Here is a 461,373-nt window from a genome sequence, read left to right on the forward strand (position 1 = left end):
GCCGGCCGTGATGTCGAAGGTCTCCGTGCCGTCCGGCTGGAAGATGCTCGCCGCGACCGTCGTCTGCGGTTTGCCCAGGTCGCTGGGCTGGATGTGCTCGATGTGCGCGGCGACGAACCGTCCGCTGTCGAGCAGGGTGATCGCGTTGACGCCGGTGAAGCCGCCGACGTCCGGCTGGATCTCCCCGCCCAGCGGATTGCCCTCGAAGTCGAAGAACCGCAGGGTGAGCCGGCCACCGCCGATCGACGAGGGATCCGTCGACCATGCCACGACCACGTTGCCGTTGGTGAGGATCGAGGCGGCGGGCTTCTCGTGGAAGCCCTCGGTGGTGCTGACCGTGAACTCCGGCGTCGCCGGGGTGCCGTCCGCGTGGAACCGCCGCGCGCGGATGCGCCGGTCGGGCCGCCGGCTCGCCCAGGTGACCAGCACACCACCGTCGATCATGAACGCCAGACACGGCCTGACCTGCGGATCCGCATCCGCCGTGACGAGCGTCTCCGGGCCGGCCTTGCGTCCCTCGGTGAACCGCTGGAGCTTCACGGAGGGGCTGGGCCCGGGCGGGGTGAAGGGGGTCTCCAGCCAGACGGCGAACTGGCCGCTGACCCCGGCGGACAGCACGGACGGCCACAGCGGCCGCACCGCGGGCCCGTCCGCGGGCTGCGCACTGACCGCGAACTCGTCCCCGAGCTTGTCGCCGTCGTCGCCCAGGAACTGGCCCTTGATGACGAAGTGGCTCTCGTCCGACCACAGCTCCAGGAACTCGGTGCCGAACAGGGCGTCGACGGTGGGCTGGTGCTGGTCGCCCGCCTTGGTGGTGTTCACCAGGAAGTCAGCCATGGCTGCTCTCCGAATCGGGAAGCGAGGGGGTGAGAGAGCACTGCGACCGGCCGAGTCCTTGCGAAAAGCGTGTCACGCCCGTGGGGCGGCTGCATCCGGAGCGGCAGCGGCACCGGCGGCCCTTGCACCGGGGTGCGGGACCCTGCACCGGCCGCCCGGCACGGGCCCGGGCATGCCGCCGCCCCGCCCCCGGGCGCGCGGGGCGGGGCGGCGGGTGTGGCTCGGGGCGCCCCCGGTGCGCGGGGCGGTGGTTCTCGGGGCGCCCCCGGTGCGCGGGGCGGTGGTTCTCGGGGCGCCCCCGGTGCGCGGGGCGGCGGCAGGTGTGGCTCGGGGCGGATCAGCGGGTGTGTTCGGCGAACCTCTTCGCCGTTTCGGCCAGGACCTCCTGGCCGTCCCGTGCCCACAGCACGTCGTTGAACAGCTCCACCTCGATGGCTCCGGTGTATCCGGCCGCCTCCACGTACCCCTGCCACTCCCGCATGTCGATCGACCCGTCGCCGATCTGGCCGCGGCCGGTGAGGACGCCCTCCGGGAGGGGCGTCGTCCAGTCGGCGAGCTGGAAGGTGTGGATGCGGCCGCCCGCACCGGCCCGGGCGATCTGCGCGGGCGCGGTGTCGTCCCACCAGATGTGGTACGTGTCCACGGTGACGCCGACCTGGTCCGCCGGGAAACGCTCGGCGAGGTCCAGGGCCTGGGCCAGGGTCGACACCACACAGCGGTCCGAGGCGTACATCGGGTGCAGCGGCTCGATGGCCAGCCGCACGCCGTGCTCCCGCGCGTAGGGGCCCAGTTCCGCCAGGGCGTCCGCGATGCGCTCACGGGCGCCGCGCAGGTCCTTGGACCCCGCGGGGAGCCCGCCCGAGACCAGGACCAGCGTGTCCGTGCCCAGCGTCGCCGCCTCGTCGATCGCCCGGCGGTTGTCGGCCAGGGCCCCGGCCCGCTCCGACGGGTCGATCGCCGTGAGGAAGCCGCCCCGGCACAGCGTCGTCACCGTCAGCCCCGCGTCCCGGACCAGCTTGGCCGTGGCCTCCAGGCCGTACTCCCGCACCGGCTCGCGCCAGAGCCCCACGTTGCGGATGTCCAGCCGGGCGCAGCCGTCGGCCAGTTCCGGCAACGACAACTGCTTCACCGTCATCTGGTTGATGGAGAAGCGCGCCGGCGACCCGCTCACTGGGTCACCCCGTACACGCTCAGCAGCGTCTTCATCCGTTCCTCCGCGAGCTTCGGGTCGGGGAACAGGCCCAGCCCGTCGGCCAGTTCGTAGGCCCTCGCGAGGTGCGGCAGCGAGCGGGCCGACTGCAGGCCGCCGACCATCGTGAAGTGCGGCTGGAAGTCCGCGAGCCAGGCGAGGAGGACGACCCCCGTCTTGTAGAAGCGCGTCGGAGTCTGGAACAGGTGCCGGGAGAGCCCGACCGTGGGGTCCAGCAGCGCGCGGAAGCCCTGAGTGTCCCCCGTGTCCAGTACCCGGACCGCCTCGGCCGCCAGCGGGCCCAGCGGGTCGAAGATGCCGAGCAGCGCGTGGCTGAAGCCCTGCTCGTCACCCGCGATCAGCTCCGGGTAGTGGAAGTCGTCGCCCGTGTAGCAGCGCACGCCCTTCGGGAGCCGGCGGCGGATGTCGATCTCGCGCCGGGCGTCCAGGAGCGAGACCTTGATGCCGTCGACCTTGTCCGGGTGGGCGGCGATCACCTCCAGGAACGTCTCCGTCGCCGCGTCCAGGGAGGCCGATCCCCAGTAGCCCTCCAGGGCCGGGTCGAACATCGGGCCCAGCCAGTGCAGCACCACCGGCTCGGCGGCCTGGCGCAGCAGGTGGCCGTAGACCTCCAGGTAGTCCTCGGGGCCGGAGGCCGCCGCCGCGAGCGCCCGGGACGCCATCAGGACGGCCTGCGCGCCGGACTCCTCCACGAGGGCCAGCTGCTCCTCGTAGGCCGCGCGGACCTCGGCGAGGGTCGCCGGGCCGGTCAGCTGGTCGGTGCCGACCCCGCAGGCGATCAGACCGCCGACGGCCTTGGCCTCAGCGGCGCTGCGGCGGATCAGCTCGGCCGCCCCCGCCCAGTCCAGGCCCATGCCGCGCTGGGCGGTGTCCATGGCCTCGGCGACGCCCAGCCCGTGCGACCACAGGTGGCGGCGGAAGGCGAGGGTCAGGTCCCAGTCGACGGCGGCGGGCGCGTCGGGGGAGACGTCCGCGAACGGGTCGGCCACGACGTGCGCGGCCGAGAAGACCGTGCGGGAGGTGAAGGACCTCCCGGGGTTCACCGCGAACGGTTCGGTGCGCGGCTCGTACGTCCGCAGGCGGTCCGGTCCGTCGGGCAGTCGGATGGTCACAGCCGGACCTCCGGGACGTCGAGGCGGCGGCCCTCGGCCGAGGACTTCAGGCCCAGCTCGGCCAGCTGCACACCGCGCGCACCGGCCAGCAGGTCCCAGTGGTAGGGGGCGTCGGCGTGGACGTGCTTGAGGAACAGCTCCCACTGGGCCTTGAAGCCGTTGTCGAACTCGCTGTTGTCCGGGACCTCCTGCCACTGGTCGCGGAAGACCTCCGTGGCGGGGATGTCCGGGTTCCAGACCGGCTTGGGGGTGGCGCTGCGGTGCTGGACGCGGCAGTTGCGCAGGCCCGCGACCGCGGAGCCCTCGGTGCCGTCCACCTGGAACTCCACCAGCTCGTCGCGGTTGACGCGCACGGCCCATGAGGAGTTGATCTGGGCGATGGCGCCGCCCTCCAGCTCGAAGATGCCGTAGGCGGCGTCGTCGGCCGTGGCGTCGTAGGGCTTGTCGTTCTCGTCCCAGCGCTGGGGGATGTGCGTGGCGGTGAGCGCCTGGACGGACCTCACCCGGCCGAACAGCTCGTGCAGCACGTACTCCCAGTGCGGGAACATGTCGACGACGATGCCACCGCCGTCCTCGGCGCGGTAGTTCCAGGACGGGCGCTGGGCCGTCTGCCAGTCGCCCTCGAAGACCCAGTAGCCGAACTCGCCGCGCACGGACAGGATCCGGCCGAAGAAGCCGCCGTCGATCAGGCGCTTCAGCTTCAGCAGGCCCGGCAGGAACAGCTTGTCCTGGACGACGCCGTGCTTGATGCCGGCCTCGTCGGCCAGCCGGGCGAGCGCCAGGGCGCCGTCGAGGCCGGTGGCGGTCGGCTTCTCGGTGTAGATGTGCTTGCCGGCCGCGATGGCCTTCCTCAGTGCCTCCTCGCGGGCGGAGGTGACCTGTGCGTCGAAGTAGATGTCGACGGTCTCGTCGGCGAGGACCGCGTCCAGGTCCGTCGAGACGTGCTCCAGCCCGTGCCGCTCGGCCAGTGCCTTCAGCGCGTGCTCGCGGCGGCCGACCAGGATCGGCTCGGGCCACAGCACGGTGCCGTCGCCGAGGTCGAGGCCTCCCTGTTCGCGAAGGGCGAGGATGGAGCGGACCAGGTGCTGGCGGTAGCCCATGCGTCCGGTCACGCCGTTCATGGCGATACGCACCGTCTTGCGTGTCACGTCATTCCCTTCGTACGCGGTCTTCGCGCCGCGTACGCCCCACCTTTCACAGGAGGCCCGGTGAGCGGCGCTTGACTGGTGAGCGTTCAGCAAGCGCTTTCTACATAGGGAGAAGCTAGCCTCTGAACCGCTGTCCGGACAAGACCGTGACCAGGACGAGTTGTTCGAGGGGGCGAACAAGGCGGTGTCGGGGGCTTAAGGTCTGCTCGGAACCATGGCCAGGGGTTCGGTGGGACGGGGGCGGACGACCTGCTGTTCCGTGCGGAACCGCGGCCGGTGGTCCAGGTGTGTACGAGGGCGGAGACGAGATGCGCGACCGGAGGACGACGAGATGACGGTGACCCTGGCGGACGTGGCGGCCCGCGCCCAGGTCTCACCCGCGACGGTGTCGCGCGTGCTGAACGGGAACTACCCCGTGGCCGCGTCCACCCGGGAGCGGGTGCTGAAGGCCGTGGACGAGCTGGACTACGTGCTCAACGGGCCTGCGAGCGCCCTGGCCGCCGCCACCTCCGACCTGGTCGGGATCCTGGTGAACGACATCGCCGACCCGTTCTTCGGGATCATGGCGAGCGCGATCCAGGCGGAGATCGGCGGACCCGGCGGCCGTGCGGGCGGGGAGAGGCTGGCGGTGGTCTGCAACACGGGGGGCTCGCCGGAGCGGGAGCTGACGTACCTCACGCTGCTGCAGCGGCAGCGGGCCGCGGCCGTGGTGCTGACCGGCGGGGCGATCGAGGACGCGGAGCACCAGGCGGCGATGGACGCGAAGGTGCGCAAGCTGACCGAGGCCGGGACCCGGGTCGTGCTGTGCGGACGGCCGCCGGCGCCGGACACCGGGGCGATCGCGCTGACCTTCGACAACCGCGGTGGCGGGCAGGAGCTGACCGAGCACCTCATCGGGCTCGGGCACCGGCGGCTCGGGTACATCGCGGGCCCCGAGGAGCGGACCACGACGCGGCACAGGCTGGAGGGCCACCGGGCCGCGCTGGCCGCGCACGGCATCGAGGAGGACCCGCGGTGGACGGTGCACGGGCGCTATGACCGGCGGTCCGGTTACGAGGCGACGCTGGAGCTGATGCGGCGTGACCCGTCGCTGACGGCGGTCGTCGCGGCCAACGACTCCGTCGCGCTGGGCGCGTGCGCCGCGCTGCGGGACTCGGGCCTGCGGATCCCCGAGGACGTGTCGGTTGCGGGCTTCGACGACCTGCCGTTCAGTATCGACGCGGTGCCCTCGCTGACGACGGTACGGCTGCCGCTGGCGGACGCCGGGGCCCGGGCCGGCCGCATCGCGATGGGCCGCGAGGAGGCGCCGCCCGGGGGGATCGCCTCGGTCCGGGGCGAGTTGATGGTCCGGGGCTCCGCGGGGACGCCGCGCGCTTCTTGAGTCACTGGGCTTGAGGGGGGTCTTCAGACGCCGGACCTGAAGGGGGCTTTGAGACGTCCGGGGCTTGGAGGGGGCTTCGAGACATCGGGTGTGAGGCGCGAGCCCGGCCTGGAGCCGGGGTGCGGACGCGGTGGCTCGCGGGCGCGGGGCCGGGCATGGCACGGGCACACCCGCCCCGGCACCCGGCCCGCCCGCCCTCGGCCGACGCACCCCGTGTGCCGGCTGATGTGCCCCCGCGCCGGCGGCACACCCCCTCGCCGGTCCGAATGCCTCCGCATCGGCTCGGCGCTCCCCGCATCGGCACGGCGCCCTTGCCTCGGCTCGGCGCCCCCTGCCTCGGCTCGGCGTACCCTGCCTCGGCTCGGCGCACCCGTCTGCGTCGGCTCGCACGCCCCGCTTCGACCAGGCGTGCCCTGCGTCGGCTCGCACGCTCCCGCCTCGGCCTGAACACCCTGGCCCGCTCGTCACCCACCGGCGGGGTCGGCTCCGGCCCCGGTGCGGGGGCTAGCGGACGACGTCGAAGACGTTCTTCTGGAGCCCGTTGGCGTAGGCCTCGTGCTCGACGAGCCGCAGCTTCTGGGCGTCCTTGTCCGTCGCGCTGAACAGCCGCTTGCCCGCTCCGAGCAGAAGCGGAAAGACGAGCAGGTGGTAGCGGTCGATCAGCCCGGCGTCCGAGAGGGCCTGGTTGAGGGAGGCGCTGCCGTGGATGATGATCGGGCCGCCCTCGGTCTCCTTCAGGTCGGCGACCTCGTCGAGCGAGCGCAGGATCGTCGTCTCGCCCCAGTTCGACACCAGGTTCTCCTCGGCGAGGGTGGTGGAGACGACGTACTTCGGCATCACCTTGTAGTCGGCGAAGTCCTCCATGTCGGGCCACACCGCACTGAACGCCTCGTAGCTGGTGCGGCCCATCATCATCGCCGTGGCCTCCTTCTGCTCCCGCCCCTTGATCTCGAACGCCTCGGGAAGGAACTCGGTGTGCTTGAAGGTCCAGCCGGAGTTCCGGTATCCGGGCTCGCCGCCCGGGGCCTCCACGACGCCGTCGAGCGAGATGAAAGCGGTGCTGATCAGAGTACGCATGGGAGGTTCCTGTATCTCTCGTCGGGTTCTCGGCTGAATTCGTCGCTGCACGCTTCCACAACCCACGCGGCTGCGACGCACCAACACCCCCTATGACTGCGGAACGCGCGGAAACTCATCGGCCATCGCCGTCCCGTCCGGCGCGTCCCGCGCCTGGCTCCATGATGCCCCGGAGGTCTAAGCTCGACCCAGGACATCTCTGACTGAGTCAAACATCGGTGGTGGGCGCCATGACCGTCCAGGACATCCGCTCCTTCAACCGCTTCTACACCAAAGTCATCGGCGCCCTCGACTACGGCCGCCGGCTCTACGCCCCCTACACCCTCACCGAGTCCCGCGTGCTCTACGAGCTGGCCCACGCGCCCCGCACGGACGCCGCCGACCTGCGGACTCAGCTGCACCTGGACGCCGGGTACCTGACCCGCATCCTGAACAAGTTCGAGGAGGACGGCCTCGTCGAGCGCGGACCGTCCGAGACGGACCCGCGCCGCCGCCGCATCACCCTCACCGCGTCCGGCAGGGAGACCGCCGCACTGCTCGACGAGCGAGCGCGGCAGTCGGTCGGCGCGATGCTGGCCACCGTCCGGGCCGCGGACCGGCCACGGCTGGCGGACGCCCTGCGGACCGTCCGGACGATCCTGGGCGACGGCCGGGCCCCACGCCCCGAGGACGTCGTGCTGCGCGATCCCGCCCCCGGCGACCTCGGCTGGATCGTGCAGCGCAACGCCGCGCTGTACGCGGCCGAGTACGGCTTCGACACCGACTACGAGGCGCTCGTGGCGAGGATCGTCGCCGACTACGGCGAGGACCACGACCCGCGCCGGGAGCGGACCTGGATCGCCGAGCTGGACGGCCGGCCGGTCGGGTGCGTGATGTGCGTACGGGACGACGCGAAGCCCGGCGCCGCCCGGCTGCGGCTCCTGCTCGTCGAACCGGACGCGCGCGGCCTCGGCATCGGCGACCGCCTGGTCGGGGCGCTCGTCGACTTCGCGCGCGAGGCCGGCTACCGCGAGGTCGTCCTGTGGACCAATGACATCCTCGCCGCGGCCCGCCGCATCTACCGGCGCCACGGCTTCGTGCTGGTCGCGGAGAAACCGCACCACTCCTTCGGCCAGGACCTGACCGGCCAGGACTGGCGGCTGGATCTTGACGCAACACAGGAGTGACGGAGGGGAGTCGCAGGCGGGAGTGCCGGGTAGGGTCCGTCCATATGAAGCTGGCGTTCTCCACCCTCGGTGTCCCCGGCCTGCCCCTGCCCGACGTCCTGCGGCTCGCGACCGCCCACGGCTATCACGGCGTGGAGCTGCGCACCCATCCCGAGGAACCGGTCCACACCGGCCTCGGCCCCGCCGAACGGGCGGACGTCGCGGCCGAGTTCAAGGGAGCGGGCGTAGAGCTCCTGGGCTTGGCGGGCTACGCACGGGTCGCCGCGCCGGGCGACGACGAGCCCGTCCTGGCCGAGATCCGTGCCCTCGTCGACCTGGCCCACGACCTGGGAGCCCCGTACGTCCGCGTCTTCCCCGGCGGCGATCTCGACGTCCAGAGCCCCGAGGAGGCCGACGCGACGGCCGCCCGCCGCCTGGGCACGGCCGCCGAACATGCCAATGACCTGGGCGTGCGCATCCTCCTCGAAACCCACGACTCGCACCGCACCGCCGCCGACGCGATGCGCGTCCTCGGCCTCGTCGGGCACCGCCAGGTCGGCGCCCTGTGGGACGTGATGCACACCTGGCTCGGCGGCGAACAGCCCTCCGAGACCTACGCGGCGCTCTCCCCCCACCTGGGCTACGTCCAGGTCAAGGACATCGCCTCGGTCGAGGACACCACGCCCCTGCCGCTCGGCGCGGGCGTGCTGCCCCTGGCCGAGTGCGTCGAGGTCCTCTCCCGCCACGGCTGGGACGGCTGGCTGTGCTGGGAGTACGAGAAGCGCTGGTACGAGGACGCGGCCCCCCTGCCCGACCTGCTGGGCCCGGGCCGTGAGCACCTGAGCAGGTTGCTGAACGAGTCGGCGTGAGATGTCGGCCCCCCGGCGGCCCCGGTCGCCGGGATCCGGCCGGACAGGGGCGAGTCGGCGGCGAGAGTTACCCGCCGCTCGGCCTCACGCTGTCTTCCCAGGCCCTATGTGCCCGTCCTTGACGGCGGCGACGAACGCCGCCCAGTCGCTCCGCGAGAAGACCAGGGCGGGGCCGAGGGCGGTTTTGCTGTCCCGCACCGGGACGTGGGGGTGGCCGGGGGCGACTTCGAGGCACTCGGCTTGACTGCCGCCGCTGTAGCTGGACTTGAACCACCTGGTGTGCTCACTGCTGATCATTAGCGTGATCCTCTGCTGCCGCCCTGACGAGGGCCAGTGACTCCTGCTGCGACAACGCGTCGCTCAGCGCCAGAGCGTAGGCGGTCTGACAGGCACTCACCAGAGCCGGATCGTCCATCAGACGTCCGGTCTCGTACGCGTCGACGTATGCCACCGGAGCGGAATCCTCAAAGCTCATCAGGGTGAGCAGGCTCTCCATGAGCGGATGCGCACCGACGCGGTACGGGAGGACGTGCAGCCGAATCCGTCGCGACCCGGCCAAGTCCGCGATCTTGTGCAGTTGCTCCGCCATGACCTTCGAGCCACCCACAGCGCGTCGCAGCACCGCCTCGTCGAGAAGCGTCCAGATGACCGGAGCCGAAGGTCCGTCAAGGATTTGGGCACGCTCTGTTCGAATGAAAACTTGCCTGTCAAGTTCCTGCTCCGTGGTGGTGGGGCGGTACGCCGCGAACACGGCCCGGGCGTAGTCAGGCGTCTGAAGCAGGCCGGGGACCAAGGCGAGCGCGAATTGCTGGATCAGCGTTGCCTGTCGCTCCAGTTCGGCGGCGGCTGCGAAGCGGGGGTCGTACGTGTTCTCCAGGTCCTCCAGCCATCGCGCGAAGAACCCGTCCGTTCCCAGTGCCCGGTCGATCCGTTGCGCGTCATCCGGCTTGGGGAGACGTCTGCCCGCCTCGAAATGGCTGATCAGCGTGGGCGAGCACACCACCTGGTCGCCCAGCTCCTCCTGGGTGAGGCGGGCGGCGGTCCGCCTCAGCCGCATCTCCTCCCCGTACTTCTGACGCGGCGTTCGAAGCATGCGGCGTTCGTCCATCGGCCAACTCCTCTTCTTGACAAGCCCGATGTCAAGCTCCACCCCCTGGCAGCGTAGCCAGGGCCGGCCCCACGCTGTGAGTGATTCAGCACAGAACGCAGTCACCGCAGGTGAGAAGGCAGGCAGACAGACGTGGTAGATCTCATCGCCCGGCTCCTGGACCCGTTTCTCCGCTCCCTCCTCCCGCCCCGGGGGAGGCGACGGCGATCGGCGGCACCACCCCCGCGCCCGTACGCGTGCCCGGCGCCCTGCTGTCGTCCGGACGAGCGTCCGCTCCGGGGAGAGGACAATCGGCTGGTGCGCCCCTACCTGATGGCGGAGGCAGGCGCATGACCGGCGGGGCGGGCGACAACGCCGTGGCCGGACGGCTGTTGCCGTGGAGCGGCACCGACGGCAGACCGTGCTACCTCGTGGGCGACGGAACCGGCTACGTCTCACGGCTCGCCGACGAGATCGAGGACGTGCAGATCGACATGGCGGACCGGCTGCTCGGGCACGCCGCCGAACTCCTCGAGGAACGCCGGGTGACCGGCGCGGAACTGCGCTACTTGGCCCGGCGGCTCAGTGAGTCCCTGCGGGACGTCGTGAGGATCGCGGAGAGCAGAGGGGCGCGGCTCGTCCGTCCGCCCCGGCCATGACGGGGGCGGGGTCAGCGCTGCTCGGTGCGGCGGGCGTACGCGCGGGCCGCTCGGGCGCGGTCGCCGCAGCGGGTGGAGCACCAGTGGCGGCGGCCGTGGCGGAGCAGGAAGCGATTGCAGGGCGGGGACCCGCAGGCGGTCAGGCGCTCGGCCTCCGGTGAGGTGAGCAGGTCGGCGGCGTCGGCGGCGAGGGTGGCCAGCGCCAGGTCGACGATCGCGGTCGTGGGGTGGGGGGCGGTGCGATAGGGGCCCGTCTTGTCGTCCCACCGCAGCAGCGGGGCCGTCGGGACCCTGGTCATCGCGTCGTTGACCGCCGCCACCGCCGCGGGCAGCGCGGGCACGCCGTCGGTCCGGGCGGCGAACAGCGATCTGATCTGCTCGCGCAGCGACCGCAGTTGGGCCGCGCACATCTCCCGCATGCCGGCGTCGACCGGGGCGAGGCCGCGCAGGGTCAGCCAGTGGTTCGCCTGCGCCGGGGTGCCGATGAGGTCGAGCGTGCGTCCTCCGGGCAGGGCGACGGCGCTGTTGGCGAGGGCCAGGGAGAGGTGCTCCTCCTCGCCCTGGGCGGGCGGCGGGGCGGGCTGTTCGGTCACGGGCTCCTCCATATTTCTCATGTTAAGGCTTGCCTGTATCCGTGAGAAGCGGCTACGTTCTTCTCACGGTTCGATCGCATCTATCCGTGAGGTGATCCATGTCTTCCCTTCCCGTGACGGCCGACTTCCCCGTCCGCGTCGTCGGCGGCCCCACCGCCCACTTCGTTTACGGCGGCCTGCGCTTCCTGACCGACCCGACGTTCGACGGCCCCGGCGACTACGGCCGGCCCGGCCGCCCGCAGCTGACCAAGACCGCGCCGGCCGCCTCCGCCCCCGGTGACCTCGGACCCGTCGACGTGGTCCTGCTCTCCCACGACGAGCACCCCGACAACCTCGACACCGCCGGCCGGGCCCTGCTCGCCGACGTCCCCCTGACCCTGACCACGCCCGGCGGCGGTGAGCGGCTGCGCAAGAGCCTCGGGGAGCGGGTCCGGGGCCTGGCCGACTGGGAGTCCGTCGCCCTGGACCGCCCGGGCGGCGGTACGGTCACGGTGACCGCCGTCCCCGCCGTGCACGGCCCCGGCCCGCGTGAGCAGGTCGAGCCGGTCAGCGGCCAGGTCGTCGGCTTCGTCCTGACCGGCGAGGGCCTGCCCACCGTCTACGTCAGCGGCGACAACGCCTCACTCGATGCCGTCCGCGAGATCGCCGGCCGCTTCGGGCCCGTCGACACCGCCGTGCTCTTCGCCGGTGCCCCCCGCATTCCCGTCCTCTTCGACGCCCGGGTCCTCGTCCTGGACAGCGCGATGGCCGCCGAGGCGGCGCGGATCCTCGGCGCCCGGCGGGTTGTCCCCGTCCACTACGACAGCTGGGCGCACTTCACCGAAGGGGGCGACGAGTTGGCGGCCGCCTTCACCGCCGCCGGGCTCGCCGACCGCCTGGACTGGGGCAAGGGCTCCTGACTCGCCGTCACTTCCGCCAGAACAGGTGGTGCACCACCCCGCTCGGGCTCGGCACCACATCGCAGTGGAAGCGGTCGAACAGTTCCTCGGGGGACTCCCACAGCCGTGAGCCGGACCCGAGCACCACGCCGGGGGACACCGCCACGTGCAGCGTGTCGACCAGGTCGGCGTCCAGGAACTGCCGGACGGTCGTCGCCCCGCCGCCGAGCCGTACGTCCTTGCCCCCGGCCGCCTTGCGCGCCTGGGCGAGGACCTCGGCCGGATCCCCGCCGACGAAGTGGAACGTGGTGTCGGAGAGGGTGAACGAGGGACGCTCGTGGTGGGTCATCACGAACACCGGCGTGTGGAACGGCGGCTCGTCGCCCCACCAGCCCTGCCACTCGTGGTTCTCCCAAGGGCCGCGCTGCGGGCTGAACTTGTTGCGGCCCATGATCTCGGCGCCGATGTTGTGGTGGAAGTCGCGCACCAGGTAGTCGTCGAGGCCGCGGCTCCCGCCCGGGTCGGTGCGGTTGGGCCAGCTCGCCGTGGCACCGGCCCAGGCGAACATCGTGCCGGGATCGGCATGGCCGAACGGTCGTTCCAGGCTCTGGCCCTCACCGGCACCGAAACCGTCACTCGACACGTTGAAGTTCTGTACACGCAGCAGCTGGGACACCGTTCTCCTCCTGAGGTCGACAGGGGGTGGACCGTCCGGGCCGGCGAAACTCATCGCCTCCGGTCCGGCGAAACCGCCGTGGAAACGGAACTCCTTCCTCCACCCTGAACCGCCGGGGAGCCTCCCGCGACATCACGATCCGGTTGCGACGTGCCGCCGGGGGCTTGATCTACCGGCGTGTAATCGATTCCATCCACCCGTCGGTGTAATCGATTCCACGGGCGCTCACCCGGCGCTCCCACGACTGATCCACAAGGAGGTGGAGCGGCGGTGGCCAGCATCAAGGACGTCGCAGCCGAGGCCGGCGTCTCCGTCGCGACGGTCTCGCGCGTCCTGAACGACCACCCGTCGGTCAGCGCCGACGCACGCACCCGCGTGCTGGCCGCCGTCGAGACCCTGGGCTACCGCCCGAACGCCGTCGCCCGCTCCCTGCGCACCGACCAGACCCGCACCCTCGGCCTGGTCATCAGCGACGTACTGAACCCGTACTTCACCGAGCTGGCCCGCTCCGTCGAGGAGGAGGCCCGCGCGCTCGGCTACAGCGTCATCATCGGCAACGCCGACGAGCGGCCCGACCTCCAGGACCACCACGTACGCACCCTCCTGGACCGCCGTATCGACGGCCTGCTCGTGTCACCCACGGACGGCGGCTCGCCGCTGATGCTGGACGCCGCGCGGGCCGGGACGCCCATGGTCTTCGTCGACCGGTGGATCCCGGGCGTGGACGTACCGGTCGTGCGGGCGGAGGGGCGGGCCGCCGTACGGGACCTCGTGGCGCATCTGCACCGGCTCGGGCACCGCCGGCTCGCCATCATCGCGGGCCCGGCGGCCACCACCACCGGCCAGGAACGCGTCGAGGCCTTCCGGGAGGCGCTCGGCGCCCACGGGCTCGAACTGCCCGACGCCTACATCGGGCAGGGCGATTTCCAGGCCGAGAGCGGCCGGTGGGTCACCGAGGGGTTCCTCGACCTGGCCGAGCCGCCCGAGGTCGTCTTCGCCGCCGACAACCTGATGGCGCTCGGCGCCCTGGACGCGGTCCGCGCGCGTGGCCTGCGCGTCCCCGACGACCTCGCGCTGGCCGCGTTCGACGACATCCGGTGGTTCGTGCACACCGATCCGCCGATCACCGCGATCGCCCAGCCCACGGGCGAGCTGGGCCGGGCAGCCGTACGGGCCCTGGTCGACCGCATCGAGGGGCGGCCCGGCGAGTCCGTCACCCTCCCCGCCCGGCTCGTCGTACGCCGCTCGTGCGGCGAGCACCCCACCCCAGTGCAAAGGAGCACGACGTGAGCGACGCGGACGAGTTGCTGCGCATCGAGGGCATACGGAAGACCTTCCCGGGCGTGGTCGCGCTGGACGGCGTCGACTTCGACCTGCGCCGGGGCGAGGTGCACGTGCTGCTCGGGGAGAACGGCGCCGGCAAGAGCACCCTCATCAAGATGCTCTCCGGCGCCTGCACCCCCGACGCCGGGCGGATCCTGGTCGGCGGCGAGGAGACCCGTATCCAGGGTGCGCAGGACTCCGAGCGGCTCGGCATCGCCACGATCTACCAGGAGTTCAACCTGGTACCGGATCTGACGGTCGCCGAGAACATCTTCCTGGGGCGCCAGCCGCGCCGGTTCGGGATGATCGACCGGAAGAGGATGGAGGCCGACGCCGAGGTCCTGCTGAAGCGGGTCGGCGTGGAGGTGTCGCCCCGCGCGCGGGTCCGCGACCTCGGCATCGCGCGCCTTCAGATGGTCGAGATCGCCAAGGCGCTCAGCCTGGACGCCCGCGTGCTGATCATGGACGAGCCGACCGCGGTGCTCACCTCCGAGGAGGTCGACAAGCTCTTCGGCATCGTGCGCACGCTGCGCGAGGACGGCGTCGGGATCGTCTTCATCACCCACCACCTGGAAGAGATCGCCGCCCTCGGTGACCGCGTGACGGTCATCCGGGACGGGAAGAGCGTGGGCCGGGTCCCCGCCTCCACGCCGGAGGACGAGCTCGTACGGCTCATGGTCGGGCGCTCCATCGAGCAGCAGTACCCGCGCGAACGCGCCGACCGCGGCCGCGCGTTGCTCACCGTCGAGGGACTCACCCGGGACGGCGTCTTCCACGACGTCGGCTTCGAGGTGCACGCCGGCGAGGTCGTCGGCATCGCGGGACTGGTCGGAGCCGGGCGCACCGAGGTCGTACGGGCGGTCTTCGGAGCCGACTCCTACGACAAGGGCACCGTGAGGGTCTCGGGCGCCCCGGTCGCCAAGTCCGACGTCAACGCGGCCGTGACCGCGGGCATCGGGCTCATTCCCGAGGACCGCAAGGGCCAGGGCCTGGTGCTGGACGCCTCGGTCGCGGAGAACCTCGGTCTGGTGACCCTGCGGTCGGCCACGCGGGCGGGCCTCGTCGACCTCAAGGGGCAGCGCGAGGCCGCCGAGCGGATCGCGCAGCAGCTCCGCGTGCGGATGGCCGGGCTCGGCCAGCACGTGCGCACGCTCTCCGGCGGCAACCAGCAGAAGGTCGTCATCGGCAAGTGGCTGCTCGCGGACACCAAGGTGCTGATCCTCGACGAGCCGACCCGCGGCATCGACGTCGGCGCCAAGGTCGAGATCTACCAGCTGATCAACGAACTCACCGCCGCCGGCGCGGCCGTTCTGATGATCTCCAGCGACCTCCCCGAGGTGCTCGGCATGAGCGACCGGGTGCTGGTGATGGCCCAGGGCCGGATCGCCGGTGAACTCTCCGCCGACGAGGCGACCCAGGACGCCGTGATGGCCCTCGCCGTCAGCACTCCCACAACCCCGAACACGACCACGACCGGAACGGAGGCCTCCCGTGGCCACTGAGACGCTCAAGAGCACGACGGGCGCGGGTGGCGCCTCCGGGGGCCTGCGCCGCCTCCTGCTCGACAACGGGGCGCTGACCGCGCTCATCGTCCTCGTCATCGCGATGTCGGCGCTGTCCGGCGACTTCCTGACGACGGACAACCTCCTCAACGTCGGTGTGCAGGCGGCCGTGACGGCCATCCTCGCCTTCGGCGTGACGTTCGTGATCGTCTCCGCGGGCATCGACCTGTCGGTCGGCTCGGTCGCCGCGCTGTCCGCCACGGTCCTCGCCTGGAGCGCCACCTCGGCGGGCGTGCCGGTCCTCCTCGCCGTGCTGCTCGCCATAGCCACGGGCATCGTCTGCGGCCTGGTCAACGGCATCCTGATCTCCTACGGCAAACTGCCGCCGTTCATCGCCACCCTGGCGATGCTGTCCGTGGCCCGCGGTCTGTCCCTCGTCATCTCCGAGGGCTCCCCGATCGCCTTCCCCGACGCGGTCTCCCACCTGGGCGACACCCTCGGCGGCTGGCTGCCCGTGCCGGTCCTGGTGATGATCGTGATGGGCCTGATCACGGCCTTCGTGCTCGGCCGGACCTACATCGGCCGCTCCATGTACGCGATCGGCGGCAACGAGGAGGCCGCGCGGCTGTCCGGCCTGCGGGTGAAGCGGCAGAAGCTCGCCATCTACGCCTTCTCCGGCGTCTTCGCCGCCGTCGCCGGTGTCGTGCTCGCCGCCCGGCTCTCCTCCGCGCAGCCTCAGGCCGCCGACGGCTACGAACTGGACGCGATCGCCGCCGTCGTCATCGGCGGCGCCTCCCTCGCGGGCGGCACGGGCAAGGCGTCCGGCACGCTGATCGGCGCGCTGATCCTGGCGGTGCTGCGCAACGGGCTGAACCTGCTGAACGTCTCGGCGTTCTGGCAGCAGGTCGTCATCGGTGTGGTCATCGCGCTGGCGGTGCTGTTCGACACGCTGCGGCGCAAGGCGGGGGCGACCCCGGTGGCGGCCGGTGCCGGCGGCCCCAAGGGGAGGCAGGCGGCGACGTACGGGCTCGCGGCCGTCGTCACCGTCGCGATCGTCGGCGCCACGTCCTTCCTGCACAACGGCTCCTCCTCCTCGGACAAGCCGACGATGGGCCTGTCGCTGTCCACCCTCAACAACCCCTTCTTCGTGCAGATCCGGTCGGGCGCCCAGGCCGAGGCGAAGAGGCTGGGCGTGGACCTGACCGTCACCGATGCCCAGAACGACGCCTCCCAGCAGGCCAACCAGTTGCAGAACTTCACCAGTTCGAACCTGGGCGCGGTCATCGTCAACCCGGTGGACTCGGACGCGGCGAGCAACTCCGTCAAGGCCGCCGACCAGGCCGACATCCCGGTCATCGCCGTCGACCGGACCGTCAACAAGGCGGCGGTCGACACCCTGGTCGCCTCCGACAACGTCGCCGGCGGTGAGCTCGCGGCGAAGTCCATCGCCGACAAGCTGGGCGGCAAGGGCAAGATCGTGATCCTCCAGGGCCAGGCGGGTACGTCAGCGGCCCGGGAGCGCGCGCAGGGCTTCGCGAACGGCCTGAAGGCCTACCCGGGCATCCAGGTCGTCGCCCAGCAGCCGGCCGACTTCGACCGCACCAAGGGCCTCGACGTGATGTCGAACCTGCTCCAGGCCCACCCGGACGTCCAGGGCGTCATCGCCGCCAACGACGAGATGGCCCTCGGTGCGATCAAGGCGCTGGGGTCCAAGGCCGGCAAGTCGGTCTCGGTCGTGGGCTTCGACGGCACGCCTGACGGACTGAAGGCGGTCGAGGGCGGCACGCTGTACGCGTCGGTGGCGCAGCAACCCTCCCAGCTGGGGAAGATCGCCGTGGACAACGCCCTGAAAGCGCTCCGGGGCAAGAAGGTCCAGGAGACGGTGAAGGTGCCGGTGAAGGTGGTCACCAAGGAGAACGTGACCGGCTTCAGCGGCTGACATCGGGGAACGGCGGGCGGCCGCACCGCGTGTGCGGACCGCCCGTCCATGTCACTCACGTGGGGAGACGACTCATGTACGACTACGACCTCCTGGTCGTGGGGTCGGCCAACGCCGACCTGGTGATCTCAGTGCAGCGGCGGCCCGGGGCCGGCGAGACCGTGCTCGGCTCCGACCTGGCCGTCCACCCGGGCGGCAAGGGCGCGAACCAGGCGGTCGCCGCCGCCCGGCTCGGCGCCCGCACGGCACTGCTGGCCCGGGTCGGCGACGACGCGCACGGCCGGCTGCTGCTGGACTCGCAGCGCGCGGCGGGCGTCGACACGGTCGGTGTCCTGGTGGGCGGTGCGCCGACCGGAGTCGCGCTGATCACGGTCGACCCGTCGGGGGACAACAGCATCGTCGTCTCGCCCGGCGCCAACGGCCGCCTCACGCCCGCGGACGTCAGGGCCGCCGGGTGCCTCTTCCAGGGGTCCAAGGTGGTGTCGGCACAACTGGAGATCCCGCTGGAGACGGTGGTGGAGGCCGTACGGAACCTGGCTCCCGAGAGCCGTTTCGTGCTGAACCCCTCGCCGCCCCGCCCCCTTCCGCGAGAGGTGCTGGCGGCGTGCGACCCGCTGATCGTGAACGAGCACGAGGCGAAGGTGATCCTGGGCGACTCCGCTGTCGGGGACAGCCCCGAGGGCTGGGCGCGGATCCTGCTCGCCAAGGGCCCGAGGTCGGTGGTGGTGACGTTGGGCGGCCAGGGCGCGCTGGTGGCGTCGTCGGCGGGTGTCTCCCGTGTGCCCGCGGTGAAGGTGGACGCGGTGGACACGACCGGAGCGGGCGACTCCTTCACCGCCGCGCTGGCCTACCGGCTGGGCGCGGGCGAGTCGTTGGCGGAGGCGGCGGCGTACGCGGCTCGCGTGGGTGCCGCGACCGTCACGAAGGAGGGCGCGCAGGCGTCCTTCCCGACGGCGGCGGAAGTCCCCGCACCGTGAAGAAGACCGGGATACTCAACCGGCACCTCGCCGGTGCGCTGGCCGAACTCGGTCACGGCGACGGGGTGCTGGTGTGCGACGCGGGCATGCCCATCCCCGACGGACCCCGGGTGGTGGATCTGGCGTTCCGGGCCGGGGTGCCGGCGTTCGCCGAGGTGCTGGACGGGCTGCTGGCCGAGCTGGTGGTCGAGGGCGCCACGGCGGCGCGGGAGCTGCGGGAGTCCAACCCGGAGGCGTCGTCGCTGCTGGAGGGGGTGTTCCCCGGGCTGGACCTCGTGTCGCACGAACGGCTCAAGGAGTTGTCGGCGGGGGCCCGGCTGGTGGTCCGCACGGGCGAGGCACGGCCGTACGCGAACGTCCTGCTGCGGTGCGGCGTCTTCTTCTGACAGCTCCGAAGGGCCGCTGAACAGCCCTGAGCGGCCCCGAACGGTTTCGAGGGGGCCCGGTCCGTCGACCGGGCCCCCTCGGCTTTTCCCCTCCCGTCAGAACCCCCGCGATCCCCCCGGATCCCCCTCCAGAAGTCCTGACGCCCAGTACGACCGCCGTGGGGCGGGAAGGGTTGCACGGCGGAGTAAGAAATTCTTGCCAGTCCCTTGGAGAACTCGCCCGCGCCACAGCGGCGTACGCTGAACGCTATGGTGCTTCTTCGTCCCAGAAGCGGGCATATGGGACAGGAATCGTCAGGTGATCCGAGCCTTCCTGTGTTCGTCGACGCCTCGGGTCGGCGTGCGCGGTATCTGCGGCGCATCGGCTACGGGCTGGCCGCCGGTGCTGCCACGTACATGACGGTCCTGGGGCTGAGCCTGATGGGCGCAACGCCCTTTGCGCCGGGAGCCATCCTGCCCGGCGACATCGCGGCGCCCACCGCTCCGGGACTCCGCACCCCCGGCCGGACACCCCCGGCGCCCGGCGAGCCCCCCGCGTCGGGCCTCTCGGAACCCGGCGGCGGCCCGAGCAACCTGCTCGTTCCGCAGTTCAGCGAGCCCGGCCCTCCCGTCGCTTCGCCCCTGGTACCGGGGGACCCACCCGTCGGCCCCTCGGCACCTTCTGACACACCGGAACCGCAAGCACCGACGACTCCACCTGCCCAGCCAGTTCCCGGTGATGCCGCCACTCCTTCCGCCCCCGCGCCGGGCACGGGCACCGCGCCCGCCCTGCCTCCGCCCTCTCCCGCTCCGCCGACCACAGCCCCAACGGCACCCGAGCCCCCGGTGCAGACGCCGCCACCGGCACCGGCACCCGAGCCCACAGGGCCGGCAGCCGGCTCCTCGACGCCGTCCGGTGTCACACCCCCGCCCACCGACCCATCGGTGGCCGAGGCCCCCTGATGCGGCGGCGCCCCGACCGTTCACCCGGCCCCTCACCGAGGTCACCCGGTCCGCGACGGACGCGAGCGCCCTTGTCGTCACGGCATCGGTTCCGCGTGGTCGTTCCCCTCGTCCTGCTGGCCTTCGTCGCCTCCGTCCTCCTGGTCGAGGGGTACACCACGCGCGGTTTCGCCGGGGACCAGGAAGGGCGCGGCGGGCGCCCCACGACCGGCGTCCCCCGCAGGGTCACCGGTGGCGGCCCGGTCGTCAACACCACCGGCGATCACCTGCGGACCTTTCGCACACCGGCCAAGACGATCGTCCTGACCTTCGACGACGGCCCCGACCCCACCTGGACACCCCGCATACGGGCCGTGCTCGACCACTACGGCACGCCCGGCACCTTCTTCGTCACCGGTCAACAGATCGTCAGACACCCGGACGTGCTGCGCGGTGTGATCCGTTCCGGCCACGAAGTCGGTGTGCACACCTTCTCCCACCCGGACCTCACCGCCCAGTCGGCGAGCGCCGTCGACCGTGAGCTGGCGCTGACGCAACTCGCCCTCGCCGGGGCCGCGGGCATCAACACGTCGTTGATGCGGATGCCCTACTCCTCGACGACCTCCGCCCTCGACGCGCCGGCCTGGGCCATGACCCGGCGTCTGGGCGCGAAGGGCTATGTCCTGGCGTTCATCGACCAGGACACCAACGACTGGCGGCGACCGGGCGCCCGGGCGATCGCCGACGCGGCCACGCCCGACGTGCCGGGCAGGGGCGCGGTCGTCCTCCTGCACGACGCGGGGGGAGACAGATCACAGACCGTCGAGGCGCTCAAGACCTTGATTCCCCGGCTGAAGGCCGAGGGTTATCGCTTCACCACCCTCGCCGATCTCGTGGGCACCGACAGTCTCACCAGCCCCGTCGGAACAGGGGAATTGCGGCAGGGCCGCATCTTCGTGGCCGCTGTCACCGTGTCGGGGGCAGCGGTCTCCGCCGTCAGCCTGCTGCTGTTGGTGGTCGGTTCGCTCGTCCTCGCACGGTGTGTGCTCCTGCTGGCCCTGGCCTGCCACCACGCCCGTCGGTACCGGCGCCCGCCCAGCGGCCCGCACCGAGCCGTCACCCGGCCCGTCAGCGTCGTCATACCCGCCTACGACGAGGCGTTGTGCATCCCCAAGACACTCCGGTCGCTCGCGGCGAGCGACCACTGCGTCGAGATCATCGTCGTGGACGACGGTTCCCACGACGGCACCGCCGACCTCGCGCAGTCCCTCGCCCTCGCGAACGTCACCGTCATCCGGCAGTCCAACGGCGGCAAACCCTCCGCCCTCAACACCGGTGTCCTGCGGGCCTCACACGACATCGTCGTCATGCTGGACGCCGACACCGTCTTCGCCCCCTCGACCGTCGGCCGCCTGGTCCAGCCGTTCTCCGACCCCCGTGTCGGCGCCGTCGCGGGCAACGCCAAGGTCGGCAACCACCGGCGTCTGCTCGGCCGGTGGCAGCACATCGAGTACGTCATGGGCTTCAACCTCGACCGCCGTGTGTACGACCTGCTGCGCTGCCTGCCCACCATTCCCGGTGCCGTGGGGGCGTTCCGCGTCGAGGCCCTGCGGGACGCCGGGATGATGAGCGCGGACACCCTCGCCGAGGACACCGACATCACCATGGCCCTGCACCGGGCAGGGTGGGAGATCCGCTACGCCCCGGACGCACTCGCCTGGACCGAGGCACCGGCCTCGCTGCGGCAACTGTGGCGCCAGCGCTACCGATGGAGTTACGGCACGATGCAGGCGGCGTGGAAGCACCGGCACGCGCTTCTCGAGCGAGGCACCGCGGGGCGCTTCGGCCGCCTCGGTCTGCCCTTGCTGGCCGTCTTCCAGATCTTCATTCCGCTGCTCGCCCCGCTGATCGACATACTGGCCCTGTACGGCCTGGTGTTCGGAAACCCGCTCACCACGGTCCTGGCCTGGAGCGGCGTGCTGGCCGTCCAGGCCATGTGTGCCGCGTACGCCTTCCACCTCGACGGCGAGCGGCTCCGGCCCCTTTGGGCGCTCCCTCTCCAACAGGTCGTCTACCGCCAGGTGATGTACCTGGTCCTTGTCCAGGCCTGCCTGACCGCGATCAACGGCTACCGACTGCCCTGGCAACGGCTCAAGCGCAGCGGAGACGTGATGCTGCCGCCCCAGCCCTCCACCCGCCGGACGTGAACGGCGCGGCGAAGTCAACACACGGTGGCCGGGGCGGCTGCCGCGATGCGTGCGACGGACTCCCTGACCGAATCAAGCGCCGCTGCTCGTTCCAGCTCGGTCATACGGGCCGGTCCGTACGTGATGACCGGGTCGAGAACCTCGAAGCCGACGAACTCCAGCATTCCGCGGTGGATGTGGAACAGGAAGTCGTCCATCGGGCCGAAGGCGCCGCCGGGCCGGAACGACTCGTCGGAGCCACCGGTCGTGAACAGCAGCATCGCGCGCTTCCCGGCGAGCGCCGCCTCACCGAAGAGCCCGTGGGCGCCGCCGAAGACCCCGCCCATCACGAAGACCCGGTCCACCCAGCCCTTGAGCACGGCGGGCAGCGAGAACCACCACAGAGGGAACGACAGCACGAGCAGATCGGCGGCGAGCAGCCGGTCGAGATGGTCCCGGACGGCAGCGTCCAGCGTCCCCAGCTCGACCGCGCGCAGCTGCTCGGCCTGCGGCTTGAAGGGGCCGTCCACCGGCCCGAACTCCTCACGGGCGAGGACCGGGGCCCAGCCCTCGGCGTAGAGGTCGAGGACGTCGACCCGGTAGCCGGCCCCGGCAAGGGACTCGGCAGCGGCGGTCATCTGGGCGGAGCTGAACGACAGGGGCTCGGGATGGGCGTGCACGATCAGGGCCGTGGGCACGGCAGCGAAGGTCGACATGAGGAAATCATATCGACGTATCGCGATTCGTCAATGCGTTTGTCCCCTGTCGGCCCTCAGACCGTGGTGCCGATCGCCCGCGCCAAGCGAGTCAGCCGTTCCTCGTCGCGTCGGTAGTGGGTCCACTTGCCGATCCGGGTGGGCCGGACGAGCCCCGCCCGTTCGAGTGTGCTCATGTAGCTGGAGACCGTGGACTGCGCGAGACCCGCCTTCGCCTGGATGTGCGTGACACACACCCCGACCGTCCGCCGGTCCGCGATCGGCTCGTACGCGCCGAAGTGCGCCTCGGGGTCCTTCAGCCACTGCATGATCTGCAGCCGGGCCGGGTTGCCGAGGGCCTTGAACACCTCGATCAGCTCGTCCGGTTCGAGTTCCGCCGTCGCGGCCATGCGCCACCCTCCCTGCCGAGAACCGACACACCACGATATCTCGATGCGGGCAGCGACCTTCGGGTCGGCGCCCTCACCGCCGCAGGCTGTAGCTCACCATCGACGCCCCCACCACCGATCCGAACGCCGGCGGCAGGAACTGCGCGAAGGCCTCCCAGCCCCAGACGATCCCCGCGCATGCCGCCGTGATGTTGATGGCCAGGGACATGATCCACAGGGCGACGCTCTGGGCCTGGGGTGACATCGTTCCTCGTCGTCATTTCGGGGCCGGATGGAAGCGAACGGGCAGGGTGATAATCAACCCGGCCCGGGACCCGGAAGGGGCTGGAATTCCGGTAAGGGTGCCCGCTGGTGCGGGGGAGTTCCGGGTGTCTTCCCGTGCGGCACGGAAGTCCGGGCGCCACGATCACCCGCTCCCCGGACATCGCCGCAGCCGTCACCAGCAGCCTCAACGTGCCGACGGCGCATGGTCCGACGGGAAGCGTGCCCGCGAGGGGCGCGCCCGAGGGCGCTCGGGCCAGGGGGACGCATCGGCATCACGGTCGCTCCGGAATCGAGTCCGCCCCCCGTTTCTCGAACCCCTGAATTCTTCCACGGCAAGGAATCCCAAAAGGGGAGGCCGGGATGCTTGAACCGTAAATCTTCAGGCTCTCTTGTGAATTCGAGGTGAAAGCTGAACCCCCGGTGCGCATCCTGATCGGCCGCCCTCTGCGCGGGTCACCGGCGTTCCGCCCCCGCCGCACTGTCGTACCCGGGCGGTACCGTCGGATCATGACCGATCAGGCGGGGGCCGCCCAGACGGGCGAGCGGCGACTGGCCACGCTGGAAGGCGTACTGGAACGCATCACGTACGCCAACGAGGAGAACGGCTACACGGTCGCCCGGGTCGACACCGGCAGAGGCGCCGGTGACCTGCTCACGGTCGTCGGTGCCCTGCTCGGCGCGCAGGTCGGCGAGTCCCTGCGCATGGAGGGCCGTTGGGGCTCCCACCCGCAGTACGGCAAGCAGTTCCACGTGGAGAACTACACGACCGTCCTGCCGGCCACCGTCCAGGGCATCCGCCGCTACCTCGGATCCGGCCTGGTCAAGGGCATCGGTCCGGTCTTCGCCGACCGCATCACCCAGCACTTCGGCACGGACACCCTCCGGATCATCGAGGAGGAGCCCAAGCGCCTCATCGAGGTGCCCGGGCTCGGCCCCAAGCGGACGAAGAAGATCGCCGACGCCTGGGAGGAGCAGAAGGCCATCAAGGAGGTCATGCTCTTCCTCCAGACCGTCGAGGTGTCCACGTCCATCGCCGTGCGCATCTACAAGAAGTACGGCGACGCCTCCATCTCCGTCGTGAAGAACCAGCCCTACCGCCTCGCCTCCGACGTCTGGGGCATCGGCTTCCTCACCGCCGACAAGATCGCCCGGTCCGTCGGCATCCCGCACGACAGCCCCGAGCGCGTCAAGGCGGGCCTGCAGTACGCCCTGTCCCAGTCCACCGACCAGGGCCACTGCTTCCTCCCGGAGGAGCAGCTGATCAAGGACGCGGTGAAGCTTCTCCAGGTCGACACGGGCCTGGTCATCGAGTGCCTGGCGGAACTGGCCGAACCCCCGCAGGACGGCGAGGACCCCGGCGTCGTACGGGAGAAGGTCCCCGGCCCGGACGGCGGGGAGCCGGTCACCGCGATCTACCTCGTCCCCTTCCACCGCGCCGAACTGTCCCTTTCCGCCCAGCTGCTGCGCCTCCTGCGCACCGAGGAGGACCGCATGCCGGGCTTCGGGACCGTGTCCTGGGACAAGGCGCTGACGTGGCTGAAGGGACGTACGGGCACCGATCTGGCCCCCGAGCAGGAGGCCGCCGTCAAGCTGGCGCTGACCGAGAAGGTCGCCGTCCTCACCGGCGGCCCGGGCTGCGGAAAGTCCTTCACGGTCCGCTCGATCGTGGAGCTGGCCCGCGCCAGGAAGGCCAAGGTCGTGCTCGCCGCCCCGACCGGCCGTGCCGCCAAACGCCTGTCCGAGCTCACCGGCGCCGAGGCCTCCACCGTCCACCGCCTGCTGGAGCTCAGGCCCGGCGGCGACGCGGCCTACGACCGGGACCGCCCGCTGGACGCCGACCTGGTGGTGGTCGACGAGGCGTCCATGCTCGACCTGCTCCTCGCCAACAAGCTGGTGAAGGCCGTCCCGCCGGGGGCGCACCTGCTGTTCGTCGGGGACGTCGACCAGCTGCCCAGCGTCGGCGCGGGCGAGGTGCTGCGGGACCTCCTGGCCGACGGCGGCCCGATCCCGGCGGTCCGGCTCACCCGGGTCTTCCGGCAGGCCCAGCAGTCCGGTGTGGTGACCAACGCGCACCGGATCAACGCCGGCCACCATCCGGTCACGGACGGCATGAAGGACTTCTTCCTCTTCGTCGAGGACGACACCGAGGAGGCCGGCCGGCTCACCGTCGACGTGGCCGCCCGCCGCATTCCGGCCAAGTTCGGGCTGGATGCCCGCCGTGACGTCCAGGTCCTCGCCCCGATGCACCGCGGCCCGGCCGGCGCGGGCACCCTCAACGGCCTGCTCCAGCAGGCCGTCACCCCGGGCCGTCCCGACCTGCCCGAGAAGAGATTCGGCGGACGGGTGTTCCGTGTCGGCGACAAGGTCACCCAGATTCGCAACAATTACGAGAAGGGCAAGAACGGTGTCTTCAACGGCACCGTCGGCGTGGTCACCTCGCTCGACCCGGTCGACCAGCGCCTGACGGTGCTCACCGACGAGGACGAGGAGGTGCCGTACGAGTTCGACGAGCTCGACGAGCTGGCCCACGCCTACGCCGTGACGATCCACCGCTCCCAGGGCAGCGAGTATCCGGCAGTCGTCATCCCGGTCACCACGGGCGCCTGGATGATGCTCCAGCGCAACCTGCTCTACACGGCCGTCACCCGGGCCAAGCAGCTGGTCGTCCTGGTCGGTTCGCGCAAGGCGATCGGCCAGGCGGTGCGCACCGTTTCGGCGGGTCGGCGGTGCACGGCACTCGACTTCCGGCTCGGTTCAGCAAAAAATGATCGATCAAATGAGTCGTGAAGGTCACAAGCCACTTCCAGAAGGGGAGCGCAGGGGGCAGGATGAGCAAGTTGACGGCACTCAGTGCCGTCAATAGGCCCGATGGTCGACCCCGAGTGCACTCTCCTGAGCCAAGTGGGGGATGGTAGAGACAGTCAGGGCAACCTCGAAGATGAGGCACAACGTCGGTGAGGGAAGACGTGAGCGACAACTCTGTAGTACTGCGGTACGGCGACGGCGAGTACACCTACCCGGTGATCGACAGCACCGTCGGTGACAAGGGCTTCGACATCGGTAAGCTCCGCGCCCAGACCGGTCTGGTGACGCTGGACAGCGGGTACGGCAACACCGCCGCGTACAAATCCGGCATCACCTACCTGGACGGTGAGGCGGGCATCCTGCGCTACCGCGGGTACCCGATCGAGCAGCTGGCCGAGCGCTCCACCTTCCTGGAGGTCGCCTACCTGCTGATCAACGGCGAGCTGCCGACCGTCGACGAGCTCTCGGCGTTCAAGAACGAAATCACGCAGCACACCCTGCTGCACGAGGACGTCAAGAACTTCTACAAGGGCTTCCCGCGCGACGCCCACCCGATGGCCATGCTGTCCTCGGTCGTCTCGGCGCTGTCCACGTTCTACCAGGACAGCCACAATCCGTTCGACGAGCGCCAGCGCAACCTCTCGACGATCCGTCTGCTCGCCAAGCTTCCGACGATCGCCGCTTACGCGTACAAGAAGTCGATCGGTCACCCGTTCGTCTACCCGCGCAACGACCTCGGCTACGTCGAGAACTTCCTGCGCATGACCTTCTCGGTCCCGGCGCAGGAGTACGAGCTGGACCCGACCGTGGTCTCCGCGCTCGACAAGCTGCTGATCCTGCACGCGGACCACGAGCAGAACTGTTCGACCTCCACGGTCCGCCTGGTCGGATCCTCGCAGGCGAACATGTTCGCCTCGATCTCCGCCGGCATCAACGCCCTGTGGGGTCCGCTGCACGGCGGCGCCAACCAGTCCGTGCTGGAGATGCTGGAGGGCATCCGCGACTCCGGCGGCGACGTCGACACCTTCATCCGCAAGGTGAAGAACAAGGAGGACGGCGTCCGCCTGATGGGCTTCGGCCACCGGGTCTACAAGAACTTCGACCCGCGCGCCAAGATCATCAAGGCCGCCGCGCACGACGTGCTGTCCGCCCTCGGCAAGTCCGACGAGCTGCTGGACATCGCGCTGAAGCTGGAGGAGCACGCGCTCTCCGACGACTACTTCGTCTCGCGCAGCCTCTACCCGAACGTCGACTTCTACACGGGTCTGATCTACCGGGCCATGGGCTTCCCGACCGAGATGTTCACGGTCCTGTTCGCCCTCGGCCGACTGCCGGGCTGGATCGCCCAGTGGCACGAGATGATCAAGGAGCCGGGCTCCCGCATCGGCCGCCCGCGCCAGATCTACACGGGCGTGGTCGAGCGCGACTTCGTTCCCGTCGAGAAGCGCTGAGCGCTGGGCAACAGCGCGTCGGTCCCCGTATCCGCTTGCCGGGTGCGGGGGCTTTTGCGTGCTGTCGCGTGATCGTTCCCGGGAATTCCTGCGCAATGAAGAAGGCGCCCCGACGTCGGTCCCCCCACGGGCCGACGACCAGGGCGCCTTCCCAGTCCCGGTTCGGATTCCCCCCACGGGATCCGGCCGGGCGTCTGTGAGGACAGCGCCTGAACCGCTGTTGAGCAGAACGAGCAGAACTCGCCGTACTTCTGTGAGGTGCGATCTGCCGGGACAGCGTACGCCCGGGAGGGCCGCTCAAAGCTTCCCGGTGTACGTGCCCCGGCAACGCTCCCCCAAGCTCTCAACTCCGTTCGAGCAGGGAGGTACCCCCAACTGGGGAAGTCCCCCAAGACATCCCCAGATGCCAGGTGGCGCCCCCCAAGACGCTCCCCGACATCGTCAACTTAGACCGTCGAACCTCTCAGATGGTTACGTTCACATCACTGTGATCTGCGTCTCTTGCATATGTCCGTTAGATGCGCAAGAGCCCGGATATCCCGTCCGGGGCTCAAGCGTAAGGATGATGCGCGAGCCTTGTGAAGAGCTTATGTGAGCCCGGCTCGGGACTCCAGAGGGGCTCAAATCGCGTTCCCCATGAACGTAGGGGGAATTCGGGCGACTTCACCGAAATGTCCGCAGTCGCAGACTGTTCGTGACGACGAAGACCGACGAGAAGGCCATCGCGGCCCCGGCGATCATCGGGTTCAGCAGGCCCGCGGCGGCCAGCGGCAGCGCGGCCACGTTGTAGCCGAAGGCCCACACCAGATTGCCCTTGATCGTGGCCAGGGTCCGGCGGGACAGCCGGATCGCATCCGCCGCCACCCGCAGGTCGCCGCGGACCAGGGTCAGATCACCCGCCTCGATCGCCGCGTCCGTGCCGGTGCCCATCGCCAGCCCCAGATCGGCGGCGGCGAGCGCGGCCGCGTCATTGACGCCGTCGCCCACCATGGCGACGACCCGCCCCTCGGCCTGCAGCCGCCGTACCGCGGCGACCTTGTCCTCGGGCAGGACCTCGGCCACCACCTCCTCGATCCCCACGGCGGCCGCCACCGTCTCGGCCACCGTCCGGTTGTCCCCGGTCAGCAGCACCGGAGTGAGCCCCAGCGCGCGCAGCTCCCGCACGGCCTCGGCACTGTTCTCCTTGACCGCGTCCGCCACCGCCAGCACGGCCCGTGCCGTCCCGTCCCAGCCGGCCAGGACGGCCGTGTGCCCGGCCCGCTCGGCCTCGTCCCGCGCGCGGGCCAGCTCGGGCGGCACGTCGTCGAAGAGCCGCCCCACGGCGACCTCACGGCCCTCCACGCGCCCGCGTACGCCCCGCCCGGTGACGTTCTCGAACCCCTCGACGTCCGGCAGCGGACCCGCGCCCTCCTCGGCGCCCCGCGCGATCGCACGGGCGACGGGGTGCTCCGAGGCGTGCTCGACGGCGCCCGCGAGCCGCAGTACCTCCTTCTCGTCGGTGCCCTCGGCGACGTGGACCTCCTGGAGGGTCATCCGGCCGGTGGTGACCGTGCCGGTCTTGTCCAGCACGACGGTGTCGACCCGTCGGGTGGACTCCAGGACCTCCGGGCCCTTGATCAGGATGCCGAGCTGGGCGCCGCGGCCGGTGCCCACCATCAGCGCGGTCGGGGTGGCCAGGCCCAGCGCGCACGGGCAGGCGATGATCAGGACCGCGACGCCCGCCGTGAACGCGGCGACGGCGTCCCCGGTCAGCCCCAGCCAGGCCCCGGTCGTCGCGACGGCGATCAGCAGGACCACCGGCACGAAGATCCCCGCGACCCGGTCGGCGAGCCGCTGCACCTCGGCCTTGCCGTTCTGCGCGTCCTCCACCAGCCGTGCCATCCGCGCGAGCTGCGTGTCGGCGCCGACCCGGGTGGCCTCGACGACCAGCCGGCCGCCCGCGTTGACCGTCGCCCCCGTGACCGGGTCCCCGGCCGTCACGTCCACCGGCACCGACTCGCCGGTCAGCATCGAGGCGTCCACCGCGGAGGTTCCCTCGACGACCGTGCCGTCGGTGGCGATCTTCTCCCCGGGCCGTACGACGAACCGGTCGCCGACGGCCAGCCGCTGCGCCGGGATCCGCACCTCGCGCCCGTCCCGCAGCACGGCGACGTCCTTGGCGCCGAGTTCCATCAGCGCCCTGAGCGCGGCTCCGGCACGGCGCTTGGAACGGGCCTCCAGCCAGCGGCCCAGCAGGATGAACGCGGTGACGCCGGACGCGACCTCCAGGTAGACGGCGGAGGCGCCGTCCCCGCGCGAGACGGTGAACTCGAACGGGTGCCGCATGCCCGGCATGCCCGCGTCGCCCAGGAACAGCGCCCACAGGGACCAGCCGAACGCGGCCAGGGTGCCCAGGGAGACCAGCGTGTCCATGGTGGCGGCGCCGTGCCGGGCGTTCGTCCAGGCGGCCCGGTGGAAGGGGAGTCCGCCCCAGACGACGACCGGTGCTGCGAGGGTGAGCGAGAGCCACTGCCAGTTGTCGAACTGCAGCGCCGGGACCATCGCCAGCAGGATCACGGGCAGGGCGAGGGCGGCGGAGACGGTGAGGCGCCGCCGGAGGGCGGAGAGCTCGGGATCCTCGTCGGCCTCGCCGGTCTCCTCCCGCGCGGGTGCGGGCTCCTCGGCGGTGTACCCGGTCTTCACCACGGTGGCGATCAGGTCGGCGACCTCGGTGCCCTCGGGGTACGCGATCCGTGCCTTCTCCGTCGCGTAGTTCACCGTGGCCGTCACGCCGGCCATGCGGTTGAGCTTCTTCTCGACGCGGGCCGCGCAGGAGGCGCAGGTCATCCCGCCGATGAGCAGCTCGACCTCGGCGAGGGCCGGTTCGCGGTCGGCCGGTGCCGGGACGGTGGTGCTGGTCATGTCCTCACTCCAGTGATGCGCGCGCCCGGGAAGCGCGAAGGGCCGTACGGGCCGGGGCGGCGGCGTACGGCCCGTACACGGGTACGAGTGCCAGGACCGGCGCGTCTCAGACCTCGCCGGTCGCGGAACTCGTGGGGCTCAGGCCCGGCCGGCCAGTTCGAAACCGGCCTCGTCGACGGCGGCGCGCACGGCCTCGTCGTCGACCGGGGCCGCGGAGACGACGGTGACCTCGCCGGACTTGGCGACGGCCGTCACCGAGCTCACGCCCGGGATCCGGGAGATCTCGCCGGACACCGCGCCCTCGCAGTGTCCGCAGCTCATGCCGCTCACCTTGAAGACGGTGGTGACGGGGCCCGTGGTGTCGGTCTGGGCGGTCATGTCGTTACTCCTCGCAGAGGCAGGTGGGGCTGTGGGGTCCGCTGGGGGCCCGCACCGCCCACTGTACCCCTAGGGGGTATCGGCGCACGACGCCCCCGCCAGCGGTCGCAGATACCGCAGGAGGGCGTCCTTCAGCTCCTGCACGTAGGCCTCCCGCTCGGCGCCCTCGTGGGCCAGGATCAGCTCCAGGCCGGCCTTGTAGATGCCGACGCACATCTGGGCGGTGCGGGTGACGGCCGGAGCGGACGCGTCGGGCACGAACGGGACGAGGAGGGCCTCGACCCGGGCGACGAGGGTGGTGTGCAGCGCGTCGTGCTCCTCGGCGATGCGGCCCGGGATGTCGGGGCCGTGCATGAGCGCGAAGAAGGCCGGGTGACGGCCGTTGAACTCGATGAACCGGTCGACGGCTCCGGTGATCACTTCCTCCAGCGGGGTCACCATGGGGTCGATCGGGGTCAGGATCTCGTCGTACGACTGCCGCATCTCGTGCATGAGCCGGCTGCCCAGCTCGATCGCGATCGCTTCCTTGTTCGGGAAGAACTGGTACAGCGTGCCCGGGGAGACGCCTGCCTCGCGGGCGATGGCGTTGGTGCTGGCGGCCGTGTAGCCGGTCGTGGAGAAGACCGCGGCGGCGGCCTCGAGCAGCTGGGTGATGCGGCGCTCGCCGCGGGCCTGGCGGCGGCGCGGGCGGTCCTCGGCCGTCGCCGTCGTCGTCTCGGTACCGGCTTTCTCGGGCTTCTCGGGCACGCGTTATCCCCAGGTCTGATCACGTGATTGACAAACGCGAGCGGTCACTCGCATTCTGGAGCCAGAAATGCGAGCGATCTCTCGTGTTTGCCGGTTCTTGGCAGCTCCATGCTGTCAGGCTGCGCCTGGACACGGGTCTCGGTGAAGGGGACACCGCACGATGACCGAAGTCAACACACGACCGCGCGTCCGGGGCTGGACCCGTTTCGTCACCGCCCGGCCCAGACTGTCGCTGCTGGTGGCGCTGGTGCTCACCGCGCTCGCGGTGCTGGCCGGCAGCGGTGTGGCCGACCGGCTCGGCGCGGGCGGCTGGGAGGATCCGTCCGCCGAGTCCACCCACGCGACCAAGGCCCTGGAGCGCGAGTTCCCCGGCTCCCAGCCCAATCTGCTGCTCCTGCTCGACGCGGGCGACGCCTCGGTCGACGACCCGGCCGTCGCCGCCGAGGCCGAGCGGCTCACCGAGCGCCTGGCAGGCGAGCGGGGTGTCACCGGCATCGGCTCCTACTGGCAGTCCCGTGCCGCGGCCCTGCGCTCGCAGGACGGCCACGAGGCGCTGATCGCCGCGCGCATCACCGGCGACGAGAAGACCGCCGGCGAGACCCTGGAGCGCATCGCGCCCCACTACCGCGGCGCGCACGGCCCGGCCGAGGTCACGGTCGGCGGCCCGGTCGCCGTACGGCACGAGATGCAGACGGTCATCCAGGAGGACCTCACCCGGGCCGAGCTCATCGCCCTGCCGATCACACTCGTCCTGCTGGTGATGGTCTTCGGCAGCGCCGTCGCGGCCCTGCTGCCACTCGGCATCGGCATCGTCGCCATCCTCGGGACCAACGCGATCCTGCGCGCCCTCACCGAACTCACCGACGTGTCCGTGTTCGCGATCAACCTCACCACGGCCCTCGGCCTCGGACTCGCCATCGATTACGCCCTGTTCATCGTCCGCCGCTTCCGCGAGGAACTGTCGACCGGTGCCGAACCCGTGACGGCGATCGGCACCACCCTGCGCACAGCGGGCCGCACCGTGCTGTTCTCCGCCCTCACCGTCGCCGTGTCTCTGGCCGCGATGCTGGTCTTCCCGCAGTACTTCCTGCGCTCCTTCGCCTACGCCGGGATCGCGGTCGTCCTGCTGGCCGCGGCGGCCGCGCTGATCCTGCTCCCGGCCGCGCTGACGCTGCTCGGGCACCGGGTCAACTCCTGGGACCTGCGGCGTGTGTTCCGGCGGCGGGGGCACCGTCCGAAGCCGGACGGGGAGGAGGGCGGTGCCTGGGCGCGTACGGCGACGCTCGTCATGCGCCGCGCCCCCGTCTTCGCGCTGGGCACGACTGCCGTCCTCGTCCTGCTGGGACTGCCCTTCCTGGGCGTGAAGTTCGGCACCGCCGACGACCGTCAGCTGCCCTCGGCGTCCGAGTCCCACGTCGTGCAGCAGCACATCCGGGAGGGCTTCCCAGGAAGCCCCGGCGGCGGCCTCGAAGTGCTGGCCGAGGGCCGTGCGACCGAGGCCCAGTACGGCGCCTACAAGGAACGGATCGCCCGGCTTCCCGATGCGCTGCGGGTGGACGGGCCGCTGGTCAAGGGCGACTCCGCGTACTTCACGGTGCTGCCGAAGGGCGAGGCGGTCGGCGATCCGGCGCAGCGACTCGTCGGTGAACTGCGCGCCGTGGACGCCCCCTTCTCCACCGAGGTGACCGGCACGGCGGCGGTCCTGGTCGACTCCAAGGACGCCATCGGGGAGCGCCTGCCCCTCGCGGCCGTCTTCATCACGATCGTCACCCTGCTCCTGGTCTTCCTCCTCACGGGCAGCGTGCTGATACCGGTCCAGGCGGTCGTGCTGAACGCGCTCAGTCTGACGGCCATGTTCGGCGCGGTCGTCTGGGTCTTCCAGGACGGCCACCTGTCCGGCCTGCTCGGTTTCACCAGCCCCGGCTCCATCGAGACGACCCTGCCGGTCCTGATGTTCTGTGTGGCGTTCGGCCTGTCCATGGACTACGGGGTGTTCCTGCTGTCCCGCATCAAGGAGGAGTACGACCACACGGGCGACCACGAACGGTCCGTGCGGTATGGCCTGCAGCGCACGGGCGGCCTGATCACCGCGGCGGCGGTCATCCTGGCCGTGGTCATGGTCGCCATCGGCACCTCCCGGGTGACCAACACCAAGATGCTCGGGCTGGGCATCGCCCTGGCGGTCCTGATGGACGCGATGATCGTCCGCAGTCTCCTGGTCCCCGCAGTCATGCGCCTCACGGGCCGCGCCACCTGGTGGGCCCCGGGCCCGCTGCGCCGCTTCCACACACGCTTCGGCCTGAGCGAGGCCGATCCGGCACCGGCGGAGGACGGGAAACCGCTGACGTACGGGGAACCACTGACGGACGGGGAACCGGCGACGAGCGAGGAACCGGCGACGAGCGAGGAATCGGCCTCGGATGAGGATCCCTCGAAGGACGAAGGACCGGCGAAGGGCGGGGAACCGGCGCGGGACAAGGTCGCCCCCCGGAGCTGAGGCCCGCTGCCCGGGCCTCGCCGACCACCGCAGCCGTGCCAAGGGGTTAGCGTGCCCCCGAGGCGCGACGGTCCGGGACCGCGCGGGAGCGATCGGTCCCGGGTCCCCGGGTACGAACGGAAGGCGGGCAGGTCATGCGGGCCGTGGTGTTCGAGCGGTACGGGGAGCCGGCCGAAGTGCGGGACGTGGCGGATCCCGAGCCCGCGGAGCACGGAGTCGTCGTGCGGGTGGAGGCCACGGGGCTGTGCCGCAGCGACTGGCACGGCTGGCAGGGCCACGACCCGGACATCACACTGCCCCACGTCCCCGGGCACGAACTCGCCGGGGTCGTCGAGGCGGCGGGCGCCCGGGTGACCCGGTGGCGGCCCGGCGACCGGGTCACCGTGCCGTTCATCTGCGCCTGCGGCACATGCCCGTCCTGCGCGGCGGGAGCCCACCAGGTGTGCGAGCGCCAGACCCAGCCCGGCTTCACCCACTGGGGGTCCTTCGCCCAGTACGTGGCGCTGGACCACGCCGACGTCAACCTCGTGGCACTCCCCGGGGAGCTGTCCTACGCGACGGCGGCCTCGCTCGGCTGCCGGTTCGCCACTGCCTACCGGGCGGTGGTGCACCAGGGCCGGGTCGCGGCGGGGGAGTGGGTGGCGGTCCACGGGTGCGGCGGGGTCGGCCTCTCGGCGGTGATGATCGCGGCGGCGTCGGGCGCGCGGGTCGTGGCCGTCGACGTGTCGGCCGCCGCCCTGGACCTGGCGCGCACGTTCGGGGCGGCGCGGTGCCTGGACGCCATGTCCGTGCCCGACACCGCGGTGGCCGTCCGGGACCTGACGGGCGGCGGTGCCCACCTCTCCCTCGACGCCCTGGGCTCACCCGTCACCTGCGCCGCCTCGGTGAACGGCCTGCGCCGCCGCGGCCGCCACGTCCAGGTCGGCCTGCTGCCCTCGCCGGACGGCACCACACCTGTGCCGATGGCCCGCGCGATCGCCCTCGAGCTCGAACTGCTCGGCAGCCACGGCATGGCCGCGCACAGCTACCCGCCGATGCTGGAGCTGGTCCGCGACGGTGTGCTGCGCCCCGACCTGCTGGTGACGTCGACGATCGCGCTGGACGACGCCCCGGCCGCGCTGGCGGCGATGGGCACGGCACCGGGAGCGGGAGTCACGGTCATCGAGCCGTGGAGCTGACGCACCGGTGGACGGCCGTGCCCCACGCGAGGGCGGGGCACGGGGACGGGGCCGGGCTAGGTGGTCAGTCCGCTCTTCGGCCGCGGTTGCCGGGCCGGGAGGCGACCCAGGCCCGGACCGTGTCGGCGTACCAGTAGGGCTTGCCGCCCTCGACGTGGTCGGGCGGGGGCAGCAGCCCGTGTTTGCGGTAGGACCGCACGGTGTCCGGCTGCACCCGGATGTGCGCTGCGATCTCCTTGTAGGACCAGAGTCTCCGGTCGGTCATGACGTGCACCTCCCCGCGCGCACCACGGCGGCGACCGTGGGCGGCCGTCCGAGGGAGCCGGGCACTGCGCTGGCGATCAACAAGCCTGTGTCCGGTCAACGACGCCCGGCGAGACGGGGCAGGCCCTGTGGGCCGGGTGTGACGGAAGACCCGCGTACACGCGACATGTGTGACAGAAGAGGGGCGTTTGTGACATAGCCGGGGCAAAGATGCCCGCGGGACGGGCGGCGGGGTGCCTTGACGCCGTACACGCCGGTGCCCGGCCGTCCGGAGAGGCGGGCGGGGGCGCGGGGCTGAAGACTACGGAACTGTGAGGGCACCAACGCGGACCCGGGTGCGGCCCTGGATACGGACGCCGGAGAGCGCACAGCGGACGTGACAGACGGACGGCCACAGACGGAAAGCGCTGTCATGATCTGGTCCGAATGTCTGGACAAAACATTGACAGGGCTTCGAGAGGGGGCTAGAAAGCCGGGGAGAGCCGAGCATCGAGGGGACACCGATGACGTACGACCTGATCACCATGGGGCGGATCGGAGTGGACCTGTATCCGCTCCAGACCGGCGTCCCGCTGCCGCAGGTCACGTCCTTCGGCAAGTTCCTCGGCGGCTCCGCGAGCAACGTCGCGGTCGCGGCGGCCCGTCTGGGACGGCGGACGGCCGTGATCACCCGCACCGGCGACGATCCCTTCGGCACCTACCTCCACCAGGCCCTGCGGGACTTCGGCGTGGACGACCGCTGGGTCACCCCGGTGCCCGGCCTGCCCACCCCGGTCACCTTCTGCGAGGTCTTCCCGCCGGACGACTTCCCGCTGTACTTCTACCGCCGGCCCAAGGCCCCCGACCTGGAGATCGACGCCCACGAACTCGACCTCGACGCCCTCCGTGACGCCCGCGTCTTCTGGGTCACGGGCACGGGTCTGAGCGAGGAGCCCAGCCGCACGGCGACCCTCGCGGCCCTCGCCCACCGCGCCAAGGCCGGCACGACCGTCTTCGACCTCGACTGGCGTCCGATGTTCTGGACCGACCCCGACACGGCCCGCCCCTTCTACGCCGAGGCCCTGCGCCACACCACCGTCGCCGTCGGCAACCTCGACGAGGTGGAGGTGGCCACGGGCGTACGCGAACCGCACGCCGCCGCCCGGGCCCTCCTGGACGCCGGCGTCGCACTCGCCGTCGTCAAGCAGGGTCCCAAGGGCGTCCTCGCGGTGAACAGCGCCGGTGAGAGCGCCGAGGTCCCGCCGCTGCCGGTGAACGTCCTCAACGGACTCGGCGCCGGAGACGCCTTCGGCGGCTGTCTCGTCCACGGCCTGCTGGCCGGGTGGGACCTGGAGAAGACCATGCGGCACGCCAACGCCGCCGGCGCCATCGTCGCCTCCCGCCTGGAGTGCTCCTCGGCGATGCCCACCCCGGACGAGATCGAGGCGGCCGTCACCGCGGGGGCCGTCCAGTGAGCGTGAACATCTCCGAACTCGTCCACCTGCGCTGCCACCGCCCGGAGGCGATCGCCGAGGCCGCCGCCCGCCGCACCCGCCGGCCGCTGCTGAACGGCAACGGCCGCCTCATGGTCGTCGCCGCCGACCACCCGGCCCGTGGCGCCCTCGGGGTCGGCAGCCGCAGCATGGCCATGGCCAACCGCGCCGACCTCCTCGAACGCCTCTGCCTGGCCCTGTCCCGCCCGGGCGTCGACGGCGTCCTCGCCACCGCGGACATCCTCGACGACCTGCTCCTGCTCGGCGCGCTGGACGACAAGGTCGTCCTCGGCTCGATGAACCGCGGTGGGCTGCAGGGCGCCAGCTTCGAACTCGACGACCGCTTCACCGGCCACCGCCCCGAGGACATCGAGCGCCTCCGCTTCGACGCCGGCAAACTGCTCCTGCGCATCGACTACGACGACCCGGGCTCCCTCACCACGATGGAGTCCACCGCCCGCGCGATCGACGACATGGCCGCCCGGAGGCTCCCCGTCTTCGTCGAGCCGTTCCTCAGCCGCCGCACCCCCGAGGGCAAGGTCGGCAACGACCTCTCCGCCGAAGCCGTCACCAAGTCGATCGCCATCGCCTCGGGTCTGGGCGGCACCTCCGCCTACACCTGGCTGAAGGTGCCGGTCACCGAGAACCCCGACGACATGGCCGAGGTCATGGCGGCCTCCACCCTGCCCGCCGTGCTGCTCGGCGGGGAGGTCGGGGACGACCAGGACGGGGCGTACGAGAAGTGGCGCGGCGCCCTGCAACTGCCCACCGTGCGCGGGCTGGTGGTCGGCCGTTCGCTGCTGTATCCGGCGGACGGCGATGTGGCCGCCGCCGTGGACACCGCCGTCGGACTGCTGTGAGGGCCGCCGCATGACCACTCACGCCTCCACCACGGCCGACCGCACCGAAGCCCGAGGGTTCCCTCTCCCGGGCGGCGGCGCGGAGGTCCGGCAGATCTCCCTTCCGGGCGGCCCGCAGGTCCCGCAGGCCCTTCCTCCGGGCGGCGCGGAAGTCCGGCCGTTCCCTCTCCCGGGCAGGTCCCGGGCCCAGATCGCCTCCGGCGCGGGACGCCGCTTTGCTTTGGCAGGAGCGAAGTGCGAGCGACAACTCCCCGCCCGCTACGGCCCCGCGCCGGAGGTCTCCCGCACAAGGCGCACCTCGGAGGTGCACCGCACAAGGCGCACGCCGCTCAGCCGTGTGAACGTTCGCGGTGACCGTCGCGTATCCGTGACCACCCAGAGGGAGGGACACCGATGACCTCGACGACGCGACTGACAGTCGCACAGGCGCTCGTGCGCTTCCTTTCGGCCCAGTACACCGAACGCGACGGCGTCCGACAGCGGCTCATCGGCGCCACCTGGGGCATCTTCGGCCACGGCAACGTCGCCGGCATCGGCCAGGCGCTCCTGGAGCACGCCGAGGAGATGCCCTACCACCAGGGCCGCAACGAGCAGGCCATGGTGCACGCGGCGGTCGGCTACGCCCGCCAGTGCGGCCGCCTGTCCACCCACGCGGTGACGACGTCCATCGGCCCGGGCGCGACCAACCTCGTCACCGGGGCGGCCCTCGCCACCGTCAACCACCTCCCGGTGCTGCTCCTGCCCGGCGACGTCTTCGCGACCCGCCCCGCCGACCCGGTCCTCCAGCAGCTCGAAGTGCCGTACGCGGGCGACGTGTCGGTCAACGACTGCCTGCGCCCGGTGTCGAAGTACTTCGACCGGATCACCCGGCCCGAGGCCCTGATCCCCTCGGTGCTGAACGCGATGCGCGTCCTCACCGACCCCGTCGGGACCGGCGCCGTCACCCTCGCCCTGCCCCAGGACGTGCAGGCCGAGGCGTACGACTGGCCCGAGGAGTTCTTCGCCGAGCGCGTCTGGACCGTACGGCGGCCCGGCGCCGACCCGGCCGAACTCGCCGAGGCGGTGCGGACGATCCGGGCGCCCCAGCGGCCCCTGGTCATCGCGGGCGGCGGCGTCCACCACAGCCGCGCCGAGGAGGCCCTCGACGAGTTCGCCCGGGCCACCGGCATCCCGGTCGCCTCCACCCAGGCCGGCAAGGGCTCCCTGCGCCACGACCACCCCCAGGACGTCGGCGGCGTCGGCCACACCGGCACCGCCACCGCGAACGAACTCGCCCGCACCGCCGACCTGGTGATCGGCGTCGGCACCCGCTACACCGACTTCACCACCGCCTCCGGCACGCTGTTCGGCAACCCCGGCGTGCGCTTCCTCAACCTCAACATCGCGCCCTTCGACGGTCACAAGCTGGCCGGTCAGCCGCTGGTCGCGGACGCCCGCAGCGGTCTGCAGGAGCTCACCGACGCCCTCCGGGTGCACGCGCACCGGGTCGCCGGCCCGTACGCCACCGAGTACACCGACGACAAGGAGCGCTGGGAGCAGCGTGTCGACGCCTGCTACGAGGTGGACGAACCCGACACCCGCCCGACCCAGCCCCAGATCCTCGGCGCCCTGGACGAGATCGCCGACCCGTCGGACATCCTGATCAACGCCGCCGGCTCCCTCCCCGGCGACCTGCACAAACTGTGGCGGACCCGGTCGCGCGACCAGTACCACCTGGAGTACGGCTACTCCTGCATGGGCTACGAGATACCGGCCGCCATCGGCGTGAAGATGGCCGCCCCGGACCGGCCCGTATGGGCGCTGGTCGGCGACGGCACGTACCTGATGATGCCCACGGAGCTGGTGACGGCCGTGCAGGAGGGCATCGCGATCAAGGTCCTGATCATCCAGAACCACGGCTACGCCTCGATCGGCGGTCTGTCCGAGTCGGTGGGCGGTGAGCGGTTCGGCACCGCCTACCGCTTCCCGGCCGAGGACGGCTCGTACACCGGGGCGCCGCTGCCCGTCGACCTCGCCGCCAACGCGGCCAGCCTCGGCATGCGCGTCCTGCGCGCGAAGACCGTCCGGGACCTGCGGGAGGCCCTCGCCGAGGCCCGGGCGGCCGACACTCCCACATGTGTCTACGTCGAGACCCAAACGGCAGACACAGTGTCGGGCGCGCCTCCCGCGCAGGCCTGGTGGGATGTACCCGTGGCCGAGACCGCGACACGGCCGTCCGCGGTCAAGGCACGTGAGCTGTACGAACGGCACGTCTCCACCCGACGCCGCCATCTGTGAAGGAGTTCCCGGCCATGACGAAGATCGTCAACCACTGGATCGGCGGCAAGACCGTCGAAGGCGCCTCGGGCACGTACGGGCCGGTGACCAACCCGGCGACCGGCGAGGTGACGACGAAGGTCGCATTCGCCTCGGTCGACGAGGTGGACGCCGCGGTCGCCGCCGCCAAGGAGGCCTACCTGACCTGGGGCCAGTCCTCGCTGGCCCAGCGCACCTCGATCCTGTTCACGTTCCGCGCCCTGCTGGACGCCAACCGGGACGCGATCGCGGAGCTGATCACCGCCGAGCACGGCAAGGTCCACTCCGACGCCCTCGGCGAGGTCGCCCGCGGCCTGGAGATCGTCGACCTGGCCTGCGGCATCAGCGTGCAGCTCAAGGGCGAGCTGTCCACGCAGGTCGCCAGCCGCGTCGACGTGTCCTCCATCCGCCAGCCGCTCGGCGTCGTCGCGGGCATCACGCCGTTCAACTTCCCGGCGATGGTGCCGATGTGGATGTTCCCCATCGCCATCGCGTGCGGCAACACGTTCGTGCTGAAGCCGTCCGAGAAGGACCCGTCGGCGTCCGTCAAGATCGCCGAGCTGCTCGCCGAGGCGGGTCTGCCCGACGGTGTCTTCAACGTCGTCCACGGCGACAAGGTGGCCGTGGACCGCCTCCTGGAGCACCCGGACGTCAAGGCCGTCTCCTTCGTCGGCTCCACCCCGATCGCCCGCTACATCCACACCACCGCCTCCGCCAACGGCAAGCGCGTCCAGGCCCTGGGCGGCGCCAAGAACCACATGCTGGTCCTCCCGGACGCCGACCTCGACGCAGCCGCCGACGCGGCGGTCAGCGCCGCCTACGGCTCCGCGGGCGAGCGGTGCATGGCCATCTCCGCGGTCGTGGCGGTCGGCGCGATCGGCGACGAGCTCGTGGAGAAGATCCGCGAGCGCGCCGAGAAGATCAAGATCGGCCCCGGCGACGACCCGACGTCCGAGATGGGCCCGCTGATCACCAAGGTCCACCGCGACAAGGTCGCCTCCTACGTGGAGGGCGCGGCCGCCGAGGGCTGCGAGGTCGTCCTGGACGGCACCGGCTTCACCGTCGACGGCTTCGAGGACGGCCACTGGATCGGCATCTCGCTGCTCGACAGGGTGCCCACGTCCGCGAAGGCCTACCAGGACGAGATCTTCGGCCCGGTGCTGACCGTGCTGCGCGCCGAGACGTACGAGGAGGCCCTGGACCTCATCAACGCCTCGCCGTTCGGCAACGGCACCGCGATCTTCACCCGGGACGGCGGCGCGGCCCGCCGCTTCCAGCTGGAGGTCGAGGCCGGCATGGTCGGCGTGAACGTCCCGATCCCGGTCCCCGTCGGCTACCACAGCTTCGGCGGCTGGAAGGACTCGCTCTTCGGCGACCACCACATCTACGGCAACGACGGCACGCACTTCTACACCCGCGGCAAGGTCGTCACCACCCGCTGGCCGGACCCGGCCGACGCCCCGGCGGGCGTCGACCTGGGCTTCCCGCGCAACCACTGAACTCCCGTCAAGCAGTCAGGCAGTCAAGCAGTCAGGCGCGAAGGCCACACCGGACCCGGCCCGTACTCACGGACCGCCTTCGACACCTGATCTCTGGAATCGATCAGCTAGGGCACGAGTCTGAGAAGCCTGTTGGGCGAACCGGGCCCGACGTTGTTGAGGACTCCGGGTGTGGCCCCGTTCACCAGGGCGCTGTGCACGGTCGCCGGACCGGCGCTGGGGTGCGAGGTGAGGTAGACGGCCGCGGCTCCCGCGACATGGGGGGTCGCCATGGAGGTGCCGGAGAGCGTGGCCGTCGCCGTGTCGCTGGTGTTCCAGCCGGCTGTGATCAGGGAGCCGGGCGCGAACATGTCGAGCCGGGCACCGTAGTTCGAGAAACTGGCTCTGCTGTCCGTCAAGGTGCTGGCCCCCACCGTGAGGGCAGCACCCACCCGGGCGGGTGAGAAGGAGGTGGCGTCCGTGTTCGAGTTGCCGGCGGCCACCGCGTAGGTCACACCGGAGGCGATGGAGTTCCTCACCGCGGTGTCCAGCGACGTGCTGACGCCTGCGCCCAGCGACATGTTGGCGACGGCGGGCCGGACGCGACGCACCGTGACCCAGTCGACGCCCGCGATGACACCGGAGAGGGTGCCGGCCCCGTTGTTGTCCAGCACGCGCACCGACACGATCTTGGACTGCTTCGCCACGCCGTAGGTCTTGCCGGCGACCGTGGTGGCGACGTGTGTTCCGTGCCCGTTGCCGTCAGAGGCGGTGGTGTCACGGTCGACGAAGTCGTAGCCGTATCTGGCGCGTCCTGCGAACTCGGTGTGAGTGATGCGCACTCCCGTGTCGATCACGTACACGGTCGCGGACTTGCCCGCCGTATCCGGGTAGGAGTACGTCAGGTCACGCGGGAGCCGGGGCTGGTCGATGCGGTCCAGGCCCCACGGGGGGTTGTACTGGGTGGCCTCGAGGTGGACCATCCGGTCCTGCTCGACGAACTCGACGGCCGGGTCCTCCGCCAAACTCCTCGCTCCGGAGGCGCTGATACGGGCCGCGAAGCCGTTGAGTACGGCGTCGTAGGTCCAGTCCACGGTGGCGCCGTACTTGGCTGCCAGATCTTCGCCTTTCGTGGAGTTCGCCCTGAACCCGGCGGACTCTTTCAGTACGACGATGTAGCTGTTCTCGACCGCGTTGGCGGAGCCCTCTTGCAGAATCCTTCCTGCAGAGGGGGTGGCTCCGGCGGGCAGAGCGGTACCGCTCCCGATGGCGGCCGCCGCGGCCACAGCGGAGATCGCTGCGACGATCCGCCGTCGGGCGGTGAAGATTTCGCGCATCCTGAAGGGCCTTCCTGACGTGTTGGGTGACGCTATGTCGAGGATGACCTGGCCGTTGGTCAGTACAATGCGGTATTAGTCCAGTTGATCCCTATTGGCCACTAAGGGCTTACAGATCACCAACAGGTCCTCCTGGCCTTGTCGGTTGCGCACGCGGCATCGGACGCCGACCCGGCCTGACGGGACGTGAGCGTTACGGTCGGCTCTCCGGGGGGCGCAGCGGGCGGAGCGGAGCCCCCACTCCGCCTGACAGCCGCTCAAGAAGGCGGCCCCCTACCACGCCTGCAGTACGCGCACAGAAGCCGTACTCCTTGGGGAGGGGTCGGGGTTCGCTCTCCGGTCGACAACTTGCCGACGGATCGAGCCCTTACCGTTGACGCATGAATCCTCGACTGCCCGGACTGCGGGGACTGTGGTCACGGCGACGGCGACGGTTCATCGCTGCCGCGTCCGCCACCGTCCTGCTCGCCGGTGCGGGTACATGGACGGTGACGTCGGCCGTCGCCTCCGACGACCCGCCCCCGGTGCACCGCGCCGACCGGCTCATGACCGTGGGCGAAGGGGTACGCATCGACACCTCGTACTTCACCGCGGGTTCGGGTGGCCGCCGCCCCGCCGTCCTGCTCGGGCACGGCTTCGGCGGCAGCAAGGACGACGTGCGGCAGCAGGCGGAGGACCTCAGCCGCGACGGGTACGCGGTGATGACCTGGTCGGCGCGCGGCTTCGGACGGTCCACGGGGAAGATCGGGCTGAACGACCCCGAGGGCGAGGTGGCCGACGTCTCGAAGCTCATCGACTGGCTGGCCGAGCAGCCCCAGGTCGAGCTCGACAGGCCCGGCGACCCGCGCGTGGGCATGGCGGGAGCCTCCTACGGCGGCGCCGTCGCGCTGCTGGCGGCGGGCCACGACGACCGGGTGGACGCCATCGCCCCGTCGATCACGTACTGGAACCTCGCGGACGCGCTGTTCCCGAACGGCGTGTTCAAGAAGCTGTGGGCCGGCGTCTTCGTCAACACCGGTGGCGGCTGCCGGAGGCTCGAGCCCGTGCTGTGCCGGATGTACGAACGCGTCGCCGCGTCAGGGAAGCCGGACGCCGAGGCGCGCGAACTGCTGGAGCAACGCTCACCCACCGCCGTCGGTGACCGCATCAAGGTGCCCACCCTCCTCGTGCAGGGCCGGACCGACTCCCTCTTCCCGCTGAACCAGGCCGATGCGGCGGCGAAGACGATCCGCGAGGGCGGTGCCCCCGTCGACGTCGACTGGATCGCCGGCGGTCACGACGGCGGCGACACCGAGACCAGCCGCGTCCGGGCCCGGGTACAGACGTGGTTCGACCGCTACCTCAAGGACGAGAAGGGCGCCGGCACGGGCCCCGCCTTCCGGGTCACGCGCACCGTCGGCACCGGCACCGGCGACGGCAGTCCCAGGCTGACCGGAGTGGCCGAGGACACCTACCCCGGCCTCACGAGCGGCCGGCACTCCGTCACCCTCACCGGGCGCGAGCAGCGCTTCGACAACCCGGCCGGTGCCAGCCCGCCCGGCGTCTCCTCCCTGCCCGGCCTCGGCAGCGCGGGCGGCCTGTCCCAGCTGTCCTCGCTCGGCATCGGGGCGACCCTCGACTTCCCGGGCCAGTTCGCCGCATTCGAGTCGGCACCGTTCCGCAAGAACGCGCAGATCACCGGCTCGCCGACCGTGACGGTGCGCGTGACCTCGACCAGCGACGACGCCGTGCTCTTCGCGAAGCTGTACGACGTCGGCCGCGACGGCACCCGGCCGGTACTGCCCTCGCAACTCGTCACGCCCCTCAGAGTGGAGGGCGCGAAGGCAGGCAAGGACGTGAGCGTCACCCTCCCGGCCGTCGATCACGAGGTGGCCGAAGGTCACCGGCTCCGCCTGGTCCTCGCCTCGACCGACCTCGCCTACGCCTCACCGACGACTCCGGCGACGTACACCGTCTCCCTCAAGAGCGAGCTCGAGGTGCCGATGCCCCTCGGCCGGACCGGCGGTGCGGGCCCGCTGCCCGCCTGGGTGTGGTGGATGCCGCCGGCCGGTGCGGTCGTCGCACTGGCGCTGCTGCTGAGCGGACGGCGCCGCACGGTAGCGCCCGCCCCCGACCCCGCGCTGGCCGAAGTGCCGCTGCAGATCACGGACCTGTCCAAGCGATACGCCGGGTCGACGGACCGTTACGCGGTCAAGGACCTGTCCTTCCGCGTGGAGAAGGGCCAGGTACTGGGTCTCCTCGGCCCCAACGGTGCGGGCAAGACAACGACCCTGCGCATGCTGATGGGCCTCATCAAGCCCGACGGCGGCGAGATCCGCGTCTTCGGCCACGCGATCCGGCCGGGCACCCCCGTGCTGTCGCGGGTCGGCGCCTTCGTCGAGGGCGCGGGCTTCCTGCCGCATCTCTCCGGCCGCGAGAACCTCGAACTGTACTGGTGCGCCACCGGCCGCCCGCCCGAGGACGCGCACCTGGACGGAGCGCTGCAGATCGCGGGCCTCGGCGATGCCCTCGCCCGCCCGGTCCGAACCTACTCCCAGGGGATGCGTCAGCGCCTCGCCATCGCCCAGGCCATGCTGGGCCTGCCGGACCTGCTCATTCTCGACGAGCCCACCAACGGCCTGGACCCCCCTCAGATCCGCGAGATGCGCGAGGTCATGATCCGGTACGCGGCGGCCGGCCGCACGGTCATCGTCTCCAGCCATCTGCTGGCCGAGGTCGAACAGACCTGCACCCACCTGGTGGTGATGGACCACGGGCGGCTCGTCCAGGCGGGCCCGGTGACGGAGATCATCGGCTCGGGGGACACGCTGCTGGTGGGCACGGCCACCCCCCTGGACGTGCCCCTCGTCGAGAAGGTCGGGGCACTGCCGGGCGTCGCCTCGGCCGTGCGCACCGACGAAGGACTCCTCGTCCGCCTCGACGCAGGCGGAACCCCGGCACGCCTGGTCGCCGGGCTGGTACAGCTGCAGGTCGCCGTGGAGTCCGTAGGCCCCCACCGGCGCCTCGAGGACGCCTTCCTCACTCTGATCGGAGCTGAAGCATGAGCAGCGTCGTGGCCGGTCCCCCTCAGGTCGCGTCCGGCTACCGCGCGGGCCGCACGCTGCCCCTGCGGGTGGAGCTGGTCAGGCAGGTGAAGCGACGGCGCACCCTTGTCATGGGGGCGATCATGTTCGCCCTGCCGTTCGTCCTGCTCATCGCCTTCCAGATCGGTGGTGAGCCGGACCAGGACAACGGCCGGGTGAACCTCATGGACTCGGCCACGGCGTCCGGCGCCAACTTCGCCGCCGTGAACCTCTTCGCCTCCGCCGGTTTCCTGCTCGTCGTCCCCGTGGCGCTGTTCTTCGGGGACACGGTCGCAGCGGAGGCGAGCTGGTCCTCCCTGCGCTACCTCCTCGCGGCGCCGGTGCCCCGAGCACGCCTGCTGTGGTCCAAACTCGTCGTCGCACTCGGCCTCAGCCTTGCCGCCCTCGTGCTGTTGCCGGTCGTCGCCCTTGCCGTCGGGACGGCCGCTTACGGCTGGGGCCCGTTGCAGCTCCCCACCGGAGGCTCACTGCCCTCCGGCACCGCCGCGCAGCGCCTGGTGATCGTCGTGGCGTACGTCCTCGTCTCCCAACTCGTCACCGCCGGGCTGGCGTTCTGGCTGTCGACCAGAACCGACGCGCCTCTCGGCGCCGTCGGCGGTGCGGTGTTCCTGACCATCATCGGAAACGTCCTCGACGAGGTGACGGCCCTCGGGGACTGGCGGGACTTCCTGCCCGCGCACTGGCAGTATGCGTGGCTCGACGCGGTCCAGCCTCAGCTCCAGTGGACGGACATGATCCAGGGCACGGCGCTCTCCGTGACATACGCGCTCGTGCTGTTCGCCCTGGCCTTCCGCGGTTTCGCCCGTAAGGACGTGGTGTCCTAGGGGGCCTTTCACCCCTTGGCCAGTGCGGGAGTTCTCAGGCCTCCGTCGAGCGGCTGGTGCCGGCGTGGCCGGTTCCTTCGGCCCTCCACGCGTCATGCGCCGGGGTCTTCGGCAGCTTCAGCTCGCGGAGCGACGACGTCCGGCCCTGGGATCTCGAACGCCCGTCACCCGAGTGGCGGATCTGCGGGGTTCGCGTGTTGCAGAGCTCGTACCGAGCGTGGTCGGATCTTCCCGCCAAAGGCGCTTAAGGAACATTTCGCGCCGAGATCGAGCGGCCGGCCGCCCGTGCGGTCGGCCGAATTGAACACCCTGGAGAACCAATGCCTCCTCGCATGCTCCGTTGTGCGGCCACCGCGCTGCTGGCTTCAGCACCGCTCATCGCTGCCGCGCCCGCGCAGGCCGCTCCTCAGGAGCCCTTTCCCTGCAGCGTCGGCAGCCACGCGGTCACCAACAACCTGACCAAGCAGTTCACGGTCAGCGTGACCTGCGACCAGGCGCGGACCGTCAGTGTCCGCATCACCTCGGGCGACATGGAACTCGCGAAGGTGGAGAAGACCGTCAAGGCGGGCGTCGAGGAAAGCGTCACGGTCACCGCGCCCAGGGCCCCGGTCTGCGCAACGCTGAAGACCGATGGTGAGAGCTTCCAGATCTGCGGCTGACGTAGCTCCTCTCCGGCAGTCCTCTGACGACACCGCTGCCGCCCACTCGGCGATCCCCAAGGCTTGAGTGGGCGACGGCCGTCACCGGCACTCAGGTACAGTCCAGGACCGCCGGCGCCATGCGGCCGATGGCAGGACCGCCGTGAGGTGGTCGATGCGAGCGGGTCCTCCTCGGTGACGGCCCAGGCCGACGCCGACGAGGACCTGAACCGGCCCCCAGGTGCTCCAACACCGCACGGGCTCACCGACGCGTGGCCGGGGCCCGTCGAACGGGCCCCGGCCGACGAGCCGGACGACTGCCCCCTGCGCCGGTCCCGCGGTGGACCGACCACTGAGACCCACCGCGCAGCCGACGGCAACTGCCGCCCCTCGTCTTCGTCCCCACCGCCGGACAGGCCGGTTCGGCCTCACCGCCGGACAGGCCGGCGATGCACCCGCTTCGACTTACGCGATGGCCGTCCGTGTGTACCCCCGGCGCGCCGCGAACGGTCCCGCCCCCCGCCGGACACCGGCTTCGCCGGGGAAGCCGGGCAGCAGGCCACCGGCATTCGACCGCGAGGCCCCCAGGCAGCGCACCACCGTCCAGCGGTGCGTCAACCGCCCGAGCGGCCGTGAGGCAGGGCCGGCCGCCATGAGAGGACCGCGCCCTTCCAGCTGGCCGGTCCCCATGTCTCAGGTGTGGCGAATCCTGTCGTATACAGTCCGGCGGCAACGACCGACCGGGCGGCCCATCCTCGTCCACGCCCAAGTCGGCGTACCCCGCCCCAGTTTCAGCCGCAGGAGCGCCTCACCGGTGACTGCCGGCGCGGCAGCTCCCCACACCCTCCGAGCGTCACCAGCCTTCACCGGCACAAGATCACGTCGAGACGGTCCTCAAGTCCGATGTACGTCAGGCGTATCGGCAGCACTGTCACCGTGGCGCACGACCGGCCGCGCGATCGGTCGAGGGATGAGGGCGTGGTCCAACTCTGTCGGTTAACCGGTGTGTCATTACTCCGAAGGGCTGAGCGACCCGTCGCGACCTGGGAATTCCGCATTCATATGATCTGCCTCAGAGGGCCATGTGGATGAAGTTCCGGGTATACGCGCATTCCAAGTGGAGCGTGCCCCGGAGTTGAGGCAATACTGGTTTCGTCCTTCCAGCCTGGAAGACACAGAACGGAGATATCAATGCGCACGAACGTGAAGCGCGGGGCCGCGTCGGCTCTCGCTGCCGTTGCCCTTCTCGCGGGTTCCGCCTCGGTTGCCAGCGCCAACGACTACGACGACGAGCCGGGCATCGTCATCGTCAACGAGAACGAGAACACCAACTCGAACAGCAACGACAACGACAACACGGCGACGGCCACCGCCTCGATCGAGCTCCTCGACGAGGCCGACGTCGCTCCCGCTCCCGCTGCCGCCCCCGCGGCCGCTCCGGCTGCGGCGCAGAGCGCCTCGGACCCGAGCCTCCTGGGCTTCCTGCTGGCGGTCCTGTAACACTGGGCTGAGCCCAATGCAGTCGGCTGGTGATCGTTCGAGTCCAGTTCAACGGCCATTCGATTCTCTCGGGGATCGTGGCTCGACCTACAGCGTTCCTCTCTGACTGGCGGATGGGGTCACATCCTCATCCGCCGAAGAAGAGGAGCTCCTCTCGAACGGTGGCAAGCTAAGCGAATGCGCGGCCTCGAGCCGCGCATTTCGTTTACCGTCGCCCCCGAGTGGTTCCAGGGTAATTCGATGTGTCCTCAGAGACCGGTCGCCTGTGGCGGTCGGTCCTCTTGGTTTATTCGTGTGATTCGCCGTTGCGGTGCGGCCGTTTCCGTCGGCCGGCCTGAGTGCTCGAGCACCAACAGCAGCTGCAGCACAGGGCCATATGAGTGAAGTTCGGGGCTCAGAGGCCTTTCAAGTTGTGCGGTCTCCGGTGTCGCGGCAATATCGGTTTCGTTCTTCCAACGGGGAAGAAAAAGGAACGGAGACAATAATGCGCATGACCATGAAGCGCGGAGCTGCGTCGACCCTCGCTGCGGTGGCCCTCCTCGCGGGTTCCGCCTCCGCTGCCAGCGCCGCCTGCGACAACGACGACAACGGCTCCGAAGACTCCATTGTCATCGTTAACGAGAACAACAACACGAACACCAACACCAACACCAACACCAACACCGCTACGGCCACGGTCACGGTGGAGCTCGCGGACCTCATCGACGCGGCTGTCTGAACGGCCTGAGTCCACTGGGGCCGGGGGTTGATCGTTCGAATACCGTTCGGCGGTCAGGGGCCTCATCTCGATTCCTCGGGATGGAGCCCGACCTGAAAGCGTCTCTCCCTGACGGGCGGATGAGGTGAGCATCCTCATTGACGGAGGGAGGGGCGCTTTCCGTTCCATTGCGTCAATCACATGAAGTGCCGGAGGCGACCGTCCTTCCCGATGGCCGCCTTTTAAGGCGGCCGGGGAATCCGTGAACCGCGGGCCGGGCGAGCTTCTGTCATCCGATTAACGCACCCTCGCATCATCTTTCAAATAGGGGCCGTACGGACGAAGTTTGAAGACCGTTGGTCCGTAAGAGTGTCACCCGCTTGATGCACCATTCCTGCGGATGCACCATCGGTTCCGCCCTTCAGTTGAAGGGCGTTGTGAATCGCATATTGAGGGCGTGTGAGTGGTATGATCATCTTGCCGCGATGCCCGGATACACGGAAAGCGTCGTTCCGTACCAAATCCGAGGCGAGGGTCTGGCTGGTCAAGCAGTCATTTTTGGAGAAAACCCCTGACCGCATCTACCGGTGCTCGGGCTGTCGGTACTGGCACTTCACCGCATCCCACCACTGGACCAGCCAGAAAATCAGGCGGAGGAGAAACTACGGGAGGAGAGAAGCCTCCCCGGGCCCCCGCCGCAAGAAGAGAGGGAAACGCTGACGAATTCCGTACGCCGTGGCACATAGCTCGGTGATCCGGAACTCGCCCAGCCGCTCCCTAATCGATTTCTCGGTGCACCTGTACCGGATTCCCGCAGCAGCTGCCGGTCCGTCAGTGGTGAAGAGCCGTTGACGCGTCGGCTGAATGGCTGCGGCACGGGCCTACCCTGACGCTTTCCTCCTCTGGGCCAGGGTCGGCTGTTCCCCTTTCCTCTTTCCTGAGCAGGAAGACGACGATGCGAAAGAAACTGAGCAAGGGGCTGGTTGTGGCTGCGGCCGCGACGAGCTTTCTGCCCCTGTACGGCATTCCGGCGTTGGCGGACTCGCATGGCGAGGCCCTCACCCAAGCCTGCGGCAACTCCTCCGGTGAGGCAGCCGTGAATGGCCCCTCCTCCGGGAACGGCTGCACCAGCGGCACCACCACACAGGGGTCGAACGATGCCCCCGACACCGCTCGCATCGACGGCTTGGACGAGCACAAGAGCCGCGCCGACGCGGCGGTCGAGCACGCCCTGGCCACGCTGAAGGACAAGCAGTCGGCCGCCGCATCCGCTGTCGACGACAGCGATGACACGGACGGCAGCAGCCGCGTCGCTGCCGTGAGCGGGGACGAGGACGGCGCTGAGGCCGAAGGTTCTTACGGCAGTGAAGGGTCGGAGGAGCCGGACGGCTCCGCTGCGACGACGTCCGCGCAGTCTCCCAGCACGCTGCCGGCCGAGGTGAAGCCCTCGGCGTCGTCCCAGGACAGCGACTACGGCGACGACGAGCGTGGCGACGACGAGCGTGGCGACGACGAGGGTGACGACGAGAGCGTCGCCGTCGTGAGTGGGGACGAGGACGGCGCTGAGGCCGAGGGTTCTTACGGCAGTGAGGAGCCGGAGGAGCCGGACGGCCCCGGTGCCACGCAGTCTCCTAGCCCGCTGCCGACGCAGGTGAAGCCCTCGGCGTCCGAGGACAGCGGTTACGGGGACGACGACGGCGGTTACGGCGACGAGGAACCGGGCTACGGCCACGAGAAGCCCAGCTACGGCGACGACGGCTATGGCCACGAGAAGCCCGGCTATGGCCACGAGAAGCCCGGCTACGGCCACGAGAAGCCCGGCTACGGCGACGACGGTTACGGCCACGAGAAGCCCGGCTACGGCCACGAGAAGCCCGGCTACGGCGATGACGGTTACGGCCACGAGAAGCCCGGCTACGGTGACGACGGTTACGGCCACGAGAAGCCTGGCTACGGTGACGACGGCTATGGCCACGAGGAGCCCGGCTACGGCGACGACGACGGGTACGGTGACACGCCGTCCACGCCGGAGCCCTCGACTCCCCCGCACACCAAGCCTCCGACGGACCGCCCCTCCCTCCCCGACACCGGAGGTGGGGAGATGATCGCGGCCTCGGGCGCAGCGGCGGTCCTGCTGGCGGGTGGCGTCATCCTCTACCGGCGAGGACGGGCCTTGTCCCGTCGGTAGCGGTTAATCCCTTCCGGGTGCCGGACGCGTGACGTCCGGCACCCGAGCCGGTTCCGGACCCAACGGCCAACCAGGGGCCGACGGTGGCTTTGAGCCGACTCCTGCTGTCCGGCGGCGAGCGCTCACGCCTCGCCCCGGCCGCCGTTGGACCGCCTGGCGCCGAGCGCAGCCGACCGGATGCCGGTCCTCAACTCGCCTGCTGATGGCCGCAACCGTGCCTTTCCCCTGCGTGCTGATGCGGGATGAGGAACGGATATGACGTGCCCTTCATTCGGGTGACCTTCCGCGTGGGGCGGCGCAATCTTCGGCGAGCACGGTTTCCGCTCGCGCGAGGGCTCGTTGTAAGCGGTGTAGCAATTCCCCCTGGTGGTCCGAGTCACCGCAGGCATGCGGACCGCGGGCGCAGGGCTGAGAGGGAACCCCGGGCCGATCACGTCGCGCAGGCGAGTGGCCCGTCGAGCGTGTGTCATGTGGACCGCCCTATTCAGGGCGAGGAAGAGGCAGGCATTGCGAACCGGCAAACCACTTCGGCCACAACCAGCGCGCCCCGAGGCGCCCGCGACGGTCACCCCTGTGGCATCCGGCTCCGCGCACCCTGCGCCGTCGCCCGCCCACGCGGCCAGGACCACGGTGCGACGCCGGGTGCTGTGGGGGCTGTGCGCATCGGCGTTCTCGGTGGCGCTCGCACCGGTACTGGCGGCGTCCGGGACAACCCCGAGCGAGTCGGGAGCGGACGAGAAGGGGCCGGGACCGGCCGGCGGCGAGGAGCGCTTCGACGAGACGTATCGGGGACGCCGCATCGCAGGCGTCAGACATGACGCCGGGCGGCCCGGGGAGGGCGGGCCGAGCGAGTGGCACGTCACCGTGGACGGGCGGCCGTTGCACTTGATGCGCCGGGCCGACGGCAGCTGGATGAGCATGGTCGACCACTATCAGTCGTACGCGACTCCGCTCGCCGCCGCGCGCGCAGCCGTCGACGAACTCGGCCCCGACGCACGGCTGGTCACGATGGGTGAGCGGCACAGTCGCATGGAGGACAGCCATACGGTGAACCGGAACAAGCACGCCGAGGGGGAGCATCGCCGTGGTGTACACGCGTAAGGACGTCAGCACACTCACCCGGTCCGAACGGCGCCGGTTCGTCAACGCGCTGCTGGAGCTCAAACGGCGCGGTGAGTACGACGACTTCGTGCGTACGCACATCGAGTACTTCACCCCCGACGGGGAGGCCGGCCTGCGCGCCGCCCACATGGCGCCATCCTTCCTGCCCTGGCACCGCAAATTCCTGCTGGACCTGGAGAGCGCGCTGCGGCGCGTGGACGATTCGGTGACCCTGCCGTACTGGGACTGGACGCGCGACCGCAAGCGGACGGCCGTACCGTGGACCGACGACCTGCTCGGCGGCACCGGGCGGCGTTCCGACCGGCAGGTGATGTCCGGCCCCTTCGCCCACCGCAACGGCAAGTGGACGATCAAGGTGGGAGTCACGGACACCGAGTTCCTCACGCGTGAGCTGGGCCGTCCCCGGGATCCGATCGCGCTGCCGACGGCCAAGGACCTGGAGGCGGCCCTCAAAGACCCCGTCTACGACACGGCACCGTGGCACTCCGGGTCGGCCAAAGGGTTCCGCAACAAGATCGAAGGGTGGGGGCCCGGGCGGGGCTCCGCTTCGTGGCGCACCCACAACCGGGTCCACCGTTGGGTCGGCGGCCACATGATGGGTGGCGCATCGGTCAACGACCCCGTGTTCTGGATGCATCACGCCTTTGTGGACCTTCTCTGGCTCCGCTGGCAGCGGCGGCACCAAGGCGCCCGCTATCTCCCCGCCAAGCCGCTGGCCCGGGGCGACGCTCAACGCGGCCGAGTCGTCGCGCGGAATCAGAAGATGCCGCCGTGGGACGTCACGCCGGCCCAGATGGAGGACCAGAGCCGGATCTACCGGTACGCGTAGTCCGAACGAGCCGGGTACGGTCGCGGCTGCGTACGCGCGGCACGCGAACGGGCACGGCGAGACCTGTGGGCGCTCACCGCGGTGACTTGCGGTCGCAGCCGCCGCCGACACAGGCGCCATGACCACCGTGCAGGACGGTTCCCGGGCGGCACACACACCTCACTGTGCCAGGAGCCGTATCGGCGAACCGGCCAGAAACGCCTGGATGTTCTCGACCGCCTGGCCGTAGTACGTCGCGTAGTTGGCCCGGGAGACGTAGCCGAGGTGCGGGGTGGCGAGGAGGCGAGGGGCCGTGCGCATCGGGTGATCGGCGGGCAGGGGCTCGATGTCGAAGACGTCGACGCCGACGCCGGCGATCCGGCCCTCGTGCAGAGCGGCGAGGAGGGCCTCCTGATCGATGATGGCCGCGCGTGAGGTGTTGACCAAGTACGCGGCCGGTTTCAGGAGGGCGAGTTCGGCGGGGCCGAGCAGGCCGCGGGTGCGGTCGCTCAGCGCGAGGTGGACCGAGACGAAGTCGCTGCTCGCGAGGAGGTCCTCCTTGGAGGGGGCGAGCTCGACGCCGATCTCGTCGGTGCGCTCGCGGGCGAGGTTCTGACTCCAGGCGCTCACGTGCATGCCGAAGGCGAGCCCGACCTGAGCGACCCGGCTGCCGATCTTCCCCAGGCCGAGCAACCCGAGCCGCCGACCGTACAGATCGGCACCGACGGTGCTCTGCCAGGGGCCACCGGAGCGCAGGGCGCTGCTCTCCTCGACGATGCCCCGGGCGAGGCCGAGCAACAGCGCCCAGGTCAGTTCGACGGGCGGCGTGGAGGAACTGGCCGTGCCGCACACCGTGACGCCGTGCGCCTCGGCGACCGCGTAGTCGATGACGGAGTTCCGCATGCCGGAGGCGACGAGCAGTTTCAGCCGGGGCAGCCGGGCGATCAGCGAGCCGGGGAACGGCACGCGCTCGCGCAGGGTCACCACGATGTCGAAGCCGGCCAGGGCCGCGGCCAGGGCGTCCTCGCCCTCGATGTGCCGGTCGAAGACGACGACCTCCACGTCGTCCGCGACGAGTGTCCAGTCGGCGACTTCGACCGCCACCTTCTGAAAGTCGTCCAGTACAGCGCAGCGCAGCCGCATGGCGTGCCCCTTTCACGGCCTGTGAGTCAGTACCCGGAGCGACAAACGGATCGGTCCGTGATCCGGTTCCAGGGGGCCATGATCGCGCCGGAGGCGGTGGTGCCGGAAGCCTCTCGCTGGGGCAGGTCCGCGCGTCGCGCGGGCATCGTTTGTCCGGTACCGGTCGGGTTCTTCGTGGCCTCGGTCGTGGCGATGGCCGCCGACCGTGACGGGGCAGGGGACCTGGCCGGCCCGCCACCGCTCCCACCCGTCTCGAGGCCCACGGTGCTCCTGACGAACTGTTCCAGCGCATACGCCTGCTGGGCGGATCCGCATCGGCCCGGCTACAGGTACTCAGGTAATCAGGGCAGGGGACCTGTGTTGCTCATGTGACGTATGCGCACGCAACGCCGCTGTACCTACCGAGCAGTCGCATGGGACTGCCCCGCTGCCGTGGAGGCCATGGCAGCCCTGGAAGGGATACAAGAGTGGCACCTCAGGCAGCACGTCACCGGCGTTCGGTAAAGCGCCGCCTCATCGGCGCAGGCGCCGTGGCGACCGTGGTCGGAATCGCGCTCACCGCGACGCTCGTAGTGAACGCCGGCGCCGCGTGGACGTCCGCGTGGAATGTCACCGCGTCCGGCTGGTCCGGCCAGGACGACCCCCAGGTCTCCATCGACCGTTCCGGCGATGCACTGCTCGCCTGGGCAGCCATGGACAATGCGAACAGCTCCTACTTCCGTGTACAGACCCGGGTGAAGTACGCAAACGGCACCCTGGGTGCGACCCGCACCCTGTCCCCGGACGGCCGCGCCATCAGCTGGGTGCGGGCCGACTCCGATGACACCGGCGACTCGTCGGTGGTGTGGCAGCAGGACAGCACCGTCGTCGGCCGCCGGGTCGCGTCCTCCGGCAGCCTCGTCGGCTCGCTGCAGATGCTCTCCACTCCCGGGTCGCCCGCAACCACGCCCTCGGTCGCCGTGACGCCCGGCGGCAGCTCGATGGTGGCGTGGACGGAGATCCGCGACGGCAGCTGGTACGCGGTGGCCCGTCGGCTGAAGCTCGACGGCACGCTTGGCGCGGTGCACACACTCGGCTCGGGCTCGGCGGAGCCGCCGGCCATCGGCGTGGACCGCAATGGTCAGTTCGTCGTCGCCTGGGTACGCGGCTCCGAGGTGGTGGCCAAGCGGATGACCGCGACCTCGATCTCCACGGCGAAGGTACTCACCACGCCGATCGCGGCGTACGGCGGCTTCGGCATGGTTCGGGTCGGCGTGGACCGGGACGGCGACGCGGTGATCAGTTACCACTCCGGCGGCGGCGATCGCTCGCAGGTCTGGGCCTCGCGCTGGAGCCACACCGGCACGCTGTCGAACCCGCTGCGTATCTCGACATCCGCGGAGAACGTGGACTTCCACCACACCCTCGGTACGGACCTGGACGGCGACTCGATGATCGTGTGGGTCCGCAACAACGCCGGCAAGCGCGAGCTGTACGGCCGCAAACTCTCCGCCGGCGGCACCCTCGGCGCCATCACGTCGCTGGGCGCCGGCGACCGCCCCGACCTCGCTCTGGACGACGACGGCGACGGCATGCTGGTGTCGCAGACCACCACGGCCATCTCCACGCCGCCGTACAGCGTCACGAAGGCCACCGCCCGGCTGGTCAGCCGCTCCGGCACCTTCGGCAGCGCGAAGACGCTCACGACGGACGGCCGCGTGCCACAGGTCGCAGCGCGTCCGACGGCCGTGTTCACGACCACCTGGCAGCAAGAGTCGTACCCGTACACGATCAAGGCGATCACTGGTCCCTGATCTGTCTTGGTCAGGCCGGTGGCCGCCTGTGGCAGTGATGTCACCGTGGTTCAAATCCCACCGCCTCCGCTCTGAGAGCAGTGACAACGGCCCCTGACCGGGTTAGTAGGTCGGGGGCCGCTCTCGTGTCTCGCTCTCGTGAGTGGCCGTTGTCCTCCGTGGTTTCCCGCTGGACCGGGCACGCGAAGGGCACGGGCTGCAGTCGATCACCGCTTTGGGAGTGAGGTTGGGCGGTAGGCGGCGTGAGCTGCGGCGACCTGTCTTGGGTGAAGTCCCCGCGCGTGCTCGGTTGTTGCCGCTGACTCACCGTGAGTCGCCCCTGGTTATGGCACGAGAGTGGCACGGGACGCCCTGATCTGGTGCCGCATCAGGCGACGCTCGCCCTGTCGATGGTTACTCTCACGACGTGGCCGATGAGAAGGACAGCGGGAGCGGCTCGATCCGACGCCCCTCGTGGGACCACCCGGTAGTGTCCACCGTCGCGCTGGAACTGGTCGGCCTCGCTGTCTCCGGGTTGATCGCTCTGGGCATCCCGCCCTGACACGCATTCTCCGGCAGCACATCGAGGACGAACAGCTCAAGCCGGGTGACCTGCTGTTCCAAGGCGAGTCGGGCCGCATCCTCGCCGGTTCCGTCGGGCGTGGCGCAGCACGCGTAAGGCCGCACTGCCTCCGCACGTCTTCGAGTCGCCTACCGGACAGCGCGTCCTCGGCAACCGGAACACGCGCCTGACGAAGTGGCTGAACGACGGGATCCCACCCGTCCAGGTAGCCGAGTGGGCCGGAAACAGCGCTGCCATGCTCCTGGCGACCTACGCCCGCTGCGTCGAGGGCCAGCTACCTGACCTGAAGTGGCGGCTCGAAGCTGCCGGAGATCCTCCCGAGCGGCCGTCCGCCGACTGACCTCGCGGCCCGCAGGATGCCGACTGGTATGTGCCCTGACCAGCAAAAAGCCCTCCCAGAAGGGAGGGCGGAGACTTGCGCCCCCGGCAGGACTCGAACCTGCGGCCAAGCGCTTAGAAGATGCGGGCATGTTGTGGTAGGCCAGTCAGATCGTCTCGTGTCTCTATCGTGCCGGGTCGCCGAGTGCTGCTGCCGTCCGTCGTCGTTGCCGTCAGCGTTGCCGTCACTGCCGTCAGATGCGACCTAGTGGGGCCTGCCATACCGGTCTACTGATCACCGGTCGCGCTGACCAGCGGGACTGACGAGGCCCACGACTCTGCCTTGGTCGGATGCCGTGGGCTCCTATCAGCGTGGGGCGACGTCGACTGGCCTCGGACGGCCCGAGAGTGGTCGCTCGGCAGGGGACTCCCACCTATGCAGCCGTAACCTCACCCGAGCCTCCAGCGAGCCCAATACCTTCTGCCTGAAGTCGAGATACGGCAGCAGTCGGCTGATCCGCCGCAGCGTCCGCCCGTCGCTGATAGGCGATCAGGTCGGGAGGCTCTGACCTGGGGATCTTACGGCGATTAGCTGACTTGCTGTCATACATCCCTCACAATGAGGCCATGGACGTCAACAACTTGCGCATCCCGGACCGGTTCGAGCGGCTTCGCGACCTTGGAGACGAGGCGCTGACCTCCATCATCATTCCGGTCGAACCCATGCTCGACGAGATCGACGAGCGCTTCATGGACATGCGCGCCGCCGATCGCGGTTCGCTCATGATCCTGCGAGGGACGTCCGGAGCGGGGAAGTCGACTTTTCTTGACACCGTCGGCTTCTTTCGTCAGCGCATCTCGACTCTTCGCATCGCCCGAGATGCGAATGTGGGCCAAGCTCTCCGTGAAGCCGCAACCTCAGAGAACACTGTGATCGTATTTGAGGGGCGAGAGGCCCTGGGCGACGTCTCTGGATCGGAGATCGAGTCCGCTATGCATGAGATCAATCAATTCGTCAGGTCGGAGGCTGGGAAGCGGTCTCTTGTTGTTTGGCCCACTAACCGGGACGATCTAACGGACATGCTCGTTGGGATCGGCGAGAGCCTCGGGCGGGAAGCGCTTTTCGGCGTCTCAAGTCCTGTCACCTCCTTTCAGGGGCCCCCCAAGACGGAGTACTCGAGGATCGCCCAGCAGACCGTATCTGTCTTGAACGAAGGTGCGTCACTTGACGCACTGGGTATCTCTGCGGATCTGGCCGACGATCTCGCCCAGCAGTCTGACACGATTGGTAACTATCTCGCTCGGATCCGATCGGCCGCAGTTCGTGCTGGAGCCCGTGTGGAGAAGCTCCTCACGAAAGAACGCTACCGCCTGTGGACACTAACCGTCTCCGGCAATGACGTGGAAGGCGACGTTGCGGCCTTGACGAGGGGAGGATTCTCCGCTGCCGACGTCGATCGCCTCTTGAGCTCCACCGGTGCAAACGTCGTCAGCGACCTTAAGAGGCACCCGGAGCAAACGGGTATTTTGGGTACGGTTCTAGATGCCCGCATTGTTAACATGGACATGGTCTGCATGCTTGCCGTGACGAGGACCTATGGTAGTTCTGAGCTGCATAAAGTGATGCAGTCTAAAGATATGATCACGGCAAAGGATGGTAGCGCAGCTAGACGGCTTGTTGAGAGTGATTTGGGTATCTTGTTGCAAGATAAGCCGCTGGGCACTAGGAAGCGCGGACCCAAGCCTGGTTCCAATACCAAGGAAGCGTTCGCAAAGCTCTCTGAAATTTCGAGGACTAATGACGGCCTCTTGAATGATGCTCTAGGGCGCGGTTTGGTTGAAACAGGGCTAATTGATAGCTATGAGACTGAAAGGAACCTGGGGACGGATCTCGTCTTCAATAGCGATATTTATTGCCTCAAAGGCGGGGCGCCTATTCGCCTGGAATTGATGTGGCGCGCCAAGACGGGTCGAGCGGCCATCGCGAATTATGTACTCGGAAAAATCAATAATTACGGAAGGGCGATCGGAGTCATTCAATAGCTGCAGTCGGAATGGCAAGGTCGGTGGAGCGGCTTTGGGCTGGAGCTGCTTTGGGGCGAGTGATCATGGCCCCGTAAGCTTCCGGCGAGTCGGGCAGTCTGTGGACCTGCCCGTTAAAGCACGACGTTGGGGCCATGATCTTAGAGGCTCGCCCCAAAGTGGCTGCCTAAAGCCGTGGAGCCGACCGCCCCAGCCACAGAGGGTGTCTCCCATGCATGCCCGCAGCCGCCGAGCGCGCCGCCGGGCGCGGCCAGCCGGGGCGGAGACAGGAGGCAGGCCGCGCCGTAGAGGCGGCGCGCGCCCGCGCCGTGCGCGGGCCTTGATGAAGTAGGGAAAGTTCTATCCCGCTGGGATGAGTTGCTTGCCGTCGTGGCTTCGAACGTGGGGGCCAGCGCCGTCTAGGGCGTCCAAGAGCCTGATCGCATAGACCTCGGACATGCGCTCACTGACCTCGTCGGGCGTGAGCCAGGAAACGGCTGTCGACTCGCTGGACGTGCGCTCGACGCCACCGGAGGGCTTGCAGCGGAAGACCAGGGCAACCACGCCTCGGGTCGTGTTCTTGTAGACGCCGGTGAGTTCGTCCACCTCGACGTGGATGCCTGTCTCCTCCCAGACTTCGCGGGCTACGCCAGCCTCTGGGGTCTCGTCCAATTCGAGCACACCGCCGGGGAGCTCCCACGTTCCGTTGTCCGCTCGGCGGATCGCCAGGAGGCGTCCATCTTCGCGCACCACCACTCCCGCAACGGATACGGAGTGCAGCGGCGGCGAGGTTGCTTCCTGTGATTGACTCATGTACAGGAGCATAGGAGGCGGGAAAGGACTATGGGAACCGCAGTAGAAGGAGGCAGGTCCGGGCCTCGATACGTGCAGATCGCAGACGAGATCGTGCAGCAGATCCGGGCGGGCGTGCTCAAGCCGGGCGACATGGTGCCGAGTGAGTCGGAACTGGTGGAGCGCTACGGCGTCTCCGGCGGCACGATCCGCAAGGCCATGGTCGAGGTGCGGGCCAGCGGGCTCGTCGAGACCCGGCACGGCAAGGGCTCGATCGTGAAAGACCGGCCGCCGGTACGGCACCGCTCCTCGGACCGCTTCCGGCGCTCGCTCCGCCAGGGCGGCAAGGCCGCGTACCTCGCGGAGTCCGCACAGTCCGGCGCCACCGCCAAGGTGAGCGTCCTCTACATCGGACCCATGGAGGCCCCCGCGGACGCCGCCCAGCGGCTGGGCGTCCCCGCCGGCACTCAAGTGCTCGCCCGCCGACGCCTCTACTTCCGCAACGGCACTCCGGTCGAGACCGCTTCCTCGTACCTCCCGTGGGACGTCGTCAAGGAGATCCCAGAGCTGTTCGCCGAGAACCCGGGCGGTGGCGGCATCTACGCCCGACTCGAGGATCACGGGCACGAGTTCGCCGAGTTCGTCGAGACGCTGCAAGCCCGGCCAGCTTCAAAGGCGGAAGCTTCCGAACTCGCCCTCAGCCCGGGTGCACCCGTAGTTCACCTGATCCGCGAGGCCCGTACCACCGCAGGGCTCGTCGTCGAGGTCTGCGACACCCTCATGGCCGCTGACCAGTTCGTTTTCGAGTACCGGATCCCCGCCGCCGACTGACGCCCGCTCAACTCACCGCAGCCCGTCGCGAGTTCTCTCTCGCGGCGGGTTGACTCATGTATAGGAGTCATGCACTCTTCTCTATGTCACTCATGTACATGAGTGACGAAGTCCAGCATCTGTAGAGGAGTGTTCTGCTGTGCGTCAGATCCCCGTTGAGACCTCCGGCGCGACCGTGATGGTCGCGAAGGCCCCGCAGCCCAAGGTCAAGGATCGCCGTACCGGCGAGATCGCCATCGACGCCGACGGCGTCAAGCTGATGACCGTGGACGTGATGTTCGCGGCCAACGACGAAGTCGAGATTCTGTCCATCACCGTCCCGGAGCCCGGTATCTCCAGCGACCTGGCCATGGGCACCCCGGTCGCCCTCACCGGTCTGATTGCCCGGCCGTGGGAGAACGAGTTCAACGGCCAGAAGCGGCACGGCATCGCGTTCCGCGCGGTCGCGGTCACCTCGCTGGCCGCTACCGGCTCGGCGTCTGAGGCGGCCTGATCATGACCTGGTTCATGGTCGCTGTGGTTGTGGTCGTCGCCGCTGCGGGTCTCCTGCGGTGGCGGCGCCCCGCCTGGTACTGGCTGACCTTCGGGGTCATCGTCGCCACGGCGCGGGTCCTGGTCCGCTACGCCTCGGTCATGGACGCCTGCGGCCTGGCGGTCCCGCCCTCGCGCTGGCGCCTGGCCCTGGCCCGGGTAGCCAACCGGCCCGTTCCTGAGTCCCGGGTACCGCGCATCCTGCGCTTACGACCGACCAGGACCGGCCTGGTCCTGCGGCTCAAGCTCCGCCCCGGTCAGGATGCCTTCGACGTGTCGGCGGCCACGGACCGGCTGCGCCACTCTTTCGGCATGTACGGCGTGACCTCCCGTGAGGTCCGCTCGGGTGTGGTCGAGGTGCGGATGACCGGCTACGACGTGCTCAAGCAGGTCCAGATGCCCGCCAAGACCGACACGCGTCCGATGCGGGTTCCTGTCGCGCTGCGGGAGGACGGCTCGGTGCATTACCGCGACTACCGCGCCGTTCCCCACGGCCTGACCTTGGGGGCTACGGAGTCCGGCAAGTCCGTCTACCAGCGCAACCTGGTCGCCGGGCTGGCCCCGATGGACGTCGCCCTGGTCGGTATCGACTGCAAGCAAGGCGTTGAGCTGTTCCCGCTGGCCCGCCGGTTCTCCGCCTTGGCCGACAACCCCGACACCGCCCTGGAGCTGTTGGAGGCGCTGGTGTCGCACATGGAGGAGGTCTATCAACTGATCCGGGCTGAGCAGCGGATCAGTGTCGCGGTGCCGGATGCGGAGATCGCCGCCGACATCTGGGACCTGCGCGAGGACCTGCGGCCGGTGCCGGTCGTGGTCTTGGTCGATGAGGTTGCCGAACTCGCCCTGTTCGCCAGCAAGGAGGAGGAGAAGCGCCGGGACCGGATCATCACCGCCCTCGTGCGGCTCGCCCAGCTCGGCCGTGCCGCTGGCATCTACCTGGAGATCTGCGGGCAGCGCTTCGGTTCCGAACTCGGCAAGGGCATCACCATGCTTCGCGCCCAGCTCACCGGCCGCACCGCCCACCGCGTCAACGACGAAACGAGCGCGAACATGGCCTTCGGTGACATCTCCCCGGACGCCGTCCTGGCCGCCATCCAGATCCCCGCCGAGACACGCGGCATCGCGATCGCCGGGGACTCCACCGGTGGCTGGCACCGCATCCGCGCCCCGCACACCTCGCTGCGCCAGGCCGTGAACATCTGCAACAAGTACGCCGACCGCACCCCCGACGTGCCCGCCCTGGCGGCCTACCGGCCCGTGTCTGGCTCGCTGCCCTCGGCCCGGGTGCCGCTGTCCAAGACAGCCCCCGCCACCGCCTGACCTTCCCGCCTGCCCGGTTGGCGCGACCGCTTCGCGCCAGGTCCCTACCCCTCCCATGCCTAACGACAGGAAGGAACCGTGATGACTCGCCCCGCTCTCCGCTTCGACGCCGTCATGGTCCAGGCCGTCATCGCCGGGGCGCTGTCCTTCGCCCACCTCCACGACCTGGCCGCCGCTGCCGGACAGGACGGCTGGAAAGCCTGGGCCTACCCGATCAGCGTGGACCTGCTCCTGGTCGCCTCCTGGCGGCGGCTGCGCTCGGACGGCCCGTCCCGGCTGGCCTGGTGCTGGTTCGTCATCGCTTTGGTCGCCTCCCTAGGCGCCAACGTCGCTACCGCCGGACTCCTCGACCTCGACCACGTCCCGGCGTGGCTGCGGATCCTCGTCGCCGCCTGGCCCGCCCTGGCCTTCATGGGCGGCACGCTCCTCGCCCACTCCGCCACAGAGCAGGTGCCGGATCCGCCGGCACCCACGGGCCCGGTCACCGAGCCGGACCCTGAGCCGGTTGCCGAGACCGAACCAGAGCCTGAGCCGATTCCGGCTGTCGACGACACTCCGGCTCTTCCGGCTGCCGCTGCTCCGGCTGTGCCGGTCCCGGCCGCGCTGGTCGACCACGCCCGCAAGGTTGCCGACGACCACCACGCCCGCACCGGTACGCCGATCGACCCAGACACCCTGCGCGCCCGTCTCGGCGTCCCGCCCCAGCTGGCCGACGCCATCGCCGCCCAACTCGCCTGACAACGACGGGAGACACGCCATGACCAGTGACCCGGCCGACCTGACCGCCGCCGACCACCTCGACGCCGCCCGCGAGATGGCCGCCGCAAACCGGCCCCTCCTCGCGCACCTGCTCGCCGAGGAAGCCGCCCGCCGCACCGCCGACCCGGCCATCGCCGCCGGTATCCGCGCCGCATTCCCTGACCCGGCCCTGACCCGAGAGGAGACCGACTGACATGCCCGCTCGTGACCACTTCCACTCCGTGATGCGGATCGGCCCGGTGCAGATCGGCACCCACCGCGACCGCAACGGCCGCACCAAGTACGCCGCCGTGTGCACCTCCGACCGGTGCGGCTGGTCCTCCGACTACGGAAGCCAGTCCGCCGCCCAGCTCGCCGCCCGCACCCACCGCTGCCGCGTCCGCTAGGAGGCCCTCCGCCATGGAAGTACCGCTCTGGCTCGCCCTGCTCGCCGTCGGCTACCTCGGCGTCAAGCTCATCCGCCCGCCCGCCTGGCTCATCGCAGTACTCCTGCTCGGCGGCTTCCTCCTCGCCGACAGCGTTCTCGCCCCCGCCATCGACACCTTCATCAAGTAACCACCCCCGGAAGGGAGTTCACGATGTTCCGTCCAAAGATCCCGACCATGCCCACCCCGACCGGCCATGTCACGCCGCCTGCCGTGGTCGAGCCGACCACCGTTGTTCCGGCCGCTCAGGTCTCGCAGCCCGCCCCGGTGGCCTCGGCCCCCGCGCCCGCACGGCCGACGGTGCAGCTCACCCCTGGAACTGCGCTCGCCTTTGTCGGCGGCGGCACCGCCGTGGTCCTGGTCGTGGGCGCCGTGCTGGTCTCCATGCTCCTGGCGGTCGCCATCACCGGCGTCTCGGTCGCCGTCTGCGCCGTCGTCCTGCGCTCGCTGCTCGCCTCGGAGACGAAGCGGCGCTGACCGGCCCCCGGAGCGGCATCAACCGCCAAGTCTCGTCCGCTCCGGGCGCCGTCCCTGTCCGATCCACTGAACCGGAAGGAACACCCAGCATGACGCACCCCACCGCCACACTGACCCCCCGCATCTGCCCCAATTGCGACGGCTTCGCCACCGCCGCCATCACTACCGGCAGCCGCGACCGGCACGGCCACCTGCCCACGCTCACCGCGAACTGCCCGGCCTGCCAGGGCCAGGGCACCGTTCCCGCCCGCCGCGTCCGGGAGGCTGCGCGTGCCTGACCTGCTCGACCCGACCACCCTCGGCGACCTGCTGAGGGTGGCTTCGGCCTCTGACTACGACCGCTGGCACGAGCAGATCCGCCGCACCGGCGGCTGCGCCGACCCCATCCACCTGACCGGCTGGACCCTCACCAAGGACAAGACCACCGGCGAGACCCTGCACCACTACACCACCGCCAACGAGCCGGGCGGCCGTCTCCGGGTCGCCTGCGGCAACCGCCGCGCCTCCCGCTGCCCCTCCTGCGCCTGGACCTACGCCGGAGACACCTACCACCTCATCCGTGCGGGCCTGGTTGGCGACGACCGCCGCGACATCTCCGCCACCGTCCGCGACCACCCTCGCGTCTTCGCCACCCTCACCGCCCCCTCTTTCGGCCCGGTCCACAACCGGCCCGACCACGGCGTCTGCCGCTGCGGCACCCGCCATCCTGCCGACGACCCCGCCCTCGGTACCGCCCTCGACCCGAGCACCTACGACTACGCGGGCGCTGTGCTGTTCAACAACCACGCCGGGCAGCTCTGGCAGCGCTTCACCACCCGCCTCCGCCGCGAGATAGCCGCCCGCGTCGGCATAGCCCGCCGCGAACTCGCTCACCACGCGCGCGTCTCGTACGGCAAGGTCGCCGAGTTCCAAAAGCGCGGGGCACTGCACTTCCATGCCGTCATCCGCATCGACGGCCCCGACGGGCCAGAGACCACCCCGCCGTCTTGGGCGACGGTCGATCTCCTCGCCGACGCGATCCGTGCGGCTGCCGCGCACTCCTACACCTCGGTCTCCGTCCCGGCCGCCGAGGACCAGCCCGCCCGGACCTTCTGCTGGGGTCGACAGCTCGACGTGAGGCCCGTGAAGGCCTTCGGCGACGGCTCCGACATCACCGAACAGGCCGTCGCCTCCTACGTCGCCAAGTACGCCACCAAGGCCGCCGAGAACACCGGCACCCTCGACCGGCGCATCGGCGAACTCTCCGAACTCGACCGGCACGGCGTCCCGGACCACACCCGCCGCCTCATCGAGGCCTGCAAGCAGCTCGACCCGCTCTACCCCGACCGGCGCCTGTGGGCCTGGGCTCACATGCTCGGCTTCCGCGGCCACTTCTCCTCCAAGTCCCGCCGCTACTCCACCACCCTGGGCGCCCTCCGCCAGGCACGCGCCGACTACCGCGCCGCCCAGGAACACGCCGCCCTCGGCCTGGACGACCGCGAGCCGGACACCGTCCTGGTCCTGGCCGACTGGCAGTACGCCGGACACGGCCACACCCCCGGAGAATCCGCCCTCGCCGCCACCATCGCCCGCGACCTCCAACTCAACCGCGAAACCGCCCGCGAAGCCCTACGCGATCAACTCGCCCTGGAAGGAGCCGCAGCATGACCACCGCCACTCCCGAGCTGCTGACCGTGCCCGAAGTCATGGCGCGGCTCCGGCTCGGCCGTTCCACCGTCTACGACCTGATCCGCTCCCGCCGCCTGGTCTCCATCACGGTCGGCCGTTGCCGCCGCATTCCCGCCGATGCCCTGAGTGACTTCATAACCCGCGAACTCGAGGAGGCTGCCTGATGGCCAAGCGCAATCCCAACGGCGAAGGCACCATCTACCGCCGCAAGGACGGCCGGTACGAGGGAGCGGGCTATGTCCTGATGCCGGACGGCACGTACAAGCGCCGACGGGTCTACGGCCACACCTGGGAGGAGGCTCGGAAGAAGCTCACCGAGCTGCTCTCCAAGAGCGACCAGGGCATTCCTGCGGCCGACACGACCGAGAGTCTCGGTACCTATCTCCCGTACTGGCTTGAGCACGTCGTGAGCCACAAGGTGCGGCCTTCGACGGTCTACAGCTACAGCAAGTGCGTGAACGCGTACATCGTGCCCCGACTTGGAAAGAAGAAGCTCGCCCGGCTCTCAGCCAAAGACGTACGCCTCTTCCTCGACTGGGCTCGTCAGGCCTGCCAGTGCTGCGCTCAGGGACGTGATGCCGCCCGTCCGACCGGTGCCCGTCGCTGCTGTGCTGCCACTCCTAAGCGGTGCTGCGAGCGTCGGCTGTCGCCTCGCATGGTCCAGTACCTGCATGCGGTGCTGCGGAACGCCCTCCAGCACGCGGTCCGTGAGGAGCTGGTGCAGCGCAACGTCGCCAAACTCGTGCAGGTCCAGACTCCTCGGTACCGGGTTGGTCGCGGCCTGTCCGTCGCGGAGGGGAAGAAGCTCCTGGACGACGTGCGTGACGACCGGTTGAGTGCGGCCTACGTGCTCGCGCTGTACCTGGGGCTTCGGCGCGGCGAACTGCTCGGGCTCCACTGGTCGGACGTTGACCTGGATGGGGGATCGCTGGAGATCCGTACGGCCCTGCAGCGAGTCAACGGAGAGCTGACGCTCACCGCGCCCAAGACGCGTCGCTCGGAGCGTCCCGTGCCGCTCCCGGCCGTGTGTGTCGACGCGCTCCGCCGGCACCTTGAGCGCCAGGCGGAAGAGCGTGAAGCCGCGGGGGAGCAGTGGCGGGAAACCGGTCTGGTCTTCACCACCCGGCGGGGGACTCCGATCGAGCCCCGGAACCTGAACCGGCACTTCTACCCGATTCGCGAGCGGCTCGGCCTGGACGTCCGCTTCCATGACCTGCGCCACACCTGTGTGACCCTGCTGCTGGGCCTCGGGATCCCGCCGCACATCGTCCGGGACATCGTCGGGCATAGCGCCCTGGACGTGACGATGAACATCTACGCGCACGCCGAGATGTCGGAGAAGCGGGCCGCTCTGGACAAGCTGGGAGACCTGCTGTCCGACGAGTGACGGGGCCGTTGCCGTCAGCGTTGCCGTCAGAGACACGAAACGCCCTGGAGGGGAGATCCCCTCTGGGGCGTTTTTGCTGGTAGGAGGTGGCGCCCCCGGCAGGACTCGAACCTGCGGCCAAGCGCTTAGAAGGCGCCTGCTCTATCCACTGAGCTACGGGGGCCGGGTGTGGTGGCCTCTGTCGTGGTGCCCTGGTGTGGGCCGATCCGTGACGTTGCCGGGGACAAGGATAGGGCTCCCGCGTCCTTGTCCCTGTTGCTTCGCCTCCGTGGCTCGATGTGGAGGTTCGGTGAAGCGGTCCTGATAATCGCAGGCAGGTACGAATCGTGCATCGCTTTTGGCGTCAGAGGCATCGGGTGTTGTGCACTCGTTATGCCTGGAGTGGACCTGTGTCCCACTCGTCCCTTCCATCCCTTGTGTTCCGTCGGCGCGCAGACATACTCATATGCTTCAGAATTCCCCTAAAATTGGGCATTCTTCACATGTGGTGACCTTGGACGTACGGCCTCAGCTGCTCGACGCACTCTCCGCCCTGCGCGACCGTGTCGCCGCCGCACGCTTCCCGCTGCCCCTGGCGGGGGCCCCACGCGCGCGTGCCAACCGCGACGAACTCCTCGCGCAGCTCGACGACTACTTGGTGCCCCGCTTGCGGGAGCCCGAAGCGCCGCTTCTGGCCGTCGTGGGCGGGTCCACCGGAGCCGGGAAGTCGACGCTCGTGAACTCCCTCGTGGGACGGCGGGTCAGCGAGGCGGGCGTGCTGCGGCCGACGACACGCACCCCCGTGCTGGTCTGCCATCCGGAGGACCACCACTGGTTCAGCGGTATGAGGGTGCTGCCCGATCTCACGCGCGTGTGGGTGCCCCAGCAGGACTCCACCGACGACCTGTTGCTCCCCGGCGAGAACCCCGCTCGCGTGCTGCGCGTCGAGACCGCCGAGACACTGCCGCCCGGCCTCGCCCTGCTCGACGCGCCCGACATCGACTCACTGGTCTCCGACAACCGGGTCCTGGCCGCCGAACTCATCTGCGCCGCCGACATCTGGGTCATGGTCACCACCGCCGCCCGCTATGCCGATGCGGTCCCCTGGCACATGCTGCGCACCGCCAAGGAGTACGACGTCACCCTGGTGACCGTGCTCGACCGCGTGCCCCATCAGGTGGTGCACGAGGTGTCGCGCCAGTACGGTGCCCTGCTCACCAAGGCCGGGCTCGGCGAGGTGCCCCGTTTCACCGTGCCCGAACTGCCCGAGTCCGCCTGGGGTGGCGGGCTTCTGCCGGCCTCCGCCGTCGCCCAGCTGCGCACCTGGCTGATCCATCAGGCCCAGGACCCCGCGGCCCGGCAGCACGTCCTCGCCCGCACGGCCTACGGCGTCCTGGACTCCCTCAAGTCCCGGATGCCCGAACTGGCCGGTGCGGCCGCCGCGCAGTACGCCGCCGCGCTGCGCCTCACCTCCGCCGTCGAAGGGGCGTACGACAGCGAGCAAGCGCGCGTGCGGGGCCGATTGCAGTCCGGGGCGGTCCTCGCCGGGGACGCGCTCAAGCGGTGGCGCGCCTTCCCGCTGGACTGCACCGCCGGTGAACTCCTCGACGCCCTGGTGGAGAGCCTGAGCGCGCTGCTGGTGTGCGCCGTCACGGCAGCCGACGAGCGCGTCGACGACGCCTGGCGGCGCGAACCGGCGTCCGCCGCCCCGGAGCTCGCCGCACGCGACTCCGGGGCGGACAGCGCCGAGCAACGCATCGGCCTGGCCGTACGACGATGGCGGCGGGAGCTGGAGGAGCGCGCCGAGGACGAGGTGCGGGAGCTCGACCGCAACCTCGCGCCCGACCCCGAACTGGTCGCCGCCCTGGTCGCCACCGCCCTGCTGGGCGGCCGCCGGGGCCGGATGGCCGGGGAGGGGCTCGCCGAACGGATCGGCGCCCATGGCGCGCTGCGGCTGCGCGACCGGGCCGGGCGGCTGCTCACCGAACACGTGGACCGCGTCCTGCACGCCGAGCGCGAGCGCCGCCTCGCCCCGCTCGACGCGCTGGCCGTCCAGCCCGAGCCACAGGCCGAACTCATCGCCGCGCTGTCCGTACTGCAGAAGGAGAGGTGACCGGTGTCCGCCGTCACTGATCAGGACCCCACCGAGCACTCCGACCAGCCGGACGACGACGCCCACGAGGCGGGCAGCCCGGCCGGCCGGGGCACGCCGGACGGGGAGCGTGCGAGGCGTACCCACTCCTCGACGGCATGTACCGACCCCGCGACCGCCCATACCGGTTCCGCGGAGGCCTGGGACGACGGGCTCATCGCGCGCCGGGTCAGCGAGACAGCCGAAGGAAGCCGGTTCCCCCTGACGGACAGCCGCTCCGCCGCCCCGTCGACGGTGACCCCCCTGACGTACGAGGGACAGCTGCGCGACCGGCTCGAGGCGCTGCGCGAACTCGTGGGGCTCTCCCGCACCCGGCTCGACAGCCGGACGCTGTCGGAGGCCGGCCGGGTGCTCGACGAGGCGTCCGCGCGGCGCAGGCTCTCCGGGCAGCACACCGTCGTGGCCATCGCGGGCGCCACCGGAAGCGGCAAGTCACAGCTGTTCAACGCGCTGGCCGGAGTGGCCATCTCGGAGACGGGCGTACGCCGTCCCACCACCGCCGCGCCCATCGCGTGCAGTTGGAGCGACGGGGCGGCCGGCCTCATCGAACGGCTGGGCATCCCGCCCCGGCTCCGCCGTCGGCCGCTGCCGACCGGGGACGGCGAGTCGCCGCTGCGCGGACTCGTCCTGATCGACCTGCCCGACCACGACTCCGCCGCCGTGCAGCACCGCCGGCACGTGGACCGCATCCTGGGACTGGTCGACGCGGTCATCTGGGTGGTCGACCCGGAGAAGTACGCCGACGCCGTCCTCCATGAGCGCTATCTGCGGCCGATGGCGGCCCACGCCGAGGTCATGTTCGTCGTACTCAACCAGATCGACCGGCTGCCCGGGGAAGCCGCCGAGCAGGTCCTCGACGATCTGAGGCGGCTCCTGGACGAGGACGGCATCGCCCTCGGGGAGTACGGCGAACCGGGTGCGACCGTGCTCGCGCTGTCCGCGCTCACCGGGGACGGCATGGGCGAACTGCGGGAGGCCCTCGGCCAGTTCGTCTCCGAGCACGGGGCGCCGAACCGTCGTATCTCGGCCGACGTGGACATGGCCGCGGCCCGCCTGTGGCCCGTCTACGCCACCCAGCGGCGGACCGGGCTCAGCGAACAGGCCCGGGAGGAGTTCTCCGACCGGCTCGCGGACGCGGTGGGCGCCACGGCGGCGGGCGAGGCGGCCGAGCGGGCGTGGCTGCGCAACGCCAACCGCGCTTGCGGCACGCCCTGGCTGCGGTTGTGGCGCTGGTACCAGGACCGGGGCGAGCCCACCACGGGCCGGCTCCCCTCACGCTCACAGGCCGACGAGGAGGCCACCGCCCGTCAGCGGGTCGAGCAGGCGGTGCGGACCGTGGCCGACCGGGCGTCGGCCGGGCTGCCCGCACCCTGGGCGCAGGCGGTGCGCGAGGCCGCCGTCCGCGGCTCGCAGGGGCTGCCCGAGGCGCTGGACGAGCTGACCGTGCGTGCGGGCGTGCCGACGGGGAGGCCGCCGCGGCCCGGGTGGTGGCCGTTGGCCGTGCTGGTCCAGGCGTCCATGACGATCGTGCAGTTCCTGGGCGGGCTGTGGCTGCTGGGCCAGATCATCGGGGTCATGGCGCCCAACCTGGGGGTGCCGGTGCTGCTGATGGTGATCGGCATCGTGGGGGGCCCGCTCATCGAGTGGAGCTGCCGGATGGCGGCCCGCGGCCCGGCCCGGCGCTACGGCCTGGAGGCGGAACGCCGATTGCGGGAGGCGGCGTCCGGCTGCGGCAGGGCCCGGGTACTGGACCCGGTGGCGGCGGAGCTGCTGCGCTACCAGGAGGTCCGGGAACAGTACGGGAGGGTGGTGGGAGCGGGGCGTTGAGGTGCCGGTGGGGCAGTGAAGTGCCGGCCGGGGACTTCCACGGTGGTGAAGCGCCCGGTCAAGGGCCTCTATAAGGGCCTCCACAAGGGCCTCTCCGGCGGTGACTTCGGGGAGCTGTGACGGGCCGCAGCCGCCGGCGTTGCCGATGCTCCGCCGCCTCCACCCGCCGTCGCCCCCGACCGGGCACCGGGTCACTCCCAGGGGTGGCGGCGTTGTCCACAGGCCGGGGGCGGTCCACAGCGCTCAGCGGGCCCGGCCCGGCGGCGGCAGTCTGGCAGACGCAGCCGTACGGGACGGGCCCGTACGCGTGTCGGCCCGGTGCGTTGTTCGTGGTCCGGGCGAGGGAGGGTTCGCGATGAACGAGACGATGGTCTGCGCGGTGGGCAGGGTGGCGACGCAGCCGGTGTACCGGGAGATGGCGTCCGGCCCGTCGGCGAGGTTCCGGCTGGCGGTGACCGCGCGCTACTGGGACCGCGAGAAGAACACGTGGACCGACGGGCACACCAACTTCTTCACCGTCTGGGCCAACCGCCAGCTGGCCACGAACACGGCGGCCTCGCTGACGGTCGGTGAGCCCGTGATCGTGCAGGGCAGGCTGAAGGTGCGGACCGACGTGCGCGAGGGGCAGAGCTGGACGTCGGCGGACATCGACGCCGTCGCGATCGGTCACGATCTGGCGTGGGGCACCGCTGCCTTCAGGCGCGCGAGCAAGGCGGAGACGGCTCCGTCGTCGACCCAGCCCGAGCCCCATTGGGAAACCCCTCCCGAGGGTTCTCCGGAACCGGATCAACCCGCGGCGTCGGCACCGGCTCTGACATGACGTCAGCCATCTGCTGACTCTGCCCGAACTGCGGCTTATCGGCGAGTGCGCACCGAACGACCAGGGGTGGATTTGTCGATAAGCCCTGCTCGCAGGGATCTTGGCGATAACGATTCCGAGTCGGATCACTCGTCCGACCATCTGACCGGCGGGTGGCGTCCCCCGCGTCCCTAGGATGCCGGACATGGCTCTCGGGACACTTGTGTCCGGTGAGGCCTCTGATTCTGCAGGTGGGACCGTCCCCCCACGTCAACAGGTCCTGCTCGAAGGGGAATTTGGTGTTTGCTTCGTTCTCTGAGCTGTTCGTACACAGGCGAGGCGCGGCCCGCCTCGCCACCGCGACGGTGGTGTCCGGGCTCGTCGCCGCGAGCGGGCTGGCCGGTGCCGGCCGGGCGGCCGCCGACGAGACGACGCAGAGTCAGGGCGGGGCGGCCGCGACGATAGGCGGCCTCAAGACGTTCGGCGCGGCCGTGATACACGCCGGTAGCGGCGACCAGGAGATCTCGGCCGGCCTGTTCGAGATGTCCGTCGACGGCGGCGGCATGCTGCAGACGTACTGCGTCGATCTCCACAGCCCCACGCAGCGGGACGCCAAGTACCACGAGACGCCCTGGAGCAGCACGTCCCTGGGTGCCAACGAGGACGCCGGCAGGATCCGCTGGATCCTGCAGAACTCCTACCCGCAGGTGAACGACCTCGCGACGCTGGCGCGCAAGGCGGGCGTCCGGGGCCCGCTGACCGAGCAGGACGCGGCGGCCGGTACGCAGGTGGCGATCTGGCGCTACTCGGACGAGGCGGCCGTCGACGCCCTCGACCCGCAGGCCGAGCAGCTGGCGGACTACCTGGAGAAGCACGCCCGCAACCTGCCCGAGCCCCGCGCCTCCCTCACCCTCGAACCTCCCGCGGTCTCCGGCCGGCCGGGGGAGCTGCTCGGGCCGGTGACGGTGCGCACCAACGGAGGCAGCGCGACGGTCACCCCACCCGCGGACGCCGCCACGAGCGGGGTGCGGGTCGTCGACAAGCAGGGCAAGGCCGTCACCTCCACGACCGACGGCGGCCAGGTGTTCTTCGACGTCCCGGAGGACGCGGCGGCGGGCACCGCGGATCTGACCGTGCAGGCCTCGACCACCGTGCCGGTCGGCCGGGCCTTCGCCTCCGAGAGCCGCAGCCAGACGCAGATCCTGGCCGGTTCCAGCGAGTCGACGGTGTCCGCGACGGCCGGGGCGACGTGGGCGAAGCAGGGCCCGGTCCCGGCGGTGTCGGCGGCGAAGAACTGCGCCGAGGGCGGCGTCGACATCATCGCGTCCAACAAGGGCGACGAGCCGTACACCTTCGAACTGGCCGGTCTGCAGCACACCATCGCCGCGGGAGAGTCCCGCACGGTGACGGTCCCGCTCCAGGAGGACCAGTCCTACGACTTCACGATCCACGGCCCCGGCGGTTTCCAGAACCGCTTCACCGGTCTGCTGGACTGCCTGACCCGCGGAAGCGACACCGGCACCACGACCCAGACCCTGAGCGGACCGAGCCCGGCGACGGTGGGCGGCACGGCCACGGACACCAACCTCGCCGAGACGGGCGGCTCGGTCATCACGCCCATGATCGCGGGCGTGGCCATCGGCTTGGTCGTGATCGGCGGGGCGACGCTGATCGTGCTGCGGCGCAAGGAGCACACGGCGGGGGAGTGACCAGGGCGAACGCCGTTCCCTTCCCCCAGGTTCGCTGGTCCGGCCGTGGTGAGGTCAGGCGGCGAGAGGCACCTGCTCTCCCTCTGCCGGGATCTGGTAGTGAGCCCAGATCTGGTTCATCTCGTGCTGGTAGTAGAGCGGGTACAGACCGGCCACGATGAAGAGGATGAGGCCGATCCAGGGGTTGCACTCCTGCTCCATCCCGGCGGACCGCTCCATGCGGGCGATGCGCAGACCGGTGTTGTAGACGGAGACGAAGGGGGGAACGATCAACAGCCAGCCGAGGGTGATGGCCACGACCGCCATGGCCGGGTTGACCTCGATCCGGCCGTCGAAGTCCCGGGCCTCACGGTTGATCTTGTAGTACCAGACCAGGTGGTAGATGCCCAGAGTGATCAGGGGCCAAATCAGCCAGACGAGAAATATGTTGCGGGTTTTTCCAGCGCGACCTGACATGACACACCTCCCATATATCCAGTTCAACACGGTCAGCACTGGGGCGCGCGGGGTGAGATGAAACGCCTGAGGCGCAGGTCAGCGCGTCACGACGCCGTCAATGCGGGCGGCGAGCGCGGAGCAATCACGCGGCAGGGGTGAAGCGCCATCCCGCCGCGGGCAGCCGAGTGATCACCTCCGGGCCCGTCCCTGGGCCGCGCGAGGGTGCCCGAGGCCGGCCGACGGCTACCGGCAGTGACTCTCAGCCGTCCATGACAAAGAACCAGGTCAGGCGCCCCCGGCCAGACGCGTTTCCGCCCAGGGGTGGCGGTACGGCAAGATGGGGTGTATCTGCCCACTGCCAGTTTCAAGCTGCCGGACGGTTTCTCTTGGCTGAGTTCATTTACACCATGCGCAAGGCGCGCAAAGCGCACGGCGACAAGGTGATCCTCGACGACGTGACGACGAGCTTCCTGCCGGGGGCGAAGATCGGCGTCGTCGGCCCGAACGGCGCCGGCAAGTCGACGATCCTGAAGATCATGGCCGGCATCGAGCAGCCGTCCAACGGTGACGCCTTCCTCACGCCCGGTTACACGGTCGGCATCCTGCTCCAGGAGCCCCCGCTGACCGAGGACAAGACCGTCCTGGAGAACGTCCAGGAGGGCGTCGCCGGGATCAAGGGCAAGCTCGACCGGTTCAACGAGATCGCCGAGCAGATGGCGACCGACTACACCGACGCGCTCATGGAGGAGATGGGCAAGCTCCAGGAGGACCTCGACCACGCCAACGCGTGGGACCTGGACGCCCAGCTGGAGCAGGCCATGGACGCCCTGGGCTGCCCCCCCGGCGACTGGCCCGTCACCAACCTCTCCGGTGGTGAGCGCCGCCGCGTCGCGCTGTGCAAGCTGCTGCTGGAGCAGCCCGACCTGCTGCTGCTCGACGAGCCCACCAACCACCTCGACGCCGAGTCGGTGAACTGGCTGGAGCAGCACCTCGCCAAGTACCCGGGCACCGTCGTCGCGGTCACCCACGACCGGTACTTCCTCGACAACGTCGCGCAGTGGATCTGCGAGGTCGACCGCGGTCGCCTCTACCCCTACGAGGGCAACTACTCCAAGTACCTGGAGACCAAGGCCGCCCGCCTCAAGGTCGAGGGCCAGAAGGACGCCAAGCGGCAGAAGCGGCTCAAGGAAGAGCTGGAGTGGGTGCGGTCCAACGCCAAGGGGCGTCAGGCCAAGTCCAAGGCGCGTCTGGCCCGCTACGAGGAGATGGCCGCCGAGGCCGACAAGATGCGGAAGCTGGACTTCGAGGAGATCCAGATCCCGCCGGGCCCGCGCCTGGGCAACGTCGTTGTTGAGGTCAGCAACCTCACCAAGGGCTTCGGCGAGAAGCTGCTCATCGACGACCTCAGCTTCACGCTGCCGCGCAACGGCATCGTGGGCATCATCGGCCCGAACGGCGCCGGCAAGACCACCCTGTTCAAGATGATCCAGGGCATCGAGGAGCCGGACTCCGGCGCCATCAAGGTCGGCGACACCGTCAAGATCTCCTACGTCGACCAGAGCCGCGAGAACATCGACCCCAAGAAGACGCTGTGGGCCGTCGTCTCCGACGAGCTGGACTACATCAACGTCGGCCAGGTCGAGATGCCGTCCCGTGCCTACGTCTCCGCCTTCGGGTTCAAGGGTCCGGACCAGCAGAAGCCGGCCGGCGTGCTCTCCGGCGGTGAGCGCAACCGGCTGAACCTCGCGCTCACCCTCAAGCAGGGCGGCAACCTGCTGCTCCTCGACGAGCCGACCAACGACCTCGACGTCGAGACGCTCTCCAGCCTGGAGAACGCGCTGCTGGAGTTCCCCGGCTGCGCCGTCGTCGTCTCCCACGACCGGTGGTTCCTGGACCGCGTCGCCACGCACATCCTCGCCTACGAGGGCGAGTCCAAGTGGTTCTGGTTCGAGGGCAACTTCGAGTCGTACGAGAAGAACAAGATCGAGCGGCTCGGCCCGGACGCCGCCCGTCCGCACCGCGCCACCTACAAGAAGCTGACCCGGGGCTGATCGATCTTGCGGCACCTCTACCGCTGCCCGCTGCGCTGGGCGGACATGGACGCGTACGGCCACGTCAACAACGTGGTGTTCCTCCGCTACCTGGAGGAGGCCCGTATCGACTTCCTGTTCCGCCCGGAGAAGGACTTCAAGCAGGGGTCCGTGGTGGCGCGCCATGAGATCGACTACAAGCGGCAGCTCGTCCACCGGCACCACCCGGTCGACATCGAGCTGTGGGTCACGGAGATAAGGGCCGCGTCCTTCACCCTCACCTACGAGGTGAAGGACGACGACCAGGTCTACGTGCGGGCCTCGACGGTGATCGTGCCGTTCGACTTCGAGGCCCAGCGCCCGCGCCGGATCACCGCGGAGGAGCGGGAGTTCCTGCGCGCGTACCTGGATGACGCCGAGGAGGAGGCCGTCGCCGCATGACGGTGCTCCACCTCGCCGACGAGGGGGAGGCGGCTGATCTCGCCGCCTTCCTCTCCCGGCTGCTCCACTACGACCGTGGGGCCGCGGTGCGTCTGCAGGCCGCGGGCACCGCACTGGCCGTCTTCGGGCGGCCGCCGTCCTTCGAGGTGCTCGCCGTGCGGGCGGTGCGGCTGGCGAAGCCGTACGAGAAGGGTCTCGAGGTCACGCTGGACGTGACCGTGTCCGCCGGGGAGTTCCTGGAGACGGTGGACGAGAAGGCCTGCACGGCCGTCGTGCCGAGCGCGGTGACCGGGCCGCCGTGGGCGGGTGTGCTGCCGCCCCGCAGCGGCTGGCGGGCCGAGCCGGGGCTGCCGGCGCCGGAGGCGTTGCGCGAGCTGGTGACCGCCGTCGTCGCCGAATTCCGATCGCGTACGCAGGAGTTGCCCCCCGAGGCGCGCACACGGACCGAGCTGGACCGGATCGGGCGGGACGTCTGGTCCCGTACGGTCGGGGACACCCGGCTGCCCGTCCGGGCCGTGCACGCGGCGCATTCCCTCGGTTTCCTGCGGCCCGGGGTGCCGCCGGCCCTGTTCTCGTCGGGCGCGTGGCTGAGGCTGCGCACGCCGTACGGGTCCGTCGCCGTACGCCGCGCCGGGCTCGGGGCTCTGGACGTCAGCGTCCGCTGAGCAGCGCGCCCCGGACACGCGTCACGGGCGTCAGCCGGCCGTGTTGACCATCGATGCCGCCGCGTACGTCAGGTACTTCCACAGCGTGTGCTCGTGCTCCTCGGACAGGCCGAGTTCCTCGACGGCGACCCGCATGTGCTTCAGCCACGCGTCGTGCGCCGCCCGGTCGACCGTGAAGGGCGCGTGCCGCATCCGCAGCCGGGGGTGGCCGCGGTTGTCGCTGTACGTCGTCGGGCCGCCCCAGTACTGGATGAGGAACAGCGCGAGGCGCTCCTCGGCCGGGCCCAGGTCCTCCTCGGGGTACATGGGCCGCAGCAGCGGGTCCTCGGCGACTCCCTCGTAGAAACGGTGGACGAGCCGACGGAAGGTCTCCTCCCCGCCGACCTGCTCGTAGAAGGTCTGCTCCTGAAGCGTGCCGCGCCGAATCTCATTCACGCGATCCATGGTCTCAGACGCTCCGGCATAGGACTCAAGACCTAGGACCCGGCCCCGCCGTCGGGCCGCTGCCGTCGGGACTCGGCCGTCGGGCCCTGCCCCTACTGTGGAGACATGGGCGGGCACGCACCCGGCAGTGAACCCGACGGTCTCGCGGACGCCGCGCGAGCGGCGCTGGTGCGGCGGATCGAGGCGAGCGGCGCCTGGTCCGGCGACCCGGGCTGGCGGGAGGCCTTCGCGGCCGTCCCACGGCATCTGTTCGTGCCGTACTACTACGTCGGTGTCGCTGGCGGCTACGAGCGCCGCTGGGCGGAGAGCACCGACCCCAGGGCGCGGGAGCGGTGGCTGCGCGGCGCCTACGAGGACACCCCGCTGGCCACCCGGCTGCGCGACGGCGAGCTGCTGTCCTCCAGCAGCCAGCCGTCGCTGATGGCGGACATGCTGGCCGCGCTGGAGGTGCGGGACGGTCACACGGTCCTGGAGATCGGCGCCGGCACCGGCTACAACGCGGCGCTCCTGGCCCACCGGCTGGGCGACGACAACGTCACGACCGTCGACCTCGACCCCGAGATCACCGAGTCGGCCCGCCGGCACCTGGCGGCCGCCGGGTACCACCCGGTGGTCGTCACCGGCGACGGCGCCCGGGGCGTGCCGGAGCGTGCGCCGTTCGACCGGATCATCGCCACCTGCGCCCTGGGCGGCGTCCCGCGCGCCTGGGTGGCCCAGAGCCGCCCCGGGGGCCGGATCCTCGTGCCGCTGGCCACCGGGCTGGTCCTGCTGACGGTGAGCGGTACGGGGCACGCCGAGGGACGCTTCCTGCACACGCCCGCCTACTTCGTGCCGCTGCGCGGTGCCGGCCGGCCCGGGGGCGAGCCGATGCAGCTGGGCGGGGTGCCGCACCGGGCCCGGGAGGACGACCTGTTCCGGTTCCTGCTGGCCCTGACCCGGGGCAGCCTGGACCCGCAGGAGGCCCACGCGCTGTGGGAGCAGGAGGGCAGACCGCAGCGCGAGCGTTACGGCATCACGGTCGGCGAGGAGGCGGAATGGGCCTGGCTGGACGACCCGGAGGGGCCGTACGCCTGGCCCCTCCCGTCGTGAACGATCCGGTGAGCGGTCTCAGCCGCGGCGGATCGTGATCGTCGTCCAGGCGCCCACGTGCACCCGGTCGCCGTCCTGGAGCGGTACGGGGACGAAGGGCTGGATCGGTTCGTCCGAGCCGTTGACCGTCGTGCCGTTGGTCGAGTTCTGGTCGACGACCGCCCAGTTGCCGTCCGGCTGCTGCACCAGCACCGCGTGCTGGTGCGAGACGCCCGGGTCCTCCGGCGGCGTCGACAGGTCGATGTCGGGGGTGTCGCCGGTGGAGTGCCGGCGGCGGCCGATCGTGAGCTGGTTGCCGGTGAGCGTGCGCTGCTGCTCGGGCGAGTACGCGGGCAGGTTGAGGCCCGCCGCCTCGGGGCCGGAGCGCTGCATCATCGCCATGAAGTAGTCACGGTCCGGGCCGATGGTCGCGGTCCACGTCGCGGGTCCCTGCGGCGCCTGGGGCTGCTGCGGGAAGCCGCCGGGGCCGGGCGGGGCCTGGGTCCCGCCGGGCTGCGGGTAGCCGTAGCCGCCCTGACCGGGACCACCGGGGCCGCCGGGACCACCCTGGCCGCCCGGGCCGGACGTCGGCGGGGAGATCACCCAGTCGTCGTCACCGCCGCCGAAGGACGGACCGCCCTGCTGCGGGGGCCGCCGGGTCTCCTGGGGGAACCCGGGCGGGGCCGGCGGACCGGACGGGTGGAACGCCTGCGGGGCACCGGGGCCGCCGGGACCGGGCGGGGTCGGCCGCGAGGGGTCGGCACCGAAGCCGCCGGGGCCACCGGGGCCGCCCGGGCCGCCGGGGCCGGGCTGGGTCTGCGCGGCGCCGGGCTGCGGGTAGCCGTAGCCGCCGCCCTGCGGACCGCCGGGGCCGGGGTGGCCGGACGGGGCGCCGCCGAACGGCGGGATCGGCTCGGCCGGGCGGTTCACCTGGGACGGGCGGGAGCCCTGGTACTCGTAGGAGTCACCGCCGCCGTACGACGGACCGGGCGGGCCCTGCCGGCCCGGCGGCGGGAAGTGCGCGCCGGGGCCGGACGGCGGGGCCGCGGGGGTGTACGACGTCGCCGTGTTCGTCAGGAAGTTCCACCGGCACTCCTCGCAGAACGGCGCGCCGCCCTCACGGGGCGTACGGCACTGCGGGCAGAGCTCCGGCTCGGCGTTCGGTACGGCGGACAGGTGCGGCGGGCGTCCACCGGGCTGGCCGCCGGGGCCCTGCGGGCCCCCCTGGCCGGCGGGGGGCGGGAAGCCGTAGCCACCGGGCGGCGGCGGGGGAGGAGGCGGAGGCACGGCACCCGCCATGCGGTGACCGCAGACCTCGCACCAGTCGTCGGAACCCGACTGGTGTCCGTTCGGGCAGGTCGGCATGTCGGCGCGTCCCTCCTTCGATCTCTTCTAGGTCACTTCTTGACGCGAACGGTCTTGGTGGAACGGGTTTCGAGCGTCATCTCGTCAGCCTCCGCGACCTTCGCCTTCAGTCGCACAGTACCTGTCGCGGCGTCGACCACGTCCACCACCTTCGCAAGCAGTTTCGCAGTATCGGCGTTCCCGGAGGCACTCGCGAGCTGAACGGCCCTGCCCAGTTTGGCCGTTGCTCCATCCATATCGCCCGACTTGCGAAGATCCAGACCTTGTTGGATGACTTGCGCCAGTTCGGCCTGCCCGGTGTAGTGGGCGACCTGAGGGTTGATCGACGTCGAGGCGACCATGTCGTCCGTCCACACGGCCCGCACCAGACCCTGCGCGCCGAGGTTGTGGACGCTGCCGTCGGGCTGCGGAACGACCAGTGAGATCCGGGCCGCGAGCATCTCCTGCCCGATGTGCGCGACCGGGACCTGGACGCAGACGTGGTAGTCACGCGACTCGTCTCCCCAGGAACCAAGGGGGTAGTCGCCGGCGCGCGGGCCCGCCTCGGTGCGTCGGCCGGTCAGTTCCTCGACGGTCGGCGCGACCTGTTTGACGAACTTCACGGTCGTGTCGACCGGGGTCCACAGCCGCAGCGAGACGTCCGCGACCTCCTTGCCCATCGCCGTCTCCATCATCCGCGTGAAGTCGGCGGCGAGCGCGGCCGGGTCGGCGACGATGTCGGCGGTGCCGAGCAGGGCGGAGGCGATCCCTGTGACTTCTTTCACTTCCCAGTCGGTGCCCACACCCCGCGCGTCACACGTGAAGCGCCCGGCGCACGCGTCGAGCGCGGCTTTGAGGTCCTCGGGCGACTCGTGCTCGTTGCGGCCGTCGGTGAGCAGGATGCCGTGCCGGATCGCGACGTCCGCGGAGGACAGCAGGCGGTCGGCCAGCTTCAGCCAGGTGCCGATGGCCGTGCCGCCGCCCGCGCTGAGCGAGCGCAGCGCCTGCTTGGCCTGCTCCCGGGTGGTGGCGTCGGCGACCGCGACGCGGCCACCGCCCGGGTAGACCTCCTTCGCCACGTGCGTCCCGCCGATCACCGCGAAGTGCACGCCGTCGCGCAGGGTGTCGATCGCCGCGGCGGTGGCGTCCCGGGCGTTGCGCATCTTGGTCGGCGGGTAGTCCATCGACCCCGAGCAGTCGACCATGATCGCAACGGCCGCCGACGGGCCCTGGCCGGGCGCGTAGAGATGGGGCGCCGTGACCGCGCTGCCGATGGTGCCGCCGCCGGTCGCCGTCACCGTGACGATGGCGTTGACCTCGCCGGCACCTTCCGGCAGGTATTCGTTCTGGTAGACGTCCACCGAGAACTGGGGCGCGTTCGACTTCGAGAAGTTGGCCATGCCTGCTTCGATCCCCCTCCAAAGCCCCCGCCGCGGCGGGGTGATCACGGTAGGCGGACCGGTCCCCTCCGGTCCGCCGAGGCGTCCCCGTACGTGGCCTCAGGCCGATCCTGCCCCCTGGGGCTCGGCCGGGAACGGCACGAGCGCCACTGTTACGTTGTCGTGGCCCCCGCCGTCCAGGGCGTGACCGACGAGGACCCGGGCGCCGTGCAGCGGATGCGCGCTCGCGTCGAGGGGGACGACCCGGGCCATCTCCTCGGCCGCCTCCGCGTAGTTCCACAGGCCGTCCGTGCAGACCACGACCACACCGGGCCGGTCCGGCTTGAACGCGGCGGTGTGCGGCTCCAGTTCGTAGGCGTCGGCGCCGAGCCAGCCGGTGATCGCGTGGGCGCGTTCGTCGGCGTAGGCCTCGGCCTCGTTCATCAGGCCTGCGGCGACCATCTGCGCGGCCCAGGAGTCGTCCTCGGTGAGCCGGGCGGGGGGAGCGCTCCGGTCGACCGGCACCCAGTAGGCGCGGCTGTCGCCGACCCAGCCGACGATCAGCAGGCCCGACGTCACCACCGCGCCGACGATGGTGCACGCCGGGGCGTTCTGGTGCGGGGCCTGCTCGCGGACCGTGGCCGGTTCCGCGGCGAGCGAGTTGACGGCGCGCGAAGCGGCGAGGATCGCGTCGTGCATCGCCTGCTGCGGGTGCGTGCCGCGCGGCAGGGCCGCCAGCAGCGTGTCGCCCGCCGCCCTGGACGCCGCCGCGGAGGCGTCGTCGGGGCGGGTCGCCGAGGAGACGCCGTCGCAGACGATCGCGACGGAGGCGGGTGAGCCGTCGGGCAGCGTGGTGGTGCCGATGGCGAACGCGTCCTCGTTGCGGTGGTGGCGCAGACCGCGGTCGCTGACCGCGGCCAATGGGCCGGACTCCTGCTCCATGTGGTCCCGTTCGCGCGGCTGGGCGTGGCCGCAGTTCTCGCAGTAGCCGTCGTCGTCCACGCGGCCGGCCCGGCAGGCGACGCAGACCTTGCCGCCGGCGCCCGCGGCCTGCGCCGCGGGGTCGGCGGACACCCGTGGGTCCGGTGCCTGGAGGAGGTACTCGTCGGGCTGTGTCTGATAGATCTCCGGCGACGCGGCGTGCTCGTCGGGCCGCGGCGGCCGGTCGAAGCGCACACCCCCGGCCGCGGCCGGCGGGGCGCTCGGCGGCGGAGGTGCCTCCGGCGGCAGGGCGGAGCCGCCCGAGTCGGTACCCGGGAGGTCCGACGGCAGGTGCACCGCCTCGGGGGTTCGCGCGCCGTCCGGCCCGGGAGCGGGCCAGGCCGCGCCGGCGGGGGGCGCCGGCGGGGGCTCGGGATACGCGCCGGCCGGAGCGCCCTGGGCGGGCACCGAGCCGTTCAGGGCGATGGTGGGGTTGTCCTGCGGCCGTTCCGGCACGGCGGACAGGTCGTATCCGCACGCGCCGCAGAAACGGTCACCCGACTCGAGGGGTTCCTCGCAACTCGGGCAGGCGGACAACTGGGGCATCTGCGACATCAACTACACCCACGTCCGGGGGCGGTAACGATTGGCACGTTCCACCAGGTCGATCCTCTCCTCGCCGCCCCCCGCCAGCCGGGCCAGCGTGCGGTACGAGCGTTCCAGACCGAAACGCAGGCCCCGCTCGTCCAGGCCGCTGCCGAGCAGCGTCCGTCCCCCGGCGGCGGGAGGGGCGGAACCCTGGCCCCCGGAGAGTACCCAGTCCAGCGCGCATCCGAGGACTTCGGCCGACAACCGCTCCCGGCGCGCCGGATCCAGACCGTACGCCTCCAGCGCCTCGACCTGCGCGGCGGCGGCCGTCAGATCCCCGAGGAACGCCGCGTCGGCGGCGGTCGGCGTGCGCTGCCGCAGCCGCGCCCGGACGGCCGCGACCCGCGCCGCCGTGTAGTGGATGGACGACTCCGGGACCGACTCCAGCGTCCGTACGGCACCGTGCCGGTCCCCGGTCGCCAACTGGACGCGGGCCAAGCCGAACGCGGCGCTCACATGGCTCGGGTCGGTGGACCACACCAGCCGGTAGTACTCGGCGGCGTTGTCGAGCTGGCCCAGCACCTCCGCGCACAGGCCGAGCGCCAGCTTGGGCGCGATCTCGCCGGGGAAGGCGTCGTAGATCGCGTCGAAGGCGAGCGCGGCGCCCTCGTCGTCGCCCGTCACCAGCGCCGCCACGCCCCGGTACCAGACCACCCGCCAGTCGTCGGGCCGCTCACCCTCCAGCGCGACCAGCTCCCGCAGCGCCGCGGCCGGGTCACCGGTCTCAAGCCACGCCCGGATCTGCCGCAGCCGCGTCTCGATCGACGGGGCCGGGGCGGCCGCCAGGGCGCCGAGCAGCTCGCCCGGCGCCGAGGTCATCAGGCCCGCCAGGAAACCGGCGTTGGGGTCGGACGGATCGACGCGCGGGACGGGCAGGGAGAAGGCGGCGGCCGGGGTGTCGACCGGCCTGACGAGACCGTGCGAACCCTCGGTCCCCTGCGGGGGCGGCAGCACGGCCGCAGCGCCGGTGCCGGCCCGGGCGGGCACCACCCGCGCCCCCAGGCGGGACACCTCGCCGTCCAGCCGCGGGAACAACTCGGTGTCCGTCACACGCAGTTCCGGACCGAACAGCGTGGACAGGGCGGGGCGGGCGCGGCCCGTCTGGAGGGAGACGACCTCCCGCAGGACACCCGTCAGCTGCTCGGTCATCTCCTGCGCGGAGGCGAACCGGCGGGCCGGGTCGGGATCCGTGGCGCGCACCAGGAGCCGGTAGAACGACTCGTACTGCCGGAACACCTCGATGTGGTCCGGGTCGGGCAGCGAGTCGGCGTAGACGTTCGTGTAGCCCTGGAAGTCGAAGGTCATGACCGCGAGGGTCCGGGCGACCGTGTACAGGTCGCTCGCCACCGACGGGCCCGCCTCGGCCACCTCCGGGGCCTGGTAGCCGACCGTGCCGTAGATGGCCGACTCCTCGTCGTCCATCCGGCGCACCGCACCCATGTCGATCAGCTTGAGCTGGTCCTCGGTCTGGATGGCGTTGTCGACCTTGAAGTCGCAGTACAGCAGGTTGCGGCTGTGCAGGTGCCCGAGTGCTTCCAGCGCCTCGATGCCGTACGCGCAGGCCTGCTCCACCGGCAGCGGGTCGCGTCTGCCCTGCGGGGTGCGGCGGGCGTTGGCGATCTCCTTGAGGGACTTGCCGCCGACGTACTCCATGACGATGTAGCCGTCGAGCGAGCCCGTGCGCGGGTCCAGGTGCTCCACGAAGTTGTAGATCCGCACGATGTTGGCGTGCTCGATCTCCGCGAGGAACCGCCGCTCGGAGATCGCCGCCGCCATCGCGTCCTGGTCGCCCGTGTCCAGCAGGCCCTTGAGGACCACCCAGCGGTCCGAGACCGCCCGGTCGACCGCGAGGTAGATCCAGCCCAGCCCGCCGTGCGCCAGGCAGCCGACCACCTCGTACTGGCCGTGCACCACGTCCCCGGACTTCAGCTTCGGCGCGAAGGAGTACGGGTGGCCGCACTTGGTGCAGAAGCCCTCCGTACGGCCGGGCCGGTCGCCGCGCGCCCGGCCCACCGGGGCGCCGCAGTCGGAGCGCGAGCAGAACCGCTTCCGCTCGGGCACCTCCGGGTGGTCCAGGACCATCTCGCGCGGGTCGGGCCGCGGGATCGGCGGCACCTGCACCAGCCCGGCGCCCAGCCTGCCGCGCGATCCGGAACCGGTGGTCGAGCCGGAGCTGCGCACCGACACCGAGCGGCCCGTCGACTTGCCCGACAGGGACCGTGACAGGCGTCCCGACACCGAGCGGCGGGACCTCGACGACTGGGACGACGTGCGCGAACTGCGGCTGCCGGCGCGGGAACCTTCACTGCCGGACCCGCGGGAGCCGCCCCGGCCCCCGGCGGTGACGCCGGTGGGCTGCGAGCCGACCGAACCTCCCCCAAAGGAGGGACCACCAGCCGCGACGACCGGGGCCAGACCGCAGGTGTCGCAGTACAGTTCGCCGCCGCCCACGTCCTCGTACGCGCCCTCGCAGCCGGGGCGCTGGCAGGCGCGTGGCGGCGCGCCGGCGGGCTCCTGCGGTGCCTGGGTCATGGACTCCCTCTCGTCGCTCATGCGCCCGGCTCCCTCCGGTCGTCCTCCGGCACGTCCTGCCCCGGTACTCGCGGGCCGCCGAGCAGTTCCGCGGCCGCGTGCTGGAAGCGCAGCACCGCCTGCTCGGCGGCGCGCAGGTCGCAGGGGGCGCTCCAGAGCATGCGGCGCGCCTTCTCGTACCGCTCCACCAGCAGCGTGTCCTCGGCGAAGCCGTGCCGGGCGACCTTCGCCTTGTACGCGTCGAGACGGCCGCGCAGCTCGGCGCGGACCGCCAGCGGGGCGGTGACCGCCGTCAACGACTCGCGGGCCCGCAGCAGTTCGTCCTCGGCCTTCTGCTCCAGGGACTCCAGCAGCGGTGACAGCCGGTGCCACTGCGCCTGCCTGCGGTACTCGGCCGCGGCCGCCAGCTGCTCTTGCAGCACGGTCGGCGGCCCGCTGACGACCGGCACCTCCGTCGCCGCGATCTTCGCGAGGACCTCGCCGCGCGCCGTGCGCGCCTCGGCGAGCGTGCGGTCCGCGCGGCTGAGGATGTCCCGCAGCCTCACGATCCGCTTCTCGGCGTCCTGGCGGACCGTCAGCACGGCGTCGATCTCGCGGCGGACGTCCTCCAGGGCGCGCGCCTCACGGTCGTACACCGTCGTGTCCGGCCGGCCGCCGCCGGGTGCCGAACTGCCCTCCGCGGCGAGCCAGAACGCCAGCGGGTCCGAGACCACCTGCTCGCGCAGCTTGGTCAGTATCCGCGTGATGCGCTCCAGGTCGTCACCGGCCGGGTGCTCGCCGGGGCGCACGCCGACCGAGTGCGCGAGCCGGCGGGTGCGCTGGAGTTCGGCCGCGAGCAGGTCGATCCGGGCCGGCAGGGCCGACCAGACTGCGTCCGCGGCGACCACCATGTCCAGGCTCGCCGCGTACAGCTCGTTCATCCGGTCGACGAGGGTGCTGAGCGAGTAGCGCTCGCTCAGCTTCGTCGGACTTCCGTTCAGAGTGGGGGCGTTGGCCGTCGCCGTGGCGCTGCCCGCGACCGTGACGGACTCGCCGTTCAGCAGTTCCGTCAGTTCCACGAGGTCCTCGCGGCTGGACCAGCGGCGGCGGGACCGGATGTCGCGGGCGGAGCGCAACGCGTCGGTGTACGCGTCGAAGTACGTCCACAGCAGCGTGATCGACGCCTCCGTGGACGTCCAGCGCTCCCGGGTGACGCCGGTCAGTTCGGCGCCCTCCAGGAGTCTGCGGCCCGCGTGGTCCTGGAGGGCGAGGAGGGAGGTCTCGATCGCCTCGTGTTCCGCGCCGAGCCGCGCCAGCGCACGGTCCACCTCGTCCCGGTCCATCACCGGCCCGGTGGGTCCCGTGACGCCCATCGATCACCTCTCGCTGCGGTCGTGCCCGTCGGGGGCTTGTCGTCGTGGTCCGGTCGTGTGCCGGTCGTCAGCTCGTGCGGAGGTACTGCGGTGCCGGGGGTTCCGACTTCTTCGCATCCTTGCCCAGTGTGGCCGCCAGCCATTGGTCGTACGACGCCTGCCAGCCGTTCGCGCTGTCCTTGCGGTAGTCCACGAGGATCCGGTTGACCCGGCGTACCAGATCGTCCGCGTCCTTCTTCATCGCCACGCCGTAGTACTCGGCAGTGAAGGCGTCACCCTTGAGCTGGACCGTCGGATCCTGTGCCGCCTGGCTCGCGGCGAGCGCGCCGTCGGTGACCACGGCGTCGACCTCGCCGAGCTGGAGCCGTACGAGGCAGTCGAGTTGGTTCGGGACGGTGGTGGATATGTCGGTGCTGGCGGGCAGTTCGCCGGCCTTCTGGTCCGCCTCCAGCGTGGAGTACGCCGTGGAGCCGGCCGCCGTGCAGACCTTGCGGCCCGCGAGCGTGTCGTCGTAGCCCTTGACGGGCGAGGACTTCGGGGCGAGGACCTGCTGGCCCGTCTTGAAGTAGGGCGCGGAGAAGGCTACGTCGGCGATGCGGGCGCAGTTGATCGTCATCGTGCGGACGACCATGTCCACGGTGCCGTCCTGGATCGCCGGGATGCGCTGGTTGGTGGGGATCGCCTTGAACTGGACGGCGTCGGGGTCGCCGAGGATGTCCTCGGCGATGCGGTGGACCAGGTCGATGTCGAAGCCCTCGAGCTCCGCGGTCTTGCCGCTGTTGGGGTTGCGATAGCCCCACCGGTAGCTGTTCTGGTCGACACCGACGACCAGTTTGCGCTTCTCGCCCTCACGGTCCTTGATCGCCCGGATGGTGTCGCCGTCGGCGGACGAGGGGGAGAGCGTCTGCTTCTCGGGGGCCTCGCAGTCCTCCTCCGCCCTGGTCTCGGCGGTACGGGTGGTCGCGGTGGTGTTCTGGGCGGCCCCCGTGCTCGCGGTGAGCGGCAGACACAGGGCCGCCAGCGCCACCAGGGCGCAGACGACTGCCATCGCGGTCACTCCGCCCCAGCCCCTGAGCGTGTCTCGCACGGTCGTTCCTCCCTTCGCCCCCGGCCCGTTCATCGGTACTCCGACAGCCTGCGCCCGATGCCCAGGACCGCGCCCGCGGCGCCCAGCACCGCCAGCACGGCCACACCCGCGGGCATGCCCGTCAGCGCGTCACGGCCGTCGCCCGCCGCGCGCTGGAACTCGGTCTCCTCGTGCGCGAGTGCCCTGCGCAGGTTGTCGTCGACGCTGTCGAAGCACTCGCCGGTCGCGCCCTTGGCGCCGATGACCCTGTTCAGCGCCTGCTGGTAGTTGCCGTTCTCGTCCTGCTCGCGGGCCGCGCCGTGCCGCTTCTTCCACTCCTGCATGTTGCCCATGGCGGCGGTGACGGGGCGTTCGCCCGAGGCGTCGTCGGCGAGCTTCTCGGCTGCCGCCAGGTGGGTGGCGAGGGCCTTGATGTCGGTGCCGAAGTCGTAGTCGTAGGCGTCGTAGGTCTCTTCGCCGACCTTCTTCGTCTCCGCGCCGCGGGCCACCAGGGTCAGGTTCTCGTTGCCCCGGGCCTTGAGGGAGGCGATGCGCGCGTCGTGCAGGACGTTCAGGGAGCGGACGCCGTGGTCGAAGGAGTCGTTCAGGCCCGCGCGGGCGAGGGTGTGTCCCACGACCAGCCAGAGCAGGACGACCGTCGCCGTGGCGGTCGCGGCGACCAGGCCGTGGTTGAGGACCCTGTTCGTCCGCCGGTAGTTGCGGTGCTGGGCCCAGGCGAGGGCGGCCAGGGCGGCGACGCCGAGGGCGATGGCCGCCCAGGGGTAGGGCGTGGCGGCCGCGTAGTCCGCGCCGAGGCGCTGGTTCTCCTTCTTGTAGAGGTCCTCCGCCGCCGGGAGCATCTGCTGCTGCATCTTCTCGTTGGCGTAGCGGAGGTAGGCGCCGCCGACCGGGAAGCCCTGCCGGTTGTACGTGCGGGCGCGCTCCACCAGGCCCTTGTACTCCGGCAGGAGCCTGTTGAGCTTCGCGATCGTCCTGGTGGAGGGGGAGTCCGGGTCGGCGTTCGCGGCGGCGTTGACGAGTTTCTCCGCGGCGGTGTGGATGTCCCGCTCGTAGCGGTCGCGGGTGGCGGCCGACTCCTGGCCGCCGGCGAGGAAGCCGCTGGAGGCGGCGGTGTTGGCGTCCGCGAGGGAGCGGTAGATGTCGGCGGCGTCCGAGCTGAGGGGCTGGCTGCGGGTGAGGACGTCGTCGGCGGCGGCCGCGCGGTCGGTCATCTGCCAGGCGGTGACGGCGCCGAAGGCGAGGACGAGGCAGGCCAGGAGGGCGCCGATGATGCGCAGACGGCCCGGCTCGGTGGTGGCGGCGGAGCGGAGCTGGTCGATGCCCTCGGCGAAGGCGGTGCGGCGGGGGCCCGTCGGGGGAGTGGAGGGCGCGGGGGTGTGTGCGGGGGGCCGGGAGGGGGGTGCTGATGCTGGTGCTGCCTGCGCCGGGACCGCCGGCAGGACGGGCAGGCCCGGGCCCGGTGGTGGCGGGCTGCTCTTCGGCGTGTACGTCACTGTGACCTCCCCCATGGTCATCCGTCGCCGCAAGTATCGCTGCCGGGGCCGACATCCGCACCGGGCTTGCTCCGATCTTGATCGGATCGCAGTGTGCGGCGTGCCGGCCTCGCGGAGCGCGCCCCCTCGCACCACCCCTTGTCCAGGAACACGAGCGGGGGGTTGATTCGGTTCCCGTGCGGCGTGGTGGGGGTGCGGGTGCCTGCGCCTTCCGCCGGGTGTGGGTCGGGGCCGCGTCGGGGGGTGTCCGTCCTCGGAACGGTGCGGTTGACCTTCGTACCGACGGACTGGCGTTGACGCGCCAACCGCTGCGGGCGGACACCCCCGACACGTCCCCTTGCGTCTGACGGCGGCCGCGGGTGCGTCGTGGCTCGCCCCTCGCTGCGCGCAGTCGTGCCGCCGGGTTGCGGGCCCCCCGGCCTCAGCGGCGACAGTAGTTGCGGTTCATACGCCGTAGTGCCTCCGCAACCGTCCCTGTGCTCCCTCGTCCGCGCCCACTCTGTCCAGGCCCAGCAGCGCCGCCCCCAGCACGGGGCTCGCCGTCACCACCTGCGGCATCGCCTTCGGGGCGCGGGCCGTCAGCAAGTGTTCGACGTGGTCGTTCAGTTGGGCGTGCCGGGCCGCCAGGACGCCGCCGCCCAGGAGGACCGGTGTCGGCTCGTCCAGGAGGTCCAGGCGAGTCAGGGCGACCACCGCCATGTCGACCACCTCCTCGGCCTGGCGTTCCACGATCGTGCGGGCGATCGGGTCGCCGTCGGCGGCCGTGGCGAAGAGGACCGGGGTCAGCTCGTGGCGCCGGAGCGCCGGGATGTGCTCCAGGTGCAGTGCCTCGACCAGGGCGTACACGGACGGCAGGCCGAAGTGGGCGGGGAGGGTGTGGGACAGGGCGGTGGGGGCGCCGCGGCCGTCCTCCGCCCGGGAGGCGTGCCACAGGGCCTCCTCGGACAGGCCCCAGCCTCCGCCCCAGTCGCCCGAGACCCTGCCCAGTGCCGGGAAGCGGGCCGTGCGGCCGTCGGGGCGCATGCCCACGCAGTTGATGCCCGCGCCGCAGACGACGGCTACACCCCGGGGTTCGGTCGCACCGGCCCGCAGGATGGCGAAGGTGTCGTTGCGGACCGTCACCGTCGTGCCCCATGCGCGGGCCCGCAGCGTCGCGGCCAGCCGCTCCTCCTCCACGGGGAAGTCGGCGTTCGCCAGGCACGCCGAGACGTGCGTGACCGAGGTGAGCCCCGCGGTGGTGAGGGCCTTGGTGACGGTCCCGGCCAGGTCGTCCATCGCCGCGGCCACTCCCACGGCCGGTGGACGGAAACCGCCCCCGCGTGCCGTGGCCAGGACCTCCCCGTCCGCCGTCACGATCGCGACGTCCGTCTTGCTGTTGCCCGCGTCGATGGCGAGGACTCGTGCGCTCAGGCCCACGCGAGGTGCTCCCGGTTGTGTGCGATCAGCCGGTCGGTGAGCGTCTCGGCGTACGCGTACTGGCCGACGAGGGGATGGGAGAGCAGGGCGCGGAAGACGCGGTCCCTGCCGCCGTGCAGGGCGGCCTGGAGGGCCAGGTCCTCGTAGGCCGTCACGTTCGCCATCAGGCCGGCGAAGAGGGGGTCCACGGGGTGCACGGGCAGCGGGGACGCGCCCTTGGACCCCACTGCCGCCTGCACCTCGATCACCGCGTCGTCGGGCAGGAACGGGAGCGTGCCCCGGTTGTACGTGTTCACCACCTGGTACGGCGAGCCGCCGCCCAGCAGGGCCGCCGCCAGGTCCACCGCGGCCTCCGAGTAGAAGGCGCCGCCCCGCCGGGCGAGCAGCTCCGGCTTCTCGTCCAGGGCCGGGTCCGCGTACATCGCGAGCAGTGTGCTTTCCATCGCCGCCACTTCGGCCGCTCGGGACGGTTTCGTCCGCAGTTCCCGTACGACCTCGTCGTGCGCGTAGTAGTAGCGCAGGTAGTAGGAGGGGACCACGCCCAGGGTGTCGAGCAGGGGGCGGGGCAGGCGGAGGTCGGCGGCGATGGTGTCGCCGTGCTCGCCCAGCAGTTTCGGCAGGACGTCCTCGCCTTCCGGGCCGCCCAGGCGTACGGCCGTCTCCCAGGTGAGGTGGTTGAGGCCCACGTGGTCGAGGTGGACGTCCGGCGGCGTCACGTTCAGCAGGGCGGCGAACGTGCGCTGGAGGCCGATCGCCACGTTGCACAGGCCCACCGCCTTGTGGCCCGCCTGGAGCAGGGCGCGGGTCACGATGCCCACCGGGTTGGTGAAGTCGATGATCCAGGCCCCGGGGTTGGTGCGGCGGACGCGGTCCGCGATGTCCAGGACGACCGGGACCGTGCGCAGGGCCTTCGCCAGGCCGCCGGCGCCGGTGGTCTCCTGGCCCACGCAGCCGCACTCCAGGGGCCAGGTCTCGTCCTGCTCGCGGGCCGCCTGGCCGCCCACGCGCAGTTGCAGCAGGACCGCGTCCGCGCCGTCCACCGCCTCGTCCAGGTCGCTGGTCGTGGTGACGCGGCCCGGGTGGTCCTGGCGGGCGAGGATACGCCGGGCGAGGCCGCCGACGAGGTCGAGGCGGCCTTGGGCCGGGTCCATCAGGACCAGTTCCTCGACGGGCAGGGTGTCCCTCAGGCGGGCGAAGCCGTCCACGAGTTCGGGGGTGTAGGTCGAGCCTCCGCCGACCACGGTGAGTTTCATGGTGTTCAACCCTTTACTCCGGTGAGCGTGACACCCTCGACGAACGCCTTCTGGGCGAAGAAGAACACGAGGATCACGGGGGCCATGACCAGCACGGTGGCGGCCATGGTGAGGTTCCAGTCGGTGTGGTGCGCGCCCTTGAACGACTCCAGGCCGTAGGAGAGCGTCCAGGCGCCCGGGTTCTCCGAGGCGTAGATCTGGGGGCCGAAGTAGTCGTTCCACGCGTAGAAGAACTGGAACAGCGCCACTGCGGCTACGCCCGGTTTCGCCATCGGGAGCACCACCCTCAGCAGGGTGCGCAGATCGCCGCAGCCGTCCACCCTGGCCGCGTCCACGTACTCGTCGGGGATCGTCGTCAGGAACTGGCGCAGCAGGAAGATGGAGAACGCGTCGCCGAACGCCATGGGGATGATCAGCGGCCACAGGGTGCCGGACAGGTCCAGCTGCTTCGCCCAGAACAGGTACATCGGGATGACGATCACCTGCGGCGGCAGCATCATCATCGAGATGACCAGCATCAGTGCGAGATTGCGGCCGCGGAAGCGGAACTTGGCCAGGGCGTAGGCGACGGGGATCGAGGAGACGACCGTGAGGACCGTGCCCAGGCCTGCGTAGACGAGGGTGTTCTTCCACCAGGTGAGGAAGCCGGGGGTGTCGAAGACCTCGGCGTAGTTGCCCCACTCCCAGGTGTGCGGGATCAGGTCGCGGCTCAGCGCCTGGCTGTCGCTCATCAGGGAGGTGAGGAAGACGAAGACGAAGGGCAGCGTGAAGAACAGGGCCGCCGCGACGCCGAATGAGTGGATCGCGATCCATTCCAGCAACGCCCTGCGGTGGGCCGTGCGTTGTGCGGGCGAGGGCGGGGCTTTCAGCTCCAGGGGCTTGTCGAGCAGCTGTGTCATCGTTCACCTGCCTGGATCAGGCCGCCCCGGCGGCGCATCAGGAGTGCCGTGAAGGCCATGGAGAGGGCGAAGAGGACCAGGGCCACCACACAGGCCGAGCCGTAGTCGAAGCGCTGGAACCCCAGGTTGTAGACGAGTTGGGGGAGGGTGAGGGTCGACCTGTCGGGGTAGCCGGGCTCGAACTGGGTGCCCGCCCCCTGGATCACGCCCGAGGCGACCTTCCCGGCGATCAGCGGCTGGGTGTAGTACTGCATGGTCTGGATCACGCCCGTGACGACGGCGAACATGACGATCGGTGAGATGTTCGGGAGCGTGACGTAGCGGAAGCGCTGCCAGGGGCTCGCGCCGTCCAGCTCCGCCGCCTCGTACTGCTCCTTCGGCACGTCGAGCAGGGCCGCCATGAAGATGACCATCAGGTCGCCGATGCCCCACAGCGCCAGCAGGGTCAGGGCCGGCTTCGACCAGGTGGGGTCGTTGAACCAGCCGGGCGTGGGCAGGCCGGCCCTGTCGAGGAGTGAGTCGACCGGGCCCGTGCCGGGGTTGAGGAGGAAGGCGAAGGCCATCGTGGCCGCGACCGGCGGGGCCAGGTAGGGCAGGTAGAAGAGGGTGCGGAAGACACCCGTGGCCGTCTTGATCCTGGTGATCAGCAGGCCCACGCCCAGGCCGAAGGCGACCCGGAGCGTGACCATCACGACGACCAGCCACAGGGTGTTGCGCAGGGCGGGCCAGAAGAGGGGGTAGTGCTCGACGACGTACGCCCAGTTCTTCGTGCCCACCCACGCCGGCGGCTTGAAGCCGTCGTAGCGCATGAAGGAGAAGTAGACGGTGGAGATCAGGGGGTAGGCGAAGAAGACCGAGAAGCCGATCAGCCAGGGGGACAGGAAGGCGAGGGTGCGCAGGGCCGAGCGGCGGTGCTTCGCGCGCAACGTGAGAGTGCTCATGGCCTACTTCGCCTGCGCGATGTCCGTGTCGATCTGACGGGCGGTCTGCTGCAGGCCCTTCTTCAGGTCGGTCGCCTTGCCGCTCTCGTAGTCGTAGCCGAACTGCTGGATCGTCGTCAGGTAGACACCGCCGTTGACGGAGGCGGGGGCCGTGGTGGAGTCCGGGTTCGCGGCGATCTCCAGGAACGTCTTGAAGCGGGGGTCGTACTTCAGCTTCGGGGACTTCAGGGCCGCCAGCGTCGAGGGCACGTTGTGGATGGCGTTGGAGAAGTCCACCACCGCGTCCGTGTCCGTGGTCATGTACTTCACCAGCTCCCAGGCCGCGTTCTGCTTCCGGCTGGTCGCGGCGATGCCGGCGATGGTGCCGGTGATGTATCCCTTGCCGTACTCGTCGGCCCGGTCGTCGGGGACGGGCAGCGGGGCCACGCCGATGTCGAACTTCGGCTTGGTGTCCAGAGCCATGCCCAGGCGCCACTCGCCGTCGAGCTGCATGGCGACCTGGCCGGTGTGGAAGGGGTGCTTGGGGCCCCATTCGTCGCCCAGCTCGGAGCGGTAGGTCTCCAGCCTGCGGTAGCCGCCGAGCGCGTCGACGAGCTTCTTCTGGACCGTGAAGGCCTGGGCGAACGCCGGGTCCTTGCCGACGTTCGACTTGCCGTCCTTGTCGAAGTACGTCGGGGAGAACTGGCCGAGGTAGTGCTCGGTGGTGGTCTCCCAGCCGTGGTAGTTCGGCATGAAGCCGAGCTGCCGGTACGTCTCGCCCTGGCGGATCGTCAGCTTCTTCGCGTCCTTCTCGAACTCCGACCAGGTCTTCGGCGGGGCGGTGATGCCGGCCTTCTCGAACGCCGTCTTGTTGTAGTAGAGGCCGTAGGCGTCCCCGAGGAGGGGGACCGCGCAGCGGTTGCCGTCGAACTGGGTGTACTCGTTCATCGCCTTCGGGAAGGTCTTCCCCGGGTCGACGCCGGACTTCTCGAAGAACGGGTTGAGGTCCACCAGGGCGCCCGACGAGCAGAACTTCCCGACGCTGTTCGTGGTGAAGGACGAGATCACGTCCGGGGCCTTGGCGCCACCGGTGCGCAGGGCCTGGTTCATCTTGTCGTCCGTCATGTTGCCGACGACGTCGACGTGGATGTTGGGGTGCGCCTTCTCGAACCCCGCGACCAGGTCCTGGACGGCCTTCACCTCCGACGGCGCGCTCCAGGCGTGCCAGAAGGTGAGGGTCGTCTCCTTGGACGCGTCGTCGCCGGCACCGGCGCCGGACTGACCGGTGCACGCGGTGGCGAGAAGGGCGAGGGATGCGGAGGCGGCGAGGGCGATGACTGAATTTCTGGACATTCCGGGCATGGCGGAACTCCCTGAGGACGGGGAAGAGGGGGAGACGGGAAATGCGGGAGGGGGGCGGGATCAGCGGGAGGTGTCGAAGACCTCGTCGCGCGTCGTCGCGAGGGCGCTCTCCAGGGCGCCGCGCAGCACGGGGTGTTCACGCACGTCGCCCACGACCAGGCGAGGGCGCGAGGCGGCCAGTTCTTCCAGCTCGGCCTGGACGAGGGCGCGCAGCGGCTCGCCGCCCGAGGTGAGGGAGGCGCCGCTCAGCACGACGAGTTCGGGGTCGAGGACCGAGACCAGCGAGGCCAGGCCGGTGGCCAGCCGGGTCGCGTAGGTCCCGAGCAGGCGCCGGTGGGCGTCGTCGTCCGACCGGGCCGCCCTGGCGAGCAGTTCGGCGGCGGCCTCGGCGTACGGGCCCTGAGGGATGTCCTCGATGCCGAGCTCGGCGGCCAGCCGGGGAACGGCCTGCGAACCGGCGAGTTCCTGGTAGCCGCCGCTGTTGGCCTTGGTGACCTGGCGGACCAGGGGGGTGCCCGGCACCGGCAGGAAGCCGACCTCGCCGGCGCCGCCCGTCCAGCCGCGGTGCAGCCGGCCGCCCAGCACCAGGGCGGCGCCCAGGCCCTCCTCGTTCCACAGCAGCACGAAGTCCGTGTGGCCCCGGGCCGCGCCGAGGCGCTGTTCGGCGAGCGCGACCAGGTTGACGTCGTTCTCGTACTCGAACGGCATCGGCAGTGCGGCGGCGAGCTCGTTCAGCAGGGTGGGGGAGTGCCAGCCCGGGAGGTGGGAGGCGTAGCGCAGCCGGCCGGTGGCGGGGTCGAAGGCGCCGGGGGTGCCGATGACCAGGCGGTGGATGTCGTCCCGGGCGAGGCCTGCCGCCTTCACCGCGCCGTCCAGGGCGTCGGTGACCTGCTGGACGACCGGGGTGCCGGTGCGCCGGCCGGGGGTGGGCAGCTCGTGGCGGCCGACCGTGCGGCCGGTGATGTCGGCGACGGCGGCGAGGATCCGCTGGGGGGTGACGTCGAGCCCGGCGGCGTGACCGGCCGCCGGGTTGACCTCGTAGAGCTGGGCGCTGGGCCCCGGCCGGCCTTCGGTGGTGCCGGTGGCCAGGACGAGGCCCGCCGCCTCCAGGCGGGCCAGCAGCTGGGAGGCGGTCGGCTTGGACAGACCGGTGAGCTTGCCGATCCTGGTGCGGGAGAGCTGTCCGTGCTCCAGCAGCAGGTCGAGGGCGGCGCGGTCGTTCATGGCGCGCAGGACGCGTGGGGTGCCCGGCGTGCCGGCGGTTCCTGCCATGCGTGTCCACACCTGCCCTTCGGCTGCTCAGCTTCTCAGTGATCAGGCGGGGAAGTCCATCGGAGGCCGTTCCCTGGAGATCATTGTTAGGAAAGTTTCCTATCGGTGGGAGGAAGGTAGGCCCGGCGTCGCACGGGCGTCAAGAGGGGCCGGCCTGCCGTGGGCCGGGCATACCTGCCCGACATGCCTGCCGGACATGCCGAGAGGGCGGTGTCCGGCAGAACCGGACACCGCCCTCTTTCGTCGGGGGGCTGCTACTTCGTGGTGCTCGTCGGAGTGGGAGGAGTGAGCGGGGACGCCGCCGCCGACTGCGGGGACGACGAGTTCGCGTACACCGACGGCGCGGCCATCCCCGCCGTCGGGTCGACGGGCTGCTCCTCCACCGAGGCCGTGGCGCCGCCCACGATCCGGATGTTCGCCGCGTCGAAGGCCCGCTTGACGCGCCAGCGCAGCTCGCGCTCCACGGTCAGGGACTTGCCGGGCATCGTCTTGGCCGTGACGCGCACGACCATGGAGTCCAGCAGCACGCTGTCCAGGCCGAGGACCTCGATCGGGCCCCACAGCAGTTCGTTCCAGGGCTCCTCGGCGCTCATCTTCCCGGCGACCTCGTCCAGGGTGGCCTTCACCTTGTCCAGGTCCTCGCCGGCGTGCACGGTGACGTCGACGTTGGCGGTGGCCCAGCCCTGCGAGAGATTGCCGATGCGCTTGACCTCGCCGTTGCGGACGTACCAGATCTCACCGCCGTCGCCGCGCAGCTTGGTCACGCGCAGGCCGACCTCGATCACCTCGCCGGAGGCGACGCCCGCGTCGATCGTGTCGCCGACGCCGTACTGGTCCTCGAGGATCATGAAGACGCCGGACAGGAAGTCCGTGACGAGGTTGCGGGCTCCGAAGCCGATCGCGACACCGGCGACACCGGCCGAGGCCAGCAGCGGGGCGAGATTGATCTGGAAGGTGCCGAGGATCATCAGCGCCGCGGTGCCGATGATCAGGAACGATGCCACCGAGCGGAGCACCGAGCCGATGGCCTGCGAGCGCTGCCGTCGGCGTTCGACGTTGACGAGGAGCCCGCCGAGCGCGCTGCCGTCCACGGACTGGACGGTCCGGTTCATGCGGTCGATCAGCTTGGTGATCGCCCGTCGCACGAAGACCCTCAGCACCGCGGCGATCACCACGATGAGCAGGACCCTCAGGCCGATCGCGAGCCAGGTCGACCAGTTCTGCTCGACCCAGCCCGCGGCGTTCGTCGCGCTCTCCTGGGCGTCCTGGAGTGAAGGCACTCTCGGGGACTGGGTATCCGAGGGGGTCGGCGACGGTGACGGGTCGGCGGCCATCAGGACGGCGTCCGCGAGGGACAGGGACACGGCAGGTACCTCCAGGTGCAGCGGTCCGCCCCGGTGCGGTGGTTCTAGGGGGTCAAGGTCACGGCAGGGTCACCGAAGGGGCAGAACCACCACACTAACGGGGCATTGTGTGTGCTATCGCGGATTGTGTGAAGGAGAGACCGTGCTCACCTGGGCTTGAACAGGCCATGATCCGGGGGATGAATGGGGTGTGGTCGAAAACACTCCCAGCCCGTTACGGGGACATGGTGGCGCTTCCACCAGGCATGAGGGGAGACTGGCTACGAATCGTCCCGGCGCGAGCCACGCGCCGCCGGCGTCCAAGGAGGCATCCGTGCCGCATGTCCTGGTCCTCAACGCGTCGTACGAGCCACTCGGTGTCGTACCGCTCCGCCGCGCGCTCGTCCTCGTCCTCGAGAACAAGGCCGTCTGCCTCGAGGAGTCCGGCGCCTATCTGCACAGCGCGACCGTCACAGTCCCCGCACCCAGCGTGGTCCGGCTCAAGCGATTCGTCCGGGTTCCCTATCGGGGGCCCGTTCCTCTCACCCGCCGGGCGCTGTTCGCCCGCGACGGGGGCCGGTGCATGTACTGCGGTGGCGTCGCAACCAGCGTCGACCACGTCATCCCGCGCAGCCGCGGGGGCAAGCACGTCTGGGACAACGTGGTGGCGTCCTGCCGCCGCTGCAACCACGTGAAGGCCGACCGGCACCTCTTCGAGATCGGCTGGCGGCTGCGCCACAAACCCGCCCCGCCGTCGGGCCTGGCCTGGCGCATCATCGGGACCGGCCATAGGGACCCGCGCTGGCTGCCGTACTTGCAGCCGTACGGCGCGGACGACGCCATGGCCCGGATCGACGGCATTTCCGCCTGACGAGGATCCGGGCCTTCGTATTGCCGCGTGCGGTGAGCCGGCCCCGGGAGTCCCCTGTTCCCCCGGGGCCGGCCGGTCACGGGCCGGCCGCGGTGGCGCTCACGCGTACCGCAGCTCCGCCGGCCGCACCGAGCGGCCCAGCAGGGGCAGCGAGGTCGCCGCGGCGAGCAGACAGGCGGCGTAGACGGCGACGGGCACCAGGGCCGCCGCCCAGGGGAACGGGTGACCGGTGAGCAGCGCGTAACCGGCGGCGACGGCCGTCCCGCCCAGGCCCGCGAGCAGCACCGCCGGTGCCAGCGGCAGCGCGGTCTCCAGCAGCAGGGCCCGGCCGAGCACCGCGCGCGGCACGCCGGCGGCGACCTGCGCGGCAAGACCGCGTCGGCGGGTGGCGAGGGACTCGGCCGTGCCGACGGCGAGGCCCGACAGCGTGATCGCGAGAGCGACCGCGATGGCGACGCCGGTGAGATCGAGGCCGGTGATGTAGTAGTCGGGGCTCTCGGCGAGCTGCTTGCCGGTGCGCACCTCGTCGAGGAGCACCGCACGCACGCCCGTGAAGCCGCCCCCGACGACCGTCACCAGCAGCACCGCCGCGTGGGTACGGGCCGCAGCCCACGGGTCATCGCGCAGCCGCTCCGCCGCGATCAGCGCCGCCGCCGACCGGGCCCGGGCCGCAAGGATCCGTCCGGTCACCCTGGCCGCGGCACCGGAGAGCCACACCGCGCCCGCGCCGACCGCGAGCACCGTGCCCACCATCATCAGTGGCGGCCCGGCGTACGGCCGGTCGGGAGCGGCCGAGGACGTGCTGAGCACGGCGACCAGCGTCACCACCCCGACCAGCACGACCCCCGCCAGGAACAACAGCCCCGGCCCCCGCCCGGTGCGCGGCCCGAGCCGGCGCACCCAGCCCAGGGGCGAGGCGACCACCCGGCGCAGCGCCAGCGCGCCCGCCGCGGCGCCCAGCAGCGGTACGCCGGCCGCGACCAGGGCGATCCCCACCCAGGCCAGGACGGTCGGCCGGTCCCACAGGCGCAGCAGGAGCGGCACCGAGAAGACGGTGGCGACCGCCGAGCCCAGCAGACAGGCCAGGCCGGTCTCCAATGCGGCGATCCGTCGCACCTGCCAGGCCGTCGCCCCGGCCAGCCGCAGCCCGGCCAGCCGCCGGTCGCGGTGCACCGCCCCGATGCGGGCGCACTGGCCGAGGAACCCGAGCACCGGCACGAGCAGGAGCATCAGGCTGACGATCACGCCCGCCCGCGTGCCCGGCTCGTCCAGAAGCCCGGCGGCGACGGGCACGTCGTGACCGCCGCGCAGCGATGCCAGGGCGACGGCGGCCAGTGCGAACCCGGTCGCGAGCGCCGCCCCCGTCGCCGTGAGGGTCACGCGCCACCACTCGCCGCGGTCGGAACCGCGGGTGAGTTCGAAGGCGAGACGCAGATCGGCCTTCAGTGACGTCACGCCTTCACCCCCAGTGCCGCCACGGCCCCGTCCCGCAGCTGGACCTCGCGGTCCGCGTAGGCGGCCACCTGGGCGTCATGCGTGATCAGCAGGACGGCCGTGCCCGCGTCGCGGGCCGTGTGGACGAGGGCCGTCATGAGCTGCTCGCCGGCCAGGGAGTCCAGCGCGCCCGTCGGCTCGTCGGCGAACACCACCCGCGGGCCGGTGACCAGGGCCCGGGCCATTGCCGCCCGCTGTGCCTGGCCGCCGCTCAGCTCGCCGGGCCGCAGGTCCTCCTGGCCCCGCACCCCGAACCGCTCCAGCCACTCGCCGGCCCGGGCCCGGGCCTCGGCGCGGCCGGTGCCCGCCAGCAGCAGCGGCAGGGCGGCGTTGTCCAGGACCGTCAGCTCGGGGATGAGCTGGCCGAACTGGAACACCACGCCGAACTCGGTGCGCCGCAGCTCGCTCAGCCGCTTCTCGGGCAGGTCCTCGAGCCGCCGGCCGTCGTAGGTCACCGAGCCGGCGTCCGGGCGGACGATGCCGGCCAGGCAGTGCAGCAGCGTCGACTTGCCGCTGCCGCTCGGCCCGGTCACGGCGAGGATCTCGCCCGCGTGCAGCTCGACCGAGGCGCCGCGCAGGGCCGGGCTCCGGCCGTGCGCCTTGGTGAGGCCGGTGGCCGAGAGGAGGGGCACGGGTCTGCTCATGCTGCGTCGACCTCCGCGGTCAGGGTGGTGAGCCGGGCCGCCGTGGTGTTCATCCAGCGGAGGTCGGCGTCGAGGTGGTTGAGGGCGTAGTCCGCCGAGAGCACGGTCGTGAGGTCGGCTCCCTTGGCGGCCTTGACCGCCGTGAGTTCCCGCATCCGCTCCATGTGCGCGGCGCGCTGGGCGCTCAGGTACCGGGCCGGGTCGCCGCCCGAGAGGATCGCGACCACGACCTTGGCGAAGATCTCGTTGGCCACGAAGGGCGCGGGCGGTGCGATCTCCCCGGCCCACCGGGTCAGTTCCTCGGTGCCCTCGTCGGTCGTCCGGTACGCGGTGCGCTCCGGACCGCCGTCCGAGCCGGTGCCGTCGACCTCGGCGAGGCCGTCCCGTACGAGGCGCTGCAGGGTCGTGTAGACCTGCCCGTAGGCCAGCGGGCGGGCCTGCGGGAAGCGTTCGTCATGGCGTCGCTTGAGGTCGTAGCCATGGCTCGGACCTGTCGCGAGCAGGCCCAGCAGGATGTGGCGGGTGCTCATGGAGATCATTATGTACTGAGTACATGTACTGAGTGAATAGTGGGCGGCGAGGAACTTCGCGACCCGACCTGCCGAGGTTCACTCGGAGACCGCGTACGCCTCCGCCGACCACAGCGAATAGCCGTACCGCGTCGCCCGCTCATCGCCCTGCACCCGCACGAAGCGCACGTCCCGCTCGTCCATCGGGACGCTCTCCCGGCCGCCCTTGCCGTCCCGCACGGTGGCGGCGGTGCGCCAGCGGCGGCCGTCCGGGGAGACCTGGACGCGGTACGCCGAGGGGTGCGCGTCCTGCCAGTGCAGCGCGACCCGGCCGAGCCGCGCCGGACGGGCCAGTTCGACCTGCCACCAGGCGCCGTCGTCGACCGGGGACGACCAGCGGGTCTCCGGGTCGCCGTCGTTCGCCGCCGACGCGGGGAAGTCGGGCGTCTCGTCGCCCGAGGAACGGGCGGTGCCGCCGCGGGCCAGGTCGGGGCCGCCGGTGGGCGGGACGGCCCGGACGGTGAGCGTGCGGTCCGTACCCGCGAACGCCAGCCGGACCTCGTACGACCGCATCGGGGCGCCGCGTTCCACGGTCACCTCGACGGGGACCTCCACCGTCGTGCCGCGCCGCACGGTCAGCTCGCCCTCCGGCACCCGGACCCGGACGCCGTCGGGCGCCTCGGCGGTCAGCCTGCCGCGCACGTCGGCGGGGCGCAGCGACCCGAGCCGGGCGGTCAGCCGCTCGGTCCGCCCGGTTTCGACGTCCGCCCGGTCGCGGGGCAGGCCCAGGGAGGTGGCGGGGGATCCGGTGAACCAGGGGATGAGGTGGTGGACGCGCGACGGGGCGGGGCCGGTGACCCGCAGGGCGTCGGCCCGTGCCGCGATCCGCACCTCGGTCGCACCGGACGCGTCCAGCCGGCCCGCCTCATGCCAGCCCCGCCCCGGCACGTGCACCTCGACCGCTCCCTCCGTGCCCGGCTCGGTCAGGGCCGTCACGGCGGTCAGCGCCCGCGCCCGCTCCAGGCGCAGGGTGCGGCCGTCACCGGGGTTGCGGGGCGGCTCGTGGTGGATGCCCGACCAGGCCGCGTACGACTTCTGCGCCCGCTGCAGGAACGGGTCCAGCACGCCCGTGCCGACCTCGACCGGCGCCGACCCTAGCCGCGCCCGCAGCGTGCCCAGCCTGCGGTACGCGTTCCAGGCCGCCGCCGCGTCCCCGGCGCGCTGCGCCTCCAGCATGCCGAGCGCGGCCGTGCCCGCCTCGCCGTAGTGGGCGAGCTGCTCGGACCAGGGGGCCACTTCGGCACCGAGGCCGGTCCCCGACAGCCGCCGGGGCAGCTCGCGCAGCACGGTGAAGGCCTCACGCAGCCGCCGCGCGGCGGCGTCGCCGGTGCCCGTGCCGCCCGCCGCGCGGGACTCCCAGTACGCCTCGGTCAGCGGGCGCAGATACGCCGACTCCCCGTCGTCCAGGACCGACGAGGCGTCGTTGCCGGCGAGGGCGGCCAGGGCCTGCTCCCGCCGCGTGTCCCCGCCCGCGAGGTCGGCGATCGCCGCGCGCCAGGACTCCCCGTGGCGGTAGGCGCGCGGGTTCCAGGCGTAGTCGGCGCTGGTGAACAGCGGGATGCGGGAGGCCTCGGGCTGCTGCATCGCGTTGGCGAGCAGGCCGGCCGAGCCGGTCGCGACGGCCGGCTCACGGCCGCGGTACGGGCCGAGGAAGACACGGCCGGGGGCGTAGTCGTTGACCGGGTAGTTGTCCATGGTGACCAGCGGGTGCCCGAACGCCCTGCGCGCCCCGGCCAGTTCGCCGCCCGTGATGGTGCGGGGCACCACCCCGACGCCGGTCCACGCCACCTCGACGCGCGCGGCCAGCTCGCTCGCCAGTGCGCGCCGGTAGTCGGTCGTGCCGTCCTCGTAGTACTCGGTCGGCATCAGGGACAGGCCGGCGGCGCCGGGGTGGCGCTGCGTGAGGTGCCGGGCCACCGCGTTCGCCACCCGGGCCTGCGCCCGAGCCGCCGCCTCGGGGCCGGAGCCGAACCGGTCGGCGTCCGCCCCGCAGTGCCACTCGCTGTAGCTGACGTCCTGGAACTGGAGCTGGAACGCCCGGAAACCCAGCGCCCACATCGCGTCCAGCTTGCGGGTCAGCGCCCGCACGTCGGCGTCCGAGGCGAAGCACATGGCCTGGCCCGGGGCCACCGCCCAGCCGAGCGTGACGTGGTTGCGGCGCGCCCGCTCGGCCAGCTCCCGGAACCGGGCCCGCTGCCCGGCCGGGTAGGGCTCCCGCCAGCGGGCCTGCCGGTAGAGGTCGTCCCCCGGGGCGTACAGGTAGCGGTTCTGCTTGGTGCGCCCCATGAAGTCGAGCTGCGCCAGCCGCTGCCCGTGCGTCCACGCGGTGCCGTAGAAGCCCTCGGTGATGCCGCGCACGGCGCTGCCGGGCCAGTCGCGGACCACGGCCGACGTGATCGTCCCGTCGGGGCGCAGGAGCTGCCGCAGGGTCTGGACGGCATGGAAGAGGCCGTCCTCGCCGGTGCCGGTGAGGAGGACGCCGCCCCGGCCGACGGTCAGCTCGTACCCGCCGGAGGGCAGGGCGTGGCGGTCGCCCGGGCGTACAGGCTCCGTACGCGCGTGCACGGCCAGGGCGCCCGGACCGGCGGTCTCCGGTCCGGCGGTGTCCGTGATCCGGCGGGCCCCGGCCCGCCGCAGCAGCTCGCGCAGGGTTTCCACTGCACGGGGGTCCGCCTGCGCGTCGGTGACGAGGGCGACCTCGTCCGGCACCGCGACCGGGGCGCCGTTCGCGCGCAGCGACTGCGGGCGCGGCCAGACGGAGAGGTCCGCTCCGGTGGTGTCGGGGGCCGGTGTCGCGGCCGGGCCCGGGGGAGAGGGAGCCGCCAGGGCGGCGGGCGGGGCGACGAGGCTCCCGGCGACGACGGCGACCGCGAGGGCCACGGTCCGCTTCCCACGCCGCAGTCCCACAGGCCCCCTCCAGATGCGTTCGACCGGGGGAACGAGCCCACCACTCGTCCGGTGAGGGTGTCAACGAGAGTGGCCTTTGTGACTGAAATGCCGGAATCTTGACTGTGTGGAGGGCAGTGGAATGTGAGCAGAAGCACGATGTGGGATCCAGGGCGTCTGCCTTCGCGTCGACTGGGTAGGGCTGCGATGACCCGTTGAAGTCCCACCCGACAAGGAGGCCCCCGTGGCTGCGATGACTTTCCTTCCGCTCCCGGCCCCGTCCAAACCCGTGGCGGACCCGTCCGCCGACCTCGACGCCCACCACCACGCCGACCCGCGCTACTGCGTCTTCAGCTCCGAGAGCACCCACACCGAACTGCCGCTGACCAGCGAGCCCCCGCTGCCCGACGCCGAGCCCCTCACCAGTGAGCCGCCGCTCGCCGAAGCCGCCCCCCTGACCAGCGAGCCCCCGGCCTTCGTCCCGGACTTCACGAGGATGTAGATGACCGCACCCCGGCCGGCCGACCCGCCCTCCGAGGACCTGTCCCGCCTCGCCGCCCTGCACGGCGTCGCCACCTCCTACAGTCCGTCCCCGGACCGCTCGGTCGCGGCCTCGGCCACCGCGGTCACCCTGACCCTGGCCGCCCTCGGCGTGGACGCGAGCACGCCCGGCGCCGTCCGCGCCGCGCTCGCGTCCCGCGAGAGGGAACTGGGCGAACGGCTGCTGCCGCCGACCGTCGTCGGCTGGGGCGGCGGCCCCCCGGCCGCTCTGACCGCGCTCCCCGCGGGAACCCGGCTGCGGATCGACACCGAGCAGGGCGAGAGCCGCACCGACGCGGACGGCCTGCCGCCCGGCGTGCACCGGCTGACCGCCACCGCCCCCGACGGCCGCACCGCCACCGCCCACCTGATCGCCGCCCCGCCCCGCCTGCCCGCCCCGCCCGGCCGCTCCTACGGACTCCTCGTCCAGCTCTACTCCCTGCTGTCCCGCCGCTCCTGGGGCATGGGCGACCTCGCCGACCTCGCCGAACTGGCCGGCTGGGCCGGACGCTCGCTGGGCGCCGGATTCATCCAGGTCAACCCGCTGCACGCGGCCGTGCCCGGAACCCCCACCGACCCCTCCCCCTACCGCCCCTCCTCGCGCCGCTTCCCCGACCCCGTGCACCTGCGCGTCGAGGACGTCCCCGAGGCCGCCTACGTCGAGGACCCCGGACGCCTGCGCGACCTGCTGGACCGGTCCGCCCGGCTGCGCGAAGCGGTGCTGCGGCAGGGCGCGTTGATCGACCGGGACGCCGTGTGGGAGCTCAAGCGGGAGGCACTGGAGCTGCTCGGCGAGGTCCCCCTCGGTCCCGGCCGGCGCGCCGCCTACTGTGACTTCCTCGCCGGGCAGGGCCAGGCCCTGGAGGACCACGCCACCTGGTGCGCGCTCGCCGAGGTGCACGGCTCGGACTGGCACCGCTGGCCGGCCGGCCTGCGCGACCCGCGGTCCGCCGAGACCGCCCAGGCGCGCAACGGCCTCATGGACCGGGTCGACTTCTGGTCCCGGCTCGCCTGGCTCACCGACACCCAGCTGACGGCCGCGCAGCGCGCTGGGCGTGAGGCCGGGATGCCGGTGGGGATCGTCCACGACCTCGCGGTCGGCGTGCACCCCGGCGGTGCCGACGCCTGGGCGCAGCAGGAGTACTTCGCCGCGGGCATGTCGGTGGGCGCCCCGCCGGACGCCTTCAACGCCCGCGGCCAGGACTGGGGCCTGCCGCCCTGGCGGCCCGACCGCCTGGCCGCGTCCGGCTACGCACCCTTCCGCGAGCTGCTGCGCGCTCTGTTCCGCTACGCCGGAGCCCTGCGCATCGACCACGTCATGGGCCTGTTCCGCCTCTGGTGGGTCCCGCAGGGCCATCCGCCCACCGAGGGCACCTACGTCCGCTACGACGCCGAGGCCATGCTCGCCGTGCTCGTCCTGGAGGCGTCCCGGGCCGGGGCGCTGGTGATCGGGGAGGACCTCGGCACCGTCGAGCCCGGCGTCCGCGAGGCGCTGCGCGAGCGCGGTGTGCTCGGCACGTCCGTGCTGTGGTTCGAGCGCGACTGGGAGGGCGACGGCCGTCCGCTGTCCCCCGAGAGCTGGCGCTCCGACTGTCTGGCCACCGCCACCACCCACGACCTTCCCTCCACGGCGGCCCGCCTGACCGGAGAGCACGTCGAACTCCGCGACAGCCTGGGGCTGCTGACCCGCCCCCTGGCGGAGGAGCGCGCCGAGGCCGCCGCCGACACGGGGGAGTGGCTGTCCCTGCTCTCCCGGCTCGGCCTGCTGCGCGGCACGAGCGGCGGCGGCGACACCTCCTCGGAGGAGGCGGAGATCCAGGCCGTCCACCGCTTCCTGTTGCACACCCCGGCCCGCATGATCGGCGTCTGGCTCCCCGACGGCGTCGGCGACCGCCGCCCGCAGAACCTCCCCGGGACCTGGGACCAGTACCCGAACTGGCGCCTGCCCATCGCGGACGCGCAGGGGCGGCCGGTGACGCTGGAGGACCTGGCGGCCTCGCCGCGTCTGCACGCGCTGATGGAGGTGCTCAGGGAGGGCGGGTCGTGAGCCCGGGGGCTCTTACGGCACCCCGGGCGCGCGGCCCCGGTCGGCGTTGGATATTTTGACACCGTGGACAAGAAGAACGCCCTGCGCGCCGGCGCCCTGGCAGCCGGTACGACGCTGATGATGCTGCTCCTGTCGTCGCCCGCCTCCGCGCTCGCGCGCGACGACGGTGACGACCCCGGCTCGGGCCTGAACGTCATCGAGACGCTGGGCCTCTTCGTCTTTGCCCCGATCGTGCTCTACCTGGTCATCGCCGGACTGGTGATGGTCGGCGACAAGACGCACAAGAAGAAGGACCCGACCAGCTCGAACATCGCCACCAAGGCCGAGGCGAAGAGCGAAGTCAAGGCCTGATCCGCGTTCTCCACGAGGGCGCCGCCGCGAACACCGCGGCGGCGCCCTCGTCGTGTCGGGCCTGCCGCGCCCGGGTGTGTCAGGCCTGATACGCGCCCGCGCCGCGGCGGGGGCCTGTGTCAGGGCCTCTCCGTGCCCTGAAGCAGATCGCGCAGCAGATCGGCGAGCTGCCCGGCCCGCGGCGCGCCCAGGACGGACAGTGCCTCCGTCTGGACCGCCAGCCCCGCCCCGACCGCCTCGTCGACCAGTGCGAGGCCCTCGTCGGTGAGCGTGACCTGCAGCCCGCGCCGGTCGTGCGGGTCGGGGGAGCGGCGCAGCAGCCCGGCCCGTTCCAGCTTGTCCAGCCGCCCCGTCATGCCGCCGGTGGTCAGCATCAACGTCGCGGACAGCTGCCGGGGGGAAAGTGTGTAGGGCTCGCCGGAGCGGCGCAGGGTCGCCAGGACGTCGAACTCCCCGCGGGAGACGCCGAACGCCGCGTACACCCGCCCCACCCGCTCGCCGATCGCGTGGGAGAGCCGGTTGATCCGGCCGAAGACCTCCATGGCGGCGGTGTCCAGGTCGGGCCGGACCGTCGCCCACTGGCCGATGATCGCGTCGACGGGGTCCTTGCGCTGCTCCGGGCGTTCGCTCATGGCACGAGTATCGGCCGCACCTCGGTCACCCGCAAGAAAGTAGCTTGACGGAAAGTTGCTTAGCGGTAAGCTACTTTCTGCTGACCTACTCAGAAGGGTGTCTCCCATGGCCCTCTCCCGCCCGGCCCTCATCACCCTCACCGCCCTCGCGCCCGTCTCCTGGGGCACGACCTACGCGGTCACCACCGAGTTTCTCCCGCCCGACCGCCCCCTGTTCACCGCCCTCGTGCGCGCCCTGCCCGCCGGCCTGCTGCTGCTCGCCGTCGCCCGGGTGCTGCCGCGCGGCGCCTGGTGGGCGAAGGCGGCGCTGCTCGGCGCGCTGAACATCGGTGCCTTCTTCCCGCTGCTGTTCCTCTCCGCCTACCGGCTGCCCGGCGGCCTCGCGGCGGTCGTCGGCTCGGCCGGTCCGCTGTTCGTGGCCGGACTCTCGGCGCTGCTGCTCGGACAGCGGCCGTCGGCGCGGACACTGGCGGCCGGGGCCGTGGCCGCGTTCGGGGTCAGCCTCGTCGTCCTGCGGGCGGCCGGGGCGCTGGACGCGCTCGGCCTGCTGGCGGCCGTCGCCGCCACGGCGTCGATGTCCACCGGCACCGTGCTCACCCAGCGCTGGGGCCGCCCCGAGGGCGTCGGGCCGCTGGCGCTGACCGGCTGGCAGCTGACCGCGGGCGGCCTGCTCATCGCGCCGCTCGCCTTCCTGGTCGAGGGCGCCCCGCCGGCGCTGGACTGCCGGGGGGTCGGCGGCTACCTCTACCTCGCCCTCGCGAACACGGCCCTCGCGTACTGGCTGTGGTTCCGCGGCATCGGCCGGATGACCGCCACCCAGGTCACCTTCCTCGGCCCGCTCTCCCCGCTGACCGCGGCCGTCGTCGGCTGGGCGGCGCTCGGGCAGGCGCTGACGCCGGTGCAACTCCTCGGGATGGGCCTGGCGTTCGGGGCGACGGTGGCGGGGCAGTTCGTCACCAGGCCGCCACGCACCCCGGACCGCGCCGCGAAGGTCCTCGCCGAACCGGTGGGCGTGGGCGTGCGGGACCGCGCCGCGCAGGCTCTCGCCGAACCGGTGGGCGTGCCGGACCGCGCCGCGCAGGGTGGCCGTACCGAACCGGCGCGCGTGCCGGACGGAGGGCTGCGACGGTAGGGGGGAGCTCCGTCCGCCGCGGCCGGAACAGGCGGAAGGGGCGCCCGGTACCCACCGGGCGCCCCTTCCGTAGTACGGGAATCCGCCGGGACTACTCCCCGGCCGCCGCGTCCGCCCGCTGGGCCCGCAGGGCGCGCTCGACGCCCGCGCGGGACTCCGACACCAGGCGGCGCAGGGCCGCGCTCGGCTCGGCGGAGTCCAGCCACGCGTCCGTCTTGTCCAGGGTCTCCTGCGAGACCTGGACCGTCGGGTAGAGGCCGACAACGATCTGCTGGGCCATCTCGTGGGAGCGGGACTGCCAGATGTCCTTCACCACCTCGAAGTACCGGTCCGCGTAGGGGGCGAGCACCTCCCGCTGGTCGGTCTGGACGAAACCGCCGATGACCGCCTCCTGCACGGCGTTCGGCAGCTTGTCGGAGTCGACGACCGACGCCCACGCATCGGCCTTGGCCTCCGGTGTCGGACGGGCCGCCCGGGCCGTGGCGGCGTGCCGCTCACCGGCCGCCGTCCGGTCCCGCTCGTACTCGCCCGCGATCTCCGCCTCGTCGAACCGGCCGACCGCCGCGAGCCGCTGCACGAACGCCCAGCGCAGCTCCGTGTCGACGACCAGACCCTCGATGGTCTGCGAGCCGTCCAGCAGCGCGTCCAGCAGGTCCAGCTGCTCCGGTGTGCGGGCCGTCGCCGCGAACGCGCGCGCCCACGCCAGCTGATGGTCGCTGCCGGGGGCCGCCGCCCGCAGGTGCGCCAGCGTCGCGTCGGTCCAGCGGGCCAGCAGCGCCTCGCGGGCCGCCGGGTCGGCGTACAGGTCGATCGCCAGCTTCACCTGGCGCTGCAGCGACTGCACGACACCGATGTCGGACTCCTTGCCGATGCCGGACAGCACCAGCGACAGGTAGTCGCGGGCCGCGAGCTCGGCGTCCCGCGTCATGTCCCAGGCCGACGCCCAGCACAGGGCGCGCGGCAGCGAGGACTCGAAGTCGCCGAGGTGCTCCGTGACGAAGGCCAGCGACTGCTCGTCCAGGCGGACCTTCGCGTACGACAGGTCGTCGTCGTTGAGCAGGATCACGGCCGGGCGCTGCTGTCCGACCAGCTGCGGTACGGCCGTCAGCTCGCCGTCCACGTCCAGCTCGATCCGCTCCCGGCGCACCAGCTTGCCGCTCGCCTCGTCCAGGTCGTACAGGCCTACCGCGATGCGGTGCGGGCGCAGCGTCGGCTCGCCCTTCGCGCCGGCGGGCAGGGCCGGGGCCTCCTGGCGGATGCCGAACGACGTGACGACACCGTCGGCGGCCGTTTCGAGCTCCGGGCGCAGCACGTTGATGCCGGCCGTCTGGAGCCACTTCTCCGACCAGGTCTTCAGGTCGCGGCCGGAGGTCTCCTCCAGCGCGCCCAGCAGGTCCGACAGGCGCGTGTTGCCGAAGGCGTGCCGCTTGAAGTACGCCTGCACGCCTCGGAAGAACTCGTCCATGCCGACGTAGGCGACGAGCTGCTTCAGGACGCTGGCGCCCTTGGCGTACGTGATGCCGTCGAAGTTGACCAGGACGTCGTCCAGGTCACGGATCTCCGCCATGATCGGATGGGTCGACGGCAGCTGGTCCTGCCGGTACGCCCAGGTCTTCATGGAGTTGGCGAAGGTGGTCCACGCGTGCGGCCACCGGCTCCCCGGCGCGTGCGCCTGGCAGGCGATCGAGGTGTACGTGGCGAACGACTCGTTCAGCCACAGGTCGTTCCACCACTCCATGGTCACGAGGTCGCCGAACCACATGTGGGCCAGCTCGTGCAGGATGGTCTCCGCGCGCATCTCGTACGCCGCGTCCGTCACCTTCGAGCGGAACACGTACTGGTCGCGGATGGTCACCGCGCCCGCGTTCTCCATCGCGCCCGCGTTGAACTCCGGCACGAACAGCTGGTCGTACTTCTCGAACGGGTACGCGTAGTCGAACTTCTCCTGGAACCACTCGAAGCCCTGCCGGGTCACCTCGAAGATGGCGTCCGAGTCGAGGTACTCGGCGAGCGAGGGACGGCAGTAGATGCCGAGCGGGACGGACTGGCCGTCCTTCTCGTACACGCTGTGCACGGAGTGGTACGGGCCGACGATCAGCGCCGTGATGTACGTCGAGATGCGCGGCGTCGGCTCGAAGACCCAGACGTTGTCCTGGGGCTCCGGGGTGGGCGAGTTGGAGATGACCGTCCAGCCCTCGGGCGCCTTCACGGTGAACTGGAAGGTCGCCTTCAGGTCCGGCTGCTCGAAGCTCGCGAACACCCGGCGGGCGTCCGGCACCTCGAACTGGGTGTAGAGGTAGGCCTGGTCGTCGACCGGGTCGACGAACCGGTGCAGGCCCTCGCCGGTGTTGGTGTACGCGCAGTCGGCGACGACCCGGAGGATGTTGCGTCCCTGGAGCAGACCGGGCAGGGCGATCCGGGAGTCCGCGAAGACCTCGGCCGGGTCGAGGGAGTCACCGTTCAGGGTCACCTCGTGCACGGCCGGCGCCACCAGGTCGATGAACGACTCCGCGCCGTTCCCGGCCGTCACGTCGAAGCGCACCGTGGTCACGGACCGGTAGGTGCCGCCCTCCTGCGCGCCGGAGAGATCGAGCTCGATCTCGTACGAGTCAACGGCGAGCAGCTGCGCCCGCTGCTGCGCCTCTTCGCGGGTCAGGTTTGTGCCAGGCACGCGGTCATCTCCTCGTTATGGGTGGGTTGCGTCATCCTTCCACGGAGGCCGGGCGTCAGGCGACGACCTGGGCACCTGCTAGGGATACCCCTCGGGAGGCGAGGGTCCGGGCGAACTCACGCACCCCGGCGGTCGCACCGTCCCGGCGCCGGACCAGGCCGAGCACCGACTCCGGCACGCCTTCCACCGGCATGAACGTCACGTCCTCGCGCCGGCGGTACGCGGCCGCCGGCCGGCACACCAGCGTGCCCGCCCGCCCGGCCGCGATCGTCCGGGGCCGGCCGGGGAACACCGGGCCCGGCACGAGGTCCGGTTCCTCGACGGGCAGCAGGACGACCGTCGGGAGGAGAGCGACGTCGGGAATCCGCCGGTGCCCCGGCCCCGCGCGAGTGAGCCTGAGGGGCATGACGACGACCGCGTACACCGCCCGCCCCATCGCCCCGCCCGCGCTGAAGGAACTCCGCTCGGCGGACGACGCGGGCCGTCCGACGGCCCCGTTCACCGACCGCGAGGGCGGCGCCCCGCTCCGCTGCTGCCTGCGCCACAGCGCACCGGGCGAGCGCATCGCCCTGGTCTCGTACGCACCCCTGCGTCGCTGGGCGGCGCAGACCGGCGCCGCACCCGGGGCGTACGACGAACAGGGCCCCGTCTTCATCCACGCCGAGGACTGCGGGGGGCCGGACACCGACGCCCTGCCCTTCACGCACAGCCACCGCACGGTCCGCCGCTACTCGGCCGACGGGCGCATCCTGGGCGGACGGCTGGTCGAAGGCACCCCCGCCGCCTTCCCGCACGCCCTCACGGAAGCATTCGACGACCCGGCCGTGGCGCTCGTCCACGTCCGGGCCGTCGAGTACGGCTGCTTCCTCTACGAGGTGCGCAGGGGCTCCGAGAAGGGCGGGGACTAGCCCTTCAGCTCGGCCGCCACCAGCTCCGCGATCTGCACCGCGTTCAGGGCCGCGCCCTTGCGGAGGTTGTCGTTGGAGACGAACAGGGCCAGGCCGTTGTCCACCGTCTCGTCGCGGCGGATGCGGCCGACGTAGGACGGGTCCTTGCCGGCGGCCTGGAGGGGGGTCGGGATGTCGGAGAGCTCGACGCCCGGGGCGTCCTTCAGCAGCTCCGCCGCGCGCTCCGGGGAGATCGGGCGGGCGAAGCGGGCGTTGACCTGGAGGGAGTGGCCGGAGAAGACCGGGACGCGCACACAGGTGCCGGAGACCTTCAGCTCGGGGATCTCCAGGATCTTGCGGGACTCGTTGCGGAGCTTCTGCTCCTCATCGGTCTCGTTCAGACCGTCGTCGACGAGGTTGCCCGCGAAGGGCAGCACGTTGAAGGCGATGGGGCGCTTGTAGACGCCCGGCTCCGGGAAGTCGACCGCTTCGCCGTCGTGGGTGAGCTTCTCGGCGTCGGCGACGACCTTCTGCGTCTGGCCGTGCAGCTCGGCGACGCCCGCGAGGCCGGAACCGGAGACCGCCTGGTACGTGGCGACGACCAGGGCCTCCAGGCCCGCCTCGTCGTGCAGCGGACGCAGCACCGGCATCGCGGCCATGGTCGTGCAGTTCGGGTTGGCGATGATGCCCTTGGGGCGGTTCTTGATCGCGTGCGGGTTGACCTCGGAGACGACCAGGGGCACCTCCGGGTGCTTGCGCCACGCGGAGGAGTTGTCGATCACGACCGCGCCCTGCGAGGCGACCTTTTCGGCCAGCGCCTTGGACGTGGCACCGCCCGCGGAGAACAGCACGATGTCCAGGCCGGTGTAGTCGGCGGTGGACGCGTCCTCCACGGTCACGCCGTCCAGCTGCGACCCGGCGGAGCGGGCCGAGGCGAACAGGCGCAGCTCGGTGACCGGGAAGTTCCGCTCCGTGAGGATCCTGCGCATGACCGTGCCCACCTGTCCGGTGGCTCCGACGATTCCGACCCTCACGGTGACTCCCTCTCCTGCGTCTCTTCACGTACTCGTTGCTTGGCCGAGGCTTTTCCATCATGCGGCCGACCACGGCCCGCCTGTCCACTTCTTTCCCCGGTCTGCCCGGAGAGTGGGACGGCCTGTCCCGCTCCATGATTGCGGACCTGCGGTGTCAACCCCGCTGAGCTGGAGGAATTCGTCCGGCAGGGGTCGTGCGCCGCAAGCTCGCCTGCCCATGCCGGTCCCGGCCACACGGAAGTGTGATGTACGCCTCTGCCGCTCGGTGGCCGGATCCGGGCGGCCCGCGACGGAACTCGACCGAAAGAACACCGAACGTTCCGGGCCGTGCCGGCGTCGTAGGAGAAACACGGCTAGGGGGGTGGCTTGTGCTGCTGCGCGGGAGGGCCCGGCGGGCCCGGGAGGCGCATACGGGGTCCGGTGACGTGCCACCGAGAGCGGGCGATCACCGGAGCGAGTCCGATCCGCTGTCCGATCCGCTGGACGCGGCACAGGAGCGCCGGGTGCGGGCGGTGCTCGCACTCGGGGGAGTGCCGCAGGCGGACCTGCCGGACGGGGTGCAGCAGGTCCGCCTGCGGCTGCTGGAGCGGGCCGCGAGCGGCCGGGAGGCGCCGCGGGACGTCTCGGCGTGGGCGGCGGTCGTCGCCTCCAACCTCGCCATGGACTGGCACCGGGCCAAGCGCCGCCAGGAGCGCCTCGGGGAGCGGCTGGCCGCCCTGCGCCAGACGGAACACCCCTCGGGGGAGGACAGCAGCGTGCTGTCCGTCGCCGTCGCCCAGGGCCTGGACGAGCTGCCCGACGCCCAGCGGCAGGTCGTCGTCCTGCGCTTCTACGCCGACCTGCCCGTCCGGTCCATCGCCGAGCAGCTCGGCATCCCGGAGGGCACGGTCAAGAGCCGGCTGCACACGGCGGTACGGGCCCTGCGCGCCCGCCTGCACGAGGACGAGGTGGTGTGACGTGAGCGCCCCGCACGACAAGGCCGGGTACGACGGGCCCGACGCGCTCATGGCGGCCGTCACCGGGGAGGCGCCACCGCGCGAGGCCCGGGCGGACGACGCCTTCATGGCCGAGTACCGGTCGGCGGCCACCGACGTGGCGCTGCTGCGCGAGCAGCTGGGCCTCATCGGGCAGGCACTCGCCGAGCCTCGCGAGGAGCCGGGTACCGAGACCGGCGCCCGGAAGGAGCCCGGCTCCGGGACCGGCGCCCGGAGTGAGCCCGGCTCCGGGACCGGGCACCGGAGTGAGCCCGGCTCCGGGACCGGAGCCCGCAAGGACCCCGGCTCCCGGACCGACGGTGCCGCCTCCGTGACGCCGCTGTCCGCGCGCCGCAAGCGGCCCGAGCCCCTGGCCGTGGCCCTGAAGGGCTTCGTCGCGGCCGTCGGGGCCAGTCTGGTGATCGGCATGGGCTGGCTCGTCGTGCACAGCGGCGACATGGGCGCCGCCGACGACCGGGGCGGGTCGGCCGCCTCCGACAGCTCCGCCGACCGGCCGCACACCGAAGGCGACGCCAAGCTCGGCCACGCCGGGTACCTCGCCTGTGCCCGGCTCGTGGTCGAGGGCACCGTCGCCGAGGTCGAGCCCGTTCCCGGCGCCGGCCAGAACCGGATCACCCTGGACGTGACGCGCTACTACAAGCCCGACAAGGGCCGGGCGCGGATCACCTTCCCCCTGGAGCCCGGCGCCGAGCCCTCGCTGCGGGCCGGTGACCACATGCTCGTCGGGATCTCCGGCGGGCAGGCCCAGCCGGACATGTGGGCGACGGAGGAGAAGGAGATCGCCCGCGACCGGGCGTGGATCACCGAGGCGCTGCCCGCCTCGCGCACCTTTCCGTGCCGGTGAGGAGCAACGAGAAGGGCGGGCGCCCGTAAGGACGCCCGCCCCGCGCTCGCCGTGGTACCGCTACGGCAGGACCTTCTCGATCTTCACGCTGCCCACGCCCGCGGCCGTGCCGCGCGCGTTGACCAGCTGGACCTGGCCGAAGAACTCACGCCCCTCGGGAGCGGCCGCGGCGGCGGTGACGCTGCCCGAGACGGTCGCCGAGTCGCCCGTGCCGAGCTTCACCGGCGCCGATCCGTCGACGGTGACGCTGCCGAGGGAGGGGGAGAAGAACACGTCCCGGTAGTCGTACTCGGTGGTGCCGGCCGGCACGGCGTAGCCGACGACCTGGATCGAGTACGTGCCGGCGGCCGGGGACGGGATGGAGACCGACTCCTCCGAGTCGCCGTCGGCGGAGCTGCCGACCTGCGTGCCGGACGCGTCGTACACGGCGAGGTCCAGGTCGGCGGCGTTGTCCGACACCGAGCCGATGGCGACGTCGAGGGACTTGGCGCCCGCGGGCACCTCCACCTTCGTGGTCTGCGTCTCGCCCTGCTTGATCGAGGGGCGGGCCGCCTTGGCCGAGCCCAGCGGGCCGCCCACCAGCTTGCCGTCGAGCGCGGCGAAGCCGTTAGTCACCTTCCAGGAGGCGGCGGCCGGAGTGCCGACCTTCGCCTCGGGCACGGTCACCGTCTCCGGGTCGAAGGCCGCGCCGAGCACGGCGACGTCCAGCTGGTACGGGTTGTCCAGCAGCGGCGACGTGCGGCGCGACTCGACCTCGATCTCCCAGACGCCCGGCTGCGGGTCGGCGTAGGAACGCACGTCCGGACGGCAGGTGTTGGCCGGGTTGACGTAGTTCGGGTAGCAGTTGACCGTCGACGACGGGTCCGACGGCGTGCCGTACGGGTGGATGGAGATGAACCGGGTCTGGCTCTTGTCCTTCAGCCCGCTCATCGCGACCTCGAGCGTCTTTGCGCCCTCGGGGACGGTGACGAAGTAGTGCCGGGTGCTGTTGCGCTGCACCGAACTCTTCGCCGTGTACGTGTACTTCAGCGGCGCGGCGACCACGACCGTGCTGAGGACCTGCCGGTCGATGCCCTCGGTCCTGGGGTCGTCGACCTCCAGGATGGCGCTCTTGATGCCCGCGGACTTCGGCGCGGCCTGGACCTTGACGGTCACCGGCTGGTTCAGCGGCAGCTTCACCTCGTCGGAGCCGACGACGCGGAACGTGCCGCCCGCGTTGTTCTCGAAGTGCAGCTCGTGGCGGATCGCCTTGTCGGCGCCGGACGTACGGGTCAGGGTGATCTCGTACGTCTTCTTCTGGCCGGCCTTCAGGCCGCCCTCACGGTCGTACAGGCCCGTGCCGAAGCCCGGGGTCTTCAGGAACTGGTCGATCGCGGTGTCGACCGGCGCCTTGACCGTGTAGGAGTGGGAGGTCGCGTCGTCGCGGATCGCGTCCCAGGCGTCGGGGATGTTCATCAGGCCCGCGCCCTCCTCGTACGCCTGCACACCCTTGATGTGGTCGGCGGTCGAGGTGAGGGCCGTGCGCAGGGTCGCCGGCGTGAGGTCGATCTTCTTCTGCTTGGCGGCCGACACCAGCAGCGCCGCGGCGCCCGTGGCCTGCGGGGAGGCCATCGAGGTGCCCTGGAGCATCGAGTAGCCGGCCGGCAGGGAGTAGCCCGCCTCGGCGACCGGGGAGCCCGGCAGCCAGGTCTGCGTGGTGTTGATCGCCGCACCCGGGGCGACCAGGGTCGGCGTGAAGCCGCCGTCCTCACGCGGGCCGCGCGAGGAGAACGGCATCATCGCGTACTTCTTCTCCACGACCGAGCCGTAGTTGGCGGCCCAGGTCTCCTTGGAGACGGACGCGCCGACCGAGATGACCTTGTCGGCCAGGGCCGGGTCGCCGATGGTGTTGGCGCCGGGGCCGGAGTTGCCCGCGGAGATCACCAGCTGGACGCCGTAGGTGTCGATGAGGCGCGTGTACAGCTCGGCGCGCGCGTTGTTGCCGTCGTTCAGCGCGGGCAGGCCGCCGATGGACATGTTGACGATGTCGACGCCGCGCTTGGTGACGAGGTCGATCATGCCCTCGGTGAGCGCCACGTTGGTGCAGCCGCCGGACCAGGTGCAGGCGCGCGAGGAGACCAGCTTGGCGCCGGGGGCGGCGCCGTTCATCCTGCCGCCGAACAGGCCGTTGGCGGCGGTGATGCCGGCGACGTGCGTGCCGTGCTCGGACTCGATGACGCCGATGTTGACGAAGTCGGACTTCTTGCCGACCCAGGAGCCGCCCAGCGGGTCCATCGGGACGTCCTTGCGGATCTCCACGACGAACGGCTGCCGCTCGGCGACGTCGGTCTTCGGGTCGTCGGTGCCGAAGTACCCGACCTGCTGACCGTCCTTGTACGGCTTCATCGGCGCGTCGTCGCCGAAGTCGTTGTTGTTGTTCAGGTCGACCCGGACCGTGCCGGTCGTGGCGTCGTACAGCACGCCCCAGACGTCGGTGGTGTCGCCGTCGCGGTTGGCGTCGCCCTTGGCGTCGCCGCCGGCGGTGTACGACTCCTTGAAGAGGCTGACGGCGTAGGAGCCCGCCGGCGCCTTGTACGACTGGCCCTGGTAGCTGAAGGCCGGGCCGGACACGGCCGTGACCATCGGACGCCAGGTGCTGTCGTTGTCGATGATCGGATCGGTGGCCGTCACCCAGTCGACGATCTTCCGCTCACCGGTCGTCGTCTTCTGCAGCGCCGGGTGGCCGAGGTCCACGCCGGAGTCGAGGATGCCGATGGTGACGCCGCGGCCGTCCGCCTTCGGGTGGTCCTCGACGAAGTCGACCGCGCCCGTCTCGAAGGACGGGTTGTACGGGTTCTCGGCCGGGGTCTTCTTCCCCGGCGCGGGGTACGTCCCCTGCGCGGCCTCGGCGCCCTTGGCGGTGTCCGCGCTCGGCGTCGGGTCGTCCAGCGGGATCTCCTCGCGCAGGTCGATGCCGTGCACGGAGGACAGCTTGGCGGCGGCGGCGATCGCCGCGTCCGCCTTGGCCGTCGGGACGGTGGCGCGGACGTAGCCCAGCTTGTCGTCGGCCCGGCCCACCGAGCCGCCCTTGACCGCGTCCAGCTGCCCGGCGACCTGCTCGGTCTTCCCGGGCGCGGTGGCGATCATCATCGTGACGGTCTTGTCGCCGTCGGCCTTGGCCTCCGAGAGCAGGTCCGCGTCGTCCGAACCGAGCTTGGCGGGTGCGGACTTCACGCCCGGGTCGGCCGGGGCGTCCGCGCCCGGGCCGTCGGCGGAGAAGGCCAGCGGGATCGGCCCGGCCGCGGAGAGCGCGGCGACGAGACCGGCGGCCACGGCGACGCGGACCACGCGTCTCGGGCCCGATATCTGATCGCGCGGAGTGGGAGGGGTCATCGGCATCCCTTGTAGGTAAAGGAACGAGCGGGAAGCGGCCGGGGCCGATCAGCCCTGGTCGCACACGGTCCGAACGGCAGGCCCGGACGATCGCACAGCCTTACGTAAGGGGGACTCCTATGGGGAGAGTTGACCCAAACGAAATGGATGTATGGGGAAAACCCGCGATGCGATTTGTGGACATCAGTCCCGAAGGTGGTGAAGAAATCGGTTAACGTCCCGGAGTGCGACAGAAGTTGAGGGTGGCGGCCTACGCCATATGCGTCCGGGACGGACAGATCCTCCTCGCCCGCTCACCCGCCCAGGACGGCACGCCCGAGTGGGTCGTCCCGGGCGGCGGAACGGAGCACGGCGAGGACCCCTACGACACCGTCCGGCGGGAGGTGGAGGAGGAGACCGGGTACCGCATCGAGGTGACCGGGCTGCTCGGCGTGGACTCCTCGCACCGCGTCTTCCGCAAGGGCTTCGGAGCGCCCGTCGACCACCACGGCGTCCGCCTCGTCTACGAGGGCCGGATCATCGGCGGCGCACTGCGCAACGAGGTGAACGGCTCCACCGACCTCGCCGCCTGGCAGGACCTGGAGGCGGTCCCCGGCCTGGTCCGGGTGTCCCTGGTCGACGTCGCCCTGCGGATGTGGCGCGAACGCCCGCCCACCGGACGGCTGGCCGACACCCCGAACCGGGCGCGGTGACACGGAGCCCGAACCAGGTGCGGTACCCCGCAAGATGAACGCCGCGTGACCGGCTCCGGGCCGTATCCGGAGCGCGCGACGACACACCGGGTGGGCCAAGATCCACGTACGGTGATCGGCGTTGCGCGTTGCCACCTCGTTCACGCGCAGGTCATCCCCGCTGCCAACGATCCAGTACGAGCGGGGTGTTCACGTCAAGAACACCCCGCGACCACTGCCGACGCGTTCGCACTCGGGGAGAGAAGCGCATGTCGCGCATACGCTCAGTCGCCGGCTCCGGCCAGGGCATCCACCGTCGTTCCGTCCTCGCCGCCGGAGGAGCGGTCGCCCTCTCCGCGGGCGTCGGCTACGCCCTGCGGCCCGGCGACAGCCAGGCCGCCACGGGCACCCGGCAGGCCACCCAGGCCGTCGCCGCCTCCTCGCGGCAGGCCCCGGCCGCGCCGCTCGCCCCCTACACCAAGGGCACCACCGTGGCGAACGTCGCCACCCCGCGCGGCGCCTCCGGCTACCGGCGTCTCGGTGACGGCCCCGGCTGGAGCAGAGTCGTCCGCTCCGACCTGGCCGCGCCCAAGTCCGGCCGTGCCGGGCGCCGTACCGCGCTCGCAGCGTTCGTGCAGCTCACCGACCTGCACATCATCGACGCCCAGCACCCGCTGCGCCTGGAGTACCTGCGCGCGGCGGACATCCACGCCTGGCGGCCGCACGAGGCGCTGACCGTGCAGGGCGCGATCGCGCTCGTGGAGCGGATCAACGCGCTGCGCGGCGGACCCGTCACCGGCGCCCCGCTGCACTTCGCCATGACCACCGGCGACAACACCGACAACAACGCCAGGTCCGAGCTGGACTGGTACATGAAGGTCATGAGCGGTGGGCGCATCACACCCAACACCGGGGACCCGCGCCGCTACGAGGGCGTCCAGAACAGCGGCCTCAAGCAGTACTGGCAGCCCGACGCCGCCGTCCGCGACAGCGACAAGCAGGTCGGCTTCCCCCACCTCGACGGCTTCCTGAAGGCCGCCATCCGTGAGGTGCGCAGCCCCGGCCTCAACCTGCCCTGGTACTCGACCGTAGGCAACCACGACTCCCTGCCGATGGGCTGCTACGCGTCGCACGGCGACTCGTACCTCACCGAGCTCGCCGTCGGCGGCAAGAAGCTGATGAACGTGACCGCGGCCGAGGCGCAGCAGCTCCAGGCGCAGATCAAGAAGGCCCGCGACCCCCGGGGCGTCCGCTACCACGACTTCCTGAAGTCCCATGCCCGCTCGATGCGTTCGGTGACCCCCGACGAGCGGCGCGCGCCCTACACGCCGGCCGAGTACCTGAAGGCGCACCTCGACCCGGCCCACCGCGGTGTCGGCCCGGCCGGCCACGGCTACTCCTCGGCCAACGTGGACGCGAACACCCAGTACTACGCCTTCCGCGTCTCCGACGACGTGATCGGCATCAGCCTGGACACCACCGACTCCGGCGGCCATTACGAGGGGTCCATCGGCACGGCCCAGCTGAAGTGGCTCGACAGGACACTGCGGGAGAACAAGGACTCCTACGCGGTGATCTTCAGCCATCACACCAGCAAGACGATGACCAACCTGCGCAGCGACCCGGCGAGGCCCGGCGAGCGCCGCCACGACGGCCAGGAGGTCCTCGCGCTGCTCGGCAACCACCCCCGGGTGCTGGCCTGGGTGAACGGGCACATCCACAAGAACGTCATCACACCGCACGCGATGTCCGGCGGCGGCACCTTCTGGGAGATCTCCACCGCCTCCCACGTCGACTTCCCGCAACTCGCCCGCGTCATCGAGCTGACCGACAACAAGGACGGCACGATCTCCCTGTTCACCACGCTGGTGGAGTCCTCGGCCCCGCACCGCACGGACTTCTCCGACCTCTCCCAGACCGGACTCGCGGCGCTCTACCGCGAGTTGTCCCTCAACGCCCCCGGCGCGAGGAAAACCCTCGGCGGCGACCCGGAGGACCGCAACACCGAGCTGGTGCTGAAGAAGGGCTGAAAACCGCTCAACCGCCCGGCCCCGGTCAACCCCCGGCCGGGCAGCCGGGGTCCCCTCTCCCGATACAACTCGAGAAGAGCGGCGCGATCATCGAGGCGGAGTTCTGCGGCACGTAGCCGCCACAGGCAGGAGGAGGGGCCGCCGGCGTGTTCCGGCGGCCCCTCCTCGCCCCTCCTGGTCCTGCCCCCGTGTCCGTCGCTAACGGGGCAGCACCAGGACGTGCGCGGCCGGTTCGCGGTCGGCGGAGGCCATCAGGGCCGTGCGGAGCACCGTCGCCTGCTGCTCGGGGGCTTCGCGCAGCTTCCTCGGGGTGATGTGGACGACCGTGATGCCCAGCCGCTCCAGGTGCTCGCGCTTGCGCGCGTACTCGGAGCACAGGGCGTCGTCGTCCGGCCGGGGAGCCCGGGTGTCGATCTCCACCGCCACCGCCTGCTCGGGCCAGTACGCGTCCAGGCCGCCGAGGTAGGGGCCGCCCGGCAGGCGCAGATCGACGTTCCAGACCGGGTCGGGCAGGCCGTACTCGGCGATCATCCGGTACAGCCGGTCCTCCGCGCGGGCCCGGCCCTCGGCGAGCAGGGACTCCACCGCGTCCACGACGTGCGGGCGGCCCAGCAGCCGGGCCTGGACCAGTTCGCGGACCACGGCCGCCGGGTCGCAGTGGGCGCCGCGGACCGCCTCCGTGAGCAGCCGGCGGACGGTGCCGGCGTCCGCGAGTCCGGCCACCGCGTCGGCCAGGGCGCGGGCCACCGGTGCCACCGGCACCCCCGTGACCTGCTCGGGTTCGGGCATGACGGGCGTGCGGACGACGCGCGCGCAGCCCGTGGAGCGCAGCCGCCGCATCCGCGGGACCAGGACGTCGATCGCGTCCAGGGACGGCAGCGGGGGACTGGAGGAGAAGCCGCGCAGCGTCAGCGCGGCCAGGCCCGTGATCATCACCTCGGGGTGGGCGGGGGCGTGCGGCCGGCTCGCCCCGGGCTGGGTGGGCACCCCGGTGCCGCGTTCCCGCGCCGCGTACATCAGCACCGCGTGCAGCCGCTCCTCGCTGGTCGGCGGTCCCGGATGGAGCAGGACCACGCCCGGGAGGAACAGCTGCCAGGGGCCGCCCGCACGGCACTGGTCGTTCGTCTCGGCCGTGGACACACCGTGCGAGCGGAGCTGTGCCGTCGTCATCACGCGGGGGCGGCCACCGCCGGACAGCTCGTGCAGCGGGCGGGGGGAGAGCGGGGTGTTGTGGGTCATGCCCCGCAATTTCCCGCGCCCCGGCCCTGCTTGAACCGCTGTTACAGGTCCGTCGACAAAAACGGACAACCCAGCGCTGAAGGACGGATGTTCGGATGCCGAAATCCCCTGGTCCGTTCGGGTGCGGGCCAGGGGTTACGGCTCACGGGGCATGCGTCTCGTAACGAAGACGGAACGCCCCGATCTCAGGCCAAAGCTACTGGTCAGCGGCCTCGTCGCACGCCTGTCCACGCAACGCCCGTGCCAGGTCGTCACGGGACTCCAGCACCAGCCTGCGCAGCGCCGGAGCCGCCTCCTCGTGGGCGTCCAGCCACGCGTCCGCGGCGTCCAGCGTCTCCCGGGACTGCTGCAGCGAGGGGAACAGGCCCTGCACCACGTGCATGCCGATCTGGATCGACCGCTCGGCCCACACCCGCTCGATCGCCGCGAAGTACTTCCCCGCGTACGGCGCGATCAGCTCCCGCTGCGAGCCCTGGGAGAAGCCGGAGATGGTCGCCTCGACCATGGCGTTGGACAGCGCGTCCGACTCCACGACCTGCGCCCACGCCTGCGCCTTGACCGCCTCGGACGGCCGGGCGGCCAGACAGCGCACCTGGTGCCGCTTGCCGGAGGCCGTGTCGTCCCGGGTCAGCTCCTCGGCCAGCGCCTTCTCGTCCACCACGCCGTGCGCGGCCAGCGGCTCCAGGAACACCCAGCGCAGCTCCTGGTCCAGGTCGAGGCCCTCGACCGCCACCGTGCCCGCGAGCAGGTCCCGCAGCAGCGCGAAGTCGGCCTCGGCGGCGGCCGTCCGGGCGAAGAAGCGCGCCCAGGCGAGCTGGTGCTCGCTGCCCGGCCCGGCCGCGTACAGCTCCCGCCGGGCGCCCTCGGCGAGCAGCCGCGCGGCCGTCTCCCGCCGGGCGGGCGCCGTGTAGTGCGTGACCGCCGACTCCGCCCACGCGTGCAGCATCTGCACGACGCCGATCTCGGACTCGCGGCCGCCGAAGCGCAGCACCAGGTCCACGAAGTCCCGGGCCGGGAGCAGCGCGTCACGCGTCATGTTCCACAGCGCCGACCAGCACAGGGCACGCGCCAGCGGGTCGGTGATCGCGCCCAGGTGCTCGCGCAGCGTCGCCAGCGACGTCTCGTCGAAGCGGATCTTGCAGTAGGTCAGGTCGTCGTCGTTGACCAGGACCAGATCGGGCGCCTCGGACCCGGCGAGTTCCGCCACGACCGTCCGGGGGCCGTCGACGTCGGTCTCCACGCGCGCGTAGCGCTCCAGCACCCCGCCGCCCGTCACCCGGTACAGCCCCACCGCCACCCGGTGCGGACGCAGTTCGGGGTGGGACTCGGCGGCCTCCTGGACCACCGCCAGCTCATCGACGCGGCCGTCCGCGTCCAGCAGCACCTGCGGCGTCAGCGCGTTCACCCCGGCCGTCTGCAGCCAGGACCGCGACCAGGCGCTCATGTCCCGGCCGCTGGTCTCCTCCAGCACCGACAGCAGGTCGCCGAGGCGCGTGTTGCCGTACGCGTGCCGCTTGAAGTAGCGCCGGGCGCCCTCCAGGAACGCCTCCTCACCGACGTACGCCACGAGCTGCTTGAGCACCGACGCGCCCTTGGCGTACGTGATGCCGTCGAAGTTGAGCTTGGCGTCCTGGAGGTCGCGGATGTCCGCGGTGATCGGGTGCGTGGAGGGCAGCTGGTCGGCCCGGTAGGCCCAGGCCTTGCGGCGGTTGGCGAAGGTGATCCAGCCGCCCGCGAAGCGGGTCGCGCCCACGAGCGAGAACGCGCCCATGAAGTCCGCGAAGGACTCCTTCAGCCACAGGTCGTCCCACCACTCCATGGTGACCAGGTCGCCGAACCACATGTGCGCCATCTCGTGCAGGATGACGTTGGCCCGGCCCTCGTAGGACGCCTGTGTCACCTTCCCGCGGAAGATGAACTCCTCCCGGAACGTCACCAGGCCCGGGTTCTCCATCGCGCCCAGGTTGTACTCGGGCACGAACGCCTGGTCGTACTTCCCGAACGGGTACGGGAAGTCGAAGTGGTCGTGGAAGAAGTCCAGACCCTGCTTGGTGACCAGGAACACGTCGTCGGCGTCGAAGTGGGGCGCGAGGCCCTTGCGGCACAGGGCGCCGAGCGGGATCTCCAGCGTGGTGCCGTCCGCGAGGGTGCGCGTGTAGGAGTCCGTGACGTAGTGGTACGGGCCGGCCACCACGCACGTGATGTACGTCGAGATCGGCTTGGTCTCGGCGAACCGCCACACCCCGTCGGCCTGCTCACCGGCCCCGTTGCTCCACACCGTCCAGCCCTCGGGCGCCCGCACCTCGAAGCGGTAGGGGGCCTTCAGGTCGGGCTGCTCGAAGTTCGCGAAGACCCGGCGGGAGTCGGCCGGCTCGTACTGCGTGTACAGGTACACCTCACCGTCCTCGGGGTCGACGAAGCGGTGCAGGCCCTCGCCGGTGCGGGAGTAGGCGCACTGGGCGTCCACCACCAGCTCGTTGTCCGCGGCCAGGTCCTCCAGCGTGATCCGGGAGCCGTCGAAGACCTCCCCGGGGTCCAGATCACGGCCGTTGAGTGAGACGGCCGTCACACTCGGCGCGATCAGGTCCGCGAAGGTGCTCGCCCCGGGCTCGGTGCAGCGGAAGCGGACCGTCGTGACGGAGCGGAAGGTGCGGGGCCCGTCCCCCCGGTCCTCACCGACCGCGGAACGCAGGTCGAGGGACACCTCGTACCCGTCGACGCTCAGCAGGGCGGCCCGCTCGCGGGCCTCGTCGCGGGACAGATTCTCACCGGGCACGGGCGGCACTCCTCGGTTGTCGTGGGGTACGGCTGAACAGGACCGATCCTGCCACGCGCACCTGACACGGGGCAGCCGGGAATGAGGCGAGCGCATACCGGCGTTGCCGGAGAAACGGTTGCCTCCCGAGGAGAGACATGTCGGACAAGACCCCCGTCGACTTCTGGTTCGACCCGCTGTGCCCCTGGGCCTGGATGACCTCCCGCTGGGTGCTGGAGGTGGAGAAGGTCAGGGACATCGAGGTCTGCTGGCACCTCATGAGCCTCGCCGTCCTGAACGAGAACAGGCTCGACGAGCTGCCCGAGGAGTACCGCGAGCTGCTGGAGACCAAGGCGTGGGGCCCCGTCCGGGTCGTCATAGCGGCGCAGCAGGAGCACGGCCCCGAGGTGCTCGGCGACCTGTACACCGCGCTCGGCACCCGCATCCACAACCGGGCCGAGGGCCCCGGCAAGGAGACCGTCGCCGCCGCCCTGAAGGACGTCGGCCTGCCCGAGTCCCTCCTGGAGCACTGGGACTCCACCCCGTACGAGGCGGAGCTGCGCGCCTCCCACAAGGAGGGCATCGAGAAGGTCGGGCAGGACGTCGGCACCCCGGTCATCGCCGTGCCCGGAGCCGACGGCGAGCAGATCGCCTTCTTCGGCCCCGTCGTCACCCCGGCCCCGCAGGGCGAGGAAGCCGGCCGCCTCTGGGACGGCACCCTCGCCGTGGCCTCGGTCCCCGGCTTCTACGAGATCAAGCGCACCCGCACCAAGGGCCCGGACTTCTCCAACCTGTAGGGCTCACTCGGCGGGGACGGCCTGGATCTTCAGCTCCTCCGGGAGCAGGCCGTCCTCGCCGCGGTTGAGGTAGCGCTGGTACCACCGGCAGCCGACGGCCGTGCAGCGCCAGTAGTCGTCCACGAAGTGCCCGGCCCCCTTCTCCGCCCGGACCGCCGCCCGCTCGGCGGCGTTGAACATCCGGAACTCCTGCATGCTGCCGCAGGTCCGGCACGCCCGGCTCACCGTCATCAGCCCCTCCTCGCGATCACCGCCAGGTCCGGGAAGTCGGTGACGACCGCATCGACCCCCATGTGGTAGTACAGCGCGTATTCGGCGAACGCGTCCCCGAAATCGTTCGATCCGCTCCCGCGCCGGAACCGCTCCGGCAGGAACTGGTTCTCCGCGCGGAAGGTGTACGGGCCGATCCGCAGCCCCGCCGCGTGCGCGTCCGCGACCAGCGAGGTGCCGACCAGCGACGACTTGTCCGGCCCGATCCAGTCCGCGTACCGCGCGATTCCCCTCAGGCCCTCCGGCGTCATCATGTCCCGGTACGTCGTCGAGGGCAGGTCGTGGGGTCCGCCCGTCGTCCCCAGCGCCTGCCACAGCGGTACCCCCAGGCCCGTCATGCGCTGCAGGCTCGTCGGCTCGAAGGACTGCACCACGCACTCGCGCCGGCCGAGCCGGTTGCGGCGGACCGCCGCGGCCAGCTTCGGCTCCAGCGGCAGGCCGATCGAGCGGAAGTACGTCGGATGCTTGGTCTCCGGGAACACCGCGACCGTCCGGCCGTGCTCCCGCGACAGCCGCCGTGCCAGGTCCACGACCTCCTGGAACGTCATCACCTCCGCGCGCCCGTCGAACACGGTGTTGCGGTTGCGGACCGCGGGCAGCCGCTCCACCGCCCGCAGCGTCTTCAGTTCGGCCAGGGTGAAGTCCTCCGTGAACCAGCCGGTGACCGGCCGCCCGTCGACCGTCTTCGTCGTACGGCGGTCCGCGAACTCCGGGTGCCGGTCCACGTCGGTCGTCCGGGAGATCTCGTTCTCGTGCCGGACCACCAGCACGTGGTCCTTCGTCGGCACCAGATCCGGCTCGATCCAGTCGGCGCCCGTCTGCACCGCGTAGGTGTACGAGGGCGCCGTGTGCTCCGGGCGCCAGCCGGCCGCGCCGCGGTGACCGATGACCACGGGGCCGTCGCTCCTGCCGGGCGCTGCGCCCGCCGTGGTGGCCGTGGCGGTTCCCGCGGCCGCCGCGAGCAGGAGGGATCTCCGTCCGAGCTGCATGCAACTCCCCTTCCCGGAAGGCGGGTTCACTGGCGGGCCCGGTCCCGGGCCTGTGACAGCCGGTCCAGGTGCTCCGCGTACCCCCTCGTGTAGAAGGCGGCCCGCTCCGGGTCCGGCTCGACGACCGCCGTCGGCTTCGTCCAGGCCACCGCGTCCAGCCCGACCCCGTACCGCTCGGCCGCCGCCAGGACCGCCCCCCGAGCGCCCACCTCGCCCTCGACCACCCGCAGCGGCCGGCCCAGCACATCGGCCAGCAGCCGCGTCCAGGCGGAGCTGCGGGTGCCGCCGCCGCACACGGCCAGGCTCCCGGTGAGGCCCGCCGCCTCCAGGCAGTGCCGGGCCGCGTACCCGATGCCCTCACAGGTGGCGCGGACCAGATCGCCCCGGGTCGACTCCACGGAGATGCCCGTGAGTTCGGCCCGCAGCCGAGGCTCGACGAAGGGGGCGCGTTCGCCGGAGGGCGCGAAGTACGGCAGTACCCGGACGCCGTGCGCGCCCGGCGGGGTCCCGGCCAGCAGACCGTCCACCTCCTCGTGCCGCACCCCGGTCGTCGACAGCACCCAGTCCAGCGCCGCCGTGCCGACCATGGCGGGCATGGCGCGCAGCCAGTGCCCGGGCCGGTCGGTGGAGATGTACAGACCCGCCGGCTCACCGCTCAGGTCCAGTTCTGTGGTGGCGACCAGACTGGCCAGACACGTGCCGACGATCAGCAGACCGTCGCCCGGGGACGTCACCCCGGCGCCCAGCGCGCAGGCCGGCAGGTCGTACGGCCCGTTCGCGATCCGGGTCCCGGACGGCAGGCCCTCGCCCCGCGTCTCGGCGGTCGCGACCGGGTCACTGACCGGGGCGAGCAGACCGCGCCGGTGGGTCAGGCCCAGCAGTTCCACGACCCGGTCGTCGTACGTCCGGGTTCGCGGGTCGAGGAACGGCATCGACGCGTCCGACACATCCGTCGTCGCCGCGGCTCCCGTCAGCCGCTGGAACACCATGTCCTTGCAGTACAGGGCGGCCGTCGCGGCGTCCAGCGCCTCCGGTTCACGACCATCCAGCCATGCCAGCAGGGGGCCCGGGCAGCCGGGGAACATCGCGCTGCCCGTGCGCCGGAACACCGTCTCGAACGTGCCGTCCGCCAGCCACCGGTCGACCAGCTCGTGCGCCCGCCCGTCCATCCACGAGGCGGCGGGGCGCACCGGCCGGCCCTCGTCGTCGACCAGCCACACCCCGTCGCCCTGCCCGGTGAGCCCGGCCAGCTCGACGGGCTCGGCCACGGCGGAGGTCAGCGCCCCGAGCACCGCGACGACCTCCCCGTACACCTCCTCCATGTCCTGCTCGACGACACCGTCCCGCAGGGTCAGGCCCACCGGGCGGGACTCCACCGCCAGTTGGCGGCCCGTGGCGTCGAAGGCCGCCGCCTTGACCACGGACGTCCCCACATCGATCCCCACGTACATGCGGCTCTCCTCCCGGTCCTCAGGTCAGACAGTGCGCGAGCGGCTCCCCGCGCACCCAGCGGCCCACCTCTCCGGCGGCGATCCGGGCGGCCTTCTCCGCGACCGCCCGCGACGCCCCGCCCAGGTGAGGGGTGAGGACCACACGGTCGGCGAGTTGCAGCAGCCGGGAATCGGGCGGCAGCGGCTCCCGCTCGTAGGTGTCGAGCGCCGCCGCCGACACCCGGCCGCTCACCAGCGCGTCGCACAGCGCGCCCTCGTCCAGCAGCGGCCCCCGGGCCACGTTCACCACCACCGCGCCGGACGGCAGCAGCGCCAGCTCCCGGGCGCCGATCAGCCCCCGCGTCTCGGGCGTGAGCCGGGCGTGCAGGGTGATCACCTGCGAGCGGCCGAGGAGTTCGTCCAGCGAGGCCATCCGCAGACCGTGGATCTCGCCGTGCACATACGGGTCGTGCACCATCACCCGCGCCCCGAACGCGCACAGCACGCGTGCGACCCGGCTGCCGACCGCCCCGTACCCGACCAGACCGACGGGCAGGTCCTCCAGCTCCAGGCCGCTGTGCTCGTACGTGTAGTACGTCGCCCCCTCCCAACTGCCGCGCCGGGCGAGCGGATCGTGGGCCTGGGGGATGCGGCGCAGGGCGGCCAGCATCATCCCGACGGTGAACTCGGCGGTGGCGGCGGCGTTGCGGCCCGGCGCGAAGCAGACCCGCACGCCACGGTTCTTCGCCGCGTCCAGGTTGACGTTGACCGGCCCTCCCCGGCAGACCACGACCAGCTTCAGCTCCGGGCAGGCGGCGAGGACCTTCTCGGTGACCGGGCCCATCTGCGTGACCAGGACCTCCGCCCCGGCCAGCGCCTCGATCACCGCGTCCTCGGCGTCACTGGCCTCCTGCACCTCGGCGACCGGCCCGAACGGCTCCAGCGGCCAGCCGAGCCTCAGTTCCGTCACGTCGGCGCGCGCCACCTCGTGCCGCACCGCACGCGCGATCAGCGACGGCAGGACGAAGTGGTCACCGGCGGCCACCACCCGCACACTGTTTCCGGCAGTCATCGCAGGGAGTCTCCCGTCTCGGCGTCGAAGACATGGGTGTGCTGTGGATCCGCGGCGACCCGGACCCGTTCGTCGTGGGCGAGTCGTACCTCGGGGTCGGTGAGGACGACCAGCGGCCGTTCGACCCCGTCCAGGGCGAGGGTCGCCAGGCCCGACTCCAGAAGCGGTTCGTGGGCGACGACCCGGGCGGGCAGACCGCCCTCCCCGGTGAGCCGGACGTCCTCGGGGCGGATCCCGACCACCACCTCCCGCCCCCGTTCCACCCGCACGGGCAGCGCGATGCGCACCGCTTCGGAGAGACGTGCGTGGCCGTCGCCGCCGGAGATGCCGGGCAGCAGGGTGATCGCGGGTTCGCCGACGAAGTCCGCGACGAACACGTTGGCCGGGCTGTCGTAGATCTCGTAGGGGGTGCCGAGCTGCTGGATGACGCCGTCCTTCATCACGGCGATCCGGTCGGCGAGGGAGAGGGCCTCCTCCTGATCGTGGGTGACCAGGATCGTGGTGTGGCCCAGGTCCTTCTGGATGCGCTTGAGTTCACGGCGGGTGGTGTCGCGCTGGGCCGCGTCCAGGTGGGAGAGCGGCTCGTCGAGGAGCAGCACGTCCGGTTCCCGGATCAGGGCCCGGGCCAGCGACACCCGCTGCTTCTGGCCGCTGGAGAGACCGGCCGGGCGGGCGTCGAGGAGGCCGGTCAGACCGACCCGCTCGGCGATGTCCTTCACCCTGCGCTCGACGTCCCCCTTGGACCCCCGGGCGGCCCTGCGCCGGGCCTTCAGGCCGAACGCCAGGTTCTCCGCGACGGACAGCGGCGGATAAAGGGCGTAGTTCTCGAAGGCGACCCCGATGTTCCGCTGCCGGGCGGGCCGTTCCACGACCGAGGTCCCGCCGACCAGGATGTCCCCGCCGGTGACGGACTCCAGGCCGGCGATCATCCGTAACGTGGTCGACTTGCCGCAGCCGGAGGGGCCGAGCAGTCCCAGCAGCTCTCCGGAGCGCAGGCTCAGGTCGATGCCGCGGACGGCGTCCACCGCCGGCCGGCCCCGCGCGGTGTAGGTCTTGCGCAGCTCACACAGCTCCAGTCCCGTTCCCGTCATGGCCGTCCCCTTTCATGGCTCGTTCGCCTCCAGGGCGCCTTCAGCCGGTACCGAGGCCGCGAACGTGCTCGTCCCTCCGGGCCTCCGCGTGCTCGCACCCTCGGCACCGGCGCGCCCTACGGCTCACGAGCAGGCGTGCCGCACACCTCGTAACGGACCTTGTGCTCGTCCAGGTCCCGCAGTGCCTCCGGCGACGCCCCGTCGTCGACGAGGACCGTGTCGAAGCGGGACAGCGGGACGACCCGGTGCAGGGCGACCCGGCCGAGCTTGGTGTGGTCGATCAGCAGGACGTTGCGTGCCGCCGCGTCGAGCATCGCCCGCTTCACCGACACGATGTGCTGCTCCTGGTGGTAGGCGTAGCCCCCCTGCACGGCCGACGTCGACGCGAAGCACACGTCCACCCGGAGCTGCTCGACCGCCTCCACGCAGGACACCCCGAGGAACGAGGAGTGCAGCGGGTCGTAGTCGCCGCCGAGCGCCATCAGGTGGATGCCCCGCTGGCCGGACAGGAGGTTGATGGCCTCCAGGAAGTTGGTCACGACCGTCAGCGGAGTGACCTCGGCCGTGCGCAGCCGCCTGGCTATCTCCAGCGTGGACGTGGAGTCGTCCAGCAGGATCGCCATGCCGGGCTCCACCATGCGCAGCGCGTGCCCGGCGACGGCTGCCTTCTCGGCCCGCATGGTCTTCAGCCGGTACTGCACGTTCGACTCGAAGACCCCCGACGGCTGCGCGGTCACTCCGCCGCGGAACTTCCGTACGATGCCCTGCCGTTCGAGCTCGTCGAGGTCCCGGTGGATGGTCATCAGGCTCACCCCGAACCGCTCGGCGAGCTCCGCCGCCGTCGCCGAACCGTCGGCCAGCACCTGCTCGGCCATGGCGGCCTGGCGCGCCGCGGGCCCCTGCTGTCCACCACTGCTGCTGCTCATGACTCTGTCTCTATCCGTCGTCCCGGTCGCTCCGGCCGGTCGGCCTCGAACAGCAGCAGGTTCTCAGGCCGGACCACGAGCCGTACCGGATCGTCCGGACGAAGGCGCGCCGCGTCCGCCCGGGGGGCCACGAGCGACACCCGCTGCTCGCCGGTCCCGAGCCGGACGGTCACCTCGACGGACCGGCCGAGCACCTCGGTGACGTACACGGTTCCCGTCAGTGCGTGGCCCTCGCCGTGCAGGGTGATGTCCCGGGGCCGCAGCCCGACCAGGACATCCGTGCCGGGGGCGGCCCGCGCGCGGACCGGTAGCAGGACACCGCCGTCCGCGGCGACCCCGCTCTCCGTCACCACGCCCGGCAGCAGGTTGATCCGGGGCCGGCCGAAGGCCCGCGCGACCTCCGTGTCGTACGGCTGGTACCAGATCTCCTCCCGCGTGCCCGTCTGCACGATGCGACCCTCCCGGATGACCCCGATCCGGTCGCCGAGAGCCAGCGCCTCGACCGAGTCGTGGGTGACGTACAGGGTGGTGGTGTGCTGCACGGCCCCGATCGCCTTCAGCTCGGCCCGCATCTGCTGGCGCAGCTTGGCGTCGAGGTGGGAGAGGGGCTCGTCGAGCAGGAAGGCCCGGGCCGGGCGGACCAGCACCCGGCCGAGGGCGACCCGCTGCCGCTGGCCGTTGGACAACTGGCCCACGGGCCGGTCCAGCAGCGCGGAGATGCCCAGCAGTTCGGCGATCGCGCCGATCCGCTGCCGGGCCTCGGCGGCGGGCAGCCGGTAGCGGGGCGAGCGCAGCGGCGAGGCCAGGTTGTCGTAGGCGGAGCGGTGCGGGTAGAGGGCGTAGCTCTCGAAGCACATCGCCACCCCCCGGTCGTACGGCTCGACGCCCCGCATGTCCTCGCCGTCGAGCTCGACCGTGCCGGAGTCCGGCTGTTCGAGCCCGGCGACGGTCTTCAGCGTGGTCGTCTTGCCCGCGCCGGAGGGGCCGAGCAGGCAGAAGAACTCGCCGTCCCGGATCTCCAGTTCGAGCCCGTCGAGCGCGACGGTCCTCCCGTACGCCTTCCGGATGCCGCTGAGCCGGATCACGACTTCACCGCCCCGAACGACAGGCCCCGCACCAGATACCGCTGGATCGTCAGCGCCAGCAGCAGCGGCGGTACGACGGACACCAGCGCGGCGGCCGCCGTGAGGTTGTACTTGGGCCGGTCACCGCCGAGGAAGGACAGGGCGCCCACGGTCACCGTCTGGGCCTCGTTGGAGGTGAGGATCAGCGGGAACACGAAGTTGTTCCAGGCGAAGATGAACGCCAGCAGCGACACCGCCGCGATGCCCGGCTTGACCAGCGGCAGGGCCACCTTGAAGAACGCCTGCTTACGGGTGTAGCCGTCCAGGAGGGCCGCCTGCTCCAGCTCCGGGGTGAGGTCGGCGAAGTAGGACCGCATGATCCACACGATCAGCGGCAGCGTGACGAGTTGCAGCACCCACACCATGCCGACGTACGTGTCGAACAGCCCGAGCTTCTGGTAGAGCACGAACAGGGGGATGATCACCGTCAGTTCGGGGGCGAAGCGGAACGACAGCAGTGTGAACATCAGGTTCTCGGAGCCCTTGAACCGCCACCGGGCCGAGGCGTACGCCGCCGGCAGGCCCACCACCAGCGACAGCGCGACCGCCCCCACCGACACCACCAGGCTGTTGACGAAGAACCGCACGAACGGGATGCCCTCGCTCCCGCCGAGGACCGTCCGGTAGCCGTCGAGGGTGGGGGAGAAGGCGAAGTACGTGGAGAAGAGCTGGTCGGCCGGTTTCAGGGACAGGATCACCATCCAGGCGATCGGGAACAGCGCGAACACGAAGTAGAGGATCAGGGCGGCGTCCCCCAGCCACCCCAGGGCACGTTTCCTCATGTGGTGACCTCCGCGGCCTTCCGCTGGATCTTCCCCAGGTGCTTCACCAGCACCATCGCGGCCAGGTACACCACCGCCCACAGCACGATCGTGTAGGAGATCCCGAAGGAGTAGCGCTGGAAGCGGATGGCCTCCAGATACGCCCGGATCTGCAGGACGACCGTCGCGTCACCCGGCCCGCCCTCGGTCAGGGCGTAGATGATGTCGAACACCTTCAGCGAGTCCATGAACCGGAAGATCACCGCGACCAGCACGTACGGCCACAGCATCGGCAGGGTCAGCCGCCGGAAGGTGTACCACCATCCCGCGCCGTCCACGGCCGCCGCCTCGAACGGGGAGGCGGGCAGCGACCGCAGCCCGGCCAGGGCGAGGATCGCCACGAACGGGGTGTAGACCCACACGTCCACCGCGATCGACGACAGCAGCGCGCCCGTCGGGGTGTCGGTCCACTGCACGCCGCCCAGCCCGAAGGGGCGCAGCAGGTGGTTGACCACCCCCACCGAAGGCTGGAGCATCAGCTTCCAGATGATCGCCGCGATCACCGGGGCGATCATCAGCGGCAGGATCAGGATTTTCTCCAGGATCCGGCCGACGATCGTCGACCGGTGCAGCAGCAGGGCGACGGCCACGCCGAGCACGGTCTCGGCGAGGGCCGCCCCGACCGCGTACAGCACGGTCACCCACGCCGAGTTCCAGAACGCCTCCTGTGCGAAGACGGTCGTGTAGTTCTCGAACCGCACCATGTCCGGCTGCGGTTTGCTCGCCGAGAAGTCGAACAGCGTGTAGTACAGGCCGAGTCCGAACGGGTAGAGGATCCCGCAGGTCAGCAGCAGGGCCGGGACGATCAGGAGATACGGCCGCAGCGCGAGCCGCATGGCTAGCCCACCTTGCCGGCGAGGTCATCCGCCAGCCCGTCCAGGACGGACTTCGCTCCCTTGCCCCCGTAGATCTCCTGGAGGGCCGCCGCCCAGCTGGTCGTCGCGTCGAAGAACTGCGCCTGCGGGGTGAACTGGATCTTCGTCTGGTCGACGACCGTCTCGAAGGTCTCCAGGAAGCCCGGCAGGTGCCGCATCTTGTCCTTGTACGCGGCGTCGTCCGCGACCGACTTGCGCACCGGGTCGATGTGGTTGTGGGTGACGGCGCTCTTACGCAGGTGCTCCTTGCCGGTCGCCCACTGCAGGAACAGCCAACTGGCGCTCTTCTTCTTGCTCTTGGCGTTCATGCCGAGCGACCAGATCCACATGTTGGTGGCGAGCGAGCCGTCCCGCCCCTTCGGCCCGGGGTGGAAGGCGATCTTCCCGGAGGCGGGGCTCGCGCCCTTCACCGCCTGGAAGTAGGCGGCCGTGTCGGCGTCGAACAGCATCCCCGCCTTCTTCGCGCCGAGGTCGCTGGAGCACTGGTACCAGGTGTACGACGTCCAGGACGGCGGCCCGCCCCGCTTGACCATGCCGGCCCAGTCCTCGGTGAAGGCGACGGCGTCGGAGCTGTTCATGGCGGGGGTGAGCTTCCCGCCGTCGACCGTGAAGTCCCGCAGCCCGTTGCGGGCGTACATCGTCATGAACCCGGGATGGATGGTGGCCCAGCTGCGGGACCCGCGTACGGCGATGCCGTACATGCCGTCGAAGCCCGCGCCCGGCGCCCGCTGTGTGATGGTCCCGGCGAGTTCGGTCAGCTCGTCGAACGACTCGGCCGGTTTCAGGCCGAGCTTGCGGAACACCTCGGTGTTGTACGCGACGACGTTGGTCTCCCAGCCCCACGGCAGCGCGTACTGCCCGCCCCGGCCGAGCGGCGCGCCCGCCTTCAGGGACCACTGGTCGGCCCGGAGCAGGTTCGGGAAGAAGTCCGCCTGGTCCCATTCGGCGCCCGTCGCCGCGGAGTTGCGCATCCAGGGCCCGAGGTCCTCCAGCCAGCCCGGCGGCCCGTACTGCCACACCATGTACGCGCCGAGCATGAAGACGTCGTAGGAGGCACGCCCGCTGGACAGGTCCACGGTGAGCTTGTCGAAGTAGTTGTCCTCGGGGAAGACGTCGTACTCGACCTCGATGCCGGTCTTCGCGGTGAAGGACTTCAGGTCGGCGATGAGCGCGTTCGTGTACGGGTGCTTGTTGAGCAGGGCCTTGACGGTGGTGCCCTTCTCCCGCTTCCAGTCGAAGGAGCCGGTGACGTCGTCCGCGGCGGACCCGTCGCTCTTGCCGTCGTCCCCGCCGAACCCGGCGCCACAGGCCGTGAGCAGGGGTGCCGCGGCAGCCCCGGCGGCGAGCGCGAGGAACCTCCGGCGGTCGTGCACGTGCGTGTCCATCCGTACCTCCACCTGGAAGCTGGTTAACACGTCGAGTCGACTCGTTAACAGAGGGTGGAACGGCTGAAGTTGGGCGTCAATCCCTCGCGCAGGGGAAAATATCGGGGCACAGTGAGAAGTTCACAGATCCGGCTGCGACGGTGTGGGAGGTTCCGGATGGTGGGCGACGGTGCGGGCGAAGGCGAGGGTGCGGGCTGGCTGGGCGTCGACCTGGGCACGCAGAGCGTCCGCGTGCTGCTGGTCACCGCCGACGGAACCGTCCTCGGCCGCGGCACGGCCCCGCTGACCGGGCGGCGGAACGGAGCGCGGCACGAGCAGGACCCGCTGCGGTGGTGGGCGGCGCTGTGCGAGGCGTCGAGGGCCGCCCTCGGCTCGGCGCCCCCGGGCCTGCCGGTCGGCGGACTCGCGGTGTGCGGCACCTCCGGCACGGTCCTGCTGACCGACGGGTCCGGCCGGCCCGTGAGCCCCGCGCTGATGTACGACGACGCGCGGGCGAAGACCGAGGCCGCACGGGCCCGCCATGCGGGGCTCGCGGTCCAGGACACCTGGGCGCTGCCGAAGGCACTGTGGCTGCTCGGCGAGTACGGCGGCAGCTCGCTGCGCCTGACGCACCAGCCCGACCTGATCGTCTCCCGCCTCACCGGCGAGCCGCCCCCGGCCGACTCCAGCCACGCCCTGAAGACGGGCTACGACGTCGAGGGCGACTGCTGGCCGGCCGCCGCCCTGGCCGAACTGGGCGTGCCCGACGGCCTGTTCCCCGGTGTCGTCCGCCCGGGGACCCGTCTAGGCGAGGTCGTCCCGACCGCCGCCGACGCCACCGGCATCCCCGCCGGCACGCCGGTGCTCGCCGGGATGACCGACGGCTGCGCGGCGCAGATCGCCTCCGGTGCGCTGCGGCCCGGCGCCTGGAACTCCGTGCTCGGCACCACCCTCGTGCTGAAGGGCGCCGCCCGCGACCCCGTCCGCGACCCCACCGGCGTGGTCTACAACCACCGCGCACCGGACGGCACCTGGCTGCCCGGCGGGGCGTCGAGCGTCGGGGCGGGGGCGCTCGCCGCGCACTTCCCGGAGGCCGACCCGGCCGCCATGGACGCGCGGGCCGGGGCGTTCGAGCCGTCGCGCGCGATCGCCTACCCCCTCGTCTCACCGGGGGAGCGGTTCCCGTTCCGGGCGCCGGAGGCGGTCCCGCTCGTTCTGGGCGACCCCACCGGCGACGCCGACCTGTGGGCCGCGCTGCTCCAGGGCGTCGGCTTCGCCGAACGCCTGTGCCTGGACTACCTGCACCACCTCGGCGCACCCCTGGACGGCCCGCTCACCTTCACCGGCGGCGGCGCCCGCAGCCCCTACTGGAACCAGCTGCGTGCCGACATCCTGGGCCGCCCGGCCCGCGTCCCCGAGCAGACCGAACCGGCCCTCGGCATGGCGGCGCTGGCCGCGTACGGGGTGCGGGGCGCCGGCGCGCTCGCGGACGTCACCGCGCGCATGGTCCGCGTCCGCACCGTCGTCGACCCCCGCCCCGGGCGCACGGCGGTCTTCGCCGAGCCGTACGCGCGTCTGGTGGACGCCCTGCAGGACCGCGGCTGGCTGCCCGGCCCGGTCGCCGCGCACGCGCACAGCCGGCTGAACCGGGATACTTCCGCCTCATGAGTACGACCCTCCTGCTGGTCCGCCACGGGCAGACCGTCTGGCACGCCGAGAACCGCTACGCCGGCATCAGCGACATCGGCCTCACCGACACCGGCCGCGCCCAGGCCGACGCCCTCGGCCGGTGGGCGGCCGCCCACCCCGTCGACGCGATCTGGACGTCCCCGCTGTCCCGGGCCGTCGCCACCGCCGAGCCCGCCTGCCGCGCCCTCGGTCTCACCCCGCAGAGCGAACCCCACCTGCGCGAATGCGACTTCGGTGTGCTGGAGGGCCGGACCCTCGCCGAGTTCGAGGCCGAGGACCCCGAGTGGGCCGCGGCCTACCGGGCCGACCCGGTGGAGCACTCCTTCCCCGGCGCCGAGGACCCGAGGGCCGCGGCGGCCCGGGGCGTGCGCGCCCTGCGGGACATCGCCGCCGCCCACCCCGGCGGACGCGTCCTGGTCGTCGCCCACAACACCCTGCTGCGGCTGGTGCTGTGCACCCTGTTGTCGATCCCGGTGCGCGAGTACCGCAGAGTGCTCCCGCGGCTGCGCAACGCGGCGATCAGTGAACTGCGCATGAACCCCGACGGTTCCGCCGCACTCCTCTCACTCAATGTGCCGTGCGAGAGCGATGTGCCGTAGCACGATGGGGCCCAACGCGGCGGCCTGGGCCGCCCGGAGCCCCGCACACGGGAAGACCCCCGCGAGTCACGTCCTCGCGGGGGCCTCCTTCTTTCCGCCTGCCGCCGTGAAGGGTGAGAAGACGATCACGAGGCAGGACGCTTCACGGCCTCAGGGGGCCGGCAGCAGCACGTCCGCGCGGGACGTGGCGGCCTGGTGACGCCGGGCCACGTCCTGCCAGTTGACGACCTGCCACATCGCCTCGATGAAGTCGACCTTCTGATTGCGGTACTGCAGGTAGAAGGCGTGCTCCCAGGCGTCGAAGACGAGGAGCGGGGTGGCGCCCTGTCCGACGTTGCCCTGGTGGTCGTAGACCTGCTCCACGATCAGCCGCCCGCTCAGCGGCTCGTGGGCGAGCACGCCCCAGCCCGAACCCTGTGTGGTGGCCGACGCCTTGGACAACTGCGCCTTGAACCGCGCGAAGGACCCGAAGGACTCGGTGATCGCGTCCGCGAGCTCACCCACCCCGTCCTGCGCGAGCGGCTCCCCGCCACCGTCCTTCGGGCCGGTCATGTTCTGCCAGTAGACGCTGTGCAGGATGTGCCCGGACAGGTGGAAGGCCAGGTTCTTCTCCAGCCCGTTGATCGCCCCCCACGCCTCCTTGTCCCGCGCCTCGGCCAGCTGCTCCAGCGTGTCGTTGGCGCCCTTCACATAGGCGGCGTGGTGCTTGTCGTGATGCAGCTCGATGATCTCGGGGCTGATCACGGGGGCGAGCGCGGAGTAGTCGTAGGGCAGTTCAGGCAACGTGTAGACGGACATGGGCGGGATCCCCTCCGGACCTTATTGCAACTAGCTTGCAGGTACACGCTAACAGCAAGAATGGTGGGGGCGGGGTGGACGCGCGGAACGGCGGTGCGTGAGGGAGAAGCGCGACCTACTATCGGTCCCCGTAGGAAAGGGGGGCGGCCATGGGGCCCGAGATCGCCGAACTCGCCAGAACCGCGGGAACGACGATGGTGACGCTGATGGCCACCCAGGCCTGGGAGTCCACCCGCCAGGGAGTTCTCACCCTCTGGCGGCGCTTTCAGCCGGACCGGGCCGACACCGTGGGCGGTGAACTCGAGGCCACTCGCGAGGACCTGCTGCTCGCCCGCGAGTCGGGAGACACCGACACGGAGGCCGAGCTCACCGCCGAATGGCAGGCGAGGCTGCGCCGCCTCCTGGTGGCCCGGCCCGAGGTGGCCGACGAACTCCGGCGGATCCTGGCCGAGGTGAACCCCGAGCTCCCCCCGGCACACACGACGGTGGAGGTCCGGCTGCGCGCCGAGGCCTCCGGCAGCGGCCGGGTCTACCAGGCCGGCCGCGACCAGCACATCACCGAACGATGAGCGAACTCGGCGCCAGGGCCTCGGGGCAGGGGCGGATCTTCCAGACGTCCGGTGATCAGTACATCGAGGAACATCATCATCATTACGGCGCCGGCGCCGGCGGACCGCTCTTCGGGCGGGGGGCCGTGCCCTCGGCGGGGGCAGGGCAGGCCGCCCCGGACTCGGTGCGGATGCCGCTGGTCGGCCGGGCGCCAGGCATCCTGCGCAACCGGGAAGAACTCCGCGAGAAGCTCGGCGCGGCGGTCGCCGGAGCCGGCGGTGACATCCACGTCGTGTACGGCATGGGTGGCTGCGGCAAGACCGCGCTGGCGTACTGGCTCTTCAACGAGGCGGTGCGCGTTCACGGCCGCGTCGGCTTCTGGGTCAACGCCTCCGAGCTGATGTCGCTGCGCGCCGGGATGCTGGCGGTGGCCGGCGACCGTGGTGCGGAGGCCGGTGAGCTCGCAGCCGCTGCGGCGGGCCGGCGCGCTGCCGCCGACCTCGTCTGGCACTACCTCGACCACTCCGCCGACCCCTGGCTTCTCGTCCTGGACAACGCCGACGATCCGACGGTCCTGGAGAGCGGTGCGTGGCTCCGGCCCAGCGGTCGCGGCACCGTATTGGTCACGACCCGCCACGCCACGTCGCCGCTGTGGCGGGGGCCGGGCGTGCACCGGCATGCCCTGGGCCTCCTGCCGTTGGAAGAGGCGGCCCAGGTCCTGTGCGACCTGGCGCCGGACGCGGGCGACGTGGAGTCGGCACGGAAGGTCGCCGAGCGCCTGGGCCGCCTGCCCCTCGCGCTCACACTCGCCGGGTCCCACCTTGCCCACCAACTTCTGGAGTCGTGGTCCATGGACGAGTACGACCGCAAGCTCGGCGAGGAGTCGACGGTGATGGTCGACAGGGGCGCGGCCGGGCGGGGCGGCAGCCAGTCCCGCCAACTGGTAGGCCGCACCTGGCAGCTGTCGCTGGACGCGCTGGCCGGACAGGGGCTTCCCGAGGCGACGACGCTCCTGCGGCTGCTGTCGTTCCTGGCGGCGGACCCCGTGCCGCTGAGCGTGCTGCTGCCGGTCGCCCGTGGAGAGGTCACCCTCGACGCACTGGAACCCTCTCTCGGAGCAGAGCAGTTGGAACCAGCACTGAAAGGGCTGATCGACCATTCGCTGACCGAACTGGTCAACGTGGACGGGGCGCGCTGCGTACAGGCCCACGGCGTGCTGCTCGACAGCGTCGCCGCGGGAGTGCCGGACGAACGGCGGGCGGCCGTCGCGGAAGCGGCGGCTTCCCTCCTGGAGGCCGCCCTGCCCGAGGAGGGTGCCGACTCTCCTGAGAGTCGCAGCCGGCTCGCGCTGCTGGCCCCGCACGCGACGAGACTGCTCGCGGTGGCCGCGGACGAACGGACCGCGACCCTCGGGGTGCGGGTCCTGCGGCAGGTCTACGACTCGGGGGACTACGCGGCGGCACTGGCGCTCGCGCCCACGGTCGTCGAAGCCGTGCGGGGCGTCCTCGGCACTGAGCACAGGCTGGTTCTGAACGCCCAGCACCTTCAGGGCACGGCACTGTTCCGGATGGGTCGGTTCGCCGAGGCCGAGGCGCTGCATCGCGGGGTGCTGGAACGCCGGGAGACTCTGCTGGGCGCCGAGGACGTGGACACGCTCCACAGCTGTGCCGCGCTCTCCCAGGCGCTCGATCTGCTCGACCGGGACGAGGAGGCCGAAAGCTGGGGCAGGCGGGCGCTGGACGGCTACCGACGGACGCTGGGGGAGGACAGCGCGGAGGCCTTGTTCATCTGGTGCGGGCTGATCGAGATCCTGCCCCAGCTCGGCAAGGAACGGGAGTTCGCGGCGGAGGGCCTCGCGCTGGTCGAGGCCTGCGAGCGGGCCCTGGGGCCGGACCATCCCACGACGGTGCTGGCCCGGCACGACTACGCCGGTGGCCTGTTCGAGTTCGGCCGCCATGAGGAGGCCGAACCCATGGCCCGCCAGGTGCTGGCGGACCGGAACCGGCTCCAGGGCCCGGACCATCCCCTCACTCTGTCGGCCACATCCCTCACCGCACGGATCACCCACGGTCTGGGCAGGATCGACGACGCCGTCCGGATGATGAAGGAGCTGTCCGAACGCCGGGCGCGGGTGCTCGGCCACGAGCACCCGTTCGCCGCGGCCGACCGGGCCTGGGTCGCCACCTGGCAGGCCGAGGCCCGGGGCTGATCAGTCCTCGGTCCGGGCGCGGGCCTTCTGCCACGCGTACCCGACCGCCGCCAGGGCCAGGATCATCCCGCCCGTCGAGTACAGCTGCACCCGTGTGTCCGGCTCCCGGGCCATCAGGACGAAGACCGCGGCCATGCCGGCCAGGGCGACCCAGGTCAGCCAGGGGAACGCCCACATGCGCACGGCCAGCTTCTCGGGTGCCTCGCGCTCCAGGCGGCGGCGCAGGCGCAGCTGCGAGACGGCGATGAAGATCCAGACGACCAGGATCACCGCGCCGATCATGTTCAGCAGCCAGGCGAAGACGTCGTCGGGTCGCCAGTAGCTCAGCAGCACGCACAGGAACCCGAAGACGGAGGACGCCAGCACGGCGGTCCGCGGCACCCCGCCCGAGACCCGGCCGAGCCCCTTCGGGCCCTGCCCGCGCTCCACCAGCGAGTAGGCGATGCGGGAGGCGCCGTAGATGTTGGCGTTCATGGCGGACAGCAGCGCCACCAGGACGACCACGTTCATCAGCTGCCCGGCGCCCGGGATGCCGAGCTCGTCGAGGGCGGCGACGTACGGGCCCTTCTCGACGACCGCCTGGGAGTCCCAGGGGACCAGCGTGACGATGACGGCCATCGAGCCGATGTAGAACAGCGCGATGCGCCACATCGCCGTGCGGACCGCGCTCGCGACGCCCTGGACGGGGTTCTCCGACTCGGCGGCGGCGATGGTGACCGTCTCCAGGCCGCCGTAGGCGAAGACGGAGGCGAGCAGGCCGATGACCAGGCCCTCACCGCCGTTCGGCAGGAAGTCGGTGAGGTGGCTCGCGCCCGGCGAGTCCGTGCCGGGCAGGACGCCGGCGATCGCCAGGACGCCGAGCACCAGGAACAGGGTGATCGCGCCGACCTTCAGCGCCGCGAACCAGAACTCGAACTCGCCGAAGTTCTTCACGGCGGCCAGGTTCGTGCCGCAGAAGACGACCATGAACAGCGCCACCCACGCCCACTCCGGGGTGCCGGGCAGCCAGCCGCTGACGATCTTCGCGGCGCCGATGCCCTCCAGGCCGACGGCCGTGCAGAGCAGCACCCAGAAGGACCAGCCGGCCGTGAAGCCCGCCCAGGGGCCGATCGCCCGCTCGGCGTGCGCCGAGAAGGACCCCGACGACGGATACGCGGCCGACATCTCGCCGAGCATCCTCATCACCAGCATGACGAGGGCGCCGGAGAGGGCGTAGGCGACCACGATCGACGGACCGGCCGCGGCGATACCGGCGCCGGAACCGACGAACAGACCGGCCCCGATCACCCCGCCGAGGGCGATCATCGACAGGTGGCGCTGCTTCAGGCCGTGGGAGAGGGAGACGTCGTCCGCGCTGGGCGGCGTCCCCGTGGTGGTGCTGGGCATGGGCGCGGCTCGTCCTAGGCGTGAGGGGCGTACGAGGGCAAAAACGCCGCCAGTCTCGGATGCCTCCCCGCCGGAGCGGAGAGGCATCCCAGCATGTGGACGGTCACATCGCTCTGCGTGCTCAGGCGGCGACCGGTGTGTAGTGCGAGGCGTCGCCCTCGATGGAGTAGCTCTCCTTGCCCTCGATGCCCACGGGGACGTCCCCGGCGACGGTCACCCGGTGCAGGCGCCGCGGCCGGCCGTCGTAGTTGTCGACGGCGTAGTGCTGGGTGATGCGGTTGTCGAACAGGACGAGCTGGTCCGGCGACCACCGGTGACGCAGGACGTTCTCCGGCCGGGTGACGTACGCCTGGAGCAGATCGAGGATCTTGCGGGACTCGCCGGGGGACAGGCCCACGATCCGCTGGGCGAACCCGCCGATGAACAGCCCGCGCTCACCGGTCAGCGGGTGGACCCGGACCACCGGGTGGACCGTGCGGTACTTGATCGACGTGAACTGGGCGCGCCGGGCGGACTGCTCCTCGTCGACCTCCTCCTCCGGGACGGCGTAGTCGTAGTCGTTGGTGTGCTCGGCCCACAGGCTGTCGGCGAGGCTGCGCAGCGACTCCGGCAGGTTGCGGTAGGCGGCGGCCGAGCTGGCGATCAGCGTCTCGCCGCCGTAGGGCGGGACGGTGATGCTGCGCAGGCTGGTGGCCTGCGGCGGGTTGAGGACGAACGTGACGTCGGTGTGCCAGTGGTTGGCGGCCCGGCCGCCGCCCTCACTGTCGACGGGCAGCACGTTCGGGGCGCCGTCCACCGCCGACACCGTCGGGTGGGCGGTGGTGATGTCGCCGAAGTGGCGGACGAAGGCCTGCTGGCCGGCGTCGTCGAGCCCCCGCGCGTCGAAGACGAGGGCCTTGTGGGCGTTGAGCGCCTCCCTCAGGGCGGTGGAGGTCTCCTGATCGAGCGGCCGGGTGATGTCGACGCCCTCGACGCGGGCGCCGATGTGCGCGGTGACCTTGTGGATCTCGATGGCCATGACGGGTTCCTTTCGGAAGAACCTGAAGAGGGTCAGACGAGGGCGGGGGCGACGACGTGCTGGTTGGCGGGACGCGGGAGGCCGTAGCGCTCGCGCAGGGTGCGGCGGGCGGTGCCGTACTCGGTGCGCAGCAGCCCACGGGCGCGTAGGATCGGGACGACGTGGTCCACGAAGGCCTCCAGGCCGGACGGCAGCACCGCGGGCATGATGTTGAAGCCGTCCGCGGCGCCCGAGGCGAACCACAGCCCGATGGTGTCGGCGACCTGCTCGGGCGTCCCGGCGAAGGTGAGGTGCCCGCGCCCGCCGCCCAGCCGCCCGATCAGCTGCCGCACGGTGAGCCGGTCGCGCCGGGCCAGCTCGACGACGAGCGTGTAGCGGCTCTTGGCGCCCTCGATGGCGCTCTCCGGCGGCAGGTCGGAGGGCAGCGGGCCGTCCAGCTCCAGGGTGCCCGGGTCGAGGTGCAGCAGCCGCTCCAGACGGTCCACGCCGTGCGCGTGCACGATGTGGTCCTCCAGGAGCCGCTCGTTCGCCCGGGCCTCGGCCTCCGTGGAGCCGATCACCGGGACGATGCCCGGCAGCACCTTGATGTGGTCGGCGTCCCGGCCGGCCGCGACCGTCCGGGCCTTGAGGTCGGCGTAGAAGGCCCGCGCGTCCTCGATGGTCTGCTGCGCGGTGAACACCGCCTCCGCGTAGCGGGCCGCGAACCGCTTGCCGTCCTCGGAGGAGCCGGCCTGCACGAGCAGCGGGTAACCCTGGGGCGAGCGGGGCACGTTGAGCGCGCCCTCGACGCTGAAGAACCGGCCCTGGTGCCGGGGCGGGTGGATCTTCGCGTCGTCGCCCCACACGCCCGCCGCCTTGTCGGCGACGATCGCGTCGTCCTCCCAGCTGTCCCACAGCTTCAGCGCCACATCGAGGAACTCCGCGGCCCGCGCGTACCGTTCCGCGTGCGCCGGTTCGGCGTCCAGACCGAAGTTCCGGGCGGCCTCGGCACCGGCGGTCGTGACGATGTTCCAGCCCGCCCGGCCACCGCTGATGTGGTCCAGCGTGGCGAACTTGCGGGCCAGGTTGTACGGCGAGTTGTACGACGTGGACGCCGTGGCGATCAGGCCGATGTGCTCGGTCGCCGTCGCCAGCGCGGTCAGCAGTGTGATCGGCTCCAGCGCCCCGGCGGGCCGCTGTGCGAGGTTGTTCCACAGCTGCGGGCCGTCGGCGAGGAACAGCGAGTCGAAGGTGCCGCGTTCGGCGATCCGGGCGAGCCGCACATAGTGGGCCAGGTCCACGTGCGCGTGCGGGTCGCTCTCCGGCAGCCGCCACGACGCCTCGTGGTGACCGGTGTTCATCAGGAACGCGTTGAGGTGCAGTTGTCTGCGGGTCATCGGTGGTCCTCCGTGACACCGAGCGCGGCCAGCAGCCGCTCCCGGTACTCGCCGAGCAGGGGGTCGCGGTACGACCGCGGGTGCGCACGGTCGATGGTGAGGTCGAGGCCGATCCGGCCCTTCTCCAGGACGAGCACCCGGTCGGCGAGCACGATCGCCTCGTCCACGTCATGGGTGACCAGCAGCACCGACGGCCGGTGGCGCTCCCACAGCTCCCTGAGCAGCCCGTGCATCCGGATCCGGGTGAGCGCGTCCAGCGCCCCGAACGGCTCGTCGGCCAGCAGCAGTTCCGGTTCGCGCACCAGGGACCGGGCCAGGGCGGCGCGCTGGGCCTCGCCGCCGGACAGCTGGCCGGGCCAGGCCCGCTCGCGGCCCTTCAGACCCACCTCCTCCAGGGCTTCCCGGCCCTTGCGGCCGGCGTCCTTGCCCTCCGCGCCGAGCAGCACGTTGTCGAGGACCCGCCGCCAGGGCAGCAGCCGGGAGTCCTGGAAGACCACCGACACCCGTTCGGGCGCCGTGAGCTGCCCGCTGCCGGTGACGCCGTGGTCGAGTCCGGCGATGGCCCGCAGCAGCGTGCTCTTGCCGGAGCCGCTGTGCCCGAGCAGGGCCGTCAGCTGCCCGGCGGGCAGATCGAGGTCGATGCCGTCGAGGACCGTCCGCCCTTCGAAGGACCGGGTCAGGCCCCTCAGTTGGACGGCGGGCCGGGTCAGCTGCTCAGTGTGCGGCGCCATGACAGCACCCTCCGTTCGATGAGACGGACCGCGCTGTCGGAGATGAGGCCGAAGACGCCGTAGACGACCAGGCCGACGAGGATGACGTCCGTCTGGCCGTAGTTCTGCGCCTGGAACATCATGTAACCGAGGCCGCTGGTGGCGTTGATCTGCTCCAGCACCACCAGGCCCAGCCAGGAGCCGGTGACCCCGAGCCGCAGCCCGACGAAGAAGCCGGGCAGGGCGCCGGGGATCACGACCTGCCGGATGAACTGGAGCTTCGACAGGCCCTGCACCTCGGCGAGTTCGACGAAGCGGCTGTCGATGCCGGACAGCGCGGCGTGCGTGTTCAGGTAGATCGGGATGTAGACGACGATCGCGATGATGGCGATCTTGAAGGTCTCGCCGATGCCCAGCCAGAGGATGAACAGCGGGATCAGACCCAGGGTGGGGATGGCCCGGTTCAGGTTGACCGTCCCGTCGATCAGCGCCTCCCCGGTCCTGGTCAGCCCGGACGCCAGCGCGAGCAGGATGCCCACGGCCAGACCGATCGAGAAGCCGGTGGCCGCGCGCTGCAGCGAGGTCAGGATGTCGTCCGGCAGCGTGCCCGCGCCCCACAGGCGGCTGCCGGTCTCCAGCACCGTCCAGGGAGCGGGAATCGCGCCCGGGTCGAGCAGCCCGGCGGCGGAGGCGACGCTCCACAGCGCGAGGACGGCGACGGGCCCGACGAGCCGGGCGGCGGGCAGCCGCCTGCCCGGGGCCAGCCGCCGGCGCCTGCGCACCTGGTGCGTCCCCTCCACCGGGGCGAGCGGTGCGGGCGCCTTCGTGGTCTGGTGGGTCGTCGTGGTCACGGCGGTCACCTCCGGTACGCCGCGGGCACGGCCTTGGCCGCGAGGGACTCGAAGCGGTGGTCGAAGAGCTCGGAGACGTCGAACTTCTTCACGAAGCCGCCCTCCGCGAGCAGATCGGCCGTCTCCTGCTCCCACCGGATGGCCTCGTCCCAGCTGGGCGGGAACAGCGGCTTGTTGGCCAGCGCGGTGATGGCCTTCGCCTGGGGGAGCGTCAGGTTCTGCGTCCCGACGTAGAACTGCTCGTTCCACTCGTCGGGGTGCTCGTACGTCCACACCTGGCCCTTCGCCCAGTACGGCACGTACGCGGCGATCGCGGCGGCCTTCGCCCGGTCGTTCAGCACCGAGACCGGAGCCCACAGCAGGTTCAGCAGGTCCACCACGTCCGTGGTGATCGTGCGCGCGGACTTGTACTGCGCCAGATAGGCGGGCGCCTGGCTGTTGGCGAGCGGCGCGATGTCCACCTGCCCGGACTGCAGGGCGGTGAGGAACTGGTTGCTGGTCAGCGGCACCAGCTCCACGTCGTCGTACTTCAGCCCGGCCTTCTTCAGCGCCCGCAGCAGGACGACACCCTGCGCCTGCCCCTGGGAGAAGGCCAGCCGCTTGCCCCGGAACTCCGAGACCCTGCGGATGTCGCTGCCGGGCTTGGTGGCGAAGACGTAGTTGGGCTTGCGGGTGATGTTGATCGCCACGATCTTCGCGTCGAAGCCCTGATAGTGCGCCTGGATCGGCGGGATCCCCGCGTTGTTCGCGACGTCCAGGGACTTCGCGCGGAAGGCGTTGATGACATCGGGTCCGGCGCCGATGTTCAGCCAGTTGGACACCTTGAACGGCAGATCACGGAACCCGGCCAGCTTGAACTGCAGCTGCTGCGCGCCCTGGAACGACGCGATCTTCAGGCTCGTCCCCGCGGGAACCTTGGAGGCCAGAGGGGCGTCGGACGCCGTCTCGGCCGCGGCGCTGTTGTCCGCGCAGCCGCTCAGGCCGGCTGCCGCGGCCGTCACACCGAGCATCGAGGTCAGGAACAGGCGCCGGTCGACACCGGCAACGGAGGGCGAGGGCATGGGAGTACTCCCTGGGTATGGAAGGCGGCACAGCACGCGGAATTCACGGCGGAAAGAAGCCGGACAAGGAATTCACGCGAATGTCACAAAGGAAGGAGAAGGCGCTCCGCGAACGGGCGCCAGGGCGCGTCAACGGGTCAGCAACAGAGAGTGCGACAGCTCGTGAGCGGGGTCATGAACAGGATGTTCCTGGCCATCGGCCCTACCTGTCAACATTCCGAGTTTCTGAATTAAATAGCCTCAGGTGACGCTGCCAGCGGATCCCGGTAGAGAACGTCGAGCGCCACCGCACCACCGGCCACGGCCAGCACGGAATCCGGGAAAGCGATCGGCGAGACGGTCGCGGCGCGCTCCGCCCCGACCGCTTCCCGCAGCGCGGCCAGACAGTCCTCGCGGTGCATGGCCCCGATCTCCGTCACCACCACCTGCTCGGGGTTGAGCACGTCGAGCAGCAGGCCCACGGCACGCCCCGTCCGCCGCGACCGCTCCCGCAGCAGCTCGGCGGCCACCGGGTCACCGGCCGCGGCCGCGGCGACCACATGCATCGGGTTCGCCGCGTCGCAGACCCCCGCCTCACGAGCCCGCACGCACAGGGTGCGCTCGCTCAACTCGGCCTGCAGGCACCCCGTCCGGCCGCAGCCGCACGGCTCCGTGCCGTCCGGCACCGGCAGGTGGGCGATGGACCCGGCCTGGGAGCGCGGCCCGTGGTGCACCTCGTCATGGGTGGCGAACGCCGCGTCGACCACGTTGCCCGCGAACAGGTGCAGCACACTGCGGCTGCCCCGCGCCTGCCCGAAGAGCCGCTCCGCGTTCACCAACGCCCGCGCGTGCCCGTCCACATGGACCGGCAGCCCGGTGCGCGCCCCGAGCACCTCCCGCACCGGCACCTCGCGCCAGCCCAGCAGCGGATGCTCCACGACGGTGCCCGAGTCCCGGTCCACCCAGCCGCCCGCGGCGAACCCGACCCCGAGCGCCGTGCCGCCCGGAAGACCGGCGAGCAGCGCCGCCAGGGCGTCCGCCGCCCGGCCCAGCACCCGCCCCGGCTCGGTGCCCGAGTGCTTCACCTCGCGCAGGGCCACCACACGGCCGCGCAGATCCAGCAGCGCGACCGTGGTGTACGGCACCGCCACGTGCACACCGCCCACCACGAACCGGGAGTCGTCCAGATCGACCGGCAGATGCGGCCGGCCCACCCCCCTGGAGCGCCGCAGCACGGCCGACTCGCGGATGAGTCCCAACTCGGCGAACCGCGAGCAGTAGTCGGTCACCGACGCCGGCGACAGGCCCGTCAGCCGGGCGATGGTGCTGCGCGCGACCGGCCCGTGCTCCAGCACGGACCGCAGGACGACGCTCGCGCTGGTGCGGCGCCGGTCACTGTCGGCGACACGGGAAATGGGGGACGTCAGAAGGGGAGCCGCGGTACGGGGCATGGGAGTCTTCCTGGAGGCCGGTCCGACACGGTGTCGTCTCGATCGGCGGACCGGATCCCTCCGCCCCGCCTCACAGAGGCCGGCGACAGGTGGCCGTGCCCTGGCGTCGCAGGTCGACGTAGCGACGCGACGAGAAGTACCGGGCCTGGGCAACCATGTCAGCGACGCTAGCAAAACGGCCCCGGGCTGCCCAGACGGCGACCGACGGGCGAGACGGCGTACGCGGTGCCTTTGGGGGAAACCTACAGACACCCTTCGGCCGGGCTCCCGTGGCACGTGCCATCTCACCACCGTGACCGGCATCACCCCGTCCTCGGTGTAACCGGCATCCTTTGTTCGGAAGCGACCAACCGCCGGTCCACGCCTTTGTGGACGGCTGACGGTGATCAGGGCGAGGGCGCTGGGATAGCGTCACCGTGTCCCACCGGCCCTCACCCTCGCGGAGTCCCCATGAGCACCGCTGCCGCCACACCCGCCACCGGACAGGTCCTCGCCGACCTGCTCCCTGCCTCCCGTGTCCGGGACGCGGCCCTCGTGCTCGGCGGCGCCGCGCTCACCGGTCTCGCCGCCCAGCTCTCCGTGCCCGTGCCGGGCTCCCCGGTGCCGGTGACCGGCCAGACCTTCGCCGCGCTGCTCGTCGGCACGTCCCTCGGCGCCGGCCGCGGCTTCCTCGCGCTCGCCCTGTACGCCCTGGCGGGCCTGGCGGGTGTGCCGTGGTTCGCCGGCGCCTCCTCCGGTGCCGCGCCCTCCTTCGGCTACATCCTCGGCATGATCCTCGCCTCCACCGTCGTCGGAGCCCTGGCCCGCCGCGGCGCCGACCGCTCGGTGCTGCGCACGGCCGGCGCGATGCTGATCGGCGAGGCGATCATCTACGCCGTCGGCGTGCCCTACCTGGCCCTCGCCACCGGTATGTCCGCCACCGCCGCGATCGCGGCCGGCCTCACGCCGTTCCTCATCGGCGACGCGGTCAAGGCGGCGCTCGCGATGGGCGTCCTGCCGACGGCATGGAAGTTCGCGAACAAGCGCTGACGCGACGGGCCTTCAAGCGCCGACCGCACCCGCATTCACCACAGGCGTTGCCGAGAGGCCCGCCGGGGGCACGCTGCTCCCGGCGGGCCTCTTCGCGTACCCGAGACGCGGCAGGGGCCGGTTCAGCCCTCCACAGCCCCCGGCCGTCGCCGTTGCGACCACCACATTCCGGCCACGCCCGCCGCGAGCAGCGACGCCCCGGTCGCACCCAGCGGGAGCAGATCACGGGCCGGACCGGTCTTCGGCAGCTCCTTGCCGCCCGGCCCCGCCGGTTCGTTGTCGGTGCCGAGCAGCAGGGGCGTCGCAGGGGCGTCCGGCGACGGGTTGCTCGTGCCGAACGGCACCGGGCCCTGCTGCCAAAAGGTCTTCTTCCCGTCGCCCGTCTGCACGGGCAGACAGATCTTCCCGGTCTTGCCGAGGTCGAACGTCGCGTCGACGGCGTACGACTTCGAGGCACCCGCGGCGAGATGGTCGACCGCGCATGCGAATCCGCTGTTCGAACCCTCGGGAAGTCCCTTCTCGGGTATCGCCGAACACCCCTCGACGTTCTTGACGACAAGCCCGTCGAAACCGACGACCAACAGCCTGATCTTCCCGCTGTCCTTGCTCCCCTCGTTCTTCACCGTGGCGGTAATAGCCGTCTTTTCGGAACCATTGTCGACCGAGATCTTCCCGGGCAGTGTCGTGGTCAGCTTCACCCCTGCCGGGGCGGCGTCGACCACCTTTCCCCCCTTGCTGCTCGCGGGCCCTTCATCCTCCGCGCCGGCCGTTCCGGAAAGGATCAACACCGCCGAGAAAGATGCCATGACCAGCGATCCCGTGACCACCGTCGTACGACGAGAACTCATGTTCGTCCCCCTTGCGTCCCCCTGGGCTGCGCCTGAATTCGCAGCACTGAAAGAGGTACCACAAGATTTCGCCGCACTATCCTGGTACGGCGCGAAGTGTGACCGTTGTGTTTCACTGGAGTCGGTCGCGGGGGCGCGGAGGGGGTGCAGCGGATTGCCGGGAAATGCGAACAGCGGCGGTGTTCCAGGGATATTGGTGACGGGACGCTATCGGTTGGTCGAGAGTATCGGCCAGGGGGGAATGGGGCGGGTGTGGCGAGCCGCCGACGAAATTCTCGACCGGCAGGTCGCCGTCAAGGAAATGCGGATCGACGGACTCGACGCGGAGGACAGCAGGACCCGCCGTGAACGCACCCTGCGCGAGGCCAGGGCGACGGCCCGGATCGACCACCCCAACGTCGTACGGATCTACGACGTGGTCGACGAGGGTGAACGCCTATGGATCGTCATGGAGTTGGTGGCGGGCCGCTCCCTCGAACGGATCCTCGCGGAGGCCGGGCCGCTGAGCCCCGGCGACACGGCCCGCATCGGCCTCGGTCTGGTCGCGGCGCTGCGGCAGGTGCACGAACGAGGCGTCCTGCACCGCGACATCAAGCCCGGGAACGTACTCGTCGAGCACACGGGCGGGGTGGCCGGATCCGGACGCGCCGACGCCAACGGTTCCGGCCCCGCACGGCGCGTCGTCCTCACGGACTTCGGCATCGCGGCGATCCAGGACGCGAAGGCGCTCACCATGGTCGGCATGCTCGTCGGCTCGCCCGACTACATGGCCCCCGAGCGCATCTCCGGCCGCCCCCAAGGGCCGCCGTCCGACATCTGGTCCCTGGGCGCGACCCTCTGCGCGGCCCTGGGCGGCCGCTCCCCGTTCTCCCGCGACACCACGCTGGCGACCCTGCACGCGGTCCTGTACGAGGAGCCCGAACTGCCCGTCGCCTCAGGCCCGTTGCGGACCATCCTGACGTCCCTCCTGGCGAAGGAACCCTCGGCACGTCCGGACCTCGACGCACTGGAGACGGCACTGCGACCGGTGGCGTTCCCGTCCCCGACACCGCGTCCCGAGCGCAAGCCCGTTGTGGAGGAGAAGGCCGCGACGAGTCCGAAGCCGTCGCCCGCGCCCGAGTCGGACACCACCCCAGGCGGACGGCCACCAGCACCACAACCGCGGTCGCGGGCACCTCTCTCCGCAACCTCGTCGCCGCCGGAGCCACCCACCCCCGTCCCTCACCCGGCCCCACAGGACCCCCGCCGACCCGCCCCCGCCCCGGGCCCGCACCACCACCCCACACCCCCGACCCCCACGACCTCGACCACACCCGCGGCAGCCGCCACGAGGCCCCAGCCGACGACAACCCCGGGTGAAGGCCGCACCGCCGGCACCACCCCCCGCCCGGTCCCCGGCCCCGTCTCCCTCGGCCGTGCCCAGGCGGAGACCGAACGCCGTCCGCAGCCCACGCCCCCGCCGATGCCGCCGGGCGAGCTCCCCGGACCGGCCGTGCCGGCCCCACCCCGCACCCGCACCCACCCCCGCACCCGTCGCCGTACGGTGCTCACCGCCGCGGCGGCCGCCATCGCCACGGCCGGTACGGTCGTCGCCATCCTGCTGGCGACGTCGTCGAGCTCACCCGGCGACGGGGACGAAACCCCCCGCGCGGGCTCCTCGGCGTCCGCGCCCCCCACCACCGGGGAACCGACCGACGGCTCCGCGAAGGCCACCACCCCGGCCCCCACCGTCGAGGGCACCGCCAGGCCGCAGTCCCTGCCGCCCGGCACGCACCGGGAGGCCGGTGGGTTCGCCTGGGCGACGCCCGACGGCTGGCGGCGGGACGTGAAGACGGGCGCGGAGGTGCACTACACCTCCCCGGACGGCTCACAGGAACTGGTCGGCAAGTCGTCCCTGGCCCGTGGCGACCTCCTGGAGACCTGGCAGACCTCGGAGCGCAACGCCCACCAGGGCCAGGACTACCGCAAGATCCGACTGGAGGAGACGACGTTCCGCGGCCACCCGGCAGTGGTCTGGGAGTACACGTTCACGCTGAAGGGCGTCCACTGGCACGCCCGCCTGCTCGGCTTCAACGTGACCGGCAAGTCGTACCAGGTCAACACGTGGTACGAGGCAGGGATCGAGGAGCAGGCACTGGCCACCTACGAGAAGGTCAGGGACAGTTTCACGGTGCTGTAGGCGGCAGCCGCAGGGATGCCGGGGCAACACAAACAAGACGGGGGCCTGCGGCACGCGCGACAGCACGCACCACAGGCCCCCGTCCACGAAGAACGGCGAGCGGCTGGAGGATCAGCCGGCCGACACCTCGCTGCGCTCCTCACCCTGGACCTGCTGGGCGTCCGCGGCCGGACGCCCCCCACGGATCCCCTTCTTCAGGAAGGCGATGACGAGCACCACCGCGGCGACGAGCAGCGACAGCAGGATGGTCTGACGCCCGTCGTGCTCGGTGTCGGTGAGCATGTAACCGAGGATGAACACGATCAGCGCGGCAGTCGCCCAGGTCAGGTACGGGTACAGCCACATCTTCACGACGAGCTTCTCGGGCGCCTCAGCCTTGATGATCTTCCGCATGCGCAGCTGGGAGAAGCAGATCACCAGCCACACGAACAGGGCGACCGCGCCACTGGAGTTCACGAGGAAGAGGAAGACGGAGTCCGGGAACTTGTAGTTGAAGAAGACGGCGACGAAGCCGAAGGCGACCGAGGCGAGGATCGCCGTGCGCGGCACGCCGTTGGAGGTCGTGCGGGCGAACGCCTTAGGCGCGTCACCGCGCTGGCCGAGGGAGAAGGCCATGCGGGAGGCCGTGTAGAGGCCGGAGTTCAGGCAGGACAGCACCGAGGTCAGCACGATGAAGTTCATGATCTGACCGGCGTGCGCGATGCCGAGGGAGTCCAGCGCGGCGACGTAGGAGCCGTCCTTGGCGATGGACTTGCTGTCCCACGGCAGCAGGCACACGACGACGGCGATCGAGCCGAGGTAGAAGACGGCGACACGCCAGATGATGCTGTTGGTGGCCTTGGTGACGGCCTGCCGCGGGTTCTCGGACTCGCCGGCGGCCAGGGTGGCGATCTCGCTGCCCATGAAGGAGAAGACGACGAGCAGCACACCGGTGAGGATGGCGCCGGCCCCGTTGGGCAGGAAGCCGCCGTGCGCGGTGAGGTTGCTGATCCCGGCCTGCTCGCTGTCCACGCCCGGGAGCAGGCCGAACACGGCCAGTCCGCCGATGACGATGAACGCGGCGATCGCGACGACCTTGATGCCCGCGAACCAGAACTCGAACTCACCGTAGGAGCCGACGGAGACCAGGTTGGTCGCGGTCAGCACCAGCATCACGATCAGGGCCCAGCCCCACTGCGGCACGGCCGGTATCCAGCCCTCCAGGATCACCGCACCGGCGGTCGCCTCGACCGCCAGTACGACGACCCAGAAGAACCAGTAGAGCCAGCCGATGGAGAACCCGGCCCAGGATCCGAGGGCGCGGTCGGCGTGCGCGGAGAAGGAACCCGAGGTGGGGTTGGCGGCCGACATCTCGCCGAGCATCCGCATCACCAGCACCACGAGCGTGCCGACGAGGGCGTAGGACAGCAGGATGCCCGGACCGGCGGTGGCGATACCGGAGCTGGACCCCACGAAGAGGCCGGCGCCGATGACACCGCCGATGGCGATCATCGAAAGATGCCGGTTCTTGAGTCCGGCCTGCAGCCCGGAGCCCTCGGCTCCGGGTTCTCCGGGTCCTCCGGGGTCGTTTCCGGTCTTGTTCAGAGTCGGCTGCGAGGTCATGGAACGGATTTCCTTTGCGCCGGGGAGCTGTACTTCCGTACGAACCGCCCGAGCCGCACGAACGGGGTGTGTCGGGGCATGACGGTGTACGGGTGGCCCGTACGAGCGGTGTACGAGCCGGTCCAGTGAATCGGAGGCGAACGGATAGGAGAACCTTTGAATCCAGATTGTTACTTGAGGTTTTCCTGAGGTTCCGTAATCGGGCTCACATTCGCCTTAGGTTTCTGTGAGCGCCACCCGGCGCGCCTTCCCCGAAACACCCGTGTCACACTCATCCCATGCGCGTGTACCTCGGCTCGGACCATGCGGGCTACGAACTCAAGAACCACCTCGTCGAGTGGCTGAAGGCGGCGGGTCACGACCCCGTCGACTGCGGCCCGCACCTCTACGACGCCCAGGACGACTACCCGCCGTTCTGCCTCCGTGCGGCGGAGCGCACGGCCGCGGACCCCGACGCCCTCGGCGTCGTCATCGGCGGCTCGGGCAACGGCGAGCAGATCGCCGCGAACAAGGTCAAGGGCGTCCGCGCGGCCCTCGCCTGGAGCGAGGAGACGGCGTCCCTGGGCCGCCAGCACAACAACGCGAACGTCGTCGCGGTGGGCGCGCGCATGCACACGCAGGACGAGGCGACGAAGTTCGTGGAGACCTTCCTCGCCACGCCGTTCTCCGGTGACGAACGTCACATCCGCCGCATCGACATGCTGTCGTCGTACGAAACGACGGGCGACCTCCCCCCGATCCCCCCGCACCACCCCCAGCAGTAACCCACCCCCAAAGCGTCAGGGGGCTCCACCCACGGAGCCCCCAGGGCTGAAGCCGTCGGAACTCCGGGGCGGGAGGGGGAAACCCGTGAGCCTCAACCCGGAGGGGGTGGCCCCCGAGCCCCGGGACCGGAGGGGATGCCCCCCAGGGCCGCAGGGGGTACCCCCAAGCCCCAGGGCCGGCCAGGGCCGGAGGGGGGAGACCCCGAAGCTCCAGGGCCGGAGGGGGGAGACCCCGAAGCTCCAGGGCCGGAGGGGGGAGACCCCGAAGCTTCAGGGCCGGAGTGGGTGACCCCCGAGCCCTCGGGGCCGCAGGGGAACCCCCGCGCCCCAGGGCCAGAGGGGGAGCGGCGTTGCCCACGGCCGGAGGGGCAGACCGCCGAAGCGACAGGGCCGGAGGGGGGAGACCCCCGAAGCCCCAGGGCCGCAGGGGTATTTCCTACGCCCCACTGCCCGGAGGGGATAACCCCCAGGCCCCAGGGTCGGAGGGGAGCCCGGCGAAGCCCGCTGTCGGACGGGGCCGGCGAAGCCGAGGGGGCGCGGGCGCAGCCCGGGAGGGGTGCAGGGGACGCAGTCCCCGCCAGGGTTCGGGGCGGAGCCCCGAGGCTTTTGGACTCGGGCCTCCTCAGTAACCGCGTCGGGCGGGCGGGTGGGCAAAAGACGGGGTCCGGGGCGCAGCCCCGCGGCCTCAGCCAGCAACGCCGGCGAGCAAGAACCCCGACCCCACCGCAGGGCGACATTCACAGGAGACCCCGTGCCGGAAGGCCACACCATCCACCGCCTCGCCCGGGACTACGCCACCGCCTTCCGCGGCACAAAACCCCGCACCACCAGCCCCCAGGGCAAGTTCGCCCCCGCCGCCACCCTCCTCACCGGCACCGAACTCACCCACACCGAAGCCCACGGCAAACACCTCTTCCTCGGCTTCCGCGACACCCACTGGGTCCACATCCACCTCGGTCTCTTCGGCAAGGTCACCTTCGGCCCGGCCCCCGAACCACCCCCCACCGACACCGTCCGCCTCCGCTTGGCGAACGACACCACCTACGTGGACCTCCGCGGCCCCACCACCTGCGCCCTCATCACACCCCCGGAGAAGCAGGCGATACACGACCGCCTCGGCCCCGACCCCCTCCGCGCCGACGCCGACCCGGACGCCGCCTACCGCCGCGTCACCCGCAGCCGTACGACGATCGCCGCCCTCCTCATGGACCAGAAGGTCATCGCCGGCGTCGGAAACGTCTACCGCGCGGAGGTCCTCTTCCGGCACTGCATCGACCCGTACCGCGCCGGCAAGGACATCACCCCCACCGAGTGGCACGCGATATGGAACGACCTCGTCGCCCTCATGCACGAGGGCGTCCGCTACAACCGCATCGACACCGTCCGCCCGGAGCACACCCCGGAGGCGATGGGCCGCCCCCCGCGCGTCGACGACCACGGCGGCGAGGTGTACGTCTACCGCAGGGCGAACCTGCCCTGCCACATCTGCGGCAGCGAGATCCGCACCGCCGATCTCGCCGCCCGCAACCTCTTCTGGTGCCCGACCTGCCAACGCCCTCGATAAAGCCGCGCGCCCCTCAGAACCCGTGCGGCAGCCACGGCGGCACGGCCGACCCGAACCCCAGCGACGCCTCGGCCAACGCCCCCGGCCGGATCTCCCGCACACGCCCCGCCGCCGCCAGCGCGGCCAGCGACACGCCCCCGAGATACGCCGCGCCCAACTCCCGTACCGTCAGGGCGACATCAGCGGCGTCCGCCGTACGCTCACAGGACGCACCCTTCGTGTCCCCGCTCAGCCGCCAACGCCCCGCGTTCCAGGGACAGAACGCGTCCTCCACCTCGAACACCACGTCCACCGGCGCCTGGTACGTCCGCGCCTCCAGCGCGGCCCCGACCTCGACCAGCCGCACGTACAGGGAGTCCCGCAACCGCGGATGGCACCGTCGCTGGTCGGACACCAGGTACAGCCACGCGTCGTCCACCGGACGCCCCCGCACGGTCACCTTCGACGTCAGGTCGATCCCGAACAGGAACCGCCACAGCGCCGCGTCCGCCGCGGGGTCCAGCGCCACCACGTCCTCCACGGCCACCGTGCCGTTGGACCCGGACAGCTCCCACTCCGGCTTGACGCGGAACCGCGCGTACCCGACCGTCTCCCCCTCCCGCTCGGCGAGCACGCACTGCAGGGGCGACGCCCCCGCCCGCTCGCTCTCCGGGTCGAGCACCCCGAGCCGCTCCCAGCCGGGCCGCCGGGCCAGCATCCCGGGCCGCGCCGGAACCAGCCGGGCGTACAGGGCCTCGCACACGTCGAGCACATCGGCCGGTACCGCGTACCGCACCCGTACGTCATCCGTACCGTCCGGCACCGACAGCCCGACCCGGGTCGTGTCGATCTCGGCGGTCAGCGACAGGGTCGCGTTGCCGTATCCGAACCGCCCGTAGATCGCCGGCTCGGACGCGGTGAGCACGGCCAGCGGCTCACCCCACGCGCGCACGTCGTCCAACTGCCGTCGCATCATCGACGTCAGCAGACCGCGCCGGCGATGCGTGGCGGCCACGCTGACCATCGTGACGCCCGCGACCGGCAGCGACGTGCCGCCGGGCACGGTCAGTCGAAAACTGAACGCCCCGGCCGTCCCCACGCACTCGTCCCCGTCCCAGATGCCCAGGGAACGGTCGATTTCGGTCAGTGCGCGCCACAACTCCCGCTCCTCGGCGGCTTCCGGCACCCCGCCGAAGCCCCGGAGCAGGGTGTCGTACCACGTGTCCCAATCGTCCTGTCGAAGGACCCGCAGACCGGGCGAAAGACCGTTCGCGTCAGTTCCCATGAGCCATGCCTACCAGGGCAATGCGGGACGAGCGAGGGAATTTCTCCCGGGCGACGACGGGCGCACGCCGTGCGCCGCACTGTGATGTTCCGCCCTCGGACGGGGGACAAGTAGGACCTCCCGTGCCAAGGGGCCGGTCGGATGGATAGGGTCCCGAACTAATGGCAGCAGGACGAGAGCGGCGCGCGGAAGCCGAGACGTTCACGGCCCGGTTGAAGAAGCAGTGGCACCGGGCCCGTGTCGGCGTGCGCCGGGCCGCCGTGGACTACTTCCGCGGCAACGGCTCCGACTGGATCGCCCTGGCCGGCCTGATCCTGACCGTCCCGCTGATCGCGGCGGCGACGCTGGGGAACTCGGTGTGGTTCTCACCGGCCGCGCTCGTGCTGCCCGTCGTCGTCGGCGGTCTGCTGCTGCGGCCGGCGAGCCTGCTCGGACTGTACGCCGCGGCGGCCACGGCACTGATCGTGGAGTCGGTGCAGCTCGGCCCGTACACGGAGGGCCCGTCGAGAGTCACCCCCGGCGTCGTGCTCGTGGTGGCGGCCTGCGGCTTCTTCGGCCTGCTGCTCGCCCAGTTCCGCAGCCGGGTCGGCGTGCCCTGGCGGCGCGGCGGCACCATGCTGTTCGACCTGCGCGAACGCATCCGGGTGCAGAGCAAGCTGCCCGACCTGCCGGGCGGCTGGCACCGGGAGATGGCGCTGCGCCCGGCGGGCGGCCAGTCCTTCTCGGGCGACTTCGTGGTGGCGGCGCGCACCAACGGTGGCCGGACGCTCGAAGTCGTCCTGACCGACGTCTCCGGCAAGGGCATGGACGCGGGCTCCCGCGCTCTGCTGCTGTCCGGCGCGTTCGGCGGCCTGCTCGGCTCCCTGCCGCCGCACGCCTTCCTCCCGGCCGCGAACGGCTACCTCCTGCGCCAGGACTGGGACGAGGGTTTCGCCACCTCCATCCACCTGGTCCTCGACCTGGACTCCGGCGACTACGAGCTCTACTCCGCGGGCCACCCGCCGGGTCTCCAGCTCAGCGCGGGCACCGGCCGCTGGGAGGAGAAGGCGGCCGAAGGCCCGCTCCTCGGGGTGTACGACGGCGCCCAGTTCGACCCGGTGAAGGGCTCGCTGCGGCCCGGGGACGTCCTGATGCTGTTCACGGACGGCCTGGTGGAGACCGCCGACCGGGACATCGTCGAGGGCATCGACCGCCTCACCGGCGAGGCCGACCGCTATGTGGCCGGCGGTTTCCACGGTGCCGCCTGGCACCTCATCGAGGCCGTGGCCAAGGACGTCAACGACGACCGGGCGCTGCTCCTGATCTGCCGCGAGGGGCCGACGGCCGCCGCGTCCCGCTGAGACACTGGGGCGGTGACCGAGACACCCCGCATGACCCTGGCCCAGGTGGAGGCCACCGCCCGCGCCGCGCACACAGGCCAGACCGACAAGGCGGGCCGGCCCTACGCCGAACACCTGCGGGCCGTGGCGGAGGGCGTACGGGCACGGGGCGGCGACGAGGAGCAGATCGCGGCGGCCTGGCTGCACGACGCCGTCGAGGACGACGCCCTGTCCGCACAGTGGCTGCGCGAGGCCGCGCTGAGCAGCCGTACGAAGGACATCGTCCTCGCGGTCACCAAGCGGGCGGGGGAGCCGCCGGAGGCGTACGCCGCGCGGATCCTCGCCACGCCCGGCGCGCTGTTGGTGAAGGAGTCGGACCTCGCGCACAACGCGGACCCGGCGCGGCTCGCCGTCCTCGACGCGGCGACCCGCACACGACTGACCGAGAAGTACGCGCGGATGCGCGCACTTCTCGGTCTGGTGGGATGAACGCTGTCGCAGGGGTCAGGCGTTGACCTTCTCGCGTTCGCGTGCGCGCCGCTCGGCGCTCTGGCGTTCGCGGGCCTGCTCGGCCGCGTCCGGCTTGAAGGCCCAGTCCATCTTCGGCTCCATCGCGAACCGGAAGACGCGCTGCACCGGCTTGGTGCACAGCACCGTCACGACGGCGGCCGCGAGGACGGTCACGAGGATCTCCCCGGCCGGGTGGTGCATCCAGGACGCCTCGAACCAGCCCCGGAAGTCACCGGCCTTCACCAGGAAGCCGTGCAGCAGGTAGCCGTAGAGCGTGCCGGCGCCGAGGGCGGTGAACCACATGTGGCGGCGCGGCACCCAGGCGAAGAAGCAGGCGGTCAGCACCAGGGAGCAGCCGAACATCGCGAGCACCATGACCGGGCCGGTCCACCACGGGGCGCCCAGTTCCTGGGCGGCGTCCCGGTGGTAGAACCACGCGGTGTTCATGCGCGGCACCGCCCACCAGCTGAAGGCCAGCGCGACGGCGAACACCGGCACCGACGCGATCCGCACCGAACGGCGGCGCACCATGTGGAAGTGCTCGGGCTTCATGATCAGACCCAGCACGAAGAACGGCAGGAACTGCAGGACGCGCTGCAGGTCCAGGTCGTCACCGATCTCCGGCGTGACGGTCGCCAGCATGGCGAGACCCAGCGCGAGCGGCAGCGGCCAGCGCACCAGGTTCCAGATGGGGGTGGTCAGGCGCCAGATGAACAGCGCGACCAGGAACCAGGTCAGGTACCAGGGGTCGAGGATGCTGATCTCCTGGTGCGGGTCGTTGTCGATGACCCTCTTGAAGAGCGGATAGGCCGTCTCGAAGATGATGTACGGCACGGCCACGCCGGTGATCAGGCGCTTGAGGCGGCTGGGCCGCATGTCGAAACTGCGCGAGAAGTAGCCGGAGATGAGGATGAACGCCGGCATGTGGAACGCGTAGACGAGCTGGTACGCGGCCTCGAGTATCCGGCTGTCGCTCTTGAGCGGCTCCCAGGCGTGGCCCATGGCCACCAGGACGATCGCGAGGTACTTCGCGTTGTCGAAGAACGCGTCGCGCTGCTTGCCGTTCTGCTTCTTCTGCGTGCTCTGCGGCGAGCGAGGGCTCGGCACTCCGTCGGCCGGCGACTGTGCCGGGGGAAGTGGCGCCCTGCGGTCGCCGTTCGGTCGCAGCGAGTTCGTCACAGACCCTCCCACCGGGAGCTCGGGGAGACGATCCGGGACCTCGCTGCGTGTGCGGGGGACGAGGCAGCGTGGAACATCTGAGGCACCCTAGCGTTCCCTGCAGCTATTCGTAAAACGCCAGACGTCATTCCTGGCTATTCGCTGCGGGTACCCCGGATTACGGCTGGTTGACGTCACTGTCGGCGTGATGGCCAACACATCGCCCGGGGGCGGATTTTGTGCACCGACTGGGCCCTGCTTGTCCTGACACTTCCGGACTAAGCGGCGCATAAGACCAGCAGGCGACTCCAGTGGAATGTCCGCTTCCGCCCGTCTTCAGTCGCTGCCCATAGGGGTCTTGGTGAGTCTGTGGCAACAATTCGAAATAACTGCGGACGCATTGTGTGGAGACGGAAACGATGCAGCCGAATTCCCTGCGCGGGTGGCTCGTCGAATTGCCGTGCGACCGCTGGGTGTCAGGTACCCGGGAACGGCCGTCACACACCGGCCGCACATGCGGGCGGGCGCGACACGGGTGTGGTCGATGCGTCACCACCCGCATAGCCCGGCCGTGTTGGTGGCACGATGGTTCTGGCGGGGTGCGCGGGGTCGCGTCCCCGGGCCGGGAGAGCGGACCGACCGAGGGTGTGATCAGTTGTGGCCATTTCACTGTCTGTGGTGCTGCTGTTGGCGATCATCCTTGTGGTGTTGCTGAGAGGGGGGTCCATCAAGGCGGGCCCGGCCATCGTGGCGATCCTCTTCGGCTTCTTCCTCGCCTCGACGGGCATGGCCCCGTCCATCAACCGCTTCCTCAACTCGATAGCGGACACCATCAACTCCATCAGCTTCTGACGCCTCCGACAGCACTCCAGCCGGCCCCGGCGCCACGGCCCGGCGCAGGGCGGCAGGTGACGCGGGGAACGCAGGGAAGCACCGCTGCACCCCTGCGCGCCCCGACCAAGGCGGCGACCCCCCGCCCCGACCCCGCTCGGCGTCCGGCGGCACTCCCGCACAACGGCGCGAGCCGACCGGGCCGACACGGCGAAGATCTCCGCCGGCCCCGGTGGCCTCGCCGGCGGCAGCGGTGCAGACCGGGGCCGCCTCGGGGGTGCCGTTCTCGGCCGGCGCTCCGGCGTCCCCGAGACCTCCCTCCGCTCACCGCCCCAGGGGCACGCCATGGGCACGACATCACGTGCCCGCTCCGGGCGGCATCGGGCATCCGAAGACCGGCGATGACGCGGAAGCGTTCCAGCACCACCGGCGTCGCGTCGTCGACGGTGAAGCCGGGGTCCCCCGAGGTCGCACGCATCTCCTCGCTGCGCCGGAACCACTCGTGGCCCTCGCGCCACTCCGCCACGCGGGCGGGTCCTTCCCCCTCGTCCGTCACGTGCGCAAGATCCACCTGCACCGGCGGGGCGACGCGCACGCCGGTCACCTCGATCACCGCCACCGGCGGATCGTCCGAGTCGACGACCACCGAACGGTTCCCGACGTCAGGCAGAGGCTCTCCCTCATGCTCATGCTCATGGCCGACGACGAGCGCGGGCGGACTGAACACAGCTCCCGGAAACACTCAGGGCCAGGTCGAGGAGTGATCCTTTGACCTGGCCCTGAGCCATATGGAGCGGGCGACGGGAATCGAACCCGCGTAGCTAGTTTGGAAGATCGCGTATGCGGATCGGGGCTGAGCTGGCGAGACGCTGACCTGTGCGTTCTCGGGGTGCTCACTGAGGTTCCCCGGGGCTCCCCGTCGGTCGCCGCTCGATCGGGCATGCGAGGGGCACGTGTGGCCTTCTCCCGCGTCAGGGCTCTCCAGCGCCGCCCTGTGCCCAATGCGGCCTGATCGGCGCTCTCGCGCGCATCCTGGGCGGTCGGTGCGTCTCGATCAGTCTAGGGAGCCCCGAAGCGGCCTCGGCTGTCAGGTCGATGTCGTTGCAGCTCGGCCGGTACCGGTCTGAAGGCCCAACGGCGCAACCTGTTCGGTAGCACGGCTCGCATGAGGAAGATCAGGCACCAAGCGAGCCCTATGCCAATAAGAATGGCCATCAACTTCTCAAGCCAGACGACTCCCGCATCCCTCGCGGATACACCGAAAAGGGTGCTGATGAGGGCGAGTGCTCCGAAGCCCAGTGAACGGAGTGCGTACCAGCGACGAGAGCGAAGCATGGTCGAAGCTTCCATGTGGGGCGGGGTCTGGCACAAGGTCGGCGGAGCGGCTTTGGGCTGGAGCTGCTTCGGGGCGAGTGATCATGGCCCCGTAAGCTTCCGGCGAGTCGGGCCGCGATCATCCCGGACATCCGTGATCACCTGGAGCGGTACGCCGAGCACGGCGCCGACGGCCGGGTCTTCCTCGGTGCGAAGGGGGCGACTCCCCGCCGGAACCACTTCAACCGGCTGTGGCAAAAGGCGTGCAGCGATGCCGGGATCAAGGGCCTGCACTTCCATGATCTTCGGCACACGGGAAACACGCTGGCGGCCTCCACGGGCGCGAGCACGCGTGAGCTGATGGCGCGCATGGGCCACAGCACGTCTCGGGCCGCGCTGATCTATCAGCACGCGAGCGCCGCACGTGACCGGCTGATTGCCGACGCCCTGAGCGACCTTGTCGACAAGGGCCGGAAGCCCGAGCGAAAGCAAGATCCAGAGCCGGAGGGGCACGCGGGGGACACGGCGGACTGAACACAGCCCCGGGAAACGATTAGGGCCAGGCGGAGGAATGATCCTCTGACCTGGCCCTGATCTGTATGGAGCGGGCGACGGGAATCGAACCCGCGTAGCTAGTTTGGAAGACTAGGGCTCTACCATTGAGCTACGCCCGCACGCGTGCGCCGCAGGTCGGACGACCGCGGCACTGAAGGCATCGTAGCGGGTCGCCCCCCTTCGTCGCACACCGCATTCCCGCCCCGCCCGACGCGGCACGAACCCGGTGGAAATGCGGCGGCCTCACCGCCTGCGGGCATGTACCCTACGTGTCGCACCGAACGGGGTGTGGCGCAGCTTGGTAGCGCGTCCGCTTTGGGAGCGGAAGGCCGTGGGTTCAAATCCCGCCACCCCGACCAGCCACCCGATCACCTCGTGTGATCGCCCATCCGGCCACTCCCGTGATCGCCTTTTGGGCGGTGTAGTCGCTGCCGTTACTATGCAAGCTGCACGCCCGTGTGTCTCATCGTCTGAAGTCCTCCGGGCGGCGAAATCCGCCGGGCCGCTCTGGCCCCGGCAGAAACCAAGAAGTCAGCCACAAGGAGACCGAACCGTGAAGAGCGCCGTGGAGACCCTGAACCCGACTCGGGTTCGGCTCACTGTCGAGGTGCCCTTCGAGGAGCTCAAGGACAGCCTCGACGCGGCGTACAAGAAGATCAACCAGCAGGTCACGGTGAAGGGCTTCCGCAAGGGCAAGGTCCCGGCCCGGGTCATCGACCAGCGGTTCGGCCGCGGTGCGGTCCTGGAGGAGGCGGTCAACGACGCGCTTCCGAAGTTCTACACCGACGCGGTCAACGAGGCCGAGCTCAGCGTGCTGGGCCAGCCCGAGGTCGACATCACGGAGCTGAAGGACGGCGAGACGCTGAACTTCACCGCCGAGGTCGACATCCGCCCGGCCATCGAGATCCCGGACTTCTCCGGCATCGAGGTCGAGGTCGACGCGGTCGAGGTCACCGACGAGGACGTCGACAAGGCCGTCGAGGAGCTGCGCGAGCGCTTCGCCTCCACCGCCCCGGTCGAGCGTGCCGCCGAGGACGGCGACGTCGTGACGATCGACCTGCAGGCCAAGGTCGACGGCGAGGTCCTCGAGGACGGCGTCGCCGACGGCGTCTCCTACACCATCGGCTCCGGCGAGCTGCTGGACGGCATCGACGACGCCGTGAAGGGCCTGGAGGCCGGTGGCGAGGCCACCTTCACCTCCGAGCTCAAGGGCGGCTCGGCGGCCGGCAAGGAGGCCGAGGTCACCGTCAAGGTCACCCAGGTGGCCAAGCGTGAACTTCCCGAGCTGGACGACGAGTTCGCGCAGCTCGCCTCCGAGTTCGACACCATCGAGGAGCTGCGCGCCGACAGCCGCAAGCGCCTCGAGAACATGAAGCAGTACGACCAGGCCACGCAGGCCCAGGAGCGCGTCCTGGAGAAGCTGCTCGAGCTGGTCGAGGTCCCCGTCCCCGAGAAGCTGCTCGAGGACGAGGTCAACACCCGCAAGCACAACCTCGAGCACCACCAGCTCGGCCAGATGGGCCTCGACCTCGCGAAGTACCTGGAGATCCAGGGCAAGAGCGAGGAGGAGTTCGAGACCGAGACCCGTGAGGCCGCGGTCAAGGGCATCAAGACCCAGTTCGTGCTCGACGAGCTCGTCAAGCAGGAGAAGCTCAACGTCAACCAGGAGGAGCTCACCGAGCACCTCATGCGCCGTGCGGCCTCCTCCGGCATGTCCCCCGACCAGTTCGCCCAGGCGGTCGTCGAGGGCGGCCAGGTTCCGCTCCTGGTCGGCGAGGTCGCCCGCGGCAAGGCCCTGGCCGTCGTGGTCGAGAAGGCCACGGTCAAGGACACCAACGGCGAGATCATCGACCTCGACGACGAAGAGGACGAGACGGAGTCCGCCGAGGCCGCCGCCGAGGAGACCCCGGCCGAGTCCGCCGAGGAGAAGACCGAGGGCTGAGCCCCGGTCGCGGTGAGTTCGTGAGAAGGCCCTGGGGCACGCCCCCAGGGCCTTCTTGTCACCCGGGGGGCAGCGCTCCTCAGGGGCTCGGGGAACTGCACGACAAGCCCCCACCCGCCCGAAGCCCGGCGACAACCGCACCGTCCACGACGAGACCGCACGGCCCCCTGGCGGAGCCTGTCGCGCTACGCCCCCGGCGAACACTCCCATCTCCGGGATTCCCCGAAGGGACCCGCGCGTTAGGGTCCATGAATACCAGGGCAGAGGAGTCCCCGACGGCTCCGAGCCCCGCAGGGAAACGTGAGACGGCCCGGCGCCGTCGTAAGACGAGCAGGTGGATACGTGACGAATCTGATGCCCTCCGCCGCCGGCGAGCCTTCCATCGGTGGTGGCCTCGGTGACCAGGTCTACAACCGGCTGCTCAACGAGCGGATCATCTTCCTCGGCCAGCCGGTCGACGACGACATTGCCAACAAGATCACCGCACAGCTGCTGCTCCTTGCCGCCGACCCGGACAAGGACATCTACCTCTACATCAACAGCCCCGGCGGTTCGATCACGGCCGGTATGGCGATCTACGACACCATGCAGTTCATCAAGAACGACGTGGTGACGATCGCCATGGGTCTCGCGGCTTCCATGGGTCAGTTCCTGCTCAGCGCGGGCACGCCCGGCAAGCGCTTCGCGCTGCCGAACGCCGAGATCCTGATCCACCAGCCCTCCGCCGGCCTGGCCGGTTCGGCCTCGGACATCAAGATCCACGCCGAGCGGCTGCTGCACACCAAGAAGCGCATGGCCGAGCTCACCGCCCAGCACACCGGCCAGACGGTCGAGCAGATCACCCGCGACTCGGACCGCGACCGCTGGTTCGACGCCTTCGAGGCCAAGGAGTACGGCCTCATCGACGACGTGATCCCCACGGCCGCCGGTATGCCGGGCGGCGGCGGCACCGGGGCCTGAGCGGTCCCCACGGGGCCTGTGGCGCCCCGTGAGGCCCACGGAGCCCTCCCGGGCCCCAGTGACCCCAGACAGCCCCAGCCGACCGCCTCAGCCCCTTTCAGGAGACACCGTGAACCAGTTCCCCGGCAGTGGGATCTACGACCGTATGCACGCCGTGCAGGACATGAGCGGCTCGCAGGGCCGCTACACCGGCCCGCAGGCCGAGTCCCGCTACGTCATCCCCCGCTTCGTCGAGCGCACCTCCCAGGGCATTCGCGAGTACGACCCGTACGCGAAGCTCTTCGAGGAGCGCGTGATCTTCCTCGGCGTCCAGATCGACGACGCCTCCGCCAACGACGTCATGGCGCAGCTGCTGTGCCTGGAGTCGATGGACCCCGACCGTGACATCTCGGTCTACATCAACAGCCCCGGCGGCTCCTTCACGGCGCTCACGGCGATCTACGACACGATGCAGTACGTGAAGCCGGACATCCAGACGGTCTGCATGGGGCAGGCCGCCTCCGCCGCCGCCGTCCTGCTGGCCGCCGGTACGCCGGGCAAGCGCATGGCCCTGCCGAACGCGCGCGTGCTGATCCACCAGCCGTACAGCGAGACCGGTCGCGGTCAGGTCTCCGACCTGGAGATCGCCGCCAACGAGATCCTCCGGATGCGCTCGCAGCTGGAGGAGATGCTGGCCAAGCACTCCACCACGCCGGTCGAGAAGATCCGCGAGGACATCGAGCGCGACAAGATCCTCACGGCCGAGGACGCGCTGAGCTACGGCTTGATCGACCAGATCATCACCACCCGGAAGATGGACAACTCGAGCCTGCGTTGACGCGAGAGGCTGTAACGTCTGCCGCCCCTTGGCACGGTTTGGCTCGGTTCACGTCAAAGCGAACCGCGCCAAGGGGGGCCCGAACGGGGGGCCCGGCAAGGTACCGTCGACATAAGGCAGCACCAGGAGTCCGCTGGACGTCGACGTCCAGGAGTCTCCCAGGCGAAGGGGAAGCACACCGTGGCACGCATCGGTGACGGCGGCGATCTGCTCAAGTGCTCGTTCTGCGGCAAGAGCCAGAAGCAGGTCAAGAAGCTCATCGCAGGGCCCGGTGTGTACATCTGCGACGAGTGCATCGACCTCTGCAACGAGATCATCGAGGAAGAGCTGGCCGAGACCAGCGAGGTCCGCTGGGAGGAGCTCCCGAAGCCCCGCGAGATCTACGAGTTCCTCGAGGGCTACGTGGTCGGCCAGGAGGCCGCCAAGAAGGCCCTCTCCGTAGCGGTGTACAACCACTACAAGCGCGTGCAGGCCGGTGAGAACGGCGGGGCGAACGGCCGGGACGACGCCATCGAGTTGGCGAAGTCCAACATCCTGCTCCTCGGCCCCACGGGCTCCGGCAAGACCCTCCTCGCGCAGACCCTCGCGCGCATGCTGAACGTCCCCTTCGCGATCGCCGACGCCACGGCCCTCACGGAGGCCGGGTACGTCGGCGAGGACGTCGAGAACATCCTGCTCAAGCTGATCCAGGCGGCCGACTACGACGTCAAGAAGGCCGAGACCGGGATCATCTACATCGACGAGATCGACAAGGTCGCGAGGAAGAGCGAGAACCCCTCGATCACCCGCGACGTGTCGGGCGAGGGCGTCCAGCAGGCCCTGCTGAAGATCCTGGAGGGCACCACGGCCTCCGTGCCGCCGCAGGGCGGGCGCAAGCACCCCCACCAGGAGTTCATCCAGATCGACACGACGAACGTGCTGTTCATCGTGGGTGGGGCCTTCGCGGGTCTGGAGAAGATCATCGAGGCCCGGGCCGGCGCCAAGGGCATCGGCTTCGGCGCGCAGATCCGTTCCAAGCGCGAGATGGAGTCCAAGGACCAGTTCCAGGAGGTCATGCCGGAGGACCTGGTCAAGTTCGGCATGATCCCCGAGTTCATCGGCCGCCTCCCGGTCATCACCTCGGTCCACAACCTCGACCGCGAGGCCCTGCTCCAGATCCTCGTCGAGCCGCGCAACGCACTGGTGAAGCAGTACCAGCGCCTCTTCGAACTCGACGGCGTGGAGCTGGACTTCGAGCGCGAGGCGCTCGAAGCCATCGCCGACCAGGCCATCCTCCGCCAGACCGGCGCCCGAGGCCTGCGCGCCATCATGGAGGAAGTCCTCCAGGGCGTGATGTACGAGGTCCCGTCCCGCAAGGACGTCGCCCGAGTCGTCATCACGGCGGACGTCGTCCAGTCGAACGTCAACCCGACCCTGATCCCGCGGGACGCGCGGGGGCGGGGGCCGGGCGAGCAGAAGACGGCGTGACACAGACGTGAGGGAAGGGCCCCGGTCGATGACCGGGGCCCTTCCCTTTGTGCTGTCGTCCGTCGTCAGGCCTTGACGCGGATCTCAGGGCGCAGCTTTTTGGTGATGTCGATCGCGACGTCCTTGGAGACGTCTCCGCTCACCTCGCCGGGCGACACCATGGTGACCGTGCTGTGGTCGGCCCACGCGCAGAACCAATCGGTCTTGTCCTTCTTGGTCGACGGGTCCTGCCCCTTGGCCGCCTGGCACTTCATGACCGCGCCGTCGAGATCGGCCTCTTCGGGCTCGCCGATCAGCTCGGTCTTCTTGCCGCTGCTGGAGGAGCCTTCCTCCGACGACTTCTTGAAGTTCGAGAAGAACGTGTCCAGCGCCGCCTCTGGGTCGGAAACCTCGCCGTATACGCCGACGAACGTGACGCCCTTGGCCGTCGCCATCTGGGCAGCCGAGGACGGGTCATTCGGGTCGTACTTGCTGATGTCCACCGTGGAGTAGGAGCCCAGCACGGACTTGCCGTTCTTGACGCCGCTCTTCTCCAACTCCTTGGTGGAGTCGTCACCGACCGTCTGCCCGTCCTTGGTGACACGGTTGTACTCGCCGAGCACCTTCGCCGGGGTCGCCAGCTTGTGCGGTCCGTCGTCCTCCAGGGCGCCCGCGCCGCCACCCCCGCCGAGGACGAAGTACGCGCCCACACCGATCGCCGCCACGACCGCGACCGCGCCGATGATCAGGCCGGTCTTCTTCTTGCCGCCGCCCGGGGCCGGGGGCTGGGGGACGCCGTAGGGGGCCTGGCCGTAGGGCGGCTGCTGGCCGTACGGGGGCTGCTGGCCGTAGGGGGCCTGCTGGGGCGGGACGCCCTGCGGGGGCTGCTGCGGGTAGCCGTAGCCGGGCTGGGGCGGAGGAGCCTGCTGGGGGTAGCCGTAGCCGGGCTGGGGCGCCTGCGGCGGCTGGCCGTACGGGCCCGGCTGGCCGTACGGACCGGGCTGCTGGGGCTGCCCGCCGTACGGGCCCGGCTGGTTGTAACTCATGTTCTGGGTTCCCCTCCAGATGCTTATGTGTTCAGGACATCCTGGCGCAGACCCGCCGTGTGCATGGCATCGGGGGCCCCATCGTTACGAAGCAAACGCGTTTCGGTACGGGCCGGTGACACCTCTAAACTGACCCCCGTGACCGAGAACGCTCAGCAGCAGCCACCAGCGCCCAGCACCGACCTGCCGACCCAGTACGCGCCGGCCGACGTAGAGGGGCCGCTGTACGAGCGCTGGGTAGAGCGGGGTTACTTCGAGGCGGACGCCAAGAGCGATAAGCCGCCGTACACCATCGTCATCCCGCCGCCGAACGTCACGGGCTCGCTCCACCTGGGGCACGCCTTCGAGCACACCCTCATCGACGCCCTGACCCGCCGCAAGCGCATGCAGGGGTACGAGACGCTGTGGCAGCCCGGCATGGACCACGCCGGCATCGCCACGCAGAACGTCGTCGAGCGGGAGCTCGCCAAGGAGGGCAAGTCCCGCCACGACCTGGGCCGTGAGGCCTTCGTCGAGCGGGTCTGGCAGTGGAAGGGCGAGTCCGGCGGCCAGATCAGCGGCCAGATGCGGCGGTTGGGCGACGGCGTCGCCTGGTCGCGCGAGCGCTTCACCATGGACGAGGGCCTCTCCCAGGCCGTCCAGACCATCTTCAAGCGCCTCTACGACGACGAGCTGATCTACCGCGCCGAGCGCATCATCAACTGGTGCCCCCGCTGTCTGACGGCCATCTCGGACATCGAGGTCGAGTACCAGGACGACGACGGCGAGCTCGTCTCCATGAAGTACGGCGACCGGGACGACACCATCGTCGTCGCCACCACCCGCGCCGAGACGATGCTCGGTGACACGGCCGTCGCCGTCCACCCCGAGGACGAGCGCTACAAGCACCTGGTCGGCAAGACGGTCAAGCTGCCTCTGACCGACCGCTCCATCCCGGTCGTCGCGGACGAGCACGTCGACCCGGAGTTCGGAACGGGTGCCGTCAAGGTCACCCCGGCGCACGACCCGAACGACTTCGAGATCGGCCAGCGTCACGGCCTCCCGGCCCTGACGGTCATGGACGAGCACGCCGTGATCACCGCCCACGGCCCCTTCCAGGGCCTGGACCGGCTGGAAGCGCGGTCGGCGATCGTCGCAGCGCTGCGCGCCGAGGGCCGGATCGTCGCCGAGAAGCGGCCGTACGTCCACTCGGTCGGCCACTGTTCGCGCTGCAAGACCACCATCGAGCCGCGGCTGTCCATGCAGTGGTGGGTCAAGGTCGGCCCGCTCGCCAAGGCGGCCGGTGACGCCGTCCGCGACGGCAAGGTCAAGATCCACCCGCAGGAGATGGAGAAGCGCTACTTCGACTGGGTCGACAACCTCCACGACTGGTGCATCTCGCGGCAGTTGTGGTGGGGCCACCGCATCCCGGTCTGGTACGGCCCGAACGGCGAGGTCGTCTGCGTCGGCCCCGACGAGCAGCCGCCCGGCACCGAGGCCGAGGGCTGGCGCCAGGACACCGACGTCCTCGACACCTGGTTCTCCTCCGGCCTGTGGCCGTTCTCCACTCTCGGCTGGCCCGAACAGACCGAGTCGCTCGCGAAGTTCTACCCGAACTCGGTCCTGGTCACCGGCTACGACATCCTCTTCTTCTGGGTCGCCCGGATGATGATGTTCGGCCTGTACGCGATGGACGGCACCCCGCCGTTCCACACCATCGCCCTGCACGGCATGGTCCGCGACCAGTTCGGCAAGAAGATGTCGAAGTCCTTCGGCAACGCGGTCAACCCGCTGGCCTGGATGGACAAGTACGGCAGCGACGCCCTGCGCTTCACCCTCGCCCGCGGCGCCAACCCGGGCGTCGACGTCCCGATCGGCGAGGACTGGGTCCAGGGCTCCCGCAACTTCGCCAACAAGATCTGGAACGCGACGCGCTTCGCGATGATGAACGGCGCGACGATCGAGGGCCCGCTGCCGGACGCGTCGAAACTGTCCTCGACCGACCGCTGGATCCTCTCCCGCCTCAACTCGGTGGTCGCCGAGGTCGACGCGTTCTACGAGGACTACCAGTTCGCGAAGCTCTCCGACGCCCTGTTCCACTTCGCGTGGGACGAGGTCTTCGACTGGTACGTCGAGCTGTCCAAGACGACGTTCCAGGCGGGCGGCGAGGCGGCCGAGGTCTCCCAGCGGGTCCTCGGTGAGGTCCTCGACGTCACGCTGAAGCTGCTGCACCCGGTGGTCCCGTTCGTCACCGAGACCCTGTGGACCACGCTCACCGGTGGCGAGTCGGTCGTCATCGCCGGCTGGCCGAAGGACAGTGGCTTCCGGGACGCCGACGCCGAACGCGAGATCGAGTCCCTCCAGTCGGTCATCACCGAGGTCCGCCGCTTCCGTGCCGACCAGGGCCTCCAGCCCGGCCAGCGGGTCCCGGCCCGGCTGACCCTGGACGGCACGCGGTTCGCGCCGCACGAGGCCGCGATCCGCCAGCTGCTCCGCCTCCAGCCGGAGGGCGAGTCCTTCACGGCGACGGCGACCCTCCCGGTCGCCGGTGCCGAGGTCGCCCTCGACCTCTCCGGCACGATCGACGTCGCAGCGGAGCGCAAGCGCCTCGCGAAGGACCTCGCCGCGGCGGAGAAGGAGAAGTCCCAGGCCAACGGCAAGCTCGGCAACGAGGCGTTCCTGGCCAAGGCCCCCGACCACGTCGTCGAGAAGATCCGCACCCGCCTCGCCAAGGCGGAGGAGGACATCGCCCGCATCCAGGCCCAGCTGGAGCGCCTGCCGCAGGCGTGAGGGTCCGTACGGTATGAGGCCCCCGGAGCCGCCAGGCCCGGGGGCCTCATACATGCCCCAGGGGCACGTTCCTGCTGGTCAGGAGTGCGGGGGTGCATCGATGTGCGGCTCCGCCGCGTGGGCGCGACAAGCCCCACGAACCCGCAGACAAGGCACGACACAGCCACCGCAAACAATGTCAGTCGGTCTCCGTAGACTGGGCCCCGTGAGCGAGCTCCCTCCAGACCACCACGCCGACGACCAGCCCGACCCCCTCGACGGCTTCGACGAGATCATCGCGGAGGAAACCACCCGCGACCCCGACCTCGCCGTCATCGAAGCCGGCAGCCGCACCCTGCGCACCCAGGGCGGTGCGCCCGACGCCGACATCCCCACGCGCCCTGCCGACCCCGAGGTCGACAAGGCCCTGCGCGAGGTCGAGACCGAGCTCGCCACCCGCTGGGGCGAGACCAAGCTGGAGCCCTCCGTCAGCCGTATCGCCGCGCTGATGGACGTCCTGGGGGAGCCGCAGCGGTCGTACCCGTCGATCCACATCACGGGCACGAACGGCAAGACCTCCACGGCCCGCATGATCGAGGCCCTGCTCGGCGCCTTCGAGCTGCGCACCGGCCGCTACACCTCGCCCCACGTGCAGTCGATCACCGAGCGCATCAGCCTCGACGGCGCCCCCATCTCCGCCGAGCGGTTCATCGAGACGTACCAGGACATCAAGCCGTACGTGGAGATGGTCGACGCCGCGCAGGAGTACCGGCTGTCGTTCTTCGAGGTGCTCACCGGCATGGCGTACGCGGCTTTCGCCGACGCCCCGGCCGACGTCGCCGTCGTCGAGGTCGGCATGGGCGGCTCCTGGGACGCCACGAACGTGATCGACGGGGACGTCGCCGTCGTCACGCCCATAGACCTCGACCACACCGACCGGCTCGGCACCACGCACGCCGAGATCGCCACGGAGAAGGCCGGCATCATCAAGCAGGGTGCGACGGTCATCATGGCGCAGCAGCCGGTCGAGGCGGCTCAGGTGCTGCTGAAGAAGGCCGTCGAGGTGGACGCGACCGTGGCCCGGGAGGGCCTGGAGTTCGGCGTCGTCGAGCGGCAGGTCGCCGTCGGCGGGCAGCTGGCGACGCTGCGCGGCCTCGGCGGCGAGTACCCCGAGGTGTATCTGCCGCTGCACGGAGCGCACCAGGCGCACAACGCGGCCGTCGCGCTCGCCGCCGTCGAGGCGTTCTTCGGCGTGGGCGCGCAGCGGCCCGACGCGCTGGACCTGGACACGGTCCGCAAGGCCTTCGCCGCCGTGGCCTCGCCGGGCCGGCTGGAGGTCGTGCGCCGGTCGCCGACGGTCGTGCTGGACGCCGCCCACAACCCGGCCGGTGCCCGGGCGGCGGCCGAGGCGATCGGGGAGGCGTTCCAGTTCAGCCGTCTCGTCGGGGTGGTCGGCGCGAGCGGCGACAAGAACGTGCGGGGGCTGCTGGAGGCCTTCGAGCCGGTGTTCGCCGAGATCGTGGTGACGCAGAACTCCAGCCACCGCGCGATGGACGCCGACGAGCTCGCCGGCATCGCCGTGGAGGTGTTCGGCGAGGACCGCGTCCAGGTCGAGCCGCGGCTTCCGGACGCCCTGGAGGCCGCCATCACGCTGGCCGAGGAGGAGGGCGAGTTCTCCGGCGGCGGTGTGCTCGTCACCGGTTCCGTCATCACCGTCGGCGAGGCCCGACTGCTCCTGGGGAGGGGCTGAGTCCCGTGCGCACGCTCTGTTCTTCGACGCTGATCGGCGAGTTCTTCGTCATCGGGTTCGCCGGTCTGGTCGCCATGAAGGACCCCGACCTGTCCATGGCGACGGTGTGGACGGTCAGCGGCGTCGCGATGTTCCTGTGTCTGGTGCTGTGCGGCCTGGTGACGCGCCCGGGCGGGGTCGCCCTCGGCTGGGCGCTGCAGATCGCGCTCATCGCGTCGGGGTTCATCGTGCCGACCATGTACTTCCTGGGTGCGGTCTTCGCGGCCCTGTGGTGGGCGTCCGTCCACTACGGGCGGAAGATCGACGAGGCGAAGGCGAGATTCGCGGCCCAGGCGAGCTCCTCCACACCTGACGCTGCGTAACAGCCCCCCTGACACGCCGGGTAATCTCGTCCCACCGCAAGACCTTCACCCTAAGGAGCCCGTCGTGAGCCAGCGCACCCTCGTCCTCCTCAAGCCCGACGCCGTTCGTCGTGGCCTGACCGGCGAGATCATCAGCCGCATCGAGCGCAAGGCGGGCTGGACGATCACCGCGCTGGAGCTGCGCACCCTGGACCAGGAGACGCTGGAGCAGCACTACGGCGAGCACAAGGGCAAGCCCTTCTACGAGCCGTTGGTGGACTTCATGGCGTCCGGTCCGGTCGTGGCGCTGATCGTCGAGGGCGAGCGGGTCATCGAGGGCGTGCGCGCGCTCGCCGGCCCGACCGACCCGATCGCCGCGGCGCCCGGTTCCATCCGCGGCGATTACGGCGTGATCGTCCGGGAGAACCTGATCCACGCCTCCGACTCCGAGGAGTCCGCCGAGCGCGAGGTGAAGATTTTCTTCCCCGGCCGGGCGTAGCGTCCGCACCTCACCAGCACATACGGCAGAGTCTGGGGGCGAGTCCCCCGGACTTTGCGGCATATGCGTGGCGATCGAGGGAACGATGGGCCCCGAACGCCCGTCTCCAGAAGCGAATGCGGTCGGCATCTGCTGACAATGGCGGAGACCCTCCCGCAGTGTTCGCGAAGGCGCGTCTACGATGGAAGCCTTCACGTCACAGCACCCACCTTTGCCTACCTGAAAAGCCCTCAAAAGCTCCTGGGAAGGCCAGACGAATCCTGATGGGGAACTCAATGTCGTTCATCGGCCGTGACATGGCTGTCGACCTCGGGACCGCCAACACGCTGGTGTACGTCAGGGGTCGCGGGATCGTACTCAACGAGCCGTCCGTCGTCGCGATCAACACCAACACCGGTGGCATCCTCGCGGTCGGTGCCGAAGCGAAGAAGATGATCGGGCGGACCCCCGGCAACATCGTTGCCGTGCGGCCGCTGAAGGACGGCGTGATCGCCGACTTCGAGATCACCGAGCGGATGCTCCGCTACTTCATCCTGAAGATCCACAAGCGGCGTTATCTGGCTCGTCCGCGGGTCGTCGTCTGTGTGCCGTCGGGCATCACGGGCGTCGAGCGCCGCGCCGTCATCGAGGCGTCGTCCCAGGCCGGCGCCCGTCAGGTGCACATCATCGAGGAGCCCATGGCCGCGGCCATCGGCTCCGGCCTGCCGGTCCACGAGGCCACGGGCAACATGGTGGTCGACATCGGCGGCGGCACCACGGAGGTCGCGGTCATCTCCCTCGGCGGCATCGTCACCGCCCAGTCCATCCGGGTCGCGGGCGACGAACTGGACAACGCGATCATCCAGCACATCAAGAAGGAGTACTCCCTCCTGCTGGGTGAGCGCACGGCCGAGCAGATCAAGATCACGATCGGTTCGGCGTACGACCTCGACACCGACGAGCACACCGAAATCCGCGGCCGGGATCTCGTCTCCGGGCTGCCGAAGACCGTGGTCATCTCCGCAGCCGAAGTCCGCAAGGCGATCGAGGAGCCGGTCAACGCGATCGTCGACGCCGTCAAGACGACCCTCGACAAGTGTCCGCCGGAGCTGTCCGGCGACATCATGGACCGAGGAATCGTTCTGACCGGCGGCGGAGCGCTGCTGCGCGGCCTCGACGAGCGGCTGCGCCGGGAGACCGGTATGCCGATCCACATCGCCGAGGACCCGCTGGACAGCGTGGCGCTCGGATCCGGAAAGTGCGTCGAGGAGTTCGAGGCGCTCCAGCAGGTGCTGGACGCCCAGCCGCGCAGATGACATAACTCTTCGATTCCGCCGTACGGGACGATCTCCTCTCGTACGGCGGATCGTTGATATAGAGGGATAAGCTCCCACAAAGCAGCCCCTCGGGTTTCCCTGGGGCTTCCCGAATTCCTATGAAGAAGGGCACGGCCGCCGCACGTGAGGGACACACGAGAGAGCCGGCTGCTCCTGGTGCTGCTGATCGCCGTCGCGTTCGCGTTGATCACGGTGGACATCCGCGGTGGGGAGGACTCGCCCGTCGACGGTGCCCGGCAGGGTGCGGCGACGGTCTTCGGCCCGATCGAGAGCGGCGTCTCGGCCGCGGTCGACCCGGTCGGCAACGCGGTCTCCGCCATCCGCGATTCCGGTGACCGGCACGACCGGCTCGCCGCGCTGGAAGAGGAGAACGCGGCTCTGAAGGCCCGGCTCGGCAGCGACGATCGCAGCCGCAGCCGGCTCAAGCAGCTCGACAAGATGCTGAAGATCGCGGGCCAGGGCCAGTACGGCATCAAGGGCGCCCAGGTCATCGCCATCGGAGCGGCGCAGGGCTTCTCCTGGACCATCACCGTCGACGTCGGGGCCAACGACGGGATCAAACGCGACATGACCGTCCTGAACGGGGACGGGCTCGTCGGCCGTGTCACCACCGTCGGCCCCGACACCGCCACCGTGCTGCTGGCCAGCGACCCCGACTTCACGGTCGGCACCCGCATGGAGTCCGGCGACGAGCTCGGCTTCGCCTCCGGCCAGGGCGACCGCCCGTTGCGCGTGGAACTCCTCAACGGCAAGGCGGAGGTGAAGAAGGGCGACCGCCTGGTCACCTTCGGCTCGCAGGCCGACCGGCCGTTCGTGCCCGGCGTGCCCGTCGGCGTGGTGTCCCGCGTGGACCCCTCCGGCGGCGGCCTGACCCGCACGCTGTACGTCACGCCGTACGCCGCCTTCACCAAGCTCGACATCGTCGGTGTCGTCGTGGAGGCCCCGAAGAAGAACCCGCGTGACACGGTGCTCCCGCCCAAGCCCAAGCCGACCCCCAGGCCGACGGTGACCGTGACCGTGACGCCGTCCGCCGAGGCACCCGTGGACGGCCAGAACCAGCAAGAGCAGTAGGAGCTGTCACCCCATGCGCGTCAACCGGATCCTGCTCTCCTCCGCCCTGGTCGTCGTCGCCCTGGTGATCCAGGTGAGCGTCCTCGCCCGCCTGCACCTGCCGGGCGCCGTACCCGACCTGCTGCTGCTCACCGTCCTCGGCCTCGCGCTGGTGTACGGGCACGTGGGCGGCGCCCTCGTCGGATTCGGCGCGGGTCTGCTCGCCGACCTGGCCCCGCCCGCCGACCACGCCGCCGGGCGCTACGCCCTGGTGCTGTGCGTCGTCGGCTACCTCGCGGGCCTGGTGAAGCCCGAGACGGGCCGGCTGAAGTCCGCGACCGGCCCCATGGTCGTGGTGGTCGCCGCCGCGGTCGCCTCCACCCTGCTGTACGCCGGGGTCGGCGCCCTCGTCGGCGACACCGCCGCCCGCCACGTCGGCCTCGGCAGCCTGCTGTTCACGGCCGCCCTGTACGACCTCCTGCTCGCCCCGTTCGTCGTGCCGGGGGTCATGGCGCTGGCCCGGCGCGCCGACAACGACCCGCTCGCCGAGTCCACCTCGGCCGCCGCCAAGGCCACGGACATCTCCTCCGGCTGGCTCTCCGGCGGCACCGGCCTGAAGATCGGCAGCCAGCGCAACGGACTGCGCGTGAAGGCCGCCCGGGCACGGGTGGCGCGCGCCGGGCGCATCAAGGGGGTCAAGCGGCTGTGAACGCCCGGAAGTTCACCCGAACGGGTCGGTCCGGGAGGAACGCCGGCGCGTGGGCCCGTCGTTCCTCACTCGTATCCGCACATCCGTGCCCGGAGACACCGTCGCACCCGCACATCCGTACGCGCACCGAGAGGGGGAGGCAGCCGCAGTGACCAACATTCCCGAGACCGGCAGGAACTCGCGGGTCCAGATCCGGCTCGTCGTCATCCAGGTCCTCGTCCTCTCCCTCCTGCTCACCCTCGGCGGGCGGCTCTGGTACCTCCAGATCCGTGAGGGCGCCGCCTACGCCAAGGAGGCGTCGGGCAACCACGTCCAGCAGGTCGTCCAGCCGGCCGTCCGCGGCTCGATCCTGGACGCCCGCGGCGTGGCCCTCGCGGACAACGAGACCCGGCTGGTCGTCTCCGCGTCCCGCACGGACCTGCTGAAGATGAAGGACGACGGCAAGGAAGTCCTGACCAAGCTCGCCGGAGTCCTGGGCATGACGCCCAAGGAGGTCCAGGAGAAGGTCCGGCTGTGCGACGCCAAGACCCCCCAGCCCTGCTGGAACGGCTCGCCCTACCAGCCCATCCCGATCACCGACGAGGCCACCGCCAAGCAGGCCCTGCAGATCCGCGAGCGCGCCGAGGACTTCCCCGGCATCACCGCCGAGCCGGAGGCCGTGCGCCGCTACCCGAGCCCCGGCAAGGCCAACTCCGCCCAGGTCCTCGGCTACCTCTCGCCGGTCACCGACGAGGAGATCAAGAAGGCGCAGAACACCAACTCGCCGTATCTGCGCTCCGACCAGGTCGGCCGCTCCGGCCTGGAGCGCCAGTACGACAAGGCGCTGCGCGGCAAGGCCGGCGTCACCCGCTACGAGGTCGACAACCTCGGCCGGGTCATCGGCCAGGCCGAAGCCGACCCGGCCCACCCCGGCGACAACCTCGTCACCAGCATCGACTCCCGGGTCCAGCGGATCGCCGAGTACCAGCTGAACGAGGCCATGAAGGAAGCCCGCAAGCAGCACGACCGCAACACGGGCACCAACTACAAGGCCGACTCCGGCGCCGTGGTCGTCATGGAGGCCAAGACCGGCCGCGTCATCGCCATGGCCTCGAACCCCACCTACGACCCGAACGCCTGGGTGGGCGGCATCTCCGCCAAGGACTACGCGCGGCTCACCGGCAAGAGCTCCAACTACCCGCTGCTCAACCGCGCCATCCAGGGCCAGTCGGCGCCCGGCTCGATCTTCAAGGTCGTCCCGACGGCCGCCGCGGTCAACGCGGGCTACTCCTTCAACGGCCCCTACGAGTGCTCCAGCTCGTACTCGATCGGCGGCCAGGTCTTCAAGAACTTCGAGTCCAAGGGACACGGCCCGATCAGCCTCGGCCGCGCCCTGGAGGTCTCCTGCGACACGGTCTTCTACCGCCTCTCCCACGAGGAGTGGAAGCGCGACGGCGGCACCAAGCCGAAGAAGAACGCCAACGACTGGTTCTACAAGACGGCCCACCAGTTCGGCCTCGGCAAGGAAACCGGCATCGACCTGCCCAACGAGGTCACCGGCCGCGTCCCCGACCGCCAGTGGAAGCTCAACTACTGGAAGGCCAACAAGGACGCCTGGTGCCGCACCGGCAAGCGCAACGGCAGCTACGCCGAGAAGATCGCGTACGAGAACTGCCTCGAAGGCAACCGCATGCGCGCCGGTGACTCCGTCAACTACTCCATCGGCCAGGGCGACACCCTCGTCACGCCCATCCAGATGGCCACCATCTACGCGGCCATCTCCAACGGCGGCACCCTCTACGACCCCTCCGTCGGCAAGGCCGTCATCAGCGCCGACGGCAAGACCGTCACGCCGATCAAGCCCGAGGCGCACGGCAAGCTGCCGATGACGCAGAAGACGCGCGACGAGATAGACGAAGCCCTCGCGGGAGTCGCCACCCGCGGTACGGCCGCCTGGAGGTTCGGCGGCTGGCCGCAGGACAAGATCCCGATGCACGCCAAGACGGGTACGGCGGAGGTCTACGGCAAGCAGACGACCTCCTGGTTCGCCACGTACACCAAGGACTACTCGATCGTCATGACGATCTCCCAGGGTGGTACGGGCTCCGGCGCCTCCGGCCCCGCCGTCCGCAACATCTACAACGCGCTGTACGGCGTCTCCGAGGACGGCGACATCGACACCAAGAAGGCACTGCTGCCCACGCCGCAGAAGACCCTGCCGAAGATCAAGACGGACGGCACCATCGCCTCCCCGAAGGTCCCCAAGGATCCGGCCAAGGACCGCCAGGCGGACAAGAAGGACCCGAACGCCCCGGCGGACCCGCTCCAGCCGGTCACCTCGGCCCCGCCGTCCCCCGAGAACCGCAACACCCGAAGGCGTCGGCGTCGCCGGGGAAGCCGGAGGTTGCCCGCATGACCGGAGTGAACAGCTTCCAGGTCTCCGGCTACGGACCCGAGCGCTCCGGCTGGACACGGCTGCTGGCCCGCGACTCGGTGGCCCGGCGGCTCGACTGGCCGATCCTGCTGTCGGCGCTGGCCCTGTCGCTGCTCGGCACGCTCCTCGTCTACTCGGCGACCCGCAACCGCACCGAGCTCAACCAGGGCGACCCGTACTACTTCCTCATCCGGCACCTGCTGAACACCGGCATCGGCCTGGCCCTGATGGCCGGCACGATCTGGCTCGGCCACCGCACCCTGCGCACGGCCGTGCCGGTCCTGTACGGCTTCTCGTTGCTGCTGATCCTGCTGGTGCTGACCCCCCTCGGTTCCACGATCAACGGCGCCCACTCCTGGATCAAGCTGCCCGGCGGCTTCTCGCTCCAGCCGTCGGAGTTCGTCAAGGTGACGATCATCCTCGGCATGGCGATGCTGCTGGCGGCCCGGGTCGACGCGGGCGACAAGCAGTACCCCGACCACCGCACGGTCGTGCAGGCCCTCGGCCTGGCCGCCGTGCCGATGCTGATCGTCATGCTGATGCCCGACCTCGGGTCGGTCATGGTGATGGTCATCATCGTGCTCGGGGTGCTGCTGGCCTCCGGCGCGTCCAACCGCTGGGTGTTCGGCCTGCTGGGCGCGGGCACCCTCGGCGCTGTCGCCGTCTGGCAGCTCGGTGTGCTCGACGACTACCAGATCGCCCGCTTCGCCGCCTTCGCCAACCCCGCACTCGACCCGGCCGGCGTCGGCTACAACACCAACCAGGCCCGCATCGCCATCGGTTCCGGCGGGCTGACCGGCTCCGGCCTCTTCCACGGCTCACAGACCACCGGCCAGTTCGTGCCCGAACAGCAGACGGACTTCGTCTTCACCGTGGCAGGTGAGGAGCTGGGCTTTCTCGGCGGCGGCCTGATCATCGTGCTCCTCGGCATCGTCCTGTGGCGGGCCTGCCGCATCGCCCGGGAGACCACGGACCTGTACGGCACGGTCGTGGCCGCGGGCATCGTCGCCTGGTTCGCCTTCCAGACGTTCGAGAACGTCGGCATGACGCTCGGCATCATGCCGGTCACCGGCCTGCCGCTGCCGTTCGTGTCGTACGGCGGATCGTCGATGTTCGCCGTGTGGATAGCGGTGGGGCTGCTGCAGTCGATCAGGATGCAGCGGCCGATGTCGGCCTAGCGCCCTGGAAGGGGGAGCCGACATGTCCGGGGAGTACGTGGCCCGGTGCCCGGTGACCGAGGAACTGGTGAGCCAGCTCCTCGTCCTGGCGGAGCTGGACCTGACCGACGCCGACGCCATCGAGGCGCGGATGCGGGAGGCCGGCTGGCCCGACTGGTCGCAGGCGGTGAGCGGGCCGGCGTACGAGGACACCCCCGACGTCCCGGACGCCACCCACGTCAGCCCCCAGGGGCACTTCGTCACCTGCGACGGCGACGGTTCGCTCAACCTTCCCTTCGCCTACCTCTACTCGGTCGACGGCGGCCTCCTCGACGAGGACTGCTGGGGCCCTGTGCCCGGCTGGACCAGCGAGGAGGGCGCGTGGCGGCCGGAGTTCGACGCGCACTTCGCCGCCGTCGTGCAGCGCTTCACCGAGCGGCTGGGGCTGCCGGACCACGACATCCGGCAGCCCCGGTACGACACCCGGTACGTCAGCTGGCGCCTGGAGCTCAACGTGCTGATCGTCGGACAGGGCCCGGAGCCGCTGTCGTACCACCAGTTCGAGGACGCCCACGTCCACCTCGTCTCCCGCACCGTCAAGGACGCGCCGTTCCCGGACGGCGAGGAGATGCGTGCCCTGCTGACGACCTGAGCGTGGGCGTCCTCCCGGAGGGCGCCCACCACTGCTGTCCTGGCCCGTGGACCACTAGATTTGATCCATGGCGGAGACGAAACGCGAGATCGAGCGCAAGTACGAATCCGACGAGAGCGGGCTTCCCGACCTCACCGGCGTCGCCGGGGTGGCGTCCGTGGTCGACAAGGGCATCGCCCACCTCGACGCCACCTACCACGACACCGCGGACGAACGCCTCGCCGCGTCGTCCGTCACCCTGCGCCGCCGCACCGGCGGTTCCGACGCGGGCTGGCACCTCAAGTTCCCCATCGCCCCGGGCGTCCGCGACGAGATCCGCGCCCCGCTCACCGACACCCTCCCCGAGGAGCTCGCCGCGCTGGTCCGCTCCCGCGTCCGCGACAGCGAGCTGCTCCCGGTCGTCCGGCTGCGCTCCGACCGCGACGTACGCCACCTGCTCGACGCCGACGGCCGGCTGCTCGCCGAGGTGAGCGTGGACACCGTCCACGCCGAGCGGCTCACCGGGCGCGGCGGCGAAGCACACTGGACCGAGATCGAGGTGGAACTCGCCGACGGGGGAGACCCGGCCCTGCTCGACAAGGTCGACAAGCGGCTGCGCAAGGCGGGCGTCAAACCGTCGACGTCGTCGTCGAAGCTCGCCCGCGCCCTGGAGGAGACCGCCCCGGGGAAGCGGCGCAGGTCCACCCGCGAACGCGAACCGGTGACCGCCGGAGACCACGTGCTCGCCTACGCGCGCACCCAGCGGGACGCGATCGTCGCGCTCGACCCCGCCGTCCGCCGCGACACCGAGGACTCCGTGCACAGCATGCGGGTGGCCACCCGCCGGCTGCGCAGCACCTTCAAGTCGTTCGGCACGGTCCTCGACCGGGCCGTCACCGAACCCATCGCCGGCGAGCTGAAGTGGCTCGCCGGTGAGCTGGGGCGGGACCGGGACCGTGAGGTGCTGGCCGAGCGGCTGACGTCGGCCGCCGACGAGGTGCCCCCGGACCTGATGCGCGGCCCGGTCGTGGAGCGCCTGCACTCCTGGTCGAGCGCCGAGCACGGCGGGGCCCGCGGCAGCCTCCTCGGTGTCCTGGACTCCCGCCGCTACCTGACCCTGCTCGACACCCTCGACGCGCTGATCGCCGACCCGCCCCTGCTGAAGGCCGCCGGCAAGGCACCCCGCAAGCCGGTCGCCAAGGCCGTGCGGAAGGACTTCCGCAAGGTGTCGAAGCTGGTCGAACGGGCGGCGCAGCTGGAACCCGGCACCGACCGGGACCTCGCGTTGCACGACGCCCGCAAGAAGGCCAAGCGCACCCGCTACGCGGCGGAGGCGGCCGAACCGGTCCTCGGCAAGCCGGCCAAGACCATGGTCAAGTCCATGAAGGCCCTGCAGAACCTGCTCGGCGAGCACCAGGACAGCGTGATGGCCCGGCACACCCTGCGCGAGCTGTCGGCGGTCGCCCACGCGGCGGGGGAGAGCGCCTTCACCTACGGCCTCATGCACCAGCGGGAGGAGCAGCGGGCGGCACGCGTGGAGGCCGAACTGCCCGGCTTCTGGGACGGGATCAAGGACGGTGCGGCGGGCCTGTGATCTTCCGGCGTACGGAGGCACCCCGCGGTCGCGTTAGTCTGGATGGTCACCCCTGTCAGTTCAGTCCAGCTCACGAAGGTGCGCGACATGCCTGCCGAAGTCGCTGCGTCGGTCTTCCCGCAGCTCGAAGCTCTGCTCCCGCATGTGCAGAAGCCGATCCAGTACGTCGGCGGAGAGCTCAACTCCACGGTCAAGGACTGGGACTCCTGCGACGTCCGCTGGGCGCTCATGTACCCGGACGCCTACGAGGTCGGTCTGCCCAACCAGGGCGTCATGATCCTCTACGAGGTGCTCAACGAGCAGCAGGGCGTCCTCGCCGAGCGCACCTACAGCGTGTGGCCGGACCTGGAGGAGCTCATGCGGGAGCACCACGTCCCGCAGTTCACGGTCGACAGCCACCGGCCCGTGAAGGCCTTCGACGTGTTCGGCCTGTCCTTCTCCACGGAGCTGGGCTACACGAACATGCTGGCTGCCCTCGACCTGGCCGGCATCCCGCTGGAGGCCAAGGACCGCGGCCTGGACGACCCGATCGTCCTGGCCGGCGGTCACGCGGCGTTCAACCCCGAGCCGATCGCCGACTTCATCGACTGCGCGGTGATCGGCGACGGCGAGCAGGCGGTCCTGGAGATCACCGCGATCGTCCGCGCCTGGAAGGCGGAGGGCCGCCCCGGCGGCCGCGAGGAGCTCCTCTTCCGCCTGGCGAAGACGGGCGGCGTGTACGTGCCCGGCTTCTACGACGTCGAGTACCTGCCGGACGGCCGGATCGCCCGTGTCGTGCCCAAGCGCAGCGGGGTCCCGTGGCGGGTCTCCAAGCACACCGTCATGGACCTCGACGAGTGGCCCTACCCCAAGCAGCCGCTCGTCCCGCTGGCCGAGACGGTCCATGAGCGCATGTCGGTGGAGATCTTCCGCGGCTGCACCCGCGGCTGCCGCTTCTGCCAGGCCGGCATGATCACGCGCCCGGTGCGCGAGCGTTCCATCACGGGCATCGGCGACATGGTCGAGCAGGGTCTGAAGGCGACGGGCTTCGAGGAGGTCGGCCTGCTGTCGCTGTCGTCCGCCGACCACACGGAGATCGGTGACATCGCCAAGGGCCTCGCCGACCGCTACGAGGACGACAAGATCGGCCTGTCGCTGCCCTCCACCCGGGTCGACGCCTTCAACATCGACCTGGCGAACGAGCTGACCAGGAACGGCCGCCGCTCGGGCCTCACCTTCGCCCCCGAGGGCGGCTCGGAGCGCATCCGCAAGGTCATCAACAAGATGGTCTCGGAAGAGGACCTGATCCGCACGGTCGCGACGGCGTACGGCAACGGCTGGCGCCAGGTGAAGCTGTACTTCATGTGCGGCCTGCCGACGGAGACCGACGACGACGTCCTGCAGATCGCCGACATGGCGACGAAGGTCATCGCCAAGGGCCGCGAGGTCTCCCGCTCCAACGACATCCGCTGCACGGTCTCGATCGGCGGCTTCGTGCCCAAGCCGCACACGCCGTTCCAGTGGGCGCCGCAGCTCTCCGCGGAGGAGACGGACGAGCGGCTGCAGAAGCTGCGGGACAAGATCCGCGGTGACAAGAAGTACGGCCGCTCGATCGGCTTCCGCTACCACGACGGCAAGCCCGGCATCGTCGAGGGCCTCCTCTCCCGCGGCGACCGCCGCATCGGCGCGGTCATCCGCGCGGTCTACGACGACGGCGGCCGTTTCGACGGCTGGCGCGAGCACTTCTCGTACGACCGCTGGATGCGGTGCGCCGACAAGGCCCTGGCCCCCTTCGGCGTCGACGTCGACTGGTACACCACCCGCGAGCGCACCTACGAGGAGGTCCTCCCCTGGGACCACCTCGACTCCGGCCTGGACAAGGACTGGCTCTGGGAGGACTGGCAGGACGCCCTCGACGAGACCGAGGTCGACGACTGCCGCTGGACACCGTGCTTCGACTGCGGCGTGTGCCCGCAGATGGACACCAGCATCCAGATCGGCCCGACGGGCAAGAAGCTGCTGCCTCTGACGGTGAAGAACGCCGCACCCGCTCCGGGCGGGCACGCGCACTGAGGTGAGTGACGCACTTGCTCGGGTGATGGATGCCCTGGTGGGGGCGAGTGAGGACGAGGTGGCCGCTGCGCTGGCTGCTGTCGGGGCTTCGAGCCGTCGGCGGCAGGAGCAGCAGAGTTGACCTTGTACGCCTCTGCCGGGCGCGGGAGGGGCCTCGGCCATCCACTCAGAGGTGGAGTGGGTCTGAGGCTTTCGGAGCCTCGCTGAAGCGTACTGGCGCCTTCTGAGCCCCCTTCGACGCGGAGGGGGCTCAGTGGTGTCGGCGCTCGCTGACGTCCTTGCACGGTGAGGTTGCGCCGTGAAGAGCGGGTGCGCGGTGACCTGCCCGAACGATCCGTTCTGATCGCTTTGGCAACTTGATATTCACGACGGCGATTGCTGGATACAGTCGTTTTGTCACTACTGGTTGCGGGGGCAACTAGAGCTTGGTCGGCTGTGCCGACGTCCTGGGGAGGGCCTGTAGCGCATGAGTCGTCGCTCTGCTGGTTTTGTCGGTGCGTGGGCTGAGATTCAGCGGCAGCAACAACGTCAGGTGGAAGCCGAGGCGAGGCAGCGTCGGGAGGAGGCGCGGCAGGCCAGGGCGTACCAGCGGCTTGCCACGCAAGGCCACCGTGAGTACCGCCAGGCGGAGGCCAGGCGACGCACAGAGGAACTGGAAGCTCAGGTTGCGGCCCTGCAAGGTCTGCTGACCACGGGCTGCCAGGCGCCGGCTTTCAGGGCATCGTCTCTCATGCGTGCGGAAGACATCCCACCGTTCGATCCTGGGCCGCTTGCCTGGCCGGTGCGGATGCCCGACCCGAACCAGTACCAGGCTCAGGGCGGCTGGACCGCCAGCCAGCGAGCTCGGGCACAAGCCGAAGCGCGGGCTCGGTTCGAGCAGGACTGGCATGCCGCCCAGGTGGCCGAGGCGCAGCGGCAGCAACAGTTAGCCGCGTTGCAGCGGGACTACGAGCAGAGGACGGAGTCACAGCGGGCCGAGGTGCGTCGGCACAATGCCGGGGTCGTGCAAGTGACCGAAGGGGTCAGGCGAGGCGACCCGGACTCGGTGGTCGAGTACTTCTCCGCTGCGCTCTACGCGTCGACGGCTTGGCCGGAGGGCTTTCCTCGGCAGGTGGCTGCGGCCTACGACGTAGCGGGACGGCAGTTGGTGCTGGACTGGGAACTGCCCACGTACGACGTGGTTCCCGAAGCGAAGTCGGTCAGGTATCTGTCCCGTGAAGACCAGTACAAGGAAGCGGCACGTCCGGTGAGTCAGCGTCGGGCGCTGTACAGCGAGGTGCTGGGGCAAAGCATGCTGCTGGTGCTGCATCAGCTGTTCACGGCGGACGAGTACGGCATCCTCGACTCGATAGCCCTGAACGGTTTCGTGGACGCCCCGGACCCGGCGACAGGACGACGGACGCAGATCTTCCTGACGACCGTCATGGCTTCTCGGGGGGCTTTCACGGACCTGCATCTGGGGCAGGTGGACCCGGTCAGCTGTCTGACCGACGCGCTGCGGGGACAGATCTCAACCCGGCCCGACCAGCTCACCTCCGTGCGGCCGAGCCGGCAGCCCCAGGACGTCGGAAGCCCTGTGGCCGCCCACGGTGGCGATCATGAGCCGAACCTGTACGACATGGATCCGATCGCCTTCGAGTCCCTCGTCGCCGATCTGTTCCGCGCCATGGGTATGCAGGCCGTGACGACTCAGCGCTCGAACGATGGTGGCGTGGACGTCGATGCGATGGACCCGACTCCGATCCGCGGCGGCAAGATCGTCGTACAGGTGAAGCGCTACCGCAACACGGTGCCGCCCACAGCCGTGCGCGACCTCTACGGCACTGTTCAGGACGTCGGCGCCAACAAGGGTGTTTTGGTGACGACGTCCGGGTTCGGTCCCGGCTCTCACACCTTCGCTCGGGGCAAGCCTTTGGAGCTGATCTCGGGCGGCGAACTCGTCGACCTGCTGCACAGGCACGGGTTGCGTGGACGCTTGGGAGAGAGAGGAGCGGCGGCCCCAGGACAGCCGACACGCTCCAGCCCTGCGGCTCCGCCTGACGACTACAACGTGCTGGGCATGACGTGGTCCGGCAACGTCGCACTCGACGTGTGCGCACTGGTCTGCCGTGGCAGCAGAGTCCTCAGTGAAGACCACTTCGTGTTCTTCAACAACCCGGTGACACCGGACGGTTCTGTACGCGCGGTGCCGGCTGCCGGGCCGGACAGGGCAGCCATTCGTGTCACCTTTGATGCGTTGCCAGAGGCGGCTGATCGGTTGGTGCTGGTGGCTGCTGTGGATCCGGAAGTGAATCCGGCGGCCGATCTTTCCGGTTTCACCGATGCCCACATCCGGCTGCTGGACCCGACGATGACGGAACTCGAGCTGCTGGAGGTTTCCGACGGTCGGGCTCGAGAGACCGCATTGGTGCTCGGTTCCTTCAGGCGCAGATCCAGTGGCGACTGGGATTTCGTGCTGGGCGGCAAGGGCTACGCGGGCGGCCTGGAGCAGCTCGTTCGGGACTACGGCATCGATGTGGAGTAAGGCTCCGAGGTCGATATTCAGTACCCGACATGCCCGCAGATGGACACCAGCATCCAGATCGGCCCGACGGGCAAGAAGCTGCTGCCTCTGACGGTCAAGAATGCTGCGCCGGCGCCGAGCGGACACTCGCACTGAGGTGAGTGACGCACCCGTTCGGGTGGTGGATGCCCTGGCGGGGGCGAGCGAGGAGGATGCCCCTGCCAGGCCCGGGAGGGGCATCGGGCATCCGGCCGACGTGGAAGTGGGTCCGAGGCTCTCGGAGCCTCGCTGAAGCGTTTCTGGTGACTACTGAGCCCCCAGGGATCCTTGACATGCCGCAGACGGCGGCGAAGTGTGGGTAGATAGCCGCCCATCGGGGTCATCGCTCATGTTCGATCAGATGTGGTCCGGGCCCCGGCGCGGTCCGCCGTTCTGGCCACCGTCCGGCCCACCGCAACAGACGCCGCCCTCGAAAGAGGGGGAATCTGCGCGTCGGTGTAAGGCGATCGTGATCATGGTTCCGGGTGGCGTCGTCTCGTTGATGCGTCGTCGATTTCGCCATCCAGAGCCCGAGCAGGGGCAGAGCCCGGGCGGGGGGCCTCGGCGTCAGCTCGGCGGATATACCTCGAAACGTCGCGACACCCACCCCCGTGTCACCGACCTCGGACGCCCGGATCGCCGACCTCGGTTTTCGCGACGCTCACGCGGTGCCGTTTCAGGCGCCCCCGCCGACTGGCACCGCGGCCCTGGTGAACCGGTACGGGGCGGAGCGCGTGCGCTCTGCCTGCGGCAATCCGCTGCTGCCGCCGCCCGCGGTCAGGTCCCGGCAGTGGCTCGTCCGGCAGTGCGTCGCCGGCGGGCGGTTCGCCGTGATCATGATCCTACAAGCCCCCCGGGTTACTGCAGCCGTCCGAGGAGGCGTGATGTACAGCGTTGAAGACCTGATGAGCATGACGGCGCAGCAACTGCGCGACGCCCGGTTGACGCTCCAGGACCTGCAACAGCTGAACCCGGAGCAGCTGCGACTACTGGCCCCCAAGTTCGACGAGATGACGCGCATCAGGGAGTGGCTGCCCGGCTGGCAGGACGAAGCATCCCGCAGGTTGCAGGAGTATGAGCGAGTCCGGGAACAGTTGTGGCGCCTGCATCGGCTGCCCGCCGATGACCCGGCGAAGTCATTGATACCCGAGCTCCGGAGACAGATCGAGCCACTCAAGGACGCTTGGCGCGAAGCGGATCGCTCCTATCAAGGTCTGAGAGAAGCTTGGGGCAGGGCGCTGGAGAGCCGGGAGAAGTTCCGGCTGGCGTCCGGCTACGCGGGCCAAGCCGCTCCGACCGTGAGCGAGGGCGTGGCCGCCGCCGAGGCCTCAGCGAGCCAGGCGAGCCAGGCCGGGCCGCGGGACCGGTTGATGTCGCTCCTGCAACGCGTACGGCAATACGGAGGCGCCGGCATCGACTGGCTCAAGGGATGGATGAACAAGGGCGCGGACAAGGGGCGCCAAGTGCTGTCGAAGGTCGCCGATGTGGGGCGGTCCGCATGGGATCTGCTCAGGAACCCGGGCCAGTGGTGGCCCGCGCTCAGAAACACGGCGCAGAGCCTGTGGAACTCGGGCAAGCACCTTCTGGGTCAGATGGCCTCCGCCGTCATGGCCGCCCTCACGCTCGGTCGCGCGCTCCTCGGCGGCCTCGTCCGCGCCCTCGCCGGATTCCTGAGCGGTCTGAGCTGGCCCGCCATCCTCGCAGGTCTGGGAGTGGCCGCGCTGTTGACCGCCGGCGGCTTGGCGCTGAGCAACGCTGGTGGGACGCCCGACACGGCGGGGAATGGGCGGCCACCTGCGAACCAGGAACCGCAGGGTGGGGCGGATGCAACGCGGGAGGGGGTCGCGCCCCCGCCCGGACCAGGAGAGCCGGGCCAGCCGCAGCCCGGCGAGCCCGGCCAGGAGCCGGGTGTACCTCCGCCGGGCACTTCCGAGCCCGAGCCTCCGAAGCCCGGTACCGCACTGCGCATCAAGGTGATCACCACGGAGGCCTGCCCCGGCGATGAAACCGCCGACACCAAGCCGGACTCCTTCGTCCGGGTCGGCGAACACGTCATCGACACCGGCAGCGACGGGACCGGCCGAGGAGTGGTACCCCCCGGCACGTACACCGTGTCCGCGACACCACCGGTTCTCAAGATCAATATCCATCCCACCGGAGAGCCCAGCAGGGGGGTTTCCGGCACGAACGGCATGACGTTCACCGCCCAGAACTCCAATCCGCGCAGCCAGAGCGACTACGAGATCGCGGTGCAGAGGGAGGCCCCCGACTGCTCGGAGCCGGGGGAAGAGGAGTCGCCCAGGCCGGAGGTGCCCGCACCCCCACCCTCGCCCGAGTCCGAGGTGCCTGCGCCCCCGTCCACGCCTTCGCCCGACTCTGAGGTGCCTGCGCCGTCGTCCACGCCTGAGCCGGAGGTAACCGCGCCCCCGCCCCCGCCGGAGGTAACCCCGCCACACACGTGACAACAGCCACGTCGGCGCGTGAGATCTGGCCCCGGCTCATGTGGCGCCCATGACGGTCCGTTTCACCAGGGCACTTCCGGAGGTGAGAGCCCCGCCCTGAGGGGGACCCGCAGAGGAGGTCGAGTCGGTGACGCTCCCCCGGGGGATCGACCCGACTAGGTTCCCCCAGTTCAGAATGTGTGCTGGGGGAGCCGTCAGGTCAGGCGGCCCTCGTGGCAGACCCGCCGGGCGACCTCGCGGAGCTTGATGTTCTTCTCCTGGGAGTAGCGGCGCAGCACGTCGAAGGCCTGGTCCTCCGTGAGGCGGTGGCTGCCCATGAGGATGCCCATGGCTTCCCCGATGGTGTGCCGGGTGGCCATGGCCTGCTCCATCTGGGCATGGCTGCGGGCGCTGGAGAAGGCGACCGCGGCGTGCGAGGCCAGCAGCCAGCCGGCCGTCTCGCTGTCGTCGGTGAAGGACCCCGGCCGGTGCGCGTAGAGATTGAGCGCGCCCAGATCCTCGTCGTCGGTGTACAGCAGGAAGCCCATCATGCTGCCCACGCCCAGATCGCGGGCGCGCGCGGCGTAGGCGGGCCAGCGTTCCTGTGCGGCGGTGAAGTCGGAGATGCGGAACACGCGCTCCCCGACGCTGGTCCGTGCCGCGTCGAAGCAGGGACCCTCCGCGAGGTGCTCCTGCAGCCGGTCGCTCTCGATCACCATGTCGTCGGTGGGTGCCAGCGTCTCCGCGCGCTTGCCGCGCAGGAGGAGGATGCCGGCCGCGTCGCATCCGGCCACGCATTCCGTGGCCGCCCTGGTGATGTGCCGCAGGGTGGCGCCGACCGTCTCCTGGGCGAGCAGGTCACGCGCCATGGACGCCATCTGCTGTGCGAACGCGCGCCAGTCCACCGTCGTCCTCCTCGGCCGGGTGCTCCGGACTTTCCAGGTGCTCCGAGTGCCGGGCATTCCTTTCTTCTGCCACGGTGTCACGGGTCGCACACACCGGCACGGCGCACGCCGTGGTTCTCGCTCGGGCCGCCACCCTTGCGTCATCTATCGAATGTCGATAGATTTCCATCGCGGTTCGATCGAGGGAGTGGCGATGGGGAAGCTGGCCGTGGCGGCGTTGCGTGGGGTGCTCGTGGTGCTGCTCGCCGGATCGTTGTTCGTCCAGGCGGTGATGGTGCCGCTGCTGGCCGTCGACATGAACGGGCTCAGGCCCGAGTACGCGTATCTGCGCACCCCGGTCCTCGTGATCATCGTCCTGGGTATCGTGACGGCTCAGGTCGTCGTGGTCTGCGTGTGGCGGCTGGTGACGATGGTGCGTCGCGGCACGGTGTTCTCCACGGCTGCCTTCCGCTACGTGCACCTCGTGATCGGCGCGTTCGTGGCGGCCGCCCTGCTGGTCTTCGCGCTCGCCGTCGTGCTCGCGCCGGGCGAGGCCGTCGCACCCGGGGTGGTCCTCCTGTTGTGCGGGGTGGTGGTGGCCGTGCTGGGCGTAGCCCTGGTCGTGCTCGTGCTGCGGATGCTGCTCGCGCAGGCCGTCGCACGTGACATCGAGGCGGCCCGCATGCAGGCAGAGCTGGAAGAGGTCATCTGATGCCGATCGTCGTCGACATCGACGTGATGCTGGCCAAACGCAAGATGTCCGTGGGCGAGTTGGCGGAACGCGTGGGCATCACCCCCGCCAATCTCGCCGTCCTCAAGAACGGCCGCGCCAAGGCGGTCCGCTTCTCCACCCTGGCCGCGCTGTGCGAGGTGCTGGAGTGCCAGCCGGGGGATCTGCTGCGCTGGGAGACGGAGAGCGCGACGGAGCCGACAATGCGCTGATGGAGAACATCAGCATCCGCCCGGCCCGGCCCGACGAACTCGCGGCCGTGGCCGCCCTCCGGTGGGAGTGGCTCGTCGAGAACGGCTCACAGGACCTCGGCGAACCCGGGGCCTTCGTACGGCACTTCGTCGCCTGGGCACGGGAGAACGCCGGAACACACCGCTGCATCGTGCTCGTCCGGGACGACCGGGTCATCGGAATGGCCTGGCTCGCCGTAGTGCAGCGGGTACCCACGCCCCGGGCCCCGCGACGGGCCTCCGGTGATCTGCAGTGCGTCTACGTCGTACCCGAGGCACGCGACGGCGGACTGGGCGGGCGGCTCATCCGGGCCGTCCTGGACGGAGCCCGTGAGCTGGGGCTGGAGCGCGTGACCGTGCACTCCAGCCCGCGGGCCGTCCCCGCGTACGCGCGCAGCGGTTTCCAGGAGTCGCCCCGGCTGCTGCAGGCGCAGCTCGCCCGCGGGTGAGCCGTATGATCTTGCGGCCGAGTGGAGGAATCGCGGGAGAACGGGGCGGGGCTGTGCGGTGCTGGATCCGGACGGGGCACTGAGGGCGTCTACGACGGTATGGATCTGGAGAAGCGCCCCAGCGAGGGTTCCGAGCCGCCGGCCGACCTGCCCCAGGGGCCGGGCGACCCGTCCCGGCGGTCGGCCGAGGTGCCGCAACAGGCAGCCGAACTGCCCCAACAGGCAGCCGAACTGCCCCAACAGGCAGCTGAGCTGCCCCCTCAGTCGGCCCGTGTGCCCCAGGGGCCGGACGGGACGCCGCCCGTGCCGCGCGAGCCGCCGGGGCCCGAGGGCTGTCTCACCGTCGCCATCCGCATCCCCGTGCGGATCATCGCGCTCGTCCTGGTCGTCCCCCTGCGGATGCTGTGGGACGCGCTCGTCGTGGCCGGGCGGTTCCTGAACGACACGCTGCTCCGGCCGCTCGGCCGGGCGCTGCTGTGGCTCGCGCGGGCCGTGTTCGTCTGGCCGTTCGTGGGGCTGTGGCGCTACGTCGTCGTGCCGGTGGGCAAGGCACTCGGCTGGCTCGCGCAGACACTCGTCGTGGTCCCCCTGGTCTGGCTCTACCGCTCGGTCCTCACCCCGCTGGGGCATGCGATCGCATGGGCCGCCCGGGGCATCGGGGCCGCGGCCGGCTGGATCGCCAGGGGCGTGGGTGCCGGGCTCGGCTGGGTGTACGCGCAGCTGCTCACGCCCGTCGGGCACGCGGTGCTGTGGGTCCTGAAGGGACTCGGCGCCGGGCTCGCCGCACTCGGCATCGGCGTCTGGACCGTCGTGGCCCTGCTCGCGAAGCACCTCGTCGTCGTACCGGCCGTCTGGCTGTACACCTGGGTGCTCGCGCCCGTCGGCCGCGCGATCGCCTGGTGCGCCAAGGGGCTCGTGTGGCTGGTGCGCACGATCCTCACCGGCATCGGGACGGCCCTGTACTGGATCGCCCGGATCCTGTTCGTCCTGCCCGCGCTCGCCCTCTGGCGCTGGATCCTCACGCCGGCCGGACGCGTCCTCGCCGTCATCGGCCGGGAGGTGTGGGATGCCCTCGGGCACGCCTGGCGCGTCGCCGGACACATCTCGCTCGCCGTCGGACGGTTCCTCGGCACCCTCTTCCGGTGGCTCCTCGTCGAGCCGGTGCGGTGGGTGTACCGCACGGTGCTGACGCCCGTCGGGCACGCCGTGCGGGACGCCGTCCTGCGGCCCGCTGCCGAGGCCGCCCGCAGCGTGGGGCGGGCCACCCGGCAGGCACTGGCCGCCGCCCGGGAGTCCGTACGACAGGCCCGCGCCGACGTCCGCCGGATGCTCTTCGGCGAACCGCGCCGACCGCGGCCCGTCGACCGCCGGGAACCATCAGGGCGCGGGGCACGTACTCTTGGAAGCAGTACGACCGCTCTCACGAAGGACTGAACGACACTGGGCAAGCGACAGCCCGAAGGCCCGCCGCCCGCACCCGCGGTGCAGCGCATCCGACTGCGTTACACCAAGCGCGGCCGCCTCCGGTTCACCAGCCACCGTGACTTCCAGCGCGCCTTCGAGCGTGCGTTGCGCCGTGCCGAGGTGCCGATGGCCTACTCGGCGGGCTTCACACCGCACCCGAAGGTGTCGTACGCCAATGCCGCACCCACCGGCACGGGCAGTGAGGCGGAATACCTGGAGATCGCGCTCACCGCGCCCCGCGACCCGGAGCAGCTCAGGGCCCTTCTCGACGAGTCGCTGCCCACCGGCCTCGACATCACCGACGCGGTCGAGGCCCGTACCTCCGGGCTCGCCGACCGGCTGACGGCTTCCGTGTGGGAGCTCCGGCTGGACGGAGTGCCGGTGGAGGAGGCCCGCCGAGCGGCGGACGCCTTCAACGCGGCCGAGACGGTCGAGGTCCAGCGCCTCGCCAAGAACGGCGTCCGTACGTTCGACGCCCGCGCCGCCGTGGCGAGCCTGGAGGTCCGCGACCTCACGGAAACGCACAGTTCGCAGGCTGATAGGCCGACCGACCAGCCCTGTGCGATACTGCGGCTGGTTGTTCGGCACGTGACGCCTGCCGTACGACCCGACGACGTCCTGTCCGGTCTCCGCGCCGTGGCCGACCTGGCGCCGCCGGTCCCCGCAGCGGTGACCAGGCTGGCGCAGGGGCTGTTCGATGAAGAGACCGGCACGGTGACCGACCCGCTCGCGCCCGACCGCGAGGCAGCCGAGGCCCACCCAACGGCCGAACCGACTGCCACCGCGACGGCGCCGGCATAAGGAAGGTCCCGCGTAGGGACGGACGTCGTAGCGCCGCCCTCGGACTCGGGAGCCACCTGGGTCGGGCAGCGCACCGACCAGAAGACTTTCGCCAGGCCGTACGCATTGGGCGTACGGAACCGGCGAGACAGGACACAGAGAGCTCCCGTGCGGCGCCCGCGCCCCGGACGGCGGCGAACGCGCACAGCGCGCGCCGCGGACGTCACCGGCATACGCCGGACCAGGCGCGGCGCCCGGGAGCCTGACGGGAGACAAGCCCGCATGCTCGAGCCGACCGAACCCACAGAGGGTTCCGAACAGAACACCCCCAGCGACACCCTGCCGCCCCGCCGGCGGCGCCGTGCCGCGTCCCGCCCGGCGGGCCCGCCCACCGGTGCCTCCTCCGACACGCCGGTGGAGACCGTCGCGCCGGCCATACCGGCCGCCGACGCCGAGGAACTCGCAGCGGACGTCGAGTCCGGCGAGGCCGAGGAAGCAGCCGCCGAGGTCGCCGAGGCCCCCGCAGCGACCGCTGCCGCCGCGACGCCCGCAGCCGGTGAGAGCGACGAGGACGCCGCGCCCGCCGGGCGCAAGCGCCGTCGCGCCGTGCGCCGCGCCTCCGCCCCTGCCGGCGCTCCCGTCGCCGCGGAGGCCGCCGAGACCGTGGTCCCGGTGACCGCCACCACCCCGGCGGACACCGAGGCGACCGAGCCTGCCGAGGCCGCCGCGTCCTCCGCGGCGACCGAGGAGGCCGCCCCTAAGCGCGCCCGCCGCCGCGCCACCCGCACCGTGACCTCACCCGCCGCCGCTCCGGCCGAGGCGGCCGAGACGGTCGCGGCACCGGCCGTGGCCGACACCGCCGAGCCGTCGGCTGCGGCCGACCGCGCCGAGGCCGCCGAAGAGGCCGCTGAACAGACCGCTGAAAAGGCCGTTGAAGAGGCTGCTCCGCGCCGGACCCGCCGGCGTGCCTCGCGGCGGGCGTCCGCGCCTGCCGGGGCGCCCTCCGCCACGGAGACCGCGGAAACCGCGGAGGTGACCGCCGAGGAGGCGAAGGCACCCGTGACCGAGACTCCCGCCGCCGAGCCCGAGCGCGCGTCCGAGGCCGTTGCCTCCGAGACTCCCGCCGCCGAGGCCGCTGCCACCGAGCCCGCCCGTGCGTCCGAGGCCGTCGCCTCCGAGGCACCCGCCGGTGAGGCCGCCGAGCCGGCCGAAGAGGCCGGTCCGCGTCGCCGTCGCCGGGTCGTGCGCCGGGCCGCCGGCGGCTTCGCCGAGCCCGCCCAGCCGACCCGGGGCGGGAGGGCCTCGAAGGCCGCCGCCCGGGTGCCCGCGGACGCGGCCGACAGCGAGAGCGAGGCGCCCTCGCGTCCGCGGCGGCCCGCCGTCGCGCTGTTCCAGGCGCCCGTCTTCACCGAGCCCCAGTTCCAGACGCCGGAGCGGGCCGCTGCCGCTGCCGCCGCCGAGGCGGCCGGGGCGACGGAGCCCGAGGAGGACCAGGAGTCCGCGCCGGCCGAGGTCCAGCGCGAGGAGCAGAGCGGCGGCTCGCGTCGCCGTCGCCGGCGCCGGGGCGCCGGGGACGAGCCCGAGGCGCAGGCCCCCGAGGCCGCCGTCGCCGACACCGCCGCCGAGGAGGCGGAGGAGGCCGACGAGTCCGCCGAGGACCAGGCCGACGACGACGAGCAGGACGAGTCCGAGGGCACCGGCTCGCGCCGCCGCCGTCGCCGCGGCGGTCGCCGCCGCCGGCGTGGCGAGTCCGCCGACGGCGAGGGCGGCGAGGCGTCCGCCGCCGAGTCCGACGCTGCCGCCGCGCAGGACGGCGAGGACGGCGCCGAGGAGGACGACGAGGACTCCGAGGAGACCACCGACCGCGACGAGTCCGGCGGGAGCGGCTCCAGCAGCAGCCGCCGTCGCCGTCGGCGCCGCCGCCGTGCCGGGGACTCCGGCACCGACTCCGAGCCCTCCGACGACGACCCCGAGCGCACGGTCGTCAAGGTCCGCGAGCCCCGCCCCAAGACGGAACCGTCCGACGAGGTGCAGTCCATCAAGGGCTCGACCCGTCTGGAGGCCAAGAAGCAGCGCCGACGCGAAGGCCGCGAGCAGGGCCGCCGCCGCGTGCCGATCATCACCGAGGCCGAGTTCCTGGCCCGCCGCGAGGCCGTCGAGCGCGTGATGGTCGTCCGCCAGCACGGCGACCGCACGCAGATCGGCGTCCTCGAGGACGACGTGCTCGTCGAGCACTACGTCAACAAGGAGCAGGCGACCTCGTACGTCGGCAACGTCTACCTCGGCAAGGTGCAGAACGTGCTGCCGTCGATGGAGGCCGCCTTCATCGACATCGGCAAGGGCCGCAACGCCGTCCTGTACGCCGGTGAGGTCAACTTCGAGGCGCTAGGCATGGCCCACGGGCCGCGCCGCATCGAGTCCGCCCTGAAGTCCGGCCAGTCGGTGCTGGTCCAGGTGACGAAGGACCCGATCGGCCACAAGGGCGCGCGTCTGACCAGCCAGGTCTCCCTCCCGGGCCGTTACCTCGTGTACGTGCCCGAGGGCTCCATGACCGGCATCAGCCGCAAGCTGCCCGACACCGAGCGGGCCCGGCTGAAGACCATCCTCAAGAAGATCGTCCCCGAGGACGCGGGCGTCATCGTGCGCACCGCCGCCGAGGGCGCGAGCGAGGACGAGCTGCGCCGGGACGTCGAGCGGTTGCAGCAGCAGTGGGAGGACATCCAGAAGAAGGCCAAGAGCGGCAACGCCCCGACGCTGCTCTACGGCGAGCCGGACATGACCGTCCGGGTCGTGCGCGACATCTTCAACGAGGACTTCTCCAAGGTCGTCGTCAGCGGTGACGAGGCCTGGTCGACCATCCACGGCTATGTCTCGCACGTCGCGCCGGACCTCGCCGAGCGGCTGTCGAAGTGGACCTCCGAGGTCGACGTCTTCGCCACGTACCGGATCGACGAGCAGCTCGCCAAGGCCCTGGACCGCAAGGTCTGGCTGCCCAGCGGCGGTTCGCTGGTGATCGACCGGACCGAGGCGATGGTCGTCGTCGACGTCAACACCGGCAAGTTCACCGGCCAGGGCGGCAACCTCGAGGAGACCGTCACCAGGAACAACCTGGAGGCGGCCGAGGAGATCGTGCGTCAGCTGCGGCTGCGCGACCTCGGCGGCATCATCGTCATCGACTTCATCGACATGGTGCTGGAGTCCAACCGGGACCTGGTGCTGCGGCGCCTGCTGGAGTGCCTGGGCCGGGACCGTACGAAGCACCAGGTCGCCGAGGTGACCTCGCTGGGCCTCGTGCAGATGACCCGCAAGCGGGTCGGACAGGGGCTGCTGGAGTCCTTCTCCGAGACCTGCGTCCACTGCAACGGCCGCGGTGTCATCGTCCACATGGAGCAGCCGACGGCTCCCGGAGGCGGCGGCAAGCGCAAGAAGCGCGCCCGTGCCGGCGCCGCCGAGCAGCCGCACGTGCACGAGGCCGCCGTCGAGACCGCCGAGACCGCCGAGCAGGAGGCGGAGAGCGAGGCGGAGGTCGTCGCCGAGGTCGCCGAGCCGGTCGCGCTGCCCGCGCCGGCCTTCGAGCCCGACGAGGAGCTGTACAGCAGCGCCGCCGAGGCGGAGGCCGCGGCCGGCCGTGGGCGCTCGCGTCGCCGGGCGAGCCGGCGGGCGTCGGCCCCGGCGGGTTCCCCGCGCGGGGAGGCGGCCGAGCCGAAGGCCGAGGAGAGCAGGGAGACGACCCGGCGGGGCAGGGGCAGGGCCGCGCAGGCCGTGGCCGAGGCGCCGACGGCTCAGGACGTGACCGCCGAGCAGGAGGCCGCCCGTCCCGTGCAGCCGGAGCCGGCCGCCGAGGCACAGGCCGAGCCGGCGGCCGTGGAGGACCCGGTGGTCGAGGCCGCACAGGCCGCGCCCACCGCTTCCGCCGCGCCCGCCGCTCCGGCGGAGGAGGCCGCGCCCAAGGGCCGGACCCGGCGCCGGGCCACCCGCAAGGTGTCCGCTCCGGCCGGTTCCCCGGCGGGCGCCGAGGCGGCCGTGTTGACGGTCGCCGAGACCGCGCCCGCTGAGCTCGCGGCCGAGGCCACCGAGGCACCGGCCGAGCCGGTGGCCGAGCCCGTCGCCGAGGCGCCCGCCGAGAGCGCCGCCCCGGCCCGTCCGCGGCGCCGTGCCGTGCGCAAGCCGACGGCGTCCACGGCGTCCGAGGAGACGGCCGTCGTGGTCGTCCCGTCGGCCGCGTCCGAGGAGGGCGTCTCCGAGGCCGCTGCCGAGCCGGCCGCCGGGGCGTCCGCCGCCGACGGCGCCGTCCCGGAGGAGGCCGCCGACGAGTCGGCCCCCGCGAAGAAGACGGCCCGCAAGACGGCCAAGAAGGCCACGGCGAAGAAGGCCGCCACCACCAAGAAGACGGCTGTGAAGAAGACCGCGGCCAAGAAGACGACGGCCAAGAAGGCGGCGAAGACCACCAAGACCGCCGCCAAGAAGACCGCGTCCAAGAAGACCGTGGCGGCGGAGCAGTCGGCGTCGTCCGCGTCCTCCGTCTCGGCCTCCACCGACGAGGGCTGAGATCCCCCGCCCGTGCGACCGGCGTGACCGGTCGCACGGGCGGCGGGTCCGACTCGGTTTGACCCTTTCGGCCGCGGCCCCGTAACCTTGACCTTCGGCGTGTCGACTGACGCGTCACATCCCCGTAAACCTCATCCTCCGGGCGCCGGGCGCCCAGGAGAGGCCGCTCGCTGAGTCGGGCGGCTGGCCTGCGGGGGTGCCGTTTCCCGAGCGAGAGAGTGAGTTCCGCGTGTACGCCATCGTGCGCAGCGGTGGTCGCCAGCACAAGGTTGCTGTCGGCGACATCGTTGAGGTTGACAAGATTTCCACTGCCAAGGTTGGCGACACGGTCGAGCTCTCGACCCTGCTCGTTGTCGACGGCGACGCCGTGACCAGCGACCCGTGGGTGCTGGCCGGCATCAAGGTCCAGGCCGAGGTCGTGGACCACCACAAGGGCCAGAAGATCGACATTCTGCGCTACAAGAACAAGACGGGTTACCGCCGTCGCCAGGGCCACCGCCAGCAGTACACGGCGATCAAGGTCACTGAGATCCCCGCGGCTGCGAAGTAAGGGACTGAGGAGAAATGGCACACAAGAAGGGCGCATCGTCCACCCGGAACGGTCGCGACTCCAACGCCCAGCGGCTCGGCGTGAAGCGCTTCGGCGGTCAGGTCGTCAACGCGGGTGAGATCCTGGTTCGTCAGCGTGGCACCCACTTCCACCCGGGCTCCGGTGTCGGCCGTGGCGGCGACGACACGCTGTTCGCCCTCGAGGCCGGTTCGGTGCAGTTCGGCACCCACCGTGGCCGCAAGGTCGTGAACATCGTTCCGGTCGCCTGATCGGACACTTTCGCGAGGCGGACCTCACTTCCCTCCCGGGAAGCGGGTCCGCCTTTCGCGTGTTACGCAGAGAACAACCCCGTAGAACCCCGTACACATACGTACGCACCTGGAGGCACACACCATGACCACCTTCGTGGACCGCGTCGAGCTGCACGTCGCCGCGGGTAGCGGAGGCCACGGCTGTGCCTCCGTCCACCGTGAGAAGTTCAAGCCGCTGGGCGGACCGGACGGCGGCAACGGCGGGCGCGGCGGGGACGTGATCCTCACCGTCGACCAGTCGGTCACCACGCTGCTCGACTACCACCACTCCCCGCACCGCAAGGCCACCAACGGCAAGCCCGGCGAGGGCGGCAACCGCTTCGGCAAGGACGGCCAGGACCTGATCCTGCCGGTGCCGGACGGCACGGTGGTGCTGGACAAGGCGGGCAACGTCCTCGCCGACCTGGTCGGGCACGGCACGTCGTACGTCGCCGCGCAGGGCGGCCGGGGCGGGCTCGGCAACGCGGCGCTGGCCTCCGCGCGGCGCAAGGCGCCCGGGTTCGCGCTGCTCGGCGAGCCGGGAGACCTCCAGGACATCGTCCTGGAGCTGAAGACGGTCGCCGACGTGGCCCTCGTCGGGTACCCGAGTGCCGGCAAGTCGTCGCTGATCTCGGTGCTGAGCGCCGCCAAGCCGAAGATCGCCGACTACCCCTTCACCACCCTCGTGCCCAACCTCGGTGTCGTCACGGCCGGTTCGACGGTCTACACGATCGCCGACGTGCCCGGGCTGATCCCCGGTGCCAGCCAGGGCAAGGGGCTGGGCCTGGAGTTCCTGCGGCACGTGGAGCGGTGCAGTGTGCTCGTGCACGTCCTGGACACCGCGACGCTGGAGTCGGACCGCGACCCGGCCTCCGACCTCGACATCATCGAGGAGGAGCTGCGGCAGTACGGCGGGCTGGACAACCGGCCGCGGATCGTCGTCCTGAACAAGATCGACGTGCCGGACGGCAAGGACCTCGCCGAGATGGTGCGGCCCGACCTGGAGGCGCGCGGCTACCGCGTGTTCGAGGTGTCGGCCGTGGCGCACACGGGCCTGAAGGAGCTGTCGTACGCGCTCGCGGAGCTCGTGGCGACGTCCCGGGCGGCGAAGCCGAAGGAAGAGGCCACCCGGATCGTGATCCGGCCCAAGGCCGTGGACGACACCGGCTTCACCGTGACGCGCGAGGCCGACGGCCTGTTCCGGGTGCGCGGCGAGAAGCCCGAACGCTGGGTGCGCCAGACCGACTTCAACAACGACGAGGCAGTCGGCTACCTCGCGGACCGGCTCAACCGGCTCGGTGTCGAGGAGCAGTTGATGAAGGCGGGTGCCCGGGGCGGCGACGGCGTCGCCATCGGCCCCGAGGAGAACGCGGTCGTCTTCGACTGGGAGCCGTCCGTGACGGCCGGGGCCGAGATGCTCGGCCGGCGCGGTGAGGACCACCGGTTCGAGGGAGCGCGGCCGGCCGCGCAGCGCCGCAGGGACCGGCAGGCCGAGCGGGACGAGGCGGAGCAGGAGTACGACGACTTCGAGCCGTTCTAGGATCCCGAGCGCGGGAAGGCCCGGGCCGGGTACGTGGCCGTCGTGTACGGCTCGGCCAAGGGCCTCGACCTGAAGCACAAGCAGATCGTCGGCCAGAACACCCCGGGCGTACCCGGCGTCTCGGAGACCGGCGAGGACTACGGCAGCGGTCTCGCCGTCGGCGACCTCGACGGCGACGGCGCGGCCGACCTGGTCGTGGGCGCCCCGGGCGAGGACGTCGGAGAGGTCCAGTCGGCCGGCACGTTCGCCGTGCTGTGGGGCGGGAAGCGGGGCCTGTCCGGCGGTACGGCCGTGGCCACCGGTACCGAGGAGGACCGGGTCGACGCGGAAACCCCGGCGCTCGGCGACTTCAACGGCGACGGTCATCTCGATCTGGCCACCGGAAAACCGTCTGCTGTACGGGCCGTTCGACCGCACCACGGGCGCTGCGAAGAGCCGGACCCTGGCTCTTGAGGCCGAGTACTTCACGGACGACGTGGCCGCCGGGGACGTCGACCACGACGGCATCACGGACCTGGTCGCGCTCATCCACGACCGCAGCGACGACGACATGCACGACCCCGATTACCAGCACCGCCGCGCGGTCTTCCTGCGGGGCACGCGCGACGGCCTGAGCGCCCCCGCCCCGGTGAACAACCCGGACGGCACGCGCATGCGCGGCGGCGAGAGCCTCGGCGTCGTTGACGTGGACAAGGACGGCTACGCCGACCTCGTCATCGGCGCCCGAACGACGGCTTCGGCGAGGTCGATCTCGAGGACCCGCTGCTGAAGGGCGGCCGGATCGGCCTGGTGCACGGCTCGGCCGACGGCCCCGACACCTCCCGTACGACGATCATCACGCAGGACAGCCCGGGGGTGCCCGGTGCTTCGGAGTGGGCGGACACGTTCGGCGGGGCCATCTCCGTCGGCGACGTCGACGCCGACGGCTACACGGACGTCTCCACCGGCAGCACGAGCGAGGGAATCGGCGAGGTGTACGCGGCCGACCAGGTCACCGTCCTGCGCGGCGGCCGGTCCGGGCTCACCGGGAAGGGCGCCTCCAGCTTGAACCAGAACACCGGGAACGTCCCGGGGACGGCGGAGCAGATTCGGCGCCGACACCAAGCCGCTCGACGTCAACGGCGACGGCAGGAGCGAGCTGTTCGCCGGCGCCGTCGGCGAGAACCGGGACGGCGGATTCTGGGCGTTGCCCAACCCCGTTGACACGCCACCGCGACCGGCTCGGTCAGCTTCGGCGCGGGCACCCTCGGCACCGTGAAGAACGGTTCCTCCCTCGGCGCGGGATTCACCCGCTGACCGCGGGACCCGCGCCCGCCCCAGGTGCCCGGCCCGGCTCCCGGACCGCCCGCTGAACATCTGTCAGACTCGCCCCGGCAACGGCTTGTTCCGATGCTGGCGGCGAGTCTCTCTTTGTCTGCTTAGTTGTCATGTACGTGAACCCCGGTGTTCAGCGGGCCGACCGCCCGCGGACGTGAAGCTTCCCAGAGTCCAAGTGGCCCGCGAGGTAAGGGAGTCAGCCGATGACCGGAGCAGCAACCCCCGACCGACGCCGCTTTCTGACCGCCGGTGCCGCGGTGCTCGGCGCCGCGGCCTCCGCCCAGCTGTGGCTCCCGGCCGTGGCCCGCGCGGCCGAGACGCCGCTGCCCGACGGTGTGTTCAGTCTCGGAGTCTCCTCGGGCGACCCACTCCCGGACGGCATCGTGCTGTGGACCAGGCTCGCCCCGGACCCGCTGAACGGCGGCGGCATGCCCGACCGGGTGGTGCCCGTGGAGTGGCAGCTCGCGGAGGATCCGCGCTTCAGAAAGCCGGTCCGGCAGGACACCGCCCAGGCCCGGCCCGAGTACGGGCACAGCGTTCACGTGGACGTACGCGGCCTGCGCGCGGACCGTACGTACTGGTACCGCTTCCGCACCAGCGGGCAGCTCTCACCCGTCGGCCGCACCCGTACCGCGCCCCACCCCCACAGCTCCGGTGGCTCCCTGCGCCTGGCCCTCGCCTCCTGTCAGAACTGGCAGCACGGCTATTTCACGCCATACGCAGACATGCTGGAGCAGGACCCGGACGTCGTGGTGTTCGTCGGCGACTACATCTACGAGTCCACGCCCTCGGCGACGGCCGTACGACGGCACGAGGGCACCGGAGAGCCCTACAGCCTCGTCCAGTACCGCAACCGGTACGCCCAGTACCGCACCGACCCGGATCTCGCCGCGATGCACGCCAACGCGCCCTTCGTGGTGACCTTCGACGACCACGAGGTGGACAACGACTTCGCGGGCGAGATCCCGCAGGACCCGGACAAGCAGCCGCACGACGCGTTCGTGGCCCGGCTGACCGCGGCCTACCAGGCGTTCTACGAGCACATGCCGGTCCGTGCCACCGCCGCCCCGGACGGTCCGCACATCCGGATGCACCGCCGTCTGGAGTTCGGCCGACTGGCCCGCCTCAACGTCCTGGACACCCGTCAGTACCGCAGCGACCAGGCCACCAGCCAGGAGGGCGCCCAGGACCCCTCCCTGACCATGCTGGGCGCCCGGCAGAAGCGCTGGCTGCTCAACGGGCTGCAGGACTCGCCCGCCCGCTGGAACCTCATCGCCTCCCAGATCATGATGGCCGAGACGGACCTCAAGGTCGGCGAGGGCAAGCTCTGGTTCTACGACGCCTGGGACGGCTACCAGGCCGAACGAAATCAGTTCCTCGAGGAGTTCCAGCAGGTCCGCAACCCGGTGGTGCTCTCCGGGGACCGGCACCTGACGATGATCAGCGACCTCAAGGAGGACTACGCCGACCCGGACTCGGACGTCGTCGGCGCCGAGTTCGTCGGCACCTCCATCTCCAGCAACGGTGACCAGGACCAGGACGCCTTCCGCAGGGAGTGGGACCCGCGGCGCCCGGACAACCCGCACTGGAAGCTGCTCGACGCCCACCGCGGCTACCACCTCTTCGACGTCCGCCGCGACGGCATCGACGCCCAGGTCAGGGTGGTCGACACGGTGCGCCGGCCGACGGCGGCCCCGAGCACGCTGGCCCGGCTGAGGGTCGAGGCGGGCCGTCCGGGCGTCGAGGTCGTCTGACCGGGCCACCGCGTAGGGAGAAGGGCCCGGGACTCCCGCAGTCCCGGGCCCTTCTCCCTACGCGGCGGCCCGGTCGTGTGAGAAGTCCGACGCGGGTTTGCGGCGCATCGCTCTCGCCGAGACCGAAATGCTGCGGAATCCTGACCGGGAATTCCGCGGCAATGAGCGGCCGGGAGAGCCGTATTCGCGGCCGGACGTCAATGAAGAACGCGTGCCGCCGTGGGCTGCGGGAAGTGGGGATCCACGCACCACGACCCCGTACGCGGCCCCCGCGGGCGGCGGGCGCGGTACGTGGAGCACCGCCAAAGCGCGTACCGTGCACAGGACATGTCCGAGGAACCCGTGCAGGTCCCCGGTCACCGCAGTCCCGGGCGGCTCCGCAGTCGCCGAGCTTCTGTGCAGTTACTCACAGCGCTTTTTACCGGGGCTTGAGCAACCATCCGCAATCACCAGCGTCGGCAGGTGAATGAGAGGTTGCGCGCACATATGCGGTGGAGGGCGCTCACCTTGCATTGCGGTAACCACAAGTGGGACCATTTCCGAGTTCCCTGTCGCCCCAAGGTAGGTCACCTGTGTCCCAGCACATAGCCAAGCCCCGTACCACCGCAGTGATCCTGGCCGGTGGCACCGGCCAGCGCGTGGGTCTGTCGATCCCCAAGCAGTTGCTGAAGATCGCCGGCAAGGCAGTCATCGAGCACACGCTGACCACCTTCGAGAATGCCGACTCGATCGACGACATCATCGTGCTGATGGCGCCGGGTTACGTGCCCGACATCGAGAAGATCGTCGCGAAGGCCGGATTCAAGAAGGTCTCGAAGGTCATCGAGGGCGGCTCCACGCGGAACGAGACCACCGAGCGCGCCATCGCCGCGCTGGGCGAGGGCCTGGCCGAGGGCGAGGACGCCAACGTCCTCTTCCACGACGCCGTGCGCCCCCTGCTCTCGCAGCGCGTCATCGACGACTGCGTCGTCGCGCTGGAGCGCTACCAGGCCGTCGACGTGGCCATCCCGTCCGCGGACACCATCATCGTCACGCGCACGCACGGCGAGGACGGCGAGTTCATCACCGAGATCCCGGACCGTTCCCGGCTGCGCCGCGGCCAGACGCCGCAGGCCTTCAAGCTGTCCACCATCAAGCGGGCCTACGAGGTCGCCGCCGGCGATCCCAACTTCCAGGCCACCGACGACTGCTCCGTCGTGCTCAAGTACCTGCCGGACGTGCCGATCCACGTCGTCGCGGGTGACGAGTACAACATGAAGGTCACCCAGCCCGTCGACGTCTTCATCGCCGACAAGCTCTTCCAGCTGGCCTCCACGGCCGCGCCCGAGCAGGTCTCCGAGGAGGCCTACCGTGAGCTGCTGACCGGCAAGACCATGGTCGTCTTCGGCGGCAGCTACGGCATCGGCAAGGACATCGCCGAACTCGCCGAGTCCTACGGCGCCAAGGTCTACGCCCTCGGCCGCTCCACCACCGGCACCCACGTGGAGAACCCGGAAGAGGTCGACGACGCCCTGTCCAAGGCGTACGCCGAGACCGGCCGCATCGACTACGTGGTCAACACCGCCGGCGTGCTGCGCATAGGGAAGCTCGCCGAGACCGACAACGCCACCATCGAGGAGGCGCTGAAGGTCAACTACCTGGCCCCGGTGCAGATCGCCCGGTCGTCGTACAAGTACCTGTCCGAGACCAAGGGCCAGTTGCTGCTGTACACCTCCAGCAGCTACACCCGCGGCCGCGCCGAGTACAGCCTGTACTCCTCCACCAAGGCCGCCATGGTGAACCTCACCCAGGCCCTGTCCGACGAGTGGGCCGGCGAGGGCGTCCGCGTCAACTGCATCAACCCCGAGCGCACCGCCACCCCCATGCGCACCAAGGCTTTCGGCCAGGAGCCCGCGGGTTCCCTGCTGTCCTCCGAGGCCGTGGCCCGCACCTCCCTCGACGTGCTGCTCTCCGAGCTCACCGGCCATGTCATCGACGTCCGCCAGCAGGACCCGACGGCCGGTGCGGCCCGCGCCTCCGGCTTCGAGCAGGCACTGGCCACGGTGCTGGACCGGCAGGACGGCGTGTAATAATTGGCGCCAAATAGACTTCGGTAATTCAGGCCTCTGCGCTCTCCTGTTCACGGTATTCGCCGTCGACCGGAGTGTTCGCAGGGGCCTGAATCCATACCGTCCCGCGAATATTCACAGACCAGCCGCATTCTCGAACCAAGACCGGCACACCCCTCCCAAGAGCAGGTTTCTCCGTGATATCCACCGCTATTCGCGTCGCCCGGGTGGGCAGCGCGGCCGAGCTGGCCGCGGCGATCCTCATGGTGGCGGGCTTCCCCGCCCTCATGCTGGCCGCGCTCGTCCCGAGCGTTCCCGCCTTCGCGGCAGCGGCCGCCGTGACGTACCTGGCGGACCACTATCTGCACCGCAAGGGCAGCTACCTGATCAACCGCCTCGGCAAGGTGCGGGCCGGCCTGTCGATCCGCTTCCTGATACGGCAGCTGCTGCTCGTGCTGCTGCTGGCCCGGCTGTCCCTCGCGGACAATCTGATCTACTACGGGGCGATCGCCTGCTTCATCGCCTTCTACGGTCTGCAGGCCCCGCACGGCGCGCTGGTCCAGCTGATCCGCAACCGCCGCCGCATGCCGGTCGCCACCCGCAACGTCGACCTGGCCTCGCGCATCCGCATCCCGGACGCCCCGCCGCGCAAGCTGCTGCACCGCTCCGCCGAGAAGATGCTGCACCTCGACCTCGCGGCGGTCGTCGGCATCCTGGTCGCCGCCCAGGTGAAGTCGGCCCTTGTCGGCTTCATCGGCATCGGCATCACGGTGGCCGTGGCCACCCTCTACGTCCTGGCGCTGGTGCCGTACGTGCGCGACCGGAGGATCCCGCCGAAGGCGGAGACGGTCCTGGCGGCCGTCGACGACTGGCTGGGCGAGTACAAGCCGGAGACGGTGCTGTACTTCTCCGGTTCCAAGGACTCCGCGTACCAGGTCAACATGTGGCTGGACACCATGGAGAAGCTGGACTCCAAGCCGCTGATCATCCTGCGTGAGCGGGCCATCCTGAACAACCTGGCGCCCACCACGGTCCCCGTCATCTGCGTGCCCGGAGGGGTGCACCTGATGAACATGGACCTGTCCACGGTGCGCGTCGCGCTCTACGCGGCCAACGTCGGCAAGAACATCCACATGCTGCGCGTGCCCACCATCAAGCACGTCTTCATCGGCCACGGCGACAGCGACAAGCTCGCCAGCGTCAACCCGTACAGCAAGGTCTACGACGAGGTGTGGACGGCCGGCCGCGCGGGCCGCGACCGCTACGCCATCGCCGACGTCGGCGTCCGCGACGACGACATCGTCGAGGTCGGCCGCCCGCAGCTCGCCCCGATCCAGACCTGGCAGGGCGTGCCCGAGGGCCGCATCCCCACGGTGCTGTACGCCCCCACCTGGGAGGGCTGGGACGGCAACCCGGGCAACACCTCGGTGGTGCTGGCCGGCGAGAACATCGTGCAGCAGCTCGTGACGGCCGATCCGCCGGTCCGCGTCCTGTACAAGCCGCACCCCTTCACCGGCAACGTCAGCAAGGAGGCCGGCGCCGCGCATCAGCGGATCACCGCCCTGGTGCAGAAGGCCGCCGCGGAGCGCGCCATCGACCCGCGGTTCATCGCCGACACCGCCGCCCAGGCCGAGGCCAAGGCCGAACTGAGCCGCATCGAGGCCCGTCTCGCGCAGCTGTCCGGCTCCGGCGGCGACCGCGGCGACGAGGCCGTGGCCACCCGTGACGGGCTGGTCGACGTCGCCCGGCACGAGGAGGTCGCCCGGCTGCGCGCCGAGTGGAACGACGCCTACTGGCGTTCCTTCCCGTCCTGGGAGCACCGCGTCATCACCGGTGCCGAGCCGCGGCTGTACGACTGCTTCAACGTCTCCGACGCGATGGTCTCCGACATCTCCAGCGTGGTCTCCGACTTCATCGCGAGCGGCAAGCCGTACGCGGTCACGGATTCCGCCGGGGTGGGCGTCGAGGAGTTCAAGCGGAACAACACGGCGGTGCGTGCCGCGGTGATCCTGTCCAACAGCGCCGGCGAGCTGGGTGAGCTGCTCGGCGCGGTCCGCGCCCCGGAGGCCGACCCGCTGGCCGAGGACCGCAAGGAGCTCAAGCAGTACCTGCTGGGCCCGGACGAGCCGACCTCGCTGGAGCAGTTCAACACCGCCGTTGCGAACCTCGCGCTCAAGGCCGAGACGCGCAACGTCGGCCAGCAGTCGCGGGACGCGGCCGCCCTCGCGGAGAGCGAGGCCGAGCTGGCGAACGCCGTGCCCGGGCAGCGGGTGCCCTCCGCCGGTGACACGGACGAGGTCGGCACGGGCTGAACCGCCGCCGCTGACTGAAGAGTTCGGCCCCGAGGATTTCTCCTCGGGGCCGAACTCTTTTCCCTTCCCGCACCCTGTCCGATCACTGTGTGACGTGTCCCACTAAGACCCGTGTGCGAGGCAACCGCTTGCCCGGATCACCCGTCTTTCAAGTAGCGAATGAGGCGATACGGGGGGAATATCCCATTGACTAGGGGGAAACGTGACCGTGACGCAGCCTGATGTGAGTGTGATCATCGGTGCGTACGAAGCGATGCCGTATCTGATCGAGTGCCTCTCGTCCGTCGAGGCACAGACCATCGATCCGACGCGCGTCGAGGTCATCGCGGTGGACGACGGTTCGACGGACGGGACGGGGGAGTACCTGGAGGAGTTCGCCGAGCGGGCTCCCATGCAGGTGCTGGTGATCCGGCAGGAGAACTCCGGCGGCCCCAGCGGCCCGCGCAACGTGGGCCTGGGGAAGGCCACCGGGCGCTACGTGTTCTTCCTCGACGCCGACGACCGGCTGGGCCCCGAGGCCCTGGAGCGGATGGTCGCCATGGCCGACCGCGCCGGCACGGACGTCGTGCTGGGCAAGGTCGAGGGTGTCAACCGCTCGGCGCCGAAGTCCATGTGGGGCAGGACGGTGGAGCGGACGGACGTCTTCTCCTCCAACATCAAGTTCACCCTCAGCGCGCAGAAGCTGTTCCGCCGCGCGCTCCTCGACCGGCACGGCATGCGCTTCGACGAGTCGCTGTTCACCGGTGAGGACGCGCTGTTCACCATGGAGGCGTACCTGCGGGCGGACGGCGTCTCCGTGGTCGCCGACCACACCTGCTACTACCTTGTCGGCCGTGAAGACGGCAAGCACGTGACGAAGAGCGGCAGCTACACGCTGCGCTTCGACTCCGCGCGGGCCCTGATGGAGCTCATCGCCGAACTCGTCCCCGCGGGCGCCCGGCGCGACCAGCTGATGGTCCGGCCCTTCCTCGTCACGCTGCTGCCGCAGTTCGGGCCCAAGTACCTGACGGACAGCGAGGAGATCCGCCGGAACAAGTTCGAGCTCGCCAAGCCGCTGATGGACACCTACTGGACCGAGGGCGTCGCCCAGCGCCTCAAGGTCCACGAGCGGCTGCGCCTGCACCTGGTCGCCGAGCAGCGTCCCGAACTGCTCCCGGACGTCGTGCAGTTCGTCAAGAGCAAGAAGCAGGCGGCGGCCCTCCTGGAGAGGAAGGGCCGCCGTGTGTACCTGGCCTACCCGCATTTCCGGGACCGCGCCGCCGGCATCCCGGACTCGGTCTATCTGGCCGAGCCCCGGGAGGCCCGTGCCTTCCCGGGGTACCGCGAGGGCGGTGCCGACACGTTCATGCGGCGCGCCGTGCGCAAGGCCCGACGCGTGCTGACGTCCCGGGAGATACGCCACGCGGCGTGACCGACGCGGGGTGCCCGGTGCCGCTCAGCGCTGTGCGGTAGGGACCTCGGCCCCGGTGCGCTGACCGGGCACCGCGGCCAGCCGCTCCGCCACCCGTGCCCGGTGGTCCCGGGCCTCCCCGCACAGCGCCCGGACGGCCTCGTTGAACCGCTCCTGCGACGACGGCTCGGCCGGACCCAGCAGGCGCAGCTTCAACTCGGCACGCGCCTCGACCAGTTCGTCACGCTCCGGGTGCCGGACGGTCTCCAGCAGCTCCGGCACCCCGGCGGCATCCGGCGTCAGCACCGTCGCCGCCACCACCGTCGGGAACGCCGCACGGAAGGCGTCCTCGGGCAGCCCGCTCGTGTTGGCCACCGCGTACGGCTTCTCACTCGCCAGGAAGTCGCTGATCACGCTCGACACGTCGCTGATCAGCAGGTCGGCCACGTTGAAGCAGGAGTACAGGGTGGGCCGGGCGGCCGTGATGATCTGGTGTTCACCCGCCGGCAGCGAGGCCCAGTACGCCTCGTCCCACGCGGCCGCCGCCCGCGCCACCGCCTCCGCGCGGCCCGGCTCCGGCGCCGTCTGCACCAGCATCCGCTCCACGATGTCGGCCCCTGACCGGAAGACCGAGGTGGTGAGCCGGTCCAGTTCGGCGGTGCGGCGGGCGAGTTCCGTACCGTCCGAGGGGCGCGCTCCCGCCCGGTCCCGGTTGGCGGCCCGGATCAGCTCCCGGATCCGCAGGTCGGCCGCGCCCGCGCGCGGATCCACCGACCCCGTCAGCGGATGCGGCTTGTACAGCAGCCGCACGCCCGGGTCCGCGAGCAGCGCCCGCACCAGGTTCTCCCCGGCCGCGATCACCGACGTGTTGCCGGGGTTGCCGTCCCAGCCCTCCCAGGTCGGCGCGTACAGCACGGTCGTCCAGGGCCCGGCCGGCGGGCCCGCGTAGGGCAGCACACCGTCCAGCTGCGGGCGGCCGGTCTCCACCACGTCCTTGTCCTCGACCCCGACCTCGGCCAGCGCGTACCGCTCGCGCGCGGCGGGCCCGGCCACCCACACCTCGTCGTACGCCTTCGCGTACGGGTTGCACGAGGACAGCTTGTCGCTCTCGCCGTGGTTGACGAAGGTGTGCTTGATCGTGGGGATGCGCAGCACCTGGGAGGTCTTGCCGGAGTTCGACGGGTGGATGAGGACCTGGAGCGTGGAGTGCTCCAGGCGCATCAGCGTCGACACCTTCGGCAGGCACACGATCGGGATGTCCGTCGCCGCGATCTTCTGCACCATGAACCGCTCGCGCAGGATGATGACGGGCCTGCCCTCGAGACCGGCCAGCGGCTCCAGCCACATGTTCGCCTGGTAGGCCGAGGAGGCACCGCCGGAGAAGTACAGGCCGGCGGTCGGCCGGTACTCGGCCAGCCACGCGTCGAACCACTCGAGGACCTCCTGCTCGTCCGCCGGGCGACGGCCGGGCAGCAGCCGGAGCAGCAGGACACCGAGGCCGGTCAGCCCGAGGGCGAGGGTGAGCGCGATGCCCGCCGCCGCGAACACCGGCCGGTCGCCGGCCGCGCTGGCGAGCAGTCCGGCCGTCGCCGGCAGGCCGAACACCAGCAGCCGGTGGCCGGGGCGGCGCAGCAGCGCCCAGGGGGCCGGGGACAGCCGCAGCGCGGAGGCGTCGATGTTCCGGGTGACCACGGGCAGGGTGCGGGTGCGGCGCACCAGCACGGAGACCGCCTGGATCGCGCTGTGCAGCACGTAGCAGAGGAGCAGCCCGGCTACCAGCGGCGCGTACACCGTCTCCCGGTCCTGCTCGCCCAGCCGCAGCAGGGCCACGACCAGCAGCAGATCCCGTACGACGTGCCGCACGGTGATGTCCGCGTGTGACTTGGCGAACAGCGACAGCACCCCGCGCTGCCACTTGTACAGGACGCCTTCGGTGGCCAGCGAGACGGTCGTCGCCGCGATCAGCAGCGGGACGTCGGGCAGCAGCGCCGCGACCGCCTGCGCGGCGAACGCGGCGGCCAGGACGATGGTGACCAGCCCCTTGAGGAGGGCCTGCGGGCGGGGGAGAGGTACGGGCACTGCGGTCACTCCAGGAGCGTCGGGTCGGCGCAGGTCGGCCGTCCGGGTTAACGCGGGGCGGCCTCCCGACGACACGCGCGTGTCGCCGGGGTGTGGGGGCGGGGGCCGTAAGGCGTGTCGTCGGACGGTAGCGGATGATCCCGTTCCTGTCGTGGGCTGGGCCCGGAAGGGGCAGAAGGTCGGTTTCCGACCGTGGAAAAGGCCGAGCCGAGAGGGTCGGTGACCGGCTCCCCGCCGAGGCGGGTAGGGGGCGTGTCCGGGGCGGCTTCCGGCCGTGGGCGGGGCCGGGCTGACGGACGGGGGCGACGGCCGCGCTCCCGTGACGCGGACGGCACCGTCCGTAGCGTGGACCGGCGCCGCGCCCCGTCCGGGCGTCCCGTAGATTTCCTGGTGAGCGACCGAATCGACGCGAGGGGACGGACGGCGACGTGGCAGGGGCAAGGCAGGCCGTGGGCGAGGCCCGCAGGATCGTCGTCAAAGTCGGGTCCTCCTCGCTGACCACCGCCTCGGGCGGCCTGGACGCGGACCGCGTGGACGCGCTGGTCGACGTCCTCGCCAAGGTCCGCAGCGGCGGAGAGCGTGAGATCGTGCTGGTCTCCTCGGGCGCCATCGCCGCCGGCCTCGCCCCGCTGGGCCTGCGCCGCCGTCCGAAGGACCTCGCCCGGCAGCAGGCGGCCGCCAGCGTCGGCCAGGGCCTGCTGGTCGCCCGCTACACCGCCTCCTTCGCCCGCTACGGCGTCCGCGTCGGGCAGGTCCTGCTGACCTCCGACGACATGAGCCGCCGCTCGCACCACCGCAACGCCTCGCGCACCCTCGACAAGCTGCTCGCGATGGGCGCCTTCCCGATCGTCAACGAGAACGACACCGTCGCCACGGACGAGATCCGCTTCGGCGACAACGACCGCCTCGCCGCCCTGGTCGCGCACCTCGTCCGCGCCGACCTGCTGGTCCTGCTGTCCGACGTGGACGGCGTCTACGACGGGGACCCCGCCAAGCCGGGCACCTCCCGCATCGGCGAGGTGCGCGACCCCTCCGACCTCGCCCACGTCGAGATCGGCAGCGCGGGCAAGGCCGGCGTCGGCACCGGCGGCATGGTCACCAAGGTCGAGGCCGCCCGGATCGCGGCCGCCGCCGGCGTCCCCGTCGTCCTCACCAGCGCCGTCCATGCCGCCGACGCCCTGACCGGCCAGGACACCGGCACCTTCTTCCACCCCACCGGCAAGCGCTCCGCCGACCGGCTGCTGTGGCTCCAGCACGCCTCCGCCCCGCAGGGTGCGCTGACCCTGGACGACGGTGCCGTGCGGGCCGTCGTGGACCGCCGCAAGTCCCTGCTGCCGGCCGGGATCGCCGCGGTCGAGGGCGAGTTCAGCGCCGGCGACCCGGTCGAGCTGCGGGACGGCGCGGGCCACGCGGTGGCGCGCGGGCTCGTCAACTTCGACGCCAAGGAGATCCCCCGGCTCATCGGCCGCTCCACCAGGGAGCTGGCCCGCGAACTCGGGCCGGCGTACGAACGCGAGGTCGTACACAGGGACGACCTGGTGGTCCTGCACCCGTAATGGGTCGAAACGTCCGCCCCCGGTGGTGGACGTTCCGCAAAACCGCCACGCGATCCCGTGCGGCCTGCTCAACTTTGTCTCGGGGAACTGTTCCGCAGCGCCACTGTGCAAAGGAGGCCGTCGTGAGACGAGTGCGCCCTGGGGCCCAGGCGTCCCGCGGTGGTGCCGGCTCCCGCGCGGCCGGTGAGGAGCGCGCCCTGACCAGCGTGGCGGCCGGGGACCGGTTCGAGGGCGAGGAGCCCGTGGACACCCCGCGCCTGTGGCACGTCACCCTCAGCGTCTCCGGCAAGGAGGCCCCGCTCCCCGAGGTCCGGCGCGCCCTGGAACAGCTCGCCCACGACCATCCCTTCTTCCTGACCAGCCGCTACGCCGTCGATCACGCAGAGATCCGCTACTGGGAGGAGGCCCGCGACCTGCACGACGCGGCCGCCGTCGCCCTGCGTCTGTGGGGCGAGCACCGGCAGACCGCCGGGCTGCCGCCCTGGGAGATCGTCGGCCTGGAGGTCATCGACCGCGCGACCTACCACCAGCGCATCGCCGAGGGGTACGGTCCGCCACCGGCGTCCCCGGTCGGCGTTCATCCGTTTTGACCCGTTCCACGACGTGTCTCGCGCTGTGGAACGAACGATGAACCCAGCCGCCCGGCGCACTACCCTTCCCTCATGACCACGCTCTCTCCGTACGACTCCATGTCCCCGGTCACCGAGGCCGCCTACCGCGCCAAGGCCGCCGCCGCGGTCCTCGCGCCGCTGCCCCGGGCCGAGAAGGACGACGCGCTGCTCGCCATCGCGGACGCCCTGGAGGTCCGTGCGAGCGAGATCGTCGAGGCCAACGCCAAGGACGTCGCCAAGGCCCGCGAGGCCGGCACCAGTGAGGGCATGATCGACCGGCTCACGCTCACCCCCGAGCGGATCCGCGCCATCGCCTCCGACGTGCGTGACGTGGCCGCGCTGCCCGACCCGGTCGGGGAGGTCGTCCGCGGCAACACGCTGCCCAACGGCATCGACCTGCGCCAGGTCCGCGTGCCGCTCGGCGTCGTCGGGATCATCTACGAGGGCCGGCCGAACGTCACCGTCGACGCCGCCGCCCTCTGCCTGAAGTCCGGCAACGCCGTCCTGCTGCGCGGCTCCTCCTCGGCGTACCAGTCGAACACCGCCCTCGTGCGCGTTCTGCGCGACGCCGTCGGCGGGGCCGGGCTGCCCGCCGACGCCGTCCAGCTCGTCCCCGGGGAGAGCCGGGACAGCGTGCGCGAGCTGATGCGCGCCCGCGGCCTGGTCGACGTGCTCATCCCGCGCGGCGGCGCCTCCCTGATCAACGCGGTCGTCCAGGAGTCCGTCGTCCCGGTCATCGAGACCGGCACCGGCAACTGCCACGTCTACGTCGACGCCCAGGCCGACCTCGACATGGCCGTCGAGATCCTGATCAACTCCAAGGCCCAGCGGGTCGGCGTCTGCAACGCCGCCGAGACCCTCCTGGTCCACCAGGACATCGCCGCGGAGTTCCTGCCGCGCGCCCTGGACGCCCTCGCGGAGGCCGGGGTCACCGTGCACGCCGACGAGCGCGTGCAGGCCTACGCCAAGGACTCCAAGGCCACCGTCGTCGAGGCGACGGCCGAGGACTGGGAGACCGAGTACCTGTCGTACGACATCGCGGCCGCGGTCGTGGACTCGCTGGACAAGGCCGTCGAGCACATCCGGCTGTGGACCTCCGGCCACACCGAGGCCATCGTGACGACCTCCCAGCAGGCCGCCCGCCGCTTCACCCAACTGGTCGACTCCACCACCGTCGCCGTGAACGCCTCCACCCGCTTCACCGACGGCGGCCAGTTCGGCTTCGGCGCCGAGATCGGCATCTCCACGCAGAAGCTGCACTCCCGTGGCCCCATGGGGCTGCCGGAGCTGACCAGCACGAAGTACATCGTCACCGGCGACGGGCACGTACGGCGCTGAGCCGCGCACACGCCGGACGGAGTATGCGCGGGGGCGCATGCCCGTACACGGTCACCCGAATGGCGCAGACGCGCACGAGAGGAGTGACCGGCGGTGCGTGCGCCGTCCGGCGCCCCGTGGAAGCCGTCTCGGCCAGTGGATGAATTTCCCTACCGTCTGCCCAAATTGACCCCCCAGGTCTACTCTGGATCCGTGCCGGAGGACGTGGGGGGCACGCCGTTTCCGGACGGCCGGGAGCCCGACGACGACCACGACCGCGGGGTGTCGGACGAAGAGTTCGCCTCCGTGGTCTTCGACGAGGCCTTCGTACGCGCGGCCGTGGTGCACGAGCCGACCGCCGTGGAGCGCCTCCTGGCCGCGGCACAGGCGAGAGCCGAGGCCTCCGAGGCCGAGGCGCGCCGCGCCCGCACCAGGGGCGAGCGCTACGACGACGGGTACGGCCCGGACCGGCGGGGCGTCTACGGCCCTGATCCCGGCCTCGACGAGCTCGACGACCCCGACGTCCTCGAGGACCATTACGACGGCACCGGGCCCTACTCCAAACAGGTCCGCTGGCACCGCCCCGTCGCCTGGCTGCTCGCCCTCGTGATGGGCGTCGGCATGGTCGCCCTGGCCTTCGCGGCGGTCTACCGGGGCGCCTCCGACAACCGCGAGGAGCCCGCGCCGCCGCCCGCCTCGACGGAGCTGGACCAAGGCAGTGGAGCCGCCCCCTCGGCTTCCGCCGAATACTCCCCGCCGGCCGTCTCGGTGATCCCCCACGGCCCCTGACCGGAACCCGCCCATCTTGGTGAGAACCTGTCAGAACTTGTGGAGCAGCCCGGCGTTTACCCGAGCTTCCGGAGACCTACCCTGAAGATATGGGCGGGCCTGGAAACCCACCTGAGGGGACTCCAGAGGGCGCCCCCGGAGGTGGAGAGGACGAGTACCGATCCGTCGTCTTCGACGAGTCGTTCATCCGTGCTGCCCGCCTCCAGGAGTTCTCCGCGCAGGAGCGCATCGCGGACCACGCCCCCGCCGTGCGACGCCGGCCCCCGCTGCGCCGCGGCCTGTCCCGGCAGGCCCTGGTCCTCGTCCTGCTGATCGCCATCGCCTTCGGCACCGCGATCTACATGGGCGTACGGCACCCCTACCAGACCCCCGCCGCCCGAGAACCCGTCGAGCCGCTGCGGATGACCGTCATCCCCCTCGCCCCCGAGGGCAAGGTGCCCGGCACGGCCGACCCGGCGTACCTGTACGAGCACAGCCCCGCCGCGCAGTTCCGCACCGGCGCGGAAGGAGTGCCGCTGCCGGCCTCGCGACGCACCGCGCACTTCTCGGACAGCCAGGTCGTGACCGCCCTGACCACCGCCAAGGACTACATCGTCCGCTCGGCCCTGGACCCCGAGGTCCTCACCGGCGGTGAGGTCCGCGCCGTGCGGGTGCTGCTCGACCCCGACCAACTGGACCAGTTCGACCAGAGCTTCGCCCGCCCCACCGCCGACGGACGTCACGCGCCGACCGGCTGGCTGGTGCGCTTCGACCCCTCCCGCGCCCAGCTCGCCGACCGGAAGGTCCGGGTCCAGGGCACGCTGCAGGCCGCCGAGACCGACGCGTCGACGCTGGAGGTCACCGCCGATCACACGTTCGTCTACGCGCTGCGGGCGGCCGGTGCCGAGGCCGAGGGCGAGGTGTCCCTCTTCACCCTCCGGCGTGAGCTGCACTTCCGGTTCGACCGCGACGACCTGCGGCTGCACCAGGCCCAGCTCGTGGTCTCCTACGTCCAGGCCGGCCCGCTGTCCTGCGCCGAGGACTCCACGAACCACCTGCGGCCCCTCCTGGCCGGCCAGACGGCCAAGGAGGGCGGCCCCGCCGGCACCGACCCCTACGCCACGGGCGGCGCGACGGCCCTCTGCGGCTCCCTGGCGACGAGCGCACAGCCGAAGGTCTGAGAGGGCCCGACCCGGGCCGGGAAGGCTCCAGACGGGCGGGAGACGGCTCTGGTCGGGCCCTCGCCGGGCCGGCCGCACACGGGAAGGCACGAGCCGGGGCGCGAGGGCCCCGAACCTTGCCGCGTCGGCCGGGGCCCCTGGCCGGGTCGGGCAGCCCGGGGCGGAGTGCGGCGCCTAGCGCTCGTCCCTCGGCGGCTGGTCGCCCCCCGAGGAGTCCGACGGGTCCGGCGCGTCCGTCCCGGGCCCCTGCGGCGGCTTCGGGGGTGTGGTCGTGAAGCCGCCGAAGCCGCGGCGGACCCGGTCGCCCAGGTCGCCGGCGCCGCCCGCGAGGTCCGTGACCAGCTTCATCAGCGGGTCCTTGGAGTTCTTCACATGGGACGTGTAGTGATTCGCCGAGTCCCGCCAGGAGTCCCGGACCGAGGTGTCCTTGTCCTCGTCACGCCGCGCGTAGTGACCGTCCATGATCCGCTGGTAGTCCCGCGACTCGGCCCACTTCTTCAGCTCGGCCGCCCGCACGGTCGTGAAGGGGTGGGTGCGGGGCAGCACGTTCAGGATCTTCAGCACGGAGTCGCGCAGGTCGCCACCGGCCTCGTACTCCTCGGCCTGGGCCAGGAAGGCGTCCACGTTCATCTCGTGCAGGTGGTTGCCGCCGGCGATCTTCATCAGACCCCGCATCGAGGCCCGCAGGTCCTGCCCGACCAGCAGCCCCGCGCGGTCCGCCGACAGCTCCGACTTGCGGAACCACTCCCGCAGCCCGGTCACGATCGCCATGATCGCGAGATTGCCCAGCGGGATCCAGGCCACCCGGACGGCGAGACTCGTCAGGAACAGCAGGATCGTCCGGTAGACGGAGTGCCCGGACAGCGCGTGCCCCACCTCGTGCCCGACGACCGCGCGCATCTCCTCCTCGTCGAGCAGTTCCACGAGACCGGTCGTGACGACGATGATCGGCTCGTCCAGGCCGATGCACATCGCGTTCGGCTGCGGGTCCTGGGTCACGTACATCGGCGGGACCTTCTCCAGGTCCAGGATGTAGCAGGCGTCCCGCAGCATCACGTTCAGATGGGCGAACTGCTGGTCCGAGACGCGCACCGAGTCGGACAGGAACAGCAACCGCAGACTGCGCTCGGGCAGCAGACCGCTGAGCGCCTTGAACACCGTGTCGAACCCGCTCAGCTTGCGCAGCGCCACCAGGGCGGAACGGTCGGCCGGGTGCTCGTACGTCCGCGAGGAGATCCCGGGGAAGCGCCTGCGCTGCCTGCTCGGCACGCGCTCGTGCCCCTGCTGCTCGTCGCCGTCGGACATGTCTTCCCCCATGCGTCTGGTATGACCTTTGCGGCCCTTTGTGCGGCCCTTTGCTTCCCCGAGGCGGAGCCCAGCCTAGGCGGAGTTACGGTGGTCGGGCAGTACAGCGAAGGAGACCACCGTCATGGAGCACCACCCCGTATCCGCCTGGCTCGCCGAAGCCGCGAACGCCGCCGGAGGGCAGGGGCCCGGGATGCTGCGGATCGTGCTGATCGTGATGATCCTGGGCTGTGCGCTGACCGCGTGGTTCCTGCTGCGTGGCTACAGACGGAAGGACGACTGAGCCCGCACGAAGGTTCCCCGCCGGGCCCCGGGGCCGGGCCCGGCGCGGCACGTGGGAGCGCCCGCGGCACGAACAGGCGGAGTCGGGGTGATCGCGCGAGGGGCGCCCGCTTACGATGAGCCGACGTCTTTCACCCGCCCACACGCGATAGGTCCTGCCGAAGATGAGCTTCCACAGCACCGCTGCCCAGTTGGTCACCCTCGCCGCCGAGGGCGAGGAGCACGGCGGAAACCACGAGAGCCTCAGCCCCTACCTCACCGGCGGCGGCGCGCTCTTCATCCTGCTGCTCCTGCTGTGGATCACCACCCGCTTCAACCGCGACCGCTGACCCGCGGGGCGTCCCGCCGAGGACGCCCGGGGGACCACGGGGGCGGCCGGAGCCCTCAGGCAGGGCCGGTAGGGTCTGCACGCATGGGAGAGCAGGACATGCCTACCGGTCCGGCGGACGAGACGCCGCACGACCCGGCACAGCGGACGGCGAGCGGCACCGGGCGACACTCGGAGCCCCGCCGTGCCTCCGCGGTGGCCCGCCGGGCCGACGGCCCCGGAAAGGGTCCCGCGCGTCCGGGCAAGCGCCGACTGGGCGTCATGGGCGGCACCTTCGACCCGATCCACCACGGTCACCTGGTGGCGGCCAGCGAGGTCGCCGCGGCGTTCCACCTCGACGAGGTGGTCTTCGTGCCGACCGGCCAGCCCTGGCAGAAGAGCCACCGCAGCGTCTCCCCGGCCGAGGACCGCTACCTGATGACGGTCATCGCGACCGCCGAGAACCCGCAGTTCTCCGTGAGCCGCATCGACATCGACCGCGGCGGCCCCACCTACACCGTGGACACCCTGCGGGACCTGCGTGCGCTGAACCCCGACACGGACCTGTTCTTCATCACCGGCGCCGACGCGCTCGCCCAGATCCTCACCTGGCGGGACAGCGAGGAACTGTTCTCCCTGGCACACTTCATCGGGGCCACCCGCCCGGGTCACCACCTGGACGACTCCGGTCTCCCGGAGGGCGGTGTCTCGCTGGTGGAGGTCCCCGCCCTGGCCATCTCCTCCACCGACTGCCGCGCGAGAGTCGCCAAGGGCGATCCCATCTGGTACCTGGTGCCGGACGGCGTCGTGCGCTATATCGACAAGCGCGAGCTGTACCGCGGCGAGTGAGCCGAGAGGGGCACCGGTGAACGACCGATACGACGCGGGGTCCGCGGGATACGGCGCCGACCAGTACGAGCTCGTCGGCTACGACGAGTACGGCCGGCCTGTCTACCGGCAGGTCCAGGCGCAGCAGACCCGGCAGCAGACCTACGACCCGTACGCCCAGCAGCATCAGCAGGGCTACGGCTACGACCCGTACGCCCAGCAGCAGGGGCAGCAGTCCGCGCCCGGGTACGACTACGGCACGGACGGCCGGCAGCCCGCCTCCGGCTACGGCTCCTACGACCCGTACGGCACCGTCCCGCAGCAGGGCGGCCCCGCGCAGGGCACCCCGCACGACCCCTACGGTCAGACCGCCGCCGGTACCACCGGCCGACAGCCCCGGGTCGCCGAACAGACCGCCCACATCCCGCAGCAGGCCGGCCCCGACCACGACCGGGAAGCCGCCGCCGAGCCGCAACGCGATTACCACACCGAGCAGTTCGCCTTCGTCGAGGAACCGGACGCCCACTCCGAGGACGTCATCGACTGGCTGAAGTTCACCGAGAACCGCACCGAGCGCCGCGAGGAGGCCCGGCGCCGGGCCCGCGGCCGGATCGTCGCCCTGACGGTCGTCCTCGCGCTCGTCGCGGTCGGCGGCGTCGGCTGGCTCTGGTACGCCGGCAAGCTGCCCGGCCTGTCCTCCGAGGACTCCAAGACGGGCTCGGCGACGGCCGCGGGCGCCCAGAAGCGCGACGTGATCGTCGTCCACCTGCACGACACCAAGGGCGGCGGCACCTCCACGGCCCTGCTCGTCGACAACACCACCACCCAGCGCGGCACCACCGTCCTGCTGCCCAACTCCCTCGCCCTGACCAGCGACGACGGCACCACGACGACGCTCGCCAAGTCGGTCGAGGACGACGGCTCCGACGGCACCCGCGACGCGCTCGACACGGTCCTGGGCACCGACATCCAGGGCACGTGGCGCCTGGACACGCCCTACCTGCAGAACCTCGTCGACCTCGTCGGCAACATCGACGTCGACACCGACGCCGACGTCCCCGACCCGGCCGCCAAGAAGAAGGGCGAGGCTCCTCTGATCAACAAGGGCCAGGACCAGACCCTCAGCGGCAAGATGGCCGTCGCCTACGCCACCTACCGCGCCCCCGGCGAGGCACAGAACGCCCAGCTGGAGCGCTTCGGGCAGGTCATGCAGGGCGTCCTGCGCAAGATGTCCTCCGACCCGCAGGCCGCGACCACCACCATCCAGACCCTCGCCCAGATCCTCGACCCGTCCCTCACCGACAAGGACCTCGGCACCTTCCTCGCCGGGCTCTCCGACCTCGCCAAGGGCGGCGACGTCAAGACCGACCTGCTGCCCGTCCAGAACGACGGCACGCTCAGCACCCAGGCGAGCGCGGCGATCGTCAAGAACGTCCTCGGCGGCACCGCCAAGAGCCCCGACAAGGACGCCGCCGTCAGCGTCGCCGTACAGAACGCCACCGGTGTCCAGGACAACACCGAGAAGGCCCGCGTCGTGCTCCTCAACGGCGGCTTCACCTTCCGGGAGAGCGGCACCGGCACCGTCCGGGCCACCTCCCGGGTCGTGTACGCCGACGCCGCCGACAAGGCGAACGCCGCCGAGGTCGCCAAGACCCTGGGCCTGCCGGCGGGCTCCGTCACCAAGGGCGAGACCTCCGGCAGTGCCGACGTCTCCGTGGTCCTCGGCCAGGACTACAAGCCGTCCGCCGGCTAGAGGGCACAAGCGCGCTCCCCACGTGATCCGCGCAATCGCGTGGGGGGCCCGGGGCGGTCCGTGAGACCCTTGGTGTCAAGTGACCGCCGACCGAAAGCCATGCAGTGACCGTGACCGACCGCTCTCACGAGCTGATCAACACCGCCGCCCAGGCGGCCGCAGACAAGCTGGCCCACGACATCGTCGCCTACGACGTCAGTGACGTGCTGTCCATCACGGACGCCTTCCTGCTGGCCTCCGCACCCAACGACCGCCAGGTCAAGGCGATCGTCGACGCGATCGAGGAGAGCCTCTCGAAGGAACTCGGCGCGAAGCCGGTGCGCCGCGAGGGCGACCGCGAGGCCCGCTGGGTGCTCCTCGACTACGTCGACATCGTCGTCCACGTCCAGCACAGCGAGGAGCGCGTCTTCTACGCCCTGGAGCGGCTGTGGAAGGACTGCCCCGAGCTCGACCTGCCCGAGGAGGCCAAGGCCACCCGCGGCAAGGCCGAGGAGCACGCCAAGCTGCGGGCCGCCGAGGAGGAGGCGGAACTGGACGGTGACTGGCGGTGACCTCCTCCCGTGAGGCGACCGCCGGGAAGGGCCGCGGCCGCCGGATCATCCTCTGGCGGCATGGTCAGACCTCGTGGAACGTGGAGCGCCGCTTCCAGGGCAGCACGGACGTCGAGCTGACCGAGACCGGCGTCGCCCAGGCCCGCCGCGCCGCCCGGCTGCTCGCTTCCCTGAAGCCGAACGCCATGGTCGCCTCCGACCTGCGGCGTGCCGCGGCCACGGCCGCCGAGCTCGCCACGCTCACCGGCCTCGACGTCTCCCACGACGAGGGGCTGCGGGAGACCTACGCGGGCGTCTGGCAGGGCCTGACGCACGAGGAGATCATCGCCCGGTACGGCGACGAGTACGCCGCGTGGAAGCGCGGCGAGCCGGTGCGCCGCGGTGGCGGCGAGCTGGAGACCGAGGTCGCCGACCGCGCGGCCCCCGTGGTGCTGCGGCACGCCGAGAAGCTCCCCGAGGACGGCACGCTCGTCGTGGTCAGCCACGGCGGCACGATCCGCACCACCATCGGCCGCCTGCTGGGTCTCGACCCCCGCAACTGGGAGAGCCTCGGCGGACTCTCCAACTGCTGCTGGTCCGTGCTGGGCGAGGGCGCCCGCGGCTGGCGTCTGCTGGAGCACAACGCCGGCACCCTGCCGGAACCGGTGCTCGGCGACGACGACTGACCCCGGATTTCACTTTCCGGCAGGTCGCAGGCTACAGTTCTTCTTGTTCGCCCCGCCAGCGGGGCAGGACAGAGGGGCTATAGCTCAGTTGGTAGAGCGCCTGCATGGCATGCAGGAGGTCAGGAGTTCAATTCTCCTTAGCTCCACGTCAAGATCCCGTTCCCGGTGTGGGGGCGGGATTTTTCGTGCTCCGGCTTGAGTCACTGGGCACGCTGAGGCGTATACCTCTACGGCCCCGCCGGGTGGCGTGTCCGGACTGGTAGTGAGGCGTCGCTGACCGTATTGGTCCGGCCGTGGCAGAATCAAACGGCCGGAAGGGGGCGCGGCCCGACGGGAGGAGTAGTGATGCCTGCGAGCATCCTCGAGGAGGTCGACCACCTCCTCGAAGCAGCGTTCACACGGGACATGTCCACCCGACTCAGCTGCCCTTCCTGCGGTTCCGCGCACGTGGCCCAGATGCTCGGCGACAACGGCGGGATCTCCTACGTGTGCACGGCCTGCGGCCACAGCTGGAGCTGATCGATGGGTGCACACAGGCGGAAGTGCGACTGGTGCGGCAGCGGGACTCCGATCGTCCGCGACATGGAACCGATCAATCCCGACTACCAGTACTGGTGCGAGGAATGCGCGCGGGCGCTGATCATAAAAGGCGACCCGATCGAGACGTACCGCGAGTTGGAGGGCGAGCCGATCTACGGCCGGCTCCTGGAGGAGCACTGCACCCTCAAGCGGTTCTATTCGTTCGTGACGGCGTGACGCCCGAAGCCCCGGTGCGGCATAACGGTCATATCGGGCACGGGGAAACCGATTTGGTGTTGGGCCGCCAGGACCAGTAATGTTGGCGTCGCCGCCGGGGAAACCGGGCGGAACACAGCAAGGGGCTATAGCTCAGTTGGTAGAGCGCCTGCATGGCATGCAGGAGGTCAGGAGTTCAATTCTCCTTAGCTCCACAGTAGATGAGAAGGCGGGCCATCCGATCGGATGGCCCGCCTTCTTGTCGTGCCCGGCGCATGCGAACGGCGGGCTCCCCCGGAGGGAAGCCCGCCGTGCGGGTGCTCAGCGGCCGAGAGCGCGGCGGCCGCGGCCCTGGGAGAGGACCGGGAGGTTGCGGGACGGCGCGCCCTGCGGGCCCGTCTCCTCGATGCGCAGCGCCAGTGCCGGGCAGCGGCGCACCGCGCGTAGAGCCTTCGCCTCGGCGTACCGCGGCACCTGAGCCTGCGCCACCGTCGGGAAGCCGTCGGCGCCCAGCTGGAACACCTCGGGGAGGATGTCCGCGCACAGTCCGTGGCCCCGGCACAGGGTCCAGTCGACGTAGATCTTCTGGCGGCTCGGGCCGTTCTCCTCGGACTCGGAGCCGCCCGGGATGCCCGTGGGGGCCCTGCCCCCCTCGAAGAGCGGCAGAACGCCCTCCACGGGCCGTCCGCAGCCGTTGCCGAGGACATGGGCGGCCAGGTCGTCCGTGAACGCCTTGATGGTCGACTCCAGGAACATCGCCGAGCCGTCCGGGTGCGAGCACGCGCCGCGCCGCTTCACGTTCTTGGCGACCTGCTTGAGCGCCTCCAGGGCGGCCGGCCCGCCGCCGTTGAGGATGTCCTCCATGCCACGCGCGGCGGCCGGCAGGCCGAGGTAGCAGGGGCCGCACTGGCCCGCGCTCTCCTCGGCCAGCCACTGCGCCACCCGCAGCGACTCGCCCAGGGGGCAGGTGTCCTGAGTGATCGGCAGGATCGCGCCGGCGCCGAGCGCGCCGCCCACCGCGTCCAGGGAGTTGCGGGAGACGATCGCCTCGTTGACCGTCGCCGCGTCGATCCACTTGCCGTGGTAGCCGCCGGTGAGCACGCCCTGCGGCACCGGCGGGGCGCCGGCCAGCTGCAGGACGTAGCGCAGCGGCACGCCCGTCGGGACCTCGATCACCATGGGGCGTGCGACCGCGCCGGAGACCGTGAGCATCACGGTGCCCGGCTCGTCGTACAGGCCGGTGTTGCCGTAGCGCTCCGGGCCGATGCGGGCGGCGATCGCCAGTTGGGCGAAGGTCTCGGCGTTGGACAGCAGGGTGGGTGCGCCGCCGACGCCGTTCTGTGAGGCGCTGACCTTGCGGCCCGGCGGGATGGCCGGGCCGCCGTCGATCGAGCGGATCAGCGATGCGGCGGCGCCGGTGACCATGCGGACCGGATTGCGCTGGACGCGAGCGCGCAGCGCCGAACGGCGGCCGTTGCTCAGGCCGCGTTCGGACAGCGCCGCCTCCATGGAGCGCTGTGTCGACTCACGGGTGACCCCCACCACGAGCGTGCGGGCACCCAGGGCCTCGGCGCACAGCAGTGCGCCGTCCAGGATGAGATGCGGGGCACGGTTGATCAGCACCGTGTCCTTGCGGCAGGCCGGCTCGTCCTCGCTTCCGTTCACGACGACGACCGGCCGGACGCCGCGCTTGATCGCCGCTTCGGCGACCGAGCGCAGCTTCTTGTGGAAGGGGAAGCCCGCGCCGCCGCGGCCCTTCAGGTTGATGCGTTCGGCGAGTTGAGCGAGCTGCTCGCCGCCCATCGGCTCGAGCGGCCCGTGCACCTTGAGGTGCATGGGCAGATCGAGCCGATCGACAAGGTCGAAGCCCGACGTGAGCTGCGGAAGGCCGACCACGCGGACTTCGGGTACGTCGGGCAGGGCCTCGTTCACTTAAAGCCTCCGGAAGGCGTGTTCCAAGGTTCGCCCGATCCCGGAGCGCCGAAGTCGTAGGACGCACCGGGATTTGTTTCATTGGCGGGACCGCTGTTGTACGTGTCGTTCGGGTAGTACGGGTCGAAGGCGGCGTTCGTCTCACCCGTGTCGTACACGTCACTCGATCCGTAACCGGCGGCGCCTGGATTGCCATAGGCCGGGATACTTTGTCCGGTGTCCTGCAGGGGGTCGTAGGGCGGGATGTTGAAGCCCGTGTCCTGGAGCGGGTCGTAGGCGGACGGCGGGGCCTCGCCGACCGGCGGCGGGGACGGGATCGGCCAGTTGCCCGAGGTGCTGGAGGGGCCGTCCACGGTCGGGATGGTCTCGGTGGGCTGCATGTCCAGCGGGAGCTGCATGCTGGTGGTCGGCCCCGGCGCGAAGGCCTGCCGGCCCTGGGGTGGGCCCGAGACGGCCCGGTAGGCGGCGGCGAAGCCGTTCGCGGGCTCCTTGGCCGCGGGACGCTCGGCCTTCTCGTACAGCGGCCCCGACGGGGACGCCGCGGGCCGCGCGGGAGCCTCCCGGCCCTCGTAGCCGGGCAGCCCGGAGCCGCCGGCGACCCGGGCGCGGCTCTCCTCCAGGTCCCTGCGGGCCTGGCTCTCGCCGGCCCCGATCATCGAGGCGATCTTGTCGGCGACCTTGCGCTTGACCTGGCGCGGAGCCGCGCGCAGGGCGAGTGCTCCGGCCACACCGGCCAGGGAGAGGCAGTACAGGATGACGAAGATCGGCTTGGCGGAGCGACCCGCGTAGAGTCCGTGGACCAGCGCGGCGCACCAGGCCGGGTAGGCCAGCATGTGCATGGCCCGCCAGCGCGCCGCGACGGGCGCGGGGGACGCGAAACGGTTGCGCAGCACGCCGGTGATGCCCACGAAGATCATGAGCATGCCCGCCAGGGTGCCCAGGCCGATCAGGAACGACCTGCCCCCGACCAGTTCCTCGTCGGTGAACACCAGCCCGAAGGGGATCACCGCGGCGATCCACGAGGTGTGGGCCAGTGCCAGCTTCACCCCGATGTGCACCAGCAGGAAGACGATCGAGGCGACGGCCGTGGTCCGGTGCACGGCCTGCGCCAGGATGCGGCGGCGCGTGTCGAGCAGGACCCGGTCCTGGGCGACCAGGCCCCAGATCACCGAGCACGTCAGACACACGAGGGACAGCACGCCCGCACCGAAGTTGAGGAACTCGGCGAACGAGTCGTCTGCCGTGGAGTCGTAGGGGTTCACGACAGACCCCCCCACGTCCCGGCGAACGGGTGTAGGGAGGTGATACTGCGATGAGGGTTCATGGGGGCAACTCCGAGCGGTTCGGGAAAGCAGCGGTCCCGCTGCCGAACTCTAAGCGGAGTCATACCGATCAGTACGAGGTTTGAGTTATTGCGTTGTTATCAAAGGACAATATGGCCGTTGTGATGCCCCTTAGCGGCTGTTACGCGAAGTAACCATTGACCTTGGTTCAGTTTTTCGGGTGCCGTGACGGCCCCGGAAGTGCGTCGCGGCGCGCTGAGGGCCTGCGGTACCCTAGCGCCATGCGTGCCGTACGCCTTCTGCTTAGCGGGCCGCGCTGATCAGTACCGGCCACCGGGGAAACCGAGTGGCCGGCATCGGCGCGGCGTCCCCTCCTGTGTGAGGGGATTTTTCGTTTCTCGAACCAGACACCCGCGGCAGAGACGATCGATGGAGCTTTGAGGATCATGAGCGAGACGAACCCCGCCGCCACCTCCGAGGTGGCGGCGCCGCACCGCTACACGGCCGCCATGGCTGCCGAGATCGAGGCACGCTGGCAGGACTTCTGGGACGCCGACGGCACCTACGCCGCGCCCAACCCCAAGGGCGACCTGGCGGGTGACCCGGAGATCGTCGACCGCCCCAAGAAGTTCATCATGGACATGTTCCCGTACCCCTCCGGTGCGGGCCTGCACGTCGGCCACCCCCTGGGCTACATCGCCACGGACGTCTTCGCGCGCTTCCAGCGGATGACCGGCCACAACGTCCTGCACACCCTGGGCTTCGACGCCTTCGGCCTGCCCGCCGAGCAGTACGCGGTGCAGACCGGCACGCACCCGCGCGTGTCCACCGAGGCCAACATGGAGAACATGAAGGCCCAGCTGCGCCGGCTGGGCCTGGGCCACGACAAGCGCCGGTCGTTCGCCACGATCGACCCGGACTACTACAAGTGGACCCAGTGGATCTTCCTGCAGATCTTCAACTCCTGGTACGACCACGACGCCCGCCGGGCCCGCCCGATCGCCGAGCTGGTCGCCGAGTTCGAGTCCGGTGAGCGGCCCGTACCCGGGCACACGCGCGCCTGGAGCGAGCTGAGCGCCGCAGAGAAGGCCGACGTCCTGGGCGAGTTCCGGCTGGCCTACGCCTCCGACGCGCCGGTCAACTGGTGCCCCGGACTGGGCACCGTGCTGGCCAACGAGGAGGTCACCGCCGAGGGCCGCTCCGAGCGCGGCAACTTCCCGGTCTTCAAGGCCAAGCTGCGCCAGTGGAACATGCGCATCACCGCCTACGCCGACCGGCTGCTGGAGGACCTGGACGCGCTGGACTGGCCGGAGGCCATCAAGCTGCAGCAGCGCAACTGGATCGGCCGCTCCGAGGGCGCCCGCGTCGACTTCCCCATCGACGGCGAGCGCATCACGGTCTTCACCACGCGTCCGGACACCCTGTTCGGCGCCACCTACATGGTCCTGGCGCCCGAGCACCCGCTGGTCGAGAAGTTCACCCCGGCCGCCTGGCCGGAGGGCACCCACGAGGTGTGGACCGGCGGTCACGCGACCCCGGCCGAGGCCGTCGCCGCCTACCGCGCCCAGGCCGCGTCCAAGTCCGACGTGGAGCGCCAGGCCGAGGCCAAGGACAAGACCGGCGTCTTCATCGGCGCCTACGCGACCAACCCGGTCAACGGCGAGCAGGTCCCGGTCTTCATCGCCGACTACGTGCTGATGGGCTACGGTACCGGCGCGATCATGGCCGTCCCGGCCGGTGACCAGCGCGACTTCGAGTTCGCGCGCGCCTTCGAGCTGCCGATCCACTGCATCGTCGAGCCGACCGACGGCCGCGGTACGGACACCTCGACCTGGGAGAACGCCTTCTCGTCGTACGACGCGAAGATCATCAACTCGTCGAACGACCAGGTCAGCCTGGACGGCCTGGGCGTCGCCGAGGCCAAGGCGCGCATCACGGAGTGGCTGGAGCGGGCCGGCGTCGGCGAGGGAACCGTGAACTTCCGGCTGCGCGACTGGCTGTTCAGCCGCCAGCGCTACTGGGGCGAGCCCTTCCCGATCGTCTACGACGAGGACGGCATCGCCCACCCGCTGCCCGAGTCGATGCTGCCGCTGGAGCTGCCCGAGGTCGAGGACTACAGCCCCCGCACCTTCGATCCGGACGACGCCGACACCCAGCCCGAGACGCCGCTGTCGCGCAACGAGGACTGGGTGAACGTCACGCTGGACCTGGGTGACGGCCGTGGCCCGCGCCCGTACCGGCGCGAGACCAACACCATGCCCAACTGGGCCGGTTCCTGCTGGTACGAACTGCGCTACCTGGACCCGCACAACTCCGAGAAGCTGGTCGACCCGGAGATCGAGCGGTACTGGATGGGCCCGCGCGAGGGCATGCCGCACGGCGGTGTCGACCTGTACGTCGGCGGCGCCGAGCACGCCGTGCTGCACCTGCTGTACGCGCGCTTCTGGTCCAAGGTCCTGTTCGACCTGGGGCACGTCTCCTCCGCCGAGCCGTTCCACAAGCTGTTCAACCAGGGCATGATCCAGGCCTACGTCTACCGCGACAGCCGGGGCATCGCCGTGCCGGCCGCCGAGGTGGAGGAGCGCGACGGCGCCTACTGGTACCAGGGCGAGAAGGTCTCCCGGCTGCTGGGCAAGATGGGCAAGTCCCTGAAGAACGCGGTCACTCCGGACGAGATCTGCGCCGAGTACGGAGCCGACACGCTGCGCCTGTACGAGATGGCCATGGGTCCGCTGGACGTCTCCCGGCCGTGGGACACGCGCGCGGTGGTCGGCCAGTTCCGTCTGCTCCAGCGGCTGTGGCGCAACATCGTCGACGAGGCCACCGGCGAGGTGACCGTGGTCGACGCCGAACCGGACGAGGAGACGCTGCGTGCCCTGCACAAGGCGATCGACGGGGTCCGCGGCGACCTGGAGGGCATGCGGTTCAACACCGCCATCGCCAAGGTCACCGAGCTGAACAACCACCTGACCAAGGCGGGCGGCGCGGTGCCGCGCTCGGTGGCCGAGCCGCTGGTGCTGATGGTCGCGCCGCTGGCCCCGCACATCGCCGAGGAGCTGTGGCGCAAGCTGGGGCACACGGGCTCGGTGGTGCACCGGGACTTCCCGGTGGCCGACCCGGCGTACGTGGTCGACGAGACCGTGACCTGTGTCGTGCAGATCAAGGGCAAGGTCAAGGCGCGGCTGGAGGTCGCGCCGTCGATCTCCGACGACGAGCTGGAGAAGGTCGCGCTGGCGGACGAGAAGGTCGTCGCCGCGCTGGGCGGCGCCGGGATCCGCAAGGTGATCGTGCGCGCGCCGAAGCTGGTGAACATCGTCCCGGCGTAGCGAGCAGGGCGTGCGGGCCGCTCTCGGGGTGGTCCCCTACGGGCAGGTTCGGGGTTTTTCTGGAACTCCGGACCTGCCCGTTGCGTTTACCGTGGAAGAGCGACGCGAGGCGCCGTGACGTCCTGAGGAGGAGCCCCTTGTGGAAGCAGTGATCGCAGTCTTCGCCCTGCTCTTCGTGCTCATTCTCGGGCTCGGGGCGTACGCCACCGTGAAGGCGGTCGGCGCTGCCAAGCGTGGCGTTGACCGTGGCGTCACCCAGGTGCGCCGCACGGTCGAGGACCACACACTGCGCGCCAAGTCCTTCGCCCAGCCCGGCGCCGCGGGTGAACTCGCCCAGCTCAGGCTGAAGCTGCGCACCTCGATGCGCGCCACCCAGGAGGCCCTGCACGCGACCGTCGCCGAGGACGCGTCCCTGAAGGAGTCCCTCGGCCTCTTCGAGCGGCTCAGCGTGCACGGGCGGGAGCTGGACGACGAGCTCAAGCGGCTGGAGTCCGAGCCGGACCGCGCCGCGCTCACCGAGCGGCTGCCCGGGCTGCGTGAGCGCACCGAACGCATCACGCACTCCGCGGACGCGCTGCGCTGGGCCGCCCGCGACCGGGCCCGTCGCTTCGCCGACGACGACCTGGACACCCTCAGCGCCCAGATCGACGTGGAGTCGGGCGCGCTGCGGCACTGGACGGCACCGGAGCCGCAGGCCGCGCAGTCCGCGTCCGCGCAGCAGGCGGCTCCCTCCGGGCAGCCCGGTTCGCCACCGCCCGCGGCCTCGCCGTGGCCCGAGGCGCCCGCCGCCGACGCCGGCGCGGCCGGGCAGACCTGGCCGGACGGCGCGCAGCCGGGCCCGGCACAGGAACCGGCACGGCCCGCCATCACACCGCCGGGGCCCCGGCTGACCCACCCCTGGCAGAAGAAGCCCCGCCCCGAGAGCACCACTTGATCCGGCCACTCGCACCGCAGGCCGCGGGGGCCGGGCTGCCACATGAGCGCTACGGCAGGTAACCTCCAGCTCATGTCCCGCCATGTCGCGATCGTCACCGATTCAACGGCCTACCTGCCGGCCCGGACGATGGAGCGTCACGGCATCACGGCGGTCCCCCTGACCGTGGTCCTCGGCAACCGGGCGCTGGAGGAGGGCACCGAGATCTCGACCCGCGCCCTCGCCCAGGCTTTGCAGAAGCGGCGCTCCGTGACCACCTCGCGGCCGGCTCCCGCGGTCTTCGAGGAGACATACCGCAAGGTCGCCGAGTCCGGCGCCACCGGCATCGTCTCCCTCCACCTCTCCGCCGAACTCTCCGGCACCTACGACGCGGCCGTCGTGGCCGCGCGGCAGGCCCCGGTGCCGGTGCGGGTGGTCGACACGGGCATGATCGCGATGGCGCTCGGCTTCTGCGCGCTCACCGCGGCGCAGGTCGCGGAGTCGGGCGGGACGGTCGACGAGGCCGTCACCGCCGCGGAGAAGCGGGCCGCGGGCACCTCCGCCTACTTCTACGTCGACACCCTGGACTACCTGCGGCGCGGCGGCCGTATCGGCGCCGCGCAGGCGCTGCTGGGCTCGGCCCTCGCGGTGAAGCCACTGCTGCAGCTGGCCGACGGCCGTATCGAACCGCTGGAGAAGGTGCGGACCGCGTCCAAGGCGATCGCCCGCCTCGAGGAGATCGCGGCCGACCGCGCGGGCAGCGCCCAGGTCGATGTCGCCGTCCACCATCTCGCCGCCCCGGACCGTGCGTCGGCCCTCGCCGACCGACTGCGGACCCGGGTGCCGGGGCTCGCCGATCTGCATGTCAGTGAGGTCGGCGCGGTGATCGGGGCGCATACGGGGCCCGGGCTGCTGGGAGTTGTCGTTTCGCCCCGGTGAACGTTGCTGCGAGGCCGCGTCCACCCGTGTGAGTGGCGGGGTTTTCCACAACGGGCGTGGTGTCCCCGGGAATCGACCAAGATCATCGCGAGTGGGGCGAGGTGGCCGATCCTCGTCGCATGGCAATTCGATCACGTTCACGCACAGCGACCGCGACCAGTGGGCCGGGCCGAGGGCCGGCGTCCGACGGGCGCGTCCGTCATCGCCGACGTCGGCCGGCCGCGCACGGGCGGGCCCGGCAGCGTCAGGACTCCGCGGAGGAACTGCGGCGGCGGGCGGGGGTGTTGTTCGACGGGCACAGCGGGCCGACGGGGTTCCCGGGACGGGCCGAGCCGGTCGAACGGCCCCCGGGGCACCGGGAGTCGGGGCAGGGGCCGCCGGGCTCTTCCGGGGATGAGGAGAGCCGGTGGTGGGGTGGTGCTCAGGAGACCGCGGCCCAGCCGGTGGGCGTCCTCGCCGAGTCGGCTGTCGTGCGGCCTGGGGGAGTCTGCCCCGAGCCGAGCGTCGTGCAGCCTGTGGGCGACCTCCCTGGGCCGACTGTCGTTCAGCCTGTGGGCGTCCTCTCCGAGTCGGTGGGCGGGGGTGGCCGCGGCGGGGAGGGAGTGTGGCGGGAGCGGGCCGGTCTGGCGTTGCGGGAGCGGATGCCGCTGTGGTTGCAGACCAGGTGCGGTCTGGAGCGACGGAGCGTGCTGGCCCTGACGGTGGTGCTCGTCGTCGCGGCGGCCTTCGCCGTGCAGCACTTCTGGACGGGGCGGACGCAGTCCGTGAAGCCGCCGGAGGTGGTGCGGGCCGCCGTGCCGTACGGGGAGCGGCAGGAGAGCGGTCCGGCCGGTGAGCAGCGGAATCCGGGCGCCGCCGGCACGTCCGCCGGGGCCTCGTCCGGGCCGGTGAAGACCGGGGCGGGCGCGGGCGAGATCGTCGTGGACGTCGGGGGCAAGGTCCGGGACCCGGGCATCCACCGGCTGCCGCCCGGCTCACGGGTGGCGGACGCGCTGCACGCGGCGGGCGGGGTGAAGCCGGGCACGAACACCGACGGGCTGAACCGTGCGCGGTTCCTGGTCGACGGCGAGCAGGTCATCGTCGGGGCACCGGGTCCCGTCGGTGGGCCGGGGACGGGCGGCACGGCTCCCGGGGGCCCGGCCGGTGCCGCCGGGAGCGCCCCCGGTGCGGCGGCGGGCGGGGCGGCCGCACCGGCGGCTCCGGTCTCCCTCAACACGGCCACCGCCGACCAGCTCGACACCCTGCCCGGCGTCGGTCCGGTGCTGGCGCAGCACATCATCGACTACCGGACCCAGCACGGCGGTTTCCGTTCCGTGGACGAGCTGCGCGAGGTGAACGGCATCGGCGACCGCCGTTTCGCCGACCTGCGCGCCCTCGTACGGCCATGAGGAGCCTCCCCGGCCCGTCCCCACGACCGGACGAGGCCGCTGCCGGTCTCCGCCCAGTCAGGTCGTCCGTGCACGCCTCCTCCGGCACGCGTCTCGGCACGGCCCGGCCACGCCAGGAAGGCCCGACGGACCTGCGGCTCGTGCCGCCCGCCCTCGCGGCCTGGGGCACGTCGGCGCTGGTCCTGGGCGCATCGCCCAAGTGGGCGGTGGGCCTGGTGATCGGCTGTCTGGCGGCCGTCGGACTGCTGCCTCTTGCGGGGTGGCACCGGGCCGCTCGCCACCGGGTCGAGGGACACCGGGTCGCGCAGCGCCGGGCCGCCGGGCGCCGGGTCGCGGGGCACCAGGCCCGGGGGCACCGGGTCGCCCGGTACCGGGTCGCGTCGTGGCCGCGTGCGACGGTCGCCGCCGTGCTGCTGTGCGTCGCTGCGGCGGCTGCTTCGGCCGGGCTGCACGGTGCGGATCTGCGCCGCGGGCCCGTGCCCGGCCTCGCGCGGGCGTACGCGACGGTGACCGCCGAGGTCGAGGTGACGTCCGACCCGCGGCTCACCCGGCCCAGGGTCAGGGGCGATCACGTGGCTCCGACGGCCGTGCTGATCGACGCCGCCGTGCGGCGCGTCCACGAGGCGGGCGGCACGGCGGTGATCACACGGGCACCGGTGCTGATGATCGTCGACGTGGACCCGGCCCCACCCGGCCGGGCGGCCACAGGGCGGGGCCGGTCGCCGTGGCTCGGTCTGCTGCCGTCGACGCGGCTGCGGGTCGCGGGGCGGCTGGCGCCCGCCATGACCGGCGGCGACCGGGTGGCGGCGGTCCTGCGGGTGCGGGACGCGGACGAACCGCACGTGGTGGGGGAGCCCTCGGGCCCGCAGCGGTTCGCCGGACGGTTGCGTGCCGGGCTGCGCGAGGCGACCGACGGGCTGCCGGCGGACGCCCGGGCGCTGCTGCCGGGTCTGGTGGTCGGGGACACCTCGCGGGTCACACCGGAGCTGGAGGAGGCCTTCAAGGAGACCGACCTCACGCACACCCTGGCCGTGTCCGGGGCAAACTTCACGATTCTGCTCGCGCTGCTCCTGGGGCCGCCGGGTCTTGCGCAGCACGCCGAGCGGCGGGGGCTCGCGCCGCGGCTCGGTATCTCCCTGCGCGGGACGGCGGTGCTCGGGGGCGTGCTCTCGCTCGGGTTCGTCGTCGTGTGCAGACCGGACCCGAGCGTGGTGCGGGCCGCGGCCTGCGGAGCGGTGGCACTGCTCGCCCTGGCGACCGGCCGCCGGAGGTCGATGATCCCGGCGCTGGCCACGGCGGTTCTGCTGCTGGTGCTGTACGACCCGTGGCTGGCGCGCAGTTACGGCTTCCTGCTGTCGGTCGTGGCGACCGGTGCGTTGCTCACGCTCGCGCCGCGCTGGAGTGCCGGGCTGCGGCGGCGCGGGGTGCCGCCGAGGTGGGCCGAGGCGCTGGGTGCGGCCGCGGCAGCGCAGGCGCTGTGCGCGCCCGTCGTGGCCGTGCTGTCGGCGCGGGTGAGCGTGGTGGCGGTGCCGTGCAATCTGCTCGCGGAGTTCGCGGTCGCGCCGGCGACCGTGCTGGGGTTCGCGGCACTGGCGACGGCGCCGGTGGCGATGCCCGTGGCCAAGGCGCTGGCGTGGTGCGCGCACTGGCCGGCCTCGTGGATCGCGCGGATCGCCCGGGCCGGGGCGTCGCTGCCGGGCGGCGGAGTGGACTGGCCGGGCAGTTGGACGGGGGCGGCGCTGCTCCTCGCTGTGATCCTGGCCCTGGTGCTCGTGGGGCGGCGGCTGCTCGGGCATCCATGGTGGTGCGGGCTGTGCGCAGTGGTGCTGGCTCTGGTGGTGGTGCAGCCGCCTCCGCTGACCCGGGTGGTCACGGGCTGGCCGCCGCCGGGCTGGCGGCTGGTGATGTGCCGGCGATTCCCTATTGGATGAGCGTGTTGATGACACCCAACTGACAGGTGGAGCACGTGCGATGGCAGGTGTATTGGGTACCCGAGCGGCGATCGATACCAGCGGATCGGATACCCGTACTTGCGGGGATGGAGGACCTGTCCGACCGTGAGGACCGGCTCGGGATCCATCCGGGAGACCCGATCATGTTGTCGCCGGACTACCGGATCGACGAACTGCTGAGCCTGTACCTGTGCCGGTCGGGGTTCGCAAAGCTGGCACCGGAGACCAAGCGCAACTACACGGACGACTACTGCCTGTTCTTCGACTTCCTCTGGGGCCGGGGCAAGGTCTGGAACCAGGCCACCGACGACGACCTCGCGGACTTCGAGTACTGGCGGACCCGGGCCAGCGCGAACCCGGGAAAGGTCGGCGGGTCCCGCTGGAACCGGGGACTAGCCGCGCTAACCCGCCTCTACGAGTGGGCCGAGCGGCGCGAGTACGTCATACGGAATCCGGTGCTGATACGCGACGTCATCGCCCGCACCGGCGAGGTGATCAGGGTTCCGCAGGCACGGGCGAAGGACGCCAAAACCAGCGATGTCCACTGGCTGACGCCGCGGACGTTCCGCCTGTGGGTGAACATTGGTCTGCGCGGCTACACAGCCCAGGGGGTGCCGGCGGCGGACTGGGTGGGGCGGCTGGAGGACCGCAACGCGGCCTTCGCGGACCTGCTGCTGTCGTCGGGAATGCGGCTGACCGAGGCGGCATCGCTGCTGACCATCGAGATGCCGCGCACGCGGCTGGGCGGTGCCCGCTACTACTCGGGGCGCCTGGCGCCGGCGGTGACGAAGTCGAAGCGGGCCCGCACCTTCTACGCCGCGGCGCCGGTGGTCGGCGGCGTCGAGGGCTACATGGAGTCGTCGCGGGCGGACGCGATCTGCCGGGCCCAGGCCAAGGGCCGCTACGAGAGTCTGCCGCAGATGCGGCTGGTCACGAAGGTCGCGGGTCTGCGAAAGAAGGTGCTGCACTGGCGGGACCAGGACGGAGTCGAGGGGCGGACGCCGCTGTCCGATGCAGACGTGGCCGAGCGGATGACAATGTTCATCGAAGGCCCGGCGGGGCCGGAACCGCTGTGGTTGTGGTTGAACGAGTCCGGTCTGCCGTTCCGCCCGGCGTCGTGGGAGAACGTCTTTCGCACTGCCTCACTGAGATGCGCCGAGGTGCTGGACGGCGTCGTCGCCGAACCTCCGTATTGCACCCCGCACATGGCCAGGCACTCCTTCGCCCTGTTCATGCTGGTGGTCCTCCACCACGTCGTTGACCTGCGGATGGGGCTGACACCGGAGGAGAGACGGGACTTCCGGCTTCTCTATGGAGACCCGTGGAGGATGGTCCAGGACTTGCTGGGACATGCCCAGTTGGAGACGACGCGGGAGATCTACCTCGCGCCCGTCTCGGACCTGCAGCTGCGGTCGCTGATGGCCGAGCCCGAGCCGGTGGAGGGTGGCGGCGGGGGGTGGTCCCAGGACCGGGTCACCTCGCTGCTGGCGCGGATCGCCGAGGAGAGCGAGGGCATCCAGGACATCGACGCCAAGCTCATCCCGGCGGTGTCGGCATGAGCCGCCGCGGCCGCAAGGCTGCACTGCCCACGACGCCCTTTCGCCGTCCCCCTGTTCTCGGCGAGGACCCGGGCGACGTGGTGGTACGCCACACCACCAAGCAGGGCACCACACGTGCCTACGACTTCGGGCTGCTGCCGATGGCTGCGGCGATGCAGCGCTCGCTGGCGGTGCTCTTCGCAGAGAAGTGCACCAACGGCGCCTGGACGTCACTGAGGACGAGCGAGGGCACGTGGCGGCACCTGAGTGCCCTGGGCGAGTTCTTGTCCAGCCAGGAGAAGCCGCCGACGGACGTCCCGGATCTGACGGCCGCGATGTGGTCGGCCTGGCGGCTGAGCCGCAAGACCAAGGCACAGACCGGCTACGACCAGATCATGGTCACGCAGCAGCTGCTACGGGCCGACAGCCGCCTGCCGCAGGAGGTCAGGGCGGTAATGGCCCGACGCCTGCCGGAACCGAAGGTGCAGGAGAGAGCCTTCGAGCCGCACGAGTTCCGCAGGATCAAGACCGAGGCCCGTCGGACCTTCAGGTCCGCGCTGCTGCGGATCCGCGAGAACACCGAGTACCTGAACGCCTGGCGCAACGGCGAGTTCGTCCGAGGCAGCAAGGAGTGGGAGGTCGGCGAGGCACTGAACCTGCTGGCACGGACCGGGGACCTGCCCCGCCGGACCAGCTCGAACGGCAGGACACGGGGAATCGTTCCCCACTACGCGAGAGTGCTGGGCGGCGGGAGGCCAGAGCACACCTGGCAACGGCTGTTCCTGACGCGGCTGGAGGCGGCCGCGCTCGGAGTTCTGCTGGTCACGGAGTTCGGCTTCAACGGCACCACCATGTCCGAGATGCGAGTCCCGCGGGCCGTCCCCGACTCCGGAGAGAAGAGCGGAGCGAAGGTCTACCGGCTGGAGCTGGAGAAGCGCCGCCGTCACGCCGGGCACCACTTCGAGTCGCGCAACATCACCGACCACGGCGTCGACTCGCCCGGGCGACTGATCTCGGACGCCCTGGAGGCCACGGCCCACGCCCGCGCATACGTCGCGGACCGGGCCCCCGAGATCGACCGCCTGCTGGTCTGGAGGAGCAAGGGCAACAAGAGCGAGGCGGCGACCAACTCGGTCGGCGAACTGATCCGGTTGGGCCCGTTCGGGCTCGGCGCCGACACAGCCGCGGCCGCCCTCTGGGCACAAGGCCAGGGACTGCCGAGCAAGGTGTTGCGGCGGGGCCGCAAGACCGTGAACGTGGTGCACCGCCGCGAGCCCGGCCAGAACACCCAGGACACCCACGACCGTGTCTATGTGCTGCCTGAGCCCCAGGTCCAGGAGGCCGCGGCCGACGTCATCGCGGACGGCGTGAGTGACGCCGTCGAGGCGGCCCGCCGGACCGTGCTGCAGGCCCAGCTCGCCGATGCTCCGCAGGCCGGCGAGCAGGAGACGGCAACGGTGTCGTGCTCGGACTTCGAGCACAGTCCGTTCACGCCGCCCGGCGCGGGCTGCGGGGCATCGTTCCTGCTCTGCACCGCCTGCCCGAACGCCCGGGTCACACCGAGCAACCACCCCCGGCTCGCCCATCTGCACGCCGCCCTGGCAAACCTCCGCAGTGTCCTGGACCCGGCCACCTGGATGGCGGACTGGTACGACGCCCATGCCCGGCTGGAAGACCTGCGGCAACGGCTCGGCACCGAGGTCTGGAAGCAGGCACAGCAGCGGGTCAGCGACTGGGACCGGCAGATCATCGACGACCTTCTGAACGGACACTTCGACTCGTGAGCACGCTGACCGCCGAGATTCCCCTGACCATCCCGGCCTCCGACACCCCCGTCATCCCCGAAGACCTGTTCGTCGACGGCTACACCGGGCCGGTCTCCCGCTACGGTGACGACGCCTGGTCGACGGACCCGATCAACGCCAACCCGAGCACGGAACGGGTCCGAGTCCTCTGGAAACCCTTCCCGGCATCGATGCGCGAGGAGTGCCGCTACCTGGCCTGGCTGATGATCAACATCGCGCTGCCTGACATCTTCCTGGAGGGGCGTCCTCCCTCGATGCGGACGAGACAGTCGGCGGCCACGATCTATCGCACGGTCTTGCAGTGGAGGCGGTTCGCGATCTGGCTGAACAAGCAGGGCGTCACGAGCTTGGTGGCCTGCACCGACGAACACTTCCGCGGCTATGCGCTGTCGCTGAACCGCAAGAAGAAGGCAAACCGCAACACCGTCAGCGCCGACCTGATCGGTCTCACACGGCTGTGGATGTTCGACCGGACCAGCCCGTTCCCGCTGAACATCCCCGAACCGCCCTGGGAACGCGAGGGGATCGACGACTTCCTCCCCGCCGCGTCGGCCGGCGGTGAGAACCTCACCGAAGCAATCAGCCCGGAGACGATGGGCCCGCTGCTGATCTGGGCCCTGCGGGTGGTTGACGACTTCGCCGAGGACATCCTGGCCGCCTGGGCCGAGAACCGGCGGCTGACCACGGCCGCGAAGACGGCCCCGCGGAGCAAGGAGGGCCTGGCCCGCCTGAACGCCTACCTCGCCGAGCTGGCCGAGCACCGTCGGCCGATGCCCACGATCAACGTCAACGGGCGGCGGCTGGCCGCGTCCCTCTACATCGCCGGCCTCACGGACTCGGCCCTGGCCCAGATCAACATCGCAACCAGCAAGCGGAAGCGGTGGAAGGAGTATCTGGCCGCCCATCCGGGCGCATGCCCGCTGCCCTCGCCCATCAACGGCACGGTCGGCGAAGCGAGATGGACCGAGGACATCGACTTCGACGAGGCACCGTTGCTCATGCGCCACCTGGGCACGGCCTGCTTCATCGTCCTGACCTACCTGACCGGGATGCGGCCCGGCGAAGTACTCGGCCTGCGGTCGGGATGCTGCCCCGACCCCGACGAGCCCGGCCAGCGGCACGTGATCCACGGACACGTCTACAAGACGGCCGTCGACGAGGACGGCAACCACCTCTCCACCGGTGAACTGCGGGACGTCCCCTGGGTCGCCATCGCCCCGGTCGTCTCCGCCATACGCGTGCTGGAGCGGGTCGTCCCCGCCGGGGAACTCCTCTTCGGCAGCCAATTCCACCAGTTCGGCGGCTTCGGCCAGCGGACCAAGGTCGCGCTCCGCGCCGAGACCCTGCGAGAGAGAGTGGAGCACTTCGTGACCTGGGCCTCGCAGCTGGCCCACCGCCTGGACCGTCCGCACGAGGCCATTCCACCGGACCCGCACGGCGCGATCGGCACGGGCCGCTTCCGCCGCACCCTGGCCTGGCACATCGCCCGCCGCCCGGGAGGGCTGATCGCCCTGGCGATTCAGTACGGCCACATGCGCACCGCCGTCAGCGCTGGCTATGCCTCCCGCAGCCGCGACGGCATCCACGACCTGCTCGACATCGAGACCGCCAGAGCAACCGCCGACACCCTCGCGACCCTCGCCGCAGACCGGGCCGCCGGAAGTGGGATCTCCGGACCGGCCGCACGGCGGGCCATCCTCGCCGCCGGTCAGGCCCCCGCCTTCGAAGGCGTCATCTTCACCACCCGACAGGCCCGCAAGCTCCTGACGAACCCCACCCTGGCCGTTCACGACAACCCGAATGCCTTCCTGACCTGCGTCTATAACCCCGACAAGGCGCTCTGTCGGCTCCGGGGGAGCCAGGAAACCCCCAGGCTTGAGCGTTGCGTGTCGACCTGCGCGAACATCGCCCGCACCGACCAGCACGCGGCCCAGCTCGTCCTCAAGGCCGACGAGCTCGACAAGCAGGCCACCGGCGAACTCGTCCCCGGCCCCCTAGCCGAACGGCTCCGGGACCATGCCGCCGGCCTGCGCGACCTCGCGGACAAGCACTACCGCGAACGGATCACCCTCTCGGAGGCACCCGCATGAGCCCCGCAGCCGACGAACGCGAACGCATCCGCGCGGCCATGGACCGCATCCTCAGCGGAACCCCGCAGCGGTCCAACGGAGCACTGACCATCGTCGCCCTCGCGACGGAGGCCGACGTCCCCCGCAATGCCCTCACCCAACGGCACCTGGACCTCAAGAACGAGTTCTACGAGAAGGTCCGCGCCCGCGGCGAGATGCCCGACAGCGAGAAGCGACTCCGACGGCAGCTGGTCAAGGCCAAGGAGCTCCGGGCGGAGGCGCTGAAGGAGATCGACCGCCTCAAGACCGACAACGAGGCACTGGTCGGCGCCCTGCACCAGGTCGTGATGGAGAACCGTCAGCTCCGGCTCCAGCTGACCGAACCGCCGAGCAACCTGCGCGTCCTTCCGACGCAGCCGCGGCCGCCGACGCAGTGATCACGCTCGAAGACAATTCGTACGGCACTGTCAGTGCCGGGGGTTACCCTCAGATCTAGCTCAAAAGAGGACCCCGGCGGCGTCGAGGTCGACGGGCACCGGGGTCTCTCCTGATTGGCATCTGGAACATACCTCGAACACAACGCCGAAGGCACTTGGCGTCATGTCGTTGTGATCATCGCCTCTCGATCCGGCACGCCGGGCCACCTCGCTGGAAACGAGGAAGGACCCACAGCACAGTGCAACTGATCAAGGCCCGTATCACCGACTACCGCTCCATCGAGGACTCCTCCATATTCGACGTCGAGAACGACGTCACCTGCTTCGTCGGGAAGAACGAGTCGGGCAAGACGACGCTCCTCCAGGCGCTCTTCCGGCTCAACCCCGTGGAGCCCGCCTCCTTCGACGAAGTAGTCGACTTCCCCGCCCGAAAGACCCGCGACCGCAAGAAGCTCCCGGCCGACCAGAAGATCCCCGTGGTCCAGGCGACGTTCCGCTTCGACGACACCGAGATCAAGACCATCGAGGAGGACCTCGGCCCGAAGGCCCTGAGGAACCCCGAATTCGAGGTGGTCATCGGCTACCGGGACGACGAGGAGACCTTCGAGCTCCACTACAACGAGGCTGCGGTCGTCGACCACCTGCGTTCCGCCCTGGACCTGCCGGCCGCGGCCGCCCAGGCCATCGGCGGCGCGAACACGATCGAGGACCTTCTCGACGCCCTCGACGCACTGGACGAGCTCCCGTCCGAGGCATCCGCGCTGGCCGACCGCATCCGGGGCTGGCGCGACTGCGATCTCGGCTCGTACTTGATCGACAAGTATGCTGCCCCGCTCATGCCGAAGTTCGTCTACTTCGCGGACTACGACACGATGCCCGGCAAGGTCTCGCTGCCCGAGCTGATCCGGCGACGGGACTCGGGAGACCTCAAGCGCGGCGAGCGCGCTCTGCTGAGCCTGCTGGACATGGCGGGAGTCTCACCAGAGGACTTCCAGGACTCCGGTCAGCACGAACGGCTCATCCGTGAGCTGGAGAACGCGGGCAACGTCATCTCGGAAGAGGTCTTCGACTACTGGTCGCAGAACAAGGAGCTGGAAGTCCAGCTGAAGGTCCTGACCCCCGAAACCGGGGCCCAGCCGCCCTTCAACGAGGGGCCGATCCTCCAGGTCCGCGTCTTCAACACCCGCCACAAGGCATCGGTCCCCTTCGACGACCGTTCCCGCGGCTTCGTCTGGTTCTTCAGCTTCCTCGCCTACTTCAACGAGCTGGAGGACGCACGCACCACGGACCTGATCCTGCTGCTGGACGAGCCGGGCCTGTCCCTGCACGGCCGAGCACAGGCGGACCTGCTCCGTCTGATCGACGAGCGGCTGGCCCCCAAGCATCAGGTCCTCTACACCACGCACTCCCCGTTCATGGTCGATCCCGACCACATCCAGAGGGTCCGGACGGTCATCGACCTGGAACGCGGCGGCGCGAAGGTCTCCTCGGAAATCTTCAAGGCCGACGAGGACACCGTATTCCCGCTGCTGACCGCGATGGGGATCGAGATGACCCAGACGCTGTTCGTGGGCGAGCACGTCTTGCTCCTCGAAGGCCCGAGTGACCTGATCTACCTGGACGTCCTCACGGAGATCGCCGAGGCGAACGGCTCCACCGGGCTTGACCCCCGCTGGGTGAAGACCCCCATCGGCGGATCGGGGAAGCTGTCCACCTTCGTGACCCTCCTGGGTGCGAACAAACTGAACGTCGCGGTCCTCGTCGACTCCAGCACCAAGGACGTCGGCGCCATCCAGCGCCTCCGGGACAACGGCCAGCTCGCCAAGAACGGCCTCGTCGAGATCAGCGAGTTCACCAGCGCGGCTGACGCCGACGTCGAGGACCTCTTCGACCGTGACTTCTACCTGGAACTGGTCAACCGCGCCTACACGGCCGAGCTCACCACCCCGATCACGGCAGCGGACCTCAACGCCAAGGACCCCCGCGTTGTCCGCCAGATCGAGGCCGAGTTCAAGAAGCGGAACATCACGGCGCGGTTCAACCACTACAAGCCGGCGGCCGTTCTCCTCCGCGAGCAGGCCACCCTGACGCCGCTGATCAATCCGGCCACGATCGCACGAGCCGATCAGCTCTTCACCCGACTCAACTCCCTGATCCCTAAGCGCTGAGCTGAGAGGTTGATCGAATACCACAGATGTAGGGCGGTGCAGGCTAGCTGCACCGCCCTACTGGCGAGCGCTAGGCTCGCCTTAGACCACCTCCTAGGATTGCTCTTACCGGTGGTCGGCTTGGCGCGCCTGGGTCATGTGTCTCCGCCGGGCAAGCAGATGGTCACATGGGTCAGGCCGCCAACGCCGGGACGAGATTCGCGAAGATCAACCAGAAGATCAGGTGTCCGATCACAGCACCCAATACGGCGATACCGAGTTCTCCCCAGCGCATATTGATCACCTCACTCTCGACCGCCTCAGCGGCGCGCTGTTTGTTTGAGGACGATGGGACTTCCGAATAAGGTTCATTGCCTCATAGGCATCACTCCTTGTTGTCGAGGTGCTCGGCTCTGTCACTGGTCGACACGACCGCGCACGCCAAGAGCGCTGGTCCGCCGAGGGGCCTCGGGCTTAGAATCGTGAGCAGCGGAACTTTCTTGACGTCCCGCAGAGTTCTTCTTGGACAAGACACCTCCACGCGAGGGTCGGGGGGCCTCCGTTTCTGGGTGCAAAAGCGGCGTCAATGACTCCAACACTTGAGAAAGTTCGAAGTGTTCCCGCTGCAATTAGTTGCATGAGGGATAGGTTCGGAACACCTCTGCGAATTCGATCTTGTTCGCCCTTGAACACCGGTCAGTCGCATGGGAATTGGTAAGCAATGGAGCCTCTACCTTGACGGAGCAGGGGCTCCTAATCCTTTACCTTCTTTACCTGTGCAGCTGCCCCACGGGCCGCACGCCGCCTCGGCCCGCTTCCGGCGCCGTGCCGCCGCGTCGAGGGCGTGCTGCAGCCGGGCGAGCTGCTCTGGCGTCGTCCATGCTCGCCGGCCGCCGTCGAGTCTGATCGGTGCATCGCCAGCCCCTGAGCTGCACAGAGGTCCGTCGCACCTAGATAACGTCGCCTGCGATCTTCCGGTTGGTTTCAACAAGCAGAACTTGACAGAGAAGACGTGGGGCAGGGCGACGCCCTGGTGCTCGCGGCGGGCGAGGGAGCCGGCGTCGTGGTGGACGCGGGACCCGACCCCCAGCTCGTCGACCACTGCCTGCGCTCACTGGGCATCAGCAGGATCCCGCTGGTCGTGCTCACCCACTTCCACGCCGATCACGTCGCGGGGCTGGCCGGGGTGCTGCGTGGACGGGCGGTGGGCGCGATCGAGACGACGGGCTTCGAGGAACCGGCCGACCAGGCCGCGTTCGTACGCAGGCTGGCGACGGCGCGGCGGATTCCCGTGACCACGGCAGCGGTCGGGGAGCAGCGGCGGGCCGGGGAGTTGTCGTGGCAGGTGGTCTGGCCGCCCCCGAGCCCACCCCCGGACCCGTCGCCCGGCTCGCCGCCTCAAGGGCTTCCCGGGATGCCTCCGGGGGTGCTTCCGGCCCACCCGGTGCCGGAGGGGCCGAACGACGCCAGCGTCGCCCTGCTGGTCCGTACGGCGGGACTGCGCCTGCTCCTCCTCGGGGATCTGGAGCCCCCGGCGCAGCGGGCACTGGCCCGCTCACCGGCGGCCGAGGCGCTGGAGGGCGTGGACGTGCTGAAGGTCGCCCACCACGGCTCGGCCTACCAGGACCCGGGTCTCATACGCCGGGTGGCTCCGCGGCTGGCACTCATCTCCTGCGGCGCGGACAACCCAAAGGGTCGTGACTTCCAGTTCTAACACGTCTGCCCTGGTCAGCGCCATACATCTGCTGCAAGACCAGGGCAACAGGGGTTAGGCGCAGCCGTTTTCAGGGCGCCTCAGGGGACACGGATTTCCGTACGCTGATCAGGTCGAAACGAAAGTGCCCCAGCAGGAAGGGTCAGAGCTTCCTACCGGGGCCTACCGACTGGTTGGAGTCGGCATGACTGAGCCTAGCGGCGCTGAGCAACTGCGCGACCGCACCGAAGATCACACCATCAGTACGGCCCGCAACGATGCCGTTTACGCGCTGGCCATGTCTCAGCGTCCGGAAGCCTCGCGCGATGAACTCTGCTCGCTGATTGCACAGTTGGCGGTGCGCGTGAGGGAGGTTGCCCATGTCGCAGAGCTTCGAGGGGAACGGCTGAACTCCCCAGCGGCACGGGCACTGGAAGAGGCCTTGCGCGCGGCTCTAGGTCAGCGCTGAGCAACGGAAAGCCCCGTAGCGACTCTCAGGAACTTCCCAGGGCGCTACGGGGCAGTCTCACCAGCGGACAGGCTCAGCGCTTCCGCCAACGCACACAGGGCAGGGAAGCCTCTCAGTCCACCCGCAGAGCCGACAGCCACCGAATCCGCAGCAGCCTTCACACCAGATTTCACGGTGGCCAGCGCAGCACCCGCACAGGTCACCGTGCTTCCACAGGGTCCAGGGTGCTTCGCCTGGTGTTCGTCCGGCGCGTGGCTTCGGGTGATACGGCTCAGCAGTCGTCGCCACGGCCCAGTGACTCGCGGATCGTCACCTGAGCAGCCACCTGCTTATGCAGCTCGGTCCACGTGGGGGCATCAACCATCTGAGTCAGGTACTGCGCCTCAGGCCCGTATTCCTCCTTGAGGGCGAACACGTCCCATGGCGCTGTTGCGTACCAGTGCGACCGGTGACGGCTGTCGGGTGTCGAGCAGAACGACCCCCACCCCTTCGGCAGGGGCGTAGCCGCTGTGACCTTTTCGCTTCTCAGCGCCATTCCGCTGTCAACATTGCGCGCCGTAGTCTCTGTCATGGCTGCCTGCTCTCATCAGGTGGTCCATGCCCCCGGGTCACGCCGCCGTGTGGCTCGGGGGTCCTTCGTTGTGTCTGTCGACTCAACCGATTCAGCGCATCAGTAGGGCAGTTGACCAGCGTTGACTAGGCTGGGAGTCAACAGTCAACGGCCAACGGGCGGACGATGATGGACTTCGGGACCGAGGTACGCAGCGCACTCAAAGCGCAGGGGAAGAGCCTCAGGGGCGCAGCCAAGGAACTCCATTACGACGTTGCCTACCTGAGCCGCGTACTCAGCGGTAAACAGGCGCCATCCGCTGAGCTGATCCAGGCGGTTAATGAGTATCTCGGTCTGTCGTTCAGCGCTGAGGACAGCAAGCAGCACGATGACGAATTGGACGCTTGGGAGCTTGCCCGGCGAGTGCAGGCCAGCGACGTAGGAAATGCCACGCTGGAACGGCTTGAGCACGCGTTCGATCACTTGGCCATGTCCTACCCCAAGGCTGACCCCGCTGACTTGCTGCGGCAGGTGCGCAAACACTCGGCGTACGTCGTGAAACTGCTGGACGGGAAAAAGACGCTATCCGAGCACCGGCGCTTGTTGGTTGTCGGCGGATGGCTGTCGCTGCTGGGCGCCACGGTTCATATCGACCTTATGCAGGACGACGCTGCTACGGCCCGGCTGGAAACTGCTGCCACGCTCGCCAGGGAAGCAGGACAGCGCGAGATTGAAGCATGGTGCTACGAAACAGAAGCGTGGCGCGTACTCACCGATGGCGACTACGTGCAGGCTGTTGAGCTGTCTCGTACAGCGCAGGACATTGCGCCGGCCGGTACTTCCGCGCTGATTCAGGCGACAGCGCAAGAGGGCAGGGCGCACGCAAGGCTGGGCGAGGGGAAAGAGACCTACTCAGCGATCAAGCGCGTACAGGACATGTCGGCTGCGCTGGGCACGCCGGATACGCCAGAGCACCATTACCGGTATGACCCCGCCAAATCGCTTTCCTACACAGCGACAACCCTTGCATGGCTCGGCGATGCAGCAGCGGAACCCTACGCGCGGGAAGTGATTGCCAGGCTCAGCCCCAGCGACGATGTGACTAGGTGGCCTAGGCGCGTAGCTTCGGCGAATATTGATCTGGCTTTAGTCCTGCTCGAACAGAGCCGACTTGACGAAGCCTGCGACGCAGCCCAGAAAGCCATCCTGTCCGGCAAGGTGGTGCCTAGTAATCACTGGCGTGCGCTGGAAGTTGTCAAGGCTGTTGAGGCTAAGCAACTGCCAGAGAGCGCAGACCTGCGAGAGGCGTACCAGGGGCTAAAGGCTATCGAGCGGTAGCAGTAACGCCGCATACGCCGAAGAGCCCCGACCCCGGGCCAGTGCGGCTCAGGATCAGGGCTCTGTCTATGTGGCAGCGAGTGCGGCTCGGATGCGCTGTGCTCGCGCCTGACCAACACGCAGTTCGCTTTGGAGTGCGCGCAGGGTTGGCAGCTTCCCCGCATCCCGCTGCATTCGCTGCGCAGTTGGCAGCAATGGGTCAGCAGGCTCAGGCGGCGAGGGCTCTGTATGCCGTTCTGCCGACTCAGTAGGCGCAGGGGCAGTCTCGGGTGCTGACTCAGGCTGCGGGACGCTCACAGGGGCGCTCAGGGCCTTCACGCGCCAGAGAACCAGCGGGGCTATCGCGCTGACAGCGACGACCAGGGGCACACCGACCGGCAGCAGGCCTGAACTCGCCAAGTGCGCCAGTGCATTCGTCACGATCAGCGCAGCGACGACAGCGGATACATCCCGCCGGACGCTGAATGCACGCAGCGCGTACACATCTAGGGCCGCAGGCACGCATCCCGCTGTGAACTCCCCGAATCCGGCTGCGCGGGCTAGTTGGTACTCAGCGGATGCAGTGGCGACGAGCGCAGCGACTAGGGCGAGTGCGCCGAGTAGGTCTCTTGGCTTGGTCATCTGACGCCCTTTCAGGTATGGGCCTCGATCGGCCGGCTGAGGCCCGACCAGGGAGCCCTTGACCGGCCTGCGCCTGCTGCGAAAGATGGCGCCATGGATGCGGGATTGGCAGCAGTGCTAGGGGCGTTGGCGGGGTCGGTGGCGACGATTGGCGCGGCCCTGGCGACAGGTTGGGCTCAGCGGGAAGGGGCGCGTATCGCTGCCCGCTCAGAACATCGTCGAGAGCGCAGAGAGCCTCGCCATTCCCTGTACAGGGAGCTACTAGGCGCGGCCACAGCCTTCGAAAAGATGGTTGGACACTATGAGTTTTTCGACATCGAAGTGCCCGAGGACTTGCTACTTCGCGATGAAGACATACCTGATTTTCTCCAAAAGCAAGTGGCTGTGGAGAAGCTGGCCGTTGAAGTGGCGCTCGCTGGTCCAAAGAATGTCGGCGAAGTCGCTTTGAGCCTTGCTAAATTGAGCGACGAGCTGTTCAAGTATGCGGTCGCGCTATCGGCGGTCCTGGCTGAACGCCAGGAGACAGAGCAGCGCACCTGGCAGTTCACCACCCAGAAAGTCACCAGCGCGAGCAAGCGGTACAGTCGTACCTTGAGTCAGTTTGTATCCCTTGCGCAGGCCGCTTTGGACGACGATGGCAGCTTGAGCTAGCGCGGGGCAGTTCTAACCGTTCTTCATCCGACAGAGCAGACAGGAAGTGCCAGGCTGAACGCCGAAGTTGTGGCGCTCACACACGGGCCAAGCCGAGCTATCACGCTCGCCCCAGGGGCCAAATGGTCTGCGCTGGTCTGCCTGTTCTTCCTTGGCGGCGCGAGCGGCTGCCATGGCTTGCTGTCGGGGTGTCAGGGTCATTCGCCGGCCTCGCGAATTCGGATGTTCAGGCGGATGCGGGAGGCAGGCGTAAGTGCAAGCTGTTCGGCAATCTGCCGGAATTCGCCGAGGACGCCCGCGCTGATGCGTCCATTTAGGAACTGAGATTCCAGGACGACGTAGACAGCGACGATGCCAACGACGTCTTCAGCCCACAAATTTGCAGCGGATGACGTCCAAAGTTCCTGCCAGCGCTGGCATTCGCGGTCAGTCCAAGTGCGCCCAGCAGGCAGAGGCGGAACCGGAAGAGTGCACACAGCGTCTATGAGGATTGGTTGGATCTTGTCTTGGCGGGGTGCGTAATTGCCCCGGCGAGTCGTGCTGATCACGTGGATTCCTTACTGAGAGTGATTATGTATCACGCTTTGTATCGCGCGATTGAGCCTTTGAAATAGGGCGCGCACCTCAGAGCCCTCCCCCGCGTTCAACCTCCCCTAGGGGGTAAGGGGTCCATCCCCACCCCTACCGGGCAACTCGGACATCAGGGACGTTCACTCAGCGTGAGTGACAGCGCGTGAGCCTGTGTCGTGCCCAGCCCATCCACCAGCGGAGCCCTGTACGCACAGAGGTGGGGGGCCAGGTACGCGCTCAGCGCACCCGGCCCCCCTGCAATCGGTGTCAGCCTTCCTGGGGAGACTTTGCCTGGGCTCGCGCAAGTTGCGCCTTTAGGGCCCGTATTTCGGCAGCCATCTCGGGCGCCTCACTGCCCCAGGACATGGCTCGCTGAGCAAAAGCAGACCGGTTCACAGCCAGGCACTCGGACGCAATCTTGTCCACTGCAATGCGCACCTTGGTATACGCGGTGGGGGCATCCAGCATCTTGCGCGCCGTGTCATCCCCCTTCGCCGCAGCCTGCTGAAGGAAGTCCTCTTCAGCGACAGCGCGCAGCGCCTTAGCGTCAGCGCCACGACCCGTAGCCACAAGCTCAAGCCACGGAGAGATGGCAAGCTGCGCCACAGGGCCACCCGCGCTGACCAGCGTGCGGAATACGTCGTGCAGCGACATGTCACGGCGCCGAAGAACCTGCTCGGCATCCTGACGCGCGATCAGGGCGTCAGTGCCGGTCGGAGCCTTGAACAGCGAGACTCGGAGTTCTGCGAGATAGACAGCTTCGACCAGTTCGAAAGTCTGCCGCCACTCGCTGTACTCGCCCTCAGCCTTGACCAGGATTTCATCGGCCTCAGCGCGACGACCAGCAGGGTACTTCCGCGTGTCAGCAAGGGTGCGCTGTGCACTGCGGGCGGCGTCAATCAGCGTGGTTGCCATGCGCGATGCCTGATCGGCGTCAATACCCTTGCTGTTCTCAACTACAGCGCGCTGAGCGGCGGTGACCACCGGGCTCAGGTCGTTCGCCTGAACCATAAGGTCAGCGGGGCTGATAGGGGTGGACATGATGTTCTCCATTTCTGCGGGGTTAGGCTCCCCGCTTGAGGCCTAGGGGTTTGTCCCTAGGGGAGTCCGGCACTGTTGGCCGGCTGAGGGCTGCGACCTACGAAAGTCGTACCTGCCAAGTGCGAGCGTCAGCGCTGTCTATAGGCCCGATCGCGTCCGGGGCGCAGGTAGCCGATTCGTAGCAGGCAGCCGATCGAACTGAGGATGCCCTTCCGGCTTGCATCGCGCTGTTCGTCTGAGGCCGAATCCCAAAGCCGTTCCAGCAGTTGAAGGAGTCCGGTCGTTCCGTGCTGGGCAACGTGCTTGTCATACGCGCCGTGGCAGCGACGGCAGAGACTCACGTAGTGGTCCGGGTCCAGGCTGTAAGCACGGCCCTTTTCGTCGCGCTGGAGATCAGGCGAGTCATGGTCAATGGCCCAGTGGTCAGCGCTCAGTCCGCAGAACGCACAGAACCAGTTCTTTGCCGGTCCGTAGCGACTCCTTACGCGGGTGTGCGCAAGCTTGTAGTCAGGCGTAGCCACAGCGGGATGCCTCCTAGACGCAGAAAAGCCCCTGCAACTGCGGAGCCGAACCCCTGCCGCCAGGAAGGGTGAACGAACTCGACGCAGCCGCAGGGGCTTGGTCTCTGGGTGGGCGCGTGATCAATGCTGGCGGCATCTGCATCCCTGTACTGGAGAGATAGCGAGTCGGTTACCTGTCGCTGCCTCTACTAGGTAGGTAGCGAGTGGATTGCCTGGGGGCGTTGATTCGAGTGAGGGTTACCTAAGTGACGTAGTGACGATCTGCACCCCACTTCGGCTTTTGCATAGAGATCCCTATAGAGATGTGGAGTGCGTGTCATTTCGTCACTTCATCACTATGTGCAGGTCAGAGGGTTGCTAGTCTTGTTCGTTAGGCTTCTATTCGTCACTTCGCTGTCCCGCTGTCGGCTAGGTCGACCTCAAAAAGAGCGCTATTCGCCCGCGTGCCGTACGCGCCTGCCTGAGGGCATGAAAGAGCCCCGCCCGAGCAATCCCGCATGGGACGCCCGAACGGGGCTGAGAGGGGCGCTGAGGGGCCTAGCCAGCAAGCATCTGCGGCTGCCCCATCAAGCACTGCTGAACGCGTTCCAATCGGTCAACGCGCTGCGCCACGTATGTGCTTACGTCTCCAGCCGCCTGCCGCTCATACAGTTTGTCGAGTTGACTCGATATCGCTCTAAATTCGAACTCGCGTTCCCATGCTGCTCTTTCTTCCTCCGCCTGAGCCAGGAACTCTGCGCGTGTCATACTGCTGTCTCCTCTGTTGAGGACGCAGGCCCGGTCTATCCGCCAAGATCTGTCCGGGCCTGCGCCATTTTCACTGCCGTGTCACTTTGCTGATGCCGTGCGGCGCGCCTCCCATTCCCATGCAGCCTCTTCCGCTTCGGCGTCTGCTGCTGTGTACGCTGCACTAGCGAAGAACGGGTCTCGTACGCTGAATTCCACGCGTCGCTCGTCCAACTTGGTCTGTCGCCCCCTGGTGCCACGCTTGACGCTCAGATGCGCGCCAGCTTCTTGCAAAAGCTGTCGCTTTCCGGCTGTGTCAGCTTTCGCCCAGATATCCGCGTAACTCTTGCCCGTCCGGGTTTCCTCGATGCGGGGCTCAACTTTTTCGCGGGTCTCAAGTTCAGCGAGTCGCGCGTCAAGAGCGTCTGCGTGTCGCTGCCAGGCTGCCTTTGCTGCACTGCTGCGCTGTCGCCCTTGCTGTTCCTGGTGTGCTTCGAATTCAGCGAGAGTGGCGTCAATCTCTGGCTGAGGGTCATACCCGGGAATGGTGCGAGTCTGCGTGACTTCCAGCGCGCCCAGCATTCGCAGGAATTCACCCTTTGCGTACTCCTCAGCCCACTCGCGTTTGATGATGGACGGGGCCGCGCATTTGTGTCCCCTGATGGTCGCACCGCACTTGTAGGTTTCCGTTTTGCTGGTGCTCTTGCTGTTGGCAGACGGACGGTTCAAGTACATGCGTTCACCGCAGCCGGCGCAGTGAATGACTCGGAGCAATAGCGCCACGGTGTCCACCCGATCCGCAGACTTGTTGTCGACGGAACGCCCAGCGAGCACCGCGCCGATTGCGTCGAATTCCTCACGGGTCAGGATCGGTTCGGCGGTAGCCATGACAGGCGCACCCTCGCTGTCACGTACCGGTTTGTTGTCAGTGAGCTTCCAGCCCAACAGCCGCTCGCTGGTCAGCAGTTCCTTGATGGCGTTGTGTCGCCAGGCAAAGCGACCGCGAATGACAGTCTCGCCAGCCTTGCCACCGGTTTTACCGCCAGTCTTCCGACCCTGTTTGAGACTCCAGTGGTCACGGGATGACGGAATGCCATCCGCGTTCAACCCGCGCGCGATTGCTGCGAGGCTCTTTCCTGATACGCCGTTGCTCGGGTCTCCCATGAGTTCTTTGACGATGCGCTCAAGGACTGCCACGGCATCCGGGTCCTGAACCAGCGTCCAGCCACCGCCTTCCAGCGGTGCGGGCATGTAGCCGTATGGGGGACGTGAGCCGCGCCAGCGAAGGGGCATGGTCCGCATTGCTGCCTGCGCGCTGGTCACCCGCTCGCGAATTGCCTGCGCTTCCATCTGCGCGGCGAACGCGAAAAGGGTGACCATAAGCTGAGCCATGGGGTCCAGCGGGTTGCGGAAGTCCAGAACCAGCCGCCCACCAGGGCCCTCAGCGAACACGATCATTTTCCGCTGTTCACGTGCCCAAAGCGACAGTGCATGCATGTCGTCCATGGATCGAACGGCGCGATCAAATCGCCAGAAAACCAAGGCGTCGAAGTCATCCGGGCGACGAAGCCAGGCACCCAATTCAGGGCGCTCGAACGGCGTGGTTTTGCTGGCGGATACGCCAAGATCAACGGCTTCACGGTCGGCCAGATCGATGCTCAGCGATGCGGCTGCGCCCCTGTTGGCTTCCCGCTGGCGCTCGGGGGAGGTCGTCTCGTCAGTCAGGACGCTGAGGCGGAGCGCAGACACGCCCCTGAGTTGAGTGTTCACGGGGGTCGGGTAGCGGGTCGGTCTCCCGGTAGACGGATGCGAGGCGCTGACCTGCGATGATGCCGCCATGACGAGTGTCTCCTAGAACTGCTAGTCGGAGACCCCTTGGAAACTCGTACGGGCATCCCGCGCCCGGCACGGTGGCGGCACTGCGTGCCGGGGGCGCGGCGGTGCTGCGGACGGACCGGGACGGCGCGCTCGCGGTCACCGGTGGGGGCGGTGAGCTGAAGGTGGCGCGAGACTGAGGGCATGAACTCAGCACAGGTTGATGCCTATCTGCGCCGACTGGGAGTCGAGCACCCGGCGTGGCCCACCGTCGACGCGCTGCGCGAACTGCACCTGCGGCATCTGCGGACCGTGCCGTTCGAGAACCTCTCGATCCATCTGGGCGAGGAGATCGTGCTGGAGGAGAAGCGGCTGCTGGACAAGGTGGTGGGCGCGCGGCGGGGCGGGTTCTGCTACGAACTCAACGGCTCCTTCGGGGCGTTGCTCGCGGCACTGGGGTACGACGTGGCGCTGCTGGCGGCGCGGGTGTACGGGGAGGAGGGACGGCTCGGGATCCCCTACGACCATCTCGCGCTGCGGGTGCGGACGGTGGACGGGGGCGACTGGCTGGCCGATGTCGGGTTCGGGGCGCACAGCCACCTTCCGCTGGCGTTCGGGGAGCGGGGGGAGCAGGAGGATCCGGGAGGCACGTTCCGGATCGTCGAGGCGGGTCCGGATTCGGCCGGGGTGCGCGGCGGGCACGGCACGGTGGAGGCGGCGGATCTGGACGTGTTCCGGGACGGCCGGGCGCAGTACCGCCTGGAGATGCGGCCGCGGGTGCTCGGTGACTTCGTGGCGGGCGCGTGGTGGCACAGCACGTCGTCGGTGTCGCACTTCACGCGGTCGCTGGTGTGTTCGCGGGTGACGGAGGAAGGGGGACGGATCACGCTCAGCGGGCGGCGGTTCACGGCGACCGCGGCCGACGGGACGCGCGAGGAGAAGGAGCTGGAGGCGGACGAGGAGGTGCTCGCGGTGTACCGGGAGCGGTTCGGGATCGAACTCGACACGGTGCCGGTGTCACGGAATCCCGCGTAGAGGTCAGTTCGGGCCACACGGGACAACTCGTGCGTAGTACCTGCACCGGGACGACTTCACGGTGAGCGGCAGACCGTGCTCGCGCGGGGCGTCGCGGTGGTCGGGCCGGGCATCGGGGTCGACCTCGATGTGCGGGTCGTCCGCAAGGGCTGAGGGGCCGGCCCGCGACGCGGTGTCGGACAATATCCGGCGTGAGTGATGTACGACATGTGCTGGTGCTGCCCGACCGTGACTCCGCGGAAGAGGTCGTGGAGGCGCTGCGGGAGCGGTTCGAGGTCGTCGAGGAGCCACGGCTGGTGCGGGACGCCCTGGCCGGGGAGGACGACGCCGAGGACGCGCAGTGGCTGGTCGTCCTGCGTGACGAGGACGAGCGGCTGGACCCCGGGGAGATGGACCGGCTGGCCGGCGAGTGGGAGGGCTGGCGGGAGGAACCGTAGGCACCCCGCCGGCCGTGGCACGCACGACCTTGCGGCATGCCCGCCCGCCTGGAACCTCCGCCCGGATGTCTGCCGTGTGCGTACACCCCGGTCCGTCGGGGCCCGCTGTCAGTGGTGCGTGGGATGCTTGGGGCGATGGCCAGGAAGACTGCGAATGACGACCCTCTCGCCCCCGTGACGCTCGCCGTGGGCCAGGAGGAACTGCTCCTCGACCGTGCCGTGCAGGAGGTGGTGGCCGCGGCGAAGGCCTCCGACGCCGACACGGACGTACGGGACCTGACCCCGGACCAGTTGCAGCCGGGCACGCTCGCCGAGCTGACGAGCCCCTCGCTCTTCGCCGAGCGCAAGGTCGTGGTCGTCCGCAGCGCGCAGGACCTGTCCGCCGACACCATCAAGGACGTGAAGGCGTACCTCGGGGCTCCGGCCGAGGAGATCACCCTCGTGCTGCTGCACGCCGGCGGGGCGAAGGGCAAGGGACTGCTCGACGCGGCGCGCAAGGCGGGGGCGCGCGAGGTGGCCTGCCCGAAGATGACGAAGCCGGCGGACCGGCTGGCGTTCGTGCGGGGTGAGTTCAGGACGGCGGGGAGGTCCGCCGCGCCGGAGGCGTGCCAGGCGCTGGTCGACGCGATCGGCAGCGATCTGCGGGAGCTGGCCTCGGCGGTGTCGCAGCTGGTCGCGGACGTCGAGGGGACGATCGACGAGGCCGTCGTCGGGCGGTACTACACGGGGCGGGCCGAGGCGTCGAGCTTCACGGTCGCCGACCGGGCGGTCGAGGGGCGGGCCGCGGAGGCCCTGGAGGCGCTGCGCTGGTCGCTGGCGACCGGGGTCGCGCCGGTACTGATCACGAGCGCGCTCGCGCAGGGCGTCCGGGCGATCGGCAAGCTGTCGTCCGCGCGCGGGGGGCGATCGGCGGATCTGGCGCGGGAGCTGGGCATGCCGCCGTGGAAGATCGACCGGGTGCGGCAGCAGATGCGGGGCTGGACTCCGGACGGGGTGTCGGTCGCGCTGCGGGCCGTGGCCGAGGCGGACGCGGGGGTGAAGGGCGGCGGGGACGACCCCGAGTACGCCCTGGAGAAGGCCGTGGTCACCATCGCCCGGGCGGCCCGTTCCCGTGGGCGGGCCTAGCCCCGGCAGGGCTCCACGCGGTGGGTCGGGTCCGGCTCCAGGGCTCTCGCGCCGCGGACTCCGGCGCTCCCGGGCCTCCGCCTGAGCGCGCGGCCCCGGTTCGGCGGCCCGGCCCCTGATGCCCCCCTCGCCCGAGAGCATCGAGTCGTTTCAGAAGACCGGCTCCCCCATCCCCAGCAGGTTCCCCTCGCTGTCGTGGAACCATGCGCCGCGTTCACCCCGCGCGCCCTTGCTCGGGTAGTTGCCCTCGACCTCGGCGATCCCGTCCCGCGTGCGGAAGCCGGGGGCGTCGACCTCCTCGAACACCACCCCGCGCCGCTTCAGCTCGGCTACGGCCGCCTCGATGTCCTCGACCTCCAAGGCCATCTGCGTGAAGGTGCCGGGCGAGGCTCCCGTCGACCGGAACAGGACGAACTCCGCGCCGCCACACCGGTAGAGCAGCCCGCCGGGGCGTTCGTCGACGGGGTCGAGGCCCAGTTTCTCCGAGTAGAAGCGCCGCGCCCGCTCCAGGTCCTGGGCGGGGAGCCTGGTAGCCGCGCGGACCAGGACCGGCGCGCCGGTGTCGTGTGCGTCCATGTCTCCACTGTGCCGTGATCGAGTCGCCCTCCTCCTGCCGAAGAGGAGAATCGGGTGTATCAGCCGTACGTCGCCGAGCGACGGAGAGGTGGCGAGGGTCATGGCTGAACACCCGCACGCAGCGCTGGTCCGCAAGGGATTCGAGGCCTTCTTCCGCGGTGACATGGACACCCTGCGCGGATTGATCGCGGCGGACGCAACCCACCACGTGCCCGGCGACCACCCGTTGTCGGGCGACTTCAAAGGGCTGGACTCGATCATCGAGATGTACGAACGGCTCGGTGCGGAGACGAACGGGACGATGCGCGGCGAACTGATCGGCATCGCTGTCGACGGCCGCGGTCACGCGGTGGGCATGGCCCGCTTCACGGCCGAGCGCAACGGCAAGAGCCTCGACGACACCGGCTGCATCGTCTTCCGCATCGTCGGCGACAAGGTCACCGACCTCGACGAATGCGTCGAGGACATCGAGAAGAACAACGCGTTCTGGTCCTGAACAGGCCGAAGGCCCCGCCGACCGCCCTGGGGAAGGGCGGAAAGCGGGGCCTTCGGTTCAAGCTGCGGGATCCGCGCCCGCGTGGCGAACGCAGGCCGCGCGCGGATCCGAGGGTGCCGGACGGGAGCGGATGAGAGAGGGCCCGCTCGATTCCCTCCGGCGTCACATCAGATGTCAGCCCTTGAGCGCGTCGACCTTCGAAGCAAGCGCCGACTTCTTGTTGGCGGCCTGGTTCTTGTGGATGACGCCCTTGGAGACGGCCTTGTCGAGCTGACGCGCGGCGACGCGCTGGTACTCGGTGGCCTTCTCGACGTCACCCGCGGCAGCAGCCTCACGGGCCTTGCGGATCGCGGTCTTGAGGGAGGACTTGACGGCCTTGTTGCGCAGCCGCGCCTTCTCGTTGGTCTTGATCCGCTTGATCTGGGACTTGATGTTCGCCACGAATGAGCCTTCTCAGGTTCTGGCACGAGGCCGCACGGAGACCGCACGATTCCCGCACCGGGTGATTTCTTGAGGTCGCGCCTCCTGCGAGAGGGCATGAGGCACAGCCACCCAGGCTACCAGCGGCCCCTCGCGCGGCCCAAACCCGTCCGTGGTCCCCACCCGTGGGACCATGGAGGCTACGTATCGATCCGACCCGAGACCGCAGACACTGCGGACGCCTCAAGAATCAGGACCCTGCGTGCCCGCGATCCCCAGCCACGTGCCCGAGCCGAGCCGTACCGACCCGGCTCTGATCCGCAACTTCTGCATCATCGCGCACATCGACCACGGCAAGTCCACGCTCGCCGACCGGATGCTCCAGCTGACCGGAGTGGTCGAGCAGCGGCAGATGCGCGCCCAGTACCTCGACCGCATGGACATCGAGCGCGAGCGTGGCATCACGATCAAGTCACAGGCGGTGCGTCTGCCGTGGGCCCCGACCCACGACAAGAACGACACGCACATCCTCAACATGATCGACACCCCGGGGCACGTCGACTTCACCTACGAGGTCTCCCGGTCGCTCGCAGCGTGCGAGGGGACCATCCTCCTGGTCGACGCCGCCCAGGGCATCGAGGCGCAGACCCTCGCCAACCTCTACCTGGCGATGGAGAACGACCTCACGATCATCCCCGTGCTGAACAAGATCGATCTGCCGGCCGCGCAGCCCGAGAAGTTCTCCGAGGAGCTCGCCAACCTGGTCGGGTGCGACCCGGAGGACGTCCTCAAGGTGTCCGCCAAGACGGGCCTGGGCGTCGAGGCGCTGCTCGACAAGGTCGTCGCGGAGATCCCCCCGCCGGTCGGTGTCGCGGACGCCCCCGCCCGCGCGATGATCTTCGACTCGGTCTACGACTCCTACCGCGGTGTCGTGACGTACGTCCGTGTCATCGACGGCCAGCTCAACAAGCGCGAGCGGATCCGGATGATGTCCACCGGCGCCACGCACGAGCTGCTGGAGATCGGCACCAACTCGCCCGAGATGCTCCCGGCCGACGGTCTCGGCGTCGGTGAGGTGGGCTATCTGATCACCGGTGTGAAGGACGTCCGCCAGTCCAAGGTCGGTGACACCGTCACCAGCCAGCAGAAGGGGGCCACGGAGGCGCTCGGGGGCTACAAGGACCCCAAGCCCATGGTCTTCTCGGGTCTGTATCCGCTGGACGGCTCGGACTACCCGGAGCTGCGCGAGGCCCTGGACAAGCTCCAGCTCAACGACGCCGCGCTGGTCTACGAGCCGGAGACCTCCGCCGCTCTCGGCTTCGGCTTCCGCGTCGGCTTCCTCGGCCTGCTGCACCTGGACGTGATCCGCGAGCGGCTGGAGCGCGAGTTCGGCCTCGACCTCATCGCCACGGCGCCGAACGTGGTCTACCGCGTCCTCATGGAGGACGGCACCGAGCACACCGTCACCAACCCCAGCGAGTTCCCCGAGGGCAAGATCTCGGAGGTCTACGAGCCGGTCGTGCGGGCCACCATCCTGGCGCCCAGCGAGTTCATCGGCTCGATCATGGAGCTGTGCCAGACCCGGCGCGGTGTCCTGCTCGGCATGGACTACCTCTCCGAGGACCGGGTCGAGATCCGCTACACCCTGCCGCTCGCCGAGATCGTCTTCGACTTCTTCGACCAGCTGAAGTCCAAGACCCGCGGCTACGCCTCGCTGGACTACGAGCCCACCGGCGAGCAGACCTCCAGCCTGGTCAAGGTCGACATCCTGCTGCACGGCGACAAGGTGGACGCCTTCTCGGCGATCACCCACAAGGACCAGGCGTACGCGTACGGCGTGCGGCTCGTCGCCAAGCTCAAGGAGCTCATCCCGCGGCAGGCCTTCGAGGTGCCGGTCCAGGCCGCCATCGGCTCCCGGGTCATCGCCCGCGAGACCATCCGTGCCATCCGCAAGGACGTCCTCGCCAAGTGCTACGGCGGTGACATCTCCCGTAAGCGGAAGCTGCTGGAGAAGCAGAAGGAGGGCAAGAAGCGGATGAAGATGGTGGGTTCCGTAGAGGTTCCGCAGGAGGCCTTCATCGCCGTCCTGTCGAGCGATGACAGCGCGGGGTCGGGCAAGGGCAAGAAGTAATCACGGATTACCGTGGGTTACACCCCAAATCGGGTAGAACAGGGGCCCGCCGTACGAAAGTGCGGCGGGTCCTGCGCGTCCACGGGGTAGCTCTCTGTGCGAAGTGACAGGCCGCGGCCCCTTACGCGGCGGCCGGTCGGCCTTTACTCTGATCCCTGCTCGATAGTTACTCGCGAGTTAAACAACGGGGTGTGTGCTGCGCCTCGTGACGCCTCGTGAGTGCCCACCAGCCGCACCTGAGCCAGCCGCACCGTCGCGGGCCCCGGAGGATGTCGTGAGCGACACACAGACCTTGATCGAGAACCGTCCGCCGTCCGTGGCGGGCCTCTTCCTGGAGCGCGTGGCGGCCACGCCGGACGCCGAGGCCTATCGGTACCCGGTCACGTCAGCGGGCCAGGGGCCGGACGAGTGGAAGTCGCTGACCTGGGCGCAGGCCGCCGAGCGGGTCTACGCCATCGCGGCGGGCCTCATCGAGCTCGGCGTGCAGCCCGAGCAGCGCGTCGCCCTCGCCGCCGGAACCCGGCTGGAGTGGATCCTCGCCGACCTCGGCATCATGTGCGCCGGCGCGGCCACCACCACCGTGTACCCGCAGACCAACGCCGACGAGTCCGCGTACATCCTGTCGGACTCCGAGAGCCGGGTGCTGATCGCGGAGAACGCCGAGCAGCTGGCCAAGGCCGTGGAGAAGCGCGGCGAGCTGCCCGAGCTGACGCACGTCGTGGTGATCGACGCGACCGGCGTCGAGACCGCCGACTGGATCCTCACGCTGGACGAGCTGGAGAAGCGCGGCGCGGCCCGGCTGGAGAAGGACCCCGAGCTGATCAAGGAGCGGGTCGGCGCGATCACCAAGGACCAGCTGGCCACCCTCATCTACACCTCCGGCACCACCGGCCGGCCCAAGGGCGTGCGCCTGCCGCACGACAACTGGTCGTACATGGCGAAGGCGATCGCCGCGACCGGCCTGGTCAGCGGCGAGGACGTGCAGTACCTGTGGCTGCCCCTCGCCCACGTCTTCGGCAAGGTGCTGACCTCCGGGCAGATCGAGGTCGGGCACGTCACCGCCGTGGACGGCCGGGTCGACAAGATCATCGAGAATCTGCCGGTGGTCCAGCCGACGTACATGGCGGCCGTGCCGCGCATCTTCGAGAAGGTCTACAACGGCGTGGCCGCCAAGGCCCGGGCCGGTGGTGGTGCCAAGTACAAGATCTTCCAGTGGGCCGCCGAGGTCGCCCGCGAGTACGCCAAGGTCGCGCAGGACAACTTCCGCCGGACCGGCACCGCGTCGGTGCCCTTCGGTCTGGGCATGAAGCACAAGGCCGCCGACGCGCTGGTGTTCGCCAAGATCCGCGAGGCCTTCGGCGGGAACCTGCGGGCCTGCGTCTCCGGCTCCGCCGCCCTCTCGCCGGAGATCGGGTACTTCTTCTCGGGCGCCGGCATCCACATCCTGGAGGGCTACGGCCTGACGGAGTCCTCGGCGGCGTCCTTCGTGAACCCGGGCGAGGCCTACCGCACCGGCACGGTCGGCAAGCCTTTGCCCGGCACGGAGGTGCGGATCGCCGACGACGGGGAGATCCTGCTGCGCGGCCCGGGCATCATGGAGGGCTACCACAAGCTGCCCGAGAAGACCGCCGAGGTGCTGGAGCCGGACGGTTGGTTCCACACCGGTGACATCGGCGAGCTGTCGCCCGACGGCTACCTGCGGATCACCGACCGCAAGAAGGACCTCATCAAGACCTCCGGCGGCAAGTACATCGCCCCCGCGGAGGTCGAGGGACAGTTCAAGGCGGTGTGCCCGTACGTCTCCAACATCCTGGTGCACGGGGCCGACCGGAACTTCTGCACGGCGCTGATCGCGCTCGACGAGGCCGCCATCACCGACTGGGCCAAGGACAACGGACTGGAGGGGAAGCCGTACGCGGAGATCGTCGCCTCGCCGGTCACGGTGGAGATGGTCGACGGGTACGTGAAGCAGCTCAACGAGGGGCTGCAGCGGTGGCAGACCATCAAGAAGTTCCGGCTGCTGCCGCGGGACCTCGATGTCGAGCACGGTGAGATCACGCCGAGTCTGAAGCTGAAGCGGCCCGTGGTGGAGCGGGAGTACAAGCATCTGATCGACGAGATGTACGAGGGCTCTCGCGAGGCGTAGGGGGTGGCGGGGGCTGTGTCGCAATCTCGGGTTCGTGGGGGTTGTTCGCGCAGTTCCTCGCGCCCCTAGGGTGCATCACCCACCCGGCGTTTCAAGTCCTGGATCTCCGTCCTGAGGCGTTCCACCTCTCTGCCTTTTCGGTAGAGGTCCAGGAAGACGCTGACCTTCGCCCGGAGGACCCAGGGGTCGAAGGGCTTGGTCACGTAGTCGGCGGCGCCGGTCGCATAGCCGCGGAAGGCGTAGCCGGAGTCGTCGTCCGCGCCGGTGAGGAAGATGATCGGGACGTCCCGGGTCTGGTCGAGGCGTTTGATGTGGGCGGCCGTCTCGAAGCCGTCCATGCCGGGCATGCGGATGTCGAGCAGGACCAGGGCGATGGGCTGCCGCAGCAGGGCCTTCAGCGCCTCCTCGCCCGAACGCGCGCGCACCAGGGGCTCGTTCAGGGATGCCAGGACGGCCTCCAGGGCGGTCAGGTTGTCCTCCATGTCGTCGACGAGGAGGATTCCGGCGCGTTCGGGGTGGGTGGCGGTGCCGCTCATGCTTCTTCTTCCGTGCCCTCGGGTTCCAGTAGTGCGCACACGACCGTCAGCAGGCCGTCGATGTCCACCGGCTTGGGTACGTAGTCGTTGGCGCCGCGGGCGATGGACTTCTCCCGGTCGCCGGGCATCGCCTTGGCGGTCAGGGCCACGATCGGCAGGCCCGCCCAGCGGGGTGTGCGGCGGATCGCGGAAATGGTCTCGTAGCCGTCCATCTCCGGCATCATGATGTCCATCAGGACCAGTTCGACGTCCCCGCTGCGCTCCAGCGTCTCGATGCCCTCGCGGCCGTTCTCCGCGTAGAGCACCGTCATGCCGACCCGGCCCAGGACATGGGTGAGGGCGAAGACGTTGCGGATGTCGTCGTCGACGATCAGCACCCGCCGCCCGGCGAGGATCCGGCCCGGCCGGCCGGACGTCCAGGCCTCCAGCTTGGTCGGCGACGGCCAGGTGTCGTCCGCGTCGTGCGCGACCGGGAAGGGCCCGGAGGCGGACTGGAGCGGCAGGGGCAGGTCGGCGCGGTCCTCGGGCACGGGTGCGGGCGCGGTGTGGCCGGGGCTGACGACCGGCACGTACAGCGTGAACGTGGAGCCCTTCCCCGGTTCGCTCTCGGCGACGATCCGCCCGCCGAGCAGGCCCGCGATCTCCCGGCTGATGGACAGGCCGAGCCCGGTGCCGCCGTACTTGCGGTTGGTGGTGCCGTCGGCCTGCGCGAACGCCTCGAAGATCACCGGGAGTTTCTCCGGCGCGATCCCGATGCCGGTGTCGGACACGGCGAACGCGATGACGTCGTCGGTGTCCCGGACGACCCCGCCGTCGGCCTCTCCCGACCGGGCGGGCCCCCGCCGGGGCTCGGCGTCCTGCACCCGGTCCACCCGCAGCTCGACCTTGCCGGACGCGGTGAACTTGATCGCGTTGGACAGCAGGTTGCGCAGGATCTGCTGGAGCCGCTGCTCGTCCGAGAACATCTCGCGCGGTACGTCCTCGCCGACCGCCACATCGAAGGCGAGCCCCCGGTCGAGGGTGAGGGGGCGGAAGGTGGCGTGGACGTAGTCGAGCAGCTTGATCAGCGGCAGCCGCTTGGGGCGTACGTCCATCCGGCCGGCCTCGATCTTCGACAGGTCCAGGATGTCGTTGATGAGCTGGAGGAGGTCGGAGCCCGAGCGGTGGATGGTCGTCGCGAACTGCACCTCCTGGTCGGAGAGATGGCCGTCCGGGTTGTCGGAGAGCAGCCGGGCCAGGATCAGCAGCGAGTTCAGCGGGGTGCGCAGTTCGTGCGACATGTTCGCCAGGAACTCGGACTTGTACTGCGAGGACGTGGCCAGCAGGGCGGCCTTCTCCTCCAGTTCGGCGTTGGACCGCTGCAACTCGCCCTGCTGTTTCTGGAGTTCGTCCGAGCGCTCCTGGAGCTGCATGGCCAGGCGCTGGGACTGGCCGAGCAGGGACTCCGTGCGGGAGTTGGCGATGATCGTGTTGATGGCGACGCCGATGGTGTTGACGAACTGGTCGAAGAACGCCAGGTGCACGTCGGAGAAGCGGGAGAACGAGGCGAGTTCGATGACGCCGAGGAGCTTGTCCTCGAAGAGGATCGGGATGATGACGATCGTGGTCGGGGCCGCCTCGCCCAGACCGCTGTTGATCTTGATGTAGTCGGGTGGGGCTCCCTCCACCAGGATCCGCTTCTTCTCCCGGGCCGCCTGCGCGACCAGGCCGTGCACCGGCAGCCCGCCGGTCTCCACGGTCGCGTCCTGGGCGGCGCCGTACCCCGCGATGAAGGCCAGGCCCTTGGAGGGGGCCGTCGCTCCGGCCTCCTCCGGGTCGGCCAGGTAGAACGCGCCGTACTGGGCGTTCACCAGCGGGGTCAGCTCGCGGAGTATCAGGTCGGCGACCTCCATCAGGTCCCGGTGGCCCTGCATCAGGGCGGCCAGCCGGGCCAGGTTGGACTCCAGCCAGTCCTTGGCGCGGGTCGTCTCGCGCAGATTGGCCACCATCAGGTTGATGTTGTCCTTCAGCTCGGCGACCTCGCCCTGCGTCTCCACGGTGATCGAGCGGGACATGTCGCCCTGGGCCACCGCCGAGGCGACCTCGGCGATCGCGCGGACCTGCGTGGTGAGGTTGGACGCGAGTTCGTTGACGTTGGTCGTCAGGCGCTTCCACGTGCCGTAGACGCCCTCGACCCGGGCCTGACCGCCGAGCCGGCCCTCGCTGCCGACCTCGCGGGCCACGCGCGTGACCTCCGAGGAGAAGGAGGAGAGCGTGTCGACCATGGTGTTGATGGTGGTCTTCAGCTCCAGGATCTCGCCGCGCGCGTCCACGTCGATCTTCCGGGACAGATCGCCCTGCGCCACGGCCGTCGCGACCTGGGCGATGTTGCGCACCTGCGAGGTGAGGTTGTCCGCCATGTAGTTGACGTTGTCCGTCAGGTCCCGCCAGACGCCCGAGACGCCCAGCACCTGGGCCCGGCCGCCGAGCCGGCCGTCGGTGCCGACCTCGCGGGCCACCCGCGTCACCTCGTCGGCGAAGGCGCGCAGCTGCTCCACCATCGTGTTGACGGTGTCCTTCAGTTCGAGGATCTCGCCGCGCGCGTCGACGGTGATCTTCTTCGACAGGTCGCCGTTGGCGACGGCCGTGGTCACCTGGGCGATGTTGCGGACCTGTGAGGTCAGGTTCAGCGCCATGAAGTTGACGTTGTCGGTGAGGTCCTTCCAGACGCCGGACACGCCCCGCACCTGCGCCTGGCCGCCGAGGTTGCCCTCGGTGCCGACCTCGCGGGCGACCCGGGTCACTTCGTCGGCGAAGGCGGACAGCTGGTCGACCATCGTGTTGATCGTGGACTTCAGCTCCAGGATCTCGCCCTTGGCCTCCACCGTGATCTTCTTGCCGAGGTCGCCCTGCGCGACGGCCGTGGAGACGAGGGCGATGTTACGCACCTGGGAGGTGAGGTTGTCGGCCATGAAGTTGACGTTGTCGGTGAGGTCCTTCCAGACGCCGGACACGCCCCGCACCTGGGCCCGGCCGCCGAGGTTGCCCTCGGTGCCGACCTCGCGGGCGACCCGGGTCACTTCGTCGGCGAAGGCCGAGAGCTGGTCGACCATCGTGTTGATCGTGGACTTCAGCTCCAGGATCTCGCCCTGCGCGTCGACCGTGATCTTCTGGGACAGGTCGCCGTTGGCGACGGCCGTGGTCACCTGGGCGATGTTGCGGACCTGCGAAGTGAGGTTCGAAGCCATGAAGTTGACGTTGTCGGTGAGGTCCTTCCACACCCCCGACACGCCCCGCACCTGGGCCCGGCCGCCCAACTGGCCCTCCGTGCCGACCTCGCGGGCCACCCGGGTCACTTCGTCGGCGAAGGCCGACAGCTGGTCGACCATCGTGTTGACGGTCAGCTTCAGCTCCAGCAGCTCGCCGGTCGCCTCCACGGTGACCGTGCGGGTCAGGTCGCCGCGTGCCACCGCGGTCGTCACCGCCGCGATGTCCCGCACCTGGGCCGTCAGCCGGGACGCCATCGTGTTGACGGCCTCCGTCACGTCCCGCCAACTGCCCGACTGGCCCTGCACCTTGGCGCGGCCACCGAGCCGGCCCTCGGTGCCGACCTCGCGGGCCACCCGGGTCACCTCGCCGGTGAAGAGGGACAGCTGGTCCACCATCTTGTTCACGGCCCGGCCCAGGAGGCGCAGATCGCCGCGCAACTGCCGTGTCCCGTCGTGCAGATCGACGCGTTGGGTCAGATCGCCGCCGGCCACCGCGTCCAGCACGCGCGTGGCGTTCGCCGCCGGGGCGACCAGGGCGTCGAGCAGCTGGTTCACATCGTCGATCCGGGACGTCCACAGACCCTGGCCCGGGCTGGCCGAGAGGCGCTCGTCCAGCCGGCCGTACCGCACCAGCTCCCGTCTGACGCGCTGCACCTCGGAGGTGAAGTGGACGCTGCGGTCCATGATCTGGTTGTAGACAGCGGTGAGTTCGGCCACCATGCCGTGGCCGGATTCGGGCACCTTGGTGAAGTCGCCGTCCCGGGCCGCCGTCATCGCGGCGAGCAGTGGACGCAGATCGGATGCACGAATCTGACCGTCTTCGTGTCGGTCTTCGACCACAGGAGTAGCACTGTTCTCACTCATGGCGGCCCACTTCGGTAACTCGGCGCTTATGGGCGTGGTCAGTCTGTCACTCTGTCGGCATCGACTGTGGCGTATTCGTACGAACTGCCCGGGGAGCTGTCCATGGGGGCCATTCCGACGCAACGGGAGACCGCCTCCCGTGCCTCAGAAGCGCCTGCACCCGCTTGGGAGACGCCCGTGCCCGTCCAGGAGGGGCCCGCTTCCGAGGAGCCCGCACCGTCCGGGCCGGCCGCCGAGGCGCCCGAGCCGGAGCGCGCGCGGGCGCACGCGACACTGCCCGGCAGCTCCCTCGCCCCGGGCGTCGCCCGCGCCCTGGTGCGCGCCGCCTTCGCCGAGTGGACCGGGCTCGGCCTGCCGGGCGCCGAGTTCCTCACCGACCGCCTGGCCGACGACGCCACGCTCGTCGTCAGCGAACTCGTCACCAACGCCGTCGTGCACGCCGGCACCGACGTCGAGATGGAATGCCGCCTGGAGGGCGACGCCCCCGACACGGCAGCGGTCGTCGTCGAGGTCTCCGACCACCACCCCTCCCGCGCCCCGCGCGGCAGCGAGCCGGAGACACCGCACGACACCCCCGAGTACGGCCGCGGGCTCCGGCTCGTCGGCGCGCTCTCCGAGGCGTGGGGCATCACGTACCGCACGGGCCGCAAGACCGTGTGGGCCCGGCTGCCCGCCGGTGAGAGCGCGGCGGGCGACCAGATCGAGGCGTACGCCGGGGAGCACGCGCTGGCGCGCGGCCTGCGGGTGGCGGAGATCCTGGCACCCGCAGCGCACCCGGACGAGGAGGCGGGGGAGGCGGTACGGGGCTGGCGCGGCGGAGGAGGTCTCCGGGGTGCGCGTGGGCAGGGAGGGTCCCGGGGCTCGCTCGACCGTCGGCGTGACGGTGAGCCGTGGGACCCACGGGACGATGGAGAACCGTGGGGCTCACGGCACCGGAGAGAGCGGTCGGCCTCGCGGGAGGTCGGGGAGAAGCGGGCCGGGGGCGGCCCACGGGAGACCCCTGCCTCGGAGGAGGCCTCCGACCCGCGGGGGAAGCCCGACCCGCGGGAGAGCCCTGACCTGCGCGAAATCTCCGAAATGCGGGAGGTTTCCGAGGTGCGGGAGGTCTCCGAAATGCGGGAGGTTTCCGAGGTGCGGGAGGTCTCCGAAATGCGGGAGGTCTCCGAGGTGCGGGAGGTCTGCGAGACGCGGGAGGTCTCCGAGGTGCGGGAGGTCTGCGAGACGCGGGAGGTCTCCGACCTGCGCGACTGGAACGACTTACGGGACTGGCGGGCCCGGCACGAGAAGCGCGACGGGCGGAACGGACCCGACGGCGCCTGGCTCGGCCGCGGTGCCCTGTCGTTCCTCGCCGAGGCCTCCGACCTGCTCGCCGGACAGCTCGACGAGGACCTCGTCGCGGCCCTCGCCGGACAGTTGATCGTGCCCCGGCTGGCCGACTGGTGCGGGGTGTGGCTGGAGGACGAGGCCACCGCCGGAGGCTGGAGCGGCGTGGGCGGAGCGCGCCTCGCCCGGGTCTGGCACGGCAGCGAGAACCGGATCGAGGAACTGCGCCGCGCCCTCGAGAAGGACCCGCCGCAGCCGTTCGACCCGCTGGGGGCGTCCCCGTTCGAGCGCGGCCGGGACCAGGGCGGGTCCGGGCCCGTCGGCTGTCCCTGGCCCGGTGAGGCGCTCGGGGACGCCGAACCCGGTTCGGCCCTCGCCTACCGCCTGGTCGCCGGGGGCCGGCCGCTCGGCACCCTGGTCATCGGGCGGTCCGGGCCGGCCGGTTTCCCCGACGAGATCACCGGCCTCGTCGAGGACCTCAGCCGCCGGGTGGCCCTCGCCATCGGCGCCGCCCGCCAGTACGCCCGGCAGGCCACCATCAGCGCCGTGCTCCAGCGCGGACTGCTGCCCGGCGCCGTCGCGGAGATCCCCGGGGTGCGCAGCGCGCTCGTCTACGAGCCCTACGACAAGGGCGGTCCCAGCGGCGACTTCTACGACGTGTTCCCGGCCGGCGACGGCCGCTGGTGCTTCGCCGTCGGCGACGTACAGGGCAAGGGCCCCGAGGCGGCCGTCGTGATCGGCCTGGCCCGGCCCTGGCTGCGGCTGCTGGCCCGCGAGGGCTACCGGGTCGCCGACGTCCTCGACCGCCTCAACCAGCTCCTGCTCGACGACGCCACAGAGGCCGCCGACGCCGCGGCCCGGGCGCTGGTCGCCGCGGGCGCACGACCGACCCCGCCGGGCGACGGCCCCCAGACCCGCTTCCTGTCCCTGCTCTACGGCGAGCTCGTCCCCTTCGAAGGCGGCGTCCGCTGCACGGTCGCCTCCGCAGGGCACCCGTTGCCCCTGCTGCTCGGGGCGGGCGGCGGGGTCCACACGGTCGCGCAGCCCCAGACCCTCCTCGGCGTCGTCGAGGACGCCACGTACACCAGCGACACCTTCGAGCTGCGGTCCGGCGACACCCTGCTGTGCGTCACCGACGGAGTGACCGAGCGCCGCTCGGGATCCCGCCAGTTCGACGACGGGGACGGACTGGCCACGGCGCTGGCCGGGTGCGCCGGCCTGGACGCGGAGCTGATAGCCGAGCGGATCAAGCGGCTCGTGCACGAGTTCGGGGCCCGGCCCCCGGCGGACGATCTGGCGCTGCTGGTGCTCCAGGCGGACTGACCGCCCGGGTGCTGGACAATGGAGGGCATGCCTTCCGCACTCCCCGACGGCGAGCCCGTCCCCGACGACGGGGCGCTGCCCGCGTCCGCCCTCGCCGGGGCCGCCGACCGTCCGCTCGGGTTCTACCTGCACGTCCCGTACTGCGCGACCCGCTGCGGCTACTGCGACTTCAACACGTACACCGCGACGGAGCTGCGCTCCAGCGGGGGCGTGCTGGCCTCCCGCGACAACTACGCCGAGACGCTCGTCGACGAGATCCGGCTGGCGCGCAAGGTGCTGGGGGACGACCCGCGGCCGGTGCGGACCGTGTTCGTGGGCGGCGGCACGCCCACCCTGCTGGACGCCGGTGACCTGGTACGGATGCTCCGGGCCGTGCGGGACGAGTTCGGGCTGGCGGAGGACGCCGAGGTCACGACGGAGGCGAACCCGGAGTCGGTGGACCCGGCGTATCTGGCGACCCTGCGCGAGGGCGGGTTCAACCGGATCTCCTTCGGGATGCAGAGCGCGCGGCAGCACGTGCTGAGGATCCTGGACCGGACGCACACGCCCGGCCGCCCAGAGGCCTGCGTGGCGGAGGCCCGGGAGGCGGGCTTCGAGCATGTGAACCTCGACCTGATCTACGGCACGCCGGGGGAGTCCGACGACGACTGGCGGGCCTCGCTGGACGCGGTGCTGGGCGCCGGGCCGGACCACGTCAGCGCGTACGCCCTGATCGTCGAGGAAGGGACGCAGCTGGCCCGTCGGATCCGCCGGGGCGAGGTGCCGATGACCGACGACGACGTCCACGCCGACCGGTACCTGATCGCGGACGAGGTTCTCTCCGGCGCGGGCTTCGAGTGGTACGAGGTGTCGAACTGGGCGACCTCGGCGGCCGGGCGGTGTCTGCACAACGAGCTGTACTGGCGGGGGGCCGACTGGTGGGGGGCCGGGCCCGGGGCGCACAGTCACGTGGGCGGGGTGCGGTGGTGGAACGTGAAGCATCCGGGGGCGTACGCGGCTGCGCTGGCTGCCGGGAGGTCGCCGGGGGCCGGGCGTGAGGTGCTGAGCGAAGAAGATCGGAGGGTGGAGCGGATTCTGCTGGAGTTGCGGCTTCGGGAGGGGGTGCCGTTGTCCCTGCTGAGGTCGCAGGGGCTGGCTGCCTCGCACAAGGCCTTGTCGGAGGGGTTGCTTCAGGAGGAGCCCTACGAGGAGGGGCGGGCGGTGCTGACCTTGCGGGGGCGGTTGCTGGCGGACGGGGTTGTCCGGGACCTCGTGGACTGAGGTGCTGGGCGTTGGTGCAGGGGGCGGGGGGTTGCGCAGCCCGGCGTAGCGGGGTGCCGCTGCGCCCACCCTCCCCCAAGCCGGCTTCGCTCCAGCAAGGGGTACCCCATCGCCCCCGAGCGGCGCGCATGCCCGCAGCTGGGGTGGCGCGCAGGCCCGCAGCCGGGTGCGGCTACGGCGCTGTCACGAAGTCGATCAGCTCCTCGACCCTGCCCAGGAGTTCCGGCTCCAGGTCCTTGTACGACTGGACCCCCGACAGGATCCGCTGCCAGGCGGCGCCGGTGTTCTCCGGCCAGCCGAGAGCCCTGCACACGCCCGTCTTCCAGTCCTGGCCGCGCGGCACCCGGGGCCAGGCCTCGATGCCGAGGGACGACGGTTTCACGGCCTCCCAGATGTCGATGTAGGGGTGGCCGACGACCAGCGCGTGTGCGCTCTCCACCGACTGGGCGATGTGCCACTCCTTGCTGCCCGGGACCAGGTGGTCGACCAGGACGCCGAGGCGGGCGTCGGGGCCGGGGGCGAAGGAGTCGACGATCGACGGGAGGTCGTCGACGCCCTCCAGGTACTCCACGACCACGCCCTCGATGCGCAGGTCGTCGCCCCACACCTTCTCGACCAGCTCGGCGTCGTGGCGGCCCTCGACGTAGATGCGGCCGGCGCGGGCCACCCGGGCACGTGCGCCGGGAACGGCGACCGATCCCGAGGCCGTGCGGGTGGGACGCGCGGGGCCGCCCGACGACGGCCGCACCAGGGTCACCACCCTGCCCTCCAGCAGGAAACCGCGCGGCTCCATCGGGAACACCCGGTGCTTGCCGAAGCGGTCCTCCAGCGTCACCGTGCCCGCCTCGCAGCGGATCACCGCACCGCAGAAGCCGGTCCCCGGCTCCTCCACGACCAGGCCCGGCTCCGCCGCGACCTCGGGCACCGGCTTCGGCTTCTTCCACGGCGGGGTCAGATCGGCGGAGTACTGGCGCATTCGCATGACGATAGGAGAAGGCGGACGGCGATCACTGCGACACGCCGAAACGCACCGCCAGGGCGTCCCGTTGTGCCCGCACGAACGCCGCGTCCACCAGCGCTCCGTGACCGGGCACGTACACCGCGTCCTCACCGCCCAGGCCGAGCAGCCGGTCCAGGGCGGCCGGCCACTGCGAGGGCACCGCGTCCCGGCCCGCCTGCGGCTCCCCGGACTCCTCGACCAGGTCGCCGCAGAACACCACCTCCGGGTCCCCGGGCACCAGCACCGCCAGGTCGTGCGCGGTGTGACCCGGGCCGACGTTCGCCAGCAGCACCTGCCGGCCGCCGCCCAGGTCGAGCGTCCACTCGCCGGAGACCAGGTGGCCGGGCGCGGCCAGCCGCTGCGCCGCCTCCTCGGCCGTCTCGGCCGCCAGGCCGTTGCGCACCGCGTCCGCCCGCATCTCCTCGCGGTCCCGCACCCGGGTCAGCACCGCGTCCACGCCCACCGCGCCGAACACCTCCACGTCCGTGAGCGCCGCGGCACCGAAGACGTGGTCGAAGTGCGGATGGGTCAGCGCGAGATGTGTCACACGGTGACCCGCGAGTGCCCGCGCCTGCTCGCGCACCTTCGCGCCCTCGGCGAGGCTCGACCCCGGGTCGATCACGAGGGCCGCGTCCTCGCCGACGACCAGCCCCGCGGTGCAGTCCCACACCGGCAGCCGGCACCGCCCCACCCCCGCGGCCACGCGCTCCCACCCCAGGTCTTCCCAAGTCACCGTCATACGGCGACGCTAGCGGTGGGCCCCGCTCGGGGCACGGCGCCGCACGACCAGCCTTGCCGGGGGTGTACCCCACCGCCGTACACTGGGCCGGGGAATGCTGGCACTCGCACGCGCAGAGTGCCAGGCCGGACCGGCAGGGCAAGCAGGCGGAGACATCTGGAGGTGTGCGCGATGCTCAGTGAACGCAGGCTTCAGGTGCTGCGCGCCATCGTCCAGGACTACGTCGGCACCGAGGAGCCGGTGGGCTCCAAGGCCCTCACCGAGCGGCACAACCTCGGCGTCTCCCCGGCCACCGTCCGCAACGACATGGCGGCCCTCGAGGACGAGGGGTACATCGCCCAGCCGCACACCAGTGCCGGGCGCATCCCCACGGACAAGGGCTACCGGCTGTTCGTCGACAAGCTCGCCGGTGTCAAGCCGATGACCGCGCCCGAGCGGCGCGCGATCCAGAACTTCCTCGAGGGTGCCGTCGACCTCGACGACGTCGTGGCGCGTACGGTACGGCTGCTCGCGCAGCTCACGCGTCAGGTCGCCGTCGTGCAGTACCCGTCGCTGACCCGCTCGACCGTGCGGCACGTGGAGTTGCTCTCCCTCGCGCCCGCGCGCGTGATGCTCGTGCTGATCACGGACACCGGGCGGGTCGAGCAGCGGGTGGTCGACTGCCCGGCGCCCTTCGGCGAGGCCTCGCTGGCGGATCTGCGCGCGCGGCTCAACAGCCGTGTGGCGAACCGCCGTTTCGCGGATGTGCCGGGTCTGGTGGAGGATCTCCCGGAGGCGTTCGAGCACGAGGACCGGGGTACCGTCTCTACGGTGCTCTCCACGCTTCTGGAGACGCTCGTCGAGCAGAACGAGGAGCGGCTGATGATCGGCGGCACCGCCAATCTGACCCGCTTCGGTCATGACTTTCCCCTCACGATCCGGCCGGTGCTGGAGGCGCTCGAGGAGCAGGTCGTGCTCCTCAAGCTGCTCGGCGAGGCGAAGGATCCGGGCGTGACCGTACGGATCGGTCACGAGAACGCCCACGAAGGACTCAACTCCACGTCCGTCGTGTCGGTCGGCTACGGTTCGGGCGGCGAGGCAGTCGCCAAGCTCGGCGTGGTCGGACCGACCCGCATGGACTACCCGGGAACGATGGGAGCGGTACGCGCAGTGGCACGGTACGTCGGACAGATCCTGGCGGAGTCGTAGTGGCCACGGACTACTACGCCGTACTCGGCGTGCGCCGCGACGCGTCGCAGGAAGAGATCAAGAAGGCCTTCCGGCGGCTCGCGCGCGAGCTGCACCCGGACGTCAACCCCGATCCGAAGACCCAGGAGCGGTTCAAGGAGATCAACGCCGCTTACGAGGTGCTGTCGGATCCGCAGAAGAAGCAGGTCTACGACCTCGGCGGCGACCCGCTCTCGCAGGCCGGCGGCGGTGGCGCGGGCGGCTTCGGAGCCGGTGGTTTCGGGAACTTCTCGGACATCATGGACGCGTTCTTCGGCACGGCGTCGCAGCGCGGACCGCGCTCGCGCACCCGCCGCGGCCAGGACGCCATGATCCGTATCGAGGTCGAGCTCGACGAGGCGGCCTTCGGTACGACCAAGGACATCCAGGTCGACACGGCCGTCGTCTGCAACACCTGCAACGGTGAGGGCGCGGCGCCGGGCACCTCCGCCCAGACGTGCGACATGTGCCGCGGCCGCGGTGAGGTCTCGCAGGTGACCCGGTCCTTCCTGGGCCAGGTCATGACGTCCCGCCCCTGCCCGCAGTGCCAGGGCTTCGGCACGGTCGTCCCGACCCCGTGCCCGGAGTGCGCGGGCGACGGCCGGGTCCGCTCCCGCCGCACGCTCACGGTCAAGATCCCGGCCGGTGTCGACAACGGCACGCGCATCCAGCTCGCCGGCGAGGGCGAGGTCGGCCCCGGCGGTGGTCCGGCCGGTGACCTCTACGTCGAGATCCACGAGCTGCCGCACAGTACGTTCCAGCGGCGCGGCGACGACCTGCACTGCACGGTGACGATCCCCATGACGGCGGCGGCCCTCGGCACGAAGGTGCCGCTGGAGACGCTCGACGGCATGGAGGAGGTCGACATCCGCCCGGGCACCCAGTCCGGCCAGTCGATCCCGCTGCACGGCCGGGGCGTCACGCACCTGCGCGGCGGCGGACGCGGCGACCTCATCGTCCACGTCGAGGTCCAGACCCCGACCAAGCTCGACCCCGAGCAGGAGCGCCTGCTGCGCGAACTCTCCAAACTCCGCGGCGAGGAACGCCCCACCGGGCAGTTCCAGCCGGGGCAGCAGGGGCTGTTCTCGCGGCTGAAGGATGCGTTCAACGGTCGCTGACGCGAGTGGTCGGGCCGCTGCCGGGGTCCGGGGGTCGTCCCCCGGGCAGGCACGGTCAGCCGGGGCAGCAGGGGTTGTTCTCGCGGTTGAAGGATGCGTTCAACGGTCGCTGACGCGAGTGGTCGGGCCGCTGCTGGGGGTCCGGGGGTCGTCCCCCGGGCAGGCACGGTCAGCCGGGGCAGCAGGGGCTGTTCTCGCGGTTGAAGGATGCGTTCAACGGTCGCTGACGCGAGTGGTCGGGCCGCTGCCTGGGGTCCGGGGGTCGTCCCCCGGGCAGGCACGGTCAGCCGGGGCAGCAGGGGTTGTTCTCGCGGCTGAAGGATGCGTTCAACGGGCGTTGAGCCGGCGCCTGTGACGGGTGATGCGGGGTGCCTCCCGGGTGACGGGAGGTGCCTGTTCCTCTGGTCTATGCCAGTCGGCAGGCCGGTTTAGGGGTTGTCCGGAGGACGTGACAACATGCCGTCATGTCCTCCGCACTGACCGATCTCTTCCCCCACCCGATCGTGCAGGCCCCCATGGCGGGCGGCGTCTCCGTACCGAAGCTGGCCGCCGCCGTGTGCGAAGCGGGCGGGCTGGGATTCCTCGCCGCCGGCTACAAGACCGCCGACGGGATGTACCAGGAGATCAAGCAGCTCCGGAGCCTCACCGGCAGGCCCTTCGGCGTCAACGTCTTCATGCCGCAGCCGGAGTACGCCGACCCCGCCGCCGTCGACGTCTACGCCCATCAGCTGGCCGGCGAGGCCACCTGGTACGAGGCCGAGCTCGGCGACGCGGACAGCGGACGGGACGACGGCTTCGAGGCCAAGCTCGTGGTGCTGCGCGACAACCCCGTACCGGTCGTGTCGTTCCACTTCGGCGTCCCGAGCCGGGAGGTCGTCGACGCCCTGCACCGCGTCGGCACCTTCGTCCTGGCCGCCGCGACCACCCCCGACGAGGCCCGGGCCGTGGAGCGGGCGGGCGCGGACGCGGTCATCGCCCAGGGCGTCGAGGCCGGCGGCCACCAGGGCACCCACCGCGACATCCCCGAGACGGACGGCTCCGGCCTCGGACTGCTGTCGCTGATCGCGCAGGTCCGCGAGGCCGTGAGTATCCCGATCATCGCCGCCGGCGGCATCATGCGCGGCAGCCAGATCGCCGGTGTCCTCGCCGCGGGCGCGAGCGCGGCCCAGCTGGGCACCGCCTTCCTCGCCACCACCGAGTCGGGGGCGCACGCCCTGCACAAGCAGGCACTGACCAACCCCCTGTTCGTGCGCACGGAGTTGACCCGGGCGTTCTCCGGGCGGCCCGCGCGCGGCCTCGTCAACCGGTTCCTGCGCGAGCACGGCCCGTACGCGCCCGCCGCCTACCCCGAGATCCACCACCTCACCGCGCCGCTGCGCAAGGCCGCCGCCAAGGCCGGTGACGCGCAGGGCATGGCGCTGTGGGCGGGACAGGGGCACCGGATGGCGCGGGACCTGCCCGCCGGGCAGCTGGTGGAGGTGCTGGCCGGGGAACTGGCCGCCGCCCGGGCGTCGTTGACGAGTGGGGGTGTGCTGTGACCGCGCCGGTGTTCGTGGCCGAGGACTTCGCCGCGGGCGGTGACGGCCGGTACGTCCTCGACGGGCCGGAGGGGCGGCACGCCGTCTCCGTGAAGCGGCTGCGCGCCGGTGAGGACGTCGTCCTCACGGACGGGGCCGGCCGCTGGGCGGACTGCGTCGTGCTCGACACGGAGGGCAAGGACCGGCTGATCCTCCGGCTGGAGTCGGTGCACGAGGAGCCCGCGGAGCAGCCCCGGGTCACCGTCGTCCAGGCCCTGCCCAAGGGCGACCGGGGAGAGCTCGCCGTGGAGACGATGACCGAGGTCGGCGTCGACGCGATCGTGCCGTGGTCGGCGGCGCGCTGCATCACGCAGTGGAAGGGCGAGCGCGGGGCGAAGGCGCTGGGCAAGTGGCGGGCGACGGCCCGGGAGGCCGGCAAGCAGTCCCGCCGGGTGCGCTTCCCCGAGGTCGCCGAGGCGGCCACGACCAGGCAGGTCGCCACCCTGCTGGCGGGAGCGGAGTTCGCCGCCGTGCTGCACGAGAGCGGGGACACACCCCTGGCCACCGCCGACCTGCCGGCCACCGGCGAGATCGTGCTGGTGGTGGGACCCGAGGGGGGCGTGGCGCCGGAGGAACTGGCGCTGTTCGAGGAGGCGGGGGCGAAGGCCTACCGCCTCGGGCGCAGTGTGCTGCGCACATCGACCGCCGGGACGGCCGCCGCGGCCGTACTCCTGGCACGCACCGGACGCTGGTCCTGACCCCCTCGGAGGCACCGTGGAACTCGCACAGGTACGTCTGCTCGTGACCGACTTCGCCGCCTGTTACCGCTTCTACGGCGAGGTCCTCGGCCTCAAACCGCAGTCGGGCGCGGCGGACGGGCCGTACGAGAAGTTCAGCCCCGCGGTCGGCTCCGCGGGGATCGCGCTGCAGGACCGGTCGATGATGGCCGAAGTGCTCGACGAACTGGGCGACACGGCCGAGGGCCACCGCTCTCTTGTCGTGCTGCGGGTGGACGGTCTGGACGCGTACTGCGAGGAGATCACGATGCGCGGCGCGACCGTCCTGCACGGCCCGGCGCCCATGACGGACCGTATGCGGGTGGCCCATCTCAAGGACCCCGAGGGCAACTTGGTGGAGCTTCAGGAGTGGCTGCTGCTGCGCGGCTGACGCCTTTGCGCCCTACCGCGCGGCCCCCGACAGTGGCAGGCTCCCCTCCATGGGGGCTTCGAAAAGTCATCGGCCGGTGCCGCGCGGGCGGCGCGTCGCGATCGCGGCGGCGTTCGCCGTGGTGGCGGTGGGCGGCGCCGTCGCCTGCGAACCGGGCAGCGTCAGCGCCGCGTCCGTCGCCTACACCACCGACGAGACCGTGACCAAGGAACTCAACCGGCAGAAGGCGGGCGTGCGGTGGCTCACCTGCACCGCCTCCTACGGGGAGAACGGCGGGAAGTCGTCACCCTCGGCGCGTGAGCGGACCGTCGCCACCGTCGACTGCGAGGGCGAGACCGACGACGGCAAGGACATCACCGTCGACGGCAAGGTCACCCACGCGGTGGACGGCGCCTGCGTGCGCGGGAACATCACCGCCAAGGTGGACGGCAAGGTGTGGTTCCAGGTCGACGGCCTCGGCGACTGCAACTCCAGCACCCCGCCCCCCGTCGGCGGGCCGGCGAACGGGCAGCCCGGACCGACCGTCACGGTGACCGTCACCCAGACCATCTGGTGCGAGCGGTACCCGGACTGCCGCCCTGTCGAGGGCAAGTGATCCGAACCCTGTCCGTGCGGCGTCGTCCCTGCATAGGGTGATCAGGTGACATCGCCTGCTTACCTCCGGTTCCCCCATGTGCACGGCGACCTGGTCGCCTTCACCGCCGAGGACGACGTGTGGCTCGCTCCACTCGACGGCGGCCGGGCCTGGCGGGTCAGCGCCGACAACATGCCGGTGACCCAGCCCCGCATCTCGCCCGACGGCACCACCGTCGCCTGGACCTCCGGCCGGGACGGCGCCCCCGAGGTGTTCATCGCCCCGGTCGACGGCGGCCCCGCCAAGCGGCTGACGTACTGGGGGAGCCCCAAGACACAGGTGCGCGGCTGGACCCCCGACGGCGAGGTGCTGGCGATCAGCGCCCATGGGGAGGCCAGCCTGCGCCGCACCTGGGCGCGTGCCGTCCCGCTGGACGGCGGACCGGCCACCACACTGCCGTACGGGCCCGTCGGCGACGTCGCCCACGGCCCGCACACGGTCCTGCTGTCCGCACCCATGGGACGCGAGGCTGCCTGGTGGAAGCGGTACCGCGGCGGTACGGCGGGCAAGCTGTGGATCGACCCCGAGAACAACGGCGAATTCGTGCGGCTCCACGAGGACATCGACGGCAACCTCGAATACCCGCTGTGGGTGGGGGACCGGATCGGTTTCCTCTCCGACCACGAGGGCACCGGAGCGCTCTACTCCTCCCTCGCCGACGGGTCCGACCTGCGCCGCCACACCCCTCTCGGCGGTTTCTACGCCCGGCACGCCGCGACCGACGGCACCCGTGTCGTCTACTCCAGCGCCGGTGAGCTGTGGATCCTGGACGACCTGGACGGGGCCGAGCCGCGGCGGCTGGACGTGCGGCTGGGCGGACAGCGCGTCGATCTCCAGCCGTTCCCGGTGAACGCCTCCCGCTGGTTCGGCTCGGCCTCCCCGGACCACACCGCACGCGGCAGCGCGGTCGCCGTACGCGGCGCCGTGCACTGGGTCACCCACCGCTCCGGCCCGGCCCGCGCACTGGCCTCGACCCCGGGCGTACGCGCCCGGCTGCCGCGGACGTTCCGCGCGGACGGCGAGCAGTGGGTGGTGTGGGTGACGGACGCCGAGGGCGACGACGCCCTGGAGTTCGCGCCCGCCACCGGACTCGCCCCGGGGGCGACACCCCGCCGCATCGCCGCCGGACAGCTCGGCCGGGTACTGGACCTCGCCATGGCGCCCGACGGCAGCCGTGCCGCCGTGTCCTGCCACGACGGGCGCCTGCTGCTGGTGGAGCGGGAGACGGGGGAGGTGCGCGAGGTCGACCGCAGCGAGGACGGCGACGTGTCGGGCCTCGTCTTCTCACCCGACTCGTCCTGGCTGGCCTGGTCCCACCCCGGCCCCCGGCCGCTGTGCCAGCTGAAACTCGCCAACACCACCGACCTGTCGGTCACCGAGGCCACCCCGCTGCGCTTCCAGGACTACGCGCCCGCCTTCACGATGGACGGCAAGCACCTCGTGTTCCTGTCGACCCGCTCCTTCGACCCGGTCTACGACGAGCACGTCTTCGACCTGGCCTTCGTGGTGGGCGCCCGGCCGCACCTGATCACCCTCGCCGCCACCACGCCCTCCCCGTTCGGGCCGCAGCGGCACGGCCGCTCCTTCGAGACGCCCGACCGGGAGGAGACCCCCGACAGCGAGGGCACCCCCACCACCCGCATCGACCTCGAAGGCCTCGCCGACCGCATCGTGCCCTTCCCGGTCGAGGCCGCCCGCTACACCAACCTGCGGGCCGCCAAGGACGGTGTCCTGTGGTTGCGCCACCCGGTCGCCGGTGTGCTCGGCGCGTCCCGGGCGACCCCGGACGACCCCGACCCGAAGTCCGAGCTGGAGCGCTACGACCTCGCCCAGCAGCGCCTGGAACACCTCGCCGTGGACGCCGACCACTTCGCGGTCAGCGGCGACGGCAAGCGGGTGCTGCTGTGGACGGACGGGCGGCTGAAGGTCGTCCCCAGCGACCGGCGCGCCTCCGGCGACGACGACAGCGACTCCAACATCACCGTCGACCTGGGCCGCGTGCGGCAGTTCGTCGACCCGGCGGCCGAGTGGCGCCAGATGTTCGACGAGAACGGCCGCATCATGCGCGACCACTTCTGGCGGCCCGACATGAGCGGCGTCGACTGGGACGGCGTCCTCGACCGCTACCGCCCGGTCGTGGAGCGGCTCGCCACCCACGACGACCTGGTCGACCTGCTGTGGGAGGTCCAGGGCGAACTGGGCACCTCGCACGCCTACGTCATCCCGCGCGGGGGACACGGCGGCGGCCCCCGCCAGGGCCTGCTCGGCGCCGACATCTCCCGCCACGAGGACGGCAGTTGGCGCGTCGACCGCATCCTGCCCTCCGAGACCTCCGACCCGGACGCCCGCAGCCCGCTGGCCGCGCCGGGCGTCGCGGTGCGCCCCGGGGACGCCATCGTGGCGGTCGCCGGACAGCCGGTCGACCCGGTTCTCGGCCCCGGCCCGCTGCTGGTCGGCACCGCGAACAAGCCGGTGGAGCTGACCGTCTCCCCGTCGGGCGGCGGCGACCCCCGGCACGCCGTCGTCGTCCCGGTCGCCGACGAGGAACCCCTGCGCTACCACGCCTGGGTCGCCGACCGCCGCGCCTATGTCCACGAGAAGTCCGGCGGGCGCCTCGGCTACCTCCACGTCCCGGACATGCAGGCTCCCGGCTGGGCCCAGATCCACCGCGACCTGCGTGTCGAGGTCGCCCGCGAGGGCCTGGTCGTCGACGTCCGTGAGAACCGCGGCGGCCACACCTCCCAGCTGGTCGTCGAGAAGCTGGCCCGCCGTATCGTCGGCTGGGCCGTCCCGCGCGGCATGCGCCCCTACAGCTACCCGGAGGACGCCCCGCGCGGTCCTGTCGTGGCCGTCGCCAACGAGTTCTCCGGCTCCGACGGCGACATCGTCAACGCGGCGATCAAGGCCCTGGGCCTCGGCCCGGTCGTCGGCACCCGCACCTGGGGCGGCGTCATCGGCATCGACAGCCGGTACCGCCTGGTCGACGGCACCCTGGTCACTCAGCCCAAGTACGCCTTCTGGCTGGAGGGCTACGAGTGGGGAGTGGAGAACCACGGCGTGGACCCGGACGTGGAGGTCCTGCAACGCCCGCAGGACCACGCGGCGGGGAGGGACACCCAACTGGACGAGGCAATCAGGCTGGCGTTGGAGGCACTGGAGTCCAGTCCGGCGAAAACGCCCCCGGCTGTGCCAACCCTTTAGGGGCGCGGGGCTGCATCGAATTTGCGGCTCCGCCGCGTGGGCGCGACCAGCCCAAACGCACTCGCACCCGACGACGATACGATGCCGTCGGCACCACAACGCCCGAACTTCGGAGGTAACCGCATGGCCGGGGAACCCCAGGACGACTGCCTGTTCTGCAAGATCGTCGCAGGCACCATCCCGGCGACCATCGTCCGCCAGACGGAGACGACCGTCGCGTTCCGCGACATCAACCCCCAGGCCCCCACCCACGTCCTGATCATCCCCAAGGCGCACTACGAGAACGCCGCCGCCCTCGCCGCCGCCGACCCGGCCCTCACCGCCGACGTGGTCCGCGAGGCCCAGGCCGTAGCGGACGAGGAGAAGCTCGACAGCTACCGCCTCGTCTTCAACACCGGCAGCGGCGCCGGCCAGACGGTCTGGCACGTGCACGGCCACGTGCTCGGCGGCCGCGGCCTCGAATGGCCCCCCGGGTAGTCCGCCTTGTCCGTACGTGAACTCGTGGTGCTCGGCACCGCCAGCCAGGTGCCGACCCGGCACCGCAACCACAACGGCTACCTGCTGCGGTGGGACGGCGAGGGCATCCTGTTCGACCCCGGCGAGGGCACGCAGCGCCAGATGCTGCGCGCCGGGGTCGCCGCCCACGACCTGAATCGGATCTGCGTCACGCACTTCCACGGCGACCACTCCCTCGGCCTCGCCGGGGTGATCCAGCGCATCAACCTCGACAAGGTCCCGCACGAGATCACCGCCCACTACCCCCGCTCCGGGCAGCGCTTCTTCGACCGGCTCCGGTACGCCACCGCCTACCGCGAGACCGTTGGCATCACCGAGGCCCCGGTCGCCTCGGACGGGCCGCTCGCCCGCACGGACGGGTACACGATCGAGGCCCGGAAGCTGTCGCACCCGGTGGAGTCGTACGGCTACCGGATCGTCGAGCCCGACGGCCGCCGCATGCTGCCGGAGCGGCTCGCCGCGCACGGCATCAAGGGCCCGGACGTGGGCCGGATCCAGCGCGAGGGCGCGCTCGGCGGGGTGTCGCTGGAGGACGTCAGCGAGGTGCGGCGCGGACAGCGGTTCGCGTTCGTCATGGACACCCGCCTCTGCGACGGCGTGTACGCGCTCGCCGAGGGCTGCGACATGCTCGTCATCGAGTCGACCTTCCTCGACGAGGACGAGAAACTCGCCGTCGAGCACGGCCATCTGACGGCAGGTCAGGCGGCCCGCGTGGCCCGGGACACCGGCGTGCGGCACCTCGTGCTGACCCACTTCAGCCAGCGCTACACAGGGCGTGGGGGCACCTCCCGCTCGAGCGAAGCCGAGAGCGGGGGAGAGTTCGAGCGCCAGGCCCGGGCCGCCGGGTACGAGGGTGAGCTGACCGTGGCGCACGATCTACTGAGGGTGCCGGTCCCGAAGCGTCGGTGAAACGGCCGTACGATGAATTGATGTCCCTCCCCAAAGCCGAACTGCACCTTCACATCGAAGGCACCCTGGAACCGGAGCTCGCCTTCGAGCTCGCCGCGCGCAACGGCGTCACGCTGCCCTACGCCGACACCGACGAGCTGCGTGAGGCCTACCGGTTCGAGGACCTGCAGTCCTTCCTGAACCTGTACTACGAGCTCATGGCCGTCCTGCGCACCGAGCGGGACTTCGAGGACCTGGCGAACGCCTATCTCGCCCGGGCCGCGGCGCAGGGCGTGCGGCATGCGGAGATCTTCTTCGACCCGCAGGCCCACACCAGCCGTGGTCTCGGTATCGGCACCGTCGTCGAGGGGCTGTGGCGGGCGCTCGGGAACAGCGAGGCCGACCACGGCGTCTCGACCCGGCTGATCCTGTGCTTCCTGCGCGACGAGTCCGCGGAGTCGGCTCTGGCCACGCTGGACGCCGCCAAGCCGTACCTGGACCGGATCACCGGCGTGGGTCTCGACTCCGCCGAGGTCGGGCACCCGCCGGTGAAGTTCCGCGAGGTCTACGAGGCCGCCGCCGCACTCGGTCTGCGGAGGGTCGCGCACGCCGGTGAGGAGGGCCCGCCGGAGTACATCACCGAGGCGCTGGACGTCCTCGGCGTGGAGCGGGTCGACCACGGACTGCGCTGCGTGGAGGACCCGGCGCTGGTGGAGCGGCTGGTGCGCGACCGGGTGCCGCTGACGCTGTGCCCGCTGTCCAACGTCCGGCTGCGCACGGTCGACACCCTCGCCGACCACCCCCTGCCGGCCATGCTGGACGCCGGCCTGATGTGCACGGTCAACTCCGACGACCCGGCCTACTTCGGCGGTTACGCCGGCGACAACTTCGACGCGGTGCGCGCCACCCTCGGTCTCACCGAGGAGCGGCTGCGCGAGCTGGCCCGCAACTCCTTCCTTGCCTCCTTCCTGGAGGACGACGAGGAGCTGCGGGCGCGGTACCTGGCCGAGGTGGAGGCCTACACCTTCGGTTAGGGCCTGTCGTTTGGATCATGGCGCAGGGCATCGGCAGCACCGGTGAACGCCGGTGAGCGGGGCCTGGTGCGTGCAGCTGCAAGGCGGAGGAGGGAGTCGATGCGGAGCATCGGCGAGTGACGACAACGCGGCAGATGCGCGTGCCAGGCCCCGCGTCTGCGTCATGATCCAAACGACAGGCCCTAGCTCCGGGCGGGTCTCAGAAGACCTCCGACCCCGCCTTGCCGTAGGCACGCTGGGCGGGGACGGCCGGGGTGTCGACCGGGATCTCCACCACCGGCTGCTCCGGGGCGCCGATCTCGGGGATCGCGCCGGTGGGCGTCCCCGTGGCGGCGGCGACCAGGGCGGCCGGGTGACCGCCGCGGCGGCGGATCGCGCCGGGCAGCAGCGGACGTCCGCCGGTGTGCAGGGCGACGGCGGTCATCGGCAGGGCGATCACGAGCAGACCCGTGCCGAGGATCGCGCCCATGGCTGGGAAGCCGGCCTGCGCCGACAGCACGCTGCCGGTCAGCGGCCCGGCCGCGGTGCCCAGGGAGGACGCCGAGCCGACCAGCACGGCCCAGCGGCCGCGCGGGTCGAGCGAGGCGGCGAGCCCGATGAGGTACGACAGCACCACCGGGTAGAGCGTGTTCCAGGCGATCTCGCCTGCGGCGAAGCTCCCCAGGTCGGTCGCGGACGCGCTGAGCGCGATGCAGACGGCGATGAGGACGGTGCCGCCGCCGATGGGTATCGCGCGTCCGAGCCGGGCTCCGAGGGCACGCGCCGCGAGGACTCCGGTCAGGCCGGCGCCGAGAGCGACGGCGAAGACGACGCCGACGGTGGCCTCGCCGAGGTGCGCCTGCTCCAGGCCGATGCGTCCGCTCACGCCCCACAGGGAGTTCTGGGCGAGTGACCAGCACACCATGGCGGCGGCCAGCAGCAGCCCCGAACGGGCGTGCGGCAGCCGGGCCTTGTCGTGCCGGGCGATGGGCGTGGCGGGCACACCGGCGGGCAGGCGGCCGGTCAGCGGCCAGACCGCCAGGGCCGTGAGAGCGATCGCGGCCAGCGGCAGACCGTGCCCCGGGCCGAGGTGCGGCACCGTCAGATACACGGCGCCCGCGAGGGCGGAGACGGAGAGCAGCCCGGCCGTGGAGGCCCGGTGCGGATCCCTCTGACCGGCGATGAGGGTGGCGGCGACGGTCGTGGCCGTGCCGGAGCCGAACCCGCCGACGACCGCGCCGGCGACGACAGCGGGGACGGCGGTGCTCAGGGCGGCACCGCCGTAGCCGAGCAGGGCCAGGGCGAGGCCGAGCCGGGCGAGGGTGCGGGCTCCGATCCGCTCGACCCGGGAGGCCAGGGCGAACCCGGCGGCGGCCGAACTCAGCAGCAGGGCACTGCCGACGGCGCCGGCCTGGGTGGCGGAGAGCGGAAGGTCCGAATCGAGCCTGCCGACGGTGGTGGGCAGCAGATACGGAGCGAGGTACCCGGCCGTGAAAAGGGCGACGAGGGGCCAGGGAGTGGTGCGGGGGGCGAACACGGGCGTTCCCAGGGCATGCGAAAGGAGCGGGAGAAAAGGGGGATTGGGCGACGACCGTCGACGGACAGGAACGCGCGAGCAATTTGTATCAAGCACGTAGTCGCCCACGGGAGCCCGGGGCATGTGATCTGGAGCACGTTGCGTTTGGGGTGGTGAAGCCCGGGTAAACGGGGGCTTTCGCCAGGCGGCGAGCGGGCTTTCGCCGTCGTCGGCGGGGGCCTTCGTTCACGCCAGTGCTCCGATCCGGTCCCCGTCGGAACGGTCGCCTCGGCCTTCGCCCGGACCTCTCACATCCCGGCGACGATCAGCCCCTCGTGCCGCGGGCCGACTTGATGGCGTCCCGGTGAGTAGGGCGTACATCGAGCTGCGCGGCACGGCGGTTGACGTTCCCTTACATGACCCGCATTCTCATATATGGATGCCTCTGTATGAGGAGACGGACTTCGTGAACCTCGCCATCACCGACGTACGCCTGACGCCGATCCTGGTCGCCGACCCGCCGCTGCTGAACACGCAGGGCTTGCACCAGCCGTACACGCCCCGGCTGATCGTCGAGGTCGTCACCGCCGACGGTGTCACCGGCGTGGGGGAGACCTACGGCGACGCCACGTACCTGGAACTGGCCGCGCCCTTCGCCGAGCGGCTGAAGGGATGCCGGGTCAGTGATCTGAACGGACTGTTCACGGTCGCGGACCAGGTCGCGGTGGACGCCTCCCGCGTCGAGAACGCCGTCGACGTCGGCGGGCTGCGCGGCGTCCAGACCGCCGACAAGCTGCGGCTGTCCGTCGTCTCCGGCTTCGAGGTCGCCTGCCTGGACGCCCTCGGCAAGGCGCTCGGGCTGCCCGTGCACGCGCTGCTCGGCGGCAAGGTGCGCGACTCCGTCGCATACAGCGCCTACCTGTTCTACAAGTGGGCCGCCCACCCCGACGGTGTGCCGGCCGGGAAGGACGACTGGGGCGCCGCCCTCGACCCGGCCGGGGTGGTGGAGCAGGCCCGGCGCTTCACCGAGCGCTACGGCTTCACTTCCTTCAAGCTCAAGGGCGGTGTCTTCCCGCCCGACGAGGAGATCGCGGCGATCAAGGCCCTCGCCGAGGCCTTTCCCGGGCATCCGCTGCGGCTCGACCCGAACGGCGCCTGGTCCGTCGAGACGTCCGTGAAGGTCGCCCGGGAGCTGGGAGACGTCCTGGAATACCTGGAGGACCCGGCGCTCGGCACACCCGCCATGGCCGAGGTCGCCGAGCGCACCGGGGTGCCGCTCGCCACCAACGTGTGCGTGACGACGTTCGCCGAGATCCCGGAGGCCTTCACCAAGGGCGCCGTCCAGGTGGTCCTCTCCGACCACCACTACTGGGGCGGTCTGCGCAACACCCAGCAGCTCGCCGCGGTCTGCCGCAGCTTCGGGGTCGGCGTGTCGATGCACTCCAACACCCACCTCGGCATCTCGCTCGCCGCGATGACCCACGTCGCGGCCACCGTGCCGAACCTCCACCACGCCTGCGACTCCCACTACCCCTGGCAGTCCGAGGACGTCCTCACCGAACGGCTCGCCTTCGACGGCGGCCGGGTCGCCGTCTCCGACGCGCCCGGCCTCGGCGTGGAGCTCGACCGCGAGCGGCTGGCCGCACTGCACCGGCGGTGGCTGGACGACGACGGTGCCCTGCGCGACCGCGACGACGCGGCGGCGATGCGGGTCGCCGATCCGCAGTGGGTGACACCCGCGCTGCCCCGCTGGTAGGCCCGACGAAGCCGGGAAGGGGAGCGTGCCAGGGGCCCGCGCGAGCTGACGGGACGGACGGGTACGGCGTGATCGGCGTCACGTCGCCGGTGATGTGGTGCAAACTGGCCTGATCCGTACCACGTCAGGGAGCGCATCGTGACCGCGTCCACCGCCCCGGCCGGAAAGGGATCGCACCGCCAGAACCAGGTCGATCCCCTCGCCCCGCTGCGCACACCGGACGACCCGCCCTGGGACGTCTACCTCACGGGCACCGTGTTCCTGGACATCATCTTCACCGGCCTCGACTCCGCCCCGGTGCGCGGGACGGAGTCGTGGGCGCGCGGCATGGGGTCGAGCCCCGGCGGCGTCGCCAACATGGCGACGGCCCTGGCCCGCCTCGGGCTGCGCACGTCCCTTGCTGCGGCCTTCGGCGACGACCACTACGGCGACTACTGCTGGGACGCCCTGGAGCACGGCGAGGGCATCGACCTCTCCTCGTCGCGCACGGTGCCCGGCTGGCACTCCCCGGTGACCGTCTCCATGGCCTACGAGGGCGAGCGCACGATGGTCTCGCACGGCCACGAGCCGCCCCCCGAGGAGCCGGCCCCGGAGTGCCCGCCCCGTGCGCGTGCCGCCGTCGCCTCCCTCGCACCCGGCGTGAGTGCCCCCTGGATCGCCGAGGCCGCGAGCAACGGCACCCGGGTCTTCGGGGACGTGGGCTGGGACGACACCGGCGCGTGGGACCTGGCCGGTCTGCCCGACCTGCGGCACTGCGAGGCGTTCCTGCCCAACGCCGAGGAGGCCATGCGGTACACGGGCGCGGACTGCCCCCGGGCGGCGGCGCACGCCCTCACCGAGTACGTGCCGCTCGCGGTGGTCACCCTCGGGGCCGACGGGGCCTACGCGGTGGACCGGCGGACGGGGGAGACGGCGGAGGTGCCGGCCATCGCCGTCGAGGCGCTCGACCCGACCGGGGCCGGTGACGTGTTCGTGGCCGGGTTCGTCGCCGGGACCCTGGCGGACTGGCCGCTCGCGGACCGGCTGGCCTTCGCCGGGCTGACGGCGGCGCTGTCGGTGCAGGAGTTCGGGGGGTCGCTGTCGGCGCCGGGGTGGTCGGAGATCGCGGCGTGGTGGCGGAAGGTGCAGTCGGTGGAGGGGCAGTCGCCTGCGGCGCTGGAGCGGTACGGGTTCCTGGCCGGGTTGGTGTCGGAGGAGTGGGTGCGGCCCTGGCCGTTGCGGCGTGCCGTCCCCACGATCGGTTTCCGGCGCTCGGCCTGACCTCCCGGCCCACCAGGGGGCTTCGCCCCTGGCCCCCCGGCCTGCGCACACCCACCGCCCCGTAGCCGTCGGCCGGGAAGTGCCCCCGCCTCCGAAGCACTCGGCCGAGAAGTCCCGTCGCCTCCCGTTTCCCGCCCCACCGCCAAAACCTCTACGGCGTTGTCACTCCCCCGTCGTACCCTGGGAATCGCGAGGCCGCCCTCAGCTGTGCGGCCGTGACGAGGAGGAACCGCAGGCCTTAAGCGCCGGCCCATGACTCAATCATCGACAGCTCACACCCCCGCGCAGGAGCAGGCGAGAGCACAGCTCACCGTCCCCGCCCAGCACCCCATGGTGACCGTTCTGGGGTCCGGCGACTCCCTCCTGCGCGTGATCGAGAAGGCCTTCCCGGCGGCCGACATCCACGTCCGGGGCAACGAGATCAGCGCGGTCGGCGACCCGAAGGACGTCGCCCTCATTTCGCGCGTGTTCGACGAGATGATGCTGGTGCTCCGCACCGGGCAGCCGATGACGGAGGACGCAGTGGAACGCTCGATCGCCATGCTCAAGGCGAGCGACAACGGCGAGAGCGACGGCCAGGAGACCCCGGCCCAGGTGCTCACGCAGAACATCCTGTCCTCGCGTGGCCGCACCATCCGCCCCAAGACCCTCAACCAGAAGCGCTACGTCGACGCCATCGACAAGCACACGATCGTCTTCGGCATCGGCCCCGCGGGCACCGGAAAGACGTACCTGGCGATGGCCAAGGCGGTGCAGGCCCTGCAGTCCAAGCAGGTCAACCGCATCATCCTGACCCGCCCGGCGGTCGAGGCCGGCGAGCGGCTCGGATTCCTCCCGGGCACGCTCTACGAGAAGATCGACCCGTACCTGCGCCCGCTCTACGACGCGCTGCACGACATGCTCGACCCGGACTCGATCCCGCGCCTGATGGCGGCGGGCACCATCGAGGTCGCTCCGCTGGCCTACATGCGCGGCCGTACCCTCAACGACGCCTTCATCATCCTGGACGAGGCCCAGAACACCAGCCCCGAGCAGATGAAGATGTTCCTCACCCGCCTCGGCTTCGACTCGAAGATCGTGATCACGGGTGACGTGACGCAGGTCGACCTCCCGGACGGCACGAAGAGCGGTCTGCGGCAGGTGCAGGACATCCTGGACGGCGTCGAGGACGTGCACTTCTCCCGGCTGTCGTCGCAGGACGTGGTCCGGCACAAGCTGGTGGGCCGTATCGTCGACGCGTACGAGAAGTACGACACCACGCACGGCACCCGGAACGGCACGCACAAGGGCGGCGGCAAGTCCGGGCACAAGGGGAAGTAGACAAGCACAACACCATGTCGATCGACGTCAACAACGAGTCCGGTACCGAGGTCGACGAGCAGGCGATCCTCGACATCGCCCGCTACGCGCTCGCCAGGATGCGCATCCACCCGCTCTCCGAGCTCTCGGTGATCGTCGTGGACGCCGACGCCATGGAGCAGCTCCACATCCAGTGGATGGACCTCCCCGGCCCGACGGATGTCATGTCCTTCCCCATGGACGAGCTGCGTCCGCCGTCCAAGGACGACGACGAGCCGCCGCAGGGCCTGCTGGGCGACATCGTGCTGTGCCCCGAGGTCGCCGAGAAGCAGGGCAAGGACGCGGAGACGCAGCACACCATGGACGAGGAGCTCCAGTTGCTCACCGTCCACGGCGTGCTGCACCTGCTGGGCTACGACCACGAGGAACCGGACGAGAAGGCCGAGATGTTCGGCCTCCAGGCGGCCATCGTGGACGGCTGGCGCGCGGAGCGGGGCCTGACCGGCCCGTCCCCGGCGCCGACGGTCTCGTAACGCCCGCCGATGAGTCCGCAACTCGCCCTGGGCGCCATCGCCCTGGTCGTCGTGGCCTGGCTCGCCGCCTGCGCGGAGGCGGGCCTCGCGCGCGTCTCCAGCTTCCGCGCCGAGGAGGCCGTGCGCTCCGGCCGCCGCGGCAGCGCCAAGCTCTCCCAGGTCGCCGCCGACCCGACCCGCTATCTGAACGTGGCGCTGCTGGTCCGCGTCGCCAGCGAGATGGCCGCCGCCGCGCTGATCACCTACGGCTGCCTGAAGGAGTTCGACGGCACCACCGAGGCCCTCCTGGTCGCCATCGCGGTCATGGTCCTCGTGTCGTACGTCGCCGTCGGTGTCTCCCCGCGCACCATCGGCCGCCAGCACCCGCTGAACACCGCGACGGTCTCCGCGTACGTCCTGGTGCCCCTGGCCCGGATCATGGGCCCGATCCCATCCCTGCTCATCCTCATCGGCAACGCGCTCACCCCCGGCAAGGGCTTCCGGCGCGGCCCCTTCGCCTCCGAGGCGGAGCTGCGCGCCCTCGTCGACCTCGCCGAGAAGGAGTCCCTCATCGAGGACGAGGAGCGCCGCATGGTGCACTCCGTGTTCGAGCTGGGCGACACCCTGGTCCGCGAGGTCATGGTCCCGCGCACGGACCTGGTGGTGATCGAGCGCTTCAAGTCCATCCGCCAGGCCCTCACCCTCGCTCTGCGCTCCGGCTTCTCGCGCATTCCTGTCACCGGCGAGAGCGAGGACGACATCGTCGGCATCGTGTATCTGAAGGACCTGGTCCGCAAGACGCACATCAGCCGCGACGCCGAGGCCGAGCAGGTGTCCACGGCGATGCGCCCGGCGTTCTTCGTGCCCGACACCAAGAACGCGGGCGACCTGCTGCGCGAGATGCAGAAGGAACGCAACCACGTCGCCGTCGTCATCGACGAGTACGGCGGCACGGCCGGCATCGTCACCATCGAGGACATCCTCGAGGAGATCGTCGGCGAGATCACCGACGAGTACGACCGTGAACTGCCGCCCATCGAGGAGCTCGGCGAGGACCGCTTCCGGGTCACGGCCCGCCTCGACATCAGCGACCTGGGCGAGCTGTACGGCCTGGAGGAGTTCGACGACGAGGACGTCGAGACGGTCGGCGGGCTGCTGGCCAAGGCCCTGGGGCGCGTCCCGATCGCGGGCGCCTCGTCGGTCGTGGACCTGCCCGACGGCCGGGAGCTGCGCCTGACCGCGGAGGCCGCGGCCGGCCGCCGGAACAAGATCGTGACGGTGCTGGCGGAGCCGGTGGCCCCGGCGGACCCGGACGAGGAGGAGAAGCCGGAGTGACCCCGCAGGAGCTGCGCGCGTTCTGCCTGTCCTTCAACGCGGCGGTGGAGGACTTCCCGTTCAGCCCGGAGATCTCGGTCTTCAAGGTGATGGGGAAGCTCTTCGCCCTCTCGTTCCTCGACGCGCGCCCTCTGACGGTCAACCTCAAGTGCGACCCCGACGAGGCCGTCCGCCTCCGCGGCGAGCACGAGGGCCTCATCGTCCCCGGCTGGCACATGAACAAGCGCCACTGGAACACGGTGACGGTGGACGGCGGGCTCCCCGACCGGCTGGTCCGGGAGCTCATCGAGGACTCGTACGACCTGGTCGTCGCGGGCCTGCCCCGGGCGGACCGCCTGCGCCTCGACCGCCCCTGACGCTTCCGTATGCTCGGATCATGACCGACAGCAGCGCGCTCGACCCCGAGGACCGCAAGATCGTCACCCTGGCCCGTTCCGCACGGGCCCGCAACGGCGTGCCCGAGGGCGCGGCCGTACGCGACGAGACCGGACGCACCTATGTCGCGGCCACCGTGGCCCTCGACTCCCTGAAGCTCACCGCCCTGCAGACGGCGGTGGCGATGGCGGTGGCCTCGGGCGCGACGTCCCTGGAGGCCGCGGCGGTCGTCACGGAGGCGGAGACCGCGTCCGACGCGGACCGGGCGGCCGTACGCGACCTCGGCGGCGCCCAGACACCAGTGCTCGTGGCGGGGCCCGACGGAACGGTCCGTACCACCATCGCCGCCGGCTGAACTGCGCTGCGACCGCCGGTCATCAGGCCAGTCATCAGGCCAGTTTTCAACCTTGCCGCCGTCTGCCCCACGCGCATCAATGGAACCGCAAGTTCCGACGGACCGTCAGGTTCGGCTCTCGGCAGTGTGCCCGCACGCACGCACCTGCCGAGCGGTCCCCCCACATGGAAAGGGAGCCGGAATCCCATGAGATGCAAGCGAATCGGAGCAGGTGCGGCACTGGCGGCCGGGGCCCTCGCGGTCACCGGGCTCGCCTTCGCCCCGGCGGCTCTCGCCGTCACCCCCCAGACGGCGACGATCACCGCGGACTGCGGCGGCTTCGGCAGCGGCGAGGCCACGCTCACCGCCACGCAGGAGGGCACCGCCGCCGCCCTCACCCTCAAGTCCGCGATCACGGCGCCCATCGCGCTGGGAGAGGACTCGATCGCGTCCACCCTCACCCTGGTGAAGAGCGGCGGCGGCACCGTCGCCTTCACCGGCACGAAGAACCCGGCGATGGCCGCCGGTGCCCCCGTCGAGGTCGGCCCCCTCGGCGGCACCGTGTCCTCCGGCGACAGCCTGGAGGCCTTCGGCGGCTCGCTGAGGATGACCGTCTTCGGCATCACCATCACCTGCACGGCGACCGGGCCGCAGTCACCAGGCCCGTTCGTGTTCGACTGAGAACGACCGCGAGCGCGGCCCCGGGGTCAGAGCGCGTCGGGGCCGCGCTCACCCGTCCGCACCCGCACGACCGTCTCGACGGGCAGCGCCCACACCTTGCCGTCGCCGATCTTGCCGGTGTGCGCGGCCTTCACGATCGCGTCGATGACGTCCTCGGCCACCGCGTCCTCGACGACGACCTCGATACGGACCTTCGGCACCAGGTCGACCCGGTACTCGGCGCCGCGGTACACCTCGGTGTGGCCGCGCTGGCGGCCGTAGCCGCTGGCCTCGCTCACGGTCAGACCGTGCACGCCGAGTTCCTGAAGGGCGTTCTTGACCTCGTCGAGGCGGTACGGCTTGACGATCGCGGTGATGAGCTTCATGCCTGGGGGGTGACCTTCTGGGCGTGGGAGAGGACGGAGGAGGAGACCGGGGCGCCGTGGCCCAGGACCCCGTGATCGTAGGCCGTCTCGGCGTGCACCGTAAGGTCCAGGCCGGTCTGCTCCTGCTCCTCGCTCGCACGAAAGCCCATCGTGGCGTCGATCAGCCGGCCGATCCCGTACGTCACGCCGAACGCGTACACCGCCACCACGACCACGGCCACGAGCTGCCTGCCGAGCTGACCGAGCCCGCCGCCGTAGAGGAGGCCCTCGGCGCCGCCGGTCATCGACTCCACGGCGAAGACGCCGATGAGGAGCGTGCCGATGACACCGCCGACCAGGTGGACGCCGACGACGTCCAGGGAGTCGTCGTAGTTCAGCTTGAACTTCCAGCTCACGGCGTACGAGCAGACGACACCGGCGGCGAGGCCCACCACCAGCGCGCCGAGCAGGGAGACGGACCCGCAGGACGGGGTGACGGCGACCAGGCCCGCGACCGCGCCGGACGCGGCGCCCAGGGTCGTGGGGTGGCCGTCGCGCTTCTGCTCCACGAAGAGCCAGCCGAGCAGGCCCGTGCAGCCCGCGGCGAGGGTGTTGAGGAACGCGGCGGCAGCGAGGCCGTTGGCGCCGAGCGCGGAGCCGGCGTTGAAGCCGAACCAGCCGAACCACAGCAGACCGGCACCCAGCATCACCATGGGCAGGTTGTGCGGGCGCATGGCGTCCTTCTTGAAGCCCATGCGCGGGCCCAGGACCAGGCACAGCGCCAGCCCCGAGGCACCGGAGACGATCTCCACGGGCAGCCCGCCGGCGAAGTCAAGGGCGCCCAGCTTCTCCAGGATCCAGCCGCCCGGGCCCCACACCCAGTGGGCGACCGGAACGTATACGAGCAGCGCCCACACCGGCACGAAGACCAGCCAGGCGCCGAACTTCGCCCGGTCCGCGACGGCACCGCTGACCAGCGCGGCCGTGATGATCGCGAAGGTGAGCTGGAAGGTGGCGAAGAGGACGGTGGGGACGGTGCCCTGGACGCTGTCCGGGCCGAGGCCGCTCATCCCGGCGTGCTCCAGTCCGCCGATGAGACCGCCGGCGGCGTCCTCGCCGAAGGTGAGCGAGTAGCCGGCCGCCAGCCACACGACCGTCACCAGGGCGATCGAGACGAAGCTCATCATCAGCATGTTGAGGACGCTCTTCGTGCGGACCATGCCGCCGTAGAAGAGGGCCAGACCCGGGGTCATCAGCAGGACGAGGGCGGTGGCGGCGAGCAGCCAGGCGGTGTCGCCGGTGTCGGCGCTTGCGGCGGCCAGAGGCACGGTGTCTCCAACAGGTGGGGGCTCCGGGGGCTTGTCAGAGATTCACCGGCCTGCGTTTCCGGTTGCGTACGGGTGTGTTTCCGTGACGTTTCGTTGCGTGAGGGTTTCGGGAAGCTCACCACGCCCGGCCGGTGCGGGGCGGCTCCGGGGATCAGGGACAATGGGCGCCATGAGCGTTCGTACCCAGTCATCCGAAGAGCCGGCCGGAGCTGTCCACAGGGCTGGCTTCGCCTGCTTCGTGGGCCGCCCCAACGCGGGCAAGTCCACCCTCACGAACGCTCTGGTCGGCCAGAAGGTGGCGATCACGGCGAACCAGCCGCAGACCACGCGGCACACCGTGCGGGGCATCGTGCACCGCCCGGACGCCCAGCTGATCCTGGTCGACACCCCCGGGCTGCACAAACCGCGCACACTGCTGGGCGAGCGGCTCAACGACGTGGTGCGCACGACCTGGGCCGAGGTCGACGTGATCGGCTTCTGTCTGCCGGCGAACGAGAAGCTGGGCCCCGGTGACCGTTTCATCGCGAAGGAACTGGCGTCGATCAAGAAGACGCCCAAGATCGCGATCGTCACGAAGACCGACCTGGTGGACGGCAAGACGCTCGCCGAGCAGCTCATCGCGATCGACCAGCTCGGCAAGGAGCTCGGCTTCGAGTGGGCGGAGATCGTCCCGGTGTCGGCGGTCGGCGACCAGCAGGTGGGCCTGCTGGCCGACCTGATCGTCCCGCTCCTGCCGGAAGGGCCGGCGCTCTACCCGGACGGGGAGCTCACCGACGAGCCCGAGCAGGTCATGATCGCGGAGCTGATCCGCGAGGCCGCGCTGGAGGGCGTGCGCGACGAACTGCCGCACTCCATCGCCGTCGTCGTCGAGGAGATGCTCCCGCGCGAGGACCGCCCCGCCGACAAGCCCCTCCTCGACATCCACGCCTTCGTCTACATCGAGCGCCCCAGCCAGAAGGGCATCATCATCGGCCCCAAGGGCAAGCGCCTGAAGGAGGTCGGCATCAAGTCCCGCAAGCAGATCGAGGCCCTGCTCGGCACTCCCGTCTTCCTCGACCTGCATGTGAAGGTGGCGAAGGACTGGCAGCGGGATCCGCGACAGCTGCGGAAGCTGGGGTTCTGAGAAGGGCCCTCGCTAGAGGGCCGCGGGGAGGCTTGCCCAGACCGCGTTGCCGCCGGTGAGGGTCGAGCGGGTGATCCCCCAGGCGTCGGCGATCTCCCGCACGAGCAGCAGGCCGCGGCCGCCCTCGTCGTCGGGGCCGGGGCAGCGGTCGGGGATGCCGCGGCCCGTGAGGTCGCCGTCGTGCACCTCCAGCCGGAAGCGCGCGTCCGTCATCAGCTGGACACCGCACAGGATCCGTTCGCTCAGCGTGTGCAGCACGGCGTTGGTCACCAGCTCGGACACGAGCAGCACCGCGCTCGCGCACACTTCGTCGGGCACGTGCCACGCGTCCAGCCGTGCGCGCATGGCGTGGCGGGCGACTCTGACGCTGGTCCGCTGCGGTGGCAGCTCCAGCCAGTCGGTGCGGTCCGGGCGTACCGCGTCCAGGAACCGGGGAGTGGGTGTCGTGTGGGGGGACACGGCGATCGCCTTCCGTGGGGGGTGGGCGCAATCATGGAAGGGATGAGCGGACAACGGACCGGCCGGGTGGGGGAGTTGCCGATTCCGGAAGCCTGGTCACACAAGTAATCATGCGCGCAGAGCAGTTCACGCTGCAACCATCTGCCCGATGCGACCTGACGGGCACTCTCCCCCCGGGGACCCGCCCGCGCCCGGCGGCACCGTGGGCGTCACGCCGTGCGGTGCTGCGCCTCCAGCAGTTTCCGGTACCAGTGGTAGGACGCCTTCGGGGTCCGCTCCAGGGTGTCGAAGTCGACGTGGACCAGGCCGAAGCGGCGTGCGTAGCCCTCCGCCCACTCGAAGTTGTCGAGCAGGGACCACACGAAGTAGCCGCGGACGTCGACGCCCGCCTCCACCGCCCGGTGCAGGGCCCGGACGTGGCCGTCGAGGTAGGCGATGCGGTCCTGGTCGTCGACGTCCGGGTACGAGCAGCCGTTCTCGGTGATGACCACGGGTGGGAGCCGGTCCCCGTAGCGGTCGCGGAAGGCGGTGAGGAGTTCGGTGAGGCCCTCGGGGACGACCGGCCAGCCGAAGTCCGTGACCGGGCGCCCCTCGATCTCCCGCACGGAGAAGGGCAGTTCGGCGGGCATGGTGATGCCGCCGAACTCGATTTCCGCCCCCTGCGGAGCGCCCACCCTGGCCGGCGCGTAGTAGTTGATCCCGTACCAGTCGAGCGGCTCGGCGATCACCTTCAGGTCCGCCTCCACATCCCCCGGCATCAGCTCGCCGATGCCGTCCGGGTAGCGGCCCAGCAGCAGCGGGTCGGCGAACAGGCGGTTCAGCAGCAGGTCGTAGAAGTCCGCGGCCTCCACGTCCGCCGTCTCGGCCGACGCCGGCCAGGTCGGGCCGTGCGAGTTGGCGACGCCGATGTCCGTGGCGCCCGAGGCGCGCAGGGCCCGGGCGGCCAGGCCGTGGGCGAGCAGCTGGTGGTGGGCGGCTGGCAGCGCGTCGAACAGCAGCTGCTTCCCCGGTGCGTGCACGCCCAGGGCGTGGCCCAGCAGGGTGTGCTCGGCGGGTTCGTTCAGGGTGATCCACTTCCTCACCCGGTCGCCGAGGCGGCCCGCGACCGTCGACACGTACGCGGCGAAGCGCTCGGCGGTGTCGCGCTCCAGCCAGTCCAGGTCGGTCGGCAGGTCCCAGTGGAACAGAGTCGGCACCGGGCGGATGCCCGCCGCGCACAGGTCGTCGACCAGCCGGTCGTAGAAGTCCAGGCCCTTCTCGGAGCGCACCCGCGGCCACGAGATCGAAAAGCGGTAGGCGTTCACGCCGAGGCCGGACAGCAGGGCCACGTCCTCGCGGTGTCGGTGGACGTGGTCGCAGGCGACCGCGGCCGTCGAGCCGTCCTTCACCCGTCCCGGTGTGGCCGTGAAGGCGTCCCAGACGGACGGCTCGCGCTCGTCCGCGCCGCCCTCGATCTGGTGCGCGGAGGTGGACACGCCCCAGAGGAAGCCGGCCGGGAAGCGGGGGATCGGGTTGCCTGCGTCAGTCGCCATGCGCTGGATCATCCGTACCGCCGGTAACGGAAGTCAACGCCCGGGCGGGAAGGAGTGGTTGCACCCCTGCTGTCACCTGCCCGCCGCCACCCGCGGTGTGCGTGCGCCCGACGCCACACCTCTTGGACGCACGCCCCCGCCGGCACGCCCCGGTCGGCGACTACGCCCCTTCCTTCAGTACCCGGGAGATCAGTTTGCGCTGCTCGTCCGTCAGCCGGGGGTCCGCGCAGTACACGGTCTTCCCGTCCACCGTGAGCTGGTAGGCGAACCCGTCCGGGACCCCGAGCGGAGGCGTGCTCCGCCCGGCGGCCAGGGCCTGATCGGCCAGGGCGTGCCATTCCGCGGCATCGGGCCGGTCCGCGGTGTCCACCTCGGCGTACCGCTCGATGCCCGCGAACCCGCCCGTGCGCCTCACCTGAATTCGCATGGCACCTGTCTAGTACGGAACTACAGGGTCCGCACCCCGACCTGCTCCCAGGCCTTGGAGACGGCGTCCAGCTCCTCCCCGTCGCCGAAGCGCTCCCGGGCGGCCTTCACGGTGAGCGTGGCGAAGTCGGCGAACAACGCGTCCTGCTGCAGTTCGCCGCCGGTCAGCACGTCGTACCAGACCTGCCCGGCCCGCTCCCAGGCGTGGCCACCGAGGGCCGTGGCGGCCAGGTAGAAGGCGTGGTTCGGGATGCCGGAGTTGATGTGGACACCGCCGTTGTCCCGGCCGGTGCGCACGAAGTCGTCCATGGTCGCCGGCTGCGGGTCCTTGCCGAGGACGTCGTCGTCATAAGCCGTGCCCGGCTCCTTCATGGAGCGCAGCGCCGTGCCCGTCACCCGCGGGGCGAGCAGGCCCGCGCCGATCAGCCAGTCGGCCTCGGCGGCGGTCTGGCCGAGGGTGTACTGCTTGATCAGCGCGCCGAAGACGTCCGACAGGGACTCGTTGAGCGCGCCGGGCTGGCCGAAGTAGGTGAGGTTGGCCGTGTACTGCGTGACGCCGTGCGCGAGTTCGTGGCCGATGACGTCGATCGGGATGGTGAAGTCGAGGAAGATCTCGCCGTCCCCGTCACCGAACACCATCTGTTCGCCGTTCCAGAAGGCGTTGTTGTAGTCGCGGTCGTAGTGCACCGTCGCGTTCAGCGGGAGGCCGTTGCCGTCGATCGAGTCGCGCCCGAAGGCCTGGAGGAACAGCTCGAAGGTGGCGCCGAGGCCCGCGTAGGCGCGGTTGACGGTGGCGTCCTTGCCGGGCTTGTCACCCTCGCCGCGGACCTTGTGGCCGGGCAGGTCGGTGCCGTGCCGGGCGTCGTGGACGGTGCGCTGTGGCTTGCCGTCGGCGACCGCGGCGACGGCGGCGGCGCCGATGACCGTGGTGAGGCGGCGCTGGGTGCGCTCGAAGGCGTCGCGCTGCAGGGTGCGGCGGGCGGGTCCGGCGAGTGCGGGGTCCTCGGCCTGGGCGAGCTTGTCGAGGACGTGGGGCGGAACGATGGTGCAGAAGACGGGCTCGAAGCCCCCGTGAGTCGTCATGCCCGGCACCCTTGCACTGCGTGACGAAACTGTCACTAGTCGCCACCATGATTGGTGAAATACCGGGACAACGACCCTCACGCTCCGTGCTGGATGCTATGGGGAAGTGGGATAGCGCACTTTTTATCCCATATGGGCGTACGGTCCCGCATACTGATACGACCCCACGCGCCGGGAGTGGCTCGGCTAGCATGCTGCGCATCATGCGTTTCGGGCTGCTTCTCCTTAGCTGCCGCGGCGAGGGCCTGTAGTCGAGGCCGACTCCCTCCCCGCGGAGCTTGGTGCTGCGTCGTCGGCCGTCCTTCCGGACACCCCTGAGGAGCCCCCGCATCATGGCGAACCGCCAGCAGCCCAGTTCCATGCCGATCCACAAGTACGGCCGCTACGAGCAGGTCGACATCCCGGACCGCACCTGGCCGGAGCAGCGCATCACCACCGCCCCCCGCTGGCTCTCCACCGACCTGCGCGACGGCAACCAGGCCCTGATCGACCCCATGTCGCCCGCCCGCAAGCGCGCCATGTTCGACCTGCTGGTCAAGATGGGCTACAAGGAGATCGAGGTCGGCTTCCCGGCCTCCGGCCAGACCGACTTCGACTTCGTGCGCTCCATCATCGAGGAGCCCGGGGCCATCCCCGACGACGTCACCATCTCCGTACTGACCCAGGCCCGCGAGGACCTGATCGAGCGGACCGTGGAGTCCCTGAAGGGCGCCAAGCGCGCGACCGTCCACCTGTACAACGCCACGGCCCCCGTCTTCCGCCGGGTCGTCTTCCGCGGCTCCAAGGACGACATCAAGCAGATCGCCGTCGACGGCACGCGCCTGGTCATGGAGTACGCGGAGAAGCTGCTGGGCCCGGAGACCGAGTTCGGCTACCAGTACAGCCCCGAGATCTTTACCGACACCGAGCTGGACTTCGCGCTGGAGGTCTGCGAGGCAGTCATGGACGTCTGGCAGCCCGGCCCGGGCCGCGAGATCATCCTGAACCTGCCCGCCACCGTGGAGCGTTCGACGCCGTCCACGCACGCCGACCGCTTCGAGTGGATGGGCCGCAACCTCTCCCGCCGCGAGCACGTCTGCCTGTCCATCCACCCGCACAACGACCGCGGCACCGCCGTCGCCGCCGCCGAGCTGGCCCTGATGGCCGGCGCCGACCGCGTCGAGGGATGCCTGTTCGGGCAGGGCGAGCGCACCGGCAACGTCGACCTGGTCACCCTGGGCATGAACCTGTTCTCGCAGGGCGTCGACCCGCAGATCGACTTCTCCGACATCGACGAGATCCGCCGTACGTGGGAGTACTGCAACCAGATGGAGGTCCACCCGCGCCACCCGTACGTGGGCGACCTGGTCTACACGTCCTTCTCCGGCTCCCACCAGGACGCCATCAAGAAGGGCTTCGACGCCATGGAGGCCGACGCCGCCGCCAAGGGCGTCACCGTCGACGACATCGAGTGGGCCGTCCCCTACCTGCCGATCGACCCCAAGGACGTCGGCCGCTCCTACGAGGCGGTCATCCGGGTCAACTCGCAGTCCGGCAAGGGCGGTATCGCCTACGTCCTGAAGAACGACCACAAGCTGGAACTGCCGCGCCGGATGCAGATCGAGTTCTCCAAGCTCATCCAGGCGAAGACGGACGCCGAGGGCGGCGAGGTCACGCCGAAGGACATCTGGGCGGTCTTCCAGGACGAGTACCTGCCGAACCCCGAGAACCCCTGGGGCCGGATCCAGGTGCGCAACGGCCAGTCGACGACCGACACCGACGGCGTGGACACGCTGAAGGTGGAGGCCACGGTCGACGGCCAGGACACCGTCCTGACCGGTACGGGCAACGGTCCGATCTCGGCCTTCTTCGACGCCCTGCAGTCCGTCGGCATCGACGTACGCCTGCTGGACTACCAGGAGCACACGATGAGCGAGGGCGCCTCCGCGCAGGCCGCCTCCTACATCGAGTGCGCGATCGACGACAAGGTCCTGTGGGGCATCGGAATCGACGCCAACACCACCCGGGCCTCGCTGAAGGCCGTCGTCTCGGCCGTCAACCGCGCGGCTCGCTGACCAGCCGTACGGGTTCACGGCCACCGGCCGCCCACGGGTGCCGCAGGGGCTCCGTCCGCCGTTGTCCGGCGGGCGGGGCCCCGTCGCATACCGGCCATTTGCTGTGGAGGTCACGGAAAGGTCTCCTCCGGGGTGCTGACTCCTCGTCTCGGATGTGGCTAACATCACGCAAGCGCGGCGACGTTGCCGTGCGGCGTGACGGAGGTGCGACGTGCTGCCAGGACGGGGACGAAACGGCCATGCCGCCAGGCTTTCTCGCATCCTGGGCACCCGGACCGCGTGGACGACCGCCGGTGACGGAGAGTTCTTCTGCCCCGGCTGCGGTGGCGACCGCAACTACCAGCGGCTGACCGGACAACGCCGCTTCACCCTGCTCGGCCTGCCCGTGCTGCCGCGCGGCGAGACCGGGCCGGTCGTCGAGTGCGCCGCCTGCCGCCGCCACTTCGGCACCGACGTCCTCGACCATCCGACCACCATCCGCTTCTCCGCGATGCTCCGCGACGCCGTGCACACCGTCGCCCTCGCGGTGCTGGCGGCGGGCGGCGCCGGATCCCGTTCGGCACTGGAGGCCGCCGTCCTGGCCGTGCGCGCCGCCGGGTTCGACGACTGCACGGAGGAGCAGCTGGCCGCCCTCGTCGAGGCGCTGGAGGCCGACACCGGCCGGATCGCCGGCGAACCCTGCGGCGCCGGGCTGGCCATAGAGCTCCACGAGGCGCTGGACCCGCTCGCTCCGCACCTCGCCGCAATCGGCCGCGAATCGATCCTGCTGCAGGGCGCCCGCATCGCCCTGGCGGACGGCCCGTACACCCCGGCCGAGCGGGACGCGCTGGCGACGGTGGGGGCGGCGCTCACGATCTGCTCCGACGACGTCACCCGGCTGCTGGCCGCGGCGGCGCGCACACCCTCGTAGAGCCCGCACCTTCGCGAGGACCCGCCCCCCTGTTACTCCCCGGGGAGTAACACGCGGCCGGGGCCGCCCCCGGCAGTACTCCCCGGTTCGGCCTCACGTCCGACGAACCGGCCCCCGTCCCGCGGGAGTCTGGAGACCGATCCAGACACCCGACCGGAGGGGAGCCGGACACATGGGGGCCGTAAGGACGCGCACCGGGCGCAGGCGGGCCGTGCCCTGGGTGGTGGTCGGGCTGTGGCTGGCCGCGCTCGTGCTGGTCGGACCGCTCGCCGGCAGGTTCGCCGACATCCAGCAGAACCGCGCGGTCGACTACCTGCCCGACAGCGCCGACTCCACCCAGGTGGCGCGGATCCAGGACGAATTGCCCGGCGGCGAGGCGACCGACCTGGTGCTCGTCTACCACCGCGGCGGCGGACTGACCGACGCCGACCGGCGCGCCGCCGCCAAGCAGATCACCGAGGTGAGCGGCGCGTACGACCTGACGCGGGAACCGAAGGGCATTCCGTCGAAGGACGGCTCCACCCTGATGTACCCGGTCTCCACCACCCAGCCCGGCCAGGACGACGAGGCCCGCGACGCCTTCGTCGACGGAGTGCGGGACATCGCCGAGGGCGGTGGCGGACTGAGCGCCGAGGTCGGCGGGCCCGGCGCGCTGAACACCGACATGAACAAGGTGTTCGGGACCCTCGACGCCACGCTGCTGTTCGCCACGCTCGGCGTCGTCACCGTGCTGCTCGTCCTCATCTACCGCAGCCCCTTCCTCTGGCTGGTGCCGCTCGCCGTGGCGGGCGTGGCCGCCGCCGTCGCGATGGCCGCCGGGTACGGACTGCACGAACTGTTCGACGTCACCGTCACCGGCCAGAGCGGCGGCGTGATGACCGTGCTCGTCCTCGGCGCGGGCACCGACTACGCGCTGCTGATCGTCTCCCGCTACCGCGAGGAACTACGGCGCCATGAGCGGCCGTACGACGCCATGCGTGCCGCGCTGCGCGGCTGCGGACCGGCCGTCCTGGCCTCCTCGGGGACCGTCGCGGCCGGGCTGCTGTGCCTGCTCGCCGCGGACCTCAACAGCAGCCGCGGCATGGGACCCGTCGGCATGGTCGGGGTGCTCGCCGCGCTGGTCGCCATGACGACCCTGCTGCCGGCGGTCCTGGTGCTGCTGGGGCGGCGCGTCTTCTGGCCGCTGATCCCCGCGTTCGGCAGCGAGCCCAAGGCCCGGCGGTCGCTGTTCGCCGCGATGGGCTCCTCGGCGACCCGGCGCCCCGTCACCGTGCTCGTCGGCGGTGCGGCGCTGCTCGGTGCCCTCGCGCTCGGCACGCTCAACCTGTCCGGCAGCCTGAAGCAGGAGGACTCCTTCACCGAGCGGCCCGAGTCCATCACCGCGATGCGGACCCTGGCGCGGGAGTATCCCGAGCGCAGCAGCCGGCCCGTGACGGTCATCGCGCCCGAGCGGCGGGCCCGGGCGGCCGCCGACCGGGCCCGTACGGCCCAGGGCGTCGCCGAAGTGGCTCCCGGCCGCAGCGGCTCGGGCTGGACCGAGATCGCCGTCTTCACCACCGCCGCACCCGAGACCCCGGCCGAGACCCGGACCATCGAGGCACTGCGGACCTCGCTCGACCCCATGGGTGCGTACGTCGGCGGGCCCAGCGCCCAGCAGATCGACCTGGCCGACAGCGAGTCACGGGACCGGAAGGTGATCGTGCCGCTGGTGCTGGCCGCCGTGTTCGTCATCCTGGTCGGCCTGTTGCGCAGTCTCGTCGCGCCGCTGCTGTTGCTGGCCGCGGTGGTGGCGGTCTGGGGCGCCGCGCTCGGCATCGGGGGGCTGGTGTTCGAGCCGGTATTCGGGTTCGCCGGGACCGATCCGGGGCTCGGGCTGCTGTCCTTCGTGTTCCTGGTAGCCCTCGGTGTCGACTACGGCATCTTCCTGATGCACCGCATGCGGGAGGAGTCCGTACGGGGGGCGGAGCCGGAGGCGGCGGCGCTCACCGCGCTGCGGACGACCGGTGGGGTGATCGCCTCGGCGGGGGTGGTGCTGGCGGCGACGTTCGCGGTGCTGACCACACTGCCGATGGTGGGGCTGGTGGAACTCGGGTTCGTCATCGCGGTCGGGGTGCTGCTCGACACCTTCCTCGTGCGGACCTACCTGGTGACGACGGCGAGTGTGCTGCTGAAGCGGCGGATGTGGTGGCCGGGAAGCCTCTCGCGTGCACCGCAACTGCCTGGCGCCGCTGAGGGCGGGGCGTTGCGCAACCCGGCGGAGGGGGGTGCCGCTCTCGGTGGGACGGGTGCCGCCCCCCGCGGCACGCATGCCCGCAGCTAGACGGAACAGTGCGGCGTCCCTCCCTCCCGGAGGGGCGCCTTCCTGGTCGAGGATGATGCCCGTGCAGGTACCCACCACCCCGCAGAAGACCTGGTCGCGGTCTGCTGAGCGGATCATCGGTGTGATCAATCGCGACCCCATGACCGCCCCGCACGCCGCCCGCAACGACGGGGTGCTCGCCGTCGTCTCCGCGGGACTGGCCGTCGCCCTGGCCCTGCTCGTCGACGACGGGCGCAGGCCCGACGCGGTGGGCTGGGTACTGCTGCTCGCCTGCAACGTGCCGATCGCGTGGCGGCGCCGGCAACCGCTGCTCGTGCTGCTCGCGGTCGTGGCCTGCGTCGCCCCGTACCACGCCCTCGACAACACCCATTCCGCGCCGACCCCGGCGACGTACATCGCTCTGTACACCGTTGCCGTGACCGGCCGTCCCCTGCGCACCGTCCTGGTGGGCGCCGGTGTCATCGGCCTCTCGGTCAGCGTGATGCTCACCGTCAGCATGCACGAGGCGCTGGAGGTGCTCCGCATATCGGGCTGGGTCGTGGCCGTGCTCTTCTGCGGTGTCGACGTGCGTGTCTACCGCCAGTACGTCGCCTCGATCGTGGAGCGGGCCGAACGGGCCGAACGCACCCGGGAGGAGGAGGCCCGGCGGCGGGTCGCCGAGGAGCGGCTGCGGATCGCCCGGGACCTGCACGACCTGCTCGCCCACAGCATCACCCTCATCGGCGTGCAGACCTCCGTCGCCGCCCACGTCCTGTCCGCCGACCCCGAGCGGCTCGACCGGGCGACGGTGGCCAAGGCCCTCGACGACATCGCGGAGACGTGCCGCAGCGCCCGCGGCGAACTCCGTACGACCCTGGAGGTGCTGCGCGAGCACGGACCCCCGGACGCCCGCGGCCCGCTGCCCGGCCTCGACGGGCTGTCCGACCTGGCGGAGGCGGCGCGGCTGGCCGGTGCCCGGGTCGAGCAGACCGTACGGGTGGGGCAGGCACCGCCCGCCGTCGGCGCCGCCGCCTACCGCATCGTGCAGGAGGCCCTGACGAACGCCGTGCGGCACGCGGGGCCCGAACCGGCCGTCCATGTCGCCCTGGACGAACGGCAGGGCGCCCTGCACCTGTCGGTCCGTGACGACGGCACCGGCCCGGCCCCGGGCGGCACCCCGGGCTTCGGGCTCGTCGGGATGCGGGAGCGGGCCCGCAGCGTCGGTGGCACACTCGACGCCGGACCGCGTGCCGGGGGCGGGTTCGAGGTGACGGCGGTCCTGCCGCTGACCATGACGGGGGAGAGAGCCGGATGACCGTACGGGTGCTGCTCGCGGACGACCAGACGCTGGTGCGGGAGGCGTTCGCGATGCTGGTGGAGTCGGCCCGGGACATGGAGGTCGTCGGCCAGGCCGCCACCGGCCGGCAGGCCGTCGAACTGGCCCGCGGCGCACGCCCCGACCTGGTGGTGATGGACATCCGCATGCCCGACCTGGACGGCATCGAGGCGACCCGGCTCATCGCGGCCGACGAGGACCTCGCGGGCGTGAAGGTCCTTGTCCTCACCACGTACGACACCGACGAGAACATCGTCGAGGCGCTGCGGGCCGGTGCCTCCGGGTTCCTGGTGAAGGACACCCGTCCCGCCGAACTCCTCGACGCCGTCCGCACGGTCGCCGCCGGCGAGGCCCTGCTCTCGCCCGGCCCCACCGCACGGCTGATCGAGCGGTTCCTGCGCAGCCCGAGCACACCGGAGACGGGCGGGCCCGAATGCCTGTCCGGGCGGGAACGGGAGGTGCTCGCGCTCGTCGCGCGCGGACTCACCAACACGGAGATCGGCGACGCGCTGGGCCTGAGCCCGCTCACCGCGAAGACCCACGTCAGCCGCATCATGGGCAAACTCGCGGCACGGGACCGCGCCCAGCTCGTCATCGTCGCCTACGAGTCGGGGATGGTGACGCCGGGCAACGTCTGACGGACGGACAAGAGCCCTAGGGACCTGTCGTTTGGATCATGACGCAGACGCGGGGCCTGGCACGCGCATCTGCCGCGTTGTCGTCACTCGCCGATGCTCCGCATCGACTCCCTCCTCCGCCTTGCAGCCGCATGCACCAGGCCCCGCTCACCGGCGTTCACAGGTGCTACCGATGCCCTGCGCCATGATCCAAACGACAGGCCCTAGAGCAGACCGGCCGCCGCGAGGTACTTCCCGACCTGCTCCACCTCGTCCGGCGCCAGCGGGGTCTGCGGCTGTGCCGTCGCCGGGCAGTCGATGATGCCGCGCAGGTGCAGCGCGGCCTTGAACGCCCCGATCGCCGAGGAGTTCGGGCCCATACGGGCCGGATCGCCGACCGACACCATGCCGAACAGGGCGCACAGCCGCTCCTGTTCGGCACGGGCCCCGTCCCAGTCCCCGGCGCGGCACAGCCGGTCCAGGCGCACATAGCCGTGCGGGTCGACGTTGCCCAGGCCCGGCACCGTGCCGTCCGCGCCGATCGCCAGGGCCGCGTCGACGATCAGCTCGGACCCGGTCAGCACGCTGAAGCCGGTGATGCCCCGGCGTTCGCGGACGCCGGTGACGACCTGGCGGAAGGCGGCCAGGTCGCCACTGGAGTCCTTCAGGCCGGCCACGACCCCGTCCGCGGCGAGTTCCAGCACCACGTCCGCCGGCAGCTTCGTGTGGACGGCGACGGGCAGGTCGTAGGCGATCACCGGGACCGGGCTCGCGGCGGCGACCGCGCGGTAGTGGCGTGCGATCTCCGCGGGGTGGGTGCGGGCGTAGAACGGGGCGGTGACGACGACCGCGTCCGCGCCCGCCGCCGTCACCGACGCGACATGGTCCAGGACCCGGGGCGTCGTCATGTCGATCGCCCCGGCGAGCACCGGGAGCCGCCCGCCCACATGGCCCGCGACCGACTCGACGACCAGCCTGCGCTGCCGGTCCGGCAGGAACGCCGCCTCCGAGGTCGAGCCGAGGACGAACAGCCCGTGCACCCCGCCGGCCACCAGATGGTCGACCAGCCGGAGCAGCGAGGGGACGTCCACCTCGCCGTCCGGTGTCAGGGGCGTGCAGACGGGCGGGATGACACCGGTCAGCGGGGTGAACGTCATGGGGCCTCCATCGGGTCGCGCCGGCGGACGAGGTCGCGGGTTGACTCGTCCTCCCCGACAGGATGGTGGCAGCGGTAGCGGTGTGCGGGCGCCGACGCGGCGGAGAAGCCCGGCATCTCCTGCGCGCACACCCGGTCCGCCTTCCAGCAGCGCGTGCGGAACGGGCAGCCGCTCGGCGGGCGGGTCGCCGACGGCACCGGACCGACCAGCGGGATGGGCTCGACTGGGTCGAGCAGACCGGGCGTGGCGGAGAACAGGGCGCGGGTGTACGGATGCCGGGCCCGGCCGGTGACCAGGGCGGCCGGGGAGTCCTCCACGATCCGGCCCAGGTACATGGTGATCACCCGGTCGCTCATCCGCCGTACCGTGCGGATGTCGTGGGAGACGAACACCAGGGCCAGGCCCAGGCGTTCCTTCAGGTCGAGCAGGAGGTTGAGGATCTGCGCGCGGACCGACACGTCCAGGGCGCTGGTCGGCTCGTCGGCCACGATCAGGTCCGGGGCCGGCGCGAGCGCCCGGGCGATCGCGACACGCTGGCGCTGCCCGCCCGACAGCTGGGCCGGCAGCGCGGCGGCGAGTCCCCGCGGGAGACCCACGAGGGACATCAACTCGCGCACCCTCTCCTCACGTTCGCCTCTCGTGCCGCGGTCGTGCACGTCGAGCGGGTCCCGCAGGATCTGCCGGACGGTCAGACGGCGGTTCAGGGCCGTCGACGGGTCCTGGAAGACCATGCCGATGCCGGCGCCGACGGCCCGGCGGCGCTCGGCGGCCGGCATCGTCCACAGGTCACGGCCCCGGAACGACACCGTCCCCCGGGTCGGCCGCTGCACCCCGACCAGCACCTTCGCCAGCGTCGACTTGCCGCAGCCGGACTCGCCGACCACACCCACGGTCTCGCCGGGCGCGACGGCCAGATCGACGCCGGTCAGCGCGTACACCCGGTCCCGGGCGAACAGGCCGCCGCTGCGGGCCTTGTGGACGACGTGCGTGTCCGCCAACTCCACCAGCGCGTTCATGACACCGCCTCGGTCTCCGTGGCCGCCGGCCGCACGGCCGGGTGATGACAGGCCGCCGTGTGTCCGGGAGGGCCCGCCAGGACCGGAGCCGTCGTACGGCACACCTCGGCCACGCGCGGGCACCGGCCGGCGAAGCGGCACCCCGGGGGGAAGTCCGCCGGGGACGGCACGACGCCCCTGATCTGCGTCATCCGCTCCTGTGCCGACTCCAGCGACAGCACACTGCCGAGCAGACCGCGCGTGTAGTGGTGCGCCGGTGCCTCCACGAGGTCGGCGGTCACGCCCGTCTCCACGATCTGCCCGCCGTACATCACCACCACCCGGTCGGTGACGTCCGCGACCAGCGCCAGGTCGTGCGAGACCAGGATCAGAGCGAAACCGAGCTCCTCGCGCAGCCGCAGCAGCAGCTCCACGACCTGAGCCTGCACGGTCACGTCCAGGGCGGTCGTCGGCTCGTCGGCGACGATCAGCCGCGGGTCGCGGGACAGGGCCATGGCGATCAGGACGCGCTGGCGCTGGCCGCCGGACAGCTCGTGCGGGTAGCTGCGCAGGGTGCGCTCGGGGTCGAGGCCGACCATCGTCAGCAGCTCCGCCGGACTCCGCCGCCCGCCGCGCCGCACGACCTGCTTCAGCTGTGCGCGGATCGTCATCGCCGGGTTCAGCGACGACAGCGCGTCCTGGTAGATCATCGCCATGTCGTGGCCGAGCAGCCTGCGCCGGACGCGCATCGGCTCGGCGAGCAGATCCCGCTGGAGGAAACGGACCTGGCCGCCGACCCGCGCTCCCTTCGGCTCCAGGCCCATGATCGCCAGCGCGGTGAGGGACTTGCCGCAGCCCGACTCGCCGACCAGCCCGAGCACCTCCCCGGGGTGCACCTCGAAGCTGATGCCGTCCACGACGTCGACGCCGCCGTGCCGGCGGTCGAAGCCGATGACGAGGTTCTCCACGGCGAGCAACGGCTGCCCGTCCCGGGGGACGTGCCGGGCCCGGGCCCGCAGCCTGCGGGCCGCCTCCGCCAGACCGGGCAGCGGCACCACCTCCCCGCCGCCGGGCTCCGCGGCCTCCAGCCGGTCGTCCTCCGGTGCGTCCACCTCCCGCGCCGAGGGCGCCGCCCAGGCGTCCGATACCCCCTCTGACAGGATGTTCAGCGACAGCACCGTCACCAGCATCAGCAGCCCGGGGAACACCGTCGCCCACCAGCCGCCGGTCAGCACCATGTTCTTGCCGTCCGCGATGACACTGCCCCAGGACGGGTCCGGTGGCCGCACACCCGCCCCGATGAACGACAGCGACGCCTCGAAGACGATCGCCTCGGCGACCTGGACCGTGCAGAACACCAGCACCGGCGCGGCACAGTTGACCGCCACGTGCCGCAGCACGATGTAGGGCGTCCGCGCGCCGATCACCCGTTCCGCCGTCACGTAGTCCTCGCCGTACTGGTCGAGGACGTTCGCCCGGACCACCCGTGCCACCGGCGGTGTGAACAGGAACGCGATCGCGCAGATCAGCACCGTGATGCCACCGCCGAAGACCGCCACCAGCACCGCGGCCAGCGCGATGCCCGGGAACGCCATCACCACGTCCAGGCAGCGCATCAGCGTCTCGTCGACCGCCTTGCGCGAGGTCGCCGCGACCGCCCCGAGGAGCGCGCCGGCCACCAGGGCGATCCCCGTCGCGCCGAGCCCGATCGCGAGCGACCAGCGCGCCCCGTACATCAGCCGGCTGAGGATGTCCCGGCCGAGGCTGTCCTGGCCCATCCAGTGCTCGGCGGACGGGTGGCCGGTGCCGTCGACCGGCGGCCGCTGGTCGAGCGGGTCGTGGGGGGCGAGGAGCGGGGCCAGCAGCGCCACCAGGGCGACGACGGTCAGGAAGCAGGCGGCGATCTTCGACAGCGGCGGCAGCCGGCGCAGGCCGCGCAGCCGCACCCCGGGCCGGGACAGCGCCGCGGTGAGACTCCTCCGGGTCATCATGGCGTCGCATCCCTCAGTCGCGGGTTGACCAGCAGGTACAGCACGTCGATGACGAGGTTCACCACGACGAACCCGGCCGCCGTGGTCAGTACGACGCCCTGGACCACGGCCGGGTCGCCGTTCTTCACGGCGTCGATCATCAGCTTGCCCATGCCGGGCAGCGAGAAGATCGTCTCGATGACGACCGCGCCGCCGAGGAGGTAGCCGACCCGCAGGCCGAGCACGGTGAGGGGATTGATCAGGGCGTTCCTGAGGACGTTGCGCCCCACCACCACCCGGGGCGGCAGCCCGCTCCCGATCGCCGTCCGGACGTAGTCCTTGTCGAGCTCCTCCACGACGGCCGTGCGCACGATGCGGGTCAGCTGCGCCGCCACCGGCAGGGACAGGGCGAGCGCCGGGAGGATCATCGTCTTCAGCCAGCCGGTGAGGGAGTCGGCCGGGTTGATGTAGCCGCCGGTCGGGAACCAGCCCAGGTCGACCGCCAGGTACTGGATCATCAGCAGCGCCAGCCAGAAGCCGGGCGCGGCGACACCGGTCAGCGACACCACCCGGATGATCTGGTCGGGCAGCCGGTCCCGGTGGATCGCCGCGGTCACCCCGCCCACGAGGGACAGCACGACCGCGATGCCCAGACCGAGGAACGTCAGCTGCAGGGTGAGCGGCAGCGCGGTGGTGACCTGGTCGATCACCGGCGCCCGGGTCAGCGCGCTGGTGCCCAGGTCGCCGTGGAGCAGGTCGGCGACGAAGTCGGCGTAGCGCACCGGCAGGGGGTCCAGCAGCCCGTGTTCCTCGCGGAAGTCGTGCAACTGCTGCGGCGTCGGGTTGGCGCCCTGGAAGAACGCGGACGCCGGGTCGACGTCGGAGAAGCGCATCACCAGGAACACGAACAGCACGATGCCGAGCGTGAGGGGCACGAGCAGGGCGAGACGGCGGAGCAGGATGCGCGCGACGGCCGTCATCCGCTAGGCCCACCTGGCCTGGAGGAGGTTGATGCCCGGGTACGGCTGGGCCCTTATCCCGCTGAGCCGCGCCGGGTCCCAGGCCGTCATCAGCTCGTTGTGGACGACCGGGTAGAGCACGGCCTGTTCGGCGACGACGTCGATGTAGTCCTGGACGATCGCCTTCTTCCGCGCCGGGTCGGGCTCCCGGGTGGCCCGGTCCATGTCCTTGAAGAGCTGCCGGGCGACGGGGTCGGCGGCCCAGCGGGTGTACTGCATCCAGAGGTTCCCGGGGCCGTAGTTGTAGTGCATGATCAGGTCGGCGTCGAGGCCGAACTGGTTGGGGTTCGAGGCGGCCACGACCACCTGGTAGTCCTGCTTCTGGTCCAGCTTCGTGAACACGGCGGTGGTCTCCTGCGGCGACAGGTTCGTCTTCACCCCGATCGCGTCCCAGGACGCCTTGATGGTGGGCAGGCAGTCCACGATCCAGCTGACGTTGACGGCCAGGATGCCGATGCTCAGCCCCTTGACGCCGGCCTCCTTCAGCAGCGCCTTCGCCTTGTCCGGGTCGTGGTCGTAGACCGTCTTCGCCCGGCGATAGGACGGGTTGGCCTCATCGAGGAAGGAACTGGACGGCCTGCCGTGGCCCTTGAGCGCGACCTCCACCATCTTCTCGGTGTCGATGGCGTAGTGCAGCGCCTGGCGCACCCGCACGTCGTCGAACGGCTTGTGCCGGGTGTTGAACATCAGGAACAGGTTGTTCATCCCGGCCCCGCCGGCGACCGTCATGCCCCCGCTCTCCAACTGCCCGATGTTGGCGTACGGGATGTTGTCGGCGATCTGCGCGCCCGCGCTCGACCCCGAGATCTTCGCGACGCGGGGGGCGGCGTCCACGATCGTCAGCCAGTTCATCTTCCGGAAGGCGGGCTTGCGGGGGCCGTTGTAGCCGTCGAACGCCTCGAAGGTCGTGTTGGACTTCGGGTGGTGCGCGGTCTGCCGGTACGGCCCCGAGCCGATCGCCTTGCCCTTGATCGCGTCGTCCCAGGCGCCCGGCCGGGAGAACACGTGCTTGGGCATGATCTTGGCGAGCGTCAGCCGCGACAGCCCGTCCGGGAACGGGAACTTCAGCACCAGCTCCACGTTCCGCGCGTCGATCTTCCTGACCTCCTTCAGCCAGCTTGCGAAGAAGCCCTTGGCGAGGGTCTGGGTGTCCGGGTCGAGGATCCGCTCGAAGACGAAGACGACGTCGTCGGCGGTGACGGGCTTGCCGTCGTGGAACGTCGCACCCGCCCGCAGCGTGAACCTCCACGTGGTGCTGCCCGGGTCCTTCGGCACCTCGGTCGCCAGCGCGGCGTACGGCTTGCGCGAGATCGGGTCCGTGTCCAGCAGCCCCTCGTAGATGTGGTGGTTGGCGGCCATGCAGAACGCCGACGCCGTCTGCGTGGGGTCCCAGCTGCCGTCGTTGCCGTAACCGATCACCGCGGTGAGGGTCCGGTCCCGGCCGCCGCCGCTGCCGGTGTCGTTGGTGGACTCCGGCCCCGACGAACAGGCCGACAGCGACGCGGAGACGGCGGCGGCCGCGCCCAGCGCGCCCGTGTACTTAAGGAACGCCCGGCGGTGCGGCGCCGGCACGTCGGGGGTCACGTCGCGCACGGGTCCTCCAGCGAGGGTCTGGGGGGGGGGGAGGGGACTGGCAGCGGAGATACGACGTCCTACGTCCGGTGGTCAGCGTGACCATAGGAGGGGCCGTGGGGGTGGTCAAGGGCTCGCACACGAATGGCGTAGCCGCCAGAGGCCGGACCAATGGCGCCAAATACCGCAGGTAGTTGACGACGCATCAGCCCTGGTGCGGCACCGGGTGCGCGGCCCGGACGCGCCGTCGGACCTGCGGGTCCCGGGCCGAAACCGCCACCGGGCGGACGGGGGCGGACCAGGATGAGGGGCGTGAGCGAGCTGTGGAACGAACGTGACGCCGGCGTCCTGAGACTGCCGTCCGGCCGGCTGGTACGGGGCCGGGGCCTGCGCCACCCCCTGGACCCCGGGGCGCCCCTGCCGTCCTACGGTGTCTACCTGCTGGGCCGGCAGCCGTCCGAGGTCCCCTGGGAATCCGCGTGGATCCGGTGGCCCGACTTCCGCCTCCCGGCGGACCGGGCGGCGGCCCGAGCGGTGCTGGCCGAGGCGTGGGAACGCAGCGCCGGGGAGCGGGTGGAGCTCGCCTGCGGAGGTGGCCGGGGCCGCACGGGCACGGCACTGGCCTGCCTGGCGGTGCTGGACGGGATACCGGGGGAGGAAGCGGTGGCGTACGTCCGCCGGCACTACGACCGGCGTGCGGTGGAGACGCCGTGGCAGCGGAGCTACGTGCGCTGTTTCGGCGAGGGGTGAGACCGGCCTCGGCGTACGTGCGCGGCCACGGCAAGGGCGAGCCCCTCCTTCGGCACGGCACCTCATACCTTGGTCGCGGCGCCGTAGACCGACGGCCGACGGCGGACCCGGTGTCGCGCTCGGCACAGTGGGCGGCATGGCAGAGACCAAGGGGACCAGGCAGGCGAAGGGAATCAGCCGGGCGCAGTTCCTGGCAGGGGCCGCGGCGGTGGGGATCGCCGGGGTGGCGGGGCGGGCCCGGGCCGCGGACGCCTCGCACGGCCGCGGGCTGCGGCGGCGGGGCGTCGTCTACACGGTCGGAGCGGGGGAGACGCCGGGCACCGCGTGGAGTGCCCGGCGGATGCGCCACGACATCCGGGCCATCAGGGAGGAGCTGCGCGCCGACACCGTCGACGTCACGGGCGACGGCGTCGAACGCCTCACGACGACCGCCGCGGAGGCCGCCGCGCGCGGGCTGCACGTCTGGCTGCAGCCGACCCTCGGGGACGCCCCGCAGCGCGACATCCTGGACCACATGGCCGAAACCGGCCGGTTCGCGGAGCGGCTGCGGCGGCAGGGCGCGAGCGTCGACTTCAGCGTCGGCTGCGAGTTCTGGCTGTTCGTCCCCGGCATCCTGCCGGGCGCGACGGCGCTGGAGCGCATCGAGCACCTGCAGAGCGGCACCGTCGACTGGCCGCGGACGCTGCGCCGCCTCGCCGAGTTCACGGCGAAGGCCGCCAGGACAGGCCGCTCCGTCTTCAAGGGCAACCTGAGCTACGCCGCGGCCCAGAGCATCGACGACCCGGACTGGAACCTCTTCGACATCGTCGGCATCGACTACTACGCGCACTTCGCCAAGCGCTCCGACCACGTCCGGGAGCTGAAGCGGTACCTGAAGTGGGGCAAGCCGCTGGCCATCACGGAGTTCGGCACCTGCGCGTACGTCGGTGCGCCCGAGACCGGCGGCATGGGCTGGGACGTCGTCGACCACGACAAGGACCCGGCGGAGATCAAGGGCGACCTGATCCGCCGCGAACGCGTCCAGGCCGACTACGTGGGCGGGCTGCTGGACGTCTTCGCGTCGATGAGCCTGTACGGGGCGATGGCCTTCGAGTTCATCAGCGCCGACGCCCCGCACCGCCCGGACGCGCCCCGCCACGACCTCGACATGGCGTCCTACGCCCTCACCAAAGTCATCAAGGACCGCCCGGACGACCCCGCCTCCGGCTGGCACTGGGAGCCGAAGGAGGCGTTTCACGCGGTGGCCCGCCGATACGGGGCGGCGGGCCAGCGCACCGCTCAGTCGCAGTAGAGGTCGGCGGCGGGCCGTGTGCCCGTGGCGAGGAACCGGGAGACGGTCCGGTCGCCGCAGGCGTTGCCGTTGTCCAGATAGGCGTCGTGGCCGGTGGAGTTCACGGTGACCATGACGGCCCGCTCGCCGAGGGCCCGGCGCAGCTTGCGGGCCCCGGCGAGCGGGGTGGCGACGTCCCGTTCGTTCTGCACGAGCAGGATGTTGGAGGGCCCCTGGCCGGTGATCCGCACGGCCGGCTCCCTCGGAGCGAACGGCCAGGCGGCGCACACCATCGGCCCGCGCGGCATGCCCGCGGTCAGCGGGTACACGGCCCGGCTCTCGTGGACGTCCTTCTGGTAGGCGTCGGCCGAGTCGGGCCAGTCGACGTCGTTGCAGACGGTGCCGACGCCGACGGCGGCGATGTTCTGGAGGACCGGCTCGGGCGGGGCCTCGGGCACGGGCGGCACGTCCCCTTCGCGGGCGGCCCGGATGGCCTTGGCCAGTGCCGGGTAGTCGTCGGGGTCGTAGAGGCTGGACAGCATGATCTGGCGGAGCGCGTTGCCGTCCAGCCGGGGCGGGTTGGCGCCGGGCCAGGGGAGCGGTTCGCGGTCCAGCCGGGCGGCGAGCCGCAGGAAGCCGGACCGCACCTCGGCGGGCGTACGGGCGACCCGGTACGGATTGCCGGGCCGGGCGGCCCACTTGGCGAACTCGGGGAAGGTGTCCTCGACGCCGACCTCGAAGGCGGCGAGCCAGTTGCGGGTCACGCGGGTGTGGTCGGGGTCGTCGTTGCTGTCCAGCACGATGCGGTCGGTGCGGTGCGGGAACAACTGGCTGTAGACGGCGCCGACATAGGTGCCGTACGAGACACCCCACGCGGAGATCCTCTCCTCGCCCAGGGCGGCCCGGAGGCGGTCCAGGTCACGGGCCTCGTTGGCGGTGCTGATGTGCCGGATCAGTTCGCCGCCGTCACGCACACAGGCCTCGGCCGTACGCCGGGCGGTGGCCATGTTCTCGTCGAGGGAACCGTCCGGGGCGGGCCAGGGCAGACGCTTCGTCATGCTGAGGTCGGCGGGGTCGAGTGCGCAGTCGACGGCGGTGGAGGGCGCCATGCCGCGCGGCGCGAACCCGACGAGGTCGTACATCTCCCGCACCTTCCGCGGCAGCTTCTGCCCCTTCCCGGAGGGGTCGCCGAGACTGTCTCCGCCGGGACCGCCCGGGATGAGCAACAGAGCGCCCCGCCGCGCGGACGGCTTCTCGCTGGGAATCCGCGAGACGGCGATCCGGATCTTCGGGCTGCCCGGGTCGGAGTGGTCCATGGGCACGTCGAGGGTGGCGCACTGCTGTCTCGGGTCGAGGCCGGGGCCGGTGCACTCACCCCAGTCGAGGGAGTCGGGTGCGGCGGCGGACGCCCCGCCGGGTCCGGAGAACCCCAACACCGCACAGGCGGCGGCGACGAGCGCCGCGTACTTCGTGATCCTCTTCATACCCGGCAGCCTGACCGACCCGCCCGAACATCCCCATCCGGGCAACTGCCTTGTCTTTCAGGGGGTTTGCCCCAGGGCTGCCCCTCGGGGTCCGCACCGGACGCCCCGGGCGGAATCTTGAGAGCCGTATCGGGCCGGCGCAGCAGGAAGACGCGGTCGCGCGGGCGCAGAGTCCCTGCGCGTTCCGCGTGCCATTCCGTTGCTCTCACGGCTGGATTGTTTCGGAATGAGCCCCGTTATGCAGTGCCCCGTGCCGAACCCCTGCGCGTTGCAGCGCAGTTGTCGGTCATACATCCCTCCGGAGTTTAGTCGCCGAGAGTCACCACCGGGACGCGAAGAGTAAAAACGCGCAGGAAGGGGGAGCACGGTGGAGGCACGGAACTCGGCGCTCTGCGTCGAAGAAACGGAGGACGCGGTGAAAGAATTGCGGGCAGAACTCGCCAGGGCCGGAAGTACCCTGCTCACACTGGAACCCGACCCGGTGAGTCTCGCGCGAAAAGCGCCCTGCCCGCTCGTCGTACCGGGCCGGTCCGCCGTACCGCGCACCGGTCGTGGCGCCCCCCACGCCACCTGCCGGCTCACGGAGGTGGCGCGATGAAGCCTCCGGTCGGCGCGTACGTCGTGGACACCCGCAGTGGTCGCATCGGCATCGTCATGGGGCATGAGGGGCCCTATGTGCAGCTGCGGCCGTACGGGGGCGGCCGGGAATGGGACGCCGACCCCGGAGCCGTCCGGCACGCCACCCCCTCCGAGTGGCTGAGCGCGGCGACCGCGTACGCCAACGCCCGCAGCAGGGGCGAGGTCCCTTGACGGGACGGCCCTGCCAGAATGGCTCCATGAGTCTGTTCCGCGACGACGGCATCGTGCTGCGCACCCAGAAGCTGGGTGAGGCGGACCGGATCATCACCCTGCTCACGCGCGGTCACGGACGGGTACGCGCGGTGGCCCGGGGCGTGCGCCGGACGAAGTCGAAGTTCGGTGCGCGTCTCGAACCGTTCTCCCACGTCGACGTGCAGTTCTTCGCGAAGGGGAGCGAGCTGGTCGGGCGCGGCCTTCCGCTGTGCACCCAGAGCGAGACCATCGCGCCCTACGGCGGCGGCATCGTCACCGACTACGCCCGGTACACGGCCGGCACCGTCATGCTGGAGACCGCCGAGCGCTTCACCGACCACGAGGGGGAGCCGGCCGTGCAGCAGTACCTGCTGCTGGTCGGCGGCCTGCGGACCCTCGCCCGGGGGGAGCACGCACCCCACCTCGTGCTCGACGCGTTCCTGCTCCGCTCCCTCGCCGTCAACGGCTACGCCCCGAGCTTCACCGACTGCGCGAAGTGCGGGATGCCCGGACCGAACCGGTTCTTCTCGGTCGCCTCGGGCGGATCCGTCTGCGGGGACTGCCGCGTCCCCGGCAGCGTCGTACCCTCGCCCCAGGCCCTGGAACTCCTCGCCGCCCTGCTTACGGGAGACTGGGACACCGCCGACGCGTGCGAGGCGCGCTACGTCCGGGAGGGCAGCGGGCTGGTGTCCGCGTATCTGCACTGGCACATGGAGCGCGGGCTGCGCTCCCTGCGCTACGTCGAGAAGTAGCGCGAGCCGCGCACCACACGGCAGCGCACAACCGAGCAGCACAGAAGCAAGCGAGCACGAGGAGACGAGAAACACATGGCCGTACGCGGGATCCTGGGGCGCCAGCGCCGGGAGTACAGGACGCCGGAGCCGCACCCGTCCGGCGCGCGGCCCCCGAAGATCCCCGGGGAGTTCGTACCGCAGCATGTGGCGATCGTCATGGACGGCAACGGCCGCTGGGCCAAGGACCGGGGCCTGCCGCGCACCGAGGGGCACAAGGTCGGCGCCGAGCGCGTGCTGGACGTGCTCCAGGGGGCCATCGAGATGGGCGTGGGCGCCATCTCCCTGTACGCCTTCTCCACCGAGAACTGGAAGCGCTCGCCCGACGAGGTGCGCTTCCTGATGAACTTCAACCGGGACTTCATCCGCAAGACCCGGGACCAGCTCGACGAGCTGGGCATCCGGGTGCGCTGGGTCGGGCGGATGCCGAAGCTGTGGCGGTCCGTGGCCAAGGAGCTCCAGGTCGCCCAGGAGCAGACCAAGGACAACGACAAGCTCACGCTCTACTTCTGCATGAACTACGGCGGGCGGGCCGAGATCGCCGACGCGGCCCAGGCGCTGGCGGAGGACGTGAAGAGCGGCAGGCTCGACCCGTCCAAGGTCAACGAGAAGACCTTCGCGAAGTACCTGTACTACCCGGACATGCCGGACGTGGACCTGTTCCTGCGGCCCAGCGGCGAGCAGCGCACCTCCAACTACCTGATCTGGCAGAGCGCCTACGCCGAGATGGTCTTCCAGGACGTGCTGTGGCCGGACTTCGACCGGCGCGACCTGTGGCGGGCCTGCCTGGAGTTCGCCTCACGGGACCGCCGCTTCGGCGGGGCGATCCCGAACGAGGAGCTGCTGGCCATGGAGGGCAAGCAGGCGTAGGCCCCAAGGCGCCCCGACAGCCTCTCCGGTGGCCCGGTGGCCCGGTGGCCCGGTGGCCCGGTGGCCCGGTGGCCCGGTGGCCCGGTGGCCCGCCGGCCCGGCAGCCCCCACCGGCCCAGGAGCCCCCAGAGCCCCGGCAGCCCCTCCGGTGGCAGTCGGGGCGCCGCGGCGGTGTCCTGGTCGCATGGGTTCCACCGCCGTCAGCGCGCCGGGCCGGACCGCACACCGGGCCGGGGTCTTCACCGCGTCCTCGCTGGCCCTGTTCTGCATCCAGCTGGACTTCTTCGCGCTCAACCTGGCCATCCCCGGGATCTCCGCCGAACTGGACACGACCGTTTCCGCGGCGCAGTGGACGCTGTCCGCGTACATGCTCGCCGTCGGCTGTCTGTTCATCGTCGGGGGACGGCTGGGCGACCTCCTCGGCCGGCGTCCGGTCCTGCTGGCCGGGACCGGGCTGTTCGCCACCGCCTCCGTCGGCTGCGCCCTCGCCCCGAGCCTCGACGTGCTCGTCGTGGCCCGGATCGTGCAGGGCGCGGGCGCGGCGCTGATCTTCCCCGCGTCGGTCTCCGTCGTCACCAACGCCTTTCCGGAGGAGACCCGGGCCCGGGCGCTCGGCGCGATGTTCGGCATCGCCAACGTCGGCACCGCCCTCGGACCGTTCGTCGGCGGCGGCTTCACCGACGGGCCGGGCTGGCGGTGGATCTTCTGGCTGCTGGCCCCGCTCAGCGCCCTCTCCCTGCTGATCGCCCTGCGCTACGTCCCCGACTCGCGGGACGAGAGCGCCCCGCGCCAGGTCGACCTGCCGGGCTGCCTGGCCGTCGTGACGAGCCTGGCCGCCCTGACCCTGGCCGTGGAGCGGGGGAGCGCCTGGGGCTGGGACCACGCCCGCACGCTCGCCCTGTTCGGGCTCGCCGTGGTGGCCGGCGGCCTCTTCGTGCTGCGGGAGCGGACCTGCCGGCATCCGCTGGTCGACTTCCGGCTCTTTCGCAACATCCGCTTCGACCTCGTCACCGTGATGGGGTCGGTCGCCAACATGGGCTACGCCGTCACCGTGTTCCTCGCCACCCTGCAGTTGCAGCAGGTGCGGGGCCTGTCGGCGATCCTGTCCGGCACGGTGTTCCTCGCCCCGGCCGTCATGGTCGCCTGCTCGGGTCCGATCGGCGCCTGGCTGTCCGGCCGGATGCGCGCCACCAGCGTCATGGCCCTGGCCGGGGCCGTCGCCGGCACCGGCATGATCGGGCTCAGCTGGGCGTGGTCCTGGTGGGTCTACCTGCCCGTGTTCACGTGGTGCGCGCTCGGGCTGGGCCTGGGCTGGACCTTCGCCAGCGTGGCCACTCAGCAGGTCGTCTCACCCGCCCGCGCCGGAGAGGCCTCGGGCGTCGTCCTCACGGCTCTCGTCACACTCGGCGCGATCGGCCTCGCGGCGGTGGCGGCGGCCATCACCTCGCTCACCCCCGAGACCGGCCCGGAGGATGCCTACGACCTCGTCCTGCGGGTCGGCGGCGCCATGATCCTGGCCGCCTCGGCCCTGTCGCTCCTGGTGCGCCGCCGGCTCAGCGCCCGGGGCGCGTGACAGGCCAGGAGTCTTCCGCCCTCAGGGGCGCGGGGAACTGCGCGACAAGCCACAACGCACCCGCAGCCGGCGCCCGGACGCAACCCCCACGGCGATCGCCCGCTCAACCGCCGGAGGTCTTCGCGCAGTCCGCGCAGGTCCCGAAAATCTCCACCGTATGAGCCACGTTCACATACCCGTGCTCCGCCGCGATGGACTCGGCCCACTTCTCCACCGCCGGCCCCTCCACCTCGACGGCCTTGCCGCAGCCACGGCACACGAGGTGGTGGTGATGGTCGTCGGTGGAGCAACGCCGGTACACCGACTCGCCGTCGGCCGTGCGCAGGACGTCGACCTCACCGGCGTCGGCGAGGGACTGCAGCGTGCGGTAGACCGTGGTGAGCCCGACCGAGTCGCCCTTGTGCTTGAGCATGTCGTGCAGTTCCTGCGCACTGCGGAACTCGTCGACCTCCTGCAGGGCCGCCGCAACAGCGGCCCGCTGCTTGGTGGCGCGGCCCTTCACGGACGGTCCAGCGGTTGTCACCGTTGCCTCCTCACGTCTGCCTTGCCCGGGCCATTGTGCCAGCCCCGGGTGGGAGCGGTCAGACGCCGACTCCGTCGGCTGCCTGCCGGCTGCCGGGGATCGCGCACTCGGCGGGATCGGCCGTACCGTCCGCGGCCGCCCGGGCCCGGGCGCGGCGGCGGGCCAGCGGGGCCGCGAGCGCCGTCAGGGCGATGAACGCGCCGATGGTCAGCAGCACGATGGTCGCCCCGGGCGGCACGTCCTGGTAGTACGAGGTGACGGTGCCGCCGATCGTCACGCTCACGCCGATGGCCACGGCGATCACGAAGGTCGCGGCGAAGCTGCGGGCGATCTGCTGGGCGGCCGCCACGGGCACCACCATCAGCGCACTGACCAGCAGCAGCCCGACCACGCGCATCGCCACCGTCACCGTGACGGCCGCGGTGACCGCCGTCAGCAGGTTCAGCACGCGCACCGGCAGGCCCGTCACCCGGGCGAACTCCTCGTCCTGGCTGACCGCGAACAGCTGCCGCCGCAGGCCGAGGGTGACCAGCACGACGAAAGCGGCCAGGACGCAGATCGCCGTGACGTCCGACTGGGACACCGTCGACAGGGAGCCGAACAGGTACGAGGTCAGGTTGGCGTTGGAGCCCGTCGGCGCGAGGTTGATGAACATCACACCGCCGGCCATGCCGCCGTAGAACAGCATCGCGAGGGCGATGTCGCCGCGGGTCTTGCCGTACCAGCGGATCAGCTCCATGAGGACCGCGCCGAGGACGGAGACCAGGGTCGCCATCCACACCGGGGACCAGCTGAGCAGGAAGCCGAGGCCGACGCCGGTCATCGCGACATGGCCGATGCCGTCGCCCATCAGGGCCTGGCGGCGCTGGACCAGGTAGATGCCGACCGCGGGGGCGGTGATGCCGACCAGGACGGCGGCGAGCAGGGCCCGCTGCATGAAGGCGTAGTCGAGGAAGTCCATCAGCTCAGCAGTCCCGTGCGGATCGGTTCGGCGCCCGCGGGTGCGTGCGGGTGTACGTGGTCGTGGCCGGGCAGGGCGTGCTGTCCGACGGCCTTCGGGGGCGGGCCGTCGTGGACGACGCAGCCGTCGCGCAGCACGACCGCCCGGTCGATCAGGGGCTCCAGCGGGCCCAGTTCGTGCAGGACGAGCAGGACGGTGGTGCCCCGGGAGACCTGCTCGGTGAGGGTGTGCGCCAGGACCTCCTGGCTGGCCAGGTCGACGCCGGCCATCGGCTCGTCCATGATCAGCAGCTCGGGTTCGGAGGCGAGCGCGCGGGCGATCAGGACGCGCTGGTGCTGGCCGCCGGAGAGGGCGTCGACGGGGTCCTTGGCCCGGTCGGCCATGCCGACGAGGTCCAGGGCGCGTCGTACGGCCGCGCGGTCGGCCTTGCGCAGCACGCCGAAGCGGGCCCGGGACAGACGGCCGGAGGAGACCACCTCGGTCACCGTGGCGGGCACCCCGCCGGCGGCCGTGGTGCGCTGCGGGACGTAGCCCACGCGGTGCCAGTCGCGGAACCGCCTGCGCTCCGTGCCGAACAGCTCGATGGCGCCGGCGCCGGTCTGCACCTGGCCGATGATGCTGCGCACGGCCGTGGACTTGCCCGAGCCGTTCGCGCCGAGCAGCGCGACGACCTCGCCGTGGTGCACGGTGAGGTCGATGCCGCGCAGCACGGGGCGCGAGCCCAGGTCCGCGCGGACGCCGCGCAGGGATACGACGGGCTCGGTCATGCCGTCCTCCGATGGGTCGATCACTTGGCTCCCAGGGCCGTCTGCAGGGCCTTGAGGTTGGCTTCCATGACCTGGAAGTAGTCGTCGCCGCGGGACGTGTCGGTGATGCCCTCGATCGGGTCGAGGACGTCCGTCTTCAGATTCGCGTCCCGGGCCAGGGTCTTCGCGGTCTTGTCGGAGACCAGTGTCTCGTAGAAGACGGTGGTGACACCGTCGGCCTTCGCCTCCTGCTGGAGCTCGCGGACGCGGGCGCCGCTGGGCTCGCTGTCGGGGTCGACGCCGGAGATGGCCTCCTGGGTGAGGCCGTAGCGCTCGGCGAGGTAGCCGAAGGCGGCGTGGTTGGTGAAGAACACCTTCGTCTTCGTGTTCCTCAGGCCGTTCTCGAAGTCGCTGTCGAGGCCCTTCAGCTTGGTGACCAGGGCCTCGGTGTTCTTCTTGTAGTCGGCCGCGTGGTCCGGGTCGGCCTTCTCGAAGGCCTTGCCGACGCCCTGGGCGATCTCGGCGTACTTCACGGGGGAGAGCCAGACGTGCGGGTCGCGGCCGTTCTCCTCCTCGTCGGAGTGCTCCTCGGCGTGGGCTTCCTCACCCTCGTGGCTGTGGCCGCCGGTGCCGTGGTCCTCGAGGTGGGTCAGCGTGGCCGCGTCGATCTTGGTCTTGATGCCGGTCTGGCCGACGGCCTCGTCGACGGCGGGCTGGAGGCCCTTGAGGTAGAGCGCCGCGTCGGCCTCCTCCAGCTGCGCGCGCTGCTTGGTGCTGATCTCCAGGTCGTGCGGCTCCTGGCCCGGCTCGGTCAGGCTGGTGACGTTCGCATGGCCGCCGCCGATCTGCTGGGCGAGGAACGCCATGGGGTAGAACGACGCGACGACGTCGAACTTGTCCGTGTTGCCCGTCGCCGCGCTGTCGCTGGAGCAGGCGGTCAGGGCGCCGAGGCCGAGAGCGGAGGCCACGGCGGCGGGTATGAGGCGTCGTCGTACGTTCATGACACTCATTTTCAACAAATATGGAAACCGTTGTCAACAAACGGTCCGGGCAGGGCCTTGATGGCCGGTAAGGGGGAGCGATTTGATTGAGGGGGCGCCCCCGCCGGTAACCTGAATCATTCGCTGGAAGCAACCTGCTCCGTCGCCCGTCGTCGTAATGAAGAGAGCACCGTGGCCGCCGACAAGATCGACACCATCGTCAGCCTGAGCAAGCGCCGTGGCTTCGTATTCCCCTGTAGTGAGATCTACGGCGGTCAGCGCGCCGCTTGGGACTACGGCCCCCTGGGTGTCGAGCTCAAGGAGAACCTCAAGCGCCAGTGGTGGCGCTACATGGTGACGTCGCGCGAGGACGTCGTGGGCATCGACTCGTCCGTGATCCTGGCCCCCGAGGTCTGGGTCGCCTCCGGTCACGTCGCCACCTTCACGGACCCGCTGACCGAGTGCACCTCCTGCCACAAGCGGTTCCGTGCGGACCACCTGGAGGAGGCCTACGAGGAGAAGAAGGGCCGCGCCCCGGAGAACGGCCTCCTCGACGTCAACTGCCCCAACTGCGGCAACAAGGGCCAGTTCACCGAGCCCAAGCAGTTCTCGGGCCTGCTGTCCACCCACCTCGGCCCGACGCAGGACTCCGGCTCCGTCGCCTACCTGCGTCCCGAGACCGCGCAGGGCATCTTCACCAACTTCTCGCAGGTGCAGACCACCTCGCGCCGCAAGCCGCCGTTCGGCATCGCCCAGATGGGCAAGTCCTTCCGCAACGAGATCACGCCCGGCAACTTCATCTTCCGCACCCGCGAGTTCGAGCAGATGGAGATGGAGTTCTTCGTCAAGCCGGGCGAGGACGAGAAGTGGCAGGAGTACTGGATGGAGCAGCGCTGGAACTGGTACACCGGCCTGGGCCTCCGCGAGGAGAACATGCGGTGGTACGAGCACCCGCAGGAGAAGCTCTCCCACTACTCCAAGCGCACCGCCGACATCGAGTACCGCTTCCAGTTCGGCGGCAGTGAGTGGGGCGAGCTCGAGGGCGTCGCCAACCGCACCGACTACGACCTCGGTGCCCACTCCAAGGCCTCCGGCCAGGACCTCACGTACTTCGACCAGGAGGCCGGCGAGCGCTGGACCCCCTACGTCATCGAGCCCGCGGCCGGTGTCGGCCGCGCGATGCTGGCGTTCCTCCTGGACGCCTACATCGAGGACGAGGCGCCCAACGCCAAGGGCAAGATGGAGAAGCGCACCGTGCTGCGCCTCGACCACCGCCTCGCCCCGGTGAAGGTCGCGGTGCTGCCGCTGTCCCGCAACCCGGAGCTGTCCCCGAAGGCCAAGGGCCTGGCCCAGGCGCTCCGGCAGAACTGGAACATCGAGTTCGACGACGCCGGCGCCATCGGCCGCCGCTACCGCCGCCAGGACGAGATCGGTACGCCGTTCTGTGTGACCGTCGACTTCGACACCCTCGAGGACAACGCGGTGACCGTCCGCGAGCGCGACTCGATGAAGCAGGAGCGCGTCTCCCTCGACCAGATCGAGGGCTACCTGGCGGCCCGCCTGGTCGGCTGCTGATCGCCTCTCACTGCGGCGCGGTGCCGGGTTCCTCCACGGAGGGGCCCGGCACCGCCGCGTCTGCCGGGTGCAGCCGACCCGGTTCAGCCGGGTGCAGGCCGGCCCGGACGTTCAGAGGTCCAGGTCGACGTAGACGGATGCGTGGTCCGAGGCGCGGTTCCACTTCGAGGTGACGGTGTCGAAGGACTTGAAGGTGGACGGTGCCCAGACGCCGCGCCGTTCCACCTCCACGTGCTGCACCTGCTCCCACAGCGGCGGCGGCAGCAGCACGTAGTCGAGCTTCTGGCTCTCGGAGGCGCCGGTGCCGTGGGTGCCCGGGGCGCCCCGGTAGGACGGGTGGCTCATCACGTCCCGCAGGCCCGTCCCGAGCAGGGCCCGGATCGCCTCGCTGGACGGCTCGTCGTTGAGGTCGCCGGCGACCACGACGTAGGGGGAGCGCTCCAGAGCGGCCTGGTAGATCGACGCCACCCGCTTGGCCTGGGCGATGCGCAGCTCCGGGTCGTCGCCGCTCTGGCTCTTGAGGTGGTTGCCCAGCAGCCACAGCGGAGTGCCGCCGATCTGGATCTCGTACTCGGGGCAGTCCCGGCTGAACAGACAGCTGCCCGGGCGGTCCGGGTCCGTGTCGAACACGTGCGACCGCAGGGACGTGATCGGGTGGCGGCTGAGGATCCCCACGTCGATGCCGCGCGGGTCGTTGCCGTCGATCACCATGTCGTACGGGTAGGGCGTCTTGTTCAGGTCGGCGCCCAGCACCTGCTCGTTGAAGCGGCGCAGGGTCGTGCGGTCCTCCACTTCCACCGTGAGCAGGATGTCCGCGTCGACCTCGGCGACCACGCGGCCCGTGTTGTGCACGACCTCCCAGTCGAGGTCGTCACGGACCAGCTCCACCCAGCCCGTCCACCCCGGGCGGCCCTTGGCCACGATCTCGAAGGTGACGTGCTCGCCCCCGCCTTTCGTCTTGAACAGCGTGCCCTGGCCGCGCGTCTCGTTGACGAAGAACGGCCTGTCCCCGCGTGAGTCGTGCACCCGGTGCTTCTTGAGGAGTTCGGCGGCACGGGCCTTGGTGGCGTCGTCGTAGGTCTCCTTCTCCAGGAGGGAGACCAGCTCGGCGTAGTCGTCGAGGATCTCGCGGCGCTGCTTGTCGCCCGGCAGGCGGAAGACCTTGGGGCGGCGGAAGAGGTTCTCCGTGTTGAAGGTGGCGATACGGATCGTCATGGCGCGCTCCCTCGGGCGGCGCAGGAGTGCCGCGCGACCGATGGGCGGGCGCCGCCGGGGAGACCGCTCACCGGCACTTTCCATTGTCCGGGCGGGTGTGAAGCGTGTCGAACGGAGGGGCGGTTGAGGCCTGTGGGACGGCCGTGTCGGGACAGCGGTGAGGCCACGAGGTCCCTGGGGTGCGGCGGATTGGTCCTGGAGGGCCGGGGGTGAGTGGTCCTGTTCCGCCGGGCGGGGCGGCGCCAGGGTGGCGGCATGAGCATCGCGTTCCTGCTGACCACCCTTGTCGTCGTCGTCACGCCGGGCACCGGCGTCGTCTACACCCTCGCCGCCGCGCTCTCCCGGGGGAGCCGCGCCGGTGTCGTCGCGGCCGTCGGCTGCACGCTCGGGATCGTCCCGCACCTGCTGGCCACGGTCACCGGCGCCGCCGCGCTGCTGCACGCGAGCGCGACCGCGTTCCAGGTGCTGAAGTACGCGGGTGTCGCCTACCTGCTGTACATGGCGTGGGCGACGGCCCGGGACAAGAAGGCGCTCATGGTGGAGGAGGGCGGGGCGGCCCCTGAGGAGTCGGCGCGACGGGTGATCGTGCGGGGGGTGCTGGTCAACATCCTCAACCCGAAGCTGACGATCTTCTTCTTCGCGTTCCTGCCGCAGTTCGTGAACCCCGGGGAGCCGCACGCGGTGCTGCGGATGGCGGCGCTCGGCGGGGTCTTCATGCTGGCGACCTTCGTCGTGTTCGCCGCGTACGGGGTGCTGGCCGCGTCCGTGCGCCGGCATGTCGTGGGCCGGCCGCGGGTGACCGACTGGCTGCGGCGGGGCTTCGCGGGGTCGTTCGTGGCGCTGGGGGCGAAGCTGGCGTTCACGGCGCGGTAGCCGCGGGCGGAGGGGGCGGCCGACGTCGCCGGGGCCGGACGGGCCTGCGGGGCGTAAGGTCCCGCAGGGTGCTGACAAGTATCGACTGACAGATATTGAAATCTGTCAGCTGTCATGGCATCGTGGAGGGCATGACGATGCTTACCCGCCCCCTCGGAAACACCGGCCCCCAGGTGTCCGCCCTCGGCCTCGGCTGCATGGGCATGTCCGCCCTGTACGGCGAGGCGGACCGGACCGAGTCCATCGCTACGATCCACGCGGCGCTCGAAGCGGGAGTCACCCTGCTCGACACCGGCGACTTCTACGCCATGGGTCACAACGAGATGCTGATCGGCGAGGCCCTGCGCACCGCCCCCGCGGCCCGGCGCGAACAGGCGCTGGTCAGCGTGAAGTTCGGCGCCCTGCGCGGCCCGGACGGCAGCTGGCTCGGCTACGACGGCCGCCCCGCCGCCGTGAAGAGCTTCGCCGCCTACTCCCTCCAGCGGCTCGGCGTCGACCACATCGACGTCTACCGCATCGCCCGCCTCGACCCGGACGTCCCCATCGAGGAGACGGTCGGCGCGATAGCGGAACTCGTCGAGCAGGGCTACGTCCGCCACATCGGCCTCAGCGAGGTCGGCGCCGGGACGATCCGGCGGGCCGCGGCCACCGCACCCGTGTCCGACCTCCAGATCGAGTACTCCCTCATATCCCGCGGCATCGAGGACGAGATCCTGCCCACCACCCGCGAGCTGGGCATCGGCATCACGGCGTACGGTGTGCTCTCCCGGGGCCTCATCTCCGGTCACTTCACCGCGGACCGGCAGCTCGGCGCGGGCGACTTCCGGGCGATGTCGCCGCGCTTCCAGGGCGACAACCTCCGGCACAACCTGAACCTCGTGGAGGCCCTGCGGAAGATAGCCGAGCAGAAGGGCGTCAGCGTCGCGCAGATCGCGATCGCCTGGGTGCTCTCCCGGGGTGAGGACATCGTGCCCCTGGTCGGAGCCCGCCGCCGCGACCGGCTCACGGAGGCGCTGGGCGCGCTGGACGTCACGCTGGAGCCGGCCGACCTGGCCGCGGTCGAAGAGGCGATACCGGCCGGTGCCGCCGCGGGCGAGCGCTACCCGGCAGCCCAGATGGCGCACCTCGAGAGCTGAACCGGGCGTTGGGTACCGTCAGGGCATGGCACCGACCAGCGAGACCCTGACCGCCGAGCGCATCCTCGAAGCGACCGAGGAGGTGCTGCGGCGCCACGGCCCGGCCAAGGCGACCGTGGTGGACGTGGCGCGTGCGCTCGGCGTAAGCCACGGCAGTGTGTACCGCCACTTCCGGACGAAGGCGGCGCTGCGCGAGGCGGTCACCAAGCGCTGGCTGGACCGCACGTCCGGGCAGCTGTCCGGGATCGTCGCCGCGGACCGCGTCCCGGAGGACCGGCTGCGGGAATGGCTTGCCGCGCTCTTCGCCGCCAAGCGTCGCAAGGCGGGGGAGGACCCGGAGCTGTTCGCCACGTACACGGTCCTCACCGACGAGAACGGCACGGCGGTGAGCGAGCACATCACCGACCTGGAGACGCAGCTGACCCGCATCATCCAGGCCGGCGTCGAGACCGGCGACTTCGCCGCCACCGACCCGGAGGCCTCCGCCCGAGCGGTCTTCCAGGCCACCGGCCGCTTCCACGACCCCTGTTACGCGAGAGAGTGGGAGGAGCCGGGCACCGAGGCCGACTTCGCAGCGGTGGTCGACCTCCTGGTGCAGGGGCTGCGGCGGACGCCCTAGGTGTGCTGACCGGACAGGTTGGTGACGCGGCCGGCCGGGGTGAGCGGGTGGGCCGGAGTGCATGGGTCGTGGCGAGCGCTTGGGCCGGGGCACGTGGGTTGGGGCGAGCGCCCCGAGCCGGCGTGCTCCTCACCCCGCCTCAGCGACGCCGGTCCACGCCGCCGTAGCGCCGCCGCGTCACGCCGCCGTCGGATCCACCGTGGCCTGGTGGGCCTCCAGCAGGTGCTCCTCCGCCTTCAGCCAGGGCAGGAACTGGGCACCCTTGCGCCAGCCGCAGGTGTCGCATCTGATCGTGCGCTGCACGCCCGTCCGGTGCACCCGCACCACATGCTCCCGGCCGTGCTGGTCCCACCGGCTGACCTTGCTCGTGTCGATCCGTGCCATGACGCCTCCCGCGTCGAGAAATCCGCCGTCCCGGTCTGCTCGCAGCAAGGAGTGTGCAGCACGACCGACATCAACAGGGCTTCCCCGGAAGCGCGTTATCAGGCTGTGAGAGATCTCAGGCAATGGCGCGGGGCAGCCGCAGGCTCAGCAGGCCGGTCAGCACGACACCGCCGAGCTGCACCAGCAGCGTTGTGACCAGGGCGTCCCGCATGCCCATCCCCGGGAGCAGGGACAGGAACAGCGTGCCCAGGGTCGCCACACCGAGGGCCAGCGCCGACTGCTGGGTGGTGATCATCACGCCGCTGCCGACCCCGGCCCGGGCGGGCGGCACCTCGGAAAGGATCACCCGGTAGATGACGGGGAGTTGCAGCGCCTGGCCCGCACCGGCGACCGCCGCGCCCGGGAGCAGTTCGACGAAGCCCAGGTGCGGCCAGAACCACCACGCGGCCAGCGCCATCAGGGCCAGACCCACACCCTGAAGGGCGGCACCGGCCGTCACCACGCGGGTTCCGTACCGGGCGACCAGGCGCGGGCCCAGCAGCGAGAACACGAAGAACACCACCGCCAGCGGCGCGAGCGCCAGGCCTGAGGCCACCGGACTCAGCCCGGCACCCTGCTGCAGCGCCACCGCGATCACGAACATGAACCCGCTGAAGCCGATCGAGAAGGGCAGCACCAGCAGAAGCCCGCGGCGCAGCGAGGTCAGTGCGAACAGGCTCGGCGGCACCAGCGGCGTACGGCCGGCGCGGTCGGCCCGCCGCTCCACCGTGTAGAACGCGGCCGTCACGAGGGGGAACGCCGCCAGGGACAGCCAGGTCCACAGCGGCCAGCCCGCCGCCCGTCCCTCGGTGAGCGGCACGAGCAGGGTGAGGAGGGAGGCCGCGAAGAGGAACGTACCCGGGACGTCGACGGGTTCCGGGCGCGTCGAGCGGGTCTCGGGGACGGCCCGGACGGCCGCCACCAGGCCCACGAGCACGACCGGCACATTGACGAGGAACACCGAACGCCAGCCGGTCCCGGCGATGTCCGCGGCCGCCAGGACCCCGCCGAGGATCTGTCCGGCGACCATCGCCAGCCCCGCGGTCGCACCGTACAGGCCCATGGCCCGGGCCCGCCGGGGACCGGTGGTGGTCGCCTGGATGGTGGCGAGCACCTGCGGCAGCATCGCGGCCGCCGACGCGCCCTGCGCGACCCGGGCCGCCACCAGCGACCAGGCGCCGGGCGCCAGTCCGCAGGCCAGCGAGGTCAGGCCGAAGGCCGCCATCCCGGCGAGGAACAGCCGCCGCCGGCCGAACAGATCGCCGAGCCGGCCCCCGAGGACCAGCAGGACGGCGTACGACAGGCCGTACCCGGCGACGACGAGTTCGAGCACGGACTCGCTCGCGGCGAGGTCGGTGCCGATGGTGGGCAGGGCGACGTTGACGATGAAGAAGTCGATCAGGGGAAGGGCCGCGGCGAGCAGCACCGCGAACAGCCCGAGGCCGCCGAGCACGGGAGTGGCGGCGGTGGGATTACGGACGGGAGTCGTGGCAAGGGATTCGGTGGTCACGGTCACGAGCCTGCGGCGACGCCCAGGCTGGTACCAGAGTGTCCTTGTCCTGGTAGTGGCACCACCTGGAAACAGGGTCCGGGCAGGGGCATGCTGGACGGCATGACGACCACGGCGCACGAGACGACGCCCCGCGGATCCGAGGCGCGGCCCGCGCCCCGCGACACCGACGTGCGCCGGCACGAACTGGCGGCCTTCCTGCGCAGCCGCCGGGAGCGGATCGCCCCCGAGCAGGTGGGGCTGCCCCGGGGACGTCGGCGCCGCACCCCCGGACTGCGCCGGGAGGAGGTCGCGCAGCTCTCCGCGGTGGGCGTCACCTGGTACACGTGGCTGGAGCAGGCCCGGGACATCCAGGTCTCCGTGCAGGTCCTCGACGCGCTGGCCCGGGCGCTGCTGCTCGACCCGAGCGAACGCGCGCACCTCTTCCAGCTCGCCGGGGCCGCCGATCCGGCCCCGGCGACCACCTGCCCGTCGGTCACACCGGCGATGCGGGCCCTGCTGGAGCAGGTCGAGCCGTTCCCGGCGTGTCTGCAGAACAGCCGGTACGACATCCTCGCCTTCAACCGCACCTACGGGCTGCTGCTGTGCGACCTGGACACGGTGCCGCCGGAGGACCGCAACTGCATCGTCCTCTCCTACACCCACCCCGAGTGGCAGTCCTCGATCGTGCACCTGGAGGAGACCCAGCGCCTGATGGCGGCCCGCTTCCGCGCGACGATGGCAGGCCATCTAGCCGAGCCGGCCTGGAAGATGCTCCTCGACCGGCTGCACAGCGAGTCCCCCGCGTTCCGCAAGGCCTGGGACCGCCACGAGGTGGTCGCCCACCGCTCCAAGCGCAAGGAGTTCCGCAACCGCCACGTCGGCCGCATCACCGTCGACCACACGGACCTGTGGCTGACACCGGGCGCGGGACCGCGGATCGTCACATACGTCCCGGCGGACGAGGAGTCCCGGGAACGGCTGGACATGCTCCAGGCGATGGCGCTCGGCAGGGAGACGAACCCTCAGCCTCTCTCCCGGTAGTTCATGAACCAGTGGGTGTCGAAATAGCGGGCCATCGTGAACCGGTGGTGCGGCTCGGTGAGGATGCGGCAGACGAACTCCGCGGTCCGGTAGGCGAAGGGGACGTCCTCACCGTCGAAGGACCGCACCACGACGGGCCATCGGTCGGGGTCGTCGCCGTCGGTCCGCCAGCAGTACAGGTCCTCGTGCTCCGTCCCCGCCCAGATGAGCAGGCCCTCGTCCCGGTAATGCGTCCACGGCTCCTGGTTCAGGTCCAGGTAGCCGTCGAAGGAGCCCTCGCCGAACGTCTCCACCATGCGCTTGTAGTCGCCGGGCAGGGGGGTGCCCAGGCGTGACTCCGTCTCCGTCCAGTCCACGTCGGGCCGCCGAGCCGGGCCAGCAGCTCGTTGACGGCCGCTTGCGTGAGTTCCATGGCGGACAGTGAAGCGCACGGCACCGACCCTCAACGGTCCGCGGTCACCACGACGTCCCGTACCTGAGCCGACTCCAGGCGGTGCGCGGCCCGCTCGGCGGTCTTCCGGGCCCAGCGCCCGTTCGTCACCGCCCCCAGCGCCAGCACCGCGAACCCGCACACGGCGAGGATCCACCACCCGGGCCGGGCCGCGGACACGAACACCTCGCGGTACGAGGACGCGCCGACGCCCGAGGCGAGGACCGCGCCCACCACGGCCACGCCCAGCGTCTGGCCGAGCTGCCGGCTCGTGGAGGCGACCGCCGCGGCCACGCCCGCCTGGGCGCGCGGCATGCCGGACACCGCCGTGTCGGTGATGGGCGCGTTGACGAAACCGAAGCCGATGCCGAACAGCACGTACCCGGCGAAGAGCGTGACGTTGGAGGTCTCGGCCTCGAACGCGGCGAACAGCACACCGCTCGTCGTCATCGCCGTGCCCGCGATCAGCAGGGGCAGGCGAGGGCCGCGGGAGCCCACGAGGCGGCCCGACAGCGGCGCGCAGAGGAACGTCGGCACGGCCATCGGCAGCATCCACAGGCCGGCCTCCAGGGCCGTCAGGCCCCGCACGTTCTGCAGATACAGCGTCGACAGGAACAGGAAGCCGCCGAGCGCCGCGAACGCGCTGATCGCGATGACCGTCGCCCCGCTGAACGGCGCCGAGCGGAAGAAGCGCAGGTCGATCAGCGGTTCCTTGCGGCGCGGCTCGTAGGCGAGCAGGCCCAGCAGCGCGCCCAGGGCCACGGCCGCCGGCGGGGCGATCGAGGCGAACGGCGTGCTCGGTGCCTCGATGATCGCGTACGTCAGTGAGCCGAACAGCGCGATCACCAGGATCTGCCCGACGGGGTCGGGGCGGCGCGCCCGGGGCGCGCGGGACTCGGGGACGAAGCGGAGGGTGAGCAGCAGGGCCGCCAGGCCCACCGGCAGATTGACCCAGAAGATCGAGCGCCAGCCGACGGAGTCCACCAGCAGGCCCCCGACCAGTGGACCGGCGGCCATCGATATTCCGACCACCGCGCCCCAGACACCGATGGCCCGGGCGCGCTCACGCGGCTCCGTGAAGGTGTTGGTGATGATCGACATGGCGACCGGGTTCAGCATCGAGCCGCCCACCGCCTGCACCATCCGGAAGGCGACCAGCGCCTCCAGGTTCGGCGCGAGGGAGCACAGCACCGAGCCGACGGTGAACACGACCAGGCCCGCCATGAAGACCCGCTTGCGGCCGATCCGGTCGGCCGTGGAGCCCGCGAGCATCAGCAGCGAGGCCAGGACCAGGGTGTAGGCGTCGATCGTCCACTGCAGGCCCGAGGTGCTCGCGTGCAGGTCCTGCTGCATGGAGGGCAGGGCCACGTTGAGGACCGTGTTGTCGAGGCTCACGATCAGCAGGCTCATGCAGCAGATCGCGAGCACCGGCATGCGGCGGCGGGGACTGAGCTCGGGCATGCGGTCCATCGTACGCCGATTTCGATAGTGTGGCTAACTAATGAATTGTGCCGTCTCATGGCACGGCACAATGGAGGAATGTCCACGCCCCTCCAGATCGGTCCGCACACCGTCCAGCCGCCCGTCGTCCTGGCCCCCATGGCCGGGATCACCAACGCGCCCTTCCGCACCCTGTGCAGGGAGTTCAGCGGCGGCAAGGGCCTGTTCGTCAGCGAGATGATCACCACCAGGGCCCTGGTCGAGCGCAACGAGAAGACCATGCAGCTCATTCACTTCGACGCGAGTGAGCGCCCCCGCTCCATCCAGCTGTACGGCGTGGACCCCGCGACCGTCGGCAAGGCCGTCCGCATGATCGCGGAGGAGGACCTCGCCGACCACATCGACCTCAACTTCGGCTGTCCCGTGCCGAAGGTCACCCGCAAGGGCGGCGGCTCGGCGCTGCCGTACAAGCGGAACCTGCTGCGGGCCATCCTGCGCGAGGCCGTCAGCGGGGCCGGCGATCTGCCGGTGACGATGAAGATGCGCAAGGGCATCGACGACGACCACATCACCTTCCTCGACGCCGGCCGGATCGCCGTCGAGGAGGGCGTCACCGCCATCGCCCTGCACGGCCGCACCGCCGCCCAGCACTACGGCGGCACCGCCGACTGGGACGCCATCGCCCGGCTGAAGGAACACGTACCGGAGATCCCGGTGCTCGGCAACGGCGACATCTGGTCGGCCGAGGACGCCCTGCGGATGGTGCGCGAGACCGGGTGCGACGGCGTGGTCGTGGGCCGCGGCTGCCTCGGACGGCCCTGGCTCTTCTCCGACCTGGTCGCCGCCTTCGAGGGCCGCACCGAGGACATCGCCCGCCCCGCCCTGCGCGAGGTCGCCGACGTCATGGTCCGGCACGCCACGCTGCTCGGCGAGTGGATCGGCGACGAGTCCAAGGGCGTGGTCGACTTCCGCAAGCACGTCGCCTGGTACCTCAAGGGCTTCGCGGTCGGCTCCGAGATGCGCAAGCGTCTCGCGATCACCTCGTCCCTGGAGGAGCTGCGCTCCGGCCTGGACGAGCTGGACCTGGACCAGCCCTGGCCCGCCGGCGCCGACGGGCCCCGCGGCCGTACGTCCGGCAACAACCGTGTGGTGCTGCCGGACGGCTGGCTGAAGGACCCCTACGACTGCGCGGGGGTCGGCGAGGACGCCGAGCTCGACACCTCCGGCGGCTGATCAGCCCTTCGAGGGGTGCGGTGTGGAGCCGAACGCCTTCAGGAAGCGGTCGCGGAATGAGTTCATCCTCCACACGGGCGCGTCGCGTTCGGGCCTGAGGCCCTCCGTCCAGTGCCAGTCGGCGACCTTGTCCAGGACCTTCGGATCCTTCGCGACGATCGACACCGGGACGTCCCGGGAGGCGTGGTTCCCGCTGACCCGGGCGATGGGCTGGTGGTCGCCGAGGAACACCAGGACGGTGTCGTCGGTGCCGTAGCGCTCCAGCCACTGGGTAAGGCTGGTGACCGAGTACTGGATGGACTTGCCGTACTCCTCGCGGGACTTGGTGGTGTCGGTGATGACGTCCGAGGCCTTGTTGCCGCCCTTCTGGATCGCGTCGAAGACCGAGCCGTCGCCGAGTTCGTCCCAGCCGACCGTCTTCGGGATGGGCGCCCAGGGCTGGTGGCTGGAGGTCAGGATGACGAACGACATCAGCGGCTTGTCCCGCTGCTTGCCGTGCACCCGCCGCTGGAACGCCTCCAGCGCGTACTGGTCGGGCATGGTCGACCAGCTGAACTTCGGCCCCTTGTAGCCCAGGTCGAAGGCGTCGTAGAGCTGGTCCAGGCCGTACCACTTCTGTTCCGGCCAGCCCTTCTGCACGCCCGGCATCACGCCGACCGTGTCCCAGGCGCCGGTCTTCTGGAAGGCCTTGGTGAGGGTGAGGTGGTCGCCGGCGCTGACCGTGCGGTAGCGCCGCTGGTTGTCGATCCACAGGCCGGACATGGTCGTGGAGTGCCCGAGCCAGCTGCTGCCGCCGTAGGTCGCCGACGTCAGCCAGCCGCTGCGGGCGGCGAAACCGGCCTTCTTCAGGGCGGCGGTGCTGGTGTCCAGGGTGCGGTCGACGCCGGGGGCCATGACCGGGTCCTCGATGGCGCTGCGGCCGTAGCTCTCGATGAACGTGAAGATGACGTCCTTGCCACGCAGGTCCGGCAGCAGCTCACCGGGCGGGGTGTCGCCGAAGGTGTCCGCCTTCGACTGCTCGGCGAACGCGGCCTCGTCCCGCAGCGACTCCACCGTCCGCTGCGCGTGCACCCGCAGGGCCCCCGCCCCGCGCTCGGAGGCGATCGGCCCACCGAACAAGGTCAGGCCCAGCGCGGAGCAGGTGACCCAGACGACCCCGGCGGCCAGGGCGCCCTGCGACGCCCGCACCCGGTGGCGGGCCAGCACACCGGCGAGCCGGACCGACGCCGCGACCATGACGGCCGCGACGAGCAGCACGAGCACGACCGCGCCGACGGCGGCGGCGGTCGCGACGCCCCCGCCGAACGTGTCCTCGACATACGCCTGCGCGTCGGGGAGCAGGTCCCAGTCCAGCGCGGCGTTGAAACCCCGGCCCAGGTACTCGTTGAACCCCATGTCGAGCAGGTTCACCGTGGTCAGCACGGTGAGGCCGAGTCCGTACAGCACCGCCGCCGCGAGCCGGGGCCGACGGGGCAGCGCCAGGACGACGACGGCACCGAGAACCGCCTCCACCGGGATCCGCACGAAGCTGACCGCCTTCAGGGCGGGGAGCGTGTTTGGGAGGAGCAGGGCCCCCAGGACCAGGGCGGCGGCGAGGGCGCTGGCGGCCAGGCGGAGGGCGCGTGCGGTCCGCGGGTAACGGGTGCGCCAGGCACGGAGGCGGGTGAGACGGTGCCCGAGCAGCGTCCGTGAGGGGGCGGAGTCCGGACCGGACGCTGCCGTTGCCTCTCTCCCGCCTTCCCTCTGCTCGCCCGCCTGCTCCTCCTCGGCCTCGGATAGGCCGTCGCCCGGTTGCGACGACTCGCTGAAGCGTGTGAAGACAGGCACCCGGAGGTCCTTCCCGTGCGGAACAGGTGAGGTGGCGGACCCGGGTGGGGGTGCGGGTCCGCCACCGTTCCGTACGGTGCGTCCACCAGGTGTGTTCACTCCGCCGGGCCAGCGCTCGGCAAACACCCGGCAAACGGCGGGCCAACCGGTCTCAGACCACGCCGACCGCCGTGAGCAGCGCCAACGGGGCCGACGCCGACCGGGATTCCCGCACGCACGCGTGCGGGTACGGCACCGGCTCCGGGTGCGTGTCCCGGCCGTAGCCCGCGAGCACCTCCGGGAGCCGGTGGCCCGTCGCGGCCGCCGCGTCGACCAGGCCGTGGGCGATCGCGCGGGCCTCGTCGTGCAGCCCGTAGCGGGCCAGGCCCAGGGCGATCAGCGCGTTGTCGTGCGGCCAGACCGAGCCGCGGTGGTAGGAGAGCGGGTGGTACGCCGGCTGCCCGGCGGCCAGGGTGCGCACGCCCCAGCCGGAGAAGAAGTCCGGTTCGAGGAGCCGCCGTCCGACGAGTTCGCCGTACTCCTTGTCCAGCAGCCCCGACCACAGCAGATGCCCGGCGTCGGAGGCGAGCGCGTCCACCTGCTTGCCCCGGCCGTCGAGCGCGAGGGCCGGGAAGGAGCGCTCCGGCATCCAGAAGTCCCGCTGGAAACGGTCGCGCAGATCGCCTGCCGCCTGCTCCAGCAGGTGCGCGTACGTGGTGTCCTGCCACACCGTGCGGGCGAGTCCCGCCGTGCGGCGCAGGGCGTCGTAGGCGTAGCCCTGGGCGCCCGCCGCGGTCACCGGCCCGTGCGGGCGGGTGCCGTCGGCGGAGCAGATGGCGCCGGGGGAGTCCTTCCAGTTCTGGTTGGCGAGGCCGCCCTGGTCGGCGCGGTAGACCAGATAGCCCCGCGAGGTCAGGCCGCCGTGGTCGAGCATCCAGGTGATCGCGGCCCGGGCGTGGGGTTCGAGGCGGCGGGCCGGGCCCGTGTCGCCGGTGTGCTCGGTGTACGCGCCGAGCAGGACCAGGAACAGCGGGGTGGCGTCGACCGAGCCGTAGTAGCGGCCGTAGGGGACCTGGCCGAAGTGGGCCAGTTCGCCGTGCCGCACCTCGTGCACGATCTTGCCGGGCTGGGCGATCCCGTCGGGCTCGATCCTGGTGGCCTGGGTCGCGGCGAGCGCGGGCAGGGTGGCGGCGGCCAGGCCCGGCCGGTAGGGCAGGGCGAACAGCGAGGTCAGCAGCGCGTCCCGGCCCAGCAGGGTCAGGAACCAGGGGGCGCCGGCCGCCGGGACGCGCAGTTCCTCGCCGTCGGGCCCGGTGGCCGGGACCTGGAGGGCGGCGAGGTCGGCGAGACCCCGGGTGCAGGCGGCGGCCAGCTCGGGCAGACCGGCCGGGAGGTCCACACCCCGGGTGAACTCGCTCTCCCGGGAGCGGAGTTGTTCCCGGACGGCGGCGGGGGAGCGGGGCACGCGCAGGGCGCGCCGGTCGCCGTGCGGGCGCGCCATGACCCGCAGGGTCAGCTCGGCCGTGCCGTGCGGTTCGAGGTCCAGGGTCCACACCAGGCGGCGGGCACCGGTGCCGGTCTCCTCCACGGCGTCCGGCTGCGGATCGGCCGTCACGGTCGTGACGGACTGCCACTCGCCGCGCCGGTAGGTGAACTCCACGCCGTACTCGAGGATCCGGCGGGAGCGGACGGCGCCCGCCTTGCTGTAGGTGCGGTGGTCGGAGCGCAGCTCGAACTGGTCGGTGAAGTCGGCGTCGGCGGTGACCGCGAGGCGGACCGTCGTCGGCGTGGGACGGTTGCTGGTGACCCGCAGTGACTCGACGAACGAGGCGTCCGCCACGGCCTGTTCGCGGAAGAGCGTGTACGCGGGCGGCTCGTCGCGGCCGCCGCGCGGGACGAGCACACAGGTCGCCGTGTCCCCGTCGGCCACCGGGGTGAGCGTGTCGGGCACGGCCCCGTCGACCGTGAGCTGCCAGCGGCTCAGATGCCGCGCGTCCCTTACGAACATGCCGTCCGGGGCGCTGCCGCCCCGGTAGCCGCTGATGTCGCCGCGGTCGCCGACGGCGGCGAACGTCCGGCCGTGAACGAGCAGATGGTGCCGGTCCGTCATGCTCGGTCCCCTTCCTTGAGCGCCGTGAGGCCGTTCCTGCCCCGTGCGGGCCGGTCGTGCAACAGGTCGAGCGTGAGCGCGGCGGTCCAGCCGAAACCGGTGACGCCGCAGGCCTGCGCCGTGTACGGGTCGACGTACTCCGCGAAGCCGGAGGCGCCGGCGGTGTGCAGCATGCCCTTGCGCAGGGCGTCGGCCCGGCCCCGCTCGCCGTGCAGCCGCAGGCCCTGCTCCAGCAGCCAGTTGGTGTTGAACCAGGCCGGGCCGCGCCAGTAGCGGTGCGGGTCGAAGGCCTCGCCGAGCAGGTCGTAGCTCGGGACCAGGCGGGTCGTGCCGCCGAGGCCGAAGTGCGGGCCGCAGACCGTGCGGACCAGGGTGGCCACGAGGTCACGCGGCAGGGCGGGCAGCAGCAGCGGGACGAGCCCGGAGACGCCCCGCTCGGGAATCGGCTCACCGGTGCGCACGTCCCGGCACAGGAACATCCCGGCCGCCGGCTCCCACAGCCGCTCCACGAGCGTGGAGGTCAGGCGCTCGGCGCGGTCCGGCCGGGCCGGGTCGGCCGCGCCCAGCTCCCGTGCGATCCGGTCCAGGGCGTACTCGGAGGCGATGAGCAGGGCGTTGAACGCCGGGTCCTCGACCACGAAGTCACCCGCCCCGTCGGCGTATCCGCCGTCCCGGTAGTCGGCCGCCAGTCGCACGTACCGCCCGTAGTCCAGATCCGTCGGCCGGTCCTCGGGGAGGCCGTGGTCGAGGTCGGCGCGCCGGAAGGAGCGGGCCGGGGCGGGCGTGACACGGGACAACGGGCGGTCCCAGCAGGGGCTGTTGTCCATACCCTGTTCCCAGGGGTGCACGACGGACACGAGGCCGCCCCCGCCGAGGTCGCGCCGGTGCAGGAGATAGTCGTGCCAGGCGGCCAGTCGGGGGTACGCCCGGGTGAGGAAGCCGCGCGCCCTGGACAGGCCCGGGTCGGCGAGGTGCACCAGCCACGCGGCCAGGGCGTGGACCGGTGGCTGCACGATCCCGGAGGTCTCCACACCGCGCGGGGCACCGGCGGCGCGCCCGGCGGCCGAGGAGCGCCAGAAGTCGGGGCTCGGGAAGTACGCGTCGAGCGGGACGGAGGGGTTGAAGACGATGTGGGGGATCCGCCCGTCCGCCCACTGGGCCGCCAGCAGCGTCTCCAGCTCCGTCTGCGCCCGTAACGGGGACAGGTGCCGGAGGCCGATCGCGATGAACGCCGAGTCCCACGACCACTGGTGCGGATACAGGCTGTGCGAGGGCACCGTCGACGCCCCCGTCCAGCCGGCCTCCAGCACGGCGGCGGCCCTGGTGTGCAGGGGCGGCGCGGTGCCGGGCGGTTCGTATGCAACGGTGCGTCCTGGGGGACGTGAGGCGCGTTGGGCGGTGCGGTCCACTCGGGGCTCTCCGAAAAGACGTTCGGCCGACCGGTTCGGCTGCGGCTACCGTGGGGTTACGTCTATTTAACACGCAAAACCCACTATGTAAGGCAAGGTTGGGAAACACAAGGGGGTGTGCATGACCGGACAGGCCGGAAGAACCGGACGAGGTGCGGGACAGGCGAGTGCCGGCGATCTGCTCGAACTGGTGCGCAGTCGCCGCGCCGTGACCCGCGGTGCGCTGCAACAGGCCACCGGACTGTCCCGGGCGACCGTCGGGCAGCGGCTGGACCGGCTCTTCCGCGCGGGCTGGCTGCGCGAGGGGGCCGGGGGGCCGGTGGACTCGCCGCTGGGCGGGCGGCCCTCCATCACGCTGGAGTTCGACGACGAGCACGCGGTGGTCCTCGCCGGCGACCTCGACACCCGGCACGCCAGGGCGGCCGTGCTGTCGCTGAGCGGCGAGATCCTCGCCGAGCACTCGGGCACCCTCGTCATCGAGGACGGGCCGGACGCCGTCCTCGGCGAACTCGGCCGCTGGTTCGCCGAGTTGCTGGAGAAGACCGGGCGTGGGGCCGCGGCGGTCTGCGGGGTCGGGCTCGCGGTGCCCGGCCCGGTCGACACCGACACCGGCCGCGTCGTCCAGCCGCCGATCATGCCGGGCTGGGACGGCTACGACATAACGGGCCGGCTGGCCCGGGCGCTCGCCGAGCACGCGGGGGCCGCCGGGGTGCCGGTGCTGGTGGACAACGACGCCAACCTCATGGCGTACGGCGAACAGCGCGCCGGCTACCCCGACTGCTCCGCCTTCGTGCTGGTGAAGGTCTCCACCGGCATCGGCGCCGGGGTCGTGGTGGACGGCGCGCTGTTCCGGGGCGTCGACGGCGGCGCCGGCGACATCGGGCACATCCGGGTGCCGGAGGGCGCCGAGACGCTGTGCCGCTGTGGCGCGTACGGCTGCCTGGCCGCCGTCGCGAGCGGTGGCGCGGTGGCGCGGCGGCTGGCGGAGTCCGGGGTGCCGGCGGCCTCCGGCTCGGACGTGCGTGACCTGCTGGCGGCCGGGCACCCGGAGGCGGTCGGACTCGCCCGTCAGGCGGGGCGCCGGGTCGGGGACGTTCTCGCGACCGTCGTGACCCTGCTCAACCCCGGCGTGCTGATGATCGCCGGGGATCTGGCCGGAACTCCCTTCCTGACAGGTGTGCGCGAGCTGCTGTACCAGCGGGCGCTACCCCGCTCCACAGCGCACCTGGACGTGGTGACCGCACGGCTGGGCGAGCGGGCCGCGCTGGTCGGAGCCGGTGCGATGGTCGTGGAGCACCTCTACGCGCCCGAGCGGGTCGAGGAGCGGCTGCGCGCGCTGGGGGTGTGACGGCGGCGTTTCGGTCCCGAGTCACGTCCGCATGGTGAAATCCGTGCGGCTGTGGCAGCGTGATTCTCGCCACCCCTGATAAGGGTTGCGCTCAGATGAGCGGATCTTGAGCGGCTGCACTTCTCCAAAGGGTGGCACTGAGTGCCACCCTTTGATCGTTCATCGAGCGAAATCAAGTGTGCGGAAACTCCGCTCATATGAGCACTCGGAGAGCTTCAGAGAGGTTCTTGCGTTCAAGAAGTGAAAACATGCGGCTGCGATCACTTGCTCAGCCTTGACTTTCGATCCGCTGGCGGACGAGTGGTTACAGGCGCATGACGCACGAGTGGACGTACCCAGACGCCTTTGATCTGGGTATGTTCCTGGCCGTCAGGGCAGCCACCGCGTCCTCGAGGAGTCGAGACCCGTGTCGGAAAACAAAGATCTCCCGGTAGCCGAGCAGGCCGCGAGCGTTGAGGGCGTGAAGTTCGTCTATGACTTCACCGAGGGCAACAAGGACCTCAAGGACCTCCTCGGTGGCAAGGGCGCGAACCTCGCCGAGATGACGAACCTCGGTCTGCCGGTCCCGCCCGGCTTCACGATCACCACCGAGGCCTGCAAGACCTACCTCGACAGCGGCGAGGAACCGGCGGCACTGCGTGACGAGGTGAGCGCACACCTCGACGCGCTCGAGGCCCGCATGGGCAAGAAGCTCGGCCAGGCCGACGACCCGCTGCTGGTCTCGGTGCGCTCGGGCGCCAAGTTCTCCATGCCCGGCATGATGGACACCGTCCTCAACATCGGCCTCTCCGACAAGTCGGTCCAGGGCCTGGCCAAGCAGGCCGGCGACGACCGGTTCGCGTGGGACTCCTACCGCCGCCTCATCCAGATGTTCGGCAAGACCGTCCTGGGCGTGGACGGCGAGCTCTTCGAGGACGCGCTGGACGCGGCCAAGGCGGCCAAGAAGGTCACCGTCGACACCGAGCTGGAGGCGGCCGACCTCAAGAAGCTCGTCACCAAGTTCAAGAAGATCGTCAAGACCGAGGCCGGCCGGGACTTCCCGCAGGACCCGCGCGAGCAGATGGACCTCGCCATCAAGGCCGTCTTCGACTCCTGGAACGGCGACCGGGCCAAGCTCTACCGCCGTCAGGAGCGCATCCCGCACGACCTGGGCACGGCCGTCAACGTCTGTTCCATGGTCTTCGGCAACCTCGGCCCCGACTCCGGCACCGGCGTCGCCTTCACCCGCGACCCCGCCTCCGGCCACCAGGGCGTCTACGGCGACTACCTGCAGAACGCGCAGGGCGAGGACGTCGTCGCGGGCATCCGCAACACCGTGCCACTCGCCGAGCTGGAGCGGATCGACAAGAAGTCGTACGACCAGCTGATGCAGATCATGGAGACGCTGGAGAACCACTACAAGGACCTCTGCGACATCGAGTTCACCATCGAGCGCGGTGTGCTGTGGATGCTCCAGACCCGCGTCGGCAAGCGCACCGCGGGCGCGGCCTTCCGCATCGCGACCCAGCTGGTGGACCAGGGTCTGATCGACGAGGCCGAGGCGCTCACCCGCGTCAACGGCGCCCAGCTCGCCCAGCTGATGTTCCCGCGCTTCGACGAGAGCGCGAAGGTCGAGCAGGTCGGACGCGGCATCGCCGCCTCCCCGGGCGCGGCCGTCGGCAAGGCCGTCTTCGACTCCTACACGGCCGTCAAGTGGTCCCGCTCCGGCGAGAAGGTCATCCTGATCCGCCGCGAGACCAACCCCGACGACCTGGACGGCATGATCGCCGCCGAGGGCATCCTGACCTCCCGCGGCGGCAAGACCTCCCACGCGGCCGTCGTCGCCCGCGGCATGGGCAAGACCTGTGTCTGCGGCGCCGAGGAGCTGGAGGTGGACACCAAGCGCCGCCGGATGACGGTCCCGGGCGGACACATCGTCGAAGAGGGCGACGTCGTCTCCATCGACGGCTCCTCCGGCAAGGTCTACCTCGGTGAGGTACCGGTCGTGCCGTCGCCGGTCGTGGAGTACTTCGAGGGCCGGATGCACCCGGGCGCCGACGACGCCGACGAGCTCGTCGAGGCCGTCCACCGCATGATGGCCTTCGCCGACCGCAAGCGCCGCCTGCGGGTGCGCGCCAACGCCGACAACGCCGAGGACGCGCTGCGCGCCCGCCGCTTCGGCGCCCAGGGCATCGGCCTGTGCCGCACCGAGCACATGTTCCTCGGCGACCGGCGCGAGCTGGTGGAGCGGTTGATCCTGGCCGACACGGACGCCGAGCGCGAGGAGTCCCTCAAGCAGCTGCTGCCGCTGCAGAAGCAGGACTTCGTGCAGCTCTTCGAGTCGATGGACGGCCTGCCGGTCACCATCCGCCTCCTCGACCCGCCGCTGCACGAGTTCCTCCCGGACATCACCGAGCTGTCCGTTCGCGTGGCGCTCGCCGAGTCCCGCCAGGAGCCGCACGAGAACGAACTGCGCCTGCTCCAGGCCGTGCACCGGCTGCACGAGCAGAACCCGATGCTGGGTCTGCGCGGTGTGCGTCTCGGCCTGGTCATCCCCGGCCTGTTCACCATGCAGGTCCGGGCGATCGCCGAGGCCGCGGCCGAGCGCAAGGCCGCCAAGGGCGACCCGCGCGCCGAGATCATGATCCCGCTCGTGGGCACCGTCCAGGAACTGGAGATCGTGCGCGAGGAGGCCGACAAGGTCATCGCCGAGGTCGAGGCGGCCTCCGGTGCGCAGCTGAAGCTGTCCATCGGCACGATGATCGAGCTGCCGCGCGCCGCCCTCACCGCCGGCCAGATCGCCGAGGCCGCGCAGTTCTTCTCCTTCGGCACGAACGACCTCACCCAGACGGTGTGGGGCTTCAGCCGGGACGACGTGGAGGCCTCGTTCTTCACCGCGTACCTGGAGAAGGGCATCTTCGGCGTCTCCCCGTTCGAGACGATCGACAAGGACGGCGTCGGCTCGCTGGTGAAGCTGGCCGCCAAGGCCGGCCGTGAGACCCGGCCCGACCTCAAGCTCGGCGTCTGCGGCGAGCACGGCGGCGACCCGGAGTCGGTCCACTTCTTCCACGAGGTCGGACTCGACTACGTCTCCTGCTCCCCGTTCCGCATCCCGGTGGCCCGCCTGGAGGCGGGCCGGGCGGCGGTCCAGTCCCAGGGCAGCGACCACCGCTAGACCCGTGGCCCGTGCGGGCCGCGCAAGGACCCGGAGCCGTCGGCGGTCCCCGACCCTCACCGATCGCGGCGGCTCCGGAGCACGAGACGAAGGGGCGGCACCTGTGCGGAGGTGCCGCCCCTTCGGCGTCCCCGGCTGCCCGGGAGGCCCTGCTCCTGTCGCGGAGGCTCCCCGGCCCGGGGGAGGCCCTTCGCCTGTCGCGGAAGCTCCCCGGCCCGGGGGAAGCCCTGCGCCTGTCGCGGAAGCCCGCCCTTCCCCTGTCCGGGGAGCCCCTCGCCTAGCCGGGGAGTCCTTCCCGCAGGCACACGACGGTGCCGGTCCGGGCCGCGGTCAGCAGGGCGGTGAGCGTGGGCAGCCCGGTCGCCAGCGGGGTGGATTCCAGGTCGGCGAGGGCGAAGAAGTCGTGGTGGTCGTGCTCCGAGCTGCGCCGGACCGGCTGCCCGGCCGGGAGCCGGCCGCCGTGGAAGTAGAAGTCGATCACCGGCCCCGTCTCCAGCACATCGGCCCGGTGGTCGTACCCGAGGAACCGCAGGTCCTGCTCCAGGGCGATCCCGGTCTCCTCGTGCAGCTCCCGGCGCGCCGCCCCGACGGGGTCCTCACCCTGGTCCAGCATGCCGCCCGGCAGCCCCCAGAGCCCCGCGGCGGGCAGGCCCCGGGCGTAGCGCAACAGCAGGATCCGGTCCTCGTCGTCGAGCAGCAGGACGCAGGACGCGACGATGGTCTGCGGCAGTGTCTTGACCCACTCGGCACGGGGCAGCACACCCGGCGCGTTCGGGACGGGCACGGTCGTGTCCACGGTGATGTTCCTTCCGTCGGCTGGACAGCCCGCTGCGAACTGCCCAACCGGTGGAACGGCCGTGCCCGCCGATGGTCACCGGCGGGCACGGCTCAGGTGTCGCAGGCGACCCCGTCGCCGTCCCGGTCCAGGTGGGAGGCATACCCGGGCTCACCCCGGTGGATGGGGGCGGCGCCGGCGGCACGGACCTCGCTGCAGTTGCCGTAGGACACGTCCGCGCCGCCCCCTGAGCCACCGTCGCCGGATCCGTCGGCTACGAGCGGAACGGGCCCGTCACCTCGTAGGTGATGCCGCCCGAGGAACTGCCGGTGGTGCCGCGCTGGCTGGAGAAGTACAGGCGGGTGCCGTCCGGGGAGAAGGCCGGGCCGGTGATCTCCGAGGCGGACTGGCCGTCGATGCGCAGGAACGAGGCGACGACGTCGTCCGGGGTGATCACGCAGATCTCCATGTTGCCGCCGTCCTCGGCGACGAACAGGTCGCCGGAGGAGGTGCCGGTGATGTTGTCGACGCCGGTGAGTGGGGCCGAGCCGTTGACGAGGGAATCGTCGTAGGCGAGTTCGTAGGTGTTGTTCTGGAGGTTGAGCTGCCAGACGCGGTTGTCGCCCTTGGTGGTGAACCAGACGGTGTCGTTCGCGTAGTGGCAGCCCTCGCCGCCGTTGAATGACTTGGAACCGGAGACCTGGGAGCGGGTGGCCGTGGGGGAGCCGTCCGGGTCGGGGATGTCGGTCCAGGTGAAGGAGCCGCTGGTGGCGCTGCCCGCGACCATCACCTGCAGGGTGCCGGAGGACAGGTTGCCCCACGTCGTAGGGATGAAGCGGTAGAAGCGGCCGTTGGTCTCGTCCTCGGTCAGGTAGATCACCTTGCGCACCGGGTCGGCGGCCGCCGCCTCGTGTTTGAAACGGCCCATCGCCGCGCGCTGCACCGCCGCGTTGACGCCCCACGGGTCCGTCTCGTAGACGTAGCCCCGGTCCACCTCCTCGCAGGACAGCCAGGTGTTCCACGGCGTCCTGCCGCCGGCGCAGTTCTGCCGGGTGTTGGACAGGATGCGGTACGCGCCGGTGATCGCGCCCGTCGAGGAGAACTTCACCGCGCTCGCGCCGCCCGAGGGGTTGATCTCGGAGTTGGAGACGTAGATCCAGCCCGAGCCGTCGGCGTAACAGGCGCCGCCGTCCGGCGCGTTGTGCCAGGTGTACGTAGTGGTCCCGACCCGCTGGCCCGACCGGGCGACGACCGGCTCGTGAAGCCGCCGGGGAGTCTGATGCCGTTGGCGTCCGGGGAGCCCAGCGCCCCGTAGGGGCCGGCGCCGGGTTGGGCCGGGGCCGCGTACGCGGCACCGCGCCACAGGGTTCCGCCCAGAGCGGCCGTTGTGCCGCCGAGGACGGCCGCACGCAGAAGGCTACGACGTTCCACTCTCACTCCAGAGGTGGCGTACCGCCCCGCCGCCGGTCGACGGCAGGGTCGTGCGTGGGGGGAGGCGCACAGGACGCTAGGGGTGCCGGGTGGACGGAGCGTGGCCAACTCGTGGCCGCGGGGCGGCATGCCGGGTGCCGCCGCCTGTCCGCCCGCGCCACGGCGGTCCGACCGGGCCTAGTGCCGCGGCAGGCAACGTTCGCCCCGTCGCGACGCCCGGCACGCCCTCTCGCAGCACCGGCCGAAAGCCCAAGTACGTCCAGTACGGGGGCTTCCGGCCGGCACTCCCCCAAGCTCTTCGAGCAGGGGGCACCCCCAGAGCACGCACCGGACGCCGCTCCTTCACGGGCAAACGTTGCCTGCCGCGGCACTAGTCGTCGGGGGCGCCCTGGCGTGGTGGGGAGCGCGCACTGCCGGCGGTCACGCCGGCAGCGCCGGTGCCTCCCGTCTCGGCCTCCTCGGGCGGTCGCCGCCCGGGCCGGGCCCGGGCTCGCCCGGTGGTCGCGCGGACGGCAGCCGGATCACCACGTCCAGGCCGCCGGTCGCGGCCTCGCGCAGGGCCGCCTCGCCGCCGCTGGCGTGGGCCAGGCGCTGCACCAGGGCGAGACCGAGACCCGTACCGCCCTTGGGGGCGCCCGGGGCGCGCCAGAAACGGTCGAAGGCGCGCATCCGCTGCTCCTCCGTCATGCCCGGGCCCTCATCGGTGACGTGCAGGTCGACCCAGCCCGGACGGCCGTCGCGCAACGCCCGCCGGGGCGGGGCCTGGAGCCGCGGCTCGATCGTGACGGTGCTGCCCGCCGGGGACGCCCGCAGGGCGTTGGACAGCAGGTTGTCCAGGATCTGCTCGACGGCCCCCGGCACCGCCAGCACCGGGACCGCGCTCCCCGCGAAGAGCACGAGGGAGACACCTTCTCGTGCGAACAGGGGCTGCCACGTCCGGTGCCGCTCCGCGCAGACCGCCCCCAGGTCGACACCGGCGGGGATCGCCGCGTGTTCCTCCAGCCGGGCCATGGCCAGCAGGTGCTCGACCATCCGGGCCAGCCGGTCCGTCTCCGTGACGGCGGCCGTGAGGCTGCCGCGGGCCCGGGCGGCGATTTCCGGCTCCAGGTTCTCCAGACGCAGCCGCAACGCCGCCAGGGGCGTCTTCAGCTGGTGCGAGGCCTCGCCCGCGAACGCCCGCTGGGACGCCAGCAGATGGGCGAGCCGGGCGGCGGTGTGGTTGAACGCGGCGGCCAGGCTGCGTACCTCCGGCGGGCCCTTCGTGATCGTCACCGGGGTGAACCGGCCGCCGCCCTCGGCCAACTCGTGTGTCGCGTCCTCCAGTTCCCGGATGGGGCGGCCGGCCCAGCGGGCGAAGGCGAAGCCGACCACGGCCACCGCCGTCAGCACGGCCAGTCCGCCCAGGGCGAGCAGCAGCCACACGTGGTGGACGCGCTCGTGCACCGTCCGGGTCGGCACCGTCAGCCACACGGCACCCACCGGCCGTGCCTCCTGCCCGACCGGCGCGGCCACTGACAGGTACTCCACACCGCCGATCCTCGACGTGCGTACGTCCACGGTCGAGGCGCCCCGCAGCGCCGCCGCGATGCCCGGCCGGGCGGCCAGCGAGCCGGACATCTCGGGGTCCAGCGGGTGCGAGGTGGCGAGCGGCGTGCCCGAGGCGTCGACGATCACCACCTTCCCGCCGATGCGCTCCGCACAGTGCGCCACCCGTGCGGGCAGGTCCTGCGCGGCCCGCCCCGCCGCGAGGGACAGCGCGGCGTACGCTGAGACCGACTCGGCCTCGTCCTTCGCCGCGTTGACGACCCGCTCCCGCTCACCGCGCGAGTAGACGAAACCCAGCGGGATCTCCAGGCAGAGCAGCACCAGTGCCGCGAGGCTGAGGTAGCTGAGCAGCAGCCGGCGGGTCACGGAGAGGCCACCTGCGCGGCGGGCTCCGTGTGCACCGACAGCCGGAAGCCGACGCCCCGCAGCGTCCTGATCCACGCCGGGTGCCCCAACTTGCGGCGGAGCGCGGCCACATGGACGTCCAGGGTCTTGGTCGGGCCGTCGTAGTGCGGGTCCCAGACGCGGTCGAGGATCTGCTGCCGCGAGTAGACCGCGCCGGGATCCTCACTGAGCAGCGCCAGCAGGTCGAACTCCTTGGGCGTGAGCGGGACGGGGGCGTCGCCGACCCAGACCTGACGGGTGCGGCGGTCCACGACGAGCGGGCCCGGGTCGTGCGGCGGGTCGGGGGCGGGGTCGTACGAGGTGGTCGCCGGGGGTTCGTAGGACAGCGTCGGGGCCGGTTCACGGACGGGGGCGGGAGCCGGTTCGTACGGCGGTGGCTCGGGAACGGCCCGAGCGCCCGGCGTCTCCGGGAAGCTGTGCCGGGCCCGGGGAGTACTGCGGTGCGTGCGGCGGGTCACCGCGCGCACCCGGGCGACCAGTTCCCGCACGCTGAATGGTTTCGCCAGGTAGTCGTCGGCGCCCAGCTCCAGCCCCAGCACACGGTCGGCCTCCTCGCCGCGCGCGCTGAGGATGACGATGGGTACGTCCGAGACCTGCCGGATGCCGCGGCAGACGTCGATGCCGTCCATGTCCGGCAACCCGAGGTCGAGCAGGACGACGTCGTTGTACGGGCCTCTCAGGCCGTCCGTCCCGGTGGCGACGTGGTCGACCGTCAGCCCGAAGTGACCGAGTCCTTCGGTGAGCGGCTCGGCGATCGTCTCGTCGTCTTCGATGAGCAGCACTCGTAGGCCCATGGGTCCTGTCTCTCCGTGAAACCGGCATGAAATCCGGGCAGCGTCAATTCGCATTCTGCCGCGGAGTCCACACGCTACAAGAAGACGCCGGATCTGGGAACGAGGGCAAAGAATGTTCAATTGCTGGCCGGGCTCTGGACTTTACTTAACCTTCCTCTGTAGGTCGGCGGTCTACGGTGGGGTGCATCGGATGAGCATCGGATGAAACCCCAGCTCAGGAGAGTACTTTGAAGGCTTTACTGGAGCGTGCCCGCGCGTTCAGGACGCGCGTCGATTTCGACAGCGGCGAATTTCGGAAACTGGCTGAAGGGCAATATCCGGAGGCGTTGTTCATTACCTGCTCGGACTCGCGTGTCATACCCGCGATGATCACGGCCGCGCGCCCCGGGGAGATATTCGAGCTCCGGAACGCGGGCAATATCGTGCCGCCTTACGGGCGGCCCGGGGCCAGTGGGGAGGCGGCCACCATCGAGTACGCACTGGAGGTGCTCGGGGTTCAGGACATCGTGGTGTGCGGTCACTCACACTGCGGTGCGATGGGTGCGCTGAAGTCCGGCGACGACCTGTCGGTACTGCCCGGCGTGGACGCCTGGCTCCGCATCGCCCGCCCCGAACTGACCTCGGTCCTGCGGACCGCGCCGGACGACCCGTCGCTGCCGGAGGTCTCCCAGGGCAACGTCGTCAACCAGCTCGCGGCCCTGCGGAGTTACCCCGTGGTGCGGCAACGCCTCGACTCGGGCCGACTCCGGCTGCACGGCTGGTACTACGAGGTCGACACCGGGTTCGTCTACGAACTCGGAGACGACGGCGACTTCCGGGTGCACGCCGCGTGAGCGGGGCACACGCCCGGGGGAGGACACGGCCGGGCCCGGGGGGCGGGCGAGCCGGGGGACTGTCGGGCGGCGAGGGCGGCTGGCGGATGGGTGGCCCGCCGACGGGGGGTACCGAGTGGGGGGCCGGTGCTTCGGGGGACACATGGGGCTGGCCGGCGGACGGTGGTTCGAGCGGTGGGGCGCCGGGGGATGCGCTGGGCGAGGCCTGGGCGGCAAGCGGGGGAGGCGGGGCCCGCGGTTCCGAGGGCTGGGGGACCGGCCGGCCCGCGGACGGCGATCGTGCGCGCACAGCGGGCGGTTCGGGCAGCTTCGAGGGGCCGGGTGTCGCGGATGGTCCGGGCGCTCCAGGCGCTCCGGGCGCTCCAGGCGGTCCGGGCGTCGAGGGCGGTGGTGTGGTCGGTGGGGTGATGCGCGCCGTGATGAGTGGCGTGAAGAGCCGTGGCGGCGGGGGTGCCGGGCGAGCCAAGGGGGACCTCGTCACCGAGATCACCGCCTCGCTCGTCGTCTTCCTCGTCGCCCTGCCCCTGTGCATCGGCGTCGCCGTCGCCTCCGGCGTCCCCGCCGAGCTCGGGATCATCTCCGGGGTGATCGGCGGCCTGGTCGTCGGCGCGGTCCGCGGCAGCACGCTCCAGGTCAGCGGCCCCGCCGCGGGTCTCGCCGCGCTGGTCGCGGAGACCGTCGCCGAGGTCGGCGTGGCGATGCTCGGCGTGATCGTGCTGTTCGCCGGCCTCCTCCAGATCGTCCTGGGCCTGGTACGCCTCGGCCGGATGTTCCAGGCCATCTCCGTGGCCGTCGTCCAGGGCATGCTCGCCGGCATCGGCGTACCGCTGATGTTCAGCCAGGCCTACCCGATGGCCGACGCCAAGGCCCCCGGCACCTCCATCGAGAACATGGCCGGGATCCCCGGCCTGCTGGCCGACGTCCTGACGAACCCGCAGGCGGTGATCGCCACGCTGCTCGGCGTCGCCACGATCGTGCTCAGCTTCGTCTGGAAGAAGGTGCCCGGGCCGGCCGGGAAGATCCCCGCCGCCCTGGTCGCCGTCGGCATCGGCGTGGTCGTCGCCGCGCTGCCCGGCGTCGACGTGAAGACGCTCCAGGTGGGCAACCTGCTCGACTCGGTGCAGGTGCCCGGCGCGGAGCAGTTCGCGGGACTCGTCGACGGGACGATCATCACCGCCATCCTCACCTTCACGGTCATCGCGTCCGCGGAGAGCCTCTTCACGGCCGCGGCCGTGGACCGCATGCACAGCGGTCCCCGCACCCGCTACAACACCGAGCTGATCGCCCAGGGCGCCGGCAACACCGTCGCGGGCATCCTCGGCGCGCTCCCCGTCACCGCGGTGGTGGCGCGCAGTTCGGCCAATGTCCAGGCCGGGGCCAAGACCCGGCTCTCCCGGACCCTGCACGGCCTGTGGCTGCTCGCGTTCGCGCTGCTGCTGCCGCAGGTGCTCGCGCTGATCCCGATCTCGGTGCTGGCCGGTGTCCTCGTGCACAGTGGCTGGAAACTGTTCGGGCCCGCCGAGTTCCCGAAGATGTGGCGGCAGGACAAGGGCGAGTTCGCGGTGATGACGCTGACCATGCTGGTCATCGTGGCGACCGCGCTGCTGGAGGGCGTGCTGTTCGGTCTCGCCGCGGGGATCGTGCTGGCCGCGCTGCGCATGTCGCAGACGGTGGTCCGCCAGCACGTCGAGCAGGACACGGCGAAGGTCGTCATGGCGGGCAACGCCACGTTCCTGCGGCTGCCGAAGGTGATCGACGCCCTGGAGGCGGCCGCGGCGTCCGGGAAACCCCGGATCCGCCTCGACCTGACCGGTGTGACCCATCTGGACCACGCCTGCCGCAACCAGGTCGAGGAGTTCACCGCGCAGCAGCGGGGACTGGGGCTGCGGGTGGAGCTGCTGATGCCGGGGGAGGCGTCGCAGGCCGGTTCCGAGAGGCCCGCGTTCGAGGCTCCGGCGGCGGCGCCGCTGCCGAGGCGTCCGGTCTCTGCGCCGGCGGGGGCGGCGGCCGAACCGCCGCCCTGGTCCACGGCCGACGCGGAGTGGTTCTACCTCGACACGCGTCCCCTGCCGGACGAACAGGCGCAGGCGCGTTCGCCCCTCGTGGGCTGACCCCGCGCGCAGCCGAACCCGCCGCGCAGCCGGACACGCCGTGCTCGCGGACATGCCACGGTGGCGTGCACACCCGACCGGGCGTGCGCGCCACCGCCTCGGTGCCGGGGGCCGGTTCAGCCGCAGCTGCCCGAGATCCACCTGTGGGAACGGACCTTGTAGGTACCGGCCAGGTTGCCGCCGTGCTGCTGCCGGGTGCAGCCGACACGGTCGGAGTAGTCGGCGCCCCGGTAGTACGCGACACCGCTGGAGCTGCTGGTGCCGGCGTTCCACACGGACTTCACGTTGGTCGTGGCGGCCCAGGAACACCGGACGGCACCGCTCTGCCAGTCGGGGTCGGCGACGTCCCACGAACACTTGCTGCCGGTGAAGTTGGCGCCGGTCCAGAAGCAGACGTGGCCGGACGCACAGTCCACCGCGGTGGGCGCGGCCGGGGCCGCCGACGCGGAGTTCGGCACGGCCAGGGCCGTGACGGCCGCGGCGCTGACGGCGAGCACCGCGAGCAGCGGGTTCCTACGGGTGTGCCGGAGTGCGGAAAGGCGCATGGGCCTGGTCTCCTCGGAGGTCGGGGCCGGTGGTGCGGACGGCCCGACGCTGGCAAGGCGGGACCCGGTGGGGCAAGGACGGCGGGGCCGGCTGGGATGCCGGGACGTCGTCCCACCGCCTGCCTGGCGCGTTCCACGACCGTTGGGACGGCCATGGGACGCCTTTGGTGGCACAGTGTCGGCACGAGACGCCCGACCAGCGTCCGTTGGGGAATCCGAGGGGGAGAGGCGTTGTCCGCATGCCCTGAGACGGAGCGGTTCGCAGCGCTGCTGCGTGCACTCAAGAGCCGGTCCGGACTGAGTTACGAGGCCCTCGCCAGGAAGTCCGGCCTGTCCGGTTCGACGTTGCACCGGTATTGCCGGGGCACGTCGGTGTCGCAGGACTACGGCAGCGTCCACCGACTGGCCACGGTGTGCGGTGCCACTCCGGACGAACTGCGCACCCTGCACCGGCTGTGGGCACTGGCGGACGCGGCGCGGGCCGCCGCTACCGGGCAACAGCCCGGCGCTCCGGCCTCCGCCGGCCCCTCCCACACCTCGGGCTCGGTCCCCGGGATCGCCGTGGCCCCGGACGCGCCCATTGACTCGTCCGGCGAACCGACCCCGACCCCGGACCGATCCGGCGAACCGGCCCCGGTCCCCGACCCGTCCGGTGAACCGACTCCGATCCCGGCCCGATCCGGCGAACCGGCCCCGGCCCCCGACCCGTCCGGCGAACCGGCCCCGGTTTCCGGCCGGAGCCACGAACCGCCCCCGTCGCACGACCCCGGCGACGCCTCCACCCCGGCCCCCCGCCGCAACGACCCGCCGGACCCCGAGGCGGGTCCGCGGCCCGCCGCACTCTCACGCCGGCGCCGGCTGCGTACCTCCGTCGTCGCCGCCGTGATCGTCGCCGCCGTCAGTGTCTCCGCCTGGGCCCTGACGAACGGCCGGTCGTCCTCGGGCGGCGGGCGCGACACCGGTGATGACCGGCCGTTGTTCTCGGCCGGCTGTCCGCCGGTGATCGCGATGGGCGAGCACGACGAGTGCGTGCGGGAGGTGCAGCGGCTGCTGCACGCCAAGGGCGCGGACATCGGTGTGGACGGGGACTTCGGGCCGCAGACGCTGCGCCGGGTCACGGCGTTCCAGGTGCTGGCCGGAGGACTGCAACCCACGGCGTGGTGGCGGAGCCGACCAAGAAGGCGCTGTACACCTCGCGGGTCCGGATGGACGTGTGGCCGCCGCAGAAGGTGCGGCAACGCGTGCGGGAGGTGTTCTGGGAGGTGCCCGACAAGGCGGTGGCCATCGCCGACTGCCAGTCCTTCCTCGACCCGCTGCACATCCTCCCCAACACCAACGGCACCCGGAACTGGGGGCTGTTCCAGATCTCCGACGCCCGGCTGAGCGAGCTGGGCGGCACGCCGCGCGATGCCCTGGACCCGGAGTGGAACATCCAGGCGGCCCGCACCCTGTGGAGCCGGGACCGCGACTTCGGCGACTGGCCCCACTGCGAACGCGCCGCCGAGGCACCCCGCTCCCCGGCACCCCGGCGCTCGCCCACAGCGGCACGGCCGGCACGCTGAACGTCGCCCGGGCGGGCACACGCGGAGACACCCCTCCAGGGAGGGGTGTCTCCGTACGCCGGTGTTCCTACGCCGCCCGCACCTTGTACGCCGTCACCCGGACCGACTCGTCGTCCAGGCACTGTCCGGACGTCAGGTCGAAGCGCTGCTTCAGGAGGGGCGAGGCGACGAAGGGGCGGCCCTGGTGGGTGCCGGTGAGGCCCCGGGAGAGGACGGCCGCGCCGGTGAAGGGGTCGCGATTGTCGATGGCGAACAGGTCGCCGGAGCGGTCGCGGAAGACCGCGGCCTGCCGGCCGTCCGGCAGCAGTGCGGCCACCCCGCGCCCCGGGAGCAGCGTGCTCAGGTCGCAGACCGTGAACCAGTCGTCGTCGAGGGCGAGTTCGATCTTGAGGTCGGTGGTCTCGGGTGCCAGGGTCATCGCTGGGCGCTTCCTTCCAGTACGTCAGCGGCGGGTCGCATGCCGATGGACAGCAGCGGCAGGTCGGGCTTCATCTGGTCACGCTCGGGCACGAAGGCGACGACCGGGTCCGGGGTGTCCGGGGCGTTCACGAAGGACACGAACCGGGCGAGCTTCTCGGGGTCGTTGATGGTCTCGGCCCACTCGTCGCGGTAGTGCGCGACATGCGCCCGCATCAGCTGCTCCAGCTCGTCGCAGATGCCGAGCGAGTCGTGGACGACGACGTCCCGCACGTGGTCGAGGCCGCCGGGGATCCGCTCCAGCCACGTCGAGGTGCGCTCCAGGCGGTCGGCGGTGCGGATGTAGAACATCAGGAACCGGTCGATCAGGCGGATCAGTTCGGCGTCCGACAGGTCCTGTGCGAGCAGGTCCGCGTGGCGCGGCGTCGCGCCGCCGTTGCCGCCGACGTAGAGGTTCCAGCCGTTCGCCGTGGCGATCACGCCGAAGTCCTTCGACTGGGCCTCCGCGCACTCGCGCTGGCAGCCGGAGACGGCCGACTTGAGCTTGTGGGGCGACCTGAGCCCCCGGTAGCGCAGCTCCAGGTCGATCGCCATCCGGACGGAGTCCTGGACGCCGTAGCGGCACCAGGTCTGGCCGACGCAGGACTTCACCGTGCGCAGCGACTTTCCGTAGGCGTGGCCGGACTCGAAGCCCGCGTCGACCAGCCGGGCCCAGATCAGCGGCAGTTGCTCGACGCGGGCGCCGAACATGTCGATCCGCTGACCGCCGGTGATCTTCGTGTAGAGGCCGAAGTCCCGGGCGATCTCGCCGATCACGATCAGCTTCTCCGGGGCGATCTCGCCGCCGGGGATGCGCGGCACGACCGAGTACGAGCCGTTCTTCTGCAGGTTGGCCAGGAAGTGGTCGTTGGTGTCCTGGAGGGCCGCCTGCTCGCCGTCCAGGACGTAGCCGCTCGCGCCGATCGTCGGGGCGAGCGAGGCGATGATCGAGCCGACGGCCGGCTTGCAGACCTCGCAGCCGTCACCGCCCCGGGCCTCCTCGCGGCCGTGCCGGTCCAGCAGGTCCTGGTACGTGGTGATGCGCAGGGCGTGGACGATCTCATAGAGCTCCTCGCGGGTCTGCCCGAAGCAGCCGCACAGGCCCTTGTCGACCTCGACGCCGCTCGCCTCCAGCTCGGCGTTGACGAGCTGGCCGAGGACCTTGACGCAGGAGCCGCAGCCGGTGCCGGCCTTGGTGCACTTCTTCACCTCGGGCACGGTCGTGCACTGGTGGTCGGTGACCGCGCCGCGGATCGTGCCCTTGGAGACGTTGTGGCAGGAGCAGACGATCGCGTCGTCCGGCAGGGCGGACGGGCCGAGCTGCACGGACTCCCCGGCCCCGGCCGGCAGCACCAGCGACTCGGGCGAGACCGGTGGGACGGAGCCGGTGAACGCCTTCAGCGTGCCGTACGCCTCCGCGTCGCCGACCAGGATGCCGCCGAGCAGCGTGCCGTCGCGGCCGATGACCAGCTTCTTGTACAGGCCCGCGCGGGAGTCGGAGTAGACGACGTCCAGGCAGTCCTCGGCGGTGCCGTGCGCGTCGCCGAAGGACGCCACGTCCACGCCGAGCAGCTTCAGCTTGGTGGACAGGTCGGCGCCGGTGAAGGACGCCTCGTCCGAGGCGATCGTCGCCGCCGCCGTCTCGGCCTGCTCGTACCCCGGGGCCACCAGGCCGTAGACCCGGCCGTCGGAGGCCAGAGCGCACTCGCCGATCGCGAAGACGTGCGGGTCGGCGACCGTACGGCACTGCTCGTCCACCGTGATGCCGCCGCGCTCGCCGACCGTCAGTCCGCAGTCGCGGGCCAGCTGGTCGCGGGGGCGCACACCGGCGGAGAACACCACCATGTCGGTGGCGAGTTCGGAGCCGTCGGAGAGCTTCATGCCGGTGACGGCGCCCTCGGAGTCGACCAGGATCTCCTGCGTGCCCACGCCCGTGTGGACGGTCAGGCCCATCTGCTCGATGGTGCGCAGCAGCGCGGCACCGCCGCCGTCGTCCACCTGGACGGGCATCAGCCGCGGCGCGAACTCCACGATGTGGGAGGTGAGTCCGAGGCCCTTCAGCGCCCCCGCGGCCTCCAGGCCGAGCAGTCCGCCACCGACCACGGCGCCCACCGTGGCCTTCGACTTGGCGTACTCTTCGATCGCGAGCAGGTCCTCGATCGTGCGGTAGACGAAACAGCCCTCGGCGTCCTTGTTCGGGACCGGCGGCACGAACGGGTACGAGCCGGTGGCGAGGACGAGCGTGTCGTAGTCGAAGACCTCGCCCGAGCGGGCGGTGACCTTCTTCGCGTCACGGTCGACGGAGACCGCCGGGTCGCCCACGTACAGCTCGATGCCGTGGCTTTCGATGAACTCCATGTCCGTCATGGACAGGTCGTCCGGTGTCTTGCCCGAGAAGTACGAGGTGAGGGCGACACGGTCGTAGGCCGGACGCGGCTCCTCGCAGAGGACGACCACGCGGTGCGTGGCGGTCAGGCCGCGCTCGGCGAGCGCTTCGAGGAAGCGCTGGCCGACCATGCCGTGGCCGACGAGCACGATCGTGGGGGTCGCCCCCGGGGTGGCCGTCATCAGGAGCCTCCATCGTTGGTGAGCAGGTGGAGCAGGGGGCCGCCGTCGGAGGGGAGCGGCTCTGCTCCCTCCCAGGCGCGGGCGAGCGCGCCGACGGTGCCGAGTTCGCCGACGAGGACCCCGCCGACGAGGCGGTCGTCGCGGACGACGACCTTGCGGTAGGTGCCGCGGGTGGCGTCGGCGAGCTGGACGACGTCGTCGCCCGGGAGCACCTCGGTCTCGCCGAACGCGGCGAGGTCGAACGGGCTGTCGTGCCCCGTGAGGGTGAGCCGGGTCAGCGAGCGTGTGCCGGTGTACCGGGCGCTCGCGTCCCCGGCCAGCAACTCGGCCAGCACGTCGGCCTGTTCGAGCGCGGGAGTGGCGAGTCCGTAGAGCACGCCGGCGTGCTGGGCGCAGTCGCCGACGGCGTGGATGTACGGGTCGGAGGTGCGCAGCTCGTCGTCGACGACGACGCCCTTGCGGACGTCGAGCCCGGCGGCCTGCGCGAGACCGACCCGGGGGTGGACCCCACAGGCGACGACGACCAGGTCGGCGTCGAGCGCGTACCCGTCGGCCATCTCCACCGAGCGGACCGCGCCCGCGACGCAGCGCACGTCCCGCACCCGGCACTCGGTGTGCACCTCGACGCCCAGGTCGATCAGATGCCGCTCGACGAGCTTCGAGGCGGCCGGGTCGAGCTGGCGTTCCATCAGCCGCTCGGACTGCTGGGCGAGCACGACCTGGGCGCCGCGCAGGGCGAGCGCCCGGGCCGCCGACACCCCGAGGAGACCGCCGCCGACGACGACGGCCCGCACGCCCGGCCGGACCGCCTTCGACAGCCCCAGGCAGTCGTCCATGGTCCGGAAGGCGTGGACACCTTCGGGCAGTTCGTGGTTCTCGGTGAACAGCCCCCGCAGCGGCGGCAGGACGGGGTTGGAGCCGGTCGCGAGGACGAGCCGGTCGTATGCGATCACCGTCCCGTCCGCGCAGGCGACGGTCCGCCGCTCGCGGTCGACACCGACGACCCGGCCGCGCAGGAGCCGCGCCGGCGTCGGCAGGGCGATCACCTCGGGGCTGTACCGTCCGGCCAGCACGTCGGCGAGCAGGACCCGGTTGTAGGGCCGGTGTTCCTCTTCGCCGATGAGCAGCGCGGGCGTGCCGAGCTCACCGAGCCGCCGGGCGAGCCGTACGCCCGCGAGGCCGGTGCCGATCACCACCACACGCTCATTCGAGGTCATGCACTCGAGCGTGCGGTGCGGGTGTTACCCGGCAGCATCACGTCTGTTTCCCGCGGGGAACGCTGCCCTCAGCGGGGGAGGAGGCCGTATGTGAGGGTTCCTGAGCTGGGGCGACAGCGGGCTGTGAGGGTTCCCCGGGTGCGGTGACAGCGGGCTGTGAGGGTTCCCGCGGTGCGGTGACTGCCGGTTGTCAGAGAGGCGGCGCAGGCCTCGCCTAGGGCCTCGATCATGCCCTGATATCACTGACCATGATCGCCCTGCTCTGGCTCGCGGCCCTCGCCGCCGGGTGGATCGACGCCGTGGTCGGTGGCGGCGGGCTGCTCCTGCTGCCGGTGCTGCATCTGGGAGTGCCGTCCGGCACGCCCGCCGCGCACGCCCTCGGCACGAACAAGGCGGTCGCCATCGTCGGCACCACGGGCGCGGCGGTGACGTACGCCCGCAAGGCCCCGGTGGACGTGCGGACAGCCGTCCGCATCGGGCTGGCCGCCCTCGCCGGGTCCTCCGCCGGGGCCTTCTTCGCGGCCGGGATGAGCACCGGCGTCCTCAAGCCGGTGATCATGGTGGTGCTGCTCGGGGTCGCCGCCTTCGTGATCCTGCGGCCCGCCTTCGGCACGGCACCGGCGACCGGCCCGGCAGGCCCCCGCCGCATCCTGGCCGCGATCGGCCTCGCGGGCCTCGGTATCGGCTTCTACGACGGCCTGATCGGGCCGGGCACCGGCACGTTCCTGGTCCTCGCGCTCACCGCGATCCTCCACCTCGACCTCGTCACGGCCTCCGCCACCGCGAAGATCGTCAACTGCTGTTCCCCCAAGCTCTCGGCTTCGCTCGAGCAGGGGGGACCCCCATCGCGGGCGCCCTCGCGACCTTCGCCCGGCAGGGTGCGGTCCTGTGGCAACTGGCCGCACTCATGGCCCTTTTCAACCTGGCGGGCGGCGCCCTGGGCGCCCACACCGCCCTGAAGCAGGGCAGCGGTTTCGTCCGCATCATGCTGCTGACCGTCGTCTTCGCCCTGGTGGGGAACCTGGCGTACGAGCAGTGGATCGCCTAGCGCCCTCGCAGGGCCAGCAGGTCGACCACGCCCGTCCCGTCCTCGTCCCCGTGCCCCTGCGCGAGCCTGCGTTCCATGAGCCGCATGTACGGCGTCAGCAGCTCCGGACTGACCCGCTGTTCCTCGGCCGTGCGCAGCAGCGTGGCGTTGCCCGCGACCTGCATCGCGAGGTTGGAGACGACACCGCGGGTGTAGTCGCCGCTCTGGAGCCCCTCGGCGCTCTGGTGCGCGGCCGGGGCCATCGCGGTGAGCCAGTCCACGAGCAGCGGTGCGAAGTCCTTCGGCGCGATGCCCTCCGGGCGGATCAGCGCGAAGGCGTGGGCGATGCCCGCGAACATGCCGCTCATCGCGCTCAGCAGAGCCACGTCGTGCAGCGCGGCGAAGCCCGGGTCGGCCCCGACGTAACGGGTGCCGGCCGGGACGGCGAGCGTCTCGCGGTGCTCCTCGAACAGCCCGGCGGAGCCGCTGTAGAACACGTAGCCGCCGGAGCCCGGGGCGCCGATCATCGGGGGGACGGCCATGATCCCGGCGCCCAGGAAGCGGGCGCCGCGTTCCTCGGCCCAGGCGGCACGTGCCCGGTCCTGGGCCGGGGTGCCGGTGGTGAGGTTCACCAGGTCCCGCCCGGCGAGTGCGGCCCCGTCGAGGGCCTCGCCCACGGAGGCGTCGTCCAGCAGGCAGGCGATCACGAGCCGGTTCGCGGCCACGGCCTCGGCGGCGCGCGCGGCGACGGTGGCGCCCTCGGCGGCGAGCGGCTCGGCACGGGCGGCGGTGCGGTTCCAGACGGTCACCTCGTGCCCGGCGGCCAGCCAGACACGGGCGAGGGCGGTGCCCATGGCACCGGTGCCGAGAAGAGTCAGAGGAGTACGGGGGGCAACTGCGGTGTCGGTCATGGCGTTTAGGCTCGTCGCAGGGGGAGCGCCCGCTCAAGTACGCACTTCGAAGTGGGTGGTTACTCCGGGGGAAGGGTGCAGGCAGCGCAAGGGGAGGGGCGGGCATGGGGACGACCGGGCGGCGGCCGGGGGCGTACGTGTGCGGGATCGACGCGGCGATGGACGTGATCGGCGGCAAGTGGAAGGTGCTGATCCTCTGGGCGCTGAACGAGCGGCCGTGCCGCTTCGGGGAGCTCCGCCGAGAACTGCCGGGCGTCACCGAGAAGGTGCTCGCCTCGCACCTGCGGGAGATGGAGTCCGACGGGCTGGTCCACCGCGAGGCGTACGACGAGGTGCCGCCGCGGGTGGAGTACTCCCTGACGGCCCGGGGCGCTTCGCTGAACCGGGCGCTGGAACCGCTGGGCGCCTGGGGGCGGACCCATGTCGTCGGTGTGTCACCGGCTGCCGGTCAGGTGGGCGAAGACGACGACGTTCCCCTGGTACCCGGTGCCGCGTGACCAGCCGCCGCCGCAGGTGATGACCCGCAGTTCGGGGCGGTGGGCGGCGCCGTAGACCTTCTCGTCGGGGAAGTTCGTCGCGGCGTACACCTCGACGGCGTCCACGGTGAACACCGCGACGCCGCCGTCCCGCCGGTCCACCTCGATCGTGCTGCCCCTGGCCAGGGCGCCGAGGCCGTAGAAGACGGCGGGGCCGTCGGCGTTGTCGACGTGCCCGGCGACGATCGCGGTGCCCCGTTCACCGGGGGTGGTGCCGGCCTCGTACCAGCCGGCGAGGTTCTCGTCCGCGGCGGGCGGCACGTCGAGGCTGCCGGTCCTCGTCAGGCCGAGTCCGGTCAGGGGCGCGTCGACCCGGATCGACGGGATGCGGATCCGGTCGGGCGGCGAAGGCGGCAGCGCGGGCACGCCGGGGCGCTCACCGGCCCGTCCGTCCGGTCCGGCGCCGCCGTCCAGCCCGGCCCGGGCCTGCGCGGCGGACGGCTGTGGCGGGGCGTGCGTCCCGGCGGCGTCGCGCAGCAGCCACACCCCCGAGCACAGGGCGAACACCGTGACGGCCGCCATGGCCGCGTTGGCGGGGCTGCGGACGCCGATGCCGAACCCGGGGACCCTGCGCATACCCACCCCTTTCTGAGCTCCGGCCCCGTACCCCCCTCCGGGCCGCGAGGGGCGTCGGACCCGGAGGGGGAGGGGACATGCGGTACCGGCGACGGACAGCGGAGGGTGCCCGTCAGATCCCGTCGCCTCTCGCCCGGCGATGCAGGAGCCAGGTACCGCCCGCGGCGGCGACGGCGAGGGCCGCCACACCGGCCGCGGTCTGCACGGGATCGGGGCCCAGGGCGCCGCCGACCCCCGTCTTCACACTTCCTCGGGGATGCACCTGCCCGCGCACCGGCGTCAGCGTGACCACCAGGTCCCCGGTGATCCGCCGGCCGCTGCCACCGCAGGTCGCGGTGATCTCGTACGTCCCCGGCTGCGCACTCGGCGGCACCCTGAACCGCCCGGTCGCGTCCTGCCCGTGTGCGTCCGGGACCAGGCTGAGGGAGCCCGCCCCGACCGCGCTGGCGTCACCCGTCACCGAGCCGCCGCCACAGGCCGCCGTGCGCACCGTGACCCCGCCCCCGGGCACGACCGACGCCGGGGACACCTCCAGACCGCCGCCGGACGTGCCGTGGGCGGGAGCGGCGGCGAGGGCCGCGGCGGCGACGGTGAGCGCGGTGGCGGTCAGCTGCCGGGCGGTACGTCGCATCGGTGCTCCTTCGAGCGGGTCGGTCGTGCGCCTGCCCTTCCGAGGTAACGGGCCGCGGGTCGACCGCGCGCCCTGAGGGAGCGTCAGAATTGGGGTGAACGGGTGTCAGGGGAAGGTGAACCGGGCTGCTCCTCACGGTCGTTTCGCCAGGTCACGGACCTCTCTTGGGGCGAGTCGGGGAAATGCGCGGCGTGCGCGTGTGAACGGGTGACCCCGGCGTACGCGTCGCCGCTTGACCTCAACAATGGTTGAGGTACGAGGCTGTGCGGCATGAACTCCACCACCACCGCATCAGCAGCCGCCGCGACCGACCCGCTCCGCCTGACCCTCGTCGTGGGCAGCAACCGGCACGGCCGCTTCGGCCCCGTCGTCGCCGACTGGCTCCTCACCTGCATCGGGGACCGGGACGACCTGGTCGCCGAGGTCGTCGACGTCGCCGAGGCCGCGCTGCCCATGTCCCTCGAACCCACCCCGGAGGCGACCGCCGCACTGTCCGGCATCACCCCGAAGCTGTCCGGCGCGGACGCCTTCGTGGTCCTCACGCCCGAGTACAACCACTCCTTCCCGGCGGGCCTGAAGAACCTCGTCGACTGGCACTTCACCGAATGGCAGGCCAAGCCCGTCGGCCTCGTCTCCTACGGCGGCCTCTCCGGCGGTCTGCGTGCCGTGGAGCACCTGCGTCAGGTCTTCGCGGAGCTGCACGCCGTGACGGTTCGCGACACCGTCTCCTTCCACAACGCCGGCGCCGCCTTCGACGACCGGGGCGCCCTGCGCGACCCGTCCGGCCCGGACGCGGCGGCGAAGACCATGTTCGACCAACTGGTCTGGTGGGGCAGGGCGTTGCGGGAGGCCCGGGAGCGGCGGCCGTACGGCGGCTGAGCCCGCGGAGCCCGCCGTGGACGCACACGCCCCGCGCGCCCGCGGCCCGTCACACCCGCGCCCGCCAGTCCCCGCCCGCGATGGCCCGCCCCCGGGCCCGCAGCCGTGCGGCGACGGCGGGCGCGGCCACGTACACCCACGCCCGCACGGTCTCCCCGTCCGCCGGCCGGACGACCTTCCGCTCGACGCGCACGTACAGACTGCGCGGATGCCCCGGTACGTACTCCTCCAGCCGGTCCAGCTCCGCGAGCAGCCCCGGGTACGTCTCGGGCAGCGCGGTCACCAGCTCCCCGCTCACCGTGCCGCCGCCCGGCTCCTCGACCGCGTAGGGGTAGCCCGGCCCCTCGTACAGCACCGCGTCCGTGAGGCTGCCCGGCTCCTCGGAGCGGGTGCGGCCGCGCAGGAAGAGGTCGTGGTTGACCTCCCCCGGACGGAGGGTGCCGTAGACGAAGAAAGGGAGGGTCACAGGAACGATTCTCCACCCTCACACACCTCCACAGCGGGGCTATGGACATGCCAGGTCCGTGCCGAATTTACTCGCGGTCAACATCAACGCCGCCCCCGGTCGACCCCACACGACCGGGTGCGCCCGTATGAGGAGACCGATGAGTCGGATACGTCATGTCCGCGGTTCCCGTCTCGCCCTCGCCGGTGTGGCCGTCACCGGCACCACCGCCCTGCTGGCCGCCGTTCTCTCCCCGTCCGCCGGAGCGGCCGACCTGCCGACCAGGTCGGACGCGATCGAGGACGCGGAGGCGGTGCTCGCCGACCGGGCCGGAGCCCTGGGCCTCACCCCGGCCCAGCGGACGAAGGTCCGGGACGTCGTCGTCGACGAGGACGGCACCCGGCACGTGCGCTACGACCGCACCTACCACCGGCTCCCGGTCCTCGGGGGCGACTTCGTGCTCCACCTGAACCCGGACGGCACCTACCGCGGGACGAGCCGGGCGACGAAGTCCCCTCTCTCACTGGCCGGCGTCACCCCGAAGGTGACCGCCCCCAAGGCCGCCGACCTCGCCGCGAACCTGCTGCGTGCGGCCCACCTCGGCGAGACCCTGGAGAAGCTCACCGCCAAGCCCCGGCTGGTCGTCGACGCCCTGCACGGCGCCCCGAAGCTGGCCTGGCAGACCGACGCGGTCGCGCACGACGAACGCGGCAACCCCGTCGCGCGCACCCTGCTGACCGACGCGACGACCGGTGCCCGCATCGACGCCTGGGACTCCCTGGAGTCGGCGTCGGGCGAGGGCAAGTCCCTCTACGGCGGCACGGTCCCGCTGGAGACGACCGCGTCCGGCTCGTCGTACCAGCTGAAGGACGCGACACGCGGCGGCACCTACACCGGCGACGCCGAGAACAAGACGGACAAGTGCCTGCTGACCATCTGCCTGACCCGCGCCCCCGCGACGCTCTTCACGGACGCCGACAACCAGTGGGGCACGGGCACGGTCGCCGACCGGACCACGGTCGCGGTGGACGCCCAGTACGGCACGGACGTCACCTGGGACTACTACAAGAAGGTCCACGGCCGCGACGGCATCGCGGGCGACGGCAAGGGCTCCTTCAACCGCGTCCACTACGGCAAGGACTACAACAACGCCTTCTGGGACGACAACTGCTTCTGCATGACCTACGGAGACGGCGACGGCAAGCTCATGGGCCCGCTGGTCTCGCTGGACGTCGCCGGGCACGAGATGTCCCACGGAGTGACGTCGAAGACGGCGGCGCTGACCTACTCCGGCGAGTCCGGCGGTCTGAACGAGGCCACCTCGGACATCTTCGGCACGCTGGTGGAGTTCCACGCGCAGAACGCCGAGGACCGGGGCGACTGGCTCATCGGCGAGAAGATCGTGCGCTCCGGCCTCGGTCGCGAGGCCCTGCGCTTCATGGACAAGCCGTCGAAGGACGGCAAGTCGGCCGACTGCTGGAACGCGAAGCTCGGCGACCTCGACGTGCACTACTCCTCGGGCGTCGGCAACCACTTCGCGTACCTGCTCGCGGAGGGCAGCGGCGCCAAGACCCTCAACGGTGTCGCCTACAACTCCCCGACCTGCGATGGCTCCACGGTGACCGGCATCGGCCGGGCCGCCCTGGGCAAGATCTGGTACCGCGCGCTGACGGTCTACATGACGTCCTCGACGGACTACGCGGCCGCACGCACGGCCACCTTGAACGCGGCGAAGGACCTCTACGGCGCCGACAGCACCGAGCAGAAGGCGGTGGCGGCGGCCTGGAAGGCCGTGGCCGTGAGCTGACCGCTACCGCTCGACGGCCTCCAGCCGCACCGCGCACGTCTTGAACTCCGGCATCCGGGAGGTCGGGTCGAGCGCGGGGTTGGTGAGGGTGTTGGCGCGGCCCTCGCCCGGCCAGTGGAAGGGCATGAAGACGGTGTCGGGCCGGATGGCGTGCGTGATCCTCGCGGGCGCCACGGCCCGGCCCCGCCGGGACACGACGGCCACCGGATCGCCCTCGGCCGCTCCGAGCCGGGCCGCCAGCCTCGGGTGCAGTTCCACGAACGGTCCGGGCGCGGCGGCGTTCAGCTCCGCCACGCGGCGGGTCTGCGCCCCGGACTGGTACTGCGCCACGACCCGGCCGGTGGTCAGCAGCACCGGGTATTCGTCGTCGGGTTCCTCGGCGGTCGCCCGGTGCGAGACGGGGACGAAGCGGGCCCGGCCGTCGGGGGTCGCGAAGCGGTCGAGGAAGAGACGGGGCGTGCCGGGGTGCACGGCCGGTGCGTCATCGCGGGGCGTGCCCGTGTTCGCGGGTGTTGCGTCATCGCGGGGCGTGCTCGGACGCGCGGGTGTTGCGTCGCTGCCCGGCGTGCTCGGGTGGGCGGGTGCTGCGTCGCCGTGGGGCACGCCCGGGTGTCCAGCCGCTGCCTCCCCGAGGGGCGGGGTGCCTTCGCCCTCGCCCGCCGGTTCCACCGGCGCGGGGCACGGCCAGAACACCCCGTTCTCCTCCGCCAGCCTCCGGTACGTGATCCCCGAGTAGTCCGCCGCCCCGCCCGCCGACGCCCGGCGCAGTTCCTCGAAGACCTCCTCCGGGTCGGTCGGGAAGCCCTTCTCCACGCCCAGGCGGGCGGCGAGCTCGTGCAGTACCTCCAGGTCGCTGCGCACGCCGTCGGGCGGGGTGACCGCCCGGCGCCGCAGCAGCACCCTGCCCTCCAGGTTCGTCGTCGTACCCGTCTCCTCGGCCCACTGGGTGACCGGCAGGACCACGTCCGCCAGTTCCGCCGTCTCCGACAGCACCACGTCGCAGACCGCCAGGAAGTCCAGCGACCGGATGCGCTCCTCGATGTGCGCGGCACGCGGCGCGGACACCACCGGGTTGGACGCCATCAGCAGCAGCGACCTGATGTCGGTGCCCAGCGCGTCCAGCAGCTCGTACGCACTGCGCCCCGGGCCCGGCAGACTGTCCGGGTCGACGCCCCACACCTCGGCGACGTGCGCCCGGGCGGCCGGGTCGTCGAGCTTGCGGTAGCCCGGCAACTGATCGGCCTTCTGCCCGTGTTCGCGCCCGCCCTGCCCGTTGCCCTGGCCGGTCAGGCAGCCGTACCCGGAGTGCGGACGGCCCGCCCGGCCGGTCGCCAGGCACAGGTTGATCCACGCGCCCACCGTGTCCGTGCCCTTGGACTGCTGCTCGGGCCCCCGGGCGGTGAGCACCATCGCCGACTCCGGCTCGCAGAACAGCCGCACGGTCTCCCGCAGTTGTGGAACGGACACCCCCGTGATCCGCTCCACGTACTCCGGCCAGTGGGCCATCGCGGCGGCCCGGGCGTCCTCCCAGCCCACGGTCCGCTCCTGGACGTACTCCTCGTCCACCCGCCCCTCGGCGATCACCAGGTGCAGCAGGCCCAGGGCGAGGGCCAGGTCCGTGCCCGGCCGGGGCGCCAGGTGCAGGTCCGCCTGCTCGGCGGTCTTCGTGCGGCGCGGGTCGACGACGATCAGCGTGCCGCCGTTCTCCTTCAGCTCGGTGAAGAACCGCAGCGACGGCGGCATGGTCTCCGCGAGGTTCGACCCGACGAGGATCACGCAGCCGGACTTCGGGATGTCCTCCAGCGGGAACGGCAGCCCGCGGTCGAGCCCGAACGCCTTGATGCCGGCGGCCGCAGCCGACGACATGCAGAAACGCCCGTTGTAGTCGATCTGGGAGGTGCCGAGCACGACCCGCGCGAACTTGCCGAGCGTGTACGCCTTCTCGTTCGTCAGCCCGCCCCCGCCGAACACCCCGACCGCGTCCGGGCCGTGCTGCGCGCGGGTGCGGCCCAGCCCCGCGGTGATCCTGCCCAGCGCCTCGTCCCAGGAGGCGGGCACCAGCGTGCCGCCCTCGTCGCGCACCAACGGGGAGGTCAGCCGCACGCCGGGCGCGAGCACGGCCGCGGCCGTCCGCCCCTTGCCGCACAGGGCACCCCGGTTCACCGGGAAGTCCGCGCGCTCGCTCACCGCGACGGTCCCGTCCGGGGCGGGCGTCAGGTTCATCCCGCACTGCAGGGCGCAGTACGGGCAGTGCGTGGGCGTCGCGGTGTTCTGCATGCCGTCCAGCGTGCGTCGGCCGTGTTACGCCGGGGACGGCTCCCTGTTACGCGGCCGGGACGGCAACCTCCCCGCCGCCGCCCCGCCCGCGTGAGGCCGGAGCCCCCGGCCTGGTCGGGCACACGCCTGCCCACCTTCACGTCGCCGCCGACCGCCACGGACGTCGCCCGTGGGACGAGAAACGCCACTCGGCGTGATCCCCGGCATCGGCCGCACGCACCCCGCGGCTGACCCGGCTCGTCGGCCGGGCCAAGGCCATGGACCTGGTCCTCACCGGCCGCACCGGGGACGTACAGGAGCGGGCGCTGAGCCCGGCCCGGTCAACGGAGAGGGTCCCGGCCCGTCGCCAAGGCCCTCTCCACCCCCGGCTCCCGCGGCCCGAGGAACCGCGGGTCCGGCCGGAAGGCCGCGTCCAGCGCGGCCTTCCCGGCGGCGAGGATCTCCCGGGCGCCGCCGTAGTACCAGGTCGCGTCGTGCACGGCGTCCACCCCGACCCCGTACGACGCGACCCCCGCCGCCTCGCACAGCGCCACCGCCCGCCGGATGTGGAAGCCCTGGCTGATCAGCACGGCCTCGTCCACTCCGAAGATCTTCTTCGCGCGCACGCACGAGTCCCAGGTGTCGAACCCCGCGTAGTCGCTGACGATCCGCCTGTCGGGCACCCCGTGCCGCGTCAGATACCCGCGCATCGCGTCCGGCTCGTCGTAGTCCTCACGGCTGTTGTCCCCGGTGACGAGCACCACCTCGACCCGCCCCTCCCGGTACAGCCGCGCAGCGGCGTCGAGCCGGTGCGCGAGATACGGCGAGGGCTCGCCGTCCCACAGCCCCGCGCCGAACACCACGGCCACCTCGGTACGCGGCACATCCGCCGCCGTCCGCAGCCGGTCGCCCGCCACGGCGTACATCCACGTCGCCGGGAGCAACGCGAGCACGCACCCGGCCATCACGGCCTGCACCAGCCGCCGCTGCCCCCGCCGGGTACGCGGCAGCCACGGTCCGCGCAACGTCACACGACGCATCGGACGGTCCCTCCCCAGGTCGGCCCCTCGACAGTCAGGGACGTCCTCCCGGGCCGCCCGGTTCATCCGGCCCCACGTGACCAGCTTCACTCGGTTCCGGGAAACCGCAGCTCACACCACCTCACACACCGCCCGCTCCCCATCGTGAACCGCCGGAAAACACCCGTGACGCCCGTGCAACGGGAAGGCAACGTGCCGCCGCGACCATCGGTGCATGCCCAGTCAGCTCAGCCTCGTCCCGCCGCCCGCCCCGCGCCGCCCGGCCCCGCCCGCCCTCGTGGTCGTGGCCCACGGCAGCCGCGACCCCCGCGCGCTGAGCACCGTGAGCGCACTCCTCGACCGGGTCCGGGCCCTGCGCCCCGACGTGCCCGTGCACCTGGGTCACATCGAGCTCAACGCCCCGCTGCTCCCCGACACGCTCGCCGCCCTCGGGGACTCGCAGGCGGTCCTCGTCCCCCTCCTCCTCAGCCGGGGATACCACGTCAAGCACGACATCCCCGAGATGGCGGCGGCCTCCCGGGCCCGCACCCGCCTCGCCGCCCCCCTCGGTCCGCACCCGCTCCTGGTCGACGCCCTCCAGGCCCGCCTCACGGAAGCCGGCTGGGGCGGGACGCCCCGCCGCACCAGCGCGGTCGTCCTCGCCGCGGCGGGCTCCCGCGACCCGGACGCGAAAACGGACACGGCCCGCACGGCCCACCTCCTGGCGGCCCGCCTCGGCGTCCCGGTCGTTCCGGCCTACGCCTCCGCCGCGACCCCGACGGTCGAGACGGCCGTCCGCACGCTCCTGGCAAGGGGCCGCCGCCACATAGCCCTGGCGGCCTACTTCACGGCCCCCGGCCGCTTCGCCACGGAGTGCACCCAGAAGGCCCCCTGGATAGCAGCGGCCCCCCTGGGCACCCACCCGTCGATGGCCGACCTCGTCCTCCACCGCTACGAGGAGGCGCTGGCGAAGGCGGCCTTCCGGGAACTGGCCTCAGCCTGACACCGGGCAGCGGGAACACGCCCCGAAAGGGGCGCGGGGAACTGCGTGACAAGCCACAACGGGCCCGCACACGCCACACCACCGAACCCGGCACACGCAAAGGCGTACAGCACACCGGTGCCCGTACTGTCGACCCATGGACGGCACCGCACAGAACCCCCCGGCCTACGACCCGACGTCAGTCGACCGCTGGGCCCCGGAACCCGACAAACGCCCCGGCCGCACCGCCTTCCAACGCGACCGCGCCCGGGTCCTCCACTCCGCCGCCCTGCGACGCCTCGCCGGCAAGACCCAAGTGGTGACGCCCGGCACCCTGGGCCCCGCCTGGGACGCCAGCCCCCGCACCCGCCTCACCCACTCCCTCGAATGCGCCCAGGTCGGCCGCGAACTGGGCGCGGCCCTCGGCTGCGATCCCGACCTCGTCGAAGCCGCCTGCCTCTCCCACGACCTCGGCCACCCGCCCTTCGGCCACAACGGCGAACAGGCCCTCAACGAATTCGCGGCGGACTGCGGCGGCTTCGAGGGCAACGCCCAGTCCCTGCGGCTCCTCACCCGCATCGAGCCCAAACGGTTCACCCCCGAGGGCTCCGTCGGCCTCAACCTCACCCGCGCCGCCCTCGACGCCGCCACCAAGTACCCCTGGCCCCGCGGCGCCCACCCCACCGACCCGGCCTCGCACAAGTTCGGCGTCTACGAGGACGACCGCCCCGTCTTCGACTGGCTCCGCAAGGACGCCCCCGGCACCCGCACCTGCTTCGAGGCGCAGGTCATGGACTGGTCCGACGACGTGGCCTACTCGGTGCACGACGTGGAGGACGGCCTGCACGCCGCCCACATCGACCCGAACTGCCTGCACGCCGACCCCGAACGCCGTGACGTCTTCGAGGTCGCCCGCGGCCGGTACGTCCCCGCCGACACCGACCCCGCCGAACTCGCCGAGGCCCTGGACCGGCTCCTCGCCCAGGAGTGGTGGCCGCACGGCTACGACGGCACGGCCGTCGCCCAGGCCCGCCTGAAGGACGCCACCAGCCAGCTCATCGGCCGCTTCTGCCTGGCCGCCGAGACCGCGACCCGCACCGCGTACGGGGCCGGGCGGCTCACCCGGTACGCCGCCGAGCTGGTCGTCCCGCGCGAGACGCGGATGGAGTGCGCCGTCCTCAAGGCCGTCGCCGACCTCTACGTCATGCAGCGCGCCGAGCAGGAGCGGCTGCGCGCCGACCAGCGGATCGTCGTCGCCGAACTGGCCGAGGCACTCACCGCCCGCGCCCCGGACGGCCTGGACCCGCAGTTCCGCGCCCTGTTCGACCGGGCGGCGGACGACCGCGCGCGCAAGCGGGTGATCGTCGACCAGATCGCCTCCCTCACCGACACCTCCGCCCGTTCGCTTCACGCCCGCCTGACGGGGCAGGGATGAGACAGACGCGACGGGCGGGGCGGCAGCACCCCCGAATGTGACCCTCCGTGGCCTGATCGGGTCACTCCCTCTTCCCGCATCACGCTCCGTGCGGGACGCTCGCAAGTGGCGACACCCTGACGAGGAGGCAACAAGTGGTCGACGCGGATCAGACATTCGTCATCGTCGGAGGCGGACTGGCCGGCGCGAAGGCGGCCGAGACGCTCCGGGCGGAGGGCTTCACCGGCCGCGTGATACTGATCTGCGACGAACGCGACCACCCCTACGAGCGCCCGCCCCTGTCCAAGGGCTACCTCCTCGGCAAGGAGGAACGCGACAGCGTCTTCGTCCACGAGCCCGCCTGGTACGCGGCCAACGACATCGAGCTCCACCTGGGCCAGACCGTCGACGCCATCGACCGCACGGCCAGGACGGTCCGCTTCGGCGAGGACGGCACCGTCGTCCGCTACGACAAGCTGCTCCTGGCCACCGGCGCCGAGCCCCGCCGTCTCGACATCCCGGGCACGGACCTGGCCGGCGTGCACCACCTGCGTCGGCTGGCCCACGCCGAGCGCCTCAAGCACGTCCTGACCAACCTCGGCCGGGACAACGGCCACCTCGTCATCGCCGGGGCCGGCTGGATCGGCCTGGAGGTCGCGGCGGCGGCCCGCGCGTACGGCGCGGAGGTCACGGTCGTCGAGCACGGCCCGACCCCGCTGCACGGCGTGCTGGGCCCGGAGCTCGGCGGCCTCTTCGCCGAGCTGCACCGCGAGCACGGGGTGCGGTTCCACTTCGGCAGGCGGCTGACGGAGATCGTCGGCCAGGACGGCATGGTCCTCGCGGCCCGCACCGACGACGGCGAGGAGCACCCGGCGCACGACGTACTGGCGGCGATCGGCGCGGCCCCGCGCACCCACCTCGCGGAGACGGCCGGCCTGGAGATCGCCGACCGGGCCCACGGCGGGGGCATCGTCGTCGACGAGCGGCTGCGCACCTCCGACCCGTCCGTCTACGCGGCCGGTGACGTCGTCTCCTTCCCGCACACCCTGTTCGGCACGCGGGTGCGCGTGGAGCACTGGGCCAACGCCCTGAACGGCGGCCCGGCGGCCGCGCGCTCCATGCTGGGCCACGACGTGACGTACGACCGGGTGCCCTACTTCTTCTCCGACCAGTACGACCTGGGCATGGAGTACTCGGGCTGGGCACCCGCGGGCTCCTACGACCAGGTGGTGGTCCGCGGGGACGCCGGGAAACGCGAGTTCATCGCGTTCTGGGTGAAGGACGGCCGGGTGCTGGCCGGGATGAACGTGAACGTATGGGATGTAACGGACAAGATCCAGCGCCTGATCCGCTCCAAAGCGAGGGTCAACACGGAGTCCCTGGCGGACCCGCACGTCCCGCTGGACGACCTCGTCTCGTAGCCGCCGGGGCTGTCAGGAGTGTCGGTCCGCCACCGTGCTGCAATTCCCGGGGGCAACCCCCGGGCTCCCGGCCGGAAAGCCGTCTCGCCTCAGGAGTGTCAGTTCGGCCCCGTAGACTCACCACGTGGCAGGACGGATCAACGACGAGGACGTGAAGGCGGTACGGGACGCGGTCCCGATCGACGCCGTGGTGTCCGAGTACCTCCAGCTGCGCAACGCGGGCGGCGGCAACCTCAAGGGTCTCTGCCCCTTCCACGACGAGAAGTCACCGTCCTTCCAGGTCAGCCCGAGCAAGGGGTTCTTCCACTGCTTCGGCTGCCAGGAGGGCGGGGACACCATCACGTTCGTGATGAAGATCGACCACCTCTCCTTCTCGGAGGCGGTCGAGCGCCTGGCCGCCCAGGCGGGCATCACCCTGCGCTACGAGGAGGGCGGCTACAACCCCTCCCACCAGCGCGGCGAGCGGATCCGCCTGGTCGAGGCCCACAAGATCGCCGCCGACTGGTACATGGAGCAGCTCGCGACCAGCCCGGAGGCCGACACCGGCCGCCAGTTCCTCGCCGAGCGCGGCTTCGACCAGGCCGCCGCCCAGCACTTCTCCGTCGGCTACAGCCCCCAGGGCTGGGACCACCTCACGCGCTACCTGCGCGGCAAGGGCTTCACCGACAAGGAGCTGATCCTCTCCGGCCTCTCCCAGGAGGGCCGCCGCGGCCCCATCGACCGCTTCCGCGGCCGACTGATGTGGCCCATCCGCGACATCGGCGGCGACGTCGTCGGCTTCGGCGCCCGCAAGCTCTACGAGGCCGACAACGGACCGAAGTACCTCAACACACCCGAGACGGCGATCTACAAGAAGTCCCAGGTCCTCTACGGCATCGACCTCGCCAAGAAGGAGATCGCCAAGGCGTCCCGCGCGGTCGTCGTCGAGGGCTACACGGACGTCATGGCCTGCCACCTCGCCGGTGTGACGACCGCCATCGCCACCTGCGGCACCGCCTTCGGCGGCGACCACATCAAGATCCTCCGCCGGCTGCTCATGGACAACGGCTCGGCCCGCGTCATCTTCACCTTCGACGGCGACGCCGCCGGCCAGAAGGCCGCCCTGCGTGCCTTCGAGGACGACCAGAAGTTCGCCGCCGAGACGTACATCGCCATCGCCCCCGACGGCATGGACCCCTGCGACCTGCGGCTCGCCAAGGGCGACGAGGCCGTCGCCGACCTGGTCGAACCCCGCACCCCGCTCTTCGAGTTCGCCCTGCGCCAGATCGTGAGCCGCTACGACCTCGACACCCCGGCCGGCCGCGCCGCCGCCCTGGACGAGGCCGCGCCGATCGTCGCCCGCATCAAGAACAGCGGTGCCCAGCACGAGGTCGCCGTGGAGCTCGCCGGCATGCTCGGCATCCTCGACACCCAGTTCGTGGTCAAGCGCGTCGCCCAGCTCGCCCGCTGGGCCCGCGACCGCGGCGGCAAGGGCCCGGCCCCCGAGCGGCACCAGCAGGCACGGCAGTACGCCGGCCCGCCCGGCCCCGCCGCCTCCCGCGGCCCGGCCCTGAACCTTCGCAACCCGGTCTTCGCCACCGAACGCGAGCTGCTCAAACTGGCTCTGCAACGGCCCGAGTTGGTGTCCCCGGCCTTCGACGCCTACGGGGTAGACGAGTTCACCGCGCCGCCCTACGCCGCCGTCCGCCAGGCCATCCAGGACGCCGGCGGCGCCGCACTGGGTGTCGCCGACCCCCAGGACTACCTGGTCAAGGTCCGCGAAGCCGCCCCGGACGACGCGGTCCGCGCGACGGTGACCGAGCTCGCCGTCGAGGCGATCATGCTGCACAAGGGCGTGAAGGGCGCCGACGAGGTGTACGCGGGCGCCCAGCTCGTGACGGTCCGCCGCCGCGCCGTGGAGCGCCGCATCCGCGACATCACCAGCCAGCTCACCCGCCTGGGCACCCACGGCGACCCGGCCCAGCTCGCCGCCGTCCAGAACGAGCTGTGGGTCCTCCAGCAGTACGACCAAAGCCTGAGGGAACACGGCGCCGCCGCGCTCTGACCCGGGTCAGCCCCCGGCCTCCTCGAAGGCCGGCGCCACTGCGCGCACCAGCCGCTCGGCGAACTCCCGCTCGTCGTTCCGGAACCGCGGATACTCCGTGACGAAGTGGTCCCACTCCACGTACCCGACCGCCTCCACCACGTGCTCCAGCAGGATCTTCTCCTTGTAGGGGTAAGGCCACTCGCCCGTCAGCCGGAACACCTCGTGCAGCAGCTCGTAGCGCAGCGGGTACCGCTCGGCCAGCAGGACGGCGTCGTACAGGTCCTTCCCCTGGGCGTGCACGTCGGTGATCAGCCACATCAGCTTCCACGCCAGCGACAGCTCCGGCGTCGCGGCCTGGACGAGCGCGCCGCCGGGCAGTTCGACCGGCTCGGGCTGCTCGGGCAGGCGCTCGTTGAAGACAAAGTCCAGCTGGACGTGGCCACCGGGCAGGCCGGGTGCGCCCCAGGGGAGCACCATGCGCCGGCCGGGCACACGGTCGTAGGTCCAGATGTCCTCGACCACCGCGCCCCTCGCCGAGACCCCGACGCCCGGCCCCCGTGCCCCGGCCAGCTCCTGCGCTGCCGCCGCGATCCCGGCCAGCATGCGGTCCGTCCGGCCGTCCTCCATCCGCCAGGTGTGCGGAACGACGACGAAGTCCAGGTCACCGGGCTCGCGCGCGGCCTCCGCGAACCACGCCGACATCAGCACGCTGCCCCGCAGCACCAGCGAGTCCACCCAGGGCGAGCCGCTGATCGCGGCCAGCACAAGATGCAGCGCCTGCCGGCGGGCCGCCCGCCACGCCTCGTCCCGCGTCGGGTCGGTGAAGCACGGGTCGGTGGCCCGATAGGCGTTCTGGAGGTGCTTCAGGGCCGGGTCGAAGACCGGGCGCTGCACCACATCGTCCCCCGGCACCGGTCGCAGCGTCTTCGGCAGGTGCTCCGCCCTTCGGGTGGCGTCGTCCAGCGGCTCCCGGGGGATCTCGGAGCTCCGCCAGCCGAACCTCTCCCACGCCGTCCCGGTCATGTCCGTACCCCCACCGGCTCCTCCAGCCATCCCTCGTCCACCGACACATCACTGTCGTACAGCACGAACTCCCGTTCCACTCCGAGCACTTCGCAGTCGCGCAGCTCGGTCAGCAGCCGCTCCAGTGCCCGGCCCGCTCCCTGCGCGTCCACCGCGTGGCAGCGCTGGGTCACGAACCGCTCGTGATGCTCGCCCCGCACCCGCCGGGCGTTCCACGACAGATGGGCGCCGTGCGGCACGACGCGCGCCGCGAGAGCCGCCAGGTCCGTGTCCGCGGTGAGCCCCAGCTTCACGTGGTGCTCGAAGTACCGCCCGTCGTCGCAGGGCCGGCGCGGCACCTCCGGAGACCAGGGCGACGACTCGATCTTCACGCGCACCGGAACGAAACCGTCCGCCCGCAACCGCGCGGCCACTTCCCGTACGCGCGCCCCTTCACGGGCGTAGGACGACGAACCGGACAGGGTGAGCATGGGCTGGTCGCGCATCCGGCCCCTGGCCAGCACGATGTGCGTGAGCTTGAACCCGGCCGCCGCCGCCCAGCGGCGCAGCCGGGCGTGCTCGTCGGGGCCGGCGCAGCGGACCGTCACATGCGACTCGTACAGGGAAGCGGACATCGGACGATCGTCGCAGACCAGAGGTGCATGAGGCATCCGGGTTTCCCACGAGGGGCGACCACGCGGTCACGGACCGGAAGCAAAAAGTCATCGCACGCCCCTCGTGGCGACGATGTGTCTTACCCCACACTGGGTTCCGGTGCCTGAGTCCTCGGAGCGCGGCCGATCCGTCACCGACGGGTCCCAGACCCCCGCGGTTCCGCTCATCGCGTACGGGACGGAAAGCGGCGAGGCCGCCGACTCCGCCCCCGAAGTACCGCTGTCGCCCCCCCTGGCAGCGATCATCCTGGAGGTCGCCCCCGTGCAGACCCAGACCCTCACCCAGACCGACGCCGGTGCCGACGCCGACGGTGCCGCGCCGGACGCGGAGGCCGACGCCCTGTCAGGCGTCCCGGCGCAGAGCCGCGCCGCGCACCACCCCGAGTCGGGGCCGGAGCCGGAGGAGCCGCCCGCCGAGACCATCGAGGCGGCGGAACCCGTCGAAGCAGTCGAACCCCCGCCGGTCCGCACCGAGTCCGGCAGCCCCTCCTCGGACCTGTTCCGCCAGTACCTGCGGGAGATCGGCCGCATCCCCCTGCTCACCGCCGCCGAGGAGGTCGAACTCGCCCGCCGCGTCGAGGCCGGCCTGTTCGCGGAGGAGAAGCTGCGGCTCACCCCCGACCTGGACAGCCAGCTCGCCCTCGACCTGGACCGGCTCGTCGTCATGGGCCGCATGGCCAAGCGCCGCCTGATCGAGGCCAACCTGCGCCTGGTCGTCTCGGTCGCCAAGCGCTACGTCGGCCGCGGCCTGACCATGCTCGACCTCGTCCAGGAGGGCAACCTCGGCCTGATCAGGGCCGTCGAGAAGTTCGACTACGCCCGCGGCTACAAGTTCTCCACGTACGCCACCTGGTGGATCCGCCAGGCCATGTCCCGCGCCCTGGCCGACCAGGCGCGCACGATAAGGGTCCCCGTCCACGTCGTGGAGCTCATCAACCGGGTCGTCCGCGTCCAGCGCCGCATGCTCCAGGAGCGGGGCTACGAGCCGACGCCCGAGGAGGTCGCGGCCCACCTGGACCTGCAGCCGGAGCGGGTCAGCGAGGTCCTGCGCCTCGCCCAGGAACCGGTGTCGCTGCACGCGCCCGTCGGCGAGGAGGACGACGTCGCCCTCGGCGACCTCATCGAGGACGGCGACGCGGCCTCCCCGGTGGAGTCGGCGGCGTTCCTGCTGCTCAGGGAGCACCTGGAGGCGGTCCTGTCGACCCTGGGGGAGCGGGAGCGGAAGGTCGTCCAGCTGCGGTACGGCCTGGCCGACGGCCGCCCCCGCACGCTGGAGGAGATCGGCCGTATCTTCGGTGTGACGCGGGAACGGATACGGCAGATCGAGTCGAAGACCCTCAACAAACTGAGGGACCACGCCTTTGCGGACCAGCTGAGGGGCTATCTGGACTGACGCCGGCCGCGGGTTCCCCGCGCCCCTAAGGGGCGCGGGGAACTGCGCGATCAGCCACGACGGACCCGCAGCCCCCCGCGACGCAACTCGGCACCACGGACCCGCGACTCAGTCCACCTCCGCCACCGCCTGCGCGAACTGCGCCTTGTACAGCCGTGCGTAGGCCCCGTCCGCCGCCAGCAGCTCCTCGTGCGCGCCCTGCTCGACGATCGACCCGTTCTCCATCACCAGGATCGTGTCCGCGTCCCGGATCGTCGACAGCCGGTGGGCGATGACGAACGACGTACGCCCGTGCGCCAGTTTGGCCATCGCCTTCTGGATCAGCACCTCCGTCCGCGTGTCCACCGAACTCGTCGCCTCGTCCAGCACCAGGATCACCGGGTCGGACAGGAACGCCCGGGCGATGGTGATGAGCTGCTTCTCACCCGCGCTCACCCCGGTTCCCTCGTCGTCGATCACCGTGTCGTACCCGTCCGGCAGCGTCCGGACGAACCGGTCCGCGTGCGCCGCCCGGGCCGCCTCCTCGATCTCCCCGCGGGTGACCTCCCGGGACGCGCCGTACGCGATGTTCTCCGCGATCGTGCCGCCGAACAGCCAGGTGTCCTGCAGCACCATGCCGATCCCGGCCCGCAGTTCGTCCCGGGACATCCGCGCGATGTCGACCCCGTCGAGGGTGATGCGCCCGCCGGTGACGTCGTAGAACCGCATCAGCAGATTCACCAGTGTCGTCTTGCCGGCACCCGTCGGGCCGACGATGGCGACCGTGTGCCCGGGCTCGACCTTCAGCGACAGGTCCTCGATCAACGGCTTGTCGGGGTCGTAGCGGAACGACACGTGCTCCAGCGCCACCTGACCGCGCAGCTCCTCGGGGCGCACGCCCGGCACCGGGTCCGCCTCCTGCTCCTCCGCATCGAGCAGTTCGAAGACCCGCTCCGCCGAGGCGACACCCGACTGCACCAGGTTCGCCATCGAGGCGACCTGCGTCAGCGGCATGGAGAACTGCCGCGAATACTGGATGAACGCCTGCACATCACCGATGGACAGCGAACCCGAGGCGACCCGCAGTCCGCCCACGACCGCCACCAGCACATAGTTCAGGTTCGACACGAACATCATCAGCGGCTGCATGACCCCGCTGTTGAACTGCGCCTTGAATCCCGCCTCGTAGAGCGCGTCGTTCTGCTCGGCGAACTGCCGCGCCGACTCCTCCTGCCGCCCGAACACCTTCACCAGGGCGTGCCCGGTGTACATCTCCTCGATGTGCGCGTTCAGCTTGCCCGTCGAGCGCCACTGCTGCACGAAGTGCGGCTGCGACCGCTTGCCCACGCGCGTGGCCACGACGAACGACAGCGGCACGGTCACCAGCGCGACCAGCGCCAGGATCCAGGAGACGTAGAACATCATCGCGAGCACGCCGATGATGGTCAGCACCGAGTTGATGAGCTGCCCCATCGACTGCTGGAGGGTCTGCCCGATGTTGTCGATGTCGTTCGTCGCCCGGGACAGCACCTCACCGCGCTGCCGCCGGTCGAAGTACGACAGCGGCAGCCGCGACAGCTTCGTCTGCACGTCCTCCCGCATCCGGAACATGGTCCGGTTCACGGCCCGGTTCACCAGCCGCGTCGCCACCGCCATCAGCAGCCCGGCCACCGTGAACACGCCCAGCGCGAGCAGCAGGACGTGCCCGACGGCCGTGAAGTCGATGCCCTCGCCCGGGGTGAAGTCGGTGCTGCGCAGCATGTCGGCGACGTCACCGTCCCCGCGCTGCCGCATCTGCTCCAGGACCTGCTCCTTGGACGCCCCCTCCGGCATGCCCCGGCCGACGATGCCCGCGAAGACCAGGTCGGTCGCCTTGCCGAGGATCTTCGGCCCGACGACGTTGAGGCCGACGCTGAGCACCACGCACAGCAGCAGCACGTAGATGGTGACCCGCTCCGGCCGGAACCGCGCGACGAGCCGCTTGCCCGACCCCTTGAAGTCGAGCGAGCGCTGGTCGGGGCCGCCCCCGGCCATCATCCGCCCCATGGGCCCCGCCATCAGGCAGCCTCCGCTTCCGTCAGCTGGGAGAGCACGATCTCCCGGTAGGTCTCGTTGTCCGCCATCAGCTCGTGGTGCCGGCCGGTGCCGACGACGCGGCCCTCGTCGAGGACCACGATCCGGTCGGCGTCCCGGATGGTTGCCACCCGCTGCGCGACGATCACCACGGTCGCCTCGGCGGTCTCCTCGGTGAGCGCGGCCCGCAGGGCGGCGTCCGTGGCGTAGTCGAGTGCGGAGAAGGAGTCGTCGAAGAGGTAGATCTCGGGCCGCTGCACCAGCGTCCGGGCGATCGCGAGCCGCTGGCGCTGACCACCGGAGACGTTCGTCCCGCCCTGCGAGACCGGCGAGTCGAGGCCGCCCTCCAGCCGCTCCACGAAGTCCTTTGCCTGTGCCACCTCCAGCGCGTGCCACAGCTCCTCGTCCGTGGCGTCCGGATTGCCGTAGCGCAGGTTCGTCGCCACCGTCCCCGCGAACAGGTACGGCTTCTGCGGCACCATCCCGACGGTCCTCGCGAGCAGCTTCGGGTCGATCTCCGTCACCTCGACACCGTCGACGAGCACCTGCCCCTCGGTCGCGTCGAACAGCCGCGGCACCAGCCCGAGGAGGGTGGACTTGCCGCTGCCGGTCGAGCCGATGACGGCGGTCGTCTCACCCGGCCGGGCCACCAGGTCGACGGCCCGCAGCACCGGCTCCTCGGCACCCGGATAGCGGAAGCCCGCCCCGCGGATCTCCAGATGCCCGTGCCGGCGCAGCTCCCGCACCGGCGCCGACGGCGGCACGACGCTGGAGGAGGTGTCCAGCACCTCGCTGATGCGCTCGGCGCACACCTCCGCACGCGGCACCATCATGAACATGAAGGTGGCCATCATCACGGACATGACGATCTGCATCAGATAGGCCAGGAACGCCGTCAGATCGCCGATCTGCATGCCCCCGCTGTCGATCCGGTGCGCGCCGAACCACACCACGGCGATCGACGACAGGTTCACCACCGTCATGACGATCGGGAACATCAGCGCGAGCAGGTTACCGGTGCCCAGCGCGAAGTCGGTGAGATCGGTGTTGGCCTTCCGGAAGCGCTGCTGCTCGTACTCGTCCCGGACGAAGGCGCGGATCACGCGGTTGCCGGTGATCTGCTCGCGCAGCACCTGGTTCACCGAGTCCAGCCGCTCCTGCATCGCCCGGAACAGCGGCCGCAGCCGCCGCACGATCAGTGTCACGCAGATGCCCAGCACCGGCACGACCGCCACCAGCACCGCGGACAGCGGCACGTCCAGCCCGAGCGCCAGCACGATGCCGCCCACGCACATGATCGGCGCCGACACCAGCAGCGTGAACGTCATCAGTGCCAGCATCTGCACCTGCTGGACGTCGTTCGTGGTCCGCGTGATCAGCGACGGCGCCCCGAAGTGACCGACCTCACGCGCGGAGAACGACTGCACCCGGTCGAACACGGACGCCCGCAGGTCCCGTCCGAGCGCCGAGGCCGTGCGGGCGCCGTAGTACACGGCACCGATGTTGCACCCGACCTGGACCAGCGAGATGCCGATCATCAGGCCGCCGTAGCCCAGGATGTAGCCGGTGTCGCCGTTCACGACACCCTGGTCGATGATGTCCGCGTTCAGCGTGGGCAGGTAGAGCGTGGCGCAGGTCTGCAGGAACTGCAGCAGCACCAGCAGGGCGATGGGTCTCTTGTAGGGCCTGAGATAGGTCCGCAGAAGTCGTATGAGCACGCTGCTTCTCTCGGAGTGGATGACGGGGCCGAGTGGTTGCCCCTGGCCCCTATCGTCGAACACTCCACCGGCGTTACCTCAACCGAATTAACCCAACAGGCGGTCGAACCCTTCAGAGGGCCCCCGGGTGCGTCTGCTCCCGTACCGCCACGAACTGCTGCCGCACCGCCTGCCCCACGGCCAGCTCCTCCCCGGGCTCCAGCACCTGCGCCACCGCGCCCTGCCAGGCCGGCGGGTTCCGCACGTCGAGCGTGCCCTGCGAGGCCCCCAGTGCCCAGGCCGCCTGGCGGGCGGCGCCGATCGCCGCGTAGTCCGCGGGCTGCGGCACCACGACCTGCGTCCCGAACAGCATGGGCGCCGCGGCCTGTACGGCGGGCAGTTCGGCGGCCGGCCCGAGCAGGAACACCCGCCGCACCTCCACGCCCCGGCCGCGCAGCACGTCGAGCGCGTCCGCGAGTCCGCACAGCATCCCCTCGAACGCGGCCCGCGCCAGGTGCTCCGCCTTCATCGACTCGCGCCGCAGCCCGGCCAGGGTCCCGGCGGTGTGCGGCAGGTTCGGTGTCCGCTCGCCCTCCAGATAGGGCAGCAGCACCAGCCCGTGGGACCCCGGCGTCGACTTCATCGCGAGATCGGACAGGCTCTCCAGATCGGGCAGCCCCAGCAGCTCGGCCGCCCCGCGCAGCGTCCGTACGGCGTTCAGCGTGGTGACGACGGGCAGGTGCATGCCGGTCGCGTCCGCGAGCGCGGTGATCATCCCGGACCCGTCGACCAGGGCCTCGGGGTGCACGGCCATCACGGACCCGGACGCGCCCAGCGACACCACCGCGTCACCGAGGCCGATGCCGAGCCCGAACGCCGCCGCCATGGTCTCGCCGGTCCCCACGGAGATCAGCAGCCCCTCCGGCGTCCTGCCGGCCGCGTCCGCCGGGCCGATCACCTCCGGCAGCATCACCTGGTGGCCGAGCGCCAGCTCCACGAGGTCGGTCCGGTAGCCGCCGGTCGCCGCCGACCAGTAGCCGGTGCCCGACGCCCCGCCCCGGTCGGTGGTTCTCCTGACCGGCCGGCCCAGCAACTGCCACACCAGCCAGTCGTGCGCCTGCAGCAGGATCGCCGTGCGCCGCGCGTTCTCCGGTTCGGTCCGGGCCAGCCAGCGCAGCTTCGTCACCGGCTGCGCCGCCTGCGGCACGCAGCCCACCGCCTGCGCCCACGCCTCGCGGCCCCCGAGCGCGTCGATCAGATCGGCCGCGGCGACCTGCGTCCGCTTGTCGCCGCCGACCATCGCAGGCCGCACGGTGTTGCCCTGCGCGTCCAGCGGCACGACGGCGTTCTGCTGCGCCGAGACGCCGATCGCCTGCACGCCCTCCAGCAGCCCGCCACCCGCGGCCTCGCCCAGGGAGAGCAGCCAGGCCTGCGGATCGACGTCGGACGGCCGGCCGCCACCGTCGGGGCTCTCCACCGGATGCGGTGCATATCCCTGCCTGAGCACGGCTCCGGAGTCCGTGTCACAGACGACGATACGAGTGAAATCGGGTGAACTGTCCAACCCGGCGACTATCCCCATGGCCAAAATTCTGCCGCACGCGCCGCTGGGGTTGGGCCGTGGGCGCCGTGAGGGTGTCGCCGGGGTTTGGGATGCGGGCCTCGTCGTGGCTGGTAGCGCCCACGCGGCGGAGCCGCACATCGATACAGCCCCGCGCCCCTTTTCGGGGCACGGGGCTGCTCGGCGATGGAAAGGATCACGTGTTGCTCGTGCCCCAGTCGTCCTCGCCGCCGTTGTGGGTGGCGCGGTCGCGGAGGTGGCGGACGCGGTCGGCCACCGAGTCGGGGACACGCTCACCGACCTTGTCGCTCACCACGTGGTACGCCTTGCCCGCGAACTCGCGGCCCTGGTGGGCCGCCGTCTCCGCGGTGTTGCGCACGGCGGGGTTCTGCGCGAACTGCCGGGCTGACTTCTTCAACTGCTCGTAGCGCTCTCGTCCGGCCCTCGTGCCCAGCACGTAACCCAGGACGACTCCGGCAACGAACGTGAGCCGGTAACGCATGGCGGCCACCCTTCCCTTGCGTAGGTCTCCGGTGCGGCGTCGGTGCCGGGGAGTACCGATTGGCGAAGCACCCCCCTGCTTGCGCTAATGTATGTGTCGCAGCGAACGCGCGCCCCCTGGCGGATACCCAGGTAGGTACGTTCGATGCAAACGAGACCTTCCTCGGTAGCTCAATTGGCAGAGCAGCCGGCTGTTAACCGGCAGGTTACTGGTTCGAGTCCAGTCCGGGGAGCTCGGTCCTCCGTAGCTCAATTGGCAGAGCAGCCGGCTGTTAACCGGCAGGTTACTGGTTCGAGTCCAGTCGGGGGAGCAGGTGGGAACGGACCCCTCTCAGGGGTCCTTTTTCATGCCCGATCCGCTGGTCCGGGAACCGCGCGGCGCCCGGCGCAGTCCTCATGGTCACGTAGGCCGTGCGGAGCCGCCCAGCCGAAGCAGGAGATCGTATGAGCGGCTATGCTGCGGCAGACGGCGCGCACACATGTACGCGACACGCCGCTATGGGGCGGTAGCTCAGCCGGTTAGAGCAGCGGACTCATAATCCGTCGGCCGTGGGTTCGAGTCCCACCCGCCCCACTGCGCGCGCCTTTGACCTGCGGAAACGTCTCGCCAGGGGTGCGGGCATCGCGCGTAGGCCGCAGACGGTGAAGATCCGCCGCGCTCCAGCGGCACGGTCAGGTCGGTGGTCCAGGTCACCTGGTGATCCGGTCTTGAGTTCACGTCTCGCCACGTCAGCCGTGGTTCGTTTCGGATGGACGAGCGGCTGGTGTCGCAGGGTGGGCCGAACGGCGGACAACCACGCCGGGTCTGGATGTGCTGCGGACCTGGCGGGCCGGCGGGCTGCAGCCCTGGCACACGGAGACCTTCACGATCTCTCCGGACCGCTGCTGCGTACCAAGACCGGCACAGGCCCGAGCCACCGCTCGCCGGCGCACCAGAGGACGACGCAGTGGCGCACATCGGCCACCCGCGCCAGAGGACCTGGGCGGCGGCGCGGTCGCCGACAGCCGTGCTTGTGACCATCCAGCAGCACGCCCGGGGCCTCGCCCACGACCTACCGCTTGCGCCCGTTGGCCGGCTTGCCACCGTCGAACCCACGGCTGTCGCCCGCCGACGACACCAGCCGGTGCCCCAGGCGGCGCCGCCACGGCGAGACCACGAGTCGCTCAACCGGCCATCGGTCAGCCCGGCTTGCGCGGCGCTGCCGTGATCACCCGAAGACGGGGGTGAAGGCAACGTTCAGGCCGGTGAGCCCGCGGAAGTTGAGGCTGCGCTGCCACTGAGGCGCGATGCCGTCGAGCCTCAGGCCGGGAAGCCGGGTGAGGAGTGCTTCCAGGACGACAGCGCCCTCCAGCCGGGCCAGCGCCGCGCCGAGGCAAAAGTGCGGCCCGTATCCGAAGGCGACGTGCCGCCCGCCAGGCCGTTGGAAGTCCAGCACGTCCGGATCGGGGAAAGCGGCCGGATCCCGGTTGGCGGCACCGCACACCAGGAGCACCACCTGCCCGGCGGCGATGGAGCGACCCGCCAGGTCCAGGTCGTGCCGCGCCCGGCGCAGCATCAGCTGCACCGGGCTGTCGTAGCGCAGGAGTTCCTCGACCGCAGCGGGGATCAGGTCGGTCCGCCGGCGCAGTTGGTCGGCTGCCTGGGGGTGGCGCAGCAGGGCGAGAGCGGCGTTGCCGATGAAGTGGGTGGTGGTCTCATGGCCGGCGATCAGAAGCAGGGCGCAGTTGGCGAGGAGTTCGTCAACGTCCTGGTCGGCACCCTCGGCCCGCGTGGTCAACAGTGCGCGCAGGGTGTGGGGTGCGGGCGGGGAGTCCTGGCAGGTGAGGAGTTCCCGGAGGTAGGCGAGCATGCGTGCCATGCTCTGCGAGGCGGCACGGCTGTCGTCGGCGTCGAGCCTGGAACTGCCGATGGCCGCGGCGATCGGGTCGGACCAGGAAGACAAGGCGGGTCGGTCCTGTTCCGGCACATCGAGGAGGTCGCAGATGATGGTCAGGGGCAGGGGGCGGGCGAGGTCCGCGACGATGTCCAGCCGCCCGGTCGGCGCCGCACGGGTGATGATCTGCTCGACAGCTCCGGAGATCCGGTCGCGGAGCGTCGCTACCGCCCGGGGGGTGAAGGCTCTGCTGAGCAGGGCACGCAGCCGGGAGTGGTCGGGGGCGTCGCTGTAGAGCATCTGCCGGCTCAGGACCCGGGCCAGCGGCCGTAGTTCCTCGGAGACGGCCTCGATGTCGGGGTAGCGCACCGAGGAGAACCGCGGGCCGCCGGCGGCGCTGCTGACCACTGCATGGCTGGTCGCGATCCATGCATCCAGGCGGGGGTCCCAGACGAGGTCGTCTGCGCTCCGTAGCTCCTTGTAGAAGTCGTAGAGGCGCTCTTGGGTCCGGGGCCTCAGGGCGGACAGCAGGGACGCGGGCGAAGCGTGGGTGGGCATCGGCCCAGGCTAGCGACGCAGCGGAAGGTATCTGTCGGATGGTGACTTTCGGTCCATACCTCGTGCCACGGTGATATGGGACATCGCTGACCGGCTGTCATCGACCGGACCCGCGCGTTCCCGTGCGACGGCCCTCTTGCTTGCCGGCGGCGTCCTGCTCGGCCGCCACGCGTCGTCCCGAGCCGTTCGACGATCCGCCGGGCCTCGACGGCCTGTGGAGACATCTCACCGCAGCAGGAGCTGGGCGATCGCGATGACGCCGACGGTGACGATGACCGCGCGCAGTGCCGTGGGCGGGAGGCGTCTGCCGACCTTGGCGCCGATCTGACCGCCGAGGGCGGAGCCCACGGCGATCAGCAGGACGGCCGTCCAGTCGAACTCGGCGACGAAGAGGAAGAAGCAGGCGGCGACGCCGTTGACGACGGCGCCGAGGATGTTCTTGACGGCGTTGACGCGTTGCAGGTCCTCATCGAGGAACAGGCCCATCAGGGAGAGGTACAGCACTCCCTGGGCGGCGCCGAAGTAGCCGCCGTACACACTCGCCAGGAGCAGTCCCACCAGGAGCACGGGTCCGCCGTGCGGTCGGCCGGTGGTGCCGTTGTCCTCGCGGCGACGCCGTACGACCTCGGCGAGGCGGGGCTGGAGCAGGACGAGGACCAGCGCGAGGGCGATCAGCACCGGCACGAACGTGTCGAACGCCTCGGAGGGCAGCGCGAGCAGCAGGACGGCGCCGCCGAGCCCGCCGACGAGAGCGATCAGACCGAGGACGAGCGCGCGGCGGCCCTGTCCGCGCAGTTCGGCCCGGTAGCCGATGGCCCCGCTGATGGAGCCGGGGACGAGGCCGAGGGCGTTGGAGACGTTGGCGGTGACCGGCGGCAGCCCGATGGCGAGCAGCACCGGGAAGGTGATCAGGGTGCCGGAGCCCACGATGGTGTTGATCGTGCCCGCTGCCGTGCCGGCTGCGAAGACCGCCAGTGCTTCCCAGATGGACAACGCCATCTCCTCACAAGGCTCGGTGTGTCGCCTCCCCGCCGAGTCGCACGCGGTCGAGGGGCTCGTACCGATCATGCACGAGCGGGCCGGCCGCCCGGCCCGCGCGCCCAGTATGTGGGCGCCGTCGGGCAGAGGCGCGGTGTCCCGCTGCGGCGGGACACCCGGTTCAGTCGCCCGAGCCCGCGGCAGGGGCCGTCACACAGTGGGCCGCTGACGGCCCGTCGGCCCCGGCGGGCTCGCCCGACCGTGCCGGAGCGGCGCCGTGGTGGCGCTGGCGCCGGGTGTAGGCGGTGACCGCCTGCCAGAGGTCCCGGCGGTCGGCGTCCGGCCACAGACCGGGGGTGAAGTGCAGTTCGGCGTAGGCCGCGTGCCAGGGCAGGAAGTTGGAGGTCCGCTGTTCGCCGCCGGTGCGCCACAGCAGGTCCACGTCGGGCATGTCCGGGCGCGGCAGGTGCCGGGCGAAGTCGTCCTCGTCGATCAGGCCGGGCTCCAGCCGGCCGGCCCGGGCCCGGGCCGCCAGGGCGGCGGCGGTGCGGGTGAGCTCGTCCCGGCCGCCGTAGTCGATGCACATCGTCAGCGTCAGGCCGGTGCGGGCGCGGGTGGTGCGCTCCCGCAGGTGGAGCAGGTCCACGAGGTCGGGGGGCAGACGGCCGGCCCGGCCGTGCCAGCGCAGCCGGACGTCGAGGTCACGGAAGGGGTTCTCGGCCAGTTCGCCGCGCAGCAGGTCGAGGATCGCGTCGACCTCCTCCGCGTCACGCTGCCAGTTCTCGGTGGAGAAGGTGTACAGCGTCAGATGGCGCAGGCCGATGTCCAGGGCGCCGTGGACCACCTCGCGCACGGCCGTGGCACCGGCTCGGTGGCCCGCGTGCCGGGGCAGGCCGCGCTGCTGGGCCCAACGGCCGTTGCCGTCCATGATCACGGCGACGTGGGCGGGCAGCAGACCGGGCGGGATCTCCGGGGGCCGCTCGCCGCTCGGGTGGGGCGGGGGCCGACGGAAGGTGCCGGTGGATGCCGGTCCGGCGGGTCCGGGCGGCCGGTGGGCGGCCGGGCGTTGCCGCGGCGGCACCGTCAGCGGGGTCAGGCTCCAGGCCAGGGCCGCGCGGGCCCGGGCGGGGGCGAGGATGCGGGCCCGGGTGTGCAGCGCGGGCCGGGGAGGGGAACGCAGCACGTCCGGGCCGGCCGCGTCGACGGCGTCGAGCTGGGCGTGCAGCAGGGCGGCCATCGTCTGCAGGACGGTGGCGGGGCCGGGATGCATGCCGCGGGTGAGGCCGTCCTGGGCCACCCACTGGCGGGCCAGGCCGGTCAGGTGCGTGAGGAGCCCGGCGACGGCGGGGCTCCAGCGGCGCCGCGGGAGGTCGGCGGCCGACCCGGGGTGCAGGTCGAGGGCCTCGGCGGGCAGGAGGAGGTCGCCCTGGGCGAGGTCCGCGGACAGGTCGGTGAGGATGTCGGTGAGCCGGACGCCGTCGAGGAACTCCTCGTAGGCCTCCCGGGTGTCCAGGCGCAGTGCCACGGGGACGCCGGCCCGGTCGAAGACCGTGCGGACCAGGCCGAACCAGGGCAGCAGGTTGTCCCGGCCCCAGGTGCGCCACTGCGCCCAGTCGGCGAAGTCCCTGCCCCGGGTGTCGTCCTGGACCTGCGCCATGGCGTCCCGCAGCTCGGACAGGTCCAGGCGCCAGCGGATCGCGGTGTCCACCAGGGCGTGCCGGACGGGGTCCGGGCTTGCTCCCGTGGGCAGTTCGCGGTGCAGGGCGGTGATCCAGGCCTCGACCCGGGCGGCGCGCTCTGCGGCGGGCGCGGTGCGGTCGTCGCCGAGGTCGTCGAGGGCGTTGGCGGCCGCCCACAGCGCGTGCAGGGCCGGCCGCAGGGCCGCGGGCACCAGCTGGATCAGCGCGTACTCCGCCGGGTCCTGCTCCTTGGTCCGGCGCCGGCACAGTCGGTGGGCCGCCCGCAGGGCCGGGTCGTCGTCGCCGGTCACCGGTGGTTCGGCCGGCTCCGTGGACTCGGCTCGTTCCGGGGCTCCGGCTCGCTCCGGGGACGCGGAGGCCGCCTCTCGGTCCGCCGGTGCTGGGGTCGCGGGGGGCACATCGCTCACACCTAGGACGATACGTCCTGGTTCCGTGCGGTGATCACAGGGGCGGGGTGCGCGTCAGCGGCATACCCTCACGGGCCCGGTCCGGGGTCCGGCCGGACGGCCTCGGTGATGCCGGCCCGGGCCGCCTCCAGCTGGGCGGCGAAGGCGATGCCGAGGAACAGGGCCACACCCGTCAGGTTGGCCCACAGCAGCAGGGCGACGAACGCCGTCAGCGGCCCGTAGACGGCGCCGAACGAGCCGCTCTCGGCGACGTAGAGGGAGAGCAGCCAGGTGGCCGTGATCCACAGCACCAGGTGGACGGCGGAGCCGAACGCGAGCCAGGTGTAGCCCGGTTGGTCCCGGCGGGGCGCCCAGCGGAAGATCACCGCGGAGGCGATCCACGCGAGCAGCACACCCAGCGGCACGTCCAGGGCGTCCCACACGTCGAGCCAGGTGCGGGACCAGCCGAGGGTCTGCACCACCGCGTGGCCGACGGCGTCGCCGGCCACGAGCACGAGGAACCCCAGGACCATCGGCATGCCCGCCGCGAGGGCGAGGACCAGGGACCGGCCGTACTTGGCGACGAACGGCCGGTCGCGCTCGATGCCGTAGATGCGGTTGGCGCCGCGCTCGACCTGGGCCATCGCCGAGGCCAGGTTGAGCACGGCGAACGCCAGGCCCAGCCACATGGCGACCGCGCCCCACACTCCCGAACCGGCGCTGCGCTCGGTGCCGTGCAGGGCGTCCTGGACCAGGCGCGTGCTGGCGCCGGGCACGATGCGGCCGAGGGTGAGTTCGATGATCCGCCCCACGCTCTCCGTGTGCACGGTGGTGGCCACGCCGACCAGGGCGATGGTGAACGGGACCATGCCCAGGACCACCTGGAAGGCGAGGGAGCGGGAGTTGCTGAAGCCGTCGGCGTAGCGGAAACGGGTGAACGCGTCGACGAGCAGCCGGCGGCCTCCGTAGCGCCGCAGCGCGGTGAACGCCTCGTCCCCGGAGAGTTCCTCCCCGATCATGTCCCGCGTCTGCGGGACGTGCACTGCGGTGCCCATCGAGAAAGGTCTCCTTCTGCCTGCCCTGCGTACCGGACCAGCATGCCCGGTGGCCGGCCGCGCGGGGGGTCAGAAGGGCATGCGGCCGCGGGTACGGCGGCCGGCCGAGCCGCTGCGGCTCACCGCGCGGGAGCTCGAGTGGAAGGGCTTGGCGAAGAGCCTGCCCAGCACACCGGGTGCCTTGCTGCCGGCCCGGGCGCCCGCGCCGAGCGAACGCTGGGTGCCGCGTTCGGGGTGGCGCGAGAGACGGGGGACGAGGAAGGCGAGCACGGCCAACAGCACACACCCGGCGATGACGACGGCGACGATCACGAGCAACTCCCTTGACTGGTCGGGGAGATACGGGTGCCCCGCCGAGCCGCCTCCATGTGACCTCGGTGTACGTCCGCTCCCGTGCGCGCCTCGCTCCGCCACATGCCCGCTCCGTCGTGCGGGCTGCTTCGTTACGTGTCCTGCTCCGTGCCGGAGTCCTCCGGGGGGTCGCTCTCGTCCGGCGTGTCGTCGTCGCGGCCGCCCTCGGCCTGGGACGGGGTGGGACGCGGGGCCGTGTCCTGCTCGTCGTCGCGGTCGCCCTCGGCCTGGGACGGGGTGTGGTCGCTCATGGTGCACCTCCTGTGGCAGCCGTCGGCTCCCGGGTACCCCGGCGGGGCGCGGCGCACCGGGGTACCCCGGCGGGGCGGCACTGCACCGGCCCCGCACGCACGACTCAGCCCCGGCGGCGCCTCGCCACGGCCCGGTGCAGTGCCGTGCGCAGCTCGGCCGGCGGCGGTGGGCCGTCCGCCTCCGCGCTCGCCGTCACCGCCGCCGCGACGTCCCGCAGCTTGGTGTTCGACAGCTGGGACGTCTCCCGCAGGATGTGCCAGGCGTCGTCGGACGTGCAGCCGTGGGTGGCCATGAGGATGCCCCGTGCCTGGTCGATGACGGGCCGGGAGGCGATGGCCTGGCGCAGTTGCTCGACCTCCTCCTGGAGGACGTGCAGGCGTTCCGCGCGTTCCAGGGAGACCGCCGAGACGGTGGGGGCGGCCGGTGGCGCGGCGGGGACCGGGCCGGTGGCGTCCAGGCCGCTCAACGGGTCGGTCGTGTCCAGGCCCGCAAGCTCCAGGATCCGGCGCGGCTGGCCGTTCCAGTTCGTCGCCGTCACCGTCAGTGCCCGCTGCCGGCCGTGATCGGCCAGCACGTCCAGGAACTGCAGACCCGCCGTGTCCATGAAGTGCACGCCCGCCATGTCCAGGTCGACCCGGGTGACGGTGGCCGGCAGGCCGGCCAGGGCTCTCGCCAGGATTTCCGCGCAACCGTGGACGAGCTCACCCCGTGGGGTGAGCTCGGCGCGGTCCGCGTCCACGCGGCCGGGGATGACCAGGGTGTCCAGCCCTCCTGTGAGATGTGGTGATGCCGCTGAGGTCATGTCACCGCCTTGTCTGTCCTCATCGGTCGTGTGCGTCTCGCCGGACTGCACGACGTCTCTCGCCCCCGTGGACGTCGGTGTGACGGTGCGCCTGCCCGCCGTACCGCTTACTACACCCGCTTCGGGGGAATGAGCTTTTGCCATACGGGTACGAGCGCTGTGGTCCGTAAACGTGGGGAGAGGGCCTTGATGACTCGGCAGCAGCTCTCGGCGACCGGCCCCGTGCCGGGCCTGGCGGTGTTTCCGCTGGCCGGGCAGCAGGGCGTCCGGGCGGCCGGGGAGGTCGGCCTGACGACGCGTGCGATCTGGGAAGGTGTGCTGGAAGAGGCTGTCCGTGAAGGTGAGGACGTGTACTACTTGGAGCTGTCCGACGTGACGTTCGTGGACGTCGCGGGTGCTGGTGCCCTCGCGGCCGCCGCCGGGCAGCTCCGGGACGGCCGGCGGTTCGTGGTGCGCCGGCCGCCGCCCGCCCTGCGGCGCACGCTGGACCTGCTGTGGCCCGGCCAGAGCGGAATCGAGGTGTCGACGTCATGACTGCTGCCGTGACCGAGGCCTTCGGCCCTCTGGACGCTTTCGCCCACCCCGCCCTCTTCTACCGGGACGAGCAGGAGTACCTCGACGGCACCCTGCCCTTCGTGCGCGACGGCCTGGAGGCCGGCGAACCGGTCGCCGTCGCGGTGCCCGGCAAGAACCTCGACCTGATCAGGGACGCGCTGGGGGACGCGGCCGGGTCGGTGCGCCTGCTGGACATGCGCGAGGCCGGACGCAACCCGGGGCGGATCATCCCCGGTGTGCTGCTGGCCTTCGCCGACGCCCAGCCCGCCGGGCGCCGGGTGCGGATCATCGGCGAACCGGTCTGGGCCGGCCGCTCCGCCACCGAGTACCCGGCCTGCGCCCAGCACGAGGCGCTCATCAACGCCGCCTTCCGGGGGCGCCCCGCGACGATCATGTGCCCGTACGACGTCGCGCGGCTGCCCGAGCACATGGTCGCCGACGCCTATGCCACCCACCCCGCCGTCATCCATCCCGGTACCCGGGCGGAGGAGGCCAGTGCGGCGTACGCCCCCGAGGACGTGGTCCTCCGCTACAACGAGGCGCTGCCGCCGGTTCCGGAGGCGCTGACGTTCGCCTTCGAGTCCGACTCCCTCTCGCACGCCCGGCACGTGGCCGTCGGGGAGGGCGCCCGGCTGGGCCTGGTCGGTGTGAAGCTCGACGACCTGGCCCTCGCCACGGCCGAGCTCACCACCAACAGCGTGGTGCACGGCGGCGGTTCGGGCGTGCTGCGGGTGTGGTCCGAGGACGGGTACGTGGTGTGCGAGGTCCGCGACGACGGGCGCCTCGGGGACGCCCTGGCCGGGCGCCGGCCGGTGCCCCGCGACCAGCGCGGCGGGCGCGGGATCCTGCTGGTCAACCTGATCGCGGACCTGGTGCGGGTGCACCGGGGCGACGACGGGACGACGGTGCGCTGCTGGTTCGCCCGCTGACCCGGAGGGGCGCTCGCACCCGGCCCCGTGGCCGGAGTTCGGGCGCCCGGGGGTCATGGCCGGAGTTGGGGCGCCCGGGGCATGGCCGGCGATCCGGCTCCCGGCGTCGCGGCCGACGCTCAGGTGCCCAGCGGGTCCAGTGCCAGCGGCGCGATCCTGCCCTCCAGCATCGCGCCCAGCCCCTGCACCGCGCACACGTCCGGACGCTCGGCGATGTGCACCGGCATGCCCGTGGCCTGCCGCAGCATCTGGTCCAGACCCGGCAGCAGCGCACTGCCGCCGACCATCATGATCCCCCGGTCGGCGAGGTCGGCGACCAGGTCGGGCGGGCAGTCCCGCAGCACCTTGCCGATGCCGTCGAGGATCGCGGTGAGCGGCGTCTGGATGGCGTCCCGCACGGCCGCGGTGTCGACCTGCACGGAGCGGGCCAGGCCCGTGGCGACGTCCCTGCCGTGGATCTCCGTGGTGGCCGGTCCCTGCGCGGTGAGGCCGTTGCCGGCCAGGGCCAGCTGCAACGGCCGTACCGACTGACTCGGCAGAATCAGCTCGTGCTCGTGGCGCAGGTGCTGCACGATCGCGTGGTCGACCACCTCGCCGCCCACCGGAACCCGGTCGGCGGTCACGATCGAGCCGAGGGACAGCACCGCCACCTGCGTGGCCGCCGCCCCGCACACCATGATCATCGTGGCTTCGGGCTGCTCGACGGGCAGCCCGCAGCCGACGGCCGCGGCGATGAGCGTGTCGACCAGTTCCACCCGGCGCGCCCCCAGCCCCACGAGCGTCTCGATCGCGGCGCGCTGGGCCAGCGGGTCGGCGTCGTGCGGTGTGCAGGCCGCGGCCCGCAGGATCGGCTTGCGGCGCAGCGCGCGGCGCATCTTGTCACCGAGCAGGTGCCGCAGCATGCGCTGCGCCATCTCGATGTCGACGACGGTGCCGCCGGAGACCGGCCGGACCACCCGGATGTAGTGCGGGGTGCGGCCCTTCATCTTCTCCGCGAGCTCGCCGACGGCGATCAGCGCGCCGTTGCGGGTGTTCACGGCGGCGGCGGACGGCTGGTCGACGACGAGCCCGGCGCCCTTGACGTAGACGCGTGTGCGGGCCGCTCCCAGGTCGACGGCGAAGTGGCAGCGGCACAACTGCTCCAGACTGGCGGTCATGGCAGGTCCTCCCGAGAGCACAGACCGTGGGGGGCCGCCAGGTGGCGGGCCTCGCAGACGTGGGTCCGCCGGGTGGCGGGCCTCCTTCGCATGGTGCGCGGGAGGGGGCCGGGCCGCCTTTCCTGGGGGGCCGGGCGGGGCGCCGCCGAACGGGGGGTTCGGGCCGTGCTACAGGGAGCGGGCGGCCTCCAGGACCGGAGCCAGGGAGGCGACGGTCGTCTCGCAGCCCGCCTCTTGGAGCAGTCGGCCGGCGGTGGTGTTCCGGGCGAGGCCGACGAAGCGCAGGCCCGCCTGCTGCGCAGCGGTCAGTTCGGCCACCGTGGAGCCGATCAGGACGCCCGTCGCGGCGCCGCCGGCGAAGGAGTGCACGGCGCGCAGCAGGCAGTCGGGGTGGGGGGTGAGCAGGGAGAGGTCGGTTCCGCGGGCGTGGATGCCGGCCAGGGGCAGGCCGTAGGGGGCGAGATAGCGGTGGACGGCCGGGGCGCTGACGTCCGAGACGACACTGACGCGGCGGCCGGAGTCGTGCAGGGCACGCACCAGCGGCACGGAGTTGTGCGTGGTGGGCGCGTCCGGGACCGCGTGCAGTTCGAGTGCGTCGAGGCGGTCGCGCAGGAGCGGGCCCAGCGGGTCACGGGCGAAGGCCCGCAGCACGTCCAGCGGATGGATGAACGTCTCCCTTACCGCGGCGGGCGGGACGTCCCGGGGGCCGCGGTGCTCGGCGACCAGGGCGAGCAGGTCGAGCGCCGCCTCGCCCGCCGCCTGCGCCGAGAACAGCCGGGCCAGGGGGCCGTCGAAGCCGAGCAGCACGGTGTCGGCCTCGGCGAGGAGGTCCGCCAGCGGGCGTCGCGCCGGGACCGTGCCCCGCGGCCCGGGCAGGGCCGCGCCCTCCGGGGCCAGCTGCACCGACACCGACACCGACAGCCCCGGCACCGGCCAGTGGCGCAGGCCCTCGTTGACCGCCCGCTGGGCCGCGCCGGCCCGGCGCAGCGGATGCCGGCGGGTGATCCGGGCCGCCTCCTCCAGCAGATGGCCGAGCAGCTGCTCACCGACCCCGGTGGCCTCGGCGCGGACGAAGGCGACCGGGTCGTCCACGTGCCAGGACAGTTCGACCGCGGCCGCGAAGGCGCCCTTGCCGGAGCTCGGCAGGGAGACCCGCTGGTGGGACTGGTGGGTGGTGAGGTCGACCTTGTAGTACGTCACGGACCGCGACGGCCGGTCGCCGTGCGGCCGGGCCGGGTCGAAGAGGGTGAGCGGGCCGTCCGGCCGGGTGTGGACGACGGCCGTGCGGCCGGGTGCCGGTATCCCCAGCCGGCGCAGGTCGTGCGTGATGAAGGGGCCCTCCACCAGTTCGCGGGTCCCGGGCTCGGGCGCCACGGCCGGGGTGAGCGGGCAGTACCAGGCGACGGGCGGGGTGTCGGTGGCGCCGTCCCGGTAGAGGGGCTGGAGACGCCGCGGGCCCTGGGCGGCGGAGCTGGCGGCGAACTGCTCGTACACGGCCGGGGAGACGATCACCTGGATGCCGGCCGGTACGGGAGGCGCGGCCGGTGGCGGGGTGGGCCGGTCCCAGAAGGTGACGGTCAGCGGCGGCGGGTCCACGAGCCCGGTGAGGACCTCGGGCAGGCCACGCAGGACGGCGACCAGGACGGGCAGGACGAAGGTGCCGGGCTCGGTGTGGACGACGTAGCCGTCGGGCCGGACCCGTACGTCGAACCGGTGGGGTGCCAGAGCGCCGCGGGAGAGCATCTCGTGGACCGCGTACTCGAGGGTGATGCGGGCCTCGGGGCGACCGGCGAGGTCGTCGGCCCGGAACGTGATGGTGGGGGCGGCCTCCCGGGCCTCGTCCAGGTCGGCGTGCAGGGCCCGGAGCCTCGACTTCAGGATCCGCAGACGGTCCCGGGCCGCGGCCGCCGCCGGGCCGGGAACGCCGTCCAGGGCCGGGCCGTACCAGAGGTCGAGCGCCCGTCCGACGTCGGCGGGGCCGCACGCCGGGTCGTCGAGGAGTTCCTCGCAGTGGAACGCGTCGACGCGCACCTCCGGCACATGCAGGGCGTAGGCGTTCGGGAGGCCGACCAGGGCGCCGGGGGGCAGGACCCGGCGCAGCTCGGGGACGAGCTCCTCGATGCGGGCCGCGGCCCGGCGCTCGTCCGGCGGCTCCTCCCACAGGCCCCGGGCCAGCTCGGCGTGCGTCAGACGACGTCCGTGGGAGAAGAGCAGCATGCACAGCAGCGCCTGGACCTCGGGGGCGGGAGGCTCCACGGGCCGGGTGCCGTGGCTGATGCGCACAGGGCCGAGCAGGGTGACGTCGAGCGGAGGCGGCCAGGGGGCCGTCGCGGCCGGGCCGGCGGCGTACCGGGCGGCCGCGGGCAGTCTGCGCCCGTCGATCAGGTCGAGCAGTTCGCGGTGCTCGGCGGGCACCGGCACACTCGTCGCCACCTGCTTGAGCAGCCACCGGAACTCGCCCAGGTCCCACTCGGGGTCCTTGTCCCGGGACTCCTCGCCGAGTGCCACCCGGCTCAGCAGCACACTCCCGTCGGGACGCAGCAGCAGGCCGGTGGGCCCGCGCTCCCCGCGCACCAGGCCGCGGTCGTGCAGCGCTTCGAGGCCGGCCAGCCCCTCGGCCACCAGGCGGGCGAACGTCCGGAAGGAGAGCCCGGAGAGCACCTCGGCGAGGGTCAGCCCGTCCACGAACTCGGTGACCAGGTACGGGCTGCCGTCCGTCACACCGAAGTCCAGGACCCGTACGACGTGCGGGTCCTCCAGACCGGCCAGGGCGCGGGCCTCGCGCAGGAACCGCTCCTGCGGCGCGGGCTGGTCGCGGTACGGGCGCACGACCACCCGCCGGCCGGTGTGGACGTCCACCGCCTCCCACACGGTCGGGTGCGTCGCGCGCTTGTCGGTCAGCCGGTACCTGCCGGCGAACAACGGCTCCGGAGGCTCCTGCCCGCCCAGCCGCCGCACGGTCTCCTCGCTGACCGTGGCGAACGCCGGACCCGAGCCGTCCTCGCCGCCGTCGGCCCGTGCCCGGAACTCCCCGGCCGTCAGCCCCGCCCGCTCGTCGATCAGGCCGCCGATCTCCGCGAGGAACTCCCGGGTCCGGCCGCGGGCCGTGCGGGGCAGGGAGCGCAGCAGCAACTCCCGTACGCCGGGCCGGAACGCGTAGGAGCCGGGCGGGCCGGGGACGGCGGTGAGCATGCCGCTGAGGATCACCTCGGCGAGGTGCTGGGGGCGCGGGTCGCGGTCCACGGCGCGCTGCACGAGGCGCATCACGGGGACCGAGGGGACCGCGAGGGCGAGGTGCCCGGCCAGCCGGAAGGCCTCCGGGGACGCGGTCGCACGGAAGCGCAGCACCAGGTCCTCGGGGGAGGAGCCGGCGATGTCCGGGGCGGGTTCCACGGGTGGCGCGGGAGCGGGCGGCAGCCAGGCCGCCGCGCCCGGGGTACGGGAGCCGCCCGGGTCGGCGACCAGGGCCGCCCAGTGGGCGAGCCAGGCAGCGCCCGGCTCCAGCACCGGCAGGGGCAGGGCGTGCTCCGGGGCGGGGGCGGCGGGGTCGTACGGGGTGAAGGACAGGGCCGCCGACGGTGCCGCCGTGGCCGGGGACGTCAGCAGGCCCGGCTCGGCGGGCAGCGCGGTCGTGCCCCACAGGCGCTCGGGCAGGGGTTGCACGAGGGCCAGCGGCATCCGGTGTGCCCAGTGGCGCAGGGTGCGGTACCAGCGGTCGCCGGCCTCGCCCGGGCGCCACTGCGGGCCCATGCAGTCGCTGACGACGAGAGTCACGGTCCGCCCGTCGTCCGGGTCGGGCACCCGGCGGGCCCGGCCGTCCGGCGTGGCCGGGTGCAGGGTGACCGTGCGGAAGATGCCCGACTGCGCGAGGGCCGTGTGCAGTTCGTTCACAAGGGGGCGCCAGACCGGCATGGTCGGGCCCGTGTCGTGCACGAGGTTCAGGCGCAGCCAGCGGTCGGGGGCCGGGCGCAGTACCGGGAACCACACGTCGGGGTGGGCGCCGAGCCGCGCGATCCGGTCGGCCGTCGCCCGCTCGTCCAGCACCCGCGCGTGCGGGGAGGGCACCTTGCGCTTCAGCCGACGCAGGGCGCGTTGCAGCGCGAGGGGGTGGGGAAGCATCGGGGGCGCGGGGGCGAGCACGGGGGTTCCGCCGCCGCCCCGGGGCCGGTCCGGGGACCGCGGGGCGGGCAGGGTCAGCGGCACGCGCTCGGCCTGCTCCTGTCTCGGGGGGAGGGGTGGGTCCTCGGGGGGTGCGGGCGGGGCAGGTGCGGTCCCCGGGCCGGTCGCAGACACCGGTGCCCCGGCCGGAGCCTTCCGTCCGGACGCCGCGTCCTGCCGCAGCCCGGTGTCCAACTGGTGTGCCAGCCATACCAGTTCCGCGATCTCCCGCGGCGTCGGCTCGGCCCCCGCCGCGGCCAGGACGGCGTGGAGCCGGGCGAGGGGGGAGGGGCTGGTTCCGGTGTGGTGCCGCGGGTTCCGGGTGTCGGCCGGCGCCGGTGGGGCCGAGAGCGGCGCCGGCCCGGCGTTGTGCCGTGGCCGCGGGGACGGTGGGGCGGGGTCAGAAGCCATCGCCGTCCGCCGTCGCGCTGAGGTAGGGCATCAGCTGTTCGGCCAGGTCGTCGCGGGAGTCGGCGTCCAGGCCGGCCACGCCGGTGAGGTACAGGGCGTTCAGCAGCTGGTCGGTGGCCAGCTCGCCGCCGGAGGCCCGTTCCAGGAAGCGGGTGATCAGCCGGTCCGCGTCGCCGTCGGGGGTGTCGAGGTGGGCGCGGACGATGTCGGTCAGCTGGTCGCGGTCGGGGCGGCGCAGCTTCAGCCGGACGCAGCGCCGCAGGAAGGCCGGCGGGAACTCTCGTTCGCCGTTGCTGGTCAGGACGACGAACGGGAACGCCCGGCAGCGGACCCGGCCACGCCGGACGGTGACGGGCGAGTCCGTGCCGTCGGCGAGGACCTCGGCCGCCCCGCCGCCGAAGTGGCGTGCGGCGCGGACCAGTTCGGGGATCTCGTACTGGCCCTCCTCCAGGACGTTCAGCAGGTCGTTGGGCAGGTCCAGGTCGCTCTTGTCGATCTCGTCGACGAGCAGGGCGCGCGGCCGGTCGTAGGGGAGCAGGGCCGTGCCGAGCGGCCCCAGACGCAGATGGTCCTCGACACCGCCGGACCGGTCGAGCCCCTCCCGGGCCGCGTACAGACGGGACAGCGGGTCGTACTGGTACAGGCCGTCGGCGAGGGCGCTGCGGCTGGTGATGTTCCAGCGCAGCACCGGGCCGAGCCGCAGCTCGCGGGCGACCGCGTAGGCCAGCGAGGACTTGCCGGTGCCGGGCGGGCCGGTGACCAGCAGCGGCCGGCGCAGCACGAGCGCGGCGTTGACGAGCCGGACGGTCTCCGGGGTGGCGACGTACGACTTCGCCCGGTGCACCCGGTCCGGCGAGACGGCCGAGGTGTCGTCGCGGTCGTGCGGCGGCGGCAGCGTGGGCCCGCCGTCGAAGGCCCGCCAGGGCGGCGGGGCCGGAAGGTCGTCGATGCCGTCGTGCGGCTCGTGGTCGCCGGTGTAGACGGACCAGTGCGGCATGGGGGTTGCTCTCCGCTCTCCGTTTCGTGCAGCTGTTCCTCGGACGCGTCGGGCCGCTGTCCGGCGGCCCCGGGCGGGTCAGGCCACCGGCGACCCCGCGTGCGCGGCGGCGACGGCGTGCGGGTCGGTGAAGATCCGCGGGTCGTCCCACAGCAGCTGGATGCCGCGTGCCCAGTGGTCCTCCTCCGCGTGCGCCTCCTCGCGCAAGGCCAGAATGTGACGCGGGAGTTCGGCCGGCGGTACGGCCGCCACGCACGCGTCGAGCGCGTCCAGGAAGGCCTTGCCCGTGCAGCCGTCCGTCCCGGCGCACTCCTCCTGCCCGGAACCGCAGCCTCCGCGCGACCAGACGATCACCGGGGCCGGCGCGGTGAGCGAGACGTCGAAGTGCGGCCGGGTGCGGGAGGCGGCCGGGGCGGTGCCGAACCCGGCGAGGCAGGCGTCGGGCCGCCGCATCCGCAGCCGCAGCCGCCCGGGCTCCTCCGGGCCGCCGCACTCCACGCGGTGCAGCCGTGCGCCCGGGAAGGCGTCGAGCCGCTTCCAGGTCCGGGTCAGCACATGCCGGGTGCTGGCCTTGCGCCGGACGTGGTCGGTGACGACCAGCGGATAGAGGCAGCCGAGCGGGGTGGCGTCGTCCGGGGCGCTCTCCCAGCGGTCGACGGGCCAGTCCAGCCAGTCCCGGGGCAGCGCGAACGCCACCAGCTCGTCGGCGCCGGGCGTCAGATACCGGAACGCCGTCTCGATGCGGTCCCGCACGTACGCGGACAACGCAGGCTGCTCGACCGTGCCGGAGTCGACCGGGTGCCGCCGTCCCTCGCTGTACGCGGACACCTCGACACGGACCAGGCCGTCGCCCGCCCCGCTGTGGCCGAGTTCGACGAGGATCGGCGACCAGTCGGGCGCCGTGGGCGTCACGGCCGGGGTGTGCAGCAGCGCTTCGAGACGGTCGGTGAACCGGGCGACGGTCCGTGCGGCGCCCGGGCCGTCGAGCTCGCACAGCACGAACAGGGCCGCCGACCACAGGGATGCGAAGCCCTCCTCGGGCGCCGGCGGATCGAACGGGTCGGCCGCCGCGCGGTACAGCCGCACCGGATCGCAGTCGACGCCCGTGCGGGCCGCCTTCTCCACCAGAGCGCGCAGCCGGGCCCGGTCGGCGGTGGTGTGGTCGGAGGTGGGGACCAGACCCCGCAGGGCGGGCCAGTAGCGGGCCATGACCTCGATGGGCATCATCCGGCCGGTGCGCACGTCCCGGGCGCCGGCCGCCGACGTGACCATGCCGATGACCTCACCGGTGTCGGCCAGCCTGACCGCGGCTCCGCTGAAGCCGGGGGCCAGCGGCTGCCCGCCGGTGTGCCAGGCCTCCAGCTGGAGCCACTCCCGTCGGATCAACTGCGGGGCGGTGACGCGGTATTCGGCGAGCGTGCCCTCGTCGAAGCCGGCCGGGTAGCCGTGGACGACGAGTTTGCGCGGGGGCGTGCCGTGGGCGGCGTCGACCGGGGCGAGGGCGGCCGGGGCGATCGGCATCTCCCGGTCCAGTTCCAGCACGGCGAGGTCGCCGGGGTCGGCGGCGCCGCCGCTCCAGCCGCCGTGGGCGACGACCCGGGCGGGCACGGGCGGCGTGCCCGGCAGCTCGGTGAAGCTCACCACCGGCTCCTCGCCGTCGCCCACCACATGGGCGCACGTCAGCACCGTACGGGGCGCGACGAGGAAGCCCGCTCCGGCCACCCGGCCCCGTAACTCGATCCGCGCGTGCCACTCGGCGCTGTTCATGGGGCCGGGCTTGCCTCCGGGCCGGCCGGGGACCAGGTCAGTCTGACCACCAGGTGGCCCTCGGCGGTGCCCTTGGCGATGAACGCGCCGGTCTCGGCTGCCAGTTTGACCCCGAACTCGATCTCCACGCCGTCCGGTTTCAGGGACCCGTCGCGGAACACCCGCAGCGCGGACTCCGCGGCCGCCCGTACCCCGTCCAGGGCTCCCTCGAACGTGCGGGTCGCCAGGACCGTGCCGTCGCCCCGGGAGACCAGGCGGGAGCCTGAGCGCTCCTCGGCCGCCTCGACCGTGACCACCGCACCGTCACCGGTTCTGAACTCGACCAACCCGTCCACGGCACCCCCGTCGTCCTTGCGCCCGGCATTCCCATTGTGACGGACGGTACTTGATGCCGCGGGAGGCATCCACCGGTACCTCAGGGTCCCACGGTCCCCCGGATCACCCCCAGCTCCACCAGGTCCTGCGGCCGGATGCGGAGCTGGTCCGCCGTCGTCTCCACTTCGCGTGGGGGGCGTTTGAGGATGGCCGCCGCGAGTTCCGGCGCGATCACGGAGAAGTAGCTGTCGGGCGTGGCCCACGTGTTGCCGGGGGCGGCCAGGGCCAGGGCGCCGCCGGAGCCGCCCTCGCCGATCACCAGCGTGGTCACCGGGGTGCGGGCGCCCGCGACCGCGGCGAACAGGTCGGCGATCGCCGGGCCCGCGCCCTGCCGTTCCGCCTCCGCGTCGTTGGCCGCGCCCGGGGTGTCCACGAGGGTCAGCACCGGGATGCCGAGCCGGTCCGCGAGGCGGATCAGCCGGGCGGCGGTGCGGTAGCCGGCGGGGCGGGTGGCGGTCCCGGTCTGCGCGGCGTACGCGACCGTGCGGCCCTCGTGCGTGCCGAAGCCGCACAGCATGCCGTCCGGGTCCGTGCCGCCGCAGCGGTCGCCGTTGATCACGGCCCGGTCGGTGAAGTAGGCGTCCAGGTAGGCGGCGGCGCGCGGCCGTCGCGGGGACCGGGCGCGGCGGACGGCGTCCCAGCCCGTGGCGGGCAGGACCGCGGACCCGCCGAGCGGCTCGGGCGGCGGGACGGGCGTGGTGGACGGGCACGTCAGCAGCCGCAGCCAGCGCCCCAGCGTCTCGCGCAGCTCCTCGGGCCGTACGACCGCGTCCGCCGACCCCGCCGCGACCTGGGCCTCCGCCGTGTACGCCGCCGGGTCGGCGTCGGCCGGCCGTACCCGGGAACCGGCGAAGCCCACCTGGGCGCCGGGCAGTGCGAGCGTCACGTCGGCGCCCGCGCCCAGGGTGGCCCAGCCGCCCCCGGTCGTCGGATCGCGCAGGACCGCCACCTGCGCCAGACCGGCCTCCCGGGTGAGCGCCGACTGCCGTGCCACCCGCTGGAGTTGGGACAGCGCGAGCATGCCCTCCTGCATACGGCTGCCGCCTGTGGCCACCAACGGCACCACCGGGAAGCGGCGTTCGCGGGCGTAGGTGTACGCCGCCTCCAGCCGGTCGCCGGTGCGCTCACCCAGGGAGCCGCCGAGGAAGCCGAACTCGAACGCGATCAGCACGGCCCGGGTGCCGCCGATCCGGGCGGTGCCGCACACCACGGACTCATGCTCGCCGGTGCGTTCGACGGCACGGGCGCGGGAGGCGTCATAGCCGGGCCAGGCGAGCGGGCCGTCGGGCCTGGAGTTCCGTGTCGGGGCGGGGAGTTCGGCGAAGGTGGCGTCGTCGGCGAGGGCGGTGACGACGGCGCGGGCGGACCGGGGCTCAGTCATGGGTCAGCGCCCGCTTCATGATCTTCCCCATGTCGTTGCGGGGCAGGGCGTCGAGGTGGTGGACGACCCGGGGCCGCTTGTGCGGGGCGAGTCGCTCGGCCACGTGGTCGGCCAACTCGTCGAGCGTGGGCGGCGCCTGCGGATCGTCGGGCACGATCCACGCCACGATCCGCTCGCCCAGGTCGGCGTCCGGCTCCCCGGTGACGGCCGCCTCCCGCACGCCGGGGTGTTCCAGGAGCGCGTTCTCGATCTCACCGGCCCCGATCTTGTAACCGCCGCTCTTGATCAGGTCGGTGGCCTTGCGGCCGACGATCCGGACGTAGCCGTCGGGGTCGCGCACCGCCATGTCGCCGGTGCGGAAGAAGCCGTCGGCGGTGAAGGCGGCCGCGGTGGCGTCGGGGCGGTTGAGGTACTCGGTGAACACATTCGGCCCGCGCACCTGGATCTCGCCCACCGTCTCCCCGTCGTAGGCGGTGATCTGCGTGCCGTCGTCCTCGACCAGCCGCAGCTCCACCCCCGGCAGGGGCACGCCGACCGTGCCCGGGCGGGCCTCGCCGTCGGCGCGGACGGCGGTGTTCATCAGCGTCTCCGTCATGCCGTACCGCTCGATCACGCGCCGTCCGGTCGAGGTCGCGATCCGGCCGTGGTCGTGCACCGGCAGCGCGGCGGAGCCGGAGACCAGCAGCCGCGCCCCGGTCAGCGCCGTCACCAGGTCCGGGTCGCTCGTCACGGCCTCCGCGATGCGGTGGTACATCGTCGGCACGCCGAACAGCATGGTCGCCCCGGTGTTCAGCTCGCGGGCGACGCCCTGGGTGGTGAAGCGGCCCAGGTGCCGCACCGAGCCACCGCGCCGCAGCGGGCCGAGGACGCCCAGGACCAGGCCGTGCACGTGGAACAGCGGAAGCCCGTGGACGAGGACGTCGTCGCCCGTCCACTGCCAGGCGTCGGCCAGCGCGTCCAGGGTGCTCGCGACGGCCCGGCGCGGGAGGACGGCGCCTTTGGGCGGGCCGGTGGTGCCGGACGTGTAGACGATCAGGGCCGGATCCTCGTCCGCGGCGCGGTCCTCGGGGGCCGGGCCGGTGGCGTGCACGTCGACGTCCACCCGGGCGAGGTCGCGCAGGGGCGCGGGCAGCTGGTCGTCGGGAGCGGTGAGCACGAGCCCGGGGGCGCTGTCGGACAGGATGTGCCCGAGTTCCCTCTCGCCGGACCTGGGGTTGACCGGCACGGCCGGGACTCCGGCCAGGAGCGCGGCGACCACGGCCACGGCCGTCTCCAGCGTGGGTGTCGCCCAGACGGCGACCCGTGTGGCTCCGCCGATGCGGCCCGTGAGTGCTCCGGCCGCGGCGGCGAGCTGCGCGTAGGTGAGGGAGCGCTCGCCGAACCGGAGGGCAGGACGGTCGGCCGGGCCGCCGGCCGTGCTGCCGGCCGGGCTGTCGGTCAGGGCCGGGAAGAGAGGGGGCACGCGTCACATCTCCTTGACTGTTGCCTGCTGTTGTCGTGGACGGCGGGCCGGGCCTGGTCGTCACCACCCGGGCCGCCGGTACGACCGCCACCACAATCCCTCCGTACACCATCGGCCGCCGGAAGAAACGCTCGCGGTCGATGTCCTGGGGCGGCGCCGAGGACGAGCAGGCCGTTCGTGGGCCGCAAGCCGCAGGAGCTCTGGACGACGCCGCCGATCGCGGACTCCACCACGTCCGCGACCACACAGCTGACGTGGTCCGGGCCCCGCCGTGTTCGCCCCTGCGACGAGCGCCCGCACCGCCTCCTCGGGTGAGGCCGGTGCGGCGAGGAGTTCCCGGACGTGGGGTTCGGCGACGACGCCGGACAGGCCGATGCTCAGGCTTCACCGAAGGTGAAGGTCAAACCGGGTGTCGCGGTTCCCGGCCGGGTTGTTAGCCTGCGACGACGTCCAGCCGATCGTCCGTACGCAGAGGGAGTGGCCGTGGCCGGCACCCCGCGCATCGCCGTCGTCACCTACGACCCCCGCGGCGAGGAGCACCAGGACCGCGATCTGCCGGTGCTGGTGGACGCGCTGCGGGAGGCCGGGGCCGATGCCCTCGCCGTCGCCTGGGACGACCCGGGCGTGGACTGGGCCGGGTTCGATCTCGCTCTCCTGCGCTCCACCTGGGACTACAGCTGGCGCGCCGCGGAGTTCACGGCGTGGGCCGAGCGGTGCGCGCGGGCGACGCGGCTCGCCAATCCGCTCCCGGTCGTGCGGTGGAACGCCGACAAGCGCTACCTCGGGCAGCTCGCCGAGGCCGGGGTGCCCACCGTGCCCACCCGGTACTTCGCGCCAGGCGACCCCGTCGAGCTGCCCGCCGACGGCGAGTACGTGGTGAAGCCCGCCTCCGGGGCCGGGGCCCGGTACGCCGCCCGCTACCCGGCCGGGGAGCGGGACGCCGCCCTGCGGCAGGCCGAGCGCATGCACGCCGAGGGGTTCACCGTCATGGTGCAGCCCTACCTGAGCAGCATCGACACGCACGGCGAGCGGGCCGTGCAGTTCTTCGGCGGGCGCCTGCTGCACGCCGGCGTCAAGGGCGCCGTCCTCGCGCCGGGCACGCCGTACGACGCCGACAAGGTCGCCCACCCCGGCATCCGCCCGTGGGAGCCGACCGCCGCCGAACGGGATGTCGCCGAGCGGGCGCTGGCCGCCGTGCCCGGGGACGCGGAGCTGCTGTACGCGCGCGTGGACCTGGTCACCGGGCCGGACGGTGAGCCGTGCGTGATGGAGCTGGAGCTGATCGAGCCGAATCTGTTCCTCGAGCTGCACCCGGGCTCGGTGCCGCGGGTGGTGGAGGCGGTGCTGGCCGCCGTCGGCTGAGCCCGGCACGCGGGGCATACGTCCACTGATGCGGCTTTTGGTGTACTGCTAGGGCCATGTCCTCCGAGCGACGGTCCTGGGCACCGCTGCTGGCGGTGTGCGCCGGGTACTTCATGGTGATCCTGGACGTGACGGTCATCAACGTCGCCGTCCCGGTGGTGGGGCGGGAGCTGTCGGCCTCGCTCACCGGCATCCAGTGGATCACCGACGGGTACACGCTCGTCTTCGCCGGGTTCCTGCTGACGGGCGGGGCGCTGGGGGACCGGCTGGGCAACCGGCGGGTCTTCTGCTGGGGCGTGGCGGTGTTCACCGCGTCCTCCGCGGCCTGCGCGCTGGCACCCGACGCCCTCTTCCTGGTGGTGGCCCGCCTGGTGGAGGGGCTCGGCGCGGCGCTGATCGTGCCCGGGTCGCTGGCCCTGCTCCAGCAGGCCTACCCGGAGCCGGACACACGCTCGCGGGCCTTCGGGCTGTGGGGATCGATGGCGGGCATCGCGGCCTCCGCCGGGCCGCTGCTGGGCGGGCTGCTCGTCTCCACCGTGGGCTGGCGCTGGGTGTTCCTCATCAACCTGCCCGTCGGCGCGGTCTGCCTGGCGCTCACCCTGCGGCACGTCGCCCGCTCGCCGCGGCGCGCCGACCGGGCACTGGACCTGCCCGCGCAGGTCGCGGTCGTCGCCGCGGTGGCCCTGCTGACCGCGGCGCTCAACGAGGCCGGGCGGCGCGGCTGGTCCGACCCGGCCGTGCTGGCCGGGCTCGGCCTGGCCGCCCTGGCCGCCCTGGCCTTCGCCCTGCGCGAGCGGCTGGCCCGGTCCCCGGCCCTCCCGCTGGGCCTGCTGCGCTCACGCGCCCTGGGCGGCGGCGCCGCCATCGGCCTGCTGTTCAACTGCGGCTTCTACGGCATGGTGTTCACCGCCAGCCTGGAGTTCCAGCACCAGCGCGGCTACAGCGCCCTCGGCACCGGTCTCGCGCTGTTCCCCGCGGTGGCCATGACCATGTTCGCCTCGGTCCTGTCCGGCCGGCTGTCCCGCCGTACCGGCCACCGTCCCCTGGTCGTCTCGGGCATGCTCCTGGCCGCGCTGGGCCTGGCCGGCTGGGCCGCGGCGGGCCCCGACCCCGCCTACGGTCTCCTGGTGCTCCCGATGATGGCCGCCGGCTTCGGCACGTCCTTCGCCCTCACCGGCTCGACCGCCACCGTGATGGGCGCCGCGCCCCCGTCCTACTCGGGCGCAGCCTCCGCCCTGTTCAACACCACCCGCCAGGTCGGCAGCGCCACCGGTGTCGCGCTCGGCGGCAGCCTCCTCGCCTCGGCCGCGACCTACGGCACCGGAATCCGGACCAGCATGGGCATCGGGGCCGCCGCGTATCTGACGGCGGCGTTCCTCGCGTGGAGGTGCGTACCGGGAAAGACCCGGCACGCGGCCCCTGTCTAGGACTCACGTATCCGGGCGAACTACTGGCGTATATCCCCCACTTGGCCCAAAGTCGCGAGGTACGGTCATCGCCGACGTCGTCGAGCCGCACGGGGGAGTGGGCATGGGGAGCACCTTTCGCTACTGGGCCGAGCGCATCGTGCTGGGGCTCACCGCCGCGGTCGGCATCGTCGTCACCCTCGCCGACCAACTGGACCTGCTCGACGGTCTGGCGAGCGGCACCGTCCCGAAGCTCACGCTGCTGACCCTCAGTACCGTCACGCTGTTCCTGCTGTTCGAGATCGACCGGCTGAAGGAGCTCGACAACATCAGCACCCAGTTGTCGAAGCTGGACATCGACGCCCTGGCACGCGACCGCAAACGCGAGCACTACGGCGGTGTGGTGCGGGTGCACCGGCGCTTCCCCGAGGAGGCCTTCGAAGGCTTCCTGAACAGCGCCGAGCGCGAGGTCACCATCCTGCAGACCTGGATCCCGAACGTGCACCGCTTCGAGTCGGCGCTGAAACAGGCCATCGCCGACCGCCGGGTCAGGGTGCGGGTCCTGCTGCTGCACCCGTCCTCGCCGGTCGCGGACCTGCGCAACGAGGCGCTGCGCGGCCTGCGCGACCCGGCCCTGGAGGAGGACGTCCAGGCCGGTGTCGCCCGCTGCCTGTCGACCCTCGCCTCCCTCTTCCACAGCGTGCGCGACGGCGACCGGGCGCGGCTCCAGGTGCGCGTCTACCAGGCGCTGCCGTCGATCGCCGTGTACAAGGCCGACGAGCACTATCTGGTCAGCTCCTTCCTGCACGGCCAACTCGCCATCGACTCGACCCAGTTGGAGATCGAGGGCAGTAACACCGTGATGGGCGGGGAGATCCAGGAGGAACTGGACACCCTGTGGCGCATCGGCCGCGACGTGGATCTGGACGACTGGCGCCGGTCCGTCGACACCGGCCGATGAGCCACCGGCACCACCCGTGACCCTCGGAAAGGGATACGCACATGAGAGACCTGGACGTCTTCGAGGACGGGCTGATCGAGCGGTTCCGGCAGCATCCCGTGCTGGCCGGCACCGGACGGCTGGCGCAGGACGACTTCGCCGCGCTGCTGCTCCAGCGGCGCTTCGTCTCCCTGGCCTTCACACCCTCCTACGACCTGGCGATCGACCTGCTGACCGACGAGGCCGGCCTGCGGATCGCCCGGGCCATCCTGCGTGAGGAGTATCCGGACGGCCGCGGCCACACCCGCTCGCACCGCGAGGACATGAAGGAGGACCTGCTCCAGCTGGGCATCACCCGCGAGGAGCTGGTCGCGTCCCGGCCGACCGAGGCCACCCGGCGGGCCGTCGAGGACGCCTTCGCGCTGATCGCCGACGCGGGGAGCCACGCCGACGCCGACCTGCGGCTGCTCACGTTCCTGCGGTTCTGGGGCGAGGTCCTGGTGTCCGTGGAGTACGAGCACCTGTGGCGGCGCATGGAACCGGTGCTGGCGGGCGAGGACGGCCGCAACCGCTCCCGCTTCTACTACCCGCACTACGTCCACGACGCCAAGGCCCACCCCCTCACCACCGTCTCCCTGCTGTCGGCCACCCACTCCGACCGCCTGGCCACCCGCATCAGCGACCTCCTGGCCCGGCAGGGCGGAGCCGAGGCCTTCCGCGAGACCGAGGAGCGGGCCCTGCACCTCAAAACCGCCTTCTACGATCAGTTCATCCCGGCCCTGGACCGGGTCGGGACCCCTCAGCCCTGAGTGCCGGTGACGGCCACGCGCTGCACCAGCCCCCAGGTGAACTCGGCGACGGCCTCCCGCCGGACGCCCTCGGCGTCGGGCGCGGTGAACGCCAGTCCCCAGCGGGTCGGTGCCGTGCCCTCCAGGGGGCGGGCCGGGGCGAAGGCGCGGGCCGCCTCGTCGACCGTGCAGGACCAGGGGGTGAGGTCGTCCAGGGTGCGCAGCTCGGGGCCCTTCGCGCCCGGCGCGCGGACCAGCCACTCGTTCCACACCGCGCGGTTCGGGGCGGTCAGCACCTCGAAGCGCAGGGTGGGCCACAGGGGCACGGGCCACAGCCAGGCCTCGCAGTCGAGGTCGCCGATCCGGCGCGGCGTCCGGGACTCGGGTTCGCCCAGCACCGAGCGGTAGCGAGACAGGGATGTGCGGGAGCGCGGGGAGCGGACCATCGCCTGCCAGCGCTTGTTCGCCTCGCGCATGTCGGCGATCGACGCCCCCAGCTCATGGCGGGCGTCCTCCACCAGGCCGGGGTTGTGGTCGGCCATGCGGCGCAGCAGCACCAGCTGGAAGTCGAGCGGGGTGAAGGGGCTAGCGGGGGGCTTTCCGGAGGGCATGGGACCCATCGTCGCCCACGGGTGCCCTGCCGGGGCGGCGGCCGTCGGGCAGGAACAGCACGGAGTTGACGTAGCGCGGGCCGCGCAGGAGCGGGGAGGGCAGGACGCGGCGGAGCAGGCCGTGGGAGACGACGTAGGAGGCGCGGGCCTGGTGGTCCTCCAGCGGGAACTTCGCCAGCGGCACCCAGGTGTCGCCGGGCAGCACCCAGCCGTCGTAGCCCAGCAGCGACAGGTAGGTCACCACCGGCGCGATCGGCTGGATGCGGGACTCCAGTTCCACGAACAGGGCCGGCCGGTCACGGGCCAGCAGTCCCGTCGCCCCGCGCAGCACCGCGGGCTCGTTGCCGTCCACGTCGATCTTGATGAATCCGACGTCGCGCAGCCCCAGCTCGTCCAGCGTGACGCAGGGGACGTCCAGGGCGCGGCCGTGGATGTCGCGCCGGACCAGCGAGGACACGCCCCGGTCGCCCGAGTCGTCCGGCGGCAGCCACAGGCGTGCGATGCCCGGTCGGTCCGATGCCGCCGCCCGGACCACCCGGACGTTCGGCGGGGCGGCGGCGCTCAGCAGCCGTGCCAGATGGGGCACCGGCTCCACCGTCACGACCTGCTCGGCGAGGCCGGACAGGCGGTGCGTCCAAGGCCCGTACCAGCCGCCGACGTCCACCGCCGTCCCGCAGTCCGGCGGGCACAGCTCGGTGAGCCGGGCCAGCTCCGGCTCGAACCGGGGGTACAGCGCCCGGGCCGTCGCGGCCACCAGCCGGGTGGGCAGGAGGGGGGCGACCCGGGCCGCCAGGCTGGTCACGGCGCCATCCTCTTCAGGAGTTCCTCGTGCTCGTCGTCCGGCACCTGCTCGCCCGAGGACGGCAGCAGCTGCGGAATGCCGTCGGCGATCGGGTAACGGCGTTGCAGGCGCGGGTTGTACAGCGCCTCCTCCTGCCCGGCCTCCTCGGCCAGCAGGTGCAGCGGGCCCTTGTCGATCGGGCAGGCGAGGATCTTCAGCAGCGGGTCGTCGGGCTTCACGGTGAGGTCAGCTCCTTGGCGGGTGGGGAGGGTTGGGGAGAAGCGTCGTGCTTCGGCATGGTCAGCAGCACGGCCACCGCCAGGGCCGTGCCCGCCACCCGCAGCGCGAGCCGCAGCGGCTCGTCCGGCAGGGCCTCGCCGAACGACAGGGTGCCGAGCACCGCCGTGAACAGGCTCGTCACGGTCGTGCACACCGGCACGATCAGCGAGGCCCGGCAGCGCTGCAGCGCCGCCTGCGACATCACCAGGCCGAACGCGCCGGTGAACAGCAGGAGATACGGATAGGGGGAGGCCAGCAGGCCCAGCACCGCGCCGCCGATCCCGTCGGTCGTCAGCCGGCTGGAGACGCCCTTGATGGCCAGCGAGCTGACCCCGTACAGCAGACCCACGGCCACGCCGTACTCGACGCCCGTCGTCGGGCGCCGGTGCCGGTTGCGGGCCCGCCGCTCGGCGGAGCCGTACAGCCACACCCCGGTGGCCAGCGACGGCACGCACACCAGCAGGATCAGCTGGTAGGGCGCGTCCTGGCTGACGGTGTCCGTGCCCTCGCGCAGCGACAGCACCACCATCAGCAGAGCCAGCAGGATCGCGCCCAGCGCGTACCGCTCCCGGCCGGACGTCTCCTCCCCGAGCAGCCGCGCCGACAGCAGCACCAGCAGCACCAGGCCGGAGACGAAGATGCCCTGCGCGGCGGCGATCGGCAGGGTGCGGTAGACGACGAGCTGCGCGGCGAAACCGGCCGCGAGGGCGAGGGACCCGCCGATCCACAGGGGGCTGCCGAGGACGAGGCGCAGCAGCCGGGCCGGCCGGCGGATCGTCACCTCGGGCAGGGCGGTGAGGGCACGTTTCTCCAGCACGAAGCCCAGGCTGTAGAGGGTGTTCGCCAGCAGGGCCGCGGCCACTCCCCACCACATGGGTTACGTCCTCCGGGCGTGCAGCAGCAGGATCGACGCGAGCTGCGGCCGGGCGCAGGCCAGCCGGTCCAGCGGCCGCAGCGGGCGCGGGACGCCGTGGAAGGGGGCCCCTTCGAGCCGTACGACGGTGAACCCGGACGCGGCGACGAACTCCGTCAGCGCGCGGGCGGTGTACAGCCGCAGATGCCCCACGACCTCCTTGCCCGGGCGGCCGTGGATGCCGCGCAGACTGACCTCCGAGAACACCGGCTGCACCCCGGCCAGCAGCAGGCCGCGGTTGTACCAGGCGGCCAGGTTCGGTGTGGACAGCATCAGATGCCCGCCGGGGCGCAGGACCCGCCGGATCTCGTCGAGGGCCGCGTCCGGGTCGACGAGGTGCTCGACGACCTCGCTGAACAGCACCGCGTCGGCCGACCCGGATGCGAACGGCAGCCCGCCGCCGGTGAGCTCGCCGCGGACCGCGTACGGGATGCGGGTGCGGGCGCGGCGCAGGGCGTCCTGGGACCAGTCGACGCCGATGACGCGGTGGCCGGGCAGCAGCGGGGCGGCGGTGGCGGCGGCGGTGCCGTCCCCGCAGCCGATGTCGAGGATCGTCCGCGGGCTCTTGGTCGCCGGGGCGCCCAGGGCGCGGGCCAGCATGCGCGCCTGGCGGAGGCTGCGCGGGGTGCCGGAGGCGACCGGCACGGAGGGGTTCTCGTAGAAATCGCGCAGGTCGCGCGGTGGGGGGCCGGTCGTGGTCGGTGTCGTCACCCGGTCACCTCCGTGGTGTGCAGGTAGTGCTCGAAGAGGTCGCGGAGGTGGGCGCCGTCGCCGTTGCTGAGCAGGGCCTTCGACCAGCGCAGGGCCAGGTGGAGGCGGCCGGCCGTGGAGGCGGTGGTCACGGTCAGGCCGCGCGGCATCCGGGCCGGGGCGGAGAACCAGACCGCGTGCGCGCGGCCCGCTTCCTCGCCGAAGTCCAGGGGGTAGGGGATGCGGCCGATGTTGCTGAGCAGGGTCGTCGACGTCCAGGGCGCGGCGGCTCTGCGCAGGGTGCGGGTGAGGGCGGCGCGGGCGGTGACGGGCGCCCAGGGCGCGGTCAGGAGAGCGGCCCCGTGGCCGAGCTGGGGGCGGGGCAGGGACTTGAGGGCCCGGGTCCGCTCCGCGGTGCGGCGCAGCAGGGCCGGCATGTCGGTGACGTCGAGTTCCCCCGGCGCGTACGGCACCTCGACCAGGCGGGTGCCGTTGCCGATGGGCATCGTGGTGTCACGGGGCCGGTCGTCCACGGGCATCGTGATGCGCAGGGGGCGGGGGCGGGCGCCGTGCTCCCTGTTCCAGTGGGCGATGGTCAGGGCCGTGGCCGCCATGAGCTGGTCGTTGACGGTGTACGGGGAGCCCTTGGGGCGGTGCGGGAGGGACAGTTCGGTCACGAGCAGGCCGTTGCCGGGCGAGGGTTCGGGCGTGCCGTGCGCCACCCGTGCGGGGGGCGACCAGCCGGCCGGGGTGTCCGGGGCCTCCCGGCGGGGTTCGGCGGGGCGGGTCGGGGGTGCGGCCGGGGCGTTGTCCCGGCCCCCGTACAGCTCGGCGGCCGTGGCCAGGACGCGCAGGCACGCCGGGCCGTCCAGGGCGGTGTGGTTGATGGTGAGCAGCAGGACCGAGTCGACCACCTCGAGCCGGATCGGCGGGGACGTCGACAGCGGCGGGGCGTGGGTGAGGGCCCGGACCCTGGCGTCCCGCAGGGCGCGCGGGCCGGGCGGCGCGAAGGACACCACCTCCACGTCGGGCTCCGGTGTCAGCTCCCACTCGTACCGCCTCCGGTACCAGGGCCCCCGCGCCTCCCGCATCAGGATCCGCGGATGCCGGTGCAGGGCCTCCAGGAACGCCTTGCGCAGCCGCGCGTGGTCGATGGGGCCCGGGAGGTGGACCTCGATGTGGACCGTCTCCGGTTCCGCCTCCTGGAGGCAGTGCCGGGACACCTCGTCCACGACCGGGAACGGGATGCGTACCGGTGCCGTCATACGGTCTTGCCCTCCCCGGGGTCCGTCCTCGGCAGCTGTCGCGTCGGCGCCTGTGACGGCGGCGGCTCCTCCTCGCGCAGGCTCACCAGTCCCGCGAACAGGCCGATCAACGCGAGCAGTTGGGCCAGGTGCCCGAACGCGCCCTCGCCCGCGCCCACCGGCTTCCCGGCGCCGAACGCCGCGACGATCCCGGCACCGGCCAGGGCGGCGAAGGCGATCGGCACCAGCAGGGCGTGCCGGCGCGCGGCGAGCAGCGCCAGCGCCGGGACCAGCAGCGCGAACCAGCCCGCGATCGCCACCCCGACCAGTGTCAGCGCCACCGTGCCCAGCCACAGCCCGGGCAGCGGCGGCACCGGCTGGGGCGCGTCGGGGTGGGGAGCGCGGCGGCGCCACAGCGCCAGGCCCAGCAGGACCGCGATGCCGGCACCGCTGCCGATCAGGGCGGCGTCGTAGGCCGTGGCCGGCTCGTACGACAGCGTCACGTCGCCGCCCGCCCCGGCCGGGACCCGCCAGCCCTGTTGCCAGCCGTCCAGGCGCACCGGCGTCAGCTCCTTGCCGTTCAGCGTGGCTTTCCAGCCGTCGTTGAAGTTCTCGTACGTCGTGAGGTACGAGGCCGCGCCCGAGCCGACCGTCACCTTGCGCCGGTCGCCCAGCCAGTCCCGGATCCGCAGGTCACGTCCTGCTGCCGCGGCCTCGGGGACCGTGCCGCGGGTGAGGGTCACGTCGGTGAGCGCGAGCGGGCCCGCGTCGCCGCCCTCCAGGCGGTGCTCGCCGGCGTCCAGCCGCACCTCGGTGTCGTCGCGGCCCTCCTGGCAGAGCGTCACCTCCACGCCCCGCCGCTCCACCAGGTCCCGCACGGTCCCCTTCGCGCCCGTCCGGTACAGCTCGCCGTCCAGCGCCACCACCGGGCCCTTGCCGCAGGGCAGGGAGAACTTCCGGGTGCCGTCCGGCTGCGGGGTGCGGTACTGGTCGAGGGACGGGACGTATGCCTCCGTGAGACCCACCGGGAGGCGCAAGTCCTCGTCGGCGACCGGGTTGTGCAAGGTCAGCGGGTCCGTCTCGGTGATCGTGATGTCGAGCCGGTCGGTGGTGATCGGCGGGAAGCGGACCCAGCCGTTCTTGTCGGCGCCGGCGACGGCCGCGCCGTCCGGGGAGCTGATGTGCACCTCGGACGCGCGGGCCGACAGGCCGCCCGCGGGGGCCAGGACCAGTTCGCCGACCGGCTGCTTGCCCTCCCAGCGCAGGTGGATCGTCGGCCGGTCGCCCGCGACCCACGCCGTCGTCAGGTCGCCGTCGGTGAGGTTGCGGGCCGTGAGGCCCGCGCCGAGGCGCGCGGTGGAGTCGGCGGTGGCGACGATCCGGGACCGCTGCTCGGGCGCGACCGCGTAGAGCAGCTCGTCGAGTTCCGTGCCCGGCACGGGCACCGCGCTCGCCTTGACCTGATACGTCCCGGCGGCCGGGGTCGTGAAGCGGCGGTGCAGGCCCGCCTCGGTGCCGGTCGCGGCCAGGCCCGTGGGGTCGGAGGCCCGGTGCAGGGAGACGACGGTCGCCGCCGACGTGGCGTCCTCCGCGTCCGCCGGGAGCCGCAGCAGCCGGGTCACCTGCACGTCCGGCAATCCGATCTCGGAGAAGCCCGCGCCGGCCAGCCCGGCCCTGCGCTCCACGGAGTCCACGATGGTCAGCTTCATCCACCGCGTCGCGCCCGCGGGCGCCTTGATCCGCTGGGTCCTGCCGTCGGGCTGGAGGAAGCTCGTCCGCTCGCCCTTCTCGGTCTCCACCCGCACCTTCGTCGCCGCCGCCCGCACGCTCTCCTGCGGCAGCGGCGTGACCTTGAAGGAGGACGGCATGTCGTAGCGGCCGGTGAAGCCGATGCGCAGCCACTGCCCGTCCGGGGTGTCCGGCGCGCCCTCCGCCCACGCGGTGTCCGGGTTGCCGTCGAAGGCGTTCACCGGGTCGTACTGCGGCAGATGGAACAGCCAGTTGCCGTACGAGGACGCCGACACCGAGCGGGCGCCGCGCAGTTCGGCCACCGTCTGATGGTCGGCGCCCTCGGCGGGCAGGATCTGCCGCGGCTTCTCACCCGCGTCCTGGAGGGCGTCCGGCGCGTTGCGCTCGTCATGCGTGTACGTGTACGACGTACCGGCATTGACCAGGCCGAACCGGGTGTCCGCCCGCCGCAGCCCGTCGCCCAGCACCTGCACGGCCGGGGTGCCGAGCCCCGGGTGGTTGTCGCCGGTCAGGACGGTCGCGCGCCCGCGCAGCCGCTCCGCCAGCGGCAGCAGCGCCTCCGGCCCGCCGGACACCACGGCCGTGTCGGCGACCGGGGCGAGCCCCGCCTGCCCCGGCCGGACCACCTCCGCACCCGTGGGCCGGTAGATCTCCACGGCCCGCTGCCGCGGGTACAGCCCCTCGACCTGGAGCGGCGCGTCCTGCGCGATCCGGCCGCCGGTCATCACCGGCCCGAGGCCCGTCACCCGCTCGTACCCCGACTGTTCGAGGGTGCGCTTGACGGTCGTGGTGGGCACATAGCCGATCTGGTCGGGGTCGAGGTCGTTGCGGACGACGACGTAGTACAGCCCGGCCCGGCTCAAGTAGTCGGCCAGAGCGGGGACTTCGGCTCCGGACATCAGCGCCTGCTCGACGGCGTCCATCGCGCGCCGGTTGCCGGGGGTGCCGAACGGCACGTAGTCGCGCTGCGCCCACCGCGACTCGGCGAGCACGTCGAGCGGCTGGTCGACGGGGGAGCCCCAGGTGTACAGGCCGTGCGCGGTCGCCGGGACGACCAGGGCCCGCGAGTCGGGCGAGTACTTCTCCAGCCAGTCGGCCGTTGCCTGCCAGTAGGTGGGGAGCTTCCGGAACGAACCCGGGTTGAGGATCGAGCCGTTGAGGTACGGCCACAGCAGCCCGGGCAGGATCAGCACGGCAGCGACCAGCGGGGCGAAGCGCCTCCCGCGCACCGGCCGGGCCCCGCGCGGCTCGGCGGCCACCCCCACCAGATGCGCCAGACCGAGCACGAGCGCCAGCGCCACACCGGTCTGGAACTTGTAGATGTTCCGGAACGGCGACAGCCACCCGTCCAGCCAGCCCTGCACCACCCCGTGGAACGGCGCCCCGAACACCCCGCCGTACCCGGCCAGCAGCACCAGCACCGCCACGAGCACCGTCAGCACCAGCCACCGCCGCTCCGGCATGTCCCGCCGGGCCAGTCCGGCCAGGCCCAGTCCGGCCGCGAGCGCCGAGCACACGATCACGACGACCGAGGACGCCACGGCCCAGCCGGCCGGCAGCCACGCGTCCCCGAGATGCAGATAGGCGACCCAGTTCCCGGCGCCGCGCAGCGCCTCGGTCGCCGACATGGTGTCCGTCGTCGTCCGCGCGGTCTCTATGTAGGGGAGGAAGTTCTCGCCGTAGACCCCGAGCAGCAGCAGCGGCACCCACCACCAGGCGGTCACCACGAGCACGGCCGGAGCCCACCAGGCGATCAGCTTGCGCTGCCGCGGGCCGGGCGGCCGGGACAGCAGATACAGCCCGACCGGCAGCAAGGACGCCAGGGTCGCCGACGCGTTCACCCCGCCCATGAACGGCACGAGCAGCGCCGACCGCAGGGCCGCGACCCGGGCCGTGTACCGCTCGTCCGTCAGCGGCAGCAGCACCCACGGCAGGAACGCCCCGGGCAGCGCGGCGGCCGACGTCGACCCGATGACCGTGGTGAACACCGGCCACAGCGCATAGGCCACGGCCGCCAGGAGCCGGGACGCCCCGCTGCCCACCCGCAGCCGCTCCGCCAGCCGCAACGCCCCCCAGAAGGCGACGGACACGATCAGCGACAGCCACAGCCGCTCCGCCAGCCATACCGGCAGCCGCACGAGGTCGCACAGCCAGTAGAACGGCAGCATCGGCCACAGATAACCGACGTACTGGTCCTGGATCCCGCCGAACCCGGCCCGGTCGTGCCACAACTGGCCGAGGTCCGCCAGGAACTGCCCCGGATCGACCGTGACCCCGAGCTTCGTGTCGAAGGTCTGCCGCCCCGGCCGCACCGCCAGGAACAGCACGAACACCACGGCCCAGAAACCCAGCAGCCAGCGCCGCGACCGCGGCCCGTCGGGCGGGCCCGCGGCGGTCGCGGTGGTGGGGACGGCTGCCGGAGGAGGAGCCTGGACCGTCGTTGTCATGTAGGACACCGCCGCAGAATGAGGAGGAGGTTCCAGGTGGCGAACTCACGGATGCCGGGCGCCTTGACGACGGTCTCCGCGAGGAACGGCCAGTAGCGGGAACGCGCCGAGACGAGAGTGACGTCGTCCCGGGCGCGCACCTGCCGCAGGGTGGAGCCGATGTGCACCGCGAACAGGTTCTCGCCGAGGGTGTGCTTGGCCGGCCGGCCCGTCCGCCGCAGATAGCGGGCCCGGGCCCACTCGGCGCCGAACCAGTGCCACGGGGCCCACTCGTGCCCGCCCCACGGTGACAGCCAGTTGGTGAACGACACGTAGATCAGCCCGCCCGGCCGCGTCACCCGGGCCAGCTCGCTGAGGAACGTCTCCGGATCGGCCACGTGCTCCAGCACGTTGGAGGAGAAGGTGACGTCCGCGACGCCGTCCCGCAGCGGCAGCAGGTACCCGTCGGCGACGACCGCCGCGGCGGGGGGTTTCCCGCCGAGCTCGGCCGGGTCGGGCTCGAAGAGGAACGCGTGCGCCCCGCGCCGCCGGAACTCCTCGGTGAAGTACCCGCTGCCGCCACCGACGTCGAGCACGGTACGCCCGGCCATGGGCCCGTCGTAGGCCTCGACCTGATCGGCGGCGTCGCGTGCGAGCAGCGAGTAGCAGGCCTCGGGGTCGTCCTGCTCGTGCCGGAAGGCACGGAACAAGGCGAGGGACCGTCGCAACGAGGGGTCTCTCACCGCAGTCGAGGGGCGCGGGGCGGCCTGTGCGGCTCCGCCGCCTGGGCGCGACCAGCCACGACGGACCGTAGGCCGCCTCACGGAGCCCAGCCCCTCACCGCCTCGGCGGCCACCGCCCGGAACTGCCGCACCGTCCGGTCCCACCGGAACTGCGCCGCCCGCTCCCGCGCCGCCTTGCCCATCAGCTCCCGCTGCCGCCCGGACAGGGTCAGCGCACACCACGCCGCCGCGAACGACGACTCACCGCGCGCGAGGATCCCGGTCTCACCGTCCACCACGGAGTCCTTGAGCCCCGGCACGTCGAACGCCACACTCGGCGTCTCCCGGGCCGCGGCCTCCGTCACGACGAGACCCCATCCCTCCACCGCGGACGGATGCAACAACAGCCAGGCCGCGCACAGCAGTCGGTGCTTCTCGGCTTCCGTCACGTACCCGGTGAACTCCACACCCGGGCCGGCGAGCCGCTCCAGTCGCTCCCGCTCCGGCCCGTCACCGACGATCACCAGCCGGCCGCCGGTCACCGGCCGCACCCGCTCCCAGAGCCGCAGCAGCAGATCGACCCGCTTGTACTCGACCAGCCGCCCGACGGCGACGAACAGCGGCTCGGCCGAGCGGTCGGCCCTCGGGCCCGGCTCCTCGACCCCGTTGTGCACGACCCTGATCCGGTCCCGCTCGACCCCGATCGCCCGCAGCGCGTGGGCGGTCGAGGAGGACACGGCGACGAGCAGGTTCCGCTGCTGCGCCCCGGTCAGGGCCCAGTGTTCGAGTCTTCGGCCGATCCGTGCCGCCGGCGCCAGCGGGCCGCCGAAGCGCATCGTCCACAGATCCGTGTGGACGTGGTTGACCAGGCACAGGGTGGGCCCCCGGTGCCACAACGGCGCCAGGTACGGCATGCCGTTGCACACCTCGACCAGCAGATCGCAGTCGCCGACCCGGCGCGCGAAGGTCGACCTGGCGCGCAGGTAGTGGCCGTAGGGGCCGCCCGCCGACACGACGCGGTAGTCGCGCAGGGCGGCGGGCCCCCCGCACAGCAGGGTCACCTGGTGACCCAGGCGGGTCAGGCCGTCGGCGAGTCGGTCGACCAGCAGCTCGGAGCCGCCGGCGGAGGCGTTGTCCAGGTCGCGGTGGGCGAGGAAGACGATCCGGCGCGGATGTGGGGGGAGCGCCGGGGGGTGCTGCGCACCGGGGGACGCGGCGCGCAGCGCGGACGGTACGTGCTGGGGCATGGGTGCTCCAACTCGTCTCGGGGTGCGGAACTCAGCGTGGGGAAAACGTGGGGGTGCGATCGTCACGGAAGGGTCGGCCCGTGGGGAGCCTGAGCTCTTCCTGGGAGGGGAGTGTGGACGGGATGTGCTCGGGTGGGGTTGGACAGTTTTCGCCCGGACGTTCGCCACGGCTACTCACCGGCATGACAATTTCGGGCTTTGTTGAAGCTGACGGAACATCACTTCGTGAGGGTGGGCTGGGGCGTATCGGGCCTTTCGGCCGGAACGGGGTTCTCCGGCTCCTTCCGCCCACGCGCCACGAGAACGCCCCCCACCACCGCGAGCACGAAGCCGGCCGCCGCGGCCCCGATCGGCAGTGTCGTGCCCACCAGGCGCAGCTGCCCGCTGCCCCGCTTCGCCTGCCGCACCGCTTCCTTCTGCGTCCCGGTCGTGAACGCCACCTTCCGGCTGTCCAGCAGGACCACCGCGTCCTTCGTCCCGCCCGGCGCCCGCAGGGTCCGCCGCGGGCCGGTCCGCGCGTAGAGCACACGGCCCGTCGCCTGGTCCACGACCAGCTCGAAGCCGTGGTTGGAGTACCACTCCTCAGCCAGCACCTGCGGCCGGTTCGGCTGGTCGACGAGGCTGCCGGGCACCATGCGCGTGCCGGTCCGCCTCGGCGGCACCGCGCCGCTGAACCGGTAGCCGGTGTAACCCTGGATCTTCGCGGTGCCCCGGTAGCGCAGCACGACCGTGTCGCCGAGGCTGTTGTCCCACCACTGGTAGGAGCGTTTCTGCACGTCGAAGGGGAACTTCAGATACGCCTCGCCCTCGATGTACGGCTTCTCCCCGCAGCAGTGCACCGGCCGGGTGGTCCTGCGGTCCATCACCCAGCGGTGCGGCACGAAGTCCAGCGCGTCGTGCGGATCGGCGGCCGGCAGCGACTTGTCGGTGTCGACCGTGGTCGTCACGTCCCAGACGGTGGTGCCGCTGCGTTCGCTGTCCTCGACATTGCCCCGCACCCGCTGGGTCACGGTGATCCTCCGGTCGGGCACCGTCTCGACCCGGTCGGTGTCGAAGACGCTGCCCCGGCCGGTGTAGACGGCGGTCGTGTCGATGTCGATCGGGTTGACCGCGGCACGCGGCTCCACGTACCAGGCGAGCAGGGGTGCCAGCACCAGCAGGAACGTGCCGAGACCCAGCAGGACCAGGGAAAAGGGGGAGGTTGTACGGCGCATCCGGGCACTCCAGTGGCTTGGGGCGGCTCGACGTACGAGAGGGCCGGCACGGTGGCGAGGTGCGCGCGTGCGGCTGGGCCGGGAACCGTAGGCCGCTCTTGACGGGGTGTCAATGCTTGTCGAGACTGGGCGCGACAGGCAGGGACGGGGTGCCGGGGTGGGGCAACCTCCGGACGACCTCCGGACGAATCCGGACAGAGAGGCTGACCCTGCGATGTCCAGACTGCTCGCCGCCGCGCTGACCGTCGCGCTCGCCGCCGCCCTCGCCGTGGGCGCCGCGCTGGGCGTGGTCGCGCTGCTCGAAGCCACACCCGACCAGCCGAACACCCCTCTGATCACGTACGAACAAGACGGTCAGGGGAGTTGACGGTGACGGCCGCCCGCACCGCAGCCGTCACGACGCGCTCGGCCTGGCACGACGTACCGCGTTTTCAGGTGCGCCGGTTCGCCGCGATCGCCATGGCCGAGGCGCCCGGGCTCGCCGAGGAGATCCTCCGCGAGATCCAACGGGAGTACCCGCACCTGCCCGTCGTCCTCGACGACTCCGGCGAGCCGATGGCCCTGGTCGGCATCCGGCGCGCCATCGAGGTGTTCGTGCAGCACCTGGAGCACTCGGAGGGGCGCCCGACCGTCCCGCCCGGCGTCTTCCAGGACTTCGGCCGCGGCGAGGGCCTGAACGGCCGCTCCCTCGACTCCCTCCAGGCCGTCTACCGCATGGGCGTACGCCTGGCCTGGCGCCGCTTCGCCGACATCGGCCAGCGGGTGGAGATCCCGCCCCCGGCCATGTACGAACTCGTCGACGCGGGCTACGAGTACCTGGACGGGCTGGTCGACCAGTCCGTACGCGGCTACGCCGAGGCCGCCGCCCGCCAGGCCGGTGAACGCCTGCGCCTGCAACGCCGCCTGATGGAGCTGCTCCTCGCCGAGCACCACCGCGGCGACCCCGCCGAGGCCCTGACCGAACGCGCCGCCCGCATCGGCTGGCCCTTACCGGAGAAGGTCGCGGTCGGCGTGCTGCTCCGACCCGCCCGGGAGGCGATGGCCCCCGCGGTCGGCCAGGGCGTGCTGCTCGACATGGAGTACGAGCAGCCGCGCATGGTCGTGCCCGAGCCGGACGCCGCGGGCCGCCCCGAGCTCCTGCACCGGGCCCTGGCCGGCTGGTCCGGCGCGATCGGCCCGCCGGTCCCGCTCACCGACGCGGCGAAGTCGCTGCGCTGGGCGGAGGCGGCGGTCCGTCTGATGGAACGCGACCTCCTCCCCTCCGGTGAGGTCCTCCACTGCACCGAACACACCGAGGCCCTGGTCCTCCTCCAGCCCGAGGAACTCATCGACGACCTGGCCCTCAGGTGCCTGGCCCCCCTGACCCACTGCGGCCCCACGCACGGCCGCCGCCTCGCCGAGACCCTCCTGGCCTGGCTGGAGACCCGCGGCGGCGCCCCGGAGGTCGCCGCCCGCCTCGGCGTCCACCCCCAGACGGTCCGCTACCGCCTGCGCCAGATCCGCGAACTGTGGGGCGACGAGATCGACGACCCCGACCGCCGCTTCGAACTGGAACTGGTGCTGCGGGCACAGCGGTTGAGGGGAGAGCTGGGGGTGACGGCGGAGCGACGGAGACGAACGTGAGCACACACGCCTCGACACAGGACCGGGGCCCGGGACCCTGGGTGGGCCTGAGAGGCCGAAGGGGCAGGTGCATGCGCCTTGACGGGCGGGACGGGGGCGGCTGGGTCCGCGAGAGGCCCGCTCGACGGGGCAGATGCCTGTGCCTTGACGGGCGGGACGGGGGCGGCAGGGGCCGCGAGGAGTCCGCACCGACAGGGCCGGCTCGTGCACGTCTCAGTGGGGCGGTTCCGTCGCGAACGTGCCCGGCGGAGGCTGCTTCTCGGCCATCGCGCGGCCGCCCGCGAGTTTCGCCCTGAGCCGGATGACGGTCCCCGGGGGCAGACCCTCCACCAGCGCGCCGGGCACCCCGAGTTCCAGGCGCTCGCCCACGTACCGGGACAGCAGGTCGGCGTAGCCGGGGACCGGCCGGGCGTCGAGCACGTCGACGAGCAACTGGTCCCAGCCGTCCAGCCGTGGGTGCGGCCCGGAGGCGACCAGCCGGGTGACCAGCGCGGTGAGATTCTCGATCGCCTGCACCATCCCGGTCACCTCCGTGCGTCCGCTGCCGGCGGGGCCGTGTCCGCCGGGTCCGCCCCGCGACGCCCGGCACGTGCGCTCGCCGCACCGGACACCGCGGGCGCCCGCCCTCCGGGACGGACGACGGGTCTCGACGGAGACGACTTACGGCCGACGGTACGAGTGCCCCACGCCGCCACCGGCCGAATGCGCCGCGCGCCGCGCGCCGTTGAGTTCTGGCTGCGAAGCCGCCTCGGCGAACGGTTCGGGCCCGCGCGCGGATCCGCTCAACCTCTGCTCCAGCGCGTCGAGCCGGGCCTGGAGGGCCTGGACCGTCTCGGCCAGCCCGGTCTCACCGGCCGGTGCCGCGCGCCCCGCGCCGGAGTGGACCGGCATGTGGACGGGACCCGGCACGGTGACCCCGACGGTGGCCGTCATGGTCGGGCCCGAGGCGGAGATGCCGCTGACGGACACGCCGGTCGCGGCGCCCGCGTAGGAGTGCGAACTCGGGGCGGTGGACGGGCCGAACGCGGTGTTGCCGGAACTGCCGGGAAAGGAGTCCCCGGCGTCACCGCGGTTGGCCCCGAGCTCCAGTTCCCGCTCGTCGTCCGCCTGCACCAGACCCACCATGTAGTGGGTCTCGTCGGAGTTGTCCGGCTGGTGCTCGTCGATGTGCCAGATCAGCAGCCCGTCGCCGGGCAGCGACACGTCGTACCCGGTGCGCTGGCGGTTCTCGAGCAGGAAGTACTCGCTGCCCGGCAGCCCCCCGGTCCACAGCCGGTGCACCTGGTGGCTGTTCTTCACGTCGGGCAGGGACAGCGTCGTCGGACCGGTGACGTTGGACACCGTCGCCCAGCCCTGGTCGATCTTGCACCAGGCCGACGGATGCGTCGGGATGTCACCGCCGCCGCCCCAGGAACCGCCGCCCATCAGACACCAGTCGCCGACGCCCTCGGACGAGCCGTCGATGTCGTACAGGTCCGGGAAACCGAAGACCAGGTGCCCCAGCTCATGCGCGCAGACACCGATCTTGGCGTCCTCGGGGATGGTGAGGTAGGCGAAGATCCGTGCGCCGTCGGCGTTGTAGGCGTCCGGCAGCACCCACTTGTGCGACCAGATGTCCCCGGGGTCACCGGTGACCTCGCCGCCCCGGCCCGCGTGCACGACGATGAACGCGTCGACGAACCCGTTGCCGTCGTTGTCGTACGGGGCGTAGTTGATCCGCGGGTCGGCGGTGATCGCGGTGTCCCGGGCCATCAGCTGCGCCCGGGCCTCCCCGGCGGGCCGGCCGATGCCGAAGTTGCCGTTGGCGTAGTAGGAGAGCTTCTTCGGCAGCCGCACCGGGCCGACGACCTCGCCGACGATGTCGACCAGACCGTGCGTGGCCTCCCGGAAGTACTCGCGGACACTGCCGTGGGGCATCGAGCCGAGGGAGAAGAACAGCTCCTCGAAGTGCTCCTGAGCGGCCGTCATCTCCTTGTCGGCGAAGTCGGCGAGGATGACGACCACACGGACCGCGCCCGTGAGCGGTGCGCGTTCGGCCGCCGCGGCGGCGATGGACTCCCGGGGCGTGCCCACGGGGAACTCGTCGGGTGGCTTGATCGTGCCGTCGTCGAAGCCGGGGTGGCGTGGCTGGCCGCCCACGACGAACTGGCCGCCCAGCGGTGACGCGGACTCGATGCGCAACCTCTCCTCCTGGAGCCGCTCGCGCAGTTCGGGACTCGGGGAGACGGCGCAGAAGTCGGACCGGACGGCGACCGCGCCCATACGGCGGGGGAGGTGGTCGGACATGGTGGTGCCCCTCGGAATGAGAAGGTCGGGTTTCGGCCAGTGACGCACGCGGCCCGAGCCGTCGCAACCGCAGTGGCCGGCCACCCTCGCGCACGGTCCATCTCCCCGTCGCAGGGCCCCTGGTGCGCATATGCGCGCCGGGCCGATCCGAGGTTTGATGGAAGGGAGCGCCGGGCCGCTGCGCCCGCGCGAAGTCCTCAACAGGACGGCACAACATTCAACTTCATCGGGTCGTCCCCGATCCCCGGCGCGGGCCCTCGCACTCACCACCCCCCAGCGCCGCTCCCCTCGCACTCCCTTGTGTGGAGCACCCCCATGCCTGGCACCCCGGACTCGAACCGCCCTCCGCTCTCCGCCGCGGAGATCCGCACCGCCCCCCTCCAGGTCCCGCAGCACGACGCTCCGGACCCCAACGGCTTCAAGCCGGTCGAACCGCCCAAGTCGACGGTGGTCCCGGTGAAGGCTCCGCCGGCCGGGGAGGTGGCGGCGCCCGACCTCGCGCCGTCGATGCCGACCGGACAGGACGGCGTCCGGCTCGAACCGAACCGCTTCCCGGTCGGCGAGCCCCCGCAGCTGGTCTTCGCCGGACAGGAACTGGAACCGCTCCTGGTGTTCAACCCCGACGGCCGGCGCGTCTACGACGACCGGACCTTCCCCTGGGTGCTGGCCTGCCGGGTGTTCTCCGGCTCGGGGAACGGCTCCGGCGCGCTGATCGGGCCGCGGCACGTGCTGACCGCGAGCCACGTCATCGACTGGCAGGCGCTCACCGTCTCCGTCAGCCTGGTCCAGGGCTCCACCCCGCTCGCGAGCGCGGGCGCGACCCACATCATGGCCTACGAGCACATCGTGGACGTGACGTACAGCAACGCCGACGACGACTACGCGGTCGTGATGCTGGACCGCAGGCTGGGTGACGGCTTCGGATTCCTCGGCTGCCGGACCTACGACTCCGACTGGGACAACGAGACCGCGAACTGGTTCAACATCGCCTACGAGCCGCTTCTGCACGCCACGGCGGCGAACTTCCAGACCGGCTTCTTCCTCGACGAGGACGACTTCGACCTCGGCGGCGGCCGCATGCTGATCACCAAGACCGGCGACTTCCTCAAGGGCATGTCGGGCAGCCCGGTCTTCGGCTTCTGGCCCGAGGGCCCCTTCGTGGTCGGAGTGGCCAGCGCCGGTGCCAACGGCGGCGTCTTCGGCAACTACAACGCCATCGCCGGGGGCAACAACCTGACCCGGCTCGTCAACAAGGCCAGGGCCGACTTCCCCTGATCCACGGCCCGCCTGTGCACCGGCAGGAGCCGCCGCAGGAACGCGGCCCCTGCCGGTGCGCGTCTGTCCCGGGCGCGCCTTCGCTCCCTGCGTGGCTCGGTCCCGGTCCCGGTCCCGTCCCTTCCGTGCCTGTGCCCATTGCCCGGGCATACCTCTATGGCTAGCCTGTGTTCGTCATGCCGATCGCCTGTTGATATCTCGAACACAGGCGCCTGAGACGTACAAGGGAGGGGGCCGGTCGTGGGACGCCTCGTACCAGCCGTGACCCGGGCTCTCGACATTCTCGAGCTCTTTCTCGACGGGGACGGGACACTCTCCGCCCCCGACATCGTGCGCCGGCTCCAGCTGCCGCGCACCACCGTGCACGAGCTGGTGACCACGCTCGCCGCCCGGAAGTACATCGTCCCGGTGCCCGGCCAGCCGGGACGCTACCGGCTCGGCGTACGCCCGTACCAGCTCGGAGCCCGCTACGCCGAGCAGCTCGACCTCGCCGCCGAGGGCCAGCAGGTCGCCCGGTCCGTCGCCGAGACCTGCGACGAGACCGTGCACGTGGCGATCCTGGAGGACACGGACGTCATCTACATCGCCAAGGTCGACTCCACGCACGCCGTGCGGATGGTCTCGGCGGCCGGGCGCAGGCTGCCCGCCCACTGCACCTCCGTCGGCAAGATGCTGCTGGCCTCCCTCCCCGAGCCGGAGCTCACCGCGCGCATCCCGGACGGTGCCGAGCTGGTCGCGATGACCCCCAACAGCATCACCGACCCGGCCGCCCTGCGCGAGGCCCTGGCCGAGATCCGCGAGCGCGGCCTCGCCGTGGAGAACCGCGAGTCCAACCCGGACGTGTCCTGCGTGGCCGCGCCGGTCCGCGACCGCACCGGGCAGGTCGTCGCCGCCCTGTCGATCTCCGTGCCCATGATCCGCTGGAGCGAGGAGCGCCGGGCCGAGCTGGAGCAGCTCGCGGCCAAGGGCGCCGCCGAGCTGTCCGAGCACCTCGGTCACCGGGGCATCGCATGACGGTGCCCTACGAGGTCGCCGTGCGGGCCGAGGCCGAGCTCGGCGAGGGACCGACCTGGGACGCGGCGGCCGGCCGGCTGCTGTGGATCGACATCCTCGGCTCCCGCCTGCACACCTACGACCCGGCCACCGGGTGCCGCACGCTGCGCCGCACGGAACAGCACATCGGCGCCGTCAAGCCGCGTACCGGCGGCGGACTGGTGCTGAACCTGCGCGACGGGGTCGGCCTCCTCGACCCCGACGGCACCTTCCGCTGGCTCCACCACGAGCCGGTCCCCGGCCGCCGCGCCAACGACGCCGCCGTCGCGCCCGACGGCTCGCTGTGGGCGGGAACGATGCGCTACGACGAGGCACCGGGAGGAGGCACCCTGTCCCGCCTCACCGGCGACGGCACGGCCGAGGTCGTGCTCGACGACGTCGCCGTCAGCAACGGCACCGGGTGGAGCCCCGACGGGCGCCTCATGTACTACATCGACACCCCGACCCGCCGGGTCGACGTCTTCGACCACGCGGACGGACGGCTCTCCGGGCGGCGGACCCTCGCCGTGATCGAGGAGAGTGCCGGCTTCCCGGACGGGCTCACCGTGGACGCCGAGGGGTGCGTGTGGGTCGCCCTGTGGCAGGGGTCGGCGGTGCGGCGCTACACGCCCGACGGTGAGCTGGACCGGGTGATCGAGCTGCCGGTGGCGCTGGTGACGGCGTGTGCGTTCGGCGGGGACGGGCTGACCGACCTGTACGTGACGACGGCCCGGGTGGGACTGGCCGAGCCGCCCGCACTCGCCGGGTCCCTGTTCGTGGTGCCCGGGGCGGGCAAGGGACTGGCACAGCCCGCGTTCGCCGGCTGACCGCAAGCGGGGTAGGACGGCCGGGGCCCCGGGGGGCCCGCACGCGTGGACGCGGACGGAGAGCGGCCCACGGCCGGACCGCCCCTGTCTCAGCGGCCCGTCCGGTCCAGCCGCCGCAGGACCGCCCGCTCCTCGTCCGTCAGCGGCGCCCCCACCGCCGCCGGCAACGGCGGGCCGCTCAGCGTCGCCAGGACCGTCGACGGCCGGAGCAGCCGTGTCGGCCCGGTCGTCATGCTCATCACGTCCCAGAGCGCCGACGCCGCGGTGTACGAGCCGGTCGCCGTGCGGATCATGCGGCGCGTGTACGCGGTGACCAGACGGTCGGCGATACCGGGCGAACCGCCACGCGTCCCCGGGTACCAGACGTCCTGGCTCACCGCCATCGTCCACGCCGACTCCACCGGCCTGGCGGCCCGCCGCTGTACCCGCCGGGCCAGCCCGGGCTCGCCGAGGCCGGACCGCCGCAGCTCCCGGCCCAGCTCCCGGGCGCCCAGCGCGGCCACCGACATGCCCTGTCCGTAGGCGGGGTTGAACGTGGCCAGCGCGTCACCGAGGACGACGAGGCGCTCGGGCCAGGAGCGGACCTTCTCCAGGTACCGGCGGTGGTTGCTGGTGCTGCGGCTGACGTGGACGTCGGTGAGCGGTTCCGCACCGGAGATCAGCCGGCCCACGATGGGGTCGGGCAGGTCCAGGGTGTACCGGTGGAACGCGTCCGGGTCGGACGGCGGTTCGCCGCCGCCCCGCGTGCCGGCGAGGCTGACCATCCAGCGGTCGCCCTCGATCGGCAGCACCATGCCGCTGCGGCCGGGCCGCCCCCGGTACGGATCGGCCTGCACCATGGTCAGGGGGAAGCGCCCGGCTCCCTCGGGGGTCCGGTAGAGACGGGTGGCGTTGACCAGGCCGGCGTCCACCGTCTTCTCGCGCACGTCGTGGACGCCCAGCGCCGCCAGCCAGGTCACGATCCGCGAGCCGCGTCCGCTCGCGTCCACCACGAAGTCGGCGGCGAGTTCCTCCTCCCCGGCGGCGGTCGACAGGCGTACCCCGGTCACCCGCTGCGGCGACCCGGTCAGCTCCAGCACCCGCGCCTTGCGGATCACCGCCCCGGTGCCGTCCAGCACGGCGCCCCGCACGGCCCAGTCGAGCAGGGCCCGGGTGCAGGTCAGCATGCTGGGGCCGGGGTGCCGCCAGCGCCGGAACCAGCCCTCGGGCGTGAGGGCGACCATGCCCGAGCCGAGCGGAATCTCGTGCGCCCCGGCGGCGAGCAGGTGTTTGCGCATGCTCACGCCCGGCACCAGGTCCTCCATGGGGGCCAGGCCACCGGCCATGAGGAGATGCGCGTGACGTCCCTGCGGCAGGCCCTTGCGGTGCTCCGGCCCTTCGGGAAGATCGTCCCGGTCGAGAACGACCACCTCGTCCGCGACGGCGGACAGGGCCGCCGCGGCCAGCATGCCGGCCAGACCCGCACCGATGACGACAGCTCTACGCGACATGCGACTCCTCGCACTCAGCCATGAAGGCTCCTTCGCCCCTGAGGGCACTCCCCGACGTCCGGCCACCGCGGTGCGGCGCACAACACCCGTACGCCGACACCGGTTTCGAGCCATACGGGCCTCGTTCCGGACAGCTCTCACCGTACCTTCACGTTCCGTGCGTGCGGCCTTCCGTGCGGGCCTCGTCCGGGAATGCGACCGGGCCGGGGGCGCGGTCAGCCGGTGAGCGACTTGCCGTCCTTGTGGTCACGGGCCAGGGCGCGGACCGCCCGCAGGTCCTCTGTGCGGCGCAGGGCCCGGGACACGGCGCCGATCTCGCGCAGCAGTTCCGTGGTGTCGCGGGCACCGGTGCCCTCGTCGTCCCGCGTCAGGTGCCTGGCGTCGGCCGCGTCCAGGATCGCCGCGGTGGCGGCGAGTGTCTTCGCCGCGTCGGGCGGGTGGCCGAGCGCCAGGGCGGCGTCGTGGAACCGTTCGCGCCGGCCCTCGTCGATGTGCCGGGCGAGCGGCAGCAGCACGTCCCGGATGAACGTCTCCCGGCGGACCAGCCGCAACTCCGGTGTCGCACGCAGCAGGAACGGGACCCCGGAGCCGTTGACCGTCCTCATCAGCAGGTACAGCGGCCGCAGTTCGTGCAGGGCCAGCCGGACGTGCCAGCGGCCGTGCAGGTACTGCCCGGCGTGCGGCAGGATGAAGCCGACCGCGATGAGCACGGCGGACAGGCAGGCGAGCGGCGGGGCGACGGCCGTGCTCAGCCAGTCCAGGTCCCGCCCGGACCAACGGGCCACCACGGCACTGATCTTGGCGGCGTCGAAGAGCAACTGCGCCGCGTAGCCCACGCCGAGGAACTTCAGCCCCCAGCGCAGCAGCGAGTCGAGCCCGTCCGTGCGGACCCAGTTCCAGATCAGCCCGTTGGTGACCAGCGCGGCCACGGTGTGCGCGAGCAGGTACAGCACGATCACCTCGCGCATGTACGGGGTGTTCGCGTAGTACGTGTCGAGATCCCGCAGCCGCTCCACCGGCACGTCCGCGAGGGCGAACAGCACCCACATCGCGACGATCACACCCGAATAGACCGCCACCACGCCGCGCATCGCCCGCCGGGTGCGGTCCGAGCGGTCGGACAGGCCGTTGCGCCAGGAGATGATCAGCAGCAGACAGAAGGCGCAGAACGCGGTGAGCAGCGAGTAGACCCAGGGGCCGGAGAAGTTCGCCACCCCGGTGAGCCGGTTGACCCGGGCGATCGTCGACGGCGCCACGAAGACGAACACCGCGCAGGCGAGCAGCAGCAGCCCGCCGACCGCACGCAGCATCGGGTCCTTCCACAGCCGGATGATGCTCGGCAGCTTGATGGCCAGGGCGGCGGCCAGGACCCCCGCGGGGATCCACCAGAAGTTCGGATAGAACTGGTTGACGAACTCGGCCGGGGTCAGCGCCACCGTCGTCACGGTGCCGCACCTCCTCGGGGCCCCCGGTAGTACAGGGACCGCTGCACGGGTTCGAGGGGCACGTCGGGTTCGCGCCCGCCCGGCAGCAGCGCCCGGAACCCCGCCGCCAGCCGGTGTCCGAACGCGTCGGCCTCCGCCTCGTCGCGTTCCCGGGAGCCGTGACGCGCGGCCACCGCCAGCGCGACGTCCTCCCAGCCCGGCCGGTCGGCGAACGCGTGGGCCGCCGCCGCGCCCACCCCGTGGTGATGCCCGTGCCCCGCGTGCAGATGCCACAGCTCGTGTCCGAGGATGACCAACTGCTGCACCGCCTCGGCCCGTTCCTCGACGATGACGAGGTCGAAGTCCTGGAACTCGACCCACAGGCCGGTCACTTCTATCTCGTCGGGGAAACGCTCGAACCGCAGTTCCACGGGCCGTCCGCCGCGCCGCGCGCTCATCTCCTCGCACAGCGCCCGGCACAGCGACCGTACGTCGGTGGGCCGCTCAGGTCTCTTCCGGACCGCGGAGGCGAGCTCGGCGGCCAGGCCGCGCATGGCCGGGCCACTGCGTGAGCGCCTGAGCGCGGCGGCGACTCGGGCGGCCCTGATCCGCGCGCCCGCGATGTCCATCGCTCCCCCTTCTCGGCCACCGGCCGACGGCTTTGGCGGCGCGTCCGAGACTACGCGCCCGAAAGTGCGCGCGTCATGCGATCCGATGTCCGTAGTTCAACCGGGAACGACCGTTCCTGCCCGGAAAGTCCGCGCGGCAGCCGAGCCGGGCCATTGACGTGCCGACGCTACGAACTTACGGTCCCGTTCGAGGCAACGAGCATGATCCGGTATATCGAACGCACCGCCCACCCCGAAAGGCGACCATGCACAAGGCCCGCTTCACCCTCGACCCCGCCTTCACCGTCGGCGAAGTGAACCCCCGCCTCTTCGGCAGCTTCGTGGAACACCTCGGCCGCTGTGTCTACACCGGCGTCTTCGAACCGGACCACCCCACCGCCGACGACAAGGGCCTGCGCCGCGACGTCCTGGACCTCGTCCGCGAACTCGGCGTCACCACCATCCGCTACCCCGGCGGCAACTTCGTCTCCGGCTACAAGTGGGAGGACTCCGTCGGCCCCGCCGAGGACCGCCCCCGCCGCCTCGACCTCGCCTGGCACTCGACGGAGTCCAACCGCTTCGGCCTCTCCGAGTACATCGACTTCCTGCGCAAGATCGGCCCCGGGGCCGAACCGATGATGGCCGTCAACCTCGGCACCCGCGGCGTCGCCGAGGCCCTCGAACTCCAGGAGTACGCCAACCACACCGCGGGCACCGCCCTGTCCGACCTGCGCGTCTCCCATGGCGACAAGGACCCCTTCGGCATCCGGCTGTGGTGCCTCGGCAACGAGATGGACGGCCCCTGGCAGACCGGCCACAAGACCGCCGAGGAGTACGGCCGCCTCGCCGCCGAGACGGCCCGGGCCATGCGCCAGATGGACCCCGGCGTCGAACTCGTCGCCTGCGGCTCCTCCAGCCAGTCCATGCCGACCTTCGCCGAGTGGGAGGCGACGGTCCTGCAGGAGACGTACGACCTCGTCGACCACATCTCCCTGCACGCCTACTACTGGCCCGAGAACGGCGACGTCGACTCCTTCCTCGCCTCCGCCGTCGACATGGAGTCCTTCATCGACAACGTCGTCGCGACCGCCGACCACGTGGGCGCCCGGCTGAAGTCGAAGAAGAAGATCAACCTCTCCTTCGACGAGTGGAACGTCTGGTACCTGCCCGAGTGGGAGGCCCGGGCCAAGACCTTCGAGCAGGACGACTGGCCCGAAGCACCGCGCCTGCTGGAGGACAACTACAGCGTCACGGACGCCGTCGTCTTCGGCTCGCTCCTCATCGCCCTGCTCCGCCACGCCGACCGGGTCACGGTCGCCTGCCTCGCCCAGCTCGTCAACGTCATCGCACCGATCATGACCGAGCCCGGCGGCCCGGCCTGGCGGCAGACCACGTTCTTCCCGTTCGCGCAGGCGGCGCGCTACGGCCGCGGCCGGGTCCTGGACGTCCGCGTGGACTCCCCGACGTACGCGACGAAGAAGTACGGCGAGACCGACCTGCTGCACGCCACCGCCGTGCGCGCCGACGACGGCACCGTCACCGTCTTCGCCGTCAACCGCAGCCGCACCGACGCCCTGCCGCTCGACGTCGCCCTCAACGGCCTCGACCTGACGCGGGTCGTCGAGCACAGCGCCCTCGCGGACACCGACCCCGACGCCCGCAACACCCTCGACGACCCCGAGCGGGTCACCCCCCACCCCGTCGACGGCACGGCCCTGCGGGACGGCACGCTGAGCACCGTCCTGGAGCCGCTGTCCTGGAACGTGATCCGGCTGGGGTGAGGAGCCGGGGACCCGGTCAGCGCTCGATGCGCGGCAGGGCGGTCGAGGACGCCGAGGTCGAGGCCGGCCCGACCGCCCAGTACCGTCCGGACCCGGCACCTTCGCCAGGGCGTTTCATGACGACGGGGGTCGCGGCCACCGGCCGCCGCTCGCTCACCCGGGCCGCGCCGTCCCAGCGCAGGTAGTGGGCCCGGGTGGTGAACCAGCGGGCCGGAGAAGGCAATGCGCGAGGACGGCTCGATCCGGTCACACCGGATCGACGGGCACCCCTCCGGCCGCCGCGCCCAGCAGCGTCAGCCGTACCTCACCGGGCCCGGCCGGTGTGGTCCCGTCGGACAGCACCGCCAACGCCAGTGTGTTGGCGCCACGTGTGCGCAGGACCCCGTTCGGCAAGACGAAGGTGTGCTGCGGACCTACATCGTTGATGTACTGGCCCATGTTCCAGCCGTTGAGGAAGATCTGGACGCGGTAGGCCCGCTCCGGGTCGTCGTCGAGGACGAGCCCGATCGAGGCGTCCACACCCGGGTCGACGTCCAGCCGGAAGTCCGTCCGGTACCAGGTGACGCCCTGCCGCCGGTCGGCCCGGGGCAGCTCGGTGTCCTTCCAGTCGCCGTCGTCGTACTCGGGCAGGTGCCAGCCCTCGCGCTCCCCGTGCAGGCCGCCGTTGTTCATCGGCCCGCGCACGGGATCGGGCATGGAAGCACCCTGGATACGCCACGTCACCTCGGGGGAGCCGCCCTCGAAGGTCACGGCGGTCAGTCCGCGCGCGGCCTTGTGGGTGTCTAGCGCCTCGCCGTCCATGTCGTGCTGCATCGGCCGCACGAGCACGCAGAGCACGTGCCGCTCACGCTGCCCGTCCCGTGCCTCACGGAACTTCTCCCGCAGCTTCTCCCGCAGCTTCTCCGGCAGGTCGAAGCCGGCCTTCGCGGTCCACGTCCCCTGCCGTGCCCGGCCCTTGTCCGGCACCGGCATCCGGTGCGTGCCCAGCGGCTCGCCGTCCAGCCAGGCCATCAGCAGGCCCTGCGTACCCGTGCTGTAGGCGAGGGAGACGGACTCGACGGCGCCGTCGCCGATCCACTCGCCGCGGTACCAGACGTCGCCGTAGTGGAAGCCGTAGTCGTCGGCGAACAGGACGGGCTGCCCGTCGGGCACGGGCGTGGTGCTGAAGGTCGTCTCCTTGTCGGCCGTCGTCCACTGCGAGTCGTCGAAGTCCGGCTCGGCCTCGGGGTTCCCGGCCCGCCGCCGCCAGCCGTCGAGGGCGGGCAGGGCCGGCCGGGCCACGCCGGGCAGCGGCCGCAGCGCCAGCAGACTGCCGGAGGCGCTGATCCGGGTGGCGACCGGGCGTCCGTTCCAGGTGACGTGGGTGATGCCGCGCGGCCCCCACACCTCGAGGCCGGTCTGCCCGATGGTGTCGCCGCGCAGATGGACCGTCGAGCCGCGCAGCTCGGCCGACCGCAGCAGGGCGGGGCCGTAGACGAGGAGCGGGCCGGACGGGGTCTCGTAGGGCCACAGCCGCAGCGACGTGGCGTCGTCGGCGAACAGCACCAGCATCGGCGTGTCCACGCCGTCGCCCTCGACCCGCACCCGGCTCAGCCCGCCCGCGCCGAGCGGGGCCGTGATGTTCAGCTTGCCCAGGTTGTAGGCCCAGGCGGGCTCCGCGTCCAGCCGCATGGGCGTCGGCTCGTCCGCGCACTCCAGGACGACCTGCGCCATCTCGCCCCGGCGGCCCGCGAACACGGCGATGTCCTGACGCCCGGCGGTCAGGCTCATCATGGGCTGCACGGTGGAGTGCACCAGCGTCCGCTTGCCCAGCTTCAGATGGGCGGCGAGCAGCTTGGCGTCGCGGGCCGGGACCGTGACCGGCACGTCGATCCCGGCGTCCGGCAGCGTCGCGGAGACCGCCTCGTCGGTGTCGTTGCGCAGGACGTAGACGTGGGCGCCGGTGTCGGGGTTGGTCAGGTGGTAGACCTTCATCCGCTCGTCGGTCGCCCGCACCGCCTTCGCCCGGTGCAGCCTTGCGAGGTCGGGCACGGACCGCAGCAACTGCCCGATCTGGTGCATCGGGGCCAGCTTCGGGGTGGCGTTGCGCGCCTCGTCGAACGCGGCGCCGTAGTCGTACGAGGTGTACACCGCCGGCGCGGGCAGCCAGCCCCAGGAGGTGCCGCCGTACGTCATGTAGACGTTGTGCAGGGTGATGCCGTTCGCGAGATTGGTGAGGTAGAAGCGCCGCTCGTACGCCGCGTCCCGGGTCCGGCGCGCCTGTGCGTACCCCTTGCCGTCGAACCAGGACCCGCCCCACGGGTCGAACCAGCCGCCGCCGAACTCGGGCACGAACCCGGGGGTGCGCGGACTGGCCGTCGCCCCGCCCTCCCTGCCGCCGGACCCGAACGACCCCCAGTCCGGCGGCACCCGGTCCGGCTCCGGGTAGCCGTCGAACCCGTACAGCCACCGCCCCTTCTCCCCGCCGGTGCCGAACGACCCGGGTGTCCAGGCGCCTGCGCGCCCCTTGTCGTTGTGGAACAGCGGCACGTCGATGCCGTCGGCGCGGACCTTTTCGTACAGGTACGACATGTAGGCGCGCCCGGACGGCTCGTCGACGGCTGCGTCGTACTCGTTCTCGATCTGGTAGAGCAGGACCGTGCCCGTGCCACGGGTGAACAGGCGCCCCGCGACGACGGCGTTGACCGCGGTCAGCCACTCGTCGACATAGCGCAGATACGTCGGGTCGGAGGTCCGGGCCCGCCCCTCGGTGGCGGTCAGCCAGCCGGGGAAACCGCCGGCGTCGACCTCCGCGTTGATGTACGGCCCGGGCCGCACGATCACGTACATCCCCGTCTCGGCGGCCGTCCGCAGGAACAGGTCCAGGTCGCGCACACCGGTGAAGTCGTAGCGGCCGGGCGCGGGGGAGTGGTGGTTCCAGGCGACGTACACGCTGACGGCGTTGTAGCCGTGCGCACGCATCTTCTCCAGGACGTCCCGCCACAGCGACGGGCTCGGCAGCCGGAAGGGGTGCATCTCGCCCGACCACAGCATCAGACGGCGGCCGTCGACGATCAGCGAGGAGTGGTCGAAGCCGATCTCGTGCGGTCTGCCGTCCGCGCTCGGCACCGGGGGCGGCGGGCCGGTGGGCGCGGTGCGTGCCGGGTCGGCGGAGGTCGGCGACCCGCTGCCGGTCAGCGCGAAGCCGAGCGCCGCCGTGCCGGCCAGAGCGTGGAAGGTGCGCCTGCTGAGCTCCAAGGGAGCGCCTCCTGTTGTGCCTTGCGATACGTGCGCGGTGCGTGTGCTTGTCGTACGGGGTGGGTGTGCTCGCTGTGGTGCGCGGTGCGTGTGCTCAATGTCTACAGGGTGACGGCGACAATGGTCCTATGAGGATCTCGGCACGTGCGGACTACGCGGTACGAGCGGTCGTGGAGCTGGCCGTCCGGCAGGGGGAGGGGTCGGTCAAGGCGGAGGCCGTCGCGACCGCGCAGGACATCCCCCACAAGTTCCTGGAGGGCATCCTCGGCGATCTGCGCCGGGGCGGTGTCGTCGACAGCCGGCGCGGTGGGGGCGGCGGCTACCGGCTGGCCCGGGAGGCCTCGCAGATCACCGTCGCGGACGTGATCCGCGCCGTGGACGGGCCGATCGTCTCGGTGCGTGGCGAGCGGCCGACCGGCCTCGCCTACTCCGGCACCGCCGAGCCGCTGCTGCCGCTGTGGATCGCCCTGCGGGCCAACGTGCGCCGGATCCTGGAGGGCGTGACGGTCGCCGACCTCGCGGCCGGGGCGCTGCCCGAGCCGGTGGAACGGCTGGCGGCGGAACCGGCGGCCTGGGAGAACCCCTGAGGGGCGGCGGCCGTGCGCGGCGCGGTGCGTGATCCTCATTCCGTCCTCGGGATGTCCTCGGGATGTCCCCGGTCTGACGCCTTGGTGCAACGCACCCTATGCGCCCACCGGAGCCCGGGTGAATTCCCGCCAGTGTGAATGGCCGGAGAGCTACCTGGTCCGCTCCTGCCGCCCTGCGTACGATGCGACCGCTCCCGGCCTTCACAGCTCCTTCATGGAACGGTCACAGACCGGGGGCGCATGCGCTGTCGATTTGACATGCCCATGTCTATCACCTGTTCCACCCCCCACGTACGGATGGGAGAACCATGGCCGGTGGCCTGCTCCTGAGCGGCGCGATCGCCGCGCTGCTCACCAGCGCACTTCCCGCGCAATCCGCGTCCTCCGGGTTCGACGACCCGCCCCCGGACAAGATCGTCATCAAGGTCGCCACGGTGAACGGCTCCGGCTGCCCGCAGGGCACGGCCGCGGTCGCCGTCTCCGAGGACAACACGGCGTTCACGGTGACCTACAGCGACTACCTCGCCCAGGCCGGCGGCGGCTCCGACCCGACCGCGTTCCGGAGGAACTGCCAGCTCAGCCTGATCGTCCACGTCCCCGGCGGATTCACCTACGCCATCGCGAGCGCCGACTACCGGGGCTTCGCCTCCCTCCAGCCCGGTGCGAGCGGCTCCCAGCGGGCCTCGTACTACTTCCAGGGCTCGCCCAGCACGGTGTACAGGAACCATCCCTTCAGCGGCCCCTACAACGACAACTGGCAGGCGACCGACGAGACGGACTGGGCCCAACTGGTCTACGCGCCCTGCGGAGTCCAGCGGAACTTCAACATCAACACCGAACTCCGGGTCAACGCCGGCACCCAGTCGGCCAACAAGGTCAGCTTCATGACGATGGACTCGACGGATGGGGACATCAGCACGGTGTACCACCTGGCGTGGAAGCAGTGCCCCCCGAAGAAGTCGTGATGGTGTGAACGGGGGGCGGCCTTCCAGCCCGGCGGGCCGCCCCCGGCAGCCTCAGTCGCGGCGGGCCGGGCCCGCCCCTGCCGGTGCCGTGCCGAGCAGCACGAAGGCGACGAGGGCCAGCACCGGTACGTGCCCGCCCTCGCGGTCGATGTCGTTCGTGAAGTACCCCGAGACTCCCACCCGGACGAGCCCGCCGACGAGGACGCGTCAGTCCTGCGGCGCCAGTGCCGCGGCCGTGGCCTGCACGAAGGCCTCCGGGTTGTCCAGCATGACGTTGTGGCCGCAGTCGGGGATCGCGACGACGGACACTCCGGCCTCGGTGAGGGCGTCGGCGCCCGGGAGCGGGCCGTCGGACTCCGGGAGCAGGAACGTGCGGGGAATCGTCAGCTCGAGCAGGAGTTCGCGCATCACCGGGACCGTGCCGCGGGTGAGGTGGAACGCGCTGCGGTGCAGGGCCTCGCGGCCGGCCAGGCGCATCGTGGACCACCAGTGGGCCCCCACCCGGTCGCGGACCTCAGCCCAGCCGCCGCCCGCCACGAACTCCTCCTCGGAGTAGGCGGCGATGCCACTGCTGCCCTGGGATCCGGGCGTGCGCGGGATCGGATCGAGGTTGGCGTCGATCAGCACCAGGCGGGAGACCAGGTGCGGGTGGCGGGCCGCCAGGACGATGGCCACCGAGCCGCCCATGCTGTGGGCGATCAGCTCGGCCGCCGAGACACCCGCCGCCGTCAGGGCGCCGGCGAGCGCGTCGGCGTGGGACTCCAGCGTGTAGTCGAAACGCGCGGGGCGGTCGCTGATGCCGTGGCCCAGCAGGTCGACCAGCAGCGAGCGGCGGCCGGACAGCCTCGGGTCGACCGCGACCTCCGTGAAGTAGGCCGGTGACGTGGCACCCAGCCCGTGCACGTACACGCGCGACGGCTCCTGCCCCGGCAGTTCGACCCAGCGTATTCGGTCGCCCTCGGGCGTTACGGCGGCGCTGCGCACGGTCGGCATCTCCTGCGGGCGTGACATCGGTGGAGGGGGACCGTCAACAGTAGCCTCCCGGCATGGAGTTCTTCTGCTATCACCGGGACCGGCCCGGGTCCCTCCCGTTGCGCGAGGAACTGGGGGAAGCCCACTGGGCCTACATGGACCGCTACGAGGCCGAGCTGATAGCCCGCGGCCCGACCTTCGCCGCGGACGGGGAGACCCCCACCGGCAGCGTGCACATCGTCGACCTGCCGGATCCCGCAGCCGCCCGCGCGTTCGCCTTCGACGAGCCCAACCACCAGGCCGGGGTGTACCGGGACGTCCTGCTGCGCCGGTGGCGCAACCTCCTGGACCGCACCATGTGGGACTTCCCCGGCGGCCGTACGGGAGGGCACCGCTTCCTCGTACTCGGCCTCGGCGACGGTCCAGCCGCCGACCTCGACGTACCGCCCTGCCGTGACGAACTGATCGCGTACGGACCGCTGTGGTCCGACGACGGCGCGGTGTGGCTGGGTACGGCGGCGCTGCTGAGGGCACCGGACGCGGAGGCGGCGCGGGCCGTGCTGACCCGCGAGCGGTACGCCGACATCGAGGTGCACGACTGGGAGTTCGGCGGGCGACGGTGAGGGAAGGGGGCCGCCCGGTGGCCGAGCGGCCCCCGCGGTACGCGCCGGGTGCGCCCGGCGTCAGCCCTGTTCCACGCCCAGGGTCAGCGTGCCCGCGTAGCCGGCGGACGTCGTGCTGCCGAGCGGGGTGAGGGTGAGGAGGCCCGAGGCCGCGCCCCCGTCGTCGTAGATCGAGTCCTGGGCCAGGGTGGTGCGCGGGACGGTGTTGACCTTGTACGTCGAGAGTGCAGCGACCCGGGTCGTCATCGTCTCGGCGAAGAAGAGCTGGCCGGTGTGCAGTTCCCGGCCGCCGGTGAAGGAGCCGTCGGGGGTCAGGGTCACGTCCGTGTGGACCTTGATGTGGATGTGCACGCAGCGCCCCCGGTACCAGCCGGGGTAGACCGTCGTGATCGCCGCGACGCCCCGCGCGTCGGTGAGGACGCCGCCGCGCAGGAACGTGCCGTTGTCCGGTTCGTTGTGGCCGTTGCTGCCCACGAAGCCGGAGTACTCGCCGAGCGCGTCGGCGTGCCAGACCTCCACCAGGGCGTTCTTCAGCGGGGCGCACGTGTCGTCGTCGACGACCGTCAGCGTCAGCTTCAGGGGGATGCCCGTCTTGTCCTCGCGGATGTCGGAGCGGACGTACTGCCCGTCGAGGTAGTAGGGGCCCTCGGTCAGCTCCTTGGTGAGGGTGCAGACGGCTGCGGCGGCGACCGGGCCGGTGGCACCGGCCTCCCGGGAGCCCTGGTCGGCGGAGGGGACGGCGGCTCCGACGGCCAGTGTGGCGGCGGTGGCGCCGGTGGCGAGGAGGACGGTACGTCGGCCGATGGGGATGTCGGGGCGTTTCTTCGAGGTGTCTGTCATGGACACGGCAGAGTAGGGATGCATTCTGTCCGTGAGCTGTGAGTTCGGCAAAGTGGAACGGCGTCAAGTATCTGATGAGACAGGTACTTCAGAGGCCCCGACAGTTACTGCCGGCGTGCGTGAGGAAGGCGGACCAGGCGGTGGGGGAGAGGCGGAGCTGGGGGCCCTGCTTGTTCTTTGAGTCCCGGATGTGGACGGCATCGGGGCATATGGCTACGGCCACCTCGACGCAATCGCCGTCGCCACTGCTGCTGTAGCTGGACTTGAACCAGGCCAGTTCGACGGTGGTCATAGGTTTCCTCGCATCCGCTGCAACAGGCTCTGGAACGGCTGCGACAGGACAGGACGAGGACGGCTCCAAGGCGCTCTGTGACTCGGGCAGGAGCGGAGCGTCATGCCGCAGCACCGCAGCGGCTGCCAGCGGTCTGAAAGCGGAGGGGCAGAGGCGAGAGAGCGAGGCCGTTGGGTAAATCGCCTGCACGGATCGCTATTTGAATGTTGACCGAAGCTGAGTGAACCTCAGATCTTCTTCAGCTTGGCCTTTCTGGCTTTGGCCTGACATTACCGTCATGATTAAGTGATCTTCGTCCGGGCCGCGCGGGGGAACACCGGCACGAACGACCAACGTGCGCGCGGTCCCGGTGAATTGATGGGGCAGTAACCCCTGTCTTTCTTCTCTGACCAAGGAGTTAGTTGTGAGGACCTTCCGCCGCCGTGCGGCGCTGGTGTCTCTTGTGTGCGCGGCTGCCGTCACCTTCAGCGGTGTCAGCTCGGCACACGCCGCCCCTGAGGCGCCGGCCGCCACCTCGGTGTCCGCTGAGGAGCTCTCCCAGCAGCAGATCGACGAGCTGGCGCGATACCTGGAGGCCATCTACGGTGGCGAACTGAGCGCAGCCGACGGCACGTTCGACCGTGCTGCCGCCGAGGCCAAGTTCGGCAAGGAATTCGCCGACGCGGTGGAAGCCCAGATCGCGGAGCAGCGTGCGGGTGCGGCCAAGTCCAAGGCGTCGTCCGGACCGCGGGCGGCCGCGGCGAGCAAGGACAGCTACGGCAAGTGCCTGCTGAAGGCTGTGGGCCTGGGTGGTCTCGGCGGTGCGACGTCCGCCATCATGAACAAGCTGTCGGAGAAGAAGTGGTCCGACGCTGCCCGGCTGATCACCAAGGAAGCAGCCAAGCGGGGGCTCAAGATCGCCGTCAAGGGCGGGGTCGTGGGGCTCGCTGCCACCCTCGCTGCCAGTGGCATCTGGTGTGCCACCCCTTGGGCGTGACGACCGCGCAGGTCCACAAACTCTGAGGGAGTTGTGCGACTGGACGGGAGCAACGGGGCGGGCTGTTCTGGCCCGCCCCGTCTCCGCGCCGGCATTCGCGCGTCCCGCTACTCGAGGTCCGCCTGGACGACCTTGCGCAGTTCGTCCAGGTACTCCTCGAATTGTTTGCGGCCTGCGGGCGAGAGGCGGACCCGGGTCACCGCATGCCGCCGCTCGCGGAACTTGGCGATCTCGACGAGGTTCTCTTTCTCCAAGATGCCCAATTGCCGGGAGAGTTCAGGAGTGGAGAGTTCCAGGGAATTCTGCAGATCGGCGAAATTGATCTGCTGGACATGTCTCAGGACCCCCAGAATGGCGAGACGTGTGGGGGAGTGCATCACCGTCGTCAGACGCGTCCGCGGCTGAGGGGTCATGTCAGCGCCTCCACCGCAGTGCGAGATAACCGGTGAACACGGCGGTCGGTACGGCCGCGGCCACCAGGGCCCCCGCAAGTTCCACGGGGTTGTTCCACAGCAGCCCCAGTGCGGGAATCGCCAGGGAAACCGGGACGAGGAAGGAGGTCCATTCCTCCACCTTGGAGTGCGGCCTCCGGCTGGGTGCCCGCAGGTGGAACCAGCGCCAGCGCATCACGAGAACCAGGGCGAGCAGCAGAACGACGCAGCCCACGCCTACGGGGATCTCGATGGCGGCTGCTGCGGCAAGCACGGCGAAGAGCATCAGGGCCGACAGGGCACCCAGGGCACGCTCGCCGGTGGTGGCGGCCTGTGTGAGGTTCGGGGCGTCCTCTACGGCACGCAGTTGCTCTGCGGAGTTCACGTTGTCCCCCATGTTCGGCCTTTCGCGGTGGTCAGTCGCTGTGCCTTCAGCTTACGCATGTGGTTTCCAAAACTGCAACTAGGATCCGTCTTCAAAGATCATCCGGGTGGTGGATCATGGTGTTGTGGTACGTCGTCATGAACTCACTGACCGGAATTGGGAGTTACTCGCTCCGCTGATACCCCGGACCGCGACAGGGCGGCCTCGCGTGGAGGACCGGCAGGTCATCAACGGGATGGTCTACAAGATCCGGACCGGGATCTCCTGGCGTGACCTGCCGGAACGTTACGGGCCGTGGATGACGGTCTACACCCGCTTCCGCCGCTACGCCCTGGACGGCGTGTTCACCCGGGCCCTGCGGCAGATCCAGGCCCGGGCGGACGCGGCCGGCGACATCGACTGGCTGGTCCAGATCGATTCCACCATCGTCCGCGTTCACCAGCACCGGCTGGGGCACCGTCGCCAAGCACCCGCGCACGGCCTCGGTCTGGAGCGACGACGATCCGGTCTGGCGGGTCGACGCGGGTGGCCCCGGTGAACCCGAGGGCCGCGCCCTCGCCGAGATGCTCGTGGCGACGGCCAGGGCGGCGGGGGTGAGCGAACCGACCGATCTGATCCTCGGCGGCGAGGCCGAGTACGTGGACGGCTATCACGTGACGTACTACGGGCTGGGGCTCCCCACCGGCTGATTCCCGCACGACGGCGACAGCCCCCGGGGCGGGGCCCCCGCCCCGGGGTGCGCACGCACGTGCGGATCACCGACAACCGTCAGCCGTGGGAGCCGGCACCGGCCTGATGCCGCGCATCGTGCACGTCGATCCGCCGCGCGGGTTCGCTGCTCGGGGGTGCCGGGAACGGCGCGACCGGCCACCCCCTGCCCGCACCCGCCGTACTACCCGGCCTGGCCCATCCCCGCCGCGTTCGGCCAGCTCTGCGCCGCAGGCCACCCCGTGGCCGGCGCCGGAGTCAGCCCGTTCGTACCCCGTACCTGCGCCGCCGTCAGGCCGCCGCGGGCCGGGACACCGGGCGGCGTGGGCCCGGTGAACGGGGCCGCCATGGGCGACGGCGCGGGAGCCGGCGCCGGAGCAGGGACCGGCGCCGGGGCTTGGGCCGCGGGAGCCAGGGGCGGGGCGGGGGCTTGGGCCGCGGGAGCCAGGGGCGGGGCGGGGGCCTGGGCCGCGGGGGCCAGGGGCGGTGCCGGGGCGGGCATCGGCTGGGGCGCGGGCTGCGGCACCTGCTGGGGGATCTGCGGCTGCGGCATCTGTGCCGCGGCCGGCATCGGCATCCCGCCGCCCGCACCCGCCGGTACGGCGGACGCGGCGGCGGGGAGCGGCATGCCGATGCCGGTGGCCGGAGCGGGGGTCGGGGCGGGGGCCGGTCCCGGTCCGCCGACGGCGCCGGCACTCGCGGCGGCGGGCGCGGGCGCCGGCGCGGCGGTGAACCCCTGGCCCCCCGTCCCGGTGCTCGCGGCAGCCGCCGGGACCGACCCCATGGCCTGCGCCGCGAGCCCCCGTACGCCCGACCCGTTCGTCTCGCTCACCAGCCGGTCCACGGCCGCCGTACCCGAGCTGTAGCTGGTCCCATTGCTCAGCTCGGGTACGGCGGCTCCCCTCCTGGACGTCCCGTAGAGCACCTGTTCCAGGCCGGACACCAGGCGACGCACGTCCACCTGGGGGCGCACCACGAGACGCAGGAAGCGGCTGGACGAACCGATCTTGTTGCCGCATTCGCGGACCAGGATCCGGTGCTCGGTGAGCATGCGGTCCCGGACCACGGTGCCTTCGGCGCCCACGGGAAGGCGCACGAAGAGGAAGTTGCCCTGCGACGGGTAGACCGTCAGCCCGGGCAGGGAGGACAGCTGGCCGGCCATGTCGAGCCGGTCGCGGCGCACCTGCTGGAGGCTCTGCGCGTACTCGGCGCCGTGTTCCTTCAGCATGAAGACGACGTGCTCGGCGAAGGAGTTGAGGTTCCACTTCGGCAGCATCGAGCGGATGCGGCCCGCGAGCGCCGGGTTGGCGACGAGGTAGCCGAAGCGGATGCCGTGCAGGCCGAAGTTCTTGCCGAGGCTGCGCAGCACGACCACGTTGGGCCGCAGCATCGCCTCCTGGACGACGGACGGCTCGGCCTCGGCGTCCGCGAACTCCAGGAACGACTCGTCGATGACGACCAGGTCGAGATCGGCCATGGCGTCCATGAACTGCACGATGGCGTGCTTGTGCAGGAAGCCGCCGTCGGGGTTGTTGGGGTTGCAGATCACGGCGACGCGGGTGCCGCGGGCCCGGATGAACTCGGCGTACTGGGCGAGGTCGAGGGCGAAGCCGCTGGACTCCTGGAGCGGGAACATGTCGACCCGCTTGCCGGTCTCCATGGGCTGGTCGGTCCAGCGGCCGAAGGTGGGGACGGGCACGGCGAGGGACTCGCGGACCAGCAGGTGGTCGATCCAGGTGATGAGCTCGGTCGAGCCGTTGCCCATGGCCACGCACTGCGGCGGGAGCTGGAGCAGGCTGCACAGCTCGGCCGTGATGGTGTCGGCGCTGCTCGGGTAGTACGTGATGATGTCGCGCAGCCGGCCCGCCATGTCCTCGAACATGGCCGGGGTCGGGAAGTACGGGTTGCAGGGGATACAGAAGTCCACGGGGCCGGCTCCCTCGCCGCCCTCACGTGTCAGAGCCGCCATCGACGGGCTGTGTGCCGCGGTACTGCGGAACAGCGACGTGACGTTGTCGGCCATGGAACCTCCGTATGGGGCGGACCCGTTGGGGACGGACGGGCCCGACGTTTAAGGGCGGCCCGCGCGGGGGAGCGCGGGCCGCCCCTTCATACGGAGACCACGGTCACACTGTTCAACCGTCGGGAGAACGGTCGGAACATGTGCCCGAACCGTGAAGGTCTGTCGGCGGTCTCAGCAGCCGAACGTGTGGATCGTCGTCGTCCGGTACGTCTGCCCAGGTCGCAGCACCGTCGAGGGGAACTTCGGCTTGTTCGGCGAGTCCGGGAAGTGCTGCGTCTCCAGGCACAGCGCGTCGCCCTGCCGGTAGGTGCGGCCGGACGGGCCGGTCAGGGTGCCGTCGAGGAAGTTGCCGGAGTAGAACTGCAGGCCCGGCTCGTTCGTGGCGATCTTCAGGCTGCGGCCGGAGGCCGGGTCGCGCAGGGTGGCGACGTGCTCGGGCCGGGCGGTGATGCCCTTGTCGAGGACCCAGTTGTGGTCGAAGCCCTTGGCGGTCACCAGCTGCGGGTGCGAGGTGCGGATGTCCCGGCCGATCGGCTTGGCCCGGCCGAAGTCGAAGGGCGTGCCCGCGACCTTGGCCAGCTCGCCGGTGGGGATCAGGCCCGCGTCGGTGGGTGTGTAGCGGGAGGCGGCGATCTGAAGCTCGTGGTCCTCGATGGTGCCGCTGCCCTCACCGGCCAGGTTCCAGTACACGTGGCTGGTCAGGTTGACGACGGTGGCCTTGTCGGTGGTGGCCTCGTAGTCGATGCGCCAGTCGCCGTGCCGGGTGAGCGTGTACGTCACCTTGGTCTTGAGCGTGCCCGGGTAGCCCATCTCGCCGTCGACGGACGTGTAGTACAGGTGCAGGCCGACGTCGGCGCCCTTGGTGAACGGCTCGACGTCCCACACGCGCTTGTCGAAGCCCTTGGCGCCGCCGTGCAGGCTCTGCTCACCGTCGTTGACGGACAGCTGGTGGTCCTTGCCGTCCAGGGTGAACTTTCCCTTGCCGATGCGGTTGCCGTAGCGGCCGATCAGGGCGCCGAAGTACGGGCTCTTGGCGACGTAGTCCTCGAGGTTGTCGAAGCCCGCGGAGACGTTGGCGTAGCGGCCGCGGCGGTCGGGTATCTCCAGGGACTGGACGATGCCGCCGTAGGAGAGGACCTTCAGGCGGGTGCCGCCGTTCTCCAGTGACCAGCTGTAGACCTTCGTGCCGTCGGCGAGTTTGCCGAAGAGCGTCTTCACCGGCTTCCTGCCTCCTGTGGCGTGCGCCGTGCCGCCGAGCGTGGTGGCGGCCATGCCCGCTGCCGCCGCTCCCGCGATGACCGTGCGTCTGTTCAGTTCCATGTGTGCGGCTCCCGTATAAGGAGAGGGCCCCGCCTTCCGGCGGGGCCCCGATCTGACTTACGAACCGACCTTGCGCTTGTTCCACACGTCGAACCCGACCGCCGCCAGCAGCACCAGGCCCTTGATGACCTGCTGCCAGTCGGTGCCGATGCCGACGAGGTTCATACCGTTGTTCAGCACGCCCAGGACCAGGCCACCGATGATCGCGCCGAGCACGGTGCCGACACCGCCGCTCATCGACGCGCCGCCGATGAACGAGGCCGCGATCGCCTCCAGCTCGAAGTTGAGGCCGGCCTTGGGAGAGGCCGCGTTGAAGCGGGCGGCGAAGACCAGACCCGCCAGGGCCGCGAGCATGCCCATGTTCAGGAAGACCAGGAAGGTGACCTTCTTGTCCTTCACACCCGACAGCTTGGCCGCCGGGAGGTTGCCGCCGATGGCGTAGATGTGGCGGCCGATGATGGCGTTGCGCATGACGTAGCCGAAGCCGACGAGCAGCACGCCGAGGATGAGCAGCACGATCGGGGCGCCCTTGTAGCTGGCGAGCAGCAGCGTGAGCGTCAGCACCGCGGCGCCGATGGCTACCAGCTTCAGCAGGAACAGCTTGGTGGGCGGGACGTCCAGGTCGAACTCCTGCTGCCGCTTGCGGTCACGGACCTCCTGGAAGATCACGAAGGCGATCATCGCGAAGCCCAGCAGCAGGGTGAGGTTGTGGTAGTTCGTGTTCGGTCCGACCTCGGGCAGGAACCCGTTGGCGACCTTTTGCAGCCCGTCCGGGAACGGGCCGAGGGTCTGGCCCTCCAGGAAGATCTCCGTCAGTCCGCGGAAGATCAGCATGCCCGCCAGGGTCACGATGAACGACGGTATGCCGCCGTACGCGATGAAGAACCCCTGTACGGCACCGGCGACCGCGCCCACGGCCAGGCACAGCACCACGGCGAGGGGCCAGGGCAGATCCTGTTTGACCATGAACACCGCGGCCATCGACCCGACGAACGCGGTCAGGGAGCCGACCGAGAGGTCGATGTGGCCGGCGATGATGACCAGCATCATGCCGATGGCCAGGATCAGGATGTAGCTGTTCTGCAGCACCAGGTTGGAGACGTTGCGCGGGAGCAGCAGGTCGCCGTCGGTCCAGACGGCGAACAGGACCACGATCAGGCCCAGCGCGATCAGCATGCCGTACTGCCGCATGTTGCGGCGCATGCCGTCCAGCACCAGCTGCAACAGGCCGTCGCCCGCGGCCCCTCCGCTCTTGCCCGGCGGCGCGGGGGCCGGGCTCTTGGCGGTCACGTCCGTGCTCATCGGGTTACCTCTTTGTCCTTCGTCATCTGACGCATCAGCGATTCCTGGGAGGCCTCGGCCCGCGAGAACTCACCCGTCAGCCGCCCCGCGGCCATCGTGTAGATGCGGTCGCACATGCCGAGCAGCTCGGGCAGCTCGGAGGAGATGAAGACGACCGCCTTGCCCTGGGCGGCCAGCTGGTCGATGACCGTGTAGATCTCGTACTTGGCGCCGACGTCGATACCGCGCGTCGGCTCGTCCAGGATCAGCACGTCCGGACCCGAGAAGATCCACTTGCTGAGGACGACCTTCTGCTGGTTTCCGCCGGAGAGCTTGCCCACCGGTTCGAACACCGTCGGCGCCTTGATGTTCATGGACTTGCGGAAGCCCTCGGCGACCTGCCGCTCCTCGTGCTCGTCAACCACACCGCGCCTCGCGACCTTGCCCAGGGCGCTCAGCGAGATGTTCCGGTTGATGGTGTCGATGAGGTTGAGGCCGAAGTGCTTGCGGTCCTCGGTGACGTACGCGATGCCGTGCTTGACCGCTTCGGGGACGGTCTTGGTGCGGATCTCCGTGCCGTCCTTGAGGACCGTGCCGGCCGCGTACCGGCCGTAGGTCCGCCCGAAGACGCTCATCGCGAGTTCGGTGCGGCCGGCGCCCATCAGACCGGCGATTCCGACGATCTCCCCGCGCTGCACGTGCAGCGACACGTCGTCGCACACCTTGCGCTGCTGGTCGATCGGGTGGTGCACGGTCCAGCCGCGGATCTCCAGGGCCGGAGCCGCGCCCTCCTCGGGCTCGTGCGGCGACCGCTCCGGGAAGCGGTTCTCCAGGTCCCGGCCGACCATGCCGCTGATGATCCGGTCCTCGGTGGTCTCCGCGGCCTTCACGTCGAGGGTCTCGATGGTCCGGCCGTCGCGCAGGATCGTCACCGAGTCGGCGACCTTGCGGATCTCGTTGAGCTTGTGGGAGATGATGATCGAGGTGATGCCCTGCTTCTTCAACTCCAGGATCAGGTCGAGGAGTTTGCCGCTGTCCTCGTCGTTCAGGGCGGCGGTCGGCTCATCCAGGATGAGCAGCTTCACCCTCTTCGACAGGGCCTTCGCGATCTCCACGAGCTGCTGCTTGCCCACGCCGATGTCGGCGACGCGGGTGTCGGGGTGGTCGCCGAGCCCCACCCGGCGCAGTAGTTCGGTGGCGTGCCGCAGGGTCTCGGTCCAGCTGATGATCCCCCGGGTGGCGTGCTCGTTGCCGAGGAAGATGTTCTCGGCGAGGGAGAGGTAGGGCACCAGGGCCAGTTCCTGGTGGATGATCACGATGCCGCGCTCTTCGCTGGCCCGGATGTCCTTGAACTGGCAGACCTCTCCCTCGAAGAGGATGTCGCCCTCGTACGTGCCGTGCGGGTGGACGCCGGAGAGGACCTTCATCAGGGTCGACTTGCCGGCGCCGTTCTCCCCGCAGATGGCGTGGACCTCGCCCTGGCGGACGGTCAGTGTGACGTTCGACAGCGCCTTGACGCCGGGAAAGGTCTTGACGATCGAGCGCATTTCCAGGACGGGTCCCGCCATGGTCGTGCCTTCCAATCAGTGGTGAATCGTCGGTCGGTGGCGGGGACTACTTGAGGTCGCTCTCCTTGATGTAGCCGGAGTCGACGACCTCCTCCTGGTAGTTCGACTTGTCGACCGCGACCGGCTCCAGCAGGTAGGCCGGGACGACCTTCGCGCCGTTGTCGTAGGTCTTGGTGTCGTTGACCTCGGGCTTCTTCTTGTTGAGCAGCGCGTCGACCATGTTCGAGGACACCTTGGCGAGCTGGCGGGTGTCCTTGTAGACGGTCATCGACTGCTGGCCGGCGATGATCGACTTCACCGAGGCGACCTCGGCGTCCTGGCCCGTGACGACCGGCAGCGGCTTGCTCTTGGAGCCGTAGTCGTCGGACTTCAGGGCCGACAGGATGCCGATGGAGATGCCGTCGTAGGGGGAGAGGACGGCGTCGACCCGCTGGCTCTTGTAGGCGGAGGTCAGGATGTCGTCCATGCGCTTCTGCGCGGTGCCGCCGTCCCAGCGCAGGGTGGTGACCTGGTTGAGCTTGGTCTGGCCGGAGCGGACGACGAGCTGCTTCTTGTCGATGTAGGGCTGCAGGACGTTCATGGCGCCCTGGAAGAAGTAGCGGGTGTTGTTGTCGTCGTTGGAGCCGGCGAACAGCTCGATGTTGAACGGGCCCTTCTTGGAGCCGTCCTTCAGGCCGAGCTTCTCGACGATGTAGGTGCCCTGGAGCTCGCCGACCTTCTCGTTGTCGAAGGAGGCGTAGTAGTCGACGTTCTGCGTGCCGAGGATCAGGCGGTCGTAGGAGATGACCGGGATGTTCGCGTCCTTGGCCTGCTGGAGCACGTTGTTCATCGACTTGTTGTCGATCGCGGCGATGATCAGTGCCTTGACGCCCTGCGTGATCAGGTTCTCGACCTGCGAGACCTGCTGGTCCGGGTCGTCCTCGCCGTAGACCAGCTTGGTCTTGTAGCCCTTGGACCGGAGGTCCTTGACGACGTTGTTGCCGTCGGCGATCCAGCGCTCGGAGGACTTGGTCGGCATCGCGATGCCGATGGTGGCGCCCTTCGTGTCGCCTCCGCTCTCCTTGCTGCCGCCCTCACCGCTCTGGCCGCAGGCGGACAGGGTCAGGGCGAGGGAGGCGGCTCCGGCTATGGCGGTGACTGCGGCTCTGCGGATACGCATGATCATCATCCTTGATCTGTGGCAGGGCTCGGTCTGAGGCGCGAAGTCGCTCCTTGGTGGTCGTGCCGGAAAGACCGAGAAGAGTTGTGGTGGATTGTGGTCGACTGTGTCTTCTTTTGTGAAGTCGAGTAGCCGGAACGTTATGACGAGATTTCGAACCGTTGCAGATCGCCCGGCAGCCGGGACCCGAGCGGCGCCATGTCGCCGTCCGCTCCGTGGCGCGCCAGGAGGTCCAGGGCGAGCCGGCCGCGGCGCACCCGCTCCCTGGCGGTGGCCAGGGTCAACTCCCGCATGTGGTGCCCGTACGGATAGATGCCGGGGGCCTTGGACAAGCCGAACTTCAGGTACAACGGGGCGCCGCGTCTGATGAGCTCGGCCACCTCGTACATGCGGACGTAGCCGCCGAGGTCGTCCGGTGCCTCGATGTACATGTCCATCGGGGCGCCCGACACCCGGCGGATCTCGGTGAGGTGATCGAGCGTCAGGTCGCTGGGCACGTTGACGGAGTCGGCGCCCAGGCGCTCGTAGACCGCGTACGCGGCCGGGTTGACCGGCCCGATGAGCGCGGAGACCTTGAGCGTCGTGTCGGCCGGGATGATGCCGGCCGCCCGTGCCCGGTGCAGCGTCCACAGCACGCCTTCGTCGGCGACGAGCAGGCACCTGACGCCCAGCTCGGTTGCCCGGACGGCGTCTTCGACACAACCGGCGACGGCGTCGTGGCCGCGGGCGCGCAGTCCGGCCCCCCGCGAGTCGGTGCGCGTGGACCCGCCGATGTCCCAGGTGCCGCGCGGGCCGGTGAACAGGCAGAGCTCGATGTCGCGTTCACCGGTCGACTCGACCATCTCGGTGATCTCGGCGTCGGACAGCATCCACACGCCGCTGCCCTGGCTGATCCGGTGGATGGGCACGTCCAGCCGCGAGGCCTCCTTCAGCGCCACCGCGAGTGCCTCGGGGCCCTCGCAGGAGGGGATCTCGGTGCGCCAGCGGCCGCCGCCGGGGAAGGAGTGCGCGGACGTGTCGGCGGGATCGGGGTCGGGTGCGCTCAGGCCCAGCGCGGCGAGGGCCGGCTCACCGGGCCTGCGGGCTGCCGTGGCGGAAGCGTCGGTCACAGGAATGTCCTTCAGTTCGATATTTCGGACGAGGTTCGCGGCTCTGGGCAGGGCAAGGCTGGGTGTACGCCGGTACGGGGGCCGTCAGGTTGCTCCCGTACCGGCGTACGACTAGGGGCGGAGCAGGACCTTGCCCACCGTGGGGTCGCCGGCCCCGACCAGTGCGATGGCCTGCGAGAACTCGGTGAGGGGCAGCTCGTGCGTCACCAGCGGCAGCGGGTCGAGCAGACCGGCGGCGAACACCCGCACCGTGTGCGCCCAGGCGTCCGGCGGCGCACCGAAGACGGTGTGCACCTCCAGCTGCCGTACGACGAGGTCGGTCGGGTCGAGACCGTCGGCGTCCGGCGCCGGGATGCCGGTCAGGACCAGCCGCCCGCCGCGCCGGAGCAGACCGGCCGAGATCCGGGCGGCGTCCGCGGACCCGGCCGTCTCGATCACCACGTCGAAGTCGTCCGGGAGCTGCTGGTCCTTCGTCCGGAAGTCCGTCGCGCCATAACTCCGCGACAGCGCCTCGCGGTCCCGGCGGGTGCCGACGACCAGCAGCTCGGCCGGCGAGTTGGCCTTGAGGAACTGCACGGCGAACATGCCGAGCGTGCCGGTGCCGACCACGGCGACGCGCTCACCGGGCCGCGCGTTGCCCTTCAGGGCGGCTGCCGCGATGCACGCGGCCGGCTCCAGGAGGGCCGCGGCCGTCAGGTCGCAGTCGTCCGGGAGGGCGTGCAGGAGACGGGCCGGCAGGGTCAGCGTGGCGGCCATCGCGCCCGGCTGGGTGAACCCGGTCTCCTCGTAGCCGGCCGTGCACAGGGTCGTGTCGCCCGCGTGGCAGCGGTCGCAGACCTGACAGTTTCGAAAGCCCTCACCGACGACCTTGCGGCCCACGAGGGACTCCGGGACGCCGGTGCCCACGGCCTCCACCGTCCCGGACCACTCGTGGCCCGGGGTCAGCGGGTAACGCACATAGCCCTCGGGCCGGTTGCCCTGGTAGACCTCGCGGTCGCTGCCGCAGATCCCGGCGGCGTGCACCCGCACCAGGGCCTCGCCGGCACCGGGCCGCCGCGGCTCGTGCGGGACGAGACGGTGTTCGCCCGGGGCGTCGACGACGACCGCGGTGCTCACTGCGAGCCCTTCGGCTTGCGCTGTTCCCAGCCCTCCGCCCAGAGGTCGAACCGGGCCTGCTGCTGGGGGAATTCGGCGGCGGCGTCGACGTCCAGCTCCACACCGAGGCCGGGGGTGTCGGAGAGGTGGAAGCAGCCGTCCTCCGGGTTCACCTGCGGGGCGCCCTTGACCACCTTCTTGATCTCCGCGTCCGCGAAGTCGTTGAAGTGCTCCAGGATCTTGAAGTTCGGGGAGGTGAAACCGACCTGGAGCGACGCGGCGGTCAGCACCGAACCGCCCACGTTGTGCGGAGCCACCAGCATGTAGTGCGTCTCGGCGGTCGCCGCGAGCTTCCTGGTCTCCCAGATGCCGCCGATGTGGCCGACGTCCGGCTGGATGATGTCGACGGCCTGGCTCTCGAACAGCTCCCGGAACTCGATCCGGTCGTGGATGCGCTCCCCGGTCGCGACCGGCATGTCGACCTTGGCCGCGACCTTCTCCAGCGCCTTCAGGTTCTCCGGCGGGACCGGCTCCTCCAGCCACGCCGGCTTGAAGGGCGCGAGCTCCTTGGCGAGGCGGACCGCGGTCGACGGCGAGAACCGGCCGTGCATCTCCAGCATCAGCTCGGCCTCGGGGCCGATGGCGTCCCGGACGGCCTCGATCAGGGAGACCGCGTACAGGGTCTGCTCGTGGTCCAGCTCGTAGTGACCGGTGCCGAAGGGGTCGATCTTCAGCGCCCGGTAGCCGCGCTCCATCACGCCCTGGGCGGCCTTGTGGTAGGCCTCCGGGGTCCGCTCGGTGGTGTACCAGCCGTTGGCGTACGCCTTGACCTTGTCGGTGACCTTGCCGCCCAGCAGCTGCCAGACGGGGACCCCCAGCGCCTTGCCCTTGATGTCCCAGCAGGCCATCTCGATCACCGCGATACCGGACATGACGATCTCGCCCGCACGGCCGTAGTCGCCGTACTTCATGCGCTTGACGAGGTCCTCGACGGCGAAGGGGTCGGAGCCGAGAACGTGGTTGGCCTCGGCCTCCCTCAGGTAGCCGAGAAGGGCGTCGGTGTGTCCCAGCATCCGGGTCTCGCCGACTCCGGTGATCCCCTCGTCGGTGTGCACCTGGACGTACGTCAGGTTGCGCCACGGCGTCCCGACCACGTGTGTGCTGATTCCGGTGATGCGCACGGCGGTTGTCCCTCGCAGCTTCGTCGGCTCGGTTCTTCTCAGTCTGTTCCGTCAGCGTCCCGCACGCGTCCCGGCGCCTCGGCTTGTTCGAGATTTCGGCACACGTTCGAAATGCTGGCGTGACAGTAAGGATCGGGCGTGGGGGGTGTCAATGGGTCGCGCGCATAACGGTTTCGACAGTTTCGAAACCACTCGGGCGCCGGGTCCCTACAGAACCTTCACAGCGGGATCTAGGAACGTGACCGGCGCGGAACTTAATCTTCCGGCGTCATGGACTACTGCGACCCGTGCCGACGGCACCTCAACGGCGCCCTCGCCTGCCCGGGGTGCGGCGCCTCCGTCCAAACGCTGCGCCGACGCGATGCGGTGCACGCCGGGCACGGCGGCGACCCGTACGGCGAGGACCGCGGGTTGCGCGGCGACGGAGAGGGCCGCGACGCGTACGGAGAGGACCGTGACGCGTACGGAGAGGGTCGCGACGCGTTCGGAGAGGGTCGCGACGCGTTCGGAGAGGGTCGCGACGCGTTCGGAGAGGGCCGCGACGCGTACGGCCACGCCGTTGACGGTGACGCGTACGGCCACGGCGATGACGATGAGGCGTACAGCCACGGCGATGACGATGAGGCGTACAGCCACGGCGATGGCGATGACGCCTACAGCCACGGCGACGATGACGAGGGTGACGGCGACGGTGAGCCCGTGGGGCGTGCGGCCCGGCGGCGTGGGCGTGGGCGTGGCTCGGCCGCCGACGGTCCGGGCGGGTCGAGCCGGCGTGACCGCAAGGCCGCGGCCCACCGCCGGCGCCGGCGCCGGACCCTGTTCGTGGCCGCCGGATTCGTGCTGGCGGCCGGGGGCCTGAGCCTCGCGGAACTCGGCATGGACGCCCCCAGTTCGACACCCAGGCCGGCCGCCGCCGGGGGCGAGTCGGCCGACGGGGACGCCGCACCGGAGGCCGGAGAGCCGGGCCGCGACGCGGACCGCAAGGGTGCGGACGCCGAGGGCCCGTCAGGCTCCGCTTCACCGACGGCGTCTGACTCGCCGTCCTCTTCCCCATCCCCGAAGGGCGAGACGTCGGAGTCCCCGGACGGCGACGAACCGTCGAAAGGCCCCGAGTCGGCGGCGGGGGATGCCCCCACCGGCCCGGCACCGTCTCCCACGGCCGCCCCGCCGACCTCCGGCCCGGGCCCCGAACCGACCTCGGAACCGACCACCCGCGCCCCGGAACCGGAACCCTCCGCTTCCGAGCCGTGCACGCGCTTCCTCTGGTGGTGCGCCTAACACCGGCGGACCGCTGCCGCTCTTCCCGCCCGGGGTCCCGGGACCGTCAGGTGCCCCGCCCCGCGACGGCACCGTTCGCGTTCCGCGACGCCCGGGGCGGTCCGCGGCGCCCCGTTCGCGAACCGCAGCAGTACGGCCGCCTCTGCCCGCAGCCGAGCGGCACGGTCGGCGTGGGCGGGGGGCGGTCAACCGCGCTGCCGCCTGGTCCGCTGAGCCCCCTCAAGGTCCCTGCGCCGGCCCGTCTCAGCCCAGCATGCGCCGCAGTGTGTCCCGCAAGGCCACCCGCTCCTCCTCGGAGAGCCCGGCCAGGGGCTCGCGGGCGAACCGCAGCGTCTCCCGCAGGCTCCGGGCGACCTTGCGCCCCTCCGCCGTCGCCGCCGCCACCTTCACCCGGCGGTCGGCGGGAGCCGGCTGCCGCTCGACCAGGCCCCGGGCCTCCAGCCGGTCCACGATCCCCGTGACGTTGGACGGCTCGCACTTCAGCTGCTGGGCCAGCCTCCGCATCGGCAGCGGTTCGAGGCACAGCAGGCTGAGCAGCCGTGCCTGCGCGCCGGTGAGCGAGTGCTCCGCCGCCGCCGACTCGTAGTCCTCGTGGAACCGCGCCACGACCTCCCCGATCAGCTCGACGACCTCGAGGGTCAGCGGATCCGGGTGTCTGCTCATGTCCTGGGGTGTCGATGGGGTGGAGGCCATGGCTTCGAGGGTACCCGGTTATTTGACAACCTGAAATTTTCAGGAGCATGGTTGTTTCAGGTACTGAAACATCGAGTCAGTGAGGTAAGGCGCACCATGACCGACACCCCCGCCCTCCCCGCCGTCAGCCGCGAGTGGCACCTGGCGAGCCGTCCCGTCGGCTGGCCCAAGCCCGAGGACTTCGCCTTCGTCGAGGTGGACGTACCGCAGCCGGGCGAGGGCCAGGTCCTCGTCCGGAACAAGTACCTCTCCGTGGACCCGTACATGCGAGGCCGCATGAGCGACGCGAAGTCCTATGTCGCCCCCTTCGAGATCGGCAAGGTCATGCAGGGCGGCGCCGTCGGCGAGGTCGTGGCCTCGAATGCCGAGGGGCTGTCCGTCGGGGACCACGTGCTGCACTTCTTCGGGTGGCGTGAGTACGCCGTCGTCGACGCCAAGAACGCCGTGAAGGTGGACCCGGACGCCGCGCCGCTGTCGACGTACCTCGGTGTGCTTGGCATGACCGGCCTCACCGCCTACGCGGGCCTGCTGCGGACCGCCGCCTTCAAGGAGGGCGACGCCGTCTTCGTGTCCGGTGCCGCCGGTGCCGTGGGCGGCCAGGTCGGCCAGATCGCCAAGGTGAAGGGCGCCTCGCGGGTCATCGGCTCCGCCGGCTCGGACGAGAAGGTGAAGCTCCTCAAGGAGGAGTACGGCTTCGACGCCGCCTTCAACTACAAGGACGGGCCCGTCGCCGAGCAGCTGCGCGCAGCCGCCCCCGACGGCATCGACGTCTACTTCGACAATGTCGGCGGTGACCACCTGGAGGCGGCCATCGGCTCGCTCAACCAGGGCGGCCGGATCGCCGTCTGCGGCATGATCTCCGTCTACAACAACACCGAGCCCGCCCCGGGCCCGAGGAACCTCGCCCGCCTGATCGCGACCCGCGGCCGCATCGAGGGCTTCCTGGTCGGGGACCACTACGACCTTCAGCCGCAGTTCGTGCAGGAGGTCGCCCCCTGGGTCGCCTCCGGCGAGCTGAAGTACCGCGAGACCGTCGTCGAGGGCATCGAGAACAACGTGGAGGCGTTCCTGGGTGTTCTGCGCGGCGACAACACCGGGAAGATGATCGTCAAGCTCTGACGCCTTCCGGCATGCGGTAACTTGTTTCCGAATCCGTCCCGGCCCGGGCGCGAGCCGCGGCGGACGACCTAAGGAACACCACCGCATGCCGATCCAGCAGTCCGACGTCCTGTACACCGCCGTCGCCACCGCCGAGAACGGGCGCGACGGCCGGGTCGCCACCGACGACGGCAGGCTCGACGTCGTCGTCAACCCGCCGAAGGAGATGGGCGGGAGCGGCGCCGGCACCAACCCGGAGCAGCTGTTCGCCGCCGGGTACAGCGCCTGCTTCCAGGGGGCTCT

At 71.3% G+C, this 461,373-nt stretch carries 385 protein-coding genes, 8 tRNA genes and 6 pseudogenes (2 of these 399 cut by a window edge); 218 read left to right on the forward strand and 181 right to left on the reverse strand.

Annotated features, from left to right (window positions below; all coding sequences use genetic code 11):
• From ACFZDI_RS17640 to ACFZDI_RS17655, 4 genes are all read right to left on the reverse strand, one after another.
• Window positions 1-837, reverse strand: the 5' portion of a protein-coding gene (locus ACFZDI_RS17640; protein ID WP_391251493.1) for a hypothetical protein. 348 nt of this gene lie to the left of the window's left edge; 837 of the gene's 1,185 nt are visible here — the first part of the coding sequence; the start codon lies at window positions 835-837; its stop codon lies beyond the left edge, outside the window.
• Window positions 838-1,174: 337 nt separating this feature from the next.
• A complete protein-coding gene (locus ACFZDI_RS17645; protein ID WP_391252261.1) occupies window positions 1,175-1,972 on the reverse strand; it encodes a TIM barrel protein in 798 nt (265 codons plus the stop codon).
• A 32-nt stretch (window positions 1,973-2,004) separates the two neighbouring features.
• On the reverse strand, window positions 2,005-3,159 hold the full coding sequence (locus ACFZDI_RS17650; protein ID WP_391251495.1) for a DUF993 family protein: 1,155 nt from the start codon (window positions 3,157-3,159) through the stop codon (window positions 2,005-2,007).
• The gene (locus ACFZDI_RS17655; protein ID WP_234849190.1) at window positions 3,156-4,307 is read right to left on the reverse strand and encodes a Gfo/Idh/MocA family protein; all 1,152 of its coding nucleotides are present in this window, start codon (window positions 4,305-4,307) and stop codon (window positions 3,156-3,158) included. The genes ACFZDI_RS17650 and ACFZDI_RS17655 overlap by 4 nt, the downstream gene beginning before the upstream one ends.
• Window positions 4,308-4,638: 331 nt before the next feature.
• Between ACFZDI_RS17655 and ACFZDI_RS17660 the strand changes: the two genes are divergently transcribed.
• Window positions 4,639-5,688 (forward strand): LacI family DNA-binding transcriptional regulator, encoded by a 1,050-nt coding sequence (locus tag ACFZDI_RS17660; protein WP_234849192.1) that lies wholly within the window; start codon window positions 4,639-4,641, stop codon window positions 5,686-5,688.
• A gap of 504 nt (window positions 5,689-6,192) precedes the next feature.
• Here the strand turns inward: ACFZDI_RS17660 and ACFZDI_RS17665 are convergent.
• A complete protein-coding gene (locus tag ACFZDI_RS17665) occupies window positions 6,193-6,765 on the reverse strand; it encodes a dihydrofolate reductase family protein (protein WP_234850463.1) in 573 nt (190 codons plus the stop codon).
• 230 nt (window positions 6,766-6,995) lie between these two features.
• On the opposite strand from ACFZDI_RS17665, the gene ACFZDI_RS17670 reads away from it, so the two are divergent.
• Together ACFZDI_RS17670 and ACFZDI_RS17675 are read left to right on the forward strand one after the other, a co-directional pair.
• Entirely contained in the window at window positions 6,996-7,931 is a 936-nt protein-coding gene (locus tag ACFZDI_RS17670; protein ID WP_391251498.1) for a GNAT family N-acetyltransferase, read from the forward strand.
• Window positions 7,932-7,975: 44 nt separating this feature from the next.
• Window positions 7,976-8,779, forward strand: a complete 804-nt coding sequence (locus tag ACFZDI_RS17675) for a sugar phosphate isomerase/epimerase (protein WP_234850461.1) — start codon at window positions 7,976-7,978, stop codon at window positions 8,777-8,779.
• An 84-nt stretch (window positions 8,780-8,863) separates the two neighbouring features.
• Here the strand turns inward: ACFZDI_RS17675 and ACFZDI_RS17680 are convergent, their stop codons facing one another.
• Both ACFZDI_RS17680 and ACFZDI_RS17685 read right to left on the reverse strand, forming a co-directional pair.
• A complete protein-coding gene (locus ACFZDI_RS17680) occupies window positions 8,864-9,076 on the reverse strand; it encodes a DUF397 domain-containing protein (RefSeq protein WP_391251500.1) in 213 nt (70 codons plus the stop codon).
• Entirely contained in the window at window positions 9,063-9,887 is an 825-nt protein-coding gene (locus ACFZDI_RS17685; RefSeq protein WP_391251502.1) for a Scr1 family TA system antitoxin-like transcriptional regulator, read from the reverse strand. The genes ACFZDI_RS17680 and ACFZDI_RS17685 overlap by 14 nt, the downstream gene beginning before the upstream one ends.
• Window positions 9,888-10,216: 329 nt before the next feature.
• Between ACFZDI_RS17685 and ACFZDI_RS17690 the strand changes: the two genes are divergently transcribed.
• The gene (locus ACFZDI_RS17690) at window positions 10,217-10,525 is read left to right on the forward strand and encodes a hypothetical protein (RefSeq protein ID WP_234850458.1); all 309 of its coding nucleotides are present in this window, start codon (window positions 10,217-10,219) and stop codon (window positions 10,523-10,525) included.
• An 11-nt stretch (window positions 10,526-10,536) separates the two neighbouring features.
• On the opposite strand, the gene ACFZDI_RS17695 is transcribed toward ACFZDI_RS17690, so the two are convergent.
• A complete protein-coding gene (locus ACFZDI_RS17695) occupies window positions 10,537-11,130 on the reverse strand; it encodes an ABATE domain-containing protein (protein ID WP_234850457.1) in 594 nt (197 codons plus the stop codon).
• Between the two features lie 86 nt (window positions 11,131-11,216).
• Between ACFZDI_RS17695 and ACFZDI_RS17700 the strand changes: the two genes are divergently transcribed.
• The gene (locus ACFZDI_RS17700; protein WP_391251505.1) at window positions 11,217-12,017 is read left to right on the forward strand and encodes an MBL fold metallo-hydrolase; all 801 of its coding nucleotides are present in this window, start codon (window positions 11,217-11,219) and stop codon (window positions 12,015-12,017) included.
• Window positions 12,018-12,024: 7 nt separating this feature from the next.
• Here ACFZDI_RS17700 and ACFZDI_RS17705 read toward each other — a convergent pair whose 3' ends face one another.
• Window positions 12,025-12,672, reverse strand: coding sequence for a dihydrofolate reductase family protein (locus tag ACFZDI_RS17705; RefSeq protein WP_234850455.1), 648 nt, complete (start codon window positions 12,670-12,672; stop codon window positions 12,025-12,027).
• A gap of 270 nt (window positions 12,673-12,942) precedes the next feature.
• On the opposite strand from ACFZDI_RS17705, the gene ACFZDI_RS17710 reads away from it, so the two are divergent.
• From ACFZDI_RS17710 to ACFZDI_RS17735, 6 genes are all read left to right on the forward strand, one after another.
• On the forward strand, window positions 12,943-13,962 hold the full coding sequence (locus ACFZDI_RS17710) for a substrate-binding domain-containing protein (RefSeq protein ID WP_391251507.1): 1,020 nt from the start codon (window positions 12,943-12,945) through the stop codon (window positions 13,960-13,962).
• Window positions 13,959-15,497: an ATP-binding cassette domain-containing protein gene (locus ACFZDI_RS17715; RefSeq protein ID WP_391251509.1), complete on the forward strand. Its 1,539-nt coding sequence runs from the start codon at window positions 13,959-13,961 to the stop codon at window positions 15,495-15,497. Before ACFZDI_RS17710 ends, ACFZDI_RS17715 begins: the two co-directional genes overlap by 4 nt.
• A complete protein-coding gene (locus tag ACFZDI_RS17720) occupies window positions 15,487-17,436 on the forward strand; it encodes a substrate-binding domain-containing protein (RefSeq protein WP_391251511.1) in 1,950 nt (649 codons plus the stop codon). The genes ACFZDI_RS17715 and ACFZDI_RS17720 overlap by 11 nt, the downstream gene beginning before the upstream one ends.
• 74 nt (window positions 17,437-17,510) lie before the next feature.
• A complete protein-coding gene (locus tag ACFZDI_RS17725; protein ID WP_391251513.1) occupies window positions 17,511-18,413 on the forward strand; it encodes a PfkB family carbohydrate kinase in 903 nt (300 codons plus the stop codon).
• A complete protein-coding gene (gene rbsD / locus ACFZDI_RS17730; protein ID WP_391251515.1) occupies window positions 18,410-18,799 on the forward strand; it encodes a D-ribose pyranase in 390 nt (129 codons plus the stop codon). Before ACFZDI_RS17725 ends, rbsD begins: the two co-directional genes overlap by 4 nt.
• Window positions 18,800-19,740: 941 nt before the next feature.
• A complete protein-coding gene (locus ACFZDI_RS17735) occupies window positions 19,741-21,927 on the forward strand; it encodes a glycosyltransferase (RefSeq protein WP_391251517.1) in 2,187 nt (728 codons plus the stop codon).
• 14 nt (window positions 21,928-21,941) lie between these two features.
• On the opposite strand, the gene ACFZDI_RS17740 is transcribed toward ACFZDI_RS17735, so the two are convergent.
• The 3 genes from ACFZDI_RS17740 to ACFZDI_RS17750 form a co-directional block, all read right to left on the reverse strand.
• Complete coding sequence (locus ACFZDI_RS17740) at window positions 21,942-22,622, reverse strand: NAD(P)H-dependent oxidoreductase (RefSeq protein ID WP_234847416.1); 681 nt, start codon at window positions 22,620-22,622, stop codon at window positions 21,942-21,944.
• 56 nt (window positions 22,623-22,678) lie between these two features.
• Window positions 22,679-23,011 carry a helix-turn-helix transcriptional regulator gene (locus ACFZDI_RS17745; protein WP_234847417.1) on the reverse strand — a complete coding sequence of 111 codons (333 nt, stop codon included), beginning with the start codon at window positions 23,009-23,011 and terminating at the stop codon, window positions 22,679-22,681.
• 73 nt (window positions 23,012-23,084) lie between these two features.
• A complete protein-coding gene (locus ACFZDI_RS17750) occupies window positions 23,085-23,255 on the reverse strand; it encodes a hypothetical protein (protein ID WP_234847418.1) in 171 nt (56 codons plus the stop codon).
• Between the two features lie 527 nt (window positions 23,256-23,782).
• Between ACFZDI_RS17750 and ACFZDI_RS17755 the strand changes: the two genes are divergently transcribed.
• The gene (locus tag ACFZDI_RS17755) at window positions 23,783-26,062 is read left to right on the forward strand and encodes an ATP-dependent RecD-like DNA helicase (RefSeq protein ID WP_391251520.1); all 2,280 of its coding nucleotides are present in this window, start codon (window positions 23,783-23,785) and stop codon (window positions 26,060-26,062) included.
• A gap of 179 nt (window positions 26,063-26,241) precedes the next feature.
• The gene (locus tag ACFZDI_RS17760; protein WP_234847420.1) at window positions 26,242-27,531 is read left to right on the forward strand and encodes a citrate synthase; all 1,290 of its coding nucleotides are present in this window, start codon (window positions 26,242-26,244) and stop codon (window positions 27,529-27,531) included.
• 663 nt (window positions 27,532-28,194) lie between these two features.
• Here the strand turns inward: ACFZDI_RS17760 and ACFZDI_RS17765 are convergent.
• The 3 genes from ACFZDI_RS17765 to ACFZDI_RS17775 all read right to left on the reverse strand — a co-directional run bounded on the left by ACFZDI_RS17765 (window position 28,195) and on the right by ACFZDI_RS17775 (window position 31,557).
• On the reverse strand, window positions 28,195-30,432 hold the full coding sequence (locus ACFZDI_RS17765; RefSeq protein ID WP_391251522.1) for a heavy metal translocating P-type ATPase: 2,238 nt from the start codon (window positions 30,430-30,432) through the stop codon (window positions 28,195-28,197).
• 138 nt (window positions 30,433-30,570) lie between these two features.
• A complete protein-coding gene (locus ACFZDI_RS17770; protein WP_234847422.1) occupies window positions 30,571-30,810 on the reverse strand; it encodes a heavy-metal-associated domain-containing protein in 240 nt (79 codons plus the stop codon).
• Window positions 30,811-30,879: 69 nt separating this feature from the next.
• Window positions 30,880-31,557: a TetR/AcrR family transcriptional regulator gene (locus ACFZDI_RS17775; RefSeq protein ID WP_234847423.1), complete on the reverse strand. Its 678-nt coding sequence runs from the start codon at window positions 31,555-31,557 to the stop codon at window positions 30,880-30,882.
• Window positions 31,558-31,717: 160 nt separating this feature from the next.
• On the opposite strand from ACFZDI_RS17775, the gene ACFZDI_RS17780 reads away from it, so the two are divergent.
• Both ACFZDI_RS17780 and ACFZDI_RS17785 read left to right on the forward strand, forming a co-directional pair.
• Window positions 31,718-34,054, forward strand: a complete 2,337-nt coding sequence (locus tag ACFZDI_RS17780) for an MMPL family transporter (RefSeq protein WP_391251525.1) — start codon at window positions 31,718-31,720, stop codon at window positions 34,052-34,054.
• 134 nt (window positions 34,055-34,188) lie between these two features.
• Entirely contained in the window at window positions 34,189-35,232 is a 1,044-nt protein-coding gene (locus ACFZDI_RS17785) for an alcohol dehydrogenase catalytic domain-containing protein (protein ID WP_391251527.1), read from the forward strand.
• 64 nt (window positions 35,233-35,296) lie between these two features.
• On the opposite strand, the gene ACFZDI_RS17790 is transcribed toward ACFZDI_RS17785, so the two are convergent.
• The gene (locus ACFZDI_RS17790; protein ID WP_234847426.1) at window positions 35,297-35,497 is read right to left on the reverse strand and encodes an AlpA family transcriptional regulator; all 201 of its coding nucleotides are present in this window, start codon (window positions 35,495-35,497) and stop codon (window positions 35,297-35,299) included.
• Window positions 35,498-35,999: 502 nt separating this feature from the next.
• Between ACFZDI_RS17790 and iolC the strand changes: the two genes are divergently transcribed.
• The 5 genes and pseudogenes from iolC to mmsA (ACFZDI_RS17815) all read left to right on the forward strand — a co-directional run bounded on the left by iolC (window position 36,000) and on the right by mmsA (ACFZDI_RS17815) (window position 41,622).
• Window positions 36,000-36,950, forward strand: a complete 951-nt coding sequence (gene iolC / locus ACFZDI_RS17795; protein WP_391251530.1) for a 5-dehydro-2-deoxygluconokinase — start codon at window positions 36,000-36,002, stop codon at window positions 36,948-36,950.
• Window positions 36,947-37,828 carry a deoxyribose-phosphate aldolase gene (locus tag ACFZDI_RS17800; RefSeq protein WP_391251532.1) on the forward strand — a complete coding sequence of 294 codons (882 nt, stop codon included), beginning with the start codon at window positions 36,947-36,949 and terminating at the stop codon, window positions 37,826-37,828. The genes iolC and ACFZDI_RS17800 overlap by 4 nt, the downstream gene beginning before the upstream one ends.
• 166 nt (window positions 37,829-37,994) lie before the next feature.
• Window positions 37,995-38,108, forward strand: a pseudogene (locus tag ACFZDI_RS17805) (5-deoxy-glucuronate isomerase); the annotation flags it as partial.
• 113 nt (window positions 38,109-38,221) lie between these two features.
• Window positions 38,222-40,105 (forward strand): 3D-(3,5/4)-trihydroxycyclohexane-1,2-dione acylhydrolase (decyclizing), encoded by a 1,884-nt coding sequence (iolD, locus tag ACFZDI_RS17810; RefSeq protein ID WP_391251535.1) that lies wholly within the window; start codon window positions 38,222-38,224, stop codon window positions 40,103-40,105.
• A 14-nt stretch (window positions 40,106-40,119) separates the two neighbouring features.
• The gene (gene mmsA, locus ACFZDI_RS17815; protein WP_391251536.1) at window positions 40,120-41,622 is read left to right on the forward strand and encodes a CoA-acylating methylmalonate-semialdehyde dehydrogenase; all 1,503 of its coding nucleotides are present in this window, start codon (window positions 40,120-40,122) and stop codon (window positions 41,620-41,622) included.
• 107 nt (window positions 41,623-41,729) lie between these two features.
• On the opposite strand, the gene ACFZDI_RS17820 is transcribed toward mmsA (ACFZDI_RS17815), so the two are convergent.
• Window positions 41,730-42,938 (reverse strand): S8 family peptidase, encoded by a 1,209-nt coding sequence (locus tag ACFZDI_RS17820; protein ID WP_234847431.1) that lies wholly within the window; start codon window positions 42,936-42,938, stop codon window positions 41,730-41,732.
• 380 nt (window positions 42,939-43,318) lie between these two features.
• Here ACFZDI_RS17820 and ACFZDI_RS17825 point away from each other — a divergent pair, with 380 nt between their 5' ends.
• The 8 genes from ACFZDI_RS17825 to ACFZDI_RS17860 all read left to right on the forward strand — a co-directional run bounded on the left by ACFZDI_RS17825 (window position 43,319) and on the right by ACFZDI_RS17860 (window position 53,819).
• The gene (locus ACFZDI_RS17825) at window positions 43,319-45,982 is read left to right on the forward strand and encodes a CocE/NonD family hydrolase (RefSeq protein ID WP_391251539.1); all 2,664 of its coding nucleotides are present in this window, start codon (window positions 43,319-43,321) and stop codon (window positions 45,980-45,982) included.
• On the forward strand, window positions 45,979-46,845 hold the full coding sequence (locus tag ACFZDI_RS17830) for an ABC transporter permease subunit (protein WP_391251541.1): 867 nt from the start codon (window positions 45,979-45,981) through the stop codon (window positions 46,843-46,845). The genes ACFZDI_RS17825 and ACFZDI_RS17830 overlap by 4 nt, the downstream gene beginning before the upstream one ends.
• A 320-nt stretch (window positions 46,846-47,165) precedes the next feature.
• Window positions 47,166-47,504, forward strand: a complete 339-nt coding sequence (locus tag ACFZDI_RS17835) for a hypothetical protein (RefSeq protein ID WP_391251543.1) — start codon at window positions 47,166-47,168, stop codon at window positions 47,502-47,504.
• Window positions 47,505-48,674: 1,170 nt separating this feature from the next.
• A complete protein-coding gene (locus ACFZDI_RS17840) occupies window positions 48,675-48,983 on the forward strand; it encodes a hypothetical protein (RefSeq protein ID WP_391251545.1) in 309 nt (102 codons plus the stop codon).
• Window positions 48,984-49,473: 490 nt separating this feature from the next.
• A complete protein-coding gene (locus ACFZDI_RS17845) occupies window positions 49,474-49,701 on the forward strand; it encodes a hypothetical protein (protein ID WP_391251547.1) in 228 nt (75 codons plus the stop codon).
• Between the two features lie 934 nt (window positions 49,702-50,635).
• Window positions 50,636-51,868 (forward strand): LPXTG cell wall anchor domain-containing protein, encoded by a 1,233-nt coding sequence (locus ACFZDI_RS17850; RefSeq protein WP_391251549.1) that lies wholly within the window; start codon window positions 50,636-50,638, stop codon window positions 51,866-51,868.
• 573 nt (window positions 51,869-52,441) lie between these two features.
• A complete protein-coding gene (locus ACFZDI_RS17855; protein WP_391251551.1) occupies window positions 52,442-52,969 on the forward strand; it encodes a tyrosinase family oxidase copper chaperone in 528 nt (175 codons plus the stop codon).
• Window positions 52,953-53,819 carry a tyrosinase family protein gene (locus ACFZDI_RS17860; protein WP_234847439.1) on the forward strand — a complete coding sequence of 289 codons (867 nt, stop codon included), beginning with the start codon at window positions 52,953-52,955 and terminating at the stop codon, window positions 53,817-53,819. The genes ACFZDI_RS17855 and ACFZDI_RS17860 overlap by 17 nt, the downstream gene beginning before the upstream one ends.
• A 159-nt stretch (window positions 53,820-53,978) precedes the next feature.
• Here ACFZDI_RS17860 and ACFZDI_RS17865 read toward each other — a convergent pair whose 3' ends face one another.
• Window positions 53,979-54,941 carry an NAD(P)-dependent oxidoreductase gene (locus tag ACFZDI_RS17865; RefSeq protein WP_391251553.1) on the reverse strand — a complete coding sequence of 321 codons (963 nt, stop codon included), beginning with the start codon at window positions 54,939-54,941 and terminating at the stop codon, window positions 53,979-53,981.
• A 530-nt stretch (window positions 54,942-55,471) separates the two neighbouring features.
• On the opposite strand from ACFZDI_RS17865, the gene ACFZDI_RS17870 reads away from it, so the two are divergent.
• The 3 genes from ACFZDI_RS17870 (at window position 55,472) to ACFZDI_RS17880 (ending at window position 59,657) form a co-directional block, all read left to right on the forward strand.
• Window positions 55,472-56,734: a hypothetical protein gene (locus ACFZDI_RS17870; protein WP_391251555.1), complete on the forward strand. Its 1,263-nt coding sequence runs from the start codon at window positions 55,472-55,474 to the stop codon at window positions 56,732-56,734.
• Between the two features lie 406 nt (window positions 56,735-57,140).
• A complete protein-coding gene (locus tag ACFZDI_RS17875; protein ID WP_391251557.1) occupies window positions 57,141-57,275 on the forward strand; it encodes a hypothetical protein in 135 nt (44 codons plus the stop codon).
• Window positions 57,276-58,241: 966 nt separating this feature from the next.
• Window positions 58,242-59,657, forward strand: a complete 1,416-nt coding sequence (locus ACFZDI_RS17880; RefSeq protein ID WP_391251559.1) for a hypothetical protein — start codon at window positions 58,242-58,244, stop codon at window positions 59,655-59,657.
• Between the two features lie 339 nt (window positions 59,658-59,996).
• Here the strand turns inward: ACFZDI_RS17880 and ACFZDI_RS17885 are convergent, their stop codons facing one another.
• Entirely contained in the window at window positions 59,997-60,461 is a 465-nt protein-coding gene (locus ACFZDI_RS17885) for an NUDIX domain-containing protein (protein WP_391251561.1), read from the reverse strand.
• A gap of 18 nt (window positions 60,462-60,479) precedes the next feature.
• On the opposite strand from ACFZDI_RS17885, the gene ACFZDI_RS17890 reads away from it, so the two are divergent.
• From ACFZDI_RS17890 to ACFZDI_RS17945, 12 genes are all read left to right on the forward strand, one after another.
• Window positions 60,480-61,259 carry a GntR family transcriptional regulator gene (locus tag ACFZDI_RS17890; protein WP_306928107.1) on the forward strand — a complete coding sequence of 260 codons (780 nt, stop codon included), beginning with the start codon at window positions 60,480-60,482 and terminating at the stop codon, window positions 61,257-61,259.
• 139 nt (window positions 61,260-61,398) lie between these two features.
• Window positions 61,399-61,752: a hypothetical protein gene (locus ACFZDI_RS17895; RefSeq protein WP_391251563.1), complete on the forward strand. Its 354-nt coding sequence runs from the start codon at window positions 61,399-61,401 to the stop codon at window positions 61,750-61,752.
• A 2-nt stretch (window positions 61,753-61,754) separates the two neighbouring features.
• Window positions 61,755-63,110: an FtsK/SpoIIIE domain-containing protein gene (locus ACFZDI_RS17900; RefSeq protein ID WP_391251565.1), complete on the forward strand. Its 1,356-nt coding sequence runs from the start codon at window positions 61,755-61,757 to the stop codon at window positions 63,108-63,110.
• An 81-nt stretch (window positions 63,111-63,191) separates the two neighbouring features.
• On the forward strand, window positions 63,192-63,848 hold the full coding sequence (locus ACFZDI_RS17905) for a DUF2637 domain-containing protein (protein ID WP_391251567.1): 657 nt from the start codon (window positions 63,192-63,194) through the stop codon (window positions 63,846-63,848).
• A gap of 19 nt (window positions 63,849-63,867) precedes the next feature.
• Window positions 63,868-64,062, forward strand: coding sequence for a hypothetical protein (locus ACFZDI_RS17910; protein ID WP_102913612.1), 195 nt, complete (start codon window positions 63,868-63,870; stop codon window positions 64,060-64,062).
• Between the two features lies 1 nt (window position 64,063).
• A complete protein-coding gene (locus ACFZDI_RS17915) occupies window positions 64,064-64,255 on the forward strand; it encodes a mobile element transfer protein (protein WP_391251569.1) in 192 nt (63 codons plus the stop codon).
• 13 nt (window positions 64,256-64,268) lie between these two features.
• Window positions 64,269-64,424, forward strand: a complete 156-nt coding sequence (locus ACFZDI_RS17920) for a hypothetical protein (RefSeq protein WP_365253092.1) — start codon at window positions 64,269-64,271, stop codon at window positions 64,422-64,424.
• A gap of 23 nt (window positions 64,425-64,447) precedes the next feature.
• Window positions 64,448-64,771, forward strand: coding sequence for a SpdD-like protein (locus tag ACFZDI_RS17925; RefSeq protein ID WP_391251571.1), 324 nt, complete (start codon window positions 64,448-64,450; stop codon window positions 64,769-64,771).
• Between the two features lie 89 nt (window positions 64,772-64,860).
• Window positions 64,861-65,049, forward strand: a complete 189-nt coding sequence (locus ACFZDI_RS17930) for a hypothetical protein (RefSeq protein WP_391251573.1) — start codon at window positions 64,861-64,863, stop codon at window positions 65,047-65,049.
• Window positions 65,042-66,418, forward strand: coding sequence for a replication initiator protein RepSA (gene repSA, locus ACFZDI_RS17935; protein ID WP_391251575.1), 1,377 nt, complete (start codon window positions 65,042-65,044; stop codon window positions 66,416-66,418). The genes ACFZDI_RS17930 and repSA overlap by 8 nt, the downstream gene beginning before the upstream one ends.
• Window positions 66,415-66,603, forward strand: a complete 189-nt coding sequence (locus ACFZDI_RS17940; protein ID WP_391198037.1) for a helix-turn-helix domain-containing protein — start codon at window positions 66,415-66,417, stop codon at window positions 66,601-66,603. The genes repSA and ACFZDI_RS17940 overlap by 4 nt, the downstream gene beginning before the upstream one ends.
• On the forward strand, window positions 66,603-67,826 hold the full coding sequence (locus ACFZDI_RS17945) for a tyrosine-type recombinase/integrase (protein ID WP_391251577.1): 1,224 nt from the start codon (window positions 66,603-66,605) through the stop codon (window positions 67,824-67,826). Before ACFZDI_RS17940 ends, ACFZDI_RS17945 begins: the two co-directional genes overlap by 1 nt.
• An 87-nt stretch (window positions 67,827-67,913) precedes the next feature.
• Here the strand turns inward: ACFZDI_RS17945 and ACFZDI_RS17950 are convergent.
• Window positions 67,914-67,989 (reverse strand) — tRNA-Arg (locus ACFZDI_RS17950).
• A 321-nt stretch (window positions 67,990-68,310) separates the two neighbouring features.
• On the opposite strand from ACFZDI_RS17950, the gene ACFZDI_RS17955 reads away from it, so the two are divergent.
• The 4 genes from ACFZDI_RS17955 (at window position 68,311) to ACFZDI_RS17970 (ending at window position 74,292) form a co-directional block, all read left to right on the forward strand.
• Entirely contained in the window at window positions 68,311-69,918 is a 1,608-nt protein-coding gene (locus tag ACFZDI_RS17955) for a dynamin family protein (RefSeq protein WP_234847443.1), read from the forward strand.
• Window positions 69,919-70,113: 195 nt separating this feature from the next.
• Window positions 70,114-71,784 carry a GTPase gene (locus ACFZDI_RS17960; protein WP_391252262.1) on the forward strand — a complete coding sequence of 557 codons (1,671 nt, stop codon included), beginning with the start codon at window positions 70,114-70,116 and terminating at the stop codon, window positions 71,782-71,784.
• Between the two features lie 355 nt (window positions 71,785-72,139).
• Window positions 72,140-72,604: a single-stranded DNA-binding protein gene (locus tag ACFZDI_RS17965; protein WP_391251579.1), complete on the forward strand. Its 465-nt coding sequence runs from the start codon at window positions 72,140-72,142 to the stop codon at window positions 72,602-72,604.
• A gap of 278 nt (window positions 72,605-72,882) precedes the next feature.
• Window positions 72,883-74,292, forward strand: coding sequence for a Cys-Gln thioester bond-forming surface protein (locus ACFZDI_RS17970; protein WP_391251582.1), 1,410 nt, complete (start codon window positions 72,883-72,885; stop codon window positions 74,290-74,292).
• Window positions 74,293-74,346: 54 nt separating this feature from the next.
• Here ACFZDI_RS17970 and ACFZDI_RS17975 read toward each other — a convergent pair whose 3' ends face one another.
• Window positions 74,347-74,748 carry a DUF4234 domain-containing protein gene (locus ACFZDI_RS17975; protein WP_234847447.1) on the reverse strand — a complete coding sequence of 134 codons (402 nt, stop codon included), beginning with the start codon at window positions 74,746-74,748 and terminating at the stop codon, window positions 74,347-74,349.
• A gap of 368 nt (window positions 74,749-75,116) precedes the next feature.
• Here ACFZDI_RS17975 and ettA point away from each other — a divergent pair, with 368 nt between their 5' ends.
• Genes ettA through ACFZDI_RS17990 form a run of 3 tightly spaced genes read left to right on the forward strand, consistent with a single transcriptional unit; the run spans window position 75,117 to window position 77,866 of the window.
• Window positions 75,117-76,781 (forward strand): energy-dependent translational throttle protein EttA, encoded by a 1,665-nt coding sequence (gene ettA / locus ACFZDI_RS17980; protein ID WP_234847448.1) that lies wholly within the window; start codon window positions 75,117-75,119, stop codon window positions 76,779-76,781.
• A gap of 6 nt (window positions 76,782-76,787) precedes the next feature.
• Complete coding sequence (locus ACFZDI_RS17985; protein ID WP_234847449.1) at window positions 76,788-77,201, forward strand: thioesterase family protein; 414 nt, start codon at window positions 76,788-76,790, stop codon at window positions 77,199-77,201.
• On the forward strand, window positions 77,198-77,866 hold the full coding sequence (locus tag ACFZDI_RS17990) for a hypothetical protein (RefSeq protein WP_391251585.1): 669 nt from the start codon (window positions 77,198-77,200) through the stop codon (window positions 77,864-77,866). The genes ACFZDI_RS17985 and ACFZDI_RS17990 overlap by 4 nt, the downstream gene beginning before the upstream one ends.
• 30 nt (window positions 77,867-77,896) lie before the next feature.
• Here the strand turns inward: ACFZDI_RS17990 and ACFZDI_RS17995 are convergent, their stop codons facing one another.
• Window positions 77,897-78,310 (reverse strand): globin, encoded by a 414-nt coding sequence (locus tag ACFZDI_RS17995; protein ID WP_234847451.1) that lies wholly within the window; start codon window positions 78,308-78,310, stop codon window positions 77,897-77,899.
• A 105-nt stretch (window positions 78,311-78,415) separates the two neighbouring features.
• Here ACFZDI_RS17995 and ACFZDI_RS18000 point away from each other — a divergent pair, with 105 nt between their 5' ends.
• Complete coding sequence (locus tag ACFZDI_RS18000; protein ID WP_391251588.1) at window positions 78,416-79,399, forward strand: methyltransferase domain-containing protein; 984 nt, start codon at window positions 78,416-78,418, stop codon at window positions 79,397-79,399.
• An 18-nt stretch (window positions 79,400-79,417) separates the two neighbouring features.
• On the opposite strand, the gene ACFZDI_RS18005 is transcribed toward ACFZDI_RS18000, so the two are convergent.
• The 14 genes from ACFZDI_RS18005 to ACFZDI_RS18070 form a co-directional block, all read right to left on the reverse strand.
• Window positions 79,418-80,743: an FHA domain-containing protein gene (locus tag ACFZDI_RS18005; RefSeq protein ID WP_391251590.1), complete on the reverse strand. Its 1,326-nt coding sequence runs from the start codon at window positions 80,741-80,743 to the stop codon at window positions 79,418-79,420.
• 32 nt (window positions 80,744-80,775) lie between these two features.
• A complete protein-coding gene (locus tag ACFZDI_RS18010; RefSeq protein WP_361110587.1) occupies window positions 80,776-82,122 on the reverse strand; it encodes a VWA domain-containing protein in 1,347 nt (448 codons plus the stop codon).
• 99 nt (window positions 82,123-82,221) lie between these two features.
• Window positions 82,222-83,637 (reverse strand): protein phosphatase 2C domain-containing protein, encoded by a 1,416-nt coding sequence (locus tag ACFZDI_RS18015; RefSeq protein WP_391251592.1) that lies wholly within the window; start codon window positions 83,635-83,637, stop codon window positions 82,222-82,224.
• 3 nt (window positions 83,638-83,640) lie between these two features.
• On the reverse strand, window positions 83,641-86,202 hold the full coding sequence (locus ACFZDI_RS18020; RefSeq protein ID WP_391252264.1) for a tetratricopeptide repeat protein: 2,562 nt from the start codon (window positions 86,200-86,202) through the stop codon (window positions 83,641-83,643).
• 17 nt (window positions 86,203-86,219) lie between these two features.
• A complete protein-coding gene (locus ACFZDI_RS18025; protein WP_391251594.1) occupies window positions 86,220-87,554 on the reverse strand; it encodes a hypothetical protein in 1,335 nt (444 codons plus the stop codon).
• A gap of 67 nt (window positions 87,555-87,621) precedes the next feature.
• Window positions 87,622-88,674 (reverse strand): glutamate ABC transporter substrate-binding protein, encoded by a 1,053-nt coding sequence (locus ACFZDI_RS18030; protein ID WP_234850684.1) that lies wholly within the window; start codon window positions 88,672-88,674, stop codon window positions 87,622-87,624.
• Window positions 88,671-90,134 (reverse strand): hypothetical protein, encoded by a 1,464-nt coding sequence (locus tag ACFZDI_RS18035; protein WP_391251597.1) that lies wholly within the window; start codon window positions 90,132-90,134, stop codon window positions 88,671-88,673. The genes ACFZDI_RS18030 and ACFZDI_RS18035 overlap by 4 nt, the downstream gene beginning before the upstream one ends.
• Before the next feature lie 444 nt (window positions 90,135-90,578).
• Window positions 90,579-91,550 carry a BadF/BadG/BcrA/BcrD ATPase family protein gene (locus ACFZDI_RS18040; RefSeq protein WP_391251599.1) on the reverse strand — a complete coding sequence of 324 codons (972 nt, stop codon included), beginning with the start codon at window positions 91,548-91,550 and terminating at the stop codon, window positions 90,579-90,581.
• Window positions 91,541-92,803, reverse strand: coding sequence for a 6-phospho-beta-glucosidase (locus ACFZDI_RS18045; protein ID WP_391251601.1), 1,263 nt, complete (start codon window positions 92,801-92,803; stop codon window positions 91,541-91,543). The genes ACFZDI_RS18040 and ACFZDI_RS18045 overlap by 10 nt, the downstream gene beginning before the upstream one ends.
• Before the next feature lie 5 nt (window positions 92,804-92,808).
• Entirely contained in the window at window positions 92,809-93,702 is an 894-nt protein-coding gene (locus tag ACFZDI_RS18050) for a carbohydrate ABC transporter permease (RefSeq protein WP_234850280.1), read from the reverse strand.
• On the reverse strand, window positions 93,699-94,643 hold the full coding sequence (locus tag ACFZDI_RS18055) for a carbohydrate ABC transporter permease (RefSeq protein WP_234850279.1): 945 nt from the start codon (window positions 94,641-94,643) through the stop codon (window positions 93,699-93,701). Before ACFZDI_RS18055 ends, ACFZDI_RS18050 begins: the two co-directional genes overlap by 4 nt.
• Before the next feature lie 3 nt (window positions 94,644-94,646).
• Window positions 94,647-95,984 (reverse strand): extracellular solute-binding protein, encoded by a 1,338-nt coding sequence (locus tag ACFZDI_RS18060; RefSeq protein WP_391251603.1) that lies wholly within the window; start codon window positions 95,982-95,984, stop codon window positions 94,647-94,649.
• 60 nt (window positions 95,985-96,044) lie between these two features.
• Window positions 96,045-97,256 carry an ROK family protein gene (locus ACFZDI_RS18065; protein ID WP_391251605.1) on the reverse strand — a complete coding sequence of 404 codons (1,212 nt, stop codon included), beginning with the start codon at window positions 97,254-97,256 and terminating at the stop codon, window positions 96,045-96,047.
• 254 nt (window positions 97,257-97,510) lie between these two features.
• Window positions 97,511-98,590 (reverse strand): mechanosensitive ion channel family protein, encoded by a 1,080-nt coding sequence (locus ACFZDI_RS18070; protein ID WP_234850283.1) that lies wholly within the window; start codon window positions 98,588-98,590, stop codon window positions 97,511-97,513.
• Window positions 98,591-98,933: 343 nt separating this feature from the next.
• On the opposite strand from ACFZDI_RS18070, the gene ACFZDI_RS18075 reads away from it, so the two are divergent.
• The gene (locus ACFZDI_RS18075) at window positions 98,934-99,470 is read left to right on the forward strand and encodes an HNH endonuclease (protein ID WP_086560153.1); all 537 of its coding nucleotides are present in this window, start codon (window positions 98,934-98,936) and stop codon (window positions 99,468-99,470) included.
• Between the two features lie 99 nt (window positions 99,471-99,569).
• Here ACFZDI_RS18075 and ACFZDI_RS18080 read toward each other — a convergent pair whose 3' ends face one another.
• From ACFZDI_RS18080 to ACFZDI_RS18095, 4 genes are all read right to left on the reverse strand, one after another.
• Window positions 99,570-100,925, reverse strand: coding sequence for an FtsX-like permease family protein (locus ACFZDI_RS18080; RefSeq protein ID WP_391251607.1), 1,356 nt, complete (start codon window positions 100,923-100,925; stop codon window positions 99,570-99,572).
• Window positions 100,922-101,608: an ATP-binding cassette domain-containing protein gene (locus tag ACFZDI_RS18085; RefSeq protein WP_391251610.1), complete on the reverse strand. Its 687-nt coding sequence runs from the start codon at window positions 101,606-101,608 to the stop codon at window positions 100,922-100,924. Before ACFZDI_RS18085 ends, ACFZDI_RS18080 begins: the two co-directional genes overlap by 4 nt.
• The gene (locus tag ACFZDI_RS18090) at window positions 101,605-102,138 is read right to left on the reverse strand and encodes a helix-turn-helix transcriptional regulator (RefSeq protein WP_391251612.1); all 534 of its coding nucleotides are present in this window, start codon (window positions 102,136-102,138) and stop codon (window positions 101,605-101,607) included. The genes ACFZDI_RS18085 and ACFZDI_RS18090 overlap by 4 nt, the downstream gene beginning before the upstream one ends.
• A gap of 78 nt (window positions 102,139-102,216) precedes the next feature.
• Window positions 102,217-105,084: a beta-N-acetylglucosaminidase domain-containing protein gene (locus ACFZDI_RS18095; RefSeq protein ID WP_391251614.1), complete on the reverse strand. Its 2,868-nt coding sequence runs from the start codon at window positions 105,082-105,084 to the stop codon at window positions 102,217-102,219.
• Window positions 105,085-105,307: 223 nt separating this feature from the next.
• Here ACFZDI_RS18095 and ACFZDI_RS18100 point away from each other — a divergent pair, with 223 nt between their 5' ends.
• The 3 genes from ACFZDI_RS18100 (at window position 105,308) to ACFZDI_RS18110 (ending at window position 108,001) form a co-directional block, all read left to right on the forward strand.
• Entirely contained in the window at window positions 105,308-105,565 is a 258-nt protein-coding gene (locus tag ACFZDI_RS18100; RefSeq protein ID WP_391251616.1) for a hypothetical protein, read from the forward strand.
• Entirely contained in the window at window positions 105,566-107,650 is a 2,085-nt protein-coding gene (gene malQ, locus ACFZDI_RS18105; protein WP_391251618.1) for a 4-alpha-glucanotransferase, read from the forward strand.
• Between the two features lie 63 nt (window positions 107,651-107,713).
• On the forward strand, window positions 107,714-108,001 hold the full coding sequence (locus ACFZDI_RS18110) for a hypothetical protein (protein ID WP_234847979.1): 288 nt from the start codon (window positions 107,714-107,716) through the stop codon (window positions 107,999-108,001).
• A 119-nt stretch (window positions 108,002-108,120) separates the two neighbouring features.
• Here the strand turns inward: ACFZDI_RS18110 and ACFZDI_RS18115 are convergent, their stop codons facing one another.
• Window positions 108,121-108,633, reverse strand: coding sequence for a MarR family winged helix-turn-helix transcriptional regulator (locus ACFZDI_RS18115; protein ID WP_234847978.1), 513 nt, complete (start codon window positions 108,631-108,633; stop codon window positions 108,121-108,123).
• Window positions 108,634-108,739: 106 nt separating this feature from the next.
• Here ACFZDI_RS18115 and ACFZDI_RS18120 point away from each other — a divergent pair, with 106 nt between their 5' ends.
• The gene (locus ACFZDI_RS18120; RefSeq protein WP_391251621.1) at window positions 108,740-109,765 is read left to right on the forward strand and encodes an EamA family transporter; all 1,026 of its coding nucleotides are present in this window, start codon (window positions 108,740-108,742) and stop codon (window positions 109,763-109,765) included.
• A 91-nt stretch (window positions 109,766-109,856) separates the two neighbouring features.
• On the opposite strand, the gene pepN (ACFZDI_RS18125) is transcribed toward ACFZDI_RS18120, so the two are convergent.
• Together pepN (ACFZDI_RS18125) and ACFZDI_RS18130 are read right to left on the reverse strand one after the other, a co-directional pair.
• On the reverse strand, window positions 109,857-112,436 hold the full coding sequence (gene pepN / locus ACFZDI_RS18125) for an aminopeptidase N (RefSeq protein WP_391251623.1): 2,580 nt from the start codon (window positions 112,434-112,436) through the stop codon (window positions 109,857-109,859).
• 55 nt (window positions 112,437-112,491) lie between these two features.
• Window positions 112,492-112,842, reverse strand: a complete 351-nt coding sequence (locus ACFZDI_RS18130; RefSeq protein ID WP_391251625.1) for a hypothetical protein — start codon at window positions 112,840-112,842, stop codon at window positions 112,492-112,494.
• Between ACFZDI_RS18130 and ACFZDI_RS18135 the strand changes: the two genes are divergently transcribed.
• On the forward strand, window positions 112,841-113,344 hold the full coding sequence (locus ACFZDI_RS18135; protein WP_391251627.1) for a DUF1203 domain-containing protein: 504 nt from the start codon (window positions 112,841-112,843) through the stop codon (window positions 113,342-113,344). The two genes, ACFZDI_RS18130 and ACFZDI_RS18135, sit on opposite strands and share 2 nt — an antisense overlap.
• Here ACFZDI_RS18135 and ACFZDI_RS18140 read toward each other — a convergent pair.
• Window positions 113,341-114,357 (reverse strand): aspartate-semialdehyde dehydrogenase, encoded by a 1,017-nt coding sequence (locus tag ACFZDI_RS18140; RefSeq protein ID WP_234847973.1) that lies wholly within the window; start codon window positions 114,355-114,357, stop codon window positions 113,341-113,343. The two genes, ACFZDI_RS18135 and ACFZDI_RS18140, sit on opposite strands and share 4 nt — an antisense overlap.
• Window positions 114,358-114,782: 425 nt before the next feature.
• On the opposite strand from ACFZDI_RS18140, the gene ACFZDI_RS18145 reads away from it, so the two are divergent.
• Window positions 114,783-115,313, forward strand: coding sequence for a sigma-70 family RNA polymerase sigma factor (locus tag ACFZDI_RS18145; RefSeq protein ID WP_391251630.1), 531 nt, complete (start codon window positions 114,783-114,785; stop codon window positions 115,311-115,313).
• Window position 115,314: 1 nt separating this feature from the next.
• Window positions 115,315-116,196 (forward strand): hypothetical protein, encoded by an 882-nt coding sequence (locus tag ACFZDI_RS18150; protein WP_391251632.1) that lies wholly within the window; start codon window positions 115,315-115,317, stop codon window positions 116,194-116,196.
• Between the two features lie 60 nt (window positions 116,197-116,256).
• Here the strand turns inward: ACFZDI_RS18150 and ACFZDI_RS18155 are convergent, their stop codons facing one another.
• Window positions 116,257-119,568 (reverse strand): S8 family serine peptidase, encoded by a 3,312-nt coding sequence (locus tag ACFZDI_RS18155; RefSeq protein ID WP_391251634.1) that lies wholly within the window; start codon window positions 119,566-119,568, stop codon window positions 116,257-116,259.
• A 242-nt stretch (window positions 119,569-119,810) separates the two neighbouring features.
• Here ACFZDI_RS18155 and ACFZDI_RS18160 point away from each other — a divergent pair, with 242 nt between their 5' ends.
• Complete coding sequence (locus ACFZDI_RS18160; RefSeq protein ID WP_234847982.1) at window positions 119,811-120,260, forward strand: NUDIX hydrolase; 450 nt, start codon at window positions 119,811-119,813, stop codon at window positions 120,258-120,260.
• 248 nt (window positions 120,261-120,508) lie between these two features.
• Complete coding sequence (locus tag ACFZDI_RS18165; RefSeq protein WP_391251636.1) at window positions 120,509-122,269, forward strand: TIGR03767 family metallophosphoesterase; 1,761 nt, start codon at window positions 120,509-120,511, stop codon at window positions 122,267-122,269.
• Window positions 122,270-122,467: 198 nt separating this feature from the next.
• On the opposite strand, the gene ACFZDI_RS18170 is transcribed toward ACFZDI_RS18165, so the two are convergent.
• Both ACFZDI_RS18170 and pepN (ACFZDI_RS18175) read right to left on the reverse strand, forming a co-directional pair.
• Entirely contained in the window at window positions 122,468-123,508 is a 1,041-nt protein-coding gene (locus tag ACFZDI_RS18170; RefSeq protein WP_391251638.1) for a hypothetical protein, read from the reverse strand.
• A 196-nt stretch (window positions 123,509-123,704) separates the two neighbouring features.
• Window positions 123,705-126,284, reverse strand: a complete 2,580-nt coding sequence (gene pepN / locus ACFZDI_RS18175; protein WP_391251640.1) for an aminopeptidase N — start codon at window positions 126,282-126,284, stop codon at window positions 123,705-123,707.
• Between the two features lie 137 nt (window positions 126,285-126,421).
• On the opposite strand from pepN (ACFZDI_RS18175), the gene ACFZDI_RS18180 reads away from it, so the two are divergent.
• Window positions 126,422-127,060: a DsbA family protein gene (locus ACFZDI_RS18180; protein ID WP_234847966.1), complete on the forward strand. Its 639-nt coding sequence runs from the start codon at window positions 126,422-126,424 to the stop codon at window positions 127,058-127,060.
• A gap of 3 nt (window positions 127,061-127,063) precedes the next feature.
• Here ACFZDI_RS18180 and ACFZDI_RS18185 read toward each other — a convergent pair whose 3' ends face one another.
• The 10 genes from ACFZDI_RS18185 to ACFZDI_RS18230 form a co-directional block, all read right to left on the reverse strand.
• On the reverse strand, window positions 127,064-127,291 hold the full coding sequence (locus ACFZDI_RS18185) for a hypothetical protein (protein ID WP_234847965.1): 228 nt from the start codon (window positions 127,289-127,291) through the stop codon (window positions 127,064-127,066).
• Window positions 127,291-128,319, reverse strand: coding sequence for a glycerophosphodiester phosphodiesterase family protein (locus ACFZDI_RS18190; RefSeq protein ID WP_391251642.1), 1,029 nt, complete (start codon window positions 128,317-128,319; stop codon window positions 127,291-127,293). Before ACFZDI_RS18190 ends, ACFZDI_RS18185 begins: the two co-directional genes overlap by 1 nt.
• A gap of 26 nt (window positions 128,320-128,345) precedes the next feature.
• Window positions 128,346-129,770 carry an FGGY family carbohydrate kinase gene (locus tag ACFZDI_RS18195; RefSeq protein WP_391251645.1) on the reverse strand — a complete coding sequence of 475 codons (1,425 nt, stop codon included), beginning with the start codon at window positions 129,768-129,770 and terminating at the stop codon, window positions 128,346-128,348.
• Window positions 129,771-129,789: 19 nt separating this feature from the next.
• Window positions 129,790-130,821 (reverse strand): 2-hydroxyacid dehydrogenase, encoded by a 1,032-nt coding sequence (locus tag ACFZDI_RS18200; protein WP_234847962.1) that lies wholly within the window; start codon window positions 130,819-130,821, stop codon window positions 129,790-129,792.
• Complete coding sequence (locus ACFZDI_RS18205) at window positions 130,818-131,912, reverse strand: ATP-binding cassette domain-containing protein (protein ID WP_391251647.1); 1,095 nt, start codon at window positions 131,910-131,912, stop codon at window positions 130,818-130,820. Before ACFZDI_RS18205 ends, ACFZDI_RS18200 begins: the two co-directional genes overlap by 4 nt.
• A 116-nt stretch (window positions 131,913-132,028) precedes the next feature.
• Window positions 132,029-132,838, reverse strand: a complete 810-nt coding sequence (locus ACFZDI_RS18210) for a DeoR family transcriptional regulator (RefSeq protein WP_391251649.1) — start codon at window positions 132,836-132,838, stop codon at window positions 132,029-132,031.
• Entirely contained in the window at window positions 132,835-133,923 is a 1,089-nt protein-coding gene (locus ACFZDI_RS18215; RefSeq protein WP_391251651.1) for an ATP-binding cassette domain-containing protein, read from the reverse strand. The genes ACFZDI_RS18210 and ACFZDI_RS18215 overlap by 4 nt, the downstream gene beginning before the upstream one ends.
• Window positions 133,920-134,744, reverse strand: coding sequence for an ABC transporter permease subunit (locus ACFZDI_RS18220; RefSeq protein WP_391251653.1), 825 nt, complete (start codon window positions 134,742-134,744; stop codon window positions 133,920-133,922). The genes ACFZDI_RS18215 and ACFZDI_RS18220 overlap by 4 nt, the downstream gene beginning before the upstream one ends.
• A complete protein-coding gene (locus tag ACFZDI_RS18225) occupies window positions 134,741-135,619 on the reverse strand; it encodes an ABC transporter permease subunit (protein ID WP_391251656.1) in 879 nt (292 codons plus the stop codon). The genes ACFZDI_RS18220 and ACFZDI_RS18225 overlap by 4 nt, the downstream gene beginning before the upstream one ends.
• Before the next feature lie 2 nt (window positions 135,620-135,621).
• Window positions 135,622-137,043, reverse strand: a complete 1,422-nt coding sequence (locus tag ACFZDI_RS18230; RefSeq protein ID WP_391251657.1) for an extracellular solute-binding protein — start codon at window positions 137,041-137,043, stop codon at window positions 135,622-135,624.
• Between the two features lie 156 nt (window positions 137,044-137,199).
• On the opposite strand from ACFZDI_RS18230, the gene ACFZDI_RS18235 reads away from it, so the two are divergent.
• Window positions 137,200-138,690: an FGGY-family carbohydrate kinase gene (locus ACFZDI_RS18235; protein WP_391251659.1), complete on the forward strand. Its 1,491-nt coding sequence runs from the start codon at window positions 137,200-137,202 to the stop codon at window positions 138,688-138,690.
• Entirely contained in the window at window positions 138,687-139,310 is a 624-nt protein-coding gene (locus ACFZDI_RS18240; protein WP_391251661.1) for a histidine phosphatase family protein, read from the forward strand. Before ACFZDI_RS18235 ends, ACFZDI_RS18240 begins: the two co-directional genes overlap by 4 nt.
• A 150-nt stretch (window positions 139,311-139,460) precedes the next feature.
• Here the strand turns inward: ACFZDI_RS18240 and ACFZDI_RS18245 are convergent, their stop codons facing one another.
• Window positions 139,461-140,108, reverse strand: a complete 648-nt coding sequence (locus ACFZDI_RS18245) for a superoxide dismutase (protein WP_234847954.1) — start codon at window positions 140,106-140,108, stop codon at window positions 139,461-139,463.
• Between the two features lie 149 nt (window positions 140,109-140,257).
• On the opposite strand from ACFZDI_RS18245, the gene ACFZDI_RS18250 reads away from it, so the two are divergent.
• Both ACFZDI_RS18250 and ACFZDI_RS18255 read left to right on the forward strand, forming a co-directional pair.
• Entirely contained in the window at window positions 140,258-140,677 is a 420-nt protein-coding gene (locus tag ACFZDI_RS18250) for a hypothetical protein (RefSeq protein ID WP_391251663.1), read from the forward strand.
• The gene (locus tag ACFZDI_RS18255; RefSeq protein WP_391251666.1) at window positions 140,674-142,866 is read left to right on the forward strand and encodes a tetratricopeptide repeat protein; all 2,193 of its coding nucleotides are present in this window, start codon (window positions 140,674-140,676) and stop codon (window positions 142,864-142,866) included. Before ACFZDI_RS18250 ends, ACFZDI_RS18255 begins: the two co-directional genes overlap by 4 nt.
• Here ACFZDI_RS18255 and ACFZDI_RS18260 read toward each other — a convergent pair whose 3' ends face one another.
• From ACFZDI_RS18260 to ACFZDI_RS18290, 7 genes are all read right to left on the reverse strand, one after another.
• On the reverse strand, window positions 142,867-144,252 hold the full coding sequence (locus tag ACFZDI_RS18260; RefSeq protein WP_391251667.1) for an amino acid permease: 1,386 nt from the start codon (window positions 144,250-144,252) through the stop codon (window positions 142,867-142,869).
• Window positions 144,253-144,373: 121 nt separating this feature from the next.
• On the reverse strand, window positions 144,374-145,270 hold the full coding sequence (locus ACFZDI_RS18265) for a TauD/TfdA family dioxygenase (protein WP_361122422.1): 897 nt from the start codon (window positions 145,268-145,270) through the stop codon (window positions 144,374-144,376).
• 32 nt (window positions 145,271-145,302) lie between these two features.
• Window positions 145,303-146,646 carry an NtaA/DmoA family FMN-dependent monooxygenase gene (locus tag ACFZDI_RS18270; protein ID WP_391251669.1) on the reverse strand — a complete coding sequence of 448 codons (1,344 nt, stop codon included), beginning with the start codon at window positions 146,644-146,646 and terminating at the stop codon, window positions 145,303-145,305.
• Complete coding sequence (locus ACFZDI_RS18275; protein WP_234847950.1) at window positions 146,643-147,377, reverse strand: ABC transporter ATP-binding protein; 735 nt, start codon at window positions 147,375-147,377, stop codon at window positions 146,643-146,645. The genes ACFZDI_RS18270 and ACFZDI_RS18275 overlap by 4 nt, the downstream gene beginning before the upstream one ends.
• Window positions 147,353-148,216: an ABC transporter permease gene (locus ACFZDI_RS18280; RefSeq protein WP_234847949.1), complete on the reverse strand. Its 864-nt coding sequence runs from the start codon at window positions 148,214-148,216 to the stop codon at window positions 147,353-147,355. The genes ACFZDI_RS18275 and ACFZDI_RS18280 overlap by 25 nt, the downstream gene beginning before the upstream one ends.
• Entirely contained in the window at window positions 148,213-149,268 is a 1,056-nt protein-coding gene (locus tag ACFZDI_RS18285; protein WP_391251672.1) for an ABC transporter substrate-binding protein, read from the reverse strand. Before ACFZDI_RS18285 ends, ACFZDI_RS18280 begins: the two co-directional genes overlap by 4 nt.
• Window positions 149,269-149,498: 230 nt before the next feature.
• A complete protein-coding gene (locus tag ACFZDI_RS18290) occupies window positions 149,499-150,698 on the reverse strand; it encodes an ROK family protein (protein WP_391251674.1) in 1,200 nt (399 codons plus the stop codon).
• Window positions 150,699-151,148: 450 nt separating this feature from the next.
• On the opposite strand from ACFZDI_RS18290, the gene ACFZDI_RS18295 reads away from it, so the two are divergent.
• Window positions 151,149-151,727 carry a biotin transporter BioY gene (locus tag ACFZDI_RS18295; RefSeq protein ID WP_234847946.1) on the forward strand — a complete coding sequence of 193 codons (579 nt, stop codon included), beginning with the start codon at window positions 151,149-151,151 and terminating at the stop codon, window positions 151,725-151,727.
• A gap of 122 nt (window positions 151,728-151,849) precedes the next feature.
• Here the strand turns inward: ACFZDI_RS18295 and ACFZDI_RS18300 are convergent, their stop codons facing one another.
• Entirely contained in the window at window positions 151,850-152,575 is a 726-nt protein-coding gene (locus ACFZDI_RS18300; RefSeq protein WP_391251676.1) for a hypothetical protein, read from the reverse strand.
• Window positions 152,576-152,771: 196 nt separating this feature from the next.
• Here ACFZDI_RS18300 and ACFZDI_RS18305 point away from each other — a divergent pair, with 196 nt between their 5' ends.
• On the forward strand, window positions 152,772-154,754 hold the full coding sequence (locus ACFZDI_RS18305) for a protein kinase (RefSeq protein ID WP_391251679.1): 1,983 nt from the start codon (window positions 152,772-152,774) through the stop codon (window positions 154,752-154,754).
• 111 nt (window positions 154,755-154,865) lie between these two features.
• Here ACFZDI_RS18305 and ACFZDI_RS18310 read toward each other — a convergent pair whose 3' ends face one another.
• Entirely contained in the window at window positions 154,866-156,356 is a 1,491-nt protein-coding gene (locus ACFZDI_RS18310) for an amino acid permease (RefSeq protein ID WP_234850959.1), read from the reverse strand.
• A 278-nt stretch (window positions 156,357-156,634) separates the two neighbouring features.
• On the opposite strand from ACFZDI_RS18310, the gene ACFZDI_RS18315 reads away from it, so the two are divergent.
• The gene (locus ACFZDI_RS18315) at window positions 156,635-157,120 is read left to right on the forward strand and encodes a ribose-5-phosphate isomerase (protein WP_344367656.1); all 486 of its coding nucleotides are present in this window, start codon (window positions 156,635-156,637) and stop codon (window positions 157,118-157,120) included.
• A gap of 751 nt (window positions 157,121-157,871) precedes the next feature.
• Window positions 157,872-158,684 carry a DNA-formamidopyrimidine glycosylase family protein gene (locus ACFZDI_RS18320; RefSeq protein WP_391251682.1) on the forward strand — a complete coding sequence of 271 codons (813 nt, stop codon included), beginning with the start codon at window positions 157,872-157,874 and terminating at the stop codon, window positions 158,682-158,684.
• Window positions 158,685-158,697: 13 nt separating this feature from the next.
• Here ACFZDI_RS18320 and ACFZDI_RS18325 read toward each other — a convergent pair whose 3' ends face one another.
• Window positions 158,698-159,948, reverse strand: a complete 1,251-nt coding sequence (locus tag ACFZDI_RS18325; protein WP_391251684.1) for a GNAT family N-acetyltransferase — start codon at window positions 159,946-159,948, stop codon at window positions 158,698-158,700.
• Between the two features lie 161 nt (window positions 159,949-160,109).
• On the opposite strand from ACFZDI_RS18325, the gene ACFZDI_RS18330 reads away from it, so the two are divergent.
• Together ACFZDI_RS18330 and ACFZDI_RS18335 are read left to right on the forward strand one after the other, a co-directional pair.
• Window positions 160,110-161,288 carry a SpoIIE family protein phosphatase gene (locus ACFZDI_RS18330; protein WP_391251686.1) on the forward strand — a complete coding sequence of 393 codons (1,179 nt, stop codon included), beginning with the start codon at window positions 160,110-160,112 and terminating at the stop codon, window positions 161,286-161,288.
• A gap of 30 nt (window positions 161,289-161,318) precedes the next feature.
• Window positions 161,319-161,756 (forward strand): HD domain-containing protein, encoded by a 438-nt coding sequence (locus ACFZDI_RS18335; RefSeq protein ID WP_234850469.1) that lies wholly within the window; start codon window positions 161,319-161,321, stop codon window positions 161,754-161,756.
• Between the two features lie 15 nt (window positions 161,757-161,771).
• Here ACFZDI_RS18335 and ACFZDI_RS18340 read toward each other — a convergent pair whose 3' ends face one another.
• Window positions 161,772-162,884 carry an acyltransferase family protein gene (locus ACFZDI_RS18340; RefSeq protein ID WP_391251688.1) on the reverse strand — a complete coding sequence of 371 codons (1,113 nt, stop codon included), beginning with the start codon at window positions 162,882-162,884 and terminating at the stop codon, window positions 161,772-161,774.
• 708 nt (window positions 162,885-163,592) lie between these two features.
• Here ACFZDI_RS18340 and ACFZDI_RS18345 point away from each other — a divergent pair.
• Complete coding sequence (locus ACFZDI_RS18345; protein WP_031107160.1) at window positions 163,593-163,787, forward strand: hypothetical protein; 195 nt, start codon at window positions 163,593-163,595, stop codon at window positions 163,785-163,787.
• Window positions 163,788-164,148: 361 nt separating this feature from the next.
• Here the strand turns inward: ACFZDI_RS18345 and ACFZDI_RS18350 are convergent.
• Window positions 164,149-164,481: pseudogene (locus ACFZDI_RS18350) on the reverse strand (ASCH domain-containing protein); the annotation flags it as partial.
• A gap of 761 nt (window positions 164,482-165,242) precedes the next feature.
• Between ACFZDI_RS18350 and ACFZDI_RS18355 the strand changes: the two are divergent.
• Window positions 165,243-165,614, forward strand: coding sequence for a tyrosine-type recombinase/integrase (locus ACFZDI_RS18355; RefSeq protein ID WP_391252267.1), 372 nt, complete (start codon window positions 165,243-165,245; stop codon window positions 165,612-165,614).
• Between the two features lie 66 nt (window positions 165,615-165,680).
• On the opposite strand, the gene ACFZDI_RS18360 is transcribed toward ACFZDI_RS18355, so the two are convergent.
• Window positions 165,681-165,754: transfer RNA gene (locus ACFZDI_RS18360), tRNA-Gly, on the reverse strand.
• A 163-nt stretch (window positions 165,755-165,917) separates the two neighbouring features.
• On the opposite strand from ACFZDI_RS18360, the gene ACFZDI_RS18365 reads away from it, so the two are divergent.
• The 5 genes from ACFZDI_RS18365 to clpX all read left to right on the forward strand — a co-directional run bounded on the left by ACFZDI_RS18365 (window position 165,918) and on the right by clpX (window position 170,821).
• Window positions 165,918-165,994, forward strand: a tRNA-Pro gene (locus ACFZDI_RS18365).
• Between the two features lie 194 nt (window positions 165,995-166,188).
• Window positions 166,189-167,577: a trigger factor gene (gene tig / locus ACFZDI_RS18370; RefSeq protein WP_234850464.1), complete on the forward strand. Its 1,389-nt coding sequence runs from the start codon at window positions 166,189-166,191 to the stop codon at window positions 167,575-167,577.
• Window positions 167,578-167,931: 354 nt separating this feature from the next.
• On the forward strand, window positions 167,932-168,537 hold the full coding sequence (locus tag ACFZDI_RS18375) for an ATP-dependent Clp protease proteolytic subunit (protein WP_030240055.1): 606 nt from the start codon (window positions 167,932-167,934) through the stop codon (window positions 168,535-168,537).
• 109 nt (window positions 168,538-168,646) lie between these two features.
• Window positions 168,647-169,354, forward strand: a complete 708-nt coding sequence (locus ACFZDI_RS18380; RefSeq protein ID WP_308122550.1) for an ATP-dependent Clp protease proteolytic subunit — start codon at window positions 168,647-168,649, stop codon at window positions 169,352-169,354.
• Window positions 169,355-169,534: 180 nt separating this feature from the next.
• A complete protein-coding gene (clpX, locus tag ACFZDI_RS18385) occupies window positions 169,535-170,821 on the forward strand; it encodes an ATP-dependent Clp protease ATP-binding subunit ClpX (RefSeq protein ID WP_031114127.1) in 1,287 nt (428 codons plus the stop codon).
• Window positions 170,822-170,886: 65 nt separating this feature from the next.
• Here clpX and ACFZDI_RS18390 read toward each other — a convergent pair whose 3' ends face one another.
• Window positions 170,887-171,846 carry a hypothetical protein gene (locus ACFZDI_RS18390; protein ID WP_391251691.1) on the reverse strand — a complete coding sequence of 320 codons (960 nt, stop codon included), beginning with the start codon at window positions 171,844-171,846 and terminating at the stop codon, window positions 170,887-170,889.
• 138 nt (window positions 171,847-171,984) lie between these two features.
• Here ACFZDI_RS18390 and ACFZDI_RS18395 point away from each other — a divergent pair, with 138 nt between their 5' ends.
• The 14 genes from ACFZDI_RS18395 to ACFZDI_RS18460 all read left to right on the forward strand — a co-directional run bounded on the left by ACFZDI_RS18395 (window position 171,985) and on the right by ACFZDI_RS18460 (window position 193,110).
• The gene (locus ACFZDI_RS18395) at window positions 171,985-174,615 is read left to right on the forward strand and encodes a valine--tRNA ligase (RefSeq protein WP_391251693.1); all 2,631 of its coding nucleotides are present in this window, start codon (window positions 171,985-171,987) and stop codon (window positions 174,613-174,615) included.
• 205 nt (window positions 174,616-174,820) lie between these two features.
• Window positions 174,821-176,344 carry a folylpolyglutamate synthase/dihydrofolate synthase family protein gene (locus ACFZDI_RS18400; RefSeq protein WP_234845834.1) on the forward strand — a complete coding sequence of 508 codons (1,524 nt, stop codon included), beginning with the start codon at window positions 174,821-174,823 and terminating at the stop codon, window positions 176,342-176,344.
• A gap of 5 nt (window positions 176,345-176,349) precedes the next feature.
• Window positions 176,350-176,706 (forward strand): DUF4233 domain-containing protein, encoded by a 357-nt coding sequence (locus ACFZDI_RS18405; protein ID WP_234845835.1) that lies wholly within the window; start codon window positions 176,350-176,352, stop codon window positions 176,704-176,706.
• Between the two features lie 64 nt (window positions 176,707-176,770).
• The gene (gene ndk, locus ACFZDI_RS18410; protein ID WP_234845836.1) at window positions 176,771-177,184 is read left to right on the forward strand and encodes a nucleoside-diphosphate kinase; all 414 of its coding nucleotides are present in this window, start codon (window positions 176,771-176,773) and stop codon (window positions 177,182-177,184) included.
• 275 nt (window positions 177,185-177,459) lie between these two features.
• Window positions 177,460-178,479 (forward strand): rod shape-determining protein, encoded by a 1,020-nt coding sequence (locus tag ACFZDI_RS18415; protein ID WP_006133575.1) that lies wholly within the window; start codon window positions 177,460-177,462, stop codon window positions 178,477-178,479.
• Window positions 178,480-178,623: 144 nt separating this feature from the next.
• Window positions 178,624-179,571 carry a rod shape-determining protein MreC gene (mreC, locus tag ACFZDI_RS18420; RefSeq protein WP_234845837.1) on the forward strand — a complete coding sequence of 316 codons (948 nt, stop codon included), beginning with the start codon at window positions 178,624-178,626 and terminating at the stop codon, window positions 179,569-179,571.
• 13 nt (window positions 179,572-179,584) lie between these two features.
• The gene (gene mreD, locus ACFZDI_RS18425) at window positions 179,585-180,259 is read left to right on the forward strand and encodes a rod shape-determining protein MreD (protein WP_234845838.1); all 675 of its coding nucleotides are present in this window, start codon (window positions 179,585-179,587) and stop codon (window positions 180,257-180,259) included.
• Between the two features lie 148 nt (window positions 180,260-180,407).
• Window positions 180,408-182,654, forward strand: a complete 2,247-nt coding sequence (gene mrdA, locus ACFZDI_RS18430) for a penicillin-binding protein 2 (protein WP_391251697.1) — start codon at window positions 180,408-180,410, stop codon at window positions 182,652-182,654.
• A complete protein-coding gene (rodA, locus tag ACFZDI_RS18435) occupies window positions 182,651-183,850 on the forward strand; it encodes a rod shape-determining protein RodA (protein ID WP_391251699.1) in 1,200 nt (399 codons plus the stop codon). Before mrdA ends, rodA begins: the two co-directional genes overlap by 4 nt.
• A gap of 22 nt (window positions 183,851-183,872) precedes the next feature.
• Window positions 183,873-184,481, forward strand: coding sequence for a hypothetical protein (locus ACFZDI_RS18440; protein ID WP_391251701.1), 609 nt, complete (start codon window positions 183,873-183,875; stop codon window positions 184,479-184,481).
• A 67-nt stretch (window positions 184,482-184,548) separates the two neighbouring features.
• Window positions 184,549-186,054: a CHAD domain-containing protein gene (locus ACFZDI_RS18445; protein ID WP_391251703.1), complete on the forward strand. Its 1,506-nt coding sequence runs from the start codon at window positions 184,549-184,551 to the stop codon at window positions 186,052-186,054.
• An 87-nt stretch (window positions 186,055-186,141) separates the two neighbouring features.
• A complete protein-coding gene (locus ACFZDI_RS18450; RefSeq protein WP_234845843.1) occupies window positions 186,142-188,106 on the forward strand; it encodes a TIGR03960 family B12-binding radical SAM protein in 1,965 nt (654 codons plus the stop codon).
• Window positions 188,107-188,572: 466 nt separating this feature from the next.
• A complete protein-coding gene (locus tag ACFZDI_RS18455) occupies window positions 188,573-190,630 on the forward strand; it encodes a restriction endonuclease (RefSeq protein ID WP_391251706.1) in 2,058 nt (685 codons plus the stop codon).
• A gap of 539 nt (window positions 190,631-191,169) precedes the next feature.
• Window positions 191,170-193,110 (forward strand): DUF6777 domain-containing protein, encoded by a 1,941-nt coding sequence (locus ACFZDI_RS18460; protein WP_391252269.1) that lies wholly within the window; start codon window positions 191,170-191,172, stop codon window positions 193,108-193,110.
• A gap of 194 nt (window positions 193,111-193,304) precedes the next feature.
• On the opposite strand, the gene ACFZDI_RS18465 is transcribed toward ACFZDI_RS18460, so the two are convergent.
• Window positions 193,305-193,994, reverse strand: coding sequence for an ANTAR domain-containing protein (locus ACFZDI_RS18465; protein ID WP_391251708.1), 690 nt, complete (start codon window positions 193,992-193,994; stop codon window positions 193,305-193,307).
• A 193-nt stretch (window positions 193,995-194,187) separates the two neighbouring features.
• Between ACFZDI_RS18465 and ACFZDI_RS18470 the strand changes: the two genes are divergently transcribed.
• From ACFZDI_RS18470 to ACFZDI_RS18545, 16 genes are all read left to right on the forward strand, one after another.
• Window positions 194,188-194,685 (forward strand): DUF2975 domain-containing protein, encoded by a 498-nt coding sequence (locus ACFZDI_RS18470; RefSeq protein ID WP_391251710.1) that lies wholly within the window; start codon window positions 194,188-194,190, stop codon window positions 194,683-194,685.
• Window positions 194,685-194,915, forward strand: a complete 231-nt coding sequence (locus ACFZDI_RS18475) for a helix-turn-helix transcriptional regulator (RefSeq protein WP_234845847.1) — start codon at window positions 194,685-194,687, stop codon at window positions 194,913-194,915. Before ACFZDI_RS18470 ends, ACFZDI_RS18475 begins: the two co-directional genes overlap by 1 nt.
• On the forward strand, window positions 194,915-195,382 hold the full coding sequence (locus tag ACFZDI_RS18480) for a GNAT family N-acetyltransferase (RefSeq protein ID WP_391251712.1): 468 nt from the start codon (window positions 194,915-194,917) through the stop codon (window positions 195,380-195,382). The genes ACFZDI_RS18475 and ACFZDI_RS18480 overlap by 1 nt, the downstream gene beginning before the upstream one ends.
• A gap of 99 nt (window positions 195,383-195,481) precedes the next feature.
• Window positions 195,482-196,816 (forward strand): hypothetical protein, encoded by a 1,335-nt coding sequence (locus ACFZDI_RS18485; protein ID WP_391251714.1) that lies wholly within the window; start codon window positions 195,482-195,484, stop codon window positions 196,814-196,816.
• Between the two features lie 48 nt (window positions 196,817-196,864).
• Window positions 196,865-197,647, forward strand: a complete 783-nt coding sequence (locus tag ACFZDI_RS18490; RefSeq protein ID WP_234845850.1) for a TIGR03936 family radical SAM-associated protein — start codon at window positions 196,865-196,867, stop codon at window positions 197,645-197,647.
• A 261-nt stretch (window positions 197,648-197,908) separates the two neighbouring features.
• Window positions 197,909-202,174: an Rne/Rng family ribonuclease gene (locus tag ACFZDI_RS18495; protein ID WP_391251717.1), complete on the forward strand. Its 4,266-nt coding sequence runs from the start codon at window positions 197,909-197,911 to the stop codon at window positions 202,172-202,174.
• Window positions 202,175-202,403: 229 nt separating this feature from the next.
• A complete protein-coding gene (rplU, locus tag ACFZDI_RS18500; protein WP_004931419.1) occupies window positions 202,404-202,724 on the forward strand; it encodes a 50S ribosomal protein L21 in 321 nt (106 codons plus the stop codon).
• Window positions 202,725-202,738: 14 nt separating this feature from the next.
• Window positions 202,739-202,993: a 50S ribosomal protein L27 gene (gene rpmA / locus ACFZDI_RS18505; RefSeq protein WP_031107501.1), complete on the forward strand. Its 255-nt coding sequence runs from the start codon at window positions 202,739-202,741 to the stop codon at window positions 202,991-202,993.
• Window positions 202,994-203,117: 124 nt separating this feature from the next.
• On the forward strand, window positions 203,118-204,554 hold the full coding sequence (obgE, locus tag ACFZDI_RS18510) for a GTPase ObgE (RefSeq protein WP_234845852.1): 1,437 nt from the start codon (window positions 203,118-203,120) through the stop codon (window positions 204,552-204,554).
• Between the two features lie 33 nt (window positions 204,555-204,587).
• Complete coding sequence (locus tag ACFZDI_RS18515; RefSeq protein WP_391251720.1) at window positions 204,588-205,007, forward strand: FG-GAP repeat protein; 420 nt, start codon at window positions 204,588-204,590, stop codon at window positions 205,005-205,007.
• Window positions 205,008-205,029: 22 nt separating this feature from the next.
• Complete coding sequence (locus ACFZDI_RS18520) at window positions 205,030-205,323, forward strand: FG-GAP repeat protein (protein ID WP_391251721.1); 294 nt, start codon at window positions 205,030-205,032, stop codon at window positions 205,321-205,323.
• Between the two features lie 86 nt (window positions 205,324-205,409).
• Window positions 205,410-205,757: a hypothetical protein gene (locus ACFZDI_RS18525; RefSeq protein WP_391252271.1), complete on the forward strand. Its 348-nt coding sequence runs from the start codon at window positions 205,410-205,412 to the stop codon at window positions 205,755-205,757.
• Window positions 205,758-206,074: 317 nt separating this feature from the next.
• A complete protein-coding gene (locus tag ACFZDI_RS18530; RefSeq protein WP_391251723.1) occupies window positions 206,075-207,625 on the forward strand; it encodes an alkaline phosphatase D family protein in 1,551 nt (516 codons plus the stop codon).
• Window positions 207,626-208,197: 572 nt separating this feature from the next.
• The gene (locus ACFZDI_RS18535) at window positions 208,198-209,694 is read left to right on the forward strand and encodes a bifunctional cytidylyltransferase/SDR family oxidoreductase (RefSeq protein WP_361122299.1); all 1,497 of its coding nucleotides are present in this window, start codon (window positions 208,198-208,200) and stop codon (window positions 209,692-209,694) included.
• A gap of 176 nt (window positions 209,695-209,870) precedes the next feature.
• A complete protein-coding gene (locus ACFZDI_RS18540; protein ID WP_391251725.1) occupies window positions 209,871-211,985 on the forward strand; it encodes a hypothetical protein in 2,115 nt (704 codons plus the stop codon).
• Window positions 211,986-212,187: 202 nt separating this feature from the next.
• Window positions 212,188-213,396 carry a glycosyltransferase family 2 protein gene (locus tag ACFZDI_RS18545; protein ID WP_234845859.1) on the forward strand — a complete coding sequence of 403 codons (1,209 nt, stop codon included), beginning with the start codon at window positions 212,188-212,190 and terminating at the stop codon, window positions 213,394-213,396.
• Window positions 213,397-213,420: 24 nt separating this feature from the next.
• On the opposite strand, the gene ACFZDI_RS18550 is transcribed toward ACFZDI_RS18545, so the two are convergent.
• Window positions 213,421-215,454, reverse strand: a complete 2,034-nt coding sequence (locus tag ACFZDI_RS18550) for a hypothetical protein (RefSeq protein ID WP_234845860.1) — start codon at window positions 215,452-215,454, stop codon at window positions 213,421-213,423.
• Window positions 215,455-215,903: 449 nt separating this feature from the next.
• Between ACFZDI_RS18550 and proB the strand changes: the two genes are divergently transcribed.
• The 5 genes from proB (at window position 215,904) to ACFZDI_RS18575 (ending at window position 220,887) form a co-directional block, all read left to right on the forward strand.
• Window positions 215,904-217,010 (forward strand): glutamate 5-kinase, encoded by a 1,107-nt coding sequence (gene proB / locus ACFZDI_RS18555; protein WP_234845874.1) that lies wholly within the window; start codon window positions 215,904-215,906, stop codon window positions 217,008-217,010.
• Window positions 217,011-217,141: 131 nt separating this feature from the next.
• On the forward strand, window positions 217,142-217,600 hold the full coding sequence (locus ACFZDI_RS18560) for a hypothetical protein (protein ID WP_234845875.1): 459 nt from the start codon (window positions 217,142-217,144) through the stop codon (window positions 217,598-217,600).
• A gap of 72 nt (window positions 217,601-217,672) precedes the next feature.
• Entirely contained in the window at window positions 217,673-218,959 is a 1,287-nt protein-coding gene (locus ACFZDI_RS18565) for a glutamate-5-semialdehyde dehydrogenase (RefSeq protein WP_234845861.1), read from the forward strand.
• A gap of 165 nt (window positions 218,960-219,124) precedes the next feature.
• A complete protein-coding gene (locus ACFZDI_RS18570; protein ID WP_391251729.1) occupies window positions 219,125-219,727 on the forward strand; it encodes a hypothetical protein in 603 nt (200 codons plus the stop codon).
• Window positions 219,728-219,816: 89 nt separating this feature from the next.
• Window positions 219,817-220,887 carry a hypothetical protein gene (locus ACFZDI_RS18575; protein WP_391251731.1) on the forward strand — a complete coding sequence of 357 codons (1,071 nt, stop codon included), beginning with the start codon at window positions 219,817-219,819 and terminating at the stop codon, window positions 220,885-220,887.
• Between the two features lie 174 nt (window positions 220,888-221,061).
• On the opposite strand, the gene ACFZDI_RS18580 is transcribed toward ACFZDI_RS18575, so the two are convergent.
• On the reverse strand, window positions 221,062-222,192 hold the full coding sequence (locus ACFZDI_RS18580; protein ID WP_234845876.1) for a M48 family metallopeptidase: 1,131 nt from the start codon (window positions 222,190-222,192) through the stop codon (window positions 221,062-221,064).
• A 124-nt stretch (window positions 222,193-222,316) separates the two neighbouring features.
• On the opposite strand from ACFZDI_RS18580, the gene ACFZDI_RS18585 reads away from it, so the two are divergent.
• From ACFZDI_RS18585 to ACFZDI_RS18630, 10 genes are all read left to right on the forward strand, one after another.
• The gene (locus ACFZDI_RS18585; RefSeq protein WP_234845864.1) at window positions 222,317-222,475 is read left to right on the forward strand and encodes a hypothetical protein; all 159 of its coding nucleotides are present in this window, start codon (window positions 222,317-222,319) and stop codon (window positions 222,473-222,475) included.
• Between the two features lie 163 nt (window positions 222,476-222,638).
• Window positions 222,639-222,803 carry a hypothetical protein gene (locus ACFZDI_RS18590; protein ID WP_003990192.1) on the forward strand — a complete coding sequence of 55 codons (165 nt, stop codon included), beginning with the start codon at window positions 222,639-222,641 and terminating at the stop codon, window positions 222,801-222,803.
• An 83-nt stretch (window positions 222,804-222,886) separates the two neighbouring features.
• Window positions 222,887-223,630, forward strand: a complete 744-nt coding sequence (nadD, locus tag ACFZDI_RS18595; RefSeq protein WP_391251733.1) for a nicotinate-nucleotide adenylyltransferase — start codon at window positions 222,887-222,889, stop codon at window positions 223,628-223,630.
• Window positions 223,631-223,646: 16 nt separating this feature from the next.
• Entirely contained in the window at window positions 223,647-225,362 is a 1,716-nt protein-coding gene (locus tag ACFZDI_RS18600; RefSeq protein ID WP_391251735.1) for a LytR C-terminal domain-containing protein, read from the forward strand.
• Between the two features lie 104 nt (window positions 225,363-225,466).
• A complete protein-coding gene (rsfS, locus tag ACFZDI_RS18605; protein ID WP_234845867.1) occupies window positions 225,467-225,913 on the forward strand; it encodes a ribosome silencing factor in 447 nt (148 codons plus the stop codon).
• On the forward strand, window positions 225,910-226,578 hold the full coding sequence (locus tag ACFZDI_RS18610) for a histidine phosphatase family protein (RefSeq protein ID WP_372486569.1): 669 nt from the start codon (window positions 225,910-225,912) through the stop codon (window positions 226,576-226,578). Before rsfS ends, ACFZDI_RS18610 begins: the two co-directional genes overlap by 4 nt.
• Window positions 226,579-226,651: 73 nt before the next feature.
• Window positions 226,652-226,724: transfer RNA gene (locus ACFZDI_RS18615), tRNA-Ala, on the forward strand.
• A gap of 199 nt (window positions 226,725-226,923) precedes the next feature.
• Window positions 226,924-227,097, forward strand: a complete 174-nt coding sequence (locus tag ACFZDI_RS18620; protein ID WP_104780615.1) for a hypothetical protein — start codon at window positions 226,924-226,926, stop codon at window positions 227,095-227,097.
• Window positions 227,098-227,100: 3 nt separating this feature from the next.
• Window positions 227,101-227,334 (forward strand): hypothetical protein, encoded by a 234-nt coding sequence (locus tag ACFZDI_RS18625; RefSeq protein ID WP_006136074.1) that lies wholly within the window; start codon window positions 227,101-227,103, stop codon window positions 227,332-227,334.
• Between the two features lie 121 nt (window positions 227,335-227,455).
• Window positions 227,456-227,528 (forward strand) — tRNA-Ala (locus ACFZDI_RS18630).
• A gap of 106 nt (window positions 227,529-227,634) precedes the next feature.
• Here the strand turns inward: ACFZDI_RS18630 and ACFZDI_RS18635 are convergent.
• Both ACFZDI_RS18635 and ACFZDI_RS18640 read right to left on the reverse strand, forming a co-directional pair.
• The gene (locus tag ACFZDI_RS18635; protein WP_234845868.1) at window positions 227,635-229,245 is read right to left on the reverse strand and encodes an NADH-quinone oxidoreductase subunit NuoF family protein; all 1,611 of its coding nucleotides are present in this window, start codon (window positions 229,243-229,245) and stop codon (window positions 227,635-227,637) included.
• Complete coding sequence (locus ACFZDI_RS18640) at window positions 229,242-230,507, reverse strand: cytochrome b/b6 domain-containing protein (protein ID WP_234845869.1); 1,266 nt, start codon at window positions 230,505-230,507, stop codon at window positions 229,242-229,244. The genes ACFZDI_RS18635 and ACFZDI_RS18640 overlap by 4 nt, the downstream gene beginning before the upstream one ends.
• 467 nt (window positions 230,508-230,974) lie before the next feature.
• On the opposite strand from ACFZDI_RS18640, the gene leuS reads away from it, so the two are divergent.
• The 12 genes and pseudogenes from leuS to ACFZDI_RS18700 all read left to right on the forward strand — a co-directional run bounded on the left by leuS (window position 230,975) and on the right by ACFZDI_RS18700 (window position 249,204).
• The gene (gene leuS / locus ACFZDI_RS18645) at window positions 230,975-233,854 is read left to right on the forward strand and encodes a leucine--tRNA ligase (RefSeq protein ID WP_391251739.1); all 2,880 of its coding nucleotides are present in this window, start codon (window positions 230,975-230,977) and stop codon (window positions 233,852-233,854) included.
• Window positions 233,855-233,993: 139 nt separating this feature from the next.
• Window positions 233,994-234,788, forward strand: a complete 795-nt coding sequence (locus tag ACFZDI_RS18650) for a hypothetical protein (RefSeq protein ID WP_391251741.1) — start codon at window positions 233,994-233,996, stop codon at window positions 234,786-234,788.
• A gap of 72 nt (window positions 234,789-234,860) precedes the next feature.
• The gene (locus tag ACFZDI_RS18655) at window positions 234,861-235,706 is read left to right on the forward strand and encodes a DegV family protein (protein ID WP_391251743.1); all 846 of its coding nucleotides are present in this window, start codon (window positions 234,861-234,863) and stop codon (window positions 235,704-235,706) included.
• A gap of 119 nt (window positions 235,707-235,825) precedes the next feature.
• Complete coding sequence (locus tag ACFZDI_RS18660; RefSeq protein WP_391251745.1) at window positions 235,826-237,094, forward strand: helix-hairpin-helix domain-containing protein; 1,269 nt, start codon at window positions 235,826-235,828, stop codon at window positions 237,092-237,094.
• Window positions 237,091-239,004 (forward strand): annotated as a pseudogene (locus ACFZDI_RS18665) (ComEC/Rec2 family competence protein); the annotation flags it as partial. The gene ACFZDI_RS18660 and the pseudogene ACFZDI_RS18665, both read left to right, overlap by 4 nt.
• Window positions 239,005-239,132: 128 nt before the next feature.
• Window positions 239,133-240,605, forward strand: a complete 1,473-nt coding sequence (locus ACFZDI_RS18670) for a site-specific integrase (RefSeq protein ID WP_391251747.1) — start codon at window positions 239,133-239,135, stop codon at window positions 240,603-240,605.
• A complete protein-coding gene (locus ACFZDI_RS18675; RefSeq protein ID WP_391251749.1) occupies window positions 240,602-242,368 on the forward strand; it encodes a hypothetical protein in 1,767 nt (588 codons plus the stop codon). Before ACFZDI_RS18670 ends, ACFZDI_RS18675 begins: the two co-directional genes overlap by 4 nt.
• Window positions 242,365-244,479: an integrase gene (locus tag ACFZDI_RS18680; protein ID WP_391251751.1), complete on the forward strand. Its 2,115-nt coding sequence runs from the start codon at window positions 242,365-242,367 to the stop codon at window positions 244,477-244,479. The genes ACFZDI_RS18675 and ACFZDI_RS18680 overlap by 4 nt, the downstream gene beginning before the upstream one ends.
• Window positions 244,476-244,895: a hypothetical protein gene (locus tag ACFZDI_RS18685; RefSeq protein ID WP_391251753.1), complete on the forward strand. Its 420-nt coding sequence runs from the start codon at window positions 244,476-244,478 to the stop codon at window positions 244,893-244,895. The genes ACFZDI_RS18680 and ACFZDI_RS18685 overlap by 4 nt, the downstream gene beginning before the upstream one ends.
• Before the next feature lie 239 nt (window positions 244,896-245,134).
• Window positions 245,135-247,063, forward strand: a complete 1,929-nt coding sequence (locus ACFZDI_RS18690) for an AAA family ATPase (RefSeq protein WP_391251755.1) — start codon at window positions 245,135-245,137, stop codon at window positions 247,061-247,063.
• Window positions 247,064-248,051: 988 nt separating this feature from the next.
• Window positions 248,052-248,756, forward strand: a pseudogene (locus tag ACFZDI_RS18695) (ComEC/Rec2 family competence protein); the annotation flags it as partial.
• Between the two features lie 184 nt (window positions 248,757-248,940).
• On the forward strand, window positions 248,941-249,204 hold the full coding sequence (locus tag ACFZDI_RS18700; protein WP_391251757.1) for a hypothetical protein: 264 nt from the start codon (window positions 248,941-248,943) through the stop codon (window positions 249,202-249,204).
• Window positions 249,205-249,475: 271 nt separating this feature from the next.
• Here ACFZDI_RS18700 and ACFZDI_RS18705 read toward each other — a convergent pair whose 3' ends face one another.
• Window positions 249,476-249,775, reverse strand: a complete 300-nt coding sequence (locus tag ACFZDI_RS18705) for a hypothetical protein (protein ID WP_391251759.1) — start codon at window positions 249,773-249,775, stop codon at window positions 249,476-249,478.
• Between the two features lie 165 nt (window positions 249,776-249,940).
• On the opposite strand from ACFZDI_RS18705, the gene ACFZDI_RS18710 reads away from it, so the two are divergent.
• Together ACFZDI_RS18710 and ACFZDI_RS18715 are read left to right on the forward strand one after the other, a co-directional pair.
• Complete coding sequence (locus ACFZDI_RS18710; protein ID WP_391251760.1) at window positions 249,941-251,092, forward strand: helix-turn-helix domain-containing protein; 1,152 nt, start codon at window positions 249,941-249,943, stop codon at window positions 251,090-251,092.
• A 714-nt stretch (window positions 251,093-251,806) separates the two neighbouring features.
• Window positions 251,807-252,364 carry a hypothetical protein gene (locus ACFZDI_RS18715; RefSeq protein WP_391251763.1) on the forward strand — a complete coding sequence of 186 codons (558 nt, stop codon included), beginning with the start codon at window positions 251,807-251,809 and terminating at the stop codon, window positions 252,362-252,364.
• A 197-nt stretch (window positions 252,365-252,561) separates the two neighbouring features.
• Here ACFZDI_RS18715 and ACFZDI_RS18720 read toward each other — a convergent pair whose 3' ends face one another.
• The 4 genes from ACFZDI_RS18720 to ACFZDI_RS18735 form a co-directional block, all read right to left on the reverse strand.
• Window positions 252,562-252,912 (reverse strand): hypothetical protein, encoded by a 351-nt coding sequence (locus tag ACFZDI_RS18720; RefSeq protein WP_391251765.1) that lies wholly within the window; start codon window positions 252,910-252,912, stop codon window positions 252,562-252,564.
• Window positions 252,913-253,201: 289 nt separating this feature from the next.
• On the reverse strand, window positions 253,202-253,987 hold the full coding sequence (locus ACFZDI_RS18725) for a hypothetical protein (protein ID WP_391251767.1): 786 nt from the start codon (window positions 253,985-253,987) through the stop codon (window positions 253,202-253,204).
• 116 nt (window positions 253,988-254,103) lie between these two features.
• Window positions 254,104-254,496 (reverse strand): hypothetical protein, encoded by a 393-nt coding sequence (locus ACFZDI_RS18730; RefSeq protein WP_391251769.1) that lies wholly within the window; start codon window positions 254,494-254,496, stop codon window positions 254,104-254,106.
• A gap of 828 nt (window positions 254,497-255,324) precedes the next feature.
• Complete coding sequence (locus ACFZDI_RS18735) at window positions 255,325-256,992, reverse strand: recombinase family protein (protein WP_391251771.1); 1,668 nt, start codon at window positions 256,990-256,992, stop codon at window positions 255,325-255,327.
• Between the two features lie 249 nt (window positions 256,993-257,241).
• Here ACFZDI_RS18735 and ACFZDI_RS18740 point away from each other — a divergent pair, with 249 nt between their 5' ends.
• The 3 genes from ACFZDI_RS18740 to holA all read left to right on the forward strand — a co-directional run bounded on the left by ACFZDI_RS18740 (window position 257,242) and on the right by holA (window position 259,634).
• A complete protein-coding gene (locus tag ACFZDI_RS18740; protein WP_391251773.1) occupies window positions 257,242-258,072 on the forward strand; it encodes an arylamine N-acetyltransferase in 831 nt (276 codons plus the stop codon).
• 191 nt (window positions 258,073-258,263) lie between these two features.
• Window positions 258,264-258,509, forward strand: a complete 246-nt coding sequence (locus ACFZDI_RS18745; protein ID WP_391251775.1) for a hypothetical protein — start codon at window positions 258,264-258,266, stop codon at window positions 258,507-258,509.
• Between the two features lie 135 nt (window positions 258,510-258,644).
• Window positions 258,645-259,634 (forward strand): DNA polymerase III subunit delta, encoded by a 990-nt coding sequence (gene holA, locus ACFZDI_RS18750; protein WP_391251777.1) that lies wholly within the window; start codon window positions 258,645-258,647, stop codon window positions 259,632-259,634.
• Between the two features lie 150 nt (window positions 259,635-259,784).
• Here holA and ACFZDI_RS18755 read toward each other — a convergent pair whose 3' ends face one another.
• The gene (locus ACFZDI_RS18755; protein WP_234846733.1) at window positions 259,785-260,210 is read right to left on the reverse strand and encodes a VOC family protein; all 426 of its coding nucleotides are present in this window, start codon (window positions 260,208-260,210) and stop codon (window positions 259,785-259,787) included.
• Between the two features lie 100 nt (window positions 260,211-260,310).
• On the opposite strand from ACFZDI_RS18755, the gene ACFZDI_RS18760 reads away from it, so the two are divergent.
• Window positions 260,311-260,706, forward strand: a complete 396-nt coding sequence (locus tag ACFZDI_RS18760) for a nuclear transport factor 2 family protein (protein ID WP_391251779.1) — start codon at window positions 260,311-260,313, stop codon at window positions 260,704-260,706.
• 174 nt (window positions 260,707-260,880) lie between these two features.
• On the opposite strand, the gene rpsT is transcribed toward ACFZDI_RS18760, so the two are convergent.
• Window positions 260,881-261,147, reverse strand: a complete 267-nt coding sequence (gene rpsT / locus ACFZDI_RS18765) for a 30S ribosomal protein S20 (protein ID WP_053669127.1) — start codon at window positions 261,145-261,147, stop codon at window positions 260,881-260,883.
• 241 nt (window positions 261,148-261,388) lie between these two features.
• On the opposite strand from rpsT, the gene lepA reads away from it, so the two are divergent.
• Window positions 261,389-263,257 carry a translation elongation factor 4 gene (gene lepA, locus ACFZDI_RS18770; RefSeq protein ID WP_234846735.1) on the forward strand — a complete coding sequence of 623 codons (1,869 nt, stop codon included), beginning with the start codon at window positions 261,389-261,391 and terminating at the stop codon, window positions 263,255-263,257.
• A 274-nt stretch (window positions 263,258-263,531) separates the two neighbouring features.
• Window positions 263,532-265,403: an AMP-binding protein gene (locus tag ACFZDI_RS18775; protein ID WP_391251781.1), complete on the forward strand. Its 1,872-nt coding sequence runs from the start codon at window positions 263,532-263,534 to the stop codon at window positions 265,401-265,403.
• Between the two features lie 65 nt (window positions 265,404-265,468).
• Here the strand turns inward: ACFZDI_RS18775 and ACFZDI_RS18780 are convergent, their stop codons facing one another.
• Window positions 265,469-265,939, reverse strand: coding sequence for a two-component system response regulator (locus ACFZDI_RS18780; RefSeq protein WP_234846737.1), 471 nt, complete (start codon window positions 265,937-265,939; stop codon window positions 265,469-265,471).
• Complete coding sequence (locus ACFZDI_RS18785; RefSeq protein ID WP_391251784.1) at window positions 265,936-269,961, reverse strand: HAMP domain-containing protein; 4,026 nt, start codon at window positions 269,959-269,961, stop codon at window positions 265,936-265,938. The genes ACFZDI_RS18780 and ACFZDI_RS18785 overlap by 4 nt, the downstream gene beginning before the upstream one ends.
• Before the next feature lie 267 nt (window positions 269,962-270,228).
• Between ACFZDI_RS18785 and ACFZDI_RS18790 the strand changes: the two genes are divergently transcribed.
• On the forward strand, window positions 270,229-272,697 hold the full coding sequence (locus ACFZDI_RS18790) for a SpoIIE family protein phosphatase (protein WP_391251786.1): 2,469 nt from the start codon (window positions 270,229-270,231) through the stop codon (window positions 272,695-272,697).
• A 27-nt stretch (window positions 272,698-272,724) separates the two neighbouring features.
• Window positions 272,725-273,957, forward strand: a complete 1,233-nt coding sequence (hemW, locus tag ACFZDI_RS18795) for a radical SAM family heme chaperone HemW (RefSeq protein ID WP_391251788.1) — start codon at window positions 272,725-272,727, stop codon at window positions 273,955-273,957.
• Window positions 273,958-274,129: 172 nt separating this feature from the next.
• Here hemW and ACFZDI_RS18800 read toward each other — a convergent pair whose 3' ends face one another.
• Window positions 274,130-274,933 carry a DUF3097 domain-containing protein gene (locus ACFZDI_RS18800; RefSeq protein ID WP_234846741.1) on the reverse strand — a complete coding sequence of 268 codons (804 nt, stop codon included), beginning with the start codon at window positions 274,931-274,933 and terminating at the stop codon, window positions 274,130-274,132.
• A gap of 31 nt (window positions 274,934-274,964) precedes the next feature.
• Window positions 274,965-275,696: an MBL fold metallo-hydrolase gene (locus ACFZDI_RS18805; RefSeq protein WP_391251791.1), complete on the reverse strand. Its 732-nt coding sequence runs from the start codon at window positions 275,694-275,696 to the stop codon at window positions 274,965-274,967.
• A 171-nt stretch (window positions 275,697-275,867) separates the two neighbouring features.
• Here ACFZDI_RS18805 and hrcA point away from each other — a divergent pair, with 171 nt between their 5' ends.
• The 10 genes from hrcA to ACFZDI_RS18855 all read left to right on the forward strand — a co-directional run bounded on the left by hrcA (window position 275,868) and on the right by ACFZDI_RS18855 (window position 286,977).
• Window positions 275,868-276,884, forward strand: a complete 1,017-nt coding sequence (gene hrcA / locus ACFZDI_RS18810) for a heat-inducible transcriptional repressor HrcA (protein WP_234846743.1) — start codon at window positions 275,868-275,870, stop codon at window positions 276,882-276,884.
• Window positions 276,884-278,020, forward strand: a complete 1,137-nt coding sequence (dnaJ, locus tag ACFZDI_RS18815) for a molecular chaperone DnaJ (protein ID WP_185013342.1) — start codon at window positions 276,884-276,886, stop codon at window positions 278,018-278,020. The genes hrcA and dnaJ overlap by 1 nt, the downstream gene beginning before the upstream one ends.
• Window positions 278,021-278,484: 464 nt before the next feature.
• On the forward strand, window positions 278,485-279,558 hold the full coding sequence (locus tag ACFZDI_RS18820; RefSeq protein WP_391251794.1) for a nitronate monooxygenase: 1,074 nt from the start codon (window positions 278,485-278,487) through the stop codon (window positions 279,556-279,558).
• A complete protein-coding gene (locus tag ACFZDI_RS18825; RefSeq protein ID WP_391251796.1) occupies window positions 279,555-280,295 on the forward strand; it encodes a 16S rRNA (uracil(1498)-N(3))-methyltransferase in 741 nt (246 codons plus the stop codon). The genes ACFZDI_RS18820 and ACFZDI_RS18825 overlap by 4 nt, the downstream gene beginning before the upstream one ends.
• Before the next feature lie 16 nt (window positions 280,296-280,311).
• Entirely contained in the window at window positions 280,312-280,704 is a 393-nt protein-coding gene (locus tag ACFZDI_RS18830) for a VOC family protein (RefSeq protein WP_107454896.1), read from the forward strand.
• Between the two features lie 49 nt (window positions 280,705-280,753).
• The gene (locus tag ACFZDI_RS18835) at window positions 280,754-281,299 is read left to right on the forward strand and encodes a hypothetical protein (protein WP_234846747.1); all 546 of its coding nucleotides are present in this window, start codon (window positions 280,754-280,756) and stop codon (window positions 281,297-281,299) included.
• Window positions 281,300-281,344: 45 nt separating this feature from the next.
• A complete protein-coding gene (locus tag ACFZDI_RS18840) occupies window positions 281,345-284,539 on the forward strand; it encodes a S41 family peptidase (RefSeq protein WP_391251799.1) in 3,195 nt (1,064 codons plus the stop codon).
• A gap of 123 nt (window positions 284,540-284,662) precedes the next feature.
• Entirely contained in the window at window positions 284,663-285,016 is a 354-nt protein-coding gene (locus ACFZDI_RS18845; RefSeq protein WP_234846749.1) for a histidine triad nucleotide-binding protein, read from the forward strand.
• 6 nt (window positions 285,017-285,022) lie between these two features.
• Complete coding sequence (locus ACFZDI_RS18850; protein WP_391251802.1) at window positions 285,023-285,964, forward strand: ribonuclease Z; 942 nt, start codon at window positions 285,023-285,025, stop codon at window positions 285,962-285,964.
• Window positions 285,965-285,984: 20 nt separating this feature from the next.
• Complete coding sequence (locus tag ACFZDI_RS18855) at window positions 285,985-286,977, forward strand: adenosine deaminase (protein ID WP_391251804.1); 993 nt, start codon at window positions 285,985-285,987, stop codon at window positions 286,975-286,977.
• Window positions 286,978-287,176: 199 nt separating this feature from the next.
• Here the strand turns inward: ACFZDI_RS18855 and ACFZDI_RS18860 are convergent, their stop codons facing one another.
• The gene (locus ACFZDI_RS18860; protein WP_391251806.1) at window positions 287,177-288,493 is read right to left on the reverse strand and encodes an MFS transporter; all 1,317 of its coding nucleotides are present in this window, start codon (window positions 288,491-288,493) and stop codon (window positions 287,177-287,179) included.
• 418 nt (window positions 288,494-288,911) lie between these two features.
• Between ACFZDI_RS18860 and ACFZDI_RS18865 the strand changes: the two genes are divergently transcribed.
• From ACFZDI_RS18865 to ACFZDI_RS18900, 8 genes are all read left to right on the forward strand, one after another.
• On the forward strand, window positions 288,912-290,228 hold the full coding sequence (locus tag ACFZDI_RS18865; RefSeq protein WP_391251808.1) for an enolase C-terminal domain-like protein: 1,317 nt from the start codon (window positions 288,912-288,914) through the stop codon (window positions 290,226-290,228).
• A 138-nt stretch (window positions 290,229-290,366) separates the two neighbouring features.
• Entirely contained in the window at window positions 290,367-291,488 is a 1,122-nt protein-coding gene (locus ACFZDI_RS18870) for a PfkB family carbohydrate kinase (RefSeq protein WP_234846754.1), read from the forward strand.
• Between the two features lie 252 nt (window positions 291,489-291,740).
• Window positions 291,741-292,808: a PhoH family protein gene (locus ACFZDI_RS18875; protein ID WP_234846755.1), complete on the forward strand. Its 1,068-nt coding sequence runs from the start codon at window positions 291,741-291,743 to the stop codon at window positions 292,806-292,808.
• Window positions 292,809-292,822: 14 nt separating this feature from the next.
• Window positions 292,823-293,320, forward strand: a complete 498-nt coding sequence (ybeY, locus tag ACFZDI_RS18880) for an rRNA maturation RNase YbeY (protein ID WP_234846756.1) — start codon at window positions 292,823-292,825, stop codon at window positions 293,318-293,320.
• Between the two features lie 9 nt (window positions 293,321-293,329).
• Window positions 293,330-294,634 carry a CNNM domain-containing protein gene (locus ACFZDI_RS18885; RefSeq protein WP_391251812.1) on the forward strand — a complete coding sequence of 435 codons (1,305 nt, stop codon included), beginning with the start codon at window positions 293,330-293,332 and terminating at the stop codon, window positions 294,632-294,634.
• The gene (locus ACFZDI_RS18890) at window positions 294,631-294,990 is read left to right on the forward strand and encodes an MmcQ/YjbR family DNA-binding protein (protein WP_234846758.1); all 360 of its coding nucleotides are present in this window, start codon (window positions 294,631-294,633) and stop codon (window positions 294,988-294,990) included. The genes ACFZDI_RS18885 and ACFZDI_RS18890 overlap by 4 nt, the downstream gene beginning before the upstream one ends.
• A gap of 20 nt (window positions 294,991-295,010) precedes the next feature.
• Window positions 295,011-295,364 (forward strand): cytidine deaminase, encoded by a 354-nt coding sequence (locus ACFZDI_RS18895; protein ID WP_391251814.1) that lies wholly within the window; start codon window positions 295,011-295,013, stop codon window positions 295,362-295,364.
• A gap of 186 nt (window positions 295,365-295,550) precedes the next feature.
• A complete protein-coding gene (locus ACFZDI_RS18900; protein WP_391251816.1) occupies window positions 295,551-296,024 on the forward strand; it encodes a hypothetical protein in 474 nt (157 codons plus the stop codon).
• 26 nt (window positions 296,025-296,050) lie between these two features.
• On the opposite strand, the gene ACFZDI_RS18905 is transcribed toward ACFZDI_RS18900, so the two are convergent.
• Both ACFZDI_RS18905 and ACFZDI_RS18910 read right to left on the reverse strand, forming a co-directional pair.
• Window positions 296,051-296,389, reverse strand: coding sequence for a P-II family nitrogen regulator (locus ACFZDI_RS18905; RefSeq protein ID WP_234846761.1), 339 nt, complete (start codon window positions 296,387-296,389; stop codon window positions 296,051-296,053).
• Window positions 296,386-297,696, reverse strand: coding sequence for an ammonium transporter (locus tag ACFZDI_RS18910; protein WP_391251818.1), 1,311 nt, complete (start codon window positions 297,694-297,696; stop codon window positions 296,386-296,388). Before ACFZDI_RS18910 ends, ACFZDI_RS18905 begins: the two co-directional genes overlap by 4 nt.
• Window positions 297,697-297,856: 160 nt before the next feature.
• On the opposite strand from ACFZDI_RS18910, the gene era reads away from it, so the two are divergent.
• Entirely contained in the window at window positions 297,857-298,819 is a 963-nt protein-coding gene (era, locus tag ACFZDI_RS18915) for a GTPase Era (protein WP_391251820.1), read from the forward strand.
• A gap of 12 nt (window positions 298,820-298,831) precedes the next feature.
• On the opposite strand, the gene ACFZDI_RS18920 is transcribed toward era, so the two are convergent.
• The 4 genes from ACFZDI_RS18920 to ACFZDI_RS18935 form a co-directional block, all read right to left on the reverse strand.
• Window positions 298,832-299,278 (reverse strand): ATP-binding protein, encoded by a 447-nt coding sequence (locus tag ACFZDI_RS18920; RefSeq protein ID WP_391251822.1) that lies wholly within the window; start codon window positions 299,276-299,278, stop codon window positions 298,832-298,834.
• Between the two features lie 209 nt (window positions 299,279-299,487).
• The gene (locus tag ACFZDI_RS18925; protein WP_391251824.1) at window positions 299,488-300,810 is read right to left on the reverse strand and encodes a GH1 family beta-glucosidase; all 1,323 of its coding nucleotides are present in this window, start codon (window positions 300,808-300,810) and stop codon (window positions 299,488-299,490) included.
• Between the two features lie 160 nt (window positions 300,811-300,970).
• Window positions 300,971-301,237, reverse strand: coding sequence for a protealysin inhibitor emfourin (locus ACFZDI_RS18930; RefSeq protein WP_234846766.1), 267 nt, complete (start codon window positions 301,235-301,237; stop codon window positions 300,971-300,973).
• A 20-nt stretch (window positions 301,238-301,257) separates the two neighbouring features.
• Entirely contained in the window at window positions 301,258-302,319 is a 1,062-nt protein-coding gene (locus tag ACFZDI_RS18935; protein WP_234846767.1) for a M4 family metallopeptidase, read from the reverse strand.
• A 332-nt stretch (window positions 302,320-302,651) separates the two neighbouring features.
• Between ACFZDI_RS18935 and leuA the strand changes: the two genes are divergently transcribed.
• From leuA to ACFZDI_RS18960, 5 genes are all read left to right on the forward strand, one after another.
• Window positions 302,652-304,373: a 2-isopropylmalate synthase gene (leuA, locus tag ACFZDI_RS18940; protein ID WP_234846768.1), complete on the forward strand. Its 1,722-nt coding sequence runs from the start codon at window positions 302,652-302,654 to the stop codon at window positions 304,371-304,373.
• A 211-nt stretch (window positions 304,374-304,584) separates the two neighbouring features.
• Complete coding sequence (locus ACFZDI_RS18945) at window positions 304,585-305,283, forward strand: TerB family tellurite resistance protein (protein ID WP_391251826.1); 699 nt, start codon at window positions 304,585-304,587, stop codon at window positions 305,281-305,283.
• A 172-nt stretch (window positions 305,284-305,455) separates the two neighbouring features.
• On the forward strand, window positions 305,456-307,603 hold the full coding sequence (locus ACFZDI_RS18950; RefSeq protein WP_391251828.1) for an MMPL family transporter: 2,148 nt from the start codon (window positions 305,456-305,458) through the stop codon (window positions 307,601-307,603).
• 52 nt (window positions 307,604-307,655) lie between these two features.
• Window positions 307,656-308,897 (forward strand): histidine kinase, encoded by a 1,242-nt coding sequence (locus ACFZDI_RS18955; RefSeq protein ID WP_391251830.1) that lies wholly within the window; start codon window positions 307,656-307,658, stop codon window positions 308,895-308,897.
• The gene (locus ACFZDI_RS18960) at window positions 308,894-309,556 is read left to right on the forward strand and encodes a response regulator (protein WP_391251832.1); all 663 of its coding nucleotides are present in this window, start codon (window positions 308,894-308,896) and stop codon (window positions 309,554-309,556) included. Before ACFZDI_RS18955 ends, ACFZDI_RS18960 begins: the two co-directional genes overlap by 4 nt.
• A gap of 203 nt (window positions 309,557-309,759) precedes the next feature.
• Here the strand turns inward: ACFZDI_RS18960 and ACFZDI_RS18965 are convergent, their stop codons facing one another.
• The 5 genes from ACFZDI_RS18965 to ACFZDI_RS18985 are packed head-to-tail and all read right to left on the reverse strand — an operon-like array spanning window position 309,760 to window position 316,269.
• Entirely contained in the window at window positions 309,760-310,692 is a 933-nt protein-coding gene (locus ACFZDI_RS18965; RefSeq protein ID WP_391251834.1) for a dihydrodipicolinate synthase family protein, read from the reverse strand.
• Complete coding sequence (locus ACFZDI_RS18970; protein ID WP_391251836.1) at window positions 310,689-311,708, reverse strand: oligopeptide/dipeptide ABC transporter ATP-binding protein; 1,020 nt, start codon at window positions 311,706-311,708, stop codon at window positions 310,689-310,691. The genes ACFZDI_RS18965 and ACFZDI_RS18970 overlap by 4 nt, the downstream gene beginning before the upstream one ends.
• Window positions 311,705-313,678 carry an oligopeptide/dipeptide ABC transporter ATP-binding protein gene (locus ACFZDI_RS18975; protein ID WP_391251838.1) on the reverse strand — a complete coding sequence of 658 codons (1,974 nt, stop codon included), beginning with the start codon at window positions 313,676-313,678 and terminating at the stop codon, window positions 311,705-311,707. Before ACFZDI_RS18975 ends, ACFZDI_RS18970 begins: the two co-directional genes overlap by 4 nt.
• Window positions 313,675-314,637 (reverse strand): ABC transporter permease subunit, encoded by a 963-nt coding sequence (locus tag ACFZDI_RS18980; protein WP_391251840.1) that lies wholly within the window; start codon window positions 314,635-314,637, stop codon window positions 313,675-313,677. The genes ACFZDI_RS18975 and ACFZDI_RS18980 overlap by 4 nt, the downstream gene beginning before the upstream one ends.
• Window positions 314,638-314,640: 3 nt before the next feature.
• Window positions 314,641-316,269 carry an ABC transporter substrate-binding protein gene (locus ACFZDI_RS18985; protein WP_391251842.1) on the reverse strand — a complete coding sequence of 543 codons (1,629 nt, stop codon included), beginning with the start codon at window positions 316,267-316,269 and terminating at the stop codon, window positions 314,641-314,643.
• 282 nt (window positions 316,270-316,551) lie between these two features.
• Between ACFZDI_RS18985 and ACFZDI_RS18990 the strand changes: the two genes are divergently transcribed.
• Window positions 316,552-316,998, forward strand: a complete 447-nt coding sequence (locus tag ACFZDI_RS18990) for a protein phosphatase (RefSeq protein WP_391251844.1) — start codon at window positions 316,552-316,554, stop codon at window positions 316,996-316,998.
• A gap of 136 nt (window positions 316,999-317,134) precedes the next feature.
• A complete protein-coding gene (locus ACFZDI_RS18995) occupies window positions 317,135-318,289 on the forward strand; it encodes an abortive phage infection protein (protein ID WP_391251846.1) in 1,155 nt (384 codons plus the stop codon).
• On the opposite strand, the gene ACFZDI_RS19000 is transcribed toward ACFZDI_RS18995, so the two are convergent.
• The gene (locus ACFZDI_RS19000) at window positions 318,277-319,752 is read right to left on the reverse strand and encodes an alpha/beta fold hydrolase (RefSeq protein ID WP_391251849.1); all 1,476 of its coding nucleotides are present in this window, start codon (window positions 319,750-319,752) and stop codon (window positions 318,277-318,279) included. The genes ACFZDI_RS18995 and ACFZDI_RS19000 overlap by 13 nt on opposite strands.
• 594 nt (window positions 319,753-320,346) lie before the next feature.
• Between ACFZDI_RS19000 and ACFZDI_RS19005 the strand changes: the two genes are divergently transcribed.
• From ACFZDI_RS19005 to ACFZDI_RS19020, 4 genes are all read left to right on the forward strand, one after another.
• Entirely contained in the window at window positions 320,347-320,562 is a 216-nt protein-coding gene (locus ACFZDI_RS19005; RefSeq protein ID WP_234848354.1) for a hypothetical protein, read from the forward strand.
• Window positions 320,563-320,588: 26 nt separating this feature from the next.
• Window positions 320,589-321,335, forward strand: a complete 747-nt coding sequence (recO, locus tag ACFZDI_RS19010) for a DNA repair protein RecO (protein ID WP_234848355.1) — start codon at window positions 320,589-320,591, stop codon at window positions 321,333-321,335.
• A 75-nt stretch (window positions 321,336-321,410) separates the two neighbouring features.
• Window positions 321,411-322,244 carry an isoprenyl transferase gene (locus tag ACFZDI_RS19015; RefSeq protein ID WP_234848356.1) on the forward strand — a complete coding sequence of 278 codons (834 nt, stop codon included), beginning with the start codon at window positions 321,411-321,413 and terminating at the stop codon, window positions 322,242-322,244.
• Window positions 322,245-322,428: 184 nt separating this feature from the next.
• A complete protein-coding gene (locus tag ACFZDI_RS19020; protein WP_391251852.1) occupies window positions 322,429-323,817 on the forward strand; it encodes an MFS transporter in 1,389 nt (462 codons plus the stop codon).
• A gap of 103 nt (window positions 323,818-323,920) precedes the next feature.
• Here ACFZDI_RS19020 and ACFZDI_RS19025 read toward each other — a convergent pair whose 3' ends face one another.
• From ACFZDI_RS19025 to ACFZDI_RS19040, 4 genes are read right to left on the reverse strand one after another with little or no spacing between them, the layout of a single operon-like run.
• Window positions 323,921-324,340, reverse strand: coding sequence for a Fur family transcriptional regulator (locus tag ACFZDI_RS19025; RefSeq protein WP_234848358.1), 420 nt, complete (start codon window positions 324,338-324,340; stop codon window positions 323,921-323,923).
• A gap of 58 nt (window positions 324,341-324,398) precedes the next feature.
• Window positions 324,399-325,301 (reverse strand): iron chelate uptake ABC transporter family permease subunit, encoded by a 903-nt coding sequence (locus tag ACFZDI_RS19030; RefSeq protein WP_391251855.1) that lies wholly within the window; start codon window positions 325,299-325,301, stop codon window positions 324,399-324,401.
• Window positions 325,301-326,068, reverse strand: a complete 768-nt coding sequence (locus ACFZDI_RS19035; protein WP_361122687.1) for a metal ABC transporter ATP-binding protein — start codon at window positions 326,066-326,068, stop codon at window positions 325,301-325,303. The genes ACFZDI_RS19030 and ACFZDI_RS19035 overlap by 1 nt, the downstream gene beginning before the upstream one ends.
• Before the next feature lie 20 nt (window positions 326,069-326,088).
• Window positions 326,089-327,048 carry a metal ABC transporter solute-binding protein, Zn/Mn family gene (locus ACFZDI_RS19040; protein ID WP_391251857.1) on the reverse strand — a complete coding sequence of 320 codons (960 nt, stop codon included), beginning with the start codon at window positions 327,046-327,048 and terminating at the stop codon, window positions 326,089-326,091.
• A 171-nt stretch (window positions 327,049-327,219) separates the two neighbouring features.
• Here ACFZDI_RS19040 and ACFZDI_RS19045 point away from each other — a divergent pair, with 171 nt between their 5' ends.
• On the forward strand, window positions 327,220-328,602 hold the full coding sequence (locus ACFZDI_RS19045) for a glycine--tRNA ligase (RefSeq protein ID WP_234848362.1): 1,383 nt from the start codon (window positions 327,220-327,222) through the stop codon (window positions 328,600-328,602).
• 111 nt (window positions 328,603-328,713) lie between these two features.
• Here ACFZDI_RS19045 and ACFZDI_RS19050 read toward each other — a convergent pair whose 3' ends face one another.
• Window positions 328,714-329,817: an endonuclease/exonuclease/phosphatase family protein gene (locus ACFZDI_RS19050; RefSeq protein ID WP_391251860.1), complete on the reverse strand. Its 1,104-nt coding sequence runs from the start codon at window positions 329,815-329,817 to the stop codon at window positions 328,714-328,716.
• 255 nt (window positions 329,818-330,072) lie between these two features.
• Here ACFZDI_RS19050 and ACFZDI_RS19055 point away from each other — a divergent pair, with 255 nt between their 5' ends.
• The 3 genes from ACFZDI_RS19055 (at window position 330,073) to ACFZDI_RS19065 (ending at window position 332,445) form a co-directional block, all read left to right on the forward strand.
• Window positions 330,073-330,690, forward strand: coding sequence for a LysE family translocator (locus ACFZDI_RS19055; protein WP_234848364.1), 618 nt, complete (start codon window positions 330,073-330,075; stop codon window positions 330,688-330,690).
• Between the two features lie 131 nt (window positions 330,691-330,821).
• Window positions 330,822-331,826 (forward strand): aldo/keto reductase, encoded by a 1,005-nt coding sequence (locus tag ACFZDI_RS19060; RefSeq protein ID WP_234848365.1) that lies wholly within the window; start codon window positions 330,822-330,824, stop codon window positions 331,824-331,826.
• A 25-nt stretch (window positions 331,827-331,851) separates the two neighbouring features.
• Window positions 331,852-332,445 (forward strand): TetR family transcriptional regulator, encoded by a 594-nt coding sequence (locus ACFZDI_RS19065; RefSeq protein ID WP_234848366.1) that lies wholly within the window; start codon window positions 331,852-331,854, stop codon window positions 332,443-332,445.
• A gap of 177 nt (window positions 332,446-332,622) precedes the next feature.
• On the opposite strand, the gene ACFZDI_RS19070 is transcribed toward ACFZDI_RS19065, so the two are convergent.
• Together ACFZDI_RS19070 and ACFZDI_RS19075 are read right to left on the reverse strand one after the other, a co-directional pair.
• Complete coding sequence (locus ACFZDI_RS19070; protein ID WP_234848367.1) at window positions 332,623-332,829, reverse strand: hypothetical protein; 207 nt, start codon at window positions 332,827-332,829, stop codon at window positions 332,623-332,625.
• A gap of 115 nt (window positions 332,830-332,944) precedes the next feature.
• Window positions 332,945-334,378, reverse strand: a complete 1,434-nt coding sequence (locus ACFZDI_RS19075; protein WP_391251863.1) for an MFS transporter — start codon at window positions 334,376-334,378, stop codon at window positions 332,945-332,947.
• 102 nt (window positions 334,379-334,480) lie between these two features.
• Between ACFZDI_RS19075 and ACFZDI_RS19080 the strand changes: the two genes are divergently transcribed.
• Window positions 334,481-335,401 (forward strand): helix-turn-helix domain-containing protein, encoded by a 921-nt coding sequence (locus ACFZDI_RS19080; RefSeq protein ID WP_391251865.1) that lies wholly within the window; start codon window positions 334,481-334,483, stop codon window positions 335,399-335,401.
• Here the strand turns inward: ACFZDI_RS19080 and ACFZDI_RS19085 are convergent.
• Together ACFZDI_RS19085 and ACFZDI_RS19090 are read right to left on the reverse strand one after the other, a co-directional pair.
• The gene (locus ACFZDI_RS19085) at window positions 335,383-335,757 is read right to left on the reverse strand and encodes a hypothetical protein (RefSeq protein WP_391251866.1); all 375 of its coding nucleotides are present in this window, start codon (window positions 335,755-335,757) and stop codon (window positions 335,383-335,385) included. The two genes, ACFZDI_RS19080 and ACFZDI_RS19085, sit on opposite strands and share 19 nt — an antisense overlap.
• A gap of 86 nt (window positions 335,758-335,843) precedes the next feature.
• Window positions 335,844-337,292: a DHA2 family efflux MFS transporter permease subunit gene (locus ACFZDI_RS19090; RefSeq protein ID WP_391251868.1), complete on the reverse strand. Its 1,449-nt coding sequence runs from the start codon at window positions 337,290-337,292 to the stop codon at window positions 335,844-335,846.
• Between the two features lie 78 nt (window positions 337,293-337,370).
• On the opposite strand from ACFZDI_RS19090, the gene dusB reads away from it, so the two are divergent.
• Entirely contained in the window at window positions 337,371-338,504 is a 1,134-nt protein-coding gene (dusB, locus tag ACFZDI_RS19095) for a tRNA dihydrouridine synthase DusB (protein ID WP_391251870.1), read from the forward strand.
• Here the strand turns inward: dusB and ACFZDI_RS19100 are convergent, their stop codons facing one another.
• The 3 genes from ACFZDI_RS19100 to ACFZDI_RS19110 all read right to left on the reverse strand — a co-directional run bounded on the left by ACFZDI_RS19100 (window position 338,505) and on the right by ACFZDI_RS19110 (window position 343,829).
• Window positions 338,505-340,331 carry a sulfatase-like hydrolase/transferase gene (locus ACFZDI_RS19100; RefSeq protein WP_391251872.1) on the reverse strand — a complete coding sequence of 609 codons (1,827 nt, stop codon included), beginning with the start codon at window positions 340,329-340,331 and terminating at the stop codon, window positions 338,505-338,507.
• Between the two features lie 151 nt (window positions 340,332-340,482).
• Complete coding sequence (locus tag ACFZDI_RS19105; RefSeq protein ID WP_234848373.1) at window positions 340,483-342,420, reverse strand: glycogen debranching N-terminal domain-containing protein; 1,938 nt, start codon at window positions 342,418-342,420, stop codon at window positions 340,483-340,485.
• Complete coding sequence (locus ACFZDI_RS19110; RefSeq protein ID WP_391251874.1) at window positions 342,417-343,829, reverse strand: hypothetical protein; 1,413 nt, start codon at window positions 343,827-343,829, stop codon at window positions 342,417-342,419. Before ACFZDI_RS19110 ends, ACFZDI_RS19105 begins: the two co-directional genes overlap by 4 nt.
• Before the next feature lie 121 nt (window positions 343,830-343,950).
• Here ACFZDI_RS19110 and ACFZDI_RS19115 point away from each other — a divergent pair, with 121 nt between their 5' ends.
• Together ACFZDI_RS19115 and ppdK are read left to right on the forward strand one after the other, a co-directional pair.
• Window positions 343,951-345,177 carry an ROK family protein gene (locus tag ACFZDI_RS19115; RefSeq protein ID WP_361122650.1) on the forward strand — a complete coding sequence of 409 codons (1,227 nt, stop codon included), beginning with the start codon at window positions 343,951-343,953 and terminating at the stop codon, window positions 345,175-345,177.
• Between the two features lie 406 nt (window positions 345,178-345,583).
• Window positions 345,584-348,331: a pyruvate, phosphate dikinase gene (gene ppdK, locus ACFZDI_RS19120; RefSeq protein WP_372486651.1), complete on the forward strand. Its 2,748-nt coding sequence runs from the start codon at window positions 345,584-345,586 to the stop codon at window positions 348,329-348,331.
• A gap of 277 nt (window positions 348,332-348,608) precedes the next feature.
• Here ppdK and ACFZDI_RS19125 read toward each other — a convergent pair whose 3' ends face one another.
• The 5 genes and pseudogenes from ACFZDI_RS19125 to ACFZDI_RS19145 all read right to left on the reverse strand — a co-directional run bounded on the left by ACFZDI_RS19125 (window position 348,609) and on the right by ACFZDI_RS19145 (window position 353,281).
• Window positions 348,609-349,127: an NUDIX domain-containing protein gene (locus ACFZDI_RS19125; protein ID WP_391251877.1), complete on the reverse strand. Its 519-nt coding sequence runs from the start codon at window positions 349,125-349,127 to the stop codon at window positions 348,609-348,611.
• Window positions 349,128-349,219: 92 nt separating this feature from the next.
• The gene (locus ACFZDI_RS19130; RefSeq protein ID WP_391251878.1) at window positions 349,220-349,339 is read right to left on the reverse strand and encodes an excalibur calcium-binding domain-containing protein; all 120 of its coding nucleotides are present in this window, start codon (window positions 349,337-349,339) and stop codon (window positions 349,220-349,222) included.
• Window positions 349,340-349,380: 41 nt separating this feature from the next.
• Window positions 349,381-350,537, reverse strand: a pseudogene (locus ACFZDI_RS19135) (alkaline phosphatase PhoX).
• Between the two features lie 420 nt (window positions 350,538-350,957).
• Window positions 350,958-352,448 carry an ATP-binding protein gene (locus ACFZDI_RS19140; RefSeq protein ID WP_391251880.1) on the reverse strand — a complete coding sequence of 497 codons (1,491 nt, stop codon included), beginning with the start codon at window positions 352,446-352,448 and terminating at the stop codon, window positions 350,958-350,960.
• Window positions 352,445-353,281: a winged helix-turn-helix domain-containing protein gene (locus ACFZDI_RS19145; RefSeq protein WP_391251882.1), complete on the reverse strand. Its 837-nt coding sequence runs from the start codon at window positions 353,279-353,281 to the stop codon at window positions 352,445-352,447. Before ACFZDI_RS19145 ends, ACFZDI_RS19140 begins: the two co-directional genes overlap by 4 nt.
• A 227-nt stretch (window positions 353,282-353,508) precedes the next feature.
• Here ACFZDI_RS19145 and ACFZDI_RS19150 point away from each other — a divergent pair, with 227 nt between their 5' ends.
• Window positions 353,509-354,114 (forward strand): carbonic anhydrase, encoded by a 606-nt coding sequence (locus ACFZDI_RS19150; RefSeq protein ID WP_234848383.1) that lies wholly within the window; start codon window positions 353,509-353,511, stop codon window positions 354,112-354,114.
• Window positions 354,115-354,533: 419 nt separating this feature from the next.
• Window positions 354,534-356,225: a SulP family inorganic anion transporter gene (locus ACFZDI_RS19155; protein ID WP_391251885.1), complete on the forward strand. Its 1,692-nt coding sequence runs from the start codon at window positions 354,534-354,536 to the stop codon at window positions 356,223-356,225.
• A 116-nt stretch (window positions 356,226-356,341) separates the two neighbouring features.
• On the opposite strand, the gene ACFZDI_RS19160 is transcribed toward ACFZDI_RS19155, so the two are convergent.
• Window positions 356,342-356,770 (reverse strand): peptidase inhibitor family I36 protein, encoded by a 429-nt coding sequence (locus tag ACFZDI_RS19160; protein WP_234850956.1) that lies wholly within the window; start codon window positions 356,768-356,770, stop codon window positions 356,342-356,344.
• 1,160 nt (window positions 356,771-357,930) lie between these two features.
• Between ACFZDI_RS19160 and ACFZDI_RS19165 the strand changes: the two genes are divergently transcribed.
• Window positions 357,931-358,332, forward strand: a complete 402-nt coding sequence (locus ACFZDI_RS19165; RefSeq protein WP_391251887.1) for a hypothetical protein — start codon at window positions 357,931-357,933, stop codon at window positions 358,330-358,332.
• A 67-nt stretch (window positions 358,333-358,399) separates the two neighbouring features.
• Here the strand turns inward: ACFZDI_RS19165 and nirD are convergent, their stop codons facing one another.
• Genes nirD through ACFZDI_RS19180 form a run of 3 tightly spaced genes read right to left on the reverse strand, consistent with a single transcriptional unit; the run spans window position 358,400 to window position 362,573 of the window.
• Window positions 358,400-358,750 (reverse strand): nitrite reductase small subunit NirD, encoded by a 351-nt coding sequence (nirD, locus tag ACFZDI_RS19170; RefSeq protein ID WP_234850819.1) that lies wholly within the window; start codon window positions 358,748-358,750, stop codon window positions 358,400-358,402.
• Window positions 358,747-361,356, reverse strand: coding sequence for a nitrite reductase large subunit NirB (gene nirB, locus ACFZDI_RS19175; RefSeq protein WP_391251890.1), 2,610 nt, complete (start codon window positions 361,354-361,356; stop codon window positions 358,747-358,749). Before nirB ends, nirD begins: the two co-directional genes overlap by 4 nt.
• Entirely contained in the window at window positions 361,356-362,573 is a 1,218-nt protein-coding gene (locus ACFZDI_RS19180; RefSeq protein ID WP_234850821.1) for an NAD(P)/FAD-dependent oxidoreductase, read from the reverse strand. The genes nirB and ACFZDI_RS19180 overlap by 1 nt, the downstream gene beginning before the upstream one ends.
• A gap of 248 nt (window positions 362,574-362,821) precedes the next feature.
• Here ACFZDI_RS19180 and ACFZDI_RS19185 point away from each other — a divergent pair.
• A pseudogene (locus ACFZDI_RS19185) lies at window positions 362,822-363,621 on the forward strand (sulfite exporter TauE/SafE family protein).
• Here ACFZDI_RS19185 and ACFZDI_RS19190 read toward each other — a convergent pair.
• Window positions 363,618-364,511 (reverse strand): NAD(P)-binding domain-containing protein, encoded by an 894-nt coding sequence (locus ACFZDI_RS19190; protein WP_391251893.1) that lies wholly within the window; start codon window positions 364,509-364,511, stop codon window positions 363,618-363,620. The pseudogene ACFZDI_RS19185 and the gene ACFZDI_RS19190 overlap by 4 nt on opposite strands.
• A 104-nt stretch (window positions 364,512-364,615) precedes the next feature.
• On the opposite strand from ACFZDI_RS19190, the gene ACFZDI_RS19195 reads away from it, so the two are divergent.
• A complete protein-coding gene (locus ACFZDI_RS19195; RefSeq protein WP_344368337.1) occupies window positions 364,616-365,008 on the forward strand; it encodes a helix-turn-helix domain-containing protein in 393 nt (130 codons plus the stop codon).
• Here the strand turns inward: ACFZDI_RS19195 and ACFZDI_RS19200 are convergent.
• Window positions 364,946-365,623 (reverse strand): class F sortase, encoded by a 678-nt coding sequence (locus tag ACFZDI_RS19200; protein ID WP_391251895.1) that lies wholly within the window; start codon window positions 365,621-365,623, stop codon window positions 364,946-364,948. The genes ACFZDI_RS19195 and ACFZDI_RS19200 overlap by 63 nt on opposite strands.
• Window positions 365,624-365,735: 112 nt before the next feature.
• Complete coding sequence (locus ACFZDI_RS19205) at window positions 365,736-366,254, reverse strand: hypothetical protein (RefSeq protein ID WP_234850716.1); 519 nt, start codon at window positions 366,252-366,254, stop codon at window positions 365,736-365,738.
• A gap of 270 nt (window positions 366,255-366,524) precedes the next feature.
• Here ACFZDI_RS19205 and ACFZDI_RS19210 point away from each other — a divergent pair, with 270 nt between their 5' ends.
• Window positions 366,525-367,133, forward strand: coding sequence for an NAD(P)H-dependent oxidoreductase (locus ACFZDI_RS19210; RefSeq protein ID WP_391251898.1), 609 nt, complete (start codon window positions 366,525-366,527; stop codon window positions 367,131-367,133).
• Between the two features lie 49 nt (window positions 367,134-367,182).
• Here ACFZDI_RS19210 and ACFZDI_RS19215 read toward each other — a convergent pair whose 3' ends face one another.
• On the reverse strand, window positions 367,183-367,599 hold the full coding sequence (locus ACFZDI_RS19215) for a gamma-glutamylcyclotransferase (RefSeq protein WP_391251900.1): 417 nt from the start codon (window positions 367,597-367,599) through the stop codon (window positions 367,183-367,185).
• Window positions 367,600-367,738: 139 nt separating this feature from the next.
• Between ACFZDI_RS19215 and ACFZDI_RS19220 the strand changes: the two genes are divergently transcribed.
• Complete coding sequence (locus tag ACFZDI_RS19220) at window positions 367,739-369,385, forward strand: M4 family metallopeptidase (protein WP_391251901.1); 1,647 nt, start codon at window positions 367,739-367,741, stop codon at window positions 369,383-369,385.
• A gap of 3 nt (window positions 369,386-369,388) precedes the next feature.
• Here ACFZDI_RS19220 and ACFZDI_RS19225 read toward each other — a convergent pair whose 3' ends face one another.
• The gene (locus ACFZDI_RS19225) at window positions 369,389-371,662 is read right to left on the reverse strand and encodes a molybdopterin-dependent oxidoreductase (RefSeq protein WP_391251903.1); all 2,274 of its coding nucleotides are present in this window, start codon (window positions 371,660-371,662) and stop codon (window positions 369,389-369,391) included.
• Between the two features lie 320 nt (window positions 371,663-371,982).
• Window positions 371,983-372,681, reverse strand: a complete 699-nt coding sequence (locus tag ACFZDI_RS19230) for a vancomycin high temperature exclusion protein (protein WP_234850721.1) — start codon at window positions 372,679-372,681, stop codon at window positions 371,983-371,985.
• Between the two features lie 214 nt (window positions 372,682-372,895).
• Between ACFZDI_RS19230 and ACFZDI_RS19235 the strand changes: the two genes are divergently transcribed.
• The 4 genes from ACFZDI_RS19235 to dnaG all read left to right on the forward strand — a co-directional run bounded on the left by ACFZDI_RS19235 (window position 372,896) and on the right by dnaG (window position 378,521).
• Window positions 372,896-373,663, forward strand: coding sequence for a CbiX/SirB N-terminal domain-containing protein (locus ACFZDI_RS19235; protein WP_391251905.1), 768 nt, complete (start codon window positions 372,896-372,898; stop codon window positions 373,661-373,663).
• Between the two features lie 136 nt (window positions 373,664-373,799).
• Window positions 373,800-375,077, forward strand: a complete 1,278-nt coding sequence (locus tag ACFZDI_RS19240) for a deoxyguanosinetriphosphate triphosphohydrolase (protein WP_391251907.1) — start codon at window positions 373,800-373,802, stop codon at window positions 375,075-375,077.
• A 134-nt stretch (window positions 375,078-375,211) separates the two neighbouring features.
• Window positions 375,212-376,477 carry an FAD-dependent oxidoreductase gene (locus tag ACFZDI_RS19245; protein ID WP_391251909.1) on the forward strand — a complete coding sequence of 422 codons (1,266 nt, stop codon included), beginning with the start codon at window positions 375,212-375,214 and terminating at the stop codon, window positions 376,475-376,477.
• 124 nt (window positions 376,478-376,601) lie between these two features.
• On the forward strand, window positions 376,602-378,521 hold the full coding sequence (gene dnaG / locus ACFZDI_RS19250) for a DNA primase (protein WP_391251911.1): 1,920 nt from the start codon (window positions 376,602-376,604) through the stop codon (window positions 378,519-378,521).
• Between the two features lie 6 nt (window positions 378,522-378,527).
• On the opposite strand, the gene ACFZDI_RS19255 is transcribed toward dnaG, so the two are convergent.
• Both ACFZDI_RS19255 and ACFZDI_RS19260 read right to left on the reverse strand, forming a co-directional pair.
• Complete coding sequence (locus ACFZDI_RS19255) at window positions 378,528-379,526, reverse strand: nucleotidyl transferase AbiEii/AbiGii toxin family protein (RefSeq protein WP_391251912.1); 999 nt, start codon at window positions 379,524-379,526, stop codon at window positions 378,528-378,530.
• Window positions 379,523-380,140, reverse strand: a complete 618-nt coding sequence (locus tag ACFZDI_RS19260; protein ID WP_391251914.1) for a hypothetical protein — start codon at window positions 380,138-380,140, stop codon at window positions 379,523-379,525. The genes ACFZDI_RS19255 and ACFZDI_RS19260 overlap by 4 nt, the downstream gene beginning before the upstream one ends.
• A gap of 139 nt (window positions 380,141-380,279) precedes the next feature.
• On the opposite strand from ACFZDI_RS19260, the gene ACFZDI_RS19265 reads away from it, so the two are divergent.
• Complete coding sequence (locus ACFZDI_RS19265; RefSeq protein WP_391251916.1) at window positions 380,280-381,572, forward strand: sigma-70 family RNA polymerase sigma factor; 1,293 nt, start codon at window positions 380,280-380,282, stop codon at window positions 381,570-381,572.
• A 108-nt stretch (window positions 381,573-381,680) separates the two neighbouring features.
• Here ACFZDI_RS19265 and ACFZDI_RS19270 read toward each other — a convergent pair whose 3' ends face one another.
• From ACFZDI_RS19270 to ACFZDI_RS19285, 4 genes are all read right to left on the reverse strand, one after another.
• Window positions 381,681-383,609, reverse strand: a complete 1,929-nt coding sequence (locus ACFZDI_RS19270; RefSeq protein ID WP_391251918.1) for an ABC transporter transmembrane domain-containing protein — start codon at window positions 383,607-383,609, stop codon at window positions 381,681-381,683.
• Window positions 383,609-385,342, reverse strand: coding sequence for an ABC transporter transmembrane domain-containing protein (locus tag ACFZDI_RS19275; RefSeq protein ID WP_391251920.1), 1,734 nt, complete (start codon window positions 385,340-385,342; stop codon window positions 383,609-383,611). Before ACFZDI_RS19275 ends, ACFZDI_RS19270 begins: the two co-directional genes overlap by 1 nt.
• Window positions 385,343-385,454: 112 nt before the next feature.
• Window positions 385,455-386,903: an FGGY family carbohydrate kinase gene (locus ACFZDI_RS19280; protein ID WP_391251923.1), complete on the reverse strand. Its 1,449-nt coding sequence runs from the start codon at window positions 386,901-386,903 to the stop codon at window positions 385,455-385,457.
• A 175-nt stretch (window positions 386,904-387,078) separates the two neighbouring features.
• Window positions 387,079-387,384 (reverse strand): YtxH domain-containing protein, encoded by a 306-nt coding sequence (locus ACFZDI_RS19285; protein ID WP_234848959.1) that lies wholly within the window; start codon window positions 387,382-387,384, stop codon window positions 387,079-387,081.
• Window positions 387,385-387,543: 159 nt separating this feature from the next.
• On the opposite strand from ACFZDI_RS19285, the gene ACFZDI_RS19290 reads away from it, so the two are divergent.
• The 3 genes from ACFZDI_RS19290 to ACFZDI_RS19300 all read left to right on the forward strand — a co-directional run bounded on the left by ACFZDI_RS19290 (window position 387,544) and on the right by ACFZDI_RS19300 (window position 387,957).
• Window positions 387,544-387,616: transfer RNA gene (locus tag ACFZDI_RS19290), tRNA-Asn, on the forward strand.
• Window positions 387,617-387,621: 5 nt separating this feature from the next.
• Window positions 387,622-387,694: transfer RNA gene (locus ACFZDI_RS19295), tRNA-Asn, on the forward strand.
• Between the two features lie 189 nt (window positions 387,695-387,883).
• Window positions 387,884-387,957 (forward strand) — tRNA-Ile (locus ACFZDI_RS19300).
• Between the two features lie 634 nt (window positions 387,958-388,591).
• Here ACFZDI_RS19300 and ACFZDI_RS19305 read toward each other — a convergent pair.
• From ACFZDI_RS19305 to ACFZDI_RS19335, 7 genes are all read right to left on the reverse strand, one after another.
• Window positions 388,592-389,815 carry a cytochrome P450 gene (locus tag ACFZDI_RS19305; RefSeq protein ID WP_391251925.1) on the reverse strand — a complete coding sequence of 408 codons (1,224 nt, stop codon included), beginning with the start codon at window positions 389,813-389,815 and terminating at the stop codon, window positions 388,592-388,594.
• A 225-nt stretch (window positions 389,816-390,040) separates the two neighbouring features.
• Window positions 390,041-390,814: a sulfite exporter TauE/SafE family protein gene (locus ACFZDI_RS19310; protein ID WP_234848972.1), complete on the reverse strand. Its 774-nt coding sequence runs from the start codon at window positions 390,812-390,814 to the stop codon at window positions 390,041-390,043.
• Between the two features lie 160 nt (window positions 390,815-390,974).
• Window positions 390,975-392,900, reverse strand: coding sequence for a polyprenyl diphosphate synthase (uppS, locus tag ACFZDI_RS19315; RefSeq protein WP_391251927.1), 1,926 nt, complete (start codon window positions 392,898-392,900; stop codon window positions 390,975-390,977).
• A gap of 68 nt (window positions 392,901-392,968) precedes the next feature.
• Window positions 392,969-393,934 carry a YhjD/YihY/BrkB family envelope integrity protein gene (locus ACFZDI_RS19320; RefSeq protein WP_391251929.1) on the reverse strand — a complete coding sequence of 322 codons (966 nt, stop codon included), beginning with the start codon at window positions 393,932-393,934 and terminating at the stop codon, window positions 392,969-392,971.
• 69 nt (window positions 393,935-394,003) lie between these two features.
• Entirely contained in the window at window positions 394,004-394,246 is a 243-nt protein-coding gene (locus ACFZDI_RS19325; protein WP_234850851.1) for a DUF6411 family protein, read from the reverse strand.
• Between the two features lie 131 nt (window positions 394,247-394,377).
• The gene (locus ACFZDI_RS19330) at window positions 394,378-394,536 is read right to left on the reverse strand and encodes a hypothetical protein (RefSeq protein ID WP_391251931.1); all 159 of its coding nucleotides are present in this window, start codon (window positions 394,534-394,536) and stop codon (window positions 394,378-394,380) included.
• Between the two features lie 104 nt (window positions 394,537-394,640).
• Entirely contained in the window at window positions 394,641-395,339 is a 699-nt protein-coding gene (locus tag ACFZDI_RS19335; RefSeq protein ID WP_361121102.1) for an ANTAR domain-containing protein, read from the reverse strand.
• A 189-nt stretch (window positions 395,340-395,528) separates the two neighbouring features.
• On the opposite strand from ACFZDI_RS19335, the gene ACFZDI_RS19340 reads away from it, so the two are divergent.
• Both ACFZDI_RS19340 and ACFZDI_RS19345 read left to right on the forward strand, forming a co-directional pair.
• Window positions 395,529-395,873, forward strand: a complete 345-nt coding sequence (locus ACFZDI_RS19340; RefSeq protein WP_234850854.1) for an STAS domain-containing protein — start codon at window positions 395,529-395,531, stop codon at window positions 395,871-395,873.
• Window positions 395,870-396,823, forward strand: coding sequence for an anti-sigma factor RsbA family regulatory protein (locus ACFZDI_RS19345; RefSeq protein WP_391251934.1), 954 nt, complete (start codon window positions 395,870-395,872; stop codon window positions 396,821-396,823). Before ACFZDI_RS19340 ends, ACFZDI_RS19345 begins: the two co-directional genes overlap by 4 nt.
• Before the next feature lie 119 nt (window positions 396,824-396,942).
• Here the strand turns inward: ACFZDI_RS19345 and ACFZDI_RS19350 are convergent, their stop codons facing one another.
• From ACFZDI_RS19350 to ACFZDI_RS19380, 7 genes are all read right to left on the reverse strand, one after another.
• A complete protein-coding gene (locus ACFZDI_RS19350; RefSeq protein WP_391251936.1) occupies window positions 396,943-397,980 on the reverse strand; it encodes a rod shape-determining protein in 1,038 nt (345 codons plus the stop codon).
• A gap of 168 nt (window positions 397,981-398,148) precedes the next feature.
• A complete protein-coding gene (locus ACFZDI_RS19355) occupies window positions 398,149-402,549 on the reverse strand; it encodes an SAV_2336 N-terminal domain-related protein (protein WP_391251938.1) in 4,401 nt (1,466 codons plus the stop codon).
• Window positions 402,539-403,546, reverse strand: a complete 1,008-nt coding sequence (locus ACFZDI_RS19360; RefSeq protein WP_234850346.1) for a MoxR family ATPase — start codon at window positions 403,544-403,546, stop codon at window positions 402,539-402,541. The genes ACFZDI_RS19355 and ACFZDI_RS19360 overlap by 11 nt, the downstream gene beginning before the upstream one ends.
• A gap of 78 nt (window positions 403,547-403,624) precedes the next feature.
• A complete protein-coding gene (locus ACFZDI_RS19365) occupies window positions 403,625-405,313 on the reverse strand; it encodes a trypsin-like peptidase domain-containing protein (RefSeq protein ID WP_391251940.1) in 1,689 nt (562 codons plus the stop codon).
• Entirely contained in the window at window positions 405,310-405,648 is a 339-nt protein-coding gene (locus tag ACFZDI_RS19370; RefSeq protein WP_234850344.1) for a CU044_2847 family protein, read from the reverse strand. Before ACFZDI_RS19370 ends, ACFZDI_RS19365 begins: the two co-directional genes overlap by 4 nt.
• Window positions 405,649-405,728: 80 nt before the next feature.
• Window positions 405,729-407,069, reverse strand: a complete 1,341-nt coding sequence (locus tag ACFZDI_RS19375; RefSeq protein ID WP_391251942.1) for a carboxyl transferase domain-containing protein — start codon at window positions 407,067-407,069, stop codon at window positions 405,729-405,731.
• Entirely contained in the window at window positions 407,062-408,531 is a 1,470-nt protein-coding gene (locus ACFZDI_RS19380; RefSeq protein ID WP_391251944.1) for an AMP-binding protein, read from the reverse strand. Before ACFZDI_RS19380 ends, ACFZDI_RS19375 begins: the two co-directional genes overlap by 8 nt.
• A 483-nt stretch (window positions 408,532-409,014) precedes the next feature.
• Here ACFZDI_RS19380 and ACFZDI_RS19385 point away from each other — a divergent pair, with 483 nt between their 5' ends.
• The 4 genes from ACFZDI_RS19385 to ACFZDI_RS19400 all read left to right on the forward strand — a co-directional run bounded on the left by ACFZDI_RS19385 (window position 409,015) and on the right by ACFZDI_RS19400 (window position 413,048).
• A complete protein-coding gene (locus tag ACFZDI_RS19385; RefSeq protein WP_391251947.1) occupies window positions 409,015-409,893 on the forward strand; it encodes a RimK family alpha-L-glutamate ligase in 879 nt (292 codons plus the stop codon).
• 56 nt (window positions 409,894-409,949) lie between these two features.
• On the forward strand, window positions 409,950-411,320 hold the full coding sequence (locus ACFZDI_RS19390) for a DHA2 family efflux MFS transporter permease subunit (RefSeq protein WP_391251949.1): 1,371 nt from the start codon (window positions 409,950-409,952) through the stop codon (window positions 411,318-411,320).
• Between the two features lie 103 nt (window positions 411,321-411,423).
• Window positions 411,424-412,260, forward strand: a complete 837-nt coding sequence (locus tag ACFZDI_RS19395; protein WP_234850339.1) for a hypothetical protein — start codon at window positions 411,424-411,426, stop codon at window positions 412,258-412,260.
• Window positions 412,261-412,301: 41 nt separating this feature from the next.
• The gene (locus ACFZDI_RS19400; RefSeq protein WP_234850338.1) at window positions 412,302-413,048 is read left to right on the forward strand and encodes a hypothetical protein; all 747 of its coding nucleotides are present in this window, start codon (window positions 412,302-412,304) and stop codon (window positions 413,046-413,048) included.
• Here the strand turns inward: ACFZDI_RS19400 and ACFZDI_RS19405 are convergent.
• From ACFZDI_RS19405 to ACFZDI_RS19450, 10 genes are all read right to left on the reverse strand, one after another.
• Complete coding sequence (locus ACFZDI_RS19405; protein ID WP_391251951.1) at window positions 413,039-413,647, reverse strand: hypothetical protein; 609 nt, start codon at window positions 413,645-413,647, stop codon at window positions 413,039-413,041. The genes ACFZDI_RS19400 and ACFZDI_RS19405 overlap by 10 nt on opposite strands.
• Window positions 413,613-414,440 carry an FkbM family methyltransferase gene (locus ACFZDI_RS19410; RefSeq protein WP_391251953.1) on the reverse strand — a complete coding sequence of 276 codons (828 nt, stop codon included), beginning with the start codon at window positions 414,438-414,440 and terminating at the stop codon, window positions 413,613-413,615. The genes ACFZDI_RS19405 and ACFZDI_RS19410 overlap by 35 nt, the downstream gene beginning before the upstream one ends.
• The gene (locus ACFZDI_RS19415) at window positions 414,437-414,658 is read right to left on the reverse strand and encodes a Trm112 family protein (RefSeq protein WP_234850336.1); all 222 of its coding nucleotides are present in this window, start codon (window positions 414,656-414,658) and stop codon (window positions 414,437-414,439) included. Before ACFZDI_RS19415 ends, ACFZDI_RS19410 begins: the two co-directional genes overlap by 4 nt.
• Window positions 414,655-415,560 carry a hypothetical protein gene (locus ACFZDI_RS19420; RefSeq protein WP_391252273.1) on the reverse strand — a complete coding sequence of 302 codons (906 nt, stop codon included), beginning with the start codon at window positions 415,558-415,560 and terminating at the stop codon, window positions 414,655-414,657. The genes ACFZDI_RS19415 and ACFZDI_RS19420 overlap by 4 nt, the downstream gene beginning before the upstream one ends.
• 15 nt (window positions 415,561-415,575) lie before the next feature.
• Window positions 415,576-416,322 (reverse strand): methyltransferase domain-containing protein, encoded by a 747-nt coding sequence (locus ACFZDI_RS19425; protein WP_391251956.1) that lies wholly within the window; start codon window positions 416,320-416,322, stop codon window positions 415,576-415,578.
• Window positions 416,319-417,566, reverse strand: coding sequence for a condensation protein (locus ACFZDI_RS19430; protein WP_391251958.1), 1,248 nt, complete (start codon window positions 417,564-417,566; stop codon window positions 416,319-416,321). Before ACFZDI_RS19430 ends, ACFZDI_RS19425 begins: the two co-directional genes overlap by 4 nt.
• Window positions 417,563-421,741 (reverse strand): alpha-(1->3)-arabinofuranosyltransferase family protein, encoded by a 4,179-nt coding sequence (locus ACFZDI_RS19435; RefSeq protein WP_391252275.1) that lies wholly within the window; start codon window positions 421,739-421,741, stop codon window positions 417,563-417,565. Before ACFZDI_RS19435 ends, ACFZDI_RS19430 begins: the two co-directional genes overlap by 4 nt.
• On the reverse strand, window positions 421,738-422,463 hold the full coding sequence (locus tag ACFZDI_RS19440; RefSeq protein ID WP_391251960.1) for a methyltransferase domain-containing protein: 726 nt from the start codon (window positions 422,461-422,463) through the stop codon (window positions 421,738-421,740). The genes ACFZDI_RS19435 and ACFZDI_RS19440 overlap by 4 nt, the downstream gene beginning before the upstream one ends.
• A 77-nt stretch (window positions 422,464-422,540) precedes the next feature.
• The gene (locus ACFZDI_RS19445; protein ID WP_234848894.1) at window positions 422,541-423,689 is read right to left on the reverse strand and encodes a glycosyltransferase family 4 protein; all 1,149 of its coding nucleotides are present in this window, start codon (window positions 423,687-423,689) and stop codon (window positions 422,541-422,543) included.
• A 218-nt stretch (window positions 423,690-423,907) separates the two neighbouring features.
• Complete coding sequence (locus tag ACFZDI_RS19450; RefSeq protein ID WP_391251963.1) at window positions 423,908-424,903, reverse strand: porin PorA family protein; 996 nt, start codon at window positions 424,901-424,903, stop codon at window positions 423,908-423,910.
• A 214-nt stretch (window positions 424,904-425,117) separates the two neighbouring features.
• Here ACFZDI_RS19450 and ACFZDI_RS19455 point away from each other — a divergent pair, with 214 nt between their 5' ends.
• Together ACFZDI_RS19455 and ACFZDI_RS19460 are read left to right on the forward strand one after the other, a co-directional pair.
• Window positions 425,118-425,270, forward strand: coding sequence for a hypothetical protein (locus tag ACFZDI_RS19455; RefSeq protein ID WP_234848896.1), 153 nt, complete (start codon window positions 425,118-425,120; stop codon window positions 425,268-425,270).
• A 2-nt stretch (window positions 425,271-425,272) separates the two neighbouring features.
• The gene (locus ACFZDI_RS19460) at window positions 425,273-426,526 is read left to right on the forward strand and encodes a CdaR family transcriptional regulator (RefSeq protein WP_234848897.1); all 1,254 of its coding nucleotides are present in this window, start codon (window positions 425,273-425,275) and stop codon (window positions 426,524-426,526) included.
• A 213-nt stretch (window positions 426,527-426,739) separates the two neighbouring features.
• Here the strand turns inward: ACFZDI_RS19460 and ACFZDI_RS19465 are convergent, their stop codons facing one another.
• Window positions 426,740-427,045 carry a hypothetical protein gene (locus tag ACFZDI_RS19465; RefSeq protein ID WP_234848898.1) on the reverse strand — a complete coding sequence of 102 codons (306 nt, stop codon included), beginning with the start codon at window positions 427,043-427,045 and terminating at the stop codon, window positions 426,740-426,742.
• A gap of 141 nt (window positions 427,046-427,186) precedes the next feature.
• A complete protein-coding gene (locus tag ACFZDI_RS19470) occupies window positions 427,187-428,812 on the reverse strand; it encodes a M6 family metalloprotease domain-containing protein (RefSeq protein ID WP_391251966.1) in 1,626 nt (541 codons plus the stop codon).
• 315 nt (window positions 428,813-429,127) lie between these two features.
• On the opposite strand from ACFZDI_RS19470, the gene ACFZDI_RS19475 reads away from it, so the two are divergent.
• The 3 genes from ACFZDI_RS19475 (at window position 429,128) to ACFZDI_RS19485 (ending at window position 431,946) form a co-directional block, all read left to right on the forward strand.
• Window positions 429,128-430,087 carry a trypsin-like serine protease gene (locus ACFZDI_RS19475; RefSeq protein ID WP_234848900.1) on the forward strand — a complete coding sequence of 320 codons (960 nt, stop codon included), beginning with the start codon at window positions 429,128-429,130 and terminating at the stop codon, window positions 430,085-430,087.
• Between the two features lie 240 nt (window positions 430,088-430,327).
• The gene (locus ACFZDI_RS19480) at window positions 430,328-431,101 is read left to right on the forward strand and encodes an IclR family transcriptional regulator (protein WP_234848901.1); all 774 of its coding nucleotides are present in this window, start codon (window positions 430,328-430,330) and stop codon (window positions 431,099-431,101) included.
• Window positions 431,098-431,946: an SMP-30/gluconolactonase/LRE family protein gene (locus ACFZDI_RS19485; RefSeq protein ID WP_391251969.1), complete on the forward strand. Its 849-nt coding sequence runs from the start codon at window positions 431,098-431,100 to the stop codon at window positions 431,944-431,946. Before ACFZDI_RS19480 ends, ACFZDI_RS19485 begins: the two co-directional genes overlap by 4 nt.
• A gap of 89 nt (window positions 431,947-432,035) precedes the next feature.
• On the opposite strand, the gene ACFZDI_RS19490 is transcribed toward ACFZDI_RS19485, so the two are convergent.
• From ACFZDI_RS19490 to ACFZDI_RS19500, 3 genes are all read right to left on the reverse strand, one after another.
• Window positions 432,036-433,436, reverse strand: a complete 1,401-nt coding sequence (locus ACFZDI_RS19490) for an NAD(P)/FAD-dependent oxidoreductase (RefSeq protein WP_234848903.1) — start codon at window positions 433,434-433,436, stop codon at window positions 432,036-432,038.
• 215 nt (window positions 433,437-433,651) lie between these two features.
• Window positions 433,652-434,881: a hypothetical protein gene (locus ACFZDI_RS19495; RefSeq protein WP_234848904.1), complete on the reverse strand. Its 1,230-nt coding sequence runs from the start codon at window positions 434,879-434,881 to the stop codon at window positions 433,652-433,654.
• The gene (locus ACFZDI_RS19500) at window positions 434,878-435,489 is read right to left on the reverse strand and encodes a toxin-antitoxin system, toxin component family protein (protein ID WP_391251972.1); all 612 of its coding nucleotides are present in this window, start codon (window positions 435,487-435,489) and stop codon (window positions 434,878-434,880) included. Before ACFZDI_RS19500 ends, ACFZDI_RS19495 begins: the two co-directional genes overlap by 4 nt.
• A gap of 245 nt (window positions 435,490-435,734) precedes the next feature.
• Between ACFZDI_RS19500 and ACFZDI_RS19505 the strand changes: the two genes are divergently transcribed.
• A complete protein-coding gene (locus tag ACFZDI_RS19505; RefSeq protein ID WP_391251974.1) occupies window positions 435,735-437,249 on the forward strand; it encodes an alpha-L-arabinofuranosidase C-terminal domain-containing protein in 1,515 nt (504 codons plus the stop codon).
• Between the two features lie 16 nt (window positions 437,250-437,265).
• Here the strand turns inward: ACFZDI_RS19505 and ACFZDI_RS19510 are convergent, their stop codons facing one another.
• A complete protein-coding gene (locus ACFZDI_RS19510; protein WP_391251976.1) occupies window positions 437,266-437,472 on the reverse strand; it encodes a hypothetical protein in 207 nt (68 codons plus the stop codon).
• A gap of 23 nt (window positions 437,473-437,495) precedes the next feature.
• Window positions 437,496-440,486: a beta-galactosidase gene (locus ACFZDI_RS19515; RefSeq protein WP_391251978.1), complete on the reverse strand. Its 2,991-nt coding sequence runs from the start codon at window positions 440,484-440,486 to the stop codon at window positions 437,496-437,498.
• A gap of 128 nt (window positions 440,487-440,614) precedes the next feature.
• On the opposite strand from ACFZDI_RS19515, the gene ACFZDI_RS19520 reads away from it, so the two are divergent.
• Both ACFZDI_RS19520 and ACFZDI_RS19525 read left to right on the forward strand, forming a co-directional pair.
• Window positions 440,615-441,073, forward strand: coding sequence for an Rrf2 family transcriptional regulator (locus tag ACFZDI_RS19520; protein ID WP_234848908.1), 459 nt, complete (start codon window positions 440,615-440,617; stop codon window positions 441,071-441,073).
• Window positions 441,074-441,381: 308 nt separating this feature from the next.
• Entirely contained in the window at window positions 441,382-442,038 is a 657-nt protein-coding gene (locus ACFZDI_RS19525; protein ID WP_391251981.1) for a DUF4360 domain-containing protein, read from the forward strand.
• A 51-nt stretch (window positions 442,039-442,089) separates the two neighbouring features.
• On the opposite strand, the gene ACFZDI_RS19530 is transcribed toward ACFZDI_RS19525, so the two are convergent.
• Window positions 442,090-442,218 carry a hypothetical protein gene (locus ACFZDI_RS19530; RefSeq protein WP_268839519.1) on the reverse strand — a complete coding sequence of 43 codons (129 nt, stop codon included), beginning with the start codon at window positions 442,216-442,218 and terminating at the stop codon, window positions 442,090-442,092.
• A gap of 27 nt (window positions 442,219-442,245) precedes the next feature.
• Window positions 442,246-443,022, reverse strand: a complete 777-nt coding sequence (locus ACFZDI_RS19535) for an alpha/beta fold hydrolase (RefSeq protein ID WP_234848917.1) — start codon at window positions 443,020-443,022, stop codon at window positions 442,246-442,248.
• 62 nt (window positions 443,023-443,084) lie between these two features.
• Here ACFZDI_RS19535 and ACFZDI_RS19540 point away from each other — a divergent pair, with 62 nt between their 5' ends.
• Window positions 443,085-443,633 carry a YciI family protein gene (locus tag ACFZDI_RS19540; protein ID WP_391251984.1) on the forward strand — a complete coding sequence of 183 codons (549 nt, stop codon included), beginning with the start codon at window positions 443,085-443,087 and terminating at the stop codon, window positions 443,631-443,633.
• A 60-nt stretch (window positions 443,634-443,693) separates the two neighbouring features.
• Here the strand turns inward: ACFZDI_RS19540 and ACFZDI_RS19545 are convergent, their stop codons facing one another.
• Window positions 443,694-444,473 carry an intradiol ring-cleavage dioxygenase gene (locus tag ACFZDI_RS19545; RefSeq protein WP_391251986.1) on the reverse strand — a complete coding sequence of 260 codons (780 nt, stop codon included), beginning with the start codon at window positions 444,471-444,473 and terminating at the stop codon, window positions 443,694-443,696.
• Window positions 444,474-444,561: 88 nt separating this feature from the next.
• Window positions 444,562-444,765, reverse strand: coding sequence for a DUF397 domain-containing protein (locus ACFZDI_RS19550; RefSeq protein ID WP_391251988.1), 204 nt, complete (start codon window positions 444,763-444,765; stop codon window positions 444,562-444,564).
• 403 nt (window positions 444,766-445,168) lie between these two features.
• Between ACFZDI_RS19550 and ACFZDI_RS19555 the strand changes: the two genes are divergently transcribed.
• Complete coding sequence (locus ACFZDI_RS19555; RefSeq protein WP_391251990.1) at window positions 445,169-445,741, forward strand: hypothetical protein; 573 nt, start codon at window positions 445,169-445,171, stop codon at window positions 445,739-445,741.
• A gap of 107 nt (window positions 445,742-445,848) precedes the next feature.
• Here the strand turns inward: ACFZDI_RS19555 and ACFZDI_RS19560 are convergent, their stop codons facing one another.
• A complete protein-coding gene (locus ACFZDI_RS19560) occupies window positions 445,849-446,154 on the reverse strand; it encodes a transcriptional regulator (RefSeq protein WP_356447924.1) in 306 nt (101 codons plus the stop codon).
• A 1-nt stretch (window position 446,155) separates the two neighbouring features.
• Window positions 446,156-446,557, reverse strand: a complete 402-nt coding sequence (locus ACFZDI_RS19565) for a hypothetical protein (protein ID WP_391251993.1) — start codon at window positions 446,555-446,557, stop codon at window positions 446,156-446,158.
• Window positions 446,558-446,681: 124 nt separating this feature from the next.
• On the opposite strand from ACFZDI_RS19565, the gene ACFZDI_RS19570 reads away from it, so the two are divergent.
• On the forward strand, window positions 446,682-447,095 hold the full coding sequence (locus ACFZDI_RS19570) for an IS5 family transposase (protein ID WP_391251995.1): 414 nt from the start codon (window positions 446,682-446,684) through the stop codon (window positions 447,093-447,095).
• Between the two features lie 354 nt (window positions 447,096-447,449).
• Here the strand turns inward: ACFZDI_RS19570 and ACFZDI_RS19575 are convergent, their stop codons facing one another.
• The 10 genes from ACFZDI_RS19575 to ACFZDI_RS19620 form a co-directional block, all read right to left on the reverse strand.
• Window positions 447,450-449,288, reverse strand: a complete 1,839-nt coding sequence (locus ACFZDI_RS19575; protein ID WP_391251997.1) for an aminotransferase class I/II-fold pyridoxal phosphate-dependent enzyme — start codon at window positions 449,286-449,288, stop codon at window positions 447,450-447,452.
• A 171-nt stretch (window positions 449,289-449,459) separates the two neighbouring features.
• Complete coding sequence (locus ACFZDI_RS19580; RefSeq protein WP_391251999.1) at window positions 449,460-450,608, reverse strand: galactose-1-epimerase; 1,149 nt, start codon at window positions 450,606-450,608, stop codon at window positions 449,460-449,462.
• Window positions 450,609-450,665: 57 nt separating this feature from the next.
• Window positions 450,666-451,910 carry a multiple monosaccharide ABC transporter permease gene (gene mmsB, locus ACFZDI_RS19585; RefSeq protein ID WP_234845232.1) on the reverse strand — a complete coding sequence of 415 codons (1,245 nt, stop codon included), beginning with the start codon at window positions 451,908-451,910 and terminating at the stop codon, window positions 450,666-450,668.
• Window positions 451,907-453,457, reverse strand: coding sequence for a multiple monosaccharide ABC transporter ATP-binding protein (gene mmsA / locus ACFZDI_RS19590; RefSeq protein WP_391252002.1), 1,551 nt, complete (start codon window positions 453,455-453,457; stop codon window positions 451,907-451,909). Before mmsA (ACFZDI_RS19590) ends, mmsB begins: the two co-directional genes overlap by 4 nt.
• 46 nt (window positions 453,458-453,503) lie before the next feature.
• Window positions 453,504-454,616 carry a multiple monosaccharide ABC transporter substrate-binding protein gene (chvE, locus tag ACFZDI_RS19595; protein ID WP_391252004.1) on the reverse strand — a complete coding sequence of 371 codons (1,113 nt, stop codon included), beginning with the start codon at window positions 454,614-454,616 and terminating at the stop codon, window positions 453,504-453,506.
• A 140-nt stretch (window positions 454,617-454,756) separates the two neighbouring features.
• A complete protein-coding gene (locus ACFZDI_RS19600; RefSeq protein ID WP_391252006.1) occupies window positions 454,757-455,725 on the reverse strand; it encodes a hypothetical protein in 969 nt (322 codons plus the stop codon).
• A 111-nt stretch (window positions 455,726-455,836) separates the two neighbouring features.
• On the reverse strand, window positions 455,837-456,841 hold the full coding sequence (locus ACFZDI_RS19605) for a zinc-binding dehydrogenase (RefSeq protein ID WP_234845236.1): 1,005 nt from the start codon (window positions 456,839-456,841) through the stop codon (window positions 455,837-455,839).
• Window positions 456,838-458,001: a mandelate racemase/muconate lactonizing enzyme family protein gene (locus ACFZDI_RS19610; RefSeq protein ID WP_234845237.1), complete on the reverse strand. Its 1,164-nt coding sequence runs from the start codon at window positions 457,999-458,001 to the stop codon at window positions 456,838-456,840. The genes ACFZDI_RS19605 and ACFZDI_RS19610 overlap by 4 nt, the downstream gene beginning before the upstream one ends.
• 207 nt (window positions 458,002-458,208) lie before the next feature.
• Window positions 458,209-458,664 carry a hypothetical protein gene (locus tag ACFZDI_RS19615; RefSeq protein ID WP_391252009.1) on the reverse strand — a complete coding sequence of 152 codons (456 nt, stop codon included), beginning with the start codon at window positions 458,662-458,664 and terminating at the stop codon, window positions 458,209-458,211.
• An 858-nt stretch (window positions 458,665-459,522) separates the two neighbouring features.
• Window positions 459,523-459,972 carry a MarR family winged helix-turn-helix transcriptional regulator gene (locus tag ACFZDI_RS19620; RefSeq protein WP_234845239.1) on the reverse strand — a complete coding sequence of 150 codons (450 nt, stop codon included), beginning with the start codon at window positions 459,970-459,972 and terminating at the stop codon, window positions 459,523-459,525.
• A gap of 96 nt (window positions 459,973-460,068) precedes the next feature.
• On the opposite strand from ACFZDI_RS19620, the gene ACFZDI_RS19625 reads away from it, so the two are divergent.
• A complete protein-coding gene (locus ACFZDI_RS19625) occupies window positions 460,069-461,091 on the forward strand; it encodes a zinc-binding dehydrogenase (protein WP_391252011.1) in 1,023 nt (340 codons plus the stop codon).
• An 85-nt stretch (window positions 461,092-461,176) separates the two neighbouring features.
• A protein-coding gene (locus tag ACFZDI_RS19630; protein WP_234845241.1) for an organic hydroperoxide resistance protein crosses the window boundary here: on the forward strand, window positions 461,177-461,373 show its start. The gene runs 223 nt beyond the window's last position; the window shows 197 of its 420 coding nt (coding positions 1-197); the start codon lies at window positions 461,177-461,179; the stop codon falls past the right edge of the window.

Origin of the sequence: Streptomyces sp. NPDC007907, from assembly GCF_042959365.1 — a bacterium.
GTDB classification, from domain to species: Bacteria; Actinomycetota; Actinomycetes; order Streptomycetales; family Streptomycetaceae; genus Streptomyces; species Streptomyces indiaensis.

Bases quoted from the DNA above. Each gene is read 5' to 3' on its own strand.
- ACFZDI_RS18485 (WP_391251714.1), top strand. From the start codon at position 195,482: ATGGATCTGGAGAAGCGCCCCAGCGAGGGTTCCGAGCCGCCGGCCGAC.
- ACFZDI_RS19255 (WP_391251912.1), bottom strand. From the start codon at position 379,526: ATGACCGGGACGGCGTGGGAGAGGTTCGGCTGGCGGAGCTCCGAGATC.
- ACFZDI_RS19070 (WP_234848367.1), bottom strand. From the start codon at position 332,829: ATGGCACGGATCGACACGAGCAAGGTCAGCCGGTGGGACCAGCACGGC.
- ACFZDI_RS18065 (WP_391251605.1), bottom strand. From the start codon at position 97,256: ATGGCAGGAACCGCCGGCACGCCGGGCACCCCACGCGTCCTGCGCGCC.
- ACFZDI_RS19260 (WP_391251914.1), bottom strand. From the start codon at position 380,140: ATGTCCGCTTCCCTGTACGAGTCGCATGTGACGGTCCGCTGCGCCGGC.
- ACFZDI_RS18020 (WP_391252264.1), bottom strand. From the start codon at position 86,202: ATGACCCAGGCACCGCAGGAGCCCGCCGGCGCGCCGCCACGCGCCTGC.
- ACFZDI_RS18495 (WP_391251717.1), top strand. From the start codon at position 197,909: ATGCTCGAGCCGACCGAACCCACAGAGGGTTCCGAACAGAACACCCCC.
- ACFZDI_RS18955 (WP_391251830.1), top strand. From the start codon at position 307,656: ATGATGCCCGTGCAGGTACCCACCACCCCGCAGAAGACCTGGTCGCGG.
- ACFZDI_RS19490 (WP_234848903.1), bottom strand. From the start codon at position 433,436: ATGTCGCGTAGAGCTGTCGTCATCGGTGCGGGTCTGGCCGGCATGCTG.
- ACFZDI_RS19365 (WP_391251940.1), bottom strand. From the start codon at position 405,313: ATGAACAGCGCCGAGTGGCACGCGCGGATCGAGTTACGGGGCCGGGTG.
- ACFZDI_RS17880 (WP_391251559.1), top strand. From the start codon at position 58,242: ATGGACGTCAACAACTTGCGCATCCCGGACCGGTTCGAGCGGCTTCGC.
- ACFZDI_RS19620 (WP_234845239.1), bottom strand. From the start codon at position 459,972: ATGGCCTCCACCCCATCGACACCCCAGGACATGAGCAGACACCCGGAT.
- ACFZDI_RS19230 (WP_234850721.1), bottom strand. From the start codon at position 372,681: ATGCGTCGTGTGACGTTGCGCGGACCGTGGCTGCCGCGTACCCGGCGG.
- ACFZDI_RS19335 (WP_361121102.1), bottom strand. From the start codon at position 395,339: ATGACCTCAGCGGCATCACCACATCTCACAGGAGGGCTGGACACCCTG.
- ACFZDI_RS18670 (WP_391251747.1), top strand. From the start codon at position 239,133: ATGGAGGACCTGTCCGACCGTGAGGACCGGCTCGGGATCCATCCGGGA.
- ACFZDI_RS17820 (WP_234847431.1), bottom strand. From the start codon at position 42,938: ATGCGCGAAATCTTCACCGCCCGACGGCGGATCGTCGCAGCGATCTCC.
- ACFZDI_RS19145 (WP_391251882.1), bottom strand. From the start codon at position 353,281: ATGGGCCTACGAGTGCTGCTCATCGAAGACGACGAGACGATCGCCGAG.
- ACFZDI_RS18415 (WP_006133575.1), top strand. From the start codon at position 177,460: ATGTCGTTCATCGGCCGTGACATGGCTGTCGACCTCGGGACCGCCAAC.
- ACFZDI_RS18070 (WP_234850283.1), bottom strand. From the start codon at position 98,590: ATGGCCGCCGACCCGTCACCGTCGCCGACCCCCTCGGATACCCAGTCC.
- ACFZDI_RS18295 (WP_234847946.1), top strand. From the start codon at position 151,149: ATGAGCACCGCTGCCGCCACACCCGCCACCGGACAGGTCCTCGCCGAC.
- ACFZDI_RS17675 (WP_234850461.1), top strand. From the start codon at position 7,976: ATGAAGCTGGCGTTCTCCACCCTCGGTGTCCCCGGCCTGCCCCTGCCC.
- ACFZDI_RS18625 (WP_006136074.1), top strand. From the start codon at position 227,101: ATGGGTGCACACAGGCGGAAGTGCGACTGGTGCGGCAGCGGGACTCCG.
- ACFZDI_RS18450 (WP_234845843.1), top strand. From the start codon at position 186,142: ATGCCTGCCGAAGTCGCTGCGTCGGTCTTCCCGCAGCTCGAAGCTCTG.
- ACFZDI_RS18130 (WP_391251625.1), bottom strand. From the start codon at position 112,842: ATGCCCCTCAGGCTCACTCGCGCGGGGCCGGGGCACCGGCGGATTCCC.
- ACFZDI_RS19115 (WP_361122650.1), top strand. From the start codon at position 343,951: ATGACCGGACAGGCCGGAAGAACCGGACGAGGTGCGGGACAGGCGAGT.
- ACFZDI_RS18705 (WP_391251759.1), bottom strand. From the start codon at position 249,775: ATGACAGAGACTACGGCGCGCAATGTTGACAGCGGAATGGCGCTGAGA.
- ACFZDI_RS17945 (WP_391251577.1), top strand. From the start codon at position 66,603: ATGGCCAAGCGCAATCCCAACGGCGAAGGCACCATCTACCGCCGCAAG.
- ACFZDI_RS18590 (WP_003990192.1), top strand. From the start codon at position 222,639: ATGAGCTTCCACAGCACCGCTGCCCAGTTGGTCACCCTCGCCGCCGAG.
- ACFZDI_RS17770 (WP_234847422.1), bottom strand. From the start codon at position 30,810: ATGACCGCCCAGACCGACACCACGGGCCCCGTCACCACCGTCTTCAAG.
- ACFZDI_RS18700 (WP_391251757.1), top strand. From the start codon at position 248,941: ATGACTGAGCCTAGCGGCGCTGAGCAACTGCGCGACCGCACCGAAGAT.
- hemW (WP_391251788.1), top strand. From the start codon at position 272,725: ATGCCTTCCGCACTCCCCGACGGCGAGCCCGTCCCCGACGACGGGGCG.
- rodA (WP_391251699.1), top strand. From the start codon at position 182,651: ATGACCGGAGTGAACAGCTTCCAGGTCTCCGGCTACGGACCCGAGCGC.
- ACFZDI_RS19575 (WP_391251997.1), bottom strand. From the start codon at position 449,288: ATGGCCGACAACGTCACGTCGCTGTTCCGCAGTACCGCGGCACACAGC.
- ACFZDI_RS18950 (WP_391251828.1), top strand. From the start codon at position 305,456: ATGGGGGCCGTAAGGACGCGCACCGGGCGCAGGCGGGCCGTGCCCTGG.
- ACFZDI_RS19475 (WP_234848900.1), top strand. From the start codon at position 429,128: ATGCCTGGCACCCCGGACTCGAACCGCCCTCCGCTCTCCGCCGCGGAG.
- ACFZDI_RS19055 (WP_234848364.1), top strand. From the start codon at position 330,073: ATGAGCATCGCGTTCCTGCTGACCACCCTTGTCGTCGTCGTCACGCCG.
- ACFZDI_RS17785 (WP_391251527.1), top strand. From the start codon at position 34,189: ATGCGGGCCGTGGTGTTCGAGCGGTACGGGGAGCCGGCCGAAGTGCGG.
- ACFZDI_RS18760 (WP_391251779.1), top strand. From the start codon at position 260,311: ATGGCTGAACACCCGCACGCAGCGCTGGTCCGCAAGGGATTCGAGGCC.
- ACFZDI_RS17780 (WP_391251525.1), top strand. From the start codon at position 31,718: ATGACCGAAGTCAACACACGACCGCGCGTCCGGGGCTGGACCCGTTTC.
- ACFZDI_RS19210 (WP_391251898.1), top strand. From the start codon at position 366,525: ATGAACTCCACCACCACCGCATCAGCAGCCGCCGCGACCGACCCGCTC.
- ACFZDI_RS17885 (WP_391251561.1), bottom strand. From the start codon at position 60,461: ATGCTCCTGTACATGAGTCAATCACAGGAAGCAACCTCGCCGCCGCTG.
- ACFZDI_RS18060 (WP_391251603.1), bottom strand. From the start codon at position 95,984: ATGCCCGGAATGTCCAGAAATTCAGTCATCGCCCTCGCCGCCTCCGCA.
- ACFZDI_RS17965 (WP_391251579.1), top strand. From the start codon at position 72,140: ATGAACGAGACGATGGTCTGCGCGGTGGGCAGGGTGGCGACGCAGCCG.
- ACFZDI_RS18620 (WP_104780615.1), top strand. From the start codon at position 226,924: ATGCCTGCGAGCATCCTCGAGGAGGTCGACCACCTCCTCGAAGCAGCG.
- ACFZDI_RS18440 (WP_391251701.1), top strand. From the start codon at position 183,873: ATGTCCGGGGAGTACGTGGCCCGGTGCCCGGTGACCGAGGAACTGGTG.
- ACFZDI_RS18655 (WP_391251743.1), top strand. From the start codon at position 234,861: ATGTCCCGCCATGTCGCGATCGTCACCGATTCAACGGCCTACCTGCCG.
- ACFZDI_RS18205 (WP_391251647.1), bottom strand. From the start codon at position 131,912: ATGACGGGAACGGGACTGGAGCTGTGTGAGCTGCGCAAGACCTACACC.
- obgE (WP_234845852.1), top strand. From the start codon at position 203,118: ATGACCACCTTCGTGGACCGCGTCGAGCTGCACGTCGCCGCGGGTAGC.
- ACFZDI_RS17755 (WP_391251520.1), top strand. From the start codon at position 23,783: ATGACCGATCAGGCGGGGGCCGCCCAGACGGGCGAGCGGCGACTGGCC.
- ACFZDI_RS17840 (WP_391251545.1), top strand. From the start codon at position 48,675: ATGCGCACGAACGTGAAGCGCGGGGCCGCGTCGGCTCTCGCTGCCGTT.
- ACFZDI_RS19540 (WP_391251984.1), top strand. From the start codon at position 443,085: ATGGAGTTCTTCTGCTATCACCGGGACCGGCCCGGGTCCCTCCCGTTG.
- ACFZDI_RS18895 (WP_391251814.1), top strand. From the start codon at position 295,011: ATGACCGACAGCAGCGCGCTCGACCCCGAGGACCGCAAGATCGTCACC.
- iolD (WP_391251535.1), top strand. From the start codon at position 38,222: ATGACCTCGACGACGCGACTGACAGTCGCACAGGCGCTCGTGCGCTTC.
- ACFZDI_RS19525 (WP_391251981.1), top strand. From the start codon at position 441,382: ATGGCCGGTGGCCTGCTCCTGAGCGGCGCGATCGCCGCGCTGCTCACC.
- ACFZDI_RS18445 (WP_391251703.1), top strand. From the start codon at position 184,549: ATGGCGGAGACGAAACGCGAGATCGAGCGCAAGTACGAATCCGACGAG.
- ACFZDI_RS18960 (WP_391251832.1), top strand. From the start codon at position 308,894: ATGACCGTACGGGTGCTGCTCGCGGACGACCAGACGCTGGTGCGGGAG.
- ACFZDI_RS19350 (WP_391251936.1), bottom strand. From the start codon at position 397,980: ATGACCGCCAGTCTGGAGCAGTTGTGCCGCTGCCACTTCGCCGTCGAC.
- ACFZDI_RS18055 (WP_234850279.1), bottom strand. From the start codon at position 94,643: ATGAGCACTCTCACGTTGCGCGCGAAGCACCGCCGCTCGGCCCTGCGC.
- ACFZDI_RS18210 (WP_391251649.1), bottom strand. From the start codon at position 132,838: ATGAGCAGCAGCAGTGGTGGACAGCAGGGGCCCGCGGCGCGCCAGGCC.
- ACFZDI_RS18300 (WP_391251676.1), bottom strand. From the start codon at position 152,575: ATGAGTTCTCGTCGTACGACGGTGGTCACGGGATCGCTGGTCATGGCA.
- ACFZDI_RS18685 (WP_391251753.1), top strand. From the start codon at position 244,476: ATGAGCCCCGCAGCCGACGAACGCGAACGCATCCGCGCGGCCATGGAC.
- ACFZDI_RS17910 (WP_102913612.1), top strand. From the start codon at position 63,868: ATGACCAGTGACCCGGCCGACCTGACCGCCGCCGACCACCTCGACGCC.
- ACFZDI_RS19060 (WP_234848365.1), top strand. From the start codon at position 330,822: ATGACGATGCTTACCCGCCCCCTCGGAAACACCGGCCCCCAGGTGTCC.
- ACFZDI_RS19390 (WP_391251949.1), top strand. From the start codon at position 409,950: ATGTCCTCCGAGCGACGGTCCTGGGCACCGCTGCTGGCGGTGTGCGCC.
- ACFZDI_RS17665 (WP_234850463.1), bottom strand. From the start codon at position 6,765: ATGCGTACTCTGATCAGCACCGCTTTCATCTCGCTCGACGGCGTCGTG.
- mmsB (WP_234845232.1), bottom strand. From the start codon at position 451,910: ATGAGCACGGACGTGACCGCCAAGAGCCCGGCCCCCGCGCCGCCGGGC.
- ACFZDI_RS19375 (WP_391251942.1), bottom strand. From the start codon at position 407,069: ATGACTGAGCCCCGGTCCGCCCGCGCCGTCGTCACCGCCCTCGCCGAC.
- dusB (WP_391251870.1), top strand. From the start codon at position 337,371: ATGTCCACGCCCCTCCAGATCGGTCCGCACACCGTCCAGCCGCCCGTC.
- ACFZDI_RS17835 (WP_391251543.1), top strand. From the start codon at position 47,166: ATGCCTCCTCGCATGCTCCGTTGTGCGGCCACCGCGCTGCTGGCTTCA.
- ACFZDI_RS18725 (WP_391251767.1), bottom strand. From the start codon at position 253,987: ATGGAGAACATCATGTCCACCCCTATCAGCCCCGCTGACCTTATGGTT.
- ACFZDI_RS19580 (WP_391251999.1), bottom strand. From the start codon at position 450,608: ATGGAACTGAACAGACGCACGGTCATCGCGGGAGCGGCGGCAGCGGGC.
- ACFZDI_RS18315 (WP_344367656.1), top strand. From the start codon at position 156,635: ATGCGCGTGTACCTCGGCTCGGACCATGCGGGCTACGAACTCAAGAAC.
- ACFZDI_RS17865 (WP_391251553.1), bottom strand. From the start codon at position 54,941: ATGCGGCTGCGCTGCGCTGTACTGGACGACTTTCAGAAGGTGGCGGTC.
- ACFZDI_RS17940 (WP_391198037.1), top strand. From the start codon at position 66,415: ATGACCACCGCCACTCCCGAGCTGCTGACCGTGCCCGAAGTCATGGCG.
- ACFZDI_RS17680 (WP_391251500.1), bottom strand. From the start codon at position 9,076: ATGATCAGCAGTGAGCACACCAGGTGGTTCAAGTCCAGCTACAGCGGC.
- ACFZDI_RS18180 (WP_234847966.1), top strand. From the start codon at position 126,422: ATGTCGGACAAGACCCCCGTCGACTTCTGGTTCGACCCGCTGTGCCCC.
- mreD (WP_234845838.1), top strand. From the start codon at position 179,585: ATGCGCGTCAACCGGATCCTGCTCTCCTCCGCCCTGGTCGTCGTCGCC.
- ACFZDI_RS17975 (WP_234847447.1), bottom strand. From the start codon at position 74,748: ATGTCAGGTCGCGCTGGAAAAACCCGCAACATATTTCTCGTCTGGCTG.
- ACFZDI_RS18970 (WP_391251836.1), bottom strand. From the start codon at position 311,708: ATGAACGCGCTGGTGGAGTTGGCGGACACGCACGTCGTCCACAAGGCC.
- ACFZDI_RS18785 (WP_391251784.1), bottom strand. From the start codon at position 269,961: ATGACGGCGGCCCGGGACGGCGACTTCACCAAGGTGCCCGAATCCGGC.
- ACFZDI_RS18260 (WP_391251667.1), bottom strand. From the start codon at position 144,252: ATGCCCAGCACCACCACGGGGACGCCGCCCAGCGCGGACGACGTCTCC.
- ACFZDI_RS19455 (WP_234848896.1), top strand. From the start codon at position 425,118: ATGTCCAGACTGCTCGCCGCCGCGCTGACCGTCGCGCTCGCCGCCGCC.
- ACFZDI_RS19050 (WP_391251860.1), bottom strand. From the start codon at position 329,817: ATGACGATCCGTATCGCCACCTTCAACACGGAGAACCTCTTCCGCCGC.
- ACFZDI_RS17905 (WP_391251567.1), top strand. From the start codon at position 63,192: ATGACTCGCCCCGCTCTCCGCTTCGACGCCGTCATGGTCCAGGCCGTC.
- ACFZDI_RS19330 (WP_391251931.1), bottom strand. From the start codon at position 394,536: ATGAGCGACCACACCCCGTCCCAGGCCGAGGGCGACCGCGACGACGAG.
- ACFZDI_RS18710 (WP_391251760.1), top strand. From the start codon at position 249,941: ATGATGGACTTCGGGACCGAGGTACGCAGCGCACTCAAAGCGCAGGGG.
- hrcA (WP_234846743.1), top strand. From the start codon at position 275,868: ATGCTCAGTGAACGCAGGCTTCAGGTGCTGCGCGCCATCGTCCAGGAC.
- ACFZDI_RS19225 (WP_391251903.1), bottom strand. From the start codon at position 371,662: ATGCAGAACACCGCGACGCCCACGCACTGCCCGTACTGCGCCCTGCAG.
- ACFZDI_RS19000 (WP_391251849.1), bottom strand. From the start codon at position 319,752: ATGAAGAGGATCACGAAGTACGCGGCGCTCGTCGCCGCCGCCTGTGCG.
- ACFZDI_RS19500 (WP_391251972.1), bottom strand. From the start codon at position 435,489: ATGGACATCGCGGGCGCGCGGATCAGGGCCGCCCGAGTCGCCGCCGCG.
- ACFZDI_RS19160 (WP_234850956.1), bottom strand. From the start codon at position 356,770: ATGCGCCTTTCCGCACTCCGGCACACCCGTAGGAACCCGCTGCTCGCG.
- nadD (WP_391251733.1), top strand. From the start codon at position 222,887: ATGGGAGAGCAGGACATGCCTACCGGTCCGGCGGACGAGACGCCGCAC.
- ACFZDI_RS17995 (WP_234847451.1), bottom strand. From the start codon at position 78,310: ATGGATCGCGTGAATGAGATTCGGCGCGGCACGCTTCAGGAGCAGACC.
- ACFZDI_RS18475 (WP_234845847.1), top strand. From the start codon at position 194,685: ATGCCGATCGTCGTCGACATCGACGTGATGCTGGCCAAACGCAAGATG.
- ACFZDI_RS18015 (WP_391251592.1), bottom strand. From the start codon at position 83,637: ATGTCGCAGATGCCCCAGTTGTCCGCCTGCCCGAGTTGCGAGGAACCC.
- ACFZDI_RS19015 (WP_234848356.1), top strand. From the start codon at position 321,411: ATGGCCGTACGCGGGATCCTGGGGCGCCAGCGCCGGGAGTACAGGACG.
- ACFZDI_RS18455 (WP_391251706.1), top strand. From the start codon at position 188,573: ATGAGTCGTCGCTCTGCTGGTTTTGTCGGTGCGTGGGCTGAGATTCAG.
- ACFZDI_RS18045 (WP_391251601.1), bottom strand. From the start codon at position 92,803: ATGAAACTCACCGTGGTCGGCGGAGGCTCGACCTACACCCCCGAACTC.
- ACFZDI_RS19305 (WP_391251925.1), bottom strand. From the start codon at position 389,815: ATGCCCACCCACGCTTCGCCCGCGTCCCTGCTGTCCGCCCTGAGGCCC.
- ACFZDI_RS18885 (WP_391251812.1), top strand. From the start codon at position 293,330: ATGAGTCCGCAACTCGCCCTGGGCGCCATCGCCCTGGTCGTCGTGGCC.
- ACFZDI_RS17890 (WP_306928107.1), top strand. From the start codon at position 60,480: ATGGGAACCGCAGTAGAAGGAGGCAGGTCCGGGCCTCGATACGTGCAG.
- ACFZDI_RS19155 (WP_391251885.1), top strand. From the start codon at position 354,534: ATGAGTGGCGTGAAGAGCCGTGGCGGCGGGGGTGCCGGGCGAGCCAAG.
- ACFZDI_RS18010 (WP_361110587.1), bottom strand. From the start codon at position 82,122: ATGGCCAACTTCTCGAAGTCGAACGCGCCCCAGTTCTCGGTGGACGTC.
- nirB (WP_391251890.1), bottom strand. From the start codon at position 361,356: ATGACGGCCACCCCGGGGGCGACCCCCACGATCGTGCTCGTCGGCCAC.
- ACFZDI_RS19035 (WP_361122687.1), bottom strand. From the start codon at position 326,068: ATGACCGAGCCCGTCGTATCCCTGCGCGGCGTCCGCGCGGACCTGGGC.
- malQ (WP_391251618.1), top strand. From the start codon at position 105,566: ATGACCGCACCCCGGCCGGCCGACCCGCCCTCCGAGGACCTGTCCCGC.
- ACFZDI_RS18905 (WP_234846761.1), bottom strand. From the start codon at position 296,389: ATGAAGCTCATCACCGCGATCGTCAAGCCGTACCGCCTCGACGAGGTC.
- ACFZDI_RS18245 (WP_234847954.1), bottom strand. From the start codon at position 140,108: ATGTCCGTCTACACGTTGCCTGAACTGCCCTACGACTACTCCGCGCTC.
- ACFZDI_RS18325 (WP_391251684.1), bottom strand. From the start codon at position 159,948: ATGGGAACTGACGCGAACGGTCTTTCGCCCGGTCTGCGGGTCCTTCGA.
- ACFZDI_RS18000 (WP_391251588.1), top strand. From the start codon at position 78,416: ATGGGCGGGCACGCACCCGGCAGTGAACCCGACGGTCTCGCGGACGCC.
- ACFZDI_RS17645 (WP_391252261.1), bottom strand. From the start codon at position 1,972: ATGACGGTGAAGCAGTTGTCGTTGCCGGAACTGGCCGACGGCTGCGCC.
- ACFZDI_RS17900 (WP_391251565.1), top strand. From the start codon at position 61,755: ATGACCTGGTTCATGGTCGCTGTGGTTGTGGTCGTCGCCGCTGCGGGT.
- ACFZDI_RS19040 (WP_391251857.1), bottom strand. From the start codon at position 327,048: ATGAACGTACGACGACGCCTCATACCCGCCGCCGTGGCCTCCGCTCTC.
- ACFZDI_RS19090 (WP_391251868.1), bottom strand. From the start codon at position 337,292: ATGCCCGAGCTCAGTCCCCGCCGCCGCATGCCGGTGCTCGCGATCTGC.
- ACFZDI_RS18050 (WP_234850280.1), bottom strand. From the start codon at position 93,702: ATGACACAGCTGCTCGACAAGCCCCTGGAGCTGAAAGCCCCGCCCTCG.
- nirD (WP_234850819.1), bottom strand. From the start codon at position 358,750: ATGACCCTGGCACCCGAGACCACCGACCTCAAGATCGAACTCGCCCTC.
- ACFZDI_RS19395 (WP_234850339.1), top strand. From the start codon at position 411,424: ATGGGGAGCACCTTTCGCTACTGGGCCGAGCGCATCGTGCTGGGGCTC.
- ACFZDI_RS19405 (WP_391251951.1), bottom strand. From the start codon at position 413,647: ATGGGTCCCATGCCCTCCGGAAAGCCCCCCGCTAGCCCCTTCACCCCG.
- ACFZDI_RS18390 (WP_391251691.1), bottom strand. From the start codon at position 171,846: ATGAGTTACAACCAGCCGGGCCCGTACGGCGGGCAGCCCCAGCAGCCC.
- ACFZDI_RS17850 (WP_391251549.1), top strand. From the start codon at position 50,636: ATGCGAAAGAAACTGAGCAAGGGGCTGGTTGTGGCTGCGGCCGCGACG.
- mmsA (WP_391252002.1), bottom strand. From the start codon at position 453,457: ATGGCGGGACCCGTCCTGGAAATGCGCTCGATCGTCAAGACCTTTCCC.
- rpmA (WP_031107501.1), top strand. From the start codon at position 202,739: ATGGCACACAAGAAGGGCGCATCGTCCACCCGGAACGGTCGCGACTCC.
- ACFZDI_RS18675 (WP_391251749.1), top strand. From the start codon at position 240,602: ATGAGCCGCCGCGGCCGCAAGGCTGCACTGCCCACGACGCCCTTTCGC.
- ACFZDI_RS17990 (WP_391251585.1), top strand. From the start codon at position 77,198: ATGACGGTGCTCCACCTCGCCGACGAGGGGGAGGCGGCTGATCTCGCC.
- ACFZDI_RS18935 (WP_234846767.1), bottom strand. From the start codon at position 302,319: ATGACGACTCACGGGGGCTTCGAGCCCGTCTTCTGCACCATCGTTCCG.
- ACFZDI_RS18195 (WP_391251645.1), bottom strand. From the start codon at position 129,770: ATGTACGTGGGGATCGATGTGGGGACGTCCGTGGTCAAGGCGGCGGCC.
- leuA (WP_234846768.1), top strand. From the start codon at position 302,652: ATGGCGAACCGCCAGCAGCCCAGTTCCATGCCGATCCACAAGTACGGC.
- holA (WP_391251777.1), top strand. From the start codon at position 258,645: ATGGCCAGGAAGACTGCGAATGACGACCCTCTCGCCCCCGTGACGCTC.
- ACFZDI_RS19270 (WP_391251918.1), bottom strand. From the start codon at position 383,609: ATGGCGGGGCCCATGGGGCGGATGATGGCCGGGGGCGGCCCCGACCAG.
- ACFZDI_RS18375 (WP_030240055.1), top strand. From the start codon at position 167,932: ATGCCCTCCGCCGCCGGCGAGCCTTCCATCGGTGGTGGCCTCGGTGAC.
- ACFZDI_RS17790 (WP_234847426.1), bottom strand. From the start codon at position 35,497: ATGACCGACCGGAGACTCTGGTCCTACAAGGAGATCGCAGCGCACATC.
- ACFZDI_RS18135 (WP_391251627.1), top strand. From the start codon at position 112,841: ATGACGACGACCGCGTACACCGCCCGCCCCATCGCCCCGCCCGCGCTG.
- ACFZDI_RS18335 (WP_234850469.1), top strand. From the start codon at position 161,319: ATGACCCTGGCCCAGGTGGAGGCCACCGCCCGCGCCGCGCACACAGGC.
- ACFZDI_RS18565 (WP_234845861.1), top strand. From the start codon at position 217,673: ATGACCACGCTCTCTCCGTACGACTCCATGTCCCCGGTCACCGAGGCC.
- ACFZDI_RS18660 (WP_391251745.1), top strand. From the start codon at position 235,826: ATGGCAATTCGATCACGTTCACGCACAGCGACCGCGACCAGTGGGCCG.
- ACFZDI_RS19340 (WP_234850854.1), top strand. From the start codon at position 395,529: ATGACTCGGCAGCAGCTCTCGGCGACCGGCCCCGTGCCGGGCCTGGCG.
- ACFZDI_RS18470 (WP_391251710.1), top strand. From the start codon at position 194,188: ATGGGGAAGCTGGCCGTGGCGGCGTTGCGTGGGGTGCTCGTGGTGCTG.
- ACFZDI_RS19320 (WP_391251929.1), bottom strand. From the start codon at position 393,934: ATGGGCACCGCAGTGCACGTCCCGCAGACGCGGGACATGATCGGGGAG.
- ACFZDI_RS19485 (WP_391251969.1), top strand. From the start codon at position 431,098: ATGACGGTGCCCTACGAGGTCGCCGTGCGGGCCGAGGCCGAGCTCGGC.
- ACFZDI_RS18250 (WP_391251663.1), top strand. From the start codon at position 140,258: ATGGGGCCCGAGATCGCCGAACTCGCCAGAACCGCGGGAACGACGATG.
- ACFZDI_RS19235 (WP_391251905.1), top strand. From the start codon at position 372,896: ATGCCCAGTCAGCTCAGCCTCGTCCCGCCGCCCGCCCCGCGCCGCCCG.
- ACFZDI_RS18235 (WP_391251659.1), top strand. From the start codon at position 137,200: ATGGTGGGCGACGGTGCGGGCGAAGGCGAGGGTGCGGGCTGGCTGGGC.
- ACFZDI_RS18480 (WP_391251712.1), top strand. From the start codon at position 194,915: ATGGAGAACATCAGCATCCGCCCGGCCCGGCCCGACGAACTCGCGGCC.
- ACFZDI_RS19520 (WP_234848908.1), top strand. From the start codon at position 440,615: ATGAGGATCTCGGCACGTGCGGACTACGCGGTACGAGCGGTCGTGGAG.
- ACFZDI_RS19220 (WP_391251901.1), top strand. From the start codon at position 367,739: ATGAGTCGGATACGTCATGTCCGCGGTTCCCGTCTCGCCCTCGCCGGT.
- ACFZDI_RS17845 (WP_391251547.1), top strand. From the start codon at position 49,474: ATGACCATGAAGCGCGGAGCTGCGTCGACCCTCGCTGCGGTGGCCCTC.
- mmsA (WP_391251536.1), top strand. From the start codon at position 40,120: ATGACGAAGATCGTCAACCACTGGATCGGCGGCAAGACCGTCGAAGGC.
- ACFZDI_RS18185 (WP_234847965.1), bottom strand. From the start codon at position 127,291: ATGACGGTGAGCCGGGCGTGCCGGACCTGCGGCAGCATGCAGGAGTTC.
- ACFZDI_RS19105 (WP_234848373.1), bottom strand. From the start codon at position 342,420: ATGACGGACCGGCACCATCTGCTCGTTCACGGCCGGACGTTCGCCGCC.
- ACFZDI_RS18265 (WP_361122422.1), bottom strand. From the start codon at position 145,270: ATGGCCATCGAGATCCACAAGGTCACCGCGCACATCGGCGCCCGCGTC.
- ACFZDI_RS18290 (WP_391251674.1), bottom strand. From the start codon at position 150,698: ATGCCCCGTACCGCGGCTCCCCTTCTGACGTCCCCCATTTCCCGTGTC.
- ACFZDI_RS18875 (WP_234846755.1), top strand. From the start codon at position 291,741: ATGACTCAATCATCGACAGCTCACACCCCCGCGCAGGAGCAGGCGAGA.
- ACFZDI_RS19445 (WP_234848894.1), bottom strand. From the start codon at position 423,689: ATGCCCCAGCACGTACCGTCCGCGCTGCGCGCCGCGTCCCCCGGTGCG.
- ACFZDI_RS19005 (WP_234848354.1), top strand. From the start codon at position 320,347: ATGAAGCCTCCGGTCGGCGCGTACGTCGTGGACACCCGCAGTGGTCGC.
- ACFZDI_RS17925 (WP_391251571.1), top strand. From the start codon at position 64,448: ATGTTCCGTCCAAAGATCCCGACCATGCCCACCCCGACCGGCCATGTC.
- ACFZDI_RS19430 (WP_391251958.1), bottom strand. From the start codon at position 417,566: ATGACGGCACCGGTACGCATCCCGTTCCCGGTCGTGGACGAGGTGTCC.
- ACFZDI_RS17920 (WP_365253092.1), top strand. From the start codon at position 64,269: ATGGAAGTACCGCTCTGGCTCGCCCTGCTCGCCGTCGGCTACCTCGGC.
- ACFZDI_RS18900 (WP_391251816.1), top strand. From the start codon at position 295,551: ATGAGATGCAAGCGAATCGGAGCAGGTGCGGCACTGGCGGCCGGGGCC.
- ACFZDI_RS18200 (WP_234847962.1), bottom strand. From the start codon at position 130,821: ATGACTGCCGGAAACAGTGTGCGGGTGGTGGCCGCCGGTGACCACTTC.
- ACFZDI_RS19355 (WP_391251938.1), bottom strand. From the start codon at position 402,549: ATGGCTTCTGACCCCGCCCCACCGTCCCCGCGGCCACGGCACAACGCC.
- iolC (WP_391251530.1), top strand. From the start codon at position 36,000: ATGACGTACGACCTGATCACCATGGGGCGGATCGGAGTGGACCTGTAT.
- ACFZDI_RS18975 (WP_391251838.1), bottom strand. From the start codon at position 313,678: ATGATGACCCGGAGGAGTCTCACCGCGGCGCTGTCCCGGCCCGGGGTG.
- ACFZDI_RS18255 (WP_391251666.1), top strand. From the start codon at position 140,674: ATGAGCGAACTCGGCGCCAGGGCCTCGGGGCAGGGGCGGATCTTCCAG.
- ACFZDI_RS18230 (WP_391251657.1), bottom strand. From the start codon at position 137,043: ATGGACACGCACGTGCACGACCGCCGGAGGTTCCTCGCGCTCGCCGCC.
- ACFZDI_RS19240 (WP_391251907.1), top strand. From the start codon at position 373,800: ATGGACGGCACCGCACAGAACCCCCCGGCCTACGACCCGACGTCAGTC.
- ACFZDI_RS17660 (WP_234849192.1), top strand. From the start codon at position 4,639: ATGACGGTGACCCTGGCGGACGTGGCGGCCCGCGCCCAGGTCTCACCC.
- ACFZDI_RS17745 (WP_234847417.1), bottom strand. From the start codon at position 23,011: ATGGCCGCGACGGCGGAACTCGAACCGGACGAGCTGATCGAGGTGTTC.
- ACFZDI_RS18845 (WP_234846749.1), top strand. From the start codon at position 284,663: ATGGCCGGGGAACCCCAGGACGACTGCCTGTTCTGCAAGATCGTCGCA.
- ACFZDI_RS19285 (WP_234848959.1), bottom strand. From the start codon at position 387,384: ATGCGTTACCGGCTCACGTTCGTTGCCGGAGTCGTCCTGGGTTACGTG.
- ACFZDI_RS19550 (WP_391251988.1), bottom strand. From the start codon at position 444,765: ATGACCACCGTCGAACTGGCCTGGTTCAAGTCCAGCTACAGCAGCAGT.
- ACFZDI_RS19560 (WP_356447924.1), bottom strand. From the start codon at position 446,154: ATGACCCCTCAGCCGCGGACGCGTCTGACGACGGTGATGCACTCCCCC.
- ACFZDI_RS19180 (WP_234850821.1), bottom strand. From the start codon at position 362,573: ATGACCTCGAATGAGCGTGTGGTGGTGATCGGCACCGGCCTCGCGGGC.
- ACFZDI_RS18980 (WP_391251840.1), bottom strand. From the start codon at position 314,637: ATGACGGCCGTCGCGCGCATCCTGCTCCGCCGTCTCGCCCTGCTCGTG.
- ACFZDI_RS19190 (WP_391251893.1), bottom strand. From the start codon at position 364,511: ATGACCGACACCGCAGTTGCCCCCCGTACTCCTCTGACTCTTCTCGGC.
- ACFZDI_RS18740 (WP_391251773.1), top strand. From the start codon at position 257,242: ATGAACTCAGCACAGGTTGATGCCTATCTGCGCCGACTGGGAGTCGAG.
- ACFZDI_RS19360 (WP_234850346.1), bottom strand. From the start codon at position 403,546: ATGCCGCACTGGTCCGTCTACACCGGCGACCACGAGCCGCACGACGGC.
- ACFZDI_RS18090 (WP_391251612.1), bottom strand. From the start codon at position 102,138: ATGAGCACCCGCCACATCCTGCTGGGCCTGCTCGCGACAGGTCCGAGC.
- ACFZDI_RS18995 (WP_391251846.1), top strand. From the start codon at position 317,135: ATGGCAGAGACCAAGGGGACCAGGCAGGCGAAGGGAATCAGCCGGGCG.
- ACFZDI_RS18990 (WP_391251844.1), top strand. From the start codon at position 316,552: ATGAGGGGCGTGAGCGAGCTGTGGAACGAACGTGACGCCGGCGTCCTG.
- ACFZDI_RS18170 (WP_391251638.1), bottom strand. From the start codon at position 123,508: ATGACCCACAACACCCCGCTCTCCCCCCGCCCGCTGCACGAGCTGTCC.
- ACFZDI_RS18530 (WP_391251723.1), top strand. From the start codon at position 206,075: ATGACCGGAGCAGCAACCCCCGACCGACGCCGCTTTCTGACCGCCGGT.
- ACFZDI_RS19545 (WP_391251986.1), bottom strand. From the start codon at position 444,473: ATGACAGACACCTCGAAGAAACGCCCCGACATCCCCATCGGCCGACGT.
- ACFZDI_RS18575 (WP_391251731.1), top strand. From the start codon at position 219,817: ATGGGCGGGCCTGGAAACCCACCTGAGGGGACTCCAGAGGGCGCCCCC.
- ACFZDI_RS19080 (WP_391251865.1), top strand. From the start codon at position 334,481: ATGACGACCACGGCGCACGAGACGACGCCCCGCGGATCCGAGGCGCGG.
- ACFZDI_RS19200 (WP_391251895.1), bottom strand. From the start codon at position 365,623: ATGCGCAGGGTCCCCGGGTTCGGCATCGGCGTCCGCAGCCCCGCCAAC.
- ACFZDI_RS18715 (WP_391251763.1), top strand. From the start codon at position 251,807: ATGGATGCGGGATTGGCAGCAGTGCTAGGGGCGTTGGCGGGGTCGGTG.
- ACFZDI_RS17750 (WP_234847418.1), bottom strand. From the start codon at position 23,255: ATGTCACCCCAGGCCCAGAGCGTCGCCCTGTGGATCATGTCCCTGGCC.
- ACFZDI_RS18120 (WP_391251621.1), top strand. From the start codon at position 108,740: ATGGCCCTCTCCCGCCCGGCCCTCATCACCCTCACCGCCCTCGCGCCC.
- ACFZDI_RS19030 (WP_391251855.1), bottom strand. From the start codon at position 325,301: ATGGACTTCCTCGACTACGCCTTCATGCAGCGGGCCCTGCTCGCCGCC.
- ACFZDI_RS19505 (WP_391251974.1), top strand. From the start codon at position 435,735: ATGCACAAGGCCCGCTTCACCCTCGACCCCGCCTTCACCGTCGGCGAA.
- ACFZDI_RS18005 (WP_391251590.1), bottom strand. From the start codon at position 80,743: ATGCCGACCTGCCCGAACGGACACCAGTCGGGTTCCGACGACTGGTGC.
- ACFZDI_RS17765 (WP_391251522.1), bottom strand. From the start codon at position 30,432: ATGACCAGCACCACCGTCCCGGCACCGGCCGACCGCGAACCGGCCCTC.
- ACFZDI_RS17735 (WP_391251517.1), top strand. From the start codon at position 19,741: ATGCGGCGGCGCCCCGACCGTTCACCCGGCCCCTCACCGAGGTCACCC.
- recO (WP_234848355.1), top strand. From the start codon at position 320,589: ATGAGTCTGTTCCGCGACGACGGCATCGTGCTGCGCACCCAGAAGCTG.
- ACFZDI_RS18930 (WP_234846766.1), bottom strand. From the start codon at position 301,237: ATGCGAATTCAGGTGAGGCGCACGGGCGGGTTCGCGGGCATCGAGCGG.
- ACFZDI_RS17930 (WP_391251573.1), top strand. From the start codon at position 64,861: ATGACGCACCCCACCGCCACACTGACCCCCCGCATCTGCCCCAATTGC.
- ACFZDI_RS19345 (WP_391251934.1), top strand. From the start codon at position 395,870: ATGACTGCTGCCGTGACCGAGGCCTTCGGCCCTCTGGACGCTTTCGCC.
- ACFZDI_RS17685 (WP_391251502.1), bottom strand. From the start codon at position 9,887: ATGGACGAACGCCGCATGCTTCGAACGCCGCGTCAGAAGTACGGGGAG.
- ACFZDI_RS19310 (WP_234848972.1), bottom strand. From the start codon at position 390,814: ATGGCGTTGTCCATCTGGGAAGCACTGGCGGTCTTCGCAGCCGGCACG.
- ACFZDI_RS18190 (WP_391251642.1), bottom strand. From the start codon at position 128,319: ATGCAGCTCGGACGGAGATCCCTCCTGCTCGCGGCGGCCGCGGGAACC.
- ACFZDI_RS18025 (WP_391251594.1), bottom strand. From the start codon at position 87,554: ATGGGCGTCACGGGACCCACCGGGCCGGTGATGGACCGGGACGAGGTG.
- ACFZDI_RS18855 (WP_391251804.1), top strand. From the start codon at position 285,985: ATGTCCCTCCCCAAAGCCGAACTGCACCTTCACATCGAAGGCACCCTG.
- ACFZDI_RS19625 (WP_391252011.1), top strand. From the start codon at position 460,069: ATGACCGACACCCCCGCCCTCCCCGCCGTCAGCCGCGAGTGGCACCTG.
- ACFZDI_RS18310 (WP_234850959.1), bottom strand. From the start codon at position 156,356: ATGACCTCGCAGCCGACTCTGAACAAGACCGGAAACGACCCCGGAGGA.
- ACFZDI_RS19195 (WP_344368337.1), top strand. From the start codon at position 364,616: ATGGGGACGACCGGGCGGCGGCCGGGGGCGTACGTGTGCGGGATCGAC.
- ACFZDI_RS19465 (WP_234848898.1), bottom strand. From the start codon at position 427,045: ATGGTGCAGGCGATCGAGAATCTCACCGCGCTGGTCACCCGGCTGGTC.
- ACFZDI_RS19205 (WP_234850716.1), bottom strand. From the start codon at position 366,254: ATGCGACGTACCGCCCGGCAGCTGACCGCCACCGCGCTCACCGTCGCC.
- ACFZDI_RS18755 (WP_234846733.1), bottom strand. From the start codon at position 260,210: ATGGACGCACACGACACCGGCGCGCCGGTCCTGGTCCGCGCGGCTACC.
- ACFZDI_RS17690 (WP_234850458.1), top strand. From the start codon at position 10,217: ATGACCGGCGGGGCGGGCGACAACGCCGTGGCCGGACGGCTGTTGCCG.
- ACFZDI_RS18580 (WP_234845876.1), bottom strand. From the start codon at position 222,192: ATGTCCGACGGCGACGAGCAGCAGGGGCACGAGCGCGTGCCGAGCAGG.
- ACFZDI_RS18925 (WP_391251824.1), bottom strand. From the start codon at position 300,810: ATGGCGACTGACGCAGGCAACCCGATCCCCCGCTTCCCGGCCGGCTTC.
- ACFZDI_RS18965 (WP_391251834.1), bottom strand. From the start codon at position 310,692: ATGACGTTCACCCCGCTGACCGGTGTCATCCCGCCCGTCTGCACGCCC.
- ACFZDI_RS18275 (WP_234847950.1), bottom strand. From the start codon at position 147,377: ATGGCGCCGCACACTGAGCAGCTGACCCGGCCCGCCGTCCAACTGAGG.
- ACFZDI_RS18220 (WP_391251653.1), bottom strand. From the start codon at position 134,744: ATGAGGAAACGTGCCCTGGGGTGGCTGGGGGACGCCGCCCTGATCCTC.
- ACFZDI_RS18585 (WP_234845864.1), top strand. From the start codon at position 222,317: ATGGAGCACCACCCCGTATCCGCCTGGCTCGCCGAAGCCGCGAACGCC.
- ACFZDI_RS17725 (WP_391251513.1), top strand. From the start codon at position 17,511: ATGTACGACTACGACCTCCTGGTCGTGGGGTCGGCCAACGCCGACCTG.
- ACFZDI_RS19065 (WP_234848366.1), top strand. From the start codon at position 331,852: ATGGCACCGACCAGCGAGACCCTGACCGCCGAGCGCATCCTCGAAGCG.
- ACFZDI_RS18820 (WP_391251794.1), top strand. From the start codon at position 278,485: ATGTCCTCCGCACTGACCGATCTCTTCCCCCACCCGATCGTGCAGGCC.
- ACFZDI_RS17825 (WP_391251539.1), top strand. From the start codon at position 43,319: ATGAATCCTCGACTGCCCGGACTGCGGGGACTGTGGTCACGGCGACGG.
- ACFZDI_RS18225 (WP_391251656.1), bottom strand. From the start codon at position 135,619: ATGCGGCTCGCGCTGCGGCCGTATCTCCTGATCGTCCCGGCCCTGCTG.
- ACFZDI_RS18330 (WP_391251686.1), top strand. From the start codon at position 160,110: ATGGCAGCAGGACGAGAGCGGCGCGCGGAAGCCGAGACGTTCACGGCC.
- ACFZDI_RS17740 (WP_234847416.1), bottom strand. From the start codon at position 22,622: ATGTCGACCTTCGCTGCCGTGCCCACGGCCCTGATCGTGCACGCCCAT.
- ACFZDI_RS19020 (WP_391251852.1), top strand. From the start codon at position 322,429: ATGGGTTCCACCGCCGTCAGCGCGCCGGGCCGGACCGCACACCGGGCC.
- ACFZDI_RS19400 (WP_234850338.1), top strand. From the start codon at position 412,302: ATGAGAGACCTGGACGTCTTCGAGGACGGGCTGATCGAGCGGTTCCGG.
- ACFZDI_RS18835 (WP_234846747.1), top strand. From the start codon at position 280,754: ATGGGGGCTTCGAAAAGTCATCGGCCGGTGCCGCGCGGGCGGCGCGTC.
- ACFZDI_RS17915 (WP_391251569.1), top strand. From the start codon at position 64,064: ATGCCCGCTCGTGACCACTTCCACTCCGTGATGCGGATCGGCCCGGTG.
- chvE (WP_391252004.1), bottom strand. From the start codon at position 454,616: ATGCGTATCCGCAGAGCCGCAGTCACCGCCATAGCCGGAGCCGCCTCC.
- ACFZDI_RS18030 (WP_234850684.1), bottom strand. From the start codon at position 88,674: ATGAACGGGCCGGGGGCGAAGGGAGGAACGACCGTGCGAGACACGCTC.
- ACFZDI_RS18240 (WP_391251661.1), top strand. From the start codon at position 138,687: ATGAGTACGACCCTCCTGCTGGTCCGCCACGGGCAGACCGTCTGGCAC.
- ACFZDI_RS18115 (WP_234847978.1), bottom strand. From the start codon at position 108,633: ATGAGCGAACGCCCGGAGCAGCGCAAGGACCCCGTCGACGCGATCATC.
- ACFZDI_RS18165 (WP_391251636.1), top strand. From the start codon at position 120,509: ATGTCGCGCATACGCTCAGTCGCCGGCTCCGGCCAGGGCATCCACCGT.
- ACFZDI_RS18780 (WP_234846737.1), bottom strand. From the start codon at position 265,939: ATGAGCGGCACCGCCACCCACCCCGAACGCGCCGGAATCCTCCTCGTC.
- ACFZDI_RS17695 (WP_234850457.1), bottom strand. From the start codon at position 11,130: ATGGAGGAGCCCGTGACCGAACAGCCCGCCCCGCCGCCCGCCCAGGGC.
- ybeY (WP_234846756.1), top strand. From the start codon at position 292,823: ATGTCGATCGACGTCAACAACGAGTCCGGTACCGAGGTCGACGAGCAG.
- ACFZDI_RS17830 (WP_391251541.1), top strand. From the start codon at position 45,979: ATGAGCAGCGTCGTGGCCGGTCCCCCTCAGGTCGCGTCCGGCTACCGC.
- ACFZDI_RS18085 (WP_391251610.1), bottom strand. From the start codon at position 101,608: ATGAGCAGACCCGTGCCCCTCCTCTCGGCCACCGGCCTCACCAAGGCG.
- ACFZDI_RS17670 (WP_391251498.1), top strand. From the start codon at position 6,996: ATGACCGTCCAGGACATCCGCTCCTTCAACCGCTTCTACACCAAAGTC.
- ACFZDI_RS19435 (WP_391252275.1), bottom strand. From the start codon at position 421,741: ATGACAACGACGGTCCAGGCTCCTCCTCCGGCAGCCGTCCCCACCACC.
- ACFZDI_RS18285 (WP_391251672.1), bottom strand. From the start codon at position 149,268: ATGCCCTCGCCCTCCGTTGCCGGTGTCGACCGGCGCCTGTTCCTGACC.
- leuS (WP_391251739.1), top strand. From the start codon at position 230,975: ATGAGCGAGACGAACCCCGCCGCCACCTCCGAGGTGGCGGCGCCGCAC.
- era (WP_391251820.1), top strand. From the start codon at position 297,857: ATGGGCGCCATGAGCGTTCGTACCCAGTCATCCGAAGAGCCGGCCGGA.
- ACFZDI_RS17700 (WP_391251505.1), top strand. From the start codon at position 11,217: ATGTCTTCCCTTCCCGTGACGGCCGACTTCCCCGTCCGCGTCGTCGGC.
- ACFZDI_RS19280 (WP_391251923.1), bottom strand. From the start codon at position 386,903: ATGGGGATAGTCGCCGGGTTGGACAGTTCACCCGATTTCACTCGTATC.
- ACFZDI_RS18865 (WP_391251808.1), top strand. From the start codon at position 288,912: ATGCCTCTGTATGAGGAGACGGACTTCGTGAACCTCGCCATCACCGAC.
- ACFZDI_RS18270 (WP_391251669.1), bottom strand. From the start codon at position 146,646: ATGACCCGCAGACAACTGCACCTCAACGCGTTCCTGATGAACACCGGT.
- ACFZDI_RS19470 (WP_391251966.1), bottom strand. From the start codon at position 428,812: ATGTCCGACCACCTCCCCCGCCGTATGGGCGCGGTCGCCGTCCGGTCC.
- ACFZDI_RS18800 (WP_234846741.1), bottom strand. From the start codon at position 274,933: ATGCGCCAGTACTCCGCCGATCTGACCCCGCCGTGGAAGAAGCCGAAG.
- ACFZDI_RS18155 (WP_391251634.1), bottom strand. From the start codon at position 119,568: ATGACCCCTCCCACTCCGCGCGATCAGATATCGGGCCCGAGACGCGTG.
- ACFZDI_RS19450 (WP_391251963.1), bottom strand. From the start codon at position 424,903: ATGCGCCGTACAACCTCCCCCTTTTCCCTGGTCCTGCTGGGTCTCGGC.
- ACFZDI_RS18805 (WP_391251791.1), bottom strand. From the start codon at position 275,696: ATGACGGTGACTTGGGAAGACCTGGGGTGGGAGCGCGTGGCCGCGGGG.